Raw genomic sequence first — 461373 nt, forward strand, 5'->3', positions numbered from 1 at the left:
AAACTGATGGTGGACAAGGGGATTCGAAGGCTTCCGATCGTAGATGATGATGGTAAACTGATAGGTATCGTAACGATGCAGGACATCCTTCAGGTCGAGCCCTACTTGGTGGCGACCATAGAGGAGGAAATGAAGAAGTTCCAGAAAGAGCTAGAGGAACTAGAGGAGGTGTCAGAGATTATTGAAGGAGTCTGCGATCTCTGTGAAACTTACTCGGAAGAGCTCCGATTCGTCGACGGAGTGTGGGTTTGTCCCGAGTGTTATGAGGACGTCTTAGGCAGGGAAATCGAAGATAGGGAACTCGAGGAGTGATCACCCGTGCTGACGCGTCGTTCCGGTTTACCAGACACCTCCGTCATGAGGTTAGCCACCACGAACGTCGTATCGATGCCGCCTACCGCCACAGTGAAAAGCGCTGTCGACACGATGATACGGTACGGGTTCCGCCGGATTTCAGTGACGGAACCGGGCGATCTGGAACTGGTAGGTATTCTGACGGGCAAGGATGTGCTAGACTACTTGGTCGGAGAGCGTCGGAAGATAATAGAGCGCCGATATGAGGGCACGCTTCTTCCGGCACTCCACGAGCCTGTGAGATCACTAATGAGAACTGAAGTTTACGTCATCACCCCATACGATACCGTCCGTAAGGCCGTTCGAACGATGTTTGAGTTCGAAGTTGGGGCTTTACCTGTAGTGAAAGACAAGAAGCTCGTAGGCATAATCACTGAACGTGACGTTATGGCCGATCTTTACGATGTGCTGGAGGACACGAAAGTTGAAGAGATAATGACCGAAGACCCCGAAACAGTCCCATCGGACATTACGATACTCGAAGCCGCGGAGATAATGGTTGACAGAGAGTTTCGGAGGCTCCCAGTAGTTGAAAATGGGAGGTTATGCGGCCTCGTGACCGCTACTGATGTGCTCCATCACGTCTCCAGCATAGCTACCGAAACATCACCTGATGCGTCTGTTGAAGAAGTTATGGATGTACCGGTAGAAGAAATCATGACGGAAGATGTCATCACAATCGAGCCCGACGTTAATATCGAAGAAGCAGCATTAACGATGAAGGGGGCTAACGTCGGAAGTTTAGTGGTAACGGATGGTGACGATGTAATAGGAGTCATAACCGAACGAGATATTACGTACGCCATCGCCGAGAGAATGTGAGGTACAATGAAACACAGAGGCTGAAAGCCGAAAGAGCAATCCAAAGTGGGTGAGTGTTCCAAACGAATTTGACGGTGGTGGGACTCGGAACGCGAAGCAAGATCATATTGTCAATGCCACCCAACCTCACGCCTCGATCCGGGATCCAGCAGGGGAAGTAAGGTACCTTCACCCATACCCACCCACGCCCATAGACTTTGAACCAAGCGTGTCCCAAGTCCACACGTATCGGTTTTAGGTTCCTCTTAGGTAGCATCTTCGCAATATGAAGTGGTCTGTCATGAACTATATTGATCCCGAACATCTTAGTTTTGGACTTACGATATCTATCCAGCACTAGGATTTCCTTAACTCCAAATTCCTTAAGTACCCTTACTTCTTCAGGTGATGGGTGTTTATCCATCACCACAACTTGTGGATGAGCATAACGTACCAAGTCACAATTAGGAATTCGTGTGAAGGCGTACGCTGGTGCGTATTTAGGATCATATCGCAACAGTTTACAAAGTCTCATATACCTGTATTTATTACCTAAAAATACCGATTTAACACCATCCATCTCGTACCCTATTATCGGATTAAACTCGTAAACTCTCACCCATCGATAATCACGAATAGGTCGCACACCGACGCGTTCCAGTTCCTTGATCATACGCTTAGCATATGGTTTTCGTGAACTTAATATCAAGAACCGAACTCCTAATACATCCCCTATTTTCAACGCTTTATTGGGTTCTATACGCTTGAATGAACGCTGGTACTGTACGACAATGTCCCGAATTGGAGTACCTTCACGATACCATCCGAAAACTGATGGGGCACCAGTAATGTAAGGCTCCATCCCCCAAAGTGCCCGATATCCTACCGTTGCTACCCTATCCCACGGCCCAGTATGCTCCTTCACCCACAGTAAAGCCGACAGTTCAGAAACTGTGTAGTGAATTGGACAATAAGCGTATTTTAAACCGATTGCTGCATCGATCATCATTATTGAACATGTCATTATTAGTACAGCGTGTCGCCTTAGGGACCGGAAATTATCAATAACAAATGCCACAAATGTGCAGAGAATCACTGCTGAAAACATCAAAAACCATTTCGGTTCGAAACCGATCCGTTCCATGGGCTTCTGAAGCACAAGCCCGAAGGACAGGAGCAGTGCCCCGCCTGTCATGATTGCAAAGGGGAAGAAAGTTCTCGGACGGCGTCGTGCCGCGAGGATTAGCCCCGACCAACCAAGGAAGAACTGGACCGCACCCACGTATTTAGCATACCTTGTTTTCCAGTAACCCGGTACGAAGAACTCCCACGGATCGTGCACCGAAGACATGCTGATCCACCACTTCGGCTTGGTAGTGTAGGAGTACGTTCGGTACTCAAGGGCGGGTACCAACCACCACGAAACCGCGAGTACCGAGAGCAAGATAGCGGAAAGCACCCACGCGTGTCCCGGTACTTCCGGGAGTATCGAAGGAAGCTCTTCTTTCCCCACCGCCCACAACGTCCAGGATCGAAAGACGCGGAGCGCTACGTAGGCCAGGCACGCCGTTATAGCTGCCAGACCTGAGCTGTGGTGTGTGAGAACGGTCAGTGAGAGCACGAGCGCCAAATAACCGGCCCAGCGACCGCGCTCCCAGACCCTCCGATATACGGCCACGAGCAGCCCGGGAACTAGTGCGTAGAAGACGATGGCAGCAACAGTCGGGATCCGACCTTCAGTGAATGTAATTTCAATGTGATTGTAGGACGTCTGGTACGCGACGGCGGCGATCAGAGACCCTAACGGTGAGGCACCCATCAGACGGGCGGATGCGTACACCGACGGTCCCGCAAGCGAGTAAGCCAGCCAAGTCCACCATTTCCACGCCGTTAGAACGTCCGTCTTTACGAAGTGCGTAATCAAGGCAGGGATGAAGTATGACAGAGGCGGATAGAACCACAGAAAGGGATACCCACAGTACCAGTATTCTGACCATTTCGGGTACGGCACGTCGCCCATCGACCAGAGCTTTTCGAGCATCCAAACCTTAGTCATGTGTCCGCGCGCGTCTGCACCGCTAGGAAACCAGTTCCAACCGTAGTTAAGAGAGGGAGAAGACACCACCGTACCAACCATGAAAGCGACCAGTGCACACAGTACATCTTTACGGTCCAACGTCCTCTTCCTTCCCCCTTCGTCCGCGGGGTGAGAGCGTGGCTGACCCTTCTAAGGACGTTAAGAAGCTGTCGATGATGCTCGAATCGGAGGAATGGCGCGTAGAAAAGGCCATAGAGCGTGGTACGATCCGACGTGTGAAGACGTCTTTCCCGGACTTCGCCTACTACAGAACCGTACGGGAATTCGCTGGGTTCGAGCGGGGAACTTTGATCGTCCCGAGCCACGGGTTGTTGTTGCGCGGGTTTCCCAAGATTGAGCGCGCGTTGTTGCTTGAGCCGGCTCTCAGGTCGAGGTTCGGGAAAGTAGGTAAAGTGATCGTAGAAGAAAAAATGAACGGCCACAACGTACGCGTGTTCGAGCTGGACGGAGATGTGTACGCAGCCACGCGCGGAGGTTTGATCTGCCCGTACACTACTCACAAGCTCCGGACTATGTTCGGGGATGAGTTGAAGCAGTTCTTCGAGGATTACCCCAAAACGGTAGTCTGTGGTGAGTTCGTGGGGAAGGAGAATCCGTACGTGTCCCGCGAGTACCCAGAAGCCCGTGACGTGGGGTTCTTCGTGTTCGATGTCCGAGACCCGAGTGGACGGTTCTGGTCGTACGAGGAGAAGCTGAGCGTTGACGAGTATGGGCTCGAACGCGTCCGGTGCTTCGGTGAGTTCGAGGTGGGCGAAGTCGAGGAGATCCACCGGATCGTCCGAGAGCTCGATCGTGAGGGCCGAGAAGGTATCGTCATCAAGGATCCGGATCGAAGGTTACCACCACTGAAGTACACGACACACTCGGCGCACGTTGAGGAGATCGAGTGGGCGTTCAGGTTCGCGTTCGACTTAGGTCGTGATTTCGTGCTGACTCGTACGATCCGAGAGGGATTCCAATCGTTTGAATGGTGTGAGAGGAATGAAGAGCTGAAGCGTCGAGGCGCGGAGATAGGGAGGGCGATAGTGGAAGGGTTGAGGAGAGCCGTAGAGCAAGTGGTGGAGGAAGGCGAAGCCTACGAAGAAATCCCACTAACCTTCGAATCACGAGAGTGGTTCGACCGGTACAAAGACTTCGTGAACCAGGTTACCGGAGGAACTCATTCACTTGAGATCATTGAGAAGAGGGAGGACGGAACCGTCCGTGCGGTACTACGAAAGCGTTACTTCGGGACCGGTGATAAGGTGTCACGAATCCTCGAGGAGGGGGTCCTGTAGGGGTTTGATAGAAGTAGAGATCCCAGGTCGAGGCGAACTGCGGTTAGAACACCTAGTTCTCGATTACAACGGTACGATAGCTTCGGGAGGAAAGTTGCTCGAAAGCGTCGTCGAGCCACTGCAAGAACTTACCGAAATCGTGCACATTGTCGTCGCATCTGCGGATACTTACGGTACGGTTGAAAACGAACTGAACGGTGCCGGACTGGACATCGAGATTTACAAGGTAAGCGCCGGGAACGAGCGGGAGGATAAAGCCGAACTGATCGAGGAACTGGGACCGGAAGTCTGCGCTGCCGTTGGGAACGGTGCGAACGACGAGTTGATGCTTAAAAGGGCTGCATTGAGCATCTGCGTGATAGGCCCGGAGGGAGCGTGTTCGAAAACCCTGCTGAGTGCAGACGTGGTCGTGCGAGAGCCACGTGAAGCCCTGGAGCTACTCTTAGATCCGAAAGCGCTCAGGGCGACGTTGAGGTGTTAACGTTGCGGGCGCTGCTCAAGGGTAAGATCTTGATCGGAGGACGGGTACGAGAGCGCGAGGTGCTGATCGAAAATGGTTGGATAGTTAAGATCGGCAAGAGATTGAACGAAGAGGCCGACCTCACGTTGGAACTAGGAAGAAGGGAGCTAGCTGTTCCAGCGCCGATCGACCTGCACGTGCATTGCCGGGACCCGCACCCGGACTATCCGTTTGGGTTCAAAACCGAAACAAGAAGGTTTCTTTTAGGGGGAGTCGGCACCGTAGTAGACATGCCGAACACGCGTCCGGCACCCACTACACCTGAAGCGTACTACGAAAAGGAGAAACTGGCGCGGGAGAACGCTGAGATCGAGGTCATCGTAGCCGGAGGCGTGAAGGACCCACATTGTACTAAGAAACTCATCGAAGCCGGGACGTACGTGCTCGGAGAAGTGTTCCTAGCGACGTCCACTGATGCGCCTGCGATACCGTGGAGCACGCTCCCGAAGATCTTCAAGGAATTACCACCTGATGGACCTCTAATAATATTCCATCCCGAGCTCGACGAGCTGGTGGCCGAGAAGCCGGCTCGAAACCTCTACGAGCACTTGAAAAATAGGCCACCGGAGGCCGAAACAGCCGCCGTAGGGCTCCTGGCCGGTCTCAAGGCGAGATACCCGTGCCGTATCCACCTGTCTCACGTCACGCTGCCAGAGTCGGTAAAGATCGCAAAAGGAGCGGACATCACCGTGGACGTGACTCCCCATCATCTCTTTTTCGACGTACTGCGAGTGGACCCGGAAGACCCGGTGTTTAAAGTGAACCCTCCACTGAGAGGTAGTCATCACAGACTCAGACTCCTGCGCGCTGTGAGAAGAGGGGACGTGGACGTACTCGCCTCCGATCACGCCCCACACACCTTCGAGGACGAGTTCGAAGGCGTCCCATCAGGGGTCACTGGAGGAGAGGTTATCCTGCCAGCGGCTCTCACGTTACATAAACGATTAGGTTTACCACTGAGGGACGCTATAGCCATGATCACGCGCCGACCGGCGAAGCTCCTAGGCCGCGACGACCTGGGCGAGATAGCGGTGGGGAAACGTGCTAGAATAACGGTTGTCCGAATGCGGGAGTTTGTCGTCCGGGCCGAAGAGTTCGGAGAGGAAGATCGGAAATTCCCCTACGACGGTATGCGGATGTTCGGAGAACCAATCAAGTTGATCGACGGAACCAAGGTGTACGACCTCAAGGAATCTCGGCGGGAAGGGAAGCCGGTCATATTGGAGGGTGAGTGAGTTGCCCACGGGTGCCAGGGTACTCGTCGAGTGCTTGAAAGAAGAGGGTGTCGAGCACATTTTCGGGTACCCGGGAGGCGCCGTCCTACCGATTTATGACGAGATCTACGACGAGGTTTCGATCGAACATATCCTAGTACGACACGAGCAGGGAGCTGCTCACGCCGCCGATGGGTACGCGAGAGTGAAAGGGAAACCCGGAGTATGCGTGGCGACATCGGGACCAGGGGCGACGAACCTAGTCACAGGTATTGCCACAGCTTACATGGACTCGTCCCCGGTAATAGCCATCACCGGACAGGTTCCCACTACCATGATCGGAAAGGACGCATTCCAGGAGGTCGACGCCGTCGGCGTGTTCATGCCCATCACTAAACACAACTACCAAATAGGGAAACCTGAGGAGATACCGGAAGTCGTGAAGGAAGCGTTCAAGATAGCTATCACCGGTCGGCCGGGACCTGTTCATATCGACGTACCTAAGGACGTGCAGGAAGCGGAAGCGGATATCGAGATACCCAAAACTGTCGAGGTCGAGGGATTGAACGTGGTCAAGCGCGGCCATCCGGTTCAAGTCAAACGGGCAGCGGAGTTACTCGCCGAGGCAGAGCGACCCGTCATCTTGGCAGGTGGTGGGTGTGTAATATCCAACGCCACTCGGGAGCTGATCGAGCTCGCAGAACTGCTCGGTGCCCCGGTGGCTACGACCCTCATGGGGAAGGGAGCGTTTCCAGAGGATCATCCACTAGCACTGGGTATGGCCGGTATGCACGGCACTAAGGCTGCGAACTACGCGCTAACGGAGTGCGACGTACTACTCGCTGTAGGGTGCAGGTTCTCGGATAGGACTACGGGAGATCCTTCCGGATTCGCTCCCGGAGCGAAAATCATCCATATCGACATAGACCCCGCCGAGATCGGCAAGAACATTCCAGTCGACGTGCCCATAGTCGGTGATGCGAAGCTAGTCCTCAGGGACCTGATCAAGGAGTTGAAGCGGCGTAAGTACTTGAGGGAACGTAAGCGCTGGGGGAAGAGAATCGAGGAACTTAAGGCCGAAGTGGAGATGCCTCCGGAACACACGGAGTCCGACCAACGGATCAGCCCACGTGAGCTCGTACGCGCGTTACACGAAGCCCTGAGAGATCGGGATTACATCCTCACGACGGACGTAGGTCAGAACCAGATGTGGATGGCACGATACTTCCCGGTGGAAGAACCGCGCAGGTTCATCTCCTCCGGCGGTTTAGGGACCATGGGATTCGGTCTCCCGGCCGCGCTCGGTGCCAAGGTGGCCGCACCGGAGAAAACCGTGGTCGCCGTGGTAGGAGACGGCGGATTCTTGATGACAGCGCAGGAGTTAGCCACGGCCGTGGACAACGACATCGAGGTGAAAGTCTTCGTAATGGATAACAGACTACTGGGGATGGTAGCACAGTGGCAGAGACTGTTTTATGACGAAAGGTTGTCGGAGTCGAAACTCGATGAGAAAACCGACATAGTGAAACTGACGGAGTCGTACGGAGCGACCGGGATCACCGTGGAAGAGCCGAGCGAGCTGGAGTCCGCAGTGGAGGAAGCTTTCGAGACTCCGGGCACGGTAGTGGTGGATGTGTTCGTGGACCCGAAAGAAATCATCCCTATGGTACCGCCGGGAGGCGAGTTGCGCGACATCTTGGGTGAAAAATAAGGAGGAAGTGTAAAAAAGGATGGAAGGGATCTACTCCTCGACCTCTATCACACGGGGCACCAACATCGCTGTGCACATTTCAGGCATTTCGAGAGTGGTCTGGTCGTCCTCCCAGCGTTCCAACTCCACCCGATCACTTCCGGATAGAGTGTGGAGGACGCGTCCGAAATTCATCGGGTCCTCCCCCACTCGTTTTACCCACGAATGTACGAGGTCGTTAAAATAGAAGGCGTGTCATGACGAGGGTGTGGAGTTCCTAAAGCGCGATCCGTGTTCACGAAATGGGCACAGCGTTGTTCGATCTACTTCGAAAAAGTTAAAAGGCACGTAGCGGACGAGGATCGAGGGGGGTCCGAATATGGACTTCGAGGAGTACCTCGAGAAGTGGTTCAAGGGAGAAACTACCGAAGTGGGCATCTACATGGCGATGGCTATCGTCGCTAGAGAACAGGGTTATCCCGAAGTAGGTGACTTGCTGGAGCAAATCGCCATGGACGAAGCCAGACATGCGGCCGCAGCGGCACTGATAGCAGGTAAAGTAGAGAACAGTCTAAAGGGACTAATCGAGAAGATGGAGGAGATGATTGAAGGTGAGAAAAACGCCTACGAGACCAGAATGGACGAGGCCGACCACCACTCCGATGAGCTGGACGACGAGGTTATCACCCTGCTGAAGGCCACAGCATACGACGAGAAGCACCACAGGAAGATGCTCAAAGCGGCCCTAGAAAAGCTGAATGAGTAATCCCAAGCACCTTTCTTCGCCGCCCTCGCTCAATCGTTATGACATCCGAAACGAGGGAGTGGACCTTTGAGGTACATCGATGCGCACGTACACCTCGACGTTAGGAGTTACGAAGACATCGAGAAGATGGCTTTATCTGGAGTCCGAACTGTCATCACGTGCTCTCACGATCCCTACCCTGACATGACGGCCGAAGTGTACTCCGCCCTCTTTCGGAGGCTACTCAAAGTGGAAACGTGGAGAGGCAGAAAGGCAGGGCTAACGGTCAAAGTGGCAGTGGGGGTACATCCGGGAGGAGTACCGGATAACGTGAGTGACGTGCTACGGGAAATCGAAGATCTCCTAAGTTATGATGACGTCGTAGCGATCGGAGAGACAGGTCTCAACGAAAATCCAGACGATAGAGAAATCCGAGCCTTAAAGGTCCAGCTGGAGTTAGCCCGAGAATACGAGGTACCCATCATTGTCAACACGCCGAGCAAGAACAAGGTTGGAATCACCGAGAGGGTGTTGGATATCTTAAATTCCTCGGGTATAGATCAATCACTGGTGTTAGTGGACCACGCCTCGGCGGAGACCGTCCAGCTAATCGGTGAGGAAGGGTACGCGGTTGGGCTGACACTCCGACCGGGAGAGCTCGACGTGTGGGAAGCGTGTGATATCGTAGAGGAGTACGCCGACGAGGTGACGCTCATCGCGAGCAGTGACCTGGGATCACTAGCCGCCGATCCACTCGCTCTCCCCAAGCTGGCCCTCGAACTGGAACGCCGGAACGTCGAGAAAGGCGTTATCCGGGACGTTACAGCCCGGAACGCCAAGAGGTTTTACGGGCTCTAACCCCTAGCCCTAGAGCACGAGGTTTCAGGCAGCTCCGGTTCCTTCTTCCTTCCTTTTATCGTAGATCACACGGGCGTGTGATCAAGCCTGTCAGAGCGACCCCACATTGAAGACGAATCCTACAGCGATTCCTAAGGATCACTTCCTCATCACGAGACCGATTAAGACCTGAGGACGAACCCTCGTTCTAGTCGTCCTTGATGACGTTTCACGAGGGGCCGTGAGGACCGATTGCGCTTCGCCGCGCTCTACTCACATCCGTTCGGTAAGAGGATGATAACCAATCTACTGAACGAACCCGGTCACTGCAGAGCTTGCGGGCCTGCATGCGACGGATGCAAATACGACATGTACTCCCTCATCGACTCCCTTGTCACCGTTGAGAGGATACCTAAACCGGAGGAGTTACCATCGTTCATCGACGAGCCAGAGAACTACCTCCCAGAAATACCACCAGTAGATGTTCTTGTGGTGATCGGATTGCACCCAGACCTCCTTGTAGCGTTACCCAGAGTGTACAAAATCAAGGCACTGATAGTACCCGTCGAGGAACCCGATTGGATCGACCCGTGGATCGAGGAGAAACTACGAGAGGTGTGCGAAGGAGACGGCGTGGAGCTCACCGTGGCGAGGCCAGGGTGCGACCTGGAACCGTCGGGTCCCGTAACCGAGGCGTTCTGCGACGCGGGCATGATCGGGAAGCCTAAGCTGTTTATGAAGGTCGAGGACGGCGTCGTGACCGACGTCAACGTAGTACGATCGTCGCCATGCGGTTGCACGTGGTTCGTGGCCAAACGACTGGTCGGTGTGGACGCTGACCCCGAAGAGGTGAAGGCTACAGTTTCCGAGACGCACCACTCGTACCCCTGCACGGCTTCGATGGAGGTCGACAAGCACGTCGGGGACACCCTGCTCCACGTAGCGGGACGGTTGCACATCAAGGCGGCTCTCCGAGCGCTCGAAGAAGCGATAGATAACGACACCTTATAGGTATCTCACTCCTCTCCTAGTACCCTCTCCAAAACTTCCCGGAACAGTCTCCACTTATCCTCGTATAGATTGTACTCCCTGCGTACGTCGTCCTCGACGTCTTCGACTCTGTAACCCACGGGATAGTACGTCGAAACAAGCTCTCCGTTTCGGCGCTTTGGTCTCAGTTCTATTTCACCCAGACGGAGCAGATCGAAGACAGCTTCCTTCACATCGACGGAGAAGTAGGGTGCTTTGAGCAGTATGCAGTGACCGTATTCAGTTCCCGTCAGTGGTCTTCCGGTCTCACGCTCGAAAGCTTTGTCCAGTAAATACACCGCACGGAACAGGGAGCGCTTGTCTAGACCGGGCCGGAACGCGAAGATGTACTTCACCAGAGGCCGCAGGTTAGCGTCCGTCGGTTTGACCTTGTGACACCTGCATCGGGCATGCAATCGAGGCTCCTCCCTCGTATCAGTGTGTTCGGAAGTACTCAAACGTTTGATAAAAATCGAAACTAATATAAGTCGAGCTACCCTCATAACGATCGAATAATGTCGAACATTCCAACAGTACCGAACAGGGGGATCCCCGTGGAAGAGAAGAAACCTTCGTGTCCGTACACTGATGAAGTCGTATGCGAACTGGTCGAGCACGCAAAGGAGCTGAATGAGGAGATACCGAGTGTAGAGACCCCACATATCCGATGGCCAGTTCAGTTCCCGAAATGCCCGTATGGCAAGCAGGGCGTTTGGTGTAACATCTGCTCGAACGGCCCGTGCCGGATCACGGAGAAGACGCCACGAGGTGTCTGCGGAGCGACGGCGGACGTGATCGTAGCACGGAACTTCTTGCGTCACGTCGCCGCCGGAGCCGCCTGCTACTTACACTGCCTGGAAAACGCCGCCAGGGCCTTAAAGTCCGTAGCGGACGAGGAATCCCCTTACGAGATCGCGGACGAGAAGGCGCTGAGGCACGCTGCCGAAGTTTACGGTCTAGATGCATCAGGTAAACCGGAAGACGTGGCCGAAGAGATCGCGGAGTTCATCCTCGAGGACATTTACAGGCCGAGATACGAGGAATCGGAAGTGTTCAAGGCGGTTGTGCCGGATTGGCGTATCGAGATGTATGAAGAAATGGGTCTAATTCCGGGCGGAGCTAAGTCGGAGGTACACGACGCACTCGTCAAGACAAGTACGAACCTCAACTCAGATCCCTTAGACATGCTCCTCCACGTGCTGCGGCTGGGACTGATCACCGGACCTGTTTCGCTTTTCGGAGTGGAGACGATCAACGATATCCTCTTCGGTAGCCCGAGGATCACGCAAACGGAGGGTGGTCCCGGAATATTGGATCCGGACTATGTCAACATCATGACCACCGGTCACCAGATGTCTCTCATGAAATACCTAACGGACGCCGCCGAGAGGCTGGAAGAAGAGGCCAAGGCGGCAGGCGCTAAAGGCATCAGGATCATCGGTGCGACGTGCGTCGGTGACGATTTCGAGGCACGTGCCGACCACCTACCGGACACGTACGCGGGTTTCGCGGGCAACAATTTCGCTACGGAGGCACTCGCAGCGACGGGTCTCGTGGACGCGATCGTGAGCGAGTTTAACTGCACGTTCCCAGGTCTGAAGTTCTACGGTGAAAAGCTGGACGTTGAGCTGATCGCAGTCGACGACGTGGCTAAGGTGTGGGGAGCAAAGCTGATCTTATGGGACCCGGAGCGTGCCGAAGAGGTCGCGGAGGAGGCCGTCCGGAGAGCTATAGAGGCGTTCAAGGAGCGGAGGTCGAAGCACGAAGATAAGATCCTAGAGCCGGAGCATAAGCACGAGAACGTGGTCGGGTTCGGATACTTCTCGATCGAGGAGGCGGTAGGTTGGGAGAACGTTCTCAAGCTGATCGAAGAGGGCACTATCCGAGGAGTGTGCGCCATCGTAGGTTGTACGAACCTCTCCAGCGGCGGCCACAACGTGCCGGCGGTCGAACTCGCAAAGGAGATGATCAAGCGCGACGTGCTCGTGCTCGGTGCAGGTTGTGTGAACGGGGCATTCGCCAATGCTGGACTGTTCAACCCTAAGGCAGCCGAGCTGGCCGGTGATAACCTCAGGAAGGTGTGCGAGGAGTTGAATATTCCACCGGTACTGCATTACGGCCCGTGTTTAGCGATCGGTAAAGTCGAGCATCTCGTTTTCGAGATTGCAGAGATACTTCGAGAGAAAACAGGTGAAGAAATCGACATACCGGACGTACCCGCCGTTGCGAGTGCGCCACAGTGGCTCGAGGAGCAAGCCCTAGCGGACGCGTCCTCGGCCCTAGCTCTAGGTATCACGCTGCACGTGAGCCCAGTGCCGCCAGTGACCGGTAGCGAACTGGTTACGAAGACGTTACTGGAAGACCTACCGGACCTCACCGGCGGCGAGCTGATCGTAGAGACGGACATGAGACGGGCCGGAAAGACCCTAGCCGATAAGATCGAAGAAAAGCGGAAACGGCTCGGTATCTAGTTCCAACCCACACTTCCGGGATGGTGATGGTCATGGAGATCGAGGCGATCCGTATCGCAACGGGAGCTCCTGGCGATCTGTATATGGTGGCAGAAATCGCGGAGGGCGAGGTTGTAAACGCCGAAGTGTGCTCCAGTACGACACCTGTCTCCTGGGAGACGCTCGTCCTCGAGAAGCCCGTGGAGTTCGCCGTGGTAGCAGCCGAACGAGTATGCGCCAGCTGTGACGCGAGTCTAGGGCTCGCCGTAGCCGAGGCGGCCGAGGCGGCTCTTGACGTCGAGATCCAGGACGAAGCAGAGCGAGCGCGTGAGATTCTGAACATGGCTAACATCGTCAGGGCACACGCCACCGTGCTGGCGAGGACCGACTTCATCAACGTGAAGAAGTCAGCATACGACCTGGTAAAGGCAGCGAAAGACATCATGTATGCCGTCGGAGGAAAGCCAGATCACCCACCGGCCGTGACCGTAGGAGGTATGAACATCGAAAGGCTACCCGTGAACAGGATTGAATCCGTAGCCAAAGATGCCGCCGATGTAGCAGACAGGCTCGAAGACGAGGTCGGATTCGAGGTAGATCGGGCGGAGGAAGATATCAATGTGGAGACTACTGAAGAGGTACCGACGGGACTGAAGGTTTCGGATACGTACAAGGGCGACATAGATCCAGACAAGGTCGAGGTTCTAATGCCGGACGAGTTCTACCGGATGAGAACCACCCTGAAGATAGCGAACAACGTCGTCGCCAGGTATGACGGGGAACCCGTCCTAGTCGGTCCTTACGCCCGAGTAAGAAGAGTGGAGAACCCGCTAGACCTCTACACCGTCAGGGCCGAGGAAATAGCGAGGATGCTCGACGGTATCGCAAACGCCACATCCGGGCTAGACCCGACCGGGAACTTCCGAACGGACGTCGAGCTCGGCTCGGGAGTGGGTACGGCGGCCGTAGAGGCACCAGAAGGTACCCTGATCGTCTCGCTGGAACTACGGGCGGGGCGCGTGGATAAAGCCCTGATGCTAACACCATGCAACTTCAAGGTTGCGGCGGCCGTGGAGATGGTACGCGGCCTGACGGTTGACGGGGCTGAAACCGTTCTGCGCGCGGTCGGCCTCTCCGGTAGATGTCTTACTCACTAGGGGGAGCTCGAAGTGAAGGTGGCCGTTCTGTCCCTTATGGCTTGTGGTGCATGCGCCAGGAACCTGGAGGAGTGTTGCTACGAAGATGGTCATGAGATAGTCTGGTCGAGCCTAGATGGCGACGAAGGAGAACCGGACGCTGACGTTCTGTTCGTAGAAGGCTCGGTGGACTTTGCCGACGCCGAGACCCTGGAGAAGTTAGAGGAGGCGGCTTCAGCCGCCAGCACTGTGGTATCACTGGGCTCCTGTGCTGCCACCGGAGGTTTCGAGCGACACGTTATAGGCATGCGCGATCCCGACAGATACCACTTTACGGTCTTCCCAGCCGCCAAATTCATCGACACGGACTATGCTATCAACGGCTGCCCACCCACTACTGACGTGATCGCATCCTTCCTCAGAGCGCTAGAGGAGGAGAACGAGGATGAACTCCGGCCGTACGAAGTCCTGTCCGGAGATTTCCACGAGCTCACACCGGAATTGTCATCCCAAGTAACCGGTCCGACGATACCGGTCGAGGACGTGCTCCTGACGTCGAACAAGGACTTGTGCTTAGGCTGTGACTTAGACGTGATTGAGAGAGATCTCTTCTGCGTTGGCTGCGGAACGTGCGCCGCCTCCTGTCCGGCGTGGGCCATCGAGATGGACGAGAAACCAGTGATCCAACAAGAGAGATGCATTCGGTGTGGAACTTGCTTCGTGAGTTGTCCTAGATCGTTCAAGATCCCCAATGGGAGGTGATCTATGTTGCGCAAACTGATCCGAAAAATGGTGAATAAAAACAAAGATGAACCCACAAAGAACGACCTCCTGGACTCCGAGATCGTAGGTAAGTACCGTGAAATCTACTTAACCAGAGCAACGGACGAACTCGTTCGCGAGCGCGGACAGGACGGAGGTACCACTACTGCGCTGCTAGTCCACGCGTTGGAGAAGGGTACGGTGGAAGCCGTAGTCACTTCGACTACCACAACAGAAGCTTGGAAGCCCGAGCCCGTGATCGTCACCGATCCAGACGAACTAATCGAGACAGCCGGATCGAAGTACTCAATCTCTCCGAACGTTAGCGTCCTCGACAGGGCCATAGCCTCGTATGACTCAGTAGCCCTCGTAGGGACGCCGTGTCAAATTACCGCAGTGAAGAAGTCGGAGGTGTACCCTTACGGAATGACCAGCGTGATGGATAGGGTGGAACTGACAGTCGGTATCTTCTGCACCGAGAACTTCCAGTACGAGAACCTACTGAAGTTACTCGAAGACATAGAAGTAAGCATCGAGAACGTCGAGCGTATGGACATCAGTCGTGGTAAATTCGTAGTAAAAACCGAGGACGGTAATGAACGGTCGGTACCGGTTTCCGAGCTAGGCGGTTACGCCAATGAAGCGTGTAACTACTGCACGGATTTAACGGCTGAGGACGCAGACATCAGCGTGGGATCCATAGGCGCGCCAGACGGGTGGAATATCGTCCTGATTCGAACGAAGAGAGGCGAGAAAGTGTTCCGATCCGCCGTAGACGACAACGTCCTAGAAGTTAAGGGTATCGGAGAAGGGGATCCGAACCTGCTCGAGAGACTGGCCAGGGACAAGAGGAGGCGCATTAATACCTCAGTGTGTGCCACTTGGAGGCCTTACCACCCAAACATTCCATTATAATTCTTTACTTTTACTCAGGGGTCAGAGCTGTGATAGGACCGAGGGACTTCCTGAGGTACTTCCTCTAAAGCTCCAACTCTACGGCGAATGGTATGCAAAAACGCGGTAAAGGCGTTACTGCGCGAGCATCCGGAGCTGAAAGACGTTGAGCCTGCAGAGCTTGTCAAAACCGTGGCAGAGAGCCTTCTAGGGGCAGACGTCAGGGTAGATGAGAAGTCGGAAGAGGCAGTCGTACACGTGAGAGGGTGTGAGATCTGCCCGCGCGATCTGATCGAAGAGTTCGTAGGCTAGAACCCCAGCTTAGAAGGTCACATCTTCAGCTACAACGTGTGCGCGTTTGCGACTATGGCTGAGGAGGTTCTGCACGCTCTGGATTATGATTTCATCATCGAACACGAACCGATCAAACGCGGGCACTGCCGCGTAATCGTCAAGTCTAGGGATACTGAGAATTGATCTCCAGTTGACGTCCCTACGTCCCCTCAAAGTGACCTGGGAGGTAGGTGTTATCGACACGTGAACACGTCAGATACGGGTTACTGAGGCATCGGCCCGCGCGCTACCCTCGATCGACTCCTAGAGAAACGGTACGATTTTTTCCGTCCGTCTAAAGAACGTTCGAAGTTCCTTCCCCACTCGATGGGGAAATCTTGAGCTCGTCGTCAGACCTCCGCCGTCTTCGCGTGCTAAAGACTTCTCAGGACTCGGGAGTCATCCTGGCGGGGCTAGGGACAGTAACTACCGTGACATGGTTTCGGTTACATTAAAAATCAAAGTCGAACGGATCACTTGGAAAACCACGGGTGATGATCCGACTTGTACTGGGAGCTTGAATCCTGTAGGCAGTACCGGTCGATGGGCGGTTGTGTAAGTTTAACCCTGGATAAAGAAGATTAGGACAACGACGCGTTGAGGGCGGGTATCTGTTAACCTGATGAGACGAGTCTGGGGCCCGGTTTGGGCAGGGGGCACCAGAGCTGACGGCGCGGCTCGACGGTCGGAACCTTCAAGGGGGTCCGAGCTATGAAGTTGATGATTAACGTGCCGAAGGAGATCGCAAAGGCTTTGGACAGCAAAACGCGGCGTGAGATTCTGAAACTGCTGGAAGAGCGCGGATCGATGACTATATCGGATATCGCTAAAGAATTGAACATGTCCAAATCGACTGTTCATCACCATTTACAGGAACTCCGAAAGGTCGGTCTCGTGGACGTCATTAAGGAGGACCGCGAAACTCCACTCCCGAAGCGTTACTACGGGCTAGTGAGGAGACCCGTCCGAGTGTCGGAACCGAAGCTCGAAGACGCGTCCAAATACGTCATGAAAGTCCTAGAACGTGGGGAAGATCTGGGAACGTCGATGGCACTAGTGATCGCGGCCGCATATCGCGCGGTGTTGGAATCGCTGGGTATTGACGCTTCGGAGGTCCTGTACGAGCTCGGAAAGGAGGTCGGTAAGCGACTAGCGGAACTGGAACCTGGGGAGGACGTGCTACGGAAGGGCTTAGAGATCATAGCAGAGTCAGTGGAATTCCATCAGGAGGACGACCGTGTGGTGGTCGAGATTGAAGGATGTCGAGAGTGTTCCGACCTACCCTACGGCCCCGCATGTCATCTGGAAGCGGGAATAATAGCTGGTGTTCTGTCGAGTTTGAGTGGACTAACTTACGAAGTCCGAGAGATAGAGTGCTGCGGAGAGGGCGCTCATAAATGCGTATTCGTGGCGGAGCCAGCTACTGGCGAAGAACACCCCAGGTCCTAGTGACTTTGGACACTCCCTCTACCCAGGCGACCAAGGCTAGTGTTGCAGCTATCTCCTCGTTGGTGACTTCAGCTACGTTCTTCGCTGTCTCGGCAATGAGGTTTACTCTACGCTCGTCTCCGGCAGCCGCCGCCAAAGCTAGTGCGATAAGGTGTTTCGTCTTGTTGTCCAACGGAGATTCATTCCACACTATTCTATGCAGCTCCTCAACGATCTCCGCGTACTCATCTCCTAGCATCTCTTCGGCGTACTTCACGGCTATCAAACCTTTTTCCTCCTCCCTCTCGGCTGGTTCGCCGGGCTTCCTAGACAACGGCAGCCCCCCGCACGCCATAGTTGGGGAGAAGTTAAACGGGGAGCGTGTTCTATCAAAGTCGAAAATCTTTAATTTCTCCAGATGCCCAAAGCCCGCGCACCGAATCCTGTAATGCCCTAGCTATCCCTAGCTATTGGACGGTATGGCAACTCGATATGGTGTGTTGAACGTTTCCGGGAAGTGAGTGGACGTTCCCCCTCATGTGGGGTCCGATGATGCTATCAGACTGTTCCTGAGGTCCGACCGGGGTAGGCTAGGTGAGACTGCTGTTCATTCACGCGGACGAGATGTCGTTCGAGGCAAGGCAGAAGACCAAGATCGCCGAAGAAGAGCCGCCTATCAAGGAGGCGGAAGTTGAGGACTGTATGGTTGTTTTCGCAGCGGTCCAGGAGGCCGATGAGGAGAATTCAGAGGCTATCGCCGAAGCGGCCGTAGAGGAGATCGAAGACGTCGCTAGTAAATTGAAGGTCGATAGGATAGTCTTGTACCCGTACGCTCATCTAGCCGACGATCTCGCTTCTCCGGACGTTGCCGTCGAGGTTCTGAAGAGGATGGAAGGCCTCCTGAAAGAGCGCGGGTATGAAGTCGTGAGAGCCCCATTCGGATGGTACAAGGCGTTCCGGTTGGCGTGCAAGGGACACCCACTTTCTGAGCTCTCCAGGACGGTAACACCGGAGGTCGCAGAGGAAGTCGAGGAGGGGAAGATCGAGTCCGAGTTCTTGATGTATGTGGACGGGGAACTGATGCCAGTAGAAGAAGTGGATCTTTCGGAACTTCCCGAAGACTTCAGGCACCTGGTGGTGAACGAGCTAGGCGAAGAACGTGAAGTGAGCGACAGGGAACCCGCACACGTGAAGCTGATACGGGAGAAGGGAATCTGCGACCACGAGCTGGCAGCGGACGTTGGACACGTGCGTTGGTACCCGAAGGGTCATGTGGTCAGGAGATGCCTGGCGGAGTACGTGGAGAACCTCATCGCCGATCTAGGAGCGGCAGTCGTCGAGACACCCGTGATGTACGATCTGAGCGAGGACGCTATCCGAGAGCACGCCGACAAATTCGGGGAACGACAGTATCGGATGAGGGTCGGAAACAGGGCATTGATGCTGAGGTACGCAGCCTGCTTCGGAGCCTTCAGGCTACTGGCGGACACAACGCTCAGCCGGCGTCATCTACCCCTGAGGATCTACGAGCTATCACAAAGCTTCAGATTGGAGCAGAGTGGCGAGGTGGTCGGGCTGAAGCGGTTACGGGCGTTCACTATGCCCGATCTCCATACTGTTTGCGCTGACATGGATGAAGCCGTAGAAGAGTTCCTCGAACAAGCGGAATTATGCTTGGAGGTAGGACTGGATCTCGGGCTGGAGTACGAAGTGGTGTTCAGAACCACGGAGAAGTTCCTGGAGGAGAGGGAGGAAGTCTTGGAGAAACTGTCCGAGGCCGTGGAAAAGGCGTACGGTGACGCGAAGCCCATACTAGTGGAGGTACTGCCAGAACGTAAACACTACTGGGAATGTAAGGTGGACTTCGCGTTCATTGATAGCCTCGGCAGACCCATCGAGAACCCGACTGTACAAATCGACGTCGAGAGTGGGAGGCGCTTCGGAGTCACGTACGCGGATGAGTCGGGTGATGAACGTCATCCAGTGATATTACACTGCTCACCAACTGGGAGCCTTGAACGCGTAATATGCGCGATCCTCGAGAGCCAGTACAAGCGGTTCAAGCAGGAGGGTAAGCTGCCGACTCTACCGACGTGGCTGTCACCGATACAGGTGCGTGTGATCCCAGTCTCGAAGAAAGTGCTAGAGGAAGCGGAAAAAGTCTTCGAAGCGCTGAAAAATGAGGGGTTCCGGGTCGACCTAGATGATCGCGATGAGCCGGTGGGACGTAAGATCCGGGACGCGGGTGAAGAGTGGATACCGTACGTCGTCGTTATCGGTGAGGAGGAAGTGAAGAAAGGCACGCTCTCGGTGACGATACGAGAGGAATCCACGCTGAAAGAACAGCGGCGTGAGGAGATGACGTTAGATGAGCTCGTGGAGCGGTTGAAGCGCGAAACGGCCGGTAAACCGAGGGTCCCACTGGCGATGCCGGACCGCCTCAGCCGGCGTCCGCGGTTCGGCAGGTAACTCACGTCTCCCTCTCCATCGCCACAACACCCGTCCTAGCGATTTCGACGATGTTGCCGATATCCTTCATAAGCTCGAGGAGAGACTCAACACTCCGCGGCTCCCCCACGATCTCTACTGTGATGGTCTCACGACCCACATCGACTACTTCGGCGCCCGCGGCTCGAGCCAACTCGGCGGCCCTCGCACGGTCCTTCGTTCTGATCTTGACCAATGCTAACTGCCGCTCCACAGTGCGTTCTGGGTCCAACTCCGAGACCTTGATAACGTCGACGAGCTTGTTGAGTTGCTTCACTACTTGTTCGATCGTTTGGTCGTCCCCTTTCACCGTGAGCGTCATTCTGGCCAACCCTTCCCGCTCTGATGGGCCCTCGGCGATAGAGTCGATGTTGAACCCGCGTCTCCTGAAAAGTCCAGACACACGTTGCATGACACCGGGCCGGTCCTTCACGAGCACCGAGAGTACGCGACGCTTGGACAACCTCAAGTCCCCCAATTAATTAGCAGGTGTGTGTCTTATTTCTCGGACAGTTCCCACTCAAGGATAGGGATGATGGAGGCCCTCCCTAGCCGAGGAACCGATGAGGATCCAGCCCTTTCGCCGACCCCGACAGTGAAATGTTATCCGGAGGAGCGGGGGGACTCGATTGAAGAAACCCGTCGACGCTCATTGTCATCTTTGCTTCGAACACTTCAAAGGCGAGGAAGACGAAGTGGTGGAACGGTCGCGGAAGAAGGTGTTACGTGTGTACGATTGCGGGGCTACTCCTGGAACCGCACGGCGGACCCTAGAGTTAGCGGAAAGATTCGAGGGGTTCGTGTTCCCCACGATCGGACTCCATCCTCCACGAGCGCCGAGGATGCAGCAAAGCGTCATCGATGACGTGGTCCGAATTATCAGTGAGCATACCGATAGGATTGCGGCAATCGGAGAGATAGGTCTTGACTATTACTACGTGAAGGAACCAGGAGAGCGCAGGAAGATGCGAGAGATCTTCGAGAGGTTTCTGAAGCTCGCGGAAGAGCTCGACAAGCCGGTAGTGATCCACGCCAGGGATGCGGAGGAGCACGCCCTCGAGGTCCTGGAGGGCTACGACGTAGTTGCCATGTTCCACTGCTACGACGGGTCGGCCGAGCTAGCTCGGCGTATCGCGGACGCCGGCCATTACGTTTCACTGTCGACGATTCACGTCATTCGTGGATCGAAGGATGAGAGAACGCGGGAATTGCTGGAGACGGTACCGTTAGGAGCGGCGCTTACGGAGACGGACAGTCCGTACCTGTCACCGGTGCGGGGAGAACGCAACGAGCCTCAAAACGTGTGGAGGATAATAGAGCTGCTTGCGCGAGTGAAAGGAGTTCCCGTCGACGAGGTAGTTGAGACCACAACTCGTAACGCGTTGGAGTTCTACGACCTATGAGGAGAAAATTTTAAATACAACTCACCCAGTGCGTAGCCGTGGCGGCGGCCACAGCGGCCGGGGCCACACCCGGGCCACATCTCGAACCCGGAAGTTAAGCCCGGCCGCGTCCCGGGTGGTACTGCGCTCCGAGAGGGCGCGGGAAGCCCGGGATGCCGCCGCCGTTGCCCAAATTGTTATGAATCTTAAAACGATGGGGGCGAGCCGTTGAAGAAGACGAATCTGGCCGCGCTAGTCTCTGCCGTGGCACTCCTCGGCGCGTTGGTGTTAGCCTTCGCCGGCGGTCCTAGGTGGCCCGTCGGGGTGTTAGCCCTGATAGTAGGTGGGTTAGACGTAGTAATCTCGTTCAGACGAGGTGGAGACAGAGTTTTCGGTCTGATGGGGTTCTTACTACTGATGATAGGCATGGCCGTACTAACGGGCAGGGTGAAATAGCTTGAAGTTATGCCTGGTAGCGTTTAACGGAAAGATCCCATTACTCAGCAGTATCGTCGGCAGGTTCGAGGAACACGTATCGGAATACCTGGACGAGGTAGAGGTGGAAAGGAAACGAGAGAAACTACCCGAACATGCGTACTCAGAGGTGAGAGACCAGTACCTAGCAAGTGCTCTCCTCGATATCTTACGCAACGTGAAAGGGGAGTACGACCGTGTCCTAGGATTGACCTCGGAGGATCTCTACGCTCCGGGGCTCAACTTCGTCTTCGGTCAGGCCCGATGCCCAGGTAGAGAGGCAGTAGTCTCAGTGGCCCGACTGCTGGATCCGAATCCGGACTTATACCTGGAACGTGTCGTAAAGGAGCTTACACACGAGCTCGGACATACCTTCGGGTTAGGCCACTGCTCGGACCGTAACTGCGTGATGAGCTTCTCTAGTTCATTACTAGAGGTAGACCGCAAATCACCGAACTTCTGTCGAAAATGTGCCGGGTTGCTTCGAGGAAACTTGAAGCGTGGAGGTTGAGCGGGGCACGTAATAGTGACCACCGAGTACGTAGACAAAGTGGGACGTAAGGTAGTAGTTCGGAGGGCTAAGAGGTCTGACATCCCGGAAGTGGTGGAGATAGAAGAGCGTGCGTTCCCGAAATCACCGTATCCGACGTACGTCTTCCTTTATAACTTGAGTAACAATCCGGAAGGATTCTTGGTGGCTGAGGTTGAGGGTAAGGTGGTGGGGTACGTCATCTTCGAGCTCCGACCGTGGCTCGGTGAGGGCCACATAGTCTCGATCGCCGTGCATCCTAACTACCGGCGTACCGGGATCGGTACTATTCTCATGAGAGAGGCAGAGTACAAGATAGTAGAAGCCGGGTACAAAACCGTCCGACTGGAAGTCAGAGAGTCAAACTTCCCGGCCAGACGTTTCTACGAACGACTGGGTTACAGGGAGGAACGTAGGGAACGCGGTTACTACTCCGACGGAGAGACTGCCGTTATCATGGTAAAGAAGCTGAACACCGTCCGGTATTATCGGCGATGACGTCATAACGGCTCTCGTGGGAGGTGGGGTTGTGTGGAGTTCTCGGCTAGGTTAAAACGTTTTAAACGTTGTAACGATAGTCGTGTGGCCCCGCCGGGATTTGAACCCGGGCTACGGGCTCCGCAGGCCCGCGTCCTATCCAGGCTAGACTGCGGGGCCTGCCTCCAAGGAGGGAGGACCCCGTCCAGTTTAAAAAACCTTATGGTGCGGAGCGATCCCGACCGGTGAACGCTAAAGTCCCCTCATACGGTCGACACCTTCACCGGCTTGTGGGGGAATTTCTCGGTTGTGGTGGCGCGAACACGTGAAAGAAATACAGAGAAAAGCCGAAACGGGCGAGTATGCTGTCCGTGGGTTCGGGACGAGCCGTAAAGTGCCACACTTCGACGATTTAGTCATCCTCCCAGCACAAGTTTCGCGACCTCCGATCGACAAGTATCGTGAGCCATGCAATACCAAAACGGTTCTCGGCGACCGGTTCGCGGAGAAACCATTGAAGTTGGATATCCCGGTGCTGGTTGGTGCCATGTCTTTCGGGGCTCTCAGCAAAGAGGCAAAGGTCGCGATCGCTCGTGGAACGGCTATGGTCGGAACTGCCACGAACACTGGTGAAGGAGGTATGTTACCAGAGGAGCGAGAAGAAGCGAAGTGGCTCATCGCCCAATACGCTTCAGGGCGATTCGGAGTCTCAGCGGAGTACTTGAACGCCGCCGACGCTATCGAGATCAAGATCGGACAGGGCGCCAAGCCCGGCATGGGAGGCCACCTCATGGGAGAGAAGGTGACGAAGGAAATTGCGGAGATAAGGGGCATCCCAGAGGGTTCGGACGCGCTGTCACCGGCCCGTCATATGGACATAGTCGGACCCGAAGACCTGAAGATGAAGATCGAGCAGCTTCGAGAGATTACGGATTGGGAGATACCTATCATCGTTAAGTACAGCCCGGGCCGAGTCAAAGAGGACGTGAAGATCGCGGCCAAGGCCGGGGCTGATATCATAGCGATCGACGGAATGCAAGGAGGCACCGGCGCGTCACCGGAAATCGCGACCGAAAACGCTGGAATACCCACCATCGCCGCGCTAGTCCAGGCTGTGGAGGCCCTGAACGAGATCGGGATGCGGGACGAAGTTGACATAATCATCTCTGGCGGCATCCGCGACGGTGCGGACGTCGCCAAGGCGTTGGCTTTGGGCGCCGACGCCGTCTACGTCTGTACTTCGGTCCTGATCGCCATGGGATGTACGGCGTGCGCTCAGTGCCACTCTGGAAGGTGCCCAGTGGGTATCTGCACTCAGGATCCGGAACTCCGAAAGAAGCTCGATGTCGACGAAGCGGCGGAACGTGTGGCTAACTACCTTAAGGTGGTGACCGAGGAATGCAAGATGCTGGCCCAGTTAGCCGGTAAGACGGACGTACACAACCTCGAAAAAGAGGATCTTAGAGCACTCTCGGAGGACGTAGCCCGTATTACCGGCGTGAAGATGGCGGGCTCCGACGTCGAGCTAGCATAGGGGCCTCTCCCCGTTTGATCCTTATAGTCGACAACCACGGCCAATACGTGCACCTGATCCGCAAGAACTTCGACTACATGGGTGTTCCCGCCGAGATCATCCCTAATACCACTGACCCAGAAGACGTCCGCAAACATGCCAGCGGTGTGGTGATCAGCGGAGGACCATCCCGTGAGCTGGCGGGTAACTCCCGAGAGATTATCGAGGAACTGGCAGGAGAAGTACCTATACTAGGAATCTGCTTGGGGCACCAGCTCGTGGCCGAGGTTTTCGGAGGGAAGGTGGATTGGGCTGCAGGTCGTGAGGAATACGCCAGAACGGAAGTAGAGATACTGGACCACGAAGGCATCTTCGAAGGCTTACCGGATAAAATCGTGGCTTGGGCTTCGCACCGAGACGAGGTGAAGGAGGTCCCCGACGAGTTCGTCGTGACAGCCCGTTCCGACAGATGCGACGTAGAGGCGATGCGCCACGAGGAGGCACCTTTATATGGCGTCCAGTTCCACCCAGAGCTGAAGTTCACCGAGTACGGAATGGATATACTGAAGAACTTCGCGGAAATCTGTTCACGAGGATGACAAGGGGGAGCGCAACACGCTCCAAGAATTAGTATTGTGGTCGTCCGTGCTCGCGTTCGCTACCGCACTCTGTTGGATAGGTTCGGAATTGCTGGTTACGAGCCTTATAACGATCGGAGAAACCAGCGGTATCCCAGAAAGTGTACTAGGAGTACTGGTCTCGGCTCCTGGCACCTCACTCCCGGAATTCGGATCCTCACTTGTAGCTACTCTCGCAGAACACAAACCTGACGTAGGCGTCGGATGTGTCGTGGGCTCAAACGTATATAACTTATGTGGGATTTTAGGGATAGCGGCTTTGGTAACGGTCATGAAGACTAAGACTCCGATTGAAGTTTCTAGATATCCAGTAATCGACGCGATAGTATCAGCAGGAGTTATAGCGATGCTCATTGCAATGACTATTGACGGCATGATAACTAAATGGGATGGCGTATTGTTCTTCGTTATTTATTGCATATACGCATATGCTCTTATAAAGCATGGCAAAACGCACGGAGGGGAGGATAAGGAAGCAGAAAGGAAAGAAAGGTACGAACAGCACACAAAAGACGCGGGCGTATCTGTAGTAATGAGCCTAGACTCTCGTAGTAAGTTTAAAGTGGTGACAAAACTTGTAGTGGGAGTAGGGTTGTTCACAATCTCTGTGAGGTTGCTTGTAAAAGCAACTATAAAGCTTTCCATAATTCTTGGATACCCATCGGCTCTCTTAGGTTACACCATATTGGCTATCGCTACCTCACTTCCGGAAACATTTACCACGATTAGCGCCGCTGTTAAGGGTCACGGTGACCTAGCTGTAACCAACATATTGGGGAGCAATAACTTCAATATACTCATGGGAATCGGTATTCCATCCCTATTCGGTGGTGTTGCCACCACCATGGCTGACAGACGTCTAACAGTCATCCTTCTGACCGCCACTTTAGCAGCACTTCCCTTCATCTACCGGAGACGAATCGGTATACTTTTCTCACTAACTATGTTCGCCTTTTATAGTCTGTTCATCTACTACACTGTTGCATTGATTACTCATTAATGTCAGTTTAAAAGGGTAAAGGGTGATAAATTGGAAATGGTAGGTGATAACTTGACTGAGCCTACGTATCATGACCATAAGAAACATTCACCTGAAACCCTCCATCTCGCTATTATTACGGTTAGTAACAGTAAGTTCGACCAAGCTGCTCGCAATAGACATCCAGATGACCCTTCAGGAGACATCCTGCAACAAAAGCTTGAGGAGACTGATTATAAAGTCGTTTACCGTACCTTACTTCCGGATCAATCAGACGTGATCGTTGGTATGGTTAAGTGGTTTGTTGATCGCGTTCATGCTATTGTCATAGTGGGAGGCACTGGCATAACACCAACTGACACTACTATTGAAGCTTTAAAGCGTATCGCTGATAAGCAAGTTCCGGGATTCGGTGAGCTATTTCGTCGTCGCTCCGAGAAGGAAATAGGAGTCCACGCCGCCCTAACTCGTGCCACGATGTACATAGTCGATAAGACTCCAGTCGCTTGTCTGCCAGGATCACCGCATGCCGCAGAGCTCGGTGCCGAGATACTCGTTGAACTCTTACCACATGCTGTCGTTCATAGCCGCGGCGACGCCTAGGAGAACTCCTTCTATTTGATGATCTTCTCCACTACCCTAACGTTCTCGATGCGAGTGTGTGGGTATTGCCCCTCCCTATCCTTCTCAGCGTATTTAACCATGTCCCAGAGCGTGACTAATCCGACCACTAACCCTGTTAGGGCATCCATCTCGACACCTGTCTTCCCTTCGGACTTGACCCGTACCGACATCTTCACGCCGTCTTCAAGGACCTTGACGTCGACATCGACTCCAGTGATCTTGACGGGATGGCAGTGGGGGACCAGCTCCGGCGTCTTCTTCACGGCGAGTATGGCAGCTATCTTGGCAACCTCGATGGGGTCACCCTTACCCTGTGGGTGAGATTCGCCCGACTTCACCGCGTTCACGCCATCCTCGGTTAGCCTGAGGAACCCGCTGGCCTCGGCAATGCGGATCTCTTCCTTCTTCCCGGTGACGTCCACCATCGACATCAGTTTACCCCCAGCGGTCACTCCTAAAGGGGCTCATCACCCCAAAGGGATCGGTACTGCGGGACCCGTTCATCCCACCACACATATTGTTACGAAATCCATAACAATACGAGGAAGAGCGGAGGGTCATCGCCCCCTCGCAAGCCCGCCCTCCGGGGCTTTCGTTACCCCACCGCATCATCCCCGCCACGGTGTGGAGGTGATCCAGCCGCAGGTTCCCCTACGGCTACCTTGTTACGACTTCGCCCCCCTCACCCCCCGGGGACTCGCCCCCAGCCCTTGCGGACCGGGGGCTTGCCCCCGGGGGGCTCGGGTGGCGTGACGGGCGGTGTGTGCAAGGAGCAGGGACGTATTCACCGTGCCATTCTGAGGCACGGTTACTACCGATTCCACCTTCATGCGGGCGAGTTGCAGCCCGCAATCCGAACTACGACGGGGTTTAGGGGATTTCCTCCCCCTTTCGGGGTCGGATCCCATTGTCCCCGCCATTGTAGCCCGCGTGTAGCCCGGGGGTTTCGGGGCATACGGACCTGCCGTCGCCCCCACTTTCATCCGCCTTAACGGCGGCGATCCCCGCAGAGTGCCCGGCGCCCCTTACGGGGCCCGCTGGCAACTGCGGGCGGGGGTCTCGCTCGTTACCTGACTTAACAGGACACCTCACGGCACGAGCTGACGGCGGCCATGCACCTCCTCTCAGCTCGTCCGGCAAGGTCGTCAACCTGGCCTTCATCCTGCTGTCGCCCCCGGTAAGGTTTCCGGCGTTGAATCCAATTAAACCGCAGGCTCCACCGGTTGTGGTGCTCCCCCGCCAATTCCTTTAAGTTTCAGCCTTGCGGCCGTACTCCCCAGGCGGCGGACTTAACGGCTTCCCTACGGCACTGGGGCGGCTCGTGGCCGCCCCAACACCTAGTCCGCATCGTTTACAGCCGGGACTACCCGGGTATCTAATCCGGTTTGCTCCCCCGGCTTTCGGCCCTCACCGTCGGACCCGTTCCAGCCGGACGCCTTCGCCACTGGCGGTCCCCCCGGGATGACAGGATTTCACCCCTACCCCGGGGGTACCTCCGGCCTCTCCCGGTCCCAAGTCCCGCAGTTTCCCCGCCGACTCCCGCGGTTAAGCCGCGGGCTTTCGGCGGGGACCCACGGGACCGGCTACGGCCCCTTTAGGCCCAATAAAAGCGGCCACCACTTGCGGCGCCGCTATTACCGCGGCGGCTGGCAGCGGTCTTGCCCGCCGCTTTCTACCCGGGGCTTTTTACACCCCGGTACAGCCGCCGGGGCTTTGCCCCGACGGCACTCGGGGTCCCCCCGTCGCGGTTGCCCGCATTGCGGAGGTTTCGCGCCTGCTGCGCCCCGTAGGGCCCGGGGCCTTGTCTCAGTCCCCGTCTCCGGGCTCCGGCTCTCACCGCCCGTACCGATTATCGGCTTGGCGGGCCGTTACCCCGCCAACTACCTAATCGGCCGCAGGCCCATCCTCGGGCGGACCCGGGCGGCATGGGCCCGGGCCCTTTCGGCGGAGGACCGTTCCAGGCCGCCCCGCCTATCGGGGATTAGCCCCACTTTCGCGGGGTTATCCCCGTCCCGAGGGTAGGTTACCCACGTGTTACTGAGCCGTCCGCCGGGCCGCCCCCATAGCCGGGCGGCCCTCGACTTGCATGGCTTAGTCGGACCCCGATAGCGGTGGCCTCCGGCAGGATCAACCGGAGTTAGGTGACGGCCGCAAGGATTTCGGGTCCGCGGTGGGGCTCTCACGGCCCCGGAGGGCGGGCTTGCGTCGACCCCGGGGCCCCTGGGGTATGTTCCCCCAGGGGTTGCCCGGGGTCCCATCGGGGGCTCTTCTCCCGCGGCCAACCTCCTTTGGAACACGGTTATATATTAAATTTTCGGGCTTCTCGGATCGCAAGCACGGACCTCATTCTGCTAATGGGAGGCGTCGCCGAGACCATGGGGACGCGCTTGGCATCGCTCGATTACATTACCTCAGACCGGTGAGGGACCCGTGGTGGGGTTCGCGAGAGGCGACCGGTACCGGCTGGAGTGCAGGGTTTCCACCAAGGTGCTTCGTCCAGAAGGGCGACGGTGTTGGAGTTCCTGGAAGGGATGTCCGATGGTCACGGGAGGCTGGAACGGATTCGTAAGATCTGAGATGATGGGTAGGTGGGGTCGGTCAAGGGTGGGTTGGCCATCGGAGAGTCCTCCCCTTCGCGGGCACTCGTCATCCCGTACTTCTTGAGAGAGTTTAGCGCTCGGAAGCGGGAGAACTTGAGTGGGTCCTCGGACCGGGTTACCCACGAGTTCATGCTGGTGTCCCGGCTCATTATCCTCCGACCGATGATGATGTCGTTGCTCTCCCCAGTGATGTCTTCGTGGTGAGCGTCCCGCACCCGATCGGCTGACTTTTCACTACAGGGCCGCCGAATGTTCGGTCGCGCCCCATTCCCGTCGGAGGTCTGGGTGTAGGGAGCGGCGTTCTAGGTATCGTTACTATTTCCGCAACGATCTCTGAGGGCCGGGGGCGACCGGTCGGTACCCTCGGGATGTATCATCGCTACTAGCTCAACGTGGGGTTAATCCTCATCGTCCCGGACCCTATTTGTATGTGGTGGTCGGGTGGGCGGATTCCGATCATCCCGCGGCGGTCGCTCCCGTGGCCGTGTCCTCATCCTTCCATTTCTTCGAGCTCTTCGAGTAACCTTTCGATGTCGTCACGCTCCTCTAGCTCCTCCAGCACCTCTGAGTCTTCGGTGACTTCACGGGCCATGTGTTCGGGCATGTTTAGGATGTCGTTAAGGTACTCGTCGACGTCATGGATCTCACCGGCTTTCACGTCGAGGACCTTATCGCAATGTACCACGACGGTCCCGTCCTCGAGGATACTCATCGGCGCCCGATACTTGGGAAGGTGTGGTGGCAGAGTACGGATCGGGAGGAGACTGTACACAAGGGTACCACGGAACTCGTGTACTGCGGTCTCCAGCAGGACGTCGGCTACCTCGGCGTTCGGGGATCGTAAGGCGGACTCAGGTAGGGCGCATCCGGCGAGGACGGCTATGTCGTTTTTCACCGCGGTCGCTTTCAAGACGGAGACCACTTGCAGGAATTTCTCGTGCTCGCCGCGGTGCATCGGGTATATCGAGTCAATCACGACCACGTCGGGGTCGTACTCAGGCACGATTTCTCTGATCCTGTGGGGTTCGATGTCCTGAATAATCTCGCCTATTGCCCGATGGTATATACCGGCGCGGACGCAGAAAGCGTTGAGGACGACCAGGTCACCTTTCTCGTAAGCTCTTCGGGCGTCCTTGCCGTACTCCTCGGAACGTCGCAGGAACTCGTAAGGTGAGGTGCTGATAGCGAGGAGGAGTACGCGAAGGCCGTCTTCCAGGATGTTCCAGATAGCGTTATCGAGCAGGGGCTGTCGAGGGGATCCGGGAAGGCCTGCGAGTATCGTCACGCCACGTCGTGGGAGTCCGCCACCGATCATTTCGTCGAAACCGAGTATGCTAGTCTCGATACGGTCGGTCAAGTTGGACACCCTCAGACCTAGGGGGCGTGGACTTCGTAAAACCCTCGATATGCGGAGTGATACGTGAGGACACCTAGCTTTTCGAGGTGTGTTCGGAGCTCCTTCTCGAGCTGTAGGTACGGTCCGGGGTCCGCGGCAACCTCCAGCAGGTGGGCCCGACTCGCTCGTCGACAGGCCGGGGAGCAGGGGACGAACCCCTCGGTTACGATAACTACGTCCTCCGGGTCGTGGTCGAACTTGACATGGCCCTCCATGAAGTACTCGACGCAGCAGCCGGGATAATCAAGGAACTTCCCGATTTCCTCGTCATCGAGCGTGTACACTCCGATTCTCTCCGAGACATAGGGATGTAGGGCGGGGCGAACGTGTAAGCCGCTCTCCTCCCACATGGTCAGCTCCGTTTCGACAACACTTATGCATAGGTCGAGATCCACGGGTGTGAGCCGTTGGAGGGCGAACTCCGCGAGGGTTCGCGGTTCGGGTAAGTCACCGGTACCGTCCATGTAGGAGCGGAGATCTTGGAGGAAAGTGAGGATACGCTCGAGCGTGTTCAACTCGGATCCCCCGTGGAGAGCCGTGTCGGAGGTGTTAATCCGATGATCGGACATGGGACGGAAGGATGGGGAGCTAGTCCGGGGGTGAGGGGGCTATCCCGATGATCGTCCTCCACGGCCCCCGACCGGTCTTCTGAGAACGTTCCGACTATCGTGATGGAACGGACCGCGCCCACGAACCGTCGTGATGACTGCGATGTCTCGACGTGATCGTTATACTGCCGGGCGACGGTCTGGCGACCGGGGATCGTTCTTGGTCCGGGTACGGTCCGTCTCCAGGATTCATGTGACGCTTATTGACTTACATGGTGGGTTGGGTCGTGTGGACGGTAGCGTGGGAGTGACGCTAGAAGGACCCAGGATAGAGCTCGAAGTGGAACCTAAGGAGGAAGGAGTAGAGGTCAGTGGAGAAGGCGAGATCGCGGAGAAAGTGGAGCGGGCTGCGCGGAGGACACTCGAACTGTACGGGATCGAGGATGGCGTCCGGATCGAGGTGGTAAGGCGGTATCCCGAGCACGTGGGCCTCGGTTCAGGTACACAGGCGACGCTATCGGCGGCAGTCGGAACGTTAGAAGCGCACGGTGTCGAGAGCTACGACGTGCGGGAACTAGCGGATGCGCTGGGTAGAGGTGGTACATCTGGGATCGGTGTGGCGGCGTTCGAACGGGGAGGGTTCATAGTAGATGGTGGCCACGTCTTCGGTTCGGGTGGGAAGGAGGAGTTCAAACCGTCGGCGGCGTCTGGCGAGGTCCCGCCGGCACCGGTGATCTCGCGGCTGGAAGTGCCGGAGGATTGGCGGTTCGTGCTCGCGATCCCCGAGGTGGAGCGGGGTGCGCACGGGGATAGGGAGGTTGACATCTTCAAGCGGTACTGTCCAGTACCGGCGCGGGAGGTGGGGGAGATCTGCAGGTGGATACTAATGGTAATGCTGCCCGCGGTGGTGGAGGATGATCCTGAAGACTTCGGTAGAGCCGTAGACGCTATCCAGGAGTTGGGGTTCAAGCGTGTAGAGGTGGGCCTGCAGCACCCCGTGGTCGTGGAGATAATGGAGGTGGCTCGGAACGCGGGAGCTTACGGGGCTGGGCTGAGCTCGTTCGGTCCTACCGTGTACGCGGTGTGCGATCCGTCCTCGGCGAACAGCGTCGCACAGGAGCTTGAAATGTATATGAGAGAGAAAGGTATCGGCGGGGAGGTAAGCGTTTCCGGACCGAGGAATGAGGGTTTCGAAGTGACGGGGTAGGGGGACCACCTTTGGGAGTCTACGTGGCCGAGAACTTCACTGGAGTTTACGCGTTCGATGAGGAGGGGAACCTGGTAGACCACGAGCCGTTCCCGAAGGATCCGAACGAGATATTGGAGCGTCTGTTGAAGCGGGAACGTGGTGAGGTGTTGGAAGAGGAAGAGGCGCTGCTGTCGAGGCTAGATGCGGACGTGATCAACTTCGAGGGTACGAAGGCGGACCGGGAGAGGTTAGAAGGGGTGCTCGACGGGGAGCTAGTCGTCGAGTTCCCGAACGTGGCCGGGGAGATCCTTCGAGAGCGGGCGCGGGAGCTCGCCGTCGAGGTCGGTGTGGTTGATTCCGAGGAGGAGTATTCGGAGCTAGTGTACGAGGTCGGTATGAAGCTGTCGAAGGAGAAGGTCCGGGCGACGGTAGAGGAACGGGACCAGATGATCATCCAGGCCATCAACACTATCGACGACATCGACAGGATATTGAACATACTAACGGATCGCGTGCGAGAGTGGTATGGAATACACTTCCCAGAGATTAACAAAATCGTAAAGAAGCACGATGATTTCGTGACGTTGGTAGCCGAGCTAGGACACCGGGAGAACTTCACGTATGATAACATCAAGGAGGTGTTACCGGAGTTCCCGGATCACCTAGCCGAGAAGCTCGAGGAGGCCGCTAAGGACTCGATGGGCGCGGAGATGGACGAGAAGGACTTAGCGGCGGTACAGCGGATCGCGGAGGTCGCGCGGGAGCTATACGAGATCAGGCGAAAGACTGCGGACTACATCGACGAGTCGATGGACGATGTGGCGCCGAACGTGAAGGCCCTAGTGGGTCCACTAATCGGTGCGAGGTTGATCGCGCTAGCCGGTGGATTGAAGGAGATGGCGAAGTTACCCGCGAGCACTATCCAGCTGTTGGGAGCGGAGAAGGCGCTGTTCAGGCACCTTACCAAGGGAACGAAGCCGCCGAAGCACGGTGTGATCTTCCAGCACCCGCTCATCCACCGGAGCCCGTGGTGGCAGCGCGGTAAGATCGCGAGGGCACTGGCCGGCAAGCTGGCTATCGCGGCGCGTATCGACGCTTACTCTGGCGAATACCGGGGCGACGAGTTGAAACGACAACTAGAGCAGCGGGTGAAAGAGATCAAGGAGAAGTACCCGAAGCCCCCGAAGCGCAAGCGTGGTGGTCGGCCGCCTCACGGTCGTCGACCGCGTCGGAGGCGCTCACCCCGGAGATCTCGTAGGGATCGCCGACGCCGCTCACGCCGAAGGCGGTGACTTCATTTCCTCGAGCACAACCGTTTTTCGGGGGTGAGTGAGGAAATGGTGGAAATCGAGATCGAACCGCATGAGGAGTTCGAGGGTGTGTACTGGGCGATCTTCGAAGACGGTCGGAAGAAGCCCGCGACCGAGAACCTCGTTCCCGGACATCAGGTTTACGGTGAGAGGTTAGTAGAGTACGACGGGAAGGAGTACCGAGTATGGGAGCCGCGAAGGAGCAAGCTTGCCGCCATGATCATGAACGGCATGGAGTACTTCCCGCTCGAGGAGGGTTCGAAGGTACTTTATCTGGGTGCGGCGGCCGGAACGACGCCGTCGCACGTGTCGGACATCATCAAGGAGTCGGGCGTGGAGTACTGCGTCGAATTCGCCTCGAGGATGATGCAGGAGCTGATCCCGGTGTGTGAGAAGCGCCCGAACATGATACCCATTCTAGGCGACGCTACGAAGCCTCATGGATACGCGCCGCTTGTCGAGCAAGTAGACGTAATTTACCAGGACATCGCTCAGCCGAAACAGGCGGAGGTCGTCGCGGATAACGCCGAGGCGTTCTTGCGTCCCGGAGGATACGTGATCGTCGCTATCAAGGCGCGCTCCATCGACGTAACTAAGGAGCCGGAAGAGGTCTTCGAGGACGAGGAGCGTAAGCTCGAGGAGCGCGGCTTCGAAGTGCTAGAAGTCATCGATTTAGAGCCGTACGAGCGCGATCACGTGGGACTCGTCGCGGAGTACCACGGGTAACCGTGATGAGCGTTTCGCTAGCCGACGCGCGGATGACGAGTTACTCCCGCTCTGAGCTTCTCTCCCCGATGACTGCATTCACCCCTCCTGAGAACAAGTGATGAAGCGGTCCCCGGAGAGGAGGGCCCGATGACGAAGCAGCCCCAGCCTGAGGGATGACGATGGAGAGCCGAGCCGAGGGCGAGAGACTTTAACCCGCGAACGTCGATTCATCGGGCGGTGACGGTCGGTAAGGTGAGTGATGGGGTGCGAGCGTGAACATTCTGGAAGTTCTGGCCGTCGTCGTACCTTCACTCTACATGGGATGGACCATAGGAGCTGACGACGCCGGTGCGGCCATGGGATCCGCCGTCGGAGCAGGTATCCGCACGATGCGGCAGGCGGTTACGCTGATCGCCGTTTTCACAACCATGGGTGCGGTGCTGGAAGGGCACAAAGTAGTCAAGACGCTGGGGAAAGGAGTCGTACAGGCGCACCTCGATCCTATCGCGGCCGGCGCGACCGTACTCGTGGCGGCCGCCTGGTGCCATCTAGCCGTCATGCTCGGGGTGCCGATCTCCACGACGCAGGCTACCGTAGGATCCATCGCCGGAGTAGGATGTGCGCTGGGCCTCCCGGTTAACTGGAGCAAGTTCGGCCAGATAGCCGCCGGATGGGTCTTATCACCGATACTCGCGATGATCCCAGCCTACTTCGTTTCTCGACGCTTGCGAGCCGTATTGGAGAGAGGCGAGTGGCCACTCGCCAAGATAGAGCGGAAGATCGGATGGTTACTCACCATCTCAGGGTGCTATGTCGCCTACACTATAGGTGCGAACAACGCCGCCAACGCCGTGGCGCCGATAGTAATGGCCGGTCTTCTGGACGTCAGATCGGCCGCCATTGTAGGTGGTATCATGATCGCAGTGGGGGCTCTAACCGCGGGTTCCAAGGTCATCGAGACCGTGGGGAGGAGGATCACCAGGTTGAACCCTGTAACAGCGTTCTCTGCGGAACTTTCGGCCGCGATAGTCACGCACGGGGCGTCGGAGCTCGGAATCCCCATTTCCATCAACGAGACGACGGCGGGAGCTGTCATCGGCGTTGGGCTATCCCGAGGTGAACTCAACACCCACACCTTGAAAAAGATATTCACAACGTGGATCGCGAGCCCTGTGGGCTCGTTCGTAATGTCGTACGTACTAATGCGTCTCTACTTGTCGGTGCGAGGGGCGGCGATGCCTTGATCTTACGCCCGAGTACGCGACCCGCAGAGCGCGCACTAAACGCGCTCCTTGAGGAACTAGACACCATGATTGAAGCCTGTGATTTGCTTTCCGACGTAACGGAGATGGATGGTCCGAAGGAAATCGAGGAGCGGCAAGAATCCCTGAGCGAAGAAGTGGCCGAACTCAGGGACCGTATAGATGAGGCTATGGAAAGCAGCTCCATGATCCCGGTCGTCAAGGAAGAGTTAGGCTACATAGCCGAGAATGTGAGGAGAGCCGCCGAGACGTTGCTGAGTTTGGCCTCCCTACTAGTGAGCTTCTACGAGGATTTAGAGGAGGAAGATCGCGAGAAGCTAGACGAGGTGATCGATGGTATCGCCAAAATCGCCTCAGGAGTACGTGAGTCGGTCGAGTTGTTAAACGAGGACGTACAGAAGGCGGCGGAGCACGTCGAAAAGATTCGGAGCCGGGAGGAAGACGTTCGGTCCCGACTACGCGCGTTGATGCTCGAAGCCGAGAGGAACGGGCGTCTAGCACCGATCGCACTGGAAATCGAACGGGCGCTTGAAGATATGGACCGAGCTCTTGACGGGGTGAACAGGATCAAAGTGAAGTTCCTCGGGTGATACCGGTGGAGGTCCTAGGGAAGCGCTGGGACCATCCGATCGCCTGCGCTTCCGGGGCTCTCGCCGCACATCTGCCGGGTATGGAGGATGCAGTCCTACGCGGTGCTGCGGCTATTTTCACGAAGACGATCACGGAATCACCGCGCGAAGGTCATCCAGGACCGGTATTCGTGGACTACCCAGACGAGGGATACGCGCTCAACGCCATGGGCTTACCGAACCCAGGTCCGGACAGGATGGTGGTGGAAATAGAAGAGTTCCGGGACGAATTCGACGTGCCGGTGTACGCGAGCGTGGCGGCCGACGGTCCGGAGGGTTTCAGGAAGTTGGCACGCGCGTTCTCCGACGTAGCGGACGGGTTGGAACTGAACGTCTCGTGCCCTCACGCGGGCAAAGGGTACGGGGCGGAACTAGGCTCCGATCCGGAAACCGTAGCCGAAATCACCGAGGCCGCCGTCCGGGCGTTCGACGGACCGGTGTCTGTGAAATTGACTCCCAACGTGGACCGCGAAACCTTGCTCGAGGTAGCTGCAGCGGCCATCGATGCGGGAGCGGAAGCACTCACCGCCGTGAACACGCTGGGACCTGGCCTTAGGATCGACCTGAGAACAGCTAGCCCCGTTCTAGGAGCCGGGGTGGGTGGACTGTCGGGCCCAGCGCTCAAACCCATCGCGCTCCGCGTCGTGGCGGATTTAGCACTGGAATTCGGGGAGGAGGTGGAGATCATAGGAGTCGGTGGGATCCGGAGCGGGGAAGACGTCGTCGAGTTCCTGCTCGCCGGTGCTAAAGCGGTGCAGGTTGCTACGGCGGCTCGAGAGAAGGACTTCGGAGATATCGCGATGGAAACCTACCGTATTCTCAAGGAACTCGGATACGAGGAACCCGAAGAGGCGATCGGAGCCGCCCTCCCTGAGTACCGGGAAAGATTGCGCCGATTAGGGTGGTGTCAGTGAGGCCAACACCGGCGGAGGTCGTGGAGAACAGGGAAGAATGTGAGCGGACGCTCGTACTTAGGCTACAACCGGAGAGGCCGATACGTTGGGAACCCGGTCAATTCCTGATGCTCGGAATTCCCGGAGTCGACGAAAAGCCGATGGCATTCTCAGGAGGAGACGACCGAGAGCTCGAACTCACTATCGAGATCGTAGGCCCGTTCACAGAGCGTTGCGCAGATCTCAAGCCTGGGGACGTGGTCTGGGTACGGGGGCCGTACGGGAAACCGTTCGAGGTGAGAGGTCCGAAGGCGGTGGTAGTTGCCGGAGGGACCGGGGTAGCACCGTTGGTTCCGCTCGTTGAAAGGCTACGTCGAGCACGGGTTCACGTTACCTCGGTGCTAGGAGGTCCACACGCAGACCGCCTCCCGAGGAGGAACGATCTGGAAGAGCTGTCCGATGAGCTGTACATCACCACGGAGGACGGGAGTGAGGGGCGTAAAGGATTCCCTACGGACGTCCTTGAGGAACTCATGGAAAAGGAATGTCCTGATGTAGTGTACGCGTGCGGTCCCGAAGGGATGCTGGCCCGGGTTGCCGAGATAACACGAGAGTACGGTGTCCCTTGCCAAGTCAGCGTCGTCCGGTACGTGAAATGTGGCGAAGGGATCTGCGGCTCATGCGCCTTAGGCAAGGGACTGCTAGTGTGCCGCAACGGTCCGGTGTTTTGGACGGAGGAGCTCGAAGGTACAGAGTTTGGGAGGGTTAGACGTGACGTCACGGGAGAGCCTGAGTGACGTCGCATTCGTGATACCGGCACATAACGAGGAGAGTGCGGTGGGAAGAGTCGTACGCGAGATCCGGGAGATGTATCCCGACGCCCTAATAATAGTAGTGGATAACGCGTCCTCGGATTGCACTGCCGAAGAGGCGGAAAGGGCCGGGGCTCTGGTCGTTAAAGAACCGGTCAAAGGGCTTGGAAGGGCTGTCAAAGCGGGGATTCAATGTGCACTCGAACACGGCGCTCACGTTATCTTCCGAACGGATTCCGACGGAGAGTTCGATCCGAATTGTTTCGACAAATTGATCGAAGCCTCGGACGATTACGATCTGGTGATAGGGAACAGGTTCTCAGAGGGTAGACCGGGGAATGTGCCGTTTTCCCATTACCTTTTCAATCTGACACTGATGGCGCTCTTCTGGCTGTTTTATGGGAAGATCCTTGACGTCACGTGCGGGTGCCGCGTGTTTTCCAGGGAATTCGCGGAAGAAATCCTAAAACGGTGCGTAGACGACGGTCCCGCGTTCGACGCCGACACCACTTCCCTTGCGGTATCTTTAGGGTACTCTGTCAAGTCCGTCGATGTGAGGCTGCGTGGGAGGATATCCGGACGTAGGAAAGTAGCCCCTACGGTGATAGACAAGATCCTCGTCGGACTCAGGGTACTGTTCAGGGTAGCTGCGAATAGGATTAGATGGCGGTGCGAAACGCCGTCGACCCCGAATGAGGGATGATAGCGACAGCCCGGGTAGTTATAAGTTAGATCCACAGGGGTTCCTGGAGGGGACAATTTGGGGCTAGCCGAACTCAGAGAACTGATCGAACCCGAAAAGACGGACCTGAAAGCCCTCGCCGGTCGGGAGATCGCTATCGATGCGTTCAACGCCATGTACCAATTCCTGACCACGATCATGAAGGACGGACGACCTCTCATGGACTCGAGAGGCAGGATTACCAGCCACTTAAACGGTCTCCTGTATAGGACCGTGAACTTAGTCGAAGAGGGTATTAAGCCTGTGTACGTGTTCGATGGTGAGCCCCCGAACCTGAAACGTGAAACACTGGAGCGTCGACGGGAACGGAAGGAGGAGGCGATGGAGAAACTGAAGCGGGCAAGAACGAAGGAGGAGAGGGAGAAGTACGCCCGACAAGTCGCCAGACTCGACGAGTCGCTGGTGGAAGACGCGAAGAGGTTGTTGGATCTAATGGGCATTCCGTGGGTACAGGCCCCATCGGAGGGAGAGGCACAGTGCGCGTATATGGCGAGGCGTGGAGACGTGTGGGCGGCAGGCAGTCAAGACTACGACTCGATGCTGTTCGGCAGCCCCAGGTTGGTTCGCAACATCACGATAGTCGGAAAGCGGAGGCATCCACACACTGGAGAAATCGTGGAGGTCAAGCCAGAGATCATAAGGTTAGAGGACGTACTCAAACAGTTGGGATTGGAATCGAGGGAGCAGCTGGTGGACCTGGCGATCCTATTAGGCACGGACTACAACCCAGATGGAGTACCCGGTATCGGTCCGAAGCGAGCGCTGCAGTTGATCAGGAAGTACGGGTCACTGGACGAGCTTAAGGACACTGACATCTGGCCTAAGATCGAACGGCATCTACCGGTAGAACCGGAGGAGCTCAGAAGACTCTTCCTCGAGCCGGAAGTCATTGATGACTACGAACTAAATTGGGACGAACCAGACGAAGAGAGGCTGGTCGAGTTCCTGGTTGAGGAGCATGATTTCTCTGAGGATCGAGTCCGCCGCGCCGTCGAGCGTCTGAAGGAGGCGCTTCAGGAGTTGCGAAAAGGAGGTCGTCAAGAGACCCTGGACACGTTCTTATGACCCGAGATCCCGGCGGCTCCGCCTATGTAGCCGGTACTTTTCAGGAGTGGATCTCCGAACGCTCAGCTCGAGGTTGTAGGACGGTCAGAAACTCCCGAGCACACCGAGTGGGGGTACCCCAGAGGGTCCGAAGGTTAGGTATCCGATCACCACCCCGTAAACTAGCAGCAGCCCGATGTCCGCGAGTAAGTTGATGGTAGAGAGCAGCGACCCGGAACGAAGCCCGGTGATTGCGACAGTCACGGGTCCGCAACTCCTCAGCAGTCTTCCTACGTACGATAAGGCCGCTCCAGTTACGGCGAGGGAGTAAGCGTGTGCGTAGTCGAGGACCCCAGATCGAAGCATCGTCCCGACCATCGCGCACCCGGCCACCGGGTTAGCCAGAAATGTCATGGGCACGACGTACCCGCCCAATCCGCGAAGAAGGTGAGATGATAGAACAACCCCCAGCAGAGTCCCGGGCACTAGATAAGCGGCGATACGGCCGACGGTGCGAGTCGCTTCGTTGAGAGCGTCCTGAAGGCTCCCGTGTATTGGAAGTTGCGCATGCACCCGACGGAGGAGGAGCCCGCCGACGATGGTCTCGGTGACATCCACTAGTGCTAGCGTTAGAGCGTACGGTTCACCCACCGTCGACCCCAGCAACGTTAACGCATTCACGCACGCTGTAGCGGTGTAGATGGCGGAGTTGAACGAAACTTTGGCGATAAGGAGCTCACATCCCTTGAGGCCCATCTCTCGTGCCGTCGTCAGCGCCGCGTGGGGGTGGACCAAACCAACGGCGACGAGCGGTACGGCACGACATCGGATTCTTTCGGATACGAGCGCCCCGAGCAAGTGTAGCCCGAACACACTGACACCTATAACTAGCAGCGCCTCGAGCACGAATTTCACCACTTCAGCGATCAACCGACTTCCCCCTAGGACTTTAACGACGGAGACGGTGCGTGTTGCCGGGGCGTCGCGTTGGGCTCGCTAGAGACAGAACCCGTATCGTTATCCCTCAAACGGCCGTTCCGGATATCGGGCCGGGAAGTTAGACGAGTGCGGGGCTACTGGTGCACGTGCGTCATCGAGGGCGACACCGGGAGAGGGTTCGGACTCTGTCGTGGTATTGCCGAGGAGATGGCGATACTGGACGCCGCGGCTAGAAGGTACGACGAGCCACTGTGCACAGTCTTGGGAGGAGAACCGACCTCGATCGAGTCGTTCGCCACTGTGGATCTGGTAGGCGCGGAGCGGGCTGAGAAACTCGCACGGCGTTACTACCTTAGAGGGTATCGGAGGCTAAAGGTGAAGGTAGGAGGTGACTTGAAGCGGGATCTGGAGCGTCTCGAGGCGTGCGTGGAGTCCGCCGAGTTTGACGCTCTCATATTGGACGGAAACGAGGGACTGACGGTTGAAGGAGTGTTCCGGTTACTAGATCTCTTGGACTTCGACGGTGACGTGTACCTCGAACACCCGACGCCACCCGATAGCCTGAAGGAAGTGTGCGAATCTTGTGAGGTGCCCGTGATCGTGGATGTAATGGATTTGGGAGCCCGGTCTATCGACGACGTTCTCGACGTCGCGGAACCCTGCGACATCGTGAACATTAAGGCACAGGAGGTCGGATTCGTCGGTGGTTTGAGGTTAGCTCGAGACGCGCAGGAAGAGGGTTTCAGGGTGATGATAGGGTGTGCCGTCGAGAGCTTCTCCTCCGTATCCGCCGCCGCTCACTTAGCCGCCGCCGTGGAGGCCGACTTATGTGACCTCGATGGACATCTGTTTCTGAACGAGGATGTCGTGAGCAACCCCAGATACGCACCCGTGATGGTCACCGAAGGACCCGGATGGGAGGTCCGCGTGGAGCGATCTAAGCCCAGGCGATCAATGTAATATGAGCAATCAGCGATGCCACGTAGGACACGAGTTGACGGCTGGAGGTTGTTGTGCACTCCGCCCTTCTTGACGACTCACTCTCCGATATTTTCAACCCGATGACCGCTAAGTATGATAATTATTTGGAATGGAAAAACTCATGACAGGAGGTGGTTCGTTGGGGTTACCGCACAAGCCCGGAACACCCGCGATCATACTGTGTCACGGGGCGTTCGACAAGCCTCATGGGAAGACAGCACACGGACTGCTCCGGTTCGGACGTGTTTATGACATCGTTGCCGTGATAGATCGCGAGCTGTCTGGGAAAACCGCACGAGATGTGGATCCGAATTTCCCGCCGGTGCCTATACTGCGGTCGGTGAGTGAAGCCATAGAGGAACTGGATCCTGAAGTGTTACTGATCGGAGCGGCGCCGCCCGGTGGGAAATTAACCCCGGAGTGGAAAGAAGAAGTCATCGAAGCTGTCCATGCGGGCCTGGATGTAGTGAGCGGGCTCCACGAGTTCCTTTCGGAGGACCCGGACATCAGCGAGGTGGCCGAAGAATCAGGTTCACGGCTGATAGACGTGAGGAAGCCTCGGAAAGAGTTGTTCCGAGTTGCGGACGGGTCGGCCAGGGACGTGGATGCCACGGTAGTGCTCACGGCGGGGACGGACTGCGCCGTTGGTAAGATGTCGGCGGCCATCGAGCTCGCGGAACGCTTGAGGGAAGAAGGGGTAGAGGCCGCGTTCTTGGCGACGGGCCAGACCGGTATCATGATCGGGGCTGAAGATGGCGTCGTGGTGGATCGCATGCCCGGGGACTTCATGGCGGGGGCCGTTGAGGAACTGGTCGTACGCTTGGCCGAGGATCATGAGATCGTCGTAGTAGAGGGGCAGGGGGCGTTAAGCCACCCGGCGTATTCCGGGGTTACACTGGCTATCCTGCATGGCGCCTGGCCTGACGCTGTGGTGTTGGTGCACGACCCGGTTAGGGAGGTGCGGGATGGGTTCCCGAGGTTCCGAGTCCCCGACCCACGCACCGAGGCGACGCTGATCGAGTCGCTTAGTGCGGCGGAAATAGTTTCGGTAGCTTTACGCACGTGGGACGAGAGACTCGCGGAGGAGTTATCGTCCGAAGGATACCTGGTAGAACGTTTAGGCGACCTCAGGAAAACTGTAGACAGGGTGTTAGAGGTTCACCGGACGGGGCGCTGAGTCACCTTCCTTAGCGAGGAGTAGATACCGTAAGTGAGGTCGACGACACCGAGTGCGGCGATAGTCTCGCTCTTATCCTTGATAGGAACCACTACAACCGGTGTTCCCTCGTAGGGTCCCGATTCCGGCACCTTTCTGATCACCTCACCTTTCTCGAGCACCTCCTCCAGGACCGGGCCCGTGTACTCGTCGTCGATCACCTCGCCATCCTCTATTCTTACCCCGGGATTGTCCCGGGTTCGCATTGTCACGGGCAGACGATTGACCAACTCATGGACCGCCATTGCGAGCGGTAATATATCTTCGGCTGTCGAGTCGGGTCTGATTCTCATAGCGACCTCCCCGTTTCTTCAAATGGAGAGGATATTTAACGGGGTTCTCATCTGGACGTTCGGTGGGGATCACTTGATGCTGAGGTACCCTCATTCATCCGGAGATGTGATCGCTGCGAGTTCGCCGACGAAGATCAGGTAGAGCGGACTGTGAAGTCGTACCACGGGATGAACTGTTGGATACATGGAATGGACGGGTCGAGGAGACGGGACTATACGAGCGGATGGGTTGGAAGAGCGTCGGAGTGGCGTTCTGCGTGGGATTAGCCGAAGAGGTCGAGGTCACATTATGCGAGTTCCTGAGGGCTTGGAGGTGTAGCCCCATCTATGGTTCGGAGGGGGTATCGAAGTCGAAACTGTACCTGCCGGAGCTGAAACCGAGACAGGACCTCATCGGGTTATTCGTGGGTCACGACATCATCTTCATCGAGGGGTCTGAGACTCCCGTGACCATCGCGGGTGAAGGATCGAATACTGCCCGGCCTTAGCCCCGACAAACCGGTGTTGTAGGAGAAAACTCGGATTGGAGTGAAAAAAATCAGGCGAGGCCGAGCTTCTCTAGTATGGGTGTGCAGTCGATCTCGTGCGTTTCGAGGGCGAGCTCCTCAGGGTCCATTCCGAACGCCAGACCGGCCAACTGGCAGTAGTGGAACACCGGCAGCTTCTTCGGCGGAAGTTTCTCAAAGTGTTCTTTCATCTCGATCTGTCCACGGTCGAACTGCAGGTGGCAGAACGGACACACGTTGGTAGTGCAGTCGGCACCGGCCTCGAGCATGTTGAAAATCTTCTCGCGGGTGAAATGCAGTGACATCTTGAGTTCCCTGGACCTGACACCACCTCCCGCACCGCAGCACATGATCTTGTCCTTGTAGTCTACGGACTCCGCACCTAGGGCCTCGACGAGCTCATCGAGTGTCCTCGGATCCTCGACCGAACCCGGGAACTCGGTCACCTCAGACGGCTTCAGCAGGTGGCAACCGTAGTGAACGGCTACCTTCAGCGGCTCACCGTCGGTCTTTTTGAGCGGCCTCTCGACTTTCTTCTCGATCTTCTTGACACCCACCTCCTCGTAAAGGAAGGTGTTCACGTGGTAGATCTTGATTTTACCCTTGTACTCCCTGTCGATCTCGGCGAGCTTTTCGTTCACGAACTCGCGCAGCTCCGGGTTCTCCTGCAACAGGTGGTTGGCCTCGTTCAGAGATCCGAAGCAACCGTTGCAGACTGTCAGAATGTCGTATCCTTTCTCCTCGGCTATCGACAGGTTGCGAGCTGCTATCGTGACCCATGTCTTGAGATCGAAGGACCCGAACACTCCGGGCGCCGGGCAACAGGAGGCTCCGTCCATGTCGACGAGTTCGTATCCCAGTTCCTCGAGGACTAGACGCGTGGCCTTCTCGACGCCCGGATACCTGTTCGGCATGATACAACCCAGGAAGAAGCAGAGCTTTTTGGCCAATGGTCAACCCCCTTAGTCGACCAGGTCACCCTCTTCCCAATCGTACCCGATCAGTTTGTCGAATTCATTGATCTTGACCAGCTTCTGGACCTCTTCTAGGGCTTCCTCATACCGATGTGTTGTCGGCGGTACCTCGTCCAAGCCGATGTTCTTCCTTACCTCGCGGATCTCATCGTTGATCGGCACGGCGTGTCCGGTCTTTATCACGAACATAGCTACCATCCTGTGAGCCTTAGCCATATGCCCCTCCTTGGCCGCGAGGTTCCGGGCAGCCTTGACGGCGTCTACGATCTTCACGCCACGTGGGCACCGTTCGTAGCACGTGTAGCACGTGGTGCACATCCACAGCTCGTCGCTCTTGATTACTTCATCGACTAGTCCTAACTGGAGTTTCCGCATGATCAGTCGGGTGCGGTAGGAGGTTCGTCGCCCGCTGGGGCACGAGCCGGTGCACGTACCGCACTGGTAGCACGCCTGGACCGACAGTACCTCTTCCTCCTCGAACACCGGCTCGACGAGCTCGCTCAGTTCTTCCAGGAAGTCCGGGTTGAGGTCTTCCTCCCGGATGACGGTGTCCCGTGGCTCGACCAACGTACGGCCCTAGACGATTCCACCCAGAAGAACCTTTTTACGATACCCACCAGGCACCGCGTGTAGGTACGCTCAACGTCAACCTGCGGGGAACGGCTCCGTGAGGTTAAACGTCGACGTGGCGATCAGGGTGAACGGGGTACTCTTAACCCCCGAAGAGCTCGAGTTGCTGCTCAAGTTGTCGGAACACGGATCGATGTCCAAAGTGGCGGAAGAGAAGGGCGTGACACGGTCCGCGGTACATAAAAGGATTAGGAATCTCGAGGAACGTCTCGGGTGCCGACTGGTTGAATCGAGCCCTCTCGGATCTTATCTCACGGAGCACGGACGCAGGATAGTGATCAAGTACGTGAACGCCAAGGCTAGACTCTCGAGGACGGAAACTACAGTGGCATGTTCTGAGACCGTGATAGAAGACGTCTTAGCCGCTCTAGGTAGGGAACACGATGTCGACGTTATCGTGCCGCCCCACGAGAAAATGAGTCGTGTGGAGGCGGACGTGGTGGTCCCAGACGATCCGGTGATAGTCTTCGACCGCTCTGATGAGGCCGTCGGCGAACCGGTCGTCGTCAGACGAACGCGGCTGGTACGGGTCGGTGACGGAAGTGGGTTCGTCGAGGTACCTGGGAGCGCACAGCGGATATACCTTACAGATCTCCGCAACAGGGAGGAGGTAAGACCGAAAATGCGCGTAGGCTATTACGCTTCGGCCCTCGAGGCTGTTCGAAACGGAGGAATGTGGACCGTGGTACCCGAAGAGCTGGCGCCTGAAGGAGACGATCCCGGTCCTCACTACACCGTGATGGCGTTACCACTCACCCGAGAAGGGGAGAACCTCCTCGATGCTTTGGAAAGCTAGCCTAGTAGGTTTAGTGGCAGTGTATGCGATTTTGGCAACCGCAGGATGTCAGGAAATGAAAGCACCGCCGATCGACCAGCCGCAAGGGCCGCAGAAGGTACCTGAAGTAGGCGGTCAACCGGGACCGGGGCCATCCGGTCCCGGTCCAGGTGCTCCCGGAACAACACGAACTCAACAGTCCTACTGGCAGACGTTCACGAACCCTATGTACTCCGTACAGTGGGCCACATCGGAGATACCTTGGTTCCCCATAGGACTGATAGCAGCGATCGTGGTGGGGTATTACGTGGGGTACCGGAAGGGGCCGTCGCCGTGGGAATAACCGGAAGTTACGGTATTTCGGTGATTGAATTACCTACTACGAGAAACGCCATCGGAGACATGGCCGCCACTAGGCACTCATCAGGGACTTCCGCGTAAGTGCGCGAACCGTTGCACCCGAGTGTGAAGTTAACTCCACCTTCCTTCACGATCTTGCCCACCGCGTCGCCGCACAGGGACTGGATACCGGAGAAGTCGGAGTGTACTCTCCCACCTTCTGGGTACAAGTACGCCTGAGTTATTTTCATGGCCTCCTTAGGCCTACACACGACCAAGATGACGTCCGGAACTACTTCGACATCGATAGCCTTCTCGTACGTGATAGCATCGAACACTCCCTCCCCGTCGAAGACCTTCGGTACCCGATCGACCGTACGTTTGGAGGCCGAGAGTGTAGAGTGCTGCCCGAGTTTCTCGTGGTAGAACTTACCCGTCCTCACCGGGTCCGGGATGTCGTCGAGTCCTATAGCCGCAGACCCGCCCTTACAGGCCTGCTCCTCCGAAGTTGCGTAGATCTTGTCCATCTCACCGCGAGCTACCTCCATCACGAACTCACAGTGACGACGGGCTTCATCTACCCGCTCGTAGCCGTTCGGGACATCCTCTTCACTGAGGTACAGCTTCATCGCCACAGGATGCAGGTCTAAGTCCAGGGTCTTCATGAGTGACTCGGCAGCTTCGCGGATCCTCTCAGGTTCCTCGACGCACATGGACATAAATTGTGTCCCCAATCGTTTGTTCTCGATCGTTCGGCTACCGGTCACTTACATGTATTAAAAGTTGCTGATATCGACCCACTGGTGAATGGGGGTGGACTATTGAGGCCTTTCTTGAGGCCCATCGTAGTAGAGCTAGTCCAGGGAACGGCAGAGCTCAAACCGGAACGCGTACTCTCGTGTGTTTTTGGAGTCAAGGAAGACGAAGCAGAGCTGTACTTAAAACTGCTCGAAAACTCGGAGGAAGCACCATTTACCGTCGAGGACGTAGCCGAGATCATCAACAGGAGCAGGAGCACGGCTCAGAAGATGTTACAAAGCCTCGTTCGGGTTGGGATGGTAGAGCGGGAGCGCGAGACGTTACCCGGAGGCGGTAGACGTTATCTGTACCGTCCCGCACCATGGGAGAAAGTAAAAGAACTCGGACTCGGAAACCTCAGGATAGTTTATGAGGAGGTAGAGAAGTGGTTCCGGGAATTCACACCGCACCGAGGGGGAAGATGAGATGTCCGAGGAGAGGAGACCGTTCAAAGCCGAGAAAGTCGAGACTAGGGACGGAGAGATACTCCTCAGATGCCCACGCTGCGGTGCGTTGTTCCGCGACCAGAAGTCGTACTCTAGGCACGTGAATAAGTCTCACCTGTACAAGAAGAACCGTCCGAAGCGGATACTCAAGAAAATGAAGCGTCGTGGGGACGCGTTAGTTCAGGACTGATGCTAACCTGTGATGAGGAACAGGCTGAGCGCCGAGGCCTCAGGCCCGTGACGAGAGAACCCGGAGCCGACTACACGCTACACACGTAACTCACCGCGCTTCCACAGCTCGATCACGCGCTTCACGATCTTTATGGTGCTGTCCAGCGGACACCGTTCGTACTTCTCGATCCGACGAACCTCACAATCGACACCGACGCGTTCGGCCCAACGTTCGACTTCCTTCTCATCGATGTCCTGATCGGGTCCTAGGACGACGACATCTGGTTTCACCGCCTTCAGGGTGATGGAGAAGTCCCGTGGATGGCCTAAGATCGCTCGATCAACGGGTTTCAGTGCCGAAACCATCCGTACACGCTGTTCCTCCGGCACGATCGGGGTTCTCTTCAGGCGTTGCACGGTTTCGTCTCGGGCGACCACGACTACGAGTTCGCCGTCCTTTCCGGCTATTTTCCGGGCTTCCTCAAGGAACGCGGCGTGTCCTGGATGGAGGATATCGAACACACCTCCCGCAAGCACACGCTTACCCACGTGAATGCTCCCCCGGGTGCGACCGAAGTTTGATTAACTCCGAACTGCCGGGTGTCCTGACGGCGCGGGGTGTTAGTATTGGCCAGGGTGTTCATCCACCCTCCTAACAGTCTGATTCTCCACGATCTAGTCGAGAGGTTCGGGCACGAGCCGCTCTCACTACCGAAAGAGATAGGCAAGCGGGTACGGGACCCAGAGATCGACTCACCTCCGATGAACGTGACCCCGCAGGACGCGAAACGTGGTCTAAAGTACGCGGCCGTGGAGGTACCTTCGGGTGTCAGAGGCAGGATGGCTCTGATCGGTCCACTTATAGAGAAGGCCGACGCCGCCATCGTAGTTACGGGCATCGAAGACATCTCCTTCGGCTGCTTAGGCTGCGATAGAACGAACGAGTTCGTGACGTACCTAGTTCGACGTCAGGGTATACCGGTGCTGGAGCTGGAGTACCCGAGATCGGAAGATGAAGCGAAAGTGTTCGTCCGTGAGATTCGAGACTTCTTGAAGTCGTTATAGGGGTGACCCCCGTTTGGCAGTCCATATCGCTCAACTCTCGTGCGGCACGGAGTACAGTGGTGTTCAACCCGAGATAGAGCGCGCTGCCGAACGGGTCGGAGCCGAGATCGTACTCCCCGAGGTAGACATCGATATCGTAGAGGAAGCTTGCGAGGAGGTAGGGTACACCCCGAAGAGCGCGAACTTGAGGGTACTCCTTGCCCGTGCTTACGCGCTCGCGAACGGGTACGCGGAAGCCGACGCAGCCATTATCCTTACATGCTTCAGGTGTGCCGAAGGTGCCCTCGTGCGTAACGAGGCCCGACGGTACCTTCAGGAGAACACCGATCTCCCCGTCGTCACCTACTCGTTCACTGAAGACCTCGACGCTAGCGAGTTACTCACGCGTATGGAGGCACTAGTCACGATAGTGGAGCGGAAGGGGCTGCTGGCCCGGAAGAGGCAGGAGGGGCTCACCCTCGGTATCGACTCGGGTTCCACCACCACCAAAGCCGTGGTGATGGAAGACGACGAGGTGATCGGAACCGGATGGGTGCGGACAACGAAAGTGGTCGAATCCGCGGAAAAGGCCGTGGAAAGAGCGTTAGAAGAGGCAGGATACGAGCTCAATGACATCGAGGCGATAGGCGTGACCGGATACGGCAGGTACACCCTCGGCCGCCACTTCGACGACGACCTGGTGCAGGAGGAGCTCACTGTCAACTCTAAGGGAACGGTATACCTGGGTGATAAGCAGGAAGGTGGAGCGACCGTGATCGACGTCGGCGGGATGGACAACAAGGCGATCACCGTTTGGGACGGAATTCCGGATAACTTCACGATGGGCGGAGTGTGCGCGGGAGCGTCAGGCCGCTTCCTCGAAGTAGCCGCGGACCGTATCGGCGTGGACCTGGACGAGTTCGGTAAGATCGCTCTGGATGGAAATCCAGAAGTCGTGCGACTGGACAGTTACTGCATCGTATTCGGGATCCAGGACTTGGTAACCGCGCTGGCCGAGGGTGCGGATCCCGAGGATGCCGCCGCTGCCGCATGTCGGAGTGTCGCAGAGCAGATCTACGAGCAGCAACTCCAAGAGATCGACATCCGAGAGCCGGTGTTCTTCGTAGGAGGAGCCTCGCTAGTCGAAGGCATGGTGAAGGCGTTAGAGGACGTGATCGGCGTCGAAGTAGTTGTGCCCGAGTATCCCCAGTACATCGGGGCCGTCGGTGCCGCTCTCCTGGCCTCCAACTACGTGTGAGGGGATCTGGTTGTGTACGAACACATGGGAAAGAGGATCCTCGTAAGGGCGTCCGAAAAGGAAGCGGCCGAGCTGTATTACGATATCGCTAGGCACGCGGCCACCGATCTGGGACTGGCGAGGACGATCACCGCAGCCGTGTTCCACCTAGACATCGAAGCCCCGCTCTACGCCGCCGCGGTGCGAACGCGTCCCATGCTCAGGCCGGTGACGCTGGGAAAGGTCTCGCACCTTGAACTCGACGATGAAGAGGGCACTCTCAAGGTATCTGTCGCGGTGGAGCGCTACTTCCCCGATGTGATCCGAACGTTGCAGGATGTATTCGGAGAGGATCGGGTCCGGCACGAAGAGCGCCTCAAAATCACGGTCGAGCCACCCGAGGGGATGGGTTCAGAACATCTCGAAAAACTCGAAGAGCTCGTCGTCCACGATCCTCGGAAAAAGCTCGCCCATAGAGTGTACGACCTCATCGAACGGGTGAGACCGGAAGGGTTCCGAGTGGCCCGATACGCGCGCTTCGATCGGGACTTTCTATACCTGGCCAGTGAAGGCGTGCTCAAGGACGAGTGGACCGACTTACTTTTCGAACTGCCGGGGGATCTAGATCGTGTCGGAGAGCGCCGGGGGCCGAGTGAGTGAGAGGATCGTGTCCGAACGACCACCCGTGTTACGTCGGTGAGCACGGGAAATTCGTTAAGGTGCACCTACCCGTGGGCGGACGGTGTAACATCCACTGCCGTTTCTGCGAATCCGGACTCGAGCACGAGGGAGTACGGGTGGATTATCCTGGGCGTACCGTCCGCACGATCACCGGAGGTGAGGTCAAGACGGTCCTAGAGAGGGTAAAAGAGCGCTGCGGACGCGTCGACGTCGTCGGGATCGCCGGACCCGGTGACCCACTGGCGAACTGGGAGGACGTGAAGGAGACCTTCGATATCGTCGCCGAAACAGTACCGGAGGCAAAACGCTGCCTGTCCACCAACGGCGTGTGGCTACCCGGGCTGATCGATGAGGTGACGGAGCTCGTGCACTCGGTAACGATAACCATCAACGCGCTGGATCCTGAAGCCGCAGCCAAGATCTACGATCGGGCACTGACACCCGAGGGCGAGGTGCTGACCGGTAAGGAAGCCGCCCGATGGATCGTAGACAGGCAGAAAGAAGCCATGGACGCGCTGGAGAAGGAGCGCTACATACTCAAGAAAGTCAACTTCGTGCTCGTCCCCGGTGTGAACGAGGATGAGGTCGAACGTGTCGCGAAGCGCGCCGCCGACGCAGGGTTTCACGCCATGAACGTAATCCCTCTCATCCCAGGCGGCGATATGAAGGATCACCGACCGCCGACGTGCCGGGAACTCTCGAAGGCACGGGACCTGGCTGAGGAATACATCACCGTGATGCGCCGATGCATGCAGTGTCGCGCCGACGTGATCCACTGCCGCGGCAGACCTCGGCTGATCTGGGAGATGCTAGAAGAGGAATGAATCCGGGGGTCACGAGCGTGTTCGAAACCGTGATCTACGAAGGGGGCGTGTATAAGGCCGATGAGATGCGCGACCTGGTCGAGGACCTCGGAGGGTTCGTCCTGTCCGAGCACAAGATGCAGTTGGAAGTTCACATGGTTCTAGCCGTACCAGTCGATGACCTGGATGTCGTGGAGCGGAAGGCGGAGGAGCTCCTCGGAGAGATCAGGAGGATGCCGCTGGCTGGCACCGAGATCGCAGTCGTGGGAATGAGCCTGGCCCGTCATCATATGCCACATCCCGTGTGCGATATCGCCGAGTACCTCAGGCGCCACGGCGCCAAGTCCAACGTGATTGGATTGGCCAGAGGTTACGGACGCGAGCTGGCCCAGCTGCGCGCCCGAGAGAAACGCCTCCTTGAGGAACACGACTTGGTGATCTTCGTCGTAGGGAACTTCAAAGACTGTATCGAGAAGTACAAGCTTCCGCTGGTACGACGGATAGAACGTGTGCCGGTCGTCGTAGTGGGAGGTCCGGAGGGGATCGACGCCGACGACGTGGTGTACGTAGGAGGAGTAGGTAGGAAGCCATACCGGTTCAGGAAGGGTCGCGAGATCACGAAGCTCGACGAGATCGTCGACGTCGTCTCGAAGATTATCGAAGAGCGACGACAGGAGTTGGCCGAGGACCCGCCCGCCGTCCCGCCGATGGTAGTGAAGGATCGGATCAACCGGGAGCTTAAGATCGAGGAGAGGTTCACCTCTCCCATGCCGATCACACTCCAGCTCGACGGTCTTCGGGTGAAGGCACCGTACGACGAGTGGGCGGATCGAGTGGCTGAGGTCAAGGTCTTCGGGTGGAAGCTCCGGGAAATCGCGGATATCAGGCAGTCTGAGATGGACGATCACATACTAGTGAAAATCAAACCTAAGAGCGCGGTGACCGGATGATCACACCACCCAGACGACGATGACCGTTAACGACCCCCCCCCACTACCACGTGATCACCTAAGGCTTTCCGAACACTGTTTTTCCTGCAACCCAGGTAGTCTAGACGGTCACATAACTCGCGGACTTACACTACGACCGATCACGAGCCGATGGACCGTCGGTCTCCACACCATTCCACCTCGGAAGTATCCTACGTCACCAGCGCTAGATCGTCAGGCTTCCCGCTGTTTCACCCTGTCGTATAGGCCTATCCGCTCCCGCCAGTAGCGACGAGCTTCTTTCTCACCCCTCCAGAGACGCACGATGTGAAGGCCGTACCAAGCCGGCCACGGAGCCAACACGTCCGCTAGGATGTCTCGAACTGTTCCGGGTAACCCCCTGAGCACGCTATCGATTATTACTCTTCCGCCACCTGGCCGCTCAAGCCGACGCAACGGATTGAACTCGACAGACCTTAGGATCGAGTGAATCCGACTGACTCCTTCTCTCACTATCTCCTCAAGCTTTCGGAGCACCTCCGCACGGTGCTTGGCGGACATTTGCGTGAGTCGCCTCAGCACCGGTACGAGGGCCCTACGGACCGCCTTAGCCACGAACCACTTCGCCTTCCTATGCTCCGACAACCTCGGGGCCGCGAGTCTGATTGTTTCGAGCCATTCTCGGAGAAACTGAACTGATTCGTTGTCTTCTCTGCCTAAGTAGATGGTGCGGCCACGCTCGCCCTTCCGCGGCTTCCACCTGGCCTCGTAGTACGGCCCATACACCTTCCCGTTCACCGACCGGTACGACGCACCCAAGAACGGGAGGATTCCACGCCTCAACGTTTCCATCAACACCCGGAACACCCGAATCAACTCCACAGGGTCCTTCGGGACCTCCATCGGGATACCCAACCGGACCGGGTCGAGTATCGGCGGTCCTCCAGGTCTGACGTTCATTCGATACCCCCCACTCCTGGCGCCGAGCGCATTTAAAATTCTTCCGATTACAGACGCACAATATTGGCGTTGAGCTTAAGTTTGTGCGAACGTCTACTCTCCCAACAGAACCACCGGGACCGTCAGAACTACGGCATCCGTGTGTGGTGTGTGAGGGGAGTAAATGATTTAACTAGCCCGGTCGGTTCACGGTCAGACCAACGCTCGCACAAATGGGAACGGTTGGAGAGGGGGGCAAGAGGGAGGCTCCCACCGGTCGGGGGTCGAGGCCCATGAGCCGCGGCACCAAGGCCGGCATCTACCGAGATGTACTCGTTATTGAAGTTTTCCCCGGTGCAGTCCCTGACACCGGAACGCTCCGAGCCTTGAGCGATAGAGATCGTAGGCTACTCCTAGCAGCGGCCGGATACGACGTAACCGAGTTCTGGGCTAGGAGTTTCATAGGACTGCTCTTCGATCACCCGACGCCTCTCGTTAGGGCATCCGAGAGGCACGAGAAATTGCTACCGGAGGCGACGGTGGTAGCGGTCCGCGAGTTGTGCGATCGTATTGAGCCCGAGAAGCTACTGGAAATCCGTAACCGTGTGGCTTCAGGAGAGACTCCGAGGGAGGCCGTACGCCGCGTCCTCGGATCCAAGATGGCCGGAGCCGTTTCCAGACTGCTCGGACGTGTGATGGGTTACGTACAGTCCGACCCGCTCTCCGTGTCCATCACCCTCCAGGTGTTAGGCGCTATGATTGCAGCGGGTAAACGCCTTGAAGATGTGTCATCGGTCTTAGTCGTTATCCCGGACTTAGAGCACGTACGCATCGACGGATACCGGTTAGCACGTCGAGTTTACTCCAACCTCCTAAGGGCGATGAAGTCCCTCAGGCGCCACTTCAACCCACGAGTTAGGGTGCGAGTGTACGTAGCCACTGGTGATAAATTGGAACACCCAGCAGGAAATTCTATAGAAGAAGAGCTGATCGAGGCGTACGAGGAGCTCTCAAGAAAGCCCACCGTTAGACGCTTCTTCCCGGAGCGTGGTTACTTCACCGAGGTGCCTTGGGACCGTGCGCTTGCCGAGTTTTTTGTGCGAGTCATCCGAAGGGAGCTTCACCGTAGATCTCTGAAGGTCGCCCGAGCCGCGAAGCGTGAGGGTACCTCGGGGAGAGAACTGTCTGAGGTGTACAGTAGGGAATACGGCAAGTGGTTGAGTAGGTGGTTCAAACGAGGTCGTCGGTGGTTGAGTTTTCACAGACCTAGCCCGGCACTCTCCGATATCTCCTGCTACTTCGTAGCGTCAGAGGCGGGAGTGGAAGGTTATCACGAAAAGTTCCTGATAAAGATACTCAGGAAGGTCGTAAGGGAAGTCGTCGAACGTGGGGTAACGGGACGGCGACTTGTGCGAAGGATAGTCAGAAAAGTCGCCAGAGCCATGAGGAAGAACTTCAGGGTTAAAGGGGAAACACGTGAAAGTATCCTCCACATGGCTAAGCTACTCAGCGGCAGACGCAGATCCGCGTTAGGCGGTAAGACTCTACTAGAAGCGTTCGGGGCTCCTCCACCGAATTGAAAGTACCTTTGGTCGGTAACCCCCACAACCGCAGTGGTGGAGGTGCCGGTAATTGTTACGATTTCAATAACATTTGGGCACCGTAACGAAAAGACCTTTACCTACAGTTAATTTCAGATCTAGTATGCAACTTTCATTAAATTAATTAATCTAATTTCGTTGAGCGAACAAAGGTGGTTGCGGACGGCTACGGCACCTCGGTAGTAGATAAGTAACCATATAGTAACTCTCTCTATTTGGTTCTCTATCCGCCGGATTCTTACCGTCAAGAGTGTAAGGACTGCGGGTGCGAGAGGAATGGATGTGAAGACGCTAGTAAGAGAGTACTACGCCTCACTTCCCAAAGGGGTGTTGCGAGAGTTCGTAGAGGACCCAAAATCCCGCGAGTGGGCGTACACATTCATAAAGGGACAGGACATCGTGTTCACACGAAAGCGAAGGCTGGATGAGGTCTCAGGGTTCTTAGAGCTGTACCACTCGACTGGGAAGTTCAAGAACCCGAAATCGTGGGAGGGACTTCTCGGCTGGGATCTGGTGATCGATGTGGACGCGGAGCTTCCGGAGGAACCCGAAGCATTCCTCAGATCACTCGGGACACTACTCAAGGATGTAGTGATAGCATGCGATGAGTTACGCCGGGCATTGGGATTTCCGCGACCGGACGTGGTTAATTTCTCTGGATCCAAAGGGTTTCACGTGAGGTACTTCGACGGTTCCGTGCGACGATGGCTGAGGTGGGGTCTACACGAGCGTCGGGGTATAGAGTCCGGAGAGATCATCCAGCGGGTAGGTCGTGGGATCGTGTGGTTGGCGCGTGAGGGTTTCGTGGCTGGGGACAGGGTGCGTGTACTCCGCGAGGGACTCTTGGATGATTCGATGTATGATCTTAAGCGACTGATCCGGTGCGTCGGATCGATGAACGTCAAGTCGCTACTCCCCGCCGTACCGGTGTGGTCACGAGAGGAGGGTCGGTGGTCGGACTTCCGGGACGAGGTCCTAGGGATGGACGACTTGAAGCTGGGATGCCTAGTCGCCCACCGCGTGTTGGCCTGGCCCGGCCGCGGGGGATTGGGAGAAGTACTTTCCCGAGTACTCGACTTGGACACGGATGCGGATCCGGAGGATCCAAGCGACTTCATCGAGGTATGGGGGAACGTGATGTCGGTGCTGGGGGCGCTTAATCCGTGAGGTTCGTGGTACCGTTCGCGGATAGGAGGAATCGAAAGACCAGGCTGTCCTCGTGCATGGACGAGGAAATGCGTGAGAAGTTCGCGTTGGCGATGTTAAGGCACGTGGTAGATGTGCTCTCCAAGTTTGGCGAGGTAGAAGTAGTGACTCCGGACACACGTCTGTCGGTGCCTGGGGCGAAGGTACGATTGAGTAACGCGAGTCTCGACGAGCTACCGCTCCCGGACGGCGAATTCGGGCTGGTGATGTCGGATCTACCGTTGCTGTCTGAAGAAGACGTCGAGCGGGCGTTGGAAGGGTTGGAAGATGCGGATGTCGTTCTCTGTCCGTCCCGACGAGGTGGTACGAGTGGGGTGTTTGTCGGGGAGGGTGTGCGGTTCAGGCCGACGTTCGGTGGTGTGAGCTTCCCTAGGAACTTGAAACGGGCGGAAGAGCGAGGGATGGAAGTCACTGTGGTGAAATCGTTGGGGTTCTTCGCCGATGTGGACGAGCCGGAGGATCTGCTCGACGCAGCGCTGTTGGGGAAGGAGGAAGTGGCGAGGATCGCGCGCTCCGTCATCGACGTTTGACGACACCTTTTGTGCGACTTTTATTAGAGAGTCCCACGAGACGACACGCGCCGGAAGGGGGCCGGATTAAAGAAGTATGGAGTGTGCCTGGGCGGGGGGCTGCTATTGTTATCTCGGGAGGAAATCCTCGAGGTCCTCTCGGAGTACGATCTTAAGGATCTGTCCATAGCTACGCTCGGAAGCCATACCGCACTCCACATTCTAAAGGGCGCCAAAGAAGAAGGGTTGCGCTCCGTGGTAGTCTGCGAAGAAGGTCGCACAACACCTTATGAGCGACTCGGGGTCGCCGATGAGATCATCGTGGTGGAGAGCTTCCAAGACATGCTCGACGAGGAAGTTCAAGAGCGTCTTCGGGAGTTGAACGCTATCGTCGTGCCGCACGGGTCCTTCGTCGCTTACGTCGGCCTGGACGGGATAGAAAACGAGTTTTGCGTACCAATATTCGGAAACAGACGGTTACTACGCTGGGAAAGTGAGCGTTATCTGGAGCGAAAGCTTTTGGAGCGGGCGGGTGTTAAGGTACCGAAGGTATTCGACTCACCTGAAGACATCGATCGCCCGGTCATCGTCAAGTTCCCCGGGGCTAGAGGGGGGCGTGGGTACTTCATCTGCTCCGACTCGGAAGAGTTCGAGGAGAAGGCGGAGCGGCTGATCGAAGACGGTGTTATCGACGAGGAAGATCTCGAGCAGGCACACATAGAGGAGTATGTGGTCGGGACCAACTTCTGCGTCCATTATTTCCGGTCGGTCGTGGAGGATACCGTCGAGGTCCTGGGGATGGATCGACGTTACGAGACCAACATCGACGGCCTCGTCCGGATGCCGGCGAGCGATCAGCTGGAATCGGGATTGGAACCTTCGTACGTCATCTCGGGTAACATCCCCGTGGTCGTGAGGGAGTCCCTACTGGTGCAGCTGTACGAGATGGGCGATCGCGTGGTACGTGCGTCCGAGGATATCGAGGAACCCGGCTTCATCGGGCCGTTCTGCCTCCAAACTCTGTGCACCGAGAACCTCGAGTTCTACGTCTTCGAGCTCTCCGCCAGGATAGACGGTGGTACCAACGTGACCTTCCTGCCGTACGCGTACCTGAAGTTCGGCGAAATCGTGACCATGGGTCGCAGGATAGCCAAGGAGGTACGCGAGGCTCGGGACAAGGGGCTCCTCGAAGACGTCGTAACCTGATCTTTCCGTGCGAAAACCGTCTTCCAAGTCGTCGGTACGGCCGCCGCCCGGTGTTACCTTTCATCCTAAACGTTACGAGTATTATAACGTTGGGGGGTGCTCGGATATGCTCCTGATAGTCGCTGGACACGATCCTACGGGAGCCGGTCTAAGGGCGGACGTGGTGACGGCCGAAGCCCTCGGGGTACCAGCGATTTCTCTCCCGACGTTGCTATCGCTCCAGGATGAGGGCGCCGAGTTAGTCGAGCCCGTTGACTCGCGGTTCTTATCGGATTGCTTGGCTCGGTACGTCCCGAGGTGCGAAGTCGTCAAAGTCGGGGCCGTCCCCACTTTAGAGATCTTCGAGATACTGGCGAAACGGCTCCGTAACCTGACGGTAGTATGGGATCCTGTGTTCAGAGCCGAGGCCGGAGGGGTGTTATCTGAAGCGACTCCTGAAGAGGCGTTGGAAACGTTCGGTGAGGCGGTCGATATCATAACTCCCAACACGGAAGAGTTGAGCCAGCTGGTCGGTAGGAGGATACGCACTACGGTGGAGACTGAGCTCGCAGCCCGTGAGCTGGTGGAGGAGTACAGCTTGACGGGCGTCCTCGTCACGGGGGGGCACTCCGCTGACAGACTCGATGTATGGGTGCCGGCCGAGGGGGACACCATCGCGTGGGAGATGCCTCCGGGTGAAGGCGCTCACGGATCCGGGTGCGTGCTCTCCACTGCTCTCGCGTGCTTCTTGGCCCGAGGGTTGGGCCCAGAGACTGCCGTAGAACGAGCCGTTCGGTTCGCGAGAGCGGCGGTCCGAAAGGCTCGAAACACGCCCTTCGGTCGTGTGGTAGATCCCGCCGCACAAATCAGACGTGACGCGGCGTTGGGGAGGGCAATGCAGCACGTGATCCGGGCACTCGAGATCATCGAGTCGGATCCGACCTTCGCGAGGGCAATTCCACAGGTTGGAATGAACGTAGCGGAAGTCTTCGACCCCTCAATGGGTCTCGAGGGTGTGATTGGACTTTCGGGTCGAATCGTCCTCGACGGTGATGAACCTAGCGTGGTCGGCTACCCGATTCCGGGTGGTTCCAAGCACGTCGGCACCGTGGCTCTGACGGCCCATCGGCTTGATCCCTCGGTCCGGGCCGCGGTAAACGCTAGTTATAACGGGGAGTTCATCGAGAGGGCTCGTGATCTCGGGTTCGTAGTGTCTTCGTTCGACCGGTCGGAGGAGCCGGAGGAAATCGACTCCACGATGGAATGGGGTACCGAGGTAGCGTTTCGAAAATCGGACGATACCCCCGACGTTATTTACGACGAGGGAGATGTAGGCAAGGAACCGATGATACGCGTGCTCGGTAGGAGCGCCGTGGAGGCAGTGACCAAGCTGAGGATGTTGTTGGGGTGAGATAAGTGGGTCGGTTCGAACGAATGCTGTACCTCGATACGATTTCTCGAAGCCATGCGGATTTCGCCAAGAGGGTGATCAGAAGGTTAGAGCCGAAGGTCGAGGTGAGGATAGAGTGTCTATCGAAGTACGAGCAGGAGGATGACGCACTGACGTACGACGGTCGTCTCAAGGACGAAAAACCCTGGAAGGAGTTCCTGCGACGGCTGAGGAGTGAGAGTTCGAATACTGTGGTGGCTACCGCGCTGAACGTGCCACCCGACGTGCCGGACGTGTCCCCGGATCCGACCGTGGTCGTCGGTGTGAACACAGGTGACCATCCCAAAACGCTTGAAGTAGCTAGACTTGCGGACGTTGTCGTCGTCGGTCGTCGCCTGTACTCTCCCGGTACGGGCCCTCGCGAGTTCGATCGTGTACGTTCGGCGAAGCTTCGGGACGGTACGGTGATAGTGGATGTCGAGGATCTAGGCCTCAGATACGCCAGCGAAGCGGTGCCAGTGATCGCTGTTTTGGTGGCGGAGAACGGCGTTGAAGGGTTGGTTCGGGACCTCAAACGCAACCGCGTAAGGACCCTGGCAGAAGAAGCTCTCCGTGGTCTATCGCTCTCCCGGGTGTAAGATCGCACGACGAAAAAACAGCTTCATCCGGGGGCTGCGAGGATCGGCGGCTGCTATGGGATCGGCCTGGAGTTTTCCAGCGCCCTCCGTTACCCTTTGGATCGCGTAGGTCCGGCTGATCCGCCGGTGAGAGCTCTTTCGCCGATCACAAACCTCCGGAAACGTTATTCGTACCGTAACGTTTCGCGGTGTGGGGGGTCGCTTGCGTCGGTACACGATCCGCCCCGCGGACTTTGTTACCGTCGTGTCCTACTTCGAGGCCAAGGAACTGTTACGCGTCATAGAGAAGGGCGGAGAGGAAGCTGAAATCCGATTAGATCTGGGCTTGCGCTCTGGGAAGGTCTGGATTGACGGTGATGCAATCATCGTCGAGGGCGTGGAGTTAACTCGGGACGACCTTGAGTCTATGACGGAGTGGAAGGGCGCTTACGGGCTGACTACCGGTAGCATATACAAAATCGAGATCCGGGCCGAGCACTACTACAAACTCCTCCCGGTAAGACCCGGCGAAGCGCCGACTATCGAGATCGACGGCATCAGGATGCACCGCACTAAGTGGACTGATCCTTGGACCGATGCCGGCGTTAAGGTGGGTAGAGTCGGAGTGTCCGGTGGGGATCGCGTCCTCGACATATGCACTGGATTAGGCTACACCGCATTGCGGGCCGTGGAACGCGGTGCGGATGTCATCTCCGTCGAAAAGGACAGGAACGTCCTCGAAATCGCCGGTGCGAACCCTTGGTCGCGAGGGTTAGAGAGGGTTAATATTCTGTTAGGTCCCGCGGAGGAAGTGGTTCCGTCCCTTGATGACGAATTCGACGCTATCGTCCACGACCCCCCTAGATTGGCTAGAGCCGGTGAACTGTACTCCGAGAATTTTTATCGCGAGTTACTGAGGCTTCTACGGCCCGGCGGCCGGCTCGTCCATTACGTTGGAGCTCCTGGGAGCCGGTATCGTGGGAAGGACGTGCTCGCTGGGGTATCCCGTCGTCTCACACGCGTGGGGTTCGAGGTGGTAGACGTGGACCGGAAGTGGGGGTTAATCACTGCTGAAAAACCCAGTGCTCGAGTGTAGGGGTGGGTAAGAACGTTCCACCACCGATCCGTCTGACGGCTTCCGCCGTCTCGGCGATCCCTGCGCGGAATAGGTGGGTTTCACAGTGGCAATCTGAGCATCCGAATCCTCGAATCCCGGACACCATATCCGACAGTGCTGCCGCCAGCTCACATTCACGGTCGCCTTCCATTATCCAAGCGCCCTCGATCTCCGGTCGTGCCTGGGAAAGCAAGTAATCGATATGCCAGTGCGGTTGCTCCGCTCCCTCCCGAGCCGATTTTAAGTGACGACCAAGGCGACCCCTTAGCCCGGAGGGGCCCCGTCCCATACCAGACCCGACGTAGGTCCAGCTCCCGGCCTCTACGATCACGTCTCCCAAGCTCCCTACGTTCACCTCGACATGTCTGTTCACGCGGAAGACGAGAGCGTACGAACCGTGATCCGGCAGCACGGGGGAGTACCCCCAAATTGTCTGGCCACGGTCGTTTGGTCCTGGCGCTACTCGTGATCCTGGTGGGTGCGGTAGTAGCCAACGCGGGGAACCTGATGCACCCACTTTTAAGCAGAGACTCGCGCGCTCACGTGCTCAAGATCTGGTACACATACCACATGCTCGCCGACGGTCGATGGGACCCGTGGTGTCCGATGTGGTACTCGGGATTCCCGTACCTCACGTACTACGGGTCTTTGGGGTACCTAATCGGCGCCGCCGTAAACGCGGTGGTCAAGGATCCGGTACAGACGTTTGTCGTCTGCCTGGTTGCCGCCTCTGCGTTAATCGGAGTGGGTGTCTACGCGCTCGTTCGGGCTCGGGGGTACGCTAGAAAGATAGCCGTAATCTGCGCGCTTCTGGGCCTCACTTCCGGAGGGTTCATGAAAGCGCTGAACTGGGAGGGCGTTTACCCGACGATCCTATCCCTTGGGTTCGGGTTCCTGGCGCTTTCCTGCTATGAACGGTGGTTACGGGGTGAGAGGCGTCATCTGGCCTATGCGACGTTATTCCTGGTGCCCGCCTACTACTCCCATCCGCTCGGCGGTCTACTTTCCGGAGGATTAATCCTGACCCGTTGGGTCGCCGAAGCCCTGTTCCGGGAGGAGTTCCGAACTCCCGGGTTCCTGTTGCGATCCACGGCACCCGTTGTCGTCGGGTTCGCGATAGCGTTCCCGCACTACGCGGCAGCGATCTACTACAAGAGGTTCCTATCGGAGCTGTGGTTGTACCCGCCTGGTTCCGTTGCGGGAGTTCTGAAAGACCTGGCCGTGGGTGGCAAATGGTCTACCGGACTGCTCGTAACGGCGACCGGCATCGTGGGCGTCACCTACGAGATTCGACGTCGCACCGGGTTCGGCGTATTCGCGCTGTTCTGGGGCGTGATCTCGATCGTGGTGGCCTTCGCCTTCGTTCTAGGGTACTGGAAGTATCTCCCCCTAGGTAAGAACATGCTCGCGGAGCGTTACACGACGGTCCTCATGCCGATGCTGCTAGCGGTGGCGGCGGCCCCAGTCGTTCGTCAATTGCTCCGGTCGATAAGAGCTGCTTGGGTGGTTCCTCTAGGAGTTGCGGGTTTGCTCCTCTCCGGTAGCATCGGGGCTCTGACGTACGTTCCTCCGGAGCCTCCACACGTCACTCCTTCGGCCGTGAAGTTATGGAAATGGGTGAAGGACAGCTGGCCAGATGACTCGTACACCGCCCGTTGCGATGCTGACCCTTACACGCATCTTTTCGACGCGAGCGTCCCGATTTCACCGATGTACTCCGGACACCCGACGATTATGGGGTGGTTCTCTCAAGGAGATCCGATGTTCTTTTCCCTAGCTGCTCGCTGGGAGTGGGAGCTCGGTTGGGTATACGATACCAACGCACTCAAAATCTCGCTCTGGGCGACCAACACCCGGTACTTATTGACGAAATCCTCGCTGCTATCGAAGAAGTTGTCCCGGGAGCCGGGTTTCGTGCTACGGAAGAAAGCCGGTGACTACAGTGTGTTCGAGTTCTTAGGCCATGGTGGTTCCGCGTGCGTCGTCCCACACCCAATAGCGGTAGTGGATCGTCGCTTAGGCCTTAGGACCGAGAACGCGTATTACACTACGCTCCTCAACTTCGTCGCGACTCCCGGTAACCGGTACGTGTTCGTCGACGCCACGTTTCGCGACGCGAGGAAGTTCGACAGAGTGATCGTGAGACCTCTGACACCGGGCGACGTGGACCGGGCGGTGAAGTTAGCTCGTGAGGGTCGTAGGGTACTGCTCATCCTACCGGTCTTCGACCCTCGGGTCGCCCGTGCCGTTGAACGTCTCGGTGTCAAGGTAAGTCCGGCCAGTCCACCTTCCTTCGTTCCACTCAGGAAGTACCTGCCGTTCGCGTACCGAGTGGATGGCAGATGGTGGAAGGACGTGCGCGTCGGTCACGGGCTCGTCCGCGTATGTGGTGTGGACGTGGTATACTTCGTCATGCGATTCCACAGGCTCATCAAGGAGGTGCAAACCGAAGGGTACCGCATGCCTAGGTTACCGACGGATAAGGAGCGGAAATTCGTCAATGGGATCTTGCGAGGGTTCGATTCCGGGAAACCCACTCGAGTTCACCTGGAGTACCGTGGTGATCCGACCATGATGCGAGTGCGTGGTAATGGGTGGGTGTACTTGAAGGTCAAGTACTTTCCCGCGTGGCGGTCTTCCGACGGTCCCGTTTATCCTGCCTCATGTGGACAGATGCTGGTGCGAGCCCACGGAGACACCGTACTGAGGTACGAACTACCACAGCTCCTGTCCTACGGCTCTTACGCTGCGGCCGTACTAGGCATTCTGGCGCTCGGGGCGATGCTATTATGGATGTGATCAGGGCCGTGCTGGTTACACTGTCACTGCTGTACGGGATTGGATGGACGTCGACCGTGGTGAACTGGGGTATCCCACACGAGATAGTCCGGATGAGCGCAGGGATTTACCAGTCGACGGAAACCACCACGCAGCTGACGTTGAACCCGTACCGGGGAAGGGCGACCTTGACAGTGGCCTACGACCCCGCCGTTCTGGTAAAGTTAGGAGATCGAGGGAAACCTGTGCGCCTCTCACCGAGTTCGCTGCGTGTCGGTAGGGTCAAGGTGAAGTCGTACGGCGACGCGGTCGTGATTCACGGCCCGTGTTCCGTCCGTCCTTACGTATCTGCACACGGTGTCATGTACTCCTTCGATATCATCGATACACCCGGGTTCTCCGCATATTTCAACAGATCCGGTTACCTGGTGCTCGTCAGTCACGGTAGGACGACAAAGATATGCGTTCTTCCGCTGATGCCGCTGATCTGAGGGGTCTCAATCATGCCCGAACTCCCCTACGTCGCAGTCCCCAAACACATGGCGGAACGCGCTAGAAGGGCACTGTCTAGGGAGGATCTTCTCACCAGGAACGCCAAGGTGCGACGGGAGGAGGACATGGTGCTTTTTCCAGTACGCGATGTCAGACGTGCGTGCAGTGTGCTTGAGGAGCTCGGGGTACCTTACGAAGCTGGTGAAGCCGAGTTCGAACGGACCGTCGAACACCGGAGCGTAGAGGATGTCCTCGAGGACAGCCTCGGGTGGTCCGTGCCCGTACCTTACGACGTGATCGGCGACGTGGCCGTGGTTCAGATTCCCGACGAGTTGCGTGGGCATGAACGCGAAGTCGGCCGAGCTATCATGAAGGTTCACCGACGGGTCAGGGCGGTCTTCGAGCGCGGTCCCGTCCGGGGGATCTTCCGCGTTCGAGACCTTCGCCGTATAGCCGGAAAGGGCCCCGCGATGACCGAACATCGAGAACACGGGTGCAGGTTCCGGGTCGATCTGGCTCGGTGCTACTTCAACCCGAGGCTGGCCACCGAGCGTCGGTTGCTCGCCGAGGACGTTGTGAAGGAAGGATCCACAGTACTCGATCTCTTCGCCGGCGTGGGCCCCATCACGGTGATCTTGAAACGGTTTGTCCCGAACGTAGATGTCACCGCCTGCGAACTGAACCCCGTCGCATACAGGTATCTCCTGAAGAATCTCAGGTTGAATAGGGTCAAGGCGAGGGCTTTCCTGGGCGATGCACGCGAAGTGTCACGGCTGGTTGGGAAGTTCGACTACGTGATAATGAATGCACCCAAGATGGCGCATCGGTTCGTCGAAACCGCGGTACGGTGTGTACGGCCCGAAGGTAGGTTGATTTACTATCGGATCGTCCCGAACGCCGAAGAAGCGTTCGAAGAGCTCCGGAGAAAAATCGATAGACCAGTGGAACTCGAGTCTCACCGGGAAGTGAAGCCGTACTCTCCGGAGGAGTCGCTATACCGGCTTGTGGTCCGCGTTCACTGATTCAGACGCTTCCTCAGTTCGTGAAGCAGGATAGCCACGGCACCAACTTCACCCACGTTACGCTCCGTACCCACGTACACGGCCTCGTCACCGAGCTCGAGCTCCTGTTTCGTCAATCCCGGCCTGGCGCTACCGAAGACGAAACAGACCTCTTTCTCCCGAATCCCCTCGGCCACGGCGTCGAAGTCAAGTGGCTTCGCTCCACCGTGCTCGGCGTCCTCGGCCATGTACGTCACATCCGGGGAAAGCACCTCCAGTGCCTCCTTCAGATCCCGGAAGAACAGGAGCTCGATCCCGGCCTCCAGGCAGATCTTTTGAGCTTTGGGCACCCCTTCCTGGGCCGCACTACCGAGTGCTCTGCTGATAACGAACCGCTTCACCCCGAAACCGGCTACAGTCCTGGCTATCTCCTCCACTTTTCTGGGACTGTGCACGTTGTGGTACACTACAGTCACGGGAATCACATGGAAACCCCCAAATATTAAGTACGAGAGTGGACTCTGGGGGGTGGTTCCGTGAAGAAGGTGGTAGCGCTAGGCATAGTCATCGTGGCGGTCCTCGGCGGTGCGCTAGGATATTATTATTACACGACGGCGTCTAACGTAGTCCGGATCGGTTATCAGCCCAGTGACCACCATGCGGCTCTCTTCGTGGCCATGGCCAAGAAAATGTTCGAGAAGGAAGGAATCAAGGTGGAGACGTACGAGTTCAAGGCCGGACCGCCGGAGACGCAGGCGCTGGCGGCAGGTAAGATCGACGTCGCTTACATCGGGTGCGTTCCTGCGATCACGGCGTACTCCAAAGGTGTGCCGATCAAGATCGTGGCGGGAGTGAACCAAGAGGGTTCCGCGATCGTGGTGCGTAAGGATGAGGCCGGCGAGATCAAGGGCATCAAGGACTTGAAGGGTAAGCGGGTCGCGGAGCTCATGAAGGGATCCATCCAGGATTGTATGTTGAGAATCGCGCTGAAGCGGGCGGGCCTGGACCCCGATAAGGACGTGGATATCGTCGAGATGAAGACGGCCGACGCCGTGAACGCACTCGGGGCGAAGCAGATCGATGCGTTCATCGAGCCCGAGCCGGGTCCGGCGATGGCAGTCAAGAAGGGGTTCGGCGTCCGGCTCATGGACACAGGTAAGATATGGCCCCACCACCAGTGTTGCGTGCTCGTGATGCGGAAGGACTTCATCGAGCGCCATCCGGACCTCGCTAGGAAGGTACTTCGAGTCCACGTGATGGCCACGAAGTACGTGCAGGAGCATCCCGACGAGGCCGCCAAGATCACGGCGAATCAGCTAAAAGTGCCAGAGGAAGTGGAGAGAGAGGCGATGCGACACGTTCGCTACTCCGTGGACTTGGACGTGGATAGCATCAAGATGTTCGCCAGGTTCCTCAAGCAACTCGGTTACATCAAAAAACTACCGGACTGGTCCGATTTCATCGACCTGAAACTGCTCAAGGAGGTGGCCGGTTAAGTGATACGGAACCACGATGAGCGGCTCGAAACCCTGCTGAAGGTGTCGGCGCCGGTAGCCATGCTCGCAATCTGGCAGGCTGTGAGCGGACTCGGTTTGATCAATCCGGTCCTCCTTCCCTCTCCCTCCCAAGTTTTCTCGGTGTTCGTCGATATGCCTGGGGAGATACTGAAACATGCGATAACCAGCCTCTACCGGGTGGCTGTCGGGTACTCGATCGCGGCGGTCGCGGGGGTCTCGCTGGGCGTCCTGATGGGGACGTACCGTACGGCTCACGCAGCGATGGATCTCCTGATCGAGATCGTCCGTCCGATACCGCCGATAGCGTGGATACCACTGGCCATCGTGTGGTTCGGGATCGGCGACCCGTCCTCGTTCTTCATCATCTTCGTGGGTTCGTTCTTCCCGATACTGATCAACACTATCTCCGGTATCAAGGGTGTCGACAGAATCTACATCGAGGCGGCCCTCAACCTGGGTGCTGACGACACTGCGCTGATCCGGCACGTACTGGTGCCCGGGGCGCTACCCAGCATCTTCACCGGCCTGCGGGTGGGACTGGGAGTCGGCTGGATGTGCGTCGTGGCTGCCGAGATGATCGCAGCGAAGTCCGGACTCGGATACATGATCATCGAGGCGCAGCGTATACTGGCGACCGACCAGGTTATCGCGGGCATGATCACGATCGGTCTCTTGGGCCTCGTGATGGACCGCGGGTTTAGATACTTCGAGAGGAGGGCGCTCGCATGGAAGTGATCCTGAAGGTTGAAGACCTGCACAAGAGCTACGACGACCTGAAGGTGCTGGACGGCATCACGTTCGAGGCCTCGGAAGGTGAGTTCTTCGCGATCGTGGGTCCCAGCGGGTGCGGTAAGACTACTCTCCTCAAGATAATCGCCGGACTGGAGGACTACGACTCGGGCAAGGTTCTGGTGGATGGAAAAGAGGTTCGGAAGCCCGGACCCGACCGCGCTCTGGTCTTCCAAGAGTACGCCATCTTCCCGTGGAAAACCGTGTTGGAGAACGTCATGTTCGCCCCACTGATGCAAGGAAAGGACCCGGAGGAGGCTGAGCGCATCGCTCGGGAGTGCCTCAAGGTCGTCCCGGGACTCGAAGGGTTCGAGGACGCCTATCCCAAGCAACTTTCCGGCGGCATGAAGCAACGCGTCGCCATCGCCAGAGCACTTGCGGCCGAGCCCAGGATCCTGCTCATGGACGAGCCGTTCGCTGCCGTGGACGCCCAGACGCGCAACAAGATGCAGGAGGAGCTTCTGAAAATATGGGAGAGAACGGGGCGAACCATCCTCCTAGTGACGCATAACGTCGAGGAGGCGGTGTTCCTGGCCGACCGCGTGATGGTGCTCTCACCCAGGCCTGCCGAGGTAGTCGATATAGTCGATATCGACCTACCACGACCCAGGGACAGGACCGACCCGGAGTTCGTCGAGCTGCGGGCCCGAATACTCGACATGATCGGAAGCCGATGATGATGAGAGGGTTAGCCGAACCGTGACGAGCGTTTGCCGGTCCGAGGCTCTCAGGTTCTGGAAACGGCTGGGCTGCCCCTCGCTCACGTTCAACGCCCCAATGTCGGGTCACACGGGGCCAGAGCTGGCGCCCGAGCTGGAGCGCCACGGCGTGGGGATGGTAATACTCGGCGGTTACCCCGGCGACGACGCCACTTACCGGGCCTCGAAGCTGGTGGCACGCCGACGGGACGAGTTCGCGGTGCCGCCCGACCGTCTGCCGGAAGAACTATCGCGCGTCGACGTGGAGGTACCGGTGGCCGTGAACGTAAGGTTCACGGATTCCCATGGGGCAGAGAAGCTCTCTGGTGAACTTGCGGATCTCGTGGATATCATCGAAATCAACACTCACTGTCGACAACCCGAGGTCGTCCGAGTGGGTGCGGGCGAGGCGCTGCTCGAGGATCGGACACGGCTGGTCGAGATAGTTGAAGCGGTTGCAGAACACGATGTGTACGTCTCAGTGAAGCTTCGTGGACCACATCCAGCGTTCGAAGACGCGCTAGAGGCCCTGCGGAACTCGTCGGTGGACATCCTACACGTGGACGCCATGAAACCAGGCGAACCGACGTACGAGCTGGAGTACGTCCGGGCGGCGGCTCGGGTTGGGGTTCCGGTGATAGGAAACAACTCGATCCGCTCACCGAAAGACGTACGCGCCATGTTCGAGGCCGGCGCTTCCGCCGTGTCTATAGGCCGACCGATCCTAGAGGGAAATTGGGACGTCTTCGACCGACTCGCTCAGTATACCGCACTTGAAGAGTAGAGGAAGAAAGGTAGCGGGACACGTGACGCACCGCTCCCGGAATGGAGCGAAAGGGCAGGATTTGTCCGCATGTGAGAACAGTCGTTAACCCACGGCTCATAAGAGTCGCCGATTCAGGGTCGCTGTCCGACGGGCCAGCCCTCCGATCGTGCGGTGAACCCGATTATTACTTACTCCGGGGGGTAGGCTCCGAGCACGCTAATGAGCTCAGTCCTCGGTTTGTACTCTCTCGCTTCCGCGTTCCATGACGTTGAAAGCCACCGTGACGTCCGCCTTCATCGCCACGCCGCAGTGCGGGCAGACGAACAATCCACGAGACCTGCAGCCTTGTTGTGGCTTCTCGCTACACAACGGGCATGATCGAAGTGTACGGTGGAACCTCCACCACTTCAATTCTAGAACTAGTTTGTCGGCGTTCTCGCTCTTAGATGCATGACTGGGCCACCTGAGAAACCATCTTGAGAACTCGAGCCGGGTCCCACGGGCCTTCCCATGCTTAAACCCTATTCCGGTAAGATCGCTAACGACACTGCTGAATCCGGAGAAGTGGACAACGCCACGGTCCTGGTTGGCCAAAAAGGCTATCCCGAGTTCCCGACCCCGTGCGTGCTTTCAGTACCGAGGTGATTGACGGGAAACATCTGCGCCCGGTTAGCTGTGACATATAGGATCGCCGAGCTACAGTGCTCTTTGTTCGATTCGCAGTTGCTGTTTGCGTCCCGAGGTCAGACTCGTAATTCTAGTACACGCACTTGAAGGTCGGATCGGACTTAGAGTGCGACAGTTTTGATAACGTTATCACAGAAGAATGCGCGATGTTCCAGGTAATTCAACTCATTGTAAGCTGTAATACACATATTAGCCAAGAAGTCCAAATCAGATAATTTTTCCATGATCAGTCAGTACTCTCGGTCTTACCGAGTGATATTCATATTTTGACTACGAAATTTAATTCCCTTTGATTATAATTTAGACCTTAAGTATTCTCCTACTACGTATGCGATATGTGTCGTACTCGCGTCTATTGTTGAACGTATCGATAATCTTCGGCTCTCGGTTCACGATAGCGTATGAGAGAAAGTTTTTTAGCGTCGTAATACTCATCCGGGGCTGGGAGAGGCGCGGGGGCGCCCGAGCCTGGTCGAAGGGGCGGGACTTAAGATCCCGTGGCCGTAGGGCCGTCCCGGGTTCAAATCCCGGCCCCCGCACCAACCGGAAATCGTTACGAAGACAATAACGATTGCTCGGACTCTTGAAGCGACGTTCCCCGCGACCGTCCACGCCGTACGCCGACGTCGGGTCCGGAGGTAGTCGGGCGGTTTCCCGGGACTTCAGGAACACCCAAGGAGCGGCGGGGGATCGTGACACCGTGACGGTTGGACGCGGCCGTCCCTTGGTATCCGTCCTGCGTACCCTACTGAGGATCCCCGCGGTGCGACGATCTCTGGCCGCGCTGTCATCTATCCTCCTGGTGTCTACGGTCGTCTTCCACTTCCTGGAGGGATGGCCGCTGCTGACCTGCCTGTACTTCACCGCGGCCACGATCACGACCGTGGGGTACGGCGACGTCGTTCCCACCACGGAAGTGGGTCGCCTGCTTTCCGTCGTCGTCATGTTCTCCGGGATCGGCGTGGCCTCGTACGCCCTGGGAGATATCATCCAGCTCGTCTTACGAGGGGAGCTCTCCTTGGCGATCAAGGAGGACGTTCTCCGGAGGAGGATAAAGGAGATCGAGAACCACATCATCGTGTGCGGGTTCGGCAGGACGGGTAGCCGCGTCGCCAGGTTACTCTCGGAACGGTACAAGTTCGACATTGTGGTGGTAGATAAAGACGAGGAGGCTTACGAGCGAGCCGTGTACCAAGGGTTCCCAGCGGTCCTGGGCGACGCGACGAGGGAAAACACGCTGCGAGAGGCCAACGTCGAGGGCGCCCGCGGCATAGTTGTGGCGACGGGTGACGACCGCACTAACATCTTCGTGATTCTACTCGCGAAGAACTTCAGGCGGGATCTCCACGTCGTCGCCGTCGCCAACAGCCGGGAGGGCGCAAAGATGATGGAGCGTGCCGGGGCTGATGAAGTACTCTTCCTGTACGACTGCGCATCCCGTCACATAGTGCGGGCGACTCTCTCCCCCACGATGTTCAGAGTGACGGTGCGGCACTCCGTGGACGAGATCTCTGACGTCATGTGGATTATAATCGGCAACGGCGGTGTGGTGCAGTGCGTAGAGTACTACACTCCGCCGTTAAAGTCACCGATCCGTAGGGATGTCGTGATAAGCTCAATGGACGAAGTGATGAAGTTTATCAAAAGTCTAGAGAAGTACCCAGAAAGGAAGCGAACCCTGGAGGATCTCTACAAGGTCTCTGAGAACGTCCACACCTACTACGTCATCGTCCATAACGAGGAGGAGCGCGAGCGCATCCTCCGGGAGCTCGACCGACGCGGCTACCTCGTCGGTGTCGACCTCACCACCGACGAGATCCTCAAAAAGATCGAGCGGCTCCGAGGTGAGTGACTCCCGTGCCTACTACCGAGCTGCCCCCGCACTCCGTTGCCGGTCCTGTACTCACCGTCACGCTCCTCGGGCCCACTCTTCTGTAATCATCTTCGATCGATGTTCAGGTGATGCTCAAGTCTCAAATTCTCCATTATCTTTGAGATGTACTGTAAGTCTGGAATATTTATCATCTCGCAACGATTTACAAAAGGACGGCAGCAGACCCATCCGGAGTACAAGCGTATACCACATCAGGACGTTCCGCTACCTGCCGATCCGGTGGAGCGAATTCGGTACATGCGGATCCTTCGAAAGTGCACCGACGTGGTGTCAAGCCGAGGCTGCGGAAGACGTGTTGTAAGGTTTCGGGTGGATGTGTGTCCTGTACTACGTCGCGTATTTCGAGCGGACGAAGCGATACCTACGGGTTCGGCCAATCTACCTGTGGAATGGTAACTCGAGCGTGGAGTCGACTGGCCGAACAGCCGAGGGAGCGCGTGCTCAAACTCGCCCGAATCGCCGCCCGGCACCTTCGCACAGCGCTCGAGATGTCACGTGAGGCTTGCGCCGTACGCCGACTGATCGTCCGGACCCAGGCACTCGCCTTCGACCTCGAGCCCGCGTGCTCGACCGGGCTACGGGGTCAGCTCGAGCGCGCCCAGAGATCGTGAAGACCGTGCTCGGACTCTGGAAGGTCTGGAAAACGGTAAACTCCTATCTCTAGGCGATAGTGATGGGATGGCAAACGCCGGGCAACGTGTAGTCACCAGGTACCTCAGGAGCACGGTCACCACGTCCACCTGATAATTCGGCGTGGGGCTTCCGATTATCAGCGGCCTCGGAAGCGGTGTGAAACGAGTGGGCCAGCGGACCGAGGGAACGGTGACTAGTGCTCCCTGGACCTCACGACGCTAGCTAAAAGACCGCGTCGATCGGGTCCGCATCTCTCCTCGGACGGAGTACTCGACGTAACCTTAGAGGAGGGTTTAGCAGGACGCACTTTGGGACGTCCCACCAATCTCCGCCCATAGAGGGCACACCTCGTCCAGCACCCACTGAACGAGCCGTCGAAGACCTCCGGCCAGCGGTAAAGGCAGGCCCGTGCCGGCCGCTACGAGTCGGAGCCAGTTCCAGCGGGAGCGCCCCATCATACCTTCCTCGACGTACATACCGGTGTAGGTGCAGATCGAAGTAATATCGGTTGGCTACCATGGCGAGGCAGAGGATAAGCCGGAGGAGCGCGTCCTCGGGCTGTAGCTTCGGCGGGGTGATCAGGATGTTATCGACGAACGAGCGCGAGAGCTAGAGCGCGCCGTTCAGGACTCGCATGAGGCATCCGATGGGGAATCCTATTACGGTTCCATAACGTCATTTTCCGGTGGGAAAGCTTCAGGCGGCGAGTCCGGGTGAGGTGAGCGTCACTTCGTATTTCTTGGTTAGCTCCGTATGTGCCGGTGCCAGTGCGAGCTCATTAAGAGCGTTCGGATTTCCTTCACAGTTCACTGTTGTCCCTGGCGCTCCCTCCGCAGCGACACTTCGGGTCACCCCTTCCTAGTCGTAGCTCATCGGAGTTAGATCGGCGCAGAATGCCGTGGCAGTTGCTGCTCGGGAGACGTAGAGTCGATGTTAACGCTAAGAGACGTCACGATGTAACCGTCCTGGAAAACCCACCACGTCGCTGTGTTATTCAACATGCTAATCATCGGCTAGCTAGGCGACGGAAAAGTTATTAGTGGCTAGCTTCGTGGTTAATCATTGGAGAAAGCCGGGGCGGCCGAGCCCGGTCTAAGGCGCGGGACTTGAGATCCCGTGGCCCGTATGGGCCGCCCGGGTTCAAATCCCGGCCCCGGCGCCAATTCGAAATTGTTATGAGTACCGTAACGTTATTCATACCGAGCTCGTGTGTCCCTAACGACTCTAACCCCATCGCCTTCCGTCACCCTCCCGATCGTCGTCAGATCGAACTCCTCAATCACGTCCTCTGGGCCGCAGATCAAAAACTCGTAATCTTCTCCGCCCTCGAGCGCTAGATCCACCGGGTTCACACCCAACCTTCTCGCGATCTCCCTCACGCCTTCATCCACCGGTACTTCCCACGCGTAGATCTCGATCGCCACCCCGGATCGTCTCGCGATCGCTTCCGCCTCCGCCAGAAGTCCATCGCTAATGTCCGTGACAGCGACGCGATAGCCACTCTGTGCGAGCTCCACACCCACCTCCACTGGTGGTCTCGGTCGTGCGAACCGCTCGTACAACGTTTCCTCCAGTTTTAAACCGTTGAGTATGGCCCTCACGAACGCGTTGGGGCCGCCTAACGGCCCCGTGACTGCTACCAAGTCACCAGGGCGGGCGTTCGACATCAGCAGCGGTTCGCCTTTTAGCTTCCCCAAGCACGTACCTGAGAGGACGAGCTCATCCCCTTCCACGATATCTCCACCTACCAGAGACGTCCCGAACTCCCGCAGTCCTTCGGATATTCCGAGTATGAGCTGCTCGACGTCCACCTCGTCGTCTAAGCAGACGGAGAACCCGAAAAAACTTGGTTCTCCTCCCATAGCGCCGACGTCGCTCACCACTGAAGCCACGAACTTCCAGCCCAGATCTCGGTCCTTGAGCTCCTTCGGCACGTGCCTAGATCGGGTCATAGCGTCGAAGTTGACGACGGTTCCGTCCGGGAGGACAGCAGCGTCGTCCTTCCCTGCTTCGACCCATGGTCCCTCGGTGGGACACGCCTCCACGATGTGTTTGATCAATTCTTCTTCTTCCTTCGGCCGCCACGTCCGGGGTGACGGTCCCTTGAAGCCGGAACTCAAGCGCGTCCCCCGCGAGGAGCTCGACTCGATAGCGGATGAAATGGCGAGGAAGTTCAGCTGCAAACGTGTAGCCCACGTTGTGAGATCTTTCCGTCTCATTAAGCTCGAGGGTAGATGGACGGAGTACTTCGTAATGAACCGGGTGGATTTCGACCCGGCCGATCTGCCCGAGCGCGCTGACCCGTTCCTGGTCGGTCGACCCTTCTGTGAGAGGTCGGCCCGAGGTGATCTGAGGATTCACGTCGAAGGTGCGCGCGAACTCACGCGCCACGTCGATGAAATAAAGACTTACGTGACGGAACGGGCAGCGGTGCTGTTTACCTACGGTCGAGACGTGCTCCCCGAGAGTATCGTCGAAATCCGTGGTCCGAAGGAACCCAGACTGGTCGCGGTGGTATATCGTGACGATCTTGGGGAGCATTGCGTCGGAGTGGGTCGCCTTCGGTTCTCCGAAGATGGTCGTCCCGTGGTGGATAACGTGATCGATCGTGGATGGTATCTCCGGAGGGGAGGTTGAGATGCTGGCCATTAGCATGGACGTAGACAACGTTCCTGGTGCTCTTAAAGCGATCGCCGGCGTCATCGCGGACCACGGTGGTAACATAGTCCACATCCAGCAGGACTCCGAGGGCGAGCTGGCCCGCTTGTACATGGAGATCGAGGGTGTGGAGCGGCCCAAAGTACTCGTCTCCGAGCTGAGATCACTGGACGTCGTCCGAGAGGTCCGCGTGCTGAAGCCCTTGAAGGAGATATACGGCAAGCGCGTGATCGTGATGGGAGGGGGAGCTCAGGTCGCCGAAGTCGCCCGAGGCGCGATCACCGAGGCGGACCGTCATAACATCCGAGGTGAACGCATCAGCGTTGACACTATCCCGCTAGTCGGTGAGGAAAACCTGGCGGAAGCCGTCCGGGCCGTGGCCCGTCTGCCTAGGGTGGGGATCTTAGTTCTCGCGGGGTCCCTGATGGGGGGGAAGATCACGGAGGCAGTTCAAGAGCTCCGCGAGGAACACGGGGTACCTGTGATATCCCTGAACATGGCCGGGAGCGTTCCCGAGGTTGCGGACCTCGTGGTGACGGACCCCGTTCAAGCCGGTGTCATGGCCGTCATGGCTATCTCCGACGCCGGGGTCTTCGACCTTTCCAGGGTTAGGGGTAGGAAGTTCTGACGGGGGTGCTTCCATGCTCCTCGAGAAGTCCTTGGAGGAGGCGCCCGTGGTGAACCGTGACGGATACTGGTACTTCGTACATCCTATCACGGACGGTGTCCCGGAGCTCCCGCCCGAGTTACTCCGTGAAGTTGCGTACAGGATCGTCCGCGCCTTAAACAGCACAGACTTCGATAAGATCGTGTGTGTGGAGGCCATGGGGATCCACCTGGGAGCCCTTCTATCGGACATGTTAGACCGTCCGTTAGTGATAGTCAGGAAACGTGAGTACGGGTTAGACGGTGAGGTGGAGATCATCCAGGAGAAAGGGTACGGTGTGGAGAAGCTGTACCTGAACGGCGTGTCCGAAGGGGACAGAGTCGTGGTCGTAGACGACGTGATCAGTACAGGTGGAACCCTAGTCGGGTTAATCAACGCCCTCGACGACGTCGGGGCCGAGATCGAAGACGTGGTGGTCGTGGTGGCCAGGGGAGGTCTTGGCAGAGTTAAGGAGGAAACAGGGATCGACGTCAAGTACTTGGTTCGAGTGGAGGTGTCGGAGGACGGTGTGAGCGTGGTCGAGTCGTGCTATCGCTGATCTTTGAGGACGCGGATCCACTCCCCTTCCGCCTCCCTGGAGCTCCCGACGATCGCTATCAGTTCTCCCGAGTTCCTCTCCCGCTCGAGCTTTCCGGAGACCTCGATAACCTCTCCCTCGAACGCTTGACCCACGTAGGTGTGTGTATAACTCCTCACTTCGGTCACTCCGTACCCTTTCTCGGTGTCCGACTCTACCACTTCGACCTTCCATCGCGCGGGGTAGTCAAACGCCAACGAATCGTCGAGGACTTCGCAGACTAGTCGAACGTTCTCTTCGACGGTCTCAAACTCTTCCCACCTGACGTCGGAGAGTTCCGATTCGTCGCGTACGAGCAACACGTCACACACCCGATCGCCGATGACCACCCTATTCCCCTTACGCAGCTCGTGCCGTAGGAACTCCTCGAAGTCGAGCTCTGGGGATCTCCTCCGGTATACGCGCTCCCAGTGATCGTAGTCCAGCGCCCTCAGAAGATCCCGACCCTCGCCGGTCTCCTGGATCCGTAAGATCGCATCACGTACCGCGAGGAACTCCTGAACACCGTAGACGACTACATCCAGGTCCGATTCGGCCGGATCGTGGAGTTCAGGTAACAGCGATCCTGTGACCCCGAACCTGGACTCCGGTACTCCGGAGTCCTCGGCGAGTTCCAGCACGGCTCTAGCGGCCATCTCTTCTAGATCGTCCTTCGGTTCTTCCAAGATCCTATCCATACGATCCCTCGGGTGTAAGTGCTCCACTACATCCTCCGATGGCACCACTTGATCGTAGAAGTCCCCCCTGACCTTCCGGACGTACTCCGGGTGTCGCTCCTTGAGGATTTCGAACGATTCTTCGAAGCTTACTTTACGATACCTTTCACCTGTAGGTCTGCGAATCCTATTTCCCTCTGGATCCTTCACGTACCGCATCAGCGCCAGGAAACCGTCCTCCGGATGGACGTAAGATATCACCGAGAACACGGCATCCTCCGTTACGAGGAAGTCGCGCAGCATCGGGTACAAGGGGGACACCCCGCTGATCGAGGAGTGTGTTGAAGGTGCTGAGCTGCGAGTGGTCCGATTGGAACCCGGCGAGCGATTCCCGGAGAGTGTTAACATGAACAGGTGGAGGAACTCCGTCGTGGTTTCAGGCAAGGGGAGCGTCCGCGCGCTCCGGTGGAGGTTGGGGGACACTCCAGTCTTCGAGACTCGCGGGAAGTTCGAGCTGATCTCACTTGAAGGGCTGCTGTTCGACGACGGTTCCTATCACCTGCACGCGTCGGTATCTGACGAGAACGGGCACACACTATCTGGGCATGTCAAGGGATTCGAGGTTTACACCACCGTGGAGTTGGTACTACTCAGACTGAGTGCGCGCCTCGAGCGTGAACATGACCCTCACACCGGGCATATGGAGTTAGCCCGCATTATTCCGTCAGCACGCGACACCCGCGCTCGGTAATCATCACGGTATGTTCCCACTGGGCAACCGGTTCCCCGTTCACCTCGACGAGCTCTGGGTAGGCTTTCACGGCTCCAAGCTTACTCAGTCTTAGCAGTTCGAACTTCATTCTTGTGGCTTCCTTCACCCAACGTCGAGCGAAAGGCAGTGACTTCCGATCCTCGTATATTCGGTGCAGATCCAAGCGAGACCGTTGATTGGGGTTCCGCACCGAGAAAATCTCGACGGTCGAGCCGGGTCTCACGTCCCCTTTTCCGTCCTCAGTGGTCACGAACGGTTCGACTGCCAGTACCATCCCCTCCTCGAGCTTGTCTTCGTATCCCGGCAGATCGTCGTTGGGGATAGAAACGCCGGCGTGTAGGTTCCACGGTTCGATCTGATGACCTGTGAGTCCGATAACCGGCTTGAAGCCGTAGTCTCGACACACCTCGCCGATGGCCCTTCCGACTTCGCGACACTCGACGCCCGGTCGAATCATCGCTATGGCCGCTTCTAGGGCCTCGCGGGCGACCTCCGCCAACAATTCTCCTAGGTCGTTGTCGAAGGACAACGTGATCGCCGCGTCTCCGATGGCACCGTTGACGTGAGCACCTATGTCGATTTTCAGGATGTCCCCTGGTGATATCTCGATTTCATCGTCCGGGCTCGGCGTGTAATGAGCCGCCACCTCGTTAAGCGACAGGTTTACCGGAAATGCCGGTTCTGCACCTTGATCCCTCACGCAATCCTCGAGGTATTCGGCTATTTCCAGCAGCTTGTCTCCAACGTCGACCTCCCGGGCAGCCCTACGTAGAACCCTTTTGACCACCTTTCCGGCTTCCCGGAACTCATCGTTCACGTCCAGTCCCCCCGGGGGAGACGCCCTGTGGAAACGGTTAGAGTATCCGTGCTGGATATAGTGCGACGCATCGCGGACGTCGCGGCCCTAAGCGTTTTCGAGGTGATCAGGGATAGTTCCCTCGACGTACTCGGATGCACGGTGTTCAACATCGAGCTCGCGCGACGACTGATAAACAAGGGCTTGGACGTCCGGCTGGTCTCTTCGGAAGTGGACGGTCTGAAGGGCTTGCCAGTGGTCGAGAAGCCTGCGTCCGATACGCTGTTACTGATCGAACCGCTGACTTTCTACTCAGAATACCGTCTGCTTCGGTCTCACGTCCTCGTTCTTATGTTCAAGTACGAGAACCCCGGATTCAGGGAGTGTTTACGTGACCTGGATCACACGATGCTGATACCCGAAGTCGGAGGGCAACTTTTACCTGATCTTCACACGGCATTCTTGGCGGTGCTTCAGGAGGCTGTGAGATCCGCCTCTGAAGGGCACCATGTTGTGGGGCTCCGGGTCTCCGACACTTCGGATTACTTCATCCCTAATTCAGATCCGGAAGAGGTGAGGCGACGCGATGACGCGATCGTAGTAAGGGCCATACCTCCCTACCGGTTGAGGGAAGGTAGGGTTTGGGAAGCCGTAGCTCGGGCGATCGATCAAGTACGATTCAGGAGGGTGTCCCGGTGCTTCCAGAAGTAGGCGCCCACCCCTCCGAGACAAACTGCTGGGACCGACAGATGGAAAAGACCGTTCAGAAGGTCCCGCCCGGCGAGACACGCTAAGAATATTATGGCGAGTGCTAAGCCGTCTCCCTCTCCGGGACAAATTACGTGAGTTACGGCTAGAAACACGGCGGCTACGATGCACATCCACTCGGGGTAATAGTACGCCGCGGGTGCTAGGGATACCAAAAACACGACACGTAGCCACCGCTTACTACGGAGGTTCAACTGGAACTTCTTCACCCCTTCTCTTCAGCTCCTCGAAGAGTTCTTCCAGCAGCTTCCCCAGCCTCTGTCCCAATCCCTCCGCTTTCGGTAGTTCTGAGCTGATAGCCCTGGCGATAACGTAAGCTAGCAGGAACACGGCACACTTGTGCTGTAGTTTTGTTTTGTGTAGATGGCCCGGTTTCACGTTGAACTCATCGTACAACTTTACGTCGTCTTCCCTAGTTTTCCCTTCCATTTTTAGATACTCCAGAACATAGTAAAGAACCGAGTGGAGGAGGAAGAATTCGTCCTTTTTCATCTGGGGTGCACCCCGTTAAATGTACCCTCGTTTATCCTCTTGGTGGTAGTATGAATCTGTTGTATCACCCTGAATAACACGCTGTTGCGCGGCCGGTAAGGAGAGCGAGCATGTAGCTACATCTCGTCTCAGGCCTTCCTCTAGTGAGCCGTACTCCTCTATAATCTGATCCTCGACGGGCTTCGCCTTCTTAATGGCGGCCCGAACGTGCTTAGGTTCAATGTACTTCGCTCCCTTCATCACCGCGAGATCTCCCGCCAACCTCACGACTCCGGACAAGTCACGGAGCCGTAGAGTTAGGGCGTCTCTCTCACCATCTATCACTCTGGCGCGTCGTTGCGCCTCCTTCACGATCTCTTCGACGGCCTCTCTGGTGGCGTGCGGGATCCGTCCATCCCGCTCCACTTCTTGGGCGACGAACTGTGCCAACTTGGCCCGGTTCTCTTCGGTATCCGGCATCGTGGTTTTCATCAGGACTTCGTATCCTTCACCTTGGATACGCGATCGTAGCGGTGATAATATCATTGGAAGGTCCTGGATGTTGCACGCTCCTACGAGAATGAAATCGCATGGGACGCCTTCCACGCGTACCGCCGCGCCTGATGACTGTGGGTTTTTACCGGTGATCGGGTACTCCTTTTCCTGCATCGCCGTGAGCAGGTGTTGCTGGAGGGGACCCAACTGTGCTAGTTCGTCGATGAACAGGACGCCTTCATGGGCTTCGTGTACAGCCCCCGGGATTACTCGCTTATACGGAGGCTCACCAAGCTGCTCGTCGCCCCCCCAGGGACAGTGTTTCACGTCTCCCAATAGCTCCGTTTCACTAGCACCAGTAACTTGGACGAACGGTTTCCTATCTAGAGGTACCAGTACTTTTTTCTCCTCCTCGGAGTCGGGCTTGACGACCCGGATTCTGTCACCCACGCGTTCGTAGATCACCGCCACTTGGCGGCTCGTAGCCCGGTCGTATTGGGTGGCCCGATAGGTACGAGCGGAGTACTTCTGTGATCCACACCGAGGACAGTATCGACAGTCCGGATCGCTGTATTCCCCACAACTCGGGCATCGGAATCCGAGCTGTTCGGCGACCGGCTCAGGGACATCCTCGGGCGACAGTAGTGTGTCCGAGTCTTCTTTCTCGACCTCGTCTCGCGTACGGACCTTCACGATGGGACGTTCCGGGTTAGCTGGGTTGTGGTACACCTCGATCTGCTCACGGGGTTTGGGCAGCAGCTCGGCAATTCCCTGAGCTATCATGCTCTTACCAACGCCCGGAGGACCGACGAGAAGAAGGTGCCTACGCTGCTTCGCGGCGAGCTTAGCGTACTCCACGGCGTGGTCTTGGCCTATCACCATGTCCAGCGGGTTGTCGGGAATCTTTATGTCGGCCGTCGTCTCGATATCATCCAGGGTGAAGTCCTCCTTCACGGGGTCGATAAGGTCTTTCTCATCACGCTCATTCTCGGAGCTCTTCTCATCTTTGCCAGAATCTTTTTTCCGAATCAATTTATCTAGCAAGCCCGAGGAAAGCACATTGTGCGGCATATGAAACCACCTCAGACAGACTAGTGCTAAGACATCGTGATGATCTTAACACCTTTCTTGATCTCAGGATCGAGATCTCCTTCTTTCACGCCCACTACGTACTTCACACCCTTCTCTCGGGCTGCTTCGACGAGTCGACGCGTAATCACACCGTCAAGAACTACAGCCCGTACGCCGTCTTCGGATTTTAGTTTCTCAACCAACTCATCGAGTTCCACCTCTTTAACCGGCTCTAGACCCTCATCGAGGAGCTCCGCGCGGAACGTGCCTTTGAGATGCTTCAACCTGTCAAGCAATCGGCGCTCTTGGGGGTCACGTTTCGGTCGCTCCTTCTTACGTAGGCGACCTCGTCTCTTGGGTCTCTTCTTGGGTTTTGGCTTCTTCTTGCCCTTTTCCCTCTCCTTGTCCTTGTGGCGCTCACCGACCTCCTTGAGATACTCCTCTACCGGGACCTTCCTCTCGAGCGCCCGTTTGATCTCCTTCCTGGTCAGCTCCTCCACTTCCTTGCCCTTCGGTGCCTTCGCGACGTAGTCTACGTCGGCTACTTGGAGTAATTCCTTTAGGATCAGCTCGCCGCCGCGGTCCCCGTCGACGAACGCCGTCACGGTCTTCTCCTTGGAAAGTTCTACGATCGCCTCCGGTACGTTAGTGCCCTCCACCGCGATCACGTTTTTAATCCCGCACCGGAGCAAGTTCGCTACGTCCGCCCTCCCCTCCACCACTATGATCGCGTCCGAATCTTCCACGTTCGGTCCGGCCGGTAGTCCTTTGTACTCCTCGACTTCGACATCCTCTACGGCTTCTTTCACCTTCTGCACGAGCTCACTGCTGTCCGGAGTCACTTCGCTCACCATTTCACGCAGAATCTCGCGAGCTCTGCGGATCATCCGATTCCGCTTCTCTTTCCGGATATCGTCTATTGACACCACCTCCACTTCGGCCCGACACGGGCCGATCCTATCGACTTGCTCCAACGCAGCGGCTACCAAGGCGGTCTCCACACGATCCAGGCTCGACGGGACTATGATTTCACCTACGGTTTTTCCATTCTCGTTCCGCAGCTTGACGTCAATACGACCTATACGGCCCGTTTTTAATAACCGACGCAGGTCGAGGTCGTCGCCTAATAGTCCCTCAGTCTGGCCGAAGATAGCACCCACAACGTCCGGACGTTCCACGTAACCGTTAGCACGTAGTTTGGCCCGGATGACGTATTTGACGGCCCCGTTACCGTAATCGGTGCGCCCTTCCGACAATGCTATCCCTCCCTCGCGCGATCGTGAGGAGTGAAGGATAAGCGCTAACTCGGTTTCCTAGCACCCCCCGTCGTTCGAGTAATAATAAGGTTGCTTCAAGCCGGAGCGGAAGGGGCGTTATAGTGGCGAGGAGGTGAGTATACCGAGTGCATCGTCCGTGGCGTCCATGGAAGCCTCCGGGTCTTCTTCTAACTCGGTCATCGCGCGGATAGCGTCCACGTTCTCGGGTACGACGTCGGCCTCCTGATGCACGGCCTGCATGTAGTAGAGCACGCCGTCCTCCACGTTGATGGACTCTTCCCAAACTAGTATCTCATACAGGTCGTACCGCTTCCTACCGAGGTCACGTCCCAACTCGATCAACTCGGCCGTGGAACCGAGCCCCTCCCCGTGTGGTACCACCCAGATCCTTCTCGCCTCCTTGAACGCGTCGATGACGTCGTCCGACGTGACTTCTTCCTCCAGCTCCACCCTGACAACGTGCATGTGCATGAGTGTCGTCGGCACCTTCACGGCCGCTGTCGTAATGTCGATGTCCGGCATTACGGTCCTGACGTCCGGCCCGTGGTGGGACGGCACAGTCACCGGGTTCGGCACGATGGCGTTGATCGGCCCCTTCTTCACCTGGTGCGGATCGGCCGCCCGGCGTACGATCGTCACGTAGACACGTCCGAGCTCGAACTCCTCCCTCAGAGCCCCTAGCGTGCGGCATAGGGCCGTGGTGTTGCACGACACGCACCGAACGTAGTCGGCACCTACGGCCTCTTCGTAGTTACACTGAGCGACGAACGACACCTCGGCGACTTCCGCCTCCTCGCCACCTTGGAAGATCGCCTTAACCCCGGCTTTCTCATACAGCGTCTCCTTGTTCCGGGCTCCGATGCCTTCGGGGGTGCAGTCCACGACGACATCAAGCCCGTAGTCATCTGCGTTCAGCACCACGTCTTCCACTGTACCCTCAATCTCGATTCCTGCATCCTCGAACTTCTCAACTCGGTCTTCCGGCACGAACAGCGGGTAACCGTACTCCTCGACGGCCAACCGGGCCAGGTAATCCGGCGACGTTTTGACTACCCCGAGCACCTCCATGTCATGCTGAGCGTCGACAGCATCTGCGACTCTTTTGCCGATAGTTCCGTACCCGTTGATCAACACGCTAACGTCGGCCAAGACCCGCCTCCCCCACGCGCTGCCCGTAACTGGGGGCTTAAATTAGCGCCGTTCGGACCCCGCGTGGCGGATAATAAGGCGGTGGGAATGTACCTCCCGCGATTAACACTCCCAGGTCACCGGTCACCGGACTGGCTCATCCCTTCTCCTGGGAGGACCCTCGCGCGGGAGGATATCCCCGCCTGTCCCGCGTCGGGGTTGACCGTCCGGTCATCCCCGGTCCTCACGACCGTGTCCCGGAGGGACCGTGCGACGCGGGTGTACCCCGGGTCTCGACCCCGGGCTTCACGGCTTAGGGTATCCTCCCCGCTCCACCCGGGTCGGCGGGGGCCCGGGGCGGGGACGGCGGGGGGGATTTCCGGGGGAGAACGTGAATGTGGATTACCTTGAAGGTTACTCCGGTTGCTTCCCCTAGCGTGTATGGATTGATAACTGAGGGGGGACGCGCTGTCGTAGATCGTAATCTCATGGCCTGACCACGAGTTTCGGAAACTCCGTGGTTTCCTTTCCCTTCAGAGTCTCATGCCGGCACATCGATCTTAGTTGGGTCCGGAACTTCCAGGCCCAACTCCTCGGCCAGCTCCTTGTACCGATTCCTGATCGTGACTTCGGTAACTCCAGAAATCTTCGCAACCTCGGGCTGTGTCCGGCGGCACGTTCGGAGCTTCTCGTTGAGCTCGCGTTCGAGTTTCTTCTTCTCTTCCTCCGACTCGGCTTCCTTCATCTTCTCACGGTACTCTTCTATATACTCCTTAGCCTTGAGGAGTCCGGCCAAGTACAGAGCCGCACCCGCCAGTCCGGCCGGATTACGGCTCACGGTCAGGCCTTTCTTCTCGGCCTTCTCCAGGATCTCACGGGCCAGCATTTCGACATCCTCAGAGACACCTAGCTCGGTCGCGAATCGGGATAGGTACTGCTTTGGATCCGGAGCGGGCATACGCTCGTTCAGGTGCCGGAGTAGGACCCGGTGCGTTCGGTTGATGTCTTTGGGCGTGATCCCGAACAGTTTCGCAATCTCCTTAATAGTACGGGGGTGCTTGCGCTTCTTACACGCCATGAACAGTGCGGCCGCGGCCGTGTTCTCGATCGACCTACCTCGGACTAGATCCTTCTCCACGGCCTTCCGATATATCCGGATCGCTTCATCCACGATTGACCGTGGGATGTTAGCCTGTGAGCATACCCTCTCAATGAGTTCCACAGCGGATCGGATGTTCCTGCTGACCGGATCGTTCGAAATCCACCTATCCCACCTCTTCAGACGCCTGAACCGCCAGTCAACGAGACGACGACCATGAGTGTCGCGGTCGTCGATGATCGTGTCCCCTAACCTGTGCGGATGACGTTCTGAGATGGGTGCACCCGTACGCTCACGCTGCGCGCGCTGATCCGCGTTGAAGGCCCTCCACTCGGGCCCGTAGTCGATCAGATAGTCGACGACGGTACCACAGTCCCGACAGACCAGCTCTCCATGCTTCTCGTCACGCTCCAGGTTCGCACTTCCACACTTCGGGCACACCCGGTGCTCCGACTCAGTGTAGACCATGACAGCCTCACCCCCTACGCCGGGAAACGGCCCGGTTGGCTTTTCGGGAAAGATTTTAAGTAGATTACTCCGTAGTGCGCGGGCACAGCCCAACCGCTAGCACGGCCAACGAGCAGACCAAGGCCAGCCGGTACGTCAGCGGCGTATCCAATCCCAACAGCTTCACTATCACAGTCACCGCGACGATTGCACCGACGGAGTGTGCAGTCGCCTTAACCCATCGTTCGTCGATCTCACCTTCTCCGGACTTGAGCGCGGGCAGGCCCTTGCGTATCACCACGTAGCAAGCTAACCCCAATATCACGGCCTCCACGATCGGCGCCGCCAAGTACTCCTCGATCATTGTCCCGGTCATGACAGCTCCCCCTTCACGACCTCAACGAACCGATCGTAACCGAAACGCTCTGCGTCCTCCGTCAGAAGATTGAAGCGCAAGGTTCTATCCACGCGCTCGTAACCCAGGGCGGTTATGGTCATAATCCCGTACCGTCGCAGTAACCTGAGCCCGATCTCCACTTCCCGCTCCACTCCGTGGAACACCAGACCAGCACCCGTCCGTTCCACGTCGAGCTCATCCTTGAGTCGCTCGTACACGCGTTCAAGCTCCTTTAACCGGGCTTCTAGTGAGCTAAACTCGAACTCTTCCAAGGCCCTCTTCACGGCCGCGAGCGTCGGTCCGTCGACCGTCCAACCGTATCCTTCGCAGACCCGCCGTACGTCCTCCACGAGGTCGTCCCGTCCGATCAATATGCCGGCACGTGGCCCGTCCATCAGCTTGTCACAACTCGTCACCACCAGGTCGAACCCGTACCTCGGACCCGGCTTCTGGCCGTGCAATCGACGTACTCGGTCGCCTGAGGCGTCGTCCAGCAACGTCACGGCCTCCGCGGAGGCGACTTCCCTCAGAGTATCTTCGCTTACAACGTTCCAACGTACATCGCAACCTGTCACGACCACGAGATCGAACCCGTTGAGGTCGGATTTCTCCGACTCTTCGACCTCTTCGTACTCAGCTCCCGCCAACCTACAGCCTTCCTCCACACACGGGTGGGCTTCACCGCCCTCGGGTAGTACGTGCAATACACTCCTCGGCTCGAGTGCCAGGATCGTCGCGATGACGGCCGCCGTCGTCCTAGGGACTACCATAACTTCGTACTCCGGGGCATCGAAGTGCTCCCGACAGAGCTCCCGGATCTCCGGTAGGATCAGCGCTTCCGACAAGTAGGTACGGAGCTCGTCCGAAGCCGCGTCAACCTTCGGTCGCGACGCCAACCCGGTGAAGTCGTAGAGTGGGTCGCCCCGCAAGATCCTCTCCCTGATTATCTCCAACGCCCGATCCCTAACCCTCATCGTCCGAACACCCGCCGCAAGCTGGCTTCCAATATCTCACACCGATCCGACCCCACCACACCGCAGTACCCACAACCTGGACACCCCCGACGGAAACCCCGAGCCGCCTCATCCGGGGGCGCCTCCCGCCACTGCCCGAGAACGCGCTCTCCCCACCGTAGCGACTCCTCACTAGCGACCTTTCGGATCTCGCCTTCGGGACGTAACCACCTCCAAACGTGGTACCTGAGCCAATCGCGCGGCAGCCCGTGCCTCTCACGGTATCGTCCGAGCGTTTCCACCCACTCCTCCCAAAGTTCTGGGTGTACGCGCTCCGAGAGCCTGAAGTCCCCGACTTTGCTCGCCGGGCACATGTAACAACCTATCCTATCGAAACCCTCGTCGTAGAGCGGGTTGTACGGCAAGTTACGAGAGTACAAGCACAGCCAGATGTCCAGGGACGACCAATCGAAGATAGGGGCCACGTTCACCTGTCCTGGCACCGCGTCGCTATCCCACACCCTACCCCGCTCGGATCGGGCCTCGGACTCGTACTTCCGGATACCTACCAGCGTGTAACACCTTCGGTCGAACTCGGAACGAACATACCTCGTGACGGGTGCGAGCTTTGCGGCCAGCGTGCACCACCTGTTGTCCCGGGAAGGGGGTAACAGCTCCTCCGTCACCCGGTGGAACATCTCCGGATCTCCTTCGACCACCTCCACGTCGATACCCACTGCCTCGGCGGCCCGCTCCGCTACCTCCACGGTCTCCGGTAACTCCATGCCCGTGTCCACGAAGAGCGCGCGCTCCACCCCCGCCTCCGCTGCCACGAGTAAGGTGACCAGACTGTCCTTGCCGCCCGAGAACGAGGCGAAGGTCCGGGACGGGCTCACGTTCTCCCGGACGAACTCCACTGCCTCTTCCAACCGCTCAGAAACGTACTCCTCGTGCGCCTTCGCCACGTCCTCAAAGTTCCTACCACGGAAGTACGTCGAATACCCCTCTACGGTACCCCTCACGTTCACGGCTAGCCCGCGGCTCCGGCGGACCATCTCGCTCCCCGACATCTCGGCCCGACCGAAGGCTACCGGACGGTCCCCGTGTTCGATCACCACCCACTCTCCCGGCTCGACATCGTCCGCGGACGTCACACCCGGCGCGAACAGGTTCTTCCCCTCCCTTACCGCCTTCGCAGCCCCACGGTCCACTTCGATCGATTTTCCACCCAACTCGTGGAGACGTCTCGCCCCCTCCGGCTTGAGCACGATCGTCCATCTGTCCTCCCACAAATCGTACCGCAGCGCCAGTACCGGCTCGGCGGCGACGATCTCGTCCAGATAATCGAGATCCGGAGCACGATTCGCGAGGAGTAGCTCGTCATCACGCACGAGATCTGCCGGTAACCCCTCATCCTCCAACACCTCGCGGATCAGCTCCAAGTAACCGGGACCTACCGGTCGGAGCTCCGCAGGAGGGGTCACGCGCAGCGGGTCCGTACTTCCATCACACTCCGGACACCGGCGTAGCGGTGTGACGAGCTCGCATTCTCGGCACACGTACGCCGGGGTCCTATCCGGAAGCTTCTCCATCCCAGTACCCCCGGTAAGCTTCCGCGAACCCCACCACACCTAGCCGGTTAACCGCCGCCTCGGTCGCGTTCAGAGCCCGCTCGAGCTTCCCGCGCCACGTGCCTTCCAGACGCTCCACAGCCGCGAGTTCCGCCCGCAGTCTGTCCAAAATCACACCCAGCCGCTCGGGATCGGTGGATCCTTCCACGGGGCGCCGGAGCGTCCTCTTCAGGCTCAGGACGTCACGAACGTCTTCGGCCCGCAGCTCCACTCCTTCCCGTTCAAGCTCCTCGACCACCCGATCCGCCCACTCGGGGCTCATGGGAACTCCCTCGCGGTCCAGCCGCGTCGAGACCCTACCCACGACCTTGTGTGCCTCTCGAAACGTCATATCCGCCCGCTCCGCCACGAGCTCCGCCAGGTCGACGGCTGCCGCATGCGATCCCAGAACGGTACCCCGGGCCGCCTCCTCGTCCACTTCCAGTCCCTCGACTACCTTACGGAGCACCCGCACGCACAGTTCGAACCGGTTCACGGAGTCCCACAGTAGGCCGTTCAACACCTGGAGGTCCCTGTTGTAGAACATCGGAAGCTTACCGTGGACGGCGTCCCCGAGACCCTTCAGTCCCGCGACGACGGTCAGCTCGGCCCGGACGAGCTCCAGCGCGTCCGGGTTCTTCTTGTGCGGCATCACCGAGCTCGTCGACGACAACTCGTCCGGGGGTTCCACTACCCCGAGCTCGTCGGAGCACATCTGTACCAGGTCTCCGGCCAACCTGGTCAGCTCCGAGGCTGTGGTGGCCAGTCTCCCGAGGAACTCCAAGATCGGTCCCCTCAACGCCGTGGCCTCACCGCAGTGCTGCGCCGGTCTCCGGAAGCCCAGCAGCGCGGCCTCCCGGTACCTGTCCACCGGGACTGTCGATCCCGAGAACGCGGAGCACCCCAGCGGGCACTCGTCCATTCCCGGAACCCTGAGCAATCCCCTGGCGGAACGCGCGACCGACGCCGCGTAGGTAGACATCCAGAACCCGATCGTGCACGGCTGCGCCCGCTTCAGGTGGGTGTACCCAGCGATAGGCACCTCAGCGTGCTCTCGGGCTAAGTCCAGCAGCGCCCTTCCGAGCCCGACTAGCTCGCGCGACAGGTCCAGCGCGCGCTCCCTCAGCCGCATCCGTACGCTCGTCGCCACCTGATCGTTCCTGCTCCTGCCGAGCTGCAGCCATCCGGCTTCCTCGCCGACCACCTCGTGTAGCTTCGACTCTACGGCCTCGTGGACGTCCTCTGCGTCCTGGGGCAGCCGGTCGGGACCCTCCTCGAGAACCGTTACGAGACCCTCAACGATTTTCGCAGCGGTCGAACGATCTATCCTCCCGGCTTCCCACAGCGACACCGCGTGGACCACCGAGTTCCACACGTCGCAATGGAAGATCTCCCGGTCCTGCTCCAGCGACGATGACAGTTCAGCGAAGTCAGGGTCGCGGCCGCCGGAGACGCGACCGCCCCGGTAGAACGGTCTCCCCAGTGCCAATCTCGTCACACCCACCACTGGGGTCAGTGGGGGTAACTCCGGTCATCCCGGTGGAGATGGGCACATACGTCGCGGCTGGCGTGCACGTCGTTCCCTTACAGTTAAAAGGTAACCGGTCGGGCTGCGCCGCGTAGCCGTAAGCGGGGGGAACGATACTGATATTCCCGCTGGCACTCCTCCTCACGCTGATCCTCGCACTGGGCTTCACAGGCCTCCCGCTCAACGCCCCACCCCAGCTCAGTGCGGACGTGCCCGATACGTATCCCTGGGTCGGCGTATACCCTCCGAACGTGGAGGTCACGTACGTCAACAACTGGGACCCGAACCTCAACCCGGAACACATCGAGGACTGGAAGCGCATCGCCAGAGAAATCCTCGGCGACCCGAAGTCCTGGTGGGAGCAGTATACTGCCGGTACACCGCTGGACGAGCTCGTCTACGAGGCCGCCAAGAAGATCGAGTACTGGGTGTCACCCTACGATGACGTCGACCCGCACGGCATCAAGTACCAGTACTACTACAACACGAGGTACGGCGCCTGGAAGACATTGCAGCTCGGTCGCGGTAACTGCTGCGACCACGCCCATGTCATGGTCGCCCTATGCAGGGCGTCCGGCATCGCTATCAGGTACCGTCACGAGGTCACCCGGTTCCCGTGCTGGGGCACGTGCGACCACGTCTGCGTTGAGGTAGGACTACCCGAGAACATCGTCGACGGTAAGTCCCAGGACGTGAAGTGGGTCCGCATGGACCCCACCAACCCCAACTCGCGGTGCATCCGGCTGAAGGCCACGTACCCGAACCTTCCCTTCTAAGCTATCTATCTCCGTGAACCGAAACGACGATATAATCCGGGTGGACATCACCAGGCCCGCGAGAGTGGGTCGGCGCGGGCGATGTAGTTGACGTTCGTCACACCCCGGATCTCCCCGACGGAATCTGACATCGAGGTCGAGTCGTGGAAGGAGATCGAAGAGATAGTATCATCCCTGGGCTCCGGGCTAGTTCGCATTACCACCCGCGATCACGATGACATTTACGATTGCTTCTTCATCGTCGAAGGGGGCGCCGTAATCGGAGCCTACCTCTCGCGCATCCACGCCGAGGAGCTCTCGGCCGAAGAAGCCGTTCGGACCATCCGTGACGTGGTGAACTCCGTCGGCTTCGCGCTCCTCGACGTGTACGATCTCGAACCGGAGCTCCTGGAGCTCATCAAACGCGTGAACGACGAGTGTCTACTCGAAGAACCCTTCACACCGACCGAAGTTGAGGAAGTTGCACCCGAGGTTGAGGAGCCCGAGCGGGATGAGCTCCTGGAGAAGTTGGGCATCGATCTCGACGCGATATACGAATCCGTGGAGGCCGTGCTCGAGGACTACTTCGAGGAGGAAGATCCCTTCGAAGAGTTCAAGCGCATGCTCCGGGCCCTCGGAGCCCAGGACGCCCGCGTGTACCTGCGCGTGAAGGTGCCCGAAGGTGTCGATGAGAGGATGCTCGAGGAGGTCCGGCGCGACCTCGAACACGCCTTGTCCGAGTTCTCGATCGACGGCGTCGAGATCACCCCATCACTCAAGGAGAAGGAGACGGTCACCCTCCGCATCCGCGATATCATGAAACGCATTCGGGGAGGGTAGACCTTGGTGAGCGTGAACGAGAACGCCCTGCCCCTGGTGGAGCGGATGATCGAGCGCGCCGAGCTCCTGAACGTCGAGGTCCAGGAGCTCGAGAACGGAACCACCGTGATCGACTGCGGTGTCAAGACCGCCGGAGGATTCGATGCCGGTATCCTCTTCTCCGAGGTGTGTATGGGCGGCCTGGCCACCGTCGAACTGACGGAGTTCGAGCACGACGGTCTGTGCCTGCCCGCCGTGCAGGTGACCACGGACCACCCGGCGGTGTCCACGCTCGCCGCCCAGAAGGCAGGGTGGCAGGTCCAGGTAGGCGACTACTTCGCCATGGGCTCCGGACCCGCCCGAGCCCTGGCGCTCAAGCCGAAGGAGACCTACGAGGAGATCGACTACTCGGACGACGCCGACGTCGCCATCCTGTGTCTGGAGTCCTCCGAGCTGCCGGATGAGGACGTCGCCGAGCACGTGGCGGACGAGTGCGGAGTCGACCCAGAGAACCTCTACCTCCTCGTAGCCCCGACCGCGTCGATCGTGGGTTCCGTTCAGGTGTCCGCCCGTGTGGTCGAGACGGGGCTTTACAAGCTCCTCGAGGTCCTCGAATACGACGTGACTCGCGTGAAGTACGCGACCGGAACGGCGCCCATAGCACCCATCGCCGCCGACGACGGTGAGGCTATGGGGCGTACTAACGACTGCATCCTCTACGGTGGAACCGTGTACTTGTACGTCGAGGGCGACGACGAGTTGCCGGAGATAGTCGAGGAACTCCCCTCCAAAGCCAGCGAGGACTACGGGAACCCATTCATGAAGATCTTTGAGGAGGCTGACTACGACTTCTACAAGATCGATCCCGGAGTGTTCGCACCCGCGCGGGTGGTCGTCAACGACCTGTCAACCGGCAAGACGTACACGGCAGGTGAGATCAACGTGGACGTGCTGAAAGAATCGTTCGACATCTGATTCCCCACACCACCATCCTAACGTTACGTAGTCCATTACGTAAACGTTATAGTCGAGCACTGTCGAGGGTGGTGTGGGGAGGAGGGCCCGCAGTTCAGCCCGGCAGAACGCCGGCCTTACGAGCCGGTGGTCCCGGGTTCAAATCCCGGCGGGCCCACCACCGCTAATTGTTACGTACTTCATAACGTTTTCAGAGAATGTCGTGGGGACGGATCTCGCCGCTGGTCCATCCTTCAGGGTGAGAAAATTTAATATATGACCCACCAGCACGAGGGAGTGGTCGCGGAGGATGGGACCCCGGGCAACCCCTGGGGGAACATACCCCAGGGGCCCCGGGGTCGACACAAGCCCCCTAATGCCGAACCCCCGGGCGGGGGCTATCCGGCCCCGCCGGGTCGGCTAAGCCGTCGGGTGGATGCCTCGGCTCGGGCGCCGAGGAAGGCCGTGGCAAGCTGCGATAAGCCCGGGCGAGGCGCATGCAGCCGTGGAACCCGGGATCGCCGAATGGGACCTCCCGCCGGGGCCGAAAGGTCCCGGCACTCCGGGGGGAAACCCCGGCCCTCGTGGCCGGGGGAGTACCCCCGGAGGGGGAACCCGCCGAACTGAAACATCTTAGTAGGCGGAGGAAAAGAAAGCAACATGCGATGCCGTGAGTAGGGGCGACCGAAAACGGCAGAGGGCAAACTGAACACCCGCCCGAAAGGGCGGGTGGATGTGGGGTTGCAGGCCCGGGCCGCCTATACGGCCGTCTCCTCCGGAACGGCCGAAGTGCCCTGGAACGGGCCGCCGGAGAGGGTGACAGCCCCGTAGGCCGCCGGGGGACGGCCGCTGGCCCGGGCCTGAGTACCGTCGGTTGGATATCCGGCGGGAATCTGGGGGACATCGGCCCCCAACCCTAAATACGTCCCGAGTCCGATAGCGAACAAGTACCGTGAGGGAAAGGTGAAAAGAACCCCGGAAGGGGAGTGAAAAGAGCCTGAAACCCGACGGCGATAGTCTGCCGGGGCCCGCAAGGGATGAAGCCCCCCGAAGGAAACCCCGGTGACGGGGGAGTACGAGGGGGGCCGACCGGGGTCCCGGCGTTCGTTTTGAAACACGAGGCGGGGAGTCCGCGGCCGCGGCGAGTCTAAGGGGTTCAAACCCCGAAGGCGTAGGGAAACCGACACGCCCGCAGCCCGGCCTAGCGGCCGGGCCAGGGGCGGGGTCCTAATAGGGCCCGCAGCCGCGGCCGCGGGACCCGAAACCGGCCGATCTAGCCCGGGGCAGGGTGAAGCGGCCCTAAAGGGCCGTGGAGGCCCGCTAGGGGTGCTGTAGTGCAAAACGCTCCCGTGACCCCGGGCTAGGGGTGAAAGGCCAATCGAGGCCGGAGACAGCTGGTTCCCCCCGAAACGGCCCGCAGGTCGGCCCGGCCGGAGGTAGGTGGCGGGGTAGAGCACTGATTCCCCGGTTAGGGGCCGAGAGGCCCCGCCGGGGAGTCAAACTCCGAACCCGCCACCGCCGTAGAAGGCCGGAGTTGGGGCCGGCGGGTAAGCCGCCGGTCCGAGAGGGGAATAACCCAGACCGGGGTTAAGGCCCCAAAGTGCCGGCTAAGTGTTAAATAGAAAGGGTGTCCCCGGCCGAAGACAGCGGGGAGGTAGGCTTAGAAGCAGCCATCCTTTAAAGAGTGCGTAACAGCTCACCCGTCGAGGTCGGGGGCCCCGAAAATGGACGGGGCTGAAGCCGGCCGCCGAGACCCCGGGGCCGCGGGCCGATGGCCCGCGGGCCGGTAGGGGGGCGCCCCGGCGGCCCAGAAGCCGGGCCGTGAGGTCCGGTGGAGCCGCCGGGGACGAGAATCCCGCCGGTAGTAGCAGCAAAGCGGGGTGAGAATCCCCGCCGCCGGAGGGGCCAGGGTTCCTCGGCAATGTTCGTCAGCCGAGGGTAAGTCGGCCCTAAGGCCGGCGGTAACACCGACCGGCCGAAAGGGAAACGGGTTAATATTCCCGTACCGCGGGGGTACGCCCGGCAACGGGAAGCCCGGCGGCCGACGCCTCGGGGTAGGCCGGGCGGGGCTGTCGCCCCGTCCAACCGGTGAAGGCCGGGGAGTCCCGTAATGGGGAGAACCGGCCGAAGCCGGGAAGGGCCGCCCGTTGTGGGCGGTCCGGCCGATCCCCGGGGCCCGTGAAAAGGCCGCCGGGAAGGATCCCCCGCGACCGTACCGAGAACCGACACAGGTGCCCCTGGGTGAGAAGCCTAAGGCGCGGCGGGGTAACCCGGCCGAGGGAAATCGGCAAATTGGCCCCGTAACTTCGGGAGAAGGGGTGCCCGCGGCCCTGACCCCGAGGGTCGAACCTCGGGGGAGGGGCCGCGGGTCGCAGTGACTAGGGGGGGCCGACTGTTTAATAAAAACATAGGTCCCGGCTAGCCCGAAAGGGCTGGTACCGGGGCCGACGCCTGCCCAGTGCCGGTACGTGAAGCCCGGGTACAACCGGGTGAAGCGCCGGTAAACGGCGGGGGTAACTATAACCCTCTTAAGGTAGCGAAATGCCTTGCCGGTTAAGTACCGGCTTGCATGAATGGCGTAACGAGCCCCCCACTGTCCCCGGCCGGGACCCGGTGAACCCGCCATCCCCGTGCAGAGGCGGGGGACCCCCGGCGGGAAGCGAAGACCCCGTGGAGCTTTACCGCAGCCTGCCGTTGGGGCACGGCCGCGGGTGTATAGCGTAGGTGGGAGCCGTTACTCAGGGGCGGCCGCCAGGCCGTTCCCGAGGCACCCATGGAACACCACCCTCCCGCGGCTGTGCCCCTAACCCGGGCCGAGAAGGCCCGGGGACAGCGGTTGGTGGGCGGTTTGGCTGGGGCGGCACGCCCCCGAGAAGGCATCGGGGGCGCCCAAAGGTCGGCTCAGGCGGGTCAGAAATCCGCCGTAGAGTGCAAGGGCAAAAGCCGGCCTGACTGGGTCCCGCACAATAAGGGACCCAGGCGGGAAACCGTGGCCTAGCGAACCCCGGTGCCGCCCCGGTGGCGGCCCGGGATGACAGAAAAGCTACCCCGGGGATAACAGGGTGGTCGCGGGCAAGAGCCCACATCGACCCCGCGGCTTGCTACCTCGATGTCGGCTCTCCCCATCCTGGCGGTGCAGCAGCCGCCAAGGGTGGGGTTGTTCGCCCATTAAAGGGGAACGTGAGCTGGGTTTAGACCGTCGTGAGACAGGTCGGTCGCTATCTGCCGGGGGTGTTGGCCGCCTGAGGGGAAGGACCGCCTAGTACGAGAGGAACGGCGGTCCGCGGCCTCTGGTGGACCGGCTGTCCGACAGGGCAAGCCGGGTAGCTACGCCGTATCCGATAAGGGCTGAAAGCATCCAGGCCCGAAGCGGTCCCCGAAAATAGGCGGCCGTTGAGGCCTCGGGTAAAAGACCCGGTTGATGGGGCGGGGGTGTAAGGCCCGAGGGGCCGTTCGGCCCCGAGGGCCTAAGCCCACCGCTCCCAATCGGCCGATGGACCCGGCGGGGCCGAGCCAAACCCGTCCGGGGGTCGGCTAGGTCCAAGTGGATTCTCGGGAGATTCTCGGGAATCCGGCGTCCTGGTCGGAGTGGTCCTGTCGGTTGACCGCTTCGGACCATTTCGGTGCTAACCATATGACCAGTCGGGTGAATCGTTACGAATTTCATAACATTATTTTTTCAGGTTTAAAGTTAACTGTTCGTTTTCGAAACTAATGTTTTCTTATTTTCCATATAGATGTGTTGAAAATGCTAACACATATCAACTTGCAATACAATCGGACATTCGGGGAATCACCCATGGCCCTTTGGCTAGATGTCCCCGTAGTCCCGACTGATTCGTTCTACCGGAAGTTGTTCGAGGCCGTGTGGCGAATCCTTGGTGATCGGGCCCGTGGGATAGCTTCTGAGCGGCTTCCGGCCCTCCGTCGCTGCTATACGGCATCGCCCAGCTCCAGTACGTTCCTTTCCGGGGACGTACCTGGTATCCGACTATTAGATGAGTTCAGACCCGGTGAACTCCTGGAAGAGGTCCTCTCAGAGACTGTATCGGGTGAGCTCGGCCGCCGACTTTGGGGCTCGCTGGTAGTCAGCGTGGTAGAGCGAGGAGACGTCGCTGGTCTGGAAGTTATGAGGAGGTCGATCGAAGCCTTGAGAGCGGTCGACGTGACGCCCTGGTTGGACGTGCTCGCGCTGGACGTGCTGGTGGCACTGGTGGAGGATGTCGGTGATGACGTCCTCGTGGATTCACTCCATCTGGTCGCGGAGAGACTGGACGTCGACGAGGATAGGATGCTTCGTGTCTCCCCGTTGGCGTTGGAGTTTGCAGGGTATTGCTTCGAGATGATCCTGCTGGGCTACGTGGTGGCGTATCGGAAACCCGAGGAAATCGAGGTGGTCTCCTGTGACGTCTTCACGGTAGAGGACGTACGGCGGGATATCGAGAGGAGGATTTCGGAGGTTAAGTCCGGAGACCTGGAGCTAGCGGCTGAGGTGATCGAAAAGGTATTGGCGCCGTATCTGCGAGTGGTTACCGACGTCAGGGGTTACCTGGAGGAGGTCCGGTCGATGGATCCTTCCATCGTGCTTGAGGTCGACGGGTTTTCGGTGTCGATCGCTCCCGAAGAGCTAGATCCTGAGTGGGACAGGCACGTTCATGAGGCGATCGAGAAGCTGACGGGTTCGGATGGCAAGGCCCGAAGGGTTTTTAATTAAGCCAGGGTCGCCGGTTATTGGGCGCTTGCGGGGGCGCCCGAGCCTGGTCAAAGGGGCGGGAATGAGGATCCCGTGGCCGTAGGGCCGTCCCGGGTTCAAATCCCGGCCCCCGCACCACCTTGGAACGTTACGGGGGTGATAACGTTCTCCCGACGGCGGCTCGGACCCGGGGGTCCCCTCCTCGCGGGGTTCCCCCCGGGCGTCATCCCGCCGGCACGTTCAGGCGAGTGGTCCTAGTTCCTTCGCCCGCTCGTGCATCTCCTTAACGGCGGCGACGAACTTGTCGGCCTCAGCTGAGCTCATGAAGTACATCTCGACGCGCTCTGGCTCGATGCCGAGCTCCTCCAGTAGCTTCTTGGCCGCCTGCACTCGGCGCTCGCACTTCAGGTTCCCGTCCTCGTAGCTGCACTCTTCCTTCTTTCATCCGGCTACGAAGACCGTCCACGCGCCCTTAGCGAGCGCTGTCAGGATGTGCTCGATGCCGACTCGACCAGTGCACGGCACCCTCACGATCCTGACGCTGCTGGGGTACTGTGACCTCCCAGTACCCGCTAGGTCGGCGGCACCGTAACCTCACTCGTAGCAGCAGAAGGCCACGACGACCGGCTCCTCGGACATTGTCATCACCCGATTGTCACCGCTCCGCCCGTTTTAAATCGGTTACCATCCCGAGGGGTCGATCGGGGAGATCCACGTGAGAAGAGTAGAGATGGAGGGTGTCCCGGAGGTTCTGGGAACCGTCTGTCCACCTCCATCGAAGAGCGGGTCACACCGGGTATTGACCGCCGCCGCGTTATGTGAAGGGAGTACCGAGCTCCGGAACGTGTTGAATGCGGAAGACGTGCGCGCGACGCTTCGACTTTGTCGAAAATTGGGGGCTGAAATAGACGTCGACGGTGGGGAGCGGCTCGAGGTGACGGTTTCCGGGTTCGGGGATTCTCCGCGTGTGCCCGAGGACGTTGTAGACTGCGGGAACTCGGGGACTACGTTAAGGTTTGGGTGTGGGCTGGCGGGGCTCGTCGGTGGAATAGTGGTCCTGACGGGGGACGATTCCCTCAGGTCCCGTCCTGTCGGGGACCTCCTGGCGGCGCTCCGCTCCCTGGGTGTGGACGCACGTGGGAGGGTCTGGCGGGGTGAGGAGTATCCTCCGGTGGTGATCTCGGGGCACCCGCTTCGGGAACGCGTCGCGGTGTACGGGGACGTCAGCTCCCAGTTCGTGAGCGCGCTCCTCTTCCTGGGCGCCGGGCTCGGTGCGCTCCGCGTGGACGTGGTGGGGGGCCTGCGCTCCCGCCCATACGTGGACATGACCGTCGAGACGCTGGAACGGTTCGGGGTCTCGGTGGTGCGGGAAGGTCCCTCGTTCGAGGTGGAAGGGCGGCCTCGCTCACCCGGAGAGCTGCGGGTCGAGAACGATTGGAGTTCCGCGGGTTACTTCGTCGCGCTCGGCGCGATAGGTGGCGAGGTGAGAATCCAGGGGGTGGACCTCGGCTCTTCGCACCCGGATCGCAGGATCGTGGAGATCGCGCGCGAGATGGGGGCCGAGGTCCGTAGGATCGATGGCGGGATCGTCGTGCGTTCGACAGGCCGACTGGAAGGGGTTGAGGTGGATCTCTCCAACTCGCCCGACCTAGTCCCGACTGTGGCGGCTATGGCGTGCTTTGCGGATGGAGTCACGAGGATCGAGAACGTGGGTCATCTGCGGTACAAAGAAGTGGATAGACTTCGGGCGCTCGCAGCGGAGCTACCTAAGTTCGGGGTGGAGGTCAGGGAGGGGGAGGACTGGCTGGAGATCGTGGGTGGAGAGCCGGTCGGAGCACGGGTCGATTCCAGGGGTGATCATCGGATGGCGATGGCACTGGCGGTGGTGGGCGCTTTCGCACGCGGTAAAACGGTCGTCGAGCGCGCGGACGCGGTGTCCATCTCCTACCCGAGGTTCTGGGAGGATCTGGCGTCGATCGGGGTGCCGGTTCGCTCAGTGTAGGTTCGAGTGTCGGATCTCGAAGGCGCACGCGTTCACCAGCTCGCCGGCGCGAACCGCGCACTTGATTTCCCTCACCTTTTGCGGCTCTCTACCGAAGGCTGTGAGCGTCTCGTGGATGAATCCTCTGGTGACATCGCACATGGGCTCGTAGCCGCGTGGGAAGCCGGCGCACTCCAGACAGGGGGCCGCGACCACCACGTCCTCGTTCAGGTCGTAGTTGGTTCCTAACACCCCTTCGACGCACGTTAGGAATTCTCGGATCGACAGTACGTGGTACACGCGGAGGAGGGCACGGGCGTACGTCCTGCCAGCCCAGAACAGTATTGCGGGTGCCTCGAAGTCGAGAGACTTCCGGACTGGGTACCATGTCGCGATCTTGAACGCCGCGATCTCCTCGGGCTCGTACCTAGTCGCTGCGCGGGCTATTTCCGCCAGCGCGTCCTCGTCCAGCCATCTGAGGTCCGGGACAACGAGTTTGGGCTCATGCCTAACGACGAAAGTGCAGACCCAGTCGCCGGCAGCCCTACACCGGGTCTCGGCCACGGTGACCGGACGACCGATCTCGAGGTGGTAAGCTTCGGTGATGAATCCCCTGGTCAAGTGACATACCGGCCCGTCGATCCCGCGGAGTCCCGCGCACTCCGGGCACTCCCGAACTGTGACGGTGTCCCTCTCCACCTCGACCTCCGCCCCGAAGACCTCGGCGAACGCGCACAGAACCGACTCCAGATCGTCCCCTCCTAGGATCCTGACCAGACGACGTCCCGCCTCGAAGAGGACGGCGGCTCCGGTCTCCCTGGCGACCTCGAGGAGAGCGATCCTCGTGAGCCGGTCGTAGGTGAGGAGCTCGTAAGGTGCGAACGCTTCGGCTGTCGCCTCGGCTCCTCGGAGCAAGGTTTCCTCGGTGAGGTCCACCTCGACTCCCCGGAAACTGTATTCCGGAATCCTTTACCTGGGTTTCGCCCGTCCCGATTTTTAAGTGGTAGACGCGGTGCCGACGTAGGGGGAGTCCCGTGAACACGTTCGGCCGTCTGTTTCGAGTCACGACCTGGGGCGAGTCCCACGGCCCGGCACTGGGCACGGTCGTGGACGGGTGTCCCGCGGGACTACCGCTCTCCGAGGACGATGTGCAGCGTGAGCTGGATCGGAGGCGCCCTGGACAGTCGGAGGTCTCGACACCGCGCTCGGAGCGGGATAGGGTGGAGATACTGTCGGGCGTCCACGAGGGACGCACTCTCGGGACTCCGATCAGCATGATCGTGTGGAACGAGGACGTGGATTACTCGAAGTACGAGCCGATCCGAACCCGGCCGCGTCCTGGCCATGCCGACGTCACGTACCGGTGGAAGTACGGGCACGTGGACTACCGGGGCGGTGGGAGGGCTTCGGGCCGCACGACTGTGGGCGTCGTGATGGGTGGCGCTGTGGCCAAGAAGTTGCTCCGTGAGGCGCCCTCGGATGACCCTCTGGGTATCGAGATCGTGGGTCACGTGGTGAGGGTGGGCTCCGTCGAGGCGGATCCCGGTGACCTATCCGCGGAGGAGATCATGGAGTATGCCGAGTCGAACCCGATTAGATGCGCGGATCCGGACGCCGCCGAGGAGATGCTCGGAGAGATCGAAAGTGCGCGCGAGAACGGGGACTCCGTCGGTGGGACAATCGAGGTGATCGCGGAGAACGTGCCGCCGGGCCTGGGTGACCCGGTCTTCGGGCGGCTGGATGGGGAGCTGGCGGGGGCTCTGATGAACGTACCCGCGGTGAAGGCGGTGGAGGTAGGGTCCGGCGTTCGATGCTCTAGGATGCGCGGATCCGAGCACAACGACCCGATCCGGTGGGACGGACATCCCGTCGTGGATGGCGACAACTCGGGAGGAGTACTCGGGGGGATCTCCCACGGCGGTAGACTGGTCGTCCGGGTGCACGTGAAACCCACTCCGTCCGTGTCCGTTTCCCAGCGCACCGTCGATTTGGAGTCCGAGGAGGAAGTAGAAATAGAGGTGGAGGGTCGACACGACCCCTGCATATGTCCGAGGGCTGTACCAGTTGTGGAGTCCGTCGTGGCGATCGTGCTGGCCGACGCCGTCCTCAGGGCAGGGTACGTGAACCCGGACAGTGTTGAGCTTCCGGCTGCGTCCATGGGGGATCGATGGAAGATGCTGAAACGACACCTATAGCCCCCTGAGCTCGAACTGGAACTCGCACCGACCGAATAGCTCACCGGTCACTGCCGCATACTCGGTTTCCCCACGCGCTCGACCTCATTGCTGAAGGCACCTAAGGTCTCGTTGAGTGCGCCCACGATCGGGGGCGGCGTCCGCGAGGTGACTCTCATCCGGCCTGTCGGGCTACGGAACCGCCAGCCCTCAAGATTCCGTCCCGATCCGGAACTCGCAGACGTCGTCACATGTGACGCGGCGTCGGACCCTGTCTACCAGTCTCGAGCTCATAGGCGCCAGCAATCAGGCCTCTGAAGTGACAAAATGGCCCGCGGAGCTTTCGGGCCACCGGCATACTCCGGTCAGTCCTTCACGGTCACTACATCCTAATCCTAGTCCACTTCGCATCCTGTGAGGTCCGCGAACGTGGTCAGCGTCGACCTCAGGTCGTCCGAGCTCCCGCGCCAGCAGGCGCTCTGCCCCCGAAAAACGTCACTGCACCCCGCCCCCGGCTACTTCCATCAACGCTATCATGAACATGACTAGCCAGTCACGGCCAGACCGTTTTATCGGATAGTCTCCGTTGCCGATTCCGCACCCCGATATAGCTTCTCCTCCGTCGGCAACTCCGACCTCACGGAAATTGGTTTCCGGTTAGGATTTAACAGGATCTGGTCCGCCGGAAGAGCCTACAAACCTGTCGCTGTGTGAACGGGGTGTAGATCTTGGAGAAGCTCGTCCTGCTACCGGGTCCGGTGATGGTGCACGAGGACGTCCTCCTCAGATCGGCGAAACAGGTCATGAACCACCGTAGCGAGGAGTTCGAAGAGATACTCGCGGAGTGCGTGGAGCTGTCCAGGTACCTGTTCCAGACGAACGGCAACGTTGCCATCATCACAGGTTCTGGCACCGCGGCCATGGAGGCAGCGATCTACAGCCTCCTCGAGCCCGGTGAGGAAGTCGTCGCGGTGGTCAACGGAAAGTTCGGCGAGCGGTTCGCGGACATCGCCGAGCGTCGTGGCGTCGAGGTGCATCGGGTGGAGTTCGAGTGGGGCGAAGCCGCGGACCCCGAGCGCGTGGAGGAAGTCCTCGCGGACTCGCAAGCAGAGGTCGTCACCCTCGTACACAACGAGACATCGACAACAGTGCTCAACCCGGCCGAGGAGATCGCTAGGATCTGCCGCGAGTACGATGCGCTGTTCGTCGTGGACGCGATATCATCGTTGGGCGGCGTCGAGTTCAGAATGGACGACTGGGGCGTCGACGTCTGCATCACCGGTTCGCAGAAGGTCCTGGGTTGCCCACCGGGTCTTGCCCTCGTGGCCGTCAACGACAGGGCTCTGGAGGTCATGGAGGAGAAGGACGCGGGCAGCTACTACTTGGATATCCCCAAGTACCTCGAGTACTTCGAGAAGGATCCGAAGCAGACTCCGTACACGCCCGCCGTGAACGCCTTCTACGCCCTGCACGAGGCCCTGAAGAGGCTGAAAGAGGAGGGGCTCGAGGTCCGTTGGAAGCGCTACCGTCTTATGCAAAGGATCGTCCGGGAGGGGATCCGGGCACTCGGGCTCGAGCTGTTCGTCGAGGACGACGAGATATCCTCACCGACCGTGACTGGAGTCACTTACCCCGAGGGCGTGGACGACAGAGAGTTCAGGGGTAAGATCTTACGGGACCGCTACGACGTGGTCGTCGCTGGCGGACAGGACCACTTGGCGGGTAAGATATTCAGGATCGGACACATGGGCGAAGTCCGGATCCGTGACATGATCACAGCGGTGACTTGTATCGGCCTCGGTATGCGCGAGCTCGGCGTCGATGTGGACGTAGGTGCCGCCGCTGAGGCCATGGCCGACGTGTTGTCAGAGGTATCGTAACGGCCACCGCTCGGTGCCGGTGTCCTCCTCCAGCGCCCTCACACCGTCTATTACATTCCCGTTCAACACTATCGTTACAGAGAATATCACCGTCCCCGGGAGTACCTCGGCCGGTGCGCCTCGACGTACCGGTCTCGCTCCCGCACCTCTTCCGGCTCCTAAGATGGCTCCAGCTGTCGGTCCCACCTGATCCAACCGCTCGGTTGTGGCTATCAGGATGGGATCGTCCGTCTCCGGTCCAACGTAGCCCACGCCCGGAATCTCCACAGGCTCTTGAACGGGTCCCCCGCCGACGTCGTAGCACAGACCCTCCGCGGCTCTTCGACACACTTCGGCAACCTCGGCCACTCGGTTCTCCGCAGCGTACGTATCGAACAGCGTCACGACCACGTCCTGGTACTCGGACTCCGGACAGGCCGCCTCGGCGTAGGACGGCCCCTCACCTGCGCCCTCTGGGGACTCCGAAACCCCCATAACGTCCTTGCCACCGTACCCCTTAAAGAGGTCGAAAACGGCGGCGTTCACGTCCTCCAGTGCTTCCTCCTCGACGACGTACACGACCGCGAGATCGTCCCCACACACCGGACCCAGAACCACGTACATCAGCTCGTCCCGGAACCTCAGCTGTAGTTCCTCCAGATCGCGCTCAACGCGCCGCACCAGTCCTCGGGACACGCGTACGTCGTCCTCGGAAAGGTCCGCGGAGAACGCGACGGCCCGGAGTCCCACGCACAGCACCCCCCGGGGGAAGCTCCCCCTTGGTTACCGTGCTCGAGGAGGATGATCCCCACGCGGTTAAACACGTCGTCCGCGCTCTCCGCGCCGGGAAACTCGTCGCCATCCCGTGCGACACCGTCTATTCTCTGAGCTGTGACGCTACGAACTCCGAGGCCGTTCGCCGTCTCTACACAGCGAAGGAGCGTCCCATGGATAAGCCCGTCAGCGTCGCCGTTCACTCGCCCGAGAAGGCCTTGGAGCTCCTGGAGCCCGTACCCAGACTCGAAGCAGCCTTGGAGACGCTGACCCCGGGTCCGATCACCATCGTTGCGCCCAGAAAACCCGGCGTGGTCGCGCCCGAGGTCGCGGCGGGTAAGCGTACCCTCGGGGTTAGGATCCCGGACCACCCTTTCTTCCTGCGCGTAGTCCGAAGGTTCGGAGAACCGATCGTCACCACTTCCGCCAACATCTCCGGTCGGCCCGCCCCGACCGATCCTGACGAGGTCTTCGAACAGCTCGGCGACCGGTTGGACGTCCTGGTCGAGGGCGAGTGCCGCTTCGGAGAACCATCCACCGTGGTCGAACTCACGCCCGAGGGTAATATCGACATACTCCGGGAGGGCGCCATGCCTAAAGAGGAGGTACTGGAGACACTCAGGGGGACGACCTCAGGTGCCTGAGAAAGGCCTCAAACCCCTCCTCACAGGCTTCCGCGAGGCCGTTCTCGACTTGACCGACGGTGATGGCGTCCTCGTGTATTCCGGATGTGCCGGCACGTGCACGCCGTTCGCGGAACTTCTCGCGTTCACGCTGCGGGAGACCGACCTCGAGCAGTACTACTCGATAGATCTCCGCCGCGAGTACCTGCGAATGGAGCTGTGCGACCACGGCTACACCGTCACCGACGAGCGGGAGGAGCTCGAGAGCGCGGACGTCGTCGTCCTCCTCGGCGGCCTCGCTATGCCGATATCCGACGCCACACCTAACGACGCTCGGGAGTTCCTCGAGGAGCTCGGGAACCCACCCGTCGTCGGCGTGTGCTTCATGAACATGTTCGAGCGCGCCGGCTGGACTGACGAGCTCGACTTCCACACGATCATCGACGGATACCTGGAGGTCGCGGTCAAGTGATCGGGAAGGAACCGGTACCCCTTGTGGTAGGCGACTACCTCCTGTACTTCCGCCCCTGGGCCCTCGGCGATGCGGACGCCGTCTCGGACGTATTGTACAGGGAACTGTATCCCCACGAGTGGCTCGAGGGATCCCGCGAAGTAGTCGACGTGGGCGCTCACGTTGGTGCTTTCACGGTCCTCGCGGCTGCTCACGGTGCCAGTGAGATCCTTGCGATCGAACCCCACCCCGACAACGCAGAGCTCCTCCGACGTAACGTAGAGGAGAACGACCTCAACGTCGAAGTCGTCGAGGCCGCCGCTTACGACCGTGAGGACGTCGTCAAGATGTACCTCAGCCCCTCTACCGTCGCCTACTCCGTCGAGCTCGTCCGCTCCCGGGAGACAATCGACGTCGAGACAGTCGTCATCGACGACTTGGGGGTTTCTCCCGATCTGATCAAGATCGACGCCGAAGGGGCCGAAGAACACGTCCTCCGCGGGTCCGAGCGGACACTCGAGGAATACGCCCCCGTCCTCCTGATCTCCGCCTACCACTATCCGGGGCAGGAGGAGGACGTCCGACGATGGCTCGAGGACAGGAACTACAGGGTCGAGGTGATCGTCCGGGAGACGAGCCCGTACAGGAGCCCCGCCCTACGCGTACCGGTGATAGTGGGCGAACCCCGCGCCTGATCGTCCTCCACACCCGCGACTGCGACCCGAAAGCCTGCACGGCCCTACGGGCCCATCGTATGGGTCTCGTCGAGCTCGTGAGACGTCCATCGGACGTGCCCACCGGTGCCGTCGTCCTGGATCCTACCGTGGAGAAGGCCCTCTCCCGCGAGGATCGCGACGCCGTCCTAGGGAGCGGACTCGTTGCCGTGGACTGCTCCTGGGAACACGTCCACAGGTACTTCTGACCGCTCAGACGACGCTGCCGGCGCAGGATCCTCCCCTACCTGATCGCGGCCAACCCCGTCAATTACGGTAAACCCTGCAAGCTGAGCACCGTGGAGGCGCTTGCCGCCGCCTTGTACATCCTAGGGTTCAGGCGGGAGGCCGAGAGGTTCATTTCGCGGTTCAAGTGGGGTCCCGCCTTCCTGGAGCTCAACCGTGAGCGGCTCGAAGCGTACCGACAGGCCGAGACGAGCGCCGAGATCGTGCGCGCTCAGGAAGAGTTCCTTCCGGACGGCCCGTGACGATCTCCCGCGAATCGTTACGTAACCAGTGACGATACGGTGCTGGTATCCCGGAGGTTCTCGAGATCTCGCTGCCCGGTGACCACTTGCGGGGACTTCGGTTCATAGCACTACCGTGCGCGAACTCTGATAGCGAACGATAGTTCCAACGAGCCACCGGCCCCCGGGCCGCCAGTTACGGCCCCGTACCGGATTGCGAGTGATCGCGTCACTACCCTGGTCGATGGCCGACACTTTAACCCGGATACAATCTCCCGGTGCTCGCTTGGGACGAGTTCCCCCAAACCTCGTACGGTACCTCCTAGGGCCCGACAAGTCTCGGCCACGTCGTGATTGGAAGTAAGGTACGGCCGCTTACCCGAAGGATCTCACGTCGGTGGATGCCACGCCAACCGCGCCGCCGAGTGCTCGCTTTCCGGTACATCCTTCGGGTGAAGCAAACCTTCCTCCCCATCACCGACGTTGACGGTCACCTGTGATAACTAACCACAGTCTTCAAACACGTGAATCGGAGGCGTTCACTCGAGCCAGCGGCGTCACTCAATTAGCCTATGAGTGCAAGGTCGTGCGGGGGGTGTTCGGATGGCGAAGTTCCCGGAGGCGGAGGCTCGGATCTTCAACAAACTGATCTGTATGAAGTGTAACGCGAGGAACCCACCGGACGCCACGAAGTGCAGGAAGTGCGGGTACAAGGGACTACGACCAAAGGCCAGGGAGCCGAGAGGCGGTTAGACCATGGGCGTGTTCGGATACCTGCGGGAGCGCGCCCCCTGTCACCTCACACTACTCGATCCCGTGGACGTTGGTCCGGAGGATGTCCCAGAGGTTCTGGAGCCGCTGGTGGAGGCGGGCACGGATGCGGTGATGGTCGGCGGTTCGACCGCGCACACATCACAGGTAGAGGCGGTGGTGGAGGCGATCCGGAAGGTCGCGGACGTCCCGGTGATACTGTTTCCGAACGGTCCGGAAGGTCTCGCGCCGAACGCGGACGCGGTGCTGTTCATGAGCCTCCTCAACTCGCGGAGCACGTACTACCTGATCGAGGCGCAGGTGAAGGGCGCGCCGTTGGTGGAACGGTTCGGGCTGGAATCGATCCCGACTGGCTACCTGATCGTGGGCGAGTGGGGAACGACCGTCTCAGTGGTCGGTGACGCTCGAGTGATCCCGTTCGACCGGACCGAAATCATCGTCGCGCACGCACTGGCGGCGAAGCACCTTGGCATGAAGGCGGTGTACCTGGAGGCGGGAAGCGGCGCGCCGGAACCAGTGCCCCCCGAAGTGGTACGGAAAGTCTCGGGAACCGGAGTGTTCACGATCGTGGGCGGTGGTATCCGGAATCCCGAGACTGCCTTAGAGATCGTCGAGGCGGGTGCGGATGCTGTCGTCACCGGGACCGCCGTAGAACGTGACCCGGATCTGGCCTCTGAGATCGTCGAGGCGGTTAAACGGGGTGTCTGAACGCTGAGGATCCCGATTCCCATTTTAGCTTTTAGTCTTGCATAAATAATATGCATTGAGCCGCGATCATCGCATTGGGGGGGGTCATTGGCTCCGGACGTCGGTCCGGTCAAATGGCCCGTCCTGGCCTGCGTAGCCTTTCTCGCCGCTGTAACAGTGCACGTTCCATTTCTCAACCTACCACCAGGTGATGCAGTTCATGTTTACCTTCGGTCTTCAGGCATCGACCCTCTAGTTTATAACACTCCTGAAGGGCTGATTCCTATTTATTACCAACGCTACAACGGTATCGTACCGTACCGTGATTACATATTCGAATACCCACCGATACCGGCCGCCACTTTCACTCTCTCAATGATCGCAGCTCTTATTCTCAAATCCGTACATCCTGTAAACCAGAAAGCTCTTACCATACTGCTATTACCGTTGCTCGGAGCAATCTACTTATCCTTCCTATACTGGATCATTTTACGGAACAAAAATCTATCGATCCTAACGCTAGTGGCAACTTCGATTTACATAATTTTAATAATAGTATTTGGATTACCATTATACAAATTCTATTTTACTTTTGTTCTGTTCTGCGCCATCGCTCACGCTACGTTAATGTATCAATTTTGGAGATTAGTTCGCACTTTAGGCAAAGAAGAGTCGCTACTTTTAATGTTATTATCACCAACTGTAATAACATATTCAACAGCGAATTGGGACTTATTCTCTGCAGCTTTTATGACCAAAGGTGTCAGAGAGATACTCTCTGGAAGGGTTAAAGGATTACACTGGTTCGCGCTAGCCGTTCCAGTAAAGTTAATACCGATATTCCCAACCGTAGCATTAACAGTTACATTACTTAAAAGGAAAGAGTTGATAACAGAAGGTCCGAAAGTCATCACCTTAGCCATCCTACCATATATGTTAATCCCGATAATTTCATGGAAAGGATTCTCGAGGTTCATCAAGTTTCACTCCAACTGGTACTGTGAATATGGAATCTGGACACTCCTCTTCAAGGATCTCGACCTAATCAAGATATCCTACTTAGCGTCCGTAGCTGTAACTTATTTAGTCATTGTTATTATACTAAAGAAACGCCACTTCGTGTACGATAGTCTAGATTGTTTACTCAAAGTTACGTACATAATGGTCGCGGCGCCTTTCGTATTTTCTTACATTTTTGCACCTCAAATGTTAATAAATATACTTCCATTTATAATTCCTCTCTACCCCCGACTTGCACCCCTAGTTGACACACTTAATTTCCCTGTTGCTTTCACACTTAAGTTCGATGATTTACATAATTTGAATCCGTTTTCGGCACCGTCCCTAACGTATTTCCTGTCTCAATCGCGAAACGTCCTCCTTCTGGTCACCCTGCTTTTGTCCTTTCATCGGCTTAAGGGCTGCCGCTCGTCAAAAGGGTCCATCAAGACCCGGGGGACGAGTGGTTGAGGGCGGTAGCGCTGCTTAGTGGTGGTAAGGACTCTACGCTGGCCGCACACCTGGCGGTTGAGGACGGTTACGAACTGGTGTACGGGCTCACCGTTATACCGTCTGACTCAGAGAGCATGATGTTCCACGTGCCGAACGCGGGCCTCGGTACGCTGGTGGCGCGGGCGTTGGGACTCGAGCCTTTGAAAGTACGGTCTGGACGTGACGATGAGGCCGATATCGAGGAGATGGCCCTCGTCCTCGATGAGATCGACGTGGACGCGCTGGTCTCCGGGGCCATCGCGTCCAGGTATCAGAAGGAACGGCTCGATAGGTTGTGCGAGGAACTCGGGATCGAACACGTGCATCCGTTGTGGGGTATGGACCCGTTCGAGGAGCTCGAGATCCTGGTAAAATGCGGTTTCGAGGTGGTCGTGATCGGAGTATCGGCGGCCGGTATGGACGAGTCCTGGTTAGGCCGTAGGATCGATCGGGACTTCATCGAGGACGTCCGACGGTTGTACGAGGATTACCGGGTCCACCCGGCTGGTGAAGGGGGTGAATACGAGACTCTAGTCTTGGATGCCCCACTTTTCGAACGTAGGATAGTCCTAGAACGCGTTGAAAAGCGATGGGATGGTTTCTCGGGCGAGTTAATCGTGAAAGAGGCCAGGCTAGTGCCTAAGCGGCGATGATCGGACTGAGCTATGGCAGAGCGCCGTTGGGGCGCGATGAGCGGGGACACGGGGGTGAGCGCGCCTCGAACCGAGGACGAGCGGGACCGGAAACAGTTACATTTATTTTTCTCGAGGTTATACAACTGTCGGGGGCGATCGACTCCGACGTGCCGTGCGTTAGGGGGGTTTTCCGTTGGGTGGCGACGACGGTGGTAAATCCCACGACGTGGGCAACGACGGTAAAGGTGACGATCTTTTCGATCTGTCCGAAATAGACGACGGATCGGATGATGGGCTCGAAGTACCCGACATCGAACTTGACGGAGAGTCGGACGGTTCCGATCAGTCCGGAGGATCCGATCCTGACCATCAGACTGACCATGCTGACCATGAGGATGATATTGAGAACATCCTGTCCTACGACGATACAGACGTCGACGTGTCCAACACGAACGTTAGTATGGCTGAATCCGACTTGGACGCCGATCTGGATTCGAACAGTGAATCGTTCAGCGAATCGAGTAGTGAATCGAACGCGACACAGTACAACGATCAATACCAGGATCTCGACTTCGATCAGAGCACGGAGCAGGTCCAAGATTCGACGTCTGAATCGGTTTCTGATGTGGAGAACGTCTCGGAATCTAACCCTGACGTCGACGTGAACGTTGTTGATGACGACCCGAGTGGTGACGTGAACATCGAAGATATAGACGTCAGCGAAGAAAGCGAAGTCATAAACGAGATCGTGAACGATAACGACAGTTACTACTACGTGGATGAGGACCACTACCTAGACGACCCTTCCTCGAGTTCTCCAACGTCGGACGCCTGGAACTTTGGGTCAGTCGACCCGTCATCGGATTCAAGCGCTTCTGATCCTACACTGGTGTTGGGCTCGGAGGACGATCCGTACATGGTCGTGGACACTCAGGAAGGTCGGGTGGACCTTCTCGTTGGTGATGATCCGACGACTATCGACATGGATCAATCGGAACTCTCGCAGCTACTGGACCTCGTGAACTGGCTCGACGGGAACGTACCGTCCGATATACTGGACCTACTGTACCAGATCCTAGCGTACCTGCTGGAGATATTCTACGGGATCTTTCCGTTAGACCAGATCTTGGGTTGGGTCCAACAGATCTCGGAGTACGCGCTTAGCGGCGAGCTCGACTCCGACGCGCTGGGCCAAATGTTGGACGTACTAGAAACCGCCACCAGCCCGTTACAAGCGGTCGTCGGTCTCACGAGTTTCCTAGGGGACTTCGGCTCGTCCCTACTGGATATTTTCTGAGTACTCTTCCTCATCCCTCAACACTCTCGTTCTATGTCTTGTTAATTTGGAAACATAATCGTATTTTCATGATCATACGATTTACGTATTACCCGTGCATGAAAATTGCAATATAGTACATAGACAACACGATATTAGTGAGTAAATTATATGAGTATTATCGCATGGTCTATGCAAATACAGCGCATTATCGTCAAAAATTTATAATATCGTTTACGCATGGCTCTCCAACGACCATGCATAAACCGTAGTATCAAACATCGAGTTAACGTCCGTGAGGGGTTCAAAAACTCGATTTACTTGCGGGAAAAACAATTCGGTCACGTGATGGCGCTGGCGTATTTCTCGGCCATCTCAATACCTTTTTGTCGTGCCATCTCAGCAGCCATCCTGGCGGCCTCCTGAGCCGCACGACCCGCGTCTTTGGCCATTACCCACCAGAGGACTGATATCTCCAAGAAGGCCCATACACAGATAGCAGCGGCCAGTAATAAGTACTCGACTACTCCTTGGCCTCGGTCCCGAAGCACGTTTTTCGACAACTAAGATCCGCCCCACCGATTTATGGAAACCCGACCCGCGACGCCGAGCGTGTCGGGTACCCCACCAACTCGCACGTCAAAAGGTTGACGGAACTAGCTTAGGCGCCGGGAAGGTGGGTGGAAGCCAGATAAGGTTGGGTTTCCTGAGACGAATCTTAGTACGTGGGTGGGCAAATATCCCGTAAAACCTGGGATGAGGAGCGCTCCCGATACGGTTTCCCGCAGATCGGTGACGAGTGCGGGACCCAACCGACCGCTTCCGTTCTGTTTCCTTCCTAGACTTCTGTTTAGATCTGTAGATGAGCAGTCGCACAACTCTGTGGCAGAGCCGGTCGCACTCCCACTGTTTGTGCGTCTGTAACGTAAAGAATTTAACCGACCGCGCGTGGAGCGGCACGTGGGGGAACGGCCGATGGCCGGATCACCCACAGCCCGTCCCGACGCCACGCCCGTCCGGGCGCCGGAACGTATCCGAGTCCCCAAGCCGCCTCGGGATCCCGTCGAACAAGCCCGGGTCCTACGCGTGCTCCTCGAAACCGTGAGACGCGGAGTGCTCCCGTTCTTGGGTGCGTCGTACCGGTCGGTGAACGGGAAGGTGTATGGGCCGTACTACGAGGCCAGGTGGAAGCCGCGGAAGGGCGAGCGTGGCCGCACCATCTACCTGGGCAAGTCCGAGAACGAGAGTGTTCGGTTCCTTGAAGCGTGGCTGTGGGAGGTACGCAGGGCCGCCCCACGGCTGACCGAACACCGGAAGGCCAAATGGTTCGTCGCGCGTGCCGTTCGGAGGGCGCTCGCGGCGCTCCTGACCCGGTTCGAGGGCGACCTCGAGGAAGCCCTCGGACTAGCGGGTGAGATCCTTCGCAAGGTTGGTAGGATACTGACGGGAACGCCGTTCGACCCACTGCGGACGTACTCCAGGCCGAGGGGTGGTAGAGAGCTCCTCAAGATGCTTCTCGGGCGGTCCACCGGCGAGTTCCGCGACGTTCTCCTGGAGATGCTCAGCCCGTGGCCACCCTGGTACTGTTTGACACTGCTCGAACGTCTTCAGGGGAGAACAGCGGCGCGCGAATACCATCGGGCGAGGGTTCCTCGGCCTGGACCGGCGGTGTAATTCGGGAGGGGTGCCGGGCGAAACCGTCGAGGAATCATCGGAGTTCCAGGACCGCGGCTACGACCTGTCCCAGGGAAACGCCCCCGTCACCCGAGGGAACCTCGTGGTGTTCCAGGAGGTCCGCCCCGTAAAGCTCCCGGAACCCTCTGGTGATCAATTCGTTGTTGAATACTCCTCCCGTGATCGTGATGGGTTCCCGGTCCCGGTGCTCACTTATCACTTCGGCGAATCCCTTGACCAGAGCGCGGTGTGCGGTGAGGGCGTACCGTCGGTCTCCGGTTTCCGCGGCCCGGGCCACGACGCTCGAGACGCGCACAATCCCGTCTCGGATGTCGACGTCCGGTTCGGGCGCGTGATCGACATGAACCGCGACGGCCTCGAGCTTCATCGCGGGCTCTCCCTCGTAGGTCCGTTCGTGACATATCCCTAGAGCCGCGCTGACGGCGTCGAGGAACCGACCGGCGCTCGTCGTCTCGATCGTCGGGTGCTCTATCTGGTGCAGGATCACTTCGACCTCCCGCTCGCCGTGTTTCAGGGCTTGAGGCCATTCCTCGAGCTTCCGGAGTAGGAACTCGTGGATATCTTCCTCCGACCACCCTGCCGCTCGTAAGTGCGCGACCGTCATTCTGAGAGGCCGGTACGTGGCGGCGTCCCCGCCAGGCATGGGCACGGGTTCCAAGTGCCCTATCCGCTCGTACCCGTTCCCGTCCACGTACAGGATCTCGCCGCCCCATGCGCTTCCGTCGTCTCCGTACCCGTACCCGTCCATCACGGCGGCGATCGCGGGTTCCTCGGTCGGGTCGAACCCGTGCTCCGCGAGGCATGCGAGGGCGTGCGCGTGGTGATGCTGTACGCGGACCAGTTCCAGGTCGTGCTCCTCGGACCATCGTTTTGCGAGTCCCGTGGTGGCGAACGACGGATGCAGGTCGCACGCAACCGCGTCGACGTCGTTCCAGTCCAATCGGAGCAGTCGCAGGAACCGTTCGACCGTCTCCTGGAGGAAATCGATCGTTTGTGCCTTAGACGTGTTCCCGATGTGCTGAGTTAGGTATGCCTTCCCTCGATGCAGTACGCAGGCAGTCACGTCGAGCTCGGGCCCGACCGCTACGACGGTGAGGTCGTCCGGCGCCCAGTCGATCTCGATCGGCTCCGGTACGTACCCACGGGAGCGTCGCAGGGGTCGTGGTCCGTCTAGGACGCGCACCACGGAGTCGTCGCATCGTGCGGCGATACGTCGGTCGTGGATCAGGTAGTAATCTGCGATCCCGCGGAGGCGCCTCAGGGCGTCGGAGTTGCGGATCGCCATGGGTTCGCCCGGTGGGTTAGCTGAGGTCATGATGATCGCCGGCTCGTCCAGGAATCGTTCGAACATGATGTGGTGTAGACCCGTGTAAGGGAGCATGACACCGACCGTGTGCAGGTCGGGTGCCACCAGTTCGGAGAGGGGGAAAGGTTCCTTCTTATGTAGGACGACGATGGGCCGGGACGGTTCGGTCAGGAGGTCCTCCGCGGTCCCGTCCACTTCGGCGAAGGTGCGGACATCGTCTAAGGATCCGGACATGACGGCGAAAGGCTGTTGAGGACGTCCTAATCTCTCACGTAGCTCGGCGACTGGTTCGTCTTCGGTGGTCTTGCAGGCGAGATGGAACCCACCGATCCCCTTGATGGCGACTATCTTCCCCTCTTCGATGAGCCTACAAGCCTCGCGGATCGCCTCGAGCTCCTCCCACTCGACGACTTCACCGTCCGAGTTGAGGAGTCGGTACCTAGGACCGCAGCGGGGGCAGCAGACCACCTGAGCGTGGTACCGTCGGTCCTCCGGGTCTTCGAACTCGCGGCGGCACTTCTCGCAGAGCGGGAAATCCACCATCGTTGTGTTCTCGCGGTCGTACGGGATTCCTTCAATGATAGTGAACCGGGGGCCGCAGTTGGTGCATCCAGTGAACGGGTAGAGGTACCTGCGGCTTTTCGGGTCGAAAATTTCCTCCAGGCATTCCTCGCACACCGGCGCGTCCGGGGGGATCTGCAGCTCGACGTCCTTGGATTCTTCGCTCTCGACGATTCGGAAGCCCGGACCTACGTTCTCTTCCGTTTCCTCCACGTGTATTTCGCGTACCCGGGCGAGCGGTGGGTGTTCCTCCTTAAGCCTGTGGATCAGTTCCTCGAGTTCGCTGCGCGTCGCCCTGACTACGATCTCCACCTCGGATCCTAAGTTGCGCACGTGGCCGTCGAGCTCCATCTCCGTGCAGAGACGGTACACGAAGGGGCGGAAGCCGACGCCCTGAACGATACCGCGGACTCGGATCTTCCAGGTTCTCATAGCCCGAACCGCTCTCCTTCCCAGTCCTGATCCGGGAAGTGCTCGTAGAGCACCTCCGCCGCGACTCCGGTCGAGACCCCGGCCCTGGCCGCCAGGTGGACCGTCGAGAGTTCCTTGGCGTGTATGGCTAGGACCATAGGGAGCTCGGCTTCAGCCCGATCGACGTCGGACGCGGCGTCCACGAGGAGGCTAATGTCGACTTCGTCCTTCCATTTCATCTTCCGATTCACGACGCTCCGCTTGGCCAGCTTCTCGGCCACGGAGCCACCGTTCGGGTGCTTGCTGAGAATCGCCCAGAAACCACGCTTCAACACTATCTCCGCTAGCACCTCCTCGTCGTCCAACGCCCGCTCGCCTAGTTCGGTCGGCTCGCAGATCTCGTGATCGGGATGTACCAACAGGTACCGGACCAGCGTCTTGTAGTAACGTAGGAACGTGTTCTCCGAGACGTCCAGTTCGGACATCACGAGCTCCGGGTCACGTAACTCGTCCACGAGCTCCAACATGCGCATCAGCGAGGGAGGGGACAACGGGTTCGTCACGTAAGGTTCGAGGGAGAGCCTCACGCGCCACTGATGGGATGGGAGTAACCTCGCGTACGCGAACGCGTGGACGGAGTTCTCCACGAACTCGGCGTAATCTCGCGGCGTGGTGTTCAGGGTGTAACCGACCGTGCGGCCTAGCAGGTGGTTGGAGATCGCCCCGTCCGTGGCCCTGAGGTACGACATGTCCGGACCGGGTTGGCGCCGCACTTCACCTACACCTACTAGGTACTCGTCCAGCTTCTTCAAGGCCTCGTCGAACGAGCCCACTCCGTCCACGACGAGTTCGGCTGGTTCTACGGTATGCTTTCCCAGGATCTCGTCCAGCAAGCTGGCCTCCCGCAGGGCGGCCATGGTGAGCATCGCACCTTCCCGCGGGTTCTTCAGACTCGAAAGCACCTCCCGAGCCTTCTCGTACTTGTCGTGCACCAATAGCGCAGCTGCCGTCGAGATGATGTATTCGTAATCGTTCGTGAGGCCCGCCTGCCGAATGATCCTGGCGAGTCGCTGGTACAGCGCCTTTACTTCCTTTAGATCAGCCCGCACTTCCATAAGCATCGCTACTGCGTCGTGGTCCAAGTTTCACTCCCCCAGAATGTTAACAGTGTTGATGAGGTCGCGGAACGCGTTCAACTCGAACTCCAGCACCTCCTCCCTATCCACCTCACAGCTCGCTTCGCCGTCGAGCGTGAGACGGTCGGGACCTCGCAACACGACCCTCCCGAAACCGTCACGTTTTAACAATTCCTCCGCCCGTGCGTCGTGAACGAGCGCCCTTCCGGGAAGTACTACGGTTCGCTTTAACGAGGAGACGTCCAACCGTTCCAGGTCCTTCTCCGTGATTAGGCACGCCACGTCCTTCTCGACCGGGACTACGTCTACCCTCTCCCCACCCTCCACGTGTCGGAATACCTCGCGGATCAGGGGGGCCGCAATCCTTCCGGTAATCAACGAACACTCGACTTCGACAGGTGGGAGCAGCTCCCGGAGCTCCTCTCCCAGCGTCCTGAGCGCGAACGGGGCGCCCGTTTCTGGATCCCACAACGGCGTCCCCGTGACCCGGAACGGGAACTCCTCGTGTATTTCCGTCACGATCCGCTTGAACTCGTCCAAGGAGTGAGGTTCTACGTTCAGTACTGGGGAGTTTCCCAGAATGATTCCGTGTTCCTCCCTCGTTCCTAACCGCATCAGGAGGAGCGCGTCGATCCTGAGCTCTTCCAGTCGCTCACACGTCTCCCACAGGACGTCCCCGTCGTTCACACCCGGGATCAGGACGGCCGCCACCATCACCTCCTCGCACCGATCCGCGAACACCTCAAGGCACGCGAGCGAGGCCTCGGGAGACCGATCTCCCATCCACTCCCGCCGGAGCTCCGGATCCCACGCGAATACGGTGTACGAGACGGACCGCACTCCTAGACCGCACAGCTCTTCAACTTCCTCCGGGTCCTCGAACCCTTTCCCGCTCGTATACCCGAGCTGCACGCTCCGAATCCCGAGGTCCCTCAAGCTCGCCACGAGCTCCCGCAGCCACGGATAGTTGCTGATGTCTCCACCGCCGCTCACGGTCACCTCCCGCTCCTGTCGGAACCCGAGGGTCATTCCCACCTCCTGTAGCACGACCCCGGGAGGGCGAAAGGGTCCGTTGTCCTCCCACACGCTTCGACCGCAGTAGTCACATCCGGGGGATCCGGGTGGACAGTTCTTGCAGCCGAAAGGGCGTCTTTCCCCCCAGTTCACCCCACGGAAGTAACAATACCGGCAGAACCCACCACAGTCCACCCCAGGTCGTCCACCAACGTCCGCGAGGGCAGGCGAGGTCTCACCCCCGGTCGTGACCGACCTACCTGAGGGTTAATTAGGTGGCCCCGGGTGCGCGCCCCCGCGCTCCCACTTGATAACACGGTCGGCGGTCCGGTGAATAAGGAAACCCTTTAAAGCTGCAGTCCTGCAGAGTTGTGGGGGCCTGCTTATGGCGCGCGAGAATAAGGACACGGTCGATTTGTACGACGATCGAGGTAACTGCGTAGCCGAAGAAGTTCCCATTGAGGTTCTATCACCGATGCGCAATGAGGCCATTCAGAGTATCGTGAACGACATCAAGCGTACCGTCGCGATCGACCTCGAGGGTGTCGAGAACGCCCTACAGAACGCGACCGTCGGCGGCAAAGGGATGAAGATCCCGGGCCGCGAGATGGACGTTGACGTCGTGGACAACGCCGAGGCGATCGCGGACGAAGTCGAAAAGATGATCCGCGTGTACGAGGACGACGACACGAACGTGGAGCCCATGTACGACGGTAAGCGTCTCCTCGTGCAGCTCCCGTCCGAGCGTGTGAAGGTCATGGCCGACCCGTATTCCGGTACCCTGCAAGCTGGTATGGCGGTCGTGCACGCGATCATCGACGTCTGCGAGGTCGACATGTGGGACGCTAATATGGTCAAGGCGGCCGTCTTCGGTCGCTACCCGCAGACGATCGACTACTTCGGCGGCAACGTCGCCTCGATGCTGGACGTGCCGATGAAGCAGGAGGGTGTCGGCTACGCCCTACGTAACATCATGGTGAACCACGTCGTGGCCGCGACCAGGAAGAACGCCATGCAGGCCGTGTGTCTGGCCGCGACGCTCGAGCAGACCGCGATGTTCGAAATGGGTGACGCCCTCGGTCCGTTCGAGCGCCTGCACCTGCTAGGTTACGCTTACCAGGGTCTGAACGCGGACAACATGGTGTACGACATCGTTAAGAAGCACGGTAAGGAGGGTACGGTGGGCACCGTCGTCCGCGAAGTCGTCGAGCGTGCACTCGAGGACGGTGTGATCGAGGTTAAGGAGGAACTCCCGTCCGGGTTCAAGGTGTACAAGGCCAACGACATGGATCTCTGGAACGCCTACGCCGCCGCCGGACTCGTGGCCGCAGTCATGGTCAACCAGGGTGCCGCCCGAGCGGCTCAGGGTGTCAGTGCGACGATCTTGTACTACAACGACCTGCTCGAGTACGAGACCGGATTACCCGGTGTCGACTTCGGACGAGCCGAGGGTACTGCGGTTGGATTCAGCTTCTTCAGCCACTCGATTTACGGGGGAGGTGGCCCGGGTATCTTCCACGGTAACCACATCGTGACCAGGCACTCCAAGGGCTTCGCGATTCCGCCCGTGGCGGCGGCGATGGCCCTGGACGCCGGTACTCAAATGTTCAGTCCGGAGGTCACCAGCAAGCTGATCGGTGACGTGTTCGGTGAGATCGACGAGTTCCGGGAACCGATGAAGTACATCATTGAGGCCGCCGCGGAGGAGGCGAAGCGTTAAGCTCCTCCCTTCATAACAACGCCCCGCCCGCGATATCGTTTCGTAACCCATAACGAAAGGGGGAACGGCCTTGTCGGAGAAGGAGCGTCCACGCATGTTGGAGCGCAAGATCCCTGAAGGAGCAAAGCCCGAGGTGCAGATATTCCCGCAACGCCTGCTCAGCGCGGCTACCACGGAGAAGCTCCTGAACGGACTGCTGGAGAGTGTCGAGGGTATCGGACGCATCGTGATCCACGGTCCGGGACTCCCCAAGGCGGTCCCCTTCGGACCCGCTCGCGGTAAACCGGTCAAGCACCCGGAAAGACGTCCGATCGAGGTTCACGGCGAGAAGGTCCCAATGAAGATCCAGACGGGACAGATCATCGTCGAGATCGAGGACGAAGACCGACTCGATGACATCGTCGAAGAGATCGAGGAGATCTGTCGTGAGATCCTGCCCTGCGACTTCGAGGTTCAGGTTGGGAGGTTCACCCGACACAGACCCACCGTTACCGACTACCTGAAGTTCGGCGAGGAGGGTGTCAAGAAGCTCGACAAACGTCTCCTGGGACTCGTCGAGCCTCGAGCCCGGCTGGCCGACAGGGTCTCCGTCCTCAAGAAGAAGGGGGAGGACTAACCTCGCGAGTGGGCCGCGAGACCTACGCCGTCGACTGCCGAGCCGCTATGGGGATGGGCAAAGGTGGTAGTCTGGCGCAGCGGGGTACCATAGCCGAGACAGAGATCACCGAGGTTGTCGCCGTCGCGATGTCGCCCGGCTCCCGACACATCACCAAACCCGTGTGCGAGATCACCTACGCCCTCCGAGAAGCCGGGATTCATACGAGCGTCCTGGTACTCAACGCTGGATCCGGCGTCCCGGCCGAAGCTCCCGTTCGGACGGGTGCCACGATGGGGATAGAACCTGAGGAGATCGAGCGCATTAACCGGCACGAGGTCGCCGTGATTCACCTCGGTAACGTCAAACAACACATCGTGTGGAAAGCCCGGCTAATCCTCAAACACTGCGACATCCCCGCGGTCATAGTGTGTCAGACCCCCGTGGACTTCGAGGACTTCGCCGAGGTAGGGTGCCGTACCCGCATCGTGGAACCACCGGAGCCCGAAACGGTAGGGGAGGTGGTCGAGATCGTCACCGGTGTGATCCGAGGAGAGACCGTCCCCTCGGACAAGATCAACGAGATCGTCCGCAAGGTCAGACGCGCCTTACGTTACGCCCGTCGGAGGTCTCGGTGACTTATTACTTCTCACGGTCATCGTGTTATTGCGTCCTCTTCCGAGTACCGTTCGTGGATAACCCAGCCTCGGTCGAAATCCCTTTAAAATGACCCAGTACTTACACCCGGGGGGCCGATATCATGGGTTTGAAGGAGGAGATGGCTGAGAAAGCTCAGTTCTATCCAGGTGAGACCGACGTAGCCGAAAACCGTCGCAAGTACGTGAACCCGAATTATGAATTAAAGAAGCTCCGTGAGATCCCGGACGAAGACATCGTCCGGCTGATGGGTCACCGCGAGCCAGGTGAAGAGTATCCGAGTGTGCACCCGCCGCTGGAGGAGATGGAGGAGCCCGAGTGTCCGATCCGCGAGCTCGTCGAGCCGACGGAGGGCGCCAAGGCCGGCGACCGAATCCGATACATCCAGTTCGCAGACTCCGTCTACTTCGCACCTATCCACCCGTACATCCGCGCCCGTATGTACATGTGGCGCTACCGCGGAGTCGACACCGGAACCCTGTCCGGTCGACAGATCATCGAGGTCCGTGAGCGCGACCTTGAGAAGATCGCCAAGGAGCTCCTCGAGACCGAGATCTTCGACCCGGCCAGGTCCGGCGTTCGAGGAGCGACCGTGCACGGACATTCCCTCCGACTGGACGAGAACGGCCTCATGTTCGACGCCCTACGTCGTTACCGCTTGAACGAGGAGACGGGCGAGGTCGAGTACGTCAAGGATCAAGTTGGTATCGAGCTCGACGAGCCGATTCCCGTAGGTGCGCCGGCCGATGAGGACGACCTGAAGGAGCGCACGACGATCTACCGTATAGACGGTACCCCGTACAGGGAAGACGAAGAACTCTTACAGGTCGTCCAGCGGATCCACGAGCTGCGCACACTGGCAGGTTATCGGCCAGAAAAGGCAGAAGGTAAGTAATTCCCACTCACACATGCTCATACGGAACAACCATGAAGTATTTTGGAAACGCTTATAACGTTCTCGACCTACCATCCGGTCGGGGAGGATCACGATGTCCTCGGCTGAGGAGAAGCTCTTCATGAAGGCGCTCAAGGAGAAGTTCGAGGAGAGTCCCGAGGAAAAGTACACTAAGTTCTACATCTTCGGCGGTTGGGAGCAGTCCGAACGTAAGAAGGAGTTCAAGGAGTGGGCCGACAAGATCGCCGAGGAGCGTGGAGTTCCGCACTACAACCCGGACATCGGTGTTCCACTCGGCCAGCGCAAGCTCATGTCGTACCAGGTCTCCGGCACGGACGTGTTCGTCGAGGGTGACGACCTGCACTTCGTGAACAATGCCGCAATGCAGCAGATGTGGGACGACATCCGCCGTACCGTCATCGTCGGAATGGACACCGCTCACCGCGTGTTGGAGCGCCGACTGGGTAAGGAGGTAACCCCGGAGACAATTAACGAGTATATGGAGACCCTGAACCACGCGCTACCTGGTGGTGCGGTCGTTCAAGAGCACATGGTGGAGATCCACCCGGGTCTGACCTGGGACTGCTACGCCAAGATCATCACGGGTGACCTCGAGCTCGCCGACGAGATCGACGACAAGTTCCTGATCGACATCGAGAAGCTGTTCCCGGAGGAGCAGGCCGAACAGTTGATCAAGGCGATCGGTAACCGGACGTACCAGGTCTGCCGCATGCCGACGATCGTGGGTCACGTCTGTGACGGAGCGACAATGTACCGATGGGCCGCGATGCAGATCGCGATGTCGTTCATCTGTGCGTACAAGATCGCGGCCGGAGAAGCTGCCGTGTCGGACTTCGCGTTCGCGAGCAAGCACGCCGAAGTGATCAACATGGGTGAGATGTTGCCTGCGCGGCGGGCTCGTGGTGAGAACGAGCCTGGTGGTATCCCGTTCGGCGTGCTGGCTGATTGTGTACAGACTATGAGGAAGTACCCGGATGATCCTGCCAAGGTCGCTCTCGAGGTGATCGCCGCCGGAGCGATGCTTTACGACCAGATCTGGCTAGGATCCTACATGTCGGGAGGAGTCGGCTTCACACAGTATGCAACGGCCGTGTACACGGATAATATCCTTGACGATTACGTGTACTACGGTCTTGAGTACGTCGAGGACAAGTACGGGCTCGCCGAGGCTGACCCGAGTATGGACGTGGTGAAGGACGTCGCGACCGAGGTGACTCTGTACGGTTTGGAGCAGTACGAGAGGTACCCGGCGGCTATGGAGACGCACTTCGGTGGTTCACAGCGGGCTGCGGTCTGTGCTGCTGCCGCGGGTTGTAGTGTATCGTTCGCGACAGGTCACGCGCAGGCTGGCCTCAACGGTTGGTACCTATCGCAGATCACGCACAAAGAGGGTCATGGTCGTCTAGGGTTCTACGGGTACGACTTGCAGGACCAGTGCGGTGCCGCCAACACTCTGAGCGTGAGGAGCGACGAGGGACTGCCGCTCGAACTGCGTGGTCCGAACTACCCGAACTACGCTATGAACGTGGGTCACCTGGGCGAGTACGCCGGTATCGTGCAAGCAGCGCACGCGGCACGAGGCGACGCGTTCTGCGCCCATCCGGTGATCAAGGTAGCGTTCGCCGACGAGAACCTAGTCTTCGACTTCACAGAACCGAGAAAAGAGTTCGCGAAGGGCGCACTACGAGAATTCGAACCCGCAGGCGAGCGAGACCTCATCATACCGGCGGAGTAACGCCCACACCCCGTCCTAATTTCACAACATTTTTTAGACCGAGAGCACATGCGAAATCGTTTCAGCACCCTTAACGTGAGTTCATTTCCGTGGTTCTCAACTCGAGTTTAGGGGGTTACGTCCTTGGTAGGGTTCACCGAGATCGGTTTAGCGGCCGCGATGGGCGCGCTGGCCACCGTAGCCGGAGCGTTCGAGGACGCCGAGTCGGACGTGGGGTCCCAGTCCAACCCGAACTCGCAGGTCCAGCTAGCTCCGCAGATGATGAACTTCCACAGATACTTCAACAAGGCGATCTCGGGAGAACCTGTTTCCTACATGCTGTACGGAGCGATCGCCGGTACGGTAACTTGGGTGATGATGACAAAGTTCGGGCTTCCGTTCCTGGCCGCCGCGGCGGTAGGTGTCGGTGTGAACGCGCTAATTCACATGGTGTTCGCGACTACGTCCCACTTGGGTAGAATGGCGAGCGCGGCCGAGTTCGGACACCCAATCTACCTGGACGTCGTACTCTCACACCTCGGGCCGATCGCGGGTTTCGGAGGTATCGCGACCTTCGCGATAGTATCGCTGGCTTACATCCAATGGGCGCTCCTAAAACATCCGTTCCCACTTCCGCTACTGGCCGCACTGTGGGGTGTAACGGTCGGCGCGATCGGGTCTTCTACGGGAGACGTACACTACGGTGCCGAGCGCTTATACCAGCACTACCCGTTCGGAGGCGGAGTCCCCGTAGCCGCTCACGGTAACATCACACGGAAGGCCGAGACCGGAATCCGGAACTCGATGGACAGCGTCTACTTCTGCGCCAAGTTCGGTAACCCGCTCACCGGCCTGTGTTTCGGTCTGGTGGTGTTCTTCAGCACCTGGGCTGGCCTGTTCGGACAGTGGGGCGCCGTGATCGCTATGGGTCTAGTCACGCTCAGCTGCCTGATCGTGAGTAACCGCGTGGAGAAGAAGGCCCGCGAGAGCTACGGTACCTACGAGGATGTCGAGATGGACGAAATCTGCGACCCAGTGTAAGGGGGACCCCGCGTTGGGTGAGTCCGCCAAGCTGAACGCTCGAGGGTTCGGGATCGCCCTATCCCTGATCGCCGTGGCGACGATACTGGCAGCCTTCGGACACTTCTGGACGTCCGTGAACAAGCTGTTCGCGGTGCTGGTCCTGATCACGTTGGGTAGTATCATGGTGAACGTCGGTGTACACTACGTGCCGGTGGGAGGCGCTCCGGCCGCGATGGCGACGGCGACTGGAGTTGGTACGGGTACCACCCAGCTGGCGGCGGGATCCGGACTGACCGGACTCATCACGGCGGCGGCTATGAGCCAGAAGCCGTTCCTAGTGATCCTGTGGAACGGTGCCCTCGGAGCCGCCACGATGATGGCCATCACTATGATGGTGGGTAACTTCATCTACGTCTACGGCGTCGGTTGTCCACCGTGCTCCGCCAAGGTCGACAAGGACCCGATCACTGGCTGGGACCAGGAGGCGTACGTCACGCCAGGTACGGAGGGTCATGGAATCCCGACGGTCAGCTTCGTGAGCGGGATCTTCGGAGGACTGCTCGGAGGTTCCGGCGGTGCGATGGTGTACTACGCACTCTACAAGGTGCTCGGGATGAGCGCGGCGCTGGCCGGAGTACTGGCCATGGGCTTCTTCTACGCGAACGCGGTGCTGGCGTCGTACAACATCGGAGGTACGATCGAGGGTTACCATGACCCGAAGTTCACTAGGCTTCCGAAGGCGGTCGTATGTTCCTTAGTGTTCGGTATAGTGGCGTCCTTGATCGCGTATTACCTCTCGACTGTTATGTAATGGGGGAGTGTGAGGGACCTTGATCCTGCGCACACTCCTTATCTCCGCCGTAGCACCGGGCGGTGAGGAGGAAGAGGCCGAAGTCGCCGTGGCGATCTCGCCCTTGAAACTGATGACGGCCGGTCTGATCTGCGGAATACTCGGTGCCGCTTTCGCTTGGGTCCACCCGTTGATTCCGGCGTTGGCAGTGATTCCGGTGGTGGCCTGGGGTGCCGACGCGGTTAGGAGGGTCGCGGGCTACGGACTGGGTACAGGAGTGCCTTCTATCGGTTTCATGGGACTCGGTGGTGGATCCGTCGCCGCGATCCTGGCGGCGGCGCTATCCGGTAACATCATGCCCGCATGGGCGGCGGCAATAATCGGAACCGTCATCGGTGCCGGCGTTGGAGCGCTGCTCGGCATCCTGGACCGCCGCGTGATCAAGATGAAGATCCCGGTGATGGAGCGTTGTAGCACCGAGATCGTAGCGTCCGGAACGCTGGCGCTGATCTGTCTCATGGCAGCCGTCGCCGGTGACTTCACGTGGTCCGCGGTGTACTCCAAGGTGATCACGACAGGTCTTATCGCCGTCCTCTGGGTGATCTGCGCTATCTCGCTGTTGCACCCGTTCAACGCGTGTCTCGGACCCAGCGAGACGCAGGATCGAACGCTGTGGTTGGGCGCGGAGTGCGGATCTCTCTGCACAGTCGTGGCGGGACTAGCGACGGCCAACCCGGTGGTACTACTGGCAGGTGCGGCCGCTTGGTTGATCACCTTCTGGAAGTTCTGGGAACTGACGAAGCGTGACGCTGCGGACGTAGTGTGGACCGGAATCGTACCCAAGGGCGAGTAAGGGGTGAGGTACCTTGGCGATCGTGCTCATCGACCCGGAGAGCCAGATCGCGATGGATGCCGCGACCGGGGCCGTAGCGGAGTGGAGCGAGGACGTGGTGACGCTGGACGTCATGCCGCTGTACGAGAAGGTTGAGGAGCTCGATCAATACGTTAACGACATGATGCGTGCCATGGACCCATCCACCACGACTTGGGGCACGCTGCCCGGTCGCGAGGGTGCACATGAGACGGCCAGCTTCCTTACCAACTTCACCCACGGTTTCGTCATAGGTACGATGATAGTGGCGCTCGTAGCTTTCACCCTCGCGGCCGTGTACAAGCTCCACGCCCTGCGCCTTCTCGGCCTTTAACCCCTTTCGTAGGGGGTGCTTGAGGTGCCCGAGAAAGCCGAACCGGCCGAGGGTTGGCCCGTAGTCGAGGGAGACTACGTCGTAGGTGATCCTGAAGCTCCCGTCCATGTAGTCACGCTCGGATCCCACATCGAGGAAGACATCCTGAAGGCTGCCGGTGAGGACAAGGTAGCCATCGCCGGTCCCTGCAAGACCGAGAACATCGGAATTGAGAAGGTTGTAGCCAACGTCATCTCCAACCCGAACATCAGGTTTTGCGTGCTCTGTGGTGCTGAGGTAACCGGCCACCTCACGGGTCAGTGCTTCAAGGCTATGTATGAGAACGGTGTCGATCCGAATTCCGGAGAGATCATCGGGGCAGAGGGTGCCATCCCGTACCTGGAGAACCTCCCGGAGGAGGCCGTTGAGCGTTACCGGGACCAGATCGTGGAGCTCGTCGACCTCATCGACGTTGAGGACGTTGACGAGATCGTCAAGGCGATCGAGGAGTGCGTGGAGAAGGATCCAGGAGCATACGAGGAGGGTCCGATGACAATCTCACTCGAGGAGGAGGAAGAGGAAGAACTCGCGGAAGTCGTTGGGATGCCTGTATCCGCGGAGACCGTGACCGTGGAGTACCGCATCAACGACGTGCGAGTCGGAGTGAAGAGTATCGGCGCCATGCAGCGGTACATGGCAGGCTACCTGTCAGGACGCACGATGGGATTGTTGATAGGTATCATCTCAGGTACGATCTTCCTGTTCCTGCCGATGGTCGTCCTGGGAGGCGTCTAAGGGGGCAGTCATGTTGGCGGAAGATGAATCCGTCCCCAAAATGGTCGCACCGGAAGACGACATCCGCGAGATCCACTCACGCTTGGACGAGATCGAGCGTCGCCTGGACTTCGTGTGGGGTGAAGTTTACCAGCGCTTCGGCAAGAGGATCGGTCGAGACGTGGGGATCCTTTACGGTCTGGTGATCGGGCTGTACCTGTGTATGCTTTACATCCTGCTGGGAGTAGCGTTCAGGTGATAACCTTGGGGGTGTTGGACCGTTGTTCTACTACCCTGGTAAGGAGCAGAAAGTGTGCGACATTTGCGGTGTGAAGGTCGGTGGCCAGCCCGGTGAGTACCCGACTGTGCTGGCCGGAACCATCTTCTACGCCGGACACAAGATCGTGAAGGACGAGGACAAGGGGATCTTCGACGAGGAGGCCGCCGAGGATCTCATCAAGATGGAAGAGGAGCTCGCCGATGAGACCGGTAACCCGATGATGGCCCACATCATGGGTGAGTCGGAAGAGGCCATCATCCGATACCTAGATTGGGTAGCCGACGTCACCGACGCACCCATCATCGTGGACTCCACCGAAGCCGATGTTAAGGTCGCGGCGGTAAAGCACGCTCAGGAAGTCGGTCTCGCCGAACGGGTCGTCTACAACTCGATCAACGCCTCCGTTGAGGACGAAGAGATCCAGGCCATCAAGGAGTCCGACTGCAACTCTGCGATCGTCCTGGCCTTCAACCCGATGGACGCTTCCGTCGAGGGTCGTATGAAGATCCTCACCGAGGGCGAGGAAGGAGTGTCCGAGAAGGGCATGATGGAGATCTCCGACGAGTGCGGCATCGAGAACCCGCTGATCGACACAGCCTACACACCGTTCGGTTCCGGTGCGGGCACCGCTTACAAGGTGACGCTTGCGGTGAAGGCCAAACTGGGACTGCCGGTGGGTGGTGCGCCCCACAACGTGCCGTCAGCTTGGGACTGGCTACGTGACTTCTTGAAGAAGCTCAAGGAGGAAGGTAAGGAAGAGTGGGCCAAACTGGCTCACGAGTCATCCGACTGGGGCTCCAACGTAGTAGCGGCGACGCTGTGCTGTGATTACCTGCTGTTCGGCCCGATCGAGAACGCACCGGCGATCTGGCCGGTCGTCGCCATGGTCGACGCGCTGATCGTCGAGGCCAACGAGGATGTCGGAGTCGAGCCGCAGGTGGAAGAGCACCCCGCCAACATCGTCCGCTAACGCCATAGATCCCGTTTTTTCGCTTCCAACAGCCTCTCCCGGGCGTACTCTACTGCGTACGGATTCTCGTCCGAGAATCTCGGACCGTACCGCTCCAGAACCTCACTGATCTTCTCGTAGCACTCGTTCGGGACGCGACCCGTGGTCGCATCCCAGCCGAACAGATTTTCCACACGCTTAAGCCACTCGCCCACGCCCCTAGCTCCGTGCTCCAGCATGGATTCGATCCACTCGTCGTTCGCCAGCTTCTGCTCCACGAGTCGTACCAGTTCCTCTTCGATTGATCTCGTTATCACCCTGTTCAGATCGGTCGTATCGTGATGGTAGCACTCCACACGTTTACCCGAGTGGCGCTCGGCGGCCACCACCATTCCCCCGTGAAACGCGAAATGGCAACAGCAGCTCAACACGTCCCACTCGTGTGAGGACTGGTTGACGGAGACCGCTCTCACGGTCGAGAGAGCCCGTCGGAACTCGGAGAAGGCTTCCTCACCGTACACGTCACTACCGTAGGCGTAACCTCCCCACCGCACGTACACGTCCGCGAGATCGGATCTGTCGTCCCACGCGGAGGCGTGTACGGCGTAGTTCACACCGGCCCCGTACGCTCCCGGTGGATCCCCAAAGATGTGGTGGTCGAAGGTGTGCTTCCTGACGAAGTTCCGCCCTTCCGGTTCGTCCAACTCCTTCACGGTTTCGAACACATCGTTGAGGAACTTCACCAGGTTCGGAAACGCATCACGAAACATTCCGCTTATCCTCACCACCACGTCGATTCGAGGCCGTCCCAGTTCCTCCAACGGCACCACCTCGAAGTCGCTCACGATACCGGATTCGTCCCACTCGGGTCTCACGCCAAGGAGCCACATCACCTGAGATAGAACCTCTCCGCCGGTCCGCATTACGTCCGACGCCCACAGCACGACGCCGACGGACTCAGGATAGTGACCGTGCTCTTCCAGGTACCTCTCTATGGTGTTCTCGGCCAGCTTCTTCCCGACCTTCCACGCCCTGCGGGTCGGAACCTTCCGCGGGTCTACTGAGTAGAAGTTCTTGCCCGTAGGAAGGACGTCGACGTCCCCTCGGGTCGGGTTACCGGACGGTCCAGGCTCTACGTAATACCCGTCCAGGGCCTTCATTGTACGGTCGATCTCCCGTTCGCACGCGAGCAACCGATTCAACACGCTTCGTACGAACTCCTTCGCCTCGTCTGGGACGCGCTTCCGGAGTTCCTCTTCGAGCTCCAACCTCGGCACCCCGGGTGCTGGTAGCACGAAAACAATTCAAGGTAATACCGAATAAGCGTTCAGGGATCACCGTTGCGAGTCCTGTGCGTGTGTCCCGGCACGATGTTGAGAGCCGCACGAGACGTCGCGGAGCGGTTCTCCGAGCTGGAAGTCGACGTAGCTTACCAGGACGATCCGATCGACCCGAACCGGTACGATCTCATCGTGCTACTGAAGGTGACCAACGTGAACCTCCCGACGGATCACGACGCCGAGGTCGTCGCCGTACCGCTCGACGGTTCCACCGGGATACAGCGTTTGAACACCGTTCCGTCGAGCGTCGTCGAGCGGGCCGCGGAGTACCTTGAGAAGGGCGGGAAGGAAAACCTCGAGAACATGCTCCGCTTCTTGGCAAGTGAAGTGTTGGGGATTCAGACCAGCTACGACCCGCCGGAGGAGAAACCGTGGGACGGCGTTTACCACCCGGATCTCGGTTACGCCGAACACGCCTCCGAGCTCCTGGGTGAGATGGACGGTGAGCCCGTGATCGGAGTCTATACGAGCCGCGAGTCCTGGATCTGGGAAAACACGGAGATCCCGGATGCGCTCATCCGTGCGGTCGAGGACGAGGGTGCGGCCGCGATCGGGGTCTTCACGAAGCCCGGTCGTGGTCGTCCGATCCACGAGCTGCTGTCCGAGGACGGTGATGCGATCGTGGACGCCCTACTGGTCATGAAGAAACCTTCCCTGAAGCGCGGTTACGAGCGCGGGTTCGAGTCGTTCGAGAAGCTCGGTGTACCCGTCCTGAACGCCGTGGTGTCGTGGTACACCGATCGGGAGAGTTGGATGGAGTCAGAGCGAGGACTCTCGCCGGCCGACGTTGCGTACGGAGTATCCCTATCGGAGCTCCAGGGTAGGATCGATCCGGTGCTAGTCGGGACCAAGTGCGATCGTGGAGGGTTCGAACCCTTACCCAGGCGGTGCCGGCTCGCCGCACGACGTGCTATTCGGTGGGCTCGACTCAGACGCAAGGACCCCGCCGAGCGTCGCGTCGCCGTGGTGCTCAACAACGGGATATGTTCCGGAGGGGAGGCGAAGATAGGTGCGGCCATGGGGTTGGACACGTTCGAGAGTCTCGCTCGACTGCTGCAGCGCATGGCTGAAGAGGGGTACCGACTCGATTGGGTACCCAAGGACGGTCGGGAGCTAGAGCGTGAATTCTTCCGAAGGAAAGCCTTTAACGAGTTCAAGCGCACGCACGTGGAGGATATCGTCGCGTCCGGTGGGGTCGTTGATCTCGTTCCCCTCGATAAGTACCTAGAGTGGTTCGAGGAGCTCCCGGAGGAGCTCCAGGAGCGCATGGTCGAAACCTGGGGTGAACCTCCGGGTGACTCCATGGTGCTCGACGACCATCTCATCATCGCCGGGATCCGAACGGGAAACGTGTTCCTGGCCGTTCAACCGAAGCGCGGCTGCGCCGGCACCGAGTGCAACGGACGCGTTTGCAAGATTCTTCACGATCCACACTGCCCGCCGACTCACCATTATTACGCATTCTACCGGTGGATCAGGGACGAGTTCCGGGCCGACGTGTTACTCCACTCCGGCACTCACGGAACCCTTGAATGGTTACCTGGGAAGTCCGTGGGACTGTCCTGGGAGTGTTGGCCCGAGGTGTGTTTGGGTGACCTGCCTGTGGTATACTGGTACATCGTCAGCAACCCCTCGGAGGGCGTCCAGGCCAAACGCCGCGGGTACTCGACGCTCGTTGATCACTGTCCTCCCCCGATGGGGACCACTGAGGCCGGCCTCGAGGAGCTCGAGGAGCGGCTCGAAGAGACGCTGCGCGACCCGGACCGCAAGGACCGGGGGCTCTTTGAGGAATGGGAAGTCCGCTCCGGAGCCTTCATCGAAAAGGGTCTACACGTGATAGGCGAACCCGCGTACGACCCTGAGCGTCTCTCGGAGTTCCTGTTCGCCCTCTGTAGAAACAGACTCCGAGAGATGATCGCGGGGTCGATTGGTCTGGATCTGGAGGAGCTGACCGAACGTCCAGAGGCTGAGAACGATCTGTTCGGCGCCACGAACGCCGAGGTGCTGAGGGCTCTCGACGCGGTAATCCGAGAACTGTGTGAGGCCGCCGTCTCGGAGGTACACCACGGATCCGACCGAAAAGGATAACCTCTCCGGATCTCGGAACCCGCATGGGCTAACCCATGGGATTACTCTCCAAGCTCTTCCGACGCGGACCCAAGCCTCAGATCGCCGAGAGCGAGCGGATCACGGGTCCCATGGCCGTCAGCCGAAACTACTACATCGTGGCCTCCGTTGAGCTGGGCAATACGACCACTAAATGCATTCTCACAGCTACTGACTTGAAGGAAGGTGTCACGTACCTGGTTCATAAGGAGGTACGAATGACCAGGGACGTGCGCCCACCTAGATCCGGAGAGGAAGTGTTCGGGAAGACCGTGTGGGGTGTAGAGCTCACGCGGAACTCCGTAGCCGAGATGGTGGCCGACACGCTCAAGTCGGCGGTCAGGAACGCCAACATCCGGGTTGAGGACGTCCACTTTGTCGTACGCTCTACGGGTGTGACAGCAGGGTTCGCGTCCCCGGAGGAGGTCGGCGAGATGATCAAGGCGCTCGCGGATGGATGCTTGAAGGCCGGAGTTCCTCCCAACAGGATGACGGCGGCCATGAGCAAGGAGCAGATCCCAGAGCCCTTCAGGGAGTACTCTCTCATCGACAAGGTGTACTTCGACGGTGCTGTCACCGGCGTGAAGCCGCCGGCCGGGAAGGAGGTCGTGGCCAACGAGATGGAAGGAGAGCTGGTGATGGCCGGCATCAAGGTCGGCGCCAAGTCCACGAAGGTGGATTTCCGTAACCCTTGCGTGGCCATAGATTACGGGACCACCCTAGCAGGTAGGATCACCAACGACGAGCTCCCCTACGCGGATACGATCGGGAACCTTTGCGGTCTTGCCGGTGCGATCATGGACGCGATCGCCAGAGGATGCGGGGAGATCGACGAGGAGACAGGATGCGCCCTAGACTTACCCTCTGACGTCGAGCCCGACGTAGGTGAGAAGGCCCGCGAGCTGGCAGAGGAGGCGCACGAGTACATCGACATCCGTGAGGTACCTTCTAATCGGGAGCGTTTCGGTACGGTTCCGGTGAACCCTAGGGCCGCGAAGAAGGCGGGTCTCAAACTCCTCGGCTGTGACGTCGGCGAGAACGGTAGCGACCTACCCCGGCTCACCGAGATCGGTCGTGAGGCGTACGAAGAGGGGGGTTACGAGCTACTCTTCGGCGTCCTAGACTGGACCGCGACGCTGATCGCCAAACGTCTGATCGAGACGGCCCTCGACCTCGATTTGATCGACGAAAACACAGCGATCGGGATCACCGGACGCGCCGGCACTACCGGAAAGAAGCCGGAGCTGATCTGTCGGATGATCGCTGAGGATTTCGGGGATTACTGGGACCCTGAGGAAGACCTCGTCTTCGTCGATGACGGACTCGCCCGAGGTGCTGCCACGATGGCACGATGCATGAACTGTCTCGGGACCCCGGAGAATCCGCTGGGAGGGAACCGGGGTGGGGGTTGTATCCTCGGTCTCAGGATCAAACACCAGCAGTAGGGTTCCTGACGTACCGCCCTCTGGCTTCCAGGAAGTCCTCGAGAGTCTGGAGTCGGTGGAAACGTATCGAGATCTCGCCCACTTATGTCGCGAGGTCGCCCGCCGTGCCGATCCCATGGTCCTAGCTTTGCTCCGAAGAGACGCGTGGCGGCAGGCCCGGTTCGTCCATCCTAAGAGCTACCGTGATGGGATCCTACGTTCCTTATTTCTCGCATTGACCTCGAGGATCAACCAGATGCGGCGACTAGACCCCGAGGAATATCCGAGGGGGCCCATCGAGGGTTACGGTAGATTCTTGGAGATCGTACGCGAGTACGCCGAAGACCCGGACTACGACTCTCCCTCACTCCTCCTGTACGAGTCCCTCTCGGCCGCCTACTCAATCTTCCTACGCGGCGAGCCGGTTCACCCGCCCGGTACGGAGTTCCCAGGAGTAGGGAAAGTCCGTCGGACGGACGATCGTTACTACTGTCCTATCAAGGAGCGACGTGAGGATCAGCCGGGATCGTTCTGCACCCTATGCCCGGCAGAACAGGATCCGGAGGTGGTATCGTGAGGCCTGTAGTGACGGTCGTGGGCAGTCACCCGGTCGACCACGAGCCCACGCTTAAAGATCGTCTCCTCGAGAAACTCAGAAGGAGGTCCGCCTACGCCCCTGCCATACACAAAGCCGTCCGCGACCAGACGGAGGCTGGTGTGGAGCTGATCTCTGATGGCCAGGTTCGTGGGGACATGATCGAGATCTTCGTCTCTCACATTCCCGGGATGACTGTCGAAGACGGTCCTGCGGTGATAGGTCGAGTAGAGCCACCCAGGTTCTCGCCCCTAGTGCTCGATTACCGCGAGGCTATTCGGGTCGCGGGGGAGGCCGAGGTCAAGGCGGTCCTCACCGGCCCGGTCACGCTGTGTTACTCCCTCGAGGTGCGTACGGATCTTTATCCTTCCAACGACCATCCCAGTCTCTTGAAGGACGTGGCGCGGGTCCTGGCGGCGGAGGCTCGGTTACTCCGGCGCGAAGGAGCGAGCGTACTGCAGGTGGATGAGCCGATACTGTCAGCCGGTGTGACCTCCGTCGAGAAGGTGGCTCGATACGTGAACACCGTCCTGAGGGCGTTTAAGGGTGGTACTAGAATCCTACACGTGTGTGGAGACGTTACCGAAGTATACTACGATCTCGAGGAGAACATCGACGCCGACGTGTTCGACCACGAATTCGCCGGTCACCCCGAGAACCTCGAGGTCGTCGCCGAAGGAGACAGCCCAGTCGGTGTCGGAGTGGTGCGCTCAGATACCGATCGCGTCGAGAGTTTGGACGAGGCGGTAAGGATTCTGGAGGAGGCGCGGGAGGCGATGGGGGACCGTATCGAGTTCGTGGACCCCGACTGTGGTCTCCGGAAGCTACCCCGTGAGGTAGCCAAGAAGAAGCTCGAAGTGGTCCGTAAGGCTAGGGACCGTGTATTCCGTTAAATCTTGTGAGGTCATGCCGACGAAAGACAATATTAATAATATCTAGCCTCACGGTAGTAATATGGGGTGCCAATAGTGACGAACATTGTTGAGAAAATAGCGGAAATCCTGAAGCGTGGTGACGGTAGGTATCTGATCATGGGGATGGTTCAGGCTCACGGGTTAGGTCTGCGCTCCCTTGCTGACTCAGTAAACGTCCCGGTCGAGGCACTGGCCACGATCGAGATCGAGGGGTTCGGGAAGGTCCCTCACAAATCGCTTGTCCGCAAGCTCGCGGAGTGGATCGAAGAGAGGAACCTTGACCCGGAGGATCTAGTCAAGGCCGGTCGGGCCCGCTTCGAGCTAGAGTATTTCGAGTCGGAAGCTCTTGAGAAGATAGAAGACGACGAACTCCGAGCGGAAATCGAGCGTAAATCCCCAACTGGGCTGGATCTGAGCATCCTCCTTCGGGTCGCGGAAGCCCTTTCGTAAGTAACCCCCTCAGACCGTATGCCCCTCTTCACACTTTCCGCCACTCTACGGTTCCTCATCGGGGGATTAAGGTACTCATCAGCACGTACGTTAGTAACGCCCCGCCCGTGACACCAACCGCCACTTGATAACCCGTGTGGGCGTTCAACTTCAGCCTCGCCCAACAGATGACCGCCGTCACGATCGACCAAGGTATCCCCGCCCACCATTCTCCCAACCATGCGATAGCGCCCATGACGGTGCCCGTTGAAGCCGCGTGAATGCTGATTTTCCAGAACTTAGTCACTCCGGCCACTGTCAGCGCAGCTATCGCGTAAGTTAACATCAGACGAACCATGGGGCTCGTGACTCCTGCCTTGCACATCACTAGGGCGCCGATGGCGTGGTAGACAGCACTGGCCGTCAGGAGTGGTAGCCGGTCCCTCCTCCTAGAGACGAACACGTCGGTGCCCTTCACCCGTATGTAAACCGCCGCCGTGAGTATCACCAACACTACTCCGAAGAACAGTCCCAGCGCCGTACCCGCCACGTCCCCGTACTTCTTGCCTACGAGGATGACGGCGGCCGCCTCAGCGGTCGACGGGTTCACGACCAGAGAGACCATCCTGGCGACCCGCTCGATCGCGCCAGCACCCCCGTTACTCCCTGCTGACCAGGACTGCTCCAACCACTATCAGTACGCATCCGATCACCGTCTCGACACTAGGTCGCTCCCTCAAGACCAGCATGGAAAACAATGTTGCGAACAGCGGATACGTGCTCGACAACGGTACGATTCTGGAGGCCTGCCCGGAGCTGAGGGCCATATAATAAAGGTACAGTCCCAACCCTCCGGCCAATATCCCGCCGACGATCATGTAGCCGACGTACTTCATGCCATTCATCTGCGACCTACCGACGGCCGGACACACTACCGCGAGGAACGCTACCGCCGCCAGGCTCCGGATCAGGGTGGCTGTCATGGGATCCATTCCACGTAGTCCAACCTTCTCGATCACCGGCGCTAGGCCCCACAGTAACGCCGCCAACAGTGCGTACGTCTCTGCCTTCATCCCACGAACTCCACCCTTTTCACCCGTAGTACCTTCAGCCGCTCGGTCGGGACACCTTCTTCTGGCTCCTCGTAACCCGCCAGCACCTCGACCTCTTCATGCGGCTCCAGCTCTCGACGATCCTCGAGCACGAGGTCGCCTTCCCGGATCAGCATTGCGAGCTTTCGCTTCACATTCGCGCTCCCTGTCCTGATCTCCAGCTCCTCACGCTCCACCTCCAGCCTGACTCGGTTGAACTGCAATCATCCACCCTCCAGCTCCCGCTCAAGCCTTTCGACGGCCGTTTCGACGTCCTCCTCTCGAACACCGATGGCAGCGTTGATTGTGATGTAGTTCGAATGGTACCCTCGGAGCCGGCTGGTTCCGAACGGATCGTCCGCGCGAACACCCCTCGGTCCCGTGACCCTTCTCACGTACAGCCTGGCTGCGAGGTCCACGGGATCGTGCCCTTCTACGGCGACCGCCGAGGCTATCGGATTATCCACGTCGAGCACGCGGACGTCGTCTCGACGAGCCTCAAGATCCTCCAACAGCTCATCCAAAAGCGCTTTGCACTCCTTCTGCCTCCGCATCAGGCGCCGGTATCCCTTTATCCCCAAGTAGAGCATCGAGATTAACGCGTGGACCACCGGTGCCGCGCTGGCGCGGCCCGGATAAGCCCTGGAAACCTTCTGGAGTGTCTCCTCGTCCGGCGCGTACACGATCCCCCCACCCACAGGTGTCAGGAGGTTCTTGTCCGTCGAGCTCACGACCACGTCCACGCGCCCCCGCTTGATCGCTCGGTTCAGTAGATCCCGGTACTGCTCGTGCTGGATCCCGTAAGCGGAGTTCACGACGTGAGGGACCCCGTACTCCTCGCAGAGTTCTGCGATCTCGGGTAGCGGATCGCTGCTTCGAGGTGGGAAGAACGTCAGCGTGCTCAGTACGGCAGCCGGAGACTCCGAGCGCTCCAATGCTTTCTCCACGTCCCCTGGATTCACCACGACCCTGTCGCCCTCGATCTCCGTGTCCACCACCCTCATCCCGAAGCCAGCCAGTCGCACGGCTTTAATGGGGCTCTTGTGAGCGGCGTACGGGTAAATCACCTCTTCACCTTCGCCCAACGCCGACAGACACAGAGCTATCGACAACCCCGTAGCACCAGGTACCACGAATGCGCCTTCAATACGGAACCCGAGCTTTCGGAGGAAGTCTGTGACCAGTCTGTTCGTCAGCGCGTACATAACGGAAGCGCCAGGAGCCTTCGGCTGTGGATCCACGAGCGTCCCACTCCTACCCACACCGTGGCAGAACCCGAACACGGACTCCTCAGCGAGCTTTGAGGCTACCCGGGCTTCCCTCTCCCCGATGCGTGCCGCCTTAGGGTCTTTATCGGTATCCATCCTCGACAGCTCCCACAGGAACGCCGCGATTACGTCGTCCGGCCAGCCCTCCTCCGGCATCCTACGCTCACTGAGGAGTTGTTCTACGGGCTCCCTGTAAGAGTCGAGCACGATACGCCCACGCTCCAGCATATGGTCTGGGATGAGCCCCCGCATGTCCTCCGGGTCTAGCAAGGTTGACACCCCGGTCGCCGAGCTACGTGGAAAGTCGAGACACGTCTCCTGTGAGGTGCTTCTGGTGCTCTAGGAACTTGAAGAACTGAACGTTAAAGTCGTGAGCGCCGGGATCGACCTCGGCAAGGAAGACCGACCCGTTCTACGCGCTCGATTCCTGGACCCGCCGAGTTCGAGGTCGACCGGAGAACTGCCGTCCGGTTCCATGGATGAAATCCCTGTGGACTCGAAGCCGTGTCATTGTCGAGTGGTCGTCGGAAACGTGATACCTGGGTATGGGAAAGTCGGTCATGAAAGAAAACTCTGATGCCGTGCACCGAGGAAGTACGCGAGATTCGAGTTGTGGTGAGCGATGGAAGCGCATGGAAGTTCCGCGAGCGTTTGAAGTTAGTCTCCTGCGACTGTACCGAGGACGTGACCCTTGGAGGATAGTCTACCGACTTGCATCCGGATGAACACACTGAAGGCGGACGTCGAGGAGGTGGTGGAAAACCTCGAAACGGCGGGAGTCGAACTCACCGATACTCCACTACCGTACGACTTCCGAGTCATAAGCAGTCCCGTGCCACTTGGTTCCTCGCTGAAACACGTGGTCGGCTGCCTTTACCTTCAGGACTGACGATCGTCCCTTCGGAGCTCTTCGATCCAACCTTCGAGCTCCGTGATAAGCCTGTGCGCGGTCTACGGAGCTCAGTTAGCGCGGCTGCTCGGCGGTGAGGGCGCTGTACTGGCCGTCGATGCCGACTCTCGGCGTGTCCGTGTCCTGGTTTACGGTGTGAACAGGTCGGACAGCACTACGGCGTGTTTGAGAATCAGCACCCCTTTCCTCCCGATGGATTCCTAAGTGCTCGGGTGGGGGCGCCGTAGCCCACCACGCCCTACGTACCTAAAAAACCCGGAAAGGTTCGTTCGAACGCAGCTGCACCTCTTGAAGACCGTTGAAGATACTCGGTCGTCTGGTCTCAGTACGTCCTCCGTCGAGGAGAACGAGCTGGTGATCCGTGAAGCTCTAGGGAACGACGACAGGCACCGGCTAATGCCCATTCTCTTGAACACCGTACCCGGATTGGAAGGGAGGGAACTCCGAGATGACGATTGAGATAAACCCGCAGGATCGATCCGGCCAGCCTGGAATCCGACGGTTTTTCGTCGAGGTCATCGAGCGTCGCAACTGACGTTAAGTGTGTACAACCGTCGCCCTCCGAGTGGGACTTAATCACGTCTACCTCCACTCTCTTTCGGGTGGTCACGTGACGGGTGACAACGAAGCGACCGAAGTCGACAAGCGCGATATCGCCTTACTCCGTGCCTTAGAGGGCCTGAGTAGGGCCTTCGAGTGGGTTCCCGAGGACAAGCTGCTGGAACGGTTGCCGATGGATTACTCGGAGCTGGCAACCCGGCTGGAGAAGCTGGATTCCCTTGGGCTAATCGATTACCGGTACATACCGACGTACCAGACCTACGCCGCCAGGATGAAGGAGCGGGCCTACGACACCCTCGCTCTGTGGGACATGAAGAAACACCACGTCTACGAGCGGCTTGGAACGATCATAGGTGAGGGCAAAGAGGCGACAATCGTGAACGCGAAGGACCATGAGGACGAGTGGGTAGCCATCAAACTGCACAGATACCACGCTCCGGAGTTCAGGAGGATCAAAAAGACGCTCGCGTACGCCGCTGTGAAAGTTCGTGGGGAAGAACTCCGAGTGGACGACCACCGCATCGACGTGCCGCGCGCCAAGGCCCAGGTTGAGATGAAGGTACTCCAGCACCTTCACTCCAAGGGGTTCCCCGTACCGGAACCCCGAGCCATCAACCGTCACGCGGTCGCCATGGACATGATCGAGGGGCACGCCCCTGGTATACCTGCCCCACTGCTCGCAAAGATCAAGGTTAAGAACCCTGAAGAGGCTCTCGAAGTCATCCTGGAAGACTACCGGGAGATAGTCTTGGATGGTCACTACGTTCACGGCGACTTCAGCGAGCATAACATTTTGGTCACACCTGATGGTGAACTGTGCTACGTCGACTGGCCTCAGGCCGTGCCGATCGAGCACCCCTCAGCACCGAAGCTCTGCTACCGCGACCTCAAGAACGTAATCGAGCATTTCAGACGTAAGTACAGGATACGCGTTCCCGACCCGAAAGAGGTGTACGACGAGATAGCGGATGATCTCCAGTCGCTGATGGAGGAGAAGAAAGAGGAGTACGAACGGCACAAGAAAGCCGCCGAGAGAACACTCGAGAGGTTCGAGGAGAGCGTCAAGCGGGTGGAGAGTAAGCGTGAAGGTCGTAAGATCAGACAGGAGGAGGATGAAGAGGACAGGGTTCCCAGAGATAGTGATGGCGGAGGGTAAGACCCCAGAGCAGATCTCGGAAGCCCTGGAGGCGCTACTCAGGATCGATGGGATCGCGATAGCGTCTCGCGTTGATTCGGAGCTCCTCGACGACCTGGAGATACCAGAGGACGCGGACGTGGAGTACGACGAGGCCGGTCGCGTCCTAGTGCTTAAGGATCCGAAGTACGAACCACCGTACCGGGGCGGACGAGTGGGGGCCGTCGCAGCGGGAACTTCCGACCTGCCCTACCTCTCCGAGTGCGTCACAGTGCTGGAAGCACTGGGAATCGATGTGCACACGGAGATCGACGTAGGAGTGGCCGGCCCTCACCGACTCCTGGCCGCGGTTCGGAGGTTGCGGCAGTTCAAACCGCACGCGGTCGTGGCGGCGGCCGGAATGGACGGGACGATGCCGGTCGCCCTCAACGCGATGTTAGATGTCCCCGTCATCGGCTTACCCACCCCGATCGGTTACGGGCTCGGGGGCTCCGGAAAAGCTGCGCTGCTCGGTATGCTACAGTCCTGCTCTCCCGGACTCGTCGTCGTGAACGTAGCCAACGGAGTCGGGGCGGCGGCTGCCGCGGTTAAAATCGTCAGGGTATGTCTGGAGGGGGAGAGACCATCGAAGAAACCCAGAAACTAACGACGCTGAGGGACGTCGAGGAATACGTCGGTATACGGGAGCAGATAATCGATCGAGGTGTCGGAGGGTCGTGCAGGAGGAAGGTGGAAGATTTCCTGGTTATGGAAAAGCCCTCGAGGAACACCTACATTCCCCTAACCATCGTCGGTGAATGCCCCGAGTGTCGCGAATACCATCGAGGGATGGAGTGTCCCGAGTGCGGACATGGTCTACGCCGACCGCGGGTTCGACCTCAGTTCGGAGGTCGTGGTCCACACACGCTGTTCTATTTAGAGAAGTACGACTGGGACACCATGAAGGCAGTACGTAGGATCGCACGGGCTTTGAAGAAACACCATCGTCACTTCGGGATCGCCGGAATGAAGGACAAGCGGGCCGTAACCTCCCAGAGAGTAACCGTGCGGGGAGTACCTCCAGAGGTCTTGGCCCGGCTCAGGATCCGCGACCTCAAGATAATACCTATGGGTCGTGCTCGGCGCAAGTTACGTCCCGGGGATCTCTGGGGGAACAGGTTCGTAATCACTGTGCGGGGTGCGAAGATACGTAGACTATCCGAAGCTCTGGAGACCGTTCGGGAGCTCGGAGGCGTACCTAACTACTACGGTCTCCAGCGGTTCGGCAGTCGACGTCCCGTCACCCACGTCGTCGGAAAGTACGTGGTACTCAACGACTGGGAGAAAGCCGTCAAGACATTTTTGACCCTCGAATACCCCCGCGAATCGCCCGAAGCCCTCGAGGCTCGACGGTGGTTGAAGGAACATTGGGGTGAGTTCAAGGAAGCATTACGGAGGTTCCCCAAGTTTCTCGATTACGAGCGCCATATCCTCGAGCATTTGGCCAGACATCCGCACGACTACATCAACGCTTTCCGACGTCTACCGATGTGGATACGTAGAATGTTCGTGCACGCTTACCAGTCGTACTTGTTCAACTGCATCCTCTCGGAGAGGATAGCCCGGGGTCTCCCGGTCCACCGGCCCGTCGAAGGGGACGTGACCCAGGACGGCCTTCCCACAATTCCCCTTCCCGGGTTCCGCACGGAGTTCAGCGACGGTCCACAGGGCGAAATAGAGCGTGAGGTGTTGGAGGAGGAAGGCGTGAGGTTGGAGGATTTCGAAATAAAGAGCATGCCGGAACTCTCGGCCGGCGGAGACCGAAAGCCGGCGTTGCTCCGAGTGTACGGACTGCATGCCGAGGCGATCGGTGACGATACCGTACGGTTCACGTTCTCGCTGCCTCGTGGTGGTTACGCGACCACCGTACTACGGGAGCTCTTAGGGCCGGAAGGGGTGTACGCCGACTAGTACTCGTAGAAGGCGGCGCTACCGCACTCCTCGCACAACCCCGCGAATCGGAGCTTTCCACGCTCCCGCTTGGCCCTCTTGTACTCCTCCTTCGTGCAGTTCGGACAGACCACAGCGGGGTCGTTGGGCGACACGATCGGTACGTGAGAGCTCTTCACCATCCGGTATCACCCCCTACGTCGCCGTACCGCCCCCACAACGCCGCAGCAGGTAAGGTAAAAAGAAAACCGCCGCAGCCTGCAGTGGGGCGGCGCGGCTTGAGCGTCCTCGAGAGGATCATCCGCGGGTCGGATTTGGATCGGGAAGAAGCCCGCGATTTGATGTGCCAAATCGTCGGTGGTGAGCTTTCCGACGTCGAAATAGCCGGCATCTTGGTGGCACTGCGCTGTAAGGGGTACACTCCGGAGGAGCTCGCCGGTTTCGTCGACGGGATGATGGAGCATGCGATGAAGGTGGATCCGGACGTCGAGAGACTCGTGGATACCGCTGGCACCGGTGGGGACGAATTGAATACCTTCAACGCCAGTACGCTGGCGGGGCTCACCGCGGCTGCGGCCGGTGTACCCGTCGCGAAGCACGGGAACCGCAGCGTCACCAGCGAGTGCGGCAGTGCCGACATTCTGGAGGCACTCGGTGTGAACATCGAGGCGGGCCCAGATACGGTCAAGCGTTGCATCGAAGAAGCCGGATTCGGGTTCATGTTCGCACCGAAGTTTCATCCCGCTATGAAAAACGTCATGCCGATACGCCGTAGGCTGGGGATCAGGACGGTCTTCAACGTCCTTGGTCCGCTCACCAACCCCGCCCGGGAACGCATTACCGGGCAGGTTATCGGTGTGTACTCCGAAAACCTGCTGGACCTCGTGGCCGGCGCCCTTGCGGAACTCGGGGTTCGAAGGGGACTCGTGGTCTACGGTTTAGACGGCGTCGACGAGCTGAGCGTCACCTGCGAGAACGAGGTGGTCTACGTGGACGACGGGGAGGTAACGGATAGGGATACGGTAGCTCCCGAGGACGTCGGACTGAACCGAGTCGATCCTGTGGATGTCGTGGGTGCGGATCCTGAAACTTCGGCCGAAGAAGCCCGGAAGATCCTGGGTGGCGAGTTATCCGTCGACCACCCGAAGGTTCAGATGACGGCGTTTAACGCGGGTGCGGCTCTATACGTCGGGGAAGCAGTCGGTTCGTTGGAAGATGGAGTTCAGCGCGCACTGGACGTCCTAGAGGAAGGGAGGGCCCTAGAAGTCTTGGAGAAGGTAATCGACCTCTCTTCCTGACACCCCATATCCCGGACGGTACGTTTCGGACTCTATAACGATCTCTATAACGATTGGTACGAGCGGGGGGCGCTTATCCACCGTAGTCCTCGATGTAGTCCTCCGGCTTCGGGGGCTCCGGCTTCATACCCTTCCTCTCACGAATCTCCCGAATGATCTGCTCCTCCAACTCCTCGGGCACGCGCTCGTAGCCGGCGTGCTCGGTGGTCCAGATCGCGCGACCTTCCGTGGCCGATCGGATGTCGTTCGCGAATCCGAACATCTCGGCTACGGGTGCCTTACCCTTGACGATGACAGTGTCTCCCTCCTGCTGTATCTCCTCGATGGTGCCTCTACGCCCCTGTATCTCTTTGGTTACGGATCCCATGTAGTCCTGCGGTACGGTCACGTAGATGTACTGCATAGGCTCTAGCAGGTGCGTGTCTGCCAGCAGCATACCGCCGTAGATCGCACGCTTAATAGCCGGGATCACCTGAGCCGGACCTCGATGTACGGGATCCTCGTGGATCTCGGCGTCTACGAGGCTAACCTTCACTCCTCGGCACGGCTCCTTCGCCAGCGGACCCTCCTCCATGGCCTCCTCGAAGCCTTCGATCAGTAGCTCCATCACCTCGTTCAGGTACTGCAGACCAACGGTCTTGTCCAGGAAGAAGTTCGTACCCTTGACGGCTTCGACGGCCTTCGCGTCGTCACGGTCCATGCCGTACTCCATCAGAGTCTCCTCGAGCTCTTTCTTGTTCATATCCTCCGGGTTGAACTTGCCCTCTTCGATAGCCTCCACGATCTCCTTCTCTACGGGCTCCACGGTCACGTAGAACTTGTTGTGCTTGTTCGGGGACTTGCCCTCGACCTCGTCGTCACAGACGCCGAACACGCCTTCCCGGTACACCACGATCGGCTCCGAGACTTTGATGTCTACACCGCGCTCCTTGATCCTGTGGGCGATAATCTCCAGGTGCAGCTCACCCATACCGGAGACCAGGTGCTGTCCGGTTTCCTCGTTGATCTCGACCTTGACTGTCGGATCCTCCTTCGCGATCTGGTGCAGGATCTCGATCAGCTTGGGTAGATCCTGCGTGTTCTTAGCCTCGACGGCCACGGTGACCACGGGCTCGGCGAAGTGCTGCAACTCCTCGAACGGCTCGATCGGGTCCTCCGGGTCGGTCACGGTCTCACCGGCCCACACGTCGCGCAGGCCGGTCACTGCCGCTATGTTACCTGCAGGTACCTCGTCCGTGCGGATACGATCCGGTCCCATGTAGATACCCACCTGCTGCACCCTGGTCTCCTTCTTGGAGCTCGCCAAGTATACCTGCTGACCCTCGCGAATCGTGCCGGAGTACACCCGGCCCGTCGCCACCTCGCCCGCGTGCTCGTCGATCCGGACGTCCGTCACAACCATTGCCAACTTTCCGTTCGGGTCGCACTTCTTCAGCATCTCACCGTCTTCGCTCTCCGGATCGCCCGGCCAGATCTGCTCGATACGGTATTTCTGCGCCGTAATCGGGTCCGGAAGGTGCTTTACTACCATATCCAGCACTACTTGGTACACGGGAGCCTCCTGAGCTAGCTCCTTCTGTTTGTCCTGCTGACAATACTCGATGATGTCCTTGAACGTGATTCCGGTCTTCTCCATGAACGGGAAGCTGATACCCCAACCATAGTACGCGCTTCCGAACGCCACGGAACCGTCCTCGACACTCACCTTCCACTCGTCCTTGAACTCCTCGGGCGCCATCTGCTCGATCATCTTGTTAACTTCGGATATGATCTCCAGGAACCGGTTCTGCATATCTTCGGGGCTCAGCTTCAGCTCGTTGATCAACCTGTCCACCTTGTTGATATACAATACTGGCTTCACACGCTCTCGGAGAGCCTGCCGGAGCACGGTTTCCGTTTGTGGCATCACACCTTCGACCGCGCATACGACCACAATCGCGCCGTCCACAGCTCGCATGGCCCGGGTTACGTCACCTGAGAAGTCCACGTGACCTGGGGTATCGATGAGGTTGATCAGGTATTCCTCTCCATCGTACTCGTGCACCATGCTGACGTTCGCGGCGTCGATCGTGATACCTCGCTCCTGCTCCATCTCGTCGAAGTCCAGCACGAGTTGATCTCCGGCCAGATCCTCCGAAATCATTCCGGCACCGGCTAACAACTGATCGGAGAGCGTGGTTTTTCCGTGGTCGATATGGGCGATGATGCCGATGTTGCGGATCCTCTCCGGCTCGGTCATTAGCTCACGGCACTTCTCGGCCATCTTCTCCTTACGTCCCAAAACCCACGACCCCCCTTATCGGGCTGCCTCCGCGATGCGCTCGATCTCCTCTTTACGACGGATGGAGTAACACTCCGTATCGTATCTCGCGGCCGCGATGATTTCCTCAGCCAAGCACTCCTCTATCGGCTTCGGATTGCGGAACGCCCGCTGCTGAGCGCCCTCCGTAATTAGCCGGAGGGCGATGTCCAGCCGCCGCTGCGGCGAGGAGTCGACGGCTTCGTGGTAAGAAATACCTCCGTAAATGATCGTGGTGGTTTCCTCTCTCGGAGCGGCGTTCTCCAGGGCCTGCACCAGAACCTGGATCGGGTTCTCACCGGTCCGCTCGTGGATAATGTCGAACGCCTTCTTGACTATGTTGTATGCGAGGTGCTTCTTGCCGGTGTTCTTTTCAGTCCTCATCACACGGTTGATCAGCCTCTCTACAATCGGCACGTCAGCCTTCCCGAACCGCTTCTTGGCGTGACGACCGCCGGTGTGTGGTAGGTACATCGGTTTCAGACAGATGTAGTCCTTCAGACCTGGGTCCCGAACCTCGACCTCCGTGGGGTCCCACTTGCCGAACACTTTCATCTCGTAGAGTCTGTCCAGGTACGGGTTGCCTTCCAGCTCGGAATACACCACTCGGCGCTCTTTGGTTTCCGCTCCTCCTTCTGTCACTTCTTCCTTCTCCATCTCTTCGACTTCCTCGGCCAACTTGAACGTCCCCTTAACGCATCGGCTTCTCGATTTTACCTTTCAGTAGCTCGGACAGAGCTACGTCGTTTACCTTCACAACCTTGTATCGGACGCCCGGGATGTCTCCCTTAGCTCGACCCTTGGGACCTCCGATACCCTCGATAACTACCTCATCGTGCTCGTCGATGTAGTCGATCGCACCGTCGCCGGGACAGAACGCGGTGACCTGCTTACCGTTCTTGATCAACTGGACGCGCACGCACTTACGGATCGCGGAGTTGGGCTGCTTCGCCTCGACCCCGACCTTCTCTAGCACGATTCCACGCGCCTGAGGTGCGCCCTCCAGTGGGTCCGCCTTCTCGTCGAGCTTCAACATCCTACGTTTGTACTTCTCGTCCTTCCACCTGAACTTCTTACGCTTCTCCCTGAGCTTACGGGCCGCGAACTCCCCAGCTGGACTCTTCTTACCCGGCATGAGCGTGAACCCCCAGGATCACGTGACGACGATATCGTGGATTCCATGGTGTCTCCTCGCGAGGATCCGTGCCTTCTTTATGTTCCTTCCCCCTTTGCCGATAACCCGGCCTCTCTCGGACTCCGGCACGTCCACTATCGCTACTTTCTTGTTCCCGCGCTCCGTCACCCGAACGCTCTTCACGCGCGCCGGAAACAGGGCGTTTCGGATGAACTTCTCCGGATCCTCGGAGTGCTCCACGACTTCTACATCCATCCCGAGCTGTTCCTGAACTCGACGTACGTTCTGACCCTTCTTACCGATCGCCAATCCTATCTGTCCTTCCTTTACCACGAAGATCGCTCTGTTGTGCTCGTCGTCGATCACGCAGTCCAACACGTGCGCCCCGGTTAGGCTCTCGAAGAGCGCAATCATACGGATCTGTTCGGTTTCCAGTTTAACCGCCAAGGTTTTTCACCCCATTTTAACTCGGTGCGGCTCCCTCTTCCATAGCCTTACGGATCGTAGCGATAAGGTCCGACTCACCGTCGTCCAGGACAGCCATTGAAGCTACCACGTGTGGCCTACCGCATACGTCACCCAGATCTATGCTCGTGCCCGGGTACACGAACACCGGTACGTCGGCTAGCTCCGCATAATACTCGATGTCTTCACGGATTTCGGCCGGACAGTTCGCCGCTACGATCACTAGCTTGGGCTTTCCTAGCTTCAGCAGCTTGATGGTCTGGTTGGATCCTAATACGACGTCTCCAGTCTCGACAGCCATTCGGATCTGACGCTCAATCTCCTGCAGCTCTACCAAGTTACAACACCCCGGAATGAGAACTAGCTCTTACTCTCGATGGTGTACAACGAGTCATTCCTCCCCGCTTACGTTTCACCCCGCGCGGCACGGTTTCCCCATAAAAGCCTTACTCCTTGACCTGGTCTACTCAAGAACTTATTCGAGAAACAGGAAACGCTCCTCAAACATCTGTATACGAAGATACGCGGGCTGACAGCTATGAAGCACTACCGAACTCCTCGTGTCGAAGTACCTGGACTGATCCTTCGAAACGCCCCTGTCCCTACGCGTGCTCACTGTCACGACGGTTCAGCGGCGGAGCTGTGGCCACGTTCACTTACCGGGGCGAAAACACCGCGAACATGTACTGTGAAACCGGGACGGTGGCGGACTTCGGACGGGCTCGGGTACCGAGGTCCTCCACGAGCCGGCGTCCAATGCAGATAGCGGGTGTGATAAGTTCCGTGAGGTTATGGTGAGGAAAGGGGGTTATGTTCAACTCTCTTCTTCCTCTCCTTCCCTGAACTTGGAGTAATCCACTGTGAGTTCCACCGTACCGGTACCCACAGGTACCGGTTTACCCACGATGATGTTCTCGAGCACTCCGCGTAGCTCCTCGACGTCGCCCGACGTCGCCGTCTCGGTGAGGACCCTCGATACGTACTCGAAGGCGGCTTTCGTGATCGGGCTACCCTTCAGCTCCATCACCGAGTAACCGCCGACGGACCGTACGCTACGCAGCTCGCCCCAGAATGACATCATGTCGCTGATGAGCATGAAGTGGCGTAGGTCTACGGAGATCCCCTGGCTCTCATACACCTCTTCGAGCTGTTCTATGATCGCGTTCCTCCCGGCTTCCACCCCGAGAATCACGTCCACGATCTTCGGGTCGTTGGTGTTCACCCGCGTAGCGTCTACTTCGTCTAACTGCATCAGCTGCAGCATCAGGTAGGCGCGCTTCGCCACCTTGCTATTCCTAGCGCGCTGGGAGATCCACCTAGGAGGTCGTTCCGGGGCTCCTTCCGGACTACCTCTGACCAGTATGTAGTACTCATCCTCGTCCTCGTCGTACTGAACTGAGGCATGGAGTACTCCTTCGATCCCCTTAACTACGGCCTCGCGTAGGTCGTTCGCGATCTCGGCTAACTCCGATGTCGACTCCACATCTGCGAGCGTCACCTTAAGGACATCTCCCTCGAGGTGACACGCCCCGCCTGTGTGCTCACGGACAAAGGCGACGAGTTGGTCCTCGTCGATCCCGTGTTCTTCAATCCGCTCCTCATCCAGACCGATCTCAATGGCGCACTCATCCGGGTTCACCTCTATGTACTCCGTAAGCTCCTCGAACCGCGTCTCCTCGATCTTCCGTGCCACTTCCTCGGCTTTCTCCCGATCGCTACGGTACGGTTCCTTGAGCCTTAGCTCGATGACCCACGTCGGGGGACCGTGATAGGGAAGGGAAAGGACACGCTCCAACGCCGGCATACCGGTGGTAATATCGATCTCCGCCACACCGGCCAAGTGGAACGTACGCATGGTCATCTGCGTTGCCGGCTCACACATCGACTGAGCCGCCAGGACGCCCACTGCGTCTCCTCGTTCGATCTGCCGGCACTTGTAGTTGCGTACGAGTGCCCGGAGGATCTTCCGCACGGTTTCTTCGTCCGCATCCTTGAGCCCTTCGTCCTCCGACACCTTCTCGACTATCTCTCGGTGTACCGAGTCCGGGAGCTCCACCTCCTCCTCCTTACAGACCTCTTCGAGCAGCTCTTCCACGTTCATCCTCGCCTCACCCTACTCTTCTTCCTCTTCTTCTTCCTCTTCTTCCAGTACCACTTCCTTCACTACCTCCAGCGCCTTCCCGACGTCTAGATTCAAGCCCCACTTCTTGGCGGGATCGATGCCGTCTTCACCGTACGTCAGCTGGATGACGTTGTTGGCGCTGTCGCGCACGCGCCCTTCTGAGTCCACAATCAGGTCCAGAGCGGTAGTCACATAGCGTCGGTGTAGATAGCCCGAGTCCGCCGTTCTGAAGCCCTTGTCTATGAGTCCCTCCCGACCGCTCATCGCGTGTAGGAAATACTCGACCATGTCAAGACCTTCGAAGAAGCCGGAACGGACGAATCCTCCCTCCTTCACACCCGGGATGAGGCTCTTCTCGAAGTGCGGTGTAACGCGATCCGTGTACGAGTAGTTCACGATCTTCTCCATGATGTGCTCCGTGTTGTGCTTCGCCCGATGTGGACGCTCACCCATCACGGCCTGCTGACCGCCGATCAGGGCCATCCTCGCGATGTTAGTGATACTTCCACGCGCACCTGACTCCGGCATGATGTACGCCGGGTTGAACAGGTCACGGTGCTTCTCCAGTAGTCTCTCGGTCTCCACTCGCGGCTGGTTTAGGATGGCCATGACTTCACTCTCGACATTTCTCTCTAACATCTCGCCGCGCTCGATCCGGCTCCGGTTGCAGGTCTCGTACTCCTCGAGCTCCCGGAGTCTCCGCTCGCCCCGCTCGATGATCCCCTTCGCCTCCTTAACAGCTTCGTCGCACAGCCGCTCCACCTTGTCCCGGAACCTCTCGTAGATATCCTCGAACTCGTCTATACCTAGCGTGAACCCGTATCTCGTCACGAACCGGAGACCGAGTCGACCGATCTTATCCATTATCCTCAGTGTGATCTCAGCGGCCTCGAACCACGGGTACGACTCACCCTTCGCTATCTTCCTAGTCGCGTAACGGTGGACGATCTCGGTCATGATACTGTGGACGGTCTTCTCGTCCAGGAACCCACGCACGATGCGCCCCTTCTCAATCACTACTTTACCGTGCTCCTCGTCGTCCGGACAGACAGCATTCTCCAGCTCTACTCCGTCCATCCAGTCCGGCAGGAAAACACTCAGCAGCTGTCGTCCGGTTACGAGCGGCTCACCTTTCCTGGGCTGCCCGCAAACGAACTCTAGCTCGTGTATCTCCTCCTCAAACCCGCGCCGGTACTTCGCCTCTGGCTTTAGCTTCACCTCCGTGGGCTTGAACCAGTCACCCTCCTTCTTCACCTCTTCCAGGAGCTGGTAGGCCTCCCTTAGCGGTATCCATGCCCTCGACAGCAGGTGGATACCGACGATCGCCTCATGGATGGGACTGTTACGGACGTCCTCGTGCCCGTTCTTAGGTGGCCATAGGTGGTACACGTAGCAACCCATCAACTCTCTGACTTCAGCTCGGGCCTCCTCGGACTGTGGCACGTGCAGGTTCATCTCGTCGCCGTCGAAATCCGCGTTGAACCCCACCCCCATATAACACGCCGCTGGAAGTCTGAACGTCCTGCCGGGCATCACCCTCACTCGGAAGCCGAGTTCCGACTGGATGTGCAGCGTCGGTTGTCGGTTGAACATCACTGGATCTCCATCCATTAGGTGACGCTCGACGACGTCTCCAGGCTCTAACTCTTCCGCGAGCTTCTCCTTGTTTTCATCAGTAACTCTTATCCGGCTCCCATCCCGCTTGACCACATAGTTGGCTCCCGGGTGCTTGTTCGGACCGTTGAGTACCAACTTCCGGAGTCTGTCGATGTTCCACTCGGTGACCCGCTCCGGGACTGTGAGCTCCTTGGCGATGGCTTCGGGGACACCCAGTGTAAACGGATCGAGCTCAGGATCTGGTGTGATGACGGATCTAGCCGAGAAGTTGACACGTTTACCTGCCAGATTCTGCCTGAATCGACCTTCCTTACCTTTCAACCGCTGCACAATACCCTTCAGCGGCTTGCCGCCGGTCCGGTGCCTGGCGACTGGTACTCCTCCGATCTCGTTATCGATGTACGTGGTAACGTGATATTGTAGCAGGTCCCATTGGTCCTCGATAATCGGCTCGGGGGCACCCGCCTCGAGTGACTCCTTCAGCCTAAGGTTTACCCGGACGATATCCACGAGCTTATGCGTCAGGTCGTCCTCGGCACGTTCGCCAGTTTCTAAGATGATCGAAGGCCTCATGGTCACAGGCGGTACCGGCAGGACAGTCAGGACTGCCCACTCCGGCCTAGCCCGTTCCGGATGGAAACCGAGGATTTCGACGTCCTCATCCGGGATCTTCTCTAGCCACGCCCGTATGTCTACGGGCCACAGCCGTTCGTCGTCTATCATGATCGTCGTGGGTTTCTGATACGTAATCTTCCTGGACTCGGCGCTGCAGTGCGGGCACGATTCACGCTTTTCAGCCCGATCTACCACCTCCGCCGCAACCGACTTGACGGGCCTGATCCCCTCCCTGATCTCCCGGAGGTAACTTTCGATCTCGTCCTCCGGTAGCTTAACCCTCCCACACTCCGGGCATGTGGCCCGCAGTACGTCCTTAATCCTCTCCGCGTACCTGGGGTGTAGGACCGGGCGGGCGAGTTCTATATGACCGAAATGACCTGGGCAGCGACCGGCCGGCTGACCGCACGTCCGACACCTGAGGCCGGGATCGATGACGCCCATCCTGGTGTCCATCACGCCTCCCTCGATCGGGTACCCGTCCTCGTCGTACGTCTCCGGGCTCGTTACCTCGACCTTGGACATCTTACGGATTTTGTCGGGCGGTAGAATTCCGAACAGGATGCGCTTCACGTACTTGGGTGGATCTTGAACTCGAGGTCCTTCCACATGGGTCATTCCTCCTCACCCTCCTCCCGTTCGGACAGCGAGCCGACCTCCAGCACGGCGTCCATGCAGAACGACTTCAGCTCGTCGAGTAGTATTTTGAACGCGTACGACATCTCGACGCGGTCGGCCCGCACCTCGCCGCATATGGGACAGATCGTCTTGCCCGTCGCGGCGTGCACGTAGCACAGCTCGCCACAGTTTGGGCAGATATACGCCTCGTACTTGTCGGACTCGTCGAGCAGTCTCTCTTTCAGGAACAATGAGGTGCCCCAAGCCACGAGGTCATCGCGCTCCATCTCTCCGAATCTGAGACCACCCTCTCGGGCCCTTCCTTCCGTCGGCTGCCTAGTGAGTACCTGCACCGGACCGCGCGATCTCGCGTGGTATTTGTCCTTCACCATGTGATACAGCTTCCGGTACAGACACACCCCGATGAAGACCTCTGCCTCGAGCTTCTGTCCAGTACGACCGTCGTACATTACCTCCTTGCCGGTGGGCTCGAACCCCAACTCTCGGAGCATCTCCTTGATTTCCTCGTAAGCCTCCTTCGGGTTCGAGGTGAACGCGGAACCGTCGATCCTCTTCCCGCTCAGTGCAGCCGCCTTACCCGCGAGCGTCTCCAGGATATGTGCCATGGTCTCACGTGACGGTAGCGCGTGCGGGTTGAGTATCAGGTCCGGCGTGATTCCGTCCTCGGTGAACGGCATGTCCTCCTCCGGGACGATCATCCCGATGACTCCTTTCTGACCGTGCCGTGAGGAGAATTTGTCACCTAGTTCCGGTATCCGTTCGTCCCTGATCCTCACTTTTACCAGCTTGTGCCCGTCGCTGGTCTCGGTGATAATCACGGAGTCCACGATACCGGAGTCGGTGTGCCGGATGGCCGTGGAGGACTCACGCCGTTCCTCTGCTGGTAATTCCTCCGGTCGGAACTCCTCGAGGAAGCGCGGCGGGCTCGTCTTTCCGATGATCACGTCGCGGCCCTCGACGCGCTCCCCTACCTCCGCTAGTCCATCCTCTCCCAAGTGCTTGTACGCGTCCTCGGACCGGTATCCTCGCACTTCCTTCTCCGGGATGCAGAACTTGTCTTTCATCCCACCCGGATACGTCCGTGCTTCGTCCTCGAACGTCTTGAAGAAGAACGACCTCGCTAGACCGCGCTCGATCGCGGATTTGTTCATGATGATGGCGTCCTCCATGTTGTAACCCTCGTACGTAAGCACGGCGACGATCATGTTCTGACCGGCCGGCCGCTCGTCGTAGTCGAAAGCTTCCGTGCCCCTGGTCTTCACGAGCGGTCGGTGCGGGTAGTACATCAGGTGACCTCGGGACTCCATCCGGAGGGGGTGGTTCGCGGCGTAGAAGCCCAGCGCCTGCCGCGTCATATTCGTACCCATCGTGTTACGCGGCGCCGAGTTAGACTCCGGCCATGGGATACAGCTGCAGCACGTCCCGAATATCGCGGCCGGATCCAATTCCACGTGCGTGTACTTCTTCCGCTCCTCCTTAGGCATCGAGTAGAACTCCTCCAGAGACTGGGCGATGAGCGCGTTCTCCTCCTCTTCGGCGTCCAAGAACTCGATGACGCCTTCCTTCTCTAGGTCCTTCCACGAGATTTCTCCTTCTCGGAGCTTCTCCAGGTGCTCCTCAGTGAGCTTGACCTCGCCGTCTTCCACCACCAGTAGCGGACGGACCACGCGTCCACGGTCACAGTTTACGTGCACCTCGTTCAGGTCCTCGTGGTAGGCGATGTTAACCCTCGGATGCAATACACCTTCCCGTCGCAACTCTCGGACTTTCTCCACGAACTCCTCCGGGTCCTCCACGTATCCGATCAGTCGTCCATTTAGGTACACCTGGGTCATCTCTTCCTCGCGTTCGGGGCCCTTGAGAACGTGCTCAACGGCCTTATCCACACGAGTCTCCACGTCGTCCCGCACGCCACCCTCCTCGTTCGACACGGGTTCGGGATCCCCCTTACTCGGTTTCGAGCCCGATTTCCTCCAGGATCTCGATCACCTCATCCTCATCCGCGTCTTTATGGACGACCTCGGCGTACAGGGCCAGGTTTTTGATCGCACCACAATTGGCTCCCTCTGGGGTCTCGTTCGGGCACAACCGACCCATATGTGTCGGGTGCAGGTAACGGGCCTCCTTCGGGATCGACCACTTACCCACACCTAGCTCCGTAGCGGCCCTGATCCTCCGCAGGTGCGACATGGTGGACATCCAGGTATGTCGTTCGAGAATCTGTGAGACTCCGGTTCTTGGCCGGTAGTGGCCCGTCCTCCAGGTGCCGGTCGACATACAGCTGCGGATGTGGTCCGTGACCTTGTCCGGACGCACGATGTACCGGATGGTGGGCTCGCGACCCCGGGAGTACGCGCGTTCGAACTGGTACCTCATCTCGCGGGCCAGCTGCTGGAACGCGTATTCGTAAGCCTCGTACAGGAGGTCTCCCGCCAGCTTGATCCGTTTGTTCGCGTAGTGGTCGCGGTCGCGTACGCTCTTCACCTTGACCTTCCGGTACTTCAGCTCTAGCACCTCACGTACCATCTTGAGTACTTCGTCGGCTTTCTTCCGGAAGACCTCCTTCAGCTTCTCATCGTCGTCCAGGTCGTCGACCTCGGCGATGTGCGGTAGGAAATATTTAGCCAGTACCTCCTTACCCCGCTGAATCCTCTCCTTACGACTCTCGTCCGGTCTCGACAACCTGCCGATGTACTCCAGTGCGTCCTCTTGACTGCCGATCTCCTCCTTCACGAGTACTCTCATCTGCTCCGCCATGATCGTGGCGAACTCGGGACCAACGCCTTCCATGATCTCCTCCTCGGTCAGCCCCAGCGCCCGCAGCAGGATCACCACTGGGAATTTCCGGTACACGGCCGGCATGTCAACGACCAAGTGACCTTTCCGGTCGATGACGTCTACTGGACCTCGGTACCGCTCACCCCGAGAGTATACCCGGGAGCGAACCTCATCCAGCACACCACGCTCCCTGATCTTCTCGTTCACCAACCGGTTCGGTGCGATATCCTCCAGGGACACTAACACGCGTTCCGACCCGTTGATGATGAAGTAACCTCCAGGGTCCTTCGGATCCTCGCCGACCTCGATCAGCTCCTCCTCCGACAGGTCGTAGGTGTTACATACCTTCGACCGGACCATCACAGGTAGCTCGCCGACGTAGACGTTGTCCCGCTCGACCTCCTCCCCGTCCTCGTACATCACGATCTCCGCGTACAGTGGCGCTGAGTAGAGCATGTTTCTCAGGCGAGCTTCCATGGGGTAGATCTTCCGGCGCGCGCCGTCTGGCTCTATCGAGGAGGGTTCTCCCACCTCAATACTCTCGAACTCGATCCGATAGCTGGCTCCCTCCACCTCCGGTTCGATCGGTTCCATCTGCTCAATCAGCTGTTGTAGACCCTCGTCTATCAGCCAGTGATAAGACATGAAGTGATGGGCGATGAGAGGGTGTGTCTTTACATCACCAAGGAGTTCCTCGTTCCTACGTAAATAGCCTTCCAATAACGCCAAATAATCCTCCTCACTCAAAGACTTGACGGGCTCGGCCATCGGACTCCCCCTATTCGGGTGGGTTGATCACGACCCGGTACACCACGGTCTTACCGGCGGTCGGACTGTCCCGGACGATTTTGATCAGACTCCCAGGCTTGATCCGCTTGCCGAGTTTCTCGCTTAGCGCCACGACCACTGGGTCGTTCGTGTGGATCCTCGGCAAGTCGTCTTTCTCCACTCCGAGCTCCTCCAGTATCTTCTCGATCTCCTCCTCGTCGTCGATGACCTCGTGCTTCGGCACGAGCACGTGATTCAACACCACGTCCGGATCCAACCGCTCCGCCATGCTCCTTCCCCCACCCAAAGGGGCACGTTTCTACGCACAGACCACAGTCCACACACGATGCTTCCGAGAACCCCAGGAAGATCTCCCGCACGGCGGCCACCGGCGGTATTATACAGTCCACCACGGGGCAGATCTCCCAGCAAGTTCCGCAGAGCTCGCAGTCTTCCCTCACGACCGCGCGTCCCTCTTCCAACCGCAGAGCCCCTTCCGGGCAGTGCTCTAAGCACAGACCGCACCCCGTACACCTGGACTCTCTGATCCACGGATATGGCATGAGGTGCTCCGCGACGCGCTGGACGAATGCGATAGGACACAGCATCGAGGCCACATCGGAAGGCAACCGAGGTACCTCGACGTCCTCACACAGCCTACAGGTCGCGCAGAAGGCATCAACAGGCCCTTTCCGAATCTCCAGTGAACCAGCTGGACACATCGCGGCGCACTCACCGCAGGCTACGCATGCCCGGAACTTCAGGCCTGGCCGGAACTCACGGAAATCCCGATACAAAGTCAGATTACCCGGAGTACCGTTCTACTCGGGATTCACCGGCCCGGTTCTCTATCCTCCAAAGCTCGTCCGCGGCGTCCTCGAGCTCTTCGTCGTGGGTGACGACGATGGCCTGGCGTACGCGCCCCTCACCTAGCTCCAACTCTCTTAAGGCTTGCGCTAATCGCTCCCGGTGTTCCGCGTCCAAGTGCACCGTCGGTTCGTCTAACATTATGAATGGAGCGAAGCTCGATCCCACCATGGCGAGCGCCAGGCGCAACGCCAGCCCGATTATAATTTTTTCCCCGCCACTCATTCGGTCGGCCTCTATGAAATGACCACCTGGCACGGAGACACGTATCACGGCCCCGTCATCCTCGATCCTCAACGATCCATACCGGTCCGAGAGATCCTGCAAGATCTTCGAAGCCTCTCGCTCTACGGCGGGTAGCACCCTCTCTCTGGCGACGTCACGGGAATGTCTGAACACCTCCTTGCAGAGACTGAGCACCTCCACGACTCGCTCCAACCTCTCCTTGCGCTCCTTCGCCTCTCGGTACCTTCGCACCTGTTTCTCCAACTCTTTCTTACGTTTTTCCATCTCATTCAGCCTTCCTCTGATCTCACTGAGTTCATCCCTGGCTCTTTCGTACTCCTTTTCCACCCTCTCAATCTCCTCTTCCAATCTATCCCGGGACCCGTATCGCCTCTGTAGCCCCTCCAGATCACACTTCACTTTCTTCAACTTTTCCTCGGCGTCTTTGATCTCCTGTTCGATCCTCTCTAACCTCTCTCCGGCTTCTTTGGCCTTCTTCACCTTCTCTTCCAGATTACGGTAACGTTCGAGCTTCCTCTCCGCCTCTCGACGTCTCCGCTCCACGTCATCCTTCTTCTCTTCGAGGCTCCGTAACTCCCCCTCGACGTCTTCCAAATCGCTCGGCGTTCTTCCGATCACCCCTCTGAAGCGGTCCAATATACGTTCCAATTTACCTTCCAGTTGGAGAACCTTCTCGCGCCGACGCTCTCGGTCCTCCAGAAGACTTTCAGCTCTCACGGCCAGATCGCGCAACTCGGGTAGCAACTCGGGTAGTCGATTTCTTTTCACACCCAGATCGTGCGACAAGTTTGATAGTTCGCCTTTGATTTCCTCGGTCTTCTCCAACTCCCTTACTAACTCCTCACGACGCTCCTCCCGACGACCCAGTTCCTCCTTTGTGCTCTCCAACTCCTTCTTCACCGATTCGAGCTTTTCCTCCAGTTTCCTACGTTCCTTACGTAGATTTCCCTCACGTTCCCGAAGACGTTCGAGCTCCCTCTCCGCATCGTGCAGCAACTTCTCGGCCCGCTCTCGTGGCAGTTTCCTAAGGCAGACTGGACACTCGCCCTCGGCTTCCCTGAGACTCTCGATACGCTCCTGTAGTTCCTCTCTTTTCACCTCGATTTCCTTCAGCTCCTCTCGAATCTCATCGAGGCGCTCTTGGATTTTCTCATACTCTCTCCGCAGCCCTTCTTCCTGATCTTTCAACTCTTCCAACTCGTCGTGTATCTTCTCCAACTCCTCCCTGAGATCCTCCTCACTCTTAATGTCGCGTAACCGTTCCGAGACCTCCACGATCTCCTTTTTGAACTCCACCAGACTCTCCGGGTCGATCCCGGTCTCCTCCCTTAACTCCTTGAGCTCTCGTTCCACACTTTCCAGTTCCTTCTCGGCGGATTCCAACTTGTTCTTGACACTGCGGTAATCATCACTGAGGTTCCTCAGCTCCTCGATGCGTCTCCGTAGTTCCGCCTCCTCTTCCTCGAGCTCACGTATTTTGGACGGGATGTCACCCAGTCTCCGAAGCTCCCTTTCAGCTTCCCTCCCCTCTTCGACCTCCTTCCGTAGATCGTCACGTCTCTCCTCCAGGTTCCTGATCTTGTCTTCCAGTCGCCGTCGTTCGTGCTCCAGCTTTTCGAAGTCATCCTTCGCCTCTCGCAGTTCGTCCAACCGCTCCTTCAGCTTCTCGACCTCGGGCTTCAACTCCTTCTCCTTCCGTTCCAGCTCTTCGAGCTCCCGCTTCACTTTCTCGAGCTCGTCCTCCGACCCTTTTAACTCCTGGACCCGCTCTCTGAAGTACTCGAGACTCCTCTCTGCCTCCCGGAGTAAGTCGTGTGCCCGATCACGGGCCTTCTTGAACTCCGCTAACCCGAGAGTCCTGTCGACGATCTTCTTCCTTTCCTCTCTCGTCGCTTCCACGAGCTTCGCGATCTCTCCCTGACCGATGTGCACTGCCTCCCGAAATACGTCCCGGTTCACTCCGCCCAACGCGTTCATGACCTCACGGTCGACGTCCTCAACACGCCCCGAGGCGACGACTTTCCACCCGTCGCCCTCATCCCTGTACAGTCTTGGGTTCCTCTGCCCACCGCCACGGTAGAACTCTCGTCGCACCCTGTACCGATGCCCGTCCACTCCCCAGAACACGACCTCCACCACGGCCCTGCGCTCTCCTTCCCTTATCAGATGGTCGTAACTCCGGAACGTACGCGGGAAAAGCGCCAGAGTGATGGCCTCCAGTACAGTAGTCTTACCTGCGCCGTTTGGACCTATGAGTACGTTGATTCCTTCACGGAACTCGATCTCGGTGCTACTGTGGGACCTGAGGTTTTCTATCCTCACACGCTCGATCATTCGATCATCACCCGATCCAGCGGTCCAGTGAGGGCCGGCCGGAGGACCCGAGCTTAGACCCCGTAGTGCGACTCATCCCTTCGGACGACGTCCCACGTCCCCCGACGTTCACCTCCTCACCATCCACCTCAGGGCGCTCTTCTTCCTCTGATTCTTTCGGTTCCTCCGAGGACCCCTCCGAACCCTCCGACCCCGGTTCTCCCGCGACGATACTTTCGACGTCCTCCAGATCGGGAGGGTTGTCCTCCCGGACGCCCCTCAGTATCTCCAGCGCCACCTCGACCACGACGTCATCCGGCACGTCCACGCGGTTCAGGGTCGCGGCCTTGGCCTTCTTAACACCATCTCGGATTATACCTTCGAGGTTAATCGGTCCTCGGGTCTCGTCTCCTCCCTCGACCTCACGCCTCCGCTCACGTAGCTCCACCACGCATCGATCGGCCCCAGCTTCGATAGCGACCTTCTCGACATCTTCCGGGGATGCGTTTGTATCCTTGACTACCACCTTAACGATCTGCCCACGCTTGATCTTCCTACGTAGTTCCTCTTCCCAGCGTTCTCCCCTGACTTCCACTACGGATAGTCCTCGACTCCACTCCACCTCAACGAACTCGTGTTCGGCGAGTCCGTCTCGGTCGAACTCCACGAGGAAGAAACCGCGACGCCCGTGCGTGCCCCTCTCGTCCCTGATCTCCCGGAACGTCAGCGGCTCGGGGCTCCCGGGATAAGGGGCCGGATTCCCGTGGATCTTCTCCTCACGACTCGGGACGTGGACGTGGCCCATCGCGTAGTAATCGTGTCCCTCAGGGAAGTACGCGGGTTCCACGACCTCGGACTCGTCTGGGATAGTCCCAGGGAGGGCTTGGTGGAAGATCGCTACGTTGACGTCCGCCTCAGGGTCAGGTCTGTACTTGGATCTGATGACCTTAGCCTTCTCAACGAACGAGTTCTTCGGCAGGTACTGGAGCCCGTGGAACGTCACACGTACATCGTCGAAGGTGGCCGTATACCGATGCCTCTCAGGACGTCGCTCCGAGTAGTAGAGGTGCCGGACCAGTCCCATCCGCTCCAGCACGGAGATCGGAGAAACGGCACCTTTCCTCCGGCGGATCTCGTGGTTGCCCGCGGTCGCGACGGTTTCGACACCGTCTTCCTTCAGCTTCGAGAGCTCCTCCACGGCCAAATACAGTGCCTCAGTCTTAGGCCGTGCGTGCTCGAAGAGATCACCCGCGATCACGAGTACATCCACGGAACACTCGCGGACCTCCTCCATCAGCCGCTCGAACGTCTCCATCACGGCCTCTTCTCGGGAACGTAAGTTCATTAGGGCGTGACCGAGGTGGACGTCTGCCACGTGGGCCATCCTCAAGGTCAGATCCCCAAGTCCAGGTCCTCTTCCGCATCGGTCTCCTCCCACCGCTCCACGATCTCGAGAACGTCCGGTGTCTCGCCGCCATGACGGGTCTTCCTTGGCCTGACGTCCACGAACGCCGGGATCCGGATCGCACTACCAGTCACGAACGCCGTGCCGGTGGGTAACCCCTTGATCCGCTCGAGAGCCTCCTTAGTGATCCCTTCACCGCTCTTCCGGATGTTCTCCAGATCGTCCGGGTTGGCCGTACGGAGGACAATCATGGTGTTACACTGAGAGAGAACGGTCGTGTCCACGCGGCCCGGTCGCTGGCTCACGACGCACAGTCCGGCCAAGAACTTCCTCCCCTCTCGAGCGAAGTCTCGAACGACGGATAACGCGGTCTTGGAAGAGGACCTCTCCTCACCCGCCGGAGCGAAGTTGTGGGCCTCCTCCAGGACGACGAACACCGGCGGGATCTCGTCCCTCTGTCTGAGCTCGAACAACCGCCTCAAGAAGTGCGTGACCACGATCTGCTGCGCCCTGTCCGGAACCCCACGCAGGTTCAGGACCAGCACGCGACCCGGACGCACGTGCCGCTTAAGATCAGGAGACTCGGACGTGTCAAAGATTCCGTACCTCAGCAGCGGGCGTAGGTCCCTCAAGACCGCCCTCGCCGCCTGGTATTGCACCACATCTCCGCTGGCCCTCGCACGCTTCGCCTGAGCGTCAAGCTCCTCGACCACGTCCTCAAGGGAGTACTTCTCACCTTTTTCTCTGTACCTGCGCTGCAGCTCCCTCACGACTTCCTCCAGCACCTGTGGCGCCGCCTTACGCTTCGACAACTCCGGAGCCAGCACCTCGAAGTCGTCAACCTCGAGCTTGGTCGTGTCGATCGTGATATGGTAGTCCTTCAAACCTTCCGAGTGCGGGGGAGCGAAGATTTCCACGTCGCTCAGTCCCTCGGGCTCCAACCCCCATCGCTCCAGTCGCTCCCGATCGTACGAAGGCTCACGCAGGCTGGTGTACTCCCCGTGCGGATCGATCACCACGACCGGAACGCCGTGCCGCACCGTCTCCTCGATCAACACACCTACGGTGTAGCTCTTACCGCTACCCGTCATTCCGAGCACGGCGCAGTGGAGCGTTATCAGCTCGTTCAGACCCAGGAAAACCCTCGCCCGGGAATCCTTCAGACGTCCCAGGAACACTTCACCCTTCGAGAACAACTCCTCAAGCTCCGATTCAGGCAGCCGGTAGACAGCGTCCGTGGGCCTCGCAGGCATCCTAGGATCACGGAGCCGCCCGTCCTCGAGCGCCCCCAGCACCTCGACCCTAGCCACGACCGTCCAGTCCAGCTCGGGCACGGGCCGTCCGCTCACCATCGAAGCCTTGGCAATCTCACCCTTGATCCCCTCGTGCACGTCCCGGCGCACGTCTTCCACGCGACCCAGGAGCTCTCGACCGTCCGAGTCCGGCTCCCGCACGACCACGTAATCTCCCACACCGACGTCCTCCGCGTCCCGGCTCACCACGAACGTAAACTCACGAACGGACGGGCTCTCATAGACGTACCCGACGACCTTACGATCCACCATCCTCACCCCCGTGCCTTACGTGAATCTCCCGCTCCGCCTCCGCGCTCGACCTGCGCCTGGGACGCGACTCCCGCCGAAGCTTTCGGAACACCGTGAAGATAACGTCGAACCGTCCGTCCAACGCCAGCTCCGTCAAGACCTCTTCCTCTATCCAGTCAACCAGAGACCTTCCAACCTTCGCGAACTCGTCGGCCATCACCAGTGGGAACGGTATTCCGTACCCACCGTACTCTATCGAAGTACCCAGAACGACGCCGGCCGCTTCATCTGGGTCCACGAACTCCGGGATCTCAACACGAACTGGCGGTGAATACTTAGTAGTCCGCACGTAGAACGTGAAGACGGAGTATCCGGTGGCCTCCTCGAACTCACGAACTACCGGGTAATCCCCGTCCGGAAGTTCGAACGCGTGCGTGCGCTCGCCGACCTCCAGGACAGGACCCCCGTTGAGTTCACGGGAGAGTGCCACTGGATCGTTCGGAAGAGCCTTCAGCGGGAGGTCCTCCCCCAACTCGTCCCGCACGTCCCTGAGCAGGTGCTTCGCCTTACAGTCCTCCACGATACCCATCACGACGGCGTCTTCCTCCTCGCAAACCTCCAACATTGCCCGTCGAGCATCCAGGATTCGACCCCAGTAATCCCGTCGGTTCGGACTGTCTTCGTTCGCACCTTTCAGATCATGGTGTGGTACAATCGGTCCGTCCAGCATCACTACCTCTCCACCGCGCTCCACCGCCCGAGTAGCCACGTCGGACTCCAACTTCACGCGCCTCGCCGCCACCCTCATCTGCGGGGTCCTCGTCCTGGAGAGGACGCCGAAGTCCCACGAGGAGAACACGTCCGCCTCCGACCAGGCCGCCGCCCGTGTCACGTAGAGAACGACGCCCTGGTACTCCCTCATCCCCTCCCCGCCGTCCACACCGAACGTGACTTCGGGGTCCGGATGTTCCGGCTTCACCTCCCGCTTGCGCTCCGCTACGACCTCCAGTACGCGGCGCAGGACCGGGTTCCTGACAGGAGAGACCCGTCGATACACGTTGATAACATCCTCCGCAAGCTCCCGCCGACGCCGCGAGATGTCCTCTAACAACCGGCCGTAGTCCCGGCCGCGCCTTACGCGACCACGCTCCAGAAACCGGTCGAGCTCTCCGGCCAAGGGAGACGTTCTCCCCGTTCACTTCGACGTTTCCCCAGACAGGGTGCCGATAACTAGATTGCGGGAGGTAGAACGTTACGATATTCATAACAATTTACAGTTTTGGCGCCCCGGCCGGGATTTGAACCCGGGTCCCGGGCTCGACAGGCCCGGATGATAGACCGGGCTACACCGCCGGGGCTCGCCCTTCCGCACCTTTCTACCACCCGCCTAATTATAAACTTTACTCCTTAACCCGCTCCACGACCACCTTGATGAGTCCTCCTCCCGTCACATCCACCCTGTAGCTCGCCCATGATCCCTTCACTGGGTTCGGGATCTCGCTGGCCGACTTCGGACGTCCGTACAGTGCCACGTAAACTTGCAGCAACACATTACGCTTCAGCAGGTCCACGACGCCCGTGGAGTTGTTGCCGGAGTAGCTGAGCTCGTATTCTACTCTGTCACCACTTACCTGGTATCTCACCACCGATAAGTTACCCGATACCTCCAAATTATCCACTGAGACCCCGACAGCCACCTGCTCTCGAGTCTTCGCGACGGCATCGCTCACAGCCTTCTTCACGCAGTACCACTCGTATTCTGGCCCCATGTACCGACCCGCAATGAACGCCGCCGTAAGTACGATAATGGACAACAGTACGAACTCCACCGATACCTGGCCTGACGTGCGAGTGTCCATCTGGGGCTTAGCCCCCTGGTATCACGTACAGACCGAATTCGAACGGCTCGCCCGAAGTAGAAACCCACCACCCTCTCGGCCATTCTTCCACAGGTACGATGCTCCCATATCTCGTGTAGGAGTCAGGGTCGATCAAGACGACACCTGGAGTGTTAGGAGGGTACCCGACCAGTACAGGTACGCTAGTAGTGACCTCCACGTCCCCACGCCACCGACCACCGAGCCTAAGAATTACCACGATCTCGCCAGGACCACCCGGCTCACCTTCCACTCGGATCTTAAGGTAGTACTCGCTGTTCCCTATCTTCTTCGGCAGGTGTATTTGGTTCGCGGTACTCTGCCAGTCCGGGAGCCAGCTGATCGTTCCAGCGATCGCGTTCGCGACGTAGTTGGCGATGTACCGGGCTTCGATCAACGCCATCACGTCCGATACTCCCAGGAACGTGCCCACGATCGAGTACGTGAAATACGCACTGAGGACCAACATCATGAGCAACAACGCCGCGAACTCCACCGTCACCTGCCCACTAGGCGTTGCGAACGACGAGCTTCGGGCCCTCAACGACGCTCACCTCCACAGTTCCTGGTACCGTTACGTTCTCCACTACAACGTCCTTCCCGAACGAGTAGAACTTGGCGACGCCTTTAACGCCGTTACCCTTGACGATCACGTAGTATTCGTCGTGCTGACCTGTTGGTTCCACACTCACCGTGTAGCTTCCTTGAGCACTGTATCTGCCCTTGATCCCGACGGTGAACCTGGTCCCGACGTCGCATGCTGCGGCTTTATCGAGCACTCTGGCCAGCTGCTCCGCCATCGCCTTCGCCTCAAGGGCGGACGCGGCCTCCTCGACACCGCCTGGCCCGTACATTCCCTCCTTCACGAACGCCATCGTCACACCGACGGCGGTGACTCCTATCAACAAAACCAGGAAGTACTCCAGAGAAGCCTGACCGCGGGAGAAATTCATAAACAAGGTCATGTAACCCCCCAATTCGGGGCCGTGTCGTAAGTTGCCTCTCTTAAAGGAGCGTGGCCAGGTGTTCACCCTAGACGCGATGACGGCGCTCTTGATCTCCTTGGTACTGGTATCGTTAGCCTTAGACTACATTCATATGGTTAGCTGGCCTTCGATCTCGCTCGGACAGAAGGTTTCCTCGGTCGCCGTCGTACAGCCCGTCAAGTGGGGATGGGTAGCCACCGGCGTGTACAGGGGAGAACTCCCGCACCTAGAAGTCAAAGAGATTAACGTCACGAATTGGAACGCGAACGGCGACAAGTGGACCGCGGAGGTCGACGTCTCGGACAAGATCCCACCGGGTAAGAAGATCGTGATGGCGTTCCTCGTTCTCATGATAGGGGATAATCACGTAGCCGATGCCTACGACCCGAACGATAAAGACCTGGGTGTTTACGTTAATGTGAACGGCGACGAGAGACGTGTGTTTCCGACGGTCCCGGTCGACTGGCGCGGTAATATCGGGTGGTACTCATACGATTACAACTACAACGGTCGTATCTGGGAGAAGACCATAGTCGACCTCACCGTGGACGGCATCGGTAACCCGCTCCTTGTCAACAAAACTTCAAACGACGACATCAAGGTGCGGATCGGAGTCAGAATTCGAGGTCGCTGGGGCAGTTCGTATAGGGATAGGACCAAGATCGTTCTCGTACTAGCTCCGAAGCAGTTCGATGTCGCTGTCCAAGTTTGGCGTCCAAACGATATTCAAATAGGACCTCAACCCTACAATGACCGCGGAGGTAAGACAGGAGTACCTGTTAAAGGCCCTGTAGCGAGCGATCTCAGTAAGGAAAATCCTGTCACGAATTTCGCTGACTGGTACGGAGATGACATAGACAAGAGCAAGCTTAATAACCCAAACCAGAACCCGGTACTCACAACCAATGATCTTGTTATGAGAATAGGAAAGGCCAAGGTCTCCGCCAATTGGAGATGGCGGTGGACTCCGGTGGGAACCGGTCCTTACCGCGAATATTACGATAAGGGTGATGGAACCGTCTATAAATTGAAAGACGAAGACGCGAAAGACCCGAACGGTGATGGGGCTGACGGCATAGTCCTGACCCGCCACGGGGATAACATCGACGACTCGTATCACCTCTTCGTAGCGTACGTGATGATGCCAAGGACGTTTTCGTCCGTATGTCCGCTGGACGCCCCAATGCTCGCGTTAACCACACAGCGCGACGGTTCTCCCGAGTTCTGGGTATACGCTAACGTCAGGATCCCACAAGATATAGCTAAGATAGACCCTATGGAGGGAGAGTCTAATATAGGGAAAAACATCGTCAACATGTGGAACAAAACCTCCGACCTTCACGAAAATGATCAAATAGAATACTATAAGTACTACTATGACTGGTATTCAAGGAGTATATATGTTCCGGCTGACTACCTTTACGGTTCCTCAGGATATGGTCATCTAGTAATGATTGACCCGAAAGCTCCATGGCCTACCGGAGGACTCTTAGGCACGACGTCGACGGTTGAGCAAGTGTTAAGAACCCACGATACCATATACGCGTATTTGAAACTACCGAACAGGAGTCATGGAGTTCATCCTTACTATAATTATGATGTCTCCAATGGATGGTGTTGGTACTTTAAATACCCGGGAGGTATCCCGGTTCAAGGCGGCCTCCAACCACGTATCATAACCATTTGGATCAAAGCACCACGATGGCTCTACGAGTGGGCTCCCTGGAACGACTCCGTGAACCTGTCGTGCGGATTCGCCAACACGAGGTTCAAGAACACTCTAGGTGACGGTCGCTATGACGAACTCGATATGACGATTAATATTCAGAGGCCGCCCGACATGCCTCCCATGATCAAGGACTGGTCGGTTCAAGACGTGTACATGTTCGGTAACTTGGACGAGGATCCCGACAACTTCTGGGTCTACATTGATGGTAAGGAGGTTTGGCATGATAACTGGGTCCCACCATCAATCGAGGACCTGAAGTCGCTCTCCAGTGGTAAGATCGCAACCCCGGGTATTCACACGATCAGGATCGGTGAGTACGAACAACCGTCTCCGGAAGCCGTCGAAATCGGCCCGTTCAACGTTCTCGTCCTGTATAAGGGTACCGTGTACCTGTACTTGTCTTGTCTCAAGAGGGACAAGGAGGACGCCGTGGATGCTCTCAAGCAGGAGTTCAGGAGTCTCGGAATAGACCCGAACGATCCCAGATTGAGAATAACGGTCGCACCATCCCGTGGTTACGATAAGCCGCACAAGTTCAGGCTCGTAGTGTGGCAGGAAGAGCGTGCACTTTACACTCCGGAATACTTGAGGAAGTTGTCCGCCGAAACTCTCTCGCAGATGCAGTCCTCCGGAGCTCTGAGCTACGTGGCTATGGAATGGGAATACTACAAGGACACGGGAGATGCGACGGGGCTGCGTCGGGCTCTACAATCGATGCATTCACTGTTGAGCTCCGTCCTGGGAGTACATTTCAAGCTGGAGGTCTATGACGATAAAGACAAGCGGTGGGTGACACTGCTCACTGACCAAGGCCCAGCGATTTGAATCATGCGGACGCTTCGTTTTAACACTAGCTTCCGTAAATGACGTCAGCCGACGTGCGATAACGTGTGTTAAGTTAAGGCCAATTAAGGCCAAATCCGGATGACTTTGTCATTCTTCAGTACCATGTCCTCGTTGGTGCCAGGTAGCAAGAACCACTTCAGTATGTCGGCGCCCGGAAGCGCGAATCCCCTCCTCCTGTCCGAGTCCGTTGCCAGCTGCAGCCCGGTCCCCGAGAGTACGCTGTTTATGTTCTTAACCATGGGGTCGTCTGAGTTGAATCCGTAAAGTCTGAAGATCCTCATCGGCTCCCCCTGATCTTCGTACCTCTCAGGTATTCCGAATTCGCTGGCTCGCACCCCGTCGATAACTCCCCTGAGCTCACCGCTTCTCGACGCTAAAACCTCCATCCACGCCATCCAATCGACAGTCCCGAATGGACCGTGCGCCCACACGTCCACCTCCTCCGCCGGCAGTGTCGGGATCATCGTCTCCATACCTGCTTTGCAATCCTCGATAGCTTCCACACCCGAGTCGTGGATGCCGTCGACCGAGACCACCCGGTCACTCGGGAGCACGTACAGTATCCCTGCGGCCCTCTCGATGAAGTTCGGTGGTCGACCAACGTCGTTGCTCAACACACCTTCCCTGATCGGGAAGTACGGTAGTATAACCCATTGGCTTTCGACTTCACCGTCTACCTCGTTCTTGTCCAGGAGTCTCGTGTCGTCCCACGGGAGCATCTTGCCCGGTACGGATAGTACGTGGGCCAGCCTGAGCTTGTCCTCGTCGTTCGTGCTGTTGCCTCCGTCACCGTTCACCTCGTTCAGGTACGCTGAGTAGAACCTTATCACGTCTGGCTCTCCTACCGATTCTCCACCGATGGAGCCGCCTTGCCCCACGGCCACCTGATAGTTACCTATTACCATCATTGGTTTGAACTTCAACGGGCTGTTGTCACTCCATCGGTACTTAGACGCGTAGTACGCCCAGATCGGAAGTGGGTCGAACACGGCCCTGTTCTCGTTCCCATATGGGGCGTATCCTTGGATCGAGGCCTGGACTGTCGTCTCCCCGAGATCGATGTCAAGTACCTCCCACCCTGGTATCTGCGCCATCAAATGGATGTCGAGGTGCACGTAGATCGTGAACGGGTCGTGGGCGTCTGGTACGATAGGCGTCTTGCTTATATCGCTCGGATTGGACGGTACGTACTGTGAAAGCATCACCTTCGGGTGTTCTGGATCGCTCCAATCCCAATATAGCCACTCTCCATGACCAGCGTAACATCGGGGTACTATCCACACGTCGGCTCCTTGAGTCCTCTTGATCGAGTCATGGACGTCCACCGCGAGTTTTGCGAGCTCGTAGTCGATATAATAGCGTAGCGACTCTATCACGGTACGGTACGAATCGTAGCTCCCGTTCAGCGGCCCGACGTCCACGATCTTGTAAGGGGCGACTAGCCCGGTGGGCGGTGCTACCCACTCGATGTTAGAGCCTCCCTGGTGGACTGCGATGCGACCGTACCTGTAACCGTTCTTCTCCCCACCCGGTAACTTAGCTCCGTTTAAGAAGTCTACGACACCCAAGTAGACGGCCCGGCTCAGTTGCTGATGCGTCATGGAAAGTATCGCCTCGTTGATGACGGGCTTGATGTACTCGCATCGAATCAGGTACCCTGACTCCCTACCATGGTACGATAAGTATGAAACCGATAGCAACAACAGTGCTAGCGACAACGCCGCCGCCGGGGTGAAGAGGAATCCGCGCTCCCCTATGGGGATCATCCAGTTGTCACCCCTGCCCGAAGTTTCACGGGAAACAGTCCGGCCGTCCATTGGTTCCAGAAGATCTCGTTCTCCGACCCGTTCAGGGTGACGGTGAACGGTTTCCCTCCGATCGCGATGATAGTCAACGACAACCCCGTACCCTCACCCTCGGCTACGATCCTCCTGACGAGCTCCACGGGGTCGTCGGTAGCCCAACCGGACGACGAGTAGAACACTATCCTGTTACCTCCCGAATCCACTCTCACAGCCTCACTGGCGAGTTCCTTGTACGCCTCCCCTTCCGACAACCCCGACCGTATCAACTGGTTGTAGCGCTTGTGTAACCATCTCACCCAGCCGTACAACCCGTCTCCCGACACGGTCACCCACACAACTTTAACTCCTGGCACGTTTCCGGAGTAGCTTACCGTGTTCCCATAAACCTGTGGCAAATTCTCATCGTAGACTGGATAGTTTCCTCGTTCTACCAGTATGATGTCGTAGGACTTGACCACCGATTCTCCAGGGATGTTCAGATCGTCCTTCGGGAAGACTAAGTCCGCCACCATCCTGCCGTTTTTCACTCTGATCGGGGAGTCCAGTGAGCCGTCCTCTGAGTAACGCGTCCACTTGAACGCGTCGACGGCCAAGTACATTCTAACCCCGGTCCTCAGCGGCGCGCCGCCCCAAGTCCATCTCAAGGGCTCGCTCCACAACCACACTATGTCATACCAAGTCAGGTTGGCGCCTACCCAGGACGGTGAGGTCAACGACGCCACGAACCTGTCCACCGAGACGTACAGCTCGTAGGCTTTAAGTGACGTTATTCCATGGGCAGTCACTACCCGGGCTACGTCCGTCACCAAGAGTAGGATGACGGCGGATATAAGCCCGGCGGCGAGTGCGTCGACAGTGATCTGACCCCTCAAGGTGTGGCCGCCCTCCGCACCACCTCACTGCCCAGTGTTTTTATCCCGGACGAGGCGAACCCCGAGCCCGTGGTGGATGCGAAAGAGTTGAGGGCTATACCGAGGGCGAACACGGACGCTACGACTATCATCAGCAGTACCGTCCACTCGACCGACACCTGGCCTGAACCGCTACATCCAGTACTCGGCAAGCTCACGACACACGCCTGGAACCTTCCCGTTTTGAGCTCGGGCAACCTCGCCCAGCCCCGAAGAGGATACTTTGATCGGAAGGTAGTAACCCAACACAGCCACCATAATAGCGACGGACGCTACGAGCACCCCCAACACCAGCAGTTCTAAGTTCGCCTGGCCAGTCACAGACCCCTGGCGGAGGAAGCGAATCTCTCGAACCCCCCTGACACGGCCGATCCCACGCCCTCTAGGTTCCGTCCCCCACCGCTGATCGGCAAGTAGTACGCTATGACACCTATTGCGATAGCGCACCCGGCCACGATCGCCGTGATGAGAAGGTATTCGACACCGCCCTGCCCCCTCACCCCCAGAGCCATGACAACGGACTCCCCTTCAGCGTGTAAGTGACCACGTATCCGGCCGCGATAGCAGGCGCGAACGGGGTGGTGTGTCCCACCCTTATCTCGTGTATCCCGAGGCGTTTCAACTTTTCGAGTTCCTCACTTGTGAACCCGTCCCCTGATGGCACGACCACTGGTTCCGCCCTACCAGTGGCTACCAGGAGCGCCCCTTTCATCCTGCCGACCCGCTTGACCTCGTCCTCCGTGCGAACCACGATCTCCAGCGGGATCTCGCCCTCCCTCAGCTCCTCCACGTTCCGTTCCTCTCCCGCCCAACGGTACGCGGTGAAGGCCATCGAGAGAATTACTGCGACACCAACCTCCCAAAGGATGACGATCGAGGACGTTCCGAGGTTGAGCAGGACCGCTGGAACCGCGAGTACCGGGATGATTACCTTCGGCTCTAACCAGCGTGATTTAATCCACCAAACCGCCAGGATTAGGAGAGCTCCTATCAACGAAGATATCGCTGTCCCAAGAACTGTCGACAACCCTCCAGCGATCGAGCTCACCAAAGCCAAGATCGTGGTGTTCAGACACAACTCCTCGAGGAAAGGGCGGCCTCGCTCCATCGCCGTACGGGCGGTTAAGTACAGCAACGCGAACGGTGCGTACAGCAGGACCGAGTTGAATAAGATGTCGATACCCGTCGTGAAACGGTCACCCTGATGGATGAACAGTGCCAAAGACGGCATGAGCTTGACATCCCCGCCACCTATCACACCCAACGCGTTGAGGACGAAAGCTACCACGAACGCGACCACCGAGTCCAGCAACGCGTAACCGAGGTGGGACGGGTCGACGACCGCTGTGTAGACCACCCCAGCTACCACCGCCGGATAGGTGAGCAGGTTCGGCACGATCCCCCACCTTAGGTCGGTGATCGCGGCGGTCGAAGCGACGATCAGACCAGCCAGGAAACCCGCGTCCATCGGTCAACACCCCGACATTGCCGATAGGATCTCGTTCCACCCTTCGATCGGCCTGTTACTGTCCAACATCCTGATACCGGTGTCGATAGCTTCGAACCGCCGCTTGAGCTCCCTCACCCTAAGTCTGTCGTCTTCCTCTTCCACCTCGATCTTGAAGCGACGACCCAACTTCCGTAGTGCACCTATCACGATAGGTCGCTTCGAGACCCTGGCGAGTCTCTCCGTGTACTCTTCACCCAGCTCCTCGGCGAGCCTCTTACACACCGTCAGAACCCGATGCGGGTTCCTGAAGCTCTCGGACGCCAGATGCGCCAGGACCATTCTCCTGTCGCCAACCTCTTCAACGAGTTCGGAATGAAACCTCCAGACTTCGGATAAAGCGGTCAGTAAGAGGTGCTCTCGCTCGGTGAGTATTCCACGATCGTTGAACTTCGCCCGTACACGACCATCTGCCTCCTCCAAGACTTCCGAGAGTGGCTTGACGGGCAGAGAACGCGCTATCTTGTCCACTACCTTGAAGTGCCTATCCCCCGGGATCTCAGACCCGGCCCGGAGCACCACGACGTCGTACGAGTCCAGTCTACTCAACACCCTGTTCAGGAACTTCTTGTCCGTGACATCGCAGATTATCGGCGCCTCCGTGACTCCGTATAACTCACCCACACGACCCTTCCTGCTCCAACCCGAACTGTCCGCATCGAACCCGAGTTCCGGGAGCTCCCTCAACAGCGCCTTGTTCACAGCCAACGCCGGGGCGCGGAAGCACTCACCGAACTCCGAGGCCAGTTCGATATGCGCCCTCGCGTCCTCCTCAGGCACGTACGTGATTGGCACGTCGGAATACGTGGTACAGTGGACGTCCCAGTCCACCGCCTCGAGCACATCACGCATCTCAAGGATTGACAAGTAGTCCGCAAAAACCGTGACTTGGGCGTCCCTGGGTAAAAACCTCAACCTGTGTCGCTCCATTTCTCCGAAAAGGTCCACTGTGATAACGAGTTCCACACTCGGACCTCCGGTTATTTCTTGGTATTCGTCTGACACAGGCTCAGTTAGGTCATCTTACTTGTGTACGATTGCACTACGGTCGACGATTCCTTCGAGGCGGCTTCGGTCGCGGATTTTGTGGCTCCCGGTGGTGAGGCCGCCCCTCCCGCCCTCTTGGCGAAGCTCCACCAGTAGTAGGCGACTAACGTTCCCAGACCTATAAGGGCTGCGATGAGTATGAGGTATTCTACACCCCCTTGCCCACTGGTGCCGGTGCTAACTCTCCTGATGACTTTGATTCCCTTGACTGGCAATTTCCCTACACCCGGCTCAACAGTTTCGTCATCCCTCGTGAACTAATAAACACTGAGAGAGTTAATGCTGAAAATGAAAGTAACCCGAAAAAAATAAAAGTGTGTTCCGCGCGGTGGAGGGGTGCTGGGCCTACGTTGTCCTATCGGTTTTTATGTGATCTTACTGGCGTACGTCTGCGCTGTACTGACACCCGTACTGCTCGCTTGAGCGCCTGCCGTTGAGGCACCGCCGCCGGCTGCAGCTCCGGCCGATTTCGCTGAGGTCCACCAGTAGTAAGCGATTAGGATACCTAGACCGATCAGTGCCGCAATCAACAGCAGGTACTCGATACCGCCCTGACCGCGCTCGGACTTCAATGATCCCTTGAGTGGGCGCATCGCACCTCTCCCCCCGTTAACACTGATCATTATCTCATTTTTAACCTTTTCACTTTGACCCATCATACCCTAGACCACACTTCCTCCGCCTTGCTCGCGGCGACGTTGAGCGAGTACGATCCGACCTCACTGGCTCCCGACGCCGTGGATTTGGAGGATGCCCAGTAGTAGTACGCGATCATTATTCCTAGTCCCACGAGGGCGGCGATTAAGATGAGGTACTCGATGCCGCCTTGACCGGAGCTCCTCAATCACATCATCCCCGATACGTACGACGGTACCATCGATACGATCGCCAAGTACACGCCGGCAGCGGCGGCGCCCAAAGGAAGTCCGAATATCAACCCCTTCCTCAAACTTCCGTACCTGACTATCCCTATGGCCGCCCCTGATAATATACCGAGCACTAGCGGGTACGAAGCCAGAGGGTACTCCGCCTGCAAGTACATCGGGAGCATGGCGTAGGTCGGCCCCATCTTTTCCATCATCGCGATCCCTACCGTGGCTCCGAAGGCTACTCCTACCGGAAGTCCCGAGATCAGCCCGCCTAGCGCCAGTGAGAGACATGGCATGGTCGTGATGGCTTTCCGTTCTAACTCAATCTTTTGCACTTCTCGGATATCGTTCTCGACCGCCTCGAGTACGTCGGCCAGTGTCCCGCCCGACATCGAGATCCTGACGGTCAGGCGGATCGCACGCGTCAGGAGTTCGGAGTCCACACGCTCAGCCATGTCCAGGATGGCCTCCTCGAACGTCTTACCGGTGTCCATGTCCCTGACGACTATTCTGAACTCTCTGGACAGTTCCCCGTAATCCGACTCAGCCACGTTCCGAATGGCTTCGAACACGGAGAGGCCCGCTCGAAGCTCCTCTACCATCTGACGCAAGGCGTCCGGTAGGTTCTCTTCGATATCTTTGATCCTCAGGCTCTGAACGATGCGAGGGTGCAATAACAAGTACAAAGGTGCTACAGAAGGTAAGAGTGCGGTTGGACCTAATTTCGGTATCAACGGCCCAGAGACGGCGATCCCGATAAGTACGTAGATGAGTGACGCGGACAGATATACTTCGTAGGGCACATCGATATTGCTCATTCGGAGGAGGTAATCCATCCTTTTGAGGTACTCTGGGGACATACGGGTGACCAGGATCCTGGCTAGCGGTATCGCGATGGGATACGTTATTAGTACGGCCAGGCGTATCGCGGGTCCTAAGCTCCTAAGTACCGTTAGGGGTGAACCCATGATTGGGGGCCCCTAGACCTTCGGTTCAGCCGATTTGAACAAGAGCAGGAACATTCCGGCCATCACTCCTACCATTCCTGCTATCATCGGTCCGAATAGACGCGGTGGTACCACGAACGCTCCGGACAGGTTCGCCGCCAGGAGCATAGCAACCGTCACTAGGGTCGGTATCACTAGGGTCAGCATTATGTACGGGAATGACAGCGCTTGGAGTTTGTGCCCGTACTCCCGGTAACGCTGACGTAGTTCGTGCGCTATTTCGTCGGCGAGGGTCATCAGCGTCTTCGCTATATTAGCTCCGGATTCCATTGCTTGGACGATGAATCTGACCATCGTCTTCAACCCGTCTACGTCCCATCGGTTGGCCATCCTTTGTAAGGCTACGTTGATAGGGGTCCCGCTGTTGATCTCTCGGACTACCCTCTCGAACTCCTCAGAGAGTGCCCCGTAGTCGGACTCTGAGATGCTTTTCATCGACTCTATCAGCGACAGCCCGGCAGACACCTCAGTAGCCATCTGGCGGATGGCGTACGGGAGTTGTCGCGCGATCTCACTTTCCCGTCGCCTGATGAGGATGGTCACCATGATTCTCGGTACTATCATGCCCAATAATAGGACTACTATCGGTCCCAACACCTTAGCCGGTGTCGGTAGCGGGGAAGCCACGGCTAAGATCGTCACTAAGATCGATAGCACCAGTCCGCTCATGGCCATGAACGTCGCGAAGGCCGCAGGGGATACGCTGAGTCCCGCTTTCCTTAAAGTCTCCCTGTCCGGTGCCAACGTTGCAAGCCTGTTTCCGAGCGTTGGGCTGAAGGATTGTACGGTTTCGATCATTGTTTCCAATACATTAGCACGTTCCGTGCGCAACCTGCGTAGCCTTTCGTTAATCTCCTCCGCGGTCCTGTCAGTTTCCCACTCCTCTTCCGTACCTAAGACTATTCGCTTGATCTTCTCGACGTCTTCGTCCTTTTCCCTCACTGTGTGTCGTATTCCTCTTACCTTGATCGTGAGGTCGGATCCGAGACGCTCTCCTAACATTCTACCGGTGCTCTCGCGGAGCTTTTCAGTGAGTCCAGAGAAAGACGGTAACTTCAGTGGGAGTCTTTCACCTGCCCCAGACGGTGTCGACTCCCTTACCTTTTGCACCTGTCTAGTTACCACGAACAAAGCGTATTCCACGTACAGACCTACACGTCCGGCTATCCCCGTAGCGTAAAGGACTACCGCGCACCCGACTCCCAAACCGACGATCATGATGAAGGTATCGAAGTACGGGAGCAACCGTTAGTACCCCGAGATACCCACTTTTTCTAGTACCGACTCCCTATCCTTGTAGAATTCGTGTATGAATTTCCCAACCTCCTTTACGTGCCTTATATTATTATCGACTAGGTAACTTAAGATCCGCTTACGTATCTCGATTTCGTGAAGTATTTCATCCATGCTCATTCCGGTTTTCTCCTGAATCTTCTTGAAGACCATGCTCGGTACTTCCGTACTCGTAACTTCATCAGTCTCCGGTTTCCACTCGAACACTGTGTTCAACTGTACGGTTTCTCCCTCCATTCCAGCGATTTCAGAAATTTCTGTGATACGCCTAATTGAACCAGACCCACGCTGGAGAAACCTATTCTGCATTACTATGATATCGAGAGCAGGTATCATAATGTTCGGGACGTTCATAGGTTCGTTGGTAAGTCTGGTAATAGTTTCACGGGCTGTGTTAGCGTGTAATGTTCCCATACAACCGTCGTGTCCCGTATTCATAGCGGTGAACAACGTGCGTGCTTCAGGACCTCGTACTTCTCCTACTATAATCCTGTCGGGTCGCTGTCTGAGTGTATTCTTCACGAGGTCGTCCATAGTGATTTCACCACGACCTTCTATGTTAGGTGGTTTAGTCGTCAACCGTACCCAATGCTCGTGGGGAAGCTGGAGCTCGAGGGTGTCCTCGATGGTGATCACTCTCTCCTCTGGTGGTATGAAAATACAGAGGCAGTTCAAGGTCGTGGTTTTACCACTACCCGTACCTCCAGCAATCAGGATGTTAGCGCCGTATTCGACGGCTAGCCACAAGTAAGCCGCGGCCTCGTAGCTGAGCGTTCCGAACCTAATTATGTCGGTTATCGTTAGCGGATCTTCCCTGAACTTACGGATCGTGAGTGTTGGGCCGTCTGGACTTACCGGGGGGATGGTAGCATTTACTCGGCTACCATCCGGTAAATGCGCGTCTAGAAGTGGGTTTTCACGGTCTATCCTCCTACCTGACTCCCGGGATATCCTCTCTATCACCGTGCGAATCGAGCGTGAGTCGACACGGAAGTTACATAAACACATCCCATGATCGCGGTCGTACACGTAGACGAAGCAATTCCTGGCGGTACCCCCGAGTACGACCTCTGGTACTACCATTATCTCCTCTAGGTTGTCGTCTTTCAACAGCGGGTGTATCTCCTTGTACCCAACCATTTCGTACATGAGTAGGTGTGATAGATCGTCCCTTATAACTTCGAATTCCGGGTACTCTTCTAGCACTGCATCGAAGTTCTCTTTCACCAGCTCGACGAACGCGTTTTCCCTCTCCTTGAGAGTGGTGTACTCTGTGGGATCGAAATCTATGTTCATCGACAGGATATCCTTGATCTCGTCGATGGCTTCTCTGAATTTATCATCGTCGCGGACGTACGGCGGTGCTTGTGGTCCAAGGTGTTTCAGGACTTTCGTCCTGATACGTTCGAAGTTGTAGTACCGCTCGTACTCCTTCGATATATAAACAGGCACCGGTTGATCCGGATACTCCACGATCCTGCGAACGTCATCGTCGCACAGCGTCTTCCGTTCCTTCCCTTCCTCCTCCGCCGATTCGTGCACTTCCAGGACTTCTGCGGCCTCCTCGGACGGGAGTGGGGAGATCTTCGATTCCCCATCCTCGCGGTTCTTTTCACCGGTTTCGGTTTCTTTGACGGTCTCGAGGCCTTCCGACTTCGAACCTCCTTTCCCGAGTATATCTCGGAGTAGGTCGTCTTCCTCCAGACCTCCGATAAGGTCTTTGACGTTCCTCTTCCTGGGCACCCTCATAACCTCCTTCCGGTGTTATAACTCTAGGTCCTCGAGTAAGTCGTCCAAGTCCTCGACTTCCTCCGTCTCCTCCTCCACTGTACTTGTATCTCCGTCTACTTTTCCGGTTTCTGGTTCTATCCTCTCGCCCTCGGTGGTGTCCTCACTACCTTCACCTCCCATGAGTTCTTCCATCGTCGTGGCCTCCGCGAGGATCGAGGCCCGAAACGTACCCACTACCTCGACGTCGGCGAACTCTACACCACTCTCGCGTAGAAGACTGATAAACCGGGTGGGTGTGGTCCCCTCCAAGTCCACGTACACGTCAGAACCCAGGGTCGAGACGGTACGAACTCCTGGAATCTTTTCGATCCCGCTCACATCCTCTTCGGCAACACCTTTCACCACTACTGTCGTTACCGGGATTTCCGTTTCCTCGGTGCCGAACTTGTCGAGGTCCGCACCCTTACGCTGCAGGGTCAACGCGATGTGCTTCTTCAACGCCTTCTCGACGATTTCGCCATCGATGACGTCCCTCCCTTCTTGGATGCGGATCGCCTGGGCGAGCTGCGCGATGTCTCGAGCGTAAGCGAACGTGGGTTTCAATCCCCAACCTCCTTCTTCCTCTGGCGTGAACGCCCGGCGGTAGGTTGCTAGGGCGTCTTCGGTGTACTCCTCTCCCATATCCTCTAACCGTCTCCTGAACAGTTTCACCGCTTCTTCCAAAGGTGGGTGGGATAGGTGTACGAACAGTGGAGCACGACGCAAATGGGCCTCGTCGAACACCGTGATCGGTAAGTTCGTCGAGAAAGCCGCGATGAAGTCGCAGAACACTTCGACCGCAGTACCGCCGACGTGGATTATATCCTTCTTGTTCTCCATCGGTACGATCAATCTGTTCAGGATAGCGATATGCGAGTCCCTCTGACGCCCCACGTCGTCCACTAAAAACACTCCACCGTGGGCCTTGACGTGTGGAGGTACCTCGTAAACACCCTTATCCGCGTCATATCGGCCTTGGAGGTCTTCGAGGGTGAGTTCCGCTCCCGTGAACACGAACGGGGCGTGTATCTTCACCCACCGCTCGTCCCCTGGTTGCTCCCGCCGGGGTCTCGGCTCGTGGAAGTCCGGATCGTATAGTTGTAGTACGCTACCAGCAACGTACACGGCTTTCGGGATCACGATTGGTGGCAGTAGCTTCGCCATGCGACTGAGTGTGAACGTCTTTCCCGTACCTGGGGGTCCGAAAACGATGATGCCTCTACCGCTGGTCGCCGAGAGGTAGTACGTCCGCTTGGCTTCCTCGGCCCCTATCACGTCGTGGAAAGCGTACTCGTACACTTCTTCTGGTATCTCGATCGGGTATCGTCCCTCGACTTGATCACCCACGACCTCCCGGTACATCTCGTAAGGTACTGGACACACACCAATGTACGGGTTCTCTCTCATGATGTCCGCGGCCAACTCGCGTCCCTTGGGAGTCACGTCGAAAGTCGTGTTCTGGAACATTGGACCTCCTCCAGCGTGACCCACCAGCTTACGATCTTGAAGTTCGTCGACTATGTCCTCTAGTATCGGGATCGGAATCCTAGTAATCTCGTAGATTTCCCTACCGCTCACCGGCCCCCTATCCGCGATGACTTTGAGTACGAGGTTTTCGATATACTCCTCGGGTAATCCCAAATCCTCGATAGATTTTGGTTTAACCAACGACTCCACTACTTCGACTATTTCCGGTCGGTTATAGTATTCCTCTACAGCTTCCAAGATTTCGGGTGGTAAGTCTTCAGCCAACGTCTCTCACCCCTGTGTGACCGGCGCCTACGCGACCAATCCCGGCATCATACACTCGTAGTGAGAAATCCTTTTCGAAAACTTCCAATCGGGGCTCCGTCACCTTAGACCGCCGGAGCAGTCCTCCCCTAAGTTTCTCCCGCGGGAACGACTCGAGTTAAGGGGATCCGGACCAAACGTTCATCTCGAGCTTCCGACGCAGCCTTCCACCCGACTTCATTAAGTTATCCTCATTATGCCACCATTCCCATGAGAACCGGAGCGTACGGTAGTTATCGCGTCCCGAGCTCCCCAGTCCCCGGACTCACGGTTCCCTTTTCGTTACGATCATTGTAACGATTTCCGGTTGGTGCGGGGGCCGGGATTTGAACCCGGGACGGCCCTACGGCCACGGGATCCTAAGTCCCGCCCCTTTGACCAGGCTCGGGCGCCCCCGCTCCGTCCACAACTCACCCACATCCCCAGCTCTTATTAACTTTGCTCCCTATTCGCGCTTCTTGCTCGTCAACGGTGGCTCGTAACCTCGCCAGTCCATGTCGTACGGGGTAACTCGGGCCGGTACCTTATCCACCTCGTAGTACAACCAAGCCTCGAAAGGTGGGTCCCCTTCCCCCCACGGTCTACCGTGCTTGAGGTTCTTCAGAACCACCGGCTTCATGAATTTCCAATCCGGATACTTCTCCCAGAACTCCTTCGATGGTTCAACTGAAAATTTTAGCGCCAGTGAAAATATCACCAGTGAGGATATCATCATAGATACTGCGCACCTCTTCTCGTACCACAGAGGTGAGGTGACGATCAAATAAGGAGGACCGAGTCTTTTAACCACGAGGCCCGCAGACGTGTATGCTACGCTGACTAATTTTAACTTCAACGAGTGTCTCTCCGTTAACATCCCCGATATCACCGGTGATACTATCAACATATACCATAATACAGCGGCCATCTCGAAATTACCCGGCGGTCTCCATTCAGATACTACCCCCAGTAATTTCGAGATCAAACCAGGATTATGGTAAGCTAGTAAGCTATGTGATGCACTAAGGTTCGGGTCAGGGATCGCGATCGTTATTGCGGCTCCGATCACGAACGCTTTCCAAACTATTAGGAAAGTTTTCCTTCGATCGGGTGAGACATCCGGGATCAGTACGAACAGTACTGCCAGCGGAAGAATTTCTAACCACCCATCGTAGAACAATCCTGTAATAGCTCCGAGACATGTAGCGAGCGCTATCTCACTCCTACTGATTTTCCCGACTACTAGCGATTTGGCCAAGAGTGTCCCGAACACTGGGTACGTGAGTAGGCAAATCGTCCGTTTGCCTCCTAAGAAGTGACTGTAGTGTATCGTGTAAGTGGTAGTTAAAATCCATGGGATTACGGAACCCATCTTCGGCTCTATTAGGAACGATAGAATTGACCCCAGGAATCCGAACGCTAACGCGATTAGGAATCTGTAGTCGCTTTTCGGTCCACCTTTCGGATTTATGACCAGCGAACATAGTGGGATTATCGGGCTTCGGTAAATGAATTGTTGTTCATCCTTACGCCACCAGCTGACTTTCGGATAATCTCCGTGTTCCGAATAGTATTTCGCTATGAACCCGTAATAGAACCAATCGCAAGTAGGCGTTGGATAGAGGTAACTGAGGTATGTGGACGTGGAGAAAACCGAAACGCCCGAGATCAGTAGTAGGAGCCTGAAACGGTAGCCATCCCGAATCATCGCGTTACCCTCATGGATGTAAGCGTTTACGGTCCCGCGGGAACAGGGTTACTTCACGGATGTTCTCGGCATCCGTGATAGTCATCAAGGTGCGCTCCAGTCCGAGTCCCCACCCACCGTGCGGCGGCATACCGTATTTGAAAGATTCGAGATAGTATTTGAAGTCCGCCGGGTTCAGTCCTTGCTCCTCTATCTGTCGGACGAGCATGTCGTAACGGTGTTCTCGCTGGGCTCCGGAGGCGAGCTCCAATCCCTTATACATTAAGTCGAACGCTGTCGTCACCTCGTCGTCCTTGGCCATGGTGTAGAACGGCCTAATCTCTTTCGGCCATTCGGTTATGAAGAACGGTTCTTCGAAGATTTCCCCGAGTTTGCGTTCGGCTTCGGTCGGTAGGTCCTCACCCCACTCGACCTCGATACCGTGGTCGGACAGTAGATTCAGAGCCTCCTCGTACGTTATACGTTCGAACGGTACCTCCAGCTCTGGCAACTCCTGATTCAACACCTTGAGCTCCCTCTCACACTCTTCTCGCACTTTCCGGAAGATGTGCGCCAGGAGCTTCTCGAGCACCCGCATTACGTCCTCCTCGCTCTCGATGAACGACATCTCGATGTCCACCGAGATGGCCTCATTGAGGTGCCGTCGCGTGTTATGCTCCTCCGCGCGGAAGATTGGGCCTATCTCGTAAACGCGCTCGAATCCTGCGGCCATGAGCATCTGTTTGTAGAGCTGTGGACTCTGCGCTAAGTACGCGTCCCTCTCGAAGTACACCACTGGGAACAGTTCTGTACCACCTTCCGTCGCCGAGGCGATTATCTTCGGCGTGTGAACCTCGATGAACCCGAGCTCCTCGAGGAACTCCCGGATCGCTGAGGTCACCACGTTTCTGATCTTGAAGATCGCTTGGGGTTCCTCGCGACGGAGATCCAGTACCCGTGCGTCGAGTCTGGTATCTAGGTCAGCGTCCACCTTACCGGTCGGATCCAGGGGCAGGTGCGTGTTCGACTTCGATAGCACCTCGATGCGCCGCGGGATGATCTCGACGCCTCTGGGGGCCTTCTTGTTCGCCTGGACGATACCCTCGACACGGATTACCGATTCCTTGGTGAGCTTCGGTACCTTCTCGAACGTCTCCTTCGGTACCTTCTGCCTCGGAAGCGTCAGCTGTACGATCCCAGTACGATCGCGCAGGAGTACGAATTTGATCCCGCCTAAGTCCCTCACCTCGTGGACCCAGCCCGCCAATCTCACTTCTTCCCCGTCCCGCTCGGGAGTGACGTCTGCAGTATACGCGTCCTTGAGCATTTTCCACACCCCAGTCCGCGCGCATTGACTACTCTTAAGAACCCTCAGGACCTGCGCACCTTCACCGCCTCCGCGTGGTTCGGTAGTCCTTCACACTCGGCCAGCTCCTCTACGATCGGAGCGAGGTACTCCACGTCCCCCTCCCGTAACTGCTGGATCGGGATAATCTTCACGAAGTCCCACGTGCCTAGAGCACCCCTAGCCCGTGCGAACCCGCCGGTCGGTAGCACGTGGTTGGGGCCCGTGGCGTAGTCCCCAAACGGCACCGCGGTCAAGTGACCCAGGAAGACGGTGCCCGCGTTTTCCACTCCCTGTAACAACTCCTCCGGGTTCTCCACACATAGCTGTAGGTGCTCCGGTGCGTACCGGTTGGCCAATCGGACGCACTCCTCTAGGGAGTCGAGTACGACTATCCATCCGTTCCTGTCGAGCGCCTTCAGGACTACCTCCTCACGCTCTATCCCCGCGTCCAGTAACTCCTCGATACGTTCCTTCACGGCACGGGCTATCTCCTCCGAGTCGGTGGCCAGTACCGCCGCAGCGTTTGGATCGTGTTCCGCCTGGGCGATGAGGTCCCGTGCCAGCCAGTCCGGGTCGGCCGAGTCGTCCGCTATCACGAACACTTCGGAGGGACCCGCCGGCATGTCCACATCGGTTAGCCCTCTTGAGTATGCTAGGAGCTTAGCCGCTGTCACGTAGACGTTCCCAGGACCCACGATCTTGTCGACTCGGGGTACCGACTCGGTTCCCGTGGCCATCGCCGCGATGGCCTGCGCACCGCCGACCCGATAGACAGCGTCCGCGCCGGCTATCTCAGCCGCCACCAGCACCTCCGGTGAGGCACGTATGTCGTTGTCCACTGGAGGCGTACACACTATCACCTCGCGACATCCCGCGACGCGTGCCGGTATTACGGTCATGAGGGCCGTCGACGGATAGGACGCGCGTCCACCGGGAACGTAGCATCCTACTCTCGGAACGGGTCGGAATGTGAGACCACACTCCGTCCCCTCCACGTCGAAGGTTATCCTGTCCACTCGTGGTATGGACTTCCTGTGAAACTCTTCGATACGGTGGGCCGCTTCCTCGAGCGCCTCCACGGTACGCTCGTCCACGAGCTCACGGGCGACCTCGAAATCGTCATCGGATACCCGGAGGTCCTCAGCCTCTAGCTCGATCCCGTCGAACCGTTCGGTGTATTCCAGCAGCGCCTCGTCACCTCGTTCGACTACGTTCTCGAAGATCCGCTCGACGTCGGGTAAGACTTCCGTCACGTCCATCTCCGACCTGCGTAGGATGCGTTCCAGCTCTTCCTCTTCAGGTCGCACCAGCAGCCTCATCGGACAACACCCGCAGCCGCTCTCGGATGTGGTCCAGAACTCGGGCCAGCACGCGCCCGTTATCGTACTCTCGGAGCACATACCTCGCACGATCTTGGTCCATCCTCTCGTACTCCCGCGTGATCTTTCGGACGCAGCGCACGACGTTGTCGACGATGGTGATATCGGCACTACGAGCCGTGCGAGAGAGCGGGTTCAAGTCTATGGCCACGACGGTCTTCCCGAGCTCCTTCAGGGCGTTGGTCCGGTCCCCGTCTTCCAGGGGTACCAGGACCACGTCCGCCCGATGGATCCCACGATCGTCGACCACGGCTCGAGGAGAGGACAGATTCGGGAGTCTGACGAGATGCTCCGGATCGACGCCTAACACCCTGTCGGCTCCGGCCTCCTTAAGGACCTTGGCGATCTTCTTCACTCGATCTTCCGTCCTGTGGAACAAGTTCACTTCGAGCGGGGCACCGGTGACCTCGGAGAGCTCTACGAGATCCTCTGAGCACAGGGCGGCGGTGTTCCCGTTCACCGATATCACAGGGTGTTCGGCGAGCTTGAACGCGGCTGCCGCCGCCTTGATCGCTTCCCGAACAGGCGGAATGGTTTTCTCACCGATTAAGTAGTCGAACGCCTCGCCCCTACCTTGGGCGATCATTCCTTGAGGTACCACGTATCCATCTTCGAAGCCCTGCACGAGGCGCTCACGGATCTTCAACACCTCCGCCCTCGGGTGATCTGGTGGTATCTTCACCCGCGGTCACACCCCGGGGCACGGAGCAATTTCGAGAGGGCGTCTACCAACTTCTTGGCTAGCTCCCGCTTGTCCCCTCTCAATCGTTCGATGACCTCGCCGTTTCCGTCTAATATCCACCACTCCGATTCCTCGGCACCGGCTGTTTTCGGAGGGTTGGCGACGACGAGTTCACACGGAACTTCGTCCAGAAGCCGTCGGGCTCCCCTCACCGGCTCGGGATCTAGCTTGAACGCCACCCTAACTCCGTCGAAATCCGGAAACACTTCTCTTACTATCTTCTCGGTGGGGATTAGACGGATTTCGTGCTCACGTCGCGAGTCCAGCTTCCCGTCGGCGCGCTTCGCCGGTCGAAAGTCCGACGGTGCCGCCGCCATCACGATAGCGTCCGCGTCGTCGGCCCTACTCACGACCTTCTCGAGCATTTCACGGGTTGTTTCCACCTCCACGCGCTCATCCGTCGGAGGCGGATCTACCCGGAGCGGTCCGTGGATAAACACGACTTCGGCCCCACGCGCACGAAGCTCGCGGCATATCTCACACGCCGTCCGTCCCGAGCTCCGGTTGGTGATCACCCGAACATTGTCCAACGGCTCCATAGTCGGCCCTCCGGTAACCAAAATCCTGAAACCCGACAGTTCCCCCTCCACAGCTCTTACTATCTCCCCTATTGGGGCCAGCTTCGCTTTCCCCTCCTCGATCACGGGTCCCACGACGATGACTCCCATCTTCTCCAGTCGGCGTAGGGTCTCTCGAGCCGGTGGTGACCGGTACATGTGTAAGGACATCGCGGGGGCGACGACTAATCGTTTCCCGGCCCCTAACGATGTCAAGGCCGTGAGGGGGACGGGGGCATCTGCTACCCCGTGCACGATCTTGGCAAGGGTGTTCAGCGTGGCCGGCACTACAACCACCACGTCGGCCCACTCGGCTAGCTCCACGTGCTCCGCCCGTGATGTGAGTCGTGGGACGACATCCTCGGCCGCGAATCCCAGTGCGTCCTCACCCACGAACCTCAGGGCTTCCTCCGACGTAACGACCCGTACTCGATGACCCCGACGTGTCAGTTCCCGGCATACGTCCGGGGCGCGATACGCGGCTACGCTACCCGTCACGCATACGACCACGTTAACCAAAGGTCACCTCCACCTCCATCCCCGTGAGCTCTTTCACCGCCTTCTCAAGCTCCTCTGTGTCTGCAGGCGCTCGGTGCCGGTCCCTGTGATGAATCACCGCCTTGTAACGCTCACCGTCCGGCTCGTAGACCACGTTCACACTGAGCAACCTCGCCGGTAAGATTAAATCTTGCACGAGTTTCCTCAACTGACGCACGTCCTCGGGATCCTCGACTTCCTCTACGACGCGCACCTTCTTACCTAAGTGGTCCGATAAGGCCCTGGAAATCCTACCCCGCTTGCCGATGAGCTTCCCTGCCATCCCCTGTTTCGTCACCAGTACCACTAGGTTTCCCGTATCTACGGTCCTCAGCAGCGCGACGTCTTCGAGTGATGGATGATCTTCCTTAAGTTCCACCAGCTTCTTGGACACTTCAACGTCTGTTTCCGTGATCTCTCCCCGTTCCAGTCTCTCCTCGCACCCCGGGCATAGAAGCCCGGTCTTCGCACACACTTCACAGATCGGTAACTCCAACGTCAAACCCCCGAGAATCAGGTTCACGGAGTTGCCGTGGGAGCCGTCCGTTAAAAAGTTGACTCGTAGGGCACCCGGCCTGTGTGGCACGTTCCCGAAACTCATTTACTGGATCCACGGCACTGCGCACGGCCCAGCACAGCAACGCGATAATCGAAGTGGACGGGGGTCCACACAATGGCTGAGGAGGAGAACGTCGTGTACGTCGGCAGCAAGCCCGTCATGAACTATGTTCTAGCCTGCATCACGCAGTTCAACGAAGGAGCCAACGAGGTCCGAATCAAGGCTCGTGGTCGCGCCATCAGCCGTGCGGTCGACGTCGCTGAGATCGTCAGGAACCGCTTCATGCCGGAGGTCGAAGTCAAGGACATCAAAATCGGTACCGAAGAACTCGAAACGGAGGAAGGAGACACCGTCAACGTGTCTACGATAGAGATAGTACTCGAGAAGCCTGTATAAGTGTAAGGCTTTTTGGCCACCTTCCTCGCCTCGTCTTCCTGATTCTCACCCGAATCGGAAACGGGGTCGGGAACGTCACCCCGCGATAACCCTTGGAACTTCCTTTGCCTTCTACTCCGAGCCGTGGAGGGACATACCCTACAATTTCATGTTCCCTCCCCATCGTTCTTGGGACACTAATCGTGGTGGCGTTAACTTCACCCATCAGCCTACCTAAAGAGTCCGAGAAAGACGCTTCTACCACGTAGACCCCGCTCTCTGCTAACTTAACCCACACGTCCACGTACAGTAACCTATGACCTTCAAAGTGAACTTTTACCTTCTCTACGTTACCACTAACCATTGGATTACTTCGTCCCGATAGATCGACGAGAGCGCTTCCGACCACTTCGTTCAATCTCTTCACTACCACTGTTAGGTATAAACCTATACTAGTTGTTATGAGGCCGTAATCCGTGTTCACGCGAATTCGGAAGACGGTCTCATCTGCTCTTTTCGTTACCTGACCAGGGGGTAGATTTAATGTTGTTTTAATCATTCTGTACCTCACCGGTATGACCAGGTTATATCCTCCGATGTAATCTTCGATGTAATTCTGAATGCTCCTGATCGTGCTGGAATATACCACGATTGGAACTGATGGCATCACGAACGTTCCCTGTCCGGTCTCGTATATTACGGCGTTTACGCTACCGGACCTTCCTGCCTCTGAATCTGGACAAGTAATACTCTTACTAGTTGTTACGACTACAGCCGATTTAATTTTGTCGGAAGCTACAGTCAGGGTCGAAGCCCAGAGTTCCCACAATTTCACATCACTGAACCTATCCTCTGGTAACGGTATGTGAGGCACTAATTTAGGGTCCTGAGCCCTATTGTCCGTGGTTCCGAATACCCACAAGACCTCGTTGACTGCCTCCTTTTCTTCCTGCTTCTCTTTTTCTTGTTCCTGTACTATTTTCGACACTGCGAGCACGCACGGCGTCGCGTACGTCTTCTCTTTTTCACTGATCACTGCTACCGGAATCGGGAACGACCTGATGCCCTCCTTACCGAGGACGTCCAACCAGAAAATCGCTATAGGATCTTCCACGCAGATACTAATCAACGATATCGGCGTGCAACCCTTAGGAACGATGGCTGCGGGTTTGTTTTTAATTATAACTCGAACTTCCGGTCTGTCACCTACTTCCAGGACCGCGGGTTGACACCAGATGACTTCACCGTCGACCTTTACCTCGCCCGTGGGTGGTGGGTTCAATAACTCTTTAAATTGTGGCGCTGGGTCCCTGCCGTCCTTCCATACCGTTAGGAATACCACCGTTCCGTCCTTTAAGACAGTGTGGGAAATAAATACGTTCCTAATATGAGGAGAGCAGTTCATGTCCGACAGTTTCGTCCAGACCATCGGTAAATAAGTATCATCGGCGGGTGAGTAACCCAGAATCGAAAGGTAAACTCCACATTCCTTCCACCGCTCCGTGTACGCTACCGCGACCCATTTTGCCTCTAACTTTCGGTTCCCGAGTTGATACTTGTAGTACTTAGAGGAGTACTCCTTTGGGATGTCTGAGAGGACGTCGACATCAAACGTGGTTACGTGCTGAAAATCGTTGACGATAGAGCTGGAGGTTACCTCTATTCTGTCATTATCATCCGGATCCACTCGAACTAAGGCGGAGTAAAGGTCAGAACCATACTCCTCGACAGGTTTCCTCAAGTTCTCCACCGTGTATATTATCAGGAACAGGACTCTCTCCACGCTGCCGTTCTTCCCGTACTCGTAGCCTACGTGTAATACTCGGACTCGGCTGACCTTTCCTTGTGCCGGTATCACCTTCCTATCTCCATCTTTCATCTCCGGAACGTACAAGGTCTCCTCTTTGAATCTTAGGTATTTCTTGAACGACAGGTGCAGTGTGTGTAGGAAGACTCCGTTTTCACTCGGTCCGGCTAAAAGTACGATTCCTTCCTTCCCTCCTTTTATTGTAGCGTAAGCGGCGTCGGTTGGTTTCTCTTGTATTGACATCAGCTTAAGTGCCCAGCCGTTCCAGTTCACGATCCATATGTCTGATGACTTTTGTGATGATCTCGTCACTACGAGTACGCCCTCCGCCTCCACTCCTGGTTGTATTTTCACTCCCGCCGTGATCTTGCACGACGCACAGTACTCCCCGTCCAGCTTGACGTCCCCTGGGGTGAAAGCGTCGTAATACGGATCAGGGAACATTGCTTTCAGATCTTCTCTCAGTTCCTCGTATGGATCACCTTGAAGTTTCGACGAGGTCGCAGTAACGGGTGCGGTCACGGCAAAAAACATTATAAGTAAGACTTGGGCGGTGTGACGCATGGTTCGGATTCCCCCGAAACTGGTTTCGGGAAAACCGTAAGGTCGGGTGGTAGGGTAATGCCCCCGTTCGAGCTCGAGTTCGATGGGTTGAAGGTTCAGATAGGTTCCGTGGAAGGTTTCGAACCCAGGGGAGAGGGACCGTTACCGTGTCCTACAGTCCCGGATCTCGCTGATTGGGATAGAAAACTTTTCGCCCGGTATCGAGTGGTGTCGTTTCCCGTATGCGATATGTGTTGTATGTGCACGTATGGCCGTTGCAACTTATCAGAGGGTAGGCGGGGTGCTTGTGGGATAGGCATTCTCTCCAACACGGCTCGATTCACCGCGCTCAAGGCTTGCATCGGTGCGGCTTGCCACGCGGCCCACGCACGCCACCTCGTTGAGTATGTCCTAGAAAAGTTCGGCGACATGGAGATCGATCTAGGCCCCGAGATCGACGTCGTAGCCCCGATATTCGAGACGATCGTGGGTTTCAGGCCGAAGACGGTCTCTGACCTCGAGAAGGGGCTCGAGTACATCGAGCGTGAGCTCGCTAAGGTTCTATCTTCCGTACACATGGGTCAGGAGATGGACCCTCACGATTACGAGTCCAAGTCCCTCCACGCCGGGATGATCGACAACCTCGCGCTCGAGATAGCCGACGTGGCGCAGATCACCGCCTTCGACATGCCTAAGGGCGAGGCGCCCCTTGTGGAGTTCGGTCCGTTCGCGGCGGATGACTCCAAACCATGTATACTGTTAATAGGTCACAACGTGGCCCCCGGTACCGAGGTCCTCGATTACCTGGAAGATCGCGGTCTCGACGAGGAGGTCGAGGTTCTCGGGATCTGCTGTACGGCTTGGGACGTCAGCCGTGTAGACGATCGATCGAAGGTGATCGGGCCCCTGTCGAGACAGCTCCACTACGTGAGGATGGGTATCGCGGATGTGATCGTGCTCGATGAACAGTGCATCCGCGCGGATATCGTGGAGGAGGCCAATGAGGTCGGATCTAGAGTCATCGCGACGCGAGATCTGGTGATGGCCGGACTGCCGGACGTCACGGACGAGCCCACGGAGAAGATCGTCGAGAAGATGGTTTCCGGAGAGTGGATGGGAGTCTTCATCGAGGATCTGGAGAAGGCCGCAGAAGTCGCTGTTGAGGTCGCGATAAGGGCTCACGAGCGGCGGAAGAAGGAAATCCCACAGCCCGATCCGAGGAGACTCCAGAAGGAGGCGGAGCGCTGTTTGGGATGCGGCGACTGTGAACGGGTATGCCCGAACGACTTACCGATCGTCGAGTCCATGGAGAGGGCGGCGAGCGGCGACTTGGATGGACTTGCCGAATTGTTCGACCGGTGTGTGGGTTGTGCCCGGTGTGAGTCCGAATGTCCGTCGAAGATCCGCGTCATGAACATGATCGAGGATGCCTGGAGACTGAGAACCAAAGAGGAGAAATACAAAGTACGTACCGGCCGAGGTCCGATCAAGGATGTCGAGATACGACAGGTCGGAGGTCCTATCGTAATGGGTGATATTCCCGGTGTAGTTGCCTTCGTAGCGTGTCCGAACTATCCCGACGATGTGAAGCAAGTGGGTAAAATGGTGGAAGAACTTCTGGAACGAAATTATATCGTACTAACTTCGGGCTGCGCAGCAATGTCACTTGGTATGTACACGGATGAGGATGGTAAGACCTTGTATGAAAAGTACGAAGATAAGTTCGACGCGGGTTGTCTCGTGAACACCGGTCCTTGTGTCTCGAACGCTCATATACTCGGTGCGTGTATTAAGATCGCCGCTATTTTCGCGAAAAAGCCACTTAAAGGGAACTTCAAGGAAATCGCCGATTACATCCTCAACAGGGTCGGAGCTTGTGGGGTACTGTGGGGCGCGATGAGCCAGAAGGCCCTCGCGATATCCACGGGCTTCACGCGATGGGGTATTCCAATAGTTTACGGTCCGGCTGGTCTCAAGTATCAAACATTGTACATCGGTGACCTCGATGGGGATTGGACGGTGTACGATGCACGCACCGGTGAGGAGTGCGAGGAGTATTGTCCCATCCACCTGAAGTACGCGGCGGAAGACTGGAGGGAGGCGCTAGTTCAGGCGGTGAAACTCTGCATCCGTCCCAACGATACCCCACAGGGACGACAGACTAAGCTTCAAAACTACATCGAGTTGTACAAGGAGTTCTACAACGAGCTCCCACCGGACCTTCCACTGTACGTCCGCGACAAGAACGACGTTCCGATCACCTTGCGCGACGAGGTGATGGAGTACCTGGACGAGGTCGGTTGGAAGCCCAGGAAGAGTATCGCCGAACCCTCGCTGGGAGAGAACGTGCGGGGTTAAGCCCGTTGTCGCTACCGAAGGATCCCACGCTGATTTACACGGACAAGGCCAAGGTAGCCCGAGCTCCGGTGCTCAAGATAGTGTTCCGTCGCGCTAACGATCCGCTGATGATCGTCGGTCCGAAGGCCGTGGAGGACGAGGAGTGGCGGGAACTCCTGGTGAAGCTGCGTGAGGAGTTCAAGATGAGCGCCGTCTGCACGGCCCCGTACGAGGGCAGTGACCTGGGTCGCAAGATGGGTATCGTCGAGGTGGCGGCCTTGCTCCAATGGGACGCTTCAATACTCGGAGTTCACCCAGATCTCGTCGTGTTCACTGGGTCCCGTACCGACGTAACCGACCGAGTACTCCAGGGACTCCGTCACGCGCGACCTGACCTGGTGAAAGTGTCGTTGAATCCCGAGTACTGCCCCAGCGCGGACTACTCGTTGCCCACAATGAAAAGGGAGCAGTTCCTCCAAGAGCTGAGCTCCTTGGCGGGCGTTTAATCGTAGTAAGGGCGTGGTTAGATTGAACGTGGAATGGGAGGATGTTGAAGTCGAAATAGGGGAGCTAGTGGTTGAGTGGGGCTCCGAAAGTGAGGTGAAGGGACCGACTCGCCGCGAGTTGCTTCCGTGGGACAGGACGTTGACGTCGGTCTACGATTTGACCGTGGTCCCAGGTGATTCGGAAGAGAAACAGCAAGAAGTAGCTCGCACGGTGGTAACGCTATGTTGCGAGGGGACGGCGGGGCTAATTTCCACGGCCCGACTCCGGTAGAACTGCTGCGTCAAACTGGAGAGCCCTTGGATCCCGGGTTCGGTGCGGAGACGCCGCTCCCTCTATACGAGACGCTGCTCGGGAGTCCTCCCGAGTGCACAGATGACCTCGAAGTCGGACTGTCCTACGCGGGGTTGGAGCTGGCTTCCTCGGTCTCGGAGCTCCTGCGGTCGCACTCCATAGAAGGTTACGAGTCCGTGGCTATGCACGCCGGCGCGATCGGTCTCCTCGCGATGGAAATAGCCGATGCGGCCCTCTCCACGCTGATGAAGGTCCCGGAATCGGAGGGAGTGTTCGAGATCGGGACGGATGATCTACCGGAACGTCCTACGGTGTTGTTGGTCGGTCATCTACCGCTCCTAGGCCATATCATCAATGAAAAGTTAGGAACGCTCGCGAAACAGGTGGAGATCGTCGGATTAACACACACCGCGTGGCCCAACTGCGAGGACCACGTCAGGGTCGTAGGACCACTGTCCATGTATTATGAATACGTCTCTTCCGGGTTCGCGGATGTGGTGGTAGTCGACGGGACGTGCACGGGAGAAGACGTGATCGAGGCGGTATGCGAGGGCGGATCCAAGCTCGTCGCCACCGTCGGGGCTCGCGTAGCTGACCTACCCGACGTCACCGACTACCCTGTTGAGAAGGCTGTCGAGGTCCTCGTTACCGACGAGGACGCTGTTTACGTGGAGGAACCTCTCAAGGCCGTGGAAATCGCCGCGTGGACGGCTCTTCGAGTCTGTGGATCACGCGATCGGAAGGGATACCCTCGGAAGGTCTTCCGGATCGGTCCACCGACCCGCCTCACGGATGTGGTGATCCGAAACGTAGGTGTTCCGGTAGTTTCAGGCAACATCCCGGGAATAGTCGTCCTGGTGTCCTGTCCCGAGAAGTCCGAGGACGTCGAAGAACCCGCCAAGATCGCCGAGGCCCTCCTAGAGCGCGGATACTTGGTGCTGGTCCCGGGTTGTTTAGCCGTTGCACTGGGCTCATACTTGGACGAAGAAGGTAAGACGTTGTACGAACGGTACCCGGATACGCTCCTCAATACCGGACCCTGTACGTCCGCCGCGCATTTGGTCGGGGCCTGCGTCCGCGTGGGTGTGATCTTCGGTAGGCTTCCCATCAGGGGAGAACCCGTACGGGTCGCCGATTACGTACTCAATCGGGTCGGGGCCTGCGTGATAGCCTGGGGAAGTGAGTACCCGGAACACCTGGTTTCGGCGGCCTACGGGATCACCCGGTGGGGTATCCCAGTAATACTGGGCCCCGACCCGGAGGCGGGCTCGTTGTTGATCGAGAAGGACCCGAAGATCGTCGACGCTCGCTCGGGAGAGGAAGTAGAGGATCCTACCCCGAGACACCTGAGGTGCGTGGTATCGGATTGGAAGGAGGCGGCTGTCACCGCGGCTCGGCTGTGTATGCGTCCCAACGACACCCCGGAAGGTCGCCAGAACAAGGTCGAATCGTACGTGGAGTTGTACCGGGAGCTTTACGGAAAACTTCCGCCCGACCTCGACCTGATCATTCGGGACGAGAGCGACATCCCGGTGACGCTCAGGTCGATACGGGGGCTGCTGGAGAAGACCGGATGGGCACCTAGATCGCGCGCATCCGATCCTACCTTACTGTCCGAGGGGTGAGTGAGGAGTTGACGGGTCTTGCGGATCTGCCCGTGGACGTGAGCCCGAGGCACGAGGGCGAGCGGATACGAAGCGGTGACATGTACGTCGAGTTGGCGGGGCCGAAGGGCTTAGGCGCTGAACTGTTCAAGGTCGTGGACCCGGACGAGATCGAGCCGGACAAGGTGGAAGTAATCGGCCCAGACATCGACGAGATGGAGGAAGGAGAGCGATACCCGTTCGCCATTTACGTGAAAGCCGCAGGTGAGGAGCTCGAGGAAGACGTGGAAGGTGTACTAGAGCGACGTATCCACGAGTTCTGCAACTACGTCGAAGGTTTCATGCACCTGAATCAGCGAGACCAGATTTGGTGTAGGGTCTCGAAGGATGCCGTGGAGAAGGGGTTCCGATTGGAGCACCTCGGCATCGTGCTCCGGGAGCTGTACAAGGAGGAGTTCGGCAACGTCATCGACTCGGTGGAAGTCACGATAATTACGGACGAGGAGAATGTGGAGGAGTTCATAGAGTACGCCAGGGAAATCTATCAGAAGCGCGACGAACGTGCGAAGGGACTCTCGGAGGAGGACGTCGACGAGTTCTACGTGTGCCTGATGTGTCAGTCCTTCGCGCCGACTCACGTGTGTGTAATAACTCCGGACCGACCGAGCCTCTGTGGCTCGATCACCTGGCACGACGCTAAGGCGGCCTACAAGATCGATCCTGAGGGCCCTATATTCCCGATCGAGAAGGGAGAGTGTCTTGACCCCGAAGCCGGCGAGTACGAGGGTGTGAACAAGGCCTTTCAGGAACACTCTCAGGGTACCGTCGAGCGAGTGTTCTTGCACTCCTGTCTCGAGTACCCGCATACGAGCTGCGGTTGCTTCCAGGCTGTCGTGTTCTACATCCCCGAGGTAGACGGGTTCGGAATCGTTGACCGTGAGTACCCGGGTGACACCCCGATCGGGCTCCCGTTCTCGACCATGGCGGGTGAGGCCAGCGGCGGTGAGCAGCAGCCGGGTTTCGTTGGCGTAAGCTACGGTTACATGGAGTCTGATAAGTTCCTACAGTACGACGGCGGCTGGGAGCGCGTGGTTTGGATTCCTAAGGCGCTGAAAGAACGCATGAAGCACGCCATCCCCGACGAGCTGTACGACAAGATAGCTACCGAGGAGGACGCGACCACTGTGGAGGAGCTCCGGGAGTTCCTCGAGAAAGTCGAACACCCGGTCGTCGAGCGCTGGGCCGAAGAGGAAGAAGGGGAGGAGAAGGTTCCGGAGGAGGAAGCGCCAGCCGAAGAACCGACGATGGAGGCTGAGGAGCTTCCGATCGCGCCCGGTGGAGGTCTGAACGTGAAAATCGTGCTGAAAAACGCCAAGATTTACGCGGAGAAGGTCATCATCAAGCGCGCCGATCGGGAAGATGAGAGTTGATCCTAGCCTTCACCGGTAAGGGGGGCACGGGGAAGACTCTCCTCGCCGCGCTCACAGTACTCGAACTCCTCGACCGACACCCCGACGCCGACCTTCTGGTGGTAGATGCCGATCCGGACGCCAACATGCCCGACGTGCTAGGGGTAGAGGTCGACACCACGCTCGGTGAGATCAGAGAGCATTTCAAGCGTGAGATCGAGGGAGGAGAGCTCCCGCCAGGCTTCGATAAGCAGGCCTACATGGAATACCTTGTGATGAACGCGCTTCAGGAGTCCGACGACTACGATTTACTAGTGATGGGTAGGTCTGAGGGTAAGGGCTGCTACTGCGCAGTGAATCACTGGCTCCGTCGGGTTATGATGGATCTCCTTCCCAACTACGATTACGTGATAGTGGATTGCGAGGCAGGGCTCGAACACATCAGTCGTGGTATCATCGAGGGCGTCGACACGGTACTGACAGTCGTAGATCACTCCTACAAGGCGCTTCGGACTGCGGTCAGGATATCCAAGCTGATCGACGAACTCGAATCCGACGTCGGTGAGATGTGGGTCGTGGCGAACCGCGTGACTGAGGATGAATACGCGGTCATACGCGAGAAGGGCGAGGAGCTCGGTCTTAAGTTCGCGGGATTCGTGAGACCCGACGACGAGGTAGTTCGACTCGAGCTTCATGGTATCCCTTTGACCGAACTCCCACCTGACGCTAAGGTCCGCCGTGATATGCGCGCCGTACTTACTCGGGTGGGGGTGCTCTGATCCGATGGCCGATGATAAAGACGTGAAGAACCTGCTGGAGCACCTCGTGAAAAACCTGTTACCGGAAGATGTTGAGGAGATCGAGCTGCGGAACGTGACGATCGGGTTAGATGAGCTGGAGCTGGACCTCAAAACCGTGGCACAAACTCTTCCGGTTGAAATCTGGGAACGCGTGTTCAAGCCTAAGGTTGAAGAGGAGGAGAGAGAGGTCGAGGTCCCGGAATACGAACCACCGGTTGAGGAGTACGAAGGCTGTGTGGCCGAGGTGCAGATCGGAGCGACGCGGTCCGACGGTGGTTCTCGGGATCGGGTCGTCGTCTTAGGTGGTGAGCGCGCCTACTTCCCGTTCGAAGAACCACGACCGAACCCTCCCGTGGTTACGTTCGACGTGTTCGACACCCCGGATGTGGGTATTCCCGGACCTATTCGGGAGGAGCTTGGCGACGTTATCGAGGACCCAGTGGACTGGGCGAGAACCGTCGTCAAGCGCTACGGTGTCGATATAGTCACCGTCCATCTGGTCAGCACGTCCCCCAAGCTTCATGATGCTCCCGTCAAGGAAGCTATGAAGACGCTGGAGGATATTCTTGATGCCGTAAAGGTCCCGATCATCGTGGGCGGATCCGGAGACCCGGAGAAGGACGTGGAGGTATTCGTGAGGGCGGCCGAAGTCTGTGAGGGAGAGCGGGTGATGATGTCCTCGATCAACGAGGACATGAACTTCGAGCGGGTGGTCGAGGCGGCCAAAAAACACGGTCATGTGGTGTTAACATTCGCCCCGGTCGATGTGAACCTCATGAAATCTCTGAACAAGAAAGTACTGAACAGAGGTCTCTCGAAGGAAGATATCGTCATGGACCCGACGACCTGCGCTCTGGGTTACGGTATCGAGTACACGATCGACGTTATGACCAGAATCAGGCTCGCCGCGTTGAAGGGTGATGAACACCTGCAGATGCCGATCTCCAGCGGTTCCACCAACGCGTGGGCCGCACGGGAGGCTTGGATGAAGGACGAATCTTGGGGATCGCGTGAGTACCGCGGACCGCTGTGGGAGGCGGTAACGGCGACTACGGTGGCACTCTGCGGTGCCGACCTGTTGATGATGTTCCACCCGTGGGCTGTGCAAGTGGTTATGGAAGCTATGGAGTACATGGCCGAAGGACGCGTCACCGGAGACGCGTACGTGACCGATGTGATCGCCTGAGGGGGAGACGCTCGTGGCCCAGCTCAGCGCGATGGACGTGTACAACCTGCTACCCAAGGCCAACTGCGGGGCGTGCGGCTGCAAGACTTGCATGGAATTCGCTACGAAGCTCGTCAACCGGGAGGCGAAGCCTGAGGATTGTCCGAAGCTCGACGATGAGAGTCTAGAGAAGCTTCAGGAGCTGCTAGCGCCGCCGATCAAGGAGCTGACGATAGGGGAGGGTGACCGCGAAGTCATCGTCGGCGGCGATGAGGTGATGTTTCGACACGAGCTCTCGTTTTTCAATCCACCGCCAGTGTTCGTCACCGTTTACGATGATATGAAGGAGGACGAAATCGCTGGAAAGACGGAGGAAATTCAGGAGTTTCAAGTCGAGCGTGTTGGAGAGGTCTTGAAACTCGACGGCGTCGCGGTAGTATCCCGAACTGGGAATCCTGAGAAGTTCGCCCGGGCAGTTGAGATCGCTGTGGAGCGCTCTAAGGACCTCGCCGTGGCGTTGATTACAACCGATCCTAAAGTGATGGAGGCCGGTCTCGACGTTTTCGACGAACGTCCGCTGCTTTATCCGGCGACCGAGGATAACATCGAGGACCTAGCGAAGCTAGCGGCCGATGTGGACTGTCCCTTGGGACTTCACGCCCGTGACGTCGAAGACCTCGTACCCCTAGTCGTCGAGGCGCAGCAGTACACGGACGATCTGCTCTTGGACCCGGGTACGGAGTTCGGTTCCCACGATGTAGTTTCTACCACGGACAAGCTGGCGGAAATCCGCAAGGCGGCCATCGAGGAGGAGTTCGAAAGCTTCGGTTACCCGACCCTCGTCACGACGTTTCCCTACGCGTTCCTCGAAGACAATCACGTGAAAGCCGCGAGACGGGAGTCGTACCTGGCATCCGCCTGTGTGCTCAGGTACGCCGACCTCCTCATCATGGACACCGTAGAACCTTGGGCGCTCCTTCCGGTGTTAACCCAGCGTCAGTGTGTGTATACCGACCCACGGGAGCCTCAGGAAGTAGAACCCGGCCTGTACAGGATCGGCGACCCGGACGAGAATTCTCCAGTCTTAGTCACGACGAACTTCACGCTGACGTACCACTGTGTGGCCGGTGACCTCGAGAGCGCCGACGTCGACTGTTGGTTGCTTGTCATCGATACCGGTGGACTTGCCGTGGACGTCAGCGTTGCCGGCGGTCAGTTCACGGGAGAGGCCGTGAAGGAAGTCATCGAGGAGACGGGCATCGAGAACAATGTCGAACATCGTGTCCTCGTGATCCCGGGCAAGGCCGCCGCCGTGAAGGGTGATGTGGAGGACGCCACCGGCTGGGACGTGGTGATCGGTACCCAGGACTCGTCAGAGCTGCCTGAGTTTCTGGAGAAAGAAGGTCTACTGAGGATTGATGAATGACCGGCGACTTTATCCTTCACCAGACCTGGCGCTAGGTACTTCGGGGATGAGCTGTTGATCATGGTGACTGGAGGAGCCGGGTTCATAGGTTCGCACGTGGTGGAAGAACTCGTCGATCGAGGCCACGACGTGGTGGTTTTGGACAACTTCAGCGTGGGTCGTGAGGAGAACCTCCACGGAGTTCGGGACGATATCGAGATCGTACGGGCCGACGTGACGGATCCTAGGGCCGTAGAGCGAACGTTCCGAGAGTACCGACCGGAGGTCGTGATCCACCTGGCTGCCCAGGTCAACGTACGCTACTCTATGGAGTCACCCTTCGTTGACGCCAGGATTAACGCCCTAGGTACCTTGAATCTCGTCTCGTTGGCCGCCGAGCACGACGTCGAGAGGTTCGTGTATGCGTCCTCGGGTGGTGCGGTGTACGGGGAACCGGAGTACTTGCCCGTGGATGAGGAACATCCCACGCGACCGATATCGAACTACGGCGTCTCGAAGCTCGCGGGCGAGTACTACGTCCGTGTGTACGCCGAGCGAGACGGGTTCGAGTACGTTATCCTACGATACGCTAACGTTTACGGTCCCCGGCAGGATCCCAGAGGTGAGGCGGGGGTAATCCCTATCTTTCTATTACGGGCCGCCCGAGGTGAACCGCTCACGATCTTCGGAGACGGCGAGCAGACCCGTGACTTCGTTTTCGTCGAGGACGTAGCTCGGGTCACGGCCGAGGCGGTGGAACGTGGTGAAGGTGTGTACAACATAGGTACCGGCCGTGAGGCCTCCGTGAACGACATCGTGAACGTCGTGGAGTCGGTCACAGGGGTTGACGTGGAAGTAGTGTACGAGGATCCGCGGCCGGGCGAGGTTCGCCGGATATACCTCGACCCGAGCCGGGCCCAGGAAGAGCTGGGGTTCGAGCCACGCGTCGACTTAGAGGAGGGGATCGAGCGAACCTGGGAGTGGATCCGTCGGAAAATCGCGTAGCCATTTAATCTCCGTCTCGGAAGTCCTGGGGGTGCCGAGTTGCCGGATGTCTTCGTCCTGGTCGTCGCCCCGGACCTGTGTACGGACTGCCGTAAGTGCGTCAACGCGTGCGAGAGCATCCACGGTCATGCCCGAATTTACAAGATCTCCGAGAATGCGCCCCCCGTCACGTGTCTCCAGTGTGATGACGCACCCTGCGCGAACGTCTGCCCGGTGAACGCGATCGTGGAGGAGGGTGACTCTTGGATCGTCACCGAGGACTGCGTTGGCTGTGGTCTATGTGCCGTCGCATGCCCCTTCGGTGCTATAGAGATGGTGAACGGCCGGGCCGACAAGTGCACCCTTTGCGTAGACGCTCCCAAGAAAGTGCCTGCGTGCGTGGAGGCGTGCGATCGGGGCGCGTTGAGGTTAGTATCGAAGTCGCAGGTCGCGGAGGAGAAGCGCGAACGGTTCGCCATCGAGATGGAGCGAATATACCGAACGCTCGCGAAGCTCGAATCGGAGGAGGGGTCCCTTCGGGGTGAAAGTCGGAGTCGTGGGTAAAGGGGGCGTCGGCAAGACCACCATAGCCGCCGCCCTCGCCAAGGCTCTCACGGACGTAGGGTATGAAGTGCTAGCCGTAGATGCCGACCCCGACCCCGACTTGGCTTACTCCTTGGGCCTACCTGGATCACCCACTCCGATCGTCGAACGACGCGAGCTCGTCCGGGAACGTACGGGTGCGGAGCCGGGCACATCCTACGGCCCCGTGTTCAAGGTCAACCCGCGAGTCTCAGACCTTCCCGACGAGCTAGCCGTTAGAGTCGCGCCTGGTCTTCGACTCTTAGTGGTCGGAAGCGTTGAGAACCCCGGTGAGGGTTGCTTCTGTCCAGCTGCCGCGTTGGCGCGCAGGTTAATCCGTCACGTGATCGCCGACAGGGACGAGTCCGTAGTAGTGGACACCGACGCGGGTTTGGAGCACTTCGGAAGGAGGGTGCTGGAGTCCGTCGACTGGGTAGTGGTGGTGTGCGAACCTTCCGTTAAGTCTATGAAAAACGCCAGGGAGTCGGTGCGCCTCGCCCGTGAGATGGGAGTCGAGAGGGTGGCCCTCGTCAAGAACAAGTGGCGGAAGGACGCTCCAGAGCCCGATCTCGACGTCGACTTCGAGCTGACGGTCCCGTATTCCGACAAGCTCGTGGAGCTGGAGATGGAGGGGAGACCGGTATGGGAGGATCAGGTGGTGAGGGAGACGGGAGAGGAGTTGGCAAGACGTCTTACGAGGTAGTGATCCGAGAGGAGCACTGCAAGGGATGCTTCCTCTGCTCCTGGGTATGCCCGATAGACGCGCTGGATAGGTCAAACCGTAGGAACAAGCGCGGTTACCTGCTCCCGGAATGGAGCGGCGAGTGCACCGGATGTCGACAGTGTGAGCTCATCTGCCCTGACCTCGCGATCGAGGTGAGGGAGGTGGAGGGAGATGAGTAAGGTCGACTTCCTGCAAGGTAACGAGGCCTGTGCAGAGGGAGCGATCGTTGCGGGTTGTAGGTTCTTCGCCGGCTACCCGATCACACCATCCACCGAAATCGCGGAGCGGATGAGCTCACGGCTCCCCGAGGTCGGCGGTGTGTACGTGCAGATGGAGGACGAGATCGCCTCGCTCGCGGCGGTGATCGGCGCCTCTTGGGCCGGCATCAAGGCCATGACCGCGACCGCGGGGCCGGGTTTCTCGCTGATGCAAGAGCACATAGGCTACGCCATAATGACGGAGACTCCCTGCGTGGTCGTGAACGTGCAGCGCGGTGGGCCCAGTACAGGACAACCCACAAAGGCCTCGCAGTCGGACGTCATGCAGGTACGCTGGGGTTCTCACGGAGATTACGAGATCGTCGCGCTATCCCCCTCCACTGTGCAGGAAATGTACGACCTCATGATCGAATGTTTTAACTGGTCGGAGCGTCTCCGCGTGCCCGCAGTCCTCCTCACGGATGAAGTCGTCGGACACATGCGGGAGCGTGTGGTACTGCGGGACGACGTCGAAACGGTCGAGCGGGAGTTACCGCCAGAGGGTGAGGAGATCAAGAAACCCTTTCCGATGGAGCCCGACGATCTCGTTCCCCCGATGCCAGTGTTCGGTAGAGGGCACCGGGTCCACGTGACCGGGCTCACCCACGACGAGCGAGGATATCCGGCTACGGACGATCCTGAGATTCATCGCAAGCTCGTCACGAGGCTGTGCAACAAGGTCAGGAAGCGGGCTCGAGAAATCCACGAGGATGTAGGATACGACTTCGAGGAGCGCGAGTCCGACGTCGCCCTCGTTGCCTACGGAGGCTGCGCTAGAACCGTGATCGAGGCGGCCGAGGAACTCGGGGTTACCGTCTTCCGCCCTAAGGTTATCCACCCGTTCGACCCCGATTTGATCCGTGACTTACTCGACGGCTACGAGGTCTTAGTCGTCGAGATGAACTTGGGTCAGTACGTCGAGATGGTCGAGCGTGCTCTGGATCGCGAGTGCGTGCACCTGCTCGGTTATCCGGGTGGCTATCCACCGACCCCAGAGCGCGTAATCCGTGAGGTGAAGAAGCTCTCGGGGTGACCGTCGTGGACTGGAAGGAACTCATACGCTGGGATCGCATGCCCCATATCCTATGTCCCGGCTGCGGGAACGGCACGATCTTGAACGTGCTGGTTCGCGTCCTGGCGGAGAAGTTCGAGGAAGGAGAACTAGATCCGGACAAGACGGTGTTGGTCTCCGGCATCGGTTGTTCGTCCAGATTACCGGGCTACGTTAAGCTAGACTCCCTTCACACTACCCACGGTCGTCCACTGGCTTTCGCGACCGGAATTAAGCTGGCGAATCCCGACCTTGAGGTCATCGTGATCACCGGTGACGGTGACGCGGCTGCCATCGGTGGGAACCATTTGATCCACGCTGCCCGCAGGAACCTGGACGTCACGGTGATCTGTGCCAACAACTACATTTACGGAATGACGGGTGGTCAGGTAAGCCCCACGACGCCCAGAGGTGCCAAGTCGACCACTACCCCATATGGGAACCCTGAGCCACCGTTCGACCTCTGCGAGCTCGTTATTGGGGCCGGAGCCCCCCACGTGGAGCGGTGGACCACGGCTCATCCCTCCCAGCTGAGTGCCGCGATCGCCCGTGCCCTCGAGCGCGAAGGTTTCTCCTTCATCGACGTACTCTGCCAATGTCCCACGAACTACGGCCGGAGGAACGACATGAGGGATCCTAGAGAGATGGCAGAGTGGCTCCGGGAGAACACTTCCACGCGAGATGAGGAAGGTAAGATCCGGATCGGAATCCTCCGCGATGAGGAGCGCGAACCCTTCCTCAAACGCATGTACGACATGATCGAGGAGGTGAGAACGAGTGAGGAAGGAGATTAGGATCAGCGGTTTCGGCGGCCAAGGAATAGTACTCGCCGGTGTGGTGCTGGGTCGAGCCGCCGCGGTTTACGAAGGGTACAACGCCGTACAAACACAATCCTACGGGCCGGAGGCCCGGGGCGGTGCCTCGCGCTCGGACGTGATAGTATCCGATGAAGAGGTCATGTACCCGTACGTACGCCGACCTGACTTCCTCGTGACCATGTCGCAAGAAGCATACGAGAAGTACGTGGAGAACGTTCCCGAGGACGGTCTCGTCGTCTACGACTCGACGCTAGTCAATCCATCTCGTGAGGACGTCGAACATGTGGGTATCCCCGCGACCGATCTCGCCGAGGAAAAGCTCGGGCTTAGCATCGTCGCTAACATGATCATCTTAGGCGCGTTGCGTGAGCTTACCGGGATCGTTTCGTTCGACTCACTACAAAAGGCCGTCGAGGATTCCGTACCGCCTGGGACGGAGGACGTCAACGTCCGGGCCCTCAAGCTCGGAGCCCGGGAGGTGAGGGAATGATCAGACTACTGGAGTACCAGGCTAAGCGCCTATTCAAGGAGGCCGGGGTGCAGATTCCAGAAGGCGACGTCGCCCGCACCTCGGCGGACGCGGCCCGGATCGCCGCCGAACTCGGGGGACCGGTGGCCGTCAAGGCACAGGTGCCCGTCGGAACCCGTGGTAAGGCCGGAGGTATCCTGTTCGCGGACGACCCGGAAGGGGCTAGAAAAGCTGCCCGGAAGCTGCTCGGCTCACGGATCCGGGGTGAGACCGTTAGGAAGGTGCTCGTGGAAGAGAAACTGGACATAGCCGAGGAATGGTACGTGTCCATAACGCTCGACCGTGCGGAGCGTAGACCCGTACTCCTCGTCTCCCGGGAGGGCGGGGTGGACATCGAGGAGGTTCCGGACGAGAAGATCGCTCGTAGGCATTTGGACCCGATCCTAGGGCTACGCCCATTCGAAGCTCGGAAGGCGATTCTAGAGGCGGGTATCCCGAAGGAATACCTGCGAGACGTCGAGGAAGTTATCACTTCGATGTACGAGGTGTTCGAGGGCTACGACGCCCATCTCGTGGAGATCAACCCGCTAGTCCTTACGAAGGGCGGGGAAGTGGTGGCCGCGGACGCCGTCGTAAACTTGGACGAGGACGCCGCCAACATTCGACACCCCGAGTTCGCCGAGGAAACCGGAGACTTCCCCCTCGTAGAGCTCGACGGTGACATAGGCATCATCGCCAACGGTGCGGGTCTCACCATGGCCACCGTGGACCTCGTCAAGGATCTCGGTGGCGAGCCGGCTAACTTCTTGGACGTAGGTGGTGGGGCCTACCCGACGCTTATCCGTAGGGCTATCCTGACCGTGGCCGAATTGGACGTGAAAGTGATCCTCCTCAACATCTTCGGTGGTATCACCCGGTGCGATGAGGTGGCAGAGGGCATCGTCCAAGCCCTCGACGACGTGGACGTCCCGCTTGTGGTGAGGCTCGTCGGGACGAACGAGGAGGAAGGTCATCGCGTACTCCGAGAGCACGGGATCGACGTCTACACCGAGCTTAAGGACGCGGTCGAACGTGCCGTCGAGTTGGCGGGGGACTAGCCCTTGTTAGACTCAGACACTCGCGTACTCGTGCAGGGTATCACGGGTCGGCACGGGAGTTTCCATACGAAACTGATGCTGGAGTACGGAACCGAGATCGTTGCCGGAGTAACTCCCGGTCGAGGCGGCCAAGAAGTTCACGGGGTCCCTGTCTACGACACCGTCGAAGAAGCCGTCGAAGAGGCCGACGCCGAAGCTTCCGTCATTTTCGTTCCCGCTCCGCATGCACCCGACGCGGTCATGGAAGCTATCGAGGCGAAGCTTGACCCCATCGTCGTGATCACCGAACACATACCGGCCCATGATACCATGCGGTTCGTTGAGCTGGCTCGGCGGGAAGGTATTCGCATCATCGGCCCCAACACTCCCGGGATCATCGTACCGCCGGAGCGGGTGAAGCTAGGGATCATGCCTCATCAGGTATTCATCGAAGGCGAAGTAGCCGTAGCGTCCAGGAGTGGTACTCTCACGTACGAGATCGTCCAGGCGATGACCGAGGCAGGACTCGGCCAGTCCCTTTGCATGGGACTCGGAGGCGACCAGATCGTCGGAACTACCTTCATAGACTTCCTGGAATACGTCCAGGAGGACGACCGCACTGAGGCCGTGGTCCTCATCGGGGAGATAGGTGGAAACGCGGAAGAGCTCGCCGCCGAGTATATCGCGGAAACCGACTTCCCGAAACCCGTCGTCGCCTACATCGCCGGCCGTCACGCCCCACCAGGTAAACGTATGGGCCACGCCGGCGCCATCATCGAGAGAGGTCGTGGAACCGCAGAGTCCAAGATTAAGGCCTTCCGGAAGGCAGGAGTTGACGTAGCCGAGAAGCCGTGGGAAGTGCCGGAGCTGCTTCGGGAGTACCTTTAGTTGAAGTTCCCCGTCCCCGGTGCCCTTACGGGATTTTTTCATCCGCAGCCCGGTAAGACGCCGAAAGACACAGGATCGCCTGGCTTCGGCCTAGCCGTTGATTCCGTCGTGACAGTACGTGTCCGACGCCTACGTGCTGAGCGTCTCAGGGTTCGCGCAGACCACCCCATCGACTCTCGAATAGCCCGGAAGTGCTACGAGGTGCTCGATCCCGATGGGGGACTCAGCGTTCGTTACGAATTCTCCGTACCTCCCGGTTGCGGATTAGGGACTAGTGCGGCCTCCGCCCTGGGAACGTTGGCGGCCGGGGCCGCCGAGATGGGTCTCGAGGTGAGCCCCGAGTGGGTCGCACGTCGCGCTTACGAGATAGAGCTAAAGTTAGGTACGGGTATCGGTGACGTGGTAACGATCTGGCACGGCGGAGCCGTCCTCCGGGCTGGACCCGGGTACCCCGACGAGGTTCCTATCCACCGAATACCCGTCGAACCGGATCTCCGTGTCTTGATCTACGATCCTCAACCTATCGAGACTCGCGATGTACTCGATGGACTTTCTGGCACCGAGGTGGCTCTCAGGTACCTGAGAGAACTCGAGAGGCACCCTGATCTCGAACTCGCACTCCGTAGGTCGTTGGAGTTCGCCGAACGGCTCGGATTCTCCGAAGAAGCCAAGCTCGCCAGAGAGCTCTCTCACGAGCACCTGGGAGCTTCGATCGCCATGCTCAGTCGAACAGTTTTCGCGGTATCGTGGGAACACGACCCGCGAGCCGATGTCGATCTCCCTGTGTTCTACAGCTCCTTCCCGGAAATCATTTCAGGAATCTTCGAATTCAGTGTGAATGGGGATTGAGAAATGTGTGAGTTCACCGTCAAGCTAGGTGGTGAGGTGATCGCGGAGGACGTCCTATATCTGGAGGTGATGGAGGATGGTGTCTTACTGCGTGACGTGATGGGTAAGGAGAAGGTGGTCGAAAGTGCCCGGATCAAGCGCATCGACATGGACGAGCACGTGGTGGAGCTCGAGCGCTGACCTCCAGCTCAGGTCCCGACCCCGGGCGCCGAGGATCGTTATGTATACCATAACGGTTAGGATGGGGCTCGGCGCTCATGGGGCTCATCACCGCTCGGCCGGCCTGGAAGTCATCATCGCCCGAACTAGGTCCTTCGCCGCTTCTATGGGATCGTGCGCTTCCGTGATCGCCCTGCCGATTATCTCGAAATCCGCACCCGCTCGCACCCCGTCACCGGGTGCCGCTCCCTGAGCCCCTACACCCGGGCTGACGATGAGCTTATCGGTGATCTTCCGGACCTCCAGGACTCTCTCGGGCCTCGTCGCCGGGGCTACGTACCCGATAACACCGTCGATATCGTCGCATGCTTTAACGATGTCCTGGCAGGCTCGATCGTAGAACTCCCGCGCCCCCGGGTGACTCATCGTGGCTACTACGAACACCGGTAGCACTCTCGCACATTCCTCGACGACGTCCGGACCTACGAATCCGTGGATTATGGTAGCGTCAGCACCGGCTTCGCTCACGCGCTCGACGATCGACCGCGATATCTCCGGAATGTCCGCCGTTTTCAAATCCACGAGCAAGAACGACTCCTCTAGAACTCCGGCGACCCGCTCTATACCTGCTGCCCCCTCGGCCAGCACCACCTCGTACCCTACTTTGAACCCGTCGACGTACCCGTCGAGGGTTTCCGCTATCTCCACCGCACGATCCGGTGATACGTCTAGTGCAACGATCAGGCGCGTATCGGGTTCGAGCACATGATCGCCCCCGTCAGCAGTTCCGCGGCGTGGTACCCGAGGTCGAAGGCGATGACGGCGAGTGCCGTGATGTCGTCCAGGATCCCGAGTGCCCAGGTCACCACGGCCCCGATCTTGAGTACGGGTCGCAATCCTGTGGGTTCGACTGGGTGAATGACCTCGTCCAGAGTCGCTAGGACCGTGATGACCAACAAGATGAGTGGGGTTACTTCGGTGCGCATGATCAGGACGCCGAGAGCTATGATAGCGGCGGCCACGAGGTGGGGGATTTCGTCGAGCTTACCGGCGACGGCGTTACCTAGGACTAGCCCTAGATACAGGTCAGGCCTTACCCCGGTGGTCACAGAAGCCAGGGCCGCGGCCGCCGCCACGAGCCCGCACAGTAGTGCCCACTGTGGCCGGCTCAACTCATCTACCAAGTCGTCTGTGATCTTCAGCGCGAATCCGGACACCGCCGCCAACTCAGGCCCAATCATACGATCCCCAGCCGCTGCATCACACCGGATGCGAGTAGTGGGAAGATTACCAGGTAGTCACCTACGATGGTGACCACATCGGCGTCTTCTCGCACCTTCTCCCACGATTTACCTTCCTCAAGGGGCGCGCCACTGAGACTCCCTGTTTCGGGTCTATCCATCGTGATCTGAACGGCGTAGTCAAGGCCACCTCGAAGCATCGCGGCCCCCATCGCGAAGTGCTTCGGTACACTTCCGCCCAAGATGATGGCCCCCAACTCTTCGGCTTCGAAAACGAGGTCCGCGAGGTGGTGCATATCGTCCACGAGGTCCAGATGAAAGTCGTGATCCTGGGAGTGTATCCACACGTGCAGGCCGACCATCGAGTCCAGTATTCCCGGCGAGTATACCGGTACCCCTTCGTCGGCCGCAGCCTTGAGGAAGCCGCTTTCGAGCCTCTTTCCCATCTCCCACAGCAGCTCTCGGCAGGATACCCGCCCCGAGAGATCTGAGAGGACTTCCCGCATGAAGCGCTCGAACTCCTCGAACTCTTCGGTCGGTATGTGAGTATCGTGAACTCGACCATACCCGTCGACGTTGCGCTCTCCCAGGAACACGTGGATACCACCTAAGGCGTCCAGTGCGTCGTGAACTACGTTGGCACCGGACGTGATCACGGCGTCGACGAGGCCCTCACGGATGAGTCGCTCGAAGAGCTCGTTAAGTCCACCCACCACCGCGGGGCCGGCTACGGTGAGGAGGACCGTGACGTCGTCCGAAGACCACATCTTCTCCAGAACCCGTGCCGCTCTGCCCAACCTTCCGGCGCCTAACACGCCGACTCGTTCCATCTCTCGCAGGAACCCATCGAGGTCCATGTCACTTCGATACCTGAACGTTTCACGCTTCACCTTTCAGCCACTCCCTTGAGGTACTCGCTCACCAGGCGGGCGGTCGTCACCGGCGACACGTGACCTTCGACCGTGGGACAGAGCTCGACTATATCCAGGTGAGCACGCTTCCGACCGGCCCATCTCAAGATGTCGGCGCAGAGGTTGTACGGAAATCCTCCTGGTTCCGGGGTGGTGACCCCCGGGACTACGGACGGGTCCAGGACGTCGAGATCCAGTGACACATAATCCACGTCATCGATTACCTCGGTTATATCTTCGTGATCGACGGAGACCAGGTGTTCATGCTCGCGGAACACGTCGTATTCTTCACGGGACCAACTCCTGACACCTACCAAGAACACTTCGTCGACGATCTCCAGACAGGCCCGTAGGGCCCCGTCGTGACGTTCGGATCTACGGAGGTCCGGGTGAGCGTCCAGCCAGAGCAAACGCCGTGGAGTGAGTTCCTGGACGATTTCGGGCGTGATGGAGTGATCGCCGCCGAGCACTAAGAATACCTCGGGTTCGCTTTCGGGCTCGAATTTCCTGAGGTTCCCCTCGTCTACCAGGGTCAGGATTTCCAGCGGGTCACCGACATCCGGGTCGTAAAAGTCTAGGGTGGAAGCTGCCAACCTCACGGCGTCTGGAGCTTCGGCTTGCCCGGTCGGGTACCCTGGGAGCACGCGCTCCCTGGGAAGTCCTACCACGGCTACATCTGGGGATTTCACGTCGTCGGATGAAAACGAGAGTGGGAAGCGGGGCTCACTCCTCCTCCTTGATTCCAACAATTTTACGCTTGCCCGCTGCCTCCATGTACTCTACTATGGTCCCAGGCTCGAGTTGTGAGGCGAGTTCCTCGTCCTCCGGCTTCTGAACCTCGAAAGTCTCATAGGTTTCCATATCCATCAACTGCACCGTATCGCCCATATCGGATACTACTTGGGCTGTCTTCCGCTCGATCACCGGTACGTCCACTTTTGCGTCCACTGGTTTAGTAAGCGTGCGCTTCTTGCCGTCAAAAAGCCCCACCGCTACGATCCGAGCCTTCGCCGAACCGTGCTTGCCCGGTGAGGACGTGGTGTACTCCACGATCTTACACGGCTCGTCGTCGATCATGATGTACTTGCCCTTCTTAAGCTGCCTAACCTCGACTTTCTTCACGGCCACATCCAGAACCCCCTTCCCGGGGTGCTACGGCGCGAGTGAGATCCCTCCTAATAAGCTTCGCGAGGGGATGAGATTGCTGGGGGTACCTAAGAAGTACGCCCTAGTGTCCGGAACTGGCGAGGCGGATACGTCCCTTGCGGCCTTCGACGCCGCGCTGATCGACGCGGGGATAGGTGATTGTAACCTCGTGGAACTGTCCAGCATACTCCCCCCGAACGCTGAGGAGGACGACCTCCCGGAGCTCCCACCCGGGTCCATAGTGCCGGCCGTAGTAGCGAAGGCCGTGGGACGCGGCCGGGTGTCGAGCTGCGTCTGTGTAGGGAGACTGGAGTCCGGCCTCGGAATCGTTTCGGAACGGGCCGCCGCCGACAGCGTAGAAACCGTTCGGAGACTCGCTAAGAGGGACGTCGAGGAAATGGCTAGACTCCGCGGTGAGAAGCTCGTGGATGTGCGCACGGTCACGGCTTCTACCGAGCCCGAGGGCGCGGAATGGGCGGCGGCGGTGGCGGCGGTGGTCTTCTGGGGGTGATCTCGAGTGAGAGAGACCGTCGAGAAGATCGTCAAGGAGCGGGTTTTACCGGAGGTATCCAAGGTACGTCGCGGTTGGGTCGAAGTCGGTAGGGGAGCGGACGGGACTCCGACGATGCGGGTGGACGAAATAGCAGAGCGGGAGTTCCTCCGCGGGTTAGAGGAAGAAGGCGTGGACGCGAGGGTAATCAGCGAGGAATCCGGTGAGATGCGTGTGGGTGAGGCCCCCGAGGTAACGCTGGTTCTAGATCCGCTCGACGGCTCACACAATGCCAGTCGCGGTCTTCCGTTCTACTGTGTTTCAGTCGGTATCGCCGATCCGGAGGCCGAGACCCTAGACGACGTGGAAGAAGGCTTGGTGATTTCGGAACTGCTGACCTTCGGCCCAGGTGACGTCGAAGAAAAGCCGGTAGTGGAACGCCCGCTGGTTTCGGTCTACTACTACGGATCGGACCGGATGCCGGTCGAGTTCTCTCGAGGTCGTTTCAAGCTCCGTTGCTTGGGGGCAGTAGCCTTGGAGCTGGCTTTAGTAGGGAAAGGAGCTCTGGACGGGTTCGTGGACGTTCGAGGCAGTCTGCGCCCCACGGACGTAGCGGGAGCGTTCGGAGCTGCGCGAGGTGAACTAGCATTCATCTTCGCGCGGAGCGGTCGGGAATTGGATCCTTCTGAGATACCGTTACGACCGGACTTTCGCTTCGAGCTAGCGACGGCCCGGAGCGAAGATGAGGCTCGGGAGCTCTTCGAGGCCCTGAAGGAGGACGTGGGTGTCCGCGTGGTGCAGTGTCTGTTCGGCAAGCATCCCGAGGGACTCTCAGAACACACTCTATGCGGTAAGCTAGGCGAGGAATGCTGCGAGCTGGCTCACGCCGTAGGTAAGGGAGAGGGTTATGGAGAGGAACTCGCGGACGTGTTCGCCCTCGTCATGAACCTCGCGAATGAGCTCGACGTGGACGTTTTGACGGAACTGCGGCGTAAGTTTCGGAGGGTGTTCGAATGTTCCGACCGCAGATCGTCGGTGTGACCGGCAGGACGGACCTGGGTAGAGCAGTGAGGGTTGCGGAGAGAGTGTGTCGTCTTTGTGACCGGGAAGGATTTGAAGTCATAGTAGATGATTCGCTGGGGATCGGCGAGTACTCCCGAGTCAATTTGAAAGATATGGGTGAAGAGGTTGACGTGATCGTCACGATCGGCGGTGATGGGACTATACTCCGTGTCTCGAGGATTACGTCGGAGTACGAGGTACCGATCTTAGGTGTGAACCTCGGAAAGTTCGGGTTCCTAACCGAGGTGAGTGAGAGAGACCTGAAAGAAGCCGTATCCCGGCTCGCCCGGGGAGATTTCAACCTTGAAGAACACCGAAAGCTCAGGATAAAGATAGGGGGATCCGACGGAGGAGATGCTCTCAACGAGGTCACCGTGATCACGAGTCGACCTGCCAAGATGATCAAGTACCGGCTATCCATCGACGGGTTCGAGTTGGAGACCACGTGGGCGGATGGTGTACTCGTGGCGACCCCTACCGGTTCTACCGCCTACTCCCTCTCAGCCGGAGGCCCGATCGTGGAGCCACAAGTGGAATGTTCCATTATTACCCCTCTGAACCCGTTCAAGTTGGGGGCGCGGCCCATGGTAGTTTCCATGGACCGACGCGTTGAGATCGATGTGGACGACCCCGAGCGCGCCGAGGTCGTAGTCGACGGACAGGAATACATGGATCTCGACGGCACGGTGTCCGTCACGCGGTCCCCGAACGTGGCGCGGTTCATACGGTTCGAGTCGGCGTACTTCGAGCGGTTGAAGGAGAAGTTCCTGAGGTGGGATTGATGCTACGCGGCACTATCAAGGAGATCGGTGAGGCAATCTTCCGAGCGTTTCTAGTGGGTCCGCTGCCTAAGCTTCTAGCACGAGTGTGTTTCATCCTCTGGGTCCGCCTCTACCGCGATGGTCGCGAATGGAGGAGATCACATCGAGGGTAGCGGCCGCTAGCTCGACATCTTCCGCCTTCACGGTCTTCCTGCCCGCGTGACGGGCCGCGAGAACTGACAACTTCGCCAGTGCTAGGCTGAGGGATTCGATCACTCGATAGTACTCTTTTTTGGCACTCATCCTGACGCCGAGGACTCCGTCGGCGGATCGAACCGACTTCTTGAGTATCTCCTCCAGAACGTTTGTCGGGAGATCGGGGTCCAAGCTTTCCACTCCCCTGGGGGGCGCCCGGGGGGACTCAGTTGATCACCTACGTTCTCGATACATCAGCATTCATCAAGGGTGTGCCTCCGGAACTCCTGGACGGCCCCGCTTACACGGTTCCAGAGGTCATCGAGGAGCTTAAGGACGATCTTTCCCGCATGAGGTATGAAGTCGCGTCGGTGAGAGTCAAGGAACCCGAAGACTGGGCGATTCGCCGCGCGCGCAGGCGCGCTAAGCTCACGGGTGACCTGCCTCGGTTGTCAAAGACGGATCTGAAGGTTCTCGCGCTCGCTATCGAGTTGATGGAGGAGCAGGACGTAGTCTTGGTTAGCTCCGATTACAGCGTCCAGAACGTGGCGCTTACACTGGGTATTCGGGTGTACGGGCCCGTCCACGGCGAGGTGGACGAGGTAATCGGGCCGGGGGGACGGCGTTGAAGACAGTCGGTGTAGCAACGGTCGTGACGGTGTCGGGGTTGACGGGATCGAAACGCGTGGCAGCTCGTGTGGATACCGGTGCCGAGAACGACTCCATCGACCTGAAGTTGGCGTCGGAAATAGGCGCCGGCCCCGTCATTGGGGTGAAGAAGGTTCGCTCCGCCTCCGCTTCGCGGTTACGCTCCGAGCGTCGGCCCGTGGTTCACGTCACTTTGGAGCTGGCCGGGAGATGCATATCGTCGGAGGCCACGCTGGCGGACCGGCGAGATATGCGGTACCCGATGATTGTCGGGCGTAAAACGCTACGTCAGGCTGGGGTCACGGTCGACCCGTCCCGTGAGGAGAAACCGGAGGGAGACGAAATCGATCCATGTCGTATAGCCGCTACTTTGAAGCTCCACAAGAGACTTCTGAAGACCGTCAGAGAGAAACGTGCGGTGACCCCTGCCATCTTGGCACTTCAGCACGGAGGGGCGTGGTCGTACCGTGACGATGACGTATCGTCGGTGGCCGTTCCTGTTCGGAAATTGTCGAACGGCGTAGTGCATGAAGATCTCTACTTGCTTCTCAACCCCGAGATCGAGCGCGCCGAGGGTACGTTAACTAGGCTCGAGAAGTGTGGTCGTGAGAAAGTTCGACGTGTCGCGAAGCGTCCACGGCGGCTTGAAGTACGACACGATGGTGGCGCTATCATCCGCGTCGATCCGAAGCATAAACGCATCCGCGTTCGGGAGTTAGACCCGGGAACGCTCCAACTCGAGGGCATTCCCGCCGCCAACTTTCACCACGAGCTCTCTCACCTTACGGGGAACGACCTGGGTCCCAGCGTGCTGGAGTTCGAGGTCGAGTGAAGGGGGACGTCATCACAGTGTCGGAAACGATTCGAGTCGCCACCCGATCCAGCCGTCTGGCGATCATCCAGACCAGAGAGGTAATCGAGCTGTTGAAGCTAGAATCTCCGCATGACATCGAGGTTGAGATCGTGAAGACAAAGTCGCGCGGAGACGTCGTTCGGGATCGACCCCTTCACAAACTGGGTGAGAAGGGCGTGTTCGTGAAAGAGGTTGACAAGCTAGTACTCGAAGGTAAGGCCGACATCGCCGTTCACAGCGCCAAAGACGTCCCCTCCGTCGTAGATTATCCCGTGGACGTGGCGGCTGTGCCTCCCCGGAGGGATCCCCGAGAATGCCTGGTATCGCCACACGGTGGACTCAAAGAACTTCCACGAGGAGCTACCGTGGGGACTAGCAGTCCCAGACGGCGTGCGCAGATTCTCCTAGAAAGACCAGATTTGAAGGTGGAACCGATGCGTGGGAACGTGGACACCAGGGTTTCCAAGGTGAGGCGCGGGGAATACGACGCCGCCGTTCTCGCCAAGGTCGGGCTGGACCGGCTCGGAATAACATCCGCGGTTTCTGAGGTGTACGACCCGGAAGAGTTCGTGCCGCCGGCGGGCCAAGGAGCCTTGATGGTCACCTGCCGCAAGGACGACGATCGCGTCAAACGCCTTCTGGAAGTCGTGGACGACGAGAAGAGTCGGGTGGAAGTCGAGACGGAGAAAGCCGTTGTAAGGGAGCTCGGAGTGAGCTGCTCGGAGCCTGTAGGAGTCCACGTGCGAGCTCGCGACGGTGGCTACGTGAGGTTGGTGTTAGGGGTGTTCGAAGAAGAGGGCTCTTGCGGCCACGTGCTTAAGGTACGGGGCTCGCCTGAGGACGTCGTCCGTGAGGTAGTGTCTCATGCCAGGGAGGTGATATCGGATGGGTGAGCTGTACCTGGTCGGAGGTGGCCTCTCCGATGTTCGGGATCTCACGTTGCGAGCCCTTGAAGTGTTAGCTAACGTGGAATTGGTGCTGGTCGATACCTATACCAGCGTGTACGACGTAAGTGAAGGTGACCTGAAACGGTTGCTCAAAGAGTTCGGAGGTGATCCTGAAATACGTATGTGTTCGAGGCGGGACCTGGAGGAGCGCTTCTTCGATCTGTGTGATGGGTACAATCGCGTCGCCCTGCTCTCCCCGGGCGACCCGATGGCGGCTACCACTCACGTGGCGCTGGTGGTCGAGGCCGCAGACCACGGATGGGACGTTGAGATAATCAACGGTGTGTCGGTGTTCACCGCGGCGCCGTCCAAGTCGGGACTGGAGATGTACCGGTTCGGACGTACCGCCACGATTCCGTTGAAAGTACGCTCCGTGTACCCCTACGATGTGCTCGAATCGAACCGGCGGGCCGGTCTACACACCCTATTCTTGCTGGAAGTTGCTGAAGATGGTGAGTTCGTCTCTGTCGCCGACGCCGCTCGTTACCTTTTGGAAATTGAAAGGGAAGAAGGTCGCGGAGTACTCGATCCCTCGGATCTCGCGATCGCCGTAGTAAGACTCGGGTTCGAGGACGAGTTGGTGGCTCGGGGAACCCTCGAAGAACTCTCCGACTGGGAGCCCAATGAACCTCCGCAAGCTCTAATACTGCCCGCCTCCCGACTCCGTGAAACGGAACACGAATACATCAGTCGTGTCCTACCACACATTCGAGATGTGCGTGGGGTCTAGCCTTTGGGTGAGGAGACTGTCGGTGACTATCACGTCGTACTCGAAGCCGCATGGATCGTGTACAACGTCGACGACGAGGACGACGCCGTCAACATTGCCATCGCCGAAGCGGGCAAACGTTTGAACCGGCATGGTCTCGATTACGTGGACATCGACGTCGGGTTTTACGAGTGCCCTGAATGTGGTAATGAGATCGAAGGTGTGTGGATAGTGGCGGGTACAGCCCTCGTCCGACTGATTCTATCGATGCGAGTGTTCAACGCGGAAAGTGAGGAACACGCCGTTCGCATCGCTAAGTACGAGATCGGTCAAGCGTTGGAAGATGTACCCTTAGGTGTCGTCGAAGTTACTCCGCTATGACCATTCACTTGCTCCTTATAAGATGAGCCCATATCAGTGCCGAGAGCAACGTGAACGTGGCCAGGGCGAAGGAGTTCATCGACCTAGAGAATAGGAACACCCCTATCAACGACTGAACTGAGAACGCGATCAGACAACCGAAGAGTATGGACTCTCTCGCCAGGAATCTCGCCGTCATCTTACGCCTTCTCAGTCTTATGTACTCCGATAGACACCTTGATCCTATGTACAGTGTGGTTGCAACCCATATGGACAGTAATACCGACCCGATGTACCCGAAGTCGAAAGCCCAGGTGAACAGCCCGGGCAGCATGTAATCGAGAAGGTCCTTCTTAACTACAAGTGCCCCGTGTAGTGTTGGTACGTCGAGTCTGAACATCATGAGGTACCCGACAGGCAGTGTGACGAACCCGTCACCGAAGCCTCGCCACTCGTACCCGGCGGGAAGCGCCTTCGTGGAGTGACCGATTATGTGCGTGTTCTTCGCTACGAACTCTAGTCCCGGTACGGTGTATTCAGCGAATCGCTTGATACGGAGCGTCGGGCTGAGTACGGGCTTGTTCAGGATGTGAGCGAGCAATTCCAGGAGACCGAAGAGACCTATTGCCATCAGTGTTGCCATCACGATCGACCTTTTGCTCATTTTAGCCGCTCGAGCAGCAAAAGCTCTGAATCTTGACTCCACTTTCAAGTACTTCGCTATGAAATGTTCCGTGAGCGCCCAGCACAGGAACCAGGAGAGTAGGAAGTCACGGTGCATAATTCCTCCGACTATCCCTACGTACACCCATAAGAGATTGAAGTACGGCCGAGTACGTCGGGCCGTAGTGATACCACGGGTTTCGAGCAGTTGCAGAAGGTACCTCGAGGTCGCCCAGGCGGCGAGCGCCAGTGGGCCGAACGGGTGTGTGAACTCGTGGCGTGGTATTGGGAGGAACAGCGAGAAAGCGTCAACGGTGAATAGAAGGGCCAGTACTCCTAATGTGAAGAGGGACAGTGAGAGGACCCTTTGCACCGTTACTGAGGAATAACTTAGGGCGAACGGTATCGTCAAGTGGGTGATCACGAAGAAATCCAGAAGGGCTTCACCCGTATTATAGGGAATCACGTACAAATTACCACGCCCGCAGCCTCCGATTTACGAGTTCTCTGATCCCTCCGAGCACGATCAGCGCCACTCCTACGGCGGAGCTGATCAGGCCTAGGGAGTGTAGTGTCTCGGGGGAGATCGGAGTCTTCAACGGCGGCTTTTTGTACCCCTTAGGTAGCGGACGCATGTAGATAGTGATCAGGTTGGCCTCGGGTTCCACTTTGACGTCACCAGGTAGTATGTAGTCGTACCCTAACAGCGTGTTGTTGTCTATGTCGGAGTCGATCGCGCGGGCGATGTCCTCCGGTTGCTTCTTCCCGGCTTGGACTAGCGTCTGGACGGTCTCGACTATCGACACTTTATCGTACACGCTCTTGATTCCATAAACCCGGACGATCGGTCGATCCTTCCTCACCGTGATCATGTCTCGGGCGACCTGCCAGGCGTGCTCCGTTCGGAGGGGGGACCCGCAGACGGGACACCGCGAGTACTTGGAGGCCACCGGGTAGGCGACGCTCCATCCACATTTGGGGCAGACTTTACGGTAGACAGTGTCCATCGGGATACCACGCGCGTTAAGCTTGGGCGGGACGAAGGTATCACCCGTCGACAGACCGGCGGTGATGTTAACTACACCACCTCCGTACTTCTCTCCGGACTTCTTGGCCACGTAACCCATGATCCTTGTCACTATCTCCGTCGCGGGTAGACCGTCCCTGATCATCCTACCGGCCATGATGGCAGCCTCTATTCGGACCTTCGTAGCGGTGCCGTACATAGGGTTACCAGGCGTGTTACGAAGGTGGATTACGGCGCACTTGACGTTTTTGGGTATCCGGACGATGTTAGGGCCTTCGCTGCTGTGGTACTGCTTGATGATGATCCTGTTCCCTTTCACTATCACCACTGCGATATCGTAGCTTCCGCCTACCGCAACGCCCTTCCCGGGGCCTCCGACCAGAAGTCGGTCCGTGGGTGACCGGCTGATACCGGCCCTCACCGCACTTCCTATGTCTTCACCTAGCTCCAACGCCCGTATACACGCCAGGATGGCCTCCAGACGTGCCGTGCCCTTGCTCAGACCTCCCGCTAGGACGGCCACGTGTAACTTCTTAGACACCAGGAACGTTGACTGGAACATGTTAGGTGCGAAGGACATCGAGGCTGCGGCTGCACCATTAGGATCCTTGCCGCTGGGGTCCGTGATCACGATCATGTTGAAGGTAGCGGACGCTCCGGAGACCAGTGCCAGGAGCGCGATCAGCGGGATCAGCACACGGATCGCGGGATCCCCCCTACCTCGGCAATCCGTAGTCTTCGATCACCCGAACCACGACGACTCCTGATCGTTTGATCGTGATCTGGACGGATCGGATGGGTTTGATCTTCGTTCCCGGGATCACGCTCCTCATCGCGTATATCCTCGCTCTCCTAATCGCCTCATGCAGCGGGATTTTCTTGCCTTCCGGGGTGATGAGGGTCCCGCCCTTGATAACCGAACCGGGGCGCAGGCCTGACGCCATCACGTTGCTACGTATGACCTCTTCCGGCAGGAAATCGCAGCCGACTACGTCGATACCTATGATCCTGAGTCCTTCCTGCTTGGGTACCGGACGTGCCGCCCACGCGGTGTACTCTGCGATCCTCCCGATGCTGAGGAGTAGAGCGCCCATCAGCATAATCGCCAGGTTACGTCGGGAAACTGACCACGGTTTGATCCACTTCCTCTTCTCTTTTTCCTCTTCCACCACTAGATCACCCCCATATCGCGCAGGACCTCTCGGGCAGGTTCCATTCCTTGGGCTCCTCCCAACAGAATCACGGTGTCATCATCCGCTAGGTCCAATGCACGCTCCAGAGCGTCTTCTAACCGATCGTAGTGCTCATAGTCGATGCCGGAACGCTCCAGTTCCTCCAGGAACGCCTTCCGCTCCTTAGGACGCACTACGTTAGCATTGTCCACGAGACCCTCTGACGAGGTCGCGATCACGTGGACGCGGATCCCCTCGTCCTGCAGATCCTTAGCACCTTCGGCCAGCGCCCGGGCGATTTGACGGTTAATGTCGACGCCACGTGACCCGCGGATCGCGAACACGACAATCGCCCTAGAGCGATTCAACCGCCGCATGGCACGAACCGTGGCGAGCACTCCGTCGGGGTTATGGCAGAAATCGTCGTAAATCAGCGGATCGTCGCACAGGCGTTCGAACCTCCGCTTCAGGGGCTGGTACGTCCTCAGACCTTCGGCAATATCTTCACGATCTATTCCCAGAGCTCCCGCAGCGGCTACGGCGGCCAACGCGTTGTATAGGAAGTGGTCCACCGGTAGGGGGAACTCCCGTACGAGTATCAGGGGCTTCTCGTCCAGTACTATCCACTCTTCCCCTTCGCGTTCCTCAATGTGTGAATACCCCTCGTTCCATCCATACCATACCGTCTCCACACCTTTCTTGATCATCTGCCGTACGTACCGATCATCACGGTTGAGCACAGCGATACCTCCCTCTCGTAGGGCCCGCACAACACCGTACACGGCGTCCGCCATCTCGTCCATAGAGGAAACCAGGTTCGTGTGGTCTACCCCGACGTTCGTTACGACCGCCAACTCGCATTCGAGGGCCTTCGCCATACGGTAGGAATGGTCCTCCATTATTCGACCCGTAGGTAGGCCTTGTACCTCGGATACCTCCACACACAGGTAATCTTCAGGCTGTTCCTCGCGCAACTCCATCGCGACCACTGGGTCTATGAGAGTGTTCTTCTCGGAACGGAAGTCCGTGTTGCAGTAAACATCGAAGCCGGCAGTATCGAGAATGTGGTGAAGCAAGTGATTCGTGGTCGACTTACCATTAGTACCCGTCACGCAGATCGCGGTCGCGTCGGGAGCGCACTTCTTCCGGGCTACGCGTAGAGCGTACTCGTTCGCCCGATCCACCTCCGTCAGGATCAAGGGAATTCCAAGCTCGTCGCATCTCTCGATCAGCTTGCCGCGCGGACGTTCAGTCACCAGACACGCTACGCCTCTCTCCGACGCGATCTCGGCACCTTTGTCGTCCAACCACCATCGGATCACTACGTCTCCTTCTCTCGCTCTCCCTAACGTTGAGAACCATCCGGTGATTACGTTGTCCGGGTCGCCTGAGCGTATCTCCCCTTCCACATTCTCAGCCAGCTCCCTCACCGTGAGCTTCAGCAGCGCCCCTCACCCCACAGAAATCCGGAGTGCCACTGCGGCGAACACAGCTCCGACAGTCCAATGAAGCGCTACAACCACGGGTTCGGGTAGGTCGTACTTGTACTGGATATGGTGGTGGAGAGGTTCCACAGTCAACCGGATCACGCCGGCTCGGTGGAGCAGGCTGATGAGCGTGGACAAAATTGGGACTCCTAGGGCGATCATAGCGGGTATCTCGATCTTGTAGTACAGCGCCCCTGCCGCGTAAGCTGCCCCTAAGAAGCAACTCCCCGTGTCTCCCATGAATATCTTAGCAGGATATCTGTTATGGAACAGGAAACCCAAGGACGCTCCGGCAAGTGATGCGAAGAAGGCAGCACCAGGAAGCTGACCCTGTCCCAGGCATACTCCGGAGCAGGCCAGCGAGGCCAGGAGCAGTAGCCCGGCGGCCAGACCGTCCATTCCGTCGATGAGGTTCACGGCGTTTGTGGCGCCGACGATCCCGAACACCGCGACCGGGTAGAAAAGGTACGAGAGATCCCAAACGCCGACCTTGGGTATCCAGAGCCATGTAGCTGGTATGATAGGGAGAACAAAGAGGGCGGCACCTATCTGTAGTGCGAGTTTCTCGCGTTCTCTCAATTCTTTCTTGATAGGCACCTCACCGACGATCTCGATGGCATTCGGGTCCTCTTCAAGTATCCTCTCAAGATCACGCTTCGCTTTCTCCGTGGCTACACGCGCTTCCTCACCCGGTTGCAGTATTAGTCTTCCCAGCTCGATCGGCCGATTCGAGACGTTCCTCACGACCTTTTGGAACTCCTCCACCCGCAATCCGAGCAGGTCGTCCACTATTCCCAGCACCATCATGGGGAGCGCTGAAGCTATAGGAGGGAGCGCCTGGATGGAAGCTAGGAGGGGACCGGACGCCGTCCCCAGTAAGATACCTAAACCTCCCATGATGGGCGTGCCGGACTTATGAGCGTGTTCCGTTACGATCGGGCGGTCTACTACGCTAGCTTCTCGCATATACCTTCGGAGTAATCCAACCGTTACTGCCGAGGTTACTACGGAAAGTGTGAATGTCTCGATGATCATCGTCCGATCCCCACGGTCACAAGTACTCCTCGACCTCCCTAAGCCTCAGCCGATACTCGCGCTCGGCCCGCTTCACGTCCGCTCCTGCAGCCTTGAGCGCTAAGCGGAGCCTCGTGAAGGCTCCTTTAAAAGAGTCCCCCCTCACGGTGATACGACCACCTACGTCGAATCGTCCGTAGTACTCGTAGAACACGTGGTACACTCCGCCGTCGAACATCTCACGCAGTGTATCTTTGTCCGTAGGGCGCCAAACGGGGCACTCGATGGCACACCATAGTTTCCTTACCTTCGGTGGTCTCCATCGGTCGGTCGCCATATCGACTAGCTCACGGAGCGGCCATATTCCCGTGCATCCGGACGTCATATATCTGGTGCCGCTGGGTCTCGGGTTGAACTCGAGGAACCAGAACTCGTTTTCCCGGACTACCACGTCGAAGTCCACGCTGCCTTCTAATCCTAGGCGTTTCACTACCCTTACCGCGCACCTCTTTATCCTGCGCTCTACGGACGAGTCGATCGGGGCCGGGCTCATCCGCATGCGATCGATTGGATGACGACGGTCCGTCGTGGATCCTTTGAACACCGGGACCAGCGGTACTACCTCACCGTCCCAAGATAGAACTTCGATCGAAACTTCTGCACCCTCGATGAACTCCTCCACCAGCTTACATCCCGCCACTCTCGGCTTTTGCGTCTCGTGGACCGTAACTCCAAGGCCTGCTTGCGACCGTGGATCTTTCACGACTACCGGCGGACCGATCGATGGCCTCTCGTTCTCGACTACTTCCCATTCAGGCGTCGGTACGTTCAGTTCTTCGAAGACGCGTTTCGCCTTCACTTTATCGATCCCGATCTCAACGCCCTTGCGGTCAGACGCTGTAACACGGATACCTTCGTCTTCCAATTCTTCTTTCATTTTCCCCACTTCCGGCAGCGGATCGTCCACACCGATGAGTGGCACTACACTGTCTACGCGCCGCTCGCGGGCGATTCTCGTCGGGTGTTCCATACCGCGCGGCACGAAGTGCACTTCATCCGCCAGCTCCCAGTTCTTGCTCCTCGGGTTCGACTCGGTGAGTATGCGGTACACTCCCGTAGAGCCGGCGTACTCCGCCACGTCTCGAAAGAGTCTCACGCCGACGAAGAGTACCTTCACTTTTTTCCCCCCAGCACTTGCTCGACTTCTTCCGAGATCTCCTCTCGATACTTCAGTGGAGCCTCTCCGAACAACACTACAACTTCGCAGTCCGAGCGGAGCGCCTCCTTGAGACCGTCCAACACCTGCTCTCGAGAGGCGCCGAGTGTGCCCTTCTTCTCGAACGGCTTGGTGGCGCTCTCCGCTACGATCACATTGTCGGTGTCTATGCGGTCCGTGACTTCGTACGCCGCGTACGACGCCACAATTACTAGATCGGCGAGGTCCGCGGCTCTTCTGAGGATCTCTTCGTCTCCTTCCGGTCCCAGCTCCGAAGCTACGGCGATTACCGCGCAGACGCGCTGCTCCCGGTAAGCCTCCTTCACGCATCTCAACGTCGCGTCCACGCCGGCGGGATTATGTCCGTAGTCCAATATCACGACTCGCTCATCATTGTCCCAAAGTACTTCCAACCTACCCTCGACTCCTTCGAAGGACTGTAGTACCTCTATCACATCCTCCACATCAAGTCCCAAGAACTCGGAGCAGACGGCTATCGCCGCGAGGGCGTTGTAAGCGTTGTGGAGCCCCATTACGGGTAGTCGAACCTCGTACTCCCCGTCGGGACAGATTAGTCGGAACCCGGACAGGTCAACGTCCGTAGCTAGGTAGTCCGGTTCGGGAGATCGCAGGCCACACTTTCGGCATTTGAACGGACCAACCCAGGGGAGGATCTCATGGACTTCAACGTGTCCGCCGCACCAGCACTCTTTTTCCGAGGTACCGAACGGTTCCGCGTCCAACCCGTAGTATACAATATCACCGTTGAAATCCGCCACCTCGGGAGCACCAACTACCAGTGGGTCTTGAGCGTTCAGCACGGCTAGCTCGACGGTGTCCGGTTCCAACAGTTCTGCTTCACATCTGGCGTACGTCAGGAAATCGCCCGCTTCGTTCAGATGGTCTGGAGTGATGTTGGTAACGCAGACGCACTCCACTTGGGATAACTCCGCGGCTTCCAGGATCTCCCCTTTCCTCCCGAAAGTCGCTATCTCTAAGACGCTGACGTCTCCTGGGAGACGCGCCTGAAGTGGGGGGAGTAATCCGACGTTCCCTTGCATACCAGGCAGACCGTGGTGCGGGACCTCGAGCCCGAGCTGCTCGCACACGTGCCTGATCATCTCCACAGTAGTGGTCTTCCCGTTGGTACCACCGACTCCTATCACCGGTCGTGTGGGCGGTAATATGCTGAGAAGCTCCTTCACTTCCACGATCTCGCAGCCGTGATCCTCGGCCAGTCGATACGGCTTAGCGTCGCGTGGTAGGCTCGGAGGAGGTACCAAGACTTCGGCCCGCTCGAAGACTTCTGGCGGATGATCACCCAACACGAGCTCCACATTGCTGTATTCTAGAAGCATCTCGGCGAATTCGCACTCATCCCGAAGATCCGACGCGATCACATCGTATCCGCGCTCCGCGAGGACTCGGGCCGCTAGATTGCATACGGGCCCACAGACCCCGATCACGAGAACGGTCGACCAGGGAAGCTCGGCCAACCGCGTACCCCACCGAGGGGCTGGGGACGTGGTGAGTTGAACTTGTCGGGGATCACGGTCGCGCTCCCGGTATCGTTCGACCGTACTCGGCTAGTATCGACCTCATGAGCTTTTTAACGTCGTGAAGAAGTCGCTCGGCTTCCTTCCCGTCGCCGGTCGCTAACCGTACGAACGCTTCGATATCGATGTTTTCCAATCTGTCGTCGATTTTCCCGTACTCCGACATTACGAAGTACAGTTGCGCGAACCTCTCCCTCCGCTCGACCCTGTTAAGTGTTCCGTGTACCAGCGACTTCAGGGCTTGACGTGCGTACATGAGTAGCCGGTATGTGAGGTCTCGGACGATTTCGTCTTCATCTCTAGGTCCGTCCGGGATACCGTTTGGGAACGCTGCTTTCTCTTCCAACCCCAGGATCTCCAGCACACGTTCCGGGTCCTTCTCCGGAGTTTCCGTCTCCCGGAGGTACGCTAGGGCTTCTTTAGGTGTCGCCACACCTTCCAGCATGATAGTACATGCGCGACCAGTCAGTGGATTGTACCCGACCTCCTCTATGAACCTGTGCACGCCGTACGGACGGATCGGACACGTGTACTCGGGGTTGAACCAGCTCAAACCGCTCACGATATCGCGGATGTCCTCCCATGTCCACCGACGGAGTGCCGGGTACCGGACCACGGTGATCCCCGGAGGGTAGGGATGGGTCGTACGCCTCCCGAATTTCCCGCGGAGCTCGTGACCGGTGAGGACAGTTGCGTATCCTAGTTCACGGGCGCGAAGGCACGCGGCGGTCAGGACGCTTCTACCACACTTCGTACATATAGGGTGTCCTTCCTTCAGAGCTCGCGCGAACCATTCTCGAAGTCGTAGCTTGACCACCTCGTGATCCACTCCGACGTGTTCCGCAGCTCTTCGGGCGTTCTCTAAACACGCCTTATCGGTAAACTCGTGGACTACTGTTATGGCTGCCTTAACGTTCCACCTGTCGGCGGCGTCTATCAGCGTTGCCACACTGTCCTTGCCGCCGGAAAGTGCTATGCTGGAGGGGTGGCTAGTCATGTGCGTATACGGCCCTAACTCCACCGCTGGAGACTTCTTCGAGTCGGACGAAGTACAGCCGTTCGAACTGAACGGTGTTGCCGGCCTGTTCGCGCTCAACATTAATTTCGGCGTATCCCCTCTCGACGCTACCGTCCGGGCGTACGACTTCGCACCGTACTGCCTGGTCGGGCGGTACCCAGTGGACGATTTGAGCACCTGCCTCTCTCGCGGTCCGGTAATCATCGCTGTGATACCTACCTCGCAACCATCCGTCTCCGACTTCCTCAATCTCGACGTTGATTGCGTTCATCAGCCGAACTACGTCTCCTTCCCACAGATCTTCTGCGTCTTCACTGTCCAACAGTGCTCGGGCCACGCCGTTCTCAGGGTGTAGAATTAACACCCTTTCCCCTTCATCCCGATCTGGGTGTAGAGGCAGTTGGGCCAGGACCGACTCCTTCATCCCTTCGATCCGTAGTTCGACCGGATCACGAACGAAGAAGTACCGGTGAGACTCAGGGTCGATCATCTTACGGTTCCGAGCGTAGAGATGTTCCCAGCTGAACGTCGCGTCCACGTCGGTTAAGCCGATCTCGAGGATGGTCTTACGTATTGCTTCCGGCCTGATACCTCGACGTCGGAGGGCGCGTAAGGTAGCCACTCGGACGTCATCCCACCCGGTGTACTTCCCTGAATCGATCCCACGACGGATCTCGGAGGTGCTTAGCACAGCACCTTCAACCTTCAGAATCCCGTAGTGAACGTATTCCGGAGTCTCCCACCCCAGGTGCTCGAATACGTACTTCTGACGTCGTGTGTTGGATTCGTGATCCTTCCCGCGAAGTACATGCGTGATGTTCATGAGATGATCGTCCACAGCGACGGCGAAGTTCATCGTCGGCCACACGAGGTAACGAGAACCTGTTATCGGGTGCTCTTTTTCGACGATCCTGAACGCTACCCACTCCCTCACCGCAGGATCCGGGTGATCAACTTCAGTTTTAACCCGTACGACGGCTTCTCCTTCCGAGAAAGCACCGTCTAACATCTCTTCCCAGAGCTCAAGGTTTTCCCTCCTATCCCGAGAGCGGCACGGGCAAGCTTGTCCCGCGTCGCGGAGCCTCCGAAACTCGTCTGGATCACAGGTACAAACGTATGCCCCTCCCCGCTCTAGTAGATCCTCGCAGACCATGTAATACAGTTCTACTCTGTTAGATTGAATGTACCGTTCGTCGATGTTAACTCCGAGCCAATCCAGATCCTCCTCGATCATGTCGTAGGCTTCAGGATCCACGCGACGCGGGTCGGTGTCTTCAATCCGGAGGACTAACGTACCGTCGTACCTTCTAGCGTACTCGTCGTTAAGCACTGCGGCACGGGCGTGACCCATGTGGAGGGGACCTGAAGGATTCGGCGCGAACCGGAGGCGGACGTTCCCCGGTTCAGCTCCGGGAAGAGGTTTGAGTCCTTCCTTGCCCCGGACTTCGTCTTCGCGCGGTCCTCCGAGTTCTTCCAGCTCGCGTCTGATTTCTTCCTCGGACATTCGGTTGATTTCGCGAATCACTTCTTTGACGGTCTTCAGGACATCTTTCGCCCTAGGACGTAGCTCTTCGTGCTCTTTCATGATCTTCTTCATCACCGCGTTTGGATTCGCCTTTCCACCGTACCGGGCCGCGTTTTCCAGAGCGTACCTACGGACGAGATCTCGAAGTTCCCTCTCCTCCACGGTTCATTCTCCCCGAAGATAACCAGTGAGGGGGTGTCCCCCGTCCTCCGGCCCCGGGATCACCGACAGGCGACGGCCTTCTCCCCCGGGGGACCCAGACGGGAGTCATCTTTTGCGAAGTCTGGCCCCCTGAGCACCGCCGACTCATTAGCTCCTTAATTACGTTCTCCCCGTGACGGAGAGTCGAGGTATCGGGCTCGATCCAGACCCGAAATTTCTATATAGGTCCTTGAGGGTGATCCGGTTCGGGTCGGGCCGGCAGCTCAGTCTGGCTAGAGCGCGGGACTTTTAATCCCGTGGTCCCGGGTTCAAATCCCGGCCGGCCCACCAAACAATTCAATTGTTATAAAAACCATAACATTTGAACAGAGATCGGCAATGCTCCGTGGTGAATTTCATGCCATGGGTACAATCGTCACGATTTCCATAACAACTGGATTGGGGGAAGGAGTCACATTACATCCGCTCCAGCGTCGGAATTCCGAGCAGATTCATCAGATTCTCCGCCACGATCGTGAATGCCTCTACGAGCTTCAGTCGCGCCTTCCGGATCTCGTCTTCTTCGACGTGTAGCACGGGAACCTCCTCGTAGAACGTGTGAAACGCCTTCGCTAGATCGTACGCGTACTCGGCGAGGATGTCCGGGCGCCGCTTGCGCACGCACTGGACTACGTGTCGTGGGAACTTTGACATCTTGAGGATCAACTCGAACGAGTGATCGTCGTCCAAGTACGCTGCATCGAAGCGGTTCACCTCCTCGTCTGCCTTTCGGAGGATCGACTTGGCCCTCGCGTAAGCGTACTGGATAAACGGTCCACCACGACGGAAGTCGAGGGCTTCATCCCAGTCGAACTCGATCGGTTTGTTGGGACTCACTCTGGCGATAGCGAAGCGTACGGCCCCTATGGCGATCTCCTCCGCGATCTTCTCTCGCTCCTCGTCGCTAAGTTCCTCCGCCACACCCGCTGCCTTCATCTTCTCGAGTGCGCGCTCCTTGGCCTCCTCCAGGAACTCGTCGAGCGTCACGTATCTACCCTTTCTAGTAGACATCGATCCTTCCGGCAGACGAATGAACTCGTAAAACACCACGTCGATACGGTCGGGGTTTTCCTCGAGCATGTCCAGTACGGCCCGTAGCTGTTCGACTGCTAACTTGTGATCCGCTCCTAACACGTCCACCACGAACGTGGCTCGTCCGAGCTTCCAGAGGTGGTAGGCGATGTCACGGGTGGTGTACAGTGTAGTGCCATCGCTGCGCGTGAGTACGAGCTCCTTGTCAATTCCGTAGTCTTCCAGGTCGACTACCACGGCTCCATCCTCGCGCTCCTCCGCGACTCCCATATCCAGCAGCTTCTCCACGATCTCCAGTGCATCACGTGCGAACTCGCTTTCGTACACGAATCGGTCATGTGCTACCCGGAGGCGCTCCAGCGTTTGGATGTGCCCTCTCAGACACTCCTCTACTACGGTCTGGAACGCGTCGGCGATGCGCTCCGCCCGAGATTCTTCTTCCACCAGGTAACGTTCATACGATCTCAGGAACCTCTCAACTACTTCCTCCAGTTCGGGATCTTCCTCGATCTCACGTGCGGCTTCGGTGTACAGTTTACCGAAGAACTCATCGGGTTTTTCGCTCTCAGGTACTTCGGGTCGCCCTTCCTTTATGTACTTCCACGCGAGCATCGCGATCTGCTTACCCATATCGTTCACGTAATACTGCACTTCCACTCCGTAGTTCGTGAAGACCATGCACCTCGCTAGGATGTCCCCGATGACAGCGTTTCTACCGTGTCCAATGTGCAAAGGACCGTTGGGGTTCGCGCTAGTGTGCTCCAAGATTACTGGGCGACCCATACCGAGGTCGAGCGATCCGTACTCTTCTCCGTAGTAGAATATTGACCTGAGCGTCAGCGCCGCGTACTGGGACCTGTCGAACTTCAAATTGATGAAGCCTGGGTCTTCCACCCATGCTTTTTCCACGAACACCACGTCGTCTAGGTCAGACTCCTCGACGATCGTTTCGGCCAGCTCTCTGGGGTTCTCGTCAAGCTCTTTGGCTAGGGAGAGTGCCACCGGAGTGGCCAGATCGGCATCCTCGACGGGTGGGGCTTCGTCAATGGGGACTTCTATCAGCTCGTCTACTTCGTACACGGACGAGATCGCGTCCCGGATCGACGTTCTTATGGTGCGAATTGTAACCGAAAACGGGTCACGAGGTGTGGTTTCCTCGGCCAACGTGGGCGAACCCCTTCACTTGGGTCGGAACCTGAGCAGGGCTCCGAGTCCCCTGAACGCGTTATAAAACTGAGCGCCCTCTTCGGTCTCGGTTGAGATGATCTCGACGTTGGATCCCATCTGTTCGGCCAGTTCCACGTAGTAATCTACTATATCTCTGATTTCTTCCACGTTGAGCTCTGCTTCCCCACATTTCGGACACTCTTCCACGTATTTCTTCGCCTCGCCTTTCTCCTTCACCGTAACGATGTTCTTGTGCCCGCACTCCGGACATCGTAGGGTTGCCTTGTACCCCTCAAGACTCTCGGAAACCAGCAGTACCTCTACGGCGCCCATTTTGAGGAGTTCGTCAACTTCCTCTCCATACGCCGCGAGCTCACCGTTCACAGCCTCATCCATGAATTTTCGCACGAGGCGCTTCTCCCGGACTAGCTCGACCTCCTTAAGCGCTTCTTCTGCTTTGTTCAGGGCCTCCCGGAGCCCGGACTCGTCAGTGTTGCCGACGTCCACTACGGTGAGTACCTTTTCCTTCAGGTCCTTGGGGAGGTAGTCACCGTCCAGGAACTCCTCCTTCGTGGGACCCGGACCTCCGACGATGATCCCCTTCAGATCTTTCACGTCTTCGAAAGCCTCGCGGGCGGCTTCTCCCACCTTCTGGTAAAACTCGTGGGCGGCGTGCTCGATCAGCCGGTCGAACCTACGCTGAGATTGACCTCCGGCCTTGTGCTTGCCAGGTACGTCGGACGTTAGCCTCTTCACGGGTTCGATTCTCTTACCCTTCACGAGACCTATTGTGGCTTCCCGGCGATCCATTACCAGAATTCCGTAGACGTCCTTCTCTTCGAGGTATTCCTTGAGGGGTTCCAGGTAGAATTTCGAGTCACACCAGTAGATGAATCGGTCCACGGGCTCGGGCGGTTCGATCAGCTCAGCGACCATCTTCTCTTTGGTACCATCCTGGACGACACCAGCGAGAACTACGAGTCCGTTTTCCGGGGTTTCTCCGACCATCTTGAGACGCTGCATCACGACCTCGATAGCTGATTGGACGTTCTTTCTGGTGCGTTTGCTCTTGATGTTGCTGGCTTGAGAGTACTCCTCCCGCATCTGAGCGATGACGTCGCTCAGACGTTTCTCCGGTGGAATGTAAATCGTGATGAGTTCGGTGCCTTGTCCGCGCAGGTTTTCCAGTTTCTCTATCATCTTCCTGAACCTATATCTTTCGACCGTGGACGATTCGGCCAGCGTGAACACCCCCCGGGGTGAGATAGCATGTATTCGGTCGTAGCGCTGGGGGGCTCGGTTGTAAACGTGGATAAACCTGAACGCATCAAGGAAACCGCCGAAATCTTGCGAAATGGGCTCAATTCCGGACTGAAGATATGCGTCGTCGTCGGTGGTGGGCCAACCGCTCGTCGGTACATAAACGTAGCGCGAAATCTCGGGACACCGGAAACTCTACTTGACGAGATGGGTATCGCCGTTACCCGGCTGAACGCGATGCTTCTAGGGGCAGCGTTGGGTCTGCACGATCTGCACGTGCCTGAGACCCCAGCAGAAGCCGCGAGAGTAGTCCAGCAAAACGGTGTGGCAGTCTGCGGTGGTACACATCCCGGCCATACAACCGACGCCGTAGCGGCCATGATCGCGGAGCTGCTCGAGAGTCCTCTCGTCATCGTCACTAACGTTGATGGAGTGTACGATAAAGACCCCAGCGAACCAGATGCACGCAAGCTTCGGGAGCTGAAGCCTGAGGAGCTGGAAGAACTGGCAGTTCGCGCTGAGCTTAAGGCTGGTGGAAGCTTCGTGGTGGATCCCCTCGCCGCCAAGATGATAAGAAGGGGTCAAATCGTCACGCACGTGGTCTCGTGGGAGGACTTCCGGTCCCGCGGGTTGGAGAACGTGGTTCGAGGTTGTCATAACGGGACGATAATCGAGGGGTGAAGGGTTTTGGCGGAGCACGTACCTCCCCACTCCCACTGTATCGTTTGTGGTGCTGCAATCCCTGAAGGGGAGCGATTTTGCAGCGAGAAGTGCCGAAGGGAATACGAACGTAGGAGAAAGAGGGCGGCGACGATTCAGTGGGTGATTGCAGGAATTCTCATAGCTCTAGGCGTGGTCCTGATGCTTAGGGGTGTGTGAGCGGAGTGAAGTCAACCCAGCTCCGCGAACGCCGATCAACACGTCACCGGGTGTTGGGAGCTCGAGGACGGGACAGAACACATCGCTGCCACCCGCGATTGTCCCTCCGTATTCCACCCAAGTAAAGAACTCGTATCCCGGCTCCGGAGTTTCGTACTCGAACTTTTCTGGGATGGACTTATCGGTCCGGATTACCTCTAGTGGTTCAATATCTTCCGGGAGACCAGACCGATATCTCAGCGTCCTAGGCGGTCGGCCGATGGGATTCGCCCCAATCCGCACTTCCTGTGGTACGATATTCGGTTCATATTTTTCGAGAACGGTGTTGATGACGGGTACGAACTTTTCCTCTAGGAGCAGAGTGTCGATCATCTCGCATGCTACCACATCGGCGTTCACGTCCACCTCCTGCGCGTCTCCTATCACTACCTCCCATTCCACGTCGCGTGGGACGTGTTTCCTGAGGTTCTTCTCGAGAAGTCTGGCTCGTTTGGGGTTCTTCTCCACGGCGATAACGCGCTCGGCGCCAGCGTGGGCTGCGACCACCGATAATGGTCCTGTACCAGCTCCAAGGTCCGCGAAGGTGCCCTCTACGACTTCCGCCACCATTGAGGTGAAGACAGAAACGCGTCTTACGTCACGGAGCAGGTCGAGCTGGTAAGAATCTACCAACAGCTCGAACTTGCCTACCGGAGTTCTTATGGTTTTAATCATTCATCACTCACCGCAGCCTCAGCTTCTTCAGGGCTTTCTTCTTTCTCTTCTGCTTCCCTCTCCTTGCGCGGTTTAAGCTTAATTACATAATCTGCCGCATTTTGTAGTGCTGTACTAAATCCTGGATCTGCTCCTATTACAATGGTGACTTTACCCTGTTCTTTTGCTTTTGCTATAATCGGAAGAAAGTCAGTATCACGCGTCATTAGTGCGATTGCGTCGACGTTATCGCTGTAGATAAGTTCCATTGCCTCGACCGCTAAGTACACATCAACGTCTCCCGGAATCACTCTAGGAACAAAACCCTGGTTGGCCACAGCTTCAATAAGTTTGTCCGAAGCGTATTGGTTCAGGAACGCCAATCCTACTCTAATATTACCCAATTCTTCGACTAATTCTCTGACCTCTTTCAAACTGACATCGAACTCCTTACGGAGCATATTCGGCCCGTCAATCAGCATTGCAATGTCAAGATTGCCCCGTTTAGCTTTTCTCTTGATTACACCACTCATATAATCTTTGACCGTATCGAGCAACCCATCACCACCTCCAGTCGGTTAACGTGTTGAGTTCTCGGGTTCATAGACTCTCAATTTGCACTCTCCACCGGGAGAGAAGTGGTAGGGGAACTCTTCCACTACGGCCGCATCTACTACCCCCTGTCGCGTCAGCACGGCTGCAAGGTGGGGACACGACTGAGAGTAAAGCATTACAGGTCCTTTATGAGAAGCTAGGAACCTGCGCAGCGAACCGTTGGATAGCACCATTCCCGTAGAGAGCAGTACGGATTCACAGAACTTTATATTCCTCTCGACCCTGAGACGTGGGTCCTCGTCAACGATTTGAATGAGTATTCCGCGATCCAGTAGTTCTCGCGCTATATGGGTGGAATATCCCACCAGAATCACCTCGTCACCGAGCTTTTCGGCGGTGTCGGCGATGATCTTCGCTCGGAGGGTGACAGCTCTGTCGTAGTCCTTGGGCAGGTTGATCTCCTCCTCAGGCTCTACGTTCTCCGCGCTCGCCACCGCATCGAGGGCTGCACCTCGGACCTGAGGCTCCTGAAACCTACGCCACACTTCCTTCAGACTTAGCCCAAGTATCTCCCGGAGTCGGAGGCATTTCTCAGGGTAAAGTGACGCTCCTTCCAACCCTCTTTCCGTTTTGATTAGCGTAACAATATCGTCGTGGACGCGATCTCCACCGGGTGGTCTCCTGTATCCTTCCAGAGCGAGTGCCGCCGCTATTCGATCGTTCTTACCCTCCGCTATCAGCTCCCTTATTACCCTCGAATAGAGCTTCCAGCGCCTCTTCATCGCACTCACCCGATCCTGACCTGCTTCCGACATGTACTTCGACGCGACCGTAGTCCCGAAGGGCTCTCTTAACTGGAACTTCCGGGTCACCTTCACCTCGGACGTCCACTAGGATCACGTACTCCACGGCTCGGAAGGTCCCGATGATGTCGGATCCTCGGGTTGCTCGCACCGACAATACGTCGAACCCGGCACGTCTCAGAGCTTCGGATACCTCTTCCTCGAGCTTTCGCTCAGGAACTGGTTTGTGAGAAAGGAGGTGCACGTCGACCATCAGCTCGCTCAAGCCCGCTCGACCTCCAGTCCCATCCCAAGTAGTTCCTGTAGAACCTCCTCGACGTACCGCGCGTACCTGCCCCGCTGTCCCATGAACGGTCCGAAGTCCTTCTGGTCGATCCACACCTTCAGGTTCGGTCCTGCTATGTCCACGTCTACGATACGCTCTCCTATCCACGGTACCGGGTGGATATCCGCTATGAAGTCGACGAAGTCTAGGGTAAGGTGCGTCACGACGATCCTCATGTTCGTCTCCGCCTCTATTCTATCGATACGCTCACCTCCCGTCCCTACGACGCGACCTACGTGGCCTTCCTTGGTGACGATCACCGCCTGCGGAACGTTCTCGGTCTTGATCTCGAGGTCCTCCGCGATCGGTTCCACGTAGAGTACAGTCAGCACGTCGGCGTCCGGTGCCTCGACTTGGACCACGTCCATGATCTCCCGTTCCACGTCGTTCATCTCCCTGTTACGGACTCTGATCTCCAGCTGTAGGTGCACACCCCGCTCAGCACCGGGACGCACGATATCCCTCGTCCCCAGGTCCACGACTTCAGCCTTGGGTTCCTCGGCCAAGACCTCACGCATCACGGTGGCTCCGCACCGGTCGATGTCGATGTCCTTCTGGAGCACCGGATCACCTGTAATCAGGAGCCGTGAGTTGTGACCCATTCTCGCCAACACCTCACCCGCGTTCTCTGGCATCATGTTCTGGACTTCATCCAGTAGTATCACGGCGTCGTCGAACGTGCGTCCACGGACGAAGTGCGTATCCACAATCATGATCTTGCCCTCGTCCACTAACTGCTGGAGCTCGTCCCGCCCGGTGAACCGCGAAAGCACGTCCATGACCGGGGTAACTACCATCTCTTCGAACTTCTCGGGCAAGTCCGCGGAGCTCATCTCTTGCTTGGTGGCCACGTCGACGAGTGGACGGGTCACTATGAACCGGTCGTATTCACCCTCCATCACGGCCTGCACGCCATACGCCGCACAGAACAGGGTCTTACCGGTGCCCGTGGGGCCGAACACGGCTACTATCTCATTCTCCTCGTTTAGCAGCGCTTCGACTAGTCGCTCCTGTCCTTCGGTCTGCGGCTCTACACCCATCAATTCTTCCATTCCTTTCCCCCCTACCGTCCGAATCTTCTTTCACGCTTCTGGAATTCACGGATCGCGCGCAGCAGGTCAATCTTCCGAAACTCAGGCCAATAGACGTCCACAAAGTACAGCTCGGAGTACGCGGAGTACCAGAGCAGGAAGTTGCTAAGCCTTTCCTCACCACTGGTTCTTATGATCAGCTCCGGATCCGGAAGATCTCCCACGTATACGTACTTTCTGAACGTTCCTTCATCGATCTCATCGGGTTCGAGCCGGCCGACTTTCACGTCGTGCGCTATCTCGCGGACCGCGTCGACGATCTCCTGCCTACCACCGTAGGCTACGGCGACGTTCAGGAACTTGTCCTTGTACTCCTTAGTGGCGCGTTCTGCCTTTTTGATCGCTCTGCGGACACGGGTAGGGAGAAGATGGAGCCTCCCGACGGCACGGACGGCGACCTTTCGTCGATGGATCCGCTCGCTCTCCGCGAGTGCCTTAAACCGCTCTTCCATGAGGTCGAAGAGCCGCTTGAGCTCTTCCTTCGGTCGGTTCAGGTTCTCGGTAGACAGCGCATAAACGGTAACAGCCTTAACACCTAAGTCGAGGCACCACTCCAACACGTCCTCGAGCTTGTCGGCTCCGTACCGATGACCTTCCCACGGTTCCAACCCAAGCTCTCGGGCGAACCTTCTGTTTCCGTCCATAATGATGCCTACATGCTCGGGAATTCTTCCTTCCTTCACTTTCTCCTCAAGTATTCTCTCGTACATCTTATATACCGGCTTAAGCGAGACGTGAACGGCCTGCCGCAGCACGCGGCGAGGGTTCACCCTGGTGACACGTTCCAAAACTTCGGGTAACCTTCCTCACCCCCTCTAAGGGGGATTCACGATGATCGGGATCTTGTCGGACACCCACGACAACCTGAAGGCCATCGAACGGCTTGCTAAAGAGCTGAACGAGGCGAACGTTGAGGTAGTTCTCCATGCGGGTGACTACGTGGCTCCCTTCACCCTCCCTGTGCTCGCGAAGGTTGAGTGTGACGAGTTTATAGGGGTTTTTGGAAACAACGACGGCGAGCGTGACTATTTACGCGAAAAGGCGGAGGAAGTGGGGTTCGAGCTGGTCGGCGAGGTCTTCACGGGTGAGATCTTGGGTTTCCGAGTGGCCATGGTCCACGGCACCGAAGAGGCCGTAGTCGAGGCCCTCGCCCACTGTGGTGAGTACGACCTGGTAGTTTACGGCCACACTCACGAACCGGATAAGCGCGTGATCGGAGACACGCTCGTGGTCAATCCCGGGGAGGTGTGTGGGTACGTCACCGGGCGTCGAACGGCCGCGCTGCTCGACCCCGATGAAAAGAAGGTAGAGTTCGTCGAGTTCTGACCCGACATGCCCGATGAAGATCACGGCCTTCACCTGAGACGTGACGAGATCCACCCGAGCTGAGGGGATACTTCTATCCTCCGAAAGGCGGAACTCGATGACCCGCGACTCGCGCACGTACTCCGTGAGCGCGTAGCCGACTACCCCTCGCTGCTAGCCGCCCTCCGAACACCGGTTCGGTGCTACACGCTCCGGGTTAACACTCTGAAAGCGGATCCGGAGGATGTCGTTGAATCCCTAGCCTCTGATCTTCCCGATCGAGAGGTTAGAAAGTCCCCTTACTCCGAGTACGCAGTCGAGGTCGAGGTGAAAGGACCGTACCCCGTAGAGAGGAACCACCACGTCGTGATCGCTGACAAATTCGCGGCTGAGAGCGTCTACATGGGGGCGGATCTCTACGCTCCTGGGGTGGTGCAAGCGGATCCCGACATCCGTAGAGGTGACCGCGTGACTGTGATCTCGGAACGCGGGCATCCGGTCGCATCCGGTGAGGCAGTACTCCAGGGACGTGAGATGGAAAAACGGGACCGAGGTACTGCCGTTCGCGTCGATCGCTCCACCTTCAGTGCCCCAAAAATCCGGAAGACCGAAGCATACCGACGTGGTTGGGTGTATTCCCAAGGTCTGCCCTCCATCTTGGCCGTAGAGGCCCTGTCTCCGGAGCCTGGCGAAACCGTGGTCGACCTCTGTGCGGCTCCGGGTGGGAAGTGTTCTCACGTGGCTCAGATTACTGGCCCGGGGTCCAAGATAATAGCTATCGACCGCTCCGCACCACGACTTGAACGGATGAAAGCTCAACTCCGTCGCCTGGGTATCGACTGGGTCGAGACCGTACACGGGGACGCCAGGAAGATCGTCAGGAGGCTGCGGGGAACGGCAGACGTTGTCCTCGTCGACCCGCCTTGCACCGCTTTGGGTGTCAGGCCGAAACTCTGGGTCGAGGCGACCTACGAGGAGGCACTCGGGCTACCGTCTTACCAGTATTCGCTACTCAGAGCCGGATACGAGGTCCTTAAGGAAGGTGGAAAACTCCTGTACTCCACGTGCACTCTCACGACCACCGAAAACGAACTCGTGGTCGAACGCGCGATACGGGAGCTAAACCTTGAGCCCGAGACGCCGGTGCTTCGACCAGCCAGACGCTCAGGTCATGGCGCTGTCTTCCTACCCCATCGTGCGGATGTTCCTGGATTCTTCTACGCAGTACTCATTAAGGAAGGAGGGAGTCGACGTCGTGTCCGACGGTGTCATGAAGCGACGGGTAATACCGGCGATGGCGGCGGGTGTAGCCGTTGTCCTCATCATGATCTTATCGTTCGATCCTCGTAAGATCCTCACTGTAATCGCGAGAACGGAGCCGCGGCTGTTCGCGCTCGCCGCCTGTATCCAGATAGTTGACCTACTGCTGTGGGCGCTGCGATGGCACCTAATGTTAGTAAGAGTCGGGGTAAAGGCACCGTTCCGCCTAGTCTTCACGGTCAATAATGTCTCGATGCTCGTGAACAACATCACCCCGAGCGCCAGGAGCGGCGGCGAGCCACTCCGTGTGTACCTGCTGGCTCGTATGGCCAGGTATCGGGCGCGTGATATCGCCTCCTCTGTCGTCATCGATAGAGTTCTAGATTACTTTCCCCTGACTTTACTACTACTGCTGAGTGCCTTCCTAATCGCGGGAAGCGGAGGAAGAGACGGAATTTTCGTCATCCTACTCGGTGGTGTGTCTTTCCTTACAGCCGCCTTGATACTGTCGCTTCGGCTCTTAGCGAGTGAGCGATACGTGCATAGGGTCGCTCGAGGGGTTCTCCGGCTCCTGTCCCGTGTATCTCGTCGCGTACGTGCACGTCGCCGGTGGGAGGAGCTTGATGAGTGGGTGGAAAGGTTCGTGAAGCAGCTTCGAGAACTCCTCCAGGATCGTCGCACGCTGATTCAAGGTACTCTGGTATCGGCTGCAGTGTGGGGTTGTGAGATCCTCAGGACATACGTCGTGTTTTTATCGTTGGGACGCGAGGTGCCTCTACCAGTTATCGTGGTATCGTTCACGGTCTCGATGTTCGCTGGTATCCTACCGTTACTTCCCGGTGGACTTGGGCTGGTGGAAATATCAACTGCTTCGGTTTACAGGCTTTGGGGGATCGACCCGGGAACCAGCGCTGCGGCTGCACTACTAGACAGGCTGATCTCGTATTGGATGGTGAACGCGATCGGCGTGATCAGTCTTTTACGTATTTCACGGCGAGAAAGGTAAGGAGGTGTGATGTCCTTGCCATACGAGCTCGGAAAAGTCGAGACAATTATAAAGCCGGACGACGGCGGAGTGATCTCAGCAGATATAAAAGTGTTGGCCACAGTAAGCTTGCATCGTGGTCCTACGATCATCGCGGAAGTCGATCCCAGGATAGCTGGAGAGATAGAGGAAGACGACCATGTCATCGTCGACTTACCCTTGATACCTTCTCCGAATGAGTCCAGACCACAACCCAAAATAGTGAAGATTATTAAGGATGAGAAGCTCGTGAACCGCGTGAAGGCGGAAATCGAGAAGGAACCCGAGACTATGGTTCCACCCGTAATTCCCGGGCAGCCGACAACACCTCCACCCGAGGATATGTTCGGCTGATAGCAGCTTGGGGAGGCAGATGATTGATTTTTAAGAAGAGAAAAGGTGGCAAGCGTGAACCGTCCGAGATAGACCTTAAGCTTAAACCCCCGGAGGAAGGTGAGGGAGCTCCGAAGCTCAAGCTCCCCAAGCCGGAGGGGAAGCCCGTCGAGTCGAAAGGTGCTGAGACTGTCCCCAAATTAAAGCTTAAACCCCCGAAACCTAGTGAAGAAGAGGAGGAAAAGGAGAAAGAAGAGAGCTCACCGGCTGAAGCACCCAAGCCATCGGAAGAGCGTGCTGCTCCCTCGAATTTGGAAGCTGAATTAGAGCGGCTGAAAGCCGAGAATGAAAAGCTTAGAGAGGAATTAGACGAATGGCGTAACAAAGCCAAGAGTGCGATGGGAGAAAGGGACAGATTAAGGTCTGAAATTAAAAGACTTAAGGAGGAACTTGAGAAGCAAGAGAAGGAACTTGATAAGTACATCAAAATTTCGAAGCAACTGAAAGAAAAGTTAGAAAAAGCCAAAAGAGAATCGGAAGAACTCAAAGAAAAAACGGAAGAGTATCGTGAACGGTACGAGAAGATTGCTAGGAAATACAAGGAGCTTAAGTCGAAGCTAGAGGATCTCTCGGACCAAAATCGTCGTCTCGCAGAGAATCTAAAGAAACTTAAAGAGAAGTACAATGAAGTTAAGGAGGAGAGAGATAGGTTAAAGGAAGAAACGAAAGAAGTGGAGAAGTTCCGGGACCAACTAACTAAACTTCAGAGTAAACTTGAGGAGGTTAAAAGCGAGAGAGACGACTTCGCCAATGAAATTGAAGCCCTAAGGAGTGAGAACGAGAAACTTAAGAAGAAAATAGATGAACTGAAGTCCAATTTGAGCAATCTCCAGAAAAAGCTCAAAGATAGGGAGAAGAAGTTGGAAAAGGCTCGCCAGCATATTGGAAAGCTCAGGGAGGAAATTAAGAGAAGAGACGAGGAGATAAGGAAGCTTAGGAAGGTACAAAATAAGTTGAAAGATGAAATTAAGAGGTACGAGGAAGGGAAGCGACTTCTCGTTCCATCCGAGACCGAAATGGCAATAGCAAAGGTGAAGGGTAGTATTGTAATAGGAAAGAATTCAATGGTTAAGGCACTTCAAGAGGATGAGCCTATAGTAGTTAAGGAAGAAATTAGTGTCAAAGATGACTCGCGAATTTATGGGACGATTGTGGCTAAAAACATTTCAATCGGGAATAATGTGAAGATTTATGGGAATGTAATTTGTGAAAACAAGTTGGAAATCGGAGAAGGCTCTACTGTGAAAGGTAATGTAATTTCTATTAATTCACTGAAGACGGGTGCGGACGTGATAATAGAAGGGAGTATGATCAGTGGAGACGATATCTCGCTCGCTAACAACGTTGAGGTCAAGGAGGTTCTGATCACGCCGAGGTCGGTCAAGGCCAGTCAAGGCCTCAGCGTTGCGGCGGTGCTGTGCAACGATTTCGAATCGACCGGTTCCATAGAGGCGGATTACGTTCTAGCGGATGAGAGGGTCAAGCTGGGTGACGACAGCTTCGTCAAGACAGTAGTCGTCCGAGAGGGGCCAGTGGAGCAAGGGGTGAACTCATGCGTCTACTACGGCTCGTTGTCCATCAAGAGTCGGAGTCCGAAGCTCTACATAAACACCGAACCGTTCGACGATCCAGTCGCTAACAGGGTGTTCCGCAAGACGATTTCCAACGTGGAGCGCCTCGGACCGTTTCATCTATCGAAGTCGGAGAAAGACGCTAAGTTCGTGTTGAACAGGGTCACAAAGATGGACATTGCGGAGATCGTGAAGGAACTACGAGAATCTCTGAAGGTTTAGGTCTAACCTAGTAGTCCCATCTCATGTCCCACGTACCAGTGTAGCGACGACCCTCGAACCGTACGGACAAACCCTTTTCCTCTCACTTCCCATCTGTCGTTGGTTTTCCGAACTTCGCACAGGACCCTCCCAGTAGGTATAGGACGGACTGTGATTCTATTGTCTTCATGTAGGTAACAAACGTAGTACGTCTCACCTTGTCCTGACCATATTTCGCTACCGTTCAGTTCCAGTTTAAGTCGCTTGCCAACCACTAGAGTGTAAACGTCGAGACGGTCTACGATACCGTCGTCGATGACCAAACTACGTTCGGGAACGCGCAGGTCGCTGATGTGAGCTCCCGCACCTATTACGGACCATCTCCCTATTTCACAACGCGAGAGGTATGCGTTCATTCCTACGAAACACCGTTCCTCGATTTTGCACCCGTGAATCTCTGCTCCATCTCCGACGAAAGTCACTGGGCCGAGTTCCGAGCGTTCGATTTCACAGTGTGAAGACACGGAAACCCGTTTGTGTAACACTGAGCGACGGACCGAAGAGAAGTTCGAGATCATGACTCCTCCGTGGACGGTGACATGCTCCAGCTCCACGAACGCTGCCACTCGAGCGTTGCCGCGTATTCTGGATTCCCTTACGGACACGAGGTGTGGGTGTTTGAAGGCAGGGCACAACCAGGCTTCCGAAGGGTCTCGTACCTTGAACCATCTGTTGGTGGGCGACTTCTTCGGATCGACTACGACGGCTAGATCTAGGTAGAAAGGCTTTCCGGCTCGGTTTTCTAGGAGTTCACGGGCCCGCTTGCCGATCTCTCGGATGGTGCCGCCCTCACGACCGATGATGGTAGCTTTCAGCGATTCCTTATGGACTACGAGTTCTGCTCGGGCGTAGACGAGTTCAGGACGTCCGCGGCCGGGCCGGATCTCCTTCACCTTGATTCCTACTTCACGTGGGAGTGACCCGTGGAGTACTTCGCGTAAGGCCGAGCGTAGTGCTCTCTCGACGGCGCGTTCATTCGGTAGGTGCGATGTAGTACTCGTAGTTCGGTCGTCTTTGGGTTCGGATTGCGGGCTGCTCACAGACGTACACCACCAGACAGTCCTGAGGTGCCTCGACGTACCGGACGTTTCCACTGCGAGTCGTCACGGCGGCCAGTGGATCACCTTTCCTGAGCCGGTCTCCTACGTCGGCTATCGGTGTAACTACGTAACCTTCAACCGGTATCTGGTACACCCGGTCCCCGGGCTTCAAGAAGACTAGTGATCGACGATCTACTGGCTCTACGACGACGTGTCGGGTGACTTCGGCTTCCGATACGTTGAAGACGGACCTGGCTTCCTCGTACACCACCCGTTCGTAGAATATCGGCTCGTCTAACTCTTTGGCGACCTTCTCCGCTAGCTCACGCGAGCGTATGATCACCTCGAATTCTGGATCCGTGAGCAAGATCTTGCTACTCTCCGGAACTTCGTCGGTCTCCACGTATATCCTAGGAAGTGCCAACTTCAGAACTCCCTCTCTACAACGAAATCCGCCAACTTTTCTAGGAACTCTCGATGCTCATTCTCGGGGAGCTCGTGCAGCGCAGCTTTAGCGCGATCGGCATACTCTCTGGCCCGCTTTTTAGCGTAATCTATCGCGCCGATCTCTTCTAATATCTGAATAACTTCGCGAACGTCCTCGCGTGAAGCATCCTCATTCCCGAGGACCGAAAGTATGCGTTCCCGCTGCTCCTCATCGGCGAGCTCCAGGCCCTTGATTACGATCAGCGTCTTCTTCCCCTCGACGATATCGCTACCCACTGGTTTACCGAGTTCGGACTCGTCTCCGATCAGGTCGAGGACGTCGTCCTGTATCTGGAACGCGATCCCTAAGTTCTCCCCGTACTCCCGAAGCGCTCCCAATTGCTCGAGATTCGCCCCGGCTTTAAGCCCGCCCACAACACACGATGTCCGGATGAGTGCTGCCGTCTTCTTCCGGATCATTTCGAGGAACTCTTCCTCGGTGACTTCGGTCCTGTTCTCGAACCCGATGTCCATGGCTTGACCTTCGCAGATCTCAGTGCAAGCGCGGGCGAGTTCTTTAACTGCCTCTACATTTCCACCTTCCGCCGCTACTTCGAAGGCTTTGGAGAACAAGGTGTCTCCCGCCAGGATAGCTACCGGTACTCCCCACTTCACGTGTACCGATGGGACTCCGCGTCGTTCCTCGTCTTCGTCCATGATATCGTCGTGAATTAGCGTGAACGTATGAATCAGCTCGACCGCGACTGCTTCAGGGAGTACATCCTTTTCCGATCCACCTAACATGAGACACGATTTGATGGCGAGGAGGGGTCGAATTCGCTTACCTCCCGCTTCGATTAGATGCCAACACGCATCGTAGAGGTCCTCTGGTCCTCCTCTGGGCAGTACCTCCTCAATCTTGGCGTCGACGAGCTCGCGTGCGCGGTTTAACTCTTCCAGTATCTCACTCCGCATGGAATCGTCCCCTTATAACGGCAGACTTAATTTCGTGCCGTCGAACATTATGAATACGTCTCGGTTCACCTCATAACCCTCTTGAGTGGCCAGTTCGGCGTACGCGGCCAGCATATCCGGGTCACCGTGTGCCGGGACGATGAACTCCGGATGGAGCATCCTGAGCATTAGGCGGTGATCTTCACGACCCGCGTGCCCCGACACGTGCACATCCTTGAACATTTTCACGCCCTTCAGTCTGAGCTTGGTATCTAACACGTAGCGGTTAGCTCGATTTATAGGGGACGGAATCGTTGATGACGAAAACACAACGCTATCTTCTTCGGTCAGTCGGTACGGAAGCTCGCCGTCAACGATCCGCGGTAGCACGGCGCCCGGCTCTCCTTGATGTCCCGTGACGATCAGTAGGTAGTCCTCCTTCTCCTTGTTCGCCCGTTCGAGTCCCCGTCGAATAGTCTCGGGGCGGTCGTAAATCCTGGCACCCGCGGGGAGGTTCAAAAGGCCGAGCTCCTCGGCGATCCTTCCGTATTTACCCATGGATCTTCCGGCGAGGATCACCTTTCTGCCTAACCTATCCGCAGTGTCTGCGATCGCCTGTATCCGTTCTATGTGTGACGAGAATGTTGTGACGATAATACCCTCACTCTCCTCGTCGGCAAATCTGAGCACGTCGTTCACCATTTCCCTAGCTACAGATTCGGAAGGTGTCTTAATTTCTTCAGCGACTCTCAAACTCTCAGTAATGAGTAGTAACACACCTTCTTTGCCCAATTGTTTGAGCCTTTTATAATCCGGTTTGTACCCTATTATTTGATTATCGTCGAACTTAAAATCACACGCGTATACTATTGCTCCGTAAGGTGTATGTAGCACTGGTAGAACACAACATGGTATGCTATGGCTTATTGGGATAAATTCAAGTCGGAGTTTCGAGGTAATCTGCACTTCATCTCCCGGCTCGACTGTGTACAAGTTAATCATAATGTCTTCGGATTCATCAGCGTACCTTATCTCATTCCTGAGGTCGGCTTTCACGAGTTCTATTGTGAACTCGGTTCCGAATACCGGACACTTGTACTTAAAGAGAAGTTTGGGTACCGCCCCAATGTGATCTAGGTGAGCGTGGGATAGGACCGCGGCAACCGTTTTGGAACGGTGGGGACGTAAGATCGAGTCATTCGGTATCGCTTTCACTTTGCGGAGTTCCCTAGTTGAGGCTTTCTGGAAATCTTTTTCGAAAACTAGCGACTTGTCCAGGGACATACCACAGTCGAAGATCACTATCTCCTCGTCCACGCGGACCGCGGTCATGTTTCGTCCACCGGCCTCGCCGTATCCCCCTACTGCGAACACCTCGACGGTCAACGGTTCCACCCCGTTCGGCGATCACCGGTGCAGACGAGATCGAGTGGGATTCCCCGGCACTCCAACCATTCACGTAGCTTCCCGTACACTACTATGGGGACACTGCTCATTTCCTCCACGGATGAACACCCCGCCATCAACATTGCAATCTTGACCTCGCGAGCGATCGACTTTAGGAAGCGGACGCAGCCTCTGACGCCCTCAGCCAGCACTTTACGGAGCACTGGTAAGGCCATTCCAGCGCAGTCCGCGCCTAGAGCCAAAACCTTCGCGACATCCATCCCCGTGCGCACGCCTCCGGTTCCAATTACTACGAGATCGTCACTGACGACGCTCCTGACCTCAAGTACTGAAGCTGCGGTGGGAACTCCCCAATCGGAAAACGCGTATCCTAATGGTGTCTCACCGTGAGCTTTCGACCGGACGGCTTCGACCATTGCCCAGTTAGTTCCACCAGCTCCACCGACGTCGATACCCTCCACGATATTTCGAACCAACTTGGCGTCTTCGGCTGACACGCCGGCTCCGGTTTCCTTCAAGATCACCGGCACATCCACCGTTTCGCAGACTTCGGCGAGTACGTCCACGAATCCGGCAGCGTCCGCCTCACCTTCCAACTGAACCGCTTCCTGCAGCACGTTCACGTGAACGGCCAGCGCATCTGCGTCCACCATATCGACGACTTCGAGTGCAATGTCCGGACCGTTCTCGCGCAGCTGTGGGAGCCCGATATTGGCCAGTACCAGGCCGTCGGGATACTCCTCCCGTACCACTTCAAACGTCCACCGCACTTCCGGATCCTCCACGCCGGCTCGCTGGCTTCCAACTCCTATACCTACCTCAAGCTCGCGGGCTACTCGGGCGAGTTTCCGGTTGATCTCGCCGGTTTTAGGATGTCCTCCCGTCATCCCGGCGATTATCATTGGGAAAGAGAGCCGCTTCCCGAAGAGTTTGATTTCCATGTCCACGTCGTCGAAATCTAGCTCCGGGAGTGCCCGATGTACTATCTTCACGCAGTCGAACAGCGGGCTTTCCTCCGATTCGACGTCCTCCCAAACGCACGCCAGCACGTGTTCCCACTTCCGTTCTCTCGTTCCTTCAGCGCGTGATCCTCGTGCCAACGTGTCCACCCCTAAGGAATCTGTCGACGTTTTCCGGGTCTCGAGCATCGAACAGGTACACTTCCACGCCGCGCTTCGCTATGCGTGCGGCCCTTCGTAGTTTCTCCGCGATGCCCCCCGTCACATCCACGCCGGCAGAACCTTCCAGCTGTCGTGCCAAATCTCGCGCTTCATCCGGAGAGAGCTCCCTTAAGGGCTCCCCCTCCTCCGGTGTTCTCGGGTAAACCCCGTCGACGCTCATTCCGAAACCGACCCGATCCGGACCCAGCCGAGACACTAGCTCGGCGATTTCGTCGCCCGACATGATCCTGAACCCGTCCCCGCCGTGGTCTGGGACGACGTCACCGTAGAGTAGGGGAACACAACCACGCTCCAATAGGTCCACCAACACGTTGAGCGAATACAGCACCGTTGCGGGGGTCACCGGGTACACGCGCACCCCCGAGTCCACCGCCACCTTCTCAACGATGGAGAGTAGCTCGTGCATCGCCCGTCGAACTTCCGAAACACCCTTTTGTAGGTCGGTTACCCTCGACGCCGCGTAGTGCCCGAACGACCCTCCACCGTGAATGAGTACTAGGTCTCCCTTCCAGTCGGAGATGACTTTCATGAGCCTCCGAATACGGTCTTCCCTGGCCGTTTTCGGTTTCGATTTGTCGGTGATCACACTTCCTCCGAGCTTCAGAACCGTGAGCACAGGAGCCCCCGACGTGACCTCGACCCGCCCGTAAAACGGCCTTCGGGGGGCGATGAGGACACCCGAGGCCCAGGGGAGCGATGACCGGAGCGGTGGGCGGCCGAGCTTGTAGGGGGTGGATTTCATGAAGCCGATCACACTGATTAGGCCCTCGGGTGAGGTGACGGCTAAGAGCGCGCCCGTCCGAAAGATGTTGCTGGGCGAAATGGCGCGACGGTTAGAGCGGAGGCTCGGTGAGGTAGTTCGGGTACGCGGGATGAGGTTGATAGTCCCAGGCCATCATCCGAACGCCGCTTCGGAGTTCGGTGTCGAAGGTGCGTTACCTGGATACGAGGTAAGACCTAAACCGGCTACAATACTCAAAGCCACGCGACGTGTGTTACGGGAGTGTCCAGAGGAGATCAGGGTGGACGTCCGGTCACACCATGACGGCGTTTCGGAGTATGCGCTGTTCGAGTCCGTGAGGGAGATCGTCAAGTCTACCGGCCGTAAGACTAGCAAGCGTGGATCCCGACTGCTGGTAGAGGTTTATCCCGATGTCGCTTACGTCTGCGGGCCCGAGAAAGCTGGTCCCGGTGGTCTTCCCGCGGGTACGCAGGGAAGTGCGCTGTGCTTACTTTCTGGTGGCTTCGACAGTCCCGTAGCCACGTGGATGGTTATGCGCAGGGGACTCGAGTGCAAAGGGTTACACTTTTTGGTCACGGAGTCGGAGCTTGAGGCGGCCCGTGAGAACGAGCGAGTCCTCCGACGCTGGTGTCCGGACTTTGATCTCTTAGTGGACGAGTCGCACCGTGAGTTCCTGGAGACCGCCGAGGAGCGACTGACCGGACGACTCAAACGGTACCTATGTGTTGTATGCAAGATGAGGATGCTCGAGCGTGCCTCTCAGTGGGCCGATCGGCTCGGGTGTGATTGCATTGTCACCGGTGACTCATTGGGTCAAGTCGCGAGTCAAACTGTGTGGAACCTCGAGCTGGAGGAATCTCAAGTGAATGGTACTGTACTACGTCCGTTGATCGGTCTGAACAAACCTGAGATCATTCAATACGGGCGCAAGATAGGAGTTCCTGAACGCGATCCGGGACGGTGTCCGTTCGTTCCGAAAAGACCCATCGTCAAACCCAGGAAACAGGAGGCGTTGCGCGCGTATCGGGAGGTCGTTGATGGATGATCATTAATTCCAGTCGGTAGAAAGGTGCTCTAACGTCTGAGAATTTGGGGGGGGAATCCGTGAGCTTTGAGAGAGAAAGTCTCGTCCAACCCTCAAGAGCTCAGACCCGAGGTATTGGCTAGACATAAAGTGTCTGACTTCGTTCGTCACGGTGCCATTGCTGTGAAACCCGATGAACCACTGTGGAACGCGCTGAAGGCTATGGTCACTCACGGCATTCACGGTGTGGCGGTGATGGAGGGTTCCAAGATAGTTGGAGTGTTCGAGGAGAACGATCTAATCCGTGCCCTCCGTGCGCTCGAGGAGGACGCTCTCTCGGCCGAAGTCAAGCGGTTCATGAAACCTGCCGTGGTAGTGAAGTCGAGCGATACTCTCCGAAACGCCATGGTTGAAATGCTGAGGGGCAACACGACCCGGGCATTCGTGCGTTCTTCCGGTCTCCTGAGGAGCGGTGTGTACGGTGTGATTTCTGTCTCTGATATCGTGAGAGTACTTACGGGGGATTATAGGGGATTTAGGGTTCCCGGCAACACGGATCGACCGGTTTCGCCTCCGAAATTCGGTGACATATTCGGGAACGTAGGAAGTGTAGCCGTCAAGCAAGTGGTTCGAGATTCTCCTTTGACCTTGGACGCTTCCAGCTCCGTTGCCGATGTCGCGAAGTGTATGAGTGAGAAGGGTCGACACTACGTGGTCCTCCTGGAGAGGGAAGTCCCGATCGGTCGTGTTGGTGACAAGGACGTGATGGGTGCAGTTTTCGACGCGATTCTAGACCGGAAGAATTTGCATGACCTAATGGCTAAAAGTTATCTGCAAGAAATGGTGGTAGTTCCTCCCGAGACATATCTACATGAGGCCCTTTGGGAAGTTATCGACAAAATGTCGGATAGAATATACGTGGCGGATGGTAAGAAGTTAATCGGGGTCGTGCCGTTGATGAATGCCATCTACACACTGGCGAAAATAGCCAGCGAGTGATCTCAAAGTATACAGTCGCTGCGGCGATCATCGGGGGTGGAACTTTTGGTCGACCTGGACTGCTGCGTAGTGTGTGGTGATAGTCCGGAAAATACTGTTGATGAAGTCATCGAAAGGCTTGGTGACCGTGCTGATTTCGGGATCGTATTTTTTCACGACATAGATCCTGAAGATGTTGTCTCCGAGCTCAGTTATGGGGTTGAGCGTTTCGTCGGTTGTGTGGCCGGAGAGGGCCACTATCCCGGATCGGTTAGGGGACATAAAATCAGCTTACTGGCGTTGAAGACGGAATGGATGGCCAAATTCGGTACTGGCGGATCGGCGCGTCAAGGCCCTGGCGAGGCCTCTCGCGGTGCACTGGAGGAGGCTTTCGAAGACTTGGACTTCGATCCATACGACGTCTCCTACACAGCGCTTAATTTCAAGGATCCAAGACGAATCGTCGCGTATAGGCCGGTTATCGGTATAACGTTCATTGATGGGGCCACGTTCCACAACCTCGGTGGTACGGGTCTCGAAGTGCTCTCCAGCTTCCGATTCGGGAGTGGTCCCGCGGCCTTAAGTATAAGCACCTTCGGGGCACTGTCAAGTGATCCTGAGTTCGAGAGTGCTCCCGTAGTGTGCGATAAAGGGGTGTTCGAAAAGGGTGCTGTTTACGCTACTATCTTCACCTTTTTGAAGGTGGGTTGGTCGTTCGCGTCCTCGCTGAAACCCGTAATGAAGCTCGGAACGGTAACGAAAAGTAGGGAAAACGTGATCGTTGAGATCGACGGGCGTCCCGCCGGCGAGGTCTATATCGAGAAGCTCGAAGGAGTGACCGACTACGTCAAGGCCTGCCCGGATGAGTACGTCTACAAGAAGCTTCCACCACTCGGCGTGGTTCGTGTGCTCCCTCCCGTTGGGTACAGGATCGTCCCACGCACTCCACTAGAGGTTACCGACGATTACATCCGAACGGCTGGTTACGTCGTAGAGGGCGAGCAGCTGCTGCTTCTCGGCTTCGATGATAAGCCGAACGCCCCCGTTAGGGCCTACCAAGGATCCTTGAGCTCAGGTGAGGAGCCGCTAGCGTCCATTCTGGTCACGTGCGCGGGACGCAAGCCGCTCAAGGAAGAGATACCCGACAAGCACTGCGTTGGTATGTATTCCTTCGGAGAGATCACTCCGATCACCGGGTATAACGAATTCCACAACCACGTATCAGCATGCCTTACGATCTTCAGAGAACCGGTGTTCGACTGATCCGTCGACAAAGGTGATAACTTACCGGTTACGGGAGCGGTCCGGGGCGTCCGCTTGAGAGACGTTATCCGGGGAAGAACCTGGGTCTTCGGGGACGACATCGACACCGACCAGATCATCCCGGGTCGATACCTCACTACCCAAAACCCTAGGGAGCTGGCCAAGCACGTGATGGAGGGGGCCGATCCGAAGTTCCCTGAGAAGGTCCGTGAGGGCGACGTGATCGTGGCCGGGAAGAACTTCGGCTGCGGTTCTTCCCGTGAGCACGCGCCGATCGCGCTCAAAGCTGCCGGAATCGCCTGCGTGGTCGCGAGGTCTTTCGCCCGTATCTTCTACCGGAACGCGATCAACTTGGGGCTACCTCTAGTGGTATGTCCGGGCGTGGACGATGCGTTCGAGGATGGGCATGAGATCGAAGTGAACCTCCGAAAGGGGTACGTCAAGAACCTCAACACCGGTGAGGAGCTGGAGGCGAAACCGCTCCCGGACTTCATGATGAGGATACTCGAGTCCGGCGGCTTGGTTGAATTGATCAATCGGGAAGGGCCACGGGCTTTCGAGGGGTGATCTCCGTGGCGTACAAGATCGCTGTGATCCCGGGAGACGGCGTCGGACCGGAAGTCATCGAGGCAGCCCTCCACGTGATCGAACCGCTGATCGACGCGGAGTTCGTCGAGGGTGAGGCCGGCGACGAATGCACCGAGAAGCACGGCGATCCGCTGCCGGAAGATACCTTAGAGCTCTGCCGCGAAGCCGATGCGGTCTTATTCGGAGCTGCTGGTGAAACAGCAGCCGACGTGATCGTCCGACTGAGACAGGAGCTCGATTTGTACGCGAACATTAGACCGGTACGTGGGTTCCCGGGACTCCGTGAGCTCACCGGTAAGCCGTACGTGCGGGACGACGTGGACTTCGTGATAGTGCGCGAGAACACCGAGGGGCTGTACTCGGGAATCGAGGGGAGATTTCGAGACACCGCGTACACCTTGAGGATCATCACAGAAGAGGGAACGCGGCGTATCGCCGAAGTCGCCTGCGATTTGGCGGAGGAGCGCGGCTCGAATGTCGTTACGTGCGTGCACAAGGCGAACGTCATGCGCGAGACGTGTGGGATCTTCCGCGAAGTATGCAAGGAAGTGGTCGAATCCCGTGGATTGGAGTTCGAGGAGTACTATGTGGACGCTGCGGCTATGTTCATGATCACTGAGCCGGAGCGCTTCAACGTCATCGTGACGTCGAACATGTTCGGTGATATACTCTCTGACGAGGCGGCGGCACTAGTTGGTGGGTTGGGATTGGCACCCAGCGGGAACGTCGGCGACCGCTACGGGCTGTTCGAACCTGTGCATGGATCGGCGCCAGACATCGCTGGTAAAGGAATTGCGAACCCGTTCGCGACGATACTTTCAGCGGCCATGATGCTAGAATGGTTGGGTGAAGATGAAGCTGCAGAAGCCGTGAGAGAGGCCGTGGGTGAGGCGATCCGAGAGGGTGTCGTCACGCCGGATTTGGGAGGTGATAAAAAGACGATGGAGGTGGCGGAGTTCGTCAGGGAAGCGGCTCTCAACCTGGTCCAGTAGTAGGTCCAGTGGAGGACGACCCAACGGTTGATTCTCCCTTCCCTGTACCACTCTCCTCGCCGGATCGTGCCCCTACGTCCTTAACTTTCGTCTTGGCGGCGATCTCCGACGGTGACAGTGGGTGAGGTTTACGGTTTTTGAGCTCCGGTGGCAGTACTACCTTAGACATCTTCTTCTGTTCCTCGATCTCTTGTTTGATAGGCGAGATACTGACGAACCCCGCGGCCATACCGATGACGAATCCCAGAATCGCGGAAACCTTCAGGACAGTTTCGGTCTTCAAGTCCGTCAACCCCGGAGGGAAACGTCATGATGTCGATCAAAATGACGATCGGAGCTACCGGAGCCGCCGAGGCGGCTTCGCACGGGGACGTGATCGTGGTAGTGGATGTCGTGAACACTTCTTCTGCGGCTGAGGTCGCCTTACGCGAAGGAGCTGTCGCCATAATAGGAGCGGCTCCCGATAGTGCTTATCGGGTCCTCTCGGGTGAGCACGCGGCTAAATACCCATTCGCGGAGACACCTGAAGGCGTTGATCCGATAGAGCGAGGCCGGGAAGCTGGCAAGATAGCCGTGGAAGAGGGATGCGATGTAGTACTCGTGGTAGATGGTGGCGAAGATAACGCGAGTTTGGCTAGGAAAGGCGTTGAGGACGTCGGGGCGGAAATCCGGGAGGTCGTGCCTAACGCAGGTCCTAGGATTAAGGACGTGGTGGATCCGGCGGGTAAGGTCTTCCTGTTCGCTACGGCTACGGGCGGGACACTCTACGACGTTGCTAAGACCCACGGAGCTCCTGCGGTAACGTTCGGAACAGTCGTGCGTCGCTCTTTCACCAGGGCGTGTGTGGAAAGGGCACTGAGGTTAGCCGGCAGGTACGGGACAGGCATCACGGTAGTTGTCTCGTCGATCTTCGCCCCGGAAGACTTAGACGCCGGCGCGAGGATTTTCGAGGAGGCCTGTAAGGCCATCACGGAAAGCGTCTGTGAAGAACGGTTCGAGGATGTCGTTTCGAGACTGTAGGGGAGACCCAGATTGGGACGGTACGTGGACAGGTACCCGGACGAGAACGGGTATTTCGGTGAGTACGGAGGGCGTTTCGTGCCGGAGACACTCATGCCCGCGCTGGAGGAACTAGAGGATGCGTTCAAAGAAGCGCGTGAAGACCCAGAGTTCTGGGAAGAACTCGACGAACTGTGGCGGAAATACGCAGGGCGCCCGACTCCACTGTACTACGCACGGAACCTGTCGCGGAAACTCGGCGTCAAGGTGTACCTCAAGCGCGAAGACTTGGTCCACGGTGGGGCACACAAGCTGAACAACACCTTAGGCCAGGCCCTACTCGCCGACCGTATGGGTAAGAACCGCATCATCGCGGAGACCGGTGCCGGACAACACGGGCTCGCCACCGCCATGGCCGGGGCCGCGCTGGGCAAGAAAGTCGAGATCTACATGGGGGCCATCGACGTAGAGCGCCAGAAACACAACGTCTTCAGGATAGAGCTGATGGGGGCCAAAGTCCACCCCGTGAAAGCCGGAACGCAGACACTCAAGGACGCGATCAACGAAGCGCTGCGCGACTGGATAACGAACCTCGAGACTACTCATTACCTCTTAGGTTCCGTCGTCGGACCGCACCCTTACCCGTGGATTGTCCGCGAGTTTCAGCGGGTAATCGGCAGGGAGACGAGGGATCAGATCATGGAGTTAGAGGGAGGTCTTCCAGACGCGATCGTGGCGTGTACGGGTGGAGGCAGTAACTCCATCGGGATATTCTACGACTTCCTGGACGATGAGGAAGTAGCGCTCTACGCCGTCGAGGCCGGTGGCAAGGGATTGGACACTGACGAGCATTCGGCCTCGCTGTGCGCCGGGGAAGTTGGAGTTCTCCACGGCTGTCTGACCAAGGTCCTCCAGGACGAGCACGGCCAGATCCGACCGACACACAGCGTCGCACCTGGACTCGACTATCCTGGAGTGGGTCCGGAGCTTGCGTTTTTAGTGGACGAAGGTAGAGTCACCGCCGACGCCGTGACGGACGAGGAAGCGCTGCGTGGTTTCGTTATACTGAACGAAACCGAAGGGATACTCCCGGCGCTCGAATCCGCACACGCTATCTATTACGTGAAAAAGCTAGTAGAGAAAGGTGAATTGGACCGTGGGGACGTTGTCGTCGTGAACCTGTCGGGGAGAGGCGACAAGGATGTAAGGATAGCGGCGAAGGAACTGGGGGTGGAGATCTAACTATCCCTATCCCTTCGGCGTTATACGGAACTCACAGACGTCGTCGCCCACCAGCTGGCACTTCGTCTCCTCGATCTCCATGCTCTTATCGTACTTAAGCTCCGCTAGTTTTCGGAATAAAGCCTGCTCCAGCTCGCAGGCTGGCTCGGTAAATTCCATTTCCTCTTTGACCTCGGGGTTCTCCTCGTAAAACTCTACCGTAACCGTCGTCTCTACGGTGATGACTATTTCTTCCGGATCCTCCTTATCACCCGCAAAGTCAACTTTTATCCCCTCCATGCCCATATCCTCGAGCAACTCCAGCATCTCTTCAAAAGAGTCCGCACGCTCGTAGACGATTTCCGCGAGGAACTCTCCCTTCTCTCCCGCTCCCTCCTCCAAGTCTTTTATCAACTCATCCAAGGGGGAAGACCCCGACTTGAAGTATTTCAAGAGGCTATCCGATCGGGAGCGCGCGATATTCGAGGCTGGAATCACGCTAGGCGCTATATATCATCAGTTCTGCGGCACGCCTGTATCACCTAGCACCGCGGAGGAGGTGGCTAAGTGTATCGAACAGGCTGCCCTACTTCAACCCTGTGTAATCGATGCTCGGGTGGAGGTAGACGTATCGTCTGAGGACACTGACAACTATGGTGGGTACACGGAGGTTTCAGGCCGGAACCTACGAGTTACGATTGTAACTAGGTGCGGGGAGTGGGAAGCCGTAGGGAAGCTCGAGTTCATCGAGGAGCTTAATTATCCCCTCATGTGGGTCGAGAAGGTCCGGCGGGTGAAACAGTGACCGTTATCGGGATAGCCGCCGACTTCGACCCGCCCCACCTGGGACACGCTTACCTGTTAGACCGTGCTCGAGACTTCGGCGACGAAGTCGTGGTGTTCCTCAACGCTGATTACACCGCGCACCATACCCCACCTCTTCTACCGTACCGTTTACGCCGCGAAGTAGTGTTAGAGCTCGGCGCAGACGAGGTGATACCGGTCCGAGGGTACCACCAGCGATTTCCACTTGCCTACACGGTCCCCGTGCGAGTCAGGCTCATGGCGGAAGAGGGCGTGGATATCATCCTCGACGCTGGACCGTCGCGGGACCTCGATCGGCTCCGTGAGCACGTCGAGAGGGTGTTGGAGGTAGGTGACCTCTTCTCCATCCCTCCAAACGTTCCGGACCGTAATGTGGTACGATGGTTGGCAGCGGTCGAGTACGTGAACCGAGAGTTAGGAACGGACGTCGAACTACTCCTTGTTCCGAAGCTCGAAGAGTATTCCGGTCGCAAGATAAGAGCCGCGCTCCGGCGTTCCGGTTATTCACCCGATTCGCTTGGAAAAGTTAGGCGTTATCTGCCCAGAGAGACGTTCAAAAAACTTGAACGATACCTCAAGGAACGAACACCACCAATAGCCCAGCGGAAGGAGCTTCTCGACGTCTTGAACCGCGCGTCGAGCTACGAGCTCTGTAGTATCGCACACCTCAATACCATCGCCGTTCGGGAGATCCTCAGAGGGCGTCCTTTCAGGTCGGAGCGTCAAATTTGGGGAGCACTCCGCAGGGCTGACTACGGTTCGGTGCTCACGCGACTCGCGTTGGCGAACACCGAATGTCGCGTAACCTCGGGCGAGATCGCTCGGATCGCCCTAAGCTGGTGTGTCGAGCGTCTTGTCCCGGAAAACCAATCTCCCGACTCGATGTACCGGCGCGATTGGTTCGTGGCAGCTCTTTCCAGCCGCGGAATTAAGGCCCGAGATGCGGATCAGCTGTACAGGCGAGCGAACTCCTACGGGGAGGCTCGTCGATTGGCTCGTAGACGTTACGGCGTCGATCCCGGAGTCCCGAGGTTTGAGACCTTCATAGGTGAAGCTAGGGTTTCTGACGGAGAATACAGTCCGGCTATATCGTCTAACGGCCGGTTAGGAGTCGTCGAGGGCGGGTTTCAGGAACTGCGCGCGACGGCATTTGGGGCCACGTTGCTCAGGTACGTCTTGGACGACCCCTTCGTGGACGCCGTGATTCGGGTGGAAGACGAGGAGGCCAGACTGATCGTTTTCCCGGGGGATATGTCGTGAGGAGGATTTGGTTCTACTTGAGCTCGAAGAATAAGTACAGCCTGGCGCATGTGCTCGGGGCTGTGGAGACCTGTGCTCCCGAGCTAATCCCGTACATCGAGGTCTCCAGGAACCCGAATCCTAAGCCCGGGGACGTCGTGGTGTTCTCGTTCAACACGTTCATGGCACCCGAAGTCTTCGAGATGGTGGAACGTTTCCATGATGACGTGGTAAAACTGGCGGGCGGTCCACACCCATCGGCCCGACCGGACCAGTGTCTCGATCACGGGTTCGACATCGTCCTGATCGGGGAGGGGGAGAAGGTAGTCCCGGAGATACTCCGTGAACTCGTTCGCGGTAAGGAACCTGAGGAACGCCCCGGCGTTTACCTAGGCGAGGGGAAACCCCAACCAGCCCCGCGGGTGGAGGATCTGGACAGTTTTCCGCCGTACTCCGAGGGTTTTCGAATATTCTGTCCCCTCGAAATCACCAGAGGATGCCCTTGGGGTTGTGCCTTCTGTCAGGTTACCAGACTCTTCGGGTCGAAGCCACGACATCGATCCGTTGAGGATGTGGTCCGTTGGGTCAGGAGGGGAGTCGAGCGGTACGGTCACACCTTCGTTCGCTTCGTCGCTCCGGATGCCCTGGCCTACGGGTCACCCGACGGTGTCCGGCTGAAGCCGGATCGGATTGAGCGTCTCTTGCGATCACTCCGATCGGTTGAGGGTCTAGAAAAGGTGTTTTTCGGTAGCTTTCCGTCGGAGCTCAGACCCGACTCCATCGCCAAAGAGGATGCCATTGAACTGATAGCTCACTACGCGGACAACGAGCGTGTTAACATCGGGGCTCAGTCTGGGAGTGAGCGAGTACTCAAGAGGATCAAGCGAGGGCATACTGTGGAGGACGTCGAAGTGGCCGTAGAGAAGGCGCTTGAAGTCGGTCTAAAACCTGTGGTCGACTTCATCTTCGGGTTACCCGGGGAGACGGAGGAGGACCAGTTAGCGTCAGTAGAACTCGCACGGTGGGTGATTAAGCGAGGTGGTGAAGTCAGACTCCACTACTTCATGCCACTGCCCAAAACACCTCTGGAGAAGGAGGAACCAGCACCGCTCTCGTCCAAGATCCGCCGGATACTCGGACGGTGGACCCAAGAGGGTAAGGCGGAAGGCGCATGGGGACACCAGATAAGGCTCTCTAGGATAGCGATGAAAGTCGTAGGAGAGTAGTAAGAATTTGATGTTCTCGTGCTAATCCCGGCCGCATGGGATCGGACGGGCGGGCAACCCGGTACTGGACCTCGAGAACGCGCTCGTCGCCATCCCGACCAGGCTCACTGCTCGTCTCGGAATCGACACTGTCGATGGATAGCTGCCAGGTCAGGATCGGCACCACTCGACGAGCGACTCGAACAACCGTAAACCGTCATCGGAGTTAAGGAGACTGTGAGCCGCGCGCTCCGGGTGAGGCATCATTCCGATGACGTTTCCATCATCGTTCACAACTCCTGCAATACAACCGACGGAGCCGTTGGGGTTGTACTCCTCTGAGACATCTCCGTCTGGTCCGCAGAACCTGAACACCACGTTATCCTCGATCTCCTCCGGGTTTTCGTAGTAGTACCGGCCCTCCGCGTGGGCGATCGGGACTCGGATGACTTCGCCCTCTTCGTACTTGGTCGTGAACGGGGTGTCAGTACGTTCCACGCGTAAGTAGACCCAATCGCAGATGAACCTGTTCCCGACGTTGACCGTGAGAGTACCCGGGATGAGCTCCGCTTCGGCTAGTATCTGCATTCCGTTGCACACTCCCAGCACTGGGAGCCCTTCCTCTACACACTCTCGGATCTCCTCTAGAATCGGGGATAGCGCGGCGATGGCACCCGCCCGGATGTAATCCCCGTAGGTGAATCCACCCGGAATGATCACAGCGTCGAAGGACTCTAACCCACCATCTTCGTGCCAGACGAACTCCGGATCTCCACTAGCGAGCTTCACCGCCCATGCCATCTCGAGATCGCAGTTCGTGCCGGGAAACCTAATGATGGCCACGCGGACCAAACTCAGGCCCCCGATGATGACCTACCCCGGGACCGAGGTGGTGGGGAGTCCCAAGTACACCGAGGGGCTCACTCGACGGTTTCGATCTCGTAGTCTTCGACGACCGGATTCGCGAGTAGCCTTCGACACATCTCATCGGCGATCTCTATTGCCTTTTTTTCGTCGTCGATGTCTAGCTCGATCCTGTAGATCTTGGCTGTTCGAACGTCTTCCACCTCCTCGTATCCCAGTCGGTGTAGCGCCCTTTTCACGGTCTCACCTTCTGGATCCAATGCCTTCGGTTTCAAGCTCACGCGAACCTCAACGGTTACCAACCGTGTCACCCCGGTAGCATGGCCAGCTTCTCCTCATCACCCCGCAAGATCCTCTCGGCGGCTTCCATATAGCCAGCCAGGACATCTCCTTCGTCCTTTCTGAAGATGTCCTTATCCAGGCTCTCCTCGGTCTCCGCGTCCCAGAACCGGCACGTGTCGGGGCTGATCTCGTCCCCCACTATGACTTCTCCGTCCGAGTTCACTCCGAACTCGAGCTTGAAGTCCACAAGGATGATGTCGCGATCCTCCAGGAACTTGGAGAGTACTTCGTTCACCTGCAGGGTCATCTCCCGCATGCGCTCTACTTCTTCTTCCGTAGCTAAACCCAGCGCTCGGATGTGGTCCATATTCACCATTGGATCTCCGTATTCGTCGCTCTTGTAGTCGAATTCGATGATAGGTGGATCCAGCTTCTCACCCTCCTCGAACGGTAGTCGCTCCACTAGACTGCCCGTCGCTATGTTGCGACATATGACCTCTAAGTTAAACATGTCTAAGCGCTCCACCACCATGCGACGCTCGTCGACAAGTTCCACGTAGTGGGTTGGTATTCCAGCGTCTTCGAGTACTTCGAACAATCGCGCTGAGATCAGGCAGTTGTAAACACCTTTACCCGCGATAGTGTCCGTTTTCTCCATGTTAAACGCCGTAATATCGTCCCGAAACTCCATCACGAGCAGATCTCCCTCTTTCGGATGTTCGTAGAGGCTCTTCGCCTTGCCTTCGTAGACGAGTCTACCACGCTCCATGGTCGCACCCACCTCCTTAGCCTGTTAACTTGATAAAACGCTATAAACCCAGAGGCGTCGGTTACGGAACGGTAAGCTAACTGCGACCACGAAGGTGGGGAAGCCGGTATGAAGCGCGAAGCTATAGAGGTCGGTGTAGCCTACGGGAAGGATCCGTATACGGTCGTGGAAGACGCGATGGATCAGCTGACGGGTCCCCCCAACTTCGGGTTGGTATTCTTCTCACCCAGGCATGTCGATGAGATCGAAAGTGCTATTAGTAATGTCTCGGCAGAGTGTAGGATCGTAGGGTGCTCGACGGCCGGTGAGCTCACACCGGATGGGTACACCCAGGGTACAGTCACCGTGACGTTAATTCACAGTCCGTACCTATCCGTGGAAACGAATCGCGTTACCTTCGAGCGTGAAGACCCGGAGCACGCTAAGGAGATCGGACGAAACCTCGTACTCGGAGCTATGGAGAAACTACGTGATCCCGGTCCCTGCCTCGACATCAACTTCAACACCATGCTCAGGAGCCTCAGGGAAGGGAAGCCTGTCAAAGTTCTTCCTTATTTCATGATCGAGCTAGTTGAGGGCTTAGTTCCAGCCATCGATTATTATATGGATGGCATCAACGAGGTGATTCGGAAGTACAAGTTCTTGGAGGTGTACGGTGGGGCGGCCGGCGATGATTTACGTCTCGAGCGTACGTACGTGCTAGAAGGACGTACATTGTGTCCCGAAGGGTCCGCTGTGATAGCGTTCGGATCTACAGCTCTCAAGATCGGCGGGGCCCTAGAATGTGGATTCGAGCCGGTGTATGAGGATAAGTTCCCGATCACCAAAGCCGTACCCGAGGAGCGTCGGATCGTGGAGTTCGACGGCGAACCCGCCGCTGAATATTACTCCGAAGTGGTGGGGGAGGACGTCGAGAGACTCGATGACTCCGTGTTCATGTGGAACCCGCTCGGATGGGAGATTTTCGGCCGGGAGATAATCGTGCGCGAGCCGGCGTTCGTTGAAGACGACGGGTCGATGGTGTTCCACTCAAGACCACCGGCGGCTGGAACTCTAATCCGACTTGAACCGACCAAGGAGAACATGCGTGAAACTGCGCGACGCGTCACGGAGCGGGCTATGAATAGAGCGGACATCCGAGACCCCAAAGAGATAGCGCTGGTGTTGGTGTTCGACTGTGCTCATCGAGATTGTGACGAACAGTACGACGCAATCCGGGAGGTAGTGGGCGACGACGTACCGGTCGTCGGATTCAAGACTTACGGAGAGCACGGACAACTCGAGACGGGTCCCGCCGGTCATTTTAACCAAACCATCGAGGTCGTCGTGATCGGTAGAACCCCGGTTTCTCGCTGACTCCTATCCCCGTCGTTCCCATCGTTTCGAGTGAGATAACGAAGGGGGTCTCCGAGATCCGAGTAGGGCTCGTGATCCACGGTCCCACGGTTATCGACACGGGATGGACAGAGCGTATCCTTCACTCCCTGGAAAGGCTAGGTGAGGTCCGTGCTAAGCTCGGAGGTACCACCGGTTACGTGGCGCTCTTAGATGCGGGGCTAGACTCCGTAGTGGAGTTCGATCGGAAGCTACCGAGCGAGTGCTTGTCCGATCTGAACGAGTGGGCCGACGTTCTAGTCCTCACGAACCACGGCAAAAGTCGAGAAAGCGGTCTCGCTTTCGCGGAACAGGTACTCTCCAGGGCCGAAGGCGTCGACTCGCTAGTACAGGTAGAGCGCCCGGGCGAACCCGACGGTGGTATTGTCCTATGGAACCCCGACGACGTGGAGCGGAAGGTGGCTGAGCACCTCCAGAAGGATTTGGGGCTGGAGATCACCGAGGTTAGGACGGTTCGGACCGATAAAGGTGGCGAGACTGAAAGATCCCGTAGGATCGCCTGTGTCGAGCCAGGTGATCTCATTCTAGTGAACGGAATCACCGTAGGCGTCGCCGAGTCCCGGAACGTAGAGCTGGTGTTCGATGATAGTGGGTACTTGGTGGAGATCCGTGGCGGTAGGATCAAGCCGGAAGGCGTAGAGCGCCTCGGCCAGGTGGATCCCGAGCGCGTGGTAGTGAAAACGGACCGCAGACTTAGGAGGACTGAGCCGAAGCGTAGGAGGGTGAAGAATGGACCCGCAAGGATCCGCCGGATTCTACTCATCGACCACGACGCAGAGCGTAAGGTCGAGGATATGCGTCGATCGGATGCTGTCGTCTCCGTCGGTGACGATACGACTTGCGTGTGTGCGGAGCTAGGTGATCGGCTGGGAGTCTGGGTGATAGGGATCGTCGATCTCGACCCGGACGGGTGGGTTCGTGACGATACGCGCGAATCCCTGCGCGGCTCCGAGAACCTAATGGCTCTACTTGTGTGTGAGCGGGACGACGATGCCGGGGAATTGGTTCGAGAGCGATTCTTTCGCGGCCGAGAGGTGAAGGTGCTCGATCCCCCCGTGACAGCTGGGGATCTCGTCGAAGAGGTGAAAGAGTGCGTAAAAGAGGTTCTCAAGTGCGTGTACCACAAGGCGAAAGAGACCTCAGCGTGAGCTGGGTTCCTCACCACTCGGACCCGCGACTTCTCGTCATCGGTGGGGGTTCGGCCTTGAACCTCCGGGAACTCGCCCGCGAGCTTCGGTCCTTCGAGGGTGTTACCCGGAAGTATCCCGTGAAGACCGTGGTGGAAGGTCTTTTAGAGCCGCTCGATGTGACATTCGAGGGAGAGGTTATCGCGGACGTGGGCGAGGACGCCGCGGCGGTAAAGGTAGGAGACGATATACTACTGATCGCAGCAGATGGCATCTGGGGTAAACTAATCGATCGGGACCCATGGTGGGCAGGGTACTGTGCGGTCCTAGTGAACGTGAACGACGTGCTGGCGATGGGTGGCCGGCCAGTCGGCCTCGTTAACGTGCTTTCGACGTCCGACGTCGACGTGTGTCGTGAAATCCTCGAAGGAATGCGTGAGGGTGCGTGGAAGTTTTCCACACCGGTCCTCGGAGGACACACACATCCGGACACTCCTTACACCGCAGTAGATGCGGCGATAGTGGGGATCACCAACGAAGAGCATCTCGTGCTCAGTTCTACTGCTGAGGAGGGTGACTTGATAGTCTTCGTCATCGATCTCAACGGTCGGCCCTATCCGGAGTATCCTCTTAATTGGGATACGACAACGATGAAGGATCCTGACTACCTCAGGAGGCAAATGGAAGCTGTAGCCGAAGCTTCTAGGCTCGTAAAAGCTGGTAAAGATGTGAGTAACCCGGGCCTCGTCGGAACTCTCGCCATGATGCTCGAAGCCAGTGGTTGTCTCGGTGCTGAGGTGTGGTTAGACAACATCCCAAAACCTGAAGACGTAGACATGGCCACGTGGTTGAAAATGTATCCCGGAATGGGTTTCGTGTACGCGGTGGACAGTGATCGTGATGTCCGTGCGATCAAGCATGTGTTGTCAGATGCCGGGCTGGAAGTGTCGGTGATCGGCGAGGTGACGGAGGACGGTGTTGTCAAGGTGACCGAAGGTGACGAAAGTGCTCGTGTGTTCGACTTTCGAGAGGACAGAATCCTAGGGGTGTCTCCGCGTTGAGGGTATACGTCGACGGGGAACCGGTTGATGTACCAGAGGAGGCGACTGTTCGCGATGCGCTCGAGGTAGCGGGGGTCAGTGTGCCCGAAGACGTCACGATCGCCGTCTTCAAAGGTGAACAGAAGGTCGAGCGCGAGACCGATAGGATTCGGATCATGCTCGAGACAGGCGACGAAGAACTTCCGATAACGGTGGCCGTCGAAGACGAGCGAATGAGCGAGGTTTGTGAGGAATTGCCTGGAATCTCCGTCTCTTGGACGACTCGTGACGAGGTTGGATTGGGTCCGGTGGACATTTCCGATCTCGAGTTCCACACGCGTCGGGGTGTCGAAGTTCCTCCGTATACGACGATCATGATCTTACCAACCAACGATCCCTCCGAAGCCTACTTCCTGATCACCAAACGCCGGATGGCTGTCGAGTACATCTGTACCGACATTCAGGGCCGTATAACGGCTGGTCGGGAGCTGGTCGATGAGCTCTGTGGTGGGGAGCGCGTGACACACGTGGAGCCCGTTGTTGAGCGCGTCACCGAACGTGTCGTCTCAAAAGTCACTCTTGACGACGGACTCGAGGCCGGTGACCGGATTATTACCAGGGTGGAGATAGAACTCGAGGAAAACGCACCGGTCAGTGCCGAGCACCTGCTCAACACGCTGGAGATGGAAGAAGGTCGGTTTCGGATTAAGTTCAGAACGGATACGTTCACATCGATCGAGCCACGTCGGTTCTACGATTTGCCCGAGGAGAACGTCGACATGCGTGAACGCGGCGTCGTAACCGTACGCAATCGAGGTGTCGACGAAGGCGTCATATACGTGTACCGACGTGACCGGACTCCCGTCGAGAGCCACAACGTCGTAGGTAGGGTTCGCCGTGGAATGGAGCTCCTCGACGTGGTGACCGAGGGCGATCGAGTCCTAGTGGAAACCGATCCTCCCCGAGTGAACTTCGTCGGGCTGACCGTTGATGAGGCCAGGAAGCTGGCGGAAGAGTTCGACGTCGAGCTCGAAGTGAACGGTGATGGCGACGTGGTGGTCGATCAGGAGCCTAGGGAGACTCTGAACGTACTCAAGGAGAGGAAAGCCCGGGTCGAAGTGGCCCCTGAGGACGAAGTTATCGAAATAGAGCTCTACGAGGACAACGCTCCCCGCTCCGTCGAGTACTTCAGGCGCGTCGCGAAGATGTTGGATAGACCGGTAGGTCGTCTCAAAGTTCATTTCGCCTACGCAGACTTGGGAATGATCGTGTTCGAAGGGGACGAAAAGCTCGGAAAGAAGCTTCCACCCGAGAACAATCCGAAGGATAGAGTTGAGGCCGGCGTCCTTGGGGTCACGAACCAGGCTAAACCTCACGCGGGTCTCATTGGAGTTCGGCTCGAGGACAGCGAGGAATACGGTCCTACGGGCGAGACCTTCGAAGGTACGAACGTCATCGGCCGTGTTGTGGAAGGACTCGACCGCCTCCGCGAGATGGACCAGTCCGACATGGGCCATACCGTCTACGTCCGGGAGGTGAGGGGCGAACGATGAGGATCCTGGTTATCTCCCCAGAGTATTACACCTACGGAGCCATGGTAGTCGCTGGAGTTTGTGAGGAACACGGTCATAGCACTATACTTCGACGTTCACCCAATCCTGGGATCCTCAAACGGGCGGACGTGCTGATACTATCCCTCCACAGTACCCTACACCTCCTCGATGAGAATATTCTGGAGATAGCCCGCCAGGCCCACGAGTTCGGTAAACCCCTGATCGTCGGTGGGCCAGTTTCTCAAGTTCCGGAGCTCGTTCTAAAGAGGTTTCCCAACGCGATCGTGGCTAAAGGTGAGGCGGAGACGGGGCTCCCTCCGCTCCTTCAGACCTTGGAGGACGGAGGAGACCTCGAAGACGTTGAGGGAATCGCGCTCCTGAGGGACGGTGAAATCGTCGACACTGGCTGGCCACCGCCCGCCGATCTAGATGGACCTAGCCCACTCAAGGTTCCGCGCGACCTCGGTCGGCAAGACATCCGCGGAGCGAACGTGTACATAGAGACGCATCGTGGCTGCCCAGGTGCGTGTACCTTCTGTCAGGTTCCAGAGTTTTTCGGACGCCGTGTCCGTTGGAAACCCATAGAGGCGGTCCTCGAGGAAGTTAGGGAGCTTACGCGAGGTGGTGCCCGCCGCTTCGCGATCTCCGGGGGAACCGTCACGACTTACGGCGACGACGAGGAAGATTTCATCGAGCTCCTCAAACGCCTCGCGGACCTCCTCGGTCGAGAGAACGTTTCCGCCCCCGACGTTCGCGCCGATCTCCTGAACGAGCGCCTTCTCGAGGCTATCCGCGATTACACGATCGGTTGGATCTTCCTCGGAATCGAGAGCGGTAGTGATAGGATCCTCCGTGCCATGCGTAAGGGCATCACCGTCGATGAAGTTCGCGAGTCCGTTGAACTTGCCCGGACAGTCGGTGTTCGTGTCGCCGGTTCGTTCATCGTCGGTTATCCTGGCGAGACCGAGGACGATCTTGAAGCCACCGAGGAGCTACTCGCCGAGCTGAACCTCGACGACGTGTTCATCAACCTCGCCGAGCCTATCCCAGGCACCGAACTCGGCCGCCTCGTTACCGAGCTTCCCGAGGACAAGATTCCCCTCCTCCGACCGGGCGAGCAGCTCGAGACCGAAGCCGGCGACCGCGCCTTCCAGCTTCAGCTCACCGCCTTCACGACCCTTAGTCGCCCAGTCCCTCTCACGGACGGTGTGTTCCACGAGGCCCTCTACAACATTCGAGAGGATGAGCGTAAGGTTCTCCGGATAATCCGGTTCCTTCGCGGTGCTCAGGGGTGTACAGGATGAAGATCGCGATCCTCGGTGGTACCGGATCCATGGGCCGTCTTATCGCACGTGAGCTCCGTGACGATGGTCACGAGGTGGTTATCACCGGCTCTAACCCACACACCGCCGAACGCGTCGCCCGCGAGCTCGACGTCGAAGCAGCCCCGACCAACGTCGATGCCGCCAAAGACGCCGACGTTGTGGTAATCTCCGTCCCCATCTCCGTAACTGAAGACGTCATCCGTGAAGTCGCACCACACGTTCCCGAGGGTTCCCTCCTCACCGACGTGACCTCCGTCAAGGTTCGTCCCGTTCGCGCCATGCTCGAGCACGCTCCCGAGGGTGTGTACGTCCTCGGAACTCATCCCCTCTTCGGCCCTACGGTTCCCAGTCTCCGCGGTCAGACCGTCATCCTTACGCCCACGGAGCGTAGTGGTCCTTGGATCCGCCGCGTTCGTCGCTATCTCGAGCGGAAAGGCGCTCGAGTCGTTGAGACCACTCCGGAGGAACACGATCGCACTATGGCCGTCGTTCAGTGCCTTACCCATGCTGTCCTCCTCGCCGCAGGCGCCGCCATAGGCCACCTCCTTCCGAGTCTCGAGCTCGACATCGAGGAGGTCGCCAGTCCCGTGTATCGCCTACTCATGGATGTCGTGGGCCGTATCGCAGGGCAGGACCCACGTCTTTACGCTGAGATTCAGGCCTTCAATCCCTATGGTGATGAAGCCCGTGAAGAGCTCCTCCGCGCCCTCAGACGCTTCCACGAGCTCGCCCACGACCATAACGCCCTCACCGAGTACATAGCAGAGAGCCGGGAGAGACTCGCACGAGAACTCGATCTCGAAGCCTGTCAGCGTCGTACTGACAAGCTCCTGTCGTACCTGTCCGACGAATTCAGAATCCTCCAAGACGGGATCGAGGCCATCCTCCTCGACGTGTACACGAACGAGGCTCTCGAGAGCGAGGTTACGGGTGATCAGGATACGATCCGCTTAGATAATCGTGAACTACCACGAGACCGTTACAAAATCCTCCCTAGGAACCCCAAAGAACTCGCACATTTCGACGGTAAGGTCACCGTCCTAGAAGTGCGCACAGGTGTGGACCCCGAGGACGTCGCAGCCGTAGTGGACGCTCTCGGCCGCAACCTGCGAGCGCTGTGGGCCGAGCGTCGAGGCGAACGTGTACGAGTCGAGGTCGAGTACGCCAGCGAGGAGTCACTCGAGGGGTTACTCCGGAGACTACGTGCCCTGGGGCTTGAAGTGCGTGTTACTCGGTGATCCTCTCGGGTACGTTTCGGATATTGGGACAATTCCACGGAGCTTAGCCAGCCTTTAAAGGAGCTCTTTAAAGGAATTCAGTGGGAGAGGGCCTGCCGGATCGTCTCGGTAAACGGTCGAATCCCGTGCTTGCGGATCGTGTCGGCCAACCGCTCTTTCTGCGGTTCCTCCGCCAGTTCCCGATACTTCTCGATCACGGCGCGGGCTATCGCGGGTACGCTATCGGGGTCGGCGAAAACGTCCAATCTGGCTCCTTCGACGGGTTCCCGTCCTCCCTTACCTCCGATCCAGACGATGACGCCCTCCTTTTCAGCGTACCTTGCCTCCTCCGGACAGACTTTGATGCACTTACCGCAGTAGACGCAACGCTTGTAATCAGTGTCCGCCACAGCCGCCTGTCCTCCGACGGCTATGATCCGGATCGCGTCGACCTTACAGGCATCCACGCATTGTCCGCATCCGGTGCACTTCTCCGGGTCTACTCCGGGTCTCACGGCGCCGGCGAAACCGAGGTCGTGGTGCTGAGGTCGAACGCAGCTGTTCGTGCACCCGGATAATGCTATTTTGAACTTGTACGGGGTGGGTTCTTCCGCGAGCTCTTCCTCCAGATTCTTGGCGAGTTCTTCGGTGTTCAGGATACCAGAGGAACAGTTACCCTCCCCCGGGCACGCCATGATAGTTCGGACGAGCGGGCCTTCGGACCCCGTATCCAGTCCAGCCTCTCGGAGTCGTTCCACGACTTCGGGTATCTCCGTAGTGGGGATACCGTGGATCTCGAGCTGCTGTCGGTCGGTGAACTTGGCCCTGTAACCTTTCTCTAGTAGCCCAGAGATCGTCCGGAAGACGTCGGGGTCATCGACCCAGCCGCCGGGGCCGACCTTTAGTCGGACCGCTAAGGTACCGTCCGCACGGGTGATAACGCCTCCGTAATCTCCTACCCAAAACGGTGGGACTTTCCGTCCCTCTTCCAGCCGGCTTTTCGCTTCCTTCATGGACCAGTCACACTTGAGCTTCGCGAGCCTTCGCACTTCCGACTCGTCGATCGCATCTCGGAGCCGTAGGTATCCCGACTCGACGGCACCTTTAACGAGCTCTTCACCGACCTCGCTGCGGATTAGGAGAGTAGTGACTCCTTTGGGGCTTCCTACGGAACCAGCGGAGATGTCGGCCAGTCTCGCGGTGAAGTCGTTGCAGATACGGCAGCCTTCGGGGACGGCGTCCTCGAATTCCTTCACATCGTATTCCCTTGTCTCATCGCCCGATAACTCGACGCGGAGCTTACCTGAAGTGACCTCGAACCGCTTAACCTCCTCGATGTCGACACCTTTCTCCCTTAAGAGCTTCACGAGGTGTCCGTACTCGAAGTTCTTGGTACAGAACAGTCCGATAGTAGCGACGACTTCGGGGAGCTTCTCGGCTGGACTTCCGTCGATGTTGCGCAGGGCCCGTGCGCCTTTAGCCACGACCTCGAAGTGTCGAATCTTGGCGAGTCCGTTTACTTGGCAAGGAAGGCCTACTGCGAGTACGTGCTCGATACCGCGATCCGCGGCTTCAGCCAAGGCTTCGACGAGTCCAACGCGCGTGTACTTGGACCCGGCTAGGTCCTTCACCTTTTCGGGATCCTCTACGACGGTAACGCATGGCTTCCAAGCGGAGCCGGCGGTTACTCCGACGATGGCGTCGGCAAGACCTTCCTCGAGGGCGTATCGGGCTAGTGCCGTAACGGCGCCTCCATCTTGACCGAGCTCTCGGAGGTTGGGATCAACGGCGACCGCTCCCACCGCACGCCGATAACCGCCCGTGAGAGGTTCGTAGTCGCGGCCGGCGATACGTAGACCGAGGTGGTAAGCCGCTGTATCGACACGTGGACATACGGCGTGGCAATTACCCGTTCCCTTTCGGGCGCACTCCTCGGTGAGTCGTGGGCCCTCATCCGTTAGCTCGATTATTCCACCCGGGCAGATCGCGACACAAGTGCCACAGAAGGCGCAGGCGCCTGGTTCGACGACTTCGTCGGCCAGTTTCCACTCGAATTTTGCCAAGTAGTGCCCCCCGTGCTCTGATGTGACAGCATTCCGCACATTCACGTGAGGCCGGATCTATATATACATTCCGACTAGGCTTGAGCTGGTGGGGTTATCGAATGCTCGCGGACGTGCCCGTCGTCACTGTCCGAAGTCTTAACGTCACGGTTCGTGACGTACTTAAATGCGTGCTAGGACTGCGTGACGTCGAGGTGGACACGTACTTCGCGCTGCTCGAGCACGGCGAAGCTACGGTGTACGACCTCGCGGAGGAACTCGATCGCGACCGTACGACGGTCCAAAAAGCACTGAAAAGTCTGGTATATGCTGGTCTGGTCACGCGTCGCAAGGAAACCCGGCCGCGCGGTGGGTTCGTGTACGTATACGAGGCGGTACCTTTTGAGGAAGCGAGGAAAATAGTCCTTAGGGCGCTTGACGAATGGTACGAGGCGGTAAAGGATGCCTTGGAGCGTGCGGATGTTCCGAGGTCCGACCCGGAGTGATTCAATCCCCTGACGGCACGTACGTGGTGAGGCTGGCACTTCCGCCGGGATTTATCAAAACCGAGATACTGAGAACTGTGGCGGAGCTCGCGGAACGGTACGCGAGCGGTGAAGTGCATATCACGGTGCGACAGGGTCTGGAGATTCCTGAAGTACCGCCGTCGAAGTTAGACGATCTCCTGCGTAATCTCAGGAAGCTCGGCTTGGAACCCGGATCAACAGGTCCTCGCGTTCGTCAAGTGACCTGCTGTCCGGGCATCAGGACATGCGCCAACGCACTCATGGACCCCGTACCATTGGCTCAGAAGTTGCATGAAGAGTTCGTGGACGTGTGGGTGCCGGCCAAGGTCAAGATCGCCGTCTCGGGTTGCCCTCGTGGCTGCACGCGGCCGAGTGAGAACGATCTGGGCCTGGTAGCGGTAAGTGAGGACGAGTGGGAACTCCTGGTCGGAGGTTATAGAGTCACCAGACTACCGGAACGGGATGTCATCGACGCCGTCGAGTCGACGCTCGAATGGTATTCCTCGGAGGCCCCACCAGGGATGAGGTTACGCCGGTTCGTTACGGATCGTGTTTCGGAACTTCGCGACGTGCTCGAGAGATTATGAGCCATAGGAACTGCCCGTACACCGGAAGCTTGAGGCCTACGTAGGCCCCTATCGATGCAGCGAGAAGCAACGAGACGATCCAAACGGGCCTGCGTCGATGCTGTGTAGGTCTACCGAGCCCTTCGGAGTACTCGACGTGGACCGTGGGTTCACCGTCCCTCGCATAGAAGGCGAGTATGACCCCAGCGACCTCTAGGGAACGTTCTGTAGTCCTCACCACCCCGACTCCGGTCGGCGAATAACCTGGCTTCTTTATTAGCGTGCCTTCCCTCACGACCTCCAGCCTCGTTCCTTCAACCCTCACCTCGGCGGCACGCAACTCGGACCCTCCGTACACGATCAGGTATCGATTAATACCGTACGAGACGATCGCGGGCAGAACGTCGGTAACGTCAGCGACCTTCACGTCCGATGCTACCTTCCACGTCGTCCCTCTAACCAATAGCGCTGCGTGTATACCATCGGTGCCGACGTACGCTAGAACGTTGTCCAAGAGAACGGGTCTTGTCCCCGGGACGGTGATCGGAGCACCGTCGATCGTCGGGTGGGCGGGATCGGGTAAGTTAACAGCTACGACTTCGGTTCCCACCGGAGTCTCGTACGCCACGAGGAGATACGTGGTCACAGGACGTCCGGCTACCGAAACGGAGAACCTCTCGACGGGGCCCGGGGTGAACAACTCGAGCTCCACGGGCTGACCTTGCTCGTCCGTGATCCATCTCCAAACGCCGTCGACGTTTCCGAACACCCTCACTCGCAGCTTCCCATCGCACCGGTATACGAGCACGAAGGTGGAATCGTCTACCCGGACCGGCACAGCCGCGTCGCCTCGGACACTCAGTCCAGTCCACAGTACGGCGCAAACGTTGTCCTTGTACTCGACGAGATCGACGTCGATTCTGGGCCCTTCCGGTGTCATGAGCGGTACGGTCAACACGAACGTTGCCAGATCACGTTCCCCACGCCACGGAGCCGTAGCCGGATAGCCGGCTACGGGTGCCCTGATCCAGGTCTTGACTAGTACCCTATCGTCGGCTTTCGCCACCGCTATGCCGAGTCCCTTTCTGGATTTCCAAGCTACCAACGCGTGATCCGACTGGAGGGCGAGAGCCGGTGGACTGGGAGCGGTCTCGGGACCCGGGACGTCCGCAGGGCCCAGCTCCTCCGCCTGAGAAGAACCAGCGAGCAGCAGTAACGTGAACAGTATCGGAAGCATCCTAGGCCCCTGTGGTGAGTGGTCATGGTGATGAATAAATTTCGAAAGGGGCTGAAAGGTTGGAACTTGAACCGAGGACGGTAGTTCTCAGGCTAGGACACCGGCGCGAGCGGGACAAGCGGATCACGACGCACGTATGTTTGACGGCTCGGGCGTTCGGAGCTGCCAGTGTGCTGATCTCGGGTGACCATGATGAATCGGTGATCGAGTCCGTCGAGGACGTCGTCGATCGATGGGGCGGCCCCTTCACCGTGCAGTGGGTAAAGAATTGGAGACGTGTGATCAAAGATTGGAAACACTCTGGAGGATCCGTGGTCCACCTCACGATGTACGGTTTGCACGTAGACGACGTGATCGAAGAGTTGCGAGAGGAGAACGAACTGCTCGTGATCGTGGGTGCCGGTAAGGTTCCTGCCGAAGTCTTCGAGCTTTCGGATTACAACATCGCCATAGGACATCAACCCCACTCCGAGGTGGCCGCGCTCGCAGTCTTTCTCGACCGGCTCTACGGGGGCAAGGAACTTCATCGGGAGTTCGAGCGGGCTAGGTTGAGGGTCATACCATCGGAGAAAGGGAAGAAGGTGGAACGACTATGACGGTGGAAATCGCTGTGATATCGGACGTTCACTCGAACCTCGAGGCGCTAAAGCGGGTGCTGCGGGAAGTACGGTCGGCCGACATGTTGGTGTGCTGCGGCGATATCGTGGGCTACGGTCCCCGACCTGTAGAGTGCGTGGACATCGTCCGCGAGCGGTGTGACCGGTGCGTGATGGGTAACCACGACTACGGCGTCGTCACCGGAGATGTCGCCTACTTCAACGTTGCCGCTCGGATAGCCGTGGAGTGGACTCGGCGCCAGCTAGACGAGGATAAGCGGGACTTTCTGGCAAAGTTGCCGAAGACCGAGCGGTTCGAGGTGGAGGGGGTTTCGATCTTCCTGGTACACGGGAGTCCCAGGGATCCGATCTGGGAGTACGTGTTTCCTCACACTCCCAGACGACTGCTGGAGAAACTGGTCGATAAGGCCGGTACAGACGTACTCATCACGGGTCACACACACGTACCCATGTACGACGATGTTAACGGTTCTTACGTCCTCAACCCCGGTAGCGTAGGCCAGCCCAGGGATGGTGATCCTCGGGCGGCGTTCGGTATCCTCGAAGTCTCGGACGGCAGAGTAGTCTCTTGGGACGTACACAGGGTGGCTTACAACGTCGATCGGACCGCCCGCGAGATCGAAGAACGTGGTCTGCCGGAGGAGCTGGGAGCGCGGCTGTACCGTGGAGTTTAGACATTTCGGAGTAGTTTTAACCCATACTCGAGCGCTTCTAGGTTTCGTTCCGCGATGGATCGCCTGGGCCAGCTTTCCGGGCGCTCACACCAGGATCGCTGTGTCCGGTACACCCACTCTACACGATCTGGGGACGCGTATTCCTCACGACAGAGCGTGTAGAGGACCTCGACGGCGGGCTTAGTGAACACGATTCCATACCCTCGTGCGGTCAGCTCCGCGAGGACCAATTCTACGCGCTCCGGTGGTACCTCCTGGTAGGGCCGATGAGCCTTCTCGCCGTCGTCTATGAACGCGGGTTCCTTGCCGAGTAGTTCCGAGACTATGTGTGCTCCCAACCCTCGTGTCACCAGCGTAGGTACGTCGCCTGATCCCATCTCCGCGGTCGGACCGAAGAAGCGTACGCTGAGCCACTCGGATCCCAACAGTCTGTGCAGTTCCGGGTGAACTTTAGCGTACACTACCCGGTCTACTTCCTCCTTGTCCGCTTCGACTCCGTACAAATCTTCCAGCGGTTTTAGGTTCGCGTCCACAAGAATGTCACGGCCTTTTTCCCAGTGTTCCACCGCTAGAGCAGTTTCGATAACGTCGACGCTTTCATCACGAAAAGCTACTAGTTCGACTATCTCCCCATCGTCTCGACGTGCCACGAAAGCGGTCACGATAGGATATCGTAGGTACGGTCCGACAGAGTCGACAACGAGCCGGCGGCCAGGTTCCGATATCCGAACGCGATGGACGCCCCCTTCCTGAAGCGCCCGTCGCATCATCTCGTGTGGATCCAAAGTGCCGACCCCGTTCGGTCGGACCGTGGCCCCCTCCTCACGAGCTCGGAGCCGGGGTGGTAAGCTCGTCATCCCGACACTGGCCCGTGTTCCGGGAAAGTGTATCCGGCCCGTCGGACGGCCGTTCATCCGCTGCGAGACGGCCGGTCACGGCCGCCGGGCGTAATTGTGCCGGACCGCAGCACGCCCGCCCTCATCTGTTCTTAGGCGGGACCGTCTCCTCGAGGGTAACTCCTCCACATAATAGTTGTCCCTTCCCTTTAGACCCCCTCAGAAGGATGGTGGATGTCGGAGGAGCGACACTAGGAGGAACACGATGAACGGCACCTTCAGATAACCGAGGTAACTGCCTAAGGATGGGTATCCCGGATCCAAGTCCGCGGTCGCATCTATCAGCTTCAAGATGACGGCATAGAGTTTCCAAGGCATGCCGAGCCACGGGATCGTTAATGACCACTCGAGCGTGTCGAGTAACGCAAACAACCACTTCTGATATTCCGGACCTAACAACGAGAGGTTCCATCCGACCCCGATACCCGGGACGAAGAACGGCTCTCGCAACTTCACGGTCAGGCCCAGTAGGCCGCCTAGCACGGCTTTGCTCAAATCGTCTAACAGAGCTATCGGCGCCATCTCGAGTGTGAGTACGAACTCGGATTCGACGGTTTCTAGCGCGTAGCGCGGACACTGAGCGGCCGTGACCAGCACCGAAAGTGTTACGAGCCCGAGCTCGATGAGATACCGGTCCACCGGGTACCGATCCCGTATCAAGGCTTCCCACGCGATCTTACCGTCAGTCAGCGCACCGTGGATCTCGACCGGTATCAGGTTGAGGAGGTTATTCCAAGCGGAGTCGAACGCTCCTTGGGGGTCCAGCGGACTCAGCGCGGCCGATATCAGGGCACCGACCACGGGACCCGCCATGGTGACCTCCGCGTCTTCTCGCGAGACGTTATCGAAAAATTTCACCGGATTCTCAACGTAGAGCAGCAGAACCTCCTTGTACCGCTTCCTGAGCTCCTCCTCTGGGGTACCCGGATCGTAAGGCCCTATGGTGACGAATCCTATTGGGAATTCTACATGGATGTCTACGCACTTCCCGTTCCTGCAGTGAAAAAGTATCTTCGGTGGAAACAGGTCGATCTGAACCCCGTCAATGCCTCCGCAGTACTCCGCCTCCACTAAAGCATGACCCAACTCATGTGCCAGCGTTCCCGTCAGATACACCGAACCCGTGAGGCCCGCGCACCCTGGAACCGCCACGATCGGTAGAACGAACGCGACGATCATAATCCGTTGCAAAGGGGGGGCTCCCCTTGCGTCTAATCACGTTGACCACGGACTTCGGACTCGGTTCTCCGTATCCTGCCCAGGTTAAAGCTGTGATTCTCAGAATCGCGGCCCCAAGCGTCGAGATAGTCGACGTAACCCACGAAGTCCCGGCACAGGACGTGGTGGCCGGTTCCTACGTGATGTCGGTCTCGTGTCCGTGGTTCCCGCCTGGATCCGTCCACGTGGGTGTGGTGGATCCCGGGGTAGGGACCGAGCGTAGGGCTGTTCTACTGGAGACGGAGCGTGGGGACTTCTTGGTGGGACCGGACAATGGCCTCCTGATACCTCTCGCCGAAGAACTCGGTGGAATCGCCCGGGCCTTTCGTATCCTCGAGGACGAGGTCTCGGACTGGGAAGTCTCCGCTACCTTCCACGGACGCGACGTATTCGCTCCAGCCGCTGCGCGAGTGGCGTCAGGTGAGAGTCCTGAGAAGTTCTGCGAACCCTTAGATCCCGAGGAACTAGTCGAGCCACCGATCGCCGAACCTGAAGTGGACGACGGCCACGTGCGTGCCCAGGTGTGGTTTGTGGATGACTTCGGGAACATCATCACGAACGTCCGGTACGAAGAAGTGGACCTGCCCGAGACCGTGACGGTCTGCGTCTCCGGGGAATCCTTCGATGCTAGGCACGTCCACACGTACGGGGAGGCGGACTCCGGTGATCTGATCGTCCTACGGTCTTCTTCCGGCCACCTTGAAATCGCGGTCGTAGAGGGGAGCGCTGCCGAACTGCTCGGCGTCTCGACGGCCGACCGGCTCGAGATCCTCTACTGACCGTGCGGAAGGACCACGCGGTCCCCAGGTGAGATTAACCCAGTCGCACCTCTGTTATGGACCCTGGCTCAGCCGCCCATGGATTTTTGAGGACCTTCGGGACGTACTCGGCAACGTCTTCCGCAGTGAGTCCCTGGGATAACTTCCGCTCCGCCAAACATCCGGCGCTCCCAACTACGAATGCTCCGATGCACGCAGCTTCGAACCCTTCCCTACACTGTGCTGCGACTCCGGCGATGACCCCGGCGAGTACGTCACCCGTGCCTCCTACAGTCATTGCCGGGGTTCCCGTGACGTTCCACCTGATCTCGCCGTCGGGTGACCCGATGACGTCAACCCTACCCTTCAGAAGGATAGTGCATTCGAGTTCCTCCGAAACCCGCCGGACGACTTCCGAACGATCCTCGAGAGATCTCCCCAGTTCCTTTCCGAACTCCCTCCTGAACTCTCCCGCATGTGGAGTCAGAACGAACCTGTCATCCACGTCCACCTCAGAAATCCCTCGCAGTCCGTCGGCGTCGACGACAATCACCCCATCAAAGGACTCCGCCAGCTCTTTCAGTATCCCGACGGAGTCCGCGTCCGCGCCGAGTCCGGGCCCGACTAATACGGTATCCACGTCCTCGAGGTCAGCTTCCTCCAAGTGCTCAGGCACGAGCCGCTCCGCGGAGACCGTTCTGTAGATGACGTTCGGGTCGTTTTTGGGTACCGTGTCGACGGTTAGCAGGAAGACAAGGTCCGCACCGGTCCTGAGCGCGCCTCGTGCGGCCAGCTGTGGCGCTCCAATGTACTTCCGCGAGCCGCCTATGATCAGTACGCGGCCGTGGTGGCCCTTATGCGACCAGGGATCGCGCCGTAGGATATCCGAGGCGATGAGGTCGCCCGGGCCGCAGATCTGCTCGGCTATCTTGGGGATCCCCGCGTTCACCCTCCGGAGGAACACGTCCCGTAGCTTCCGAACGCCGCGTTTATGCCGATGTATCGACACTACCAGGTCCGCTTCGACGGCGACGTCTGGTGCCTCTCCGCTATCGGGATCAAGCCCTGTAGGGACGTCGATGGAGACTACTCGCGCCCCCGCACGAGAGGCCTCGTTGATCCGAAGGACTGCCGATCTCACAGGTTCGCGAAGCCGTCCCCGGATCCCGAACCCGAGGAGCGCGTCTACGACCACGTCCCGCTCGAAATCGACACTCTCCAGATCTTCCGAATCTCGGACCTCCTTGACGGGAATCCCCGCACGGTCCAGCCTCCTGAGGTTCAACTTGGCCGCCTCGTTTTTGACGGCTTCCCACCGTCCCACGAGGAGCACCTCGACGTCCACTCCCTCAGAGTTCAGGTGGCGGGCGGTGACGAACCCGTCCCCACCGTTTCCACCTGTACCACAGACGACCAAGACGTCGTTCGGGGAGTACTCCTCGATCACTACCCTAGCCACGCCAGCTCCGGCATTCTCCATCATGAAGTCCTCTTCGAAACCCAACCACCGCGAGTTGAGTTCGATCCTCCTCATCTCCCTCGAGGTGATGAACACGGATCCCGCCCCCGAGTGTGCGGAAAACGGGAACGTGAGTGTACTCGTTCCACCGGAAGCGTCAACTGTGGGAAAACACGGATTAGGGACCGTGTGGTTTCGCGGTGTGGGGGAATCGACCGTGGAGGTTCACGAGCTTACGATCCTAGGCGGTACCGATAAAGATGGTCGGCCCGAGCCTGTCCGGGAACTCACCCTAGAACGTGGAACGATAGTCGCGGTCGTAGGTCCCACAGGCTCAGGTAAATCCGCACTACTACGTGACGTCGAAATCTTAGCACAGGGTGACACAGAGACAAGTCGCAGAATCCTGCTCGACGGTGAGGAACCGTCTGATGATCTCCGGTTCGATCCGGAGCACCGTCTTGTTGCCCACGTGACCCAAACCATGGGATTCCTCGCCGACTGTACCGTCCGCGAGTTCGTCGAGATACACGCTGAGAGTCGTGGCGTCGACGTCGACCCGGAGGAAGTTGTCGATGTTGCCAACCGATTCACGGGCGAACCGATAGATCCGGACATGAAGATGACCGAACTCAGCGGTGGTCAGTCTCGCTCGCTCATGATAGCTGATGTGGCTCTGATTAGCGACTCGCCCATCATCCTCATCGACGAAATCGAGAACGCGGGAATCCGCAAACACGAGGCTCTCGATGAGCTTACGGCGCGAGATAAGATCGTCCTCTTGGTCACTCACGATCCCGTCGTGTCCTTACGATCCGATTTCCGGATCGTCATGCGAAACGGGGCTATGACCAAGATAGTGGAGACGACGCAGCGAGAACGGGAAGTTGCCGAACTCCTCGAGCGAGTGGATACATGGCTCCTCGATCTCCGAAACCGCGTCCGCTGTGGCGAGCGACTGGACGATGTCGAACTACCCCTGGGGGCCGAGACGTGAAGCTGGTAATAGTCTCGGGTACGCCCGGATCCGGTAAGACCTCCGTCATTCTCAACGCACTGGAACGACTACTCGACCAGTACAATCCCGCCGTCGTCAAAGTCGACTGCCTCCGCACCGACGATCACGAGGTGTACCGTGAGCGCTTAGGGATCCCTGCTACCGACGCCTTATCTAAGGACATGTGTCCCGACCACTTCGCGGCCTATAACCTCGAACACATGGTTCGATGGGCTGAGGAACACGGTGCAGACCTGCTCGTCGTGGAAACCGCGGGTCTCTGTCTTCGCTGCGCACCCTATGTCGATGCCTGCCTCGGGGTCTGCGTCGCCGACGTCACCTTAGGTCCGAACTCCCCGTCCAAGGTCGGTCCCTTCCTGCAGACTGCCGACGTCGTCTGCGTCAATAAGGGTGACCTTGTCTCTCAGGCCGAACGCGAGGTCTACGTTCGGAAGGTGGCTGAGGTGAATCCAGATTGTCGAGTCATCGAGACCAACGGACTCACCGGAGCCGGGTGTGAACTACTCGCGCGACTGATCGAAGAGGAAGCCCCCGAGCTGCCCAACACCCTAGACGAAGTCAGACTCCGTGAGAAGGCTCCACTCGCCGTCTGCACGCTCTGCGTGGGCGAGACACGGGTTGCCGAGCGCTACCATCGTGGGGTGCTCAGGCGCATTGACGGATTCACGGAGTACCGAGGTGAGTAAGCTCGTCGAACTGCTTCCTGGGTTCCACTGTGGGGCCTGCGGGTACGACCGATGCGATGACTTCGCGGAGGCACTGGTCCGTGGGGAGGCCAGTCTCGACGACTGCCCCTACCTTCAAACCGAGCGGTTCGCCGAGGAGAGCCGACGGCTCGGGAAACTCTTGGAGGAGATCGGAGAAGTCGAAGGAACACGCCCCAGTATCACCGGGGTTCTAGACGGCTATGAGGCCGACTTAGTGCTTTCACCCCTTCCGGACGAGCCAGCCTGTCGTGAGATCCTCCATCCTTTCTGGTCTGAAGCCGATATCGAGGAAGGTGACGTCATCCGATACAGACCATGGGGTTGTCCTATCACGCATTTCGCACGCGTTCTCGACGCGGAGAAGAGCCTCCTGACGGTCCATATTGTAGGGCCTAAGCACCGACTCGGCGAAACGGACTTCGAGTATAAAGACGTCGGCCTGTGTCTCGTAGTCGGGTTCGAAGGGATCGTATCGGAGGGTAGGGTGCCTAACGTCGGGGAGACGGTCCGGTTCGTTCCGGAGCACTGCATGATGCAGAAAGTCCACTCTGGGGTGGTTATCGAAGCGGTAGGTGACCGATTGCGCATAGAGTGCATCGATCTGAAGGTTTGGGCTCCTCTGAAGTAGCCTCTGCTCAACGACGGGTCACGTGGTCCGTTCCGGTGATCCCTCGCTTAAGAAGAAACGCGATAATTTCAGCTATGGCAGAGCCCCCTTGGGGATGAGGAGCGAGGAACCCTGCAGAACGATCGGGTGAAGAGGGGTCGACTTACCGACCCACTCACCCAACGATCTCCCTCCACCGTCGGACGTTCTCTTCGTCTGGTTCCCAGCGCAGTGCCACGTTACTCCCTACTTCGACCCCTAGCTCCTCGGCGACGGGCTCGCACTTGGCCCTCAGTAGGAAATACACAGGCACATCGGGGAACGGTTCCTCCGGGATGGACTCGAAGTTCCCCTGCCCTTTGGATATCACCACGTCTGCGTAGGACAATTCCTCGGCGAACTCATCGCTGACCTCAGTCGTGAGCAGTCCGAGCATCTCGGTCCCCGTGTCGATCACGTCGCAGATCTCGGTAATACCAACTTGCTCGGCGTCCTCCCGCGTGGCGTCGTTCACTATCGGACCACCGCGGACGGCCACTACCACGTCGCACTCCAACTCTTCCACCAACACCTCGATCAGCAGCTTATCCAGGGCGATCTCTCCCGCGTTGTCGCACAGGTAGAGCACGCGTGCGCCTCTGAAATCCTCAGGTTTCAAGTCGAAGACAGTGAACCCTGCACCACTGATCTCCTCCCGGAGTTCGTCTAGGTCGAACTCGTGACCTGCCACCGCGAAGTCGATAGTGTTGCCGACGATCGCTGCGGCCGCGGCCTTCTTCAGGAGTTCCTCAGGGTCCTCGATATTCTCGAGATCGCTCTCGAGCTCCTGCGCGACCGCCGCCGCACGCTCGTTGGCCCGCCGCTTCTCCTCTCGGTAGGGGTCCAGATCCTCCGAGTACTTCATAACGGTTCGTTGTGCTTCGGTACCCAGCTTAGGAGGTTGGGGTGTAGGTTCCATTCGGTACAACTCGCTAACACATTCGGTCGCTGCTAGGATGGCTTCTTTCTGACGGTCCTCCGGGACAGCTCGTTCGACGGTGTTTACCGCGATTTCAAGCACGCACGGTACACACCGTGGTACTGCCCTCATTACCGATGCCCCCTGTCACTTCAGGAACAGCCACTGCAGGTCGTGTGGCACCTTCGTATGTTCCAGTGGCCACAACCCGAACGGTGCAGGTGATATCAGCAGGACGAGCAGGGACACCAGCAGCAAGGCGGGTAGCCAGCTTTTGCTCTCGTCATCGTCCAAAAACGAGCGGTCGGACGGTAGTTTAGCCGTTATCTTAACCAGCACGATCACGGTTGCAACCGCTATGTGGTACCAGTGCAGGAAGCCCTGGAAGAACGCCGACATCACGGAGAACCACTTGACGGTGCGGGTATCGTAGTAATATCGCACGATGTATCCTCCTTCGAGCGGGTACACCGGCAGGGCTGAGAGCCAGGTGATGATGAGTCCCGCCCATCCAGCCAACGTGATCGGGTTCGCGACGATTCCGAGCTCGCGCGATAGGGACAGCGTCCACAGGTTGTGCCACACGAGCATTCGGACTGGCGTATGGTCGAACACGGCACCGAGGAGGAATGTCGCGGTGGATAGTAGGAATCCGGACACCAGACCGGCCACGCCTATCCGGCATAGCGATTCGACTAGCATAGGTCGAACTTCTGAGCGAATCACGGAGGAGAAGGCTCCCGGGAAGGGAGGAACCGCGAGGAAAAACGGCAGGCGCGGTCGGAGGCCCTCTACTTTCGCTACCCAGAGCTTCGCGATCTCCTTTCCGAAGTAAATCGCCGAGAACGCGAGTGCGAACTCCACCGCGGCCCAGATCGAGCCGAACGCCAACCACCCACCCAAGTACGCGAATACCGGAACCGAAATCCCTAGCAGAACCAGCCAGCCCGGCTCCTGCTCTGGGACTTCGAAACGCTGTACGACCAGCCTACCGGCCTTCCCTTCCGGTTCCGCCGTGAATTTCATCTCAGCCAGTTTCCTAGCCAGGCAACGCGCGTCTCCCTTCCGCTCGTAGTGGAAAACGACCGAACCGTCCTCCCGGATGCGGAACTCCTTTACCTCATATCCCGCGCCTTCGAGGGCCTTTTCAATGCTCTTGACGTCTTTATATGATGGAAACATCGACGGGTCGGCATTCGTTCGGAACACACCCTCGACTAGCAACGTCCCACCACATTCGGGGCACCTACCCTTCCGCTCGTATACTACCTCATGATCGTGAGGTTTGAACTCGAAGTAATCGCAATCGTCACACGCGAGCAGGGTCACCAGCTCGTACTCTTCCTCTACCTTTTCGGCCGCCACGGGCTCCAGGGGTAGCTGCCGTCTCATTTCACTCCCCCACCACAGTCACGAGCAGACGACGAGATCGCGGACCGTCTAACTCCACGAACAGCACAGATTGCCACGTTCCCAGTACAAGATCACCGCCGGACACGGGAATGGTGACGGAATTCCCTAGGAGTATAGCGCGCAGGTGTGCGTCGGCGTTGTTGTCGATTCTATCGTGTTCGTATCCCGCACCTTGTGGCACCAGCTCTTCAAGCTTATTAACGATATCACGGAGGAGACCCGACTCAGGCTCGTTCACGACCACGGTCGCGGTGGTGTGCCGCGAGTACACGTGAGCGATCCCTTCCTTCACTCCGCTCTCCTTAACTTTCTCTTTGACCTGATCGGTGACGTCGATCACCTGAACCCTGCGTTCCGACTTGATCCTCAGCTCAGCCTGGTACACTGACAACGACCGCACCCCGGGGGACATCCTGTGGAACTGCCGTCGATGAAGCTACCGTCGGCACATGTGGAGCCGTTGAAGCTGGCCACAGCGATCGTAATAGCCTTGCTCCTCGTGAAGATTATGGGTCGAGCGGCTAGGGTCGTTCGGGGTAAGCTCGAAGAGGAGGGCTTACAGGATTTGGGGTGGTGGGTGGAGAAGACGCTTCTCTACGGTTCTTATCTACTGGCGTTCTCGATAGTTCTCGAGTCCCTAGGGATGAGCATCTGGGCCCTCGTCACCGGATTGGGGCTGGCCGGAGCCGGTATCGCGGTAGCTGCCCGTGATCTCGTTGCGAACCTACTAGCGGGTCTGTACCTGGCACTGGAGCGCCCTTTCGAGGTTGGTGACAGGATTCGAGTCGGTGAATACTCGGGGGAGGTTGTTGACCTCCGAATTCGGTGTACGGTGTTGAAGTCCAGAGGTCGTAGGATAGTCATCCCAAACTCCGTCCTAGTCAACGAGACCGTAGAGAGACTGGACGATTCCGACGAGTGCGAGTTCGAGGTTGTGGTGGAAGGATCCCCTAATGAAATCGGGCGACGGTTGGCCGCGCTCGAAGGAGAATTGGACTCCCTAAAGCTGAAGTATTACGACATCTCGGTGGAACGTGTGGAGTCGGGCAGGGCGCTGGTCCGGGTACGGGCGGCTGGGAAAGAAGTGGATAGTGTGCACGGGGCGGTTCGACGCGCGCTCGTGAAGAGGCCTGGCGGGACGGACCGCTGGGATGACGATTAACCGGGAGCCGGGAGCGGATTCCGCCCCGACTCTCTCATTGTTACACAGTCCGCAACGAACCGAGGATCCAGTTTATAATTACTTTCACTCTACCCCTCGGGGGGAGTTAGGTGGAGATCAACGGGGTACCTGTAGAAGACACGTTCTGTGAGGCTTTCAAAGGTTTGTACGCACGATTCATTGTGACGGCTGCTGACGAACGTCCCCTGCGTGAGGCTGCTGAGAACGTCGCCGCTCTGCCGGCCACCGTCTTCGGCGAATCTGAAGCGGGCGTGGAACTCTGGTTGGACCCGGAGGAGACCCCGGACGACCGTCCTGGGTTCGTCGCCCAGGTGTGGGTGGAGTACGGCGATGACGCCGTGAAGAAACTGGAGCACGAGCTCGGGAAGCGCATACGTCAGGGTGTCCTGGTACGACCGACTACCAGAGTCTTCGACGCTTGCGAGGATCCGGACGGCTACATCGACACGGAACGCCCTATCGGCCGTTGCGCCGACGGATACGAATACACCGACGTACGTTTCGACCGGGAGATGGTCCACATCCCGATCATGATGGGCGAGTTCATGATCGAGCGTCGACTAGGGTACGCGGAAGGTGTCGCTGGAGGTTTAGTGTGGCTGTTCTGCGAGGACGTAGATACCGCGCTCGAAGCTGGTTATCGTGCCGTTGATGCCTTGCGAGACGTAGAAGGCGTCATCACCCCATTCAACGTCTGTGCCGCCGGTTCGAAGCCCGAAACTATCTACCCGGACATCGGCCCGACGACCAATCACCCGTACTGTCCGACTCTCCGTGATAGAATCCTCGACTCGAAGGTCCCGGAAGGCGTCGAGGCGATCCCCGAGATCGTGATCAACGGGGTCTCGCTCGACGCGGTAAAGCGAGCGATCGGAATCGCTATTGAAGCCGCCACGGAGGTTGACGGGGTCGTCAAAGTGTCCGCCGGGAACTTCGGAGGTGAACTCGGCGACTACAGGATTCCGCTGCGGGAGTGCATTCGGGAGTGAGAGGTGTTGGACGCAGTGGGTCTCGGCGCCCTCAACTTGGACGAGCTCCTGTACATTCCCCGAATGCCAGAACGCGACGACTCGGTGCCTATCGAACGGAGGGTGCAGCGAGGAGGTGGGTCCGCGGCGAACACGATCTGTTGGCTCGCCTACCTCGGGAGGAAAGTGGGGTTCGTCGGGAAGGTCGGCAGCGATAACGCTGGGGATCTTCTACTTCGGGAGTTCGAAAAGTACGGTGTCGATACCTCAAGAGTCGTCAGGGGTGACGGATACAGCGGTACGGCGTTCTGTCTGGTCTCTGGAGATGACAGGAGGATCCTAGTCGATCCCGGGGTCAACGACGATCTTCGACCTGAAGAGGTCGATATCGACTACATTCGTGAAGCTCGCATACTCCATACGAGTTCGTTCATCGGGTTACGATCGGAGACGTCCCTGGAGACCCTGAAGCGGACCATGAAGGCAGTATCGGACGAGCTGATGGTGACTTTCTCTCCGGCCACGATGGTCTTGCGTGGCTGGTCCTATTTGGAACCGTACTTCGAAGCTGCTGATGTCGTGTTCCTCAACGAAACTGAGGCAGTTCACTTGACGGGCGATGTCGAGGAGACTCTCAACAGGCTGGCTGAACTCGTGGAAATAACTATCATCACCCGTGGGCCCGACCCCGCGATCGTCCAAGAAGGGACCGAGACCTCGGAAGTGGCACCGGAGCCCGTTCCGGAGGAAGACATCGTAGATCCTACGGGGGCAGGGGATGCTTTCGCTGCTGGATTCATCGAAGGCATTCTACGGGGTGAATCGGCCGACCGGTGCTGCGAGCGCGGTCACGCGGTAGCCGCAGAGTGTCTGAGAATCGAAGGATGTCGTCCCCCCAGCGAAGGGCGCCCCGAATAGTGGCTCCGAGGACAATCACTTCGGGATGAAATCCACAAGCTTGTGCACTTGCGGCAACACCCGCACGTCGGAGTCCACCAGCCCGGCTAATCTCCAGAGATCCTCGAGGTCGTGCTCAGAGCCCGTCGCCGGCTGCAGGAATATCGGCTCTACACCCAGCCGATGAAGTCCCTTCAGTGCACCCTCGGCGTGCCGGTAACACTCTTCGTTCACCAGTACCACCTTAGCGTAAACCTCTGCGTTGATCCTCTCGAGGAACCTCAGACAGCGGTCTGGAAAATCTTCCATATTGGGACCGTGTGACGGCAATTTCACGTCCGCGGAAACTGCATCCACCAATCTGTCGACTAATGGAGCTCGGTCGGGCAACGAGGCGTTGGTCTCGAGCAGTACCCTGAATCCGCGTTCACGGAGCCCTTCGATCAACCTCTTCAGTGCGCTCCACGGCTGGACTAGAGGTTCTCCCCCGGTTAACGAGATTATTCCGAACGTATCCTCCAGGTCCTCTAACTTCACCAGCACTTCGACGACGTCCTCCGGTCCGCATGGGACCGGGAGCTCGAGTTTCACCTCTCCGCTCACACGTCTAACCGGGGCCCTCCGGTGGCTGCTCCGGGAGGCCGGTTCGTCACAGTATACGCATCTCAGGTTACATCCTGAGAATCGGACGAACGCCTGCGGTTCCCCCACGAACTTGCCCTCTCCCTGCAGTGAGAGGAATACCTCGTACACGTTCAATCCAGGCGTCGGACGACCTCTGCCCCCTGTCCCCATCCCTCGTCCACCCGGATGCGTAGTTCCTTCAGATTGTCACCTGATAGCTTGCGCTCCAACTCGTCCGCTAAGTACTCTGCCAAGTCTTCGGCCGATAGTGAACTGGTAGGGATCAGTACAACATCCTCCCTAGGAAACACGTAGCGTTTGCCGTCCGATAATCGAACCGTGATCTCGTCCTCGGATTCCTCGATCTCGAAAAGTTCGGACTCGGTCGGTAACAACACCCGATGATCCAGGGGCTTTATCAGCTCTCGCACCGCGCTCTTGAGCTCGTCGAAGTCGTACACAAAGCCGTGTGGTTCCGTACGCTCCCCGAGCAGCTCAACCGATACATGGTACGTGTGACCGTGCAATCGACCGCACTTACCATGTCCTGGGATCACGTGGCACGCCGAAAACCTCAGTCCTAACTCCCTACCGTCCAAATACACGCGCGGCAAACGTGCACCCCCGGCCGATGACGAGCAGCCGGAACACCGAGTGGTGACGAGCCCTGGCTTTACCGAGGCCTCGGGTCGGCGGTTAAGGCCCCCCTCATCGCTCGGCCACCGCCGTAGGTCCTCATCCCCGACTCGACCGGCGAGCTAACAGTATTAACGGTGTACCCGAGACGTTCGGGGGTGTCGGAGGTTGCCCGTGGTCACGATCCACTACGATAAGCTCGTGAAAATACTCGGAAGGGAAGTCTCGTTCGAGGAGCTAGCTCATAACCTCATCCCGATGCTAGGTAGCGATGTGGAGCGAGTCGACGAGCGTGAAATGGTGATCGAGACGGAGTTCTTTCCGAACCGTCCCGACCTGTATAGCGTGGAGGGCGTTGCGCGGGCTCTCAAGGGATTTCTGGGGATAGAGAAGGGCATACCCGAGTACCACGTTCGTCGCTCGGACGTGGAAGCACGGGTTGAAGAGAACGTACTCGACGCGCGCCCATGCCTCGCGGTTGCAGTCGTCCGTGGCGTTGAGTTCGAGGACGAGCGTGACTTGGAGCATCTCATGGAGTTCCAGGAGCACCTCCACTGGGTGATAGGGAGAGATAGGAAAAAGGCTGCGATCGGTATCCACGACTTCGAGTCGATAGAGCCACCTCTTAGGTACTTCCTCGCGGATCCGAACGACAGGTCGTGGGCGTTCGAACCACTCGATCATCCGGGCGAGGAAATGACACCTGCCGATGTTCTCAGGCGGCACGAAAAGGGTCGGCAGTACGCCCACCTGGTGTCTGGTGGAGCTCCGATACTCGCGGACGAAGAAGGAGTGATTTCGTTCCCTCCAGTGATAAACTCAGAACGCACCAGGGTCACACAGGACACGACGGACCTACTAATCGACGTGACCGGTACCGACTGGCGGTCCGTGCTGGACGCGCTCCACGTAATCGTGTGCAACCTGGCCGAACGCGGCGCGGAGGTATTTACCGTTGAGATACTAGGAGCATACGAGCGGACAACTCCGACGATGGAACTCGACGTATGGGACGTCCCCGTGAGCGAAGCTCGGAAACTGTTAGGGATCGATCTCTCCGGCGAGCAGCTGGAGGAGCTGTTGGAACGCGCTCGGCACGAGGCCATCCTCGTTCCCGAGGGTGAGCGTGAGCTCAGGGAATACCCGCTCCCGGATGTGTACCACATCGAGGCTGATTGGCGTGAGATCCCACCGATACTCTACGAGGAGGACGTGGTACGGGTTTTCGTGGGGCCCTGGCGGACGAACGTACTTCACGAGTGGGACCTGATTGAAGACGCTGGAATTATGTACAATTACGATCGGTTCGAGCCTACGGTACCTGACTTTTACACGCCATCACGTGCGGATAGGGGACGCGAATTCATCAACGTCGTGCGTGATACTCTCGCGAGGATGAAGTTCGTCGAAGTGAACTCCTTGACTCTCATCAGTCCGGAAGAGAACTATCGGAAAATGCGCCTCGAACCGGATGGCCGCGCGGTGAAGTTGGCTAATCCGATTCAGAGAGAGTACACGATCGTACGAACGTGGATCCTCCCATCTCTGATGCGTTTCCTCGCGGACAATAAGCACCGTCCGTATCCGCAACGGGTGTTCGAGCTCGGAGAGGTGATCGAACAGGACGAGAACGCGGAGACTGGTGCCAAAGACCGGTGGAAGCTGGCACTGGCGATAGCCGGTCCCGGTGTAGGCTTCTCCGAGATTAAGTCCGTGGCAGAGGCACTACTGCGCGAACTGGGCGTCACCGGGTGGGAGATTACCGAGAGAAAACACCGATCATTTATTAATGGAAGGTGCGCCGCCGTACTCGTTGACGGGCAGGAGCTGGGTTTCTTCGGTGAAATCCACCCCGAGGTATTGACTGAGTTCGACCTCGAAGTGCCCGTAGTGGGTGGTGAGTTCGACGTCGCGGCCCTTAGAACGGCCGCCGGGTGGTGACGCTTGGAGCAGATAGTGAAGAACGCGCTGGAGCGCGTCGAACGAGAGCAAGGGGGCGACGACACGCCGTCGTCCCGGGGGACCGACGACGATCAGGAGTTGATGGAAGTCCTTGAGCGGGCCCGGGCCAGGATACTCGTAGTCGGCGTGGGGGGAGCTGGTAACAACACCGCGACTAGGCTCAAAGAGGAGGGTATCGGAGGCGCCGAAGTAATAGCGATCAACACCGACGCTCAGGACCTCGTTTCGTGTAAGGCCGACCGGAAAGTGCTCATCGGATACGAGCTGACCCGAGGGTTAGGTGCCGGTGGTGATCCGCGCGTCGGCGAAGAGGCGGCTAAGGAGGACATAGAGAAGATCAAAGAGGTCGTCGAGGGCGCCGACATGGTGTTCGTCACCTGCGGTCTCGGCGGCGGCACCGGCACGGGAGCGGCACCTGTCATCGCTGAAGTCACCCGCAAGGAGGGAGCGCTCACGATCGGTGTTGTCACTCTCCCGTTCTCGGTTGAAGGTAGGAGGAGGATAGAAAACGCCCTTGAGGGTTTGGAACGGTTGAGGCAAGTGGCCGATACGTGCATAGTCATTCCCAACGACCGCCTGCTGGAGATCGTCCCGGACCTCCCCATCGCGGCAGCTTTCAAGGTGGCGGATGAAGTCCTCATCAACGCCGTGAAAGGGATCACTGAGATGATCACACGACCCGGTCTCATGAACCTCGACTTCGCTGACGTGAGAGCTGTGATGGAGAACGGAGGTTTCGCCCTGATAGGCATAGGCGAAGCCGAGAACGATTCCGAATCCGGTAACAGGGCCGTTCAAGCCGTGGAGAACGCACTCAACAACCCGCTGGTCGACGTTGAAGTGAGCGGTGCTACCGGAGCCTTGGTCAACATTGTCGGTGGTAAGGACCTCACGCTTAAGGAGGCCGAGGAAGTCGTGGAGTTGGTAGCTTCGGAACTGTCGGAAGACGCCACGGTCATCTGGGGAGCTCAGATCGACGAGGACCTGAACGACGTGCTCCGCGTCACCGTAATAGTTACTGGGATCGAAGACGCTGACCTCGAGGCCATGTTCACAGGTCCGAAGCAGCCGAAACGTGCTGAAGTGAAGGAGATGACTGCCGAGTCTTCTCGACCCGAAAAAGTCCCGGAGGTGTCGAAAGGAGGTGCGGAATCGCCAGAAGGTGAGAAGCCGTCCTCACTCGAGGACCTGGAGAAGATCCTCTAAGGGGGGCCAAGATTCCGTGAGCACCTACGAAGAACTGATCTCCCTGTTACGGGACTGTAAGCGCGTCCTTCGAGCCGCCCGGAAGCCTACCTGGGATGAGTACGTAGAATCGGCTAAGATCGCTGGACTCGGCATCCTCATCGTAGGCGGAGTGGGGTTCCTGATCAGAATGATTGTGCAGTTGATCGAGCTCTACACGTGAGTGGTGAGTGGGGTAGTTTGAATTGGCCGAAACCGATTCGACGAAGCTCTACGCCGTCCGCGTGCAGGCGGGTCGAGAGGAGGCCACCGCTGACATGCTCGTGATGCGCGCTCGAAGGAAGGTCAAAGAGGAAGGTATCGAAACTGGTTTAAAGGCTGTAATAGCTCCCGAGGAGCTCCGAGGGTACGTAATCATCGAAGTCGAGGAGTTGACCGACGAGCTCAGGGATCTAATTCACGATCTTCCGGATACGCGCGGTATTGTTGAGAAACCTATGGATTTTGAGGAGATTGAACACTACTTCGCGCCTAAGCCCGAGGCCGTGGAAATCAGCGAAGGAGACGTCGTCGAGATACTCTCTGGACCCTTCAAGGGGGAGAAGGCACGGGTCGTCAGTGTGGATGAGTCACGTCATGAGATAACGGTTGAGCTGCTAGAGGCCCCCGTACCCATCCCCGTAACGGTAAAAATGGACGCCCTGCGGCTCCTGCGGGAGGAGGAGTACGAAGGGTGAAACTAACGAATTAGGGGTGTGGTAATAATGCCGAAGGAAGAGGTCGAAGTTCTCATCGAAGGAGGTAAAGCTGACCCTGGACCGCCGCTCGGACCCGCCCTAGGTCCGCTCGGTGTTAATATACAAGAAGTTGTTGAAGAGATTAATCGTAAGACGAAAGACTTCGAAGGTATGGAAGTGCCAGTTAAGATCATAGTTGACACTGAAACTAGGGAGTTCGAAGTGAAAGTTGGATCGCCTCCGACTTCCGCGATAATAAAGTCAGAACTTGGTATTGATAAGGGAGCGCATGAACCTAGACACGAAACAGTTGGCGACCTCTCGATGGAACAGGTGATAAAAATAGCGAAAATGAAGTTCGACGACCTACTGTCCTACGATTTGAAGACAGCGGTTAAAGAGATCCTAGGAACATGTGGGAGTATGGGAGTTACGGTTGAAGGAAAGGACCCAAAGGAGGTTCAGAAAGAAATCGACGAAGGAAAGTGGGATGACCTGTTCGAGAAGTACGAGGAGGAAGGGTAAGGGGTGAGTGGGAGTGGCGATTACCGAGGAAGACTTGATCGAACCGCTCCGGAAGGTAGTAGAGTACTCTCCACCCCGTCGGTTCCTCGAGACCGTAGACATGATCGTCAACGTGAAGGGAGTCGATCTCTCCGATCCTTCTCAGCGCATCGACAAAGAGGTCGTACTCCCTCACGGTCGCGGCAAGCCCGTGAACGTTTGTGTCATCGCGGAAGGTGAGATGGCCCGAGAAGCTGAGAAGGTCGGGGCGACGGTCATCAACCGCGAAAAGCTCGAGGAACTCGCGGAGAATGTACGCGAAGCCAAGAAGATTGCCCGACGCCACGAGTTCTTCTATGCCCAGGTGGATTTGATGCCGGACGTGGGTAGGGTTTTAGGACCCGTCCTCGGTCCCCGCGGCAAGATGGCCAAGCCAGTGCCACCTAACGCCGATATCCGTGCACTCATCGAGCGGGCCCACCGGACCGCCAGGGTACGGATGCGCGACCAGCCGGTCATTCACACGGTAATCGGTGCCAGGAACATGGAGCCGGAGCAGCTCGCCGAGAACGCTATGACGGTCCTCCGGGAGGTAACTTCCGAGCTCGAGAAGAGCTGGGCCCAGATAGACTCCGTGTACGTTAAAACCACGATGGGCCCGGCGGAGCGGGTGTACTGATGGGGGACTGTGCATGACCGTCAAAGCGAAGGGACAGCCGCCCTCCGGCTACGAGCCTAAGGTCGCGGAGTGGAAGAGGAGAGAAGTTGAGGAACTCAAAGAGCTGATGGATGAGTACGAGAACGTGGGCCTCGTCAGCCTCGAGGGAATCCCGGCACCACAACTGCAGGAGATCAGGGCTAAGCTCCGCGAGCGTGATACCATCATCAGGATGTCTAGGAACACCCTGATGCGAATCGCACTTGAGGAAAAACTTGACGAGCGACCCGAACTGGAGCCACTACTGGATTACATCGAGGGTCCTGTGGCGTTTATCTTCACGAATTTCGATCCATTCAAGCTGTACAAGCTTCTGGAGGAGAGCAAAGCCTCAGCGCCCGCTAAGCCAGGTGACATCGCTCCAGAGGATATCGTCGTACCGGAAGGCCCCACACCGTTTGAACCCGGACCGATCGTAAGCGAGCTCCAGCAGGCCGGTCTACCGGCTCAGATCCAGGACGGAAAGGTAGTCATCACTAAGGATACTGTGTTGGTCAAGGAGGGGGAGGAAATAGACGAGAAGACAGCTGAGATCCTTAAGAAGCTCGAAATCGAGCCGATGGAGGTAGGAGTCGATATCGTAGCGATCGTAGCCGAAGGGACGCTCTTCGAGCGCGACGACCTCGCGATCGACTTCAACGAGTACGAAGACATGGTCAAGGAAGCCGCGCAGCACGCGTTTAACCTGTCGATCAACGCGGCTATACCGACGGCGGAGACTGCGGACGTTATCGTCTCGAAGGCGCACGCGGAGGCGCTCAACCTGGCAGTCAACGCGGGAGTGCCAGTACCGGATGAAACGGTCATGGGATGTATCCTGGCCAAGGCTCACGGAGAGATGCTGGCATTGGCGGGAGCTATCGCCGAGGTGGACGAAGAAGCCCTCGACGAAGAGTTATTAGAGATGGTGAGCCGATCAGCCGAAGCGGTCGAGCGGGAGGAAGAGGAAGAAGAGGAAACCGAAGAGGAAGAAGTGGAAGAAGAGGAGGAAGAAGAGGCGGCAGCAGGTCTCGGAGCCCTATTCGGTTAACCGACCACGGGGGCCCTATTTCCTGCCTCATAACGTCGTTCTTACCGGTCGTCCCGGTATTGGCAAGACCACGGTTTGTCTCAAAGTTCGTAACGTTCTAGAGGAGAAGGGCTATACCGTCGGTGGAATCTATTGCCCCGAGATCAGGGAGAGTGGTCGACGGATAGGCTTCGAGATCGTCGACCTCACCGAGGGTGACCGATACCTACTTGCGAGAGAAGGAGCTTCGGGGCCCAGAGTCGGCCGCTATGGGGTTTTCATAGATAACCTCGAACGGGCCGCCGAATCCATCGAACGTGCCGTGGAAGGGACCGACGTTGTGATCGTCGACGAGGTCGGCCCCATGGAGCTCAAGTCGAACACGTTCGTAGGCGCCGTGAGACGGGCGGCCGACGCGCATACACCCGCGATCTTCGTAGTGCATGAACGATCTCGACATCCTGTCGTAGTGGATCTTAGGGAGAAACGCACCGACGTCGTGCGTTTTCGGGTCACGCTCTCCAACAGGGGTGAGTTACCCGACAGAATTCTCGAGTACATGCTTGAGTGGTTGAGGGAGAGGTGATCGTCTTGGAACATCTGGAGTGTGATGTGCTCGTGATCGGAGGTGGCGGCGCGGCCGCCCGTGCGGCGATCGAGGCCGCCAAAAAGGGTCTGAACGTAGTAATCGTTTCCAAAGGTGCCATGGGTAGGAGCGGATGCACTGTTATGGCGGAAGGGGGCTACAACGCTGTCTTACGCACAACCGACCCGGATGACTCCTTCGACGCTCACTTCCGCGACACCGTCGAGGGGGGTGCCTACCTCAACGATCAGGACATGGTGGAAATCCTCGTACGGGAAGCACCTAAGCGCTTACTCGACCTGGAGAATTTCGGAGCCGTATTTGACCGTAACGAGGACGGCACCCTGGCCCAGCGCCCTTTCGGTGGTCAATCTAAGCCCCGTACTTGCTACGCCGGTGACCGTACTGGACACGAGATAATGATGGCGTTGCTAGACGAAGTTCGCCGCCTCGACGGTATCACCGTTCTGGAACGCACGATGGGGTACGGACTGATTCGGGATCACGACGGAAAGGTAGTGGGCGCGGTATGCGTGGACCTTCAAACCGAGGACGCCATCGTCATCACGGCCTACGCCACTGTTCTAGCCACAGGGGGCGCGGGTCAACTCTACCCAGTCACCACGAACCCTGTCCACAAAACTGGTGATGGGTACGCTATGGCCCTACGCGCCGGTTGTCCGCTCATTGATATGGAAATGGTTCAGTTTCATCCCACTGGAATGGTGTATCCCGATAGTGTTCGCGGAGTCCTGGTTACGGAAGCCGTTAGGGGTGAGGGAGGACGACTTTACAATGCCAGAGGCGAGCGTTTCATGAAGCGCTACGATCCTGAAAGAATGGAGTTGGCGACACGTGACGTCGTAGCTCGAGCTATTTACAAAGAGATCAAAGAGGGACGTGGGACAGAGCACGGCGGAGTCTATCTGGACGTCACTCACCTGCCCGATGAGGTGATAGAAGGGAGGCTTGAAACCACGTTCAAGCAGTTTCTGCGCGTGGGCGTGGACATTCGAAACGAGCCCATGGAAGTGGCCCCCACGGCCCATCATTTCATGGGAGGAATCCCGATCGGCACTGACGGGAAGACGCCGATCCCGGGTCTCTTCGCGTGTGGTGAGGTGACGGGAGGCATCCACGGAGCGAACCGACTCGGCGGAAACGCCCTGGCCGATACACAGGTTTTCGGGTGCCGTGCCGGGAGGGCTGCCGCCGAACTCGCTCTGAAGTTAAGGAGACGAGGTCGTAGGATACAGGTGCGCGAGACCGACGCACCGGCTGTGGAGTCCGAGATCTGGTCAACCATCGGTCAAGAGGATACTATTCTAGTGCGCGAGAAACTCCGGAAGACGATGTGGGAGCACGTGGGTCTGGAGAGGTCCGAGAAAGGTCTTAAGACGGCGATCAAAATCCTTAACGAGCTTAAGGAGACCGTGGAGTCCGGTCTAGACGATGAATACGGATTACGACCGGTCTTAGAGGTGCGCAACATGGTAGAGGTGGCGATCGCCGTCGCGCGGTCCGCCCTCTACCGGACCGAGAGCCGTGGAGCTCACTACCGCTCGGATTATCCAGAACGCGATGACGAACGGTGGCTCTGTCACACGGTCTACAAGCCCGACGGATCTCTGACCACCCGTCCAGTTAAGATCACTCGACTGGATCCCCGTCGATGATTACGTCGACGAAGCGGATCTCGTCCGGCTCCACCTTTACTAACCCTCGATCCGTGAGCCTCAGTTCCGGTATAACCGGAAGGGTCACAAAAGAGAGAGCCTGGAACGGGTCCCAATCGACACCAGAACTAGATCTAATCAACTCAAGCACGTCCTCGTAGGATTTCTTCACCTCCTCAGGATCTGAGGAACTCATCAACCCAGCCACATCTAGTCGTACGAACTCGGCTCGGTCTCCCGCGACGGCTCCTACGCACCCTCCCACTTCGGAGACGAGCTGCAGAGCCTTACGCACGTCATCGAGGCGTCTACCCGCGACCACCACGTTGTGTGAGTCGTGAGCTACCGTGGACACCAGGGCGCAGCCGAGCTCCTCGAACCCTTCTACGAACCCTATCGACCAGCTGCCCTGCCCGTATCGGTCCGACACGACCAGAAACGCCACGTCGTCGTCTTTCACTACACCGTCCTCGACGGTAACCTCTCGTACGATCTCTTCCGTGCGGATGGAACCTCTCACAAGTCCGATGCACCTCACCTCGTATTTTCCGTCCTGAAACGACACCTTCCTAGGGTCGACGGAGAGTTCGACGTCGGGTAATTCAGCCTCCGCGTCTCGGAACCGGACATGTTCCGAACGTTTGCCACCGATCCACACGTCCGTGAGTTCCATGCTCTCGTCGAGGTCTTCGACCACCACTATGTCGGCGTGGAACCCGGGTGCCAAACGTCCTGATCGTAAGCCATAACACAGTGACGGATTCAACGTGACCGTGCTGAGGGACTCCAACGGATCGAAACCAGCCTCGATTGCACGCCCCACCATTTTCCGGAGTGATATTTCGTCCATGTCCTTAATGTGCAGATCGTCGGTGACGAAGCACACACCACGGAGATCCTCTAACGTCTCCAGTGCTACTTCCAAGTCCTTCGAAGATGAGCCCTGTCGGACGAAGGTCCAGATCCCGAGCTCCCGCCTTGAAATGAATTCTTCCGCCGTCGAGCACTCGTGATCTGTCTCAGGGCCGGCCGCGAAGTATCGCATCGCTTCGAACCCTGTGAGGCCTGGGGCGTGTCCGTCTACCGTTAGGCCGTACAGATTCTTCAGCCCGATGAACTCGTCCTTTTCTCCCTCCATGACTCCAGCGACGTCCATCAACTCTCCTACGGAAACTACCATCGGATGGCTCGCAAACCTTCGAGCCACGTCGACCGTAATCTCGCCTTCCACAGTTTCATAGGGAGGTCCTAGTGCCGGGACGCACGACGGTAGCGCGATATAGAACTTAAACGGTAGTGCCTCTTCCGCTGTCTTGACGGCCCATTCAAGTCCGAGCTCGCCTGAGACGTTCACGACCTCGTGAGGGTCCCAAACGACGGCCGTAGTACCTTCACGTACTACGATCTCGGCGTATCGGGCCGGCCTCAGTCCGGAACTTTCCACGTGGACATGAGCGTCCACGAACCCAGGGCAGATGATCCCGTCGACGTCGATAACATCGGCGTGCTCGGGTTCATCTCGCGTCACTCCGAGCAACCTACCTCCGTCCAATATCACATACCCGGTTCTAATTTCCGAGAACCAAGGGTCGACGAATCGACCTTGGAAAGCTCGCGACTCGTTTCCCCCCGCGAGTACAGCGGGGAGGTAGGCGCGCGGGATCACGGTTGGGCCACCGACGGCCCTCTCACCCGCGCACCTGTAGCCCGGCGGAGCCCACGCGGGATCATCCTCGGGATTCCCGCGTCCCCCGCGCCGGTTCGACCGGGCCATGGTGCTCGGTAGGGAATGAGGCATATGAACTTACCGCTAGTTTCCTCAGATTCCGAATGTACAGGCAGGAAGTCACCAGAAAGTGGTATAGGATCGAAGTTTCTAGTAAGTGCCTCGCGGCGGCGTTTCCCATAGAGAGATCGGTGGTAGGTGGTGGGATGAACAACTCTCTGATATCGTACCGGCGCCCGTCCTCCGCGTTGTAGTACTCCTTCGTAGTTGCTATGGACACCGCTGAGGCGGTGAGAAAGTAAGCGGCCGTCGAGAGAACCATAGCCCCTTGCTTCCACGATATCAGGCACACCATCGGACACCCGACAGCCCAGTAGTTCGGGTTCACCACTTTGGAGAACGCTAACAACGCTAGTCCGATGCACCCGGCCGCGAGTTCTGGGTTCCCTCGCGTTGCCAGTGGGGCGACGACGGAGAGCATCCCGACGGCGTCTTCGAGCCCTGGATGCCATGTTACTAGGGTCCAAATGGAACAGTTCTGAGGAGGACGTTTAGCCTGAAAGATTACGACATCGTAGATGAAGTCCCAACCGTTAGCGACGAGGTAGGGTCCGCATATTAGTACGGAAGCTAGGAGAAACGTGGGGATCGATTGCCGCCGGAGGAACGGAAGGGCGACTATACCTGCAGTTGGTTTCATCCATAACGCCGTCGCTGCGCACAAGCCGGCCAGCTTACCTTCACATACTGCGGTTGCCAGCGCCGGTACCATCGAGATAGTGTCCAGTTGCCAGAACACACACGGATACGCCATCGAGGCGGCGGCTATTAATATCCCAACTTTTCCAACCCCGGCCCACCGAATCAGGTAAATACACACTATGGCGCCGAGCCATGTCGGCATCTTCCACAACACTCGGAACTCCCAAGTGTGAGGGCTAAGCCCCAGCATGTTGGTGCCGACGTACCACACGAGGGCGGGTAACAGCGATCCTAGCGGGGGATAATGGACGTCAGTCGCCGAGTAATACGAGAGGGGATGGCTGCACACGACAGGGCACCAGCGCATCCACTTCTCGAAGTCCGGCGCGTAGACTACCGTCAACAACCACCATAGCATATCCTTCATTCCGCCACCTCCGGATCAGCAGCTCGTGCCTCATCCGGCTCGGCGAAGGCCAGAATCATCATCCCTCGAGTAAAACCATGTAAGAATTGTTATGATTTCGATAACAATTCCGGCTTGGGGGCGTAAGAAAATGTGGTGGTTTAGGCGAGGTACCCCGCTATCGGCGAGGCCAGCATCGTCAGCAGCTGGTCCAGAGCCTTGACCACTGGCGCCACGATCTGCGCTGCGGTCGCTACGCCCTTGTCGGCCAAGTATCCCAGCACCGTACTTACAGTCGGTAGCGCTAGGCCGATCGCGCTGGCCACTGATACCTCGGCCGTACCTCCTAGCCCTAGATCTTCCGCAATGTCTACGATCAAGTCACTGAACGGGCTGCCCACCATGTACAGCAGCGGCGCCACCACCGCGCCCGCCATAGTGCCCACGTCGAGCATCGACAGCGTGTTCGGCATCACGTTGTGGTCTAGACCCCAACCCGCCAGCAGGTCGGTTGCCAGCACCATCGCCGGTAGAACGGCGCCTACGTCGTTCTCAGCGAACTCCCTGAGTCCTAGGTCGTCCAGGAAGTTCTGTAGGTCCGTCTTGTAGCCTAGCATGTCGCTGAGCGGGTATCCCATGAACGGGTCCAGTAGCATCAGCGCTGGCACCGCTAGCAGTAGGTCCTTGACCACGGCTCCCGCCAAGTGTGTCGGGATTACCGGCTTCGGAGCTACTACGGTCACCTCGACGCTCTGCGTGGCAGTTCCACCGGTGATCCCGTACTGCGGTAGGTCCGGGAACTTCGCGGTCACGGTGATCGTGTGCTTACCTTCGGTTAGTTTCAGGGTCGCGCTCACGGTCCGGGTGTCTCCGAGCTTGTACGGCGGGTTGATCGTCCTCGTGTCGACTACCTGCCCGTCGACCGCGAACGTCACCGTGGTTGGAGTGCGCTTGATCGTGTACGGGTAGTTACCAGTCCATGTGATTGTGGCCGTCACGGTTACATCGGCGGTCGTCTGATTCCTCTCCAGCTGCACTTGAGTTGGCGCCTCTACGGACTGGATTTGCGGCTTGATGGTGTACTTACCTGGGTAGGCTTTGGCTTCGGCGCCGCCTACTAGGGCGACGGCCAGCGCCACGGCCAGCGCCAGAAGCACACGTTTCACGGCGGTTTCACCCCTGCCACCGGTATGAACGGGACGTTATATTACCTTTTTGGGAATTTCCGATATGGACTTAGTCCTCAAACCCCATCATCTTCCTCAATCGCTCACCTACCTTCTCTATTTCGTGGTTCTCTATCTTCTCCCGGAGACGCTTCATGACGATACGACCGGACTCGTTTTCGAGCGTCCACTCGCGGGCGAATTCGCCACTCTGGATTTCCTCCAGCACCTTCCTCATCTCACCCTTGTCGATGATCCGTTTACCTCTGGTGAGCCCTCCGTATTCGGCGGTGTTGGAGACGTTATCGAGCATCCCACTGAGGCCTTTCTCGTAAATCAGGTCGACGATGAGCTTCAGCTCGTGTAACGTCTCGAAGTAGGCGACCTCGGGTTGGTAACCCGCTTCGACCAGGGTCTCGAACGCGTAGAGGATCATGTACAGGACTCCGCCGACGAGATCTACCTGCTCGCCGAAGAGGTCGGTCTCCACCTCCTCCCGGAACGTCGTCTTAATCACGCCGGCGCGGGTGAACCCCATCGCCTTGGCCATTGCGAGGGCTAGGTCCATCGCCTCACCGGTGTAGTCTTGATGTACTGCTACTAGGGCCGGAGTACCGAACCCCTCGGTGTACAGCTTGCGTACCATATGTCCCGGCCCTTTCGGGGCCACCAGGATAACATCGACGTACTCCGGAGGCTCGATGAGACCGTAGTGGATGTTGTAGGCGTGGCTGAAGCTGAGCACGTTTCCCTTCTCCATGTTGTCATGGATGTGCTCACGGTAAACCTGCGGCTGTACCTCATCGGGTACCAGTATGTGAACCACGTCGCCTGCCTCGGCGGCTTCCGAGATCGGTAGCACTTCGAAACCGTCCTTCTTGGCTCGCTCCCAAGACGGTCCTCCCTCACGTACGCCGATGATAACGTCTATACCGGAGTCTCGGAGGTTCTTCGCTTGGGCCTTACCCTGCGATCCGTATCCGATCACAGCAACCGTTTTGTCCTCGAGGGGTTCGAGAGAGGCGTCCTCATCGCCGTAGATCTTGGCCACCATATGGCCCCCCTCACGATCCACTCACTATGCCTTCCTTCATGATGTCCAGGAGGCCGGCTTCATCCAGCGCTTCCTTGACCTCCTCGTCGGACGCGCCCCGGTCGATGTCGACTTTCTCTGGTGTCGGTTCCAGGTGCTTGATGTTACAGCGGCGACGCTTGACACCTGTCACGTCCTTAGGTCCTGTGATAATCACGAAATTCTCATCAACGATGTCCACTACGACGCAGTACCTGCCCGCCTCTCTACCCGCAGTTTTCACGCAGATCCTTCCCACCTCGATAGGCGCCGGCACGCAGATCACCCCGGGGAGTTCGTCGATTGGCGACAGTAGCAATGAAGATGCTGATCGCGGTCGCCTTAATCGCCGGCTTAACAATATTATCCTTGTGCGGATACGAATCGGTCGCAAAAGCTCCCACGTGGAAGGACGCAGAGCGCGCCTTGTATCACTACGGCTTATGCTTGGTACTGTCAGCGTGTTCGATTCGGCGGGTTCCAGGGTACTCGTCCGTGAACATCCTACTACATGGGTACTCCGGGACGTCTCCTTCTCCGGTTCCACTTCGGTGGTGGCTCGCATGGCAGGCGGCCAAAATAGTCGGCCTCTCCACACTGCTTTCTGGGTTTCCAGCCCTGGAGGTGTTGAGATGGGTACTCTCCGGCGATCCGAGCCGATGGGTGCTCGCCGCGGCGGTACTGTTCGGGCCTGTTTTTAAGGTCCGAGTGTTCATGAGTGTGATGTCTCAATTAGCCGTTACCATACTTGACGTCTCCGAGTATCGAGTCGACAAGAGACTCCTACAGTCCGCCTTGGTTTCTCACGGACTACGCACTACCTCGTTGCTCCTCGTATACTTAGTCGTCGTGTTGATCACGTACCCCGTTATCTCATTGTGTCTTCTTCCAATGATCATCACACTAAGCTGGATCGTCTGGTACCTACACAAGATGTCGCGTCTGCCGTGGAAGGATCACACCCAGGTGTGTCGAGTGCTCAAAAACCGTCTCAAGCCCATCTTATTGAGTTCCCTACTACTATGCTCCGTGACCTTCACCTTAGGCCTAACTACGGATCACTTCACTAACGTCAGCATCCGGGTCTGGGAGTACGTCTCGGGAGAGCACGTCAGACAAGTCCACACTCTCGTACCCGCGGTGCTCTTGGATCAAACCTCGCTGCGGCGAATCGCAGAGACACACCGAGCGGATACGTCCTTCCTAACCCTGGACGTATTGCAGGATAGAGTGATCGTACTCGTAGGTGAGGGAGATGATCAGGCTATCGCTATAGATCCGAGAACCGGCAGATCTTTGGGATCACGGAAGTTACCACCTGAACTTCGCGAGTCGAGCGTCGGGGCTCTAACCGAGGACCTGGAGTACGCTTATCCGTATTTCCGGGCTGGATTGCCCGTACTGTACTCCGGTAAGCTGACGATATCCGGATGGGTCGTCGCCGACGTTTGGATACCGTTCGCCGGCTATACCCTGATGATCCCCGAAATCACGTTAGAGGTTCGGAATAAGAGGTTCAAACCCACCGAAGCTCCGGCGTTCCCCGGCGTTGATTGGGGCGTCACTTGGTACCCCGCACGTCTGGACGGTCGGATTGTTCCCGTGGTGATCCCCTCGACGATCTGCTTCACTAGTTCAATCAGAGTGCCCGGAAGCCTCGTAATACCTCTGCATGGGCCTACCGCGGTTCGAGTATGGCTTCACCAGCCCTGTTTCATCGAGATCGAGCGTGGTCGTGTATACGTATTGAGACCGGAGTACTATCCGGATGGTACCTTGATGAAAGTCGAGAAAATCCGAGCGTAGGGGAAACGAACGTGATAATCGCAGTGTTCACGGAGTACAAGGGTGGAAAGCTTAGGTTCGTGTTAGCAGAGGGTGATCCGGAGGACGGTGCCGAGATATCGATCGAGGGTCACTTGGAGCTCTCCGGAAGCGGTGAACCCGTTCGGGGAGTTTTGGAAGGAGAACCAACGCCACCCGCCCGCGTGTTAAACGAGCTACGGAAAGCGGATATGAAAATCGCCCTCCCCGACGTTGCGAAGGTGGCCGGTCGAGTTATGGGGGAGAAAACTGAGGTTAGGGAACTCTGTCGGAGATGCCTCGCGTCCGATCGAGTGACCGTGTTGAGGGACGGGTACTGGTTCGGTGACGTCGAGGTGTGCGAGCGTTGCGCCCGTGAAATTCTGGAAGAGGAGTTGAGGTTCCGAGTACCCGGCTTTTCCCAGACCCTTCTCGAAAAGCTCGAGAGATTCTTACATGAGCTCCGTGACATAGATCGTGTCGTTGAGATGGTGGACCCGACGTTCGATCCCGCCGAGGGAGAGGATAAAACGCGATGGGAGGTGGTGGAGGCCGAAGACGAGGAGGAACACCGCCTCCCACTGACCGAGCTCGACATCCCGGAGGAGCTGCGTCGAGTTCTCGAAAGGATCGGGTATCAGGAGCTAACCCCGGTCCAGACGAAATGCGTTGAGCGAGGACTCCTCGAAGGTCAGAATCTGCTGGTAGTCTCTCCCACGGGTTCCGGTAAGACGCTGGTGGCGGAGCTCGCCGGACTCACCGAAGTCCTCCGAGAAGGTCGTAAGATGGTTTACCTGGCGCCGCTGGTGGCCCTGGCGAACCAGAAGCACCGGGAATTCATGAAAAAGTACGGACGACCACTAGGGATAGGAGTCAGACTACAGGTCGGCGCGGCGAGATTGAAGGAGTTTTCCGGACCTGAACGTGGTCCGTCGCCACCTAACGCCGACATCATAGTCGGCACCTACGAGGGATTCGACTTCCTCCTCCGAACTGGGACCATAGACCCTGACGATATCGGCGTCGTAGTCATCGATGAGATACATACGCTGGCCGACGAGAGAGGTCCACGCCTTGACGGTCTTATATGCAGGCTTAAGACACTGACCGATGCACAGTTGTTGGGCCTCTCGGCTACCGTGGGGAACCCAGAAGAACTCGCCGAGTACTTGGATGCTGAACCGATAGTTCACAACCGCCGCCCTGTACCCCTAGAGTACCACCTCGTGATCAATCAGGATCGTCGACAGAAGTGGGATAGAATCGCCAGACTCATGGAGTCTGAATGGGAGACCGAGTATTCCACGGGGTATAGGGGTCAGACTATCGTCTTCACGTATTCGCGCAGAAACACCCATCGATTGGCTGATTTCCTCAGCGAGAGAACGGGACTAGATGTCGCCCCTTATCACGCGGGACTTCCCTACGACCGACGCCGCTCCATCGAACGTGCTTTCGAACGCGGTGAACTAGCCGCAGTCGTGACCACGGCAGCCCTTGGGGCCGGCGTGGATTTCCCGGCTTCGCAAGTTATCTTTGAGAGCCTGGCTATGGGCATCGAATGGCTCACACCGCGCGAATTCCATCAGATGGCTGGTCGTGCGGGCCGACCCGGATACCACGACCGTGGTAAGGTCGTTCTGATGGTCGAGCCGGGTCGCCGTTACCACCGTTCCCAAAGTGAGACCGAGGATAAGGTAGCCTTCACACTCCTCGAGTCCGAACCGGAACCCGTAGAAGTCGAGTACGACGATGAGGACGAGAGAGAGCAAGTGCTCGCACACCTCGTCAGCGGAGCGGTGAAGTCTCCGGGCGAGCTCGAGCGCGTATGTGACGAATCACTGGGCTTCGCTGGGGATCCGATGCTTAGGATGAAAGAGCTTCGGGAGATGGGTTTTGTCGAAGGGTTCGAGCCTACAAATAAAGGTCGTGTCGCGGCCCGCTATTTCACGGGTCCCAAGACCGTCCACGAGCTGTCCGCCAGGGCGGGCTCGGATCCACTTAGGGCGGTCGTCTCGGTACGTCCGTTCGAAAGGTTCCAACTGTCACCGTCAGTCAAGCGTGCGGTGGAAAGGGCCACCCGCATGTCAATTCCATCGAGACTGGACGACGCTCTGAGCGTGATACACTCGGAACGGAAGGAGGTGATCGAAAGGCTTCCGCCGAAGGAGAAGCAGAGGTTGGTCTCGCTGATGAAGGAGTTGGATTGTGGATGTAATGCCTTCCCTCACTGCGAGCACGTCAGCCAGCGCGCGTCGGAGCTCGCGCTGAAGGTGCGACTCGAAGGGAAATCCGTGTACGCCATCCCCAGGGTCCTGGAGGACAGATACGGAATAACGGCGTACCCTACCGACATCGCGGACTGGTTGGAGGAGGTCGTGCGGCTCCTTGAATGTGCCAGTGAGATAGCGGGAGAGCCGGGTATGGCGGCGGCTGCTGAGGCACTGGCCGATCCGTGGTCAGAACGGTAGCGGTGGTGGTCCGACCCTACCTTGCTGCAGCACATTAAGCGCTCGTCTCAGTTCTTCCTGTGGCTCTACTGGACTTGGTACGGAGACACCGAAGCTACGAGCCATCAGGGCTAACTTCGACAGCCTTTGAATCAACTTGTTGAACGAGTTGACGGTACCCATCATCGAGATAATAGTCATCATCGCACCCATCACCCGAACTACAGGTTCATATCTGGCAACGATACCATTAATAGTCGAAATAATTTCAGACTTTAAGTCCTTTAGAACTCTCTCTACGCTCTCCTTGGAAAGCCCTAAATCGGTGGCCTTCTCGGCTATAGGTCTCAAGGCGTTTATCGTACTGTCCACGATAGCTTCTGCGGTTTCCTGAACGAACTTCGTGGGATTCATAACGGCCTTGAGCCCAAGCATGGCGTCATTGATTTTGTTTACGATCTCTCGTACATCCGATAGAATCCCGAACACGTCCGGAACCATTGGTGTTAACAATGCTTCAACCCATCGCTTTATGCCACTGGACGGGCTGATGCCTAGGTATCGGGAGATTGAGTTACAGACGTCTGATAACATCAGGACCACAGGGTTCGTTCTTATCCCGTTGAGAAACGTCGCCACCGCGCTCGCTACTTCGAGCTTCTCGTCTTGTTGGATTTGTGCACCGTATCCCACGATCTGTATGAACGAGTCGATCAGTGGTACGACGTCATCCGCGTCCACAGGTTCCGACCGCAGCTTAGCGATAAGCTTGCAGGCCTGCGTCATGTAGTTCTTGAGAGCGTCTGGCGGTACGTTCAAGTTCGCGGCTACAGGTTGCAGCATCGATTGTAACGCGAAATTCATACCGACGGTCACTGCGGCGTCGAGGCAAACTCCAGTCCAATACGTGAACGACGACAACTTCCCGTACGTGGTGTTGAACTCGTACGCCAGATAGTAACGTATCGGCGCGTTATAATCCACCGCGGCAGCCAACGCCAGTGCTTCTACTCCCAGTTGGGTGAGGTCAGCACCCACCTCCTGAGCGCTTGGACTGGGGATCATGCAGAGGGTTGCTCCCACCGCGATGTAACTGAGTGCTTTAGGTACTACTTGATGGAGCAAGGTTCCCGACGCTTGCAGCGTCTGCCCAGGTTGTGTCACTCCTTCTTGCGAGGTCCCCGCCGGCTTCGCTACAGCCGTCCCTTCCGTCACCTCCGTCGCCGCTGCGGGGGTCGTGATGAGCGCCGCCAGTACCAACAATAGGGATATTGCCGGCCCCCTCACGACCCCCCACCCTCCCTAAGAATACTTAGTAGTCTACGCATGAAGTCCACCGTCCGCTCGCCTTCGACCTTAATACGTCCCTTCACCCGGGTGTCGAGGACCCTCTTCTCGAACTCCAGCGTGAATCCAGTGTCTTGGAACTCACCCGATGCACTGATCTCGTACCGATCCTTCTCGTCCCGCACCCTGAAACTATACGAATCGCCTTCGAGTTTGGCTTCGGTTTCTACGTTTCGGATTAAATCCAGAGCTTTCAACACTAGCTCTTCGGTTACCTGGAAACCGAGTTCGACCACCTTTTCGGGCGTTAAGTACTTCTTCGCGAGCCTGTCGATCAAGTGTCGCAACCCCCACGTAACGAAGTCGTCGGTGGTCGCCGATAATGTCCGACGCCCAATACAGGTTGATCCCAGTTAAAAGCCGTTACTGGAAGGTGGGATCAGGCACCGTCGGGAACGCGTTGGAAGCGTTACGTGGGATCGAACTTAAGGACGGGGACGTCCTGCTATTGTCGGAGAAGGCTGTGGCCGTCGCCGAGGGCGAGCTCATTGACGAGCGCGGGTACGAACCGGGCGTACTGGCACGACTCTTGGTAGTACTGTGGATGAGGATATTTTGGGGCAGGATCCTAGGACCCTTGTTAGGCCCTCTCATGGATCCTCCGATGCGTACGGAAACGATCGAGAACTTGCGTAACTATCCGTTGAAGGACGGATCCCGGCACAAGCAAATGATCCTAGAGGAGTTCGGTCTGCTGCATGCTTTAGAACCTGCGTCCGAGGCGGGTTGTGATGTCGGGAACGTGCCTGGATACTACGCGGCCCCGGTCCCCAAGTCCGCGGATCGAGTGGCGAGGGAACTCCGCGAGGAACTCCGCCGTCGTCGGGACGTCGACGTGTCAGTTGTCGTCGGCGATACGGACAAAACGTATGAAATTCTCGGAATACTGTTCACCACGGTGGCGAGGGCTCATCCAGACATCGTTGCGGGTACCGGGGTAATCGGTTTTCTAGTGGGTAGGTTACTGGCCAAGACTGTTGGCCCGACCCCCATCGCTATAGCAGGGAATGTTTCGGTGCGGGAGGCCATCAAGTTACTGGATATGGCCGAAGACGTGCGGACGAAGGGGGCGGGCAGGACGGTCTATGACGCTTTGGAAGAAGTGGGCGATCTCGAATCGCTGGATGAAGAGTTCCTGAACGGATTCGATCACGTCCCGATAGTGATAGCTCGGCCCATCACCCCGTAAGTTTCAGCCCGTACTTCTCGATCTTCTCCGCGATCTTCTTCACGGCTTTCTCAGGTTCCTCTTCGGTCTTAGCCCCCGTACATACGGCCTTACCGGAGTAGAACAGGAGCATCGCCACCGTGGGTTCCTTCAGTCTCAGCACCAGCCCTGGGAACTGCTCCGGTTCGTACTCGATCCCTTCGACGTCCTCGTCTCCCACCAAGACTTCCGCGATCGTGTCCAGGTCCAGTGGTACGTGGAAATCGATCGACGCTACTATGTTCTGGATCTCCACTTCGGGTTCTCCGTGGAACTTCACCCCGCACTTCTTCTCCAGGTCTTCCCTAACCCTCTCGACGCTTTTGTAAATCTGCTCCCTATTCTTAGCACCAGTGCACACCATTTTCCCGGATCTGAAGATCAATACCACGGTACCGATGTCTTCGAGCCTGTACACGAGTCCCGGAAACTGTTCCGGTTCGTATTCCCCACGTAATATCACGGAGCACTCGTCCAAGTTCACTTCCCCTTTGAGGTCGACGGATGCTACGATGTTCTGGATCTCCACTTCTGGCTCTGGTACACCCTCCTCACGCCTTTCCGCCACGTCCGACTCCCCCCTCACACGGTAATGCCGGAACGGGTTCTCCTTCCAGGTACCGGAAGCCTAGGAGGCATAAGCCTCGAACTTCCAACTCTTCACCGGCGAAGATCGAGACGTCTCCCTCCCAAAGCTCCGACACCCTCCGCTTTAAGAGTTCGTTTTTAACACCACCCCCGGAGAGAATCAGCAAGTTCATGCCGTACTGTGCCGCGTTAGTGACGATAGTCTCTGCTACGATCTCTACCAGGGTACGGAGTACGTCTTCGACTGGCGCTTCGGCATCTCGAATATGGCTTCTCAGGACTCGTTCTTGTTCCGGCGGAACTGGGGCTAGGCTACCTCTCACACGCCCGAAGACGGGTTTCCCGTCGACGTCGACACTTTTCAACTCCCTTCGAAGGTCCTCGTCGACTTTTCCCTCAGCGGCTTTCCTGCCACCTTCATCGTATTCCTTCCCTAATAGCTCACGTGCGGCCAAGTCGAGCGGGAACGTGCCGACGCCGACCACGGCTTCCTCGAAGTCTGGTCTTCCGTCCTTGATCGGAGTCACTACAGCCATTGCTCCTACGTCCACATGTACGCAGTTCGGATACTCCTCCGCGACGCAGTACGGTGCACCTACCGCGTCCCCGTCAGGTGCCCCCCAGGGGTCCCCGTACACTGCCAGCGTCGGTACACCCGTCTTTTGATGGATCATGGGTCCGAGGATCAGTCCGAGTTCATCGACGATAGTCCCCACAACCACGAGGTCTGGATCAACGCGCTGCACACGCTCGATTACTCTGGGGGCTATCTCCTTCCGCAGTGCACGTCGGCTCTCCTCCAGCGTGAACACGCACGAGATCTTGCCGAAAACCCCTTCCTCCCGCACTACGATCTCCCAATCCCCATCTTCATTCATAACACAGTAATCTGTCCCAGTGTTCCCAAGCTGAATCCCAAGCACACGCGTCAATGTCGACCCCCCGACCGTCTCCCGATGACGATTTAAGAGCACCCGGGCGCCGGCGGTGAATCCGGAAACGGGGGGTACTGGATTATGCCGAAGACCAAGCACTGGCACTACTCAATCCCACCGGAAGAGCTTGACGATGAACGGACCGCGAAGGCCTTCATACGAGAGTTGAGGATCTCTCCGAAGCACGCACGTGAAATATGCCGGGCAATCCGTGGGATGCCCTTAGACAGGGCCAAAGAGTTCCTACGTCGAGTGATCAGGAAGGAGGAAGCTGTACCGTTCAGGAAACACAAGAAGAAGGTGCCGCACCGTCGGCAGATACGGCCCGGATGGGATGCTGGTCGATTCCCTGAGAAAGCAGCTCGTGAGATCCTACGCGTCCTAGATCACGCGGAAGCTAACGCCGAGTACAAGGGGTTAGACACGGACCGCTTGTACATAAAGCACATAGCGGCGCACAAGGGTAGGGTGATCCGAGGTTGGATACCGCGCGCCTTCGGTCGCGCGACTCCGTTTAATACTCCGACGACTCACATCGAGGTGATCCTGGAGGAGCGGTGAGGGGACAGTATCCATGGTTATGTACGGCGAGAACGTGCCCGTGCACAAGAAGTTCGTGCAGTATGGAATGCTTAAGACTGAGCTGGATGAATATCTAGAACAGGAACTAAACCGTGCCGGCTACGGTGGGATGAGACTACAGCGCGTACCCAACGCCACTAAGATCATCGCCTACGTCGAGAGACCCGCTATCGCGATCGGTCGCCGTGGTCGCAACATTCGGCGGGTGGAAGAGGAGGTTCAGGAGAGGTTTCCCCTTTTAGGTCGAGTGTCGATCGAAGTGAAGGAGCTACCGAGTCCGGAGTTGAACCCACGCGTGGTGGCCAGGCGTCTAGCTTCGGCACTTGAGCGCGGTATCCACTTCCGCCGTGCCGCATACGGTGCGCTACGTCGCATCATGAATGCTGGAGCTAAGGGTGCAATGATAATCCTATCCGGTAAGCTCATCGGTGCTCGCGCTAGGACGGAGAAATTCGTGGAGGGAGCCGTGAAGTACTGTGGTGAGCCAGGTGATGAGTACATGATCGAAGGTTACGTACAGGCAGTGACTAAGCCAGGTGCCATCGGTGTGACAGTTCGAATCATGCCGCCCGACGTCGAACTGCCGGACGAGCTGGAGATCAGACCACCGGAGGAGGTCGAGGACGAGCTGAAGGAACTCATCGTCAAGTCAGAGGACGAAGCTGAGGGGGCGTAAATGTTGGGTAAGTTTAAGCTAAGACCCGACGAAATCAGGGAAATGACACCCGAGGAGCGACGGGAAAAACTCAAAGAGCTCAAGGCGGAGTTACTTCGGGAGATGACTTCGAAATCGATCTCAGGGGTTCCGGACAACCCTGGCAGGGTAAAAGAAATAAAGAAGAACATCGCAAGAATACTGACGATAGAGAGGGAAGAAGAGTTACGCAAGATCCGTGAGGAGGAAAAGGGTTAGAGGGGAACTCGAAGTAGAGATGCAGGAAGACGACATCTGTCCGGTTTGCGGTCTTCCCAAGGAACTTTGCGTATGTGAGGAAGTCTCCAAGGAGACAGTTGAGAAGATCAAAATATACGCTGAACAGGTCCGGCCAGGTAAGGTAGTGACTATCATAGAGGGCTTAGATGGCGCCGGTATCGACTTGCAAGAACTAGCCAGTAAGCTCAAGCGTGAGTGCGCCTGCGGGGGTACAGCCAAGGAAGGTAAGATAATCTTGCAAGGGGACCATCGTAACAAGGTCCGAGAATTCTTGATTAAGAAGGAAGGATTCTCAGAGGATGCCATCGAAGTCACGTGATCCCCATCAAAAATGCCCTTCTGCCAGATACCTCTTCTGGGAACGCCACTCCTACGTGGACTTGGTACCCGTGTTCTTCCAGGAACTTCCCCCTCATTCTACACACTTCAAGCTGATACTCGACAGGACCCTCCGCTTTCTTGAGTAACTTACGGACTCTCTCTACACACTCATCTACACCGAGTTCCTCCACGATCACGCGGGGGCTGGCCCTACCGTAGCAGCAAGGTACAACGAGCACTAGGTGTGCGTCCGAGTCCACGGCCAGCTCGAGGAGCCTGTCCGTGAGCGTACCGCACAGGTGTAACCCCACGACGACATCGGGGTCGTTCGGAAGACCATGCTTCGCTGCCTCGTGAAGGTCGTTGACTTCGAATTCCAGGTTGTCGAGTCCCACTGACTCGACGTAGCGCTCAAGCTCCGTCCAAGTCTTGAACTCCTTGATGTCGAACCCGAGCACGTCACAGGATGGAGAAGAAACCGCGAGTGCTGTCGTCAGTGTCCCGCGGCCGCATCCGCAATCTACTACCGTGTCCACTGGTCTTAGCCTCGAGCATAGCAGCGTTAGCATAGCTTCAATTTGCTTCTTCTTCCTCCATGCGTCTCGACCGGACCTCGGAAACGCACATCTCGGTAGATACAAACAGCTCATGCCGTGGGGGGTTCGATACCTTAACTCCAAGACCTCTTCCCCCACCCCCAGACCCTGTGGAATTAGTCGGCAAGAGGTTCAGAGTAGTGAGGGCGAACTCCCGGACTTACCTGGGGATATCAGGCCGCGTGGTCGGCTTCACCAAGAACTGCCTGGTCTACGATGACGGTAGCGGTGATCAGAAAATACTCCCTCTTCGCCACATCGTGTTGGAGGTGGAAGGACTGCGCGTGGATGGCCGTGTGTTACTCATGCTTCTTCAAGAGATTTAACAGTTGATCGGTACTGGAATTACTATGGTTACGTTCTCTTCCGCCGAGGACTTCGGAGAGTGTCTGAAGTAGTCTCAGTAATCGCCCGTCTTATCTCCTCGGGTAATATCACGTCGCGGATCTCGACACCGGTGACGTGGATTCCCCATCCCTCCGTCTTCTCGTCTACGATCTCCCGAATACGTTCGCTCAGCTCCTCCCGCTTCGCTAAAATATCGTCCAAGTCAACTTCGCCGAGCACAGATCTCAGTGTGGTTTGCGCCAAGTTGAACACTGCTTCTCCGTAATCCTCGACGTTCATCACGGCGGAGGCAGGATCCACCACCCGATAATATATGACAGCGTCGACCTTGATCGATATCCTTGGTAATAACCTCCTGGGCCGGTATGTTCTGTGTAACGACCCGAAGATCGACCTTGATCATCTTGTCGATGAACGGAACGATGAAGTTAAGACCTGGTCCCCTGATCCCGATGTACCGCTCGAGTCGCAGGAGCACGCCTCGCTCGTACTGATTCACTATCCGAACCGAAACCGCCAGCACGAGAAGGGCCAGTACTCCTCCAACTACTATCGATACGACGCTCCCCGATTTTCTTCGGCTTAACCACGAGTTTATTGCCTTTTACATCCAGTACGACCACTCGCTCCCCCTGCCGTAACTTGGTCTTAGAGACTGCTCTCCATGGTTCTCCACGTACTTTCACCAATAGTGGGTCCTTTCGGATTACGATGCCTTCCTCCCCTTTGAGCTCCCTGACGCTCTTCAGAAGAACGTTGTCGCTTTCTTCCGTTCGCCTCAGAACCGCCGCCACCTGCATGAGGAGGACGAACACGCCGGGTGGAAGTGCGGCAACCAGATATTCCGTCCCTATCAGGTACGCTCCGACCCACGCGCATACTATCCCTACCGCGGCCACTATACCGGTGTTAAGTACGCAATCTAGAACTACCAGCACCACGCCCGAAATGAGGAGACAGAGCTCTTGAGACAAGGTGTCTACCCTTCCGGAACTATTCTTCAGATCACGTGATATTCGAGCGGGGGAGCCACGTGGACGTAGTGATCGGCGCGGGACCTGCCGGCCGCACCTACGCTATGATCCTCGCCGAAGCTGGGCGCGAAGTGTTGCTGCTTGACAGAAACGGAGAGGAAGGAATCGGTGGTAAATGCCTGAACGAGGCATGTGTCGTACTCGGCGCGTTGATCGAAGCCGCTAGACTCGTCGTGTGGGCGAAGCTCGGTATTCCGGGAGTGGAGTTGGACGTCGGGGACACCGACTTCAGGCGTCTAACACGGTCCATAAGAAAAGTCGTAGAGGCCATACGACAACGGCTGATCAAAGAGACCAAGAGAACCGGTGTTGAGATTCGTCGGGCTGAAGCAGTGAAGGTGGACGAATCGCTCAACGTCCACACCAAAGACGGTGACGTTCTCGAAGCCGATAGAGTGCTGATAGCCACTGGTTCCCGACCGGCGATTCCCGAAGTAGAAGGGATGGATTCGGACGCCGTATTCACTTTTCGGGAAATTTTGGAAATGGAAGTGCCCTCGGAGCTCTGCGTAGTCGGTGGAGGCGCGACGGCCCTTGAATCCGCCTTCGCTTTCGCTGCTCTCGGGTCCGAAGTAGTTCTGGCATACAGGTCTAGGATACTACCGAATGCTCCGGAGGAAGTACGTCGAGAGATCCTCAAGGATCTGGAGCTCGTAGGTGTCAATGCCGTCTGCGCGGGAGAACTTAGGGCGATTCGGGAGACTTCCAGTGGTGTGGAATGTAGGTTTGAGCGCGGAGCCACCGTGGCGGATGCAGTCCTACTCGCCACCGGCCTCGAACCCAACTCTGATGTTGCTGCCAACTCCGGACTTCCCTTACGGAAGGACGGGTCCGTCGTGGTGGATGATAGTATGAGAACGCCACGTGATGGGGTCTACGCTGCAGGTGACGTGACAGGACCTCCATACCTGACTCCCGTTGCTCGGTACGAGGGAACGGTTGCCGCACTGAACGCGCTAGGCAAGGACGTCCGACGGGAGAATCCTCTAGCTCCTCGTGTGATCAGACTCTTCCGAGACTTCGGCCGACTGGAACTGAGGGGGATCGACTGGGAAGGCTCGCTCCCTGCACCGGTGGGTGGACCCGCGTTTTGGATGCTTCATCATGGTATCGGTGGTAAGATGGTGTGCAGGAAGCGCGGAGTTACCACCGAGGCGTTCATTGTAGCACCCAGAATCGCACCGATGCTCCCGTACCCGTGCTGTGTGGAGCCTGACTGGCGGTTGATCGAGGTTCATCCTACTCCGGATCCTATGATTGGACTGCTCAAGCAGCTGGGGCTCCGTAGGACGCTCGGTGAATGAGTCATCTGATCTGCTCTCCGGGCTCCACTTCCCTCTTACTTTCGTCGATAGTCAACAATGCGGGTTCGTCCCCAACGGCCAGTATCATCGCTTCCGACCGTACGCCAAACATCTCTTTGGGCTGGATGTTAGTTAGCACGACCACCTTACGTCCGACGAGTTCCTCCGGCTCATACGTAGGGTACAGTCCGGCTACTGCTGTTACGGTACGATCCCCGACATCGATCCGGAGCTTGATGAGTCGATCAGATCCCTCGATACGTTCCGCTTCTTTGACCTCGCCTACCCGCAGGTCCAATCGATTGAACTCCTCGAGCGATACGTACTCATCGTCCGGCCCTTCGGACTCTCCTGATTCTTCCGGCAGTAACGCCTTAGCTTTCTGAAGGTCTTCTTCCGTTACCTTCGGGAAGATGGGTTCAGGCTTCGGGATCTCCCTAGCTTCTACGTCCTTCAAGGCTTCTTCCCAATCGACATCATGTACGGAGTCCTCATAACCGAGGCTTTGCCACATCTTCTCCGCACTATCCGGGAGGAACGGGGCTAACATTATAGCTAGTGCTTTCACGACCCTAGCGCACCCACGTAGAACCTCGGCACAACGCTCTGGATCTTCGTCCTTAAGTTTCCACGGTTCGTGTTCTTGGAAATATTCATTCCCAAACTTAGATAGACGTAATACTTCTGTGAGCGCCTCCCTGAATCGGAACTTCTCCAGATGTTTCGTCACGCGCCGGTGAGTTTCTTTTATCCTGTCGACTATCTCCTGGTCAGTCTCGGCTTCGGGGACGTTCCCGTCTAAGAATCTGTAAATGAACGACAGCGTGCGATACACGAAGTTGCCTAAGTTAGCCACTAACTCGTTGTTCACACGGTCTCGGAAGTCTTCCCATGAGAAATCTGCATCCCTAGTGAGAGGGCTTACCACTATGAGGTAGTATCGTAGTAGATCCGCAGGGAACAACTTAGTGAAGTCTCTAACCCACACTACCCAACCACGACTTGTACTCATCTTCTCTCCTTCTAGGGTCAGATACTCACCAGCTACGATAGTGTATGGAAGAGTCGCTCCGACGCCAATGAGCATGGCTGGCCAGAACAGAGCGTGATGGATTATTATGTCCTTGCCGATGAAGTGAACTATTTTCGTATCTTCACTAAACCAGTAGTCTTTCCAGTTCTGGCCTGTTCTATTACAGTATTGTTTTGTGAACGTCACGTACCCTATAGGGGCATCGAACCAAACGTAAAACACCTTATCTTTGTATCTTTCCAGAGGAACGGGTACTCCCCAATCTAGATCACGTACTATATCCCAATCCTTAAGTCCTTCACGGACCCATTGGATGGCGTAATTACGTACGTTCTTAGGTAGATTATCATTGGACTTTAACCACTTTTTCAGATCTTCCTCGAACTCACTGAGCTTGAAGAATAGGTGCATAGTGCGCCGGACCTCTGGCTTCGATCCACAAATGACACACTTCGGCTCTTTGAGCTGTACGGGCTCCAGGTAGCGACCGCAAGCCTCGCAATGGTCGCCTCGGGCACCTTCAGCACCGCAGTAGGGACATACTCCTTCGACGTATCTGTCCGGTAGAGGTCTTTCGCACTCAGGACAGTAGAGCTGTTCGACCTCTCTTTCCTCTATGTACCCCTCCTCGTATAATCTCTTGAAAAACCATTGTGTCATATCTACGTGGTCGGGATTGAATTCGCGACAGGTGCATGAGAACTCGTCGAAATGAATGTTCAATCGCTCTAGATCCTCTTCGATCATCTCATGATATTTTTCCACGATTTCCTCGGGATCCTTCCCCTCGAGCTCGGCCTGTAGCGCTATAGGGACTCCGTGATTGTCAGTCCCACCGATGTGTATGGCGTCGACGCCACGCATTTTGAGGAACCTCGTGTACACATCTGCGGGAAGGTACGTACTCCTAACGTGGCCGATGTGGAGTGGGCCGTTAGTGTACGCCAGGGCCGTAGTTACGAGTACCTTCTCCATACTGGCTACCCCCAAATGCACCGGGCTACGTCCGTGAACGTCACTATCCGAGACACGACCACCCCGTGGCGCCTCAACTGCTTCACCATAGAAGGTACGAGATTCACCTCACGATCGACCTCGGCTCCCAGTTCGACCCGGTAGACGCTCCCCATCTTTTTGACGCCGAGGACTCCAACTACGCCGCTTGTAGACTTCAGGGATTCGGTTAAGTCGCGTGGGGAACCGTACAGGACTCGCAGCTCCAAGATGTACCCGCGAATTTTACGGACCTTCGCTTTGGGAACCCGTAGTTTGATGCCACACTTCGTTTTCACACAGGCCGTTACGCGGCCGCCGGTAACGCGGATAGAAACCGCTTCCACTCCCGGAATTCTCGACAGTTCGGCGAGTACTTCCGCTGGGTTCCCGTCCGACACGTCGACTCGATAGTAATCGTGATTCGATGCCATCCCTAGCGTGGAGCGTAGCAGTTCCGCTACTGGGAGATGGGGCACGAGCATGCCGAGTAGGCATAACGATACCGCCAGTATGCCTCTTCGAGTGATCCTGTCGGTTGTGGATGGGAGCAGAGAGGATAGGAAAACCGTCCAGAGGTACGTCAACGTATGATACGTCGGTAGGTAGAACAGGACTTGGCGGAACGCGTCCAGACCTCCTAACACCCCGAGCGAGGTTATCGGTGGGGCGACGGTTCTGATCCTCGAAGCTAAGAATATCGACAGACCCACGACAGACGGGTTTGCCAACGGTCCGCCGTCCAAGCACCCGAGGCAGAGCAGGAACCCCGCGATCGACAAGATGACGGCTTTTTCGGTCCGGTCAGATCGCAAAGGCACCGTCCATGCTAGTACTACGTAAGCTATCGCCAGCAAGGCGAATACTGGAAGTGGTGCCCACGGTGGTAGCACGAACGACAGGGGTATGCCGCAGTGGAATTCGATTTTAGGTTCTCCAAATATTGCCGAAATCAGCGTTCCGAGACACGCCTTCACGGCGTGACAGTGGTAAAGGGAGGACGTCTCTGGGCGCTCCGTTAGCGTGACTATACAGGTGCCTAAGCCCGGGCTGAACCCGGCTTCATACGTCATCAGTATCTGGAGCACCGGAGGCACCGCTAGGATGGCCACTATCAGCGCGTACGTCACCCAAGTATCGATCTTCGGGAGGGGTATCCGTGAGCGGTACGGGAGTACGAGGAAAAGCAGGCCGAGGTGTAGGAGAAACATGACGTCCTTGGCTTCAGTTGACCCTAATATTACTGGGTAGAGCGCATCGTGCACCCTCCACTTGACCTCGGAGTCGGAGATCAGGACTACGGAGGCCAGTGCCAAACATGCGGCCGATAATAAAATCGGCCCACGGATTCTCACCGTTGGTTTGCCCGTTATTCCGTCTTTCCCTACCGCCTATTAACGTTCCCCGGTCATAGAACGTATCCCCACTTTACCGGCGTCACGTTGGCGATCCCCACAGGCTTTAGACCGGCTATCTTCAGTGCGCCAGTAATCGAGTAAGCCACCGGGTACTCCTCCTCTAACGAGGCGACTTCGAATACGTACACCGAACCTCGGCGTTCCACTTTGAATACTGCGAGAATCGTCGGAGCACTCGCCACTTTGCGTGCAGCTACACTCGCCGGGATCTTCGGATTCTCCACGGCAACTTCAACCACATAAGCGTTCACGGAGTTCAAGAATACTGCCGGTGCTTTTCCGAGGCCCTCTTTCCTTAACGCCTGACTCAGTTCTTGCGTTAAATCGTACTTCGACACCGGAATGGGCGCCTTCACTATGATATACGCGTCGCACGATGAAGGCGCTGTTCTAACTCCTCCCACCCTGATCACATAAGGACACTTAAGCAGTGCCCGTTTAACTTCCTCGGGCTTCACCGACCCCTTGACGTTTGTAATCGCCACGTGATAACACCCGACTCTGGCTCCCTTTGAAGAGATCGACCACTGGTAAGCTATCACTCCCATCAACGCACCGATAGAGGCCGCCGAAATGAGCAGGACGGCTACGATTTTAGTCCTCAACACTACCACCCCTGCCTCCTTGCGATCGCGGTCATCAGGAAGAGGGCCACCGCCCACACTACGGAGTGTGGTGCTAACGGGGATGTCAGGTACCAAACTACACGAATCGTCGCCTGAAGGAGCATCGGTGTCAGGCCGATGAGGACGGCGATGACCACGTATCGTCGTATGGGAAGCGGTCCTAACGTCCACACGATGAGCATTCCTAGTCCGATAACCATCGGTTTACACATGAACCCTCCATCTACTGCCCCGAGCACTACGAGAAATCCTGCCCACGAGAGTAGTAGCGATTCGACCGCACTCCCGCGCTTGAGGAACACAGCCAGTGGTGATAGGATGGCTAAAACCACGTATGATGCGATTACGACGGCGGTGAAGATTGTGGCGGCCCATGTGGGCATGAACTTAGACAGAACAGACCCATAGTGGTACTTAGTCGGAATCGGACCTATGATGTAGTTCATGATCTTCCCTACACACGCCTTGAGGGAGTGGGTGTGAGTCAGCGAGGAGGTCTCACCGACCGACGATCCTCCGGATACGACGACCAAAGTACCAGCTTTCAGGCCGTACGGGGTGTTGTATTGTAGTATCATCTGGGCTAGGTAGGGACTCGTAATGATCAGAAGCGTAATACATAGTATCAGTCTCCTCGAAGCGAGGGTCTCTGTCCATCGACTCGGCATCGAGGGGGATGACCAAAGCAATAGGCACATCAGCCCGAGATGGGCTAGTAGTATAGCAGGTTTAGCCTCGGTGGATCCCGTTAGAAGTGGGTAGAAGAACTCCCTGAAGATTCCATCGAGAGGCGTATCGGTCAGAATAAGGGTGGCAGAGATCAAGAGTAACACGATCGATGCAGCGAAGTAGGGATTACTCGACTTTGAAGATCTCTTCGACGATCTCCGCGACGGCGCTTCGCCCCCTTTTTATGAGCCACTCTCCGCGCGGCTTGCTGGCCATTTGGACGGCGTCTTCTGTACCGGAGCTTTCGCTTAAGTACATTACCGGTACGCCGGACTCTTCGGCGATCCAGTGACTCAAGTGCGTGGGATGTACTTCCGACACCTTCACGGCCTTCTTCGCCACCACACAGGCTTCTATCGTGACCCCGAACCCTCCGGTGAACACTACCGTATCGGCTAGCATCATTACTCCGGGTAAATCTACGAATTCCCGAACGCACTCGAAGCCCTCTGGAGGACTTACCCTGAACGGCACCACCACGGGGTCGTGATCCTCGAGATCGAGGAGCAGTCGTCGAGCTCCTTCCTCCGTGATGTCGCCACCCAAGCATACCAGTACGCGACCTTCGTATTCTTCCGGTACGGGTCCCGGAATACGACCGGATAGGTGACGATCCGCCAGGTACTGAGCTAACGGTGCCCCGGAAACCACCTCAGTTTCAACTCCTGCCCGTCGTTCTAGTACTTCCGCCCACCTTTCCGAGAAGGGCACCAGTACGTGTGTCGCCCATCGGACGGCCTCCACTGGGTTGTACACGTCCATCTCCAAGTGTACTGAAGGGATTCCAAGTATCCGAGACGCTATCAGAGACTTCCTAGCGTCCCCGGTGTTACCGGATGAGAGTACCACTGAAGCACGCTCCGACGCCAGAGCCCGTACGGTCCGTATTAAGTCAACGGAGAATCCTACATACCCCAATAATCCTTGCCTCCTTCGGGGCTTTCCCAGCCGCTCCGTCTCGATACCTTCCCATTTTAGTACCTCGACACCACGTCCGTGCCCGTAGACTGTTACTTCCCACCCTTCCTCTAGGAGTCGCTCCCACACCGGGAGGAGGTTCTTGGCCGGAGACGGTTCTACGAGGCTGAAAACTTTCATCCGCTCACCCGCGTCGTAGTGTTCCTTTAGTTGATGGCACCCCATCATCGACTACTTCCTTCGCTGCGCCGAGCGCGCGGCCTACAGCCTTAAACATGGCTTCGATGGCGTGATGGTCGTTGTCCCACCACCGCACCGCCACGTGCATGGTTACACCGGCGTGATCGCAGAAGCTCTTCCAGAAGTGTGAGACGTTCTCCGTGGACAATGGGGGACAACCGATTTTATCGCGTCGAGGTTGATACCCCCTCAGGACGAAGTAGGGCCTCCCGGAGATATCTACGGCACATTCCACCAGCGCTTCATCCATGGGCACCAGCGCCCATGCGATTCGTCGGATACCCTCGCAATCTCCGAGTGCTTTGTTCAAAGCTTTACCCAAACATATACCGACGTCCTCGACGGTATGATGATCGTCGACCTCTAGATCGCCTCGAGCTTTAATCTCAACATCTATGCGTCCGTGAAAGGCGAACTGGTGCAGGAGGTGGTCGAAAAACGGAAGACCGGTGTCGACCTTGGCGTGACCGGATCCGTCTAAGTTCACGCTCACCTCAACTTCCGTTTCCTTCGTCGTACGCTTGACATCCGCCGTCCGCACCGAGTCCACCCCATTGCAAACGTCGGTCGACGGCAGTAAATAACGCGAGTGTACGGCTCGATTTAGGGTCCTCATGGAGAAGACGATCTCCATAGTCTGCATCGCCCTAGGTGCCGTGCTACTTTGGATGTCTTCCGGTACTTCTCATCAGGTGATCGGGGCTAGAGAGTTGCAGTCGACCGATGACGGAACATTAGTAAGGGTCAAAGGCGAGGTGATGCAGGTGAAGGCAGTGAGCGGCGGCGCGGAAGTTGTCATTCTAGACGCGGGGGACGGGACGGTGACTGTGTTCCTCAGTAGGGAGGCCGCAAGTACTTTGGCCCCGAGCCCCGGAGAATCGCTGGAAGTGGTAGGAAGAGTGGAAGAATATCGAGGGCGGAAGGAAGTCCGTGTGGATTCGTCAGTACGTGCTCGGTAAGGCTCTCATCGTCGTGGTCATCGCAACGCTGACGGTTCCGTATTTCGTGTTCTATGGTAAGCCGCGCGGTCCCGGGTACCCTACGGAGCTGTACGGGTATCGGATCGTACTGAAAGATCCGGCGCTCGCGGTGGTGGACGTGGAACCCAGACGGACCCTGCTGTTCAAGCACACGCTTACGGTGTCCGATGAGGGTTGGTCCGTGTATCCTGTTCTCGATATACCTCCACTGATATTCGTGCGCGCGGAGCGCATGGATGCTCTCGAAACGGTTAAGAGGAACCTGTGGGCGGTTGTACTGCAGGAGGGAGCTGGACGTGTGTTCATGCCCGACGAGTTCGTTGAGGGTGGTGTTCCGGGACTCATCACAGGCATAGCCGGCCAGGCTTGGGCCTGGAAACATCTGAAATGGGCCAGAGAGTTCGGAGTTATTCACGGGCTACGTCGGTACGCTAAGGAGGTAGGACCCGAACGCGTTTCTACCGCTATCTTAGAAGAGTATAGGAAGGCACCGTGGCGAGCGGTCCTAGATTTCTGTCACATGATGAAGAACAGCGAAGTAGGGAGATTCCTACGCTCACGTGGGCTTTCCTTCAGGGATTTCCTCACCAGTAAAGATCCGAAACTAGTGGCGGAAGTCCTAGTCGTGTTGGACCTGGGGAGGCTTGACAAGCGAGTAGTTAAGGGAAGAATACGGTACGTGTTGGATGCAAGGGCTTACCCCATCCCTAAGCTGGAAGAAAAGATCATGGATAAGGCGGCGCATGAGCTGCTACATCATGGATGAAGCTCGATCCCGAGGGCTTCACAGATCTCCTTGTATCGGTTTCGGATAGTAACTTCAGTAACTCGAGCAACCTCCGCGATCTCCTTCTGAGTACGTCTCTCTCCCTCAAGGATAGACGCTATGTATAGTGCAGCCGCGGCTACACCAGCCGGTCCCTTACCCACGGTGATGCCTTTCTCTTTGGCCTTCTCGATAATCTCTTGAGCCTTAGCTTGGACGTTCTCGGAGACCCCTAACTTTGAGGCGAACCTGGGCAGGTGATCGGAGGGTTCAGCCGGCTTCTGCTTCAGGTTCAGCCGACGTTGCAGTACTCGATAAGCCCGGAGTACCTCGTTTTCATCCGAGACTCCAAGCGCCTCCGCGATCTCGCGGGCAGTCCGGGGCACGCGAGCTTCTTTGCACGCGGCGAACACCGCAGCTCCCAAAACGCTCTCTATGCCGCGGCCACGCACGATCCCTTCTTTGTATGCTTTCCTGTATATCGAGGCGGCGAGTTCCCTGACCGACTCGGGTAGCTGGAGCTTGGACGCGAGATTCTCCAGCTCCAGAAACGCCTGGAAAAAGTTCCTTTCCCTACTTCCAGATACTTTGATACGTGCATCCCAGGTACGGATGCGCCGCATCCGGTGGTTCTTTTTCCCACCGGAATCGCGCAACTCCCGGTCTATAATCGTAGATATTCCCTTATCCGGTAACCTCAGCTTAACGGGCTCTCCAGTTCGAGACCTCCGTTGCCTCTGGTCCTGGTTAAAATACCGCCACTCAGGGCCGGGATCTATCACCTGATCTTCAGTGACCAGTCCGCAGTCCGCGCAGACGTACTCACCCCGCTCTTCATCGAAAACAATTTCTGCGGAACCACACACCGGACACTCTTCCGTGAGCTTCCAGGGATTCTTTCCAGAAGCAGCCATTCTCGATACACCCCATCATCTGCGGCGGCGGGGTCGACCCCGCCGCCTACGGGGAGGCCTCCGCCGCCGTTTAGGTGGTATGAAAAGCTCTTTCCCGACGAACCTCTCGAGGTGGTGTCGAGACTTATCTCGGACGGCCACGTAGGGCTTATCCGCAGGTCCAAAAACGTCTACAATAACACCTACGCGCTCACGACGGCGAGTTACAACGGGTGCCCCTAAAGGCGGTACGTGATCAGCCCTCGCGATGAGATTTCCCCTGGGCGTAACGTGGAGGGCGCGCCCCAGCCTGCGCATGGCTACACCTCCTACACGTTACTGCTTAATTCGAAGTTTTTATCGTTTTTGGCACTCTAGAACCCACGACCCAGACTTCATTATCTGTTGGCACATTCCGAGCACACATCGAGTTTCTTGTTGCTCTTGAACTTCTTCCCACACACCTTACACGTACACTCGTACAGCTTTGCTCGCTTACCTTCGAGCTCGGCTTCCCTCTTGATCCGGCATGTCCTCTCTAGCTCTCGACGGAGGTAGAACCAGGTATCGCCGAACACGTCCCTACCACGCATTACCACTCTCCTGGCGACCTCGAGTCCATTGTCGTCACTATTCATAGCACGTACCATTGCACTCAAGAACTGACGCTCTCGATACCTGTAAAGGTCTATAGCGTCATTGGGGCAGACACGCACGCACTTATCGCAAGCGTCACATGCCTCCAGGTCTGCGATGACCACCTCTTCATCCTTGATTTTCAACACTCCTCTCTCACAAACCTCAACGCAGAGCGCGCAGGAGGCTCCATCACATCTGGTCCGGTCGATCTCGATACGACGGACTACCTGCACCTATGCTCCCCCGGGGAGGATCGGAGTTGGACATAAGGGTTCGAGAAGATGACGGCGACGTGATTTTAGAGTTCTATGCGGAGGACGGCGAGTCGGTCGAAGTTTCGATGCGTGCGTTTTACACGGTAATATACCTGAACCGCCAGGATCCTATCGAGAAGACGAAGGAGTTGTTCATTAAGGTCTCGAAGATCCTCGGCGAGGAACAACCCGAGATCTCGGTGCGGCGAGAGGAGTACCCTTCGGGTCACATCCTGAATCCGTGGGTAGCCAACTCGGAGGGTGCTGACGACGTATGGCCGCTGGTCTTCGAGGTGAAATCGAAGGGTGGAGTAGCATGGGAGTTCACGTTACTTGTTCCCGTGAGGTTGGAGAGCCGGCGACTCAGGGAGATACTTTTAAAAGTTTTCAGATCTTGATCGCCCGATCTCCCGCGGAGGTGATATCATCTTGTACCCGAGAGGGAGGAAAGCTACCCTCGCGGCCATCTTGCATACCATACTGCGGGACCGTCCCTCGACGCAGAAAGAGATCGCAGAGAAAGTTGGTGTCTCCCGGCGATATGTTACGGAACTCCTAAGACCGCTCATCGAAGAGGGCGCTGTTCGAAGGACGTACACAGTCGACATGTCGAAGCTCAGACGCCATTTCCCCAAATTATTCGAGGAGCTCGGAAACTTCCTATACGAAGATGTAGAGATGCACTTAGAGGGCGTCCGACCCTACTTCAAACGCATGACTGACCTGACCCTCGAGCAGATCGAGACGGCTTTCATCGCGGTCGAGGAGAACCCAGAACAGGCTCCTAAGGTTATCGAGATGGACGAGGAAGTGAACCGATTGGACGAAGAAATACGTCTCTACGTCCGGACGCTTCCAGTTCTCCATCCTTGTGAGGAAGCTGGTAAGGTGGCGACCCTACTGCTGGAGATCTCGCACTGTATCGAGCGGATAGGGGACTACGCATGCAACATCGCGGAGGTGGCTGAAACACTCGGGACACTGTCCGACCTGCAGTGCTGGAGGGATGTGCGCGAGGCCGCCCTGGAAGCTCGTAGGATGGTGGAAACCGCGTACAGCGTTTTCCTCGGTCGGGTGAAGGAGGAGGACCTGCGCGATGAAGCTGAAAAGGTATACTGCGCCGAAGATCGTGTCCACAAAAATATAATCAAGGCGTGTGAGAAGGCCGTTGAGGAAACGAAAGAGTTTCCTAAAAAGGCCGACCGGCTGTTCGGTCTTTCCCGGATCACGAAGGACATCGAGCGCATCGCGGATAAGGCCGTAGACGTTGTAGATTTCACGCGCGAGCTCGTGGAGGGTAGGCCTAGGGATCTCACACCTGAGCAAGAGATGAGGAGCACCCTACCCGCTGACGGCACTTATTAGGGGGGTGCCGGTTGTATTACATCGGGCTCGGCGGATTCGGCTGCCGGTTCTCCACTCACGCCTCAAACGCAGGTCTTGAGGTGATCCTCTGCGCGGGATCTAGAGGAGACCTACTGCGTGTATCGGAAGGCGAGAAAATCGAGGTGGCCAGCGGTATCGGGTTCAGTCGGGACTGGTGTAAGGCTTCCGAGGAGCTGCAAGAGCAAGCGGAGACTATCCGCGAAACGCTGGAAAAGGTGGGTGCTGAGGAACCCACGGTTCTAGCTTTCGGTCTCGGTGGAGCCGTCGGATACGCTTTAGCGCAGCAGATCTTGAAGGAACCTCCAGTACCCTTCATCGTACTGACCACGGTTCCGGGAGAATCGGAGGACCCTCAGGTGCGTCGCAACGCCGCCGAGCAGGTGAAGAGCGTCCTGGGAGTGTCCATCAAGCTTCCCGTCCTCTGGGTGGACAACGCGTTAGGTGGGTATGAAAGGGTTAACAGGGTACTCGAGAGGACACTCCTCGACCTCCGAGACTTCCTGGGCGTGCCCGTGGAGGAGCTCCCGAACTTGGCCGGTAACTACGCGTTGTCACCTTCGATCTCCGGAGAGAGGGTGACCGGGGACGTCGTCAAGACATCGGCGGATGAGGTTAGGGGGCTGGTGAAGAGTAGAGAGCCAGAGGAACATGTGGTTCGACGCGAGCGCCGTGGGCCCGATCCGGAGTCGCTTAGAGAATTGTTCTAAGGGTGAACTGATATGTCGAGGAAAGCCAGAGTAACGCTTACACTCTCCGAGGATGCCTTGGCCCGGGTCCTAGCGACTAAAGACGCCCTCGAAGGAGACAGCATTTCGGCCACCGTCGGCAAGTTGGTGAAGTTCGGATTCGCGTACCTCAGGGAGAAGTTCCCCGAACTGTTCGAGGGTATAAACCTTGAGGAATACCGTGAGAAGGCGCGTGAGCGCTGGTTCGATTCCGGATCCTCTCGGTCATAGTTTTTAAACTCGGGTCAGGGGGTCTCTCCAGGGAACCGCGTTGCGTGCACCTGAAGGATTCCTTCTTGGTGGTATCAAACGCGAAGGTATAGGAGTTGGGTTGATCTTCTCGGAGCGTCGATGTGCCGTAGCGGGCACCTTCACTGAGAACATCCTCCGCGCAGCTCCGGTGGAGTACTCCGAGGAGGTGTGCGAGCGAGGTATCGCCCGCGGAGTGATAGTGAACAGTGGTCACGCCAACGCGATGACGGGTGAGGATGGATATCAAGACGTGCTGCGCACTGCGGAGGCGATCGCCGAGCTAACTGGGGCTCCGGAGGACGAAATAGTAGTGTGTTCTACTGGCGTGATCGGTGAGCGCCCTCCTGTCGATAAGATTGTGGAGTACGCGCGCGAAGTTTGGGAGGATATAGGATCCACCGAACGACACGTTCTGGAGTTTAGTCGGGCCATCTTGACCACAGATACTGAGGAGAAAATAACTTTGTACGAGGGCGATGGCTGGTCACTTCTCGGAATCGCGAAGGGTGCTGGTATGATACATCCGAACATGTCCACTATGCTCGCATTCTTGCTCACCGATGTGGGAGTGAAACCAAAAGAGCTTCAGATGTGGCTTCGTGAGGTCGTGAACGACACATTCAACATGATAACGGTAGATGGAGATGAGAGCACTAATGATTCCGTAGTGCTGCTAGCGAACGACAGCTCGAACCTCAAAGTCGGCAGAGATATTACTATCATGGAGTTCCAACGCGCCCTGGAAGAGGTCTGTACGGAGCTCGCTGAGAAGATTGTGCGAGACGGTGAAGGAGCGACGAAGCTAATGATAGTACGCGTACATGGTGCGAGTAATGAAGCAGAGGCTCGGCGTGCGGCCCGCGCGATAGCATCCTCAAACCTGGTGAAGGCGGCGCTGTTCGGCGAGGATCCGAACTGGGGACGGATCGGAGCCGCTATCGGGGCCGCACGCGTCGACGTCGATCCTGACGAGTTACAGATAGCTTTCCGCAGCTCAGAGGGCGAGATAGTGGCCTACGAAGGAGGTCCTGTGGATTTTGACGAAAAGAAGGCTAAGCGCGTTCTCTCCGCAAGCGAAGTTGAGATTGTGGTGGACTTAGGAGTAGGTGACGCGTCCGCCCGCGCGTGGGGGTGTGACCTAACGTACGAGTACGTGCGGATCAACGCGGAGTACAGGACCTGACCACCTCCCGCCTTGAGGGATGAAATTTTTCTGGGGCGGTTCATAGTCTCCCTCTTCGGAATCATGCCTCTCACTGTGCAGTCAGTCGAGCCGAATGCATGGGCAAATAGCAGGTAGGTTCGTGGCGATTCCGGATCACCGATCAATTCGTGGTCGCTCGGAACCCGAGAATGAGAACCCTCTTTCCTTCCGACCCAAGAGGAGGATCGCTAAGGGCGGGGCCCCACTTGACCGACAGGGAGGAGATGGTGGAACTCCGAGGTCACATCATCGACTCACTCATTTTCTCACGGGTACTGGACACTATCATGGAGATGGGTGGAGATTTCGAAATATTGGAGTTCAAGGTTGGGAAGCGCAAAACGGACCCCAGTTTCGCGAAGATTCTCGTCAAGGGGAAGGATCCTGAGCATCTTAGGGAGATAATTTCCGAACTGCGTAAGTATGGGGCGATTCCAGTTCATACGCAGGAAGTCCGACTGGAACCGGCTCCGGCGGACGGTGTCTGTCCCAGGGGCTTTTACACGACTACGAACCACCGAACGTTCGTATTTTTTGACGGCGAGTGGATCGAGGTCGAGGATATAGAGATGGACTGTGCGATCGTGATTTACCCGGAGGAGCGCAGAGCAGTGGCTAAACCTATCCGGGAGGTTCGCGAGGGAGAGTTGGTGGTGGTAGGAGATAGAGGAGTGCGCGTGAAGCCCCCCGAGAGACCTCGAGGTAGGACTGGAATCTTCGGCTTCATGGAGAGCGAAGTCTCACCTGAGAAGCCCACACTAACGCTGATCCGAAGGATAGCTGAAGAACTAGAATGGCACAGAAAGAACGGGAAAGTCGTGGTAGTCGTTGGCCCTGCTGTAATTCACGCTGGAGCCCGTGATGACTTAGCGTGGATGATCAAAGAAGGGTACGTGGACGTACTCTTCGCTGGTAATGCTGTGGCTACGCACGACGTTGAAGCTAGTTTATTCGGGACATCACTCGGCGTGGATTTGGAGACGGGCGAGCCAGTAAAGGGTGGACATAGTCACCACCTTTACGCCATCAACGAGATCCGACGAGTAGGTGGATTACGCGAAGCCGTTGAGAAAGGAATCCTAAAAGACGGGATAATGTACGAGTGCATCGTCAACGATGTTCCGTACGTGCTGGCAGGCTCGATACGCGATGATGGTCCTATCCCAGACGTAATTACCGACGTCATGGAAGCTCAAGCGGAGATGCGACGTCACCTTAAGGGGGCCACCCTAGTGCTGATGATGGCGACGATGCTTCACTCGATCGCTACCGGCAACCTCTTGCCTTCCTGGGTCAAAACCATCTGCGTAGATATCAACCCCGCGGTAGTTACAAAGTTGATGGATCGAGGAACCGCCCAGGCTCTGGGAATAGTGTCCGACGTCGGAGTGTTCCTACCGGAGCTCGTGAAGGAGCTCAAGAGGATCCGCGACGACGAGGCTTAGTCCACTCTTCTATCCTGCGTTCGGTAAGTTCTTCCATCACCTTTTTAGCCTCTTCCAGCGCATCTTTCGTCCCCCTGAAAGCTAGGACCGTTGTCTTAGTTCCTCCACGTTCAATCTCCCGTTGCACGACTTTCACGTCGCACCTTCGCTCCACTTCAGCGATCACATCTGCTGGGACGCCTAGTGGTATTATCATATCATACTTCTTAGTGCCTCGTTCGGACACCTTCGACACCCCAAAGGGGGATAGTCGTTGTCGGAAAAAAGTAGCCGGAAGGAGCGAAATGAGAAGACGAAAAGAGAGACCACTAGACAGGGAAAGCACCGCCGCATTAGGGTCAAGTCTAGGCACTACGAAATGCCGTTTTCTCGAGGTGTTCTCGCCAGGTCCCTAACAGCGATCGGCGTCGAGCCTCACAAAGCGTACGAGATAGCACTCAAGATCAAGGAAGAGTTGCAAGAGGAAGGCATAGATAAAATTAGTACTGATGAATTAGCCGATATAATTCGGACTAAACTTGAAGAAATCGATGAGACGTTAGCGGAACGCTATGAGTTATGGAGGAAGATTAAAAAGCGTGAGGAACCGATAATAGTCTTAATTGGAGGAGCTTCTGGTGTCGGTACATCTACGATAGCTTCTGAGGTAGGACACAGGCTCGGTATTACGAACGTTATCGGCACTGACGCTATTAGAGAAGTAATGCGTAGAGTTTTAGCAGAGGAGTTGTATCCGACTCTCTATGAGTCTTCTTACACAGCTTGGAAGCGATTGCGCTATGAACCCGCCGAAGATCCTGTGATTACTGGGTTTCTTGACCACTCTGAACCAGTGGTGGTTGGTATTGAGGGAGTTGTGAATCGATCGATCAATGAAGGTATCCATGTGATCGTAGAGGGCGTTCATATCGTTCCGCGATTGATTAAGAGGGAGATTCTTAACTACCCAAACGTGTTCGTGTTCATGCTCTCCGTAGAGGATGAAGAGGCGCATAAGTGGCGCTTCTACGCCAGGTCTAGGGATACAAAACTCTCACGGCCCGCTGAGCGGTACTTGAAGTACTTCGAGGAGATCCGTAGAATTCACGACTTCCTCGTGGAGGACGCCGAGGAGCACGATATCCCAGTGATCAACAACGAGCATATCGATGAAACTGTGGACCAGATCGTGAGCTACATATCCTCTAAACTCTTGAAGGGTGAAAGAGAGCTATCCAAGAGCGTCTCCTGGTGGTGATGTACTGTGACGTTCCGCGAGGAGTTACTCGGTTGCAAGGTCGAGGAACTGATGACCAAAGACCCCATCACCACGTCTCCTCAAGTTGGAGTGATAGAAGCGTTCGAGATCATGCTAAAGCATGATATTGGAGCACTGCCAGTAGTGGACGATGAGGGTAGGCTTATAGGACTCGTAACCCGGACTGATCTCGGGCGCGCCCTCCTGGAAGACGAATACGAGCCCGGAACCACCATCGAGGAGGTGATGGAAAGGAACGTGATAGTAGTTCACCCGGATGATACTCTACTCGATGCCCTGAAACGCATGGCCTCCACTCCCGAGGGTATATATAATCAGCTCCCCGTAGTCGACGATGAAGGGAAGCTTGTGGGAATACTGACGGATGGGGATATCCTCAGGTGGATAGCGAAAAAACTGTGAAGGTCAGAGTGCGGAAAGCGCCGGAGGAATTACTTTCGCTGTTACGAGAGTTAGGACTCTCAATCGCCCGGACCGAGAACGGTTACGAGGTTAGTGGTCCTAAATCTCGGCTTCTGGTGGCCCTTCAATATATACCGCCCAAAATGGCTATCCTGGCCCGTGAGACCGTCGAAGAGTTAAGACAGGTGGTTGGGGTGGAAAAGCCCAGACTATCTCACCGCCGTTAGAAGACTATGTACTTACCACGTAATATATCCCGGTCTATCACGTATATGCGCTGCTTACCGCCTGAATTCGATATCCATAGTGCTAAGGTTAAATGCTTAGATTTTGCATGTTCTGGCAATACCATCACCATGGCCATTCTATCTCCAAAGTTTGCGGTTCGATCGCCAACTTTCTCCTTTCCTGGTCCTAGAAGGGTTAGTTTTGCGGTCCCTAATCGTGCAATCAGCTGCTCGATTACGAGGCAACCTCTGGCACCCGTGGAGTGTAGGGCACGCTCGATACGTTCTTCTATGAGCGTGTGTTTGCCGTCACTTACGTTGCACAGTACCTCTCCGACCACTGCGTTGTAACGTACTTTCAGCTTCGGCTCATCCATCAACCGATTACCAAGCTCACGGCGTATCGCCCGCTTGATGGCGTTAACGTCGGGCTTTCCGTCGTACGATGCCTGGAACACGAACTTAGACCCTTTAATCACAGTGCCCCTGGCGTCCAGTACCTTGTCCTTCAACCGCTTCTCGATTCGCTTTTTCACATCTTCCGGATCCGCAGTCAACGGGACTAGAGCGTCCACGACGAAGACCGTGTATCCCTTGATCTTAACTTTCCTGACGTCTACGTTCTCCACACCACCCGCAGAGCTTACGGCGCTCTTCACGTCGGATGTCTTGACACCGGGCTTGGGTACGGCTAGGTATCGGACGACCGACACTTGGTAATCCTTCACTATGCTCGCATCGACCGTTCCCTCGGCCGCAGCTACGGCACTCTGTCCTCCCATCATGAAGGAGGGGATCGCGGATAGTACCATCATGGCCGCGAGGAATATTATTCCAGCGGTGACGATGGATCTTCTGTGCCTTCGAATCCAGCCGAACAACGATCACTCCCCCTGGTCGAGCAGCATCTCCAAGTACGAGTGACGTACTCGCTTGCCCTCAACTTTCAGCTCCTCCAAGATACTTACCAAAAGCTCCTCTTTCTCCTCGACCTCTGACTCGTCGTCCGCCTCACACTCCAGCTCGAGAAACGTGCCGAGACCTTTCACATCATCCAGCGCCGCTACAACTTTTTCTCCGTTCACTTCGAGCGTGTAGACCGTCCTAACCTTCTTTACTTCCGCGTGCTCTAGCGGCTCGAACCCTAGATGGCGAAGGATGGCGTCGGCGGTCTCGAAATCGTCGACTACCACTTCTAACTCCACCCGTGACTTCTCGCGCCCTACCTTCGGTCCCTTGTAAGTTAGTGCGACTTTATCGTCGGAGCGGCGCAGTCGAAGTGCTTCATCCGTCTCTGCGAAGTCACGGCAAGGATGCTGGTAATACAAGTCCCGCTGCCGGACGGTCCTTACTTTCTCTCCGAGCTCCTCCAAGCGCTTCCGCACGTCCTCGGGGTTCTTCAGTTTAACCTTAACTTCTACCTCGTACAACACCGGATCACCTCCTCTTCATCCCGATAACAACTTCGGGTTTCAAGAGCTGATACCCCAGGATCGCTCCCAAAGCGGCTGGGACGGCGCAGTCGATGCCGAACAGCTCGATGACCAACACAGCGGACGAGATTGGAGCGTTGAACGTCGCAGCCAAGAACGTAGCGATGGCCGTCGCGGCCCCGGCTGGAGCGGATGGACCCAGCGTTTGACCTAGAAAGGAGCCCAAAAACGCGCCCACGCACACTGTCGGTGAAACCAAGCCCGCGGGTGTTTCACTACCGACTGTTAGCGCGGTGGTCACCATTTTACCCAGGAACGATAGTAGCGCTTCTTCGGCTCCGATACGGCCTAAGGCGGCCTTCGAGGCATAGTCTAATCCCAACCCTACGGCCGTAGGAATAGCGATTCCCACTGACGCTACCCCTAGTCCTGCCAGGAGAGAACGCACGGGTTGACTAGGTACGGATTCGACGAACAGTCGACGGGCTTCCTTGATGCACCGGCTGTATACGTAAGCGAATAACGTCGCCACTACAGAGATCACCAAGAGTTCCGGCAGGTGATGTGGGCTGTAATGATAAGGGGCATTCCTCACGAGCAAGTAGCGCTTTCCTAAGGTCGAAACGTACACGGAGTACCCGGCAAGACTGGCTATCGTGCTGGGAAAAAGTACGACGTATCGTGACCTTACGCGAATGACTTCGATGGCGAACAGAGCCGCCGCTAGCGGTGCGCACAGGACCCCAGCCATGCCTCCAGAAATTGTCCCCAGCACGACACATTTTCTCTCCATCTCCGACATTCTTAGCTTCGAAGCCACGTAGCATCCTACGGATACGCACGCTTGGGCACAAGGCCCTACTTGACCGCCACTACCTCCCCCGCCGATGACGAGACTCGCAAGTACCAATTTAGCTATTCCTCTGATGGGATTCGCGGGCTCGTTCGGGAATCCCCGGACGACTATCTCCATTCCGGTCCCTCTGAGCTCGGGATGTAGTGCTGCTAGGGTGCCGGCCAACAGCATGAACGCCGGGATGACTAACATCTCGCTTCCGACGACCTTCTCCACCGCGCTTATAATTGAAGAGATGGCGACGGCACACGCTCCGCCGACAACGCCCAAAGCCGCGGCCAAAACCGTCCACCGGGCGACGTAAATCAATGCCTCCGTCGACAGCAACTCTTCACCTCCGTAGCCTCCGTGGGGGGTTCTCGTCGGTGTGGATCCTGACGGTAAGTGCTGAGAGGGAACACGGACCGTGCGGACGCGTGCGAGAGTTGTACTCGAACGACAAGGTCTCCGTGGCAGAAGTGAGCGTTCAGGGTGAAGGGGAAGAGCATTACCACCGACGCACGTTCGAGGTGTACTATGTGATCGATGGTCGTGGAAAAGTGGTACTGAACGGTCGTCCCGTCGACGTGGGACCGGGGGACGTCGTCGCCATCGAACCGGGGACAAGGCATAAGGTGGTCGGCAACCTGAAGATGTTGGTGGTGTGCATCCCCCCGTTCGACCCGGAGGATGTGTGCCTGGTATGATGAGCTAAGCCTACGCCGACCTAGTGGGGAGTGAGGATACGGGTGAGCTGCCTGACCTATCTCGCGTGTTTATCGAACTTAGGTTAAGGGTTCCCGAGGAGGTACTATCGTCCCTGGATCCGGATTCCGATGAGTATTGCGACAGAAGTGAGGATGTCGTCGAAATTCTCGCCGAGGGGTTTGGAGAGGCGAAATGCGCCGTCGAGGACGTTCTGCGGTGCGTAAAAGCTGGTACCGACACGCTCGAAATCGTCAGGGGGAGCGAGAGTGCAACCACTGACGAGGAGGAACAAGGACGAGCATCCCGCGGTTCTCGACCCGGATCGCACGATTGTCTTAGGTGACGTGACAGTGTCCCGAGACGCGGTGATAGGACCGGAGGTTAGACTGGGACCGGACGCCGTCGTACGAGGTGCTGTGATATCTGGACGTTGTGTCGTCTACAATTGTGAGCTCGGACGTTGCGCCGTAGGTCCCAGGACCACGGTTACGGGCGATGTTGGGGATGGAGTCACAATTCACTCGGGCACGATTCTAGGGCAGCTCCGTGTGAGCGGGGAGATCGAGCCACCCGAAGTGGGTGAGGGAGCCTTCCTGGGGCCCGGGGTTTCCGTTCTTCCGGGGACGGTCATAGGTCCAGAGTCCATCGTGATGCCCGACAGTGTGGTGACCGAGCGTGTGCCGCGTCGCGGGGTCGTCAGCGGAAATCCGGCGATGCCCACGGGAATGGTCGTCGACGCGGAGACGTTGATTCTGGAGTTCGATGGAAAGTGGCTGTTACTTGAGGGAAAACGGGGAACCGCCTTTGACGTCAGGTTGAGCGACGGCGAACTCAAAATCACCGAAGGGAGCCCCGATAACTTCGGAGCCGTGCTTGAGAAGGACGTGGTGAAGATGGTCCGCATGGGGCACGCGATACCCTTACCCGCTAGTCGACCTTTTTCCATCCCGTTGCACGTACTGGAGGTACGAACGAAGGGGTAAGCGGACGGTGCCGGTCCGCGAGTCACTGTTAATAGATACCGATGTGCGCCGCTCGCTAGTTCTCGGGTCCGTGTTGGAGAAGTGCGAGGTGGAAAGAGCAGCCGTGCTGGGTACTGTCGCCCGGGATAAGCGGTTCGAACACGGTGTTTTCGTGGCCGGGAAGCGGGTGCCAGGCGAGGTAATCACAGTAGATGTGGAAGTTTCAAGGGAAATCGTACGCTCGGGATCTGTGGAAGTCGACCTCGATCCCACGGACCAGGATCTGGTGGCGGTGGTTGCGGACGTAGGAGCAGCCGGGCTCATCTCGGATCTCACCGGATTACAACCTGAGCGCCGTGGGTTCCACGCCCTGTTCGCTTTCTCGGGTGAGTTACCATCCCGAGTACGGAAGAGAGTGGTAATCAACCTGGACGTGTTCAGAGAATGTTGCCCGTGTGCCCTATTGGAGATCGGTGACGTGAAGCTGAGGTTTTTGGGAGGTCGACAGGTGTTCGATGAAAGGTCCAGACTGTCGTATACGGACGTCCTTGCCGTCAGGGACGGTAAGCCGATAGCATCTGCATGGAAGTCGGCGTCCAGAAACGTCATCTCCAAGCTGGGGACCAGGTGAGGGACCGTGGTGAGGACAGTCAGAGAGCTTCCGATGCTGTTTTGCGAGTCGGTCGCACTGGAGGTACTCTCCGGGCCGAAACCGGGATTAGTGGACCCCGTCTCTCCTAGCTCCCACGAGGATATGGGGCCACGTGAGTTCCTCGCGTGCCTTCCTGAGCTTCGGAGGTGTCTAGAGGAGGCTCTAAAGCTGGGGATAGACGGTGAACCAGTAGACGAGTTGATCCGGTCCCTTCCCGCGTGGAACGTGGACGTGATAACAGCTTCTGGCGGACCCAACTCCATACGCGGGATAGTGTTCTTAGGGTCGGTGTACTGCTACTCGGCTGGGTTCGAAAACGACCCGTTCCCGTTCGGTCGCATCCGCGTCGTCGGAAGGAGGTGCACGGAGGCTCTCTGGAACCGGTCGGAAACCAAGTGCGGCCGAATCCGGATCAAGGAACGGTTGGCCGGTGTCTTCGGTGAGGTATCTTCCGGAATGGCTACGGCTCGAGTGGTATCCTTACCGGTCCTACGGGCCACGCTGCGGGCGGGAAGGCCCCTAGAAGAAGCCGTAATACACTCGGTGTTGGCCTGCATGTCAACGTTAGAAGACGCCGGGATTCCCCGGAAACTGCGCGACTGGGTGAAACAAAGGGCCTCGGAAGTTCTACGCGCCGGAGGTCCGTTCACCGAACGGGGTCGTGCGGAGCTGCACAAATTCGTATACGAGTGCGCTGAACGTGGGGTGAGTCCCGGTGCCTCGGCCGACGTTACGGTCGTCGGGCTCGTCCTTCTACTCGCGAGGTGGGGTAGGGACATCGTATCCCCGTATCGTGATCCTCCACGGAGGTGGAGTGGCGGAGCTGTTGGACGGGACTCTTAGGCTTCTAATACGGTCGGATGGAACCCGGGCGGTCGCGTCCGAGGGAGACGAGAAGTTCTTAAAGGCTGACGAAGCCGAGGTCAGCAGGGAGCTAACACCCTTCGAAGCTTACCGGGAGATATGCAAGAAACTGGACGCGTCCGTTGTCGAGCTACCCGAAGACGTAGGACATCCTGTCGACCCTGAGGTAGGATATCGGGTCCTGGAACTTCTGGAGAGCCTGTGGGACTCGGGGTTCAGGCGCTTGGGTGTTTTGGGAACCGTCGGGTGCGGTGCGCCCCTCCACGATATCGAGGTCGGGAACCCGGTTGGGTGGACCAGCGTTCGGGTTTCGAACCCAGGTTCAGATCTCGACCTTGTGGTCCCCCACCGAGATTACTTACTAGAGATGTCATCGTCTGGTTTCGAAACTGTAAAGCGTTTCTCCGACCGAGTGATAATGTCTCCCGTGGCGTTCACCGGGTTCACAACTCCCAGAGTCGAAGTCCGGTTACCCAGGGGGTGTTAACTTGACGGAAAAACTTGACAGCATGTTGCCCAAAACCGCACAAGGTTCGAACTTGAGCGATCTGAAGAACCTCCGCGATGCGTTGGATAAGTTTTCCGAAATCGAGCCGGATCTGGACGTCGAGTCACTGAAAGCTACGCTGGACGATCTGATTACGCTCATGGAAGAAACAGGCGTGAAAGACGTTAGGGATCTCTGCGAAAAGTTTCTGGACTTCAAGCGCGAAAAGGAGCGGCTAGAAGAGCTCCTGAAGGAGTACTTCAAGCGATTGGAGGAGTTAGAGCGGAAGCTGCGAGCTCACGAGGAGAAGCTCCGCATCGAAGCCCGTCGTCGTAAGACCCTGGAGAAGGAGTTGGAGATGGAACGTGATGAAAAGGCCGAGCTGCGTGAGGAGCTACGGCGTAAAGAGGTTATGATCGAAAAGCTCCGTAGTGACCTGCAGCGAATGAAGAAGCCACCGCTCATCGTGGGTACCGTCGAAGAGATCCTCGACGACGGTCGCGTGATAGTGAAGAGTTCCACGGGTCCGAAGTTCGTCTCGAACGTGAGCCCTACCGTGGACAGAAACGAGCTCGAACCTGGTGCAAACGTGGCTCTCAACCAGCAGAGCATGGCTGTAGTGGATGTGCTACCGTCGGAGAAGGACTCACGTGTACTGGCGATGGAGGTGGACGAGTCACCCGACGTGTCGTACGACGATATCGGTGGTCTGGACGAGCAGATCCGCGAAATCCGGGAGGTCGTGGAGAAGCCGCTCAAGGAGCCCGAATTGTTCGAGAAGGTCGGTGTCGAACCTCCGAAGGGAGTCTTATTGTACGGCCCACCGGGCACCGGTAAGACTCTGCTTGCCAAGGCCGTAGCGAACCACGCCGATGCCACCTTCATCCGGCTCGCCGCACCGGAACTGGTCCAAAAATTCATCGGCGAAGGTGCTAGACTGGTGCGGGAGCTGTTCGAACTCGCACGCGAGAAGGCCCCGAGTATTATCTTCATCGACGAGATCGACGCGATCGGTGCCAGGAGAATGCGGGACGCGACGAGCGGAGACCGCGAGGTCCAGCGCACGCTCACCCAGCTGCTCGCGGAAATGGACGGCTTCGACCCGCTCGACGACATCAAGGTCATCGCAGCTACGAACCGGAAGGACATCCTAGACCCAGCCCTGCTGCGACCGGGTCGGTTCGACAGACACATCAAGATCTCACTACCAGACGAGGAGGGTCGGTATGAGATCTTCAAGATCCACACGCGCGACATGAACTTGGCCGAGGATGTCGACCTCCAGAAGCTGGCGAAGATCACCGAGGGTGCCTCAGGTGCGGACATCAAGGCCATATGTACGGAGGCAGGTATGATGGCTATACGCGAGGACCGTGACGTTGTCACCATGGATGACTTCCTGAAGGCTGTGGACAGGGTCATGGGTAAGAAGGAAGAAGAGAGCGGAGAGTTCAAGCGCGCGTACCACTGATGCGAAAGCTCCTCGACTCTCCGATAACAATCCATATTCTTAGGATGACGAGGCGGTTGCTGGCGGACCAGACAGGGATGATGAATAGTGGGCGAGCGGACTGTCGCGTGCTACGGACCTTACGTCGTTAAGGAGATCAGAACGAAGCAGGATGACCTAGACGCGATCCGTTCGTTACTGAAGTCCGCCGAGCGCCGTGGTCCTGGAAACGTTGGAGAAGTGGTTCCTCTCGACGTCTTCGACACGGATCGTGGACTAGCCTCCGATCGCACCAGGCTGCTGGTGGCTTTCCGGGAGGATGAGATCGTCGCTTGTGTCGCCGCAGATCCTCGGGAACACATAGGTTCCGGTCCCAACCCCCACAATGTCTTCGGCCTCGTAGTGTCTCCTGAGGTACGTACTACTAGGTACCAGTTGGGACACGTCATGCTGGCCGCTGCCCTGAAAACGCTCCGGGAAGAGGGTCTGAAGGTTGCACGAACAACTCCAACAAGACGCGCCTTACCGTTCTTCACAGGTATCCGTGCCGATCCCACTCATGTGTACCGGGAACTCGAGGTGAGGCTTAGGTGGTACCGTAAGACCGGGAGCGAGGAATACTTAGAGCTGACTAGGGTACCGAGGGAGGTCCGTGAAGAGCTGGAGCTACTTCGAATTCGTACGGTGAACGTGCGAAGGGATCCCACACCGTTTCACCGGTTGGATCCGGAAAAACCCGTGCACGTTTTCAGGTCGGGTGTCCGTTCGTTCACCCTCATAGTATCGCTGGGGGAACGGAATTCATGGTCGACATCAGCGTGATATTGCCCACGTACAACGAGCGCGAGAATCTTCCAAAGGTGATTCTCAAGATCGAAGAGGTAGTGGAGAAAGAAGGCTGGACTGCTGAGATTCTGGTAGTTGACGACAACTCACCCGACGGAACGGCGGAAGTGGCCCGAGAACTATCCAGACAGTACGGCAACATTAAGGTGATCGTGCGCGAGGAGAAGCCTGGATTAGGTCTAGCGTACAGGAGAGGGTTCCGCGAGGCCAGGGGCGATGTGATAGTATGTATGGACGCCGACGGTCAACATCCACCCGAGTGTCTTCCTAACATCGTGAATCCGGTACTAGATGGGGAGTGCGACTTTGGATTAGGGTCCAGGTACGTCGAAGGATCCGTCGTTGAGAACTTTCCGTGGTACCGTAAGTTGAATTCTTGGGGTGCACGCATTATTGCGCGCTCGCTCCTCAAACTTCCATACCGCGATCCGACGAGCGGGTTCCGTGCTATTTCCCGGAAGATATTGACCGAGAGCCGACCGTTCGTGTCCGAAGGTTTCGAGATACAGGTCGAAACGCTCGCTAAGGCCCATCACATGGGCTACACCGTGCAGGAGTACCCGTTCTTGTTCCGACCCCGAGAGCGGGGTTCCTCTAACGTAAATGTCCGTCAGATACTGAGGTATCTCAACGGAGTGTGGAGGATCAGGAAGGACTTGAAGCAGCGTGGGCTCCTGTAAACGATTTCACATACCTGCTCCGGACGGCCCAAGGGCAGTGGATTGCGCGTTGTGGTGGTAGGAGGAGGAGCCGCCGGCGTCGTAGCCGCTCGGACTGCTAGGGAACACGGCGCCGACGTGGTTCTAATCTCGGCGGATGAGCATATCGCGTACTCCCCTTGCGCCATCCCATTCGTAGTCTCTGGGGAGATAGAACGGCCGGAAGATATCCTGATGCGCGATCCTGCTCACTACGAGCGCCTCGGGATCGACGTCAGGCTGGACGTGAGGGTTGAGGAAGTCGATCCCGAAGAGAAGGTCGTGACTACCGAGGACGGTGACACCGTCGAATACGACTCGCTGGTTCTAGCTACCGGTGGAGAGCCTCTAGTTCCCCCAATTAAGGGTTCCGACCTGGGTGGTGTCTTCACCGTCAGGCGGTTTTCGGATATCGAACCCCTACTCCGAGCCGTTCAAGAATCGGAGCGAGCTGTGGTAGTGGGAGCAGGACCCATCGGTGTAGAAATGGCGTACGCCCTTCACGAACGCGGGTTAGAGGTTACGCTGGTTGAAATGCTTGATAGAGTTCTCCCACAGTTCCTCGACGATGATGTCGCTGCGATACTGCAAGAGCGGATGGAAAAGGAAGGCATCAGAGTACTTCTCGGCTCGCCTGTGGAGGCTATCGAAGGCGATGATAGAGTAGAGGCCGTAGTGGTGAACAGTGAAGAAATAGAGACCGACCTCGTCGTGATGGCGGCTGGAGTGAGACCGGCGACTGACCTCTTTGAAGGCATAGGGGCCTCAGTCCTACCCTTCGGAGTTGAAGTTGACCCAGCCCTTCGAGTCAAGCGCGAGGACGGTGGTGTCTTCGACGATATATACGCGGCCGGGGATTGTGTGGCCGATTGGTGTCCCATCACGGGTGAGCGAGTTCCGAGCCAGCTTGGCACGGTCGCCGTTCGGCAGGGCAAGATCGCCGGGAGAAACGCCGCTGGAGGTCCCAGAGCGACTTGGATGGGTACCCTCAACACCACGGTGATACGTGCGTTCGATTTAGAGGCAGCGGGTGCGGGGTTGACACAGACCCGAGCCGAAGAGTTAGGACTGGAAGTAGTTTCGGCTACCGTCGAGACGACCACTAGGGCCAGGTACTATCCGGGTGGCGAGCCTATTGCGGTCAAGTTAATAGCTGACGCGGACACGCACCGTGTCGTCGGAGTCCAATCCGTCGGAGGGGAACGTGTGAGAGAACGCGTCGACGGTGTCGCTTTGGCAATCCGTCTGGCGGCTAAAGTGGAGGACCTCCTGAGCTGGGATTACTCCTACTCGCCTCCGGTTGCTCGGGTTATAGAACCCATATACGAGGCCGCCGAGCTCCTTAGGGAGGAGCTTCACTCATGAAGCGCTTCCTCAGAGACCTTTCCGCCGCCACAGCATCACTGACGGTCTTGGTCCTTATGGAATCGTTCACGGGGATTACACTCGAATCCTTGAAGCATCGGTGGATGCATCATCCTGAATTCTTGGCGATGCTTCCGGCTCTCATGGACTTTCGGGGTAACGTGGCTCTTGCTCACTCCGCCCGTACCGCTACGGCAACCCACCTGGGTGACGAGGAGAAGACACTGCAGAGCTCACTGGCGGTTCTTCTAGTCGGTCTCATGGTGCCTCCGGTCATCGGCTTGGTCGTCTACTACGCCTACGGAGGTGATTTGAGTACCCTCATAGGGGCTGCGTTCCTTACCGTACTGTCGGTTACCGCAGTCGTAACGCCAGTAACAGTCGGTATCGTTCGCGTGGCGGCGATGTTGGGTTTCGATCCGGATCATGTCGCTCCGCCACTGACAACGGCTCTCTCGGACGTACTGACTGTGGTCCTCCTGTTCACGATTGCGGAGGTGATGGTCGGTTGAGCGGTGTATGGGGAGGAGTTCTCAGGATCCTCCGATCGATGTTGATGATTTCCATAATTCTCGCCGTCTGGAGCTCTTTCACGGGCTCGCTGCTGGCTAAATGGGAAGCCAAGCTCGAGCATAACCCCGGTCTAGCCGCGCTCCTTCCGGTCCTAATGGCGGCTGCCGGTGCCGCAGCTGCGTCGTTCGGTAGCCGCCTTTCCACCCATTTGCACTTAGGAACATTCACGGTATGGGCGGTACTGAGAGACGCATTGGTACAAGGTTCGGCCTTAATGTTGGTAATCGCGGGCTACGCCGGTCTCGTGACCGTCGCGTTCTCCGGTCGACCGTCTCTGATCCTGTTGGCCGTTGAGTCGACTGGATTAACGTTCTTGACCTCTACCCTCGTGGCTCTCGGCTCGGCGTTCACGAGCGTAAGACTAGGGATGGATCCCGACGACGTCGTTGGTCCTATCGTAACGACGGCCGCGGATTCCGTCGGAATTATACTCGCCCTAACCCTGGCTCCGGGGTAATGACGTTGGAAATGGAGAAAATCGAAAAAGAGATTAAGAGGCGGACGGTCGTGGAACTCCTCACGGAAATGAAGAATCTCGCGCAGCTATCAGTTGACCTGGCCTACTCGGTTTTACTGTTCGGAAGCCGCGAGCTGGCCGAGGAGGTGCGACGTATCGAGAGACGTGTGGATGAGTTGTCTATCGTACTGAAGGCGAAGCTCGCTCTGGCTATTCGAGATCTTGAGGACGTTCGCCATTTGCTGCCCATAATGGAGTTGACGCAATCGATGGAGGTTATCACCGACGCCGCGAACGACGTCGCCGAAACCGTGGCCATGGGTGCGGAACCTCACCCTATCGTTCAGAGGGCCATTGCCGAGTCCGAAGAAAAGATACGGCTTGTTCGGGTGGAGGAAGGGTCAGAATTAGACGGCAAAACGCTGGGAGAACTCAGGTTGGCCAGTGAAACTGGGATGCATGTAATCGCGATAAGGCGGGGATCGACTTGGATAATAGGACCGGATAAAGACGCCAAGATACTGGGAGGTGACGTCTTGATAGTCCGTGGTCGGGACGAGGGATACAAGAAACTAAAGAAGATAGCCAGTGGGCGAAGATGACATGCGTTGGAAGACTAGGCGCGAAAGAATAGTGTCACTACTCACGGAAAGCCGTGAGCCCCTGACCATTGACGAAATAGCTTATATGGTCAGAGAGGGTGATAAGTCGAAGATTATTGAGGATTTGGAACATATAGCTAAAACGCTACGTCGTGAGGGTAAGACGCTGCTCATGGAGCCGGCTAGGTGTAACAAGTGTGGATACGTGTTCAAGAGCCTCAGGATTAAGCCACCGTCCAGGTGCCCAAAATGCAAATCCGAGTGGATCCAACCGCCGAGATTCACTATCAGGGAATGACTCTCCGCGGGACGTCAAAGGACAGATCGTTTAACGTTATCCTCAGAAACTCACCCATCGCCACGACGTCCCCCAGATACCGTTGACCGTTTTCACGTATCTCGACTACTTCAAGTCTCTCGGTAACCCCAACTATCGCGTCCGGTCTATGGAAGCCCAACGGACGACACCTTACACCTTCCACCTTTAAGAAGCCCGAGGAGAGGTCTATCGACACGTCACCCGCGGAGAGTTCACTCCCGCGACGCTGCGTCACGATGGTGAGACTCTCGTAGGTCCTGACGTGTAGGTTCTTGCCATACAGCGTCACCACGTAGTCTTTGCCCACTTTACGGACGTCTACGAAGAGTTCCCCGAGGCGACGATACGGGATGATCGGTGGGACAACGACACCTTCTCCGATCTTTCGGATCCGGAGCGGCTCGGTAATAACGCGCTCTTCTGTGACCCGGTATGGGACTACATAGTAAGACCCTGAATCCGCACGCACCGACACCAGGCACAAGGATCGGAACTTCTCAAGTCCTGCTACTTGACCGAGTCGCACGTACCCGTCGTGAGATCGGCGCATCACCCTAACTTCCTCGCCTATGTCGAACTCCTCACAAACTACCGGAGGTTCCGGAACGTTCTTCGGGAGTTTCATCTGAACACTGACCCCTCCATTTCGAGTGCCGCGTTGAGTACGCCATCCACCAGCTCTGATCGTCTACCCAAAACCGCGGCAGGACTCCAGCTGAACATCCTGTAGCCGACGTTCCTGGACGTCAGGACACCCGCGGCTTCCAATGCGTCCAATATCTTAGTCCCGAGTTTGAATTCACGGAAATTACTACAAATCCTGCCCAGTATCTCCGTGGCGGATAAGTACCTCGTGCGGACTGTTCGCACATCCCTTCGGGCGATTTCTCTTAGGATCGTCGACCCTGTCTCCTCGACGAGCTCGCTCACGTGCTCTTCCATCTCCTCGAGAGTACCACCACGTTTCAACGCTTCCGGGCACGGCCCGTACGGAGGCCATGTAAAAACGTCCTCCGCGGAACCTTCCACCTTGATCAGCTCAACCGACACTTCACGCACGATGCTGTCTGGTACGAAGTCCAGGAACACTTGTGAGTAGACCACGATGTGAACTTCTTTGAACCTGTTGAGCAGCGCCGATAGGACGTTGTACACTTTGGATCTGATACTCCTGAGTGCGTAACGGTCACGGCGCTCCAACCACTCGAGTACCGTCGGTGCGTCCATATGGGCTATTACCACACGGTCAGTTCCATTTTCACACAGTGGGGTGATGTTGGATAGCCTTCGGGCGTCCGATACGTCTACGACTTCGCCGTCATGCGCCAACTTACAGCATATCTCTCTAAACCCATAGCACGGCGGGCAGACGGTGACTTTCAGCAATTTTCTGCCCCCTCGGGTAGGCGTAGTAGCAACCTCCCCCCCAACTGTATTACTTTATGATCTTCAAACCAGGCTTCAGTACGCTCAAAATGTACCTTATCGTACTCAATGTACCACAAGATCAGCCCCTCTGCCGGGAGGCATCTGGGTTTCTCCGACGGCTTGAACTCACCAGAAAGTAGCGCTTCGGCGTCCCCCTCCTCCCTGAGCCCGTGGCCCACCTCCCACACGAACCCTGCTATCCTGCGGACCATCTCCCATAGGAATCGCGGTGCCACGACCCGTAACACGTACGCGTTAGGGATTATTTCTAAGAGTTCACATCTCTCGATGGTTATTATTGGATTCCGGCCATCCTCCCTTCGGAATGCAGAAAAATCGTGTTTTCCTTCGAGCTTGCGGGCAGCCCGTTCCGCAGCTTCTGGATCGTTCAACGGTCCCAAGAAGTACCGATACTCCTTTCGCAGTGCATCGCGCCGTGGATCGAACTCGTCATTGACTTCCGTTTTAGCTATCACTCGGATGTCCTTGGGTAATCTCGCGTTGATGGGGTCCGGTTGAGCTAGCTCCGGGTCGCCTTCCACCACTACTACCTGGTAGCGTGCATGGGCCCCCGCGTCGGTCCTGGATGCGTACCCCACCAGTTCCAATCTCAGCTCCGAGAGAGCCTTTCGTAGCGCTCCTTCGATCGTTGGGACGTCGGGCTGATATTGGAAACCGTGGTATCGCGAACCGTCATAGGCGACCTGGAGGGCTACCCTCATCGTCCTGCCCCAGGGGGCTTGTAAGGAAGCCTCCGGTAGACTTCTATCATTTCCTCCTCGGAAACTAATTCCCTGTTTCCTAAACGGATCACCGGCTCATCCACAACCTCTCCCGCGACCGTGAACGGACATCCCTCTTCGAACGCTATCTCGGCAGCACGTCCGACGTCGTTCGGGTCCATACATACCATGAAGATCCCCAAGTACCCTGTCCACGTGGGATACGGCATTGATCGGAGCTCGACACCTTTCTTGGCTTTACCCATCATCTCCAGTAGGTTCCCGAGTACTCCACCGCGACTGGCGTCCTTGGCGGTACTCACGTCGATACCTTCCCGTAGGAACCTAAGGAACGCGTTGAATTTTACCTTGGCCTTGTAAACACGGTCACCAACATCCCCACGCACAGGCTCGCCCAAGAACACCAGCGTATCGCCTTCCCTGGCCGTACCATCCGGGATCGGTTCGTCGGCTATTAATCGACCGATTACGGCCACGGAGACACAGGGCACTAGATCGGGATGGGATTGTGTGTTACCACCGAGGATCTTGATTCCCAATCCTTCCGCCTGTTTCCTCAAATCCTCGAGGATTTCCTTCGCCTGCTCCTCGCTTTCGGCTTGTACGGCGTCGAACGCCACTATCGGTTCACCGCCGGTGACCACGACGTCGGCCGCAGAGTGTATGATCGCAGTCTTTCTACCGATCTTGGCCGGATAGGGGCCTTCCATGTTGATCACTAACCGCTCACCGTTTACCTCGATCACTGTGGCGTCGTCGCCCTGTAGTGGGCCTATGATCGTCTTCCACTCCTCCGGGACTTCCCTGAGCAACCTGCGGCAGAAGTTGGTCTCTTCTATATGCTTGAGGAGACGCTCCATATCGACTTTTTCCAAGCTCACCCGACCCCCAGCAACTTCAGAACCGTCGGCAAGGCCAGCGCTGACGTGCAGAGCGATGGATCGACACCGGAGCGGAGCGCGTAAATCCCTATTCCCGCACATACGATCGCCGTACCGAGCGAGCCCAACCCATGAGATGTCATCAACGCGAGCAGTCCGATTACTACGGTACCGGTCAGTACCCGCGCCCGTGCCCCGGAGAGTATCTCTCCCAACACCCTGGTCGAAAAGATGAGCAGCCATACTCCCAACACCGACACGAGTAGGTACACACCCACCGACGCCAACACTTCTGGGTACGTGATGTCTCCAACGGACCGCTGGACGAACACCGAGGCCCCACTTCTAGGGTTTCCAAGCGCGTGCAGAGCCACGATCGAGGACACCGCGTCGGCGGCGTCGATACCGGAGGTTACCAGTAGGTACCGCTCGGTCGTATCGACACCCAACCTCGTCAGGACGGAAACCACGTTGGCGGGACCCAATCCCGGCAGGAAACCGAGAGTACAACCCGCGAATGCTGCCAAGATTCCGCACTTTGGGAGCTCCTTCCCAAGTATTGCAGGCTTTCCGGGCCGCTGCTTCGGGATCGAAGTACGGTTTATCAGACAGGAAATTCCTGGACCGATCGCATAGAATCCGGAGAACATAGCTTCCAGTGGGGAAGCTACGTCGAGCGGTCCTGAAAGAACCACATAGCCTAACACGGAGCTCGCCGAGAAGATCGCCAACCCGCGGAGTCCGTTATCGTACGTTTGAAGGACCAGGATCGCCAGTACCAGCCACGGTATTATCGGCTTGGAGATGACGTACATAGGCCCTACGATCTTCACGATGCACGGGAGCGTGACCGCAGCGAAAAAACCCGTGGATAACGTCCCCAAGGCGACGAGGCGAGCGGCTTCTTCCGCCCTTCCCTCAATTGTATAGCGCTGCAACGGAATCAACACGGCGACCGACGTTTGATCATCGGGTACTCCCAAGAACATGCTTTCAACCTTGGATAACGGGACGTTGACGGCTGAGCATGCTGAAGCGAACGTCAGCACGTCTTCACGGTCGAGGTACGTGAGATCAAACTCCGAAAAAAATGTATTCGGATGGAGTCCGGGGATGTACCCCGATAGCATCCCGGAAAAGATTCCGAGAAACACTCCACCGAGCAAGTCCGACCCACCGGACCGGGGACCTCGAAATGCTAAAGGAGCTATGGCGATCGTTTGTGATGGCGCTAGGAGCCGCATGGGCACTCGGACTCCTAGCACTTACGGTTCACATCTTGGGGCTCGCTTGGACCATAATCCTCTTCTTAGGGATCATGGTCTTGTTGGGAATTGGTGCTTCGGGGAGAGTCTCACCTTTCATTGCAGTAGCGAGAGGTTTAGGGTTGCTGTCGCTTTTGATTATAAACGCGGCCAGACTGGAGTACCTGGCGCCATGGCTCGCCATACCTGTACTCGGAGCACTTTACGTTCTCGACAGGCCCGCCTTTTACTTGGTGATAGCAGCGGCGGGAGCTATCCTACTACTTCGAGCGATAATAGAAATCCATAAAACCGCCGTCGGGGTGGACTTCAGGTACAGGTCGAAGGTTCAGGAGATGGCGTTAGCAATTCGTGAGATCTCGTCGGGAATCATGGAAGCCCTAGAGAGACTCTCCATGATCTCTGCGGAGAAGAAAGAGGAGCTGAGTGGAACGTTCACCGTTGCTGGGAAGAAGTTGCTGAGGTGGATGCTCAGCTGAGGACGCGTCTGCGGTTCGATCGTCATCATTCTTCAGTAGCGCGGGACGTCGTCATCCGCGCCCCTTCCAATCGACTAGGATCTGGTCACCTTGAACTAACATCTTGCCCTCTGGAACGTTTTTACGAACGATGGTGGAAGGCGCGGTGGCTGAGTACGGGCCTAATTTCCGTCCCGGCAGTATAGAGGTGTTGATTCCTGTTTTGACTCCGTCCCCCAGTACGGCTCCGAACTTCCTCCTACCTGTATCCTCAAGCTCGCCTTTGACTATCACCTTCACGCTGCGCCCGTCGTGTCTGAGGTTGGCGATGATGGTACCGGCTCCCAGGTTGCACTTGGCCCCGATAACGCTGTCCCCCACGTAGGAGAGGTGGCTGACGTTCGTTCCCTCCATGATTATGGAGTTTTTGATTTCGACGGCTTGACCGATGCGAACGTCCCGGACCAGCGTCGTCGCCGGTCGGAGGTAGCAGTTAGGTCCGATCTCGCACCCCGGGCCTATGTATGCTGGCCCTTCGACTACGACTCCCGACCTGAGGATCGCGCCTTCGGCTACCCACACTGGTCCTCTCAGCTCCACGTTCTCCTCGATGATCCCTTCGACCTCGGGACGCCACATCGCGTTCCGAAGTGCCCAAGCGTTGGCGTCGAGTAGGTCCCACGGTCGACCCACGTCGGACCAGAATCCGTCGTACGAAACCCCTCGAACACCTTTTTCGGTGGCGGCATCGAGCAGCGCATCGGTGATTTCGAACTCGCCCCGTGGTGAGGGCGTGACCCGCTCCAAGAACCTCTCGAACTCCGGTTCCGCCACGTACACTCCCGCGTTCGCCAGGTTGGAAGGAGCCTCCTCGGGCTTTGGCTTTTCCACGAGCTCCACCACGTAACCGTCTTGCAGTCTCGCAACCCCGAACTCCGACGGGTCCTCGACCTCCACCAGCACCATCGAGGCGACGCCTTCGTGCTCGCGTACGGCGCGCTCGAGCAACTCCGGATCGAACACCAAGTCTCCGTTCGTGATCACCACGGTCTCGTCGGGTTCAATCTCCCGCCACGCGACGTACACAGCGTGGGCTGTTCCCATTGGCTTACCCTGACGGACGAACTCCAGATCGAAGGAATCGCCCCAACGATTCTTGACGTATCGTTTCACCTTATCGGCCAGGTATTCCACGACTACTACTAGATGCTCCACTCCGATGCGCTCCATGGCTTCGATGGAGAAGTCGATAAGACGGCGATCGGCCACCGGCAGGAGGACCTTCGGCCGTGTCTTCGTCAGCGGTCGCATCCGAGTACCTTCACCTGCCGCGAGTACGATGCCGATCATTCCCTCACCTCCTCGACACACCTGCGGACGAGATCGACGAACTCATCCCCGAGCTCTCGGGCGCGCTCTTTGGACTCCGCCTCCACCGTTATCCGTACGAGCGGTTCGGTGCCGGATGGTCTAATGAGCACCCAACCATCGTCCAGTTCGACCCGAACGCCGTCTACGGTGTCGATGTCGTCGTAAGCCTCCCGGAGGCGCGTCTCCACAAGCCTCATCACTTTGGGCTTGAGCTCGTCTGGACATTCGACGGTTTCGCGCACGACCGGGTAGCTCGGGATCTCGGCCAACAGTTCCGAGAGAGGTCGCTCCTCCTCGATCAGCAGACTCACCATCCACGCCGCGGAGAGCGGACCGTCGGGACACATGTGTACGTTAGGGTGTATCCAAGTCCCGTTCGGTTCCCCTCCGAAGATACATCCTTCCTCTCGTATCGCGGCGGCTACGTGAACGTCTCCTACCTTGGTTCTCACCACCTCACCGCCCATCTCTCGGACTACCTCGTCGATGACCATCGAAGCATCGACGTTCACCGCGACCTTTCCTGGACCCTTCTCCTCGAGGATTCGCCGGCACGCCAACGCCAGCACTTCGTCGTACCCGGCGAACTTACCTTCCTCGGTAACGAAAACCACACGGTCGGCATCCCCATCGTGGGCGATCCCCAGATCAGCATCTGTCGCTCGCACGGTTCGCATGAGGTCCTTCAGGTTCTCGGGCTTCGGCTCCGGTTCCCGGCCCGGGAAGTGTCCATCAGGATGCGCGTTTAGGGAGATAACCTCACACCCCATCTCACGGAGTACCACTGGAGTGATGAACGCGGAGGGACCGTTGGCACAGTCTACCACGATGCGCAACCCGTCTCCGTCGACGGAGACCTCATCCAGTATCCTCTCCACGTGTACGTTCAACGCCGTCTCGTCGTCGACCACCTCACCGTACTCGTCCCAATTCGGGTATTCTAGATCGCCGTCCATGATCTGCTCTATTTCACGCTCTTGTTCGGGCGAGAATGCCATTCCGTCGGAGTTCCAGAACTTTATTCCGTTGTACTCGGGAGGATTGTGGGAAGCTGTGATCATCACACCAGCGTCGAGACCTTCAGTCGCAACGTAACACCCCAGAGTCGGCGTGCACACTAACCCGATGTCCACAACATCGCATCCTTGGGCGGTCAGTCCTGAGATCACGGCTGCACGAAGTGTATCGCAGTGCACTCGGGTGTCACGACCTACGGCGACAGTGCCGTCACCCAAGTACTCGCCGAGAGCGCGCCCAGCTCGAAGTGCGAGCTCCGGAGTTAGGAATTCTCCTATTCTACTTCGGATGCCGGACGTACCGAAGTACTTACCCACGGGGGGACCCCCTTGTTCGCGTTCCTACTCGCCGCGGATAACGTCGATTTAGCGCTATCGGAACTGAAAGGGGCGCTCAATGCGGAAGTTGGATCCTACAGGATCAAACGTGAGGGTAGAGTGGCTCTAGTTGATGGAATTTCGAGGAGAGATGCCGAGTGCGTGGTACGTCGTCTCGCCAGAACCCACGCGGTTTACGAAATTGGCCACGGCCCTTCGAAACTGAAGATAGGGGGAGAGGAAGTCCCTGCCGATATGATAGCACGTCGTGAGAAGCTTTCCCACCGTAAGCCACATAAAAGGCCTGAATTTATGCCCGACTCTACCGAACCGTTCTTAGCCCGTACCTTGGTGAACTTGGCTGAAGGACGCCGTGGTGAGCGCTTTTTGGACCCCATGTGCAATGTTGGAGGGATCCTAATAGAAGCTGGACTTATCGGGTGCATACCGGTGGGTGTGGATGTCAGAGCTAACCTGGTGGAGAGAGCGGAACGGAACTTGGAGCATTATGGCATCACCGAGTACGAGCTCCACGTTGGACGGGCTGAAAACGTAGACGATATCCTCAATGAGGGTGTGCAGGCGGCTGCCGTAGATCCTCCCTACGGTCGGGGATCGTACGTAGAAGGTGGGCCTGTAGACAAGTTAGTACTTGAGACACTGGAGGCGCTCTTCGAGGTCGTGGAAGGTAAGGTGGCTTTATCAGTTCCGAAAAAGGTTTGGAGAGAAATTTCCGGAAGCCTTCACGTCGAGACGGTAGTCAAAGATCGGGTCCATCGCAGCTTGACTCGAGTAATCGCCGTAATTACCGGATGATGACCGTAGACCGTTCTGAGTAAATGATGAGTTTTCGGGGAGCTGAATGTGGTAGTTCGGCGATCGGTTCGATTCTAACACGTCAGTGCGCACCGTCGGTTTAGTTTCTAGGATACGCCTAAACTCGTCGTGCAGCTTTCCTCGATCAAACCTATCGATCACGCGATAATGAAGGTGCCTCGACACAACACTGGACTATTTTTAACTCAAGCTCGCACGCCCGAATTCGATCTAATATCGCGAATTCATTATAATAAACGGCTGGTAAGCGGTACATGTCTCAGCTTCGCCTCTGGGCGAGTTGGCATCCGGGATCCGAGTCATTTATGCTACCCTCGTACGCGTAGGCTCTGGCCCTACATCCCCCGCAGACGTACCGGTACTCACATTCCCCACAAGGACCGTGGAGATCGTCGCGGTTTCGACATTTCCACAATATGTCGTCATTCCAGAGTTCTTCCCTGTCATCCCTTAGTATGTTGCCGATTTTGACGGGTAAGAACACACACGGTTGGACGTCTCCATTCGGCCGAATAGCTAATAGACATCGGCCCGCTCCGCATCCACCCAAGAACTCCACCAGGGAGGAGAATCCACCACTCCCGCCATAAAAATGCGTTCCGTACACAACCTCGGATGTACCTTCCTCGGACATTTGCAGACTGACCCGGGCCATCTGAGGTGCTGTGGAGTAAATCATGATGTCCCTCTCCGTGGCCTCTTGGATTAGGGTCTTGAGGACACGTTCCCTGTCCTCCGGGCTGAGATCAAGATCCGGGCGGAATCTACCATGGCCTGTGGGGATGAAGTTGAACACCGCGACACCGTCGGCACCCAACTCTTCGGCTAGGTCCAGCATTTCAGGCAGCTCGTCCACGTTGTTGCGATGCACTGTGAACGCTATGACTGTGATTACGTCGGTTTCAGCGCAATTTTTGACGCCTTCCAGGGCCCTTTCCCATGCTCCTTTGACACCACGGAAACGGTCATGTGTACCCGGATTGGCGCCGTCGACGCTGATTTCTACGTACTCAACACCTGCAGCCTCCAGCCGCTCCGCTACCTCTCGATCGATGAGCGTCCCGTTCGTGGCCAGCGCGGTGAACATCCCCTCGTCAGCCGAGGCTTCGGCGAGCTCGAAGAAGTCGCCACGCATCAGCGGTTCTCCACCGGAGAAAGCCAATGCTGGAACATTCCACTCAGAGAGCCTCTCTATGACCTCCAGCGCGCGTTCGGTGTCGAGTTCTCCTGGTGCCGGTTCGCCAGCGCTCGAGTAGCAGTGTTTACACTTGAGGTTACATAGTCCAGTTACATCCCACACTACTAGGTATGGGGCGGCTGGAACGAACGGCTTTCGAACGCCGTATTCGTGAATTCCAAGCAGGGTAACGGCGATACCTCGCCGGTACGGATCCTGCGCGAGACACTCGCGTAACGTCTCCCGATTCACGCCTAAGGCTTTAGCACATCCTTCGACCGCTGTTTTCACCAATTTGGCTAGCATACGGCACTTTCGGCAAGCGTCCTCGCGTCCTCCGTAGGCGACATCCAGCGCTACCTTGACACGTAAGTTCTCGCACGAGTCACACCACTTGGTACCAAGTTTCAGTAGTTTCTTCCCTGGTGCGGTCTTTAGGAACCCGTTCAAGAACTCGACGAACGCCTCGATTCGCGCCATTGTCCGTGACCCACCGTTTGTGACAGTGAGAGTGAGATGTGGAGAGGGAAGCGATACTTCAATACACCTTCACGGGCTCGTAAAGGGTTGTGCGCTGCACTGGAGTGAAGCCGGCCTCCCGAATTATTTCCACGATCTCCTCTGGCTCTAAGCTCTCCGTTTCCTTAGCCCCCGCCTCACGGGAGATGTTCTCTTCCATGAGAGTACCACCTAGATCGTTCGCCCCGGCGTGTAGCGTCATCTGAGCCAACTTTACCCCGAGTTTTACCCAAGAAGCCTGTATGTTCGGGATCAACGGTCCGAAGTACAATCGGGCCACTGCGTGCACGAGTACGTCCGTCATGCCAGATACTCCGGGTCGCGCCCCTCCCCGTCGGTAAATCGGTGCGTTCGAATGTACGAAAGAGAGCGGCACGAACTCCGTGAAACCCCCAGTGTCCTCTTGGATTCTTCGGAGCCGCTTCATGTGGTCGATCCAGTCCCTAGGTGAATCGATGTGACCGTACATCATGGTACAGGTAGTGGGAATACCAAGCTCGTGTGCGGTCCTGATGATGTGTTCCCACTCGTCGGCTTCCAACTTATCAGGACATAGCCGCTTCCTTACCTCCGAAGAGAATATCTCCGCGGCCGTTCCGGGCATCGAATCGAGACCGGCTCGCTTAAGCTCCCGCAGTACGTCTTCGATGTCCTCTCCAGCCAGCTTGGCGCAGTACTTCACTTCCATCGGTGAGTAACCGTGCACGTGGATATCCTGGGCTTGCGATTTGATCTCGTCCAACATTTCCAAATAGTACTCAAACGTCGCCTCGGGATGCAGCCCGCCCTGAAGACACACTTCCGTAGCTCCAGCGTCACGGGCTTCCGCTGCCCGCTCACCCACCTCTTCCGGAGTCATACGGTAAGCATCTGGGTCGTCCGGATCCCTCCGGAACGCACAGAATCGGCACCTGTTAATGCATACGTTGGTGAAGTTGATGTTCCTGTTCACCACGAACGTGACATGCTCACCGGCGATCTTAAGTCGGGCCTCGTGTGCAGCCCGCATCACCTTGTATGAGTCCAGCTTGCCCTGCAAGATGTCCAACGCAGTTCCCTCGTCGATGCCACCAGCTACGGCAGTGTTCACTAGCTCGTCGACGCTGACTTCATCGGGCGAACCCCTCATCATCCGAGAAACGCTCGATGACTTCTGAAATGTTGGCATGGTACCAGCCCCGACGAACGTACTCCGGATATATCGGGAGCCGCTCCCTTAACCTGAGATCGACACCTTCAGTCAGTCTTTTCAGCTCCTCGATCTCGGGCCATGGGGCTTCAGGGTTCACGTAATCCTTTGTCACTGGGGAAACTCCTCCCCAGTCGTTCGCGCCCGCCAACAGCGCGAGCTGACCAGTCTCAGGGTTCAGATTCGGGGGTACCTGAACCGGGACGTCTGGCAGCGTCAGTCGCGCCGTTGCGACAGTCCGTAGTAAGTCAGCGGGTGTAGGTTCTGGGTGATCCTCCATCTGTATTCCAGGTTTCGTCCTGAAGTTCTGAACTATTACCTCCTGAACGTGACCGTACCGCTTGTGCATCTTCCGGATCTCCTCCAAAGTCTTCACGCGTTCCTCCCACGTCTCGCCGATGCCGATCAGTATCCCGGTGGTGAAAGGCACTTTCAACTCTCCGGCGTATTTAAGCACCTTCAGACGCTCCTCGGGGTGCTTTCCGGGGGAGTGCTCGTGAGGACCGCCTTCTTCACACAACCGGTCCGATAGTATCTCCATCATGAGTCCCATACTAGCGTTCCAACGACGCAGCTTCCGCATCTCCCTCTTCGTGATCACGCCGGGATTGCTGTGCGGCAGCATATTGTACTCCTCTACGCATCTACGGCAGAGATCGACGAGGTACTCGACTGTGCTTGAATACCCGTGCTCCTCCAACCATTCTAGGGCCTCGTCGTACCTCTCTTCAGGGCGCTCTCCGAAGGTGAAAAGCACCTCCTTACAGCCGGCTTCCTTACCCTTCTCCACGATTTCGAAGACCTCTTTCGGGGATAGATACGGCGATTTCACGTCCTCCGGTTCCCGACGGAAGGTGCAGTAAGAGCACCGATTCCGACATAACCGGGTGAGCGGCACGAACACGTTCTTCGAGTAGGAGACCACCGTGCCGAACCTCTCCCTGGTCAACCGGTTCGCCCGGTCCATGAGCTTGAGGAGATCGTAGCCCTTCAAACGTCCGCCCCGGTCGGTCCTGGTCACCCCGCGGAGTTTAATCCTGAGCGCATCGGGACAGACGTAATCAAGGGGTACGCGGCGGGATCCTCGGAGGTCGCGGGGGCTGAAGGAGATGGTCGAAGCTCTCAGTGAGGAACTGGAGCGTGAAATTCAGCGGAGATGGGAAGAGATGGACCTACTCTCGAAGGTCATGGAGAAGAACCGCGACGGACCTCTCTTTTACTTCCTAGACGGTCCACCTTACGCTAGCGGCTCGATCCATCTCGGTACAGCTTGGAACAAGATCATCAAGGATGCCGTGAACCGGTATAAGCTGATGTGCGGATACCGGGTCCGACTGCAGCCCGGTTGGGACTGTCACGGTCTCCCGATCGAGGTGAAGGTCGAGCAGGAAGTCCTTTCGGACGAAGTCGAGTGCAAGAAAGACATCGAGGAGAAAGTCGGTGTCGACAAGTTTGTGGAAAAGTGCAAGGAATTCGCCCTGAAGCACGTTGAGATCATGACGGAACAGTTCAAGCGTCTGGGGGTCCTGATGGACTGGGACAACCCATACATGACCCTGGACAACGAGTATATCGAAGGTGCATGGTACACGCTCAAGCGCGCCCACGAGCGCGGTCTCCTCACCCGGGACGTGAGGATCGTTAACTGGTGCCCGCGGTGTGAAACCGCCCTGGCGGATCACGAGGTAGAGTACAAAGAGGTCGAGGATACTTCAATCTTCGTGATCTTCCCAATCGAGGACGACTCCGACGCCGAGGTCGACCTACCCGAGAAAGCCGCCCTACTGATCTGGACGACGACTCCGTGGACTTTACCTGCGAACCTAGCCGTCGCCGTACATCCGCAGGAAGAGTACGTCCTCGCGCGTGCCGAGGTGGACGGCGAGGAGTGGCACCTGATCGTCGCTGACAAGCTCAAGGTCGTGCTGTCCGTCGTGACTGACTCGTACGAGATCGTGGACTCGTTCCCGGGAGAGGAGCTTGAGGGTCTCCGGTACCGTCCGCCGCTGTGGGAGGAGGTACCCAAGCTGCGAGAGCTGCACGAGGAGGACGACCGTGTCCACCGCGTGTACACAGCCGAGTGGGTCACGATGGATGAGGGTACGGGATGTGTCCACGTGGCGCCCGGTCACGGTGAGGAGGACTTCGAGCTTGGCCGCGAGGTCGGCTTGTCTCCGCACTGTCCGGTTGCCGAGGACGGGACGTTCACTGAGGACGGCGGTGAGTACGAGGGACTCTACGTGCGCGACGCCAACGAGAAAATCGTCGAGAATCTACGTGAGAAGGGACTCCTCGCGCATGAGGACACCGTAGAACATCGATACGGTCACTGTTGGCGGTGTAAGACCCCAATCATCTACCGAGCCACCGAGCAGTGGTTCCTCAAAGTCACTGAGGTGAAGGACGAGATGCTTAAGTGGATAGATCAGGTGGAATGGATCCCGGAGTGGGCTGGTCAATCTAGGTTTAAGAGATGGGTCGAGAACGCCCGGGACTGGTGTATCTCACGTCAGCGGTACTGGGGTATCCCGCTTCCGGTCTGGGAGTGCGGAGAGTGTGGTCATCTTGAAGTGATCGGCTCGCTGAGCGAGCTCGAAGCGAAGGCAGTCACTCTCCCACCCGGTGAACCTGACCTGCACAGACCCTGGGTCGACGAGGTGGTCCTGAAGTGTCCGGAGTGCGGCTCCTACATGAGGCGCGTGCCGGACGTGCTCGACGTTTGGGTGGACTCGGGAGTCGCCGCGTGGGCCTCGCTCGGGTACCCACGTCGCGAGGACGAGTTCGAGAGGTGGTTCCTCAAGGAGGGACGCTGTGACCCCGACGACCCGGAGGCGGGCGCGGACTTCATCACCGAAGGTCACGACCAGACCCGCGGGTGGTTCTACTCGCAACTCGGTTGTGGTATCATCACTTTCGATACGTGTCCGTACAGGACCGTGCTCATGCACGGATTCACACTCGACGAGGAAGGGCGGAAGATGAGTAAGTCCCTAGGTAACGTCGTCGACCCGATGGATATCGTCGAGAAGTACTGCGCCGATACTCTACGCTGGTACGTCTTGCGCTCCAACGCACCCTGGCGGGATATGCACTTCAGCTGGCAGGACGTGCGTGACACCCACCGGGCGCTCAACGTCTTGTGGAACGCGTACCGGTTCGCGAAGATGTACTCGGAACTGGACGAATTCGACCCCGAGGAGCACCCACTGGAGGGTATGGAGGAACACCTCAAGCCCGAGGATCGGTGGCTGCTCTCCCGGATCAACTCGCTGGTGGAGGAAGTCACCGACGCGTTCGAGCGGTACCACGTCCACGAGGCGGCCCGTGCGCTGTACCGCTTCGTCACGGAAGACCTCAGCAGGTGGTACATCCGGCTGGTCAGGGAGCGCGTGTGGCTAGAGGGCGATGATCCCGAGAAACTCTCGGTCTACGCGGTGCTTCACTACACGTTCGATCGGTTGGTTAGGCTTCTGGCGCCTATCGTGCCACACATCGCCGAGCAGATATATTTGGACTACGTCCGTACGGACGACGATCCCGAGAGCGTTCACCTCACGGACTGGCCCGGAGTAGATGACCGATGGGTCGATGAGAGGCTGGAAAAGGCCATGGAGCTCGTACGGAGGGCTGCGGAGGCAGCCCTTTCGGTCCGGCAGCGTGCTGGGGTCAAGACGCGCTGGCCACTACGTCGCCTGTTTGTAGAAGTCGAGGACCCGAAGCGGCTAGAGGATCTCAAGGACGTGCTGGCTCGCGTAGCGAACGTCAAGGAGATCGAACTCGTGGAGGAGTTCCCGGAGAAGGTACCCGTGGCCGAGCCAAAGCCCGATAAGATCGGTCCCGAGTTCAGATCGCTGGCGGGCAGCGTGATCAAGCACGTTAAGGACCGTGCGGTGGAGGTAGCACAGTCGATCCTGAAAGAGGGAGAGTACAGGGTGGAACTAGACGGTGAAGAGGTCGTCCTGACGGAAGAGCACGTTAAGGTGACCGAGGACCTGCCCGAGGGCTGGGAGGCCGAGGAGTTCGAGGGCGGCCGGGTGTACGTCTTCGTCGAACTAGATGAGGAGTTGAAGTCCGAGGCCTGGGCCAGAGAGGTCGTTCGTCGCATCCAGGAGATGAGGAAGGAGTTGGACTTAGACCTGGAGGAGAGGATCAAGATATGGATAGAAACGGACGAGGAGATCGCAGAGGCCGTGAAAGAGCACTCGGAGTACGTGCGCGGTGAGACGCGAGCGGACAAGCTCCACGTGAACGAGGACTGGCCCGAAGAAGTCGATCTGGAGCGTGAGTGGGAAGTAGAGGGCAGGACGATCCGCATCGCCGTGGTCGTTTCGGGGTGAAGAGAATGAAGGTTGATCCCTCGGAGTTCGAGCTGGAGTTCTTCGAGGAGATCGGGTTCGAGCGCAAGCGTTGTCCCGAGTGCGGCGAGTACTTCTGGGGACCGCCGGAGGCCGAGGTGTGTAACGAAACTCCGTGCGTCGAGTATTCATTCATCGGTGACCCACCGGCGTCCGTGAAACTGGACGTGTGGGAAGCCGGAGAGGAGTTCCTCCGGTTTTTCGAACGGCACGACCACGAAGTCCTCGACCGCTACCCCGTCGCCGCCAGATGGCGGGATGACATCCACCTTACGATCGCCTCGATAGCCTGCTTCCAACCCTGGGTGACCTCGGGGGAAGTCCCTCCGCCCGCCAATCCCCTAGTGATCAACCAGCCCTGTATCCGGCTCAATGACATCGACAACGTGGGCAGGACTGGGCGGCACTTCACGCTCTTCCACATGGGAGGACATCACGCCTTCAACAACCACCCTCACGATCGGAAGGACGTCTACTGGAAGGAGGAAACCGTGCGCCTGTGCTACGAGTTTACCGTGGAGAAGCTCGGAATCCCAGATGAGAAGATCGCGTTCAAGGAGTCGTGGTGGGAGGGCGGCGGTAACGCGGGCCCGTGCTTCGAGGTGGTAGTCGACGGACTCGAACTCGCGACGCTTGTGTTCATGCAGTACGAACAGGTGGGAGGGAAGTACAGGGAACTACCTCAGAAGATCGTCGACACCGGGTACGGTATCGAGCGGTACGCGTGGATAACTACCGGCGAACCAACGGCGTACGACGCTGTCTTCGGGGACCTCGTGAACGCCACTGCTCACGACCTCGGTGTGGAGATCGACGGGGAGGCCCGTGAGATCCTCGGTGAGCTGGCCAGGGTCACGGGTCTGATGGACGTCGAGACTGAGTCCGACCTGCGGGTTTTGCGGGAGCGCGTGGCACGGAGACTGGACCTGGACGTAAACGAGTTGGTGCGGGTCGCCGAGCCGGTCGAGTTCTTGTACGGGATCCTGGACCACGCCAGATGTCTCACGTTCATGCTAGGTGACGGTGTCGTCCCGTCCAACGCCGGCGAGGGCTATCTGGCTCGGCTCGTGATCCGTAGGGTACTTCGCCTGCTGGACGGTCTGAACGCCGAGCGTGAGTACTTGCTGGAGGTCGTCGAGAGGGTCCTCGAAGACCTACGCGGTACGTACCCGGAGCTCGCGGAACGTGAGGAATACATCAGAGATGCCTTGGAATGTGAGATCGACCGCTACATCCGGGCGTTAAAACGCGGAAGGAGGGAGGTCAGGAAGCGCCTTGAGGAGAAGGGCAAACTGTCCTTCGAAGACTTAGCCGAGCTTTACGACTCCCACGGTATCCCACCTGAAGTGGCGCGCGAGATAGCCGAGGACGAGGGCGTCGAGATCGAAGTGCCGGATGACTTCTACTCACGTATAGCCGAGCGACACGAAGGTCCCGAAGAAGTCGAGGAAGGCCTCGAAGAGCTGGAGAGGATCGCAGTGGAGGAGGAACTACCGGAGACGGAGCTCGCCTTCTACGACGACGAGAAGCGATTCGAGTTCAAGGCAGAGGTGATCGGCACCTTCGAAGTGAACGGCGACACTTGGGTCGTCTTGGACCGCACGTACTTCTATCCGGAGGGAGGTGGTCAGGAGACAGACTGCGGTACGATGCGCTGGAAGGATGGAGAAGCCGAAGTTAGGGAGGTCCAGAAGGTACGTGGAGTGGTCTTCCACCGTATCGACGGGGACGTACCGCCCGAAGGTGCCGAAGTCGAGTGCGAGGTGGATAGCGAGCGCAGGATGCGCCTAACCAGGAACCACACGGCGACCCACGTGATCCTCGAGGCCGCCCGACGCGTCCTCGGCGACCACGTCTGGCAGGCCGGTGCCCACAAGTCCATTGACGAGGCACGTCTCGACATAACCCACCACAGGCGGATTTCCGACGAGGAGCTTCGGGAGATCGAGCGTCTCGCCAACGAGATCGTGATGAAGAACCTACCCGTCAACAAGCGGTTCATGGACCGGAACGAGGCGGAGCGGCGGTACGGGTTCGAGCTGTACCAGGGTGGTGTGGTTCCGGGACGCGAGATCCGGGTTGTGGAAATCGAAGGCTGGAACGTACAGGCATGTGCGGGTACGCACTGCGACAACACCGGTGAGATCGGTCCGATAAAGATCGTGGGTCGAGAACGTATCCAAGACGGCGTGGAGAGGATCAAGTTCGCCGCCGGCGAGGCGGCCCTGAAACGCATTTGGGAGACCGAAGACCTGTTGCGCGAGACGTGCGAGGTACTCCGGGTGAATCCGGAGAACCTTCCCAAGACCGTGAAGAGGTTTTTCGAGGAGTGGAAGGAACAGAGGAAGCGGATTGGGCGCTTGGAGAGGGAGTTGGTGGAAGCGAAATTACGTGCAGCGCCGGCGGAGGGTCGTCGTGTCGGCGATCTTAAGGTCACTCTCGTGAAGCTGGAGGACGTTGAGGTCGGTTCCGTGGCCGGTACAGTCGAAGATCTCGTCGAGGAGCATGAGGATCTGGTCTTGGTGGCTAAAATAGTATCCAACGGATCCTGTCAGGTCGTCGTGGGTTCGGGCGAATCAGCGCCGCCGGCTGGTGAGATAATCCGTGAAATAGGGAAATTAGTCGAAGGCGGCGGCGGTGGGGACGAGCGACTGGCTCAGGGCGGTGGGCGGAACCCCGACGGGTTAACCGAAGATCGGCTGGTGGAGATCGTTGAAGATCTCGCCGGGGGGATGAAGAACACCCCCGGCACCGAGGACGGCCGGTGAGGAGGGTGGTCCTTACGCCCTGACCCCCACCGTTCCGCTCTCGGTCTGCTCCTCGCCCCGCTCCCTATTTGTGCGAGTTGGTTCGACCGGCGGCCGGCACGGAGACTGTATAGGACGACTATTTACTATCTCTTTCTATCTCTTTAGATTGCGGCCCTCGTTCACATGCGGCTTCCGGGTGGGAAGCGTTTCCTCCCAAACAATAGTATATAATAGTACAAGATTCGCCGGGTCCGATCCTCTGGAAGGCTTCAAGAGCTACGAAATTTTCAGTCGCACAAATGCCGGTGTGTGAGAAGGAGGCCAGTCAGAGCTCGTGACGCAGGCGCTCCTTATGCTCCTGCTTTTTGCCGTCCACGAACGAGTCCACTGGCGCCAGGTATCCGGTAACCCTTGACCATATCGTGCACTTACGGCCGCACTCTGGACACTGTTCGACCACTCCCTCGTAGGTACGCTGGCACCGGTCGCACACGCTGTAATCCCTGGTGATCGCGAGGAATCCTATCGTGTTCCGACGGAGCACGCGCACGGTCAGCTTCATGAGGCTCTTCGGGTCCGTCCGCTCCCCGAGCCAGAAGTGGGTGATGTGGCCTCCTAAGGTCATGGGATGGAACCTCGCCTCGATCTCGGCCCGCTCGACGACGTTTACATCCTCGTCGTACGGCACATGACACGAATTCGTGAGGTAGGGACGGCGCTCTGTACCACGTACCCTCGCGTCCGGGTACTTCTCCAGATACTTCCTGGCAAGGCGTTCGGCGGCCGATTCGGCAGGTGACTGTACGACAGACCACCTGCGTCCATCCCGCTCGTGAAACTCCTCTCGCACGTCGTTCAGCTCCTCCAGCACCCGCTCGGCCAGACGCATCGCAGAGTGATCTTCCCAGAAGCCGTACCCCGTGAGAACCTCGATCGCTTCGGCCAGCCCGACGAACCCGAGGCTCCACGTCGTGTGCTCGTACCGGAAGTAGTACTCCCCATCAGGCTTCCAACGCTGACATCCGTCGTACAGTCCTGCCTCCAGGCACTTCTTGACGCATCTCCACCGCGCCAGGAGGGCCTCTCTAGCTATCTCGCAGTAGTCGCTGATTTTCTCCAGGAACTCGTCCTCATCGCGTGATTCATGGGCTACGAGTGGTAAGTTCAGAGTGACGTACTCGAAGTTACCGGTGCGGATGGTGTCGATCTTCCAGTCTCCGGTCCAGTTGGTGGCGAGACACGTCCTGCATCCCATGTAGTTCACGTTCTCACCCACGAGCTTTCGCCAGTCCCTATTGAGCATGTTGGCGAAGTACACGGCCCCATTCTCGGCCGCGACCTCGAAGGCGAGCTCTAGTGTCTCCCTATCGTAGCCTGGTCGGACCTTCACGATTATCTGCGGGAACTTAAGCGGAGCTCCCGCAGCGTCGCCCTCCAGCTGCACGTCCAGGAGGGCTCTAGCGAACATAATGGCTTCTTCCTCGAAGTCGCCGTAAGTACCCACGATCTTCCCACCAGGACCGACGGCGGGCTCGTCCTCTAAGAAGTCCGGACACGAGAGTTCCAGGTTCACGTTCGTGAAGGCGGGCTGTCCTCCTCGGGCCACTAAGTCCTGGGTGGCTTCGAACATCATGATCTGGGCGAGTTGTCGTACTTCTTCGTAGGATAATCCCTCTTCAGCGATGTAAGGGGCTACTAGGAAGTTAACGAAATCCTGTCCCTGACCGCCTGCAAAGAAGTTCTGAGAAGTCATCAGCCATTTCAGGATGTGGAGTACTGCAACCTCCGAGTGCTTAGCGGGCTTACTCACGCAAGTCAGCCTGCCGATCGGGTTCTGGGCGTATAAACCGTACTTCAATACCCATCGGCAGTCGTGCTGACAGCAGTTCGATCTGGTTAGCGCGTAGTCAAGGTCGTGGATGTGGATGTACCCTTCCAAGTGCGCCTGAGCCGTCTTACTATCCAGCACGTGCTTAAGGAAGTGGCGTTTTTGCCACTTATCCTGGAAGATCTTCGAGACGACTTCCGGAGTCGGTAGTATGTTGGCGTTACGAGTGACTCTGAGTGGTTCCTCAAGGACTTCCTCTGGAATCCCAGTCAACCCCTCCCCCCGTAACGGCCTTGGAAACCTCCTGTAAGCCCCCTTCGCCCACGACCGGACGTAGGCGCGACGTAGATAGGTGGTGTTGAACGTACGGGCGGATTGAACTTCACAAGCTTTTCCGTTAAGAAAAAACACGGGTCATGGTTACGGTCCTCCCAAGACGTGCCGGAACCAATCCAATACCTCGAAACTCATCTCAGGATCAGAGGCGGCGAACCTCAGTAAGGAAGAAGCGAAATCGGGACTCCGTCCTTCAACCAATTCGCGGAATACTTTGAACGCCTGGCGCTCCGAGGCCAGCGACGTGCGTACGTACTCCCGGACGAACTCGGGGTCCCGGATGAGTTCCGGTCGTTCCACCAGCTTCTCCGCGACATCTTTGCCGATCTTGGAAAGGGAAGTCACCCACCACGGTAGGTGAACGGCGTCCTCCCAGCTCAGTGTCAAGACGATGTCGTCCGACCTCACCTCGATACCACGAACGGGTCTCGCACCGACGGAAATCCCGGTCTCGAGCCTCCTAAGTGCCTCACGGATCGGTCGTGCTCCGGTGATCTCCTCTAGATCCTCCACGGCGTGAAGCACAGACGTCGGGTCCGATGACTCAACTGGTACGTTCAGGTTCATGATCAAACCCGTAGCGATGGCGACCGAACAACCTGCTTCGAAAGCCTCCGGCAAGTCCCCTTCGATCCACACCTCCCACGGTGTCGGGGCTTCGACATCGACTTCGAACTCCTCGGTCAAAGTTTCGGGGACCATTCCCAGATCGAGCCTCCGCGTGAACCACACGAGTCGCGCCATCGACATCGGAACATTACGAAGAGGTCGGAAGCGGCGTCCCCTCCACCATCCCTCCCACCGGTAAACACCCGCCCAGACGTCCGACTCGAGCCTCTCCGGTTCACCACTCTCTTCACCCAGTCTGACCATCTCGTGTCGATCGAGCATCGGATCCGGGTTTTCAGCAGGGTTAATAGGACCGCGGACGGAGACGTAGACGCTCCAATCCTTGGGAGTTTCCATCAATTCCTCCGGATCAATCGGGAGAACACCTTCCGGAGTCTCTACGAGTAGACCCAGAAAACACGAGTCCGATCGGTAGAGCGACAGTTCGACGCAGTCCGTGAACTCCGCGGCCACCGGCTCTACCTCACCGATCGCCTCGACCAGGTAGAGGTCTACACTCGGTGCCCTAGTTCGTGCGAACCTCTCCCCGAGCGACGCGCGATCCGCGAACTCCACGATATTCCTATCACGATGGCTCAATTCTCGAGAATCCGGGGCGTTTAACACCGGAGCTAACTCATCGACGCAATCCCATTCGTCCCCCTGGTATCCCGTACACTGAAGGAGTGGGGCGCAGGCGAACGTCGCGGCGGCGTGAACGGCGTCTTCGGAACCTCGTCGAGCCTCTATCACCGCCCGGACGAGCGCTAACAAGACTCTGCCCCTCGTGGCGAATCCAACGTCGCAGTGTTCCGGTTCCGCGAACGGGCGACCACCTCGGACTACGTAAGGTCTGGCCGGGACTACCAAGTCCAACGAGGACATCTGTAGACGGTCGAAAAGGTTACCAGGTGTGTCGTAGTGTTCCGTCAATAACTCGCTAACGTCGCCAACGGGATCCTCACAACGGGCCCTGTACTCAAGGTACACTGGGTCCCGCCGGAAAGTTACCCTAAAAGCGTGACGTCCCGGCCTGAGACCTCGCTTTCTCGGACTTCCCATGAAAACGTCTTTTAGTTCGAATCCAGGCCCCATCCACGATCCTCCCCGATGACGACAGCACTACAGGCTGAGACTTCGATGAAGAGGGGCCGCTTGGCCGAGTGAAGACCTTAGCGGGTGATCAACGTTGGCCAAAAGAACGAGAAAGAAGATCGTAAGGATCAAGGCCACGGGTGACGTGGTCCAAGCCCTATCCGGGGTGGTTGAAGAAGGACTGAAGCTCAGTATACTTAACGCGTCCGTGTCGCCGGATACCGTGGCCGCCGAGATCGCGGTCCAAGCCGCCGACGACGAGCATATACGGAACTTCTTGCGTACCCTACGTGAGTTCGGTATCGAGGTCGAGGAGATCGAAAAGACGTTGGTACACGACGGAGACGAGTGTCTACACTGCACAGCATGCCACTCAGTATGCCCAACCGGTGCGATCGAGCTCAAAGGGATCGAGATCGAACTCGACGATGAGGAGTGTATTGTGTGCGGGTCATGTACGGAGATGTGTCCCTCAGGCGCTCTCCGTGTCGTCCAAAAAGGAGGTGAGCGAGGACGGCGATAGACTCCCTCAACAGGTCTTTCAACCGGTAGACACCACCTTCCAGAGTCGACGTACTTCTAAAGTGAACGAGGGTACGATGAAGTGCTCGGTACCGGGCTGACTCTCACTACTCGGTAGTAGATGGGGATAGCGCACTCTCGCGGCGCGTCTTCACCAGTAAACGCGTACGAGGTGGAGCATTGTTAGGATCCGTATCCGACTGGGAGACTTGCCGCGTCGACGGTGTGATGATTTTGGACCGCTCGAACGCCGCTCTTCGCAGTATCCACGCACTTTCGTCGGTAATGTCGACGTGGGTACTGGTCTATCGAGTCACCGTAAGCCACTCCGGGGACTCGGAACTTCTACCCACGATTGAGTGGACGCCTCTAAGACTCCGAAACTCCTAGGAAGGGTTTCGAGCGTTAACGCGTGGATTCTGCGCCGAACCCGATTATGGTGGGCATTTCCACCGTCTTGAGACTGCCTGTCGCTAGACGTTTCCTGAATCATGTCGCTTTTTCGAGGGTTCGCCCGATAATCGAAGGCCCTCATCGTGTGACGTTCCGATGGTGGAGGACGTCCGCGAGGAGCCGTTCGACGGTGTCTGCCCCCGTCTCCTTAGGGCCTCTGTGATGTCGGTCCTGGTTACTATCCCCACAACTCTGTCCCCCTTGTCCACAACGGGCAAGCACGAAATATTGTGCTCGTCCATGCGCTTTAATGCCTCGTCTACGGATTCGTGGAGCTCGATCGTGATTACATCCTCGGTCATGATGTCCTTGAGCCTCTTCTTCCCCTCCGCTACGGCCGCCGCGATGTCCCAGGACGTCACGATACCTACGATCCTCCCATCCTCGTCGACCACCGGGATATGGTTGATCTCCTTCTCTATCAACTTCCGAGCGACGTCCTCGATATTCTCGTCCGGTGACGCCGTCACAACGTCCTCCGTCATGATGTTCTCAACGCGGGGGAGGGAAGGAGGTCGGTACGGCATTGGTTTGAAATCGCTCTCTCTAGGCAGTGGCTCCGCGGGTCGAGTCAGCGTGAACTCTCCCTCTTCGATCTCTTCCTTTAGACGTTCCGCGATCTCGAGGGCTATTTTGTAACTGGACAGTGCCCCCGTTCTCACAGTCTTCCCTTCGATCTCCACTCTCCCGGATCTAAGTTCCTCGTAGGTTACCCTCTTCACCACTGGCCGATCACGGGACGGTACCCCGTAATCGACGATCGGTACCTCGATATCGGCGTCACTCACGCCCGTTGAGGCCGCTACCCGTTCATCGAGTACTGGGATGGGGACCCCGATGCCGACCGCTAGGCTTACACCGTACTTCTCCAACACAACAGGACGTAGATACTTGGGATCAGCTTCCTTCAGATCACCTTTCACCATCAGCGTCGCCATACCGCTGGACGGATCGTGTTGCGTGCCTTCCCCTATGATGTACCCGTGAGACCCGGCGAGCCATATTCGCGTACCTATTCCGATAGTTCGAAACTCGGGATCGTTCGCGAGCGGATTCAACTGACCCGCGCCGCAGTATGTGACGTTCCCGTACTCGGGGAGCAACTTGCCCATGTAAGTGTACAGAGTCTCCTCTGAGGAGTTCGTCGCCGCGACGTACCTCTGATAGGAATTCCTCGGATTGACTATCACTGCCTGGTTGATGTCATCGATCGTGATCAGCGTTTCGACGGATTCCCTCGGGTAACAGTCGGTAACGAACCCCTCCGCCCGCAACACGACTTCTTCACCGGACGCCAGCTCGTGGATAACGTGTGCCCCTCCGTACTTGATACCACGATCCTCGCTAGGCTGGGTAGCGCCCAGATAAGCGTCCACCGCGGCGATACCTGTGTAGGCTTCCACTCCGTTCAACCAGACCCGCCTCATCTTGATAGGGGGGTCCGAGTGCCCGAAGTTCAGGAACACGCCCGAGCTGCACATGGGTCCGAAGGTGGCGCACGTGACCACATCTACCTCTTTAGCGGCACGTTCGGGCCCGATATCTTCGACGATCTCCACCATCTCCTCCGCGGTCACCACACAAACCTCTCCACGCTCGATCCGGTGGTTAATCTCATCGATACTCTTCCGACCCGGCAACGCCGGAACCCCGCAGGCCGCGGTGGAGCACACCCAGTCCCTCCTCTAACTTAAGCACCTTCCCCGGATCCGCTGATTTCACGGGGTTACGCGGTGCCAGCGGACACGGGCGATGCTCTTTAGATACCTCGAAAAACCCCAACCGTTCCGAGAGGCGTTGCACCTCGTTCTTATCGAAACCCAACAGCGGGCGGAAGACCGGGAACCGTGCCACGCGGTCGATTACCGACAGGTTATCCGGAATTTGGCTCGCCACCTGCCCGATGACATCTCCCATAACCACGGCCACGGCTCCGACGTTTTCGCACACGTCACACGCTCTGCGTATCATCTCTCGCTTGCACAGTACGCATCGGTATCGGGCCGATTCACCCTCGAGCCCTTCCAACTTCTCCATAAAATCTTCGAAGTCCTCGATCAAAAGCTCCACGTCGGACGGTAACCACTCGGAGAACATCTCAGCGAGCCGTTCTACTGCATCCACCTCCGACCCGTACTTACCCCGGTCTAGATGCAGCCAAATCACCTCACATCCACGACGAGCTGCGTACCAAGCGGCTACAGGGCTATCGATACCACCGGATACAAGGCATACAACGCGGGACTGAGAGCCGTAGGGAAGACCACCCGGGCCGTCCTTCACCCACGAATCCAGGTACACGAATGTCCCTTCGGGCCGCAGTTCCACATGAATTTCAACATCGGGCTCGTCCAGGTCCACGGTCCAACCGGTGTGCCGCCTGATCAGGTCACCGAGCTCAACGTTCATCTCCCGTGAGGAAAGTGCGTCACTTGTGGCCCTTCGGGTCCGTACGGCGAACGATCGGGCCTTTAGATCGTCCAGTACGTCCTTCACCTCCGTGAACACGTCCTCGGGGTCGTGAGAGTCGACGTGGAGCGTGCGCGTCCACCGTTCCACACCGAAGGTCTTACCAATCGCTCCGGGTACCTTCGGGTCTGTGACCAGCAGGCGACCTTCTAGCCGTTTCACCTGTCCACCCGACTGTTCCTTTAAATTCCGTGCCAGCAACAGTTCCATGTGTCGTCGGACCGATGGTGATTTAACGGCTATTTCACCGTACATTACCAAGTATTCCACGAGGATTACCCCGACAGGATTCGGCTAGGATCGGCTCTTTTGAAGTTGTGTGACGCTGATGCAATGAGGGGGGTGCCCGACGCTGGGACTGTTGGATTCGTTGCTCGGGGGAGAAGGTGAAGAGTCCGGTGAGGCTGAAGTGCGAGAAGTGCGGGATGAGGTCATTGAAGTAGAACTCATCCGGGGTCCGGTGTACTTCAAGAACGACAGTATCATCGCGGCCCGGGGCAACCTGGATTTCTCTGCGACTAAACCGATCCGATCTTCTGGAGGGATCATGGGTCTCTTAGAGAAGGTGCTTAAGGCGAAAATGCTCGGTATGAAACGGTACTTTGTGAGAGTCGATGGGTCGGGCGTGTTGTACGCAGGTGACGGTGGTAAGGTCCGTGTACTGGAGGTGCCGGAGGGTGAACACCTCACAGTTAACCAGGACCGGCTGCTCTTCACGACCGCTCCGGCAGACGTGGCGGCTCAACTCGATGCGAGCGTGCTCAGCACAGGGCTCATTGATATTGGGTTCGAAGGCCCCTGCAAGATCGTGGTAACCTCGGAATGCGATCCCGTGACCGTCAAGGTGGATGGAGACCCTGTATATGTCGATCCCGAGTGTTTGATAGCTTGGAGCGGTGATTTGACGTTCTCCGCGACTTGGAAGGGAAGTACGTTAGATTTCTTACTCGGACGGGAGCATGGGGAGGAGTTCCTACTCGAAGCGCATGGCTATGGGGAAGTTCTAGTGGCACCGTACGATGAGAGGATCAGACGGTTGGAACGGATGATCCGCCGCGCCGGTGTCAGAAGTAATCAAGGTGTCGGTGGAAGCGAGGGTTACGAGGAAGAAGGATATGAGGAGTACGAGGAACCGTCGGAGGAGGGTGGATTGCTCGACGATATTTTCGATCTCGACACCGACGACTTGTTCGACTTCGACATCGACTTCGACTGACTCCCTACAACCTTATCGTTACTAATTCCATAACGATTCGAAATGGGGCCGCGGCCGGGATTTGAACCCGGGGCCACCGGCTCCACAGGCCGGCGCTCTAACCAGGCTGAGCTGCCGCGGCGCCCCCGAACCTGCACCCCTTATGCTTGATTATAAAGGTTTCCGACCGACTACCCAGGCCACTGAAACCAACACTACTAGCATGCAGCTCGCTAAGTACGCTCGACTTTGATACCGTTCCCAACCCACGTAGTGAACGATTGCGGGCTTTCCGTCCGTCCTCACCAGCATGTAGGGACCTACGGGACATACTAGTCCTTCACGTCTGTTCACCACCCAAAACGGGGCCCATCCCCATGGTATAAGCACGAACTCGGCCCTTCCAGGAGTTCGGACTTCGATCTCGTCCGAGTCGATCCTCAGCGCACTACCGCACGGCCCCTTAACGACGTCTATGTACTTCACAAGCCTCGCGCTCACCTCGTCAACATCGGAACCCCGAGGCCACGGTAGAGTGTCGCCTGAAACCTTAATTACGACCTTCGCCCGCTCGACCAGCCCCAGTCTCACCGCCTCTCTCCACCCTATTTTATCGACCACGAGTACGTCCCCTGTCCAAGGTAATTCGCTGGGATCGAGCTCCTGTCCCAACCTTACGGCCCAGGGATACACTACCGGCACTATCGGCGGCCGTCCCAAGGCACTCGCTAATTTCATCCACAAGATACCGTACAGGCTGAATGATCCCACGTAAAGCACCTTGAACCGCTCCACCGGTACTGCGTCGTTCAGCGTCAACTCGGGTCTCCCGCGCCAGTTAATGTGATCAATTCCCATCGATTTCCGGACGACGGTACCTCTAATATCTACGTATCCGATCGGAAGGGTCCGCAGGTACGTGTCGAGCCTCCTCCTGGTAACTTCCATAGCCTTCGAGAACTCCCAGCGGTTTACGTACGGGTACGAACACGCGGACGGATTGTTCGCCAGCACCAGGGCCGGAATTAGCGATTGCAACTGCGGTTCCGATGCCCCCTGATAGAACGCCCCGGCTATCGAGTAAACGGGTTTTCCGGAGAACTCCGGTGACAGGGCCTCGAACCCGTTATCGCCGGTTACTAATACCCTCCAATTCGCCGTTCCGGCTGATTCCCAGTGTACCTGTATGGGCTGGAACGATACCGTCAGGGCTAGAACAGGGAATCCCACCGCAGAGAGACCCGAGCCGAGGTAGGCGATCCGTCGAAGTCGCTCGTAACGCTCGACGACGACCATCGACGAGAGTATTGCAGTCAACAGCACCCTCCACGGGTCCAGCTGAGATAACGGCCATACCGGCCCGATGATCGCCTCCGTGTACCACAAGATCGGCCACGGTAGCACCGGAAGTACCGATCCACCGCCCCGACTCGCCGCGAAAACAACACACAACATCCCCAGCCCGGGAGCCACCCAATGTTCCCACGGGGACGCCCGCGTCCACGCGGGTGGTATCCACGTGAAGGCCGACGTCAGGAAGTACGTGGATAGCGCCGCTATCGGCATCATCGGTAAGAGCGCCAATAGAAACCTTCCCTCCCGCATAAGTATAGACTCCAGTAGAAGGGCCGGGAGGACGTACAGTGGGTTCCCCAGAAGCGATAACACCCACAACCACAGTGCCGGTAGACCGCGGAGAACGTTCCTCCCACACCTCCATAGGATCAGTGCCGAACCAGCTGTCCCCAGCGAAAACGTCGTGGCCACTCGTGTAGAGAAGATCTCTACAACCTGGAAAGGCACGCTGGCAGCGTACACCATCATCGCCGCATCAGCCTTGGGTGTAATCATTTCCCCGACTTTGAGTATCGACCATATCCAGCACGGTAGTGAGCGATAGATGCCGTCAACCAGCGTGCACGCGAGATAGGGATCCCCGAACCACCGGTAGAAGAGCACCGCGGGTAGGAAAGGGAGTATCGGGTAGTCGATCATCGGAGGCCTACCGGTGTACGAATAGGGGTCCCAGTCTCCCCTGGCTAGTCCTCTCGTCCCGAGCAAGTACACTTTATGTGCTTGCACGGCTAGGTCCATAACGACAGCGTGTTTTCCCCAAAGTTCAGGGATGGCGGGTGAAAGACTGGCTATCGTGACAAGGAGCGAAATGACTACTGCCTCGAATTTAGACGGCCTGATGCTGTTCCCCCGGTCTAATCGTACCGCAGCGCTTCGCACTCCTCCTCGTACGTCGAGTAGAAGTACGGCGAGACCGCGGCGAACTCCGCGGCGCACGTATCCACCAGTTTATACGTGGCCTCCACACCGATGCCCAGCCGAGCCTCCCGAACCTCGTCCTCGTCCACCTCGAGCAGCTCTGCTATCTGCTCGTCCGAGAAACCCTTCCGCTTGATCTCCCGAATGAACTCCACGGTCTCCTCATCCGCCTCTCCGGTCCGGATGAGTTCGAGCAACTCCTCCCTCCTTCGTACTATCTCGCGCTCCATCTCGACGATCCGCTTCACCTTCTCCACGAACCACGGGTCGATTCCGGAGAGCTCCGAGATCTCTTCCACGCTCATCAGACCGCGCTTAAGCGCGGCGTAGACGTAGAAGATACGGCGGTCGTTCGGCGTCTCGATCTTACGGCGGATCTCATCCGGATTCGCCTTCAGCTCCTCCGGTGAAGGTCCCAGGCCGGGCTCTCCGATCTCCAACGATCGGATCGCCTTCTGAAGCGCCTCCTCGAACGTTCGCCCTATGGCCATCACCTCGCCCACGGACTTCATCTCCGTCCCAAGCGTCCGGTTCGCCTCCGGGAACTTATCGAACGGCCACCGTGGGATCTTCACAACCACGTAGTCTAGAGCCGGCTCGAACGCCGCGTACGTCTCCCCGGTAACCTGGTTCTCGATCTCGTCCAGTCTCAGCCCGATCGCTATCTTCGCCGCGATCCGCGCTATCGGGTACCCAGTGGCCTTGGACGCTAGCGCCGACGATCGGCTCACCCTCGGATTCACCTCGATCACCCGATACTCGCCCGTCTCCCGATTCAGTGCGAACTGGATGTTACAACCGCCCTCAACACCTAGCGCGTCGATGATGTGTAACGCCGCGCTGCGGAGCGTCTGATGCTCTTCTTCGGTTAGCGTTTGAGCGGGCGCGACTACGATCGACTCGCCGGTATGCACCCCCATCGGATCCACGTTCTCCATACTGCACACCGTTATGCAGTTACCCGATCCGTCCCTCATTACCTCGTACTCTATCTCGGCCCAGCCACCTACGTACTCCTCTATCAGTACCTGGTTCACCCGGCTGTACTCGAGGCCCCGCTCCACTACCATCTTCAGCTCTTCCTCATCCTCCGCAATCCCGCCGCCCGTACCGCCCAGAGTGTAGGCGGGCCGCACCACCACCGGGTAACCGATTTCCTCCGCTACTTCCTTAGCCTCTTCCACCGAGGAAACAGCCTCGCTCGTACAGACGGGCTCTCCGATCTTCTCCATGAACGCGCGGAACTCGTCCCGATCTTCGGCCCGTACGATCGTCTCCACTGGCGTCCCTAGTACCTCTACGTCGTACTCTTCTAAAATGCCCATCTCGTCGAGCTCGACCGCGATATTGAGACCAGTCTGGCCCCCGAGCGTGGGAAGGATTCCATCGGGCCTTTCCTCCTCTATGATCTTCGCCACGACCTGGGCGTCCAACGGTTCCAGGTACACTCGGTCCGCCATGTTCGGGTCCGTCATGATCGTCGCCGGATTGCTGTTCACGAGAACTACTTCAACTCCTTCCTCCCTGAGAGCCTTACACGCCTGAGAACCCGAGTAGTCGAACTCCGCTGCCTGACCCACGACGATCGGTCCGGATCCGATGATCAAAACCTTATCCGGAGTCTCGGGCACGTGAACCCGCCTCTGACCGCTCAGACCGGCTTAATAAAACCGACGGATGAGTTCGGCGTTGCCTGCGTGCGGGGTCTCTGATGCAACTTTTCGACCCTTAGTCATCTAACTGGGGCGAACGTGCGGAATGAGTCGATCCTCCGGGCACGGGTTGTGTGCGTGGATAGGGTGAGAGAAGACACGATATTAGACTGTTCACCGTGAGTGGGGATTGGTAACTCCAATTCAAGCTCATGAGCTTTTCATCGGGGGAATGTTTTATTGCCCACGGCGAAGGGAGAGGCAGCAGCGTTCACGTTTCGGACGCTTCGGAAGTTGATATAATAAGACTATGGATGCCCGGTGCGAGTGGCGTTTCGTCTCTTCATGGGGCTGAGGATTGTCGTCAGACCCACAACGTCCAACCAAGGTGCCCTGGATGAAGGAGATGGCTATCGGACTAATCGCAGTAATGAGCGTGAAAGCATTGTTTCACGGGTGGGTAGTTGCCACACTTAATCCCACGAACAAGGACTATTTAGTAGTATCGAATGCGCATCATGCCGCACCTGGGACGATTTACGTCCGGGGAATGTCGGAGTATATGCTAAGGTATCGGATGTACCAAGTACGCTACACTCGAGTACGGACCTCAAAATCACACGTAATATAGTACGGTGGGTTTCCCGCCGGTTTTGACGAGACATCTGGCATAAGGAATCAGAGTGGATGACGTCGACGATCGAACACTCTAAGACTAGTCTCTCTCGGACCACTTCGACTACTTCCGGACGCTTCTAAGGCACTACTGGGCGTGCATTACTCACCACCATAATAATATAATACTATGCCTGTGACTACAGCGGTTGATACGAGCTCTCAGGACCGGTGGCTGCGGGTCACGAGACGGGGGTTAAAAGTTGGCATCTGAAGGAGATTGGGTGATTGGCGTATCAAAGCAAGATGCAGTAACACGGATAGAGGGGGCGCGGGAGCTCCTCCTGTATCAGCATCCGTAAATAACGTCCATATTACCCATATTGTTAAAAACCAGTACTATGAGCCCGTCTCGCCCGCCAGGAATGTTTTATGCGCCTGCACTGCCAAACCCACCGCCGCAGGATGGATACAGGAACTCAAAGCCTCTTGGATATTACAACAATGACTACTATCAGCGACATTACCAGTATAATCACTACTTCCTGTAACATCTCCCTTGCCGGGGGCGTACTAATGCCGCGGACGGTGCGATGGATCGGAATAGCTAAGATGTTGATAGTGACAGCATTAATTGCTCTCGTAGGCATGAAGGTAACATTTCATGATTGGGTTTGTGCCACATTATGTCCCAGGTGTGGTAATTTTATCGTTATGAAAGTAAAACGTGTTCCATGTCAAACAGGTGCCGACTTGCAACCCGGTCACGTTAAAGTTTATGCATATTCTTATGGAAATGTTAAATATTTTGAATTTAAGTTTGGGAGGAAAGACTACAGAAAAATCTTAGTTCCATTGATACCTCCTAGAATTACTTCGCCCTACGTGACTGTGACAGGTAATCTAATTCAGATAAGCAAAATGGGTATCAAAGCACCTTTTAAAGTAATTGTACTTAATGCAAATCCCCGTATTTATGTTGACCAATACGAGATCAAAGTAAATGCCCCATGCAAAATTCTACTAGAACCATTCAAATTCTTTCCACCAGTATTCATTGTAGATGGTAAAGCCACCAGATATCCGAACAACGTCTCTTGTCAGAATGTAGCTATAATAATGCCATATAGCATGTCAGTAACACCTGGTAAGATATCATCTACAACTGCGGCCTCTGTAGTTTCCGTATCCGCAAAGGAACTAAAAGTTAACACCATATCAATATACGCTCCTAAGGGGATAACGATCAAATGGGAGCCACTCAACGTGCTAACCTGGACGTCTTACGCGGACATAATGTGGAGATGGCCGTACTGGCCTTACTCACTATAATAACCGCTATCGTGGTCCCGAAAGATTTTCCTACAGTGCCTTATCTTTCCGTTATTTCCATTTCATCCCTTAAAGCTTCTTCCGACAGCATGCGCTTCGGAGAATTACCCGAATGGGATCCTTATCTTGGTGGTGGCAGGCCCTTAGCACCGACGCCTTATTACATGTTCTACGCTTTCGGGAGAGTAAGCCTCCTACTGTTAATATTAGGATTGTCAATGTTAATCCTAGTGTCTAAAGGTGTTAGTAGACTTCTACGTACCCTTGTAGCGCTCGGATCTACAACCGTTGGGTTGGTAATTCCTAGCCCACTTCTGCCACTTGTTGCTGTATATATTTTGGGAGTAATTAGTAACTGTCCACTGCGTAGAGCTATTGGATCTGTCGGAATTCCCGATATAGCATTCTGCATAGAAGTAAGTAGAAAAAATCCATCCCTAGCTGTATTGATGGTGTCTAGTGCATGTCTAGCGGACATTATATTAGCACTGTTAGGGACCGAATCGAGAGCAGCTCCGTCACTGATTACGGCTTTATTCATCACTAAAGCGACATTGCTATCAACCTTAATAACATTTGGTGTGTCGTTAGTAATTAAAAATATCAGTTCCACATATAATTGGAAGCGCGTAGGCATAAGTTCGATTGTTTTGTCCATAGTGCAAATATGTTTATACGCAATACCTACAGCTTCAATTACTCCACTAGTAATAATTTCTACTTTGGGTATAAAATATATTGATCGATGGTTATTCTTCAAATTTGAGAATGTTAGAAGTCTCAGATTAATAGTATCGGTAATTATGGCAATATTATTCATATTCACCCTCAGTGAAGTTTCACATCCGAAATTTACCGTATCAAAAGAAATTTCGATAGGATCAGGTATGAAGTACATAATATCGCCTGACCCCTGGTTCACTGAATGCGTTAAGACGATATCGGCAGGTGAGCCCGTCTGGAACGCGCCGATACCGTTCGAACATCATCTAGCTCCGGCATCCCTGTTGGGGTGCCGGTTGGGAGATCCTAGGGCACTGTCTCCCCCGTTCCCGACATCGCCGATCCTCATTCAGCCGAGTGTAAAGCTGGTGCTGGTATCGTCTCCGCCAAGATGGGCCGAACTCTCTGCGGAGTCTCTCGAGCTCGTTAAGACCCTGCGCCCGCACAGCAGCGTGAGGGAACCTCATCTCACGACTCCTCGTAGCATACGTGGCCATGGCCCAGTGGGCCAAATATATGACAGGTGGTGGTTTAGGGCTACCAGCAAGCGAGGACTGCTGGTGGTTGATGGTAAGGCCACTTACAACCGACCTTCCGCTCCTATTTCTACGATCTTGGCCTTTCTGAGTATTGTGATGGCCGTTATCGAGGTGAGTAGGAGGAGAAGTGAGAGTGCGTAAGCCTTGCTTTGGTGTCGTTCCCATGCTACGTAGTGTAGTGTAGTGGGTTTTCCGTCGGTTTTGACGAGCATGTATGGGCCGACGGGACAAGTTTGACCCTCCCGACCGTCTACTGCCCAGAATGGAGCCCAAGCCCAAGGAACAACCACGAATCGATGACCTCGCGAATCCAACACGTACTTATCGTTTGACACCCGGTGTAAAGCGTCATGAATTGGGCTGAGCTTCACGCACGACTCTCTAGCCAGTCTCTTGACTATCGGAGAGTGTAGTGAGTGGTGTACGGGGCCTAGAACGTGAATGTGGTGTGTTATCCTTTTCAGTCGCCGTACTACCTTCGACGGTGGTCCAGCGTCGAAAGCTCTACTGGAATAGACTACTATCACTTCTTTCGCCTCTTTTGCCAGCTTCTCAGTTTCAGGATAGCCCAGTGCCTCCGAGTCTACTACGAGTATATCTCCCGACCACGGTATTTGCTTAGCGGGTAATGATTGCCCACGTTCTACATTATACGGTCGTATCATCGGTATCATCGGAAAGTACCCAGTGGGAGCACTTCTAACTAAGTTAAGCCACAAAAAGCTATAATTAGTGTATGATCCCACATATATCACTTTGACACTTGTTATTGGAATTACATCCCACAATGACAGTGTTGGTTTTTGACTGAAAGTGAATCCAACGATATCGGAGTAGCTTCTAATAGTCTTGATATCGGCTCCATAATCTACACTTGTTAGCGGTAAGAGAGTCAAAACTTTGCGTGCGATATCCTCATCAAAAAGTTGGCACTGACCTGGATGTGCTAGTTGTTCACAACATTCTCTGCCGCCGCTATTGAGAAATAAAATAGAAGATAATATTCGTGAGCTCACTTCGGAGCATCCTTGGTAAAATGCGCCTCCCAAAATGTATGTTGGATGTTTGGATAATGTGCTTAATGGACATGCTAATGAGAATAATCCTAAATTGGTATTGGATGTTCTGTAATCATGCGAAACGATTGTAGGTGAGGAGAACTCGTATTCAACAATAATTGGGATCATTGGTGTGGAACTTACAACTTTTAATATGATACCTACGCTAATAAGGGAAAATATTGCAGAATATGTTGTGGTAGACAATTTTATCTTAGAGAATATTTTAGGGAGGACTATAATTACGAGCGTACACGTTATTAGTGGCATTCTGTACATATCAAGTTGTGTTAATGTCTTTGATATACTTAATATGGTATAATGAACTTTAGGTGATAGAAATACTGCTAATCCAAATAACGGAATTAATCCTATTGTTCCAATTACAAACTTCTTCTTGCGTGAAATATTAAGCAGGGATAGTGATAGAAATGTTATTGAAGTTACGACTATAGCCGCTAGTACGATATCATACACGTCAAATATTGAAAAACCCATCGTTGTAGATTCAGGCAAATTATCGAATTCTAACTTACCTACACTACTAGCGAATAATAATACTGGAAAAGTCACTATTATAGGTAGGAAGAAAATGGGGCTGTCTAGAATTCCAGCCACTATCAGGGGAGGAATAGAATAAATAAAATTTGAATATAATGAAGTTGTCCACAGTACGAAACTAAACATTCTCTTGATTGAATCTTTTAATTTTGAGTTCCATATGATGACAGCTATCGCTGCTAGTGAATAAGACATCGTAGTGGCTATTCTTATGTATTTGACTTCGTAAAGAATTGCGATAGGGTATAGCGCTAAATATGCTAGTAATGCGACAGTTGCTTCGGCGGAGTTGAGATTAAGTATTTGCAGTATGATCCACACGATTATCGGAGCTAATCGTAAAAGTTCTTCTCCAATGCAAGTTGCTAGAAAGATATCCTTTACCAAAAATTTATGGATTGCTACTGGCACCATGAATGGTAATATGGGGTAGTTAGCTAATGGTGGTCGTCCTAAATATGAATACGGATCCCAATCAGAGCCACTTAATCCATATTTTTCTATCAGATATGCTTTAAGTGATTGTATTGCTAAATCTAAGTAGATAATATGCTTGCCTAAATCCGGCGCTTCATATTCTACTATAAAATTAAGAATGATTATCGTTACAATAGCCAAAATGGTCGTAATTCTGATTTCCATGTAAATACACCCGAGTACGCGTTCTCGGGCAGCATACAGATTATGTTCCAGTTTCCTTGTACGAGTACTACTCCGATACCTTTAATTACTTCACCTCTCCCTTTTGCCACTACAAGGCTATTACGTGTCGGAATTAGAAGTAAATCTTTTTCAATTTCAACGGCATCTATGCAAGGAAATGATAAACAAATGGGATTTGATGAAATACCATAGTAGGTAACAATTGGGTTATCAGAAGATCTCGTTAAGTTGTCATAATTTAGTGTAGGCAACATTGTAACAGGCGCACCGATACTGATCACTCCTACGCGTTTCAGGCCATATAGCATTATTTGTCTGCAGTTCACTACAGTTCGTGTTGGAAGATAGGTATCAACTGCAGGTCCTAAAACACTGGGGTACTTGAGTGTTCTAAGGAGATCGTGTCTATCAAAATATGGATAAATAACTTTCCCTTCTGCTATTTGGTATCTCGGGATAGAGGCTGCGTAAGAGTTCACCAGTGCGAGTGTTGCGATCACTCCTGCGGCGATGGCTTTAATTTGTTTAGTACCCACCATGCTGTCACCTCCAACATCACCACCGAAGCTACTGCGACTGAGAATTGTAACGCCACGCTCGGTAGTGGTACGATAGGCCAGGCTTGGTACTTGTACCAGGCGACTAGGGCGTTGATTGTTGTGGTGATGAGAACCCCTGAGAGAACGGCTAGACGCGATGGCATCGGGTCTATTAACGTCCGTAGGAGCCAAGCGACCGTGGTCGACGCTGAGTAAGCGATGTCGGCCCACTGGTCGATCCCGACGAAGATCACTGCGAGGGCGGAGCCGAGGGCGTACAGGACTATCAGTGCGTCCGTGACTCCGTATGCGAGGAAGATCGGGGCGCCGGTGAAGTACGCGTACAAGTTCCCTGGGACGGGTATCGCCAACCCGTACACTAGGACCGCTACGGGAGCAAGGTACCCGAACGAGTACAGCTGAATGAGGGTTCTTGCCGGTCGCTTGACGACCACATAAATGGTTGCTAGAAACGGTAAGCTGGTAATCACCGTGTTAACCGTCACTACGGTTTCTGGGCTCAGCATATATCGGTCCTCCGACGATTTTCTCCGTGATTTCCTGGACGTAAATCCGTAGGGCTCGACTCGTGTCGTCCTCCCGTAGTGCCTCTTCCAGTTCGTCCTCTCGATCGAGCTTTAAGGACTTCTTCCTGTGCTTCGCGAGGTTCTCTGCTATTTCCTTTAGTATCTTCTCTCCGGTGATCCTGTAGAGGGCGAGTAGTGCGGCTTCGGCCGCGAGGCTGAATTCTGGTGGCGTCCAAGGTATCTTTGCGAACACCAGGACGAACGCGAGGACCATCGTAAATAATACGATGAGTGGGGCGAATGTCAGCACGATGGCTGCGATCAGCACGGGAAGGACGAAGAACAGGAAGAATAGATAGGCAAGGATTCTAACCGCCTCGCCCGCTTCGATCTTCATGTTCAGATCACCCACTCACCCTCGAGGTCCCGCTCGGCTTCCTTACCGGGAGCCACCCGAACGCTCTTGAGGTCGCAGCCACGCGCCTCGGCATCATGACCTAGCACACACCCGTCGAGACGTGCGTTCTCGATCTTGCACCCTTCGGCAACGATGGTGTTTCGTACCTCGGAGTCGACGATCTCGACGTCGTCCAGGATGACTGAGTTCTCGATCACGGACCCGTTGATCTCCGTCCTCTCGCCCACGTACACGTACGGTCCGACTTCGGAGGAGCGTAGCTCAGCCATAGGTGCGGCGACTACTGGCGGTTCGAACTCAGTGTCGGTGATCCGCGCTCCTACTACGGACTTGCTTGAACACTCGTACTCCATCAAAACGCGGTGTGCTTCTAGGTAAGTTTCTGGGAGACCCACATCCACCCAGTACCCGTCGAACCTGAACCCGTACAGTAAGCCCTCCTCGGCTAGCTTTGGAAAGATCTCACGTTCGATTGAGACGGGTCGTCCTTCTGGTATATAGTCCAGTACCTCTCGGTCGAGCACATAAGCACCCGCGTTGATGAGGTTCGACGGGGCCTCGTCCGGCTCGGGTTTCTCGACGAAGTCTAGGATACGGTTGTCGTCGTCCAATTCCACTACACCGAAGCGTGAAACCTCTTCCTCGGGAACGGGGTACAGGGCTATCGTGGCGATACCGTCGTGCTCGCGGTGGAATTCCAACATCTGACGTACGTCGAGCGAGGAGACGATGTCACCGTTGAACGCAACGAGGGTATCAGTCGTGGAGTCTCGGCACGCGAACTTGATCGCACCGGCAGTGTCGAGTGGCTTGGGTTCTACCTTCAGGTGAAGTTTCCTGGGGAGGGGGTTGGACTCCACGTACCGCTTGAGCTTATCGGAGCTGAAGCCGGCGGCGATGTGAACGTGAACGACGTCACGGGGTAAGGAGCGGATCACCCACTCGATAAGCGGCTTACCTAGGATGGGAACCAGGGGTTTAGGTGTATCCCATGTCAGGGGGCGCAGTCTTGTGCCGAACCCTCCTGCGAGTACTACCGCGTCCACGTTCAACGTTCGATCTCCCCTAACGTGCTACGCGTGGTTCCACCAGCTTCGTGCTTCCGTGGTGTCCACGGGACCGTAGGCCTCGTCGACCAGGAGATACAGTGTGGGGAGGGTTTCGACGGGCGCGTTCGGGTCGTCGGGGTCAACGTTGAGCCCAAGGTCGTCGGGTCGCACGACTGTGGTCTCGCCACCCGATCGCTCCTCGATTAAATCCGCACCCTCCTCGTTCAGGCACAAGTAAAGCCTTTCGGAGTGATCACCGAAGAACCTGCCATGGAAGAGCTCGTCGGATGTTGTCGCGAAGGCGTTGGCATCTCCTACCTCGATCGACTTCAATGCGGCCTGCTCCGCGGCGACGTACAGGTACTTGTCACCGATGAAGAAAACCTTCTCGCGGTTTCGCATCTCGAGGATTATGTCCTCCGGAACGCCGCGCTTCAGGTGGCGTTCCACCCTATCGGGGACGTCGGGATCCACGAGGTCTTCGTTCGAGAGTTCCGAGGCGTAGGCGCATAACGCGAACATAGCCGATACGATGGTGCGGGTGTTGAGGAAACCTTCCTCGCGCTCTGTCGGGAGGAGTAACAGATAGTCGGCGAGATCGGCCAGTGGAGAGTTCTCTTCACAGGTAACAGCCAGGATTTCGCAACCCAAAGCGCGGGCGATCGAGTGAGAATCTTTACCTCCTGACATCGAAACTACGACCGCGAGGTCGGCTCCATCAGCCCAAGCCGCTAGTCGCCCAGGATGCGATACCGTCGCGATATTCAGCTCGTGAGTGAACAGTAGCGAGGCGTAGTGAGCTACGTGGTGACTACTACCTGAACCTGTGGTAAGTATGAATCGATAAGACGATAATTTCGGTAGATCCTCAAATCTTAAAGCGAGCACCGCCCTCAGATCATCCGGGGTTCTTTCCACGTCGTCTCTCATGTGCTCGCTCAATCAGTACACCCCAGGTCATCCTATTGTTCATCCAGTAATTCCAGAGTGTAGCGGCGGCGATACCGAAAAGGGCCGAAGTGATATAATAAATATGGAGAATTTCGGTAAGCGTCCATAGGACTGTCGTGTTGATCACCAGACCGCCGGCACAGATAATGTTGAAGGCCGCGAGACGCTTCAAGAAGTTCAACAGACCTGGGTCTCTGCGATCTCTCCACGTCCATAAATCGTTCAGGACGAAGTTCGATATTATTGAAACCTCGACGGCGATTACGTTCGACATGACATAGTGGACTCCGACGATTTCCGTGAGGAACCACAAGAGACCGAGATTGACGAACACTCCCGAGAGACCGACGAGCGAGAACTTTAGGAACCTCTCCGGGTCGTCGACGCCCGGCGTTCGCTCAAGTACACGGAACAGGATCTTCAAAGTCCATCACCCGGGGGTCGGTCGATGGGTAAGTTGTTCGGTACCTTCGGAGTTCGTGGTATAGTGGGGGAGGATCTCACTGAGGATGTCGCCCGAAGGTTGGGACTCGCGTTCGGAACGTACCTCGGAGGTGATGCGGAAGTCCTCGTCGGCGGTGACACCCGGACCAGCACCGACACGCTCAAGGATGCTCTGATCTCGGGTCTAACTGCCGCGGGCTGCGACGTTATCGACATAGGGGTCGCACCGACTCCTGCCGTGCAGTACTTGACAGACGCGGAGGGGTTCGACGCCGGTGCCGTGGTGACGGCGTCGCACAACCCGCCTGAGTTCAACGGTATCAAGCTGTTGGGCTCGGACGGATGTGGACTGTCTAGGGAAGACGAGCAGAAAATCGAAGAGATTTACTTCGAGGAGAGCCCGGACAGGGTTCCGTGGGACCGCGTTGGAAACCGGGTCTCGGCGCCGGACCTGCTCCTGAATTTCGAGGAAGCTGTGCTCGATTACGTGGGTGACTTTAACGGAGAGGGTCTGCGAGTCGTTGTTGACGCGGCGAACGGCGCGGCGTCGTCGGTCACGCCGCGTCTCCTCTCGGAACTAGATGTCAAGGTGATCAGCGTCAACGCACATCCGGACGGGCGGTTCCCAGGGCGTGAGCCCGAGCCGTCAGAGGAGAACTTGAGGACCACGATGAGTATGGTTAGAGCTGCCGGAGCGGACTTCGGGTTAGCCCACGACGGGGACGCTGATCGACTAATTCTAATCACAGGCGACGGCGAGTTCGTCCCGGGGGACTACTCGCTGGCGATCGTAGCGGCGTGGGCGCTCGATATGGGTAAGGGGAGCCAGGTGATCACACCGGTCAGCTCCTCGATGTGCGTCCAGAAGGTCGTCGAGGATCGCGGTGGCGAGGTAATCTGGACGAAGGTTGGGGAGCCCGTCGTTGTGGAGGAGCTCAAGCGGACGGAAGACCCCGCACTGGGTGGTGAGGAGAATGGCGGGATAATCTACCCGGACTTCCATCTCTCCCGGAACGGAATCATCACTGCCTTGCTGATATGTAAGCTCGTTGCCGAGGTGGGATCGCTCGACGACTTACTGGCCGAAGTACCAAAGTATCACCTGCATAAGACCGGTGTAGAATGTCCAGACGATCTCAAGCCGAAGGTTATGGAGCGTGTCGAATCACTAGTCGAGGAAGAAGAGTTAGAGGATGTCTTGACGATCGACGGTGTGAAGTTGTTCTACGAGGATGGTTGGGTACTCGTACGGCCCTCGGGTACCGAACCTTTGATCAGAGTCTTTGGAGAGGCGCGTGATAGAGAGACCGCCGTCAGGCGAGTAGAGCACTGGAAGGAACGCGTCGAGGATATCATCTTGGAGATGAAGGGGTAGCTGGATGGAACGGTTGGAGTGGCGCGAATCCTCACCAGCGGAGTTCTTCGAGCGGAACCGTGAGATGCTCGGGTTCGACGGACCCGTGAAGAGCATGGTGATGACTGTTCACGAGCTCGTCACTAACTCGATGGACGCGTGCCATCTGAACCGCATACGCCCCGACGTACGTGTGGTGATCCGACGCGAAGGGGAAAACGTGTACCGGGTGCGAGTGGCCGACAACGGACCGGGGATCCCGTCGGAGCGTGTGCCGAAGGTGTTCGGCAAGTTCCTCGCGGGAGACAAGTTCGACCCGGTCTACGGGATACAGTCGATGGGCCAGCAGGGGATCGGTGCAGCCGGCGTAGCCCTCTACGCCCTGATCACCACGGGCGAGCCCGTGCGCGTGCTCACATCTACTGACGGTAAAACCGCGCACTACTTCGAGGTCAAACCAGATCCTTCGACCAACGAGCCGGTGATCGTCCGGCGAGAGAAGCGACCCGCGAGCCGTCGCGGGACGACGGTGGAAGTGACCATCGGAGATGCCGTCTACGAGTCCGGCCGCCGCGGTCCCCGGGAGTACCTTCGTAGGCTGCATGCGGTGAATCCTCACGCTCGAATATCCCTCCGAGACCCCGACGGTAACGCACACGTTTGGAAGCCGTTGGTCAGGGAACTTCCCGACCCACCCCGGGTGCTGAAGCCTCATCCTCATGCCATCGACGCTCACAAGCTCCTCAGGATCGCCGAGCGGACGTCCCGGAGGACCGTTCGAACAATGCTCGTCGGGGAGCTCTGCAGGTTCTCAGAGGCCAGGGTCGAAGAGCTTCGGGAGCGACTATCTGGCTGTGTGGATTTGGAGAAGGACCCGAAAGAATTGACTCGCGAGGAGGCCGAGCTCATCGTGAAGGCGCTGCACGAGATGGACTTCATGCGCCCGCCGTCCTACGTAGTTTCCCCGATCGGGGAGTCGGCGCTGAAGGCTGTGCTGAAATCGGAAGGAGTTCGACTGGTTTCAGCGGTCTCCCGACGACCGCTCGTACTGCGCGACAACGTGATCCAAGTCGAGGTGGCCGTGGGTTACGGTGGTGAAGGAGACCTATGGAGGTTCGCGAACAGGGCCCCGTTGATGTTCAGGGCGAGCGGTTGCTCCATCACCAAGGGCGTAAACGAGGTGGATTTCGGCCGGTACGGCCTCGAGGAGGACCGGTTGCTGATCCTGGTGAACGTGAATTCCCCGTTCGTTCCGTTCAGTGGACCCGCCAAGCAGGAAATAGGTAGCGAACACGTCGAGGATGAGGTAAAGCGTGCGGTGCAACGGGCGTGTCGAGAGCTTGGACGTGAGGTCCGACGGCGACGTCGGGCTCGCCTCGAGCGCCAGAAAATGAAAAGGATTGAAAGGAACCTCAGGATCGTGAGGGAGAAAGCCGTCGAAATACTCTCGTGATGACCTCACGACGGGGAGACCTAGTCGGGATGATCGACCCCTAGCAGGCTGAAAGACGGCGCGGGTAGAGGTAGCCGGCGGTGAGCACGGGCTTTAGACCCGAGCCGATGATCCGCCGGATGCCGCGACCGCGCTACACTACCTCCTCGTATTGTTACGAATTTTGAAACGTTTACGCGAGGGTCAGGGGCGGGAGTACTCTTCACTCGGTCCGCGGCTTGCATGATCATCATCCCCAGTTCGTTGCGTACCTACCGATAAAACCTCATCTCCCGTGGAGTTGAGAAGACACCACCCCGGCCCGCGCTGCTGTCCGGACCCTCAAGTACGACCATGGGTTCGTGGAGCGTTCACTGGCCGAGACACTTAGAAGTGAGGTTGTGGAATCCCGCCACCACGATCTACGTGAGGGATCGTATTCTTACACTCTGGGACCCAGCACCCCGGTAAGATGAGCGCAATCACGATGCCGAAGCGCGTCTGGGAACCGGAGAGAAGTTGCATGTGTCCGCTTAGTTCTCGCCGAAGGGGGGCAGAAGGTCGAGGGAGATAGCAGAGGATTATATGTCCGTTGGACAAGTAGAATTCGAGGTCGAGGCCCATTGTCGTCGGCGTTCGATCCGTGCCGCTTCTCCTCGAGCGCATCGACACCATGGCGCGTTTCGACGACCGCGAAATGGTACTCATCTAGCATTTCGGCCGTGGTTGAGATGGCGGCCGCTCGATTGCCGGGGCTGCGCGGGCTTCGCTCGTCGAGTGGTCGTGCGATCGTGGTCACCACGCGGCTTCGGTTCTGTTGCCGAGACCTTGTTCGCTCCAAAACGATCTACGATCGTCTGAAGGAAACGACGGCGTGAGAGGAGCCCATTCGTCGTGGAAAGTTGATGTGTCGGTAAGTGATCATCGGACCGGAATTGTTACAAGTCCAATAACAATTCGTGGTTTGGCGCCGCGGCCCGGACTTGAACCGGGGACCACGGGATATCTGCGGCCCTCTCCTCATCGGGCCTTAACAGTCCCGCGCTCTACCTACTGAGCTGCCGCGGCCTCGATTCCCGGGCCAACCAGAAGTCGGCCTTACAAAAATATAATGATTTCGGGGGAGGTCTATGACCAGTTCGAGGGTGAGAGTGAAAGTCGTAGGGGTGGAAGAGGAAGACGTCAAGGAGCGCCTTAAGTTGCTGCGTCCCGAGCGCGACGTCGACGTTATAGTGGATGGAGTGTCCGGGATGATGCGCGTGACCTCTGGAACCACCCGCCTACGTGTCAACGCCGGCGGCTCTGCGTTCTTCTCGTGTTCGGGTAGGGTCTCGGAGGATGCCGCGGCAGTGGCTTCAATTCTCCTCTCTGAAATCGGCGCGGACCGGAAGGAGATTCCGAGGTTCCTTTCGGCGGCTGTGGAGTTAGGAAGGACTACACCGGAGGGATGCGAGCTGGTGACGGTTCTACGGGGTAAGGACGTGACCGTGAGGTTCCGGAGGAATCCAGAGTCCGGTCGGTACGCGCTGAAATCTAGACGCGGGGTGTTGGTAAGGCGGACCAGATCGATATGTGAGGTGGAAGTCCTCATCACTGTACCGGATCTCGATCGGGTAGTTCGGAAGGCTGGGAGGGTCTGGGGACAGTTGGAGGATTTAGCGGGCGGTGGAGATCCGGAGCACGTCCTTCTAAACGTCCTCGATGCACTGGGGAGGTGAGGCGACTGAATTGGATCTTGGAGATGATCAGGACGCTTCTGTGCATGTACATGGGGATTCTGATCGCGTCTTACTTAGGGTCCTCCGAAGCATGCGCCCGGTCGTTACTCCGAGTACTGAAACCCGTGGTTGGGTCCGGTCCTTACGGTCACGCCGCGTCGCTATCGGTCTTGAGTTCCTCTATGGCGCTTTACGCGGCCCAGAACAATGTGAACTCCATCAGAGAGGCCATGGGTTTACTGCTCCTCCTAGCCTTTCCTACCTCCGTAGCGGCGGCCCTTCAATTCTACCTCCCCGTGGTTGTACCCACTGTGGGTCCTGCGGGTCTCTTCATGGTCTGCATATCGGCCGCGAGCGCCTTGCTTACCTCCATATTAGGGCGTGTTCTACTACTCGAACGTGAGGATAATGGTAGCATGGGTAAGATCACGCTCGTACGGGACCCTTGGCGTACCGCCCATAGGGTGTTCTTCAGGGTAGGGCCCGCTGTCGCCTTGGCGATGGTGGTGGTTAAGCTGGGCGAAGGGTATGGCGTGACGGAGTGGATCGAGAGATCCCTTCAACCGTTGGCTAGGTTCTTTGGACTCCCTTCAGACGCGTCTTTGGTGGTGTTCGGGTGTCTGATCAACGTGGCTGTAGGGGCCGCTTTAGGTGCGGATCTCCGGGCGTCCGGGAAGCTGCGGATGGAGGATCTGGCACTCGCGTTGGCGTTCGGTAGGGCCCTTTCTCTACCGAGGATTCATCTTCAGTTCCTGTTCCCTCCTGCCGTCACGTTCCTCGGCAGGAGGGGGTTGCTCGGTGCGACTACCCGCACACTCGTCGAGACCTTGGTAAACGTATCGGTAGTGCTGGCACTAGCGGCGTTGATACACTAGAGCCCGGTTTTTTCGTCGGAGTTTCCTTCGGCTCGTATCCGGCCGCCCAGATCAGGGCGCGCGCCAGTAGCTTCCAGGCCCCCGTGCGCTCGGTCAGTTCCGGATGCACGCCCAGTAGGACGAATCGACCACTCGGTTCCCATTCGCCGTCCTTCTTAACACTATACCATCCGAGTACCATAGCCCAACCATTGACGAGTTCGGCGTACTTCCCGAACCCCTGTACGTCGATTCTAATCTCTTTCCCGTCTAACCAGCACACTTTGTACCATCTGTTGTCGGAGATGAACACCGAGCCGTCTTCCGCGGCCATCCCGGGACCGTTCGCGTAGTAATACTTGTAGACCTTTCCCCAAGTGGATTGTGGGGTGATGGGGTTCTGCTGGATCAGCACAGAGACGTACCCGTTCCCCCGGTTGCCGTCGATAGCCGTTACACCGTCCACCACGAGATCCTCGCCGATGGCCCCTCGGTGCGTCACTCCGGCGTGTAAGTATGCACCCGCGCAGATACCGACGTACCCGATGCCGAGGTCGATCTGCGCGTGATATAGCAGGTCGATCCAGTCGGAGTCCCAATGCCACTCTGGGTGGTATCCGCCCGGAACGTAGATCACGTCGATGCGGGTGCCCGTATACGGATCTCGTCCCGTCTCTAGGACGGCTTTCCAGTCCGACGGTGACGCGTAAGTGATCACGTTAATGTGATAGGCACCTGCGTAGTTCGCGTTCCAGTACTCGATGGCTCTCAGTGAGCTTTCCACGCAGTTGGAGGCGGCCCCGTCTCCTACCCACATGGCGACGTTCACCGTCGTCGATGAGACCGGGGCTAGGAGCGTTACGATAGCCGTCAGTGCTGGAGTCCACCTCACGTTAACACCCCCTTGCTCCGCAGCCGGGATCGTTAATCAAACTACTGGAAACGCGTTACACAGGTAGGGGACGTGTCATGTCCTTGAGGTCGAAATTGGCGGAGTTGGCCGGACTGCTCGCGCTCAAGGCAGTCCGGTTCGGGCCCGGTATGGGGCGGAGCTTTCCCGGGTGGACCGTGATCAAGGTTGGCGACTTCGACGCCGTTCGCGAGCTCGCACGGCGGCCGGAGTACGGAGTGGTGCTGATCACGGGCACCAACGGTAAGACCACGACTACCAGACTCGCCTGTGCGCTCCTAGCCGAAGATGCGAAGGTTTCGTGCAACTACGATAGCAATACCATCAACGCCGTTACGACGGGACTACTTAAGGGTAGGAAGGCCGAGCTCGTGGTGACGGAGTACGGGATTCGCAGCCGTGAGTACGGGATTCCAGATATTGTCTGCGAGCTCGTGGACCCGCTGGCGATCGCGTATACGACTATCTCGAAGGAACACTTCCGGGAGAACGCGGACAAGGAGGATCCGTTCGGGGCGTACTTCGAGGCGAAGCGCCTCCTGGCGAGACCCCTGAAGGACGGTGTGCTGATACTCAACGCGGATGATCCTCGTGTTACCTACATCCGCGACGAGAAACGCGGTGACCCCGTGGAGTACGTCCTCTACGGTTTGGATGTCGAAATCGAGGATCTGACGCCACCGACCGAGGAGCTCGAGTGTCCTGCGTGTGGCGGCGAGTTGAACTACGAGACCCGCTACTTCAACCACAAGGGTTTATACTCGTGCCGAGACTGCGAGTTCTCACGACCCGACCCGAACGTCGCCGTGGTAAGGCTCAAGGGCGGTCCGGACGAGTGGAAGGTTACGCTGTCGTACGATGTGACTAACGCCGTGACCGGAGAACGACTGGAGGGGGAGTTCACCTACGAACTCCAGCTGCCCGGTCTCCATAACGTCTATAACAGCGTTTGCGCGATCTCCCTGTACCTCGCGGTTACCCCTCGGCCCGAGGATCCGGAAGGGACCATTCCACGGGTAATCGAAGGGTTGGACCCACTCGAGTTCATTCCACCGGGCAGGTTCGAGGTGCTGAACGTGGGAGGTAAGCCCGTCGGCGTCGGTCAGGGGGACAACGGGGATGCCTTCAAGGCTAACGCGAACCTGATGCTCTCGGTAGCGGGGAACGTAGAAGTCTGCGTGTACACTACGCCGGATGAGAATGAGTACCCCATCTTCGAAATGCACAGGATTGTCCTGCGAGCACTCGATCCGGACGAGCTGCACGTGTTTCCGGGCAGGGAATCCGTGGAAGCCGCGGAAGGGTACTACGAGGAACTGGCAGAGGAGTTCGACGCGGAATTCCACTCCATCCCGCACGATCGGATGCGGGAGAAAGTCGAGGAGATGCGTAGGGTGTGTGAAGAGGCGGATGGCCCCGTGTTCGCCTCCGGGTGCGGGCCGGAGCACGAGATGTGGGAAGCCCTGAAGAGGGAGCTCAGGGGCGGCTGAATGGGACTGAGGCGCCTCTTTGGGCTAGTTGGGGTCGGATTGATCGTTCTGTACTTCGTTTTACTTTCCGTAGAGTATTCAAAATTCCAACGCTTCTTAGGCGATCCGTGGGGGAGAGCCGTTTACGTCAAATTACACAACCCGGACATCGCTCCGGGCACCCCACATATCCTGGCCCTGGTCGACTTCGCCAAGCAGCACGGGTACTCCAAGATCCTCGTGATTCACAACGCAGGGAAGATCGGATACAGTCACTTCTGGTACCGCGGGATACTCATCATCCAGCTCGGGTGGTACGACTACCGCACGGTCTTCGCACAACCTGAGCTGTGGTTGGTGATGGAGGACGTACTCTACGGTCAACGTCCTATGTTAGGCATCTGGATCGCAGATCGGCGTGAATTCCGTAGTATGCATGAAGCCATAAACTATGTGCGTGACCTGGAGTCGGCTGTTCCCGGACGTACGATGGTGGTGTGGCACGGGTCGTGTCGTAACGGTAATCCACTCTGGAACCTCGGATGTGGTGCGGAACCGTACTTCTGGATCCTCTCTGCGTACGGCGGGCGCATACTCGCACTTACCTTGACTGCACTGGGTAACTTCGCTCCTATCGTCTTCTACGGAGACGCGGCGTTAGCGGAACTCAAGAACTACGACAAACTCCAGGCGCTGTACAACAGCGGAACCTTGAATCGCTACGCCGTAGATCCTTACCTCCGTAAGAAGCCGATGCCGATGGGACCACGGGGAGTGTACGACTGAGAGGTGGTGAAGCCTGTGTTGGAACCACTCACTGAATATCACTCGATCGATGACGACGAACTTGCTGCTCGGTTTATGGTAGCACGGACCGTTCCAGTCGAAACCACGGAGGGGGAGCTAGAGGACCTATGGAAGGAACACGATGAAGCGATGGAAGAGTTCCGCGCAAGGTGGGAAGAGCGTCCCGCACCCGGGGATCTCGAGGAGACCTCGCCGAATCTCCTCGACTTGAAGTTGGAGATCGCCCGGAAGATCCTCCGCGAATGCACGTTCTGCGAGCGGAGGTGTCGTGTCGATCGGGCCCGTGAAGATGGGTTCTGTCGGGTTCCGATCAAACCCAGGATTTCCTCGGAGTTCCTACATATGGGCGAAGAACGTGTACTTGTACCCTCACACACTGTGTTTTTCTGCGGGTGTACGTTCCGATGCGTCTATTGTCAGAACTGGGACATAGCTTTCCAGCCGACCAACGGGGTGTACGTTGAGCCGGGGTCACTCGCCCGAGTGATCCGGCACCGGCGATTTCGAGGTGCTAGGAACGTGAACTGGGTCGGAGGAGACCCAGCACCGAACATTCACTACGTTCTGGAGGTGCTCAGGCGGCTCGACGTGAACGTCCCGCAGGTTTGGAACTCCAACATGTACTTGACCGAGGAGGCTATGAGGCTGTTGGACGGCGTTATTGATCTGTATTTGACGGATTTCAAGTACGGCAACGACGAGTGCGCTGAGAGGTACTCGAACGCCCCGAATTACTGGGAGATAGTGACCCGGAACCATCGTGAGGCGGATCGGCAGTGCGACTTGATCGTGCGTCACCTCGTTTTACCAGGTAACGTGGAGTGCTGTACGTTTCCGATCCTAGAATGGATCGCCGAAGAGCTGGGTACGGACACGCCGTTGAACGTTATGCCGCAGTACCGCCCGGAGCACCGTGCGTACGAGTATCCGGAGATAAACAGGCGACCGTCCGCGGACGAACTGGAAAAAGCATGGGAGAAGGCGAGAGAACTGGGGCTCCGATACTACCGGCTTTAAAGGGATTCGTGCACCTTACCCGGTTCCGGTAGGCCGAGCTCCTTTCGCTCCTCGATCTCTTTCTGGTTCTTGTCCTTCTTCACTTGTGCGAGCTTTTGAACGAGGCCGAGACCCGGTTTGACTTCCTCGATACTCTTCACCTCCAGCAGACCCTGATCTACCATGTCGTCGAGTATCTCCTTAGCCTTCTCTGTCCGCACGATCACGGTGCTCCATCCGTCAGGTGAACCCACCGAGCCGGCAGTTAGATCTGATAGCTCGGCGCAGTAATCCGTACACACGTGACACGGTTCACCCTCGAAGGGATGCGTTTCGTTGATGGGGATCGACTTCACCTCACCGTCCTTCGTGTACACCCAGAACTTGCCCTTACCGATGTCCATCTTGGCGACTTCGCGCACCCACACGCCGCAGAGTTGCTCGATGATCGTCTTCATACCCTCGTACGGGAAGTTCTCCATGCAGATGATCCCTATCAGTAGCTCGATTTTGTCCGGGACGTGCCTCATCCCTATCGGGCAGAACTGTGCTTTACGGACGGCTCGGATCTGGCATGGGGTTCCTACCATCGCCACTTTCTCACAGCCGTAGCTCCTAACTGCCTCCTTGAGAACGCTCACGTTAGGACAGTACGTATACTTGGTCCCAGCCGCCTCCAGGACCTCGTCCGGGTCGGTGATGACCACGGGACGTGGCTTCCACGGCTCCTCGGTGTCGTCCGGGTCCGCGACGGCGGCGATCACACCGTCAAACAGTCCTTCCTCGAGGCCGTAGATCATGACGGCGGAGACGATCCCTCCGTCCTGGGTGATCTTTGTTATCTTGCTCTCGGTCGAGCGGGCCGTAAACACGCCGAGGTGGTCTCCCAGCAGCTCTGGATCACCCTTAACCATGATTTTGTCTAACTCGCTCACGGCTACTCATCCCCCATGATCATCTCCTTGATGGCCTCGTCGCCCGGCCAGATCGTCCTCGGGCACTGCGTGAAACACGCACCACACTTGATGCACCGGCTCTCGTTCACCACCGGCCTGCCGTCCACGATCTCGATCCCCCGCGTGGGGCAGGCCGCCGCGCAGGTGCCGCACCCCATACACATGCTCTTGTTCACCACGTGGTACATCAGGTCGCAACCGCAGTACTCCGTCTTACCTTCCGCTAGCTTCGCGAACGGTTCGAGCAGCTCCTCTTTACCCTCCAGAAGGAGCGTTAGGAACTGCTCGATAGCTTCGGGTGCCGGTGGACATCCCGGGACGGCGTAGTCGACGTCCGCTACCTCCGTGAGTGGTACGAACGCCTCGTGCGTGGGTGCCGCCTGCTGGTTCCCCCGAGAGAATCGCATGAAATTCCCCGTACTCGCGCACGCACCTAGTGCCACGATCGTGTCGGCGTGCTCCTCCAGCTCCTCTACTTCTTCTAGCATGTGCTCGTCGTTCAGGCATACCGCGCCTTCCACGATGACCACATCACACTCCGGAATCTCACGTTCATCCATGAGGGTCTGGCAGTAGACCAGCTCGATAGATTCCAGTATGTCCAGAAGTCGTTCGTACGTATCGGCTAGGGACACTAAACATCCACAGCACCCGGCCAGTTGTACATAGGCCACTCGGACCAACTCAACACCCCCAATCCGAAGGGGAAGAAAGGTGGAAAGAACGGGAGAATGTAGGCCAAGGGTGTCAAGGTCTAGGTGAGGAAACCGGCCCCCCGCGTGGGGGGCGGTCGCGCCGCGGGTCCCCGTTTCGGGGTTCCCCGCGGCGTTCATCCCAACGGTGTTTTAAGCGAGCTTAACCACCGATTCCCGGATCTTCTCCCGGGAGTCGGCGTCGCGGACTTCCTTCACCACGTGAGCGGCACACGATGCTCATATGTCGTAACATCGCATGATAACCTCGGCATACTCTTCGTGCTCTCCCTCTATGGCCTTCTCTACCACCGGGAAGTTCCACGTGGAAGCTGCAATGATGCGATAATCCTCGACGATACCCTTCTCGTTCACCTTAGCGATGTGCACGTTGGTGCCCCGTGGGGCTTCGTGAACTCCGATTCCGACTCCCGACCTCGGCTCCCACTCGGCTATGGTGTTACCGCTGGTGTTGAGTTCGTCCAGGATCGTCATCGCCCGGTCGATAGCTGCTAGTGTTTCCTGTGACCTTAATACATGGATGTACAGGACTCCGTGTGGGTCCACTCCGTCGAAGAGCACGTACCTGGCTCTTGGTCCGACTTCTACCGGAACACCGTCGTAAAGCGGGATCTGGCCCCGATGCTGGTACGCGACTTCCTTGTGCTCCTCTCCGTAGTACTCGATTGGAAGCAGCTCCACCACGCGGTCCATGTCCAGCCGGTCGGGGTCCCCATAAGTAGTATGTGTAGCCAGGAACGGCTGGTCGTGTCTGCCGAATTCGTCGATGTCGAGGTCGTTCTTGTCGCCGAACCTCTCGACGATGTTTACCATGAACTCGTGCTGCTCCATCATCAGTTCGCGCGCCTCACGTAGCTTGCGGTAAAGCTTCCTACGCGCCGCTTCCGAGATGTTCTCAGCCATCCCTCCGATCCTAATGTTGGGTGGATGGATTCCCTCACCTCCGACCACGTCCACCACGTACTGTCCGATCCGCCTGATCTGCTGGATCCTCTTGATCGCCTCGACCTTTTCGTCCTCATTCTCGACGAAGTCATCCAGTACCAGCAACTGATGGAGCACGTGAGACTGAATCCTGTTACCTAAGGCGCACAGTTCTCGCAGGAGTTTCCCGTCCTTGGGAGGTTCGATGTCCATAGCCCGCTCGAAGGCCTCGGCGGACGCGGTTCCGTGCGTCGCCTGACAGATTCCGCAGATCCTCATAACGGCTACCTGAACGAACTCCGCGGGCCTTCCCTTTGCCAGCGCTTCGAAACCTCGGACCGCCGAAGTATTCAGGTAGAAAGCGCGCTCCACATAGCCCTCGTCGTCGACGTATAACACTAGCTTAGCATGACCTTCATGTCTCGTGGTCGGTTGAATTTCCACGGCACCCTCCGCCAACGCCTCACCCCCATCGGCCCGTCCCGGTAGTCACGGAAGAAGAACATAAAACTAGGGTGTGTTCAGTGATCGAGTAGAGGCACATTTAACGGTTGAATACCCTTCCAGTTCTACGACGAGAGGGTTACGCGGATTGAGTCAAAGTGTCTTGGTAGTAGACGCGCTGGGCGCAGGGAAAGGGTGTAGGACTAGATCCAGAGATGTCATCGGTGCGGGTCCTAGGACAGTCGCATCGTTACTGGAAAACGATTATGAAGTGTCGTTGATTACTTATGAGGATTTACAAAAATTAGGACTAAATAATGTTATGGATTATGATATCGTAGGTGTCAGTATAATGACCGGTGACGAACGGGCCGCCCGAAGGGTCTTCGATCACACATGGCCGCAGACGTTTCGGTTCATCGGTGGTCCCGGAGCCGCCGATCCGAACGCACTCCTCAAAACTGGGGCCGACGCGGCCGTGATCGGTGAAGCTGAGGAGACCTTACCTGAACTCTTGGAGGAGCGTGGACCCGTCCGCGGCGTGTGTTTCCGGCGAGGAACTGAGGTGGACTTTCCGGGTCCTAGGCCCATTTCCAGGCGATTCACTCGTGTCAATCCGGAATACATCCGAGCCTACTCAAACCGGTGGGCTGCACGCGTTTACGTCGAGATAGTCCGCGGATGCAGCAACTCCTGCAGGACGACTCTTGAACTACCCGACGGCCGCAAATGTTCTGGATGTGGGAACTGCCGGGAAGGTGAGGGTGGAGAACGGTGGGAGTGTCCCGAAGGTATTCCACCGGGTTGCGGGTTCTGCTCAGTACCTTCGATCTTCGGGCCGGCTAGGTCGAGACCGTTGAACGAAGTGGTACGAGAAGTACGGGGACTCGTCCGGGAGGGGGTCCGTCGAGTAGTTCTCAGCGCATCCGATGTACTGGATTACGGTCGAGACGACTTACTGACGGATCCTCGGACTCCACTTCCGAACGTCGAGGCTCTAAGGCGCCTCCTGCGACGGACATCAAAGCATGTGGACGTGCTCTTCGTCGAGAACGTGAAAGCGTGCCTACTGAACCGGGAGGTCGCGGAGCTCCTCGGTGAGTACTGCCGAGGTACTTCGGTAAGCGTAGGGGTAGAGACCGGGGATCCGAGGCTGCTCCGCGCGATCGGGAAACCCTACACGTTGAAGGAGGCGTTGCGCGCGATCCGCACCCTGCGGAGGGTTGGTTTACGGCCTCATGCGTACTTCGTTTACGGACTACCCGGGCAAACGATGAGGTCCGCGAAACTCACGGTTAAGGCCATGAAACGGGCCGTCGAGATGGGGGCCGAGAAGATCACCGTGTACAGGTTTCGACCGATTCCCGCCTCAGCCTTCGGAGATTTCCCTCCAGGTCCCAGTCCACGTAACGACGAGGCGAGTCGGCTCATCGCGGATACGGCGCGTCGTCTGAACGAGGCGCTGAAACGTAGGATGGTCGGCAAGAGAATCCGCGTCTACGTCGCCGAGCCCGACCTACGCCATCCTAGAGACGCGATAGGTTGGCCGGTGAAGGGTGGTCCGAAGGTCCGGCTTAAAGGATCTCGAGAGTTAGTCGGAACGGAGTGTGAAGTGGAAATTACTGGGGTGGTGTCGGACAAGGTGGTTTCAGGTAAAGTAGTGAAAATACTAGAAGAGATCGACGTGGAAGCGTTAGAAGGACGAGGAATTCCTAGCCGAGTCGGGTAGTATGGAGTGTAGGTATACCACCGCGCGGGCCACTACAGATGGTAAAGTTCACGTCCGGGTCTGCCCGAGCTACCGCGCCATCCGCCACTCCTCTTCATTATCGTCGTTAGGTTCCGCTAATGGATTCGGTTTCAGGAAAACGTTAAACGTTTCGGTCCTCGCCGCTCTCGGGCCGTGGTGAGAATTCCTTTAGCCGACACTCGGATGACGAGTACTCCCCAGGCCGAGCCTCCGCCGGTTTCCAATCCTCAACGTCCGAGCGCTCCACAGCGTACTCCGCGACTGCCTTGATGATCTCGGCGTAATCTACAGTACTTGAGCGTGCACAACATCGGGGACACACGAGCCTGACGGACTCGGAATCCTCTCCGTCGAGCGTAGGTGGATTCCCACACTCGGGACATCTCAGGTGTCGGACGAACCTGAACACCGGGCACCCTCTACCGCGCTCGCACCTCGTGCACATGTGGTACTCCCGGGCGCAGGGTACCTCCGCGTTAAGAGCGGGCTCGAGGTCGACGGAAAGCCCTAGGTGAGGCTCGATCACAGCCGCGTCGACGTCCAACTCCCGGATGAACCACGGGTCGTAGGCGATCAAGTGCACTGGTACTACGATCCGCGGCTTCACCTTTCGACACAGCAATTCCAGACCCGTTCGGTCCAGGTGCCCTGGCACGCCTGAACACTCCGAGATCAGGACGTCCACCCGCGGTAGATGGGCGTCTAAGAACGTCTCGGTATTCACATCCCCTGTGAAGAACACTCGGATACCGTCCAGTTCCACCAAGTACGCCACGGCACCCGGACAGTGGCCGGTCTCTACGGTTTCTACCACGACTTCACACCGGCTTGGATCTTCCGGTCTGTAGCCGAACCTCCGCTCGATCCTCTCGGCCGCATCGGGGTGCGCGAAGGACTCCCCGTACTCGCCCCCGTGTTTGGCGTGGTCCGTATGATGATGTGTGATCAGTGTATAGTCTGGATCGGGTTCCCTGAACAGCGAGAACAAACCCGGTGCCGACTTTAAATCCTCTGGTAATTCGGCCCACGGAGGCACTCTCTTGTCGTATCCGGGACGCCAACCGCCCGGATCGAACAGGACCTCGGTGTCCGTCCGGGAGATACCCACGACGGCGCCAGGAGTAGCCCCGAACAACCGGACTGGTGACCAAATTTCGAGCTCCATCTACCTACCCCAGTGCACTCTCGATAGCGGCGGCGAGCTCTGCCACACGTTCTGGAGGTAGATGGAGCGGACGCTCGGATAGTATGTCTTTAGGGAGCCTTTCCAGTACCTTCAGAGCCTGCTTGCGATCGGCTGCCCACTCATGAGCGGAGAGAAGTAACGCGTTCCTCACCGTTTTGTTCTTGTGCTGGAAGAGGGCTCGACATACGGATTCCAAGGTGTCCAGATCCACGTCGGGACGCTCCTCCTCCGGCTTGGGTGTCAGTCGGACCACGGAGGAGCTCACGCGTGGGGGAGGAATGAAGGCACTACGTGGTACTCCCCTGAGGAGCTCTGCGTCCGCTAGTAAGCTTACCATCACGGTGAGTCGGCTGTATTTTTTTGATCCGGGTTCTGCCACCATTCGCTCGGCGAATTCCCGTTGGTAGGTCAACACTGCGACATCGATGTCCAGCTCCAGAAGCTTGAACGTGATAGGAGATGAGATGTTGTAGGGAATGTTGGCCACGACCTTGTTCACGTCGTTCGGAACGTCGTACTCCAAGAAGTCGGCCCGTACTATCTCGAGGTTAGGAGCCTCACCTAGCTCTCGCTCCAGAATCTCCACCATGCGTCCGTCTAGCTCGACGGCGATCACTTGACCCGCTCGGGTCATCAGGTAACGGGTTAGAAGTCCGGGTCCGGCTCCTATCTCCAACACGACGTCGTCCTCGCGTATCCCCGCTGCCTCCACCATGAACTCGAGGATATTGTCGTCTACCATGAAGTGCTGACCCAAGCGTCGCCTTGGACGGATACCGTACTTGGATCGCAGGTACGCCAGGTACTCAACGCTTCTCAACGCCGACAGACACCCTCGGCCCCAAGACGTCTACGGTGACGACTGTTCTCGGATCGTCCAAGTCGACCTCGTGACCAACGGATGTGAGTACGTCCCCTATGAACACCTCGGCTTCACGTGAAGAGGAGAACGTCCCGGCTCGTGCGATCCGGGCCTTGACGGCAAAAGGATCGAGGATGTGGGGTTCAATGTCCTCGAGGATTCTTTTCCTGAGCCCGTCACGGTCGAATTCGCCGCTGATCAGGAACCGCCTGATACGGAACACGGGGAACTCTTCCTTAAGGAGCTCGACAGCCTCGTCCGGGTCGCCTCTAGTCACCATTATCTCGACTCGACCTGAGAGGTTCTCTGGGGCCGGGGCGATGTCTGCGTCTAGTCCACGCCCCGTCAGCAGGCAATAAACTCGGGCGGCTACGTCCTCCTCGGTGAGATACGGGTTACCCCCGAACGTAATGAGCACGTCCAGCCGGTCCACCGGATCGTAACTTAGCGGCTCATCAGGGTGGACTTCCACCACCTCCACGCCGCTCCTGGCCAGGTAGTAGGGGCCGAGACCTCGGCCTCGGCCGAGGTATACGACGCCCGCCACACCGGCTTCCGCTAGTTCTCGAGCGCAGTAAAGGCACGGTCTGGCGGTCACGAAGATGACCTTCCCCTCAACATCGTATCGTCGTACCAGCTTACGCTCGGCGTGCTCGTCGTTGGCTTCCTCGACAGCTACGATCTCCCCGTTCTCTAGCAGGACCGCTGTGACCGTGCGTTTCGGGATTTCGTTCAGGATTTTCTTCACATCCACTGTCTGTCCCGCTAGGCTCACCTTCATAACGTAACTCCCCTGCAACTGTCACGGGGAGATTCGAGATGCCGGAGCGCCTGTACGTTAGGGACTACATGGTCACAGGTGTCGTTCAGGTCCGGATAACGGACACCGTGCGAGACGCCGTTCGTGAGATGGTCCGAGCCGGCGTACATGGGTTGGCCGTTGTGGGACCTGACGGTGAGCTAGTCGGAGTGCTGGAAGAAGAGCACATAATGGATCTCGTGGTGGAGCGGGGGAGGGATTGGGCGGACATCCTGGAGACGCCCGTCGAGGAAGTGATGAACCCCGAACCGGCTATCGTAGAGCCGAACGACACCCTCCTCGACGCACTGGAAGAGATGGAGCGCAAGAAGACCACTCGAGCTTTCGTGTTGAGCTGCGAGGGAACGCCCGTCGGTGTCGTCAGCGTCACAGATGTTCTGAGTGCGATCGTTCAGAGCTGATTATCGGTAGTATACGCTCCTCCGCCATCTTCGCCACGGTGAGGTAAGTATCTAGCGACACTGGAAGCTCCGGTGTTGAACTTAGCTGGCTGGGTATCCGCGGGCTCTCCGGGATCACAGGGTGCCGGTCGTGAATCTCCTCCCCGAGGGTCAAAGCTATCTCTTCGACGCGTAATCCCTCCCGTTTAGTATCCCCTTCGAACACCTCCACCACCCTCACGTTTGTGTCCTCCCGTATACACTCTGCTACCCAACCTTTGCATTCCTCACGCGTGCACAACAATACGATGTCCTCTACGCCTAGCTTCTCGAAGGCCTCCATCTGCGTCCAGAAGACGTAGTGACACTCGCCCTTCTCGTCCTTCCAGAGTTTCCTCTTGGACAGCTTGGTCCGTCGATGTAGGAACCACATGTACGAGAAATCGAACAGTGGCACGTTCAGGAGCGTCGACAAGAAGTACGCGTACAGACTACTCTGAATATCTACGTACCCTACCACGAGGTCCGAACTCCTCCATCCTATCTCGGCCGTGATCCCGTCGATGCCCCAGGCCATGACCCTCGGCAGGTACTTCCAGTTGAGCCACCACACTTTCACGTCTTCCGGTATTCCCTTGAGTGAGATCACTTTCTTCGCGGGGATCGCATCGAGTTCGACTATCTCCCGGCCAACACGCAGGTATGGAGAAACAACGGTGTCGGCTTCCACTTCCTCCACTAGGTTCGTTGGAGATGAGACTGCGTTCCTTGCGGCACAAATCGTCGCTGTCTTGGCTAATGCGAGCGCGAATAGTGCTCGTTTCAGCTCGGTGCGGCCGAACACGTACGAGATGCGGCCCATCGAATACTCCAGCTCGAGTAACGTGGGCGAGTCGACTTCGAAAATCGGTGGGATGGCTACCTCCGTCGGGGTCCCATCCCGCCTACTCGTCGAAACAGACATCTCACGAACTCTGCGCCGGAACTCACGGACCGCGGAAAGTAAGCGGTCTTCCAGTCCGCGCTCCGGCTCTTCCTCTCTCTCAACATAGACTCGGATCTCCGTCGGCCCTTCGGCGACCCTAGGTGAGATCGTTACGTTCTCGGGAACGTTAAGGCGGACTTCTATGGACTCGTCCTTTGAAAGTACCAGGAGATGTTCCCCGTGCCAAACGACTCGGCAGTCCTCGGGAACCTTGATTTCGGTAGAGTCGAGTGAGTCGAAGGCGTGAAAAAGGCAGGCGACTAGGTCGAGTAGTGGGTTATCCTCCTCCATTCCCAGACAGCCCGGTCCTTATCGACCCTTGATCAATTTGACAACTTCGCCCACACGACGACCGGTATTACGAGCCGTTTCGACGCCAGTTTCATCCTTCTCCACGTCTCCTGGCTCAAGTCCCACGCCCGCGCCACCGAAGTGTGCCGTGGGATCCGAGTCCCCGACCACGATCATGGCGTGGATCATGAAGAAGTTCTGGATGTCCCGTAGTGTGTGTTCTTGACCTCCGTTACGAGCACCTCCTACGGCGATGGCTCCACCGACTTTGTCTTTCAACTCCCAATTCACTCGCAGTGGACGTGTTCTGTCCATCAACGCCTTCAGTTGCGCACTCACGCCGCCGTAGTACACGGGGGAGCCCACGATCATCCCGTCACATTCGAGCATCAGCTCGTAAACGTCGTGCATATCGTCATCTATGACGCACTCGCCAGTTCTCAGACACTCGCCACACGCCCTGCAGGGTGAGATGTCCATGTCCCGCACGGTGATGAATTCCGTCTCCTCACCGGACACTTCCTCCGCAGCCTCGAGGGCAACCCTCACGAGGTACTCCGTGTTCCCCTCTCTCGGGCTTCCGGATATACCTAAAATCATCCCACATCGCACCCCTCAGGGGTTTCGGATTGAGACGTGTGGTGGTACTGTGGAACCCGGACGACCCAGCCTCTAAAAACATCGCGGAAAGCCTGACAGAGGACGCCGAAAAGCTCGATACCGAGGATCTCCAACACTACACCGTCGAAACCTGGGAACGTGACGGTGTCCGCTTCCACCTGACCGTCGCCCTCGGCGACCTCATCGAGGAGGACGAGGCACGGGAACTCTCCCGTAAATTCGACGTCATCGTGTTCGCCTCACGCCACGAGAGCAGGACCGAGAAACCCTCACTCACAGTGCACGTACCTGGTAATCCGACCCCTGAGGCCAAGTTCGGCGGTAAGCCGTTGGAGGTCTGTACGGCCGATCCTGAGGGTATGAAGGCAGCCCTCCTCGAGCTCAAACGCTTCCGGGATAAGCGTGGCCTGGATTACGACGTCTGCTACGAGGTAACGCACCATGGTCCTCGCGATCCGGGAGCTCCCTGCTTTTTCATCGAAATCGGTTCCGACGAGAGGCGCTGGGCAGATGAAGAAGCCGGAGAGGCGTGCGCCCGCGCGATACTCGCGACCGTCGATCCACCCGACGTCAAAGCCGTGGTCGGCTACGGCGGCGGGCACTACGCCCCCGCCCACACCGACGCGGCTCTCTCAGATCGGAAGCTCGCTTACGGTCACATTGTACCGGACTACGCCGTAGATCACGACTATCTACGGGATCAGTTCCTCGAGGTGGTAGACAAGACCCCTAGGGCCCGCGAGATCATCGTCGACGATCGTAACCTCGATCCTGGGATCGTGGAGCGGCTCGAGGATCTCGCCCACGATCGCGGTCTCAATCTCCGTGATGTCGAGGAGGTGAAATGAGTGATCCGTCGAGGTCAGAACTTCGAGGGCCCACCTGGACAGTACCGACGGATCGGCGCGATCGTTCGAGTCGGTCCTTACGCCCTATTCCTCACCGTCCGTGGCCCGAGACCCGCTCCTAAGAAGGTCCGCGTCGACGGGATCCGTTGTCCATTACTTCGCGAAGAACCCAAGATCAACGTCGCCGTCTACGCCTTCGAGTTCCCCGAGATCGTCGAACCGGACGAGATCGCCGAGCCCGAGCTCGGTGAAGCTACGCTCGAAGCCGGGAATGAATACCCATGCCGTATCGAGGACGTCGACAGGAACAACCTCCGGATCACCATCCCTTCATACCTCCCACGGCCCGGCGACGCCGGCGCCCCAATAGTTCAGAAAGGTCGTGTCGTCGGCATGCTCGCTTCCTATTGGATCAACGATATGCTCGGGATGGGACCACGCGCCGACATCGCACTCCGCGAGATCGTCGATTACTTCCGCCGTCGGACCCGTAGTTCCACCGCGTAGTGGTCCAACGCCGGGGAGAAACTCTTCACGCGCCGTACTTCCAGCACTTCGCCTTCAAAGCCATCCGGCAGCGCGTCCAGCACTTCTCGGGCCACCCGGTCCTCACCCCATCGCTTCTGGAACACCTCGTGTACGACCAAGATTCCATCGTCCCGTACCGCCCGACAAGCGTACGGAAGGAACTTCAGCGTCCCCTTCAGGTACCCCATCAACACCCGATCCACTCCCTGCACGAACCGTGCCACCTCTCGACAGTCCCCTAAGAACGCCCGTACCCTTCCCATTACACCGTTCAGTCTCACGTTCTCCACCAGGTACCGGTACGCCACTGGGTTCAGCTCCGCCGCCACTACCTCCGCCCCCGCCAGTGCCGCCGGTAGCGTGAAGTAACCGATTCCGGCGAACATGTCGAACACCAGCTCCCCCTCCAGGTCCGATTCCAGCAGCCGGCGGCGCTCTTCCAGGTTCCCCCGAGCGAACATCACCCGCGTCGGATCCAATTTGAACCGGATTCCCAGCTCCTGGTGTACGGTCTCTGCGTTCCGATCTCCCGCTACGACTTCCCCCACTGGCTCCCGAAACGTTCCATTCACGAAGCGTAGCGCCACCACCGATCGGGCTCCGGTCACTTCACGAAGGATCCGTCCAACCTCCCGTCGGTACTTCCACGCCCGCTCATCGAATAACCGGATAATCACCACATCACCAAGCTCCTGCCAACGGCGTGGTACTGAGTCCGCAACCTCCGAGAGTTCCTCCTCCAACCTACGCACGAACTCCTCGCGGGACAGCACTTCATCCCCCCGCCAGCTCGGCCGCCAGTCGCAACGCCCGTACGTAGCCCGACGCCCGCTGCACTCGCGAGGTGTCCACGAACACCACGCCCCGTTCGAGCGCCGCTAGCACCGGCGCTCCGTAACTCCTGAAGCCCGCAACCAGTGACAGGCATCGGAACGCTAGGTTTCCCAGAACCCCGTTCACGAACAGTACGACGTCCCGTTCCAGTGCTTCTTCAACTAGAATTCCGATGTGTTCAACTTCCATCCCGCGCTCCTTCAACAACCGCGCGACCAACTCCCCATCCGCCAACCACCGATCGATCTCCGACCGCCTACCGAAGTCCTCCAGTCGTCCTGATGATACTACCGCGACCGATGGTTCCCGCTGAGTCAGCCGTCGATGGAACCTCGCGGCTAGTTCCCCCAACTTCACCAAGGATCCCACATCCCACCCCTCGTCGATTCCCACCGGGGTCAGCAACACCCGTCGATCCTCCGTTTCGAGCACCGTCGATCGACCAGTGAACGGCAGGTTCAGTGCGTCGATCAGCTCCCGTACACACCGTCCCGATACCGCCCCCCGCACCGCCGCGTCTAACCTACCCTCGACGAGGTCCTCCACCAACGCTCTTCCCGGGTCCTCCGCGCGTACTTCCTCCACGTCCGCGTCGAGTTCGACGTCGTGGTACACTACGACGTCGATACCCGCATGTTCCACGGCTCTCAACACACGCTCCGTAGCTCCCGGCACCTCGCCGGACAGTGCTATCCCGATCCTCACACGAACGCCCCCAGCTCACCCTCCCTCCCCGGTGCACTTACCGTACACGGTTGGACACCACCGGTCCGTGGGTGGCACGCGACCGGGCGCTCCTCCGAGATCCCTACGGAGTGCCTGCCGACACGCGCGGTATAGTGGAACGATATCCCCACGTACGCCGGTTTCGAGACCGAGAGTCTTACGGTAATCACTTTAGACGGACGGGCACCGGTGGACCCAGTGGACTCCATCCACTGGCCGGAGGGTGAGGAGAGACGGCCCTGGCCGATGTCGATGATGAGGCTCGGGCAATTCCGATACCCTCGGTTGCTCCCGTCAAACCCTCACGAGCGAGGGCGGTGGGTGGTACCCGTAACGTACGGTCTCCGCACGGCCATCGTGGGTCATTTGGCGATTCAACATGTTAATGGAATATGCATGACTTGCGCACCGTCCATCGCCCGACGGTCCGGTCCCACGTACCATCGATCACCGCGGAAGATGATGGGAGTGACGGGATTACGGGCCATTACGTGCGATCGCCCCGCCAATCGCCCGAAACGCTGTGTGTTTGTCGGAAAAGGAATCTGTTTCTGAAAGCTATTCGCACCGTGGCCGGTATAGTCCTTGAGTCGGCGGTACGATCGGCTCTCAGAGAACCTCCCATTGTCGGCCGAACTCATTCCACTGGAGATGAACGCAACTTCTTCGGGCCCTCCGGACCGCTCGCTCAGCTTCCTCGGGTTCCTCGGCCTCGGATTACCGAACAGGGAACCGTCTGGAAGCGGTGTCGCACGGTACTGGGTGGCGAGACTCCAGGTCGACCTAAAGGATAGCGATCGGGTGGATCACGGGCCACGATGGTGGGTGTACCCTCGGGACCGGTCACCTCGAGGCCGAGCTCGACGGCTCTTATCACGGTCTCCGGCTCTACGTCGACGAGTAGCACGGAGGTTAGGAGCAGGCGGTGTCGGTACACCAGGGCAGCGTGTGGTCGGATGTCGAAGGTGAGATGGTGCTGGAGGAAGCGGCCGAGAAACGTCGCCACTACTTTTCGAGCTCCCGGTGGTGGTTCTCCCTCGATTCTGTCCCTTCAAACCCCTGGAATCACGTCGCAACAGGATTACTGAACAGGCTAGCTTCCCCCATGGAACGGTGGACGTTTTAACGTCCGAGGCTACGGGACGTCGGGGGTGCGTGCGGTGTCGCGAGTAGTTCTCGCGTACTCAGGAGGCTTGGACACTTCGGTTTGCATCGAACTCCTGCGGGAACGGTACGGTTACGACGAGGTGATCACGGTGACTGCGGACGTGGGCCAGCCGGAGGAGGAGCTGCGGGAGGCGGAGGAGAAGGCACGGAAGCTCGCGGATGAGCACTTCACGGTCGACTGTGTGGATGAGTTCGTGCGCGAGTACTGCTGGCGAGCCGTGAAGGCGAATGCAACGTATGAGGGGTACCCTCTGAGTACGGCGTTGGCCCGACCGCTGATCGCACAGAAGGTCCTGGAAGTGGCGCGCGAGGTGGACGCGGACGCGGTCGCACACGGGTGCACGGGGAAGGGCAACGACCAGTTCCGCTTCGAGTCCTACCTGCGAGCTCACGGCGGTGAGGAGTTCGAGATCGTTGCTCCGGTTCGGGACCTGGACCTCACACGCCACGAGGAGATAGCGTACGCCGAAGAGCGTGGGATTCCCGTCCCGGTGGACGTCGACAGTCCCTACAGTGTGGACGAAAACCTATGGGGCCGGTCGATCGAAGGCGGTGTCCTGGAAGATCCATCCGAGGAACCGCCAGAGGAGGTCTTCGAGTGGACCGTCAGTCCAGCGGAGGCCCCGGACGAGCCCGAGGTCGTGGAGATCGAGTTCGAGAGAGGCGTGCCCGTGGAGGTGGATGGGCGGGACGACCCGGTCGAGATCGTCCGGTACTTGAACGAGACCGCAGGCGGGCACGGTGTAGGCCGCATCGACATCGTCGAGGACCGAGTAATCGGATTGAAGTCACGTGAAGTGTACGAGGCTCCGGCAGCGGTGACGCTGCTCGAGGCGCACCGGGCGTTGGAGGCGTTCACCCTAACACGCCGGGAGCTGTCGCTGAAAGCATCACTGGAGGAAGAGTGGGCGCGACTCGTCTACGACGGGCTGTGGTTCGATCCCCTGCGCGAGCACCTGGAGGCCTTCTTCGACTCGACGCAGCGGTACGTGGAAGGGACCGTATGCGTGAAGTTGTTCAAAGGTTCCTCGATCGTAATCTCACGGGAATCCCCGCGGGCGCTCTACGAGGAGGAGTTGATATCGTATGAAGAAAAGCAGTTCGATCAGCGGACTGCTGAAGGTGCTGTAAAGCTACACGGGATCCAGGAACGGCTGGCTTTAAGACGTCGTGAGTGAGGCTCGGCGCGCTCCGTTCCGGTCATCTCCACGGGTCCTCGATGCCGCCTTCTCACCTGAACGTCGCCCAACGTTACAGGTGCTCCCGTATCCTGTCGTACAGCATCGCGCCCACCGCGATGAACACCGTCGCGAACCCCGCCAGGACGACGATGTCGATGGGATCCAGGTACCCAAGGAGGGCCGCCTTCCTGGCGGCGTCCCCCATGTAGTACATCGGATTCACCTGCGCGATCCTGTAGGCCCATTCCGGCATGACGCTGGGTGGCATGAAGATTCCCGACAGAAACATCATTGGGAGCGTCAGCGCCCCGGTGAGCATCTCAGCCACTTCGGACCTACCCGCCACCGACGCCATCAGGAGGGCGAATCCTATCATGGTGGCGGCCGACAGGATCCCAACGCACAGCAGGAGGAACGGATGCGGTACCTTCGCGCCCAAGGCGAGTGCCGTCACCAGTACGATCCCGCAGCGGACGGCCCCCCAGAGACTCATGTTGAGGAACCTTCCTATCACGACGTCTCTAGGTCTTATAGGGGCGGCGAACAGCGCGTAAGTGACGCCTGTCTCTATTTCCTCCATCATGACGCGACCCATGCCGAAGATCGATCCCATGGTAGCCGCCAGCACCACCAGTCCCGGCACCAGGAAGTCGAAGTACTTGAGTCCCTTTACCGGAGCCTCGAAGTCGAACGGGTTCACCAGCACTCCCGAGGTCGGCAGCGGTGATGGTGCCGGCGTCCAGCGAAAGGCGGCTTGGAGTTCGCGCACTGTCTTCTTCATCTCCTCCGAGACGCGCTTGGCCCAGGCGCGTTGGATGACACCTCGCACGTAGGACGACCCCATAGGGTCCGAGGGGTCGTAGTACACCACGGCTTTCTCCGACGGGAACCCCTTCGGCACGTGCACGAAGACCGTCGCCCTTCCATCTTTGACCATCGTCTTACCTTCGCCGATGCTCCGGACGTAGACGACACCCATCCGGTGGTCGGACTTCAGCGCATCGATGATCGGGTCGAAATCGGAACTGTGGCTCAAGACGGCGACGGTCACGTGTCTGGGTTTGACGTCGTGGAACGCACCGTACATCACCAGGATCATGATCACGGGCATGATCAAGGTGGGTGCGAGCCTCCTGCGGTCCTTGAGCCAAGCCCTCAGGTCGCGGGCGGCTATCACTCGCCAGGACAAGAGGCGACCCCCTCGTAAGCCTCGAGCAAGGAGCCGTGACGTTCCATCACCCTGTCGAAGGGTTCGTCGAGCTCCTTGCGGCCCTCGAGGAAGATAAGCACTCGGTCGGGTTTCAGCTGCTCTACCTCGTAGACCTCATGGGAAACGTATAGTATGGTGACCCCACGCCTGTGGAACTCCTTCGTCACCCGTATTACGTCCTTACGCGCCATGGGATCGAGCTCGTTCGTGGGTTCGTCCAGGACGAGCATCTCCGGCTCCAGGGCGAGGGTGATAGCGATCGCGGCGCGCTTCCGCATACCGCCGGAGAGCTGCCCCACCTTCCTGTCCATGAACCGGTCCACATCTAGCATTTCAAGTGGTTCGAGGTCCGGTTCCCGACCGTACAATTTGGAGTAGAACAGAAGGTTCTCCCGGACGGTTTGCTCAGGGTACATACCTCCCTGCTGCGGGACGATACCGACCCTGCGCTTGGTCTCGGGGTCGGCGGGATCGCCTCCAAGTACCTCGATACGACCCGAGGTGGGACGAGTGACCCCGCAGACGATCTTGATGAACGTGGACTTACCGGCACCGTTGGGCCCCAAAATGGCTACCAACTCTCCCGTCTCTATCTCCACGGACACGTCGCGCAACGCCACGACCTCGCCGTATTCCTTCCTTAGGTCCTCAGCTGCTACGGCGGGTGGCACCCGGGACCCCTCCGAGCCAGCACATGGTCCTCTTTCAGGAAGGTTTCACCCCTTCCACTCCGTGGAATCGGAGGACTGAGATTGCCTAGGAGTACCGTGAAGTAAGTTGCTGTAAACACCACTACATATGATAATTCACGTACTATCGCCAGCAAGCGCCCTGCTAAGTATCGCACTGTTTATGTACTATCTATTGATGATTGTCCCATAATAGTAATACGGCCGTTCAGGATTAACGGAAGATGTAGAACGTTTTGAAGTTATGGACTGACGCATCCGCAACTCATCCCGTTCAACACTTGTTATAACTTCGTTCGAATGTAAGGAACACTCCGCCGCTTTCGGATTACCGATCGGATCGGCGTAACCCGTACGAATTCCCTCAGGCCATCCGGATCTGGTCTCGCTCGAGTCTTGAGTGGGTCCAGTAGTGCGCAGGCTCATTCCCACGGGGTACTGACCAGAGAGGGTGCCGGTCGAGTAGTTCTCCGATGGATCCTCGGTGGGTCGCCGGGTGTTGAGAGCTGTGCTCGACGGGTCAGCCCGCGTCGAGCCCGTTGTACAGGAAGCTTACCCGGAGAACTCGGATCCGTCCCATGGGATCGGATATGAGGTAGGGACGTCGTGACACACTCCGACCGGTAATACCTAACTCGCGCATCTTGAGCCTGGAAGGGGTCCCCGGTACGACCTCGTCTTGACGGAATCCTCGGAACCCGGAAGAATGGCCACGGCATGCGATCACCCTTGGACGACTCTGAGGCGGTCGGGGAGATCGTCCGCAGGAGAGTGTATTCTCCACGCCATTACAGGTGAGGCGCTCGAAGAAAGCTCTGGTCGAGGTTGAACCGGAGCACGTAGTATGGAACCGACCGGAGACGATTCCCGAACACCACTCTCGATCATCGTCGGGTGCCCCAACCTACGCCGGGACGAGAGTGTCACCGTCGTACCGGTCGAGATGATGATGCGGCACCGTCGAGGAGGCGTCCCGATGACGCCGACGTGGATACACCGGGTCACACGGTGATCGTGGAGGCTGCTCCGTAGGGCAGATCCGTCCGACGACACAGTTGAGGGAGTCGATGGCCCGGTATCAGCGTAAGTCGTTGATGCAGAACCGTCCGGAGCGACCGTTCCCGAGAGTATACGGCACTTTCACAGAGTTAATTTGCCCGGTGGAAAGCCAGTACTCTGACTAGTTCTCATCAGATGAGCCGGGAGCCCGCCGCGACGACAATGCTATTCGATTTGCCGTTCGGTAGGAGTGTCCCGTGCTATCCGTCCGGATGCAGTATTATCGATGTCGTATCGTTAATGCGTCGTTCATGCACGACCGTCCGATAACAGTGATGCAAGCGTCCGGAGTTAGCGATGGAAACGGAACAAGTCGACTCGATGGGTCGTGACAGGCGGGACCGTGGAGCAAGCTTGGTTACCCGACCTTTCGTTCCAACGCTCTTCGGAACGCCTCCGCCAACTCCTCTTCGTACCCTACCAAGTACACCGTCTTCACTCTATCCAAGTTGGGTGCCAGCCTCTCGATGACCTCTACCATTGTCTCTGCGGCGTCCTCGTACGGTACACCACCCACTCCCGTGCCCATCCCCGGGAACGCGACCGACTCGACGCCGAGTTCTTCGGCCTTCCGAAGCGCGGCCTCCGTGGCCTTGCGCACGTTCTCGACACCAATCCTCTGGGCCGGTCGTTCCATCGTGGGCGAGTGTATCACGTAATCGGCGTCGAGATCACCCGCCGTGGTCTCGACAGCTTCTCCGACCGGAATTGGTGCTTTCTCCATCGCCTCCCGCTCGATCTCCTCCCCACCTTTCGCCTTGATGGCGGCCGCCACGCCACCTCCCATAACGCCGCGGCTGTTAGCGGGGTTGACGATAGCGTCGGCGTTAAGTTCTGTTATATCTCCCCTTAAAATTACTACCTTTATACCTTCTAACTCGGACTCGGCGATCCTCTCGAGCGCCATGCGATTTACCCCCGGCTTCGGTAACTCCAGCCGTTTCCTCACACTTTTTGAACTGGCACGGTGGTCTCCGCCGGTCGGTCCCGAACTCCGTCGCAATCGTCAGCGGGCGTTCCCCGTCGGGCGATGCTCGTCACCGGCCTGGACGCGCCCGGTGGTCGAACGCACTCTGAGACGCCGTCCTCACCGACCCGACTGGATGGTGTACGACCTCGGGTGCGAGGGTGGATGGTGATGGGTCACCTTCCCCCAGGTGAGGAGTCGGGACGCTCGCCGTTGGTCCTTTCCGGGTGTGCCCGGCGGCTTGCTCGCCCCCTCATCCTGCCCGGAACGGGCCGTCAGGGACGGCCTCGACCAATGTGACCGGGCTACCGACGGGCCGGATCATCGGGGGCGGCGGGGGGAGGCCGCCCGATCCTGACCGGCCGTGTTCTCAAGCCGCTGTAAACGGCTTTAAACGGTGTTCGGTCATCGCGTCCTCGGTCCGGGGGAACGGTCGGATGGATCCCTGGTTAGCATTGGTGGTCATGGTTGGGTGTTTCATCGGGTTCCACTTCCTTTCGGAGCTGCTAGTGGACGCCACGGTGGCCGTCGCCCGGAAATACGGTCTCTCGGAGTCGGTCGCCGGGGCCACCCTCGCGGCGATCGGGACCAGCGCACCCGAGTTCGGCTCCTCGTTGAGCTCGATCATGCTCGAACACCCGAACGTGGGTGTGGGTACCGTCCTGGGATCGGCCGTGTACAACATCACCGTCATACCCGGGCTCGCGGCGCTCGCCGCTGGTGGTCTGACTCTCGAGCGTGCCGTGTACCTTCGAGACGTTCTCTTCTACCTCCTCGCGCTCGTGGCCGTGCTCGTCTGTCTCTGGGATCGGGTGATCCTCCGCGTCGAGGCACTCGCATGGGTGATACTGTACGGACTCTACGTCCTTCTGATGAAACGGACAGACGGGAACACCCTCGAGGCCGAAGGTGGTACCGATGAAATCCAGCTGCGGAACCTCGTCGTCCGGATATCGGTGGCAGTGGTCGGAATCGCTGTACTCTCCGACCTGATGGTTCGGGCGACTGTCGATTTCTGCTGGGGGTTCAGTCTGTCAGAGTCGAAGGTGAGTCTGCTCTTAAACGCCGCGGGTACGTCGGTACCCGACACCTTGGCCTCTGTGCACGCGGCCCGTCGTGGTTTCGGGAGCTTAGCTGTCTCGAACGCCGTCGGAAGCAACACGTTCGACCTCCTCGTCTGCTTAGGGGTTCCACTGTCGCTCGTGCCCCAGATCTCAGTCCACGGGGAGTTGGGGCCGACGGCGCTGGCACTGGTCGGCTGCGTGGTGTTCTTGTACCTGATCACGGCGGACGGGAAGCTTCGCAGCGTGGAGGCACTAGCGTTGCTCGGGGCGTACGCGGCGTTTGTGGCGTGTTTACTAGTATAAAGGATGGGTACTCTCGGCGCACCCGGGCACTTAAAGACGGCTCCGGTACTCCGATGGATCCGAAATCGCGTACTCCGAGTGGGTTGCACCGTGGGATTAGTGCTAACTCGCGGGGTTGTCAGTACCTTACGGAGAGGAGGGCGTAGGGTCCACGGAGCCATGGGGAGTCGCACCATGCATGATGACGCTCTCCGCGAGTGGAGAGGGAGAACCTGGGATGAGGTGGACGGGAAGGTACGATGTCTGGTATGCCCACGGAAGTGCGTGATTTCCGACGGGGAGCGGGGGTTTTGTCGAGTCCGAGAGAACCGGGACGGTGAGCTCGTCTTACTGATCCACGGGAAGGTCAGTACGGCGGTTCCGGACCCCATCGAGAAGAAGCCTTTGTTCCATTACAAGCCGGGTACGGAGGTGTTCTCACTGGGTACCGTCGGGTGTAACTTCCGGTGCAGACACTGTCAAAACTGGCAGATCAGTCAAGCGGGGCCGGAGGAAGTTCCGCTGGAAGAGTGGCCTCCGAAGCGGATCGTCGAGGCCGCGAAGCGTACCGGGTGCGAGAGCGTAGCGTTCACTTACAACGAACCGATCATCGGTCTGGAGTACACGCTCGAGACCTTCGAAGTCTGCCGTGAGGAGGGACTCGGGTGTGTCTACGTGACCAACGGGTTCGCGACAAAACGGACTGCGAGGATACTCGGTGAGGTCCTTGATGCGGCTAACGTCGACCTTAAGGCGTTCACAGAGGACTTCTACCGCGACGTTGCGAAAGCTTGTCTGAAGCCTGTCCTTCGGACATGCAAGATCTGGAAAGGTATGGACGTACACGTCGAGCTGACTACCTTGGTTATCCCAGGATATAACGACTCGGAGGAGGAAGCACGAGAGATCGCGCGATGGATACGGAAGGAATTGGGTCCCGATACCCCGTGGCACGTGAGCAGGTTCCACCCGGACTACAGGATGATCGACATACCACCGACACCCGTCGAGACCGTCGAGAAATTCGTCGAGATAGGCTACGAAGAAGGCCTCTACTACGTGTACGCGGGTAACGTTCCGGGCCACAAGTACGAGAACACGTACTGCCCGGAGTGTAAGGAACCGGTCGTAGTACGCCGTGGGTTCTCGGTCGTGAAGACGCACTTCACCGACGACTTCCACTGCAAGCACTGCGATGCTAAACTACACTTCGTGACCTGAGTCGGCCAATCGAGGCGTCTTCATCGCCCTCTCCTCGGCTCCAGACGGCCCACACTCGTCATCCTTCACGGTGAACCTCGCCGTTGGTCCGTCCCATGACTCCGACAGTGTCGGAGCCGTCGGGCGGATCGACCTTAAGGTAGTCGCTGTGGTGGTAGGGGTGAGAACGTGCGGGCTTACTTCGAGCTTGCCCGACCGGTCAACTGCACGATGGCCGCCTTGGGAGTGGTCGTAGGGGAGCTGATCGCGGGAGCCAAGCTCGACGTCGGGGCGACCCTCGCGCCGGTAGTCGCCGCGGTCGTATGTGCGGGGGGGAACGCCATTAACGACTACTTCGACGCCGACATCGACGCCGTGAACAGACCGGAGAGACCGATCCCGAGCGGTCGGGTGTCACCGCGGTCGGCTCAGATGTTCGCCCTCGGATGCTTTACCGCCGGAATTGGAATGGCCACTGTGATCAACCGGATGTGTCTCACGATCGCCGTCCTGAACTCTACCTTACTCTACCTATACTCATGGCGCCTGAAGGGTACACCCCTCATCGGGAACGTCGTGGTCTCCTACTTGGTGGGTTCTTGCTTCCTGTTCGGAGCTGCGGTAGGTCAGCGGCCGACGCCCGCAGTATGGCTCTTCCTGCTAGCTTTTCTGGCGAACTTGGTACGTGAGGTCCTCAAGGACCTGGAAGACGTCGAGGGGGACGCGGCGCTCGGTCTCAAGACGCTCCCGATCGCGTGCGGCGAGAGGATCGCTCTCCGAGTGGCGACGGTGTTCGCGACCGCGCTGGCCGTCCTCACGCCGCTACCATACTTGGACGGTGTCGTCGGGTGGCCGTATCTGGTCCTGGCCCTACCCGCCGCCTGGGTCATACTTCTGGCCTCGGTCCTCGCGGTCGTAGGGAACTGGGACGCGGGTAAGGCGCAGCGGGTGGTCAAGGTTGGGATGCTGTTGGGGTTGCTGGCCTTCCTGGTCTCACTCCTCTAGGTCCTCGAACCTGTCCTCGAGCTTCTTCAGTACGTCCGGTAGCGTCGTGTACTCCAGTTCCTCCTCAGACAGTAGGTGAGGCTGGAACGGTCCGTGTCTCCGGATGTAGTCCGCCACCTCGTTCGCGATCTCCCTCGCCCGGTCGAACGCCGGGTCCGCGAATAGGTCCTGCGGGCCGACCAGCTCTCCGTTCCTCAGCTGGAACCCGAGCGCTATGATCCTAGGTGGACCGTCGAACCTCGTCGGGTGCGCCTCCTCCTCCGACACGGGCATCAGCGGACCGTTGTGGCTACCCCTCATCCATCCGGCTACGAGGTGCGGGAACGTGAACGGTTCGAGCACCTCACCGACGGCCGGGAACCCGCTCTGGCACCTCACGATGGCGACCGGGTCGTCCTTACCAACGTACTCGCCGGCGATCAGGTTCAACCTCTCCGTGCTCGTCACGGCCGCGATGCGTTCGGCCTCGTCCTCATCCCCCTTCTTGTACACGCGCTTGATCGCGTAGCGCTGGGTTTGACCGATCAGGGCGAGTAGATCGTACATTTCCTCGGGACACTTCAGGACAACCTTCTTCTGGTCAATAACGTCGTGAACCTCGAACTCGAACCCGTTGTGCATGCTCGGATCCAGTACCAGACCGGCCGTGTTGTTCGGGTCCGCGAAGATCCGGAACAGGGGTAGGTTGAACGCGCTCGGCTCTGTCTTGTCGCAACAGAACACGATGATCGGCTCGCTCGGACGCTCCACCAGCTCCATCTCCGCCGCGCCCGGACCGAGCCCACGCACGTTGCCGCTGAACGCGTCGGACAGTAGGTCCTGACCGGCGCCGTACAACTTCAGGTCCTCCGCGACCTTCGTGGCCTCTTGGAACGCGTTCCACGCGAGCTCGTGCACCTTCTCGTCGTCTTCACCGCGCGCGTGTGTCATGATGAGATCGATGTCGTCGCCACACCGAGTCACGTAGTAGTCGATGATCACCTCGTCCACAGCGTCTTCGAGGACTCCCTCACAGGCCTCCAGTAGATCCGGATGTACCTCCGAGTGGCCCGGGAAACCTCCCACGTCCGCCTTGATCACGCTCACGGTGACCTTCTCCTCGGCCACCGAGACTACCCCCATCGGTCGGCCGTTACCGGTGTTAAAAGGGGCTTCGGTCGTTCACTCACCCTGCAACCGCATGATCGCCTCCGCGAGGTCTCCACCGGTCTCTTCGAGCGCCTTCCTCGCTTCTTCCTCGGAGACCCCGGCTTGTTCCGCGACTAACTTCACGTCCTCGTCTGTGAACGGCTCTTTCTCCGGCTTCTCCCGCTTCGCCTTCCCAGCCACTTGGTAAAATTCCTGATCCATGATCTTCATCCGTATGACCTGTGGCTTCTCGAAGACGAGCTTCGAACTGTCCTTTAGGTGGATCTCCACCCGCTCCACGCCGCTGACAGGTTCTTGCTCCATGCCCATCTCACGCATGAGTCTCTGTAGCTTTCTTGGGTCGATCTTGCCGCCTGGGAACAATTACAATCCCCCTCACTACCCGGTCGGATCCGGTGATAAAATGGTTAACTAGAGGCCTCGACGCACACGGACCGCGACCCCGTGTTCGAAGTACTCGACCTCCCACCCCGAGAGCCTCATCTTGCCCACCGCCAGCAGCTCGTCGTCCTCCGAAACCACGAGGCACTCATCCCCCGGTCGAAGTTCCTCCCAGCCCCGGAGGGCGTACTCGCAGAAGAGGTCGCGACCCCTCCTCACGGCCTCGACCCACTCGTCCGCACAGACCACACGGTGCTCCGGCGGTTCCGTGGCGGAGTGTAGGCGCCTTGCTCCCTCCGGGGCCAGCGAGACCAGACCGTCCGAGGCCCTTACGGTGCACAACCTTTTCCCGTCGACGAACACCTCGCGCGGGCGACCTCGGCGCACCCTCACCTTCACCTCGCCGTCGAGCATCGCGTCCGCAGCCTCACGCCCGAACTGATACGCCAGGATACCACGCACAATCTCCACGTAGCGGCTCATGGGGGAACCCACCCGTTGGATTCGGACGTCCTCCTGAGACATGCCGAGGAGGTTTCCGATGCCTGTGTCGTTTACGCCCTCGAGGGAGAACTCGTCGAGATCGAGGCTTCCAACGGAGAACTCAGGAAGGCCGATTCCGACCGCGTCCGCACCTACGCCGTCCGTGTTCTCAAGGGAGGATCGTGGGGAGTCGCCTCCGGTCCCGATCCCGAGCGACATCTCATCGAGCGAGCTTTACGGTCCACCGGCGAAGGTTCCGTGAGGATCCCTGAGGACGTTCCGGCTGCCGAGGGATCGTACCGGTGGGAAGGAAAGCTCTCTCCGCTCGACTCCCTCGACGAGGCCGCCGAACTATCGGTGGAGTTATCACGTGAGGTGCCGTACGATTGCGAGATCACGTGCTCCGCCGGCTCCGTCCGGTACACGATCACATCCACTTGGGGGTCCGAGTGCGAGGCCCGACTCGACCGCGTGAACTTCTGGGTTAAAGTCAGCGGTAAGGGGACCGCAGGTAGGGAAGAGTATACGGAGCGGGACGGGGCTAATTGCGCCAGTATAGAGCTGTTCTTGGAGCGGGCGGAGGAGGTCAGAGACGAAGCGGTCCGGAGGTTCGAAGATTTGTTGGAGGCGGAGCCCGGTCCGGAGCGTGCGGAGTCGGTGATCACGGACCCCGAACTCTTCGGCGTGATAGTCCACGAGGCTTTCGGACACGCCGTCGAAGGTGACCTCGTCGCGCGCGGAGAATCGGTGCTTCAGGATCGGGTCGGAGAGCGAGTCGCCTCCGAGATCGTGACCGTAGTAGACGACCCCACCGAGCGCGGTGCGTTCGGTTCTTATCCGTTCGACGACGAGGGAGTCGAGCCCAGACGGACCGTCCTCGTGGAGGAGGGTGTGCTGCGAGGCTACCTCACCGATCTGACTTCGGCAGCGGAACTCGACCTCGAGGTCACCGGAAACGGTCGTTTGGAGTCGATCGGTGACCACGTGCAGGTTCGAATGAGCGTGACGTACGTCGAGCCCGGGGACGCGTCGCGGGAAGAACTGTTCGAAGAGGCTGGTGACGGCGCCGTCTATCTCCTGGGATCGAGAGGGGGACAGACCGATACAGCTACCGGGAACTTCCAGTTCTCCGCCAAGCTCGGGTACGTGGTGGAAGACGGTGAGCCATCGCGCCCTGTACGCGACGTGGGCCTGACTGGCGAGACCTTGGAGTTCATGAAGAGAGTCCGGATACTCTCTGATGAGCTCAGACTCCATCCGGGGTACTGCGGCAAGGGTGGTCAGTTGGTACCCGTGTCTGACGGCGGACCACACGCGCTCGTGGACGGTCCTTTCCACCTTAGATCGGGGTGATTACGTTGGACGACCCGTTGTCACGGTTCGAGCCCGGGCGGGCGGTCCTCCTCGATGTGAAGACCGAGCGGGTTGAGGTAGAACGTACCCACGACACAGGCGACCGCGGACGTGTATCCACCGACCGCAGGATTGCCGTCCGCATATCGACCGACGAAGGGCTCGGTGTAGCGACGGTGGCTGACCCCGGAGAAATAGACACGGCGATCGAGCGCGCACTCACATCGGCTGAGATTGTAACATCCGAACCCGTCGAGTACCCAGATTCCGTCGATCCCGCGCATGTAAGCTCGTGCGACCTTTCTGCCGTTGACGAGGACGAGTTGTGGGATCTCCTCGAGGCCGTTGTGAGCGAGGTACCCGACGACGTAACCGTCACCTCAGTCTCAGTTACCGGCGTCCGCCGTCGCGTGATCCTCAGGACTCCCTCGGATCAAGCCGAGCGTGATGAGTCTTCCGTCACCGTGAGTCTGGACGTCGTCGGCGAATTCTCCGGGTTTGCTTGGGATGCCTCCGTCGGTCCACAGGACATCGACCCGGAACTCCTTGCACGGGAAGCCTCGGAAATGGCCTCTGAGACCCCGAAGGGGCGGGTAAGCTGTGGCGAGCTCGCTGTCGCCTTCCACCCACGGGCGTTCTCGGAACTCCTCACTTACGTGCTGATACCGGCTCTCTCCGGGCTCGAAGTACTGAAAGGTACCAGCGGGTTCGATCTGGAGGATATCGGTCGTGAGGTCGGACCTGAGGGCCTGCGCGTCGTGAACGACCCGACGCTCGATCGCAGGCCCGGCTCTTACGCGTTCGACGATGAAGGCAGCACTCCGAAGCGTGTTGAGTTGATCTCCGACGGGATCCTACGCTCTTTCTACACCGACTTGTACTCCGCCGAACGGTTGGAGGTGGAGCCTACTGGAAGTGGGCTCGGAATTAGACGCCCGGAGCCGTCACCTGCGAACGTGATCGTCCACGGCGACGCCTCCACGGAGGAGGTGTTGGAGGAGGCTGATCTCATCGTGTACAGGACTATCGGTGCCCACACGGCTAGTCAAGTGAGCGGGCGCTTCTCGGTGACTGCGCTGTGGGCGGAGACCGAGGAAGGGAGAGTCGCGCCTGTATCGGTTCGAGGTAACCTGTACTCGTCCTTGAGGCACATCCTGGTATCCGAGGAAACCGAGAGCACGGGTGTCGTCGAATCACCGTACGCGCTACTACGATGCCGGGTAGGATGAGTGTAGGTTGAGTAATCACTGTTTACTTCACGTGACCGTGCAAAGAGTTCAGTTCTACTTAACTACCAGGACCACACCAACAATCTTTCTACGCCCACCGCCGGTCGCCGGCACCGGAACAGTAATTCCTGCGGGGGAATTTTAGTGGCGGGGGGGGGCGAATGGGGACGTGTAGCCCGTACCGCGTGTACACCCTCCCGAAAGCCTTCGAGCGCTTTTATGAACCACGGTGGGGAAAATTTACTCGACGAAATGACCGGTGGTACTTCGGCACCCTTGAGCTAGAGCCGCTAACCGAGGACGATATAGAACTACGGGAGATGACCTTGATGGTGCCAATCTCCGAAGCCAATTTGATCAGCAACCACAAGTTCCGGAACAGGAAGAGGGACGCGGCCTACGCTTCGTACTTGGTGGGATCACCGTCGACGGATGTGGACGACGTCATCCCAGTGACGGTCAGAATCCCGTGGCCTAAGGACGTGAAGGCGCCACGTGAGATGCCGTTGGTACCGGGGACGCTCACGCACCATCGCAGGTTCTGCTTCACGGTTCCTAACTCGCCGGAAACTAAGAGGCTCTCCGAGAAAACGCTCGTCACAGCGGCACTGCTCAGGACGCTGTCACATGAGCTCGATTTGATGTCAACCATCCGCTACCGATAAGTGCACGGCGGATCCGTCACCCCCCAGGGTTCACCAGGTGGTGGACGTGAAGATAGGATTTGAGGTCCACGTACAACTCGATACCCGTACTAAACTCTTCTGTGATTGTTCCACGGATTACGAGGACGCGGAACCTAACGAGAATACATGTCCCATCTGCACTGGAGTGCCGGGGGCGAAACCACTTCCACCCAACAAGGAAGCCTTCCTGATAGCCCTTGAAATTGCGTATATGTTGGATTGCGAGCCCGTTCTGAATCGTCAGTTGTACTTCCAGCGGAAGCATTACGACTACCCGGACTTGCCCTCCGGGTACCAGCGTACCAGCGTGCCCATCGCGGTCGATGGTGAACTCGATGGCGTTCGGATCCGCGAGATTCATGTTGAGGAGGATCCGGGCCGCTGGGAACCCTCCACCGGGCGTGTCGATTACAACCGGAGCGGTGTCCCGCTCATCGAGATCGTAACCGAGCCGGATATGCGTTCTCCGGAGGACGCCAGAGACTTCTTGCGTCGTCTCATGCAAGTCCTCCGGTACTCTGGTAAGGTGAAGAGTGATGGTGGCGTCCGCGTGGACGCTAACGTCTCGGTTGAAGGCGGGACCAGGGTCGAGATCAAGAACATCAACTCGATCAAGGGAGTATATCGGGCCCTCAAGTTCGAGATTCAGCGACAACTTAACTTGATGAAACACGGGCGCAAGGTTCGCCGCGAGACCCGTGCCTTCCGCGAAGATCAAGGTACTACGGTCGCAATGCGTTCCAAGGAGACCGCGGAGGATTACAGGTACATCCCGGATCCTGACATACCGGTGTTCGAGATCACCGAAGACATGTGGAAGAAGGCCGTCGCACGAGCCCCGGAGCCGCCACACCATCGTGCCAGGCGGATGGCGGAGGAATACGGTATCTCGTTGGAGGCCGCCGAAGCCCTGGTCACGGAGCGCGAGTGGGCCGATTTCTTCGAAGAAGTTGTGGACAGAGCCCCGGACGACTGGGAAATCGAGTTCATCGATCAATGGGTGCGCAAAGAAATCAAGAAGGTGCTCAACAAGAAGGAGATGACTTTCCGCGAAGCTAAGATAACCCCGGAAGAGTTCATCGAGCTGCTCGAGCTCGTCCGTGAGGACAAGATCACACGTCAGAACGCTCTCAACGCGCTGTGGGAAGCTGTCGACTCGGATAAGAGTCCCGTCGAGATCATCGAGGAGAACGGACTGCTCAAAGTTAGCGATGAGGATCGATTGGCGCGCGTCGTAGAGGAGGTCATCGAGGAGAACCCACAGGCAGTGGAGGATTACAAGTCTGGTAAGGATGAGGCCATACATTACCTAATGGGGCAGGTGATGCGCAAAACTAGGGGACAGGCTGATCCGGAGGTCACCATGCGACTCCTCAGGGAAAGACTGGATTCCGGCGACTAGCGGCGTCCCTTGCATCGGAACACCACGGTCGGGGTGTCCGGGAAAGATTCAGCTCTCACCTCCAGAAAGAGCCGACTGAGGGCCCGGTATATCCTGTCCTGCCACCGCGGATCCCGACCCGCGAACACCGATGCCGTACCATCGTCCTTTAGCTTCTCGGTCATAGTTCTCAGGAACTCGGGAGAAAACAGTCGTGGGTTGCGCCCGGGACAAGGCCCCCCGTCGTGAACCACGTGATCGAAACCCTTCGGGAGTTCTGGCACGACTTCCACGGCGTCGCCCAGTAGTATCTTGACCCTGTCGTCCCTGAGCGCCTCTGAGAACTCCGAGACCGGGTTCCTGTATAACGCAATCGCGAGCATTCGAGGGTCTATCTCCACCGAAACGACCAGTTTCGGATCGCCCCATCTCAACAGCGCCCAGGTAGTTCTGCCCATCCCCGTGCCGATTTCAAGTACCATGCCTCTGGCCCGCTCGGGCCACGCTATCACGTACCCCTTGAGTCCCATTTTCCCGACCTCGAACCCTTTTTTCCCGTGGCCCAGCCCTCCCGTCCGTTCCCTCACGTATCGGAACAGCTCCCCTTCGTCCAACGACTCCGCCCACTCCCGGTACCGCGCGGCGGCTTCACGTGCCCTCCTGTCTTCTTCACTGAGTAACCCGCGACCGATATTATCGACCATCTCCCCTACCCCGCACGGGGGCCGCTCTTGTCGGAAGATCCCCTTCGCGGCTACGAGCCTTCTGTGAGGGATTATTTGGCCCGGTGTGACACCGACGAGGAGGCGCTGGAGGTACTTCAGTACTTGGTGAGGCGTGGTGAGTTGGACGAGGAACGTGCGTCCGAACTCGAACGGGAAATCCGAGAAAAAGGTGTTAGATCTCTGGTAGAACGTAGACACTTCGGTTATTACCTGGAGCGCTATTACGACCCGGACGGACGAAAGTATCGCGGGTGAGCCGTCGTGTCATCTGGGGCCGTGGAGCGATCTCCGGCCGTCGCGGGTCAGTTCTACCCCGCCGATTCGAAGGAGTTGAGGAAGGTGATCGAGTGGTGCTTCCGACACGAGCTAGGACCAGGTGATCTACCCGAGGCTAACGACGGTCCCTGCGCCCTGCCCGGTGTAGTGGCGCCGCACGCCGGTTATCAGTTCTCAGGACCAGTGGCCGCACATACGTACAAGGTTCTGGCGGAGTCAGGAACTCCAGAGACGGTAGTGATACTGGGACCGAATCATACCGGGCTCGGGTCCGCAGTCGCCACGATGACGGACGGTGCTTGGCGCACGCCGCTGGGATCGGTAGAGATCGACTCCGAGTTCGCGACTGCGCTGGTACGAGAGTGTGGTGTGATGGACGACGACTTAACAGCCCACGCTAACGAGCACTCCATCGAAGTACAGTTACCGTTCCTCCAGTACGTATACGGAGCGGGTTTCCGGTTCGTTCCAGTTTGTATGGCAATGCACGACCTTCAGACCGCGAGGGAAGTGGGTGAGGCGATCGTGGACGTGGCGAAGGAGCTGGACAGGAACACAGTGGTCATTGCGAGCACCGACTTCACGCACTACGAGCCGCACGATCAGGCCCAGAAAAAGGATCGTAAAGTTATCGAACGGATCACGGCCCTCGACGAGGCCGGTATGATTGAGATCGTGGAGCGATACAATGTCAGCATGTGCGGAGTAGGGCCGACCGCCGCGACTATAGTTGCTGTTAAGGCCATGGGAGCTTCCGATGGAGAACTTTTGAAGTACGCGACTAGCGGAGAAGTATCTGGGGATTACTCTCAGGTGGTCGGTTACGCCGCTATCGTTTTCCGCTGCGGGTGACTACGGATGCACCCGATCGAGTCATTGGATCTAGCGCTGACGGCGCTCATCGCGGGCTTGATCCTCACGTCGGAGGCGCTGCGTCTGTTCCCGTTCCTATCATACCTCGTTAGAGTGCCCCTGAGGCCCATAACACTGGTACTCGCGCTGGCGGCCCTTGTACTTACGCTCATCGCTTCCATCAAGGGGTACGTCCCGACGCTCCTGACTTTGTTGTGCTCCGTGCCGAAGCTCAGTATTGGAGGGTACCTCCTCAGCCGTGTGTGGTGGGTGGTCTCAGGCTTGCGTGAGGGCATGATAGGAGCACTCCGGCTTCTCTTAGAGGTCCGGACTCTGCCCTTCGACTTGTCGGTAGGCTGTGCACTGACGGCTAGCGGAGTACTGGGGGTCTTCCGTTGGATAACCTCCGTTCCGGCGGTGCCGTGGTGACGGGGGCGGGAATCCCGTGGAGATGGAGCGTGAGTTCGAAGAGGCTCTCAGGAACTCGAAAACGTTCCTGAGGTCAATCGACCGGGTGATCACTAACTACCCGAAGTGGCGAACCGTCGTCGTGGATCTGGAGGAGTTTGACGAACCGGACATAGCGTTCGCGGTGTCCGATGACGTTGTCGAAGCAATGAGGGTCGTCCAGCGGGTCGCCATGGAACTAATCAAGAAAGAGCGGCCGGACGTGGATCGTGTCTGGGTAGAGTTCCGTGGGTCACCGATCCGTCTCCGCGCTCGGGATATGAGCGTCGAGTTCAAGGATCGTCTCGTCACCGTTGAGGGAATCGTTCGTCGCGTTGATAACGTGGCGGCCGAGGTAGTTCGCGTGGAAGCCGAGTGTCCGCGGTGTGGGAATCGGTTCGAGGTCCGTAGGCGCGAGTACAGACCCGACGTGAGGTGTCCTAACTGCGGGATGCGGTGCGAGCCCGACGAGCTCTTCTACACCGATTATCAGCTCGTAGTGCTCCAAGAAGCTCCGGAGCACATGAGAGGTGGTGAACAACCGGCGACTGTCGAGGTGGAGTTTCGATACGATCATATCAACCGGGTTCGGCCCGGTGACCGGGTAAGAGTTACGGCGGTACCTCGGGTGCGGCTTCCGTCGAGTTCTCCACGACCGGGTGATACCGGGGAGATAGTCCTCGAAGCCCACGGTGTCGAGAGATCCGACAGCCCGCTTCCCGAGGAGGATTTCCGGTTCACGCAGGACGAGATCGAACAGTTCGAAGAACTGGCCGAGGGCGACCCGTTAGATGAGTTCGTCGAGGCGGTGGCCCCTCATATTCACGGGCATGAGGTGATCAAGAAGGCTGTGTCGTTACAGCTGTTCTCTTGCGTGGAGGAGGGTCAGATTCGGGAACGTGTTCACGTTCTTATCGTAGGTGATCCGGCGACTGCGAAGTCCCAGATTCTCCAGCACGTGATCGAGCACCTCGCCCCCCGCGGCGTGTACGTGAGCGCCCAACACGTGACGGGAGCTGGACTCACCGCGGCCGCCGAGCGTACGGAGGACGGATGGACATTGGAAGCAGGCGCCGTGGTCATGGCGGATGGCGGTGTGATAGCCATTGACGAGTTGGATAAGGCGTCTAGGGGCGATCTGAACGCGCTCCTCGAGGCGATGGAGTCGGGTAAGATCAGTGTCGCGAAGGCCGGGATAACGACGACGTTGAACGCTCGATGCGCGGTCCTCGCGGCCGCTAACCCCGAGGCGGGCCGCTGGCAAGGCGGTCATCCCATCGAAGAAATCAACCTGGATCCCGCCCTCCTCTCGAGGTTCGACGTCATCCTATTTACCCGAGACGAGCCGGATCCGGAGCAGGATAAGCTGGTCGCGGAACGGATGATGGAAGCATTCGACGGCGAGTTCGATAAAATCGAGGGTAAGTACGGGCTGCTACGCCGCTACGTCCTGTACGCTACGAAGGGGTTTTCGGACGTTACCATTTCCGAAGACGCTCGGGAAGAACTTCGAGACTGGTTCGTGTCCGCCCGACAGGAAGCGGCTGACCGGATCGACGACGGAGATCTGCGCACCGTGCCGGTCACACGGCGCCAGATGGGCTCCGTCCTGCGGCTGGCTCGAGCTTCCGCCCGTATGCGACTCTCCGAAACGGTCAACCGGGAGGACGTGTCCGTAGCTCTGTCGGTAGTAGAAGAATTCATGAAGGAGATAATGCAGGAGGACGGTGTACTGGACGCAGACGTAATCGAGACAGGTAAACCCAAGTCAGTGCGAGAGGCCCGCGAGTACGTTCTGAAGGTGGTGCGGAAGTTGGCGAAGAACCACGAAGACGGTGTACCCAAGCGAGAGATCGTGAAAGCGGTCAAACACCGCGTGAGCCGTGAGCGGGTTGAGGAGATTCTGGACGACCTCGTCGAGGAGGGCTTCCTTCTCCAGCCGCGGCCCGGAGTGTACCTCCCGATGTGAACGGGTGGTTGAACATGAGTGAAGAACTCTCCCGTAGATATCCTGCCGTCCGTGTGCCGGCCGGCGAACTAGCGCATTCCGAACCAACTGAGGATGGTTTCGTCACGCCTAAAGGTGTCAGGTTTCACAGGGTTCTGGTAGTCGGGGTGCTCTCTGGACGGTACGTGGACGAGGAGCGGGAGTTCGCCGTGATCACGGTCACCGATGACACGGGCTCTGTCGACGTGTTCGCGTTCGATGAATGTTACGAGCCTGCCCGGACACTAGATAAGTGGAGGCAGATCAAGGTGATCGGCCGTCCGATGGAGCCACGTGAAGAGGGCCGTCCCGTAGCGCTTAGGGCTGAAATAATTCGACCCACGTCGTACTTCGAGGAACTCTTCCGCAGGTTGGAGTACGAGATAATGTCTGGAGGCGAGGTGCCTACCGTCGAAAAACCCCTGACACTCGACGAGGCGATCGAGATAGTGTACAAGGAACTGCTTGAGATGGAGGAAGAGACGTTCTCGAGGGAGGAACTACACGAGGTCATCCGCTCCGTTGTTCCACTCGCGGACGAGGAGTTCTGCGAGAAGATCATTAAAGAGATGGAGGAGCGCGAGCTCCTGTACCCGATGGACCTGCCCGGGGGGAAACGTTGGTCCGTAATCGAAACCGGCTGGGGGCTGTGAACCGTGGCTGAGTACGACTACGAGGAACTCCTCGAGCGTGCTTACGAGCAGCTTCCCGAGGAGGTTCTCGAAGACCGCCGGTTCGAGATGCCAAAGCCGAAGGTCTCCGTGGAGGGTAAAACCACGGTCATCCACAACTTCAAGGATATATCCAAGAAACTCGATCGCGATCCTGAGCACGTTACCAAGTACTTCCTGAAGGAGCTCGGTACCGCTGGACACATCGACGGTGGTAGACTCATCCTGCACGGGGTTTACCATCCTAAGCTCATCGAGGAAGAACTCAAGAACTACGTTGAGGAATTCGTGCTATGCCCGGAGTGCGGGAAACCCGACACTAAGCTCGTTAGAGAAGATCGGCAGTGGATTCTTAAGTGCGAAGCTTGCGGTGCTTGGTCTTCGGTTCGGAGGCTGAAGTGAATGGCCCGAGTATTCTTGAACATCCACGGGACCGGTGACACCGTAGTTCTCGCCCTGTGCGACGAAGATCTCCTGGGTGAGGAGCTGAAGTACAAAGGGCGAAGCCTACGGATCTCAGAGCACTTCTACGGTGGAAAGTCCCTCGAACCGGATAGCGCCGCGAAGAAGATCCGGAAGGCCGTCTATGAGTACGAGGACGAGAAGACGGTCGCGATCAACGCCTTAGGTGAGCTCGCCTGCTCCGTCGTCGTCGACGCGGGTCTCGTCAAGGAGGATGAAATAGGAGAGCTGGGAGGAGTCCCACACGTCCAAATATACATCCTCCCGCGGGAGCCTTTCCTTTGACTTCGGGAGTACTATGCACGACCGCCCCGGGCCTCGAGGACGTCTGTGCCCAGGAACTCGGTGAGATCACCGGAAAACCCGTTCATGAGAACTACCTCGGCGTACGCGGTCGTGTACTCGTAAAGTGCTCGGAGTACGAAGCCCTCAACCTCGCCCGTGAGATCAACCGCAGATCCTTAACCATCCACCGCGCCGCGGTTCTCCTGGGTGGCTTCGAGATCGAACACCGCGACGAGCGTGGCCTCGAGGAGATACGTGAGCGCTGCCAGGAACTACCTTTCGAGCGTTACATCCACGAACACGATACATTCGGTGTACGGCCATCGCGGCTCGGGGAGCACGATTTCACCAGCGTGGATGTAGGGGCCGCCGTCGGTGACGCAGTCATCGAGCGGATAAAGAGGGAAGAGGGATTCAGACCTCAGGTGGATCTCGACGCACCCTCGGTGATCGTTAGGGCCGACGTCGTTGGAGACACCGTCATCGTCGGAGTTTGCACGACAGGTGATCGATCCCTCCACCAGCGCGGTTATAGGGTATATGATCATCCGGCGTCACTCAACCCGGTGATAGCTCAAGGCATGCTGGAGCTGGCAGGGAACCCGGACTCTCTCATCGATCCTACCTGCGGTGGCGCCACGGTGCCCATAGAGGCTTTACTTAGAGACCCGGAGACAGAGGCCGTAGGTGTGGAGAAGTTTCGAACACATTATGAGGGAGCTCGTCTCAACGTCCTGGCCGCCAGGGTAGACGTGGAGCTCTATCTGGCAGATGCGACCCGATTGTTCGAGGAGGTTCCGGAGCTCCGAGATTGCGAGTTCGACGCCGCCGTCTTCAACCCTCCGTACGGCCTCAAGATAGCGAATCCAAGCGTCGTGAAGACACTCTACCGAGGTCTCGCGAGCGTTCTCTCGGATCTCGTCAGTGTCGCCGTGACGGTGACGCCACGTGATAATTGGATGCGGGCTGCGATGGAGGAATATGGGTTCAGGTTGAGCCATGATCGATGGGTGAGGCACGGTGGTCTAGACGTGAGACTCCTAGTCTTTCGCTAATTCCCTGATGACGTCCAGTAGCTCCCGTGGCCTGTCGATCTCGAAGTCTGGAACATCGTCGTCACTTTCCGGTTCCATGTCCCGGTATTTGCCCCTCCTGATCCTCACCGTCACCATTCCTGCGCGGTTTGCCCCCTTGATGTCCTTGTCCAATCGGTCTCCCACGTACACGGCTTCCTCCGGTTTGACCCCCAGTCTGCGTGCCGCCTCGATGAAGATCTTCGGGTTGGGCTTCTCCACGCCGATTTCCTCGGAGATCACCACCTCGTGGAAGAAGTGGTGAATACCCAATCGGATTAACTTCTCCCACTGCTTCACCGCTAGCCCGCTCGTGACCGCTCCCAGTTTAAACCCCATTTCCCGCAGCCGCATCAGCGTCGGAACAACGTCCGGGTAGGGCTTCAAGTAGGCGAACTTGGTGTCGTGGTACGCCACTACGGCCGCCGCGACCAGCTTCGGTTCTGGATCCGCCCCTATCCTTCTGAGCAACAGATCGAAATGTCTAGGGTGGTTCGAGCCGTACTCCTTTACCACCTCCTGTAGCTCCCGATACAGATCCTCTTCCGACAGATCAGTTTCTAAACCCGCCTCGATCATAGCGCGGATGGCGTTCCTACGCGCTTCCTCCGCCAGCTTGGAAGACGGGTACAGCGTATCGTCCACATCGAACAGTACGGCTTTGATCATGGGGGGACTCCCCACGCTTCGCATCGAGCCGGTTCCGCTGGAGAGGAAGGTACGACCAGGAGACGACCTCGCGGAACTCATCGCGGAGTTCGCGGAGCTCGAGGAGGGAGACGTCCTCGCGGTCGCCCACACGGTGGTATCTAAGGCCGAGGGGGCCCTAGTTAGTCTCGAAGAGGTCGATCCCAGTCCCTTCGCTGAGACCCTAGCTGAGCGAACTGGTAAAGACCCGCGCGTGGTTGAAGTCATCCTCCGGGAAGCAGAGTCCATCGTGCGGGTCGGTCCGGACTTCATCATCACGGAAGTCCGAGGTGGGATGGTATGCGCCAACGCCGGTGTCGACGAATCGAACGCACCACCCGGATACGTGATCGTTCTGCCCGAGGATCCCGACCGCAGTGCCCGGGAGCTCCGCCAACGTCTCCTCGAACTCGTCGGAGTTGACGTGGGTGTCATCATCACCGACACTCAGGGTCGACCTTTCAGGGAAGGTGTTATCGGCGTAGCGATCGGGGCCTCCGGAGTACCCGTACTGGTCGATCGGCGTGGGGACCGCGATCTCTACGGTCGCGAGCTGAAAACTACGATTGTAGCGCTCGGTGATCTTCTGGCCTCCGCTGCTGAGCTCGTAATGGGACAGGCCGACGAAGGTACACCGGCGGTCATCTTCCGCGGGCTCAAACCAGAGCTCGAGCGATTCGAGGGTCCTCGGGAGGCCCGAGCCATCGTCAGGGATTCTGACCGCGACATATTCCGGTGAGCCTCATCCTTATCAGGGCCAAGGTCTCCTCGACCAGGCGGGGCAGTCTGAATGCACTATACCCTGGAGTGTGTCGAATGCCGTTCGGAGTTCGAGGACGATTCACTGGTACGGTGCCCCGAATGTGGAGGGCTCCTGGAGGTGGCACTGCACTACGACGAAATCGAAGTGAGCCGGTCGACGTTCGAGGGTCGTCGCCTCGGCGTATGGGCCTTCCGGGAGCTTCTACCCGTGAACACGGACGATCCCGTCACGATGTCCGAAGGTGGTACAGGCTTACACCCGTGTCCGAGACTGGGCGAGGAATTCGGTGTTAGGGGGTTGTTCGTGAAGAACGAGGGCGAGAACCCCACGGGCTCCTTTAAGGATCGTGGAATGACCGTGGGAGTCACCAAGGCCATGGAGCTCGGTGTGGAGGTCGTTGCATGTGCCTCAACGGGCAACACATCGGCCTCGTTGGCTGCCTACGCTGCCCGCGCGGGCCTTACCTGTGTCGTTCTCCTCCCGGCCGGTAAGGTGGCCCTAGGTAAGCTCGCCCAGGCTCTCTTCCACGGTGCTCGCGTGATCCCTGTGGATGGCAACTTCGACGACGCCTTGGACGTCGTGAAGAAAATGGCAGACGAGGGTATCGTGTACATACTCAACTCGGTGAATCCGTTCCGCCTCTTCGGTCAGCGTACCATCGCGTACGAAATATGCTTACAGTTGGGTTGGGAGGTTCCCGACGCGGTAGTCGTGCCGGTCGGCAATGCGGGCAATATCAGCGCGATCTGGCAGGGATTCCTCGATCTCTACAGGCTGGAAATTATTGACGAGCTCCCGAGGATGTACGGAGTACAAGCGGAAGGCGCTCGACCGATCGTCGAGGCGATTCGACGGGGCAAGGAGAACATCGAACCGGATCCCGAGCCCGAGACTGTCGCCACCGCAATCCGCATCGGCAACCCTGTGAACGCCATCAAGGCTCTCCGAGCTATCCGATGTTCGGGCGGTTGGGCCGTGGAGGTTTCCGATGGGGAAATACTCTGGGCGCAGCGTGAGCTTGCGACGCGGGAGGGAATCTTCGTGGAGCCCGCGAGTGCTGCTTCGATAGCGGGACTCAGGAAGTTCGTGGAGGAAGGTGAGATCGACGCCGACGAGCTGGTGGTTTGCGTGACCACAGGACACGGTTTGAAGGATCCGGAGGCGGTCATGGAAGTGTGCGAGCTACCCGAACCCGTGGAACCGGATCCCGAGATCATCCAGCGTTTAATAGCCGAGTGACCTCTACGGATGCCTCGAATGTCAGTCCTAATTTGCAGGACAAGGTCGCTCCGCGATCCTTCCAACGTAGGAAAACGTTATGAACACGATAACGAATCACCGAGGCGGCGGCGGGCACGCCGAGGGGTGGATCCGGCCCACGGGGCCCGGCACTCCCCAGACCGACCTGCCTCCGGCGACCCCCGAGCGGCCGCGGGTCCGGGGTGGGCTGCTCCCTCTCGGGCCTGACCCGGTGCCCCGGCAAAGGCGGTGGCACGCCGCCCTCCGGCGGCGGCCCCGCCACCCCGGGCCCCCGGGGGGCCGGAGGGTCACCGGTCGGATCCGGGGAGCCGGTACCCCGAGGGACCGGACCGCCCCCTCGGCTTCGGCCCCCGCATGAGGCGGATTTCGGGTTACAGCGGACCGCCAGCCCGCCGGCCTAGCCCGCCGCCACCTGGATCAACGTCAAGGATGGTACTTATAGTTTAGGTCATGCGATCAGTGTCACTCCCGCGCGATGTACACGTATGCCTCATAACAACCCAAAGGTGTTTTCACCTCTACCAGCTCGCGCTCGTAGAGTACTGGGTACCCCTCGTACCTGTCTATCGCTCGGACATCCTCATCACTCAGCCCTGCGAGCAGTGCTCCCTTTACCTTCGATCCTTCCCGTTCGCGGATCGTGTTGTACCGGCCCTCAACGTCCTCAAGCGCTAGCTCGTACCCCTCCAGTACCGCTGGGTAGATGATCATAGGCAACCTGTTGAGGACACCGACGACCATCTCGGGGTCAGTAAGGGTTCCGTACGCGAAGACCCGCTCCGGGGGAAGGTCTTTTGACGGTCCCTCCTCGGTCGGAGTGACTACCAGTGCTCCGCAGGATTCCGTGACCTTATACGAGAACACGGCCTCTTCTTCCTCCTTCGGGTCCCTCTCCGGCAGGAACATTTGACGACCACCTCTCCCAACGTACACGTACACTTCCACACGGGTCCCCGGGGGAACCCACCCGTTGGCCCGTCTTATGCGTTTGTCCTTCCGACTACCCTCTCTCCGAGATTGTGTCCTAGGATGGGTCCTCCTCCTAGGAACCTCCGCACTGTACTCGCCCTACTTGACGATCTACGTAACGTTAACCGCGCTCGCTTCATTCGCCACCCTACTATTGGACCGCCTCGCTAAGCGGGACGTGCCCCCGAATCGGTGGCCTTTCGTCGGTTTAGTCTATGCGGCACCGCTAGTCCTGAGCGTCCCACTAGGGACCGTTGCGGTATCCGTCGTAAAAGGCGTAATGTCGACGTTCTTGACCTTGGCTCTGCTTGGTACGGTTCGCTCCGGTGTACTTCGAGTGGTTCCCGTGCTCGCGTACCTCGTGATAGATTCGTTGGTCTTAGCCACCCTGACAGGAGTCCATCTCCTACCGCTCCTTCTGGCGTCGCTTACGGGGGGAACCGTAGGCGCCTCTGTAGTGGCAGTTGTCGACGCACTGACCTTGGCATCACTTGGCATCCGGACAACCGACGCTCTCGGGGAGTTCCTGTCCTTCAAATCGGGCCGAGATCATTCTCTGCACTCCCTTTTCAAGGGTATGGAGACCCGAACGCGGGTTCGGGTCCCAGTTCGGGTATTCGTGTTTGTGGCGAAGAACAACGACGTGAAAGGTTGTTTCGTGATTCCTTGGATTCACCCCGGCCCGTTAGGTGACGTTGGGGGAGGGGACCTCCCAGGCAGGATCGTGCGACGGTTGCTGAGAGAAGGTATCGTACCACTCGTTTTCCACTCCACGACAACACACGACTTCAACCCGGTGGATCGGCGGGAAGCTGGCAAGATCGTGGAAGAGACGGTCAAGCTGGTGCGCGAGGCCGTGGATCGAGAGGGCTGCAGTGTAGGTTCCGCTCCGGTCCGCGGGGAAGAGACGGATTCTGTCGGACAAATATTGGGTGGTAGACTCTTCCTTGTACTGTCGAAGTATCCCGAGCCCAGTGACGACATAGATGCTGCCACTGGGATAGCCCTCGAACGCGATACTGGTGGCTGGGTTGCGGATTGTCACAACAGCTTCGGAGATCCCGATCGTGGTAGGGTTTACGTGTTCTCCGAGGATTTCTGGCGGCTCATGCGGGACGCTCGCAGGATCTCTGAGAGAGTGAAACCGATCCCAGGACTCAGGGCGGGATTCGATCACGTCGATCCAGGTCTTGACCCTGAAACGGGCTTGGGCAGCGGTGGTGTCTCCGTGGCGGCAGTGGAGGCAGGTGGGGCGCGCACACTATACGTAGTGTTCGACTCGAACAGCATAGTACGCGAACTCAAGGAGGAGGTAGAGCGAACGCTACGGGATCTCGCCGAAGAGGTCGTGGTCTGCACCTCCGACTCCCACGAGGTTAACCCCAGGGGTTATAATCCGCTCGGGCAGATCATGGGACGTGACGATAAGAGGAGGTTACTGAAGGCAGTTAGACGTGCGGCCGAGGGGGCGATCGAGGACCTCGAAGAGTGCGAGGTCGTTCCCGTGGAGGGATGGGTGAAAGTAGAAGTCACGGGTCCGGGGAGCTTCCAGCGACTAGTTCACTCCGTGGAGACTACCAGGACTGTGATCAGAGTACTCCTCCCGACGGCGTTCCTGGGGGTGACCCTTCTTTCGCTCCTCTTCGGTATCCGCACGTGATGACACGAATGTGTACTGTACGGCCTTCGGCCTCGGGTTCGGTCACGCTTCGAGGATGGTGGGGCTCGGTAGGGAGCTATGTCGGATCGGGCTTGAACCCGTGTTCAGCTCCTTCGGTGAAGGACGCAAGATGCTCACCCGTGAGTTCCCAGACGCACCCGTGTACGGGCTTCCTAAGATGGAGTTGTTCTCAGAGGACGGTTCATTCGATCTGTTCTTACTTCTACGCCGTCATCCCGACTTGCCGCTGAGATTCTACGCTGGTGTAGAGGCCGATCGGCGCGTGATTCGGCGACACGGGTGCAAGGTCGTCGTTTCTGACTGTCAGTTCCACGCCCTCGTCGCCGCTCAGGTTATGGGTATACCGGCAATAGTAATCTCGAATATGCTTAGAATACCAGGCGAAGGTTCTCTTGTGCGACTGATTAACGGAACACTTCGACGCATGTTCGAACTCGCCGACATCGTCCTCATACCCGACACTTACGACGACACCTACGACGTTCCGGAGATAGACACGGAGGTCGTGTGGGTGGGACCCATCCTGAAGCGTCGACCCGATGAGTTGCCGCCCAGAGACGCGATACGTCGGAAGTACGGGATTCCGGACGATGCGACGGTGGTCTTAGTCACGGCCGGAGGGTCCAAATACAGCCGTCAGATAGTTCGGGTCGCAGTGGAAGGCCTTAATCTACTCTCCAAGTCGATCGACGTGTTTCCGGTCATCGTCTCGGAAGAGCGTGTCGGTGGCGGGCTCGGGCTTCAGTTACGGTACGTGAATAACCTCCTAGAACTCATCAAAGTCTCGAACGTGGTCGTTACTCACGGGGGCCACACGACCCTCTCCGAGTGTGCCTGCTTACGGACGCCTGTAGTTTCGGTACCTCTGCCCAATCATCCCGAACAGCACGTGAACGCCGAGCGAGTTCTCCAACGGGGATTAGGGGTCGCTGTGCCTCCTGAAGAACTCTCATCGGAGCGGATTGCGAAGGCCATAGAGCAAGCCATCGACTGGAAGGTACCTAAAATCAGGATGATGGATGGAAGGGGGGCCGAGCGCGCTGCGCGCATTGTCGCAGGAATGCTCGATTAACAGGGAGTTGGGCCGCCAGCTTATCCACGCTACGTTCGGTCTTCTGTTCCTCGTCCCCCTTCACGCGCTCGGAGTGTACGAGTTCGCCTTACTACTACTCTCAGGTCTCATCGCTGGTATATCCGTATCCTTAGCGTTAAGGCGCGGCTTTCACGTTCCAATAGCGAAAGAACTCGTAGACGCCTTCGAACGGCCCGACGAGATGCACATACCCGGTCAAGGTACGCTCCACTTCGTAATGGGTCTCTTCTTGGCGACAATCATCTGCCCCTACACAAAGGTCCTCGACGTCACGATCATCGTCCTATCCGTCGGGGACAGTGCCTCCACGATTGCGGGCAAGGCCATCGGGCGTACCCCTATACCTTACAGTCCCAGGAAGACCGTGGAGGGCAGCCTCGTGGGTTTCACCACCGCCGCCTTAGCCTCACTGGCTTGGACCGGGGATGTGGTGATCTCTATCCTAGCGGCAGGGGTCGGAATGCTCGTCGAAAGCTTGCCCACGCCGAATGACAACGTGACGATACCGGTGGCCGTCTCTGTGGCGCTAAGTTTCTGGTGGGGACTACTGTAGATTGCGCTGGAACATGGCAGTAGGGATCACTGCTCTAACTCTTATTCTCCTCGTCACCGCGCTAGCACCATCCTACGTCCCGGCCGCGTGCCTACTGCTAGAGGGTGGAAGCCGCTCTAAACTCATAGCTTTCCTGGGACTCCTCTCGATGCTCTCGGTAGGATCTGTGGTTGTAAGAAAGCGTCCCGATCCACTTGTCACGAGCCTCCTCCTCTTGGCACTCCCATTCATCTCGAACTTGCTCCATTGCGTCGCCGCTAAGTCGATCGGTGTGCCGCCAGGCTCGGAGTTTTTCGTGTTCAACGGCCGAGTACTCGAAGGAGACTCGCCCCTCCACACCCATCTGGGCAAAGCAGCGCTTACCTGGGCGCTCGAACGTGTCTGTAGGATCCCCATGTACATCCACTGTGGCATGTCACTGGTGGAGACGTACCCTACCTATGTCCTCGCCACTGAATTCGTGGTAGTGTCTCTCTCGATCCTGTTAGGTGTGTTTAACACCAGAGACCCTCTGTCTTGCTTGGCTTCCTCTCTGTTAGTCTTGAGTTCTATCGATGGCGGGGCATTTTCTCTTCCGTACGTCCATGGTAGCTGGATGTTGGCGTTGAGATACGTACGTGAACCTGAATTGATGATCGTGCTTCTATGGTTCGCTGTACTGTCCCCGTACTGCAAACTGGTCTTGGGAACTCTCCTGACCCACACGTATTACGGGGATCGGTGGGATTACGTTCGCCTCCAGGTACTCTCGGGCTCGCTCGACGGGCCGTTGAAGTCGTTAGGAGGTGTTCGATGCGACGGGTACTACATACTCCCGGTGAGGAGTTGTGCGGAGTGGAAAGAATTCCTCCGAGACCTCGAGGATTCACTTCTGAGGTCGAATGCCCGATGGGTCGCCTTCTGCACGTTTCCTAACATGGCTATATACGTTTAACTAGTTAACTAGTCTATCTCGTAGCATCTTCTCCAAAATCGACTTAGTGTTCAACCTTAGAGCTTTCTGTAGGAGCGACGAGGCCTCCTGAACGTAACTTTCGAGGAGTCTCTCGTGCCTCTCCTCCAGGTCATTCACTTTGCTCTCGAGCTCTTCGGTTTCAGAGCTTAGCTTCGAGCGTGCCTCTTTCAACCTACTGCGTAGCTGTTCGATCTCATCACGCAGTTCTCGGAGCTCTTCCCTGACGCCCTTCTCGCGGTCAAGCGTCTTTAGTACAAGTTCAACGTCGAAATCCGCCTGAACCAGTTTGGTGAGCACGCGGTCGTACTCGTCCTCTGGAAGTTCTTCCCTTAGTCGCTCGGTCAAATCCTCGAGGAGCTTCTCAAGGCGCCGTGCGGTCTCCGGATCTAGATCCCGAAGGATCTCGCCTAAAGGCGCTGTATACGCCTTCAACTCCCGTCCCCTTCGAGTTCGTCAATGCGGACCGGCAACGTAGCGTCTGGTGGAATCTTGCGGATGTACCTCCGCCTAACCTCCGGATCCTGCATCCTGCAATGAGGTCTCCACCTCCCCCATTCTGGGTGTGAAGTAATTCGCTTCCACGCCGCCTTTAGTCCATCCTCGCGGATGTTTCCGAAGGAAATCGGAGTGAAGTCACACGGTGTGACTTCTCCGTCGTTAGTCACGTGGCACTGCACGTACCCGGCGAAACACCCGGCTCCGTGCTCGCTGTTCACGTAAGACATCGTGGAGACCCGTGGTCCACTCCTCCTTTCGTGGTTCCACTTGAGGTGGAGGTTAATGAGATCTTCCCGGTGCTCGGCCGATAGCATCACACTCTCCTCGTGAAGCAGCCGGCCGGTCGGTACGGCATCGAAAATCGTAACCTCGTGCGCTCCCAGGTCGGCGGCGAGACGGACCACGTCCTCCACCTTGCCAGTCTCCACGGTTTCCTGTGTCGCATAAGTCGAAACTCCGACTAGTAGCCCCACATCGAGAGCGGCTTTGATGCCACTTATACACCGCTCGAAGAGTCCGGGGACACCCCTAAGTTCGTCGTGCTCCTCGGGATCCGGACTGTCGATACTGACGTGTATTGCGTACAACCCGGCTTCTTTTAGCTCTTCCACTCGGTCTTCCAGAGTGTACCCAGATGTGAACGCCGTGGCGACAGCTCGGTTGCCGTCCACGGCTCGAATGAGTTCGGGTAAATCCTCTCTGAAGAGCGGATCTCCCCCGGTGAAAGTCACGTTGTAGGTGCCGAGGTCGAGCGCATCCTGAATCGCTCGTTGCCAGTCCTCTGTTGAGAGTTCTGTAGGTTTCCGTCTATCGGCACTACAATGCACGCAGTTACATGGACATTTACAGGTCACGGCCATGGTGACGGCTTCTGGAACGCGACGGCCCAGGACTTCAGACTTCAGCCTCGCCCGGAGGACACGCGTGAACGCCCGACTGGGGAACGGCGGTAGATACAGTGAGAACACAATTCTGTCCTCGAGGACGGCCGCCGGCTTCTCCTCCTCTAGGTGTTTGAACAACTTCTTGAGTGGTCTTAGGAGTGAAGCGAGCTTACCTTCCATTTCGAATCTGACACTGCCTTGTTCCATCCTAGCTTTGATCCGGATCCCAGGCTTCTCGAGTACCGTAATGGCTGTCAAAGGCTGTTACGTCCCCAGTACTTGATAAGGTACTCTCAAGTTGAGTACGAGGAGGATCAGTGCAACTATGGAGACTGTGGTCGAAAGACGGGAAGCTAAAGGCGGATCCATCACCTCACGAAACACCTCGTGAACTATCCGTCCACCGTCTAATGGTTTGACGGGGAGCAGGTTAGCGACACCGACGCCCAGTGATAGCGTCCCTAACATGTTGAGGAACATCACGAGCGTCACCATTACCTCGGAGATGAAGTACCCTCCGAAGTTCGGTATGACGTAAACGCCGAGCACCGGCCGGCCTCGATGCTCGTGTACCTCCACCGACTTGGTTCCTGAATCCGTGACCACCTGAACTACGTTACCGGGCTTATGGTTCGCCAATGCCCGTCGGAGGTCGACGATGGTTTTAACCGGTTGTCCGTCGACTTCCTTGATTACCTCTCCTGCATGCAGTGGTACGTCCTTGAACATCTTACCGTGGACCACAACACCCGACGTCACGTATCCCGGTATCGTGCTTAAGCCGAGTACGGCCCCCATAGCGATGAACGACGTAAGCACGTTGAACGCCGGTCCGGCACTGAGGACCTCTATTCGCCGCCTCAGTGGAGCGCATCGGAACTCTTCCTCTTCGAGTTCTACGAAGGCACCCGGGAGAACGACCACCAGGAAGAAACCTATTCTCTTGATCCGGATCCCTGAGAGTCGCGCGGCAACTGCGTGACCGAGCTCGTGGACTGTCAGGATGACCGCCAACGATGCCAGGCCCGAGATGAATGGTAAGGTGATCCCCGGGAGGAGTACGGTGAATCCGCCAGAACCTTCCGAGGCCCCCTTTACGAGCGTATATATTGCGAACGTTAAGCCCGCGAAACCCAGGATCGGGGATGCGCGTACCGAAACTTTCAGAACGGGGTCCAAGAGCGTATGTTCCAGCCAACGATCCATGAAATCGACGCTCTGAGTCGCACGGTAGAGGATACCGTAGCGGAACTTCATTCCCGCTGCCCGTCCCAGGATCATTGAGGCTAGGATGATTGTGAGTGTGATCGCGACCGTTTCAGCTTCCAATGGAATCCCCCGGTGTGAGTGAACTTTGAGGGAAGTGAGGTATACGGAAGAGCATTGGGAGTTGCTACACGCGCTCAGGGATCGAGCCAGAAGGGTCGTGGAAACTCTATCACAGCTGGGGTTGGAAGGTTGGGTACATGGAAGTGTTGCCCGCGGCGACGTGAGACCTGGTAGCGATGTGGACGTGTTCGTACCAACTCCTGTCTCACCTCACGTAGTCGACGCGTTCATGGACACGGCACCGTTCGAGGTGGTTGGAGTTACCGCGGTACTACCAACACCCCGGGACTGTGTCCGTATCAAGGTCGCGATGGAGGAAGACATTGAAGTGACATTCCCCATCACGCCGCCGACGGACCGTGAACTAGAGTTTTTCGACTTTTCGGGAAAGCTCACCCCCGACTCGCTGAAGCTGGACGAACGGGTTCCAGGCGTGGATAAGCGACTGAGGATGATCGAGCCCGAACCCTGGGGTCATGTGGAGTACTCGATCCTAGGCCGCGAGGGAGAGGCTGCTACGAAACTCGGGGTGAGCACGCAGTTGGTTCACGAGAGGGTTCGCGCCTTGACGCGCAGGGATAAAGTAGGGGTACAGGGGGTGCACGCGAAGGTCGAAGGTCGACCGGGAGAGCCGGTCATCGAACTCCTTCGAGAGCTCGGAAGGCGTAACCCGAAGGCGGCTGAGAAGCTATCCGAACTCGGGGTGTAAGCCGTTGACGAAGCCCGTCGAGCCGGACGACCCTAGGATACGACTGCTCCTGGCGTACGTGAACCGAGTGAAGGAACGTGCCGCTTCCGGCGGCTACAGCGGTGTCAATCGACGACGGTTCACGGAAGTTCTGCGATCCATAGAGTCGACGCTCCAGGAGCTCAGGTACTCGTACTTGCCGCCGGAGGACGTCTCGGAGAGGCTGAAAGACTCACTGCCCGTCCTGAAGGACGTCGTCGATTCGAAGGAACCCGAGCTCAGATGGCTCGTTGAGTACTTGGAGCACGTCGATGAAGTCTTCGAACGCGAGATAAGGGACGAGTCCGACGCCGTACTGTGCGTGGTCGGTGAAGTCGGAAACGTCCGAGAACACCCGGACGCGGACAACCTCTACATCACGGTGGTAAACACGGGCCGGTTCGGCAAGCGTACCGTCGTTACGAACCTTACCGACGTGGAGGAGGGCGACTCTATGTCCATTGCTTTGCTCCCGCCTAGGGAGTTCTCCGGAGTTGTCAGTGAGGGGATGTTCTGCGGGGAAGCCGATGGAGAGCCGGGGGAAATCATAGAACCACCCAAGCGCGGTGAGGTGCGGAGTATCGTATTGGAATGGATAGAAGGGGTATGAGGACTATGGTTAGCACTGATGACCTCACGTACCGCGAGAAGCTGGTATTATTGGCGCTATACGAGGAATTCGACGGTGGTCCCGCTGGAGTGAAGAAACTGGCTCCGGTCGTACACATGGACAAGACAAAGGTCTCTAGAGCCCTGAACGCGCTCGAAGAGAAGGGACTCGTGGAGTTCGAGCACATGGAAGGACGTCGCCTTACCGAGGAGGGCGAGGAAATCGCCGAGAAGATCGCAAAAGATATGGAACTACCGGAGGATGAAGGTCCTTACCAGTGCTCCGACTGCGGCAGGAAATACAAGCATCTACGACTTAAGTGCGCAGTATGTGGCGGCGAAATCGAAGTGAACAAGGACCACCCGGATGCGGCTAAAGCCGAGTGGAACCTGGAGCGTGCGAGGATGGGCTACCTGTAGAGTTCTTGCGACGAAACGTCAAAACCCTTCTGTTCTTTCCCCATGACACGTGTACTTCTCCAGAGTCAGCGAACTGAATGACAACAATTTCTCGTCTCTTCACGTCACCCTGAGCGTTCACCGTAGTAACTTCGGCACGGACGTACGTCACGTTACCCGCCTCATCCTCGAACAACGGTCGAATTCCCACGACAAGTTCCCCTTCCTCCCTCGCCAAGATGGAGTTGGCGCAGTATACTAGGGGACGATACTGCTCCCACCCCTTGTCATAAACCGTGATCTCCTCAGATCCCACGCCCATCGCCTGGAGAATCCTCGTCAGCACGAGATCGGCCCCCCGAAGTTACCGGCGGGAAAGGCGTCGACACACCCGCTCCGTTATTTATCGACCTCGAGTGAACAAGCCCACTGGGGAGCTGTCGCTTGACTAAGGAACACTGGTCGGAGATTAAGGCGCGGGAAGTTATCGAGCACTGTCAGGAGCACGCTGACGAACTCCAAGACGAGATAGTCGTGGCCAGCGGGGCCTCGACATCCGGACGTCTTCATGTAGGAAATGCCCGAGACGTTCTCACCGCAGACGCCGTGGCCCGAGTCCTGCGAGAGCGTTACCATGAAGATGTTCGGGTCGTATGGGTTTCCGACGATGTGGATCCTCTACGTCGCATCCCACGTGACCTCGACGGTAAACTCTCGGAGGATTATCTCGGTATGCCATACAAGGCAATTCCAGTCGGCGACGAACCCTATTCCGACCGCTGGGCTCGTAACTTCGTGGAGGAGCTTCGTGAGTTCGGTGTGGAGGTTGATTGGATATCGTCGGCTGAACTGTACACAGACAGCAGCTTCGCAAAGCTGGTCCGAGAGGTCGTGAACGATTACTATGGCGGCGGTAGGAGGCTCGCGAGCGTTCTCGAACGTTTCGGACTGGAGGATGCGCGGGTCTACATGCCAGTCTGCGAGGAGTGCGGTCGCATCGCTACCACTAGGGTGGTCGACGTAGACGGTTGGCGCGTCGAATACGTCTGCGAAGGGCAGCATGAGATAGGGGACGCCGTTCTGGAGGGATGTGGACACCGTGGAGAGCTCGACCTTAAGAAGCCGATCGAGGTCAACGGGTTTGAGATCCCACCGGGCAAGCTCGGATGGAGGATCGAGTGGCCGACCCGCTGGGTTTACCTGGGTGTCGCCTGTGAACCCTTTGGCAAGGATCACTACGTGGCCGGAGGTTCGTACGAGGTGGGATCGGCGATCGCCGAGGAGTTCTTCGGGTTCCCAGCCCCGGTACCGGTACCCTACGAGTGGATCACGCTCGACGGCAAGGCGATGTCCTCCTCCAAGGGGCATTACGTGACCCTGTCCGATTGGGGTGAAGTATGCCATCGCGAGGTACTCCGCTACCTCGTCCTGCGCGGCAAACCGCTGAAACATCTCGACCTGGACTTACGGTTCGGTCTTTTGCAGGCGGTGGACGACTACGATGAGTTAGAGAAGCGGTATTTCACCGGTGAATCCGACGAGAGGGAGCGGCGTATATACGAGCTCTCCCGAGTCGATAGGATCCCGGAGGAATGTCCACCCCACGTACCGTTCCGGTTCTGCGCCGTCGTGGCTCAGGTGGTGGGTATCGAGGACGACGTCTCGGAGGAAGAGTTCGAACGAGCGCTGGAGATATTCCGGAGGACCGGACACCTCGAATCTGAGCCAGAGGACTTCGGTCGGGAGTGGCTCCGTGAGAGACTCGAGAAGGCCTCGCGATGGGTGGATAAGTACGCCCCGGAAGAGGCCAGGTTCAGGGTTCGGGATGAACCGGAACCCGTGAAGCTGTCAGACCGGGAGCGGGAGTTCCTCGAGGACCTGGCCCGCCGGTTAGAATCGGAAACAACTAAAGAAGATCCGGAAACATTACAGCGGGCTGTGTTCGAGGCCGCCCGTACCGTCAGATTACGCCCCGCGGACGCCTTCAGAGTGTTCTACAATGTCGTGATCGGGAAGGACCGAGGTCCACGCGCTGGCACCCTCATCGCGGCCGTGGGGGTGGATCGGATTTCGAGGCTGATCCGAGGCTGCCTCGAGGCTTCCGAAGACTAGACACCGGAAACGTGGTCCTTGGTGCCTTCCCGAAGGGTTGTAGGCTCTGCGTGTGCGGAGCTAAGCTGGTGGTATTCGTGACCGGGGTGTGTGACCGTGGGTGTTGGTACTGCCCTGTATCGCCGAGGAAGAAAGGGAGCGACGTTTCCTTCGCCAACGAGCGTCCGATACGATCTGAACGTGATCTAATTGAAGAAGCGGAATTGATGAACGCTGAGGGAGCGAGTCTCACCGGCGGCGATCCGTTAATGCGTTTCGAGAGGACCGTCGACGTCATTCGCACGCTCAAAGACGAGTTCGGCGACGATTTCCACATCCACCTTTACGTACCTGCGGAGTCCGTCAGGGAAGGGGCAGTTGAAGAACTAGATGGAGCGGGACTGGACGAGCTGCGCGTGCATCCATCTTCAGACTCGATAGTCAACAGGCGTGCGGCCGAGGTCCTGGAGGACTCCGGGATGGATCTGGGGTTCGAGATGCCCGCCATCCCTGGGGAAGAAGACTGGATCCAGGAGGTGGCTAAACTAGCGGACGAGTACGGGTTCGAATTCCTCAACGTCAACGAGCTGGAATTCACCGAGTCCAATGCCGAAGAGCTCAGAAGACGTGGGTTCGAGCGCGTAGATGACGATATGTCCGACGCTGTCGCCGGGAGCGAGAGGACTGCCCTCACTGCGCTGTCGGAGGTTGCTAACAACGTCGGCATCACCCTCCATTACTGTCCTTCCGAGGTAAAGGACTCCATCCAGTTCCGGGAAAGGATCAAGAGAATGGCGAAGAACGTGGCACGTGACCACGAAGAGATCGATGAGGAGGGACTCATAGTGAAGGGGATTTTCGAGGTAGTATCAGGCGATCCGGAGGATCTCGCCAACGTACTGATCAACATCCTCGAGGTGCCCGAAGAATGGGTGCATGTGGATGGGAACCGAGTAGAGACGAAGCCGTTCGTCGTCGACGAGCTCGCCGACGTACTTTCGGATTTGGAGGAGGCCTCTCGATGTGAGATCAGGGCTTGGATCATCCGTGAGTACCCGACATGGGATAGAACTGTGATGGAACGATGGCCGGTGCGGGGGTGAGCGCATCGCGTGAAGATATTGCACTCCGGCTACGACGCGTGATCAGGGTCTGGGGGGCAGCGCTGTACGTAGGCTCCGTACTCCTCATCATTCTGATCGCCGCGCTAGGACTCGAAGCTCTAGGCCAATACAGCTACCAGGCTCAAGTGCTGCTTTTCGGTAACTACAGGGGACAACTGGCGGAGATCAATGAAAAGTATCAAGTGCTCAAGACGGAGTTCGATCAAGCTAATCAGAAGCTACAGGCACTACGTGACTTGTACCCGATCTCGAGTACCGACCTCCACCAAGTCGAGAAAATTCGCGCTAAAGCCTCCCTAGAGATTCAGTCATTGAAATGGAAGAAGGAAGACGCCGAATTCGCGGTCTACGTGCTGAAGGATCCGGCAACCTCCGATCTGAAGCTGAAGGAATGTATGGCGGAGCTACGACGCGCGGAAGCCGCGGTAAAGGCGTTCATGCGGGCGGTCAAGGGACTTGAAGACAAGTACGCCGGCAGGGTCCGCTGAAGTCGATCTGAACAACCTACATCCAGATCTAGAAGTCGATCGACACTCCGGCTACTTACGGTTCAGACTCTACAGGCTGATCGAGTTTGAGGTGGAACCCGAAGAATTTCACAGAATGGTAGCCTCCGTAATCTCCAAACGTGAGCGGCGCACGGTGCCGGTCACCCTGCACGACACTCGTGTAGCTGCTCCGGTACCCCGTGAGGTGTTGGTCGGCGTTTTAACCGATCTCATATCCGGACTCGCCGGCGAGTCCGGGAAGAACGCCTACACGGGTCGTAGGGTGTATTACATCACCGAGACCACGGGTATTCCGCTGATAGGTCACACGGCTTTCGGTATCATCGACCGTGGAACCAATGTAATACAGGTGCGCCCGCTCTCCGGGTGCAATCTATGCTGTATATACTGCAGCGTAGACGAAGGGCCGATCTCCCGCACGCGTTGGCGTGATTTCATGGTGGATCCCGACTACTTGATGGAGTGGTTCGACGTCGTAGCCGAGTTCAAAGGTCAGGGGCTCGAAGCACACCTCGACGGTCAAGGTGAACCCACGCTGTACCCTTTCCTACCCGATGTGGTCCAAGCTCTCAAAGAGCACCCGAATGTCGTCATCGTCTCCATACAGACTAACGCCGTACCTCTGAGCGAAGACCTGGTGGACGAGCTTGTCGAGGCTGGAATCGACAGGTTCAACGTGAGCGTTAACTCGCTCGATCCGAAAAAGGCTCGGGCCATGGCGGGTCGGAAGGACTACGACGTCGAGCATGTGAAGAAGGTGGTCGAGTACATAGCCCAAGAGACCGAGGCCGACGTACTGGTAGCGCCGCTGTGGTTGCCGGGCTATAACGACGACGACATCGTTGAAATCATCAAGTGGGCGACGAAAATAGGTGCGGGGAAGCGGTGGCCGCCACTCGGAATCCAGAACTACTTAGAGTATAGGTTCGGCCGACGACCTAAGTTCCTGCGTCGGATTGTACCGATGAAAGAGTTCCACAGGTGGCTCAGAGAACTTGAAAGCAGGACGGGAGTTCGCCCACTGGTGCTCAAACCAGAACACTTCGGGACCGAGCCCAGGAAATCACTACCGAAACCGTTCCGACGGGGAGACGTGATCAGAGCGGAAATAGTGTTGGAAGGACGGTTACGGGGTGAGATGATAGCCCGAGCGGCCGATCGCGTTATCGCCATCCCGGACTCCGCCAAGATATTAAATGTGGGAGACCGCGTCCGGGTGAGAGTGACGAGGGACAAGCACAACATCTTCGTAGGGACCTTGGTCTGAACAAGGGGGAGAATCACCGATGGCGGAGGAACGTTCGAAGGATGACATACCGGACTGGTGGGAGAAGGAGTGGGTTGAGTTCAGGTACCGTGGCTACACCCTGGATGAGCTGATGAAGATGCCCATCGAGGAGTTCATTGAGCTACTCCCCGCACGCCAGCGTCGCTCACTGAAACGCGGCTTGCCTTCCAGACACAAGAAGCTGCTACGCAAAGTCCGGCGAGCTAGGAGGCTCCTTAGGCTCGGTAAGAAGCCCCCGGTGATCCGGACCCACTGCCGGGATATGATCATCCTGCCCGAGATGGTAGGACTGACCATTGCGGTGTACAACGGAAAGGAGTTCAAAGAGGTGAAAATCGAGCCGGAGATGATCGGCCACTACCTTGGTGAGTTCGCCAAGACCAGGAAGACTGTCGAGCACGGAGATCCAGGAATTGGTGCTACACGGAGCTCGTTGTTCGTGCCGCTGAAGTAATCACCACCTAGCATCGGGCACCTCGACGTGTACGCCGTATAGGGACAGTTTCCTGTCCACCTCCAGCACCCTTCTCACTGCGGATAAAGCTATTGAACCCGATTTCAGCGCAACCCAGTACTCGAAAAGACCGTCATACTCCGTGCCCACCTTGCTATCCTCCATTTCCAGTATACCGGGCTCATCAGGTCCTGAAGAAGTGATCCTCCGGACTATCTCCCGGAACTTGTTCGTGACCTTTCGCACGTTCCAGTCCCGCTCTTCATCGTACTCCCTCAAGTGGCACAAGGCGATTTTTAGGACGTCAACCAGCGACCGTCCCCGTCGTTTCACGGGTTCATCGATCGAGGCTGATCCACGAACCTTAAGCTCGTCCAGCGGCCCTCGTGAGCGTGCCTCGTGCCTTTCGAGGATCACTTCTACGATCCGTGGGAGAGACGTGGAGTCCGCCTGGCGTACGGTAACTTCGAACGTGTACCTGGTATCGGATGTCACGTACTGCACTATGCGATTGGTGGGAAGCTTCTCCTCGGCACGTACCCACACCATCAGCGAGCATCTAGCTTCCGAATACTCCTTCAGAGGGACGTGTTCGGCCATTTCTTTTAAGGTTTTATAAATCTCCTTCACGCGTCCACTTTTGAGCTCGGGGGCACACTCCCTGGTCAATTCCATCCCGGTCCTGCGAGGCGAGGTCTGTACCCCCCGGATGGAGGTGATCTCAACATGATCGATGTCCTCTTGATCAACCCCCCCGATGTCACGACTAAGTACCAACGATTCTTGGGAATTACAGCGCCTCCGCTGGGACTAGCCTACATCGCCGCGGTGCTCGAGGAGGCGGGATACACGGTTAGAATCCTCGATTGTCCCCCACTGGACATGTCCTTCGAGGACCTGAGACGAGCCGTGCGGAAGCTCCGTCCTAGAATTGTGTCTATCATGGCCACGACACCGATCATTCACCAAGCTTACCAGGCAGCCAAGATAGTCAAGGAAGAACTAGAGGATGCCATCGTATGCCTTGGTGGTTATCATCCCACTTTCATGGATGTTAAGTGCCTTAAGGAGTGCCCCTACGTCGACGTTGTGGTACGGCGTGAGGGCGAATTCACGCTCCTGGATCTGGCGAAGGTGTTCATCGACGGCGTAAAAACGCTCTCGGAGGTACTTGGGATCACGTATCGTGAGGAGGAAGACATAATTAGAGCCCCTGACCGGCCCCTCATTCGCGATCTCGACGCACTACCGTTCCCCGCGCGCCACCTGCTTCCCATGGACAAGTACACTTTCTTCGGGGCTAAAACCACCGCCACCACGATGATATCGAGCAGAGGTTGTCCCGTAGGATGTGACTTCTGCGCTTCTTCAGCGATGCACGGCCACAAACTCCGGATGCACTCGGCCGAGCGTGTGGTCTCCGAGATGGCGCATGTCCATGAGAACTACGGATCGAACATCATAGCCTTCGTCGATGACACATTCACGTACGATCGGCGGCGTGTTGAGGAGATATGTCGGCTCATCGTGGAAAGCGGTTTGGACGTAACCTGGGGCTGTGCCGCGCGTGTCGACACCATCGACAGGGAGCTGCTTGAACTCATGCGCGAGGCGGGATGCTCGGTACTGTTCTTCGGAGTTGAGTCGGGCAGCCAGGAGGTTCTGGACAACGTAGGTAAGGGATTCACGGTCGAGCAGACGAAAAAGGCGTTCCAACTCTGTCGCGAGTTCGGTATAGTAACTGTGGCGTCGGCCGTGATCGGCTTACCAGGAGAGACCCACAGGAGCGCCCGGCAGACGATAAAGTTCCTGAAAGAAATAGACCCTGATTACGCCGTAGTGTCCGTCGCGACGCCATATCCCGGCACTAAGTTCTACAAAGAGGCTGTGGAGAAGGGGCTCATCGAGGAAGAGTCGTGGGACAAGTATACCCTCATGGATCCAGTGGTTAGGACGACCGAATTGTCTCTCGAGGATGTGAAAAAGTACCAAAAGCGCGCCATGATCGGGTTCTACCTCCGTCCCAGGTATCTCATCCGACGGCTGAAAGAGGACGGCATCGACGCCGTCCGCGTAACCGGGACGATGATCGCCGAGGTCGCGTTCAAGAAGATGAAAGCGTTGCTGGCTAAGATTCCGAGCCCTCGGTTTTCACACCGCAAGGGCTCGGACGAGTGACGAACGCCTCGTAACCTAAGGCGCTGAGCGTTTCGACGGCACGTTTCGCGTCCTCCTCCCTCTCGAATAACGCGACCGCGCATCCTCCTCCTCCGGCGCCGGTAACCTTCGCCCCCAAGGCACCCGCGTTCCTGAGCACGTTCACGATCTCCTCTAGGGCACGTGTAGAGACGTTCAGGGCCGCCAACAACCCATGATTGACGTTCATGAGTTCCCCTACAGTCCTTAGGTCTCCATCGTGTAGTGCTACTTCTAGATCCTCGACGAGTTTCCCTATCAGCTTCATGATTCCGTCGACGATATCCAACCTCTCGCGGAACTCAGCCACTCGACGCACCATCTCACCCGTACGGCTGGGTTCCTGGGAATGCGCCACGACCAACACGGGGTCACGCTCCGGTTCGATTGGTTTGAACTCCTGTCCTGAAACTCTCACGAACCCGCCGTACGTGACCACCGTAGCGTCGGTCCAACTCGCCTTCCCCTGCACTTCTAGCTCCACCTCACGGACTAGTTTCCGTATCTCTTCCCTGGAAACATCTACGTTCGACACCTCAGCTAGTGCGAGTAGAACTGCCGCTGTGATCGCGGCCGATGTTCCTAGACCACTCGCTGCAGGGGCCTCCGACATAATCCTCAGGTTGGATGGGTGGGCGTCGAATTCCTCCGATGCCTTTCGCACCGCCGTGGCCACGTACGTCAGTTCCTCGCGCAGGCTCTCGGATCGGAAGTCCTTTACATTTCCATCACGTGTGATATCGGCCATTACGCCCCCCTTGCAGCTAAGCTCGGTTTCCACCCTGAAACTATCATCCCCGGGTTCCGCTACGACCCTGACGTAGGTATCTAATGCCACCGCGACCGCCGGATACCCGTAAACTACGGCATGTTCACCCGCCAAGATAGCCTTCAGTGGAGCTTTGACGGAAATACGCAACCACAGTCCCCCGGGTGACTGATCTTGATGTTGCCGAAGACCCTCAGTCCTGTGGTGAAGGATAAGTACGTTGAGAGCCTCGAAGAACTGGCTGACTTGATCGCCAGCGCGGATCTAAGGACCGGAGTTGTCAGAATCACCTCACGGTCCGGTGACGCCCTGCTCGACGCGTTCATCGTGGTCCTCAACGGTAAGGTAGTCTACATTGAAGTTGAAGAGGTGCGGACCGGAGAACGATGGCGAGGAGAGGAAGCGCTAGAACGCCTGAAGGAGATCTTGAGTGTAGTTGAGAAAGGCCAATCTGCCGTCGTCGACGTGTTCGAAGCCTCGGAAGAGGACGTCGAGATGATCTTCGAATACCACGGTATACGTCCGAAGGAGATCGAACTGGATGAGGTGCTACCGGTCCCCGTACTCGAAACCGATATCGAGCTCGAGACCGAGAAGCTCGAGGGTGCCGAGAAAGAGGAAGCCCCGGAGGAAACCGAGATCGAGGTAGGAGAAGTCGAAGAAGCTTACGATGAGGAACCGGAAGCCGTAGAGTCCTACGATTTCACGGAAGAACTCGAGAGAGAATCGGAATCACTATCGCGGGAGGAGATACTGAAGAAATACGGGATCAAGGAGCCTGACGAATCCTTCGTCAAGAACATCCTGAAGGAGTTCACCGGAGTGGAAACGGACCTTCGAGAGCGGATCTCGAGAGTCCTTCGTAGCTGCGGCATAACGGTATTCAAGGCGGAAGGCATCGTCGAAGTCCTCCTGGGAGACGATACCGACGAGGAGGATGTCGTCGAGACAATTCGGGACTTCATGAAGGATGTCGGCGTTGACGAATTGGAGGTCCGCACGTACCGGCCCGAGTGGTTAGGGAGAAAGATTTAAGGTGACCCAGTCGGGCTAGGATTCGGGCTCGGGCCGGCAGCTCAGTCTGGACAGAGCGCGGGCCTTCGGAGCCCGTGGTCCCGGGTTCAAATCCCGGCCGGCCCACACGTGTTATCGTTACGGTATCCGTAACAATGGGGTTTTCGGGTTGGACGACGAACTCCGGAAGCTCGTAGAAGCAGGTCCCCTCGAGGTCGTGATCGCGAAGCTGGAGGAGATACTGATGCGCCTCGACCGTCTTGAAGCTAAGATCGACGAGACTCTCGCTCGTATCGAAAGGTTGGAACGGGAGCTGAGGAAGGATGAGCGTGAATGAGCTTCCCTTCGACAGCATCGCCATCATCGGGCTAGGAGTGGAGGGACGTACCTGCGCGATGAAGTTAGCGGAACTGGGACTCAAGATCTACGCCTCCGATATCAGGGAAGACGTCGACGTCTCATCGCTCGAGAGGCTTCCCAACGTCGAGGTAGAGCTCGGTCATCACGACCTCGACAGAATCTGCGAGTGTGACACCGTATACTTCTCGCCCAGTATACCGAACGACGCGGAGATAGTCCGAGAAGTCCGCAACGTCGGGGTTCCGCCACTCGAGGAGCTCCTCACATGGCCAGATTCCTCTGAATTCGTCGTGGTCAGCGGAACCAACGGCAAAACAACTACAGTTCATATGATCAACTACCTACTCGACAAACTCGGTATCGATCGGGAGGTCGGTGGAAACGCCGGAGGGGGATTCGACGGGTACGCTACTCTCTACGTGCGAGCCGAGTTGGCACGTCCAAAGGTCGTGGTCTGTGAAGTGTGTGACATGACGCTGGATTATTTCTCCGACCGAGCTCCACGGTACGATGTCGCAGTCTTCTTGAACCTGGGTTTGGACCACCTGGACTACCACGGTTCGATCGAGCGGTACGCGGCCCGTGCGGCCCGTTTCTGTGATCGGGCTCGAGAGACGGCGATCGTCAAGTGTGATGGAGAGGAACGGAAGGTAGTCGAAAGGATGGAGGGCACTCCCAGATGTTATGATAGGTTAGACGTGGAGGTCGACATACCGCTCCGAGGGGAGTTCTACAGGCTAGACGCCAAAGCCGCTCTGCTGGCCGTCGCCGAGATAACCGGTGAATCACCCGAGGAGCTGGCCCAATTACTCTCGGACTTCACCGGTGTTCCCGGGCGCATCATGGAGTACAGGCTTGGTGAAGGTCGGCTGGTCATCGGGAAGACCGACAACCTCTCCGCCCTGAGAGCAGTCTTGAAGGACTACGGACCCCTAGACGTCGTCTTCTGGGGGACTCCGAGGCCGGGCGAAGATTACCGGATCGAAGGAATCGGCCGAGCCCTCCGAGAGGCGGGAGTGGAACGCGTTTACGTGTTTCCCGGCCTGTCAGAGGAGACCGTAGACGACGTTATCGAGGAGCTCGCGAGCTCCGGAATTGAGGCGTCCCGGGTAGAGACTTCCGAGGTCGCCTCGAAGGCCTTGAAACTGGCGCGACGTGGTCGGGCTGTGGGAGTGCTCGGAAACGGACAGAGTGCTATAACCTCAATACAACACGATATCGAGCATGCGGTACGCTTTTTGACCGCGGGATCGGAGCGATCTCGGGGATGAGCTGGGATGGAAGTTGAATTCATACGGTTGGCGGATGAGATCCCGGAGTGCGAGTTCTTGATTGAGGGGTACCCGGGAATAGGGATGGTGGGCGTAATCGCCATCCGCCACGTGGTGACTGAGTGTGGGGCCGAACCTGTCTTCGTAATGAAAGCCAAGGACATGCCGACGGCGGCGATCGTGCACGAGGGCCGTGTGTACCCATCAGCCGGGGTTTTCGTGCTAGACGACCTATCTTTCTTCTACTCGGAGCAGGCCGACATGCGTCCCGGAGTCGTTCAGAAGATCTCGGAGTCAGTGGCCGACCTATCCAGGGAGATAGGCGTGGAGTGCATCGTGTGTTTGGCTGGTATCAGAGCGCCCGACCTCGAGGGTGAGCCCTCACTGTACTACGCCGCCACCTCGGATAAAGCCGCCGAGCTTTTCGATGGTATCGCGGAGCCACTCGAGGGAGGTACGATCACTGGGGTCAGTGGTCCGTTGCTCTTAGAGGGTAGCTTGCGCGGTCTGGACGCGGTCTGCCTTCTCGTCGAGACTCCGGGTACATATCCTGATCCCAAAGCAGCATCTCGGGTCGTAGAAGCCCTCAACGAGGCACTGGGACTCAGTGTAGACGTGTCGAAGCTCGAGGAGGAAGCGGAGCGCATCGCCAAGGCTGTTGAAGAGACTGTACACCGTCTCCGGGAACAGCAACGAATAGAGGAAGAAGAGGCAGAACCGACTGAGAGGATGTTCGTGTAGCAATCTGACACCTCCTCGCATCTTGACCTCGCACCTTAAAGGGCGCGCACCTTAAAGGGCGGTGGTTTCACTTAAGGGGTCGTGAATCGGGTTGAAAATGCTCGCAATTACTGGGGTGAGCTTCCGAGTCGTCGAGCAACTCCTCACACAAGGACACACTCAGATAATAGTACGTAGCGGTAACAACCTCGACGCAGTCGTCCGCCTTCAGCCTGGTGATTTAGTCTTCGTGACCACCGTCGGCAAGCGAGAGCTCAAGGAGGGTGTCAATGGTGTCGTAGCCACGGTGCGCTCCGTCAGCGTGGTCCACGAGCACGTCGTAGCCGGGGGCGACGAGCACTTCGAGCGGGAATTCGTGGCGGCCAGACTCATCCTGAGTCAAGTCGGGTCCGGTCGTGTTAGGGAGTACAAGGACCTCGGTGTAGGTCGTCGCGTTGAAGTCGACGTGGAAATGGAGTCGGCGGTTTCGGAGGCCTATTGAAGGGGTGGAGTGGGATTAGGGGGATCGCCACCGGGACCCTAGTACTCCTATCTCTGGCCCTCGTCTCTGCGTATGTGGTCTACCACGACTACGTCGAGGCCGAGAGATACGTGAATGCTGTCCGCGCCCGTATGGGTTGGTCTCCGTTACCACCCAAACTCCTTCCATACTGCGATCGGTTCGACTTGGTCACATATCAACAGGGAGGTTTCGTGGCCATCAAGATCTTCGTTTACCCGCCTCTAACTACGGTACCGCGGATCCTCCCTAGGGTGAAACCGGGCGAGGACGAGTTGAGTGTGGTCCGCACCCTGGCGTTGTTCGTGTCCGACACAATGCAATACGATGTAGGGGCGGAACCTCCGGAATACTTACCGCCCGTACTCCGACGAACCCTCACGGAGCTGGAACTGTGGGGCAGATGGCATGGAGCCTGTGGAACCGCCGCGTACATGTTCTCCTATTTATGCCGACTTTACGGGATCCCGACTCGCTTCGTACTGATAGAACCCGCTGATATGGGGACCGTGATTCCGGGAACGGGATCGGAGTGTGAGAGGTTCGTACTCCACGCGCAAGTTCAGGTCTGGGTTCACGGTCGTTGGATTACCGTGGACCCTTCGGTGGGATTGGTGGGAATCTCGGATCGACCTGTTCAGGGGCATCGAGTACGTCCCGACGGCACCGAGCTTTACACACCTAGGGTTAGGAGTTACACCGTCTGCACCCAAGGACCCCTGGTTTTCTGGGATACGCTCACCGGGCTGGTGGAGTCGATAGTCTAGTGCTTCCGCAGCACCTCCTCGTAGATCCTCCGGACTTTCTCGATGGTGTCTGCGTCTTCCGGACCCAGATCGTCGCGCACGCGCACCAGTCTCGGGAACCGAAGGGCGAATCCGGATGAGTACTTCGGGCTTTTCTGGATATCCTCGAACTCCACCTCGAAGACCACCTCAGGCTTGAACCTGACCTCGCGTCCCGATTCCTCTACTATCAAGTCCTCGAACATCTTAGTCAGTCGCTCGAGTGTCTCGTCGTCCACGCCTGTTCCGACCTTACCCACCTCCATTAGGTTCTCCTTGTTCTCGTCCCAGACGGCCAGCAGGTAGGAACCGATGAGCCCCTTCCGCTTGCCCTTACCCCAAATGCCGCCGATGACCACACAATCCAGTGTCTCGAGCACCGGCTTGACTTTCAACATCTTCTTGCCGCGGACGCCCGGGGTGTAGTTAGCATCCAGATCCTTCACCATGACTCCCTCGTGTCCTATCTCCAGGGCTCGATGGAACATCTCGGCCGCCTCGTTTGGGTCGTCCGTGATCACCTGTTCGACGAGCATTACCTCTCCCTCGCGCTCGCGTACTATTTCCTCGAGCCGACGTCGACGCTCTCGGAACGGAGTGTCGACCAACGATTCGCCGTCCACGTACAGGCAGTCGAAAAGGTGCAGCTCTACCGGAATCTCCTTGCGCACATCCTCGATGTCGTACTTCCGCTTGATCCTGTGTAGTAGCTCCTGGAATGGTCGCGGTTTGCCTGTCTCTGGGTTGATGGCCACGGCCTCGCCCTCCAGGATGAACTCGTCCGCGTCCACGCAGTCCTTCACGGCTTCCACGATGTCGGGAAGTGCGTGGGTCACGTCCTCGATCCTCCTGGTGTACACGCGTACTTCCTCTCCGTCCGAGTGCACTTGCACGCGGGCGCCATCCAGCTTGATCTCCACCGCGCCTTTTCCTCCAACCTCCGCGAGTGCTTCCCTCACATTCCTCGCCGCTTGCGCCAGCATCGGCTTTATCGGTCGCATGGGCCTCAAGTCGATTTCACGGAGACCCTCTTCACCACTCGTCATCGCCACTTTGGCTACCAGTCCCAGGTCGTTCGACAGCATGTGGGCCCTCTCGACTAATTTCCTGCTCACTCCGAAGGCCTGGGCAATGGCTTCCTCCACGGTGCTTTCTCGCACGCCCGTCCGCAGCTCACTCAGTGCCTGCCTAACCAGGTAGCGGGCCTCTTTCGGCTTCGCCTTGGCGAGCAACCCCATCATCAGCCTCATCTTCCGTTTGACAGCCCCCTCACCCTCGACCTCAGCTATCTTCTCGAAGGTCTCCCTCACCTCGCTCACCATGAGTGGTCTTGAATCGAGCAGCGTCGACGTCTTCCTACGCTTCAGCAGCTCCTCGGCGGCGAGTCCGAGATCACCGAGCCGCTTGAACAACTCCGTGACCTCGGAGTCGGTAGATCCCGTGGCGGTCGCGATCACCTTCCGCATCAGCTTAGATCCGATTCCGAGATCCCTCGAATCCCATCCGGGGAACACCTGATTAGCCAGGAACAGCGTAACAATGTCGATGACGTTCTCCGGACACTGCCGTAGGAACTGGGCGATCAGGCTTATTTTGGCCTTCCTGGAACTGATCCGCTCCAGTCTCTCGAAGGCCTCCGCCAGAGACGAATAGTAAACGTCATCGTCCGTCGCTTTGACTTTGAACTCAGCCCCGCTAGGACCGACCGCTTTGGTGGGCTCTTTCTTCCTCTCCTCCCTACGAGCACTCTTACGTTTCTCCGCTCCTTCCTTCTCCCTCTTCTCCTTCCTCCCACTCTTCTTCCTGGGAGGAGAGGATATGAAGAAGTCGAGTTTCCTGGATTTAGGGACGGGTCGAGTCACGTTCGTCACCCCCATTGACAGGTGATCGTCCTTTTAGGAATTACCCGTTTCCGCTGCGGAGGTAGTCGGGCATGGTGATGGTGGAGAGGGTGGTACAGGCTCTTCCGGGGATGGAACCCGAGGATTTCGAGGTCCTACGAGCCCTCGAGATGGAGATGCGCAGGCACGAGTGGGTCCCGTTCGATCGACTGCTCGAACGCACCGGCCTCGACGAAAAGGAGCTAGGCTACCGTCTGTCCAGACTCGATCGTTGGGATATGATCGTCCGGACGCGACGGCAAACGGTCGGGTACCTAGGTTACCAACTGCGTCCCGAAGGGTACGACGCTCTCGCCCTCCGGGCGCTCGTGGACCAAGGCGTGCTGGAAGGACTCGGCCCGGAGATCGGGGTGGGAAAAGAGGCTGACGTGTATTTGGGCATCTCTCCTAAGGGCGCGCAGCTGGCCGTTAAGTTCAATCGAATCGGTCGTACCAGTTACACCAAGGTCAAACGGTACCGTGAGTACGTGAAGGACAAACGCCATATCTCATGGCTTTACGTCAATAGGCTTACGGCCGAGCGCGAGTTCGAGGCGCTCTTACACTTGTACCCCGATGGTGTTTCCGTCCCTAGGCCCGTAGCTCAGAACAGGCACGTACTCGTGATGGAACGCTTTGAGGGACGGGAACTCGCGAAAACTCGGGTGGAGAACCCCGAGGCGGTCCTGAACCGGGTGCTCGAGGAGTACGAACACGCCCTCGAAGTCGGCGTGGTTCACGGGGACCTGAGTCAGTTCAACGTAGTCATCGAGGGCGACGAGGTGCTTCTCATCGACTGGGCGCACTGGGTCGAGGTATCCCACCCCTCGGCCCGTGAGCTTATCGAACGTGACGTACGGAACATATGTGACTACTTTCGCCGGAAATACGGCGTTCACAGGCATCCGCGGGAGTTTTTCTGGAATTCCGGATGAGGAGGCCTACGGGGATCGAGGCGTGCCGATGAGAGGGTGGCCTGTTACCGACGGGCCATTACACGTCACGATGGGGGATAACGCTCCCAGATGAATTCGACAGGGTACAACACCCGGGTCGCTCTCGCAACCGTAAAAAGAGCTGGCTTGGGAAGCTCCGCCGGGGGCTCGCGCTCATGCCGATCGAGATCGACATGAATTCGTGTTTGCTGTGCGAAGCGTGCGTTGCAGCGTGCCCCACGGGTGCTATCCGCCGCGAAGATGGGGACATGAACTACTGCATCGTCTGCGGCGCCTGCGTGAAGGCCTGTCCCGTCGATGCTCTGGAGCTTGAGGACCTAGAACGCGAAGTGGATGGAGAGGAGGTAGAACTCAAAAGGATCGCCTGGAAGCCCGAGGAGTGCCACAAGGAAGATCCACCTCAGTGCGGTGAGGTGTGCCCGCAAGAGATCCTGCGGATCGAAGATGGCTACCCGGAGCTCCGCGGATTCTGCGTCATGTGTCTCAAGTGCATGGAAACGTGTCCCATCGACGCAATCGGTGTGAAGGGTGTCGTTGAGCCCAAGTCCGAGCCTCCAGAGCATCCAGAGGATGAGGATGTCTACGTACACCCCGAACGGTGCGTCGGGTGCACCTACTGCCTCCAGGTATGTCCGACCGACGCTATCGAGATGGTACCGACCGAAGTCGAGTTCTTCAAGGCCGAGGAGAACGAGTGGTCACCTGTCTACGTAGACCCGGACACGATGGAACTGAATCGGGGCCGGAAAGTGGCCAAAATCGACCCGGATAAGTGCACTGGTTGTACACTGTGCGTCCAGGTATGTCCGTGGGGAGCCATTACGGCAGCGCGTGACGTACCGGTCCAGTCCCGCGAAGTTGAGAACGAAATCGATGAGGACAAGTGCGTCGGATGCGGAGTATGTGCTGAAGTCTGCCCAGGTGACCTGATCGAGGTCGACGGCGTCGCTAAGGTACCGGAGAAGTGCCCAGCATGTAAGCTCTGTGAGCGTGCGTGTCCTGTCGACGCCATCTCAATTAACGTCTCCTACGAGCGCTCCGGTGAGATGGAGTGAGTTTTTTCACCCACCTCACCCGCTCCGCCCGGGGCGAACGTTGCGGGTAGGGACCTACCTGGTGGATGGTACTCCACGCCCCGCCGTATTCCTCGATAATGAAGTTCGTGTCTACGATCTTTCCGTGCTCGAATTCATCGAAGTAGCTCACAGTGACGGGCTGGACGGTCTTGACTATTCCGTGTACCCGCTATCGGAGCTCAGAATAGGTCCACCGGTCCCGCGGCCTCCTAAGATAATCTGCTTCGGACTCAATTACCGCGAGCACGTTAATGAGTTACGCGAGATAGGAATGGACGTCCCCGGTGAGCCCGTCATGACCATGAAGGCCCCCACCGCGGTGATCGGCCATCTGGATACTGTCAAGTTACCGAGGGAGGCGCGCAGGATCGATCATGAGCTCGAGCTGGCGGTGGTGATCGGAGAGCGATGTCGTAAAGTGTCTCCCGGGGAGGCTCGAGACGTCGTTTTCGGGTTCACTATCATCAACGACGTGACGGCCCGTGACATCGAGAAAAGAGAAGGCCAGTGGGTCCGGGCGAAGAGCTACGACACGTTCGCGCCTTTAGGACCGTGGATAGAAACCGAACTAGAGCCTGACGGACTCGAAATGAAGCTCCGTGTTAACGGTGAGGTGCGCCAGCGCGCTACCACGGACGACATGATCCGGGATCCGTACGAGCTGGTGTCGTTCACGTCCAGGGTGATGACGCTCGAGCCCGGAGATATCATCGCTACGGGAACGCCGCCCGGTGTTGGTCCGATGGAACCACATGATAAGGTCGAGTTGGAGATCGAGCGCATCGGTAGGCTCGTACATTACGTAGAGTAGTGAATGGGTGGATCGTGAAACGAGTGACGCCGCTTAGTGCTTCAGACACAGTTTCTTTACGAACAGATAAAGATCCGGGGGAGAACTCTCAAAGGCGTCGCGAGGATAGTTATGAGGGGGATATAACACTGCACGTAAGCCGGCAATCTTGTCATTCGTCATCGGGGTAACCTCTCGGTTGGGTCCGCTCATCATCCTGGGGGGTTGTAATCATGACCCGCGAGGACAGGGGAAAGCCTCCGGGCGTAGATGAGCTCGTGACGGACGTCCTCCGATCCAAGCACTGGCTGGCAGAGGTCCCGAAGGAGATAGCACCACCGAAGCGCAAGAAACGTGCTAAGGAATTGAGGATTTAGTGCACGACTCAGCGACTCATCGGTGAAGGCTCGAGCAGTCCTAACTTCACTAAATACTCAGGTTTCGACAGGTGTCTCCGTGCCACTGGAGGTGCCTCGTACGTCACTCCTTCGACCAGCTCTCGAGGTACCTCCACTTTGACCTTCGAGTCCTCCGGAGCCCGTTCCCCACAACCACACTTGAACCCTTTCCTCCGCCCTGCCGACTTCATCGACCTCCTACACCGTCCGCACACGGGATTACGGACCTCTTCCACGCGCTCCAGTCTCAGCACACGTAGCTTTTCCACGTTCACCGTGCGGGGGTGTTTCGGAGTCTCCGGTCTTAGTGCACCCGCCACACGGATCTCATCTCCGGGATGTAGTGCTGCCACGACTTCGGTGAGCGGCCGGGTCGGACGAAACGCCGCTATATCTACCATGGCGCCGTCCTCGTCCTCACACCCCACCACGACGTGACCTCCCGGTATTCGCCTGGGCTCCTCGACGACCGTGAGGTCCAGGACGATGTTAGAGTAGTCCTCGGCTTCGGCCAACCGATCTACGCGGACGAGGTGCGCATCCGTCGCTTGATTCGACTCGAAAATCTCGTACTTCACCACCGGCTCTCGCGTCTCGATCATCTTCGGGGCGATCTTCAGTACGTTCGGTTCCACGGATCTCACTCCGTAGAGGACTGGACACGGCGTGTTGGGCGTTATGAGTACGTCGCCGTTCCTACCGTCCAAGTTGTCGAACGTCACTGGGAACGTCCTACGGTCGAACTTCCTGACCGAGTTTTCCTCCACACGTCGTTCCGTTCCCCAGTACTTCTCGGCACGGTACGCGATCCCCTCGAACGTGACCTCGTGATTCTTCCGGATGCGGGCGAAGCCCAGGGCCGCGATGGCACCGACAACACCTCGACCTCCTAGAACCACGTTGACATCGTCGTCGACACTCTCCCTTACCCTCCTAGGGGTTAAAATGCGTCGTACCGCTTCCTTATAGACGGATTCGCATACCCTCGGCGGCTCACCCTCGCAGACTACCAAACCCGGCCGGGTCTCCGGGTAACTCTTCCGGACTACCTTCTTAAGTGCACGTAGCACTACCGCCTCAATGTCGACGCTCCACGGTGCTTCCACCGGCAGGGCGACCGCCGCGTTACCTCTAGTCTTGAACGGCACGTTCGGATTCAATCGAACTAATAGCGGGCGACCGACGGGTTCTGCACCGGCTTCCGCCAGCTCCGCGCGGAGCAAGACGGCCGCGTGAGTGGTACATCCTCCGGCGGGTGAGTCGGTGTCATCGAGTGCCACCCAATCCATCGAACGTTCCACCCGGGGGTGATCATGTGGTCGTCGGTCAGAAGATGTTGGCGTCGGTCGTCGCCCACCTCTTGCCTTTCTTGGTGGGAGCCGTCGGGATTTACTTCATTCTCACGGCTTCGATGAAGGACGATGAGCACCTGCGTAGGTTAGGCTTTCTGATCATAGTGATCGGGGGTCCGACGTCGGTACTGGTGTCCATAGCGATAGTCGGGGGGTGACTGGGTGCGGGCCGAGCTCTGTGCGGACCTCGAGGAGGCTTTGAGGGCCGGAGGCCATGAAGTCGTCCGCATCGAAAGGGCTTGCTTTGACATCTTCGTGCGTACCCGCGATGGTCGCGCTTACATAGTAAAAGTGTTGATCAACGCCGACGGGCTGCGCCGGGAGATAGCCGAGGAACTTAGACGCATCTCGCATTTCTTGGAGGCCGTGCCGATAGTCGTGGCGCTCAAACGCCACACCGGCCCGCTGGAGAAAGGCGTGATCTACCACCGGTACGAAGTCCCCGTGATCGATCCACTGACATTCGCCCGGCTCGTGGAAGGGGAGCCGCCGAAGGCCGTGGCGGACAGGGGAGGACAGTACGTCGTGATCAGTACCGACGAAGTGGATGAACTGGACGTATCTAGTGTGCGCCGTCGCCAGCTCCGGCGTGAGGGCGGTAGGATCACACTAGCACGAGCCGAGGAGGCCGACGTCGAGGTGATACCGGTGGAGCTCAAGATCCCCGAACACGTAGATACCGGACGCGATCGAATGACGCGGTTTGAGCGCCGCGTGGCGGAGCTTCTGGAACGAATGGGTGCCGAACGTACGGGGAAGGTTCGCAGAGCTCCCTTCAAGCTCCTGGCTAAGGACGGCGAGACCGTGCTAGCACGGGCGGAGGATGGTGGAGACCGGGAGTCCATAGCCCTCAGGGATGTGGCCAGTGCTACGGGGTCGATGTGTGTGATCGTGACTCGAGAGCGTCGCAAAGACACGTACGTACCTACGGTTGACATCGGGACCCTTGAGGAGATCAAGGACCTTGAGGACCTCAAGGAATACCTCCAAGAGCGTGATCCGGAGGAGCGTGTGAGACAGCTCGTTGAGGAGGCCGGCATAACATCCCCGAAGGAGATAGCGCAACGCACCGGGATCCGTAAGTCGGTGATACGGGAATTCCTGCGCAGGATGGGAGTAGCCGACGAGAGAAAAGTTTAAATATAAGTGCTTATTAGTACGCGAATGGGCGAAAAGGAGCCGGAAACGGGGGAGATCGCATATGGCGATGCTAGCAGGTGATGGGAGGCAGGTTCTGATCCTGCCGGAGGGTTACCAGCGGTTCGTCGGTCGAGATGCTCAGCGAATGAACATCATGGCCGCACGTGTAGTAGCCGAGACAGTTAGAACCACCCTAGGTCCGATGGGCATGGATAAGATGCTAGTCGACGAGATGGGCGACGTCGTAGTGACCAACGACGGAGTAACCATCCTGGAGGAGATGGACGTCGAGCACCCGGCCGCTAAGATGGTGGTGGAAGTCGCCAAGACGCAGGAGGATGAAGTTGGCGACGGTACGACCACTGCCGTCGTGCTCGCGGGTGAGCTGCTGCACAAGGCCGAGGACCTGCTACAGCAGGACATCCACCCGACCGTGATCGCACGCGGTTTCCGGATGGCCGTTGAGAAGGCCGAGGAGATCCTCGAGGAGATCGCCGAAGAGATCGACCCGGATGACGAGGAGACGCTCAAGAAGATCGCCAAGACCGCGATGACCGGTAAGGGCGTGGAGAAGGCCCGGGACTACCTGGCCGAGCTGGTCGTGAAGGCCGTCAAGCAGGTTGCAGAGGAGGAGGACGGAGAGATCGTCATCGACACGGACCACATCAAGCTGGAGAAGAAGGAAGGTGGCGGGCTCGAGGACACCGAGCTGGTTAAGGGCATGGTGATCGACAAGGAGCGAGTGCACCCAGGCATGCCGCGCCGTGTGGAGAACGCAAAGATCGCTCTGCTGAACTGCCCGATCGAGGTCAAGGAGACCGAGACCGACGCCGAGATCAGGATCACCGACCCGGAGCAGCTGCAAGCCTTCATCGAGGAAGAGGAGCGCATGCTGCAAGACATGGTAGACAAAATCGCAGAAACGGGCGCGAACGTTGTCTTCTGCCAGAAGGGTATCGATGATCTAGCCCAGCACTACCTGGCGAAGAAGGGCATCCTAGCGGTACGGCGTGTTAAGAAGTCCGACATGCAGAAGCTGGCCAGGGCGACCGGAGCCCGCATCGTGACGAACATCGACGACCTGAGCGAGGAGGACCTAGGTGAAGCTGAAGTCGTCGAGGAGAAGAAGGTTGCAGGCGATAAGATGATCTTCGTGGAGGGCTGCAAGGACCCGAAGGCCGTGACCATCCTGATCCGCGGTGGTACCGAGCACGTGGTCGACGAGGCCGAGAGAGCCATCGAAGACGCCGTCGGAGTTGTGGCGGCGGCCCTAGAGGACGGTAAGGTGGTAGCCGGCGGCGGTGCTCCGGAGGTCGAGGTGGCCAGGCAGCTGAGGGATTTCGCGGACGGTGTGGAGGGCCGCGAGCAGCTCGCTGTCGAGGCGTTCGCCGACGCACTGGAGATCATCCCGAGAACGCTGGCCGAAAACAGCGGACTCGACCCGATCGACGTGCTGGTGCAGCTGCGCGCCAGGCACGAGGAGGGTCAGGTGACCGCCGGTATCGACGTGTTCGAAGGTGAAGTCAAGGACATGCTCGAGGAGGGTGTCGTCGAGCCGTTGCGAGTGAAGACCCAGGCACTGGCGAGCGCCACCGAGGCCGCGGAGATGATTCTGCGAATCGATGACGTCATCGCCGCCAGGGAGCTGAGCACGGAGGAAGAGGAGGAGGAAGAGGAGAGCGGTGGTAGCAGCGAGTTCTAAACTCCCCCCTCCCCGAAACGCGCTTCCACACCGAATCGTTTTGAATTACATAACGTTCTCGGAGGTGCGCTCAGCGGAACCCCTTGGCCGCACTCCACATTAAGGATAACATAATCAGCATCATCGCCAATGCCAGTACTGCCACGATCAGCGCCATTTTCGGTGAGCTTCCCACGACGATCGGCACCGGACCGATCAAGATAACACCGCCCCACCCTCCCCTACCCGAAGCGTTCTTGATCGCTAACAGGAGGATAGCCAGTGCTGTCAGAACTATGCCCGCGAACGTTATCAGCACGCCGACTTTGAGGACGTCCTCGACACGCAGGGTTATCACCCCTCGGGGGGCGCGAGTGTGGGGTTGTCCGAGAAGTACGTCTCCAACTTGAACCGCCTTCTGATCCTCACAATGGTGTTCGCTACGATCTGCGTAGGATCTGTCCTTACCTTAGGGGTTAAAAAAGGCATTGACCTCAAAGGAGGTACCATGGTGATCCTGAGAACGGAGAAGGATCCCGATACCGTAACTGGCGAGGCTTCGAGAATCCTCGGAGTGTCCGACGTGGAAGCTATACGTTCCTCCCAGGGCGATGTGATCGTGCAGGTTCCTAAGTACCTGTCGGCAGATGACGTGAACAAACTCGCACGGGCCGTCGAAGGGGAGGTCGAGTCCGTCCAGACTATCGGGCCGGCGTTGGGCCGTGTGTTCTGGGAGAGCGTCAAAGTAGCCGTGCCACTGGCGTTGGTCGCTGTCTCCATCGTCGTGTTCGCCATGTTCCGAGAACCGATGCTGAGTGCTGCCGTGCTGGGAGCACTGGTTTTAGATCTCGTCGACGCGCTCGGATTGATGGCGTTCACAGGCGTACCACTAACCCTAGCGAGCTTCGCGGGCCTCCTTATGATCATAGGTTACGCGGTTGATAGCAACATACTCCTCTCCATGTACACCGTGAAGCGTCGCAGGGTCAGGAGGGTCGAT

The 461373-nt window shown here is 57.8% G+C and carries 477 protein-coding genes, 11 tRNA genes, 3 rRNA genes, 1 other RNA gene and 2 pseudogenes (2 of these 494 cut by a window edge); 283 read left to right on the forward strand and 211 right to left on the reverse strand.

Annotated features, from left to right (window positions below; translation table 11 throughout):
* Window positions 1-312, forward strand: the 3' portion of a protein-coding gene (locus BW919_RS03585) for a CBS domain-containing protein (protein WP_232452942.1). Its footprint begins 279 nt before the window's first position; only the last 312 of its 591 coding nucleotides appear in the window; its start codon lies beyond the left edge, outside the window; the stop codon is at window positions 310-312.
* Window positions 313-318: 6 nt separating this feature from the next.
* A complete protein-coding gene (locus tag BW919_RS03590; RefSeq protein WP_088335689.1) occupies window positions 319-1176 on the forward strand; it encodes a CBS domain-containing protein in 858 nt (285 codons plus the stop codon).
* On the opposite strand, the gene BW919_RS03595 is transcribed toward BW919_RS03590, so the two are convergent.
* Window positions 1148-3331, reverse strand: coding sequence for a 6-pyruvoyl-tetrahydropterin synthase-related protein (locus BW919_RS03595; RefSeq protein WP_088335690.1), 2184 nt, complete (start codon window positions 3329-3331; stop codon window positions 1148-1150). The two genes, BW919_RS03590 and BW919_RS03595, sit on opposite strands and share 29 nt — an antisense overlap.
* A 38-nt stretch (window positions 3332-3369) precedes the next feature.
* On the opposite strand from BW919_RS03595, the gene BW919_RS03600 reads away from it, so the two are divergent.
* The 4 genes from BW919_RS03600 to BW919_RS03615 are packed head-to-tail and all read left to right on the forward strand — an operon-like array spanning window position 3370 to window position 7975.
* On the forward strand, window positions 3370-4530 hold the full coding sequence (locus BW919_RS03600) for an RNA ligase (RefSeq protein WP_088335691.1): 1161 nt from the start codon (window positions 3370-3372) through the stop codon (window positions 4528-4530).
* Window positions 4531-4534: 4 nt separating this feature from the next.
* On the forward strand, window positions 4535-5011 hold the full coding sequence (locus tag BW919_RS03605; RefSeq protein ID WP_088335692.1) for an HAD family hydrolase: 477 nt from the start codon (window positions 4535-4537) through the stop codon (window positions 5009-5011).
* Window positions 5012-5013: 2 nt separating this feature from the next.
* Entirely contained in the window at window positions 5014-6285 is a 1272-nt protein-coding gene (locus tag BW919_RS03610; protein WP_088335693.1) for an amidohydrolase family protein, read from the forward strand.
* Entirely contained in the window at window positions 6278-7975 is a 1698-nt protein-coding gene (locus tag BW919_RS03615) for an acetolactate synthase large subunit (protein WP_088335694.1), read from the forward strand. The genes BW919_RS03610 and BW919_RS03615 overlap by 8 nt, the downstream gene beginning before the upstream one ends.
* Before the next feature lie 30 nt (window positions 7976-8005).
* Here BW919_RS03615 and BW919_RS07845 read toward each other — a convergent pair whose 3' ends face one another.
* Window positions 8006-8149: a hypothetical protein gene (locus BW919_RS07845; protein WP_157665975.1), complete on the reverse strand. Its 144-nt coding sequence runs from the start codon at window positions 8147-8149 to the stop codon at window positions 8006-8008.
* Window positions 8150-8333: 184 nt separating this feature from the next.
* Between BW919_RS07845 and BW919_RS03620 the strand changes: the two genes are divergently transcribed.
* The 3 genes from BW919_RS03620 to BW919_RS03630 all read left to right on the forward strand — a co-directional run bounded on the left by BW919_RS03620 (window position 8334) and on the right by BW919_RS03630 (window position 10547).
* Window positions 8334-8720 carry a ferritin family protein gene (locus BW919_RS03620; protein ID WP_088335695.1) on the forward strand — a complete coding sequence of 129 codons (387 nt, stop codon included), beginning with the start codon at window positions 8334-8336 and terminating at the stop codon, window positions 8718-8720.
* Between the two features lie 66 nt (window positions 8721-8786).
* Window positions 8787-9557, forward strand: coding sequence for a TatD family hydrolase (locus tag BW919_RS03625; protein ID WP_088335696.1), 771 nt, complete (start codon window positions 8787-8789; stop codon window positions 9555-9557).
* 231 nt (window positions 9558-9788) lie between these two features.
* Window positions 9789-10547, forward strand: coding sequence for a DUF166 domain-containing protein (locus BW919_RS03630; RefSeq protein ID WP_088335697.1), 759 nt, complete (start codon window positions 9789-9791; stop codon window positions 10545-10547).
* Window positions 10548-10552: 5 nt separating this feature from the next.
* Here BW919_RS03630 and BW919_RS03635 read toward each other — a convergent pair whose 3' ends face one another.
* Window positions 10553-10981: a hypothetical protein gene (locus BW919_RS03635; protein WP_088335698.1), complete on the reverse strand. Its 429-nt coding sequence runs from the start codon at window positions 10979-10981 to the stop codon at window positions 10553-10555.
* Window positions 10982-11119: 138 nt separating this feature from the next.
* Here BW919_RS03635 and cooS point away from each other — a divergent pair, with 138 nt between their 5' ends.
* The 6 genes from cooS to BW919_RS03665 all read left to right on the forward strand — a co-directional run bounded on the left by cooS (window position 11120) and on the right by BW919_RS03665 (window position 17589).
* Window positions 11120-13036, forward strand: a complete 1917-nt coding sequence (gene cooS / locus BW919_RS03640; protein WP_088335699.1) for an anaerobic carbon-monoxide dehydrogenase catalytic subunit — start codon at window positions 11120-11122, stop codon at window positions 13034-13036.
* Between the two features lie 26 nt (window positions 13037-13062).
* Window positions 13063-14172, forward strand: coding sequence for a nickel-dependent hydrogenase large subunit (locus tag BW919_RS03645; RefSeq protein ID WP_088335700.1), 1110 nt, complete (start codon window positions 13063-13065; stop codon window positions 14170-14172).
* Between the two features lie 12 nt (window positions 14173-14184).
* Window positions 14185-14913 (forward strand): 4Fe-4S binding protein, encoded by a 729-nt coding sequence (locus BW919_RS03650; RefSeq protein WP_088335701.1) that lies wholly within the window; start codon window positions 14185-14187, stop codon window positions 14911-14913.
* Window positions 14914-14916: 3 nt separating this feature from the next.
* Entirely contained in the window at window positions 14917-15828 is a 912-nt protein-coding gene (locus BW919_RS03655; protein WP_088335702.1) for a Coenzyme F420 hydrogenase/dehydrogenase, beta subunit C-terminal domain, read from the forward strand.
* An 87-nt stretch (window positions 15829-15915) separates the two neighbouring features.
* Window positions 15916-16119, forward strand: a complete 204-nt coding sequence (locus tag BW919_RS03660; RefSeq protein WP_088335703.1) for a hypothetical protein — start codon at window positions 15916-15918, stop codon at window positions 16117-16119.
* A gap of 732 nt (window positions 16120-16851) precedes the next feature.
* A complete protein-coding gene (locus BW919_RS03665; protein ID WP_088335704.1) occupies window positions 16852-17589 on the forward strand; it encodes a V4R domain-containing protein in 738 nt (245 codons plus the stop codon).
* Here the strand turns inward: BW919_RS03665 and BW919_RS03670 are convergent.
* Complete coding sequence (locus tag BW919_RS03670; RefSeq protein ID WP_157665977.1) at window positions 17561-17902, reverse strand: carboxymuconolactone decarboxylase family protein; 342 nt, start codon at window positions 17900-17902, stop codon at window positions 17561-17563. The genes BW919_RS03665 and BW919_RS03670 overlap by 29 nt on opposite strands.
* A 260-nt stretch (window positions 17903-18162) precedes the next feature.
* On the opposite strand from BW919_RS03670, the gene BW919_RS03675 reads away from it, so the two are divergent.
* Window positions 18163-20037, forward strand: coding sequence for a threonine--tRNA ligase (locus tag BW919_RS03675; protein ID WP_088335706.1), 1875 nt, complete (start codon window positions 18163-18165; stop codon window positions 20035-20037).
* Between the two features lies 1 nt (window position 20038).
* Here BW919_RS03675 and ilvN read toward each other — a convergent pair whose 3' ends face one another.
* Window positions 20039-20518: an acetolactate synthase small subunit gene (ilvN, locus tag BW919_RS03680; protein ID WP_232452914.1), complete on the reverse strand. Its 480-nt coding sequence runs from the start codon at window positions 20516-20518 to the stop codon at window positions 20039-20041.
* A 166-nt stretch (window positions 20519-20684) separates the two neighbouring features.
* Here ilvN and BW919_RS03685 point away from each other — a divergent pair, with 166 nt between their 5' ends.
* The 5 genes from BW919_RS03685 (at window position 20685) to rimI (ending at window position 22938) form a co-directional block, all read left to right on the forward strand.
* Window positions 20685-21458, forward strand: coding sequence for a TatD family hydrolase (locus BW919_RS03685; protein WP_157665979.1), 774 nt, complete (start codon window positions 20685-20687; stop codon window positions 21456-21458).
* Window positions 21459-21498: 40 nt separating this feature from the next.
* Window positions 21499-21622, forward strand: a 5S ribosomal RNA gene (gene rrf, locus BW919_RS03690).
* Window positions 21623-21665: 43 nt separating this feature from the next.
* Window positions 21666-21893: a hypothetical protein gene (locus BW919_RS03695; RefSeq protein ID WP_088335709.1), complete on the forward strand. Its 228-nt coding sequence runs from the start codon at window positions 21666-21668 to the stop codon at window positions 21891-21893.
* 1 nt (window position 21894) lies between these two features.
* Window positions 21895-22422 (forward strand): archaemetzincin AmzA, encoded by a 528-nt coding sequence (amzA, locus tag BW919_RS03700; protein WP_088335710.1) that lies wholly within the window; start codon window positions 21895-21897, stop codon window positions 22420-22422.
* Window positions 22423-22437: 15 nt separating this feature from the next.
* On the forward strand, window positions 22438-22938 hold the full coding sequence (rimI, locus tag BW919_RS03705; RefSeq protein WP_198324667.1) for a ribosomal protein S18-alanine N-acetyltransferase: 501 nt from the start codon (window positions 22438-22440) through the stop codon (window positions 22936-22938).
* Between the two features lie 85 nt (window positions 22939-23023).
* Here the strand turns inward: rimI and BW919_RS03710 are convergent.
* Window positions 23024-23097: transfer RNA gene (locus BW919_RS03710), tRNA-Arg, on the reverse strand.
* Window positions 23098-23224: 127 nt separating this feature from the next.
* Between BW919_RS03710 and BW919_RS03715 the strand changes: the two genes are divergently transcribed.
* The 4 genes from BW919_RS03715 to BW919_RS03730 are packed head-to-tail and all read left to right on the forward strand — an operon-like array spanning window position 23225 to window position 26650.
* Entirely contained in the window at window positions 23225-24451 is a 1227-nt protein-coding gene (locus BW919_RS03715; RefSeq protein ID WP_232452915.1) for an FMN-binding glutamate synthase family protein, read from the forward strand.
* Window positions 24452-24465: 14 nt separating this feature from the next.
* The gene (locus tag BW919_RS03720; RefSeq protein ID WP_088335713.1) at window positions 24466-25029 is read left to right on the forward strand and encodes a GMP synthase subunit A; all 564 of its coding nucleotides are present in this window, start codon (window positions 24466-24468) and stop codon (window positions 25027-25029) included.
* Window positions 25030-25075: 46 nt separating this feature from the next.
* On the forward strand, window positions 25076-26068 hold the full coding sequence (locus BW919_RS03725; RefSeq protein WP_157665981.1) for a calcium/sodium antiporter: 993 nt from the start codon (window positions 25076-25078) through the stop codon (window positions 26066-26068).
* A 36-nt stretch (window positions 26069-26104) separates the two neighbouring features.
* A complete protein-coding gene (locus tag BW919_RS03730) occupies window positions 26105-26650 on the forward strand; it encodes a molybdenum cofactor biosynthesis protein B (protein WP_232452943.1) in 546 nt (181 codons plus the stop codon).
* 11 nt (window positions 26651-26661) lie between these two features.
* Here the strand turns inward: BW919_RS03730 and moaC are convergent, their stop codons facing one another.
* The 4 genes from moaC to BW919_RS03755 all read right to left on the reverse strand — a co-directional run bounded on the left by moaC (window position 26662) and on the right by BW919_RS03755 (window position 31182).
* Window positions 26662-27102: a cyclic pyranopterin monophosphate synthase MoaC gene (gene moaC / locus BW919_RS03735; RefSeq protein WP_232452917.1), complete on the reverse strand. Its 441-nt coding sequence runs from the start codon at window positions 27100-27102 to the stop codon at window positions 26662-26664.
* 194 nt (window positions 27103-27296) lie between these two features.
* A 16S ribosomal RNA gene (locus tag BW919_RS03740) occupies window positions 27297-28809 on the reverse strand.
* 952 nt (window positions 28810-29761) lie between these two features.
* Complete coding sequence (locus BW919_RS03750) at window positions 29762-30628, reverse strand: RAD55 family ATPase (protein ID WP_088335718.1); 867 nt, start codon at window positions 30626-30628, stop codon at window positions 29762-29764.
* 17 nt (window positions 30629-30645) lie between these two features.
* Entirely contained in the window at window positions 30646-31182 is a 537-nt protein-coding gene (locus BW919_RS03755; RefSeq protein WP_157665983.1) for a DUF483 domain-containing protein, read from the reverse strand.
* A gap of 253 nt (window positions 31183-31435) precedes the next feature.
* Between BW919_RS03755 and BW919_RS03760 the strand changes: the two genes are divergently transcribed.
* The 9 genes from BW919_RS03760 (at window position 31436) to fen (ending at window position 39825) form a co-directional block, all read left to right on the forward strand.
* A complete protein-coding gene (locus tag BW919_RS03760; protein WP_088335720.1) occupies window positions 31436-32422 on the forward strand; it encodes a beta-ribofuranosylaminobenzene 5'-phosphate synthase in 987 nt (328 codons plus the stop codon).
* Between the two features lie 11 nt (window positions 32423-32433).
* Entirely contained in the window at window positions 32434-33696 is a 1263-nt protein-coding gene (locus tag BW919_RS03765) for a C/D box methylation guide ribonucleoprotein complex aNOP56 subunit (RefSeq protein ID WP_088335721.1), read from the forward strand.
* Window positions 33697-33741: 45 nt separating this feature from the next.
* Window positions 33742-34440: a fibrillarin-like rRNA/tRNA 2'-O-methyltransferase gene (locus tag BW919_RS03770; RefSeq protein ID WP_198324668.1), complete on the forward strand. Its 699-nt coding sequence runs from the start codon at window positions 33742-33744 to the stop codon at window positions 34438-34440.
* A 254-nt stretch (window positions 34441-34694) separates the two neighbouring features.
* The gene (locus BW919_RS03775; RefSeq protein ID WP_088335722.1) at window positions 34695-35666 is read left to right on the forward strand and encodes an inorganic phosphate transporter; all 972 of its coding nucleotides are present in this window, start codon (window positions 34695-34697) and stop codon (window positions 35664-35666) included.
* The gene (locus BW919_RS03780) at window positions 35663-36274 is read left to right on the forward strand and encodes a hypothetical protein (RefSeq protein ID WP_088335723.1); all 612 of its coding nucleotides are present in this window, start codon (window positions 35663-35665) and stop codon (window positions 36272-36274) included. Before BW919_RS03775 ends, BW919_RS03780 begins: the two co-directional genes overlap by 4 nt.
* Entirely contained in the window at window positions 36271-37227 is a 957-nt protein-coding gene (locus BW919_RS03785; RefSeq protein WP_088335724.1) for a dihydroorotate dehydrogenase, read from the forward strand. The genes BW919_RS03780 and BW919_RS03785 overlap by 4 nt, the downstream gene beginning before the upstream one ends.
* Window positions 37224-38003 carry a dihydroorotate dehydrogenase electron transfer subunit gene (locus tag BW919_RS03790; RefSeq protein ID WP_198324669.1) on the forward strand — a complete coding sequence of 260 codons (780 nt, stop codon included), beginning with the start codon at window positions 37224-37226 and terminating at the stop codon, window positions 38001-38003. Before BW919_RS03785 ends, BW919_RS03790 begins: the two co-directional genes overlap by 4 nt.
* A 10-nt stretch (window positions 38004-38013) precedes the next feature.
* Entirely contained in the window at window positions 38014-38721 is a 708-nt protein-coding gene (locus BW919_RS03795; RefSeq protein WP_257789232.1) for a glycosyltransferase family 2 protein, read from the forward strand.
* Between the two features lie 57 nt (window positions 38722-38778).
* Window positions 38779-39825, forward strand: a complete 1047-nt coding sequence (gene fen, locus BW919_RS03800) for a flap endonuclease-1 (RefSeq protein ID WP_088335725.1) — start codon at window positions 38779-38781, stop codon at window positions 39823-39825.
* An 84-nt stretch (window positions 39826-39909) separates the two neighbouring features.
* Here the strand turns inward: fen and BW919_RS03805 are convergent, their stop codons facing one another.
* Window positions 39910-40734, reverse strand: a complete 825-nt coding sequence (locus BW919_RS03805) for a hypothetical protein (protein WP_088335726.1) — start codon at window positions 40732-40734, stop codon at window positions 39910-39912.
* Between the two features lie 57 nt (window positions 40735-40791).
* On the opposite strand from BW919_RS03805, the gene BW919_RS03810 reads away from it, so the two are divergent.
* Window positions 40792-41703 carry an enolase C-terminal domain-like protein gene (locus BW919_RS03810; RefSeq protein WP_088335727.1) on the forward strand — a complete coding sequence of 304 codons (912 nt, stop codon included), beginning with the start codon at window positions 40792-40794 and terminating at the stop codon, window positions 41701-41703.
* A 160-nt stretch (window positions 41704-41863) separates the two neighbouring features.
* The gene (locus tag BW919_RS03815; RefSeq protein ID WP_088335728.1) at window positions 41864-42901 is read left to right on the forward strand and encodes a DUF1611 domain-containing protein; all 1038 of its coding nucleotides are present in this window, start codon (window positions 41864-41866) and stop codon (window positions 42899-42901) included.
* Here the strand turns inward: BW919_RS03815 and BW919_RS03820 are convergent.
* A complete protein-coding gene (locus BW919_RS03820; RefSeq protein ID WP_088335729.1) occupies window positions 42883-43233 on the reverse strand; it encodes a DUF2111 domain-containing protein in 351 nt (116 codons plus the stop codon). The two genes, BW919_RS03815 and BW919_RS03820, sit on opposite strands and share 19 nt — an antisense overlap.
* 176 nt (window positions 43234-43409) lie before the next feature.
* On the opposite strand from BW919_RS03820, the gene BW919_RS03825 reads away from it, so the two are divergent.
* The gene (locus tag BW919_RS03825) at window positions 43410-43721 is read left to right on the forward strand and encodes a DUF1847 domain-containing protein (protein WP_088335730.1); all 312 of its coding nucleotides are present in this window, start codon (window positions 43410-43412) and stop codon (window positions 43719-43721) included.
* 50 nt (window positions 43722-43771) lie between these two features.
* Here BW919_RS03825 and hdrB read toward each other — a convergent pair whose 3' ends face one another.
* Both hdrB and hdrC read right to left on the reverse strand, forming a co-directional pair.
* Window positions 43772-44689: a CoB--CoM heterodisulfide reductase subunit B gene (hdrB, locus tag BW919_RS03830; RefSeq protein WP_088335731.1), complete on the reverse strand. Its 918-nt coding sequence runs from the start codon at window positions 44687-44689 to the stop codon at window positions 43772-43774.
* A gap of 12 nt (window positions 44690-44701) precedes the next feature.
* On the reverse strand, window positions 44702-45280 hold the full coding sequence (gene hdrC / locus BW919_RS03835) for a CoB--CoM heterodisulfide reductase subunit C (protein ID WP_088335732.1): 579 nt from the start codon (window positions 45278-45280) through the stop codon (window positions 44702-44704).
* 100 nt (window positions 45281-45380) lie between these two features.
* Between hdrC and BW919_RS03840 the strand changes: the two genes are divergently transcribed.
* The gene (locus tag BW919_RS03840; protein ID WP_088335733.1) at window positions 45381-46139 is read left to right on the forward strand and encodes a LysR family transcriptional regulator; all 759 of its coding nucleotides are present in this window, start codon (window positions 45381-45383) and stop codon (window positions 46137-46139) included.
* 329 nt (window positions 46140-46468) lie between these two features.
* On the opposite strand, the gene BW919_RS03845 is transcribed toward BW919_RS03840, so the two are convergent.
* Window positions 46469-47176, reverse strand: coding sequence for a DUF169 domain-containing protein (locus BW919_RS03845; protein WP_088335734.1), 708 nt, complete (start codon window positions 47174-47176; stop codon window positions 46469-46471).
* Between the two features lie 102 nt (window positions 47177-47278).
* Between BW919_RS03845 and BW919_RS03850 the strand changes: the two genes are divergently transcribed.
* On the forward strand, window positions 47279-47680 hold the full coding sequence (locus tag BW919_RS03850) for a helix-turn-helix domain-containing protein (protein ID WP_157665989.1): 402 nt from the start codon (window positions 47279-47281) through the stop codon (window positions 47678-47680).
* 1 nt (window position 47681) lies between these two features.
* On the forward strand, window positions 47682-47891 hold the full coding sequence (locus BW919_RS03855) for a hypothetical protein (protein ID WP_088335736.1): 210 nt from the start codon (window positions 47682-47684) through the stop codon (window positions 47889-47891).
* A gap of 77 nt (window positions 47892-47968) precedes the next feature.
* Here the strand turns inward: BW919_RS03855 and BW919_RS03860 are convergent, their stop codons facing one another.
* Window positions 47969-48421, reverse strand: a complete 453-nt coding sequence (locus tag BW919_RS03860; RefSeq protein ID WP_088335737.1) for an adenylyltransferase/cytidyltransferase family protein — start codon at window positions 48419-48421, stop codon at window positions 47969-47971.
* A gap of 78 nt (window positions 48422-48499) precedes the next feature.
* Here BW919_RS03860 and BW919_RS03865 point away from each other — a divergent pair, with 78 nt between their 5' ends.
* The 5 genes from BW919_RS03865 to BW919_RS03885 are packed head-to-tail and all read left to right on the forward strand — an operon-like array spanning window position 48500 to window position 52587.
* The gene (locus tag BW919_RS03865; protein ID WP_343224391.1) at window positions 48500-48937 is read left to right on the forward strand and encodes a methanogenesis marker 5 protein; all 438 of its coding nucleotides are present in this window, start codon (window positions 48500-48502) and stop codon (window positions 48935-48937) included.
* 13 nt (window positions 48938-48950) lie between these two features.
* Window positions 48951-50174 (forward strand): methanogenesis marker 15 protein, encoded by a 1224-nt coding sequence (locus tag BW919_RS03870; protein ID WP_088335739.1) that lies wholly within the window; start codon window positions 48951-48953, stop codon window positions 50172-50174.
* A 12-nt stretch (window positions 50175-50186) separates the two neighbouring features.
* On the forward strand, window positions 50187-50813 hold the full coding sequence (locus tag BW919_RS03875; protein WP_088335740.1) for a methanogenesis marker 17 protein: 627 nt from the start codon (window positions 50187-50189) through the stop codon (window positions 50811-50813).
* Window positions 50810-51658, forward strand: a complete 849-nt coding sequence (locus BW919_RS03880) for a radical SAM protein (RefSeq protein WP_088335741.1) — start codon at window positions 50810-50812, stop codon at window positions 51656-51658. Before BW919_RS03875 ends, BW919_RS03880 begins: the two co-directional genes overlap by 4 nt.
* A gap of 17 nt (window positions 51659-51675) precedes the next feature.
* Window positions 51676-52587 (forward strand): methanogenesis marker 7 protein, encoded by a 912-nt coding sequence (locus BW919_RS03885; protein WP_088335742.1) that lies wholly within the window; start codon window positions 51676-51678, stop codon window positions 52585-52587.
* 213 nt (window positions 52588-52800) lie between these two features.
* Here BW919_RS03885 and BW919_RS03890 read toward each other — a convergent pair whose 3' ends face one another.
* Window positions 52801-53526, reverse strand: a complete 726-nt coding sequence (locus tag BW919_RS03890) for a DUF1678 family protein (protein WP_088335743.1) — start codon at window positions 53524-53526, stop codon at window positions 52801-52803.
* Between the two features lie 272 nt (window positions 53527-53798).
* Between BW919_RS03890 and BW919_RS03895 the strand changes: the two genes are divergently transcribed.
* The 7 genes from BW919_RS03895 (at window position 53799) to BW919_RS03925 (ending at window position 61109) form a co-directional block, all read left to right on the forward strand.
* On the forward strand, window positions 53799-55085 hold the full coding sequence (locus BW919_RS03895; RefSeq protein ID WP_088335744.1) for a hypothetical protein: 1287 nt from the start codon (window positions 53799-53801) through the stop codon (window positions 55083-55085).
* A 297-nt stretch (window positions 55086-55382) separates the two neighbouring features.
* Window positions 55383-56273 carry a hypothetical protein gene (locus tag BW919_RS03900; protein ID WP_088335745.1) on the forward strand — a complete coding sequence of 297 codons (891 nt, stop codon included), beginning with the start codon at window positions 55383-55385 and terminating at the stop codon, window positions 56271-56273.
* Entirely contained in the window at window positions 56270-56842 is a 573-nt protein-coding gene (gene cofC, locus BW919_RS03905) for a 2-phospho-L-lactate guanylyltransferase (protein ID WP_088335746.1), read from the forward strand. The genes BW919_RS03900 and cofC overlap by 4 nt, the downstream gene beginning before the upstream one ends.
* A 105-nt stretch (window positions 56843-56947) precedes the next feature.
* A complete protein-coding gene (locus BW919_RS03910) occupies window positions 56948-58027 on the forward strand; it encodes a formate--phosphoribosylaminoimidazolecarboxamide ligase (RefSeq protein WP_088335747.1) in 1080 nt (359 codons plus the stop codon).
* A 106-nt stretch (window positions 58028-58133) separates the two neighbouring features.
* Window positions 58134-59417 carry a thiamine-phosphate synthase family protein gene (locus BW919_RS03915; RefSeq protein ID WP_088335748.1) on the forward strand — a complete coding sequence of 428 codons (1284 nt, stop codon included), beginning with the start codon at window positions 58134-58136 and terminating at the stop codon, window positions 59415-59417.
* A 5-nt stretch (window positions 59418-59422) separates the two neighbouring features.
* Window positions 59423-60034: a hypothetical protein gene (locus BW919_RS03920; protein ID WP_088335749.1), complete on the forward strand. Its 612-nt coding sequence runs from the start codon at window positions 59423-59425 to the stop codon at window positions 60032-60034.
* Between the two features lie 202 nt (window positions 60035-60236).
* Complete coding sequence (locus BW919_RS03925) at window positions 60237-61109, forward strand: methyltransferase domain-containing protein (RefSeq protein WP_088335750.1); 873 nt, start codon at window positions 60237-60239, stop codon at window positions 61107-61109.
* Here BW919_RS03925 and BW919_RS03930 read toward each other — a convergent pair.
* On the reverse strand, window positions 61078-61542 hold the full coding sequence (locus BW919_RS03930; protein ID WP_088335751.1) for a DUF123 domain-containing protein: 465 nt from the start codon (window positions 61540-61542) through the stop codon (window positions 61078-61080). The two genes, BW919_RS03925 and BW919_RS03930, sit on opposite strands and share 32 nt — an antisense overlap.
* 17 nt (window positions 61543-61559) lie before the next feature.
* Here BW919_RS03930 and BW919_RS03935 point away from each other — a divergent pair, with 17 nt between their 5' ends.
* From BW919_RS03935 to BW919_RS03945, 3 genes are read left to right on the forward strand one after another with little or no spacing between them, the layout of a single operon-like run.
* On the forward strand, window positions 61560-63929 hold the full coding sequence (locus BW919_RS03935) for a 6-pyruvoyl-tetrahydropterin synthase-related protein (RefSeq protein ID WP_157665991.1): 2370 nt from the start codon (window positions 61560-61562) through the stop codon (window positions 63927-63929).
* Window positions 63920-64399 carry a hypothetical protein gene (locus BW919_RS03940; RefSeq protein ID WP_088335753.1) on the forward strand — a complete coding sequence of 160 codons (480 nt, stop codon included), beginning with the start codon at window positions 63920-63922 and terminating at the stop codon, window positions 64397-64399. Before BW919_RS03935 ends, BW919_RS03940 begins: the two co-directional genes overlap by 10 nt.
* Before the next feature lie 12 nt (window positions 64400-64411).
* Window positions 64412-65422: a class I SAM-dependent methyltransferase family protein gene (locus BW919_RS03945; protein ID WP_088335754.1), complete on the forward strand. Its 1011-nt coding sequence runs from the start codon at window positions 64412-64414 to the stop codon at window positions 65420-65422.
* Here the strand turns inward: BW919_RS03945 and BW919_RS03950 are convergent.
* On the reverse strand, window positions 65416-65886 hold the full coding sequence (locus BW919_RS03950; RefSeq protein WP_157665993.1) for a RecB-family nuclease: 471 nt from the start codon (window positions 65884-65886) through the stop codon (window positions 65416-65418). The genes BW919_RS03945 and BW919_RS03950 overlap by 7 nt on opposite strands.
* A 51-nt stretch (window positions 65887-65937) precedes the next feature.
* Between BW919_RS03950 and BW919_RS03955 the strand changes: the two genes are divergently transcribed.
* Genes BW919_RS03955 through BW919_RS03970 form a run of 4 tightly spaced genes read left to right on the forward strand, consistent with a single transcriptional unit; the run spans window position 65938 to window position 69189 of the window.
* Window positions 65938-66897: an aliphatic sulfonate ABC transporter substrate-binding protein gene (locus BW919_RS03955; protein ID WP_157665995.1), complete on the forward strand. Its 960-nt coding sequence runs from the start codon at window positions 65938-65940 to the stop codon at window positions 66895-66897.
* Entirely contained in the window at window positions 66898-67653 is a 756-nt protein-coding gene (locus BW919_RS03960) for an ABC transporter permease (protein WP_088335757.1), read from the forward strand.
* The gene (locus tag BW919_RS03965; protein WP_088335758.1) at window positions 67644-68384 is read left to right on the forward strand and encodes an ABC transporter ATP-binding protein; all 741 of its coding nucleotides are present in this window, start codon (window positions 67644-67646) and stop codon (window positions 68382-68384) included. Before BW919_RS03960 ends, BW919_RS03965 begins: the two co-directional genes overlap by 10 nt.
* Before the next feature lie 22 nt (window positions 68385-68406).
* Entirely contained in the window at window positions 68407-69189 is a 783-nt protein-coding gene (locus BW919_RS03970) for a tRNA-dihydrouridine synthase (RefSeq protein ID WP_088335759.1), read from the forward strand.
* Between the two features lie 207 nt (window positions 69190-69396).
* On the opposite strand, the gene BW919_RS08135 is transcribed toward BW919_RS03970, so the two are convergent.
* A complete protein-coding gene (locus tag BW919_RS08135; protein ID WP_088335760.1) occupies window positions 69397-69765 on the reverse strand; it encodes a zinc ribbon domain-containing protein in 369 nt (122 codons plus the stop codon).
* A gap of 545 nt (window positions 69766-70310) precedes the next feature.
* On the opposite strand from BW919_RS08135, the gene BW919_RS03980 reads away from it, so the two are divergent.
* The 4 genes from BW919_RS03980 to BW919_RS03990 all read left to right on the forward strand — a co-directional run bounded on the left by BW919_RS03980 (window position 70311) and on the right by BW919_RS03990 (window position 73547).
* Window positions 70311-70400 (forward strand) — tRNA-Leu (locus BW919_RS03980).
* Window positions 70401-70558: 158 nt separating this feature from the next.
* Window positions 70559-71710, forward strand: coding sequence for an NAD-binding protein (locus tag BW919_RS03985; protein WP_198324672.1), 1152 nt, complete (start codon window positions 70559-70561; stop codon window positions 71708-71710).
* Between the two features lie 359 nt (window positions 71711-72069).
* Complete coding sequence (locus tag BW919_RS07985; RefSeq protein WP_198324673.1) at window positions 72070-72363, forward strand: hypothetical protein; 294 nt, start codon at window positions 72070-72072, stop codon at window positions 72361-72363.
* Window positions 72364-73456: 1093 nt separating this feature from the next.
* Window positions 73457-73547: transfer RNA gene (locus BW919_RS03990), tRNA-Ser, on the forward strand.
* 28 nt (window positions 73548-73575) lie between these two features.
* Here BW919_RS03990 and thiL read toward each other — a convergent pair.
* Window positions 73576-74505 carry a thiamine-phosphate kinase gene (thiL, locus tag BW919_RS03995; RefSeq protein WP_157666000.1) on the reverse strand — a complete coding sequence of 310 codons (930 nt, stop codon included), beginning with the start codon at window positions 74503-74505 and terminating at the stop codon, window positions 73576-73578.
* Between thiL and BW919_RS04000 the strand changes: the two genes are divergently transcribed.
* The 3 genes from BW919_RS04000 to hpt are packed head-to-tail and all read left to right on the forward strand — an operon-like array spanning window position 74489 to window position 76248.
* Complete coding sequence (locus BW919_RS04000) at window positions 74489-75022, forward strand: PUA domain-containing protein (RefSeq protein WP_157666002.1); 534 nt, start codon at window positions 74489-74491, stop codon at window positions 75020-75022. The genes thiL and BW919_RS04000 overlap by 17 nt on opposite strands.
* Window position 75023: 1 nt before the next feature.
* On the forward strand, window positions 75024-75671 hold the full coding sequence (locus BW919_RS04005) for a DUF5612 domain-containing protein (protein WP_088335764.1): 648 nt from the start codon (window positions 75024-75026) through the stop codon (window positions 75669-75671).
* 13 nt (window positions 75672-75684) lie between these two features.
* Window positions 75685-76248, forward strand: a complete 564-nt coding sequence (hpt, locus tag BW919_RS04010; protein ID WP_088335765.1) for a hypoxanthine/guanine phosphoribosyltransferase — start codon at window positions 75685-75687, stop codon at window positions 76246-76248.
* Here the strand turns inward: hpt and BW919_RS04015 are convergent.
* Window positions 76239-77255, reverse strand: a complete 1017-nt coding sequence (locus BW919_RS04015) for a DNA polymerase subunit beta (RefSeq protein ID WP_088335766.1) — start codon at window positions 77253-77255, stop codon at window positions 76239-76241. The two genes, hpt and BW919_RS04015, sit on opposite strands and share 10 nt — an antisense overlap.
* 58 nt (window positions 77256-77313) lie before the next feature.
* Here BW919_RS04015 and BW919_RS04020 point away from each other — a divergent pair, with 58 nt between their 5' ends.
* Window positions 77314-77694, forward strand: coding sequence for a PPC domain-containing DNA-binding protein (locus BW919_RS04020; RefSeq protein WP_088335767.1), 381 nt, complete (start codon window positions 77314-77316; stop codon window positions 77692-77694).
* Here BW919_RS04020 and map read toward each other — a convergent pair.
* Window positions 77660-78532 carry a type II methionyl aminopeptidase gene (gene map / locus BW919_RS04025; RefSeq protein WP_157666004.1) on the reverse strand — a complete coding sequence of 291 codons (873 nt, stop codon included), beginning with the start codon at window positions 78530-78532 and terminating at the stop codon, window positions 77660-77662. The genes BW919_RS04020 and map overlap by 35 nt on opposite strands.
* A gap of 27 nt (window positions 78533-78559) precedes the next feature.
* Between map and BW919_RS04030 the strand changes: the two genes are divergently transcribed.
* The gene (locus BW919_RS04030) at window positions 78560-79222 is read left to right on the forward strand and encodes a hypothetical protein (RefSeq protein WP_088335769.1); all 663 of its coding nucleotides are present in this window, start codon (window positions 78560-78562) and stop codon (window positions 79220-79222) included.
* Between the two features lie 237 nt (window positions 79223-79459).
* Here BW919_RS04030 and BW919_RS04035 read toward each other — a convergent pair whose 3' ends face one another.
* From BW919_RS04035 to argH, 9 genes are all read right to left on the reverse strand, one after another.
* Window positions 79460-79771, reverse strand: a complete 312-nt coding sequence (locus tag BW919_RS04035; RefSeq protein WP_088335770.1) for a UPF0058 family protein — start codon at window positions 79769-79771, stop codon at window positions 79460-79462.
* Window positions 79772-79786: 15 nt separating this feature from the next.
* On the reverse strand, window positions 79787-81277 hold the full coding sequence (locus BW919_RS04040) for a Lon protease family protein (protein ID WP_232452919.1): 1491 nt from the start codon (window positions 81275-81277) through the stop codon (window positions 79787-79789).
* A 65-nt stretch (window positions 81278-81342) separates the two neighbouring features.
* Entirely contained in the window at window positions 81343-82572 is a 1230-nt protein-coding gene (dnaG, locus tag BW919_RS04045) for a DNA primase DnaG (RefSeq protein WP_088335771.1), read from the reverse strand.
* A 117-nt stretch (window positions 82573-82689) separates the two neighbouring features.
* Window positions 82690-83742, reverse strand: a complete 1053-nt coding sequence (locus BW919_RS04050; protein ID WP_088335772.1) for a type II glyceraldehyde-3-phosphate dehydrogenase — start codon at window positions 83740-83742, stop codon at window positions 82690-82692.
* A 520-nt stretch (window positions 83743-84262) separates the two neighbouring features.
* Window positions 84263-85288, reverse strand: a complete 1026-nt coding sequence (locus BW919_RS04055; protein ID WP_088335773.1) for a transcription initiation factor IIB family protein — start codon at window positions 85286-85288, stop codon at window positions 84263-84265.
* 64 nt (window positions 85289-85352) lie between these two features.
* Window positions 85353-85643 (reverse strand): hypothetical protein, encoded by a 291-nt coding sequence (locus tag BW919_RS04060; RefSeq protein WP_088335774.1) that lies wholly within the window; start codon window positions 85641-85643, stop codon window positions 85353-85355.
* On the reverse strand, window positions 85640-86638 hold the full coding sequence (locus tag BW919_RS04065; protein ID WP_088335775.1) for a TIGR03576 family pyridoxal phosphate-dependent enzyme: 999 nt from the start codon (window positions 86636-86638) through the stop codon (window positions 85640-85642). The genes BW919_RS04060 and BW919_RS04065 overlap by 4 nt, the downstream gene beginning before the upstream one ends.
* Window positions 86635-88209 (reverse strand): phosphoadenosine phosphosulfate reductase family protein, encoded by a 1575-nt coding sequence (locus BW919_RS04070; RefSeq protein ID WP_088335776.1) that lies wholly within the window; start codon window positions 88207-88209, stop codon window positions 86635-86637. Before BW919_RS04070 ends, BW919_RS04065 begins: the two co-directional genes overlap by 4 nt.
* Entirely contained in the window at window positions 88190-89716 is a 1527-nt protein-coding gene (argH, locus tag BW919_RS04075; RefSeq protein WP_157666005.1) for an argininosuccinate lyase, read from the reverse strand. Before argH ends, BW919_RS04070 begins: the two co-directional genes overlap by 20 nt.
* A gap of 248 nt (window positions 89717-89964) precedes the next feature.
* Between argH and BW919_RS04080 the strand changes: the two genes are divergently transcribed.
* The 7 genes from BW919_RS04080 (at window position 89965) to BW919_RS04110 (ending at window position 97114) form a co-directional block, all read left to right on the forward strand.
* Window positions 89965-90531: a transglutaminase family protein gene (locus tag BW919_RS04080; RefSeq protein WP_232452845.1), complete on the forward strand. Its 567-nt coding sequence runs from the start codon at window positions 89965-89967 to the stop codon at window positions 90529-90531.
* Window positions 90532-90618: 87 nt separating this feature from the next.
* A complete protein-coding gene (locus tag BW919_RS04085; RefSeq protein ID WP_088335779.1) occupies window positions 90619-91350 on the forward strand; it encodes a DUF2226 domain-containing protein in 732 nt (243 codons plus the stop codon).
* 3 nt (window positions 91351-91353) lie between these two features.
* The gene (mch, locus tag BW919_RS04090; protein ID WP_088335780.1) at window positions 91354-92304 is read left to right on the forward strand and encodes a methenyltetrahydromethanopterin cyclohydrolase; all 951 of its coding nucleotides are present in this window, start codon (window positions 91354-91356) and stop codon (window positions 92302-92304) included.
* Between the two features lie 83 nt (window positions 92305-92387).
* Window positions 92388-92464, forward strand: a tRNA-Val gene (locus tag BW919_RS04095).
* Between the two features lie 227 nt (window positions 92465-92691).
* Window positions 92692-95789: ribosomal RNA gene (locus BW919_RS04100) — 23S ribosomal RNA — on the forward strand.
* A 293-nt stretch (window positions 95790-96082) separates the two neighbouring features.
* Complete coding sequence (locus BW919_RS04105; protein WP_088335781.1) at window positions 96083-96997, forward strand: hypothetical protein; 915 nt, start codon at window positions 96083-96085, stop codon at window positions 96995-96997.
* Between the two features lie 27 nt (window positions 96998-97024).
* Window positions 97025-97114: transfer RNA gene (locus tag BW919_RS04110), tRNA-Leu, on the forward strand.
* A gap of 102 nt (window positions 97115-97216) precedes the next feature.
* Here the strand turns inward: BW919_RS04110 and BW919_RS04115 are convergent.
* A complete protein-coding gene (locus BW919_RS04115) occupies window positions 97217-97615 on the reverse strand; it encodes a hydrogenase iron-sulfur subunit (RefSeq protein ID WP_157666008.1) in 399 nt (132 codons plus the stop codon).
* Window positions 97616-97691: 76 nt separating this feature from the next.
* On the opposite strand from BW919_RS04115, the gene aroA reads away from it, so the two are divergent.
* Window positions 97692-98978 carry a 3-phosphoshikimate 1-carboxyvinyltransferase gene (aroA, locus tag BW919_RS04120; protein WP_088335782.1) on the forward strand — a complete coding sequence of 429 codons (1287 nt, stop codon included), beginning with the start codon at window positions 97692-97694 and terminating at the stop codon, window positions 98976-98978.
* On the opposite strand, the gene BW919_RS04125 is transcribed toward aroA, so the two are convergent.
* Window positions 98970-99893 carry a V4R domain-containing protein gene (locus BW919_RS04125; protein WP_088335783.1) on the reverse strand — a complete coding sequence of 308 codons (924 nt, stop codon included), beginning with the start codon at window positions 99891-99893 and terminating at the stop codon, window positions 98970-98972. The genes aroA and BW919_RS04125 overlap by 9 nt on opposite strands.
* A gap of 98 nt (window positions 99894-99991) precedes the next feature.
* Here BW919_RS04125 and aroC point away from each other — a divergent pair, with 98 nt between their 5' ends.
* Together aroC and BW919_RS04135 are read left to right on the forward strand one after the other, a co-directional pair.
* Window positions 99992-101152, forward strand: coding sequence for a chorismate synthase (aroC, locus tag BW919_RS04130; protein WP_088335784.1), 1161 nt, complete (start codon window positions 99992-99994; stop codon window positions 101150-101152).
* Between the two features lie 707 nt (window positions 101153-101859).
* On the forward strand, window positions 101860-103011 hold the full coding sequence (locus BW919_RS04135) for an alanine--glyoxylate aminotransferase family protein (RefSeq protein ID WP_088335785.1): 1152 nt from the start codon (window positions 101860-101862) through the stop codon (window positions 103009-103011).
* On the opposite strand, the gene BW919_RS04140 is transcribed toward BW919_RS04135, so the two are convergent.
* Complete coding sequence (locus tag BW919_RS04140) at window positions 102997-103740, reverse strand: hypothetical protein (RefSeq protein WP_157666010.1); 744 nt, start codon at window positions 103738-103740, stop codon at window positions 102997-102999. The two genes, BW919_RS04135 and BW919_RS04140, sit on opposite strands and share 15 nt — an antisense overlap.
* Window positions 103741-103778: 38 nt before the next feature.
* On the opposite strand from BW919_RS04140, the gene BW919_RS04145 reads away from it, so the two are divergent.
* From BW919_RS04145 to BW919_RS04185, 10 genes are all read left to right on the forward strand, one after another.
* A complete protein-coding gene (locus BW919_RS04145; RefSeq protein ID WP_232452945.1) occupies window positions 103779-104408 on the forward strand; it encodes an L-threonylcarbamoyladenylate synthase in 630 nt (209 codons plus the stop codon).
* Window positions 104401-104859, forward strand: coding sequence for a DUF2124 family protein (locus tag BW919_RS04150; RefSeq protein WP_157666014.1), 459 nt, complete (start codon window positions 104401-104403; stop codon window positions 104857-104859). The genes BW919_RS04145 and BW919_RS04150 overlap by 8 nt, the downstream gene beginning before the upstream one ends.
* Entirely contained in the window at window positions 104856-105533 is a 678-nt protein-coding gene (locus BW919_RS04155) for an FkbM family methyltransferase (protein ID WP_157666016.1), read from the forward strand. The genes BW919_RS04150 and BW919_RS04155 overlap by 4 nt, the downstream gene beginning before the upstream one ends.
* 59 nt (window positions 105534-105592) lie before the next feature.
* Window positions 105593-105760 (forward strand): ribosome biogenesis domain-containing protein, encoded by a 168-nt coding sequence (locus BW919_RS08035; RefSeq protein WP_232452992.1) that lies wholly within the window; start codon window positions 105593-105595, stop codon window positions 105758-105760.
* A 27-nt stretch (window positions 105761-105787) separates the two neighbouring features.
* Entirely contained in the window at window positions 105788-106039 is a 252-nt protein-coding gene (locus tag BW919_RS08040; RefSeq protein WP_257789233.1) for a ribosome biogenesis domain-containing protein, read from the forward strand.
* 582 nt (window positions 106040-106621) lie between these two features.
* The gene (locus BW919_RS04165; protein ID WP_011019011.1) at window positions 106622-106771 is read left to right on the forward strand and encodes a 50S ribosomal protein L40e; all 150 of its coding nucleotides are present in this window, start codon (window positions 106622-106624) and stop codon (window positions 106769-106771) included.
* 3 nt (window positions 106772-106774) lie between these two features.
* On the forward strand, window positions 106775-107497 hold the full coding sequence (locus BW919_RS04170; RefSeq protein ID WP_088335790.1) for a geranylgeranylglyceryl/heptaprenylglyceryl phosphate synthase: 723 nt from the start codon (window positions 106775-106777) through the stop codon (window positions 107495-107497).
* Window positions 107498-107584: 87 nt separating this feature from the next.
* On the forward strand, window positions 107585-108946 hold the full coding sequence (locus BW919_RS04175) for a hypothetical protein (RefSeq protein WP_088335791.1): 1362 nt from the start codon (window positions 107585-107587) through the stop codon (window positions 108944-108946).
* On the forward strand, window positions 108943-109620 hold the full coding sequence (locus tag BW919_RS04180) for a diphthine--ammonia ligase (protein WP_157666018.1): 678 nt from the start codon (window positions 108943-108945) through the stop codon (window positions 109618-109620). Before BW919_RS04175 ends, BW919_RS04180 begins: the two co-directional genes overlap by 4 nt.
* A gap of 175 nt (window positions 109621-109795) precedes the next feature.
* Window positions 109796-110899 carry a hypothetical protein gene (locus tag BW919_RS04185; protein WP_088335793.1) on the forward strand — a complete coding sequence of 368 codons (1104 nt, stop codon included), beginning with the start codon at window positions 109796-109798 and terminating at the stop codon, window positions 110897-110899.
* Between the two features lie 320 nt (window positions 110900-111219).
* On the opposite strand, the gene BW919_RS04190 is transcribed toward BW919_RS04185, so the two are convergent.
* Window positions 111220-111441: a hypothetical protein gene (locus BW919_RS04190; RefSeq protein ID WP_088335794.1), complete on the reverse strand. Its 222-nt coding sequence runs from the start codon at window positions 111439-111441 to the stop codon at window positions 111220-111222.
* Between the two features lie 412 nt (window positions 111442-111853).
* Between BW919_RS04190 and BW919_RS04195 the strand changes: the two genes are divergently transcribed.
* Window positions 111854-112552 (forward strand): DUF1678 family protein, encoded by a 699-nt coding sequence (locus BW919_RS04195; protein ID WP_088335795.1) that lies wholly within the window; start codon window positions 111854-111856, stop codon window positions 112550-112552.
* A gap of 34 nt (window positions 112553-112586) precedes the next feature.
* On the opposite strand, the gene hypF is transcribed toward BW919_RS04195, so the two are convergent.
* The 3 genes and pseudogenes from hypF to mmp10 form a co-directional block, all read right to left on the reverse strand.
* Window positions 112587-114872, reverse strand: coding sequence for a carbamoyltransferase HypF (gene hypF / locus BW919_RS04200; RefSeq protein WP_088335796.1), 2286 nt, complete (start codon window positions 114870-114872; stop codon window positions 112587-112589).
* Window positions 114869-115993, reverse strand: coding sequence for a hypothetical protein (locus BW919_RS04205; protein WP_088335797.1), 1125 nt, complete (start codon window positions 115991-115993; stop codon window positions 114869-114871). Before BW919_RS04205 ends, hypF begins: the two co-directional genes overlap by 4 nt.
* A 3-nt stretch (window positions 115994-115996) precedes the next feature.
* A pseudogene (gene mmp10, locus BW919_RS04210) lies at window positions 115997-117202 on the reverse strand (methyl coenzyme M reductase-arginine methyltransferase Mmp10); the annotation flags it as partial.
* Window positions 117203-117386: 184 nt separating this feature from the next.
* Between mmp10 and mcrB the strand changes: the two are divergent.
* From mcrB to mtrH, 12 genes are all read left to right on the forward strand, one after another.
* Window positions 117387-118721: a coenzyme-B sulfoethylthiotransferase subunit beta gene (mcrB, locus tag BW919_RS04215; protein WP_088335799.1), complete on the forward strand. Its 1335-nt coding sequence runs from the start codon at window positions 117387-117389 to the stop codon at window positions 118719-118721.
* 70 nt (window positions 118722-118791) lie between these two features.
* Window positions 118792-119337: a methyl-coenzyme M reductase operon protein D gene (gene mcrD / locus BW919_RS04220; protein ID WP_232452846.1), complete on the forward strand. Its 546-nt coding sequence runs from the start codon at window positions 118792-118794 to the stop codon at window positions 119335-119337.
* Between the two features lie 8 nt (window positions 119338-119345).
* Window positions 119346-119954, forward strand: coding sequence for a methyl-coenzyme M reductase I operon protein C (gene mcrC / locus BW919_RS04225; RefSeq protein ID WP_088335800.1), 609 nt, complete (start codon window positions 119346-119348; stop codon window positions 119952-119954).
* 140 nt (window positions 119955-120094) lie between these two features.
* Window positions 120095-120868 carry a coenzyme-B sulfoethylthiotransferase subunit gamma gene (gene mcrG / locus BW919_RS04230; RefSeq protein ID WP_088336492.1) on the forward strand — a complete coding sequence of 258 codons (774 nt, stop codon included), beginning with the start codon at window positions 120095-120097 and terminating at the stop codon, window positions 120866-120868.
* 94 nt (window positions 120869-120962) lie between these two features.
* A complete protein-coding gene (gene mcrA, locus BW919_RS04235) occupies window positions 120963-122624 on the forward strand; it encodes a coenzyme-B sulfoethylthiotransferase subunit alpha (RefSeq protein ID WP_088335801.1) in 1662 nt (553 codons plus the stop codon).
* A gap of 123 nt (window positions 122625-122747) precedes the next feature.
* Entirely contained in the window at window positions 122748-123644 is an 897-nt protein-coding gene (gene mtrE, locus BW919_RS04240; RefSeq protein ID WP_088335802.1) for a tetrahydromethanopterin S-methyltransferase subunit E, read from the forward strand.
* Between the two features lie 115 nt (window positions 123645-123759).
* Complete coding sequence (gene mtrD, locus BW919_RS04245; protein WP_198324676.1) at window positions 123760-124437, forward strand: tetrahydromethanopterin S-methyltransferase subunit D; 678 nt, start codon at window positions 123760-123762, stop codon at window positions 124435-124437.
* A gap of 19 nt (window positions 124438-124456) precedes the next feature.
* Window positions 124457-125269: a tetrahydromethanopterin S-methyltransferase subunit MtrC gene (gene mtrC / locus BW919_RS04250; RefSeq protein ID WP_088335803.1), complete on the forward strand. Its 813-nt coding sequence runs from the start codon at window positions 124457-124459 to the stop codon at window positions 125267-125269.
* A 22-nt stretch (window positions 125270-125291) separates the two neighbouring features.
* Window positions 125292-125621: a tetrahydromethanopterin S-methyltransferase subunit B gene (locus BW919_RS04255; RefSeq protein ID WP_232452948.1), complete on the forward strand. Its 330-nt coding sequence runs from the start codon at window positions 125292-125294 to the stop codon at window positions 125619-125621.
* Window positions 125622-125645: 24 nt separating this feature from the next.
* On the forward strand, window positions 125646-126395 hold the full coding sequence (mtrA, locus tag BW919_RS04260; RefSeq protein WP_088335805.1) for a tetrahydromethanopterin S-methyltransferase subunit A: 750 nt from the start codon (window positions 125646-125648) through the stop codon (window positions 126393-126395).
* A 10-nt stretch (window positions 126396-126405) separates the two neighbouring features.
* Window positions 126406-126633 (forward strand): tetrahydromethanopterin S-methyltransferase subunit MtrG, encoded by a 228-nt coding sequence (gene mtrG, locus BW919_RS04265; protein ID WP_232452849.1) that lies wholly within the window; start codon window positions 126406-126408, stop codon window positions 126631-126633.
* A 22-nt stretch (window positions 126634-126655) separates the two neighbouring features.
* On the forward strand, window positions 126656-127624 hold the full coding sequence (gene mtrH / locus BW919_RS04270) for a tetrahydromethanopterin S-methyltransferase subunit H (protein ID WP_088335807.1): 969 nt from the start codon (window positions 126656-126658) through the stop codon (window positions 127622-127624).
* Here mtrH and BW919_RS04275 read toward each other — a convergent pair.
* Window positions 127621-128871: a cobaltochelatase subunit CobN gene (locus tag BW919_RS04275; RefSeq protein ID WP_157666019.1), complete on the reverse strand. Its 1251-nt coding sequence runs from the start codon at window positions 128869-128871 to the stop codon at window positions 127621-127623. The genes mtrH and BW919_RS04275 overlap by 4 nt on opposite strands.
* A 72-nt stretch (window positions 128872-128943) precedes the next feature.
* Here BW919_RS04275 and BW919_RS04280 point away from each other — a divergent pair, with 72 nt between their 5' ends.
* The 5 genes from BW919_RS04280 to BW919_RS04300 all read left to right on the forward strand — a co-directional run bounded on the left by BW919_RS04280 (window position 128944) and on the right by BW919_RS04300 (window position 134432).
* Window positions 128944-131031 (forward strand): cobaltochelatase subunit CobN, encoded by a 2088-nt coding sequence (locus tag BW919_RS04280; RefSeq protein WP_088335809.1) that lies wholly within the window; start codon window positions 128944-128946, stop codon window positions 131029-131031.
* A gap of 35 nt (window positions 131032-131066) precedes the next feature.
* Window positions 131067-132494: a methanogenesis marker 14 protein gene (locus tag BW919_RS04285; RefSeq protein ID WP_088335810.1), complete on the forward strand. Its 1428-nt coding sequence runs from the start codon at window positions 131067-131069 to the stop codon at window positions 132492-132494.
* Window positions 132451-133050: a DUF2115 family protein gene (locus BW919_RS04290; protein ID WP_157666021.1), complete on the forward strand. Its 600-nt coding sequence runs from the start codon at window positions 132451-132453 to the stop codon at window positions 133048-133050. The genes BW919_RS04285 and BW919_RS04290 overlap by 44 nt, the downstream gene beginning before the upstream one ends.
* Complete coding sequence (locus BW919_RS04295; protein WP_157666023.1) at window positions 133047-133961, forward strand: methionine synthase; 915 nt, start codon at window positions 133047-133049, stop codon at window positions 133959-133961. The genes BW919_RS04290 and BW919_RS04295 overlap by 4 nt, the downstream gene beginning before the upstream one ends.
* Window positions 133962-134036: 75 nt before the next feature.
* Window positions 134037-134432, forward strand: a complete 396-nt coding sequence (locus BW919_RS04300; RefSeq protein WP_088335813.1) for a hypothetical protein — start codon at window positions 134037-134039, stop codon at window positions 134430-134432.
* Between the two features lie 55 nt (window positions 134433-134487).
* Here BW919_RS04300 and BW919_RS04305 read toward each other — a convergent pair whose 3' ends face one another.
* From BW919_RS04305 to spcS, 4 genes are read right to left on the reverse strand one after another with little or no spacing between them, the layout of a single operon-like run.
* Window positions 134488-135036 (reverse strand): hypothetical protein, encoded by a 549-nt coding sequence (locus BW919_RS04305; protein WP_088335814.1) that lies wholly within the window; start codon window positions 135034-135036, stop codon window positions 134488-134490.
* 34 nt (window positions 135037-135070) lie between these two features.
* On the reverse strand, window positions 135071-135484 hold the full coding sequence (locus tag BW919_RS04310; protein ID WP_088335815.1) for an EamA family transporter: 414 nt from the start codon (window positions 135482-135484) through the stop codon (window positions 135071-135073).
* Entirely contained in the window at window positions 135481-135726 is a 246-nt protein-coding gene (locus BW919_RS04315) for a hypothetical protein (protein ID WP_088335816.1), read from the reverse strand. The genes BW919_RS04310 and BW919_RS04315 overlap by 4 nt, the downstream gene beginning before the upstream one ends.
* Window positions 135727-137022: an O-phosphoseryl-tRNA(Sec) selenium transferase gene (spcS, locus tag BW919_RS04320; protein WP_088336494.1), complete on the reverse strand. Its 1296-nt coding sequence runs from the start codon at window positions 137020-137022 to the stop codon at window positions 135727-135729.
* 439 nt (window positions 137023-137461) lie between these two features.
* On the opposite strand from spcS, the gene BW919_RS04325 reads away from it, so the two are divergent.
* From BW919_RS04325 to truD, 4 genes are all read left to right on the forward strand, one after another.
* Complete coding sequence (locus BW919_RS04325; protein ID WP_088335817.1) at window positions 137462-137659, forward strand: hypothetical protein; 198 nt, start codon at window positions 137462-137464, stop codon at window positions 137657-137659.
* Between the two features lie 631 nt (window positions 137660-138290).
* Window positions 138291-139397: a serine/threonine-protein kinase RIO2 gene (locus tag BW919_RS04335; RefSeq protein ID WP_198324561.1), complete on the forward strand. Its 1107-nt coding sequence runs from the start codon at window positions 138291-138293 to the stop codon at window positions 139395-139397.
* Complete coding sequence (larB, locus tag BW919_RS04340) at window positions 139324-140022, forward strand: nickel pincer cofactor biosynthesis protein LarB (RefSeq protein ID WP_157666025.1); 699 nt, start codon at window positions 139324-139326, stop codon at window positions 140020-140022. Before BW919_RS04335 ends, larB begins: the two co-directional genes overlap by 74 nt.
* Window positions 139980-141326 (forward strand): tRNA pseudouridine(13) synthase TruD, encoded by a 1347-nt coding sequence (gene truD / locus BW919_RS04345; RefSeq protein WP_088335821.1) that lies wholly within the window; start codon window positions 139980-139982, stop codon window positions 141324-141326. Before larB ends, truD begins: the two co-directional genes overlap by 43 nt.
* On the opposite strand, the gene BW919_RS07860 is transcribed toward truD, so the two are convergent.
* Complete coding sequence (locus BW919_RS07860; RefSeq protein ID WP_011019047.1) at window positions 141323-141487, reverse strand: hypothetical protein; 165 nt, start codon at window positions 141485-141487, stop codon at window positions 141323-141325. The genes truD and BW919_RS07860 overlap by 4 nt on opposite strands.
* A gap of 96 nt (window positions 141488-141583) precedes the next feature.
* On the opposite strand from BW919_RS07860, the gene trpD reads away from it, so the two are divergent.
* A complete protein-coding gene (gene trpD, locus BW919_RS04350; protein ID WP_157666026.1) occupies window positions 141584-142603 on the forward strand; it encodes an anthranilate phosphoribosyltransferase in 1020 nt (339 codons plus the stop codon).
* Window positions 142604-142676: 73 nt separating this feature from the next.
* Here the strand turns inward: trpD and BW919_RS04355 are convergent, their stop codons facing one another.
* From BW919_RS04355 to BW919_RS04445, 19 genes and pseudogenes are all read right to left on the reverse strand, one after another.
* Window positions 142677-144884: an elongation factor EF-2 gene (locus BW919_RS04355; RefSeq protein WP_088335823.1), complete on the reverse strand. Its 2208-nt coding sequence runs from the start codon at window positions 144882-144884 to the stop codon at window positions 142677-142679.
* 15 nt (window positions 144885-144899) lie between these two features.
* Window positions 144900-145457: a 30S ribosomal protein S7 gene (locus tag BW919_RS04360; protein ID WP_088336495.1), complete on the reverse strand. Its 558-nt coding sequence runs from the start codon at window positions 145455-145457 to the stop codon at window positions 144900-144902.
* A 136-nt stretch (window positions 145458-145593) separates the two neighbouring features.
* Window positions 145594-146037, reverse strand: coding sequence for a 30S ribosomal protein S12 (locus tag BW919_RS04365; protein WP_088335824.1), 444 nt, complete (start codon window positions 146035-146037; stop codon window positions 145594-145596).
* 18 nt (window positions 146038-146055) lie between these two features.
* Window positions 146056-146484 (reverse strand): NusA-like transcription termination signal-binding factor, encoded by a 429-nt coding sequence (locus BW919_RS04370; RefSeq protein ID WP_088335825.1) that lies wholly within the window; start codon window positions 146482-146484, stop codon window positions 146056-146058.
* 16 nt (window positions 146485-146500) lie between these two features.
* Window positions 146501-146830: a 50S ribosomal protein L30e gene (locus tag BW919_RS04375; RefSeq protein WP_088336496.1), complete on the reverse strand. Its 330-nt coding sequence runs from the start codon at window positions 146828-146830 to the stop codon at window positions 146501-146503.
* Between the two features lie 486 nt (window positions 146831-147316).
* Window positions 147317-148603, reverse strand: a complete 1287-nt coding sequence (locus BW919_RS04380) for a hypothetical protein (RefSeq protein WP_088335826.1) — start codon at window positions 148601-148603, stop codon at window positions 147317-147319.
* Window positions 148604-148615: 12 nt separating this feature from the next.
* Window positions 148616-151474, reverse strand: a complete 2859-nt coding sequence (locus BW919_RS04385) for a DNA-directed RNA polymerase subunit A' (RefSeq protein WP_088335827.1) — start codon at window positions 151472-151474, stop codon at window positions 148616-148618.
* Window positions 151471-153330, reverse strand: coding sequence for a DNA-directed RNA polymerase subunit B (gene rpoB / locus BW919_RS04390; protein ID WP_088336497.1), 1860 nt, complete (start codon window positions 153328-153330; stop codon window positions 151471-151473). Before rpoB ends, BW919_RS04385 begins: the two co-directional genes overlap by 4 nt.
* A gap of 112 nt (window positions 153331-153442) precedes the next feature.
* Window positions 153443-155041 carry a DNA-directed RNA polymerase subunit B'' gene (locus BW919_RS04395; RefSeq protein WP_088335828.1) on the reverse strand — a complete coding sequence of 533 codons (1599 nt, stop codon included), beginning with the start codon at window positions 155039-155041 and terminating at the stop codon, window positions 153443-153445.
* Window positions 155042-155051: 10 nt separating this feature from the next.
* On the reverse strand, window positions 155052-155330 hold the full coding sequence (locus BW919_RS08045; RefSeq protein WP_088335829.1) for a DNA-directed RNA polymerase subunit H: 279 nt from the start codon (window positions 155328-155330) through the stop codon (window positions 155052-155054).
* Between the two features lie 13 nt (window positions 155331-155343).
* Window positions 155344-155763: pseudogene (locus BW919_RS08180) on the reverse strand (4Fe-4S binding protein); the annotation flags it as partial.
* A gap of 82 nt (window positions 155764-155845) precedes the next feature.
* Window positions 155846-158488: an AAA family ATPase gene (locus BW919_RS04410; protein ID WP_088335830.1), complete on the reverse strand. Its 2643-nt coding sequence runs from the start codon at window positions 158486-158488 to the stop codon at window positions 155846-155848.
* Between the two features lie 7 nt (window positions 158489-158495).
* Window positions 158496-159851 (reverse strand): DNA repair exonuclease, encoded by a 1356-nt coding sequence (locus BW919_RS04415; RefSeq protein ID WP_232452949.1) that lies wholly within the window; start codon window positions 159849-159851, stop codon window positions 158496-158498.
* An 8-nt stretch (window positions 159852-159859) separates the two neighbouring features.
* Window positions 159860-161437, reverse strand: a complete 1578-nt coding sequence (locus BW919_RS04420; protein ID WP_088335832.1) for an ATP-binding protein — start codon at window positions 161435-161437, stop codon at window positions 159860-159862.
* Window positions 161424-162593 carry a DNA double-strand break repair nuclease NurA gene (locus BW919_RS04425; protein ID WP_088335833.1) on the reverse strand — a complete coding sequence of 390 codons (1170 nt, stop codon included), beginning with the start codon at window positions 162591-162593 and terminating at the stop codon, window positions 161424-161426. Before BW919_RS04425 ends, BW919_RS04420 begins: the two co-directional genes overlap by 14 nt.
* 103 nt (window positions 162594-162696) lie before the next feature.
* A tRNA-Asp gene (locus tag BW919_RS04430) sits at window positions 162697-162774 on the reverse strand.
* A gap of 42 nt (window positions 162775-162816) precedes the next feature.
* On the reverse strand, window positions 162817-163275 hold the full coding sequence (locus BW919_RS04435) for a class III signal peptide-containing protein (RefSeq protein WP_088335834.1): 459 nt from the start codon (window positions 163273-163275) through the stop codon (window positions 162817-162819).
* A gap of 7 nt (window positions 163276-163282) precedes the next feature.
* Window positions 163283-163837 (reverse strand): hypothetical protein, encoded by a 555-nt coding sequence (locus BW919_RS04440; RefSeq protein WP_198324562.1) that lies wholly within the window; start codon window positions 163835-163837, stop codon window positions 163283-163285.
* A complete protein-coding gene (locus tag BW919_RS04445; RefSeq protein ID WP_157666034.1) occupies window positions 163803-164258 on the reverse strand; it encodes a hypothetical protein in 456 nt (151 codons plus the stop codon). Before BW919_RS04445 ends, BW919_RS04440 begins: the two co-directional genes overlap by 35 nt.
* A 31-nt stretch (window positions 164259-164289) precedes the next feature.
* Between BW919_RS04445 and BW919_RS04450 the strand changes: the two genes are divergently transcribed.
* Window positions 164290-166833 (forward strand): hypothetical protein, encoded by a 2544-nt coding sequence (locus BW919_RS04450; RefSeq protein ID WP_088335837.1) that lies wholly within the window; start codon window positions 164290-164292, stop codon window positions 166831-166833.
* An 83-nt stretch (window positions 166834-166916) separates the two neighbouring features.
* Here BW919_RS04450 and BW919_RS04455 read toward each other — a convergent pair whose 3' ends face one another.
* The 20 genes from BW919_RS04455 to BW919_RS04550 all read right to left on the reverse strand — a co-directional run bounded on the left by BW919_RS04455 (window position 166917) and on the right by BW919_RS04550 (window position 185579).
* A complete protein-coding gene (locus BW919_RS04455) occupies window positions 166917-168620 on the reverse strand; it encodes a hypothetical protein (protein WP_088335838.1) in 1704 nt (567 codons plus the stop codon).
* Window positions 168617-169531, reverse strand: coding sequence for a hypothetical protein (locus BW919_RS04460; protein ID WP_088335839.1), 915 nt, complete (start codon window positions 169529-169531; stop codon window positions 168617-168619). The genes BW919_RS04455 and BW919_RS04460 overlap by 4 nt, the downstream gene beginning before the upstream one ends.
* Window positions 169532-169702: 171 nt before the next feature.
* Entirely contained in the window at window positions 169703-169891 is a 189-nt protein-coding gene (locus BW919_RS04465) for a hypothetical protein (RefSeq protein ID WP_088335840.1), read from the reverse strand.
* Complete coding sequence (locus BW919_RS04470) at window positions 169888-170082, reverse strand: hypothetical protein (RefSeq protein WP_088335841.1); 195 nt, start codon at window positions 170080-170082, stop codon at window positions 169888-169890. Before BW919_RS04470 ends, BW919_RS04465 begins: the two co-directional genes overlap by 4 nt.
* Complete coding sequence (locus BW919_RS04475; RefSeq protein ID WP_088335842.1) at window positions 170067-171038, reverse strand: prepilin peptidase; 972 nt, start codon at window positions 171036-171038, stop codon at window positions 170067-170069. The genes BW919_RS04470 and BW919_RS04475 overlap by 16 nt, the downstream gene beginning before the upstream one ends.
* Window positions 171039-171041: 3 nt before the next feature.
* Entirely contained in the window at window positions 171042-172043 is a 1002-nt protein-coding gene (locus BW919_RS04480; RefSeq protein ID WP_088335843.1) for a hypothetical protein, read from the reverse strand.
* A gap of 47 nt (window positions 172044-172090) precedes the next feature.
* Window positions 172091-172339: a hypothetical protein gene (locus BW919_RS04485; protein ID WP_088335844.1), complete on the reverse strand. Its 249-nt coding sequence runs from the start codon at window positions 172337-172339 to the stop codon at window positions 172091-172093.
* Between the two features lie 150 nt (window positions 172340-172489).
* On the reverse strand, window positions 172490-172717 hold the full coding sequence (locus BW919_RS04490; RefSeq protein WP_157666036.1) for a hypothetical protein: 228 nt from the start codon (window positions 172715-172717) through the stop codon (window positions 172490-172492).
* A gap of 62 nt (window positions 172718-172779) precedes the next feature.
* Window positions 172780-172968, reverse strand: coding sequence for a hypothetical protein (locus tag BW919_RS04495; RefSeq protein WP_088335846.1), 189 nt, complete (start codon window positions 172966-172968; stop codon window positions 172780-172782).
* Window positions 172969-173961 carry a type II secretion system F family protein gene (locus BW919_RS04500; RefSeq protein WP_088335847.1) on the reverse strand — a complete coding sequence of 331 codons (993 nt, stop codon included), beginning with the start codon at window positions 173959-173961 and terminating at the stop codon, window positions 172969-172971.
* Between the two features lie 12 nt (window positions 173962-173973).
* The gene (locus BW919_RS04505) at window positions 173974-175245 is read right to left on the reverse strand and encodes a type II secretion system F family protein (RefSeq protein WP_088335848.1); all 1272 of its coding nucleotides are present in this window, start codon (window positions 175243-175245) and stop codon (window positions 173974-173976) included.
* Between the two features lie 3 nt (window positions 175246-175248).
* Window positions 175249-177036: a CpaF family protein gene (locus BW919_RS04510; protein WP_198324563.1), complete on the reverse strand. Its 1788-nt coding sequence runs from the start codon at window positions 177034-177036 to the stop codon at window positions 175249-175251.
* A gap of 21 nt (window positions 177037-177057) precedes the next feature.
* The gene (locus BW919_RS04515) at window positions 177058-178815 is read right to left on the reverse strand and encodes an ATP-binding protein (protein ID WP_088335850.1); all 1758 of its coding nucleotides are present in this window, start codon (window positions 178813-178815) and stop codon (window positions 177058-177060) included.
* A gap of 347 nt (window positions 178816-179162) precedes the next feature.
* A tRNA-Leu gene (locus tag BW919_RS04520) sits at window positions 179163-179252 on the reverse strand.
* Between the two features lie 47 nt (window positions 179253-179299).
* The gene (locus BW919_RS04525; protein ID WP_088335851.1) at window positions 179300-180541 is read right to left on the reverse strand and encodes a hypothetical protein; all 1242 of its coding nucleotides are present in this window, start codon (window positions 180539-180541) and stop codon (window positions 179300-179302) included.
* A 10-nt stretch (window positions 180542-180551) separates the two neighbouring features.
* Entirely contained in the window at window positions 180552-181847 is a 1296-nt protein-coding gene (gene aspS, locus BW919_RS04530) for an aspartate--tRNA(Asn) ligase (RefSeq protein WP_088335852.1), read from the reverse strand.
* A 44-nt stretch (window positions 181848-181891) separates the two neighbouring features.
* Window positions 181892-183187 (reverse strand): histidinol dehydrogenase, encoded by a 1296-nt coding sequence (gene hisD, locus BW919_RS04535; RefSeq protein ID WP_157666038.1) that lies wholly within the window; start codon window positions 183185-183187, stop codon window positions 181892-181894.
* The gene (locus BW919_RS04540) at window positions 183165-183929 is read right to left on the reverse strand and encodes a 4-phosphopantoate--beta-alanine ligase (protein WP_088335854.1); all 765 of its coding nucleotides are present in this window, start codon (window positions 183927-183929) and stop codon (window positions 183165-183167) included. Before BW919_RS04540 ends, hisD begins: the two co-directional genes overlap by 23 nt.
* On the reverse strand, window positions 183926-185056 hold the full coding sequence (gene coaBC / locus BW919_RS04545; RefSeq protein ID WP_232452950.1) for a bifunctional phosphopantothenoylcysteine decarboxylase/phosphopantothenate--cysteine ligase CoaBC: 1131 nt from the start codon (window positions 185054-185056) through the stop codon (window positions 183926-183928). The genes BW919_RS04540 and coaBC overlap by 4 nt, the downstream gene beginning before the upstream one ends.
* Window position 185057: 1 nt before the next feature.
* Window positions 185058-185579, reverse strand: a complete 522-nt coding sequence (locus tag BW919_RS04550; protein ID WP_157666040.1) for a transcription elongation factor NusA — start codon at window positions 185577-185579, stop codon at window positions 185058-185060.
* Window positions 185580-185756: 177 nt separating this feature from the next.
* Here BW919_RS04550 and albA point away from each other — a divergent pair, with 177 nt between their 5' ends.
* Window positions 185757-186038 (forward strand): DNA-binding protein Alba, encoded by a 282-nt coding sequence (gene albA, locus BW919_RS04555; RefSeq protein WP_011019084.1) that lies wholly within the window; start codon window positions 185757-185759, stop codon window positions 186036-186038.
* Here the strand turns inward: albA and BW919_RS04560 are convergent.
* Window positions 186004-188388 carry a hypothetical protein gene (locus BW919_RS04560; RefSeq protein ID WP_088335857.1) on the reverse strand — a complete coding sequence of 795 codons (2385 nt, stop codon included), beginning with the start codon at window positions 188386-188388 and terminating at the stop codon, window positions 186004-186006. The genes albA and BW919_RS04560 overlap by 35 nt on opposite strands.
* Before the next feature lie 57 nt (window positions 188389-188445).
* Here BW919_RS04560 and cdhA point away from each other — a divergent pair, with 57 nt between their 5' ends.
* The 19 genes from cdhA to BW919_RS04655 are packed head-to-tail and all read left to right on the forward strand — an operon-like array spanning window position 188446 to window position 205763.
* Entirely contained in the window at window positions 188446-190725 is a 2280-nt protein-coding gene (cdhA, locus tag BW919_RS04565; protein ID WP_088335858.1) for a CO dehydrogenase/acetyl-CoA synthase complex subunit alpha, read from the forward strand.
* Between the two features lie 5 nt (window positions 190726-190730).
* The gene (locus BW919_RS04570) at window positions 190731-191210 is read left to right on the forward strand and encodes a carbon monoxide dehydrogenase beta subunit family protein (protein ID WP_157666042.1); all 480 of its coding nucleotides are present in this window, start codon (window positions 190731-190733) and stop codon (window positions 191208-191210) included.
* Window positions 191211-191232: 22 nt separating this feature from the next.
* Window positions 191233-191481 carry a hypothetical protein gene (locus BW919_RS04575; protein ID WP_088335860.1) on the forward strand — a complete coding sequence of 83 codons (249 nt, stop codon included), beginning with the start codon at window positions 191233-191235 and terminating at the stop codon, window positions 191479-191481.
* Window positions 191433-193127, forward strand: a complete 1695-nt coding sequence (locus BW919_RS04580; RefSeq protein WP_088335861.1) for a hypothetical protein — start codon at window positions 191433-191435, stop codon at window positions 193125-193127. Before BW919_RS04575 ends, BW919_RS04580 begins: the two co-directional genes overlap by 49 nt.
* Window positions 193128-193135: 8 nt before the next feature.
* Window positions 193136-194536, forward strand: a complete 1401-nt coding sequence (gene cdhC, locus BW919_RS04585; RefSeq protein WP_088335862.1) for a CO dehydrogenase/CO-methylating acetyl-CoA synthase complex subunit beta — start codon at window positions 193136-193138, stop codon at window positions 194534-194536.
* The gene (locus BW919_RS04590) at window positions 194533-195294 is read left to right on the forward strand and encodes an AAA family ATPase (protein ID WP_088335863.1); all 762 of its coding nucleotides are present in this window, start codon (window positions 194533-194535) and stop codon (window positions 195292-195294) included. Before cdhC ends, BW919_RS04590 begins: the two co-directional genes overlap by 4 nt.
* 4 nt (window positions 195295-195298) lie before the next feature.
* Window positions 195299-196501 carry a CO dehydrogenase/acetyl-CoA synthase subunit delta gene (gene cdhD, locus BW919_RS04595; protein ID WP_088335864.1) on the forward strand — a complete coding sequence of 401 codons (1203 nt, stop codon included), beginning with the start codon at window positions 195299-195301 and terminating at the stop codon, window positions 196499-196501.
* Between the two features lie 13 nt (window positions 196502-196514).
* Complete coding sequence (gene acsC / locus BW919_RS04600; protein WP_088335865.1) at window positions 196515-197906, forward strand: acetyl-CoA decarbonylase/synthase complex subunit gamma; 1392 nt, start codon at window positions 196515-196517, stop codon at window positions 197904-197906.
* 60 nt (window positions 197907-197966) lie between these two features.
* Window positions 197967-198890, forward strand: a complete 924-nt coding sequence (locus BW919_RS04605; RefSeq protein ID WP_232452951.1) for a GDP-mannose 4,6-dehydratase — start codon at window positions 197967-197969, stop codon at window positions 198888-198890.
* Window positions 198891-198929: 39 nt separating this feature from the next.
* Window positions 198930-199433: a 4Fe-4S dicluster domain-containing protein gene (locus BW919_RS04610; RefSeq protein WP_088335867.1), complete on the forward strand. Its 504-nt coding sequence runs from the start codon at window positions 198930-198932 to the stop codon at window positions 199431-199433.
* Window positions 199411-200154, forward strand: a complete 744-nt coding sequence (locus BW919_RS04615) for an AAA family ATPase (protein WP_088335868.1) — start codon at window positions 199411-199413, stop codon at window positions 200152-200154. Before BW919_RS04610 ends, BW919_RS04615 begins: the two co-directional genes overlap by 23 nt.
* The gene (locus tag BW919_RS04620; protein WP_088335869.1) at window positions 200094-200354 is read left to right on the forward strand and encodes a ferredoxin family protein; all 261 of its coding nucleotides are present in this window, start codon (window positions 200094-200096) and stop codon (window positions 200352-200354) included. Before BW919_RS04615 ends, BW919_RS04620 begins: the two co-directional genes overlap by 61 nt.
* A complete protein-coding gene (locus BW919_RS04625) occupies window positions 200347-201465 on the forward strand; it encodes a 2-oxoacid:acceptor oxidoreductase subunit alpha (RefSeq protein WP_088335870.1) in 1119 nt (372 codons plus the stop codon). Before BW919_RS04620 ends, BW919_RS04625 begins: the two co-directional genes overlap by 8 nt.
* Window positions 201462-202277: a 2-oxoacid:ferredoxin oxidoreductase subunit beta gene (locus tag BW919_RS04630; protein ID WP_088335871.1), complete on the forward strand. Its 816-nt coding sequence runs from the start codon at window positions 201462-201464 to the stop codon at window positions 202275-202277. Before BW919_RS04625 ends, BW919_RS04630 begins: the two co-directional genes overlap by 4 nt.
* Window positions 202261-202791 carry a 2-oxoacid:ferredoxin oxidoreductase subunit gamma gene (locus BW919_RS04635; protein WP_088335872.1) on the forward strand — a complete coding sequence of 177 codons (531 nt, stop codon included), beginning with the start codon at window positions 202261-202263 and terminating at the stop codon, window positions 202789-202791. Before BW919_RS04630 ends, BW919_RS04635 begins: the two co-directional genes overlap by 17 nt.
* A complete protein-coding gene (sucC, locus tag BW919_RS04640) occupies window positions 202791-203867 on the forward strand; it encodes an ADP-forming succinate--CoA ligase subunit beta (RefSeq protein ID WP_088336498.1) in 1077 nt (358 codons plus the stop codon). The genes BW919_RS04635 and sucC overlap by 1 nt, the downstream gene beginning before the upstream one ends.
* A 3-nt stretch (window positions 203868-203870) precedes the next feature.
* Window positions 203871-204734, forward strand: a complete 864-nt coding sequence (gene sucD / locus BW919_RS04645) for a succinate--CoA ligase subunit alpha (RefSeq protein ID WP_088335873.1) — start codon at window positions 203871-203873, stop codon at window positions 204732-204734.
* A complete protein-coding gene (locus BW919_RS04650) occupies window positions 204735-205583 on the forward strand; it encodes a pantoate kinase (RefSeq protein ID WP_088335874.1) in 849 nt (282 codons plus the stop codon).
* A gap of 3 nt (window positions 205584-205586) precedes the next feature.
* The gene (locus BW919_RS04655; RefSeq protein WP_088335875.1) at window positions 205587-205763 is read left to right on the forward strand and encodes a CooT family nickel-binding protein; all 177 of its coding nucleotides are present in this window, start codon (window positions 205587-205589) and stop codon (window positions 205761-205763) included.
* Window positions 205764-205850: 87 nt separating this feature from the next.
* On the opposite strand, the gene pyrF is transcribed toward BW919_RS04655, so the two are convergent.
* The 5 genes from pyrF to BW919_RS04675 are packed head-to-tail and all read right to left on the reverse strand — an operon-like array spanning window position 205851 to window position 209022.
* On the reverse strand, window positions 205851-206507 hold the full coding sequence (pyrF, locus tag BW919_RS04660) for an orotidine-5'-phosphate decarboxylase (RefSeq protein ID WP_157666045.1): 657 nt from the start codon (window positions 206505-206507) through the stop codon (window positions 205851-205853).
* The gene (locus BW919_RS07870) at window positions 206483-206983 is read right to left on the reverse strand and encodes a hypothetical protein (protein ID WP_157666047.1); all 501 of its coding nucleotides are present in this window, start codon (window positions 206981-206983) and stop codon (window positions 206483-206485) included. The genes pyrF and BW919_RS07870 overlap by 25 nt, the downstream gene beginning before the upstream one ends.
* Window positions 206980-207873, reverse strand: coding sequence for a deoxyhypusine synthase family protein (locus BW919_RS04665; protein WP_088335877.1), 894 nt, complete (start codon window positions 207871-207873; stop codon window positions 206980-206982). The genes BW919_RS07870 and BW919_RS04665 overlap by 4 nt, the downstream gene beginning before the upstream one ends.
* Window positions 207870-208640 (reverse strand): arginase family protein, encoded by a 771-nt coding sequence (locus tag BW919_RS04670; RefSeq protein WP_157666049.1) that lies wholly within the window; start codon window positions 208638-208640, stop codon window positions 207870-207872. The genes BW919_RS04665 and BW919_RS04670 overlap by 4 nt, the downstream gene beginning before the upstream one ends.
* Window positions 208618-209022, reverse strand: a complete 405-nt coding sequence (locus BW919_RS04675; RefSeq protein WP_088335879.1) for a translation initiation factor IF-5A — start codon at window positions 209020-209022, stop codon at window positions 208618-208620. The genes BW919_RS04670 and BW919_RS04675 overlap by 23 nt, the downstream gene beginning before the upstream one ends.
* Before the next feature lie 73 nt (window positions 209023-209095).
* Between BW919_RS04675 and BW919_RS04680 the strand changes: the two genes are divergently transcribed.
* The 3 genes from BW919_RS04680 to BW919_RS04690 are packed head-to-tail and all read left to right on the forward strand — an operon-like array spanning window position 209096 to window position 211374.
* Window positions 209096-209551 carry a pyruvoyl-dependent arginine decarboxylase gene (locus BW919_RS04680; RefSeq protein ID WP_157666051.1) on the forward strand — a complete coding sequence of 152 codons (456 nt, stop codon included), beginning with the start codon at window positions 209096-209098 and terminating at the stop codon, window positions 209549-209551.
* 6 nt (window positions 209552-209557) lie between these two features.
* Entirely contained in the window at window positions 209558-210571 is a 1014-nt protein-coding gene (locus BW919_RS04685) for an inositol monophosphatase family protein (RefSeq protein ID WP_088335881.1), read from the forward strand.
* Window positions 210544-211374: an NAD(+)/NADH kinase gene (locus BW919_RS04690; RefSeq protein ID WP_088335882.1), complete on the forward strand. Its 831-nt coding sequence runs from the start codon at window positions 210544-210546 to the stop codon at window positions 211372-211374. Before BW919_RS04685 ends, BW919_RS04690 begins: the two co-directional genes overlap by 28 nt.
* Window positions 211375-211464: 90 nt before the next feature.
* Here BW919_RS04690 and BW919_RS04695 read toward each other — a convergent pair whose 3' ends face one another.
* A complete protein-coding gene (locus BW919_RS04695; protein ID WP_157666053.1) occupies window positions 211465-211740 on the reverse strand; it encodes a histone family protein in 276 nt (91 codons plus the stop codon).
* Between the two features lie 38 nt (window positions 211741-211778).
* On the opposite strand from BW919_RS04695, the gene BW919_RS04700 reads away from it, so the two are divergent.
* Genes BW919_RS04700 through BW919_RS04720 form a run of 5 tightly spaced genes read left to right on the forward strand, consistent with a single transcriptional unit; the run spans window position 211779 to window position 215086 of the window.
* Window positions 211779-212177 carry an NOB1 family endonuclease gene (locus tag BW919_RS04700; protein WP_157666054.1) on the forward strand — a complete coding sequence of 133 codons (399 nt, stop codon included), beginning with the start codon at window positions 211779-211781 and terminating at the stop codon, window positions 212175-212177.
* The gene (locus tag BW919_RS04705) at window positions 212174-213028 is read left to right on the forward strand and encodes a RimK/LysX family protein (RefSeq protein ID WP_088335885.1); all 855 of its coding nucleotides are present in this window, start codon (window positions 212174-212176) and stop codon (window positions 213026-213028) included. The genes BW919_RS04700 and BW919_RS04705 overlap by 4 nt, the downstream gene beginning before the upstream one ends.
* Window positions 213025-213942 carry a hydroxymethylbilane synthase gene (gene hemC, locus BW919_RS04710; protein ID WP_088335886.1) on the forward strand — a complete coding sequence of 306 codons (918 nt, stop codon included), beginning with the start codon at window positions 213025-213027 and terminating at the stop codon, window positions 213940-213942. The genes BW919_RS04705 and hemC overlap by 4 nt, the downstream gene beginning before the upstream one ends.
* A complete protein-coding gene (gene dph5 / locus BW919_RS04715) occupies window positions 213935-214726 on the forward strand; it encodes a diphthine synthase (protein WP_088335887.1) in 792 nt (263 codons plus the stop codon). The genes hemC and dph5 overlap by 8 nt, the downstream gene beginning before the upstream one ends.
* 3 nt (window positions 214727-214729) lie before the next feature.
* On the forward strand, window positions 214730-215086 hold the full coding sequence (locus tag BW919_RS04720; protein ID WP_088335888.1) for a DUF555 domain-containing protein: 357 nt from the start codon (window positions 214730-214732) through the stop codon (window positions 215084-215086).
* 4 nt (window positions 215087-215090) lie between these two features.
* Here the strand turns inward: BW919_RS04720 and BW919_RS04725 are convergent, their stop codons facing one another.
* The 9 genes from BW919_RS04725 to BW919_RS04765 are packed head-to-tail and all read right to left on the reverse strand — an operon-like array spanning window position 215091 to window position 225905.
* Window positions 215091-216200, reverse strand: a complete 1110-nt coding sequence (locus BW919_RS04725; protein ID WP_088335889.1) for a hypothetical protein — start codon at window positions 216198-216200, stop codon at window positions 215091-215093.
* Window position 216201: 1 nt separating this feature from the next.
* Window positions 216202-217452, reverse strand: coding sequence for a hypothetical protein (locus BW919_RS04730; RefSeq protein ID WP_088335890.1), 1251 nt, complete (start codon window positions 217450-217452; stop codon window positions 216202-216204).
* A gap of 19 nt (window positions 217453-217471) precedes the next feature.
* Window positions 217472-217927, reverse strand: coding sequence for a hypothetical protein (locus tag BW919_RS04735; RefSeq protein ID WP_088335891.1), 456 nt, complete (start codon window positions 217925-217927; stop codon window positions 217472-217474).
* Window positions 217927-219357 carry a Mur ligase family protein gene (locus tag BW919_RS04740; protein ID WP_088335892.1) on the reverse strand — a complete coding sequence of 477 codons (1431 nt, stop codon included), beginning with the start codon at window positions 219355-219357 and terminating at the stop codon, window positions 217927-217929. Before BW919_RS04740 ends, BW919_RS04735 begins: the two co-directional genes overlap by 1 nt.
* Window positions 219358-219378: 21 nt before the next feature.
* Complete coding sequence (locus BW919_RS04745; RefSeq protein WP_088335893.1) at window positions 219379-220449, reverse strand: phospho-N-acetylmuramoyl-pentapeptide-transferase; 1071 nt, start codon at window positions 220447-220449, stop codon at window positions 219379-219381.
* 16 nt (window positions 220450-220465) lie between these two features.
* A complete protein-coding gene (locus BW919_RS04750; protein WP_088335894.1) occupies window positions 220466-221605 on the reverse strand; it encodes an acetyl-CoA carboxylase biotin carboxylase subunit family protein in 1140 nt (379 codons plus the stop codon).
* The gene (locus BW919_RS04755; protein ID WP_088335895.1) at window positions 221602-223140 is read right to left on the reverse strand and encodes a Mur ligase family protein; all 1539 of its coding nucleotides are present in this window, start codon (window positions 223138-223140) and stop codon (window positions 221602-221604) included. Before BW919_RS04755 ends, BW919_RS04750 begins: the two co-directional genes overlap by 4 nt.
* Window positions 223141-223192: 52 nt before the next feature.
* Window positions 223193-224197 (reverse strand): 7-cyano-7-deazaguanine synthase, encoded by a 1005-nt coding sequence (locus tag BW919_RS04760; protein ID WP_198324565.1) that lies wholly within the window; start codon window positions 224195-224197, stop codon window positions 223193-223195.
* Entirely contained in the window at window positions 224190-225905 is a 1716-nt protein-coding gene (locus BW919_RS04765) for a glutamate--tRNA ligase (protein ID WP_088335897.1), read from the reverse strand. The genes BW919_RS04760 and BW919_RS04765 overlap by 8 nt, the downstream gene beginning before the upstream one ends.
* 252 nt (window positions 225906-226157) lie before the next feature.
* On the opposite strand from BW919_RS04765, the gene BW919_RS04770 reads away from it, so the two are divergent.
* Window positions 226158-226235 (forward strand) — tRNA-Lys (locus BW919_RS04770).
* A gap of 126 nt (window positions 226236-226361) precedes the next feature.
* Here the strand turns inward: BW919_RS04770 and argS are convergent.
* Window positions 226362-228140 carry an arginine--tRNA ligase gene (gene argS / locus BW919_RS04775; RefSeq protein WP_088335898.1) on the reverse strand — a complete coding sequence of 593 codons (1779 nt, stop codon included), beginning with the start codon at window positions 228138-228140 and terminating at the stop codon, window positions 226362-226364.
* 15 nt (window positions 228141-228155) lie between these two features.
* Complete coding sequence (gene prf1 / locus BW919_RS04780; protein ID WP_088336499.1) at window positions 228156-229385, reverse strand: peptide chain release factor aRF-1; 1230 nt, start codon at window positions 229383-229385, stop codon at window positions 228156-228158.
* Window positions 229386-229412: 27 nt separating this feature from the next.
* Between prf1 and pyrH the strand changes: the two genes are divergently transcribed.
* Together pyrH and BW919_RS08140 are read left to right on the forward strand one after the other, a co-directional pair.
* Window positions 229413-230084 (forward strand): UMP kinase, encoded by a 672-nt coding sequence (gene pyrH, locus BW919_RS04785; protein WP_088335899.1) that lies wholly within the window; start codon window positions 229413-229415, stop codon window positions 230082-230084.
* A 6-nt stretch (window positions 230085-230090) separates the two neighbouring features.
* The gene (locus BW919_RS08140) at window positions 230091-230282 is read left to right on the forward strand and encodes a DUF2116 family Zn-ribbon domain-containing protein (protein WP_088335900.1); all 192 of its coding nucleotides are present in this window, start codon (window positions 230091-230093) and stop codon (window positions 230280-230282) included.
* On the opposite strand, the gene BW919_RS04795 is transcribed toward BW919_RS08140, so the two are convergent.
* Genes BW919_RS04795 through uppS form a run of 6 tightly spaced genes read right to left on the reverse strand, consistent with a single transcriptional unit; the run spans window position 230250 to window position 234459 of the window.
* Window positions 230250-230996, reverse strand: a complete 747-nt coding sequence (locus BW919_RS04795) for an RsmD family RNA methyltransferase (protein WP_088335901.1) — start codon at window positions 230994-230996, stop codon at window positions 230250-230252. The genes BW919_RS08140 and BW919_RS04795 overlap by 33 nt on opposite strands.
* Window positions 230993-231532 (reverse strand): TIGR00288 family NYN domain-containing protein, encoded by a 540-nt coding sequence (locus BW919_RS04800; RefSeq protein WP_088335902.1) that lies wholly within the window; start codon window positions 231530-231532, stop codon window positions 230993-230995. The genes BW919_RS04795 and BW919_RS04800 overlap by 4 nt, the downstream gene beginning before the upstream one ends.
* 21 nt (window positions 231533-231553) lie before the next feature.
* The gene (locus tag BW919_RS04805; RefSeq protein WP_088335903.1) at window positions 231554-232312 is read right to left on the reverse strand and encodes a hypothetical protein; all 759 of its coding nucleotides are present in this window, start codon (window positions 232310-232312) and stop codon (window positions 231554-231556) included.
* Window positions 232254-232598, reverse strand: a complete 345-nt coding sequence (locus tag BW919_RS04810; protein ID WP_088335904.1) for a hypothetical protein — start codon at window positions 232596-232598, stop codon at window positions 232254-232256. Before BW919_RS04810 ends, BW919_RS04805 begins: the two co-directional genes overlap by 59 nt.
* Window positions 232595-233710: a PhoH family protein gene (locus BW919_RS04815; protein WP_088335905.1), complete on the reverse strand. Its 1116-nt coding sequence runs from the start codon at window positions 233708-233710 to the stop codon at window positions 232595-232597. The genes BW919_RS04810 and BW919_RS04815 overlap by 4 nt, the downstream gene beginning before the upstream one ends.
* Window positions 233711-233721: 11 nt before the next feature.
* Window positions 233722-234459, reverse strand: coding sequence for a polyprenyl diphosphate synthase (uppS, locus tag BW919_RS04820; RefSeq protein WP_088336500.1), 738 nt, complete (start codon window positions 234457-234459; stop codon window positions 233722-233724).
* Between the two features lie 121 nt (window positions 234460-234580).
* Here uppS and BW919_RS04825 point away from each other — a divergent pair, with 121 nt between their 5' ends.
* The 5 genes from BW919_RS04825 to BW919_RS04845 all read left to right on the forward strand — a co-directional run bounded on the left by BW919_RS04825 (window position 234581) and on the right by BW919_RS04845 (window position 239524).
* Entirely contained in the window at window positions 234581-235075 is a 495-nt protein-coding gene (locus BW919_RS04825) for a metallophosphoesterase (RefSeq protein ID WP_088335906.1), read from the forward strand.
* A 306-nt stretch (window positions 235076-235381) separates the two neighbouring features.
* Entirely contained in the window at window positions 235382-236404 is a 1023-nt protein-coding gene (locus BW919_RS04830) for an RsmB/NOP family class I SAM-dependent RNA methyltransferase (protein WP_088335907.1), read from the forward strand.
* Window positions 236349-237320 carry a flippase-like domain-containing protein gene (locus BW919_RS04835; protein ID WP_157666058.1) on the forward strand — a complete coding sequence of 324 codons (972 nt, stop codon included), beginning with the start codon at window positions 236349-236351 and terminating at the stop codon, window positions 237318-237320. The genes BW919_RS04830 and BW919_RS04835 overlap by 56 nt, the downstream gene beginning before the upstream one ends.
* A 15-nt stretch (window positions 237321-237335) precedes the next feature.
* A complete protein-coding gene (locus BW919_RS04840; protein WP_088335909.1) occupies window positions 237336-237692 on the forward strand; it encodes a hypothetical protein in 357 nt (118 codons plus the stop codon).
* A gap of 23 nt (window positions 237693-237715) precedes the next feature.
* Window positions 237716-239524: a hypothetical protein gene (locus BW919_RS04845; protein WP_088335910.1), complete on the forward strand. Its 1809-nt coding sequence runs from the start codon at window positions 237716-237718 to the stop codon at window positions 239522-239524.
* Window positions 239525-239526: 2 nt separating this feature from the next.
* Here BW919_RS04845 and BW919_RS04850 read toward each other — a convergent pair whose 3' ends face one another.
* Genes BW919_RS04850 through BW919_RS04875 form a run of 6 tightly spaced genes read right to left on the reverse strand, consistent with a single transcriptional unit; the run spans window position 239527 to window position 245187 of the window.
* A complete protein-coding gene (locus BW919_RS04850; protein WP_198324567.1) occupies window positions 239527-240603 on the reverse strand; it encodes a KH domain-containing protein in 1077 nt (358 codons plus the stop codon).
* Window positions 240536-241027, reverse strand: coding sequence for a DUF2118 domain-containing protein (locus tag BW919_RS04855; protein ID WP_157666062.1), 492 nt, complete (start codon window positions 241025-241027; stop codon window positions 240536-240538). The genes BW919_RS04850 and BW919_RS04855 overlap by 68 nt, the downstream gene beginning before the upstream one ends.
* Before the next feature lie 2 nt (window positions 241028-241029).
* Window positions 241030-242004: a polyprenyl synthetase family protein gene (locus BW919_RS04860; protein ID WP_088335913.1), complete on the reverse strand. Its 975-nt coding sequence runs from the start codon at window positions 242002-242004 to the stop codon at window positions 241030-241032.
* Between the two features lie 12 nt (window positions 242005-242016).
* Window positions 242017-243378 carry an RNase J family beta-CASP ribonuclease gene (locus BW919_RS04865; RefSeq protein ID WP_088335914.1) on the reverse strand — a complete coding sequence of 454 codons (1362 nt, stop codon included), beginning with the start codon at window positions 243376-243378 and terminating at the stop codon, window positions 242017-242019.
* The gene (fni, locus tag BW919_RS04870; RefSeq protein ID WP_198324568.1) at window positions 243366-244490 is read right to left on the reverse strand and encodes a type 2 isopentenyl-diphosphate Delta-isomerase; all 1125 of its coding nucleotides are present in this window, start codon (window positions 244488-244490) and stop codon (window positions 243366-243368) included. The genes BW919_RS04865 and fni overlap by 13 nt, the downstream gene beginning before the upstream one ends.
* Window positions 244468-245187 carry an isopentenyl phosphate kinase gene (locus BW919_RS04875; RefSeq protein WP_157666064.1) on the reverse strand — a complete coding sequence of 240 codons (720 nt, stop codon included), beginning with the start codon at window positions 245185-245187 and terminating at the stop codon, window positions 244468-244470. The genes fni and BW919_RS04875 overlap by 23 nt, the downstream gene beginning before the upstream one ends.
* A 124-nt stretch (window positions 245188-245311) precedes the next feature.
* Between BW919_RS04875 and BW919_RS04880 the strand changes: the two genes are divergently transcribed.
* From BW919_RS04880 to BW919_RS04900, 5 genes are all read left to right on the forward strand, one after another.
* A complete protein-coding gene (locus BW919_RS04880) occupies window positions 245312-246358 on the forward strand; it encodes a tRNA sulfurtransferase (RefSeq protein ID WP_088335917.1) in 1047 nt (348 codons plus the stop codon).
* Window positions 246359-246424: 66 nt separating this feature from the next.
* Window positions 246425-247336: a CBS domain-containing protein gene (locus BW919_RS04885; protein ID WP_088335918.1), complete on the forward strand. Its 912-nt coding sequence runs from the start codon at window positions 246425-246427 to the stop codon at window positions 247334-247336.
* Window positions 247337-247381: 45 nt separating this feature from the next.
* Complete coding sequence (locus BW919_RS04890) at window positions 247382-248578, forward strand: FIST signal transduction protein (RefSeq protein WP_157666066.1); 1197 nt, start codon at window positions 247382-247384, stop codon at window positions 248576-248578.
* Window positions 248579-248632: 54 nt separating this feature from the next.
* On the forward strand, window positions 248633-249145 hold the full coding sequence (locus tag BW919_RS04895; RefSeq protein WP_088335920.1) for a 3-isopropylmalate dehydratase small subunit: 513 nt from the start codon (window positions 248633-248635) through the stop codon (window positions 249143-249145).
* 5 nt (window positions 249146-249150) lie between these two features.
* Complete coding sequence (locus tag BW919_RS04900; RefSeq protein ID WP_088335921.1) at window positions 249151-250158, forward strand: isocitrate/isopropylmalate dehydrogenase family protein; 1008 nt, start codon at window positions 249151-249153, stop codon at window positions 250156-250158.
* Here the strand turns inward: BW919_RS04900 and BW919_RS04905 are convergent.
* Window positions 250142-250441, reverse strand: a complete 300-nt coding sequence (locus BW919_RS04905; protein WP_088335922.1) for a hypothetical protein — start codon at window positions 250439-250441, stop codon at window positions 250142-250144. The genes BW919_RS04900 and BW919_RS04905 overlap by 17 nt on opposite strands.
* A gap of 26 nt (window positions 250442-250467) precedes the next feature.
* On the opposite strand from BW919_RS04905, the gene BW919_RS04910 reads away from it, so the two are divergent.
* Both BW919_RS04910 and trpB read left to right on the forward strand, forming a co-directional pair.
* On the forward strand, window positions 250468-251178 hold the full coding sequence (locus BW919_RS04910; RefSeq protein WP_088335923.1) for a hypothetical protein: 711 nt from the start codon (window positions 250468-250470) through the stop codon (window positions 251176-251178).
* A 12-nt stretch (window positions 251179-251190) separates the two neighbouring features.
* Window positions 251191-252399, forward strand: a complete 1209-nt coding sequence (gene trpB, locus BW919_RS04915) for a tryptophan synthase subunit beta (RefSeq protein WP_088335924.1) — start codon at window positions 251191-251193, stop codon at window positions 252397-252399.
* 6 nt (window positions 252400-252405) lie between these two features.
* Here the strand turns inward: trpB and BW919_RS04920 are convergent, their stop codons facing one another.
* Window positions 252406-252801 carry a V4R domain-containing protein gene (locus tag BW919_RS04920; RefSeq protein WP_088335925.1) on the reverse strand — a complete coding sequence of 132 codons (396 nt, stop codon included), beginning with the start codon at window positions 252799-252801 and terminating at the stop codon, window positions 252406-252408.
* 16 nt (window positions 252802-252817) lie between these two features.
* Here BW919_RS04920 and BW919_RS04925 point away from each other — a divergent pair, with 16 nt between their 5' ends.
* Genes BW919_RS04925 through BW919_RS04935 form a run of 3 tightly spaced genes read left to right on the forward strand, consistent with a single transcriptional unit; the run spans window position 252818 to window position 255668 of the window.
* Window positions 252818-253183, forward strand: coding sequence for a dihydroneopterin aldolase family protein (locus BW919_RS04925; RefSeq protein WP_157666068.1), 366 nt, complete (start codon window positions 252818-252820; stop codon window positions 253181-253183).
* On the forward strand, window positions 253180-254463 hold the full coding sequence (locus tag BW919_RS04930) for an adenylyltransferase/cytidyltransferase family protein (protein ID WP_157666069.1): 1284 nt from the start codon (window positions 253180-253182) through the stop codon (window positions 254461-254463). The genes BW919_RS04925 and BW919_RS04930 overlap by 4 nt, the downstream gene beginning before the upstream one ends.
* Window positions 254460-255668, forward strand: coding sequence for a TIGR04013 family B12-binding domain/radical SAM domain-containing protein (locus BW919_RS04935; protein ID WP_157666070.1), 1209 nt, complete (start codon window positions 254460-254462; stop codon window positions 255666-255668). Before BW919_RS04930 ends, BW919_RS04935 begins: the two co-directional genes overlap by 4 nt.
* 150 nt (window positions 255669-255818) lie before the next feature.
* Here the strand turns inward: BW919_RS04935 and purQ are convergent, their stop codons facing one another.
* The 3 genes from purQ to purC form a co-directional block, all read right to left on the reverse strand.
* Window positions 255819-256499, reverse strand: coding sequence for a phosphoribosylformylglycinamidine synthase I (gene purQ, locus BW919_RS04940; protein WP_088335929.1), 681 nt, complete (start codon window positions 256497-256499; stop codon window positions 255819-255821).
* Between the two features lie 68 nt (window positions 256500-256567).
* The gene (gene purS / locus BW919_RS04945) at window positions 256568-256822 is read right to left on the reverse strand and encodes a phosphoribosylformylglycinamidine synthase subunit PurS (RefSeq protein WP_088335930.1); all 255 of its coding nucleotides are present in this window, start codon (window positions 256820-256822) and stop codon (window positions 256568-256570) included.
* A complete protein-coding gene (gene purC, locus BW919_RS04950) occupies window positions 256819-257562 on the reverse strand; it encodes a phosphoribosylaminoimidazolesuccinocarboxamide synthase (protein ID WP_088335931.1) in 744 nt (247 codons plus the stop codon). The genes purS and purC overlap by 4 nt, the downstream gene beginning before the upstream one ends.
* Window positions 257563-257670: 108 nt before the next feature.
* Between purC and BW919_RS04955 the strand changes: the two genes are divergently transcribed.
* The 6 genes from BW919_RS04955 (at window position 257671) to BW919_RS04980 (ending at window position 265240) form a co-directional block, all read left to right on the forward strand.
* Window positions 257671-258918, forward strand: coding sequence for an FIST signal transduction protein (locus tag BW919_RS04955; protein ID WP_088335932.1), 1248 nt, complete (start codon window positions 257671-257673; stop codon window positions 258916-258918).
* 71 nt (window positions 258919-258989) lie between these two features.
* On the forward strand, window positions 258990-260105 hold the full coding sequence (locus BW919_RS04960) for a DUF2117 domain-containing protein (protein WP_157666071.1): 1116 nt from the start codon (window positions 258990-258992) through the stop codon (window positions 260103-260105).
* A gap of 56 nt (window positions 260106-260161) precedes the next feature.
* Complete coding sequence (locus BW919_RS04965; RefSeq protein WP_157666072.1) at window positions 260162-261145, forward strand: methanogenesis marker 2 protein; 984 nt, start codon at window positions 260162-260164, stop codon at window positions 261143-261145.
* The gene (locus tag BW919_RS04970; protein WP_088335935.1) at window positions 261142-262677 is read left to right on the forward strand and encodes a methanogenesis marker 3 protein; all 1536 of its coding nucleotides are present in this window, start codon (window positions 261142-261144) and stop codon (window positions 262675-262677) included. Before BW919_RS04965 ends, BW919_RS04970 begins: the two co-directional genes overlap by 4 nt.
* On the forward strand, window positions 262674-263981 hold the full coding sequence (locus BW919_RS04975) for a methyl-coenzyme M reductase glutamine C-methyltransferase (protein ID WP_088335936.1): 1308 nt from the start codon (window positions 262674-262676) through the stop codon (window positions 263979-263981). Before BW919_RS04970 ends, BW919_RS04975 begins: the two co-directional genes overlap by 4 nt.
* The gene (locus BW919_RS04980) at window positions 263978-265240 is read left to right on the forward strand and encodes a prephenate dehydrogenase (protein WP_088335937.1); all 1263 of its coding nucleotides are present in this window, start codon (window positions 263978-263980) and stop codon (window positions 265238-265240) included. Before BW919_RS04975 ends, BW919_RS04980 begins: the two co-directional genes overlap by 4 nt.
* A 77-nt stretch (window positions 265241-265317) precedes the next feature.
* Here BW919_RS04980 and BW919_RS04985 read toward each other — a convergent pair whose 3' ends face one another.
* On the reverse strand, window positions 265318-267282 hold the full coding sequence (locus tag BW919_RS04985; RefSeq protein ID WP_157666073.1) for a Coenzyme F420 hydrogenase/dehydrogenase, beta subunit C-terminal domain: 1965 nt from the start codon (window positions 267280-267282) through the stop codon (window positions 265318-265320).
* Between the two features lie 101 nt (window positions 267283-267383).
* Here BW919_RS04985 and BW919_RS04990 point away from each other — a divergent pair, with 101 nt between their 5' ends.
* Together BW919_RS04990 and BW919_RS04995 are read left to right on the forward strand one after the other, a co-directional pair.
* Window positions 267384-267767 carry a helix-turn-helix domain-containing protein gene (locus BW919_RS04990; protein WP_088335939.1) on the forward strand — a complete coding sequence of 128 codons (384 nt, stop codon included), beginning with the start codon at window positions 267384-267386 and terminating at the stop codon, window positions 267765-267767.
* Window positions 267704-268375: a hypothetical protein gene (locus BW919_RS04995; RefSeq protein WP_088335940.1), complete on the forward strand. Its 672-nt coding sequence runs from the start codon at window positions 267704-267706 to the stop codon at window positions 268373-268375. The genes BW919_RS04990 and BW919_RS04995 overlap by 64 nt, the downstream gene beginning before the upstream one ends.
* Here BW919_RS04995 and BW919_RS05000 read toward each other — a convergent pair.
* Window positions 268329-269591, reverse strand: coding sequence for a hypothetical protein (locus BW919_RS05000; RefSeq protein WP_088335941.1), 1263 nt, complete (start codon window positions 269589-269591; stop codon window positions 268329-268331). The two genes, BW919_RS04995 and BW919_RS05000, sit on opposite strands and share 47 nt — an antisense overlap.
* Before the next feature lie 59 nt (window positions 269592-269650).
* On the opposite strand from BW919_RS05000, the gene BW919_RS05005 reads away from it, so the two are divergent.
* Together BW919_RS05005 and BW919_RS05010 are read left to right on the forward strand one after the other, a co-directional pair.
* Window positions 269651-270187, forward strand: coding sequence for a tRNA (cytidine(56)-2'-O)-methyltransferase (locus tag BW919_RS05005; protein ID WP_088335942.1), 537 nt, complete (start codon window positions 269651-269653; stop codon window positions 270185-270187).
* Complete coding sequence (locus BW919_RS05010; RefSeq protein ID WP_088335943.1) at window positions 270184-270882, forward strand: metallophosphoesterase; 699 nt, start codon at window positions 270184-270186, stop codon at window positions 270880-270882. Before BW919_RS05005 ends, BW919_RS05010 begins: the two co-directional genes overlap by 4 nt.
* On the opposite strand, the gene BW919_RS05015 is transcribed toward BW919_RS05010, so the two are convergent.
* Together BW919_RS05015 and BW919_RS05020 are read right to left on the reverse strand one after the other, a co-directional pair.
* Entirely contained in the window at window positions 270879-271667 is a 789-nt protein-coding gene (locus BW919_RS05015) for a hypothetical protein (protein ID WP_088335944.1), read from the reverse strand. The genes BW919_RS05010 and BW919_RS05015 overlap by 4 nt on opposite strands.
* A 270-nt stretch (window positions 271668-271937) precedes the next feature.
* Window positions 271938-272969, reverse strand: a complete 1032-nt coding sequence (locus BW919_RS05020) for a hypothetical protein (RefSeq protein WP_088335945.1) — start codon at window positions 272967-272969, stop codon at window positions 271938-271940.
* 14 nt (window positions 272970-272983) lie between these two features.
* Here BW919_RS05020 and BW919_RS05025 point away from each other — a divergent pair, with 14 nt between their 5' ends.
* Window positions 272984-273775 carry an S-adenosyl-l-methionine hydroxide adenosyltransferase family protein gene (locus BW919_RS05025; protein WP_088335946.1) on the forward strand — a complete coding sequence of 264 codons (792 nt, stop codon included), beginning with the start codon at window positions 272984-272986 and terminating at the stop codon, window positions 273773-273775.
* A gap of 34 nt (window positions 273776-273809) precedes the next feature.
* On the opposite strand, the gene BW919_RS05030 is transcribed toward BW919_RS05025, so the two are convergent.
* Window positions 273810-275309 (reverse strand): NAD(P)H-hydrate dehydratase, encoded by a 1500-nt coding sequence (locus BW919_RS05030; protein WP_088335947.1) that lies wholly within the window; start codon window positions 275307-275309, stop codon window positions 273810-273812.
* A gap of 121 nt (window positions 275310-275430) precedes the next feature.
* Here BW919_RS05030 and BW919_RS05035 point away from each other — a divergent pair, with 121 nt between their 5' ends.
* Genes BW919_RS05035 through BW919_RS05045 form a run of 3 tightly spaced genes read left to right on the forward strand, consistent with a single transcriptional unit; the run spans window position 275431 to window position 277566 of the window.
* Window positions 275431-276210 (forward strand): ATP-binding cassette domain-containing protein, encoded by a 780-nt coding sequence (locus tag BW919_RS05035; protein WP_088336501.1) that lies wholly within the window; start codon window positions 275431-275433, stop codon window positions 276208-276210.
* Window positions 276207-276917 carry a GTP-binding protein gene (locus tag BW919_RS05040; protein WP_088335948.1) on the forward strand — a complete coding sequence of 237 codons (711 nt, stop codon included), beginning with the start codon at window positions 276207-276209 and terminating at the stop codon, window positions 276915-276917. Before BW919_RS05035 ends, BW919_RS05040 begins: the two co-directional genes overlap by 4 nt.
* A complete protein-coding gene (locus BW919_RS05045; protein WP_232452855.1) occupies window positions 276910-277566 on the forward strand; it encodes a (Fe-S)-binding protein in 657 nt (218 codons plus the stop codon). Before BW919_RS05040 ends, BW919_RS05045 begins: the two co-directional genes overlap by 8 nt.
* A 154-nt stretch (window positions 277567-277720) precedes the next feature.
* Here the strand turns inward: BW919_RS05045 and BW919_RS05050 are convergent, their stop codons facing one another.
* The 3 genes from BW919_RS05050 to BW919_RS05060 are packed head-to-tail and all read right to left on the reverse strand — an operon-like array spanning window position 277721 to window position 280328.
* Window positions 277721-278635 (reverse strand): DUF89 domain-containing protein, encoded by a 915-nt coding sequence (locus tag BW919_RS05050; protein ID WP_088335950.1) that lies wholly within the window; start codon window positions 278633-278635, stop codon window positions 277721-277723.
* A 15-nt stretch (window positions 278636-278650) separates the two neighbouring features.
* A complete protein-coding gene (locus BW919_RS05055; protein ID WP_088335951.1) occupies window positions 278651-279895 on the reverse strand; it encodes a hypothetical protein in 1245 nt (414 codons plus the stop codon).
* Between the two features lies 1 nt (window position 279896).
* Window positions 279897-280328 (reverse strand): secondary thiamine-phosphate synthase enzyme YjbQ, encoded by a 432-nt coding sequence (locus tag BW919_RS05060; protein ID WP_088335952.1) that lies wholly within the window; start codon window positions 280326-280328, stop codon window positions 279897-279899.
* Between the two features lie 3 nt (window positions 280329-280331).
* On the opposite strand from BW919_RS05060, the gene BW919_RS05065 reads away from it, so the two are divergent.
* The 3 genes from BW919_RS05065 to BW919_RS05075 all read left to right on the forward strand — a co-directional run bounded on the left by BW919_RS05065 (window position 280332) and on the right by BW919_RS05075 (window position 282985).
* On the forward strand, window positions 280332-281078 hold the full coding sequence (locus BW919_RS05065; RefSeq protein ID WP_088335953.1) for a mechanosensitive ion channel family protein: 747 nt from the start codon (window positions 280332-280334) through the stop codon (window positions 281076-281078).
* 110 nt (window positions 281079-281188) lie between these two features.
* Window positions 281189-282088 (forward strand): formylmethanofuran--tetrahydromethanopterin N-formyltransferase, encoded by a 900-nt coding sequence (locus BW919_RS05070; protein WP_088335954.1) that lies wholly within the window; start codon window positions 281189-281191, stop codon window positions 282086-282088.
* 3 nt (window positions 282089-282091) lie between these two features.
* A complete protein-coding gene (locus BW919_RS05075) occupies window positions 282092-282985 on the forward strand; it encodes a carbohydrate kinase family protein (protein WP_157666074.1) in 894 nt (297 codons plus the stop codon).
* Between the two features lie 15 nt (window positions 282986-283000).
* On the opposite strand, the gene BW919_RS05080 is transcribed toward BW919_RS05075, so the two are convergent.
* On the reverse strand, window positions 283001-283717 hold the full coding sequence (locus BW919_RS05080; protein ID WP_232452954.1) for a 7-carboxy-7-deazaguanine synthase QueE: 717 nt from the start codon (window positions 283715-283717) through the stop codon (window positions 283001-283003).
* Window positions 283718-283719: 2 nt separating this feature from the next.
* Window positions 283720-284193, reverse strand: coding sequence for a 6-pyruvoyl tetrahydropterin synthase family protein (locus BW919_RS05085; protein ID WP_232452955.1), 474 nt, complete (start codon window positions 284191-284193; stop codon window positions 283720-283722).
* Between the two features lie 205 nt (window positions 284194-284398).
* On the opposite strand from BW919_RS05085, the gene pheT reads away from it, so the two are divergent.
* From pheT to tfrA, 9 genes are read left to right on the forward strand one after another with little or no spacing between them, the layout of a single operon-like run.
* On the forward strand, window positions 284399-286165 hold the full coding sequence (pheT, locus tag BW919_RS05090; RefSeq protein WP_232452956.1) for a phenylalanine--tRNA ligase subunit beta: 1767 nt from the start codon (window positions 284399-284401) through the stop codon (window positions 286163-286165).
* A 3-nt stretch (window positions 286166-286168) separates the two neighbouring features.
* Window positions 286169-287392 carry a cell division protein FtsZ gene (ftsZ, locus tag BW919_RS05095; RefSeq protein WP_088335959.1) on the forward strand — a complete coding sequence of 408 codons (1224 nt, stop codon included), beginning with the start codon at window positions 286169-286171 and terminating at the stop codon, window positions 287390-287392.
* 16 nt (window positions 287393-287408) lie between these two features.
* Window positions 287409-287594, forward strand: coding sequence for a protein translocase SEC61 complex subunit gamma (locus BW919_RS05100; RefSeq protein WP_088335960.1), 186 nt, complete (start codon window positions 287409-287411; stop codon window positions 287592-287594).
* Between the two features lie 22 nt (window positions 287595-287616).
* Window positions 287617-288108 carry a transcription elongation factor Spt5 gene (locus tag BW919_RS05105; RefSeq protein WP_088335961.1) on the forward strand — a complete coding sequence of 164 codons (492 nt, stop codon included), beginning with the start codon at window positions 287617-287619 and terminating at the stop codon, window positions 288106-288108.
* Window positions 288109-288135: 27 nt separating this feature from the next.
* Window positions 288136-288633 carry a 50S ribosomal protein L11 gene (locus tag BW919_RS05110; RefSeq protein ID WP_088335962.1) on the forward strand — a complete coding sequence of 166 codons (498 nt, stop codon included), beginning with the start codon at window positions 288136-288138 and terminating at the stop codon, window positions 288631-288633.
* A 13-nt stretch (window positions 288634-288646) separates the two neighbouring features.
* Window positions 288647-289291 (forward strand): 50S ribosomal protein L1, encoded by a 645-nt coding sequence (locus BW919_RS05115; RefSeq protein ID WP_088335963.1) that lies wholly within the window; start codon window positions 288647-288649, stop codon window positions 289289-289291.
* A gap of 13 nt (window positions 289292-289304) precedes the next feature.
* Window positions 289305-290360 carry a 50S ribosomal protein L10 gene (locus BW919_RS05120; RefSeq protein ID WP_088335964.1) on the forward strand — a complete coding sequence of 352 codons (1056 nt, stop codon included), beginning with the start codon at window positions 289305-289307 and terminating at the stop codon, window positions 290358-290360.
* Between the two features lie 22 nt (window positions 290361-290382).
* Entirely contained in the window at window positions 290383-290925 is a 543-nt protein-coding gene (locus tag BW919_RS05125) for an NTPase (RefSeq protein WP_088335965.1), read from the forward strand.
* Window positions 290926-290930: 5 nt separating this feature from the next.
* Entirely contained in the window at window positions 290931-292601 is a 1671-nt protein-coding gene (gene tfrA, locus BW919_RS05130; protein ID WP_088336502.1) for a fumarate reductase (CoM/CoB) subunit TfrA, read from the forward strand.
* Here tfrA and BW919_RS05135 read toward each other — a convergent pair.
* The 5 genes from BW919_RS05135 to BW919_RS05155 all read right to left on the reverse strand — a co-directional run bounded on the left by BW919_RS05135 (window position 292576) and on the right by BW919_RS05155 (window position 297950).
* Window positions 292576-294153, reverse strand: a complete 1578-nt coding sequence (locus BW919_RS05135) for an adenine deaminase C-terminal domain-containing protein (protein ID WP_198324570.1) — start codon at window positions 294151-294153, stop codon at window positions 292576-292578. The genes tfrA and BW919_RS05135 overlap by 26 nt on opposite strands.
* A 175-nt stretch (window positions 294154-294328) precedes the next feature.
* Complete coding sequence (locus BW919_RS05140; RefSeq protein WP_088335967.1) at window positions 294329-295456, reverse strand: hypothetical protein; 1128 nt, start codon at window positions 295454-295456, stop codon at window positions 294329-294331.
* 140 nt (window positions 295457-295596) lie between these two features.
* Window positions 295597-296601, reverse strand: a complete 1005-nt coding sequence (locus tag BW919_RS05145) for a hypothetical protein (RefSeq protein WP_088335968.1) — start codon at window positions 296599-296601, stop codon at window positions 295597-295599.
* A 70-nt stretch (window positions 296602-296671) separates the two neighbouring features.
* Window positions 296672-297652 carry a ketol-acid reductoisomerase gene (ilvC, locus tag BW919_RS05150; protein ID WP_343224396.1) on the reverse strand — a complete coding sequence of 327 codons (981 nt, stop codon included), beginning with the start codon at window positions 297650-297652 and terminating at the stop codon, window positions 296672-296674.
* Window positions 297653-297665: 13 nt separating this feature from the next.
* Window positions 297666-297950 (reverse strand): 50S ribosomal protein L14e, encoded by a 285-nt coding sequence (locus BW919_RS05155; protein ID WP_088335970.1) that lies wholly within the window; start codon window positions 297948-297950, stop codon window positions 297666-297668.
* Window positions 297951-297976: 26 nt separating this feature from the next.
* Here BW919_RS05155 and BW919_RS05160 point away from each other — a divergent pair, with 26 nt between their 5' ends.
* Window positions 297977-299479 (forward strand): hypothetical protein, encoded by a 1503-nt coding sequence (locus tag BW919_RS05160; protein ID WP_088335971.1) that lies wholly within the window; start codon window positions 297977-297979, stop codon window positions 299477-299479.
* Between the two features lie 11 nt (window positions 299480-299490).
* Window positions 299491-301947 (forward strand): DUF5814 domain-containing protein, encoded by a 2457-nt coding sequence (locus BW919_RS05165; protein WP_198324571.1) that lies wholly within the window; start codon window positions 299491-299493, stop codon window positions 301945-301947.
* Here the strand turns inward: BW919_RS05165 and BW919_RS05170 are convergent.
* Together BW919_RS05170 and BW919_RS05175 are read right to left on the reverse strand one after the other, a co-directional pair.
* Entirely contained in the window at window positions 301936-303213 is a 1278-nt protein-coding gene (locus tag BW919_RS05170; RefSeq protein ID WP_088335973.1) for a hypothetical protein, read from the reverse strand. The genes BW919_RS05165 and BW919_RS05170 overlap by 12 nt on opposite strands.
* Window positions 303210-303551, reverse strand: coding sequence for a hypothetical protein (locus BW919_RS05175; protein WP_088335974.1), 342 nt, complete (start codon window positions 303549-303551; stop codon window positions 303210-303212). The genes BW919_RS05170 and BW919_RS05175 overlap by 4 nt, the downstream gene beginning before the upstream one ends.
* A 44-nt stretch (window positions 303552-303595) precedes the next feature.
* Between BW919_RS05175 and BW919_RS05180 the strand changes: the two genes are divergently transcribed.
* On the forward strand, window positions 303596-304462 hold the full coding sequence (locus BW919_RS05180) for a coenzyme F420-0:L-glutamate ligase (protein ID WP_088335975.1): 867 nt from the start codon (window positions 303596-303598) through the stop codon (window positions 304460-304462).
* Here BW919_RS05180 and BW919_RS05185 read toward each other — a convergent pair.
* Window positions 304452-305048 carry a TATA-box-binding protein gene (locus BW919_RS05185; protein WP_232452857.1) on the reverse strand — a complete coding sequence of 199 codons (597 nt, stop codon included), beginning with the start codon at window positions 305046-305048 and terminating at the stop codon, window positions 304452-304454. The genes BW919_RS05180 and BW919_RS05185 overlap by 11 nt on opposite strands.
* The gene (locus BW919_RS05190; RefSeq protein ID WP_232452958.1) at window positions 305032-305991 is read right to left on the reverse strand and encodes an anhydro-N-acetylmuramic acid kinase; all 960 of its coding nucleotides are present in this window, start codon (window positions 305989-305991) and stop codon (window positions 305032-305034) included. The genes BW919_RS05185 and BW919_RS05190 overlap by 17 nt, the downstream gene beginning before the upstream one ends.
* A 93-nt stretch (window positions 305992-306084) precedes the next feature.
* Between BW919_RS05190 and BW919_RS05195 the strand changes: the two genes are divergently transcribed.
* Genes BW919_RS05195 through BW919_RS05210 form a run of 4 tightly spaced genes read left to right on the forward strand, consistent with a single transcriptional unit; the run spans window position 306085 to window position 307838 of the window.
* The gene (locus tag BW919_RS05195; protein WP_088335977.1) at window positions 306085-306564 is read left to right on the forward strand and encodes a 50S ribosomal protein L22; all 480 of its coding nucleotides are present in this window, start codon (window positions 306085-306087) and stop codon (window positions 306562-306564) included.
* A gap of 13 nt (window positions 306565-306577) precedes the next feature.
* Window positions 306578-307261: a 30S ribosomal protein S3 gene (locus tag BW919_RS05200; RefSeq protein WP_088335978.1), complete on the forward strand. Its 684-nt coding sequence runs from the start codon at window positions 306578-306580 to the stop codon at window positions 307259-307261.
* Between the two features lie 3 nt (window positions 307262-307264).
* Window positions 307265-307498 carry a 50S ribosomal protein L29 gene (gene rpmC, locus BW919_RS05205; RefSeq protein ID WP_198324572.1) on the forward strand — a complete coding sequence of 78 codons (234 nt, stop codon included), beginning with the start codon at window positions 307265-307267 and terminating at the stop codon, window positions 307496-307498.
* A 19-nt stretch (window positions 307499-307517) separates the two neighbouring features.
* Window positions 307518-307838, forward strand: coding sequence for a translation initiation factor (locus BW919_RS05210; RefSeq protein ID WP_088336504.1), 321 nt, complete (start codon window positions 307518-307520; stop codon window positions 307836-307838).
* On the opposite strand, the gene BW919_RS05215 is transcribed toward BW919_RS05210, so the two are convergent.
* The gene (locus BW919_RS05215) at window positions 307831-308520 is read right to left on the reverse strand and encodes a methyltransferase (RefSeq protein WP_157666076.1); all 690 of its coding nucleotides are present in this window, start codon (window positions 308518-308520) and stop codon (window positions 307831-307833) included. The genes BW919_RS05210 and BW919_RS05215 overlap by 8 nt on opposite strands.
* 56 nt (window positions 308521-308576) lie before the next feature.
* Here BW919_RS05215 and BW919_RS08145 point away from each other — a divergent pair, with 56 nt between their 5' ends.
* The gene (locus tag BW919_RS08145; protein WP_157666077.1) at window positions 308577-308762 is read left to right on the forward strand and encodes a hypothetical protein; all 186 of its coding nucleotides are present in this window, start codon (window positions 308577-308579) and stop codon (window positions 308760-308762) included.
* 28 nt (window positions 308763-308790) lie between these two features.
* On the opposite strand, the gene BW919_RS08185 is transcribed toward BW919_RS08145, so the two are convergent.
* The 3 genes from BW919_RS08185 to BW919_RS05235 are packed head-to-tail and all read right to left on the reverse strand — an operon-like array spanning window position 308791 to window position 309758.
* Window positions 308791-309084: an SPFH domain-containing protein gene (locus BW919_RS08185; RefSeq protein WP_157666078.1), complete on the reverse strand. Its 294-nt coding sequence runs from the start codon at window positions 309082-309084 to the stop codon at window positions 308791-308793.
* Window positions 308987-309307, reverse strand: coding sequence for an SPFH domain-containing protein (locus BW919_RS08190; RefSeq protein WP_088335983.1), 321 nt, complete (start codon window positions 309305-309307; stop codon window positions 308987-308989). The genes BW919_RS08185 and BW919_RS08190 overlap by 98 nt, the downstream gene beginning before the upstream one ends.
* Window positions 309213-309758 carry an NfeD family protein gene (locus BW919_RS05235; RefSeq protein WP_088335984.1) on the reverse strand — a complete coding sequence of 182 codons (546 nt, stop codon included), beginning with the start codon at window positions 309756-309758 and terminating at the stop codon, window positions 309213-309215. Before BW919_RS05235 ends, BW919_RS08190 begins: the two co-directional genes overlap by 95 nt.
* 59 nt (window positions 309759-309817) lie before the next feature.
* Here BW919_RS05235 and BW919_RS05240 point away from each other — a divergent pair, with 59 nt between their 5' ends.
* On the forward strand, window positions 309818-311122 hold the full coding sequence (locus BW919_RS05240) for an NAD(P)/FAD-dependent oxidoreductase (protein WP_088335985.1): 1305 nt from the start codon (window positions 309818-309820) through the stop codon (window positions 311120-311122).
* 1 nt (window position 311123) lies between these two features.
* Here BW919_RS05240 and metG read toward each other — a convergent pair whose 3' ends face one another.
* The 6 genes from metG to hisB form a co-directional block, all read right to left on the reverse strand.
* On the reverse strand, window positions 311124-313130 hold the full coding sequence (metG, locus tag BW919_RS05245) for a methionine--tRNA ligase (protein ID WP_088335986.1): 2007 nt from the start codon (window positions 313128-313130) through the stop codon (window positions 311124-311126).
* Window positions 313131-313135: 5 nt separating this feature from the next.
* Window positions 313136-314503 (reverse strand): hypothetical protein, encoded by a 1368-nt coding sequence (locus tag BW919_RS05250; protein ID WP_157666079.1) that lies wholly within the window; start codon window positions 314501-314503, stop codon window positions 313136-313138.
* 53 nt (window positions 314504-314556) lie between these two features.
* Window positions 314557-315171, reverse strand: coding sequence for a hypothetical protein (locus BW919_RS05255; RefSeq protein WP_088335988.1), 615 nt, complete (start codon window positions 315169-315171; stop codon window positions 314557-314559).
* A gap of 2 nt (window positions 315172-315173) precedes the next feature.
* A complete protein-coding gene (locus BW919_RS05260) occupies window positions 315174-315770 on the reverse strand; it encodes a hypothetical protein (protein ID WP_157666080.1) in 597 nt (198 codons plus the stop codon).
* Window positions 315771-316047: 277 nt separating this feature from the next.
* On the reverse strand, window positions 316048-317019 hold the full coding sequence (locus BW919_RS05265) for a hypothetical protein (protein ID WP_088335990.1): 972 nt from the start codon (window positions 317017-317019) through the stop codon (window positions 316048-316050).
* Between the two features lie 4 nt (window positions 317020-317023).
* Window positions 317024-317629 (reverse strand): imidazoleglycerol-phosphate dehydratase HisB, encoded by a 606-nt coding sequence (hisB, locus tag BW919_RS05270; RefSeq protein WP_198324574.1) that lies wholly within the window; start codon window positions 317627-317629, stop codon window positions 317024-317026.
* Between the two features lie 64 nt (window positions 317630-317693).
* Between hisB and BW919_RS05275 the strand changes: the two genes are divergently transcribed.
* Window positions 317694-318038 (forward strand): OB-fold nucleic acid binding domain-containing protein, encoded by a 345-nt coding sequence (locus BW919_RS05275; RefSeq protein WP_088335992.1) that lies wholly within the window; start codon window positions 317694-317696, stop codon window positions 318036-318038.
* Entirely contained in the window at window positions 318010-318825 is an 816-nt protein-coding gene (locus BW919_RS05280; protein WP_157666081.1) for a hypothetical protein, read from the forward strand. Before BW919_RS05275 ends, BW919_RS05280 begins: the two co-directional genes overlap by 29 nt.
* Here the strand turns inward: BW919_RS05280 and BW919_RS05285 are convergent.
* The 3 genes from BW919_RS05285 to BW919_RS05290 all read right to left on the reverse strand — a co-directional run bounded on the left by BW919_RS05285 (window position 318816) and on the right by BW919_RS05290 (window position 320590).
* Window positions 318816-319739 carry a transcription initiation factor IIB family protein gene (locus tag BW919_RS05285; RefSeq protein ID WP_088335994.1) on the reverse strand — a complete coding sequence of 308 codons (924 nt, stop codon included), beginning with the start codon at window positions 319737-319739 and terminating at the stop codon, window positions 318816-318818. The genes BW919_RS05280 and BW919_RS05285 overlap by 10 nt on opposite strands.
* 15 nt (window positions 319740-319754) lie before the next feature.
* On the reverse strand, window positions 319755-320036 hold the full coding sequence (locus BW919_RS08195) for an H/ACA ribonucleoprotein complex subunit GAR1 (RefSeq protein WP_148688981.1): 282 nt from the start codon (window positions 320034-320036) through the stop codon (window positions 319755-319757).
* 80 nt (window positions 320037-320116) lie between these two features.
* The gene (locus tag BW919_RS05290; protein WP_088335995.1) at window positions 320117-320590 is read right to left on the reverse strand and encodes a 4Fe-4S dicluster domain-containing protein; all 474 of its coding nucleotides are present in this window, start codon (window positions 320588-320590) and stop codon (window positions 320117-320119) included.
* A 26-nt stretch (window positions 320591-320616) separates the two neighbouring features.
* Here BW919_RS05290 and BW919_RS05295 point away from each other — a divergent pair, with 26 nt between their 5' ends.
* The 6 genes from BW919_RS05295 to BW919_RS05320 all read left to right on the forward strand — a co-directional run bounded on the left by BW919_RS05295 (window position 320617) and on the right by BW919_RS05320 (window position 325623).
* Complete coding sequence (locus BW919_RS05295; protein ID WP_088335996.1) at window positions 320617-321009, forward strand: hypothetical protein; 393 nt, start codon at window positions 320617-320619, stop codon at window positions 321007-321009.
* A 31-nt stretch (window positions 321010-321040) separates the two neighbouring features.
* Complete coding sequence (locus BW919_RS05300; RefSeq protein ID WP_088335997.1) at window positions 321041-321976, forward strand: PhoU domain-containing protein; 936 nt, start codon at window positions 321041-321043, stop codon at window positions 321974-321976.
* A gap of 11 nt (window positions 321977-321987) precedes the next feature.
* Complete coding sequence (locus tag BW919_RS05305) at window positions 321988-322704, forward strand: hypothetical protein (protein WP_088335998.1); 717 nt, start codon at window positions 321988-321990, stop codon at window positions 322702-322704.
* Between the two features lie 12 nt (window positions 322705-322716).
* Window positions 322717-322953 carry a hypothetical protein gene (locus BW919_RS05310; protein WP_088335999.1) on the forward strand — a complete coding sequence of 79 codons (237 nt, stop codon included), beginning with the start codon at window positions 322717-322719 and terminating at the stop codon, window positions 322951-322953.
* A 40-nt stretch (window positions 322954-322993) separates the two neighbouring features.
* Window positions 322994-324157: a bifunctional glutamate N-acetyltransferase/amino-acid acetyltransferase ArgJ gene (gene argJ, locus BW919_RS05315; RefSeq protein WP_088336000.1), complete on the forward strand. Its 1164-nt coding sequence runs from the start codon at window positions 322994-322996 to the stop codon at window positions 324155-324157.
* A gap of 227 nt (window positions 324158-324384) precedes the next feature.
* The gene (locus BW919_RS05320; RefSeq protein WP_088336001.1) at window positions 324385-325623 is read left to right on the forward strand and encodes a TIGR00300 family protein; all 1239 of its coding nucleotides are present in this window, start codon (window positions 324385-324387) and stop codon (window positions 325621-325623) included.
* Here BW919_RS05320 and BW919_RS05325 read toward each other — a convergent pair.
* Window positions 325595-325849 carry a hypothetical protein gene (locus BW919_RS05325; protein ID WP_088336002.1) on the reverse strand — a complete coding sequence of 85 codons (255 nt, stop codon included), beginning with the start codon at window positions 325847-325849 and terminating at the stop codon, window positions 325595-325597. The two genes, BW919_RS05320 and BW919_RS05325, sit on opposite strands and share 29 nt — an antisense overlap.
* Window positions 325850-325876: 27 nt before the next feature.
* On the opposite strand from BW919_RS05325, the gene BW919_RS05330 reads away from it, so the two are divergent.
* The 3 genes from BW919_RS05330 to BW919_RS05340 are packed head-to-tail and all read left to right on the forward strand — an operon-like array spanning window position 325877 to window position 327510.
* Window positions 325877-326860, forward strand: a complete 984-nt coding sequence (locus BW919_RS05330) for a 2-phosphoglycerate kinase (protein ID WP_088336003.1) — start codon at window positions 325877-325879, stop codon at window positions 326858-326860.
* Window positions 326861-326866: 6 nt separating this feature from the next.
* Entirely contained in the window at window positions 326867-327283 is a 417-nt protein-coding gene (locus BW919_RS05335; RefSeq protein WP_198324575.1) for a CBS domain-containing protein, read from the forward strand.
* Window positions 327262-327510 (forward strand): hypothetical protein, encoded by a 249-nt coding sequence (locus tag BW919_RS05340; RefSeq protein ID WP_157666082.1) that lies wholly within the window; start codon window positions 327262-327264, stop codon window positions 327508-327510. Before BW919_RS05335 ends, BW919_RS05340 begins: the two co-directional genes overlap by 22 nt.
* On the opposite strand, the gene BW919_RS05345 is transcribed toward BW919_RS05340, so the two are convergent.
* Genes BW919_RS05345 through BW919_RS05355 form a run of 3 tightly spaced genes read right to left on the reverse strand, consistent with a single transcriptional unit; the run spans window position 327507 to window position 330126 of the window.
* On the reverse strand, window positions 327507-328391 hold the full coding sequence (locus BW919_RS05345; RefSeq protein ID WP_088336005.1) for a hypothetical protein: 885 nt from the start codon (window positions 328389-328391) through the stop codon (window positions 327507-327509). The two genes, BW919_RS05340 and BW919_RS05345, sit on opposite strands and share 4 nt — an antisense overlap.
* Before the next feature lie 3 nt (window positions 328392-328394).
* Window positions 328395-328943, reverse strand: coding sequence for a class IV adenylate cyclase (gene cyaB, locus BW919_RS05350; protein WP_088336006.1), 549 nt, complete (start codon window positions 328941-328943; stop codon window positions 328395-328397).
* A 4-nt stretch (window positions 328944-328947) separates the two neighbouring features.
* On the reverse strand, window positions 328948-330126 hold the full coding sequence (locus tag BW919_RS05355) for a chloride channel protein (RefSeq protein WP_088336007.1): 1179 nt from the start codon (window positions 330124-330126) through the stop codon (window positions 328948-328950).
* 38 nt (window positions 330127-330164) lie between these two features.
* On the opposite strand from BW919_RS05355, the gene BW919_RS05360 reads away from it, so the two are divergent.
* The 13 genes from BW919_RS05360 to BW919_RS05420 all read left to right on the forward strand — a co-directional run bounded on the left by BW919_RS05360 (window position 330165) and on the right by BW919_RS05420 (window position 339740).
* Entirely contained in the window at window positions 330165-330485 is a 321-nt protein-coding gene (locus BW919_RS05360) for a cupin domain-containing protein (RefSeq protein ID WP_157666083.1), read from the forward strand.
* A 267-nt stretch (window positions 330486-330752) separates the two neighbouring features.
* Window positions 330753-331469, forward strand: a complete 717-nt coding sequence (locus BW919_RS05365; protein ID WP_157666084.1) for a hypothetical protein — start codon at window positions 330753-330755, stop codon at window positions 331467-331469.
* A gap of 7 nt (window positions 331470-331476) precedes the next feature.
* On the forward strand, window positions 331477-332079 hold the full coding sequence (locus BW919_RS05370) for a hypothetical protein (RefSeq protein ID WP_088336010.1): 603 nt from the start codon (window positions 331477-331479) through the stop codon (window positions 332077-332079).
* A gap of 9 nt (window positions 332080-332088) precedes the next feature.
* A complete protein-coding gene (locus BW919_RS05375) occupies window positions 332089-332943 on the forward strand; it encodes a triphosphoribosyl-dephospho-CoA synthase (protein ID WP_088336011.1) in 855 nt (284 codons plus the stop codon).
* Window positions 332915-333451 carry a hypothetical protein gene (locus BW919_RS05380; protein ID WP_157666085.1) on the forward strand — a complete coding sequence of 179 codons (537 nt, stop codon included), beginning with the start codon at window positions 332915-332917 and terminating at the stop codon, window positions 333449-333451. The genes BW919_RS05375 and BW919_RS05380 overlap by 29 nt, the downstream gene beginning before the upstream one ends.
* A 160-nt stretch (window positions 333452-333611) precedes the next feature.
* The gene (locus BW919_RS05385) at window positions 333612-334922 is read left to right on the forward strand and encodes a proteasome-activating nucleotidase (protein WP_198324681.1); all 1311 of its coding nucleotides are present in this window, start codon (window positions 333612-333614) and stop codon (window positions 334920-334922) included.
* A gap of 87 nt (window positions 334923-335009) precedes the next feature.
* On the forward strand, window positions 335010-335723 hold the full coding sequence (locus tag BW919_RS05390; protein ID WP_088336013.1) for a GNAT family N-acetyltransferase: 714 nt from the start codon (window positions 335010-335012) through the stop codon (window positions 335721-335723).
* Window positions 335705-336427 (forward strand): polyprenol monophosphomannose synthase, encoded by a 723-nt coding sequence (locus BW919_RS05395; protein WP_088336014.1) that lies wholly within the window; start codon window positions 335705-335707, stop codon window positions 336425-336427. Before BW919_RS05390 ends, BW919_RS05395 begins: the two co-directional genes overlap by 19 nt.
* A gap of 51 nt (window positions 336428-336478) precedes the next feature.
* On the forward strand, window positions 336479-337810 hold the full coding sequence (locus BW919_RS05400; RefSeq protein WP_232452959.1) for an FAD-dependent oxidoreductase: 1332 nt from the start codon (window positions 336479-336481) through the stop codon (window positions 337808-337810).
* Window positions 337807-338322, forward strand: coding sequence for a magnesium transporter (locus BW919_RS05405; protein ID WP_088336016.1), 516 nt, complete (start codon window positions 337807-337809; stop codon window positions 338320-338322). Before BW919_RS05400 ends, BW919_RS05405 begins: the two co-directional genes overlap by 4 nt.
* Window positions 338319-338840 carry a magnesium transporter gene (locus BW919_RS05410; RefSeq protein WP_088336017.1) on the forward strand — a complete coding sequence of 174 codons (522 nt, stop codon included), beginning with the start codon at window positions 338319-338321 and terminating at the stop codon, window positions 338838-338840. The genes BW919_RS05405 and BW919_RS05410 overlap by 4 nt, the downstream gene beginning before the upstream one ends.
* 11 nt (window positions 338841-338851) lie before the next feature.
* Complete coding sequence (locus BW919_RS05415; protein ID WP_232452960.1) at window positions 338852-339442, forward strand: potassium channel family protein; 591 nt, start codon at window positions 338852-338854, stop codon at window positions 339440-339442.
* 1 nt (window position 339443) lies between these two features.
* Window positions 339444-339740, forward strand: coding sequence for a transcriptional regulator (locus BW919_RS05420; RefSeq protein ID WP_088336507.1), 297 nt, complete (start codon window positions 339444-339446; stop codon window positions 339738-339740).
* Here BW919_RS05420 and BW919_RS05425 read toward each other — a convergent pair.
* The 5 genes from BW919_RS05425 to BW919_RS05445 are packed head-to-tail and all read right to left on the reverse strand — an operon-like array spanning window position 339730 to window position 343979.
* Window positions 339730-340386: a hypothetical protein gene (locus BW919_RS05425; protein ID WP_088336019.1), complete on the reverse strand. Its 657-nt coding sequence runs from the start codon at window positions 340384-340386 to the stop codon at window positions 339730-339732. The genes BW919_RS05420 and BW919_RS05425 overlap by 11 nt on opposite strands.
* Window positions 340383-341147 (reverse strand): hypothetical protein, encoded by a 765-nt coding sequence (locus tag BW919_RS05430; protein WP_088336020.1) that lies wholly within the window; start codon window positions 341145-341147, stop codon window positions 340383-340385. Before BW919_RS05430 ends, BW919_RS05425 begins: the two co-directional genes overlap by 4 nt.
* Window positions 341141-341911: a hypothetical protein gene (locus tag BW919_RS05435; RefSeq protein ID WP_088336021.1), complete on the reverse strand. Its 771-nt coding sequence runs from the start codon at window positions 341909-341911 to the stop codon at window positions 341141-341143. Before BW919_RS05435 ends, BW919_RS05430 begins: the two co-directional genes overlap by 7 nt.
* Window positions 341908-342807: an AIR synthase related protein gene (locus tag BW919_RS05440; RefSeq protein WP_198324577.1), complete on the reverse strand. Its 900-nt coding sequence runs from the start codon at window positions 342805-342807 to the stop codon at window positions 341908-341910. The genes BW919_RS05435 and BW919_RS05440 overlap by 4 nt, the downstream gene beginning before the upstream one ends.
* A 2-nt stretch (window positions 342808-342809) precedes the next feature.
* The gene (locus tag BW919_RS05445; protein WP_157666086.1) at window positions 342810-343979 is read right to left on the reverse strand and encodes a tripartite tricarboxylate transporter permease; all 1170 of its coding nucleotides are present in this window, start codon (window positions 343977-343979) and stop codon (window positions 342810-342812) included.
* Window positions 343980-344008: 29 nt separating this feature from the next.
* Here BW919_RS05445 and BW919_RS05450 point away from each other — a divergent pair, with 29 nt between their 5' ends.
* Window positions 344009-344557 (forward strand): hypothetical protein, encoded by a 549-nt coding sequence (locus tag BW919_RS05450; RefSeq protein ID WP_157666087.1) that lies wholly within the window; start codon window positions 344009-344011, stop codon window positions 344555-344557.
* 51 nt (window positions 344558-344608) lie between these two features.
* On the opposite strand, the gene glmU is transcribed toward BW919_RS05450, so the two are convergent.
* Both glmU and glmM (BW919_RS05460) read right to left on the reverse strand, forming a co-directional pair.
* Window positions 344609-345886 (reverse strand): bifunctional sugar-1-phosphate nucleotidylyltransferase/acetyltransferase, encoded by a 1278-nt coding sequence (glmU, locus tag BW919_RS05455; protein WP_088336025.1) that lies wholly within the window; start codon window positions 345884-345886, stop codon window positions 344609-344611.
* Complete coding sequence (glmM, locus tag BW919_RS05460; RefSeq protein WP_088336026.1) at window positions 345883-347241, reverse strand: phosphoglucosamine mutase; 1359 nt, start codon at window positions 347239-347241, stop codon at window positions 345883-345885. Before glmM (BW919_RS05460) ends, glmU begins: the two co-directional genes overlap by 4 nt.
* Window positions 347242-347253: 12 nt before the next feature.
* Between glmM (BW919_RS05460) and BW919_RS05465 the strand changes: the two genes are divergently transcribed.
* Window positions 347254-348057: a TRM11 family methyltransferase gene (locus BW919_RS05465; RefSeq protein WP_088336027.1), complete on the forward strand. Its 804-nt coding sequence runs from the start codon at window positions 347254-347256 to the stop codon at window positions 348055-348057.
* Between the two features lie 280 nt (window positions 348058-348337).
* On the opposite strand, the gene BW919_RS05470 is transcribed toward BW919_RS05465, so the two are convergent.
* Genes BW919_RS05470 through cofG form a run of 3 tightly spaced genes read right to left on the reverse strand, consistent with a single transcriptional unit; the run spans window position 348338 to window position 351957 of the window.
* Window positions 348338-349735: a radical SAM/SPASM domain-containing protein gene (locus BW919_RS05470; RefSeq protein WP_088336028.1), complete on the reverse strand. Its 1398-nt coding sequence runs from the start codon at window positions 349733-349735 to the stop codon at window positions 348338-348340.
* Window positions 349736-349793: 58 nt separating this feature from the next.
* Entirely contained in the window at window positions 349794-350942 is a 1149-nt protein-coding gene (cofH, locus tag BW919_RS05475; protein ID WP_232452859.1) for a 5-amino-6-(D-ribitylamino)uracil--L-tyrosine 4-hydroxyphenyl transferase CofH, read from the reverse strand.
* The gene (cofG, locus tag BW919_RS05480; RefSeq protein WP_232452860.1) at window positions 350884-351957 is read right to left on the reverse strand and encodes a 7,8-didemethyl-8-hydroxy-5-deazariboflavin synthase CofG; all 1074 of its coding nucleotides are present in this window, start codon (window positions 351955-351957) and stop codon (window positions 350884-350886) included. The genes cofH and cofG overlap by 59 nt, the downstream gene beginning before the upstream one ends.
* Window positions 351958-352072: 115 nt before the next feature.
* Between cofG and ileS the strand changes: the two genes are divergently transcribed.
* Window positions 352073-355300 (forward strand): isoleucine--tRNA ligase, encoded by a 3228-nt coding sequence (gene ileS, locus BW919_RS05485; protein WP_088336029.1) that lies wholly within the window; start codon window positions 352073-352075, stop codon window positions 355298-355300.
* A gap of 5 nt (window positions 355301-355305) precedes the next feature.
* Entirely contained in the window at window positions 355306-358086 is a 2781-nt protein-coding gene (alaS, locus tag BW919_RS05490; RefSeq protein ID WP_088336030.1) for an alanine--tRNA ligase, read from the forward strand.
* Between the two features lie 307 nt (window positions 358087-358393).
* On the opposite strand, the gene nrdD is transcribed toward alaS, so the two are convergent.
* Window positions 358394-360169 (reverse strand): anaerobic ribonucleoside-triphosphate reductase, encoded by a 1776-nt coding sequence (gene nrdD / locus BW919_RS05495; protein ID WP_157666088.1) that lies wholly within the window; start codon window positions 360167-360169, stop codon window positions 358394-358396.
* 147 nt (window positions 360170-360316) lie between these two features.
* Window positions 360317-361936: a hypothetical protein gene (locus BW919_RS05500; RefSeq protein WP_088336032.1), complete on the reverse strand. Its 1620-nt coding sequence runs from the start codon at window positions 361934-361936 to the stop codon at window positions 360317-360319.
* A gap of 94 nt (window positions 361937-362030) precedes the next feature.
* Between BW919_RS05500 and BW919_RS05505 the strand changes: the two genes are divergently transcribed.
* Window positions 362031-362459, forward strand: coding sequence for a 4Fe-4S dicluster domain-containing protein (locus BW919_RS05505; RefSeq protein ID WP_088336033.1), 429 nt, complete (start codon window positions 362031-362033; stop codon window positions 362457-362459).
* A 472-nt stretch (window positions 362460-362931) separates the two neighbouring features.
* Here the strand turns inward: BW919_RS05505 and BW919_RS05510 are convergent, their stop codons facing one another.
* Both BW919_RS05510 and BW919_RS05515 read right to left on the reverse strand, forming a co-directional pair.
* Window positions 362932-364551, reverse strand: coding sequence for a homocysteine biosynthesis protein (locus tag BW919_RS05510; protein ID WP_232452861.1), 1620 nt, complete (start codon window positions 364549-364551; stop codon window positions 362932-362934).
* Window positions 364526-365650, reverse strand: a complete 1125-nt coding sequence (locus BW919_RS05515; RefSeq protein WP_088336034.1) for a tRNA sulfurtransferase — start codon at window positions 365648-365650, stop codon at window positions 364526-364528. The genes BW919_RS05510 and BW919_RS05515 overlap by 26 nt, the downstream gene beginning before the upstream one ends.
* Window positions 365651-365741: 91 nt before the next feature.
* Here BW919_RS05515 and BW919_RS05520 point away from each other — a divergent pair, with 91 nt between their 5' ends.
* On the forward strand, window positions 365742-366596 hold the full coding sequence (locus tag BW919_RS05520) for an AIM24 family protein (protein WP_157666089.1): 855 nt from the start codon (window positions 365742-365744) through the stop codon (window positions 366594-366596).
* 43 nt (window positions 366597-366639) lie between these two features.
* Here the strand turns inward: BW919_RS05520 and BW919_RS05525 are convergent.
* From BW919_RS05525 to carB, 3 genes are all read right to left on the reverse strand, one after another.
* A tRNA-His gene (locus BW919_RS05525) sits at window positions 366640-366717 on the reverse strand.
* A 29-nt stretch (window positions 366718-366746) separates the two neighbouring features.
* Window positions 366747-368669 (reverse strand): hypothetical protein, encoded by a 1923-nt coding sequence (locus BW919_RS05530; RefSeq protein WP_088336036.1) that lies wholly within the window; start codon window positions 368667-368669, stop codon window positions 366747-366749.
* A 116-nt stretch (window positions 368670-368785) separates the two neighbouring features.
* Window positions 368786-370480 carry a carbamoyl-phosphate synthase large subunit gene (gene carB, locus BW919_RS05535; RefSeq protein ID WP_088336037.1) on the reverse strand — a complete coding sequence of 565 codons (1695 nt, stop codon included), beginning with the start codon at window positions 370478-370480 and terminating at the stop codon, window positions 368786-368788.
* A gap of 1248 nt (window positions 370481-371728) precedes the next feature.
* Here carB and BW919_RS07890 point away from each other — a divergent pair.
* On the forward strand, window positions 371729-372448 hold the full coding sequence (locus BW919_RS07890) for a hypothetical protein (protein ID WP_157666090.1): 720 nt from the start codon (window positions 371729-371731) through the stop codon (window positions 372446-372448).
* Window positions 372449-372617: 169 nt separating this feature from the next.
* On the opposite strand, the gene BW919_RS07895 is transcribed toward BW919_RS07890, so the two are convergent.
* The 3 genes from BW919_RS07895 to BW919_RS07905 form a co-directional block, all read right to left on the reverse strand.
* Entirely contained in the window at window positions 372618-373346 is a 729-nt protein-coding gene (locus tag BW919_RS07895; protein WP_157666091.1) for a hypothetical protein, read from the reverse strand.
* 405 nt (window positions 373347-373751) lie between these two features.
* Complete coding sequence (locus tag BW919_RS07900) at window positions 373752-375971, reverse strand: hypothetical protein (protein ID WP_157666092.1); 2220 nt, start codon at window positions 375969-375971, stop codon at window positions 373752-373754.
* The gene (locus BW919_RS07905; RefSeq protein ID WP_157666093.1) at window positions 375935-376531 is read right to left on the reverse strand and encodes a hypothetical protein; all 597 of its coding nucleotides are present in this window, start codon (window positions 376529-376531) and stop codon (window positions 375935-375937) included. The genes BW919_RS07900 and BW919_RS07905 overlap by 37 nt, the downstream gene beginning before the upstream one ends.
* On the opposite strand from BW919_RS07905, the gene BW919_RS08200 reads away from it, so the two are divergent.
* Window positions 376514-376747 (forward strand): hypothetical protein, encoded by a 234-nt coding sequence (locus BW919_RS08200; RefSeq protein WP_157666094.1) that lies wholly within the window; start codon window positions 376514-376516, stop codon window positions 376745-376747. The two genes, BW919_RS07905 and BW919_RS08200, sit on opposite strands and share 18 nt — an antisense overlap.
* Window positions 376748-376750: 3 nt before the next feature.
* The gene (locus BW919_RS08205; protein ID WP_157666095.1) at window positions 376751-376954 is read left to right on the forward strand and encodes a hypothetical protein; all 204 of its coding nucleotides are present in this window, start codon (window positions 376751-376753) and stop codon (window positions 376952-376954) included.
* A gap of 72 nt (window positions 376955-377026) precedes the next feature.
* Here the strand turns inward: BW919_RS08205 and BW919_RS05550 are convergent, their stop codons facing one another.
* The 4 genes from BW919_RS05550 to BW919_RS05565 are packed head-to-tail and all read right to left on the reverse strand — an operon-like array spanning window position 377027 to window position 379900.
* The gene (locus tag BW919_RS05550) at window positions 377027-377455 is read right to left on the reverse strand and encodes a hypothetical protein (RefSeq protein ID WP_088336040.1); all 429 of its coding nucleotides are present in this window, start codon (window positions 377453-377455) and stop codon (window positions 377027-377029) included.
* Window positions 377456-377457: 2 nt separating this feature from the next.
* On the reverse strand, window positions 377458-378522 hold the full coding sequence (locus tag BW919_RS05555; protein WP_232452961.1) for a sugar phosphate nucleotidyltransferase: 1065 nt from the start codon (window positions 378520-378522) through the stop codon (window positions 377458-377460).
* Window positions 378523-378549: 27 nt separating this feature from the next.
* Window positions 378550-379467, reverse strand: coding sequence for an SIS domain-containing protein (locus tag BW919_RS05560; protein ID WP_088336042.1), 918 nt, complete (start codon window positions 379465-379467; stop codon window positions 378550-378552).
* On the reverse strand, window positions 379424-379900 hold the full coding sequence (locus BW919_RS05565) for a GtrA family protein (RefSeq protein ID WP_088336043.1): 477 nt from the start codon (window positions 379898-379900) through the stop codon (window positions 379424-379426). The genes BW919_RS05560 and BW919_RS05565 overlap by 44 nt, the downstream gene beginning before the upstream one ends.
* A 24-nt stretch (window positions 379901-379924) precedes the next feature.
* Here BW919_RS05565 and glmM (BW919_RS05570) point away from each other — a divergent pair, with 24 nt between their 5' ends.
* A complete protein-coding gene (gene glmM, locus BW919_RS05570; RefSeq protein ID WP_088336044.1) occupies window positions 379925-381295 on the forward strand; it encodes a phosphoglucosamine mutase in 1371 nt (456 codons plus the stop codon).
* Between the two features lie 4 nt (window positions 381296-381299).
* Entirely contained in the window at window positions 381300-382727 is a 1428-nt protein-coding gene (locus BW919_RS05575; RefSeq protein WP_088336045.1) for a DNA topoisomerase VI subunit B, read from the forward strand.
* Window positions 382728-383671: 944 nt separating this feature from the next.
* On the opposite strand, the gene BW919_RS05580 is transcribed toward BW919_RS05575, so the two are convergent.
* Window positions 383672-383774 (reverse strand) — tRNA-Asn (locus BW919_RS05580).
* A gap of 62 nt (window positions 383775-383836) precedes the next feature.
* Here BW919_RS05580 and BW919_RS05585 point away from each other — a divergent pair.
* The gene (locus tag BW919_RS05585) at window positions 383837-384424 is read left to right on the forward strand and encodes a hypothetical protein (RefSeq protein WP_088336046.1); all 588 of its coding nucleotides are present in this window, start codon (window positions 383837-383839) and stop codon (window positions 384422-384424) included.
* Window positions 384421-385299: a hypothetical protein gene (locus BW919_RS05590; protein WP_088336047.1), complete on the forward strand. Its 879-nt coding sequence runs from the start codon at window positions 384421-384423 to the stop codon at window positions 385297-385299. Before BW919_RS05585 ends, BW919_RS05590 begins: the two co-directional genes overlap by 4 nt.
* Here BW919_RS05590 and BW919_RS05595 read toward each other — a convergent pair.
* Window positions 385229-386170, reverse strand: a complete 942-nt coding sequence (locus tag BW919_RS05595; protein WP_088336048.1) for a hypothetical protein — start codon at window positions 386168-386170, stop codon at window positions 385229-385231. The two genes, BW919_RS05590 and BW919_RS05595, sit on opposite strands and share 71 nt — an antisense overlap.
* Before the next feature lie 77 nt (window positions 386171-386247).
* Here BW919_RS05595 and BW919_RS05600 point away from each other — a divergent pair, with 77 nt between their 5' ends.
* The 3 genes from BW919_RS05600 to BW919_RS05610 are packed head-to-tail and all read left to right on the forward strand — an operon-like array spanning window position 386248 to window position 389481.
* Window positions 386248-387678, forward strand: a complete 1431-nt coding sequence (locus BW919_RS05600) for a Mur ligase family protein (RefSeq protein ID WP_088336049.1) — start codon at window positions 386248-386250, stop codon at window positions 387676-387678.
* On the forward strand, window positions 387679-388443 hold the full coding sequence (locus BW919_RS05605) for a hypothetical protein (RefSeq protein ID WP_157666096.1): 765 nt from the start codon (window positions 387679-387681) through the stop codon (window positions 388441-388443).
* Window positions 388444-388446: 3 nt separating this feature from the next.
* The gene (locus BW919_RS05610) at window positions 388447-389481 is read left to right on the forward strand and encodes a radical SAM protein (protein WP_232452862.1); all 1035 of its coding nucleotides are present in this window, start codon (window positions 388447-388449) and stop codon (window positions 389479-389481) included.
* On the opposite strand, the gene frhB is transcribed toward BW919_RS05610, so the two are convergent.
* The 3 genes from frhB to frhA all read right to left on the reverse strand — a co-directional run bounded on the left by frhB (window position 389478) and on the right by frhA (window position 392512).
* Entirely contained in the window at window positions 389478-390374 is an 897-nt protein-coding gene (gene frhB, locus BW919_RS05615; protein WP_088336511.1) for a coenzyme F420 hydrogenase subunit beta, read from the reverse strand. The genes BW919_RS05610 and frhB overlap by 4 nt on opposite strands.
* Before the next feature lie 23 nt (window positions 390375-390397).
* Window positions 390398-391099, reverse strand: a complete 702-nt coding sequence (frhG, locus tag BW919_RS05620; protein ID WP_088336051.1) for a coenzyme F420 hydrogenase subunit gamma — start codon at window positions 391097-391099, stop codon at window positions 390398-390400.
* 162 nt (window positions 391100-391261) lie between these two features.
* Complete coding sequence (gene frhA / locus BW919_RS05625) at window positions 391262-392512, reverse strand: coenzyme F420 hydrogenase subunit alpha (protein WP_088336052.1); 1251 nt, start codon at window positions 392510-392512, stop codon at window positions 391262-391264.
* 133 nt (window positions 392513-392645) lie between these two features.
* On the opposite strand from frhA, the gene BW919_RS05630 reads away from it, so the two are divergent.
* Window positions 392646-394226 (forward strand): radical SAM protein, encoded by a 1581-nt coding sequence (locus BW919_RS05630; RefSeq protein ID WP_157666097.1) that lies wholly within the window; start codon window positions 392646-392648, stop codon window positions 394224-394226.
* Between the two features lie 142 nt (window positions 394227-394368).
* On the opposite strand, the gene BW919_RS05635 is transcribed toward BW919_RS05630, so the two are convergent.
* From BW919_RS05635 to BW919_RS05645, 3 genes are read right to left on the reverse strand one after another with little or no spacing between them, the layout of a single operon-like run.
* Window positions 394369-395412, reverse strand: a complete 1044-nt coding sequence (locus tag BW919_RS05635) for an MBL fold metallo-hydrolase (protein ID WP_088336054.1) — start codon at window positions 395410-395412, stop codon at window positions 394369-394371.
* 4 nt (window positions 395413-395416) lie between these two features.
* Complete coding sequence (rsmA, locus tag BW919_RS05640) at window positions 395417-396253, reverse strand: 16S rRNA (adenine(1518)-N(6)/adenine(1519)-N(6))-dimethyltransferase RsmA (RefSeq protein ID WP_088336055.1); 837 nt, start codon at window positions 396251-396253, stop codon at window positions 395417-395419.
* The gene (locus tag BW919_RS05645) at window positions 396240-397076 is read right to left on the reverse strand and encodes a THUMP domain-containing protein (protein ID WP_088336056.1); all 837 of its coding nucleotides are present in this window, start codon (window positions 397074-397076) and stop codon (window positions 396240-396242) included. Before BW919_RS05645 ends, rsmA begins: the two co-directional genes overlap by 14 nt.
* A 38-nt stretch (window positions 397077-397114) precedes the next feature.
* Here BW919_RS05645 and BW919_RS05650 point away from each other — a divergent pair, with 38 nt between their 5' ends.
* Window positions 397115-397516, forward strand: a complete 402-nt coding sequence (locus BW919_RS05650; protein WP_088336057.1) for a cyclic nucleotide-binding/CBS domain-containing protein — start codon at window positions 397115-397117, stop codon at window positions 397514-397516.
* Here the strand turns inward: BW919_RS05650 and BW919_RS05655 are convergent.
* Complete coding sequence (locus BW919_RS05655) at window positions 397482-398771, reverse strand: hypothetical protein (protein ID WP_088336058.1); 1290 nt, start codon at window positions 398769-398771, stop codon at window positions 397482-397484. The genes BW919_RS05650 and BW919_RS05655 overlap by 35 nt on opposite strands.
* 18 nt (window positions 398772-398789) lie before the next feature.
* Entirely contained in the window at window positions 398790-399371 is a 582-nt protein-coding gene (locus BW919_RS05660) for a flavodoxin family protein (protein ID WP_088336059.1), read from the reverse strand.
* Between the two features lie 38 nt (window positions 399372-399409).
* On the opposite strand from BW919_RS05660, the gene BW919_RS05665 reads away from it, so the two are divergent.
* Window positions 399410-400240 carry a D-aminoacyl-tRNA deacylase gene (locus tag BW919_RS05665; protein WP_232452963.1) on the forward strand — a complete coding sequence of 277 codons (831 nt, stop codon included), beginning with the start codon at window positions 399410-399412 and terminating at the stop codon, window positions 400238-400240.
* Window positions 400241-400747 (forward strand): hypothetical protein, encoded by a 507-nt coding sequence (locus tag BW919_RS05670; RefSeq protein ID WP_088336061.1) that lies wholly within the window; start codon window positions 400241-400243, stop codon window positions 400745-400747.
* On the opposite strand, the gene BW919_RS05675 is transcribed toward BW919_RS05670, so the two are convergent.
* The 3 genes from BW919_RS05675 to BW919_RS05690 form a co-directional block, all read right to left on the reverse strand.
* Window positions 400711-401541 (reverse strand): class I SAM-dependent methyltransferase family protein, encoded by an 831-nt coding sequence (locus BW919_RS05675; RefSeq protein WP_088336062.1) that lies wholly within the window; start codon window positions 401539-401541, stop codon window positions 400711-400713. The two genes, BW919_RS05670 and BW919_RS05675, sit on opposite strands and share 37 nt — an antisense overlap.
* Before the next feature lies 1 nt (window position 401542).
* The gene (gene mtxX / locus BW919_RS05680; protein WP_088336063.1) at window positions 401543-402307 is read right to left on the reverse strand and encodes a methanogenesis marker protein Mmp4/MtxX; all 765 of its coding nucleotides are present in this window, start codon (window positions 402305-402307) and stop codon (window positions 401543-401545) included.
* 709 nt (window positions 402308-403016) lie between these two features.
* Window positions 403017-403334, reverse strand: a complete 318-nt coding sequence (locus BW919_RS05690; RefSeq protein ID WP_088336065.1) for a hypothetical protein — start codon at window positions 403332-403334, stop codon at window positions 403017-403019.
* A gap of 154 nt (window positions 403335-403488) precedes the next feature.
* Between BW919_RS05690 and BW919_RS05695 the strand changes: the two genes are divergently transcribed.
* Window positions 403489-404673, forward strand: coding sequence for an argininosuccinate synthase (locus BW919_RS05695; protein WP_088336066.1), 1185 nt, complete (start codon window positions 403489-403491; stop codon window positions 404671-404673).
* A 73-nt stretch (window positions 404674-404746) separates the two neighbouring features.
* Here BW919_RS05695 and BW919_RS05700 read toward each other — a convergent pair whose 3' ends face one another.
* The 3 genes from BW919_RS05700 to BW919_RS05710 all read right to left on the reverse strand — a co-directional run bounded on the left by BW919_RS05700 (window position 404747) and on the right by BW919_RS05710 (window position 408541).
* Window positions 404747-405865: an ABC transporter permease gene (locus BW919_RS05700; protein WP_088336067.1), complete on the reverse strand. Its 1119-nt coding sequence runs from the start codon at window positions 405863-405865 to the stop codon at window positions 404747-404749.
* Window positions 405850-406557, reverse strand: coding sequence for an ABC transporter ATP-binding protein (locus BW919_RS05705; protein WP_088336068.1), 708 nt, complete (start codon window positions 406555-406557; stop codon window positions 405850-405852). The genes BW919_RS05700 and BW919_RS05705 overlap by 16 nt, the downstream gene beginning before the upstream one ends.
* Before the next feature lie 1435 nt (window positions 406558-407992).
* On the reverse strand, window positions 407993-408541 hold the full coding sequence (locus BW919_RS05710; protein WP_088336069.1) for a macro domain-containing protein: 549 nt from the start codon (window positions 408539-408541) through the stop codon (window positions 407993-407995).
* Between the two features lie 497 nt (window positions 408542-409038).
* On the opposite strand from BW919_RS05710, the gene BW919_RS05715 reads away from it, so the two are divergent.
* The 3 genes from BW919_RS05715 (at window position 409039) to BW919_RS05725 (ending at window position 412152) form a co-directional block, all read left to right on the forward strand.
* Window positions 409039-409968: a calcium/sodium antiporter gene (locus tag BW919_RS05715; protein ID WP_088336070.1), complete on the forward strand. Its 930-nt coding sequence runs from the start codon at window positions 409039-409041 to the stop codon at window positions 409966-409968.
* Window positions 409969-410142: 174 nt separating this feature from the next.
* Window positions 410143-411168 carry an AmmeMemoRadiSam system radical SAM enzyme gene (amrS, locus tag BW919_RS05720; RefSeq protein ID WP_232452863.1) on the forward strand — a complete coding sequence of 342 codons (1026 nt, stop codon included), beginning with the start codon at window positions 410143-410145 and terminating at the stop codon, window positions 411166-411168.
* 168 nt (window positions 411169-411336) lie between these two features.
* Window positions 411337-412152, forward strand: a complete 816-nt coding sequence (locus tag BW919_RS05725; RefSeq protein ID WP_088336072.1) for a geranylgeranylglycerol-phosphate geranylgeranyltransferase — start codon at window positions 411337-411339, stop codon at window positions 412150-412152.
* Here the strand turns inward: BW919_RS05725 and fbp are convergent.
* The 3 genes from fbp to BW919_RS05740 are packed head-to-tail and all read right to left on the reverse strand — an operon-like array spanning window position 412141 to window position 414165.
* Window positions 412141-413274, reverse strand: coding sequence for a fructose-1,6-bisphosphate aldolase/phosphatase (gene fbp, locus BW919_RS05730; protein ID WP_198324580.1), 1134 nt, complete (start codon window positions 413272-413274; stop codon window positions 412141-412143). The genes BW919_RS05725 and fbp overlap by 12 nt on opposite strands.
* A gap of 39 nt (window positions 413275-413313) precedes the next feature.
* Window positions 413314-413664 carry a nascent polypeptide-associated complex protein gene (locus BW919_RS05735; RefSeq protein WP_088336074.1) on the reverse strand — a complete coding sequence of 117 codons (351 nt, stop codon included), beginning with the start codon at window positions 413662-413664 and terminating at the stop codon, window positions 413314-413316.
* A gap of 48 nt (window positions 413665-413712) precedes the next feature.
* Window positions 413713-414165, reverse strand: coding sequence for a PUA domain-containing protein (locus BW919_RS05740; protein ID WP_198324581.1), 453 nt, complete (start codon window positions 414163-414165; stop codon window positions 413713-413715).
* A 15-nt stretch (window positions 414166-414180) separates the two neighbouring features.
* Between BW919_RS05740 and BW919_RS05745 the strand changes: the two genes are divergently transcribed.
* From BW919_RS05745 to gatB, 4 genes are all read left to right on the forward strand, one after another.
* A complete protein-coding gene (locus BW919_RS05745) occupies window positions 414181-415518 on the forward strand; it encodes a TldD/PmbA family protein (RefSeq protein ID WP_157666099.1) in 1338 nt (445 codons plus the stop codon).
* A 5-nt stretch (window positions 415519-415523) separates the two neighbouring features.
* Complete coding sequence (locus BW919_RS05750) at window positions 415524-416747, forward strand: TldD/PmbA family protein (RefSeq protein WP_157666100.1); 1224 nt, start codon at window positions 415524-415526, stop codon at window positions 416745-416747.
* A gap of 161 nt (window positions 416748-416908) precedes the next feature.
* Window positions 416909-417412 carry a hypothetical protein gene (locus BW919_RS05755; RefSeq protein WP_088336078.1) on the forward strand — a complete coding sequence of 168 codons (504 nt, stop codon included), beginning with the start codon at window positions 416909-416911 and terminating at the stop codon, window positions 417410-417412.
* Between the two features lie 37 nt (window positions 417413-417449).
* Entirely contained in the window at window positions 417450-418835 is a 1386-nt protein-coding gene (gene gatB, locus BW919_RS05760) for an Asp-tRNA(Asn)/Glu-tRNA(Gln) amidotransferase subunit GatB (RefSeq protein ID WP_198324582.1), read from the forward strand.
* Here the strand turns inward: gatB and BW919_RS05765 are convergent.
* Window positions 418832-419518 (reverse strand): spermidine synthase, encoded by a 687-nt coding sequence (locus BW919_RS05765; protein WP_088336079.1) that lies wholly within the window; start codon window positions 419516-419518, stop codon window positions 418832-418834. The genes gatB and BW919_RS05765 overlap by 4 nt on opposite strands.
* A 27-nt stretch (window positions 419519-419545) precedes the next feature.
* On the opposite strand from BW919_RS05765, the gene BW919_RS05770 reads away from it, so the two are divergent.
* The 8 genes from BW919_RS05770 to BW919_RS05805 are packed head-to-tail and all read left to right on the forward strand — an operon-like array spanning window position 419546 to window position 425574.
* Entirely contained in the window at window positions 419546-419794 is a 249-nt protein-coding gene (locus tag BW919_RS05770; protein WP_157666101.1) for a DUF2095 family protein, read from the forward strand.
* Between the two features lie 21 nt (window positions 419795-419815).
* On the forward strand, window positions 419816-420667 hold the full coding sequence (gene amrB, locus BW919_RS05775; RefSeq protein WP_088336513.1) for an AmmeMemoRadiSam system protein B: 852 nt from the start codon (window positions 419816-419818) through the stop codon (window positions 420665-420667).
* 6 nt (window positions 420668-420673) lie between these two features.
* The gene (locus BW919_RS05780) at window positions 420674-421096 is read left to right on the forward strand and encodes a hypothetical protein (protein WP_088336081.1); all 423 of its coding nucleotides are present in this window, start codon (window positions 420674-420676) and stop codon (window positions 421094-421096) included.
* Window positions 421097-421118: 22 nt separating this feature from the next.
* Window positions 421119-423083 (forward strand): minichromosome maintenance protein MCM, encoded by a 1965-nt coding sequence (locus tag BW919_RS05785; RefSeq protein ID WP_232452964.1) that lies wholly within the window; start codon window positions 421119-421121, stop codon window positions 423081-423083.
* A 14-nt stretch (window positions 423084-423097) separates the two neighbouring features.
* Window positions 423098-423754, forward strand: a complete 657-nt coding sequence (locus BW919_RS05790; protein WP_088336083.1) for a hypothetical protein — start codon at window positions 423098-423100, stop codon at window positions 423752-423754.
* A gap of 3 nt (window positions 423755-423757) precedes the next feature.
* A complete protein-coding gene (locus BW919_RS05795; protein ID WP_088336084.1) occupies window positions 423758-424174 on the forward strand; it encodes a translation initiation factor IF-2 subunit beta in 417 nt (138 codons plus the stop codon).
* Window positions 424175-424519 (forward strand): DUF424 domain-containing protein, encoded by a 345-nt coding sequence (locus BW919_RS05800; protein ID WP_088336085.1) that lies wholly within the window; start codon window positions 424175-424177, stop codon window positions 424517-424519. It begins immediately after the preceding gene.
* Complete coding sequence (locus tag BW919_RS05805) at window positions 424516-425574, forward strand: class I SAM-dependent RNA methyltransferase (protein ID WP_088336086.1); 1059 nt, start codon at window positions 424516-424518, stop codon at window positions 425572-425574. Before BW919_RS05800 ends, BW919_RS05805 begins: the two co-directional genes overlap by 4 nt.
* Here BW919_RS05805 and BW919_RS05810 read toward each other — a convergent pair.
* Window positions 425560-426261 carry a TIGR02253 family HAD-type hydrolase gene (locus tag BW919_RS05810; protein ID WP_232452865.1) on the reverse strand — a complete coding sequence of 234 codons (702 nt, stop codon included), beginning with the start codon at window positions 426259-426261 and terminating at the stop codon, window positions 425560-425562. The genes BW919_RS05805 and BW919_RS05810 overlap by 15 nt on opposite strands.
* On the opposite strand from BW919_RS05810, the gene cofE reads away from it, so the two are divergent.
* Both cofE and thrC read left to right on the forward strand, forming a co-directional pair.
* Window positions 426260-427018, forward strand: a complete 759-nt coding sequence (gene cofE / locus BW919_RS05815; protein WP_088336514.1) for a coenzyme F420-0:L-glutamate ligase — start codon at window positions 426260-426262, stop codon at window positions 427016-427018. The genes BW919_RS05810 and cofE overlap by 2 nt on opposite strands.
* A gap of 51 nt (window positions 427019-427069) precedes the next feature.
* Window positions 427070-428281: a threonine synthase gene (gene thrC / locus BW919_RS05820; protein ID WP_088336088.1), complete on the forward strand. Its 1212-nt coding sequence runs from the start codon at window positions 427070-427072 to the stop codon at window positions 428279-428281.
* A 108-nt stretch (window positions 428282-428389) separates the two neighbouring features.
* Here thrC and ffs read toward each other — a convergent pair.
* Window positions 428390-428710: signal recognition particle sRNA (gene ffs, locus BW919_RS05825), an RNA gene on the reverse strand.
* A 54-nt stretch (window positions 428711-428764) separates the two neighbouring features.
* Window positions 428765-429247 carry a gamma-glutamylcyclotransferase family protein gene (locus BW919_RS05830; protein WP_088336089.1) on the reverse strand — a complete coding sequence of 161 codons (483 nt, stop codon included), beginning with the start codon at window positions 429245-429247 and terminating at the stop codon, window positions 428765-428767.
* A gap of 25 nt (window positions 429248-429272) precedes the next feature.
* Here BW919_RS05830 and BW919_RS05835 point away from each other — a divergent pair, with 25 nt between their 5' ends.
* The 4 genes from BW919_RS05835 to BW919_RS05850 are packed head-to-tail and all read left to right on the forward strand — an operon-like array spanning window position 429273 to window position 433532.
* A complete protein-coding gene (locus BW919_RS05835) occupies window positions 429273-430931 on the forward strand; it encodes a DUF2070 family protein (protein WP_088336090.1) in 1659 nt (552 codons plus the stop codon).
* A gap of 10 nt (window positions 430932-430941) precedes the next feature.
* Window positions 430942-432024, forward strand: coding sequence for a UDP-N-acetylglucosamine--N-acetylmuramyl-(pentapeptide) pyrophosphoryl-undecaprenol N-acetylglucosamine transferase (locus tag BW919_RS05840; RefSeq protein WP_088336091.1), 1083 nt, complete (start codon window positions 430942-430944; stop codon window positions 432022-432024).
* 7 nt (window positions 432025-432031) lie between these two features.
* A complete protein-coding gene (locus tag BW919_RS05845; RefSeq protein WP_157666102.1) occupies window positions 432032-432598 on the forward strand; it encodes a diacylglycerol/polyprenol kinase family protein in 567 nt (188 codons plus the stop codon).
* 1 nt (window position 432599) lies between these two features.
* Window positions 432600-433532: a hypothetical protein gene (locus BW919_RS05850; protein WP_088336093.1), complete on the forward strand. Its 933-nt coding sequence runs from the start codon at window positions 432600-432602 to the stop codon at window positions 433530-433532.
* Here BW919_RS05850 and BW919_RS05855 read toward each other — a convergent pair whose 3' ends face one another.
* Genes BW919_RS05855 through BW919_RS05865 form a run of 3 tightly spaced genes read right to left on the reverse strand, consistent with a single transcriptional unit; the run spans window position 433533 to window position 436264 of the window.
* Complete coding sequence (locus BW919_RS05855; RefSeq protein ID WP_088336094.1) at window positions 433533-433985, reverse strand: hypothetical protein; 453 nt, start codon at window positions 433983-433985, stop codon at window positions 433533-433535.
* The gene (locus tag BW919_RS05860) at window positions 433982-435193 is read right to left on the reverse strand and encodes a radical SAM protein (RefSeq protein WP_088336095.1); all 1212 of its coding nucleotides are present in this window, start codon (window positions 435191-435193) and stop codon (window positions 433982-433984) included. Before BW919_RS05860 ends, BW919_RS05855 begins: the two co-directional genes overlap by 4 nt.
* Before the next feature lie 6 nt (window positions 435194-435199).
* A complete protein-coding gene (locus tag BW919_RS05865) occupies window positions 435200-436264 on the reverse strand; it encodes a M50 family metallopeptidase (RefSeq protein ID WP_088336096.1) in 1065 nt (354 codons plus the stop codon).
* Between the two features lie 34 nt (window positions 436265-436298).
* Between BW919_RS05865 and BW919_RS05870 the strand changes: the two genes are divergently transcribed.
* Genes BW919_RS05870 through BW919_RS05880 form a run of 3 tightly spaced genes read left to right on the forward strand, consistent with a single transcriptional unit; the run spans window position 436299 to window position 438020 of the window.
* Window positions 436299-436973, forward strand: a complete 675-nt coding sequence (locus BW919_RS05870; protein ID WP_232452965.1) for a nucleotidyltransferase domain-containing protein — start codon at window positions 436299-436301, stop codon at window positions 436971-436973.
* Between the two features lie 4 nt (window positions 436974-436977).
* Window positions 436978-437601, forward strand: a complete 624-nt coding sequence (locus BW919_RS05875; protein WP_157666103.1) for a hypothetical protein — start codon at window positions 436978-436980, stop codon at window positions 437599-437601.
* A gap of 5 nt (window positions 437602-437606) precedes the next feature.
* Complete coding sequence (locus BW919_RS05880) at window positions 437607-438020, forward strand: MarR family transcriptional regulator (RefSeq protein WP_157666104.1); 414 nt, start codon at window positions 437607-437609, stop codon at window positions 438018-438020.
* Here the strand turns inward: BW919_RS05880 and BW919_RS05885 are convergent.
* Window positions 437974-438345 (reverse strand): hypothetical protein, encoded by a 372-nt coding sequence (locus BW919_RS05885; protein WP_088336100.1) that lies wholly within the window; start codon window positions 438343-438345, stop codon window positions 437974-437976. The two genes, BW919_RS05880 and BW919_RS05885, sit on opposite strands and share 47 nt — an antisense overlap.
* A gap of 98 nt (window positions 438346-438443) precedes the next feature.
* Here BW919_RS05885 and lysS point away from each other — a divergent pair, with 98 nt between their 5' ends.
* From lysS to BW919_RS05910, 5 genes are read left to right on the forward strand one after another with little or no spacing between them, the layout of a single operon-like run.
* Window positions 438444-440111: a lysine--tRNA ligase gene (gene lysS / locus BW919_RS05890; RefSeq protein WP_157666105.1), complete on the forward strand. Its 1668-nt coding sequence runs from the start codon at window positions 438444-438446 to the stop codon at window positions 440109-440111.
* A 50-nt stretch (window positions 440112-440161) separates the two neighbouring features.
* Window positions 440162-441193, forward strand: coding sequence for a radical SAM protein (locus BW919_RS05895; RefSeq protein ID WP_157666106.1), 1032 nt, complete (start codon window positions 440162-440164; stop codon window positions 441191-441193).
* The gene (locus BW919_RS05900; protein ID WP_157666107.1) at window positions 441190-441702 is read left to right on the forward strand and encodes a hypothetical protein; all 513 of its coding nucleotides are present in this window, start codon (window positions 441190-441192) and stop codon (window positions 441700-441702) included. Before BW919_RS05895 ends, BW919_RS05900 begins: the two co-directional genes overlap by 4 nt.
* A complete protein-coding gene (locus BW919_RS05905; protein ID WP_232452866.1) occupies window positions 441671-442990 on the forward strand; it encodes a radical SAM protein in 1320 nt (439 codons plus the stop codon). The genes BW919_RS05900 and BW919_RS05905 overlap by 32 nt, the downstream gene beginning before the upstream one ends.
* 19 nt (window positions 442991-443009) lie before the next feature.
* Window positions 443010-443465 (forward strand): 30S ribosomal protein S19, encoded by a 456-nt coding sequence (locus tag BW919_RS05910; protein WP_088336104.1) that lies wholly within the window; start codon window positions 443010-443012, stop codon window positions 443463-443465.
* Here the strand turns inward: BW919_RS05910 and BW919_RS05915 are convergent, their stop codons facing one another.
* Window positions 443466-444134, reverse strand: coding sequence for a hypothetical protein (locus tag BW919_RS05915; protein ID WP_157666108.1), 669 nt, complete (start codon window positions 444132-444134; stop codon window positions 443466-443468). It abuts the gene before it with no gap.
* Window positions 444135-444191: 57 nt separating this feature from the next.
* On the opposite strand from BW919_RS05915, the gene BW919_RS05920 reads away from it, so the two are divergent.
* Window positions 444192-445643: a B12-binding domain-containing radical SAM protein gene (locus BW919_RS05920; protein WP_088336106.1), complete on the forward strand. Its 1452-nt coding sequence runs from the start codon at window positions 444192-444194 to the stop codon at window positions 445641-445643.
* Here the strand turns inward: BW919_RS05920 and mvk are convergent.
* Window positions 445594-446580 (reverse strand): mevalonate kinase, encoded by a 987-nt coding sequence (gene mvk / locus BW919_RS05925; RefSeq protein ID WP_157666109.1) that lies wholly within the window; start codon window positions 446578-446580, stop codon window positions 445594-445596. The two genes, BW919_RS05920 and mvk, sit on opposite strands and share 50 nt — an antisense overlap.
* 27 nt (window positions 446581-446607) lie before the next feature.
* On the opposite strand from mvk, the gene BW919_RS05930 reads away from it, so the two are divergent.
* The 7 genes from BW919_RS05930 to BW919_RS05955 all read left to right on the forward strand — a co-directional run bounded on the left by BW919_RS05930 (window position 446608) and on the right by BW919_RS05955 (window position 451082).
* Window positions 446608-447465, forward strand: coding sequence for a DUF2226 domain-containing protein (locus BW919_RS05930; protein WP_232452966.1), 858 nt, complete (start codon window positions 446608-446610; stop codon window positions 447463-447465).
* Window positions 447466-447495: 30 nt separating this feature from the next.
* Window positions 447496-447570: transfer RNA gene (locus BW919_RS05935), tRNA-Arg, on the forward strand.
* Window positions 447571-447613: 43 nt separating this feature from the next.
* A complete protein-coding gene (locus tag BW919_RS07920; RefSeq protein ID WP_157666110.1) occupies window positions 447614-447781 on the forward strand; it encodes a hypothetical protein in 168 nt (55 codons plus the stop codon).
* The gene (locus tag BW919_RS05940; RefSeq protein WP_157666111.1) at window positions 447774-449075 is read left to right on the forward strand and encodes a Mur ligase family protein; all 1302 of its coding nucleotides are present in this window, start codon (window positions 447774-447776) and stop codon (window positions 449073-449075) included. Before BW919_RS07920 ends, BW919_RS05940 begins: the two co-directional genes overlap by 8 nt.
* 6 nt (window positions 449076-449081) lie before the next feature.
* The gene (locus tag BW919_RS05945) at window positions 449082-449816 is read left to right on the forward strand and encodes a proteasome assembly chaperone family protein (RefSeq protein WP_088336110.1); all 735 of its coding nucleotides are present in this window, start codon (window positions 449082-449084) and stop codon (window positions 449814-449816) included.
* Between the two features lie 97 nt (window positions 449817-449913).
* A complete protein-coding gene (locus tag BW919_RS05950; protein ID WP_232452967.1) occupies window positions 449914-450297 on the forward strand; it encodes a DUF473 family protein in 384 nt (127 codons plus the stop codon).
* Window positions 450294-451082: a transglutaminase-like domain-containing protein gene (locus tag BW919_RS05955; RefSeq protein ID WP_088336112.1), complete on the forward strand. Its 789-nt coding sequence runs from the start codon at window positions 450294-450296 to the stop codon at window positions 451080-451082. The genes BW919_RS05950 and BW919_RS05955 overlap by 4 nt, the downstream gene beginning before the upstream one ends.
* On the opposite strand, the gene BW919_RS05960 is transcribed toward BW919_RS05955, so the two are convergent.
* Entirely contained in the window at window positions 451079-452962 is a 1884-nt protein-coding gene (locus BW919_RS05960; RefSeq protein ID WP_232452867.1) for an ATP-dependent DNA ligase, read from the reverse strand. The two genes, BW919_RS05955 and BW919_RS05960, sit on opposite strands and share 4 nt — an antisense overlap.
* Window positions 452963-453033: 71 nt before the next feature.
* On the opposite strand from BW919_RS05960, the gene BW919_RS05965 reads away from it, so the two are divergent.
* The 4 genes from BW919_RS05965 (at window position 453034) to BW919_RS07925 (ending at window position 456179) form a co-directional block, all read left to right on the forward strand.
* Window positions 453034-453915, forward strand: a complete 882-nt coding sequence (locus BW919_RS05965; RefSeq protein WP_088336113.1) for a serine/threonine-protein kinase RIO2 — start codon at window positions 453034-453036, stop codon at window positions 453913-453915.
* A 176-nt stretch (window positions 453916-454091) separates the two neighbouring features.
* Window positions 454092-454991, forward strand: coding sequence for a 4Fe-4S binding protein (locus BW919_RS05970; RefSeq protein WP_088336114.1), 900 nt, complete (start codon window positions 454092-454094; stop codon window positions 454989-454991).
* A 40-nt stretch (window positions 454992-455031) separates the two neighbouring features.
* Complete coding sequence (locus tag BW919_RS05975) at window positions 455032-455823, forward strand: fumarylacetoacetate hydrolase family protein (RefSeq protein WP_088336115.1); 792 nt, start codon at window positions 455032-455034, stop codon at window positions 455821-455823.
* Between the two features lie 212 nt (window positions 455824-456035).
* Window positions 456036-456179: a hypothetical protein gene (locus tag BW919_RS07925; RefSeq protein WP_157666112.1), complete on the forward strand. Its 144-nt coding sequence runs from the start codon at window positions 456036-456038 to the stop codon at window positions 456177-456179.
* Between the two features lie 8 nt (window positions 456180-456187).
* Here BW919_RS07925 and BW919_RS05980 read toward each other — a convergent pair whose 3' ends face one another.
* Window positions 456188-457489 (reverse strand): tRNA(Ile)(2)-agmatinylcytidine synthase, encoded by a 1302-nt coding sequence (locus BW919_RS05980; RefSeq protein WP_088336116.1) that lies wholly within the window; start codon window positions 457487-457489, stop codon window positions 456188-456190.
* Window positions 457490-457515: 26 nt separating this feature from the next.
* Between BW919_RS05980 and BW919_RS05985 the strand changes: the two genes are divergently transcribed.
* From BW919_RS05985 to thsB, 3 genes are all read left to right on the forward strand, one after another.
* Window positions 457516-457710, forward strand: coding sequence for a hypothetical protein (locus BW919_RS05985; RefSeq protein ID WP_088336117.1), 195 nt, complete (start codon window positions 457516-457518; stop codon window positions 457708-457710).
* 4 nt (window positions 457711-457714) lie between these two features.
* Window positions 457715-458692, forward strand: a complete 978-nt coding sequence (locus BW919_RS05990) for a hypothetical protein (protein WP_088336118.1) — start codon at window positions 457715-457717, stop codon at window positions 458690-458692.
* A 61-nt stretch (window positions 458693-458753) separates the two neighbouring features.
* Window positions 458754-460394: a thermosome subunit beta gene (thsB, locus tag BW919_RS05995; protein WP_088336119.1), complete on the forward strand. Its 1641-nt coding sequence runs from the start codon at window positions 458754-458756 to the stop codon at window positions 460392-460394.
* Between the two features lie 70 nt (window positions 460395-460464).
* Here thsB and BW919_RS06000 read toward each other — a convergent pair whose 3' ends face one another.
* On the reverse strand, window positions 460465-460731 hold the full coding sequence (locus BW919_RS06000; RefSeq protein WP_088336120.1) for a DUF131 domain-containing protein: 267 nt from the start codon (window positions 460729-460731) through the stop codon (window positions 460465-460467).
* A 24-nt stretch (window positions 460732-460755) separates the two neighbouring features.
* Between BW919_RS06000 and BW919_RS06005 the strand changes: the two genes are divergently transcribed.
* A protein-coding gene (locus BW919_RS06005; RefSeq protein ID WP_157666113.1) for a hypothetical protein crosses the window boundary here: on the forward strand, window positions 460756-461373 show its 5' portion. 201 nt of this gene lie beyond the right edge of the window; the window shows 618 of its 819 coding nt (coding positions 1-618); it begins with the start codon at window positions 460756-460758; the stop codon falls past the right edge of the window.

It is taken from the genome of Methanopyrus sp. KOL6, assembly GCF_002201915.1.
GTDB lineage: Archaea > JAADCQ01 > Methanopyri > Methanopyrales > Methanopyraceae > Methanopyrus.

What these genes read in the sequence shown, in the direction of transcription:
- BW919_RS05110 (WP_088335962.1), top strand. Translation starts at nt 288,136, where the DNA reads ATGCCGAAGGAAGAGGTCGAAGTTCTCATCGAAGGAGGTAAAGCTGAC.
- BW919_RS04470 (WP_088335841.1), bottom strand. Translation starts at nt 170,082, where the DNA reads ATGGCTCTGGGGGTGAGGGGGCAGGGCGGTGTCGAATACCTTCTCATC.
- BW919_RS03645 (WP_088335700.1), top strand. Translation starts at nt 13,063, where the DNA reads ATGGTCATGGAGATCGAGGCGATCCGTATCGCAACGGGAGCTCCTGGC.
- mcrG (WP_088336492.1), top strand. Translation starts at nt 120,095, where the DNA reads ATGGCTGAGAAAGCTCAGTTCTATCCAGGTGAGACCGACGTAGCCGAA.
- rpoB (WP_088336497.1), bottom strand. Translation starts at nt 153,330, where the DNA reads ATGACCCAGGTGTACCTAAATGGACGACTGATCGGATACGTGGAGGAC.
- BW919_RS05910 (WP_088336104.1), top strand. Translation starts at nt 443,010, where the DNA reads ATGGCGGAGGAACGTTCGAAGGATGACATACCGGACTGGTGGGAGAAG.
- BW919_RS03620 (WP_088335695.1), top strand. Translation starts at nt 8,334, where the DNA reads ATGGACTTCGAGGAGTACCTCGAGAAGTGGTTCAAGGGAGAAACTACC.
- BW919_RS05575 (WP_088336045.1), top strand. Translation starts at nt 381,300, where the DNA reads ATGGAACGGTTGGAGTGGCGCGAATCCTCACCAGCGGAGTTCTTCGAG.
- BW919_RS04455 (WP_088335838.1), bottom strand. Translation starts at nt 168,620, where the DNA reads ATGATCCCCATAGGGGAGCGCGGATTCCTCTTCACCCCGGCGGCGGCG.
- BW919_RS05920 (WP_088336106.1), top strand. Translation starts at nt 444,192, where the DNA reads ATGATCGATGTCCTCTTGATCAACCCCCCCGATGTCACGACTAAGTAC.
- moaC (WP_232452917.1), bottom strand. Translation starts at nt 27,102, where the DNA reads ATGTCGATGGTGGACGTCACCGGGAAGAAGGAAGAGATCCGCATTGCC.
- BW919_RS05550 (WP_088336040.1), bottom strand. Translation starts at nt 377,455, where the DNA reads ATGAAGATCGAAGCGGGCGAGGCGGTTAGAATCCTTGCCTATCTATTC.
- dph5 (WP_088335887.1), top strand. Translation starts at nt 213,935, where the DNA reads ATGGGTGAGCTGTACCTGGTCGGAGGTGGCCTCTCCGATGTTCGGGAT.
- BW919_RS04395 (WP_088335828.1), bottom strand. Translation starts at nt 155,041, where the DNA reads ATGGCCGAGCCCGTCAAGTCTTTGAGTGAGGAGGATTATTTGGCGTTA.
- BW919_RS07905 (WP_157666093.1), bottom strand. Translation starts at nt 376,531, where the DNA reads ATGGTGGGTACTAAACAAATTAAAGCCATCGCCGCAGGAGTGATCGCA.
- BW919_RS05790 (WP_088336083.1), top strand. Translation starts at nt 423,098, where the DNA reads ATGAGTGAAGAACTCTCCCGTAGATATCCTGCCGTCCGTGTGCCGGCC.
- BW919_RS04365 (WP_088335824.1), bottom strand. Translation starts at nt 146,037, where the DNA reads ATGCCGGGTAAGAAGAGTCCAGCTGGGGAGTTCGCGGCCCGTAAGCTC.
- glmU (WP_088336025.1), bottom strand. Translation starts at nt 345,886, where the DNA reads ATGATCGGCATCGTACTCGCGGCAGGTGAAGGTACTCGGATGCGACCG.
- BW919_RS05180 (WP_088335975.1), top strand. Translation starts at nt 303,596, where the DNA reads ATGTCCGACGCCCAATACAGGTTGATCCCAGTTAAAAGCCGTTACTGG.
- BW919_RS04745 (WP_088335893.1), bottom strand. Translation starts at nt 220,449, where the DNA reads ATGATCATCGAGACATTCACACTTTCCGTAGTAACCTCGGCAGTAACG.
- BW919_RS05585 (WP_088336046.1), top strand. Translation starts at nt 383,837, where the DNA reads ATGACCAGTTCGAGGGTGAGAGTGAAAGTCGTAGGGGTGGAAGAGGAA.
- BW919_RS05970 (WP_088336114.1), top strand. Translation starts at nt 454,092, where the DNA reads ATGCCGATCGAGATCGACATGAATTCGTGTTTGCTGTGCGAAGCGTGC.
- aspS (WP_088335852.1), bottom strand. Translation starts at nt 181,847, where the DNA reads ATGCTCAAGGACGCGTATACTGCAGACGTCACTCCCGAGCGGGACGGG.
- BW919_RS05195 (WP_088335977.1), top strand. Translation starts at nt 306,085, where the DNA reads ATGCCGAAGACCAAGCACTGGCACTACTCAATCCCACCGGAAGAGCTT.
- BW919_RS04620 (WP_088335869.1), top strand. Translation starts at nt 200,094, where the DNA reads ATGGGAGGATCAGGTGGTGAGGGAGACGGGAGAGGAGTTGGCAAGACG.
- glmM (WP_088336044.1), top strand. Translation starts at nt 379,925, where the DNA reads ATGGGTAAGTTGTTCGGTACCTTCGGAGTTCGTGGTATAGTGGGGGAG.
- BW919_RS05660 (WP_088336059.1), bottom strand. Translation starts at nt 399,371, where the DNA reads ATGATTTTAGGTATATCCGGAAGCCCGAGAGAGGGGAACACGGAGTAC.
- BW919_RS04195 (WP_088335795.1), top strand. Translation starts at nt 111,854, where the DNA reads ATGGCCGGATCACCCACAGCCCGTCCCGACGCCACGCCCGTCCGGGCG.
- BW919_RS04990 (WP_088335939.1), top strand. Translation starts at nt 267,384, where the DNA reads ATGCTCGCGGACGTGCCCGTCGTCACTGTCCGAAGTCTTAACGTCACG.
- BW919_RS05210 (WP_088336504.1), top strand. Translation starts at nt 307,518, where the DNA reads ATGCAGGAAGACGACATCTGTCCGGTTTGCGGTCTTCCCAAGGAACTT.
- BW919_RS04625 (WP_088335870.1), top strand. Translation starts at nt 200,347, where the DNA reads ATGAGTAAGGTCGACTTCCTGCAAGGTAACGAGGCCTGTGCAGAGGGA.
- BW919_RS08205 (WP_157666095.1), top strand. Translation starts at nt 376,751, where the DNA reads ATGTCGGCCCACTGGTCGATCCCGACGAAGATCACTGCGAGGGCGGAG.
- BW919_RS04310 (WP_088335815.1), bottom strand. Translation starts at nt 135,484, where the DNA reads ATGAAGGCAGAGACGTACGCACTGTTGGCGGCGTTACTGTGGGGCCTA.
- BW919_RS05765 (WP_088336079.1), bottom strand. Translation starts at nt 419,518, where the DNA reads ATGGTCGATAATATCGGTCGCGGGTTACTCAGTGAAGAAGACAGGAGG.
- BW919_RS05785 (WP_232452964.1), top strand. Translation starts at nt 421,119, where the DNA reads ATGGAGCGTGAGTTCGAAGAGGCTCTCAGGAACTCGAAAACGTTCCTG.
- BW919_RS04105 (WP_088335781.1), top strand. Translation starts at nt 96,083, where the DNA reads ATGGCCCTTTGGCTAGATGTCCCCGTAGTCCCGACTGATTCGTTCTAC.
- BW919_RS03945 (WP_088335754.1), top strand. Translation starts at nt 64,412, where the DNA reads ATGCCCGAACTCCCCTACGTCGCAGTCCCCAAACACATGGCGGAACGC.
- BW919_RS04500 (WP_088335847.1), bottom strand. Translation starts at nt 173,961, where the DNA reads ATGGGTTCACCCCTAACGGTACTTAGGAGCTTAGGACCCGCGATACGC.
- BW919_RS04580 (WP_088335861.1), top strand. Translation starts at nt 191,433, where the DNA reads ATGTTGCGAGGGGACGGCGGGGCTAATTTCCACGGCCCGACTCCGGTA.
- BW919_RS05605 (WP_157666096.1), top strand. Translation starts at nt 387,679, where the DNA reads ATGGGACTGAGGCGCCTCTTTGGGCTAGTTGGGGTCGGATTGATCGTT.
- truD (WP_088335821.1), top strand. Translation starts at nt 139,980, where the DNA reads ATGTCTGGAGGGGGAGAGACCATCGAAGAAACCCAGAAACTAACGACG.
- BW919_RS05530 (WP_088336036.1), bottom strand. Translation starts at nt 368,669, where the DNA reads ATGGACCTAGCCGTGCAAGCACATAAAGTGTACTTGCTCGGGACGAGA.
- BW919_RS03940 (WP_088335753.1), top strand. Translation starts at nt 63,920, where the DNA reads ATGGATGTGATCAGGGCCGTGCTGGTTACACTGTCACTGCTGTACGGG.
- BW919_RS03820 (WP_088335729.1), bottom strand. Translation starts at nt 43,233, where the DNA reads ATGAGAATCAGACCCGACTCGACAGCCGAAGATATATTACCGCTCGCA.
- BW919_RS08035 (WP_232452992.1), top strand. Translation starts at nt 105,593, where the DNA reads ATGGGTCTCGTCGAGCTCGTGAGACGTCCATCGGACGTGCCCACCGGT.
- BW919_RS04795 (WP_088335901.1), bottom strand. Translation starts at nt 230,996, where the DNA reads ATGATTAAAACCATAAGAACTCCGGTAGGCAAGTTCGAGCTGTTGGTA.
- cdhA (WP_088335858.1), top strand. Translation starts at nt 188,446, where the DNA reads ATGCCCCCGTTCGAGCTCGAGTTCGATGGGTTGAAGGTTCAGATAGGT.
- BW919_RS04525 (WP_088335851.1), bottom strand. Translation starts at nt 180,541, where the DNA reads ATGATTCGGGATGGCTACCGTTTCAGGCTCCTACTACTGATCTCGGGC.
- BW919_RS04975 (WP_088335936.1), top strand. Translation starts at nt 262,674, where the DNA reads ATGAGGATCCTGGTTATCTCCCCAGAGTATTACACCTACGGAGCCATG.
- BW919_RS05415 (WP_232452960.1), top strand. Translation starts at nt 338,852, where the DNA reads ATGGAGAAAATCGAAAAAGAGATTAAGAGGCGGACGGTCGTGGAACTC.
- BW919_RS05800 (WP_088336085.1), top strand. Translation starts at nt 424,175, where the DNA reads ATGGCCCGAGTATTCTTGAACATCCACGGGACCGGTGACACCGTAGTT.
- BW919_RS04435 (WP_088335834.1), bottom strand. Translation starts at nt 163,275, where the DNA reads ATGGACACTCGCACGTCAGGCCAGGTATCGGTGGAGTTCGTACTGTTG.
- BW919_RS04410 (WP_088335830.1), bottom strand. Translation starts at nt 158,488, where the DNA reads ATGATCGAGCGTGTGAGGATAGAAAACCTCAGGTCCCACAGTAGCACC.
- BW919_RS04910 (WP_088335923.1), top strand. Translation starts at nt 250,468, where the DNA reads ATGATGTCGATCAAAATGACGATCGGAGCTACCGGAGCCGCCGAGGCG.
- BW919_RS04955 (WP_088335932.1), top strand. Translation starts at nt 257,671, where the DNA reads ATGAAGCGCGAAGCTATAGAGGTCGGTGTAGCCTACGGGAAGGATCCG.
- fbp (WP_198324580.1), bottom strand. Translation starts at nt 413,274, where the DNA reads ATGGGGGTAGTCTCGGTGGCCGAGGAGAAGGTCACCGTGAGCGTGATC.
- BW919_RS04475 (WP_088335842.1), bottom strand. Translation starts at nt 171,038, where the DNA reads ATGGACGCGGGTTTCCTGGCTGGTCTGATCGTCGCTTCGACCGCCGCG.
- hisD (WP_157666038.1), bottom strand. Translation starts at nt 183,187, where the DNA reads ATGAGGCTGCTGGTGCGACCTGAAGAGGAAGAGCTGGAACGCATCCTA.
- BW919_RS04980 (WP_088335937.1), top strand. Translation starts at nt 263,978, where the DNA reads ATGAAGATCGCGATCCTCGGTGGTACCGGATCCATGGGCCGTCTTATC.
- BW919_RS05980 (WP_088336116.1), bottom strand. Translation starts at nt 457,489, where the DNA reads ATGGATTGGGTGGCACTCGATGACACCGACTCACCCGCCGGAGGATGT.
- BW919_RS03915 (WP_088335748.1), top strand. Translation starts at nt 58,134, where the DNA reads ATGCTCCTGATAGTCGCTGGACACGATCCTACGGGAGCCGGTCTAAGG.
- BW919_RS08195 (WP_148688981.1), bottom strand. Translation starts at nt 320,036, where the DNA reads ATGCGCAGGCTGGGGCGCGCCCTCCACGTTACGCCCAGGGGAAATCTC.
- BW919_RS05405 (WP_088336016.1), top strand. Translation starts at nt 337,807, where the DNA reads ATGAAGCGCTTCCTCAGAGACCTTTCCGCCGCCACAGCATCACTGACG.
- BW919_RS04055 (WP_088335773.1), bottom strand. Translation starts at nt 85,288, where the DNA reads ATGGTCTACACTGAGTCGGAGCACCGGGTGTGCCCGAAGTGTGGAAGT.
- BW919_RS05880 (WP_157666104.1), top strand. Translation starts at nt 437,607, where the DNA reads ATGGTTAGCACTGATGACCTCACGTACCGCGAGAAGCTGGTATTATTG.
- BW919_RS07845 (WP_157665975.1), bottom strand. Translation starts at nt 8,149, where the DNA reads ATGAATTTCGGACGCGTCCTCCACACTCTATCCGGAAGTGATCGGGTG.
- BW919_RS04995 (WP_088335940.1), top strand. Translation starts at nt 267,704, where the DNA reads ATGGTACGAGGCGGTAAAGGATGCCTTGGAGCGTGCGGATGTTCCGAG.
- BW919_RS04690 (WP_088335882.1), top strand. Translation starts at nt 210,544, where the DNA reads ATGTTCCGACCGCAGATCGTCGGTGTGACCGGCAGGACGGACCTGGGT.
- BW919_RS04005 (WP_088335764.1), top strand. Translation starts at nt 75,024, where the DNA reads ATGCTGGCCATTAGCATGGACGTAGACAACGTTCCTGGTGCTCTTAAA.
- BW919_RS05600 (WP_088336049.1), top strand. Translation starts at nt 386,248, where the DNA reads ATGTCCTTGAGGTCGAAATTGGCGGAGTTGGCCGGACTGCTCGCGCTC.
- cofE (WP_088336514.1), top strand. Translation starts at nt 426,260, where the DNA reads ATGGGGGGACTCCCCACGCTTCGCATCGAGCCGGTTCCGCTGGAGAGG.
- BW919_RS04380 (WP_088335826.1), bottom strand. Translation starts at nt 148,603, where the DNA reads ATGAACGTGGAAGAGCTGCTCGAAGAGGTCTGTAAGGAGGAGGAGGTG.
- cdhD (WP_088335864.1), top strand. Translation starts at nt 195,299, where the DNA reads ATGGCCGATGATAAAGACGTGAAGAACCTGCTGGAGCACCTCGTGAAA.
- BW919_RS04170 (WP_088335790.1), top strand. Translation starts at nt 106,775, where the DNA reads ATGGGCGTGTTCGGATACCTGCGGGAGCGCGCCCCCTGTCACCTCACA.
- BW919_RS05120 (WP_088335964.1), top strand. Translation starts at nt 289,305, where the DNA reads ATGACCGTCAAAGCGAAGGGACAGCCGCCCTCCGGCTACGAGCCTAAG.
- BW919_RS05010 (WP_088335943.1), top strand. Translation starts at nt 270,184, where the DNA reads ATGACGGTGGAAATCGCTGTGATATCGGACGTTCACTCGAACCTCGAG.
- BW919_RS07860 (WP_011019047.1), bottom strand. Translation starts at nt 141,487, where the DNA reads ATGGTGAAGAGCTCTCACGTACCGATCGTGTCGCCCAACGACCCCGCT.
- BW919_RS07870 (WP_157666047.1), bottom strand. Translation starts at nt 206,983, where the DNA reads ATGATTGGGCCTGAGTTGGCGGCGGTGTCCGGATTCGCGCTGAAGATC.
- alaS (WP_088336030.1), top strand. Translation starts at nt 355,306, where the DNA reads ATGAAGGTTGATCCCTCGGAGTTCGAGCTGGAGTTCTTCGAGGAGATC.
- BW919_RS03895 (WP_088335744.1), top strand. Translation starts at nt 53,799, where the DNA reads ATGAGCCGCGGCACCAAGGCCGGCATCTACCGAGATGTACTCGTTATT.
- BW919_RS04285 (WP_088335810.1), top strand. Translation starts at nt 131,067, where the DNA reads ATGGGATTACTCTCCAAGCTCTTCCGACGCGGACCCAAGCCTCAGATC.
- BW919_RS03900 (WP_088335745.1), top strand. Translation starts at nt 55,383, where the DNA reads ATGGATGTGAAGACGCTAGTAAGAGAGTACTACGCCTCACTTCCCAAA.
- BW919_RS05050 (WP_088335950.1), bottom strand. Translation starts at nt 278,635, where the DNA reads ATGAGGGCAGTACCACGGTGTGTACCGTGCGTGCTTGAAATCGCGGTA.
- albA (WP_011019084.1), top strand. Translation starts at nt 185,757, where the DNA reads ATGGCTGAGGAGGAGAACGTCGTGTACGTCGGCAGCAAGCCCGTCATG.
- thrC (WP_088336088.1), top strand. Translation starts at nt 427,070, where the DNA reads ATGCACTATACCCTGGAGTGTGTCGAATGCCGTTCGGAGTTCGAGGAC.
- BW919_RS05950 (WP_232452967.1), top strand. Translation starts at nt 449,914, where the DNA reads ATGCTCGCAATTACTGGGGTGAGCTTCCGAGTCGTCGAGCAACTCCTC.
- BW919_RS05425 (WP_088336019.1), bottom strand. Translation starts at nt 340,386, where the DNA reads ATGAAACTCCCGAAGAACGTTCCGGAACCTCCGGTAGTTTGTGAGGAG.
- BW919_RS04880 (WP_088335917.1), top strand. Translation starts at nt 245,312, where the DNA reads ATGAAGCCGATCACACTGATTAGGCCCTCGGGTGAGGTGACGGCTAAG.
- BW919_RS07900 (WP_157666092.1), bottom strand. Translation starts at nt 375,971, where the DNA reads ATGGAAATCAGAATTACGACCATTTTGGCTATTGTAACGATAATCATT.
- amrS (WP_232452863.1), top strand. Translation starts at nt 410,143, where the DNA reads ATGCATGATGACGCTCTCCGCGAGTGGAGAGGGAGAACCTGGGATGAG.
- BW919_RS04445 (WP_157666034.1), bottom strand. Translation starts at nt 164,258, where the DNA reads ATGACCTTGTTTATGAATTTCTCCCGCGGTCAGGCTTCTCTGGAGTAC.
- BW919_RS05715 (WP_088336070.1), top strand. Translation starts at nt 409,039, where the DNA reads ATGGATCCCTGGTTAGCATTGGTGGTCATGGTTGGGTGTTTCATCGGG.
- BW919_RS03660 (WP_088335703.1), top strand. Translation starts at nt 15,916, where the DNA reads ATGGTATGCAAAAACGCGGTAAAGGCGTTACTGCGCGAGCATCCGGAG.
- pyrH (WP_088335899.1), top strand. Translation starts at nt 229,413, where the DNA reads ATGTATTCGGTCGTAGCGCTGGGGGGCTCGGTTGTAAACGTGGATAAA.
- BW919_RS05265 (WP_088335990.1), bottom strand. Translation starts at nt 317,019, where the DNA reads ATGAAAGTTTTCAGCCTCGTAGAACCGTCTCCGGCCAAGAACCTCCTC.
- BW919_RS05635 (WP_088336054.1), bottom strand. Translation starts at nt 395,412, where the DNA reads ATGGAGCTCGAAATTTGGTCACCAGTCCGGTTGTTCGGGGCTACTCCT.
- BW919_RS04305 (WP_088335814.1), bottom strand. Translation starts at nt 135,036, where the DNA reads ATGGTCTCTCTGGTCGTGAACCCGTCGACCGCTGAGGCGGCCGCCGTC.
- purC (WP_088335931.1), bottom strand. Translation starts at nt 257,562, where the DNA reads ATGGAGCGTGGTAGACTCGTCTACGAAGGCAAGGCGAAGAGCCTCTAC.
- BW919_RS04815 (WP_088335905.1), bottom strand. Translation starts at nt 233,710, where the DNA reads ATGGAAGAATTGATGGGTGTAGAGCCGCAGACCGAAGGACAGGAGCGA.
- metG (WP_088335986.1), bottom strand. Translation starts at nt 313,130, where the DNA reads ATGGAGAAGGTACTCGTAACTACGGCCCTGGCGTACACTAACGGCCCA.
- BW919_RS05645 (WP_088336056.1), bottom strand. Translation starts at nt 397,076, where the DNA reads ATGAAGGTGAGCCTAGCGGGACAGACAGTGGATGTGAAGAAAATCCTG.
- BW919_RS08045 (WP_088335829.1), bottom strand. Translation starts at nt 155,330, where the DNA reads ATGGCGGAGCGGTTGGATCCGGACGTGGTGTTGAATCACGTGCTCGTG.
- BW919_RS07925 (WP_157666112.1), top strand. Translation starts at nt 456,036, where the DNA reads ATGACCCGCGAGGACAGGGGAAAGCCTCCGGGCGTAGATGAGCTCGTG.
- BW919_RS03845 (WP_088335734.1), bottom strand. Translation starts at nt 47,176, where the DNA reads ATGTCCATGTGCGTCGAGGAACCTGAGAGGATCCGCGAAGCTGCCGAG.
- frhB (WP_088336511.1), bottom strand. Translation starts at nt 390,374, where the DNA reads ATGGTTAAGGGTGATCCAGAGCTGCTGGGAGACCACCTCGGCGTGTTT.
- BW919_RS03655 (WP_088335702.1), top strand. Translation starts at nt 14,917, where the DNA reads ATGTTGCGCAAACTGATCCGAAAAATGGTGAATAAAAACAAAGATGAA.
- BW919_RS03770 (WP_198324668.1), top strand. Translation starts at nt 33,742, where the DNA reads ATGGTGGAAATCGAGATCGAACCGCATGAGGAGTTCGAGGGTGTGTAC.
- hpt (WP_088335765.1), top strand. Translation starts at nt 75,685, where the DNA reads ATGCTCCTCGAGAAGTCCTTGGAGGAGGCGCCCGTGGTGAACCGTGAC.
- uppS (WP_088336500.1), bottom strand. Translation starts at nt 234,459, where the DNA reads ATGTACGAGAGAATACTTGAGGAGAAAGTGAAGGAAGGAAGAATTCCC.
- BW919_RS04605 (WP_232452951.1), top strand. Translation starts at nt 197,967, where the DNA reads ATGGTGACTGGAGGAGCCGGGTTCATAGGTTCGCACGTGGTGGAAGAA.
- BW919_RS05000 (WP_088335941.1), bottom strand. Translation starts at nt 269,591, where the DNA reads ATGCTTCCGATACTGTTCACGTTACTGCTGCTCGCTGGTTCTTCTCAG.
- BW919_RS04835 (WP_157666058.1), top strand. Translation starts at nt 236,349, where the DNA reads ATGGCGGCGGGTGTAGCCGTTGTCCTCATCATGATCTTATCGTTCGAT.
- BW919_RS04415 (WP_232452949.1), bottom strand. Translation starts at nt 159,851, where the DNA reads ATGGCCCACGTGGCAGACGTCCACCTCGGTCACGCCCTAATGAACTTA.
- BW919_RS04760 (WP_198324565.1), bottom strand. Translation starts at nt 224,197, where the DNA reads ATGACTAGCCACCCCTCCAGCATAGCACTTTCCGGCGGCAAGGACAGT.
- BW919_RS04385 (WP_088335827.1), bottom strand. Translation starts at nt 151,474, where the DNA reads ATGACCCATGTGGAAGGACCTCGAGTTCAAGATCCACCCAAGTACGTG.
- BW919_RS07895 (WP_157666091.1), bottom strand. Translation starts at nt 373,346, where the DNA reads ATGTACTTCATACCTGATCCTATCGAAATTTCTTTTGATACGGTAAAT.
- BW919_RS05060 (WP_088335952.1), bottom strand. Translation starts at nt 280,328, where the DNA reads ATGTCCCCCGGGGTGCGGTCGTTGTCAGTGTACCAGGCTGAGCTGAGG.
- BW919_RS03890 (WP_088335743.1), bottom strand. Translation starts at nt 53,526, where the DNA reads ATGAACGTCAGACCTGGAGGACCGCCGATACTCGACCCGGTCCGGTTG.
- BW919_RS03730 (WP_232452943.1), top strand. Translation starts at nt 26,105, where the DNA reads ATGGTAGGTGATAACTTGACTGAGCCTACGTATCATGACCATAAGAAA.
- mcrA (WP_088335801.1), top strand. Translation starts at nt 120,963, where the DNA reads ATGTCCTCGGCTGAGGAGAAGCTCTTCATGAAGGCGCTCAAGGAGAAG.
- BW919_RS05655 (WP_088336058.1), bottom strand. Translation starts at nt 398,771, where the DNA reads ATGGAGGAGGATAACCCACTACTCGACCTAGTCGCCTGCCTTTTTCAC.
- BW919_RS05200 (WP_088335978.1), top strand. Translation starts at nt 306,578, where the DNA reads ATGGTTATGTACGGCGAGAACGTGCCCGTGCACAAGAAGTTCGTGCAG.
- thsB (WP_088336119.1), top strand. Translation starts at nt 458,754, where the DNA reads ATGGCGATGCTAGCAGGTGATGGGAGGCAGGTTCTGATCCTGCCGGAG.
- BW919_RS04070 (WP_088335776.1), bottom strand. Translation starts at nt 88,209, where the DNA reads ATGGAGAAGCTTCCGGATAGGACCCCGGCGTACGTGTGCCGAGAATGC.
- BW919_RS05945 (WP_088336110.1), top strand. Translation starts at nt 449,082, where the DNA reads ATGGAAGTTGAATTCATACGGTTGGCGGATGAGATCCCGGAGTGCGAG.
- BW919_RS05435 (WP_088336021.1), bottom strand. Translation starts at nt 341,911, where the DNA reads ATGAGGGTAGCCCTCCAGGTCGCCTATGACGGTTCGCGATACCACGGT.
- BW919_RS04360 (WP_088336495.1), bottom strand. Translation starts at nt 145,457, where the DNA reads ATGAAAGTGTTCGGCAAGTGGGACCCCACGGAGGTCGAGGTTCGGGAC.
- BW919_RS05470 (WP_088336028.1), bottom strand. Translation starts at nt 349,735, where the DNA reads ATGGCGCGAATCGAGGCGTTCGTCGAGTTCTTGAACGGGTTCCTAAAG.
- BW919_RS04060 (WP_088335774.1), bottom strand. Translation starts at nt 85,643, where the DNA reads ATGACCGGGACAATGATCGAGGAGTACTTGGCGGCGCCGATCGTGGAG.
- BW919_RS05965 (WP_088336113.1), top strand. Translation starts at nt 453,034, where the DNA reads ATGGTGATGGTGGAGAGGGTGGTACAGGCTCTTCCGGGGATGGAACCC.
- BW919_RS04420 (WP_088335832.1), bottom strand. Translation starts at nt 161,437, where the DNA reads ATGGTGGATCGTAAGGTCGTCGGGTACGTCTATGAGAGCCCGTCCGTT.
- BW919_RS05140 (WP_088335967.1), bottom strand. Translation starts at nt 295,456, where the DNA reads ATGAAGGATATGCTATGGTGGTTGTTGACGGTAGTCTACGCGCCGGAC.
- BW919_RS05055 (WP_088335951.1), bottom strand. Translation starts at nt 279,895, where the DNA reads ATGAGACGGCAGCTACCCCTGGAGCCCGTGGCGGCCGAAAAGGTAGAG.
- BW919_RS04825 (WP_088335906.1), top strand. Translation starts at nt 234,581, where the DNA reads ATGATCGGGATCTTGTCGGACACCCACGACAACCTGAAGGCCATCGAA.
- mcrB (WP_088335799.1), top strand. Translation starts at nt 117,387, where the DNA reads ATGGCGCGCGAGAATAAGGACACGGTCGATTTGTACGACGATCGAGGT.
- BW919_RS05420 (WP_088336507.1), top strand. Translation starts at nt 339,444, where the DNA reads ATGCGTTGGAAGACTAGGCGCGAAAGAATAGTGTCACTACTCACGGAA.
- BW919_RS05500 (WP_088336032.1), bottom strand. Translation starts at nt 361,936, where the DNA reads ATGGGGCCTGGATTCGAACTAAAAGACGTTTTCATGGGAAGTCCGAGA.
- BW919_RS04165 (WP_011019011.1), top strand. Translation starts at nt 106,622, where the DNA reads ATGGCGAAGTTCCCGGAGGCGGAGGCTCGGATCTTCAACAAACTGATC.
- BW919_RS04655 (WP_088335875.1), top strand. Translation starts at nt 205,587, where the DNA reads ATGTGTGAGTTCACCGTCAAGCTAGGTGGTGAGGTGATCGCGGAGGAC.
- BW919_RS04805 (WP_088335903.1), bottom strand. Translation starts at nt 232,312, where the DNA reads ATGAAGAGGCGCTGGAAGCTCTATTCGAGGGTAATAAGGGAGCTGATA.
- BW919_RS05710 (WP_088336069.1), bottom strand. Translation starts at nt 408,541, where the DNA reads ATGGCGCTCGAGAGGATCGCCGAGTCCGAGTTAGAAGGTATAAAGGTA.
- mtrG (WP_232452849.1), top strand. Translation starts at nt 126,406, where the DNA reads ATGTTGGCGGAAGATGAATCCGTCCCCAAAATGGTCGCACCGGAAGAC.
- BW919_RS04065 (WP_088335775.1), bottom strand. Translation starts at nt 86,638, where the DNA reads ATGAGGGTTAGGGATCGGGCGTTGGAGATAATCAGGGAGAGGATCTTG.
- BW919_RS05780 (WP_088336081.1), top strand. Translation starts at nt 420,674, where the DNA reads ATGCACCCGATCGAGTCATTGGATCTAGCGCTGACGGCGCTCATCGCG.
- BW919_RS05275 (WP_088335992.1), top strand. Translation starts at nt 317,694, where the DNA reads ATGGAGAAGACGATCTCCATAGTCTGCATCGCCCTAGGTGCCGTGCTA.
- BW919_RS04860 (WP_088335913.1), bottom strand. Translation starts at nt 242,004, where the DNA reads ATGCGGAGTGAGATACTGGAAGAGTTAAACCGCGCACGCGAGCTCGTC.
- BW919_RS07890 (WP_157666090.1), top strand. Translation starts at nt 371,729, where the DNA reads ATGTTGATAGTGACAGCATTAATTGCTCTCGTAGGCATGAAGGTAACA.
- BW919_RS05395 (WP_088336014.1), top strand. Translation starts at nt 335,705, where the DNA reads ATGGTCGACATCAGCGTGATATTGCCCACGTACAACGAGCGCGAGAAT.
- BW919_RS05310 (WP_088335999.1), top strand. Translation starts at nt 322,717, where the DNA reads ATGTCGAGGAAAGCCAGAGTAACGCTTACACTCTCCGAGGATGCCTTG.
- BW919_RS03665 (WP_088335704.1), top strand. Translation starts at nt 16,852, where the DNA reads ATGAAGTTGATGATTAACGTGCCGAAGGAGATCGCAAAGGCTTTGGAC.
- BW919_RS05810 (WP_232452865.1), bottom strand. Translation starts at nt 426,261, where the DNA reads ATGATCAAAGCCGTACTGTTCGATGTGGACGATACGCTGTACCCGTCT.
- BW919_RS05385 (WP_198324681.1), top strand. Translation starts at nt 333,612, where the DNA reads ATGGAAGAAACAGGCGTGAAAGACGTTAGGGATCTCTGCGAAAAGTTT.
- spcS (WP_088336494.1), bottom strand. Translation starts at nt 137,022, where the DNA reads ATGCGGGGGCTCATCCCAGACCATATGCTGGAGCGTGGGCGTATCGTG.
- hypF (WP_088335796.1), bottom strand. Translation starts at nt 114,872, where the DNA reads ATGAGAACCTGGAAGATCCGAGTCCGCGGTATCGTTCAGGGCGTCGGC.
- BW919_RS05740 (WP_198324581.1), bottom strand. Translation starts at nt 414,165, where the DNA reads ATGAGCCGCTACGTGGAGATTGTGCGTGGTATCCTGGCGTATCAGTTC.
- BW919_RS03855 (WP_088335736.1), top strand. Translation starts at nt 47,682, where the DNA reads ATGTCCGAGGAGAGGAGACCGTTCAAAGCCGAGAAAGTCGAGACTAGG.
- ileS (WP_088336029.1), top strand. Translation starts at nt 352,073, where the DNA reads ATGGTCGAAGCTCTCAGTGAGGAACTGGAGCGTGAAATTCAGCGGAGA.
- BW919_RS05650 (WP_088336057.1), top strand. Translation starts at nt 397,115, where the DNA reads ATGCCGGAGCGCCTGTACGTTAGGGACTACATGGTCACAGGTGTCGTT.
- BW919_RS05755 (WP_088336078.1), top strand. Translation starts at nt 416,909, where the DNA reads ATGGGGACGTGTAGCCCGTACCGCGTGTACACCCTCCCGAAAGCCTTC.
- BW919_RS05285 (WP_088335994.1), bottom strand. Translation starts at nt 319,739, where the DNA reads ATGGCTGCTTCTGGAAAGAATCCCTGGAAGCTCACGGAAGAGTGTCCG.
- BW919_RS04035 (WP_088335770.1), bottom strand. Translation starts at nt 79,771, where the DNA reads ATGAAAAAGGACGAATTCTTCCTCCTCCACTCGGTTCTTTACTATGTT.
- cofH (WP_232452859.1), bottom strand. Translation starts at nt 350,942, where the DNA reads ATGCCAACATTTCAGAAGTCATCGAGCGTTTCTCGGATGATGAGGGGT.
- BW919_RS05260 (WP_157666080.1), bottom strand. Translation starts at nt 315,770, where the DNA reads ATGATACTACAATACAACACCCCGTACGGCCTGAAAGCTGGTACTTTG.
- BW919_RS04560 (WP_088335857.1), bottom strand. Translation starts at nt 188,388, where the DNA reads ATGCGTCACACCGCCCAAGTCTTACTTATAATGTTTTTTGCCGTGACC.
- BW919_RS05930 (WP_232452966.1), top strand. Translation starts at nt 446,608, where the DNA reads ATGTTGCCGAAGACCCTCAGTCCTGTGGTGAAGGATAAGTACGTTGAG.
- BW919_RS03965 (WP_088335758.1), top strand. Translation starts at nt 67,644, where the DNA reads ATGGAAGTGATCCTGAAGGTTGAAGACCTGCACAAGAGCTACGACGAC.
- BW919_RS04490 (WP_157666036.1), bottom strand. Translation starts at nt 172,717, where the DNA reads ATGCGCCCACTCAAGGGATCATTGAAGTCCGAGCGCGGTCAGGGCGGT.
- BW919_RS05450 (WP_157666087.1), top strand. Translation starts at nt 344,009, where the DNA reads ATGCTAAAGGAGCTATGGCGATCGTTTGTGATGGCGCTAGGAGCCGCA.